At 64.3% G+C, this 454,314-nt stretch carries 452 protein-coding genes, 4 tRNA genes, 3 rRNA genes and 2 pseudogenes (1 of these 461 only partly in view); 263 read left to right on the forward strand and 198 right to left on the reverse strand.

Features of this window, described 5'->3' with window-relative positions:
* On the reverse strand, positions 1–507 hold a 507-nt coding region (locus tag AOT83_RS01880), incomplete at its 3' end, for an MPT63 family protein (protein ID WP_131727370.1).
* A gap of 119 nt (positions 508–626) precedes the next feature.
* Here AOT83_RS01880 and AOT83_RS01885 point away from each other — a divergent pair.
* Entirely contained in the window at positions 627–1,616 is a 990-nt protein-coding gene (locus AOT83_RS01885) for an immunity 63 family protein (protein ID WP_057963739.1), read from the forward strand.
* 4 nt (positions 1,617–1,620) lie between these two features.
* On the opposite strand, the gene cynS is transcribed toward AOT83_RS01885, so the two are convergent.
* From cynS to AOT83_RS01895, 3 genes are all read right to left on the reverse strand, one after another.
* Complete coding sequence (gene cynS / locus AOT83_RS01890; protein ID WP_030094477.1) at positions 1,621–2,061, reverse strand: cyanase; 441 nt, start codon at positions 2,059–2,061, stop codon at positions 1,621–1,623.
* Between the two features lie 36 nt (positions 2,062–2,097).
* Positions 2,098–2,226, reverse strand: a complete 129-nt coding sequence (locus tag AOT83_RS28310) for a hypothetical protein (RefSeq protein WP_044104185.1) — start codon at positions 2,224–2,226, stop codon at positions 2,098–2,100.
* A gap of 101 nt (positions 2,227–2,327) precedes the next feature.
* Complete coding sequence (locus tag AOT83_RS01895) at positions 2,328–2,822, reverse strand: MarR family transcriptional regulator (protein WP_057963740.1); 495 nt, start codon at positions 2,820–2,822, stop codon at positions 2,328–2,330.
* Between the two features lie 54 nt (positions 2,823–2,876).
* Between AOT83_RS01895 and AOT83_RS01900 the strand changes: the two genes are divergently transcribed.
* Entirely contained in the window at positions 2,877–3,287 is a 411-nt protein-coding gene (locus AOT83_RS01900; RefSeq protein ID WP_057963741.1) for a DUF5313 domain-containing protein, read from the forward strand.
* 293 nt (positions 3,288–3,580) lie between these two features.
* Here the strand turns inward: AOT83_RS01900 and AOT83_RS01905 are convergent, their stop codons facing one another.
* Both AOT83_RS01905 and AOT83_RS01910 read right to left on the reverse strand, forming a co-directional pair.
* Complete coding sequence (locus AOT83_RS01905; protein ID WP_044104526.1) at positions 3,581–4,780, reverse strand: Nramp family divalent metal transporter; 1,200 nt, start codon at positions 4,778–4,780, stop codon at positions 3,581–3,583.
* Positions 4,781–4,899: 119 nt separating this feature from the next.
* Complete coding sequence (locus AOT83_RS01910) at positions 4,900–5,709, reverse strand: Ku protein (RefSeq protein ID WP_030094481.1); 810 nt, start codon at positions 5,707–5,709, stop codon at positions 4,900–4,902.
* Here AOT83_RS01910 and AOT83_RS01915 point away from each other — a divergent pair.
* Positions 5,699–8,050, forward strand: a complete 2,352-nt coding sequence (locus AOT83_RS01915) for an ATP-dependent DNA ligase (protein WP_057963742.1) — start codon at positions 5,699–5,701, stop codon at positions 8,048–8,050. The genes AOT83_RS01910 and AOT83_RS01915 overlap by 11 nt on opposite strands.
* On the opposite strand, the gene AOT83_RS01920 is transcribed toward AOT83_RS01915, so the two are convergent.
* Both AOT83_RS01920 and AOT83_RS01925 read right to left on the reverse strand, forming a co-directional pair.
* On the reverse strand, positions 8,018–8,326 hold the full coding sequence (locus AOT83_RS01920) for a DUF4873 domain-containing protein (protein WP_057963743.1): 309 nt from the start codon (positions 8,324–8,326) through the stop codon (positions 8,018–8,020). The genes AOT83_RS01915 and AOT83_RS01920 overlap by 33 nt on opposite strands.
* Entirely contained in the window at positions 8,323–9,237 is a 915-nt protein-coding gene (locus AOT83_RS01925) for a diiron oxygenase (protein ID WP_057963744.1), read from the reverse strand. Before AOT83_RS01925 ends, AOT83_RS01920 begins: the two co-directional genes overlap by 4 nt.
* A 109-nt stretch (positions 9,238–9,346) precedes the next feature.
* On the opposite strand from AOT83_RS01925, the gene AOT83_RS01930 reads away from it, so the two are divergent.
* The 6 genes from AOT83_RS01930 to AOT83_RS28010 all read left to right on the forward strand — a co-directional run bounded on the left by AOT83_RS01930 (position 9,347) and on the right by AOT83_RS28010 (position 15,116).
* Positions 9,347–9,997: a TetR/AcrR family transcriptional regulator gene (locus AOT83_RS01930; protein WP_030094485.1), complete on the forward strand. Its 651-nt coding sequence runs from the start codon at positions 9,347–9,349 to the stop codon at positions 9,995–9,997.
* A gap of 6 nt (positions 9,998–10,003) precedes the next feature.
* Positions 10,004–10,753: a precorrin-6A synthase (deacetylating) gene (gene cobF, locus AOT83_RS01935; protein WP_057963745.1), complete on the forward strand. Its 750-nt coding sequence runs from the start codon at positions 10,004–10,006 to the stop codon at positions 10,751–10,753.
* A 15-nt stretch (positions 10,754–10,768) separates the two neighbouring features.
* Positions 10,769–11,632: a DNA-formamidopyrimidine glycosylase family protein gene (locus AOT83_RS01940; RefSeq protein ID WP_057963746.1), complete on the forward strand. Its 864-nt coding sequence runs from the start codon at positions 10,769–10,771 to the stop codon at positions 11,630–11,632.
* 9 nt (positions 11,633–11,641) lie between these two features.
* Positions 11,642–12,391, forward strand: coding sequence for an SDR family oxidoreductase (locus tag AOT83_RS01945; RefSeq protein WP_030094488.1), 750 nt, complete (start codon positions 11,642–11,644; stop codon positions 12,389–12,391).
* Between the two features lie 53 nt (positions 12,392–12,444).
* Positions 12,445–13,353 carry a polyphosphate kinase 2 gene (ppk2, locus tag AOT83_RS01950; RefSeq protein WP_030094489.1) on the forward strand — a complete coding sequence of 303 codons (909 nt, stop codon included), beginning with the start codon at positions 12,445–12,447 and terminating at the stop codon, positions 13,351–13,353.
* 176 nt (positions 13,354–13,529) lie between these two features.
* Positions 13,530–15,116 (forward strand): histidine phosphatase family protein, encoded by a 1,587-nt coding sequence (locus AOT83_RS28010; RefSeq protein ID WP_234797634.1) that lies wholly within the window; start codon positions 13,530–13,532, stop codon positions 15,114–15,116.
* A 23-nt stretch (positions 15,117–15,139) separates the two neighbouring features.
* Here the strand turns inward: AOT83_RS28010 and AOT83_RS01960 are convergent, their stop codons facing one another.
* The gene (locus tag AOT83_RS01960; protein ID WP_057963747.1) at positions 15,140–16,192 is read right to left on the reverse strand and encodes a dihydrodipicolinate reductase; all 1,053 of its coding nucleotides are present in this window, start codon (positions 16,190–16,192) and stop codon (positions 15,140–15,142) included.
* Positions 16,193–16,278: 86 nt separating this feature from the next.
* On the opposite strand from AOT83_RS01960, the gene AOT83_RS01965 reads away from it, so the two are divergent.
* Positions 16,279–17,127, forward strand: coding sequence for a TIGR03621 family F420-dependent LLM class oxidoreductase (locus AOT83_RS01965; protein WP_232785217.1), 849 nt, complete (start codon positions 16,279–16,281; stop codon positions 17,125–17,127).
* Between the two features lie 48 nt (positions 17,128–17,175).
* Entirely contained in the window at positions 17,176–17,610 is a 435-nt protein-coding gene (locus tag AOT83_RS01970; RefSeq protein ID WP_030094493.1) for a pyridoxamine 5'-phosphate oxidase family protein, read from the forward strand.
* Here AOT83_RS01970 and ctaD read toward each other — a convergent pair.
* From ctaD to AOT83_RS01985, 3 genes are all read right to left on the reverse strand, one after another.
* Positions 17,607–19,286 carry a cytochrome c oxidase subunit I gene (ctaD, locus tag AOT83_RS01975; protein WP_057963748.1) on the reverse strand — a complete coding sequence of 560 codons (1,680 nt, stop codon included), beginning with the start codon at positions 19,284–19,286 and terminating at the stop codon, positions 17,607–17,609. The two genes, AOT83_RS01970 and ctaD, sit on opposite strands and share 4 nt — an antisense overlap.
* A gap of 75 nt (positions 19,287–19,361) precedes the next feature.
* On the reverse strand, positions 19,362–20,231 hold the full coding sequence (locus tag AOT83_RS01980; protein WP_081343702.1) for an NAD(P)-dependent oxidoreductase: 870 nt from the start codon (positions 20,229–20,231) through the stop codon (positions 19,362–19,364).
* Positions 20,228–20,722: a VOC family protein gene (locus AOT83_RS01985; RefSeq protein ID WP_057963749.1), complete on the reverse strand. Its 495-nt coding sequence runs from the start codon at positions 20,720–20,722 to the stop codon at positions 20,228–20,230. The genes AOT83_RS01980 and AOT83_RS01985 overlap by 4 nt, the downstream gene beginning before the upstream one ends.
* Positions 20,723–20,802: 80 nt before the next feature.
* Between AOT83_RS01985 and AOT83_RS01990 the strand changes: the two genes are divergently transcribed.
* A complete protein-coding gene (locus tag AOT83_RS01990) occupies positions 20,803–21,354 on the forward strand; it encodes an ABATE domain-containing protein (RefSeq protein ID WP_057963750.1) in 552 nt (183 codons plus the stop codon).
* Here the strand turns inward: AOT83_RS01990 and AOT83_RS01995 are convergent.
* From AOT83_RS01995 to AOT83_RS02005, 3 genes are read right to left on the reverse strand one after another with little or no spacing between them, the layout of a single operon-like run.
* Positions 21,351–22,487: a GTP-binding protein gene (locus AOT83_RS01995; protein ID WP_057963751.1), complete on the reverse strand. Its 1,137-nt coding sequence runs from the start codon at positions 22,485–22,487 to the stop codon at positions 21,351–21,353. The two genes, AOT83_RS01990 and AOT83_RS01995, sit on opposite strands and share 4 nt — an antisense overlap.
* Before the next feature lie 22 nt (positions 22,488–22,509).
* The gene (locus AOT83_RS02000; RefSeq protein WP_057963752.1) at positions 22,510–23,397 is read right to left on the reverse strand and encodes a dihydrodipicolinate synthase family protein; all 888 of its coding nucleotides are present in this window, start codon (positions 23,395–23,397) and stop codon (positions 22,510–22,512) included.
* Positions 23,394–24,185, reverse strand: coding sequence for an aldolase (locus tag AOT83_RS02005; protein WP_057963753.1), 792 nt, complete (start codon positions 24,183–24,185; stop codon positions 23,394–23,396). The genes AOT83_RS02000 and AOT83_RS02005 overlap by 4 nt, the downstream gene beginning before the upstream one ends.
* Before the next feature lie 129 nt (positions 24,186–24,314).
* On the opposite strand from AOT83_RS02005, the gene AOT83_RS02010 reads away from it, so the two are divergent.
* The 3 genes from AOT83_RS02010 (at position 24,315) to AOT83_RS02020 (ending at position 26,330) form a co-directional block, all read left to right on the forward strand.
* Positions 24,315–24,824 (forward strand): XRE family transcriptional regulator, encoded by a 510-nt coding sequence (locus AOT83_RS02010; protein WP_046252724.1) that lies wholly within the window; start codon positions 24,315–24,317, stop codon positions 24,822–24,824.
* Positions 24,825–24,921: 97 nt separating this feature from the next.
* Positions 24,922–25,911 (forward strand): zinc-binding dehydrogenase, encoded by a 990-nt coding sequence (locus AOT83_RS02015; protein ID WP_057963754.1) that lies wholly within the window; start codon positions 24,922–24,924, stop codon positions 25,909–25,911.
* A 65-nt stretch (positions 25,912–25,976) separates the two neighbouring features.
* Positions 25,977–26,330, forward strand: coding sequence for a MarR family transcriptional regulator (locus AOT83_RS02020; protein WP_165592868.1), 354 nt, complete (start codon positions 25,977–25,979; stop codon positions 26,328–26,330).
* Between the two features lie 10 nt (positions 26,331–26,340).
* Here the strand turns inward: AOT83_RS02020 and pgi are convergent, their stop codons facing one another.
* The 3 genes from pgi to AOT83_RS02035 are packed head-to-tail and all read right to left on the reverse strand — an operon-like array spanning position 26,341 to position 29,194.
* Entirely contained in the window at positions 26,341–27,978 is a 1,638-nt protein-coding gene (gene pgi / locus AOT83_RS02025) for a glucose-6-phosphate isomerase (protein ID WP_057963755.1), read from the reverse strand.
* A 42-nt stretch (positions 27,979–28,020) separates the two neighbouring features.
* Positions 28,021–28,860 (reverse strand): hypothetical protein, encoded by an 840-nt coding sequence (locus AOT83_RS02030; RefSeq protein WP_057963756.1) that lies wholly within the window; start codon positions 28,858–28,860, stop codon positions 28,021–28,023.
* Positions 28,861–28,903: 43 nt separating this feature from the next.
* Complete coding sequence (locus AOT83_RS02035; RefSeq protein WP_057963757.1) at positions 28,904–29,194, reverse strand: chorismate mutase; 291 nt, start codon at positions 29,192–29,194, stop codon at positions 28,904–28,906.
* 361 nt (positions 29,195–29,555) lie between these two features.
* On the opposite strand from AOT83_RS02035, the gene pcrA reads away from it, so the two are divergent.
* On the forward strand, positions 29,556–31,910 hold the full coding sequence (gene pcrA, locus AOT83_RS02040; RefSeq protein WP_196327683.1) for a DNA helicase PcrA: 2,355 nt from the start codon (positions 29,556–29,558) through the stop codon (positions 31,908–31,910).
* A gap of 56 nt (positions 31,911–31,966) precedes the next feature.
* On the opposite strand, the gene AOT83_RS02045 is transcribed toward pcrA, so the two are convergent.
* Positions 31,967–33,013 carry a M23 family metallopeptidase gene (locus AOT83_RS02045; RefSeq protein ID WP_057963759.1) on the reverse strand — a complete coding sequence of 349 codons (1,047 nt, stop codon included), beginning with the start codon at positions 33,011–33,013 and terminating at the stop codon, positions 31,967–31,969.
* Between the two features lie 422 nt (positions 33,014–33,435).
* Here AOT83_RS02045 and sucC point away from each other — a divergent pair, with 422 nt between their 5' ends.
* From sucC to AOT83_RS02060, 3 genes are all read left to right on the forward strand, one after another.
* On the forward strand, positions 33,436–34,599 hold the full coding sequence (sucC, locus tag AOT83_RS02050) for an ADP-forming succinate--CoA ligase subunit beta (protein ID WP_030094507.1): 1,164 nt from the start codon (positions 33,436–33,438) through the stop codon (positions 34,597–34,599).
* Positions 34,600–34,613: 14 nt separating this feature from the next.
* Positions 34,614–35,516 carry a succinate--CoA ligase subunit alpha gene (gene sucD, locus AOT83_RS02055; protein ID WP_030094508.1) on the forward strand — a complete coding sequence of 301 codons (903 nt, stop codon included), beginning with the start codon at positions 34,614–34,616 and terminating at the stop codon, positions 35,514–35,516.
* A gap of 291 nt (positions 35,517–35,807) precedes the next feature.
* Positions 35,808–36,410 carry a hypothetical protein gene (locus AOT83_RS02060; protein WP_057963760.1) on the forward strand — a complete coding sequence of 201 codons (603 nt, stop codon included), beginning with the start codon at positions 35,808–35,810 and terminating at the stop codon, positions 36,408–36,410.
* Here AOT83_RS02060 and AOT83_RS02065 read toward each other — a convergent pair.
* Positions 36,407–37,255 (reverse strand): LLM class F420-dependent oxidoreductase, encoded by an 849-nt coding sequence (locus tag AOT83_RS02065; RefSeq protein WP_057963761.1) that lies wholly within the window; start codon positions 37,253–37,255, stop codon positions 36,407–36,409. The two genes, AOT83_RS02060 and AOT83_RS02065, sit on opposite strands and share 4 nt — an antisense overlap.
* Before the next feature lie 119 nt (positions 37,256–37,374).
* Between AOT83_RS02065 and sfnG the strand changes: the two genes are divergently transcribed.
* From sfnG to AOT83_RS02105, 7 genes are all read left to right on the forward strand, one after another.
* Entirely contained in the window at positions 37,375–38,496 is a 1,122-nt protein-coding gene (gene sfnG / locus AOT83_RS02070; protein WP_057963762.1) for a dimethylsulfone monooxygenase SfnG, read from the forward strand.
* A gap of 125 nt (positions 38,497–38,621) precedes the next feature.
* Positions 38,622–39,635 carry a DUF5336 domain-containing protein gene (locus AOT83_RS02075; protein ID WP_057963763.1) on the forward strand — a complete coding sequence of 338 codons (1,014 nt, stop codon included), beginning with the start codon at positions 38,622–38,624 and terminating at the stop codon, positions 39,633–39,635.
* Positions 39,636–39,662: 27 nt separating this feature from the next.
* Positions 39,663–40,994: a DUF6350 family protein gene (locus AOT83_RS02080; protein WP_057963764.1), complete on the forward strand. Its 1,332-nt coding sequence runs from the start codon at positions 39,663–39,665 to the stop codon at positions 40,992–40,994.
* Complete coding sequence (gene purN / locus AOT83_RS02085; protein WP_081343701.1) at positions 40,991–41,689, forward strand: phosphoribosylglycinamide formyltransferase; 699 nt, start codon at positions 40,991–40,993, stop codon at positions 41,687–41,689. The genes AOT83_RS02080 and purN overlap by 4 nt, the downstream gene beginning before the upstream one ends.
* A complete protein-coding gene (gene purH, locus AOT83_RS02090; protein ID WP_057963765.1) occupies positions 41,686–43,239 on the forward strand; it encodes a bifunctional phosphoribosylaminoimidazolecarboxamide formyltransferase/IMP cyclohydrolase in 1,554 nt (517 codons plus the stop codon). Before purN ends, purH begins: the two co-directional genes overlap by 4 nt.
* A 22-nt stretch (positions 43,240–43,261) precedes the next feature.
* Positions 43,262–45,109, forward strand: coding sequence for an ABC transporter ATP-binding protein/permease (locus AOT83_RS02095; protein ID WP_057963766.1), 1,848 nt, complete (start codon positions 43,262–43,264; stop codon positions 45,107–45,109).
* A gap of 309 nt (positions 45,110–45,418) precedes the next feature.
* Positions 45,419–46,654 (forward strand): hypothetical protein, encoded by a 1,236-nt coding sequence (locus AOT83_RS02105; RefSeq protein WP_057963767.1) that lies wholly within the window; start codon positions 45,419–45,421, stop codon positions 46,652–46,654.
* Here AOT83_RS02105 and AOT83_RS02110 read toward each other — a convergent pair.
* The 7 genes from AOT83_RS02110 to AOT83_RS02140 form a co-directional block, all read right to left on the reverse strand.
* Positions 46,608–47,210 (reverse strand): DUF1707 domain-containing protein, encoded by a 603-nt coding sequence (locus AOT83_RS02110; protein WP_030094518.1) that lies wholly within the window; start codon positions 47,208–47,210, stop codon positions 46,608–46,610. The two genes, AOT83_RS02105 and AOT83_RS02110, sit on opposite strands and share 47 nt — an antisense overlap.
* Before the next feature lie 86 nt (positions 47,211–47,296).
* The gene (locus tag AOT83_RS02115) at positions 47,297–48,082 is read right to left on the reverse strand and encodes an enoyl-CoA hydratase family protein (protein WP_030094519.1); all 786 of its coding nucleotides are present in this window, start codon (positions 48,080–48,082) and stop codon (positions 47,297–47,299) included.
* 11 nt (positions 48,083–48,093) lie between these two features.
* The gene (locus tag AOT83_RS02120; protein ID WP_030094520.1) at positions 48,094–49,263 is read right to left on the reverse strand and encodes an acyl-CoA dehydrogenase family protein; all 1,170 of its coding nucleotides are present in this window, start codon (positions 49,261–49,263) and stop codon (positions 48,094–48,096) included.
* Positions 49,260–51,269: a biotin carboxylase N-terminal domain-containing protein gene (locus AOT83_RS02125; RefSeq protein WP_057963768.1), complete on the reverse strand. Its 2,010-nt coding sequence runs from the start codon at positions 51,267–51,269 to the stop codon at positions 49,260–49,262. The genes AOT83_RS02120 and AOT83_RS02125 overlap by 4 nt, the downstream gene beginning before the upstream one ends.
* A 13-nt stretch (positions 51,270–51,282) precedes the next feature.
* The gene (locus AOT83_RS02130) at positions 51,283–52,878 is read right to left on the reverse strand and encodes a carboxyl transferase domain-containing protein (protein WP_057963769.1); all 1,596 of its coding nucleotides are present in this window, start codon (positions 52,876–52,878) and stop codon (positions 51,283–51,285) included.
* A complete protein-coding gene (locus AOT83_RS02135) occupies positions 52,875–54,023 on the reverse strand; it encodes an acyl-CoA dehydrogenase family protein (RefSeq protein WP_057963770.1) in 1,149 nt (382 codons plus the stop codon). Before AOT83_RS02135 ends, AOT83_RS02130 begins: the two co-directional genes overlap by 4 nt.
* On the reverse strand, positions 54,023–55,741 hold the full coding sequence (locus AOT83_RS02140) for an acyclic terpene utilization AtuA family protein (RefSeq protein WP_044104193.1): 1,719 nt from the start codon (positions 55,739–55,741) through the stop codon (positions 54,023–54,025). The genes AOT83_RS02135 and AOT83_RS02140 overlap by 1 nt, the downstream gene beginning before the upstream one ends.
* A 313-nt stretch (positions 55,742–56,054) precedes the next feature.
* On the opposite strand from AOT83_RS02140, the gene rpmF reads away from it, so the two are divergent.
* The 8 genes from rpmF (at position 56,055) to AOT83_RS02175 (ending at position 62,782) form a co-directional block, all read left to right on the forward strand.
* Positions 56,055–56,228, forward strand: coding sequence for a 50S ribosomal protein L32 (gene rpmF, locus AOT83_RS02145; protein ID WP_005063395.1), 174 nt, complete (start codon positions 56,055–56,057; stop codon positions 56,226–56,228).
* Positions 56,229–56,295: 67 nt separating this feature from the next.
* Complete coding sequence (locus tag AOT83_RS02150; RefSeq protein WP_030094525.1) at positions 56,296–56,982, forward strand: response regulator transcription factor; 687 nt, start codon at positions 56,296–56,298, stop codon at positions 56,980–56,982.
* 20 nt (positions 56,983–57,002) lie between these two features.
* Complete coding sequence (locus AOT83_RS02155; protein ID WP_030094526.1) at positions 57,003–58,538, forward strand: HAMP domain-containing sensor histidine kinase; 1,536 nt, start codon at positions 57,003–57,005, stop codon at positions 58,536–58,538.
* Positions 58,539–58,579: 41 nt separating this feature from the next.
* On the forward strand, positions 58,580–59,881 hold the full coding sequence (locus AOT83_RS02160; protein WP_030094527.1) for a trypsin-like peptidase domain-containing protein: 1,302 nt from the start codon (positions 58,580–58,582) through the stop codon (positions 59,879–59,881).
* A 5-nt stretch (positions 59,882–59,886) separates the two neighbouring features.
* A complete protein-coding gene (locus tag AOT83_RS02165; RefSeq protein WP_225422036.1) occupies positions 59,887–60,414 on the forward strand; it encodes a molybdenum cofactor synthesis domain-containing protein in 528 nt (175 codons plus the stop codon).
* A gap of 4 nt (positions 60,415–60,418) precedes the next feature.
* Positions 60,419–60,622 carry a hypothetical protein gene (locus tag AOT83_RS28090; RefSeq protein ID WP_075907824.1) on the forward strand — a complete coding sequence of 68 codons (204 nt, stop codon included), beginning with the start codon at positions 60,419–60,421 and terminating at the stop codon, positions 60,620–60,622.
* A 303-nt stretch (positions 60,623–60,925) separates the two neighbouring features.
* Complete coding sequence (locus AOT83_RS02170; RefSeq protein WP_030094529.1) at positions 60,926–61,597, forward strand: MspA family porin; 672 nt, start codon at positions 60,926–60,928, stop codon at positions 61,595–61,597.
* Positions 61,598–62,152: 555 nt separating this feature from the next.
* The gene (locus tag AOT83_RS02175) at positions 62,153–62,782 is read left to right on the forward strand and encodes an MspA family porin (protein ID WP_044104533.1); all 630 of its coding nucleotides are present in this window, start codon (positions 62,153–62,155) and stop codon (positions 62,780–62,782) included.
* A gap of 26 nt (positions 62,783–62,808) precedes the next feature.
* Here AOT83_RS02175 and mscL read toward each other — a convergent pair whose 3' ends face one another.
* The 4 genes from mscL to AOT83_RS02195 all read right to left on the reverse strand — a co-directional run bounded on the left by mscL (position 62,809) and on the right by AOT83_RS02195 (position 64,969).
* Entirely contained in the window at positions 62,809–63,204 is a 396-nt protein-coding gene (gene mscL, locus AOT83_RS02180; protein ID WP_030094531.1) for a large-conductance mechanosensitive channel protein MscL, read from the reverse strand.
* Between the two features lie 9 nt (positions 63,205–63,213).
* On the reverse strand, positions 63,214–63,888 hold the full coding sequence (locus tag AOT83_RS02185) for an SAF domain-containing protein (RefSeq protein WP_030094532.1): 675 nt from the start codon (positions 63,886–63,888) through the stop codon (positions 63,214–63,216).
* 64 nt (positions 63,889–63,952) lie between these two features.
* Positions 63,953–64,279, reverse strand: a complete 327-nt coding sequence (locus AOT83_RS02190; RefSeq protein WP_030094533.1) for an FmdB family zinc ribbon protein — start codon at positions 64,277–64,279, stop codon at positions 63,953–63,955.
* 90 nt (positions 64,280–64,369) lie between these two features.
* Complete coding sequence (locus AOT83_RS02195; RefSeq protein WP_336886463.1) at positions 64,370–64,969, reverse strand: 5-formyltetrahydrofolate cyclo-ligase; 600 nt, start codon at positions 64,967–64,969, stop codon at positions 64,370–64,372.
* Positions 64,970–65,028: 59 nt separating this feature from the next.
* Here AOT83_RS02195 and AOT83_RS02200 point away from each other — a divergent pair, with 59 nt between their 5' ends.
* Genes AOT83_RS02200 through AOT83_RS02210 form a run of 3 tightly spaced genes read left to right on the forward strand, consistent with a single transcriptional unit; the run spans position 65,029 to position 67,936 of the window.
* Complete coding sequence (locus tag AOT83_RS02200; RefSeq protein WP_030094535.1) at positions 65,029–65,958, forward strand: UTP--glucose-1-phosphate uridylyltransferase; 930 nt, start codon at positions 65,029–65,031, stop codon at positions 65,956–65,958.
* Between the two features lie 23 nt (positions 65,959–65,981).
* Complete coding sequence (gene glp, locus AOT83_RS02205; protein ID WP_030094536.1) at positions 65,982–67,286, forward strand: gephyrin-like molybdotransferase Glp; 1,305 nt, start codon at positions 65,982–65,984, stop codon at positions 67,284–67,286.
* The gene (locus AOT83_RS02210) at positions 67,283–67,936 is read left to right on the forward strand and encodes a GNAT family protein (protein ID WP_044104202.1); all 654 of its coding nucleotides are present in this window, start codon (positions 67,283–67,285) and stop codon (positions 67,934–67,936) included. The genes glp and AOT83_RS02210 overlap by 4 nt, the downstream gene beginning before the upstream one ends.
* 24 nt (positions 67,937–67,960) lie before the next feature.
* Here AOT83_RS02210 and AOT83_RS02215 read toward each other — a convergent pair whose 3' ends face one another.
* Positions 67,961–68,854, reverse strand: a complete 894-nt coding sequence (locus tag AOT83_RS02215; RefSeq protein ID WP_057963896.1) for a DUF559 domain-containing protein — start codon at positions 68,852–68,854, stop codon at positions 67,961–67,963.
* 271 nt (positions 68,855–69,125) lie between these two features.
* Here AOT83_RS02215 and glpR point away from each other — a divergent pair, with 271 nt between their 5' ends.
* Both glpR and AOT83_RS02225 read left to right on the forward strand, forming a co-directional pair.
* Complete coding sequence (gene glpR / locus AOT83_RS02220; protein ID WP_030094539.1) at positions 69,126–70,127, forward strand: gephyrin-like molybdotransferase receptor GlpR; 1,002 nt, start codon at positions 69,126–69,128, stop codon at positions 70,125–70,127.
* A 50-nt stretch (positions 70,128–70,177) separates the two neighbouring features.
* Positions 70,178–70,253: transfer RNA gene (locus AOT83_RS02225), tRNA-Ala, on the forward strand.
* Positions 70,254–70,283: 30 nt separating this feature from the next.
* Here the strand turns inward: AOT83_RS02225 and AOT83_RS02230 are convergent.
* The 3 genes from AOT83_RS02230 to AOT83_RS02240 are packed head-to-tail and all read right to left on the reverse strand — an operon-like array spanning position 70,284 to position 71,612.
* Positions 70,284–70,508 carry a hypothetical protein gene (locus AOT83_RS02230; RefSeq protein ID WP_030094540.1) on the reverse strand — a complete coding sequence of 75 codons (225 nt, stop codon included), beginning with the start codon at positions 70,506–70,508 and terminating at the stop codon, positions 70,284–70,286.
* Positions 70,509–70,564: 56 nt separating this feature from the next.
* The gene (locus AOT83_RS02235; protein ID WP_057963772.1) at positions 70,565–70,840 is read right to left on the reverse strand and encodes a hypothetical protein; all 276 of its coding nucleotides are present in this window, start codon (positions 70,838–70,840) and stop codon (positions 70,565–70,567) included.
* Positions 70,841–70,856: 16 nt separating this feature from the next.
* Positions 70,857–71,612 (reverse strand): helix-turn-helix transcriptional regulator, encoded by a 756-nt coding sequence (locus tag AOT83_RS02240; protein ID WP_057963773.1) that lies wholly within the window; start codon positions 71,610–71,612, stop codon positions 70,857–70,859.
* Between the two features lie 88 nt (positions 71,613–71,700).
* On the opposite strand from AOT83_RS02240, the gene AOT83_RS02245 reads away from it, so the two are divergent.
* The 4 genes from AOT83_RS02245 to AOT83_RS02260 all read left to right on the forward strand — a co-directional run bounded on the left by AOT83_RS02245 (position 71,701) and on the right by AOT83_RS02260 (position 74,969).
* Entirely contained in the window at positions 71,701–72,510 is an 810-nt protein-coding gene (locus tag AOT83_RS02245) for a sulfite exporter TauE/SafE family protein (protein WP_057963897.1), read from the forward strand.
* A 51-nt stretch (positions 72,511–72,561) separates the two neighbouring features.
* Positions 72,562–73,194: a sensor domain-containing protein gene (locus AOT83_RS02250; protein WP_101312637.1), complete on the forward strand. Its 633-nt coding sequence runs from the start codon at positions 72,562–72,564 to the stop codon at positions 73,192–73,194.
* 29 nt (positions 73,195–73,223) lie between these two features.
* On the forward strand, positions 73,224–73,985 hold the full coding sequence (locus tag AOT83_RS02255; protein WP_057963774.1) for a DUF1295 domain-containing protein: 762 nt from the start codon (positions 73,224–73,226) through the stop codon (positions 73,983–73,985).
* A gap of 90 nt (positions 73,986–74,075) precedes the next feature.
* Entirely contained in the window at positions 74,076–74,969 is an 894-nt protein-coding gene (locus AOT83_RS02260; protein WP_057963899.1) for a metal-dependent hydrolase, read from the forward strand.
* Positions 74,970–75,022: 53 nt separating this feature from the next.
* On the opposite strand, the gene AOT83_RS02265 is transcribed toward AOT83_RS02260, so the two are convergent.
* Positions 75,023–75,334: a hypothetical protein gene (locus tag AOT83_RS02265; RefSeq protein ID WP_057963775.1), complete on the reverse strand. Its 312-nt coding sequence runs from the start codon at positions 75,332–75,334 to the stop codon at positions 75,023–75,025.
* Positions 75,335–75,603: 269 nt separating this feature from the next.
* Positions 75,604–75,918, reverse strand: a complete 315-nt coding sequence (locus AOT83_RS02270; protein ID WP_057963776.1) for a hypothetical protein — start codon at positions 75,916–75,918, stop codon at positions 75,604–75,606.
* A gap of 96 nt (positions 75,919–76,014) precedes the next feature.
* On the opposite strand from AOT83_RS02270, the gene AOT83_RS02275 reads away from it, so the two are divergent.
* Entirely contained in the window at positions 76,015–76,701 is a 687-nt protein-coding gene (locus tag AOT83_RS02275) for a DUF5642 family protein (protein ID WP_057963777.1), read from the forward strand.
* Here the strand turns inward: AOT83_RS02275 and AOT83_RS02280 are convergent.
* Positions 76,698–77,309, reverse strand: a complete 612-nt coding sequence (locus AOT83_RS02280; RefSeq protein WP_057963778.1) for an alpha-ketoglutarate-dependent dioxygenase AlkB — start codon at positions 77,307–77,309, stop codon at positions 76,698–76,700. The two genes, AOT83_RS02275 and AOT83_RS02280, sit on opposite strands and share 4 nt — an antisense overlap.
* A 53-nt stretch (positions 77,310–77,362) precedes the next feature.
* On the opposite strand from AOT83_RS02280, the gene arcA reads away from it, so the two are divergent.
* Positions 77,363–78,577: an arginine deiminase gene (arcA, locus tag AOT83_RS02285; RefSeq protein WP_030094551.1), complete on the forward strand. Its 1,215-nt coding sequence runs from the start codon at positions 77,363–77,365 to the stop codon at positions 78,575–78,577.
* Here the strand turns inward: arcA and AOT83_RS02290 are convergent.
* The gene (locus AOT83_RS02290) at positions 78,574–80,127 is read right to left on the reverse strand and encodes a phospholipid carrier-dependent glycosyltransferase (protein ID WP_078284231.1); all 1,554 of its coding nucleotides are present in this window, start codon (positions 80,125–80,127) and stop codon (positions 78,574–78,576) included. The two genes, arcA and AOT83_RS02290, sit on opposite strands and share 4 nt — an antisense overlap.
* Positions 80,128–80,213: 86 nt before the next feature.
* Between AOT83_RS02290 and rsmI the strand changes: the two genes are divergently transcribed.
* Positions 80,214–81,047 (forward strand): 16S rRNA (cytidine(1402)-2'-O)-methyltransferase, encoded by an 834-nt coding sequence (gene rsmI, locus AOT83_RS02295; RefSeq protein WP_057963779.1) that lies wholly within the window; start codon positions 80,214–80,216, stop codon positions 81,045–81,047.
* On the opposite strand, the gene AOT83_RS02300 is transcribed toward rsmI, so the two are convergent.
* The 5 genes from AOT83_RS02300 to metG all read right to left on the reverse strand — a co-directional run bounded on the left by AOT83_RS02300 (position 81,031) and on the right by metG (position 87,025).
* Positions 81,031–82,296: an aminodeoxychorismate synthase component I gene (locus tag AOT83_RS02300; protein ID WP_057963780.1), complete on the reverse strand. Its 1,266-nt coding sequence runs from the start codon at positions 82,294–82,296 to the stop codon at positions 81,031–81,033. The two genes, rsmI and AOT83_RS02300, sit on opposite strands and share 17 nt — an antisense overlap.
* Before the next feature lie 4 nt (positions 82,297–82,300).
* Positions 82,301–83,119: a GNAT family N-acetyltransferase gene (locus tag AOT83_RS02305; RefSeq protein ID WP_057963781.1), complete on the reverse strand. Its 819-nt coding sequence runs from the start codon at positions 83,117–83,119 to the stop codon at positions 82,301–82,303.
* A gap of 41 nt (positions 83,120–83,160) precedes the next feature.
* The gene (locus AOT83_RS02310) at positions 83,161–84,066 is read right to left on the reverse strand and encodes an RNA polymerase sigma-70 factor (protein WP_030094556.1); all 906 of its coding nucleotides are present in this window, start codon (positions 84,064–84,066) and stop codon (positions 83,161–83,163) included.
* Positions 84,067–84,068: 2 nt separating this feature from the next.
* The gene (locus AOT83_RS02315; protein ID WP_057963782.1) at positions 84,069–85,226 is read right to left on the reverse strand and encodes an FAD-dependent oxidoreductase; all 1,158 of its coding nucleotides are present in this window, start codon (positions 85,224–85,226) and stop codon (positions 84,069–84,071) included.
* Between the two features lie 89 nt (positions 85,227–85,315).
* Positions 85,316–87,025 carry a methionine--tRNA ligase gene (gene metG / locus AOT83_RS02320; RefSeq protein ID WP_338147442.1) on the reverse strand — a complete coding sequence of 570 codons (1,710 nt, stop codon included), beginning with the start codon at positions 87,023–87,025 and terminating at the stop codon, positions 85,316–85,318.
* On the opposite strand from metG, the gene AOT83_RS02325 reads away from it, so the two are divergent.
* The 3 genes from AOT83_RS02325 (at position 86,907) to rsmA (ending at position 89,846) form a co-directional block, all read left to right on the forward strand.
* A complete protein-coding gene (locus AOT83_RS02325; protein WP_057963784.1) occupies positions 86,907–87,782 on the forward strand; it encodes a TatD family hydrolase in 876 nt (291 codons plus the stop codon). The two genes, metG and AOT83_RS02325, sit on opposite strands and share 119 nt — an antisense overlap.
* A gap of 73 nt (positions 87,783–87,855) precedes the next feature.
* Complete coding sequence (locus tag AOT83_RS02330) at positions 87,856–88,983, forward strand: resuscitation-promoting factor (RefSeq protein ID WP_046252756.1); 1,128 nt, start codon at positions 87,856–87,858, stop codon at positions 88,981–88,983.
* Entirely contained in the window at positions 88,947–89,846 is a 900-nt protein-coding gene (gene rsmA / locus AOT83_RS02335) for a 16S rRNA (adenine(1518)-N(6)/adenine(1519)-N(6))-dimethyltransferase RsmA (protein ID WP_057963785.1), read from the forward strand. The genes AOT83_RS02330 and rsmA overlap by 37 nt, the downstream gene beginning before the upstream one ends.
* Positions 89,847–89,849: 3 nt before the next feature.
* On the opposite strand, the gene AOT83_RS02340 is transcribed toward rsmA, so the two are convergent.
* Genes AOT83_RS02340 through AOT83_RS02355 form a run of 4 tightly spaced genes read right to left on the reverse strand, consistent with a single transcriptional unit; the run spans position 89,850 to position 95,562 of the window.
* Positions 89,850–91,334 (reverse strand): amino acid permease, encoded by a 1,485-nt coding sequence (locus AOT83_RS02340; RefSeq protein WP_057963786.1) that lies wholly within the window; start codon positions 91,332–91,334, stop codon positions 89,850–89,852.
* Between the two features lie 19 nt (positions 91,335–91,353).
* Positions 91,354–92,154: a serine/threonine-protein kinase gene (locus AOT83_RS02345; protein WP_057963787.1), complete on the reverse strand. Its 801-nt coding sequence runs from the start codon at positions 92,152–92,154 to the stop codon at positions 91,354–91,356.
* 49 nt (positions 92,155–92,203) lie between these two features.
* The gene (locus tag AOT83_RS02350) at positions 92,204–95,143 is read right to left on the reverse strand and encodes an RND family transporter (protein WP_057963788.1); all 2,940 of its coding nucleotides are present in this window, start codon (positions 95,141–95,143) and stop codon (positions 92,204–92,206) included.
* Positions 95,140–95,562 (reverse strand): MmpS family protein, encoded by a 423-nt coding sequence (locus tag AOT83_RS02355; protein ID WP_109365295.1) that lies wholly within the window; start codon positions 95,560–95,562, stop codon positions 95,140–95,142. Before AOT83_RS02355 ends, AOT83_RS02350 begins: the two co-directional genes overlap by 4 nt.
* Before the next feature lie 165 nt (positions 95,563–95,727).
* Here AOT83_RS02355 and AOT83_RS02360 point away from each other — a divergent pair, with 165 nt between their 5' ends.
* Positions 95,728–96,390 (forward strand): TetR family transcriptional regulator, encoded by a 663-nt coding sequence (locus AOT83_RS02360; protein WP_057963789.1) that lies wholly within the window; start codon positions 95,728–95,730, stop codon positions 96,388–96,390.
* On the opposite strand, the gene AOT83_RS02365 is transcribed toward AOT83_RS02360, so the two are convergent.
* The gene (locus AOT83_RS02365; protein ID WP_057963790.1) at positions 96,387–97,304 is read right to left on the reverse strand and encodes a helix-turn-helix domain-containing GNAT family N-acetyltransferase; all 918 of its coding nucleotides are present in this window, start codon (positions 97,302–97,304) and stop codon (positions 96,387–96,389) included. The two genes, AOT83_RS02360 and AOT83_RS02365, sit on opposite strands and share 4 nt — an antisense overlap.
* An 83-nt stretch (positions 97,305–97,387) precedes the next feature.
* On the opposite strand from AOT83_RS02365, the gene AOT83_RS02370 reads away from it, so the two are divergent.
* Complete coding sequence (locus AOT83_RS02370; protein ID WP_057963791.1) at positions 97,388–98,338, forward strand: 4-(cytidine 5'-diphospho)-2-C-methyl-D-erythritol kinase; 951 nt, start codon at positions 97,388–97,390, stop codon at positions 98,336–98,338.
* Positions 98,339–98,569: 231 nt separating this feature from the next.
* Positions 98,570–100,219: a fatty acyl-AMP ligase gene (locus tag AOT83_RS02375; RefSeq protein ID WP_057963792.1), complete on the forward strand. Its 1,650-nt coding sequence runs from the start codon at positions 98,570–98,572 to the stop codon at positions 100,217–100,219.
* A 6-nt stretch (positions 100,220–100,225) separates the two neighbouring features.
* Here AOT83_RS02375 and AOT83_RS02380 read toward each other — a convergent pair whose 3' ends face one another.
* Together AOT83_RS02380 and AOT83_RS02385 are read right to left on the reverse strand one after the other, a co-directional pair.
* Positions 100,226–100,873: a maleylpyruvate isomerase family mycothiol-dependent enzyme gene (locus AOT83_RS02380; RefSeq protein WP_057963793.1), complete on the reverse strand. Its 648-nt coding sequence runs from the start codon at positions 100,871–100,873 to the stop codon at positions 100,226–100,228.
* Positions 100,860–101,759, reverse strand: a complete 900-nt coding sequence (locus AOT83_RS02385; RefSeq protein WP_057963794.1) for an alpha/beta hydrolase — start codon at positions 101,757–101,759, stop codon at positions 100,860–100,862. Before AOT83_RS02385 ends, AOT83_RS02380 begins: the two co-directional genes overlap by 14 nt.
* Before the next feature lie 84 nt (positions 101,760–101,843).
* Between AOT83_RS02385 and AOT83_RS02390 the strand changes: the two genes are divergently transcribed.
* Positions 101,844–102,452, forward strand: coding sequence for a TetR/AcrR family transcriptional regulator (locus tag AOT83_RS02390; RefSeq protein WP_057963795.1), 609 nt, complete (start codon positions 101,844–101,846; stop codon positions 102,450–102,452).
* Here the strand turns inward: AOT83_RS02390 and AOT83_RS02395 are convergent, their stop codons facing one another.
* The 4 genes from AOT83_RS02395 to AOT83_RS02410 form a co-directional block, all read right to left on the reverse strand.
* The gene (locus AOT83_RS02395) at positions 102,453–103,475 is read right to left on the reverse strand and encodes a beta-ketoacyl-ACP synthase III (RefSeq protein ID WP_030094572.1); all 1,023 of its coding nucleotides are present in this window, start codon (positions 103,473–103,475) and stop codon (positions 102,453–102,455) included.
* Positions 103,476–103,505: 30 nt separating this feature from the next.
* Positions 103,506–104,093, reverse strand: a complete 588-nt coding sequence (pth, locus tag AOT83_RS02400; RefSeq protein ID WP_057963796.1) for an aminoacyl-tRNA hydrolase — start codon at positions 104,091–104,093, stop codon at positions 103,506–103,508.
* A 13-nt stretch (positions 104,094–104,106) separates the two neighbouring features.
* Positions 104,107–104,754, reverse strand: a complete 648-nt coding sequence (locus AOT83_RS02405; RefSeq protein WP_057963797.1) for a 50S ribosomal protein L25/general stress protein Ctc — start codon at positions 104,752–104,754, stop codon at positions 104,107–104,109.
* A gap of 155 nt (positions 104,755–104,909) precedes the next feature.
* A complete protein-coding gene (locus tag AOT83_RS02410; protein ID WP_030094575.1) occupies positions 104,910–105,782 on the reverse strand; it encodes an oxidoreductase in 873 nt (290 codons plus the stop codon).
* Positions 105,783–105,823: 41 nt separating this feature from the next.
* Between AOT83_RS02410 and AOT83_RS02415 the strand changes: the two genes are divergently transcribed.
* Entirely contained in the window at positions 105,824–107,002 is a 1,179-nt protein-coding gene (locus AOT83_RS02415; protein ID WP_057963798.1) for an erythromycin esterase family protein, read from the forward strand.
* On the opposite strand, the gene AOT83_RS02420 is transcribed toward AOT83_RS02415, so the two are convergent.
* The 4 genes from AOT83_RS02420 to AOT83_RS02435 form a co-directional block, all read right to left on the reverse strand.
* Positions 106,989–107,639, reverse strand: coding sequence for an LpqN/LpqT family lipoprotein (locus AOT83_RS02420; protein ID WP_057963799.1), 651 nt, complete (start codon positions 107,637–107,639; stop codon positions 106,989–106,991). The two genes, AOT83_RS02415 and AOT83_RS02420, sit on opposite strands and share 14 nt — an antisense overlap.
* The gene (locus AOT83_RS02425; RefSeq protein ID WP_005059141.1) at positions 107,632–108,618 is read right to left on the reverse strand and encodes a ribose-phosphate diphosphokinase; all 987 of its coding nucleotides are present in this window, start codon (positions 108,616–108,618) and stop codon (positions 107,632–107,634) included. The genes AOT83_RS02420 and AOT83_RS02425 overlap by 8 nt, the downstream gene beginning before the upstream one ends.
* Positions 108,619–108,791: 173 nt before the next feature.
* Positions 108,792–110,240, reverse strand: a complete 1,449-nt coding sequence (gene glmU, locus AOT83_RS02430; RefSeq protein ID WP_030094578.1) for a bifunctional UDP-N-acetylglucosamine diphosphorylase/glucosamine-1-phosphate N-acetyltransferase GlmU — start codon at positions 110,238–110,240, stop codon at positions 108,792–108,794.
* Between the two features lie 16 nt (positions 110,241–110,256).
* Positions 110,257–110,328: transfer RNA gene (locus tag AOT83_RS02435), tRNA-Gln, on the reverse strand.
* 151 nt (positions 110,329–110,479) lie between these two features.
* On the opposite strand from AOT83_RS02435, the gene AOT83_RS02440 reads away from it, so the two are divergent.
* The 7 genes from AOT83_RS02440 (at position 110,480) to AOT83_RS26610 (ending at position 113,199) form a co-directional block, all read left to right on the forward strand.
* Positions 110,480–111,073, forward strand: a complete 594-nt coding sequence (locus AOT83_RS02440; protein WP_030094579.1) for a TetR/AcrR family transcriptional regulator — start codon at positions 110,480–110,482, stop codon at positions 111,071–111,073.
* A gap of 74 nt (positions 111,074–111,147) precedes the next feature.
* The gene (locus tag AOT83_RS02445; protein WP_030094580.1) at positions 111,148–111,381 is read left to right on the forward strand and encodes a hypothetical protein; all 234 of its coding nucleotides are present in this window, start codon (positions 111,148–111,150) and stop codon (positions 111,379–111,381) included.
* Between the two features lie 93 nt (positions 111,382–111,474).
* On the forward strand, positions 111,475–111,774 hold the full coding sequence (locus AOT83_RS02450) for a hypothetical protein (protein ID WP_030094581.1): 300 nt from the start codon (positions 111,475–111,477) through the stop codon (positions 111,772–111,774).
* A gap of 104 nt (positions 111,775–111,878) precedes the next feature.
* Positions 111,879–112,118: a hypothetical protein gene (locus AOT83_RS02455; RefSeq protein ID WP_030094582.1), complete on the forward strand. Its 240-nt coding sequence runs from the start codon at positions 111,879–111,881 to the stop codon at positions 112,116–112,118.
* A 118-nt stretch (positions 112,119–112,236) separates the two neighbouring features.
* Positions 112,237–112,503 (forward strand): hypothetical protein, encoded by a 267-nt coding sequence (locus AOT83_RS02460; protein WP_030094583.1) that lies wholly within the window; start codon positions 112,237–112,239, stop codon positions 112,501–112,503.
* Positions 112,504–112,594: 91 nt separating this feature from the next.
* Positions 112,595–112,894, forward strand: coding sequence for a hypothetical protein (locus tag AOT83_RS02465; RefSeq protein WP_030094584.1), 300 nt, complete (start codon positions 112,595–112,597; stop codon positions 112,892–112,894).
* A gap of 32 nt (positions 112,895–112,926) precedes the next feature.
* Positions 112,927–113,199 carry a hypothetical protein gene (locus AOT83_RS26610; protein ID WP_081343700.1) on the forward strand — a complete coding sequence of 91 codons (273 nt, stop codon included), beginning with the start codon at positions 112,927–112,929 and terminating at the stop codon, positions 113,197–113,199.
* Here the strand turns inward: AOT83_RS26610 and lysA (AOT83_RS02470) are convergent.
* A complete protein-coding gene (gene lysA / locus AOT83_RS02470) occupies positions 113,196–114,542 on the reverse strand; it encodes a diaminopimelate decarboxylase (RefSeq protein ID WP_057963800.1) in 1,347 nt (448 codons plus the stop codon). The two genes, AOT83_RS26610 and lysA (AOT83_RS02470), sit on opposite strands and share 4 nt — an antisense overlap.
* A gap of 107 nt (positions 114,543–114,649) precedes the next feature.
* Here lysA (AOT83_RS02470) and mfd point away from each other — a divergent pair, with 107 nt between their 5' ends.
* From mfd to efeB (AOT83_RS02490), 4 genes are all read left to right on the forward strand, one after another.
* On the forward strand, positions 114,650–118,303 hold the full coding sequence (gene mfd, locus AOT83_RS02475; RefSeq protein WP_057963801.1) for a transcription-repair coupling factor: 3,654 nt from the start codon (positions 114,650–114,652) through the stop codon (positions 118,301–118,303).
* Complete coding sequence (locus AOT83_RS02480; protein ID WP_057963802.1) at positions 118,300–119,289, forward strand: nucleoside triphosphate pyrophosphohydrolase; 990 nt, start codon at positions 118,300–118,302, stop codon at positions 119,287–119,289. The genes mfd and AOT83_RS02480 overlap by 4 nt, the downstream gene beginning before the upstream one ends.
* Positions 119,290–119,393: 104 nt before the next feature.
* Positions 119,394–121,448 carry an iron uptake transporter permease EfeU gene (efeU, locus tag AOT83_RS02485; protein WP_057963803.1) on the forward strand — a complete coding sequence of 685 codons (2,055 nt, stop codon included), beginning with the start codon at positions 119,394–119,396 and terminating at the stop codon, positions 121,446–121,448.
* 17 nt (positions 121,449–121,465) lie between these two features.
* Positions 121,466–122,692 carry an iron uptake transporter deferrochelatase/peroxidase subunit gene (gene efeB / locus AOT83_RS02490; protein ID WP_078284268.1) on the forward strand — a complete coding sequence of 409 codons (1,227 nt, stop codon included), beginning with the start codon at positions 121,466–121,468 and terminating at the stop codon, positions 122,690–122,692.
* Here efeB (AOT83_RS02490) and efeB (AOT83_RS02495) read toward each other — a convergent pair.
* Genes efeB (AOT83_RS02495) through efeU (AOT83_RS02505) form a run of 3 tightly spaced genes read right to left on the reverse strand, consistent with a single transcriptional unit; the run spans position 122,689 to position 125,991 of the window.
* A complete protein-coding gene (gene efeB / locus AOT83_RS02495; RefSeq protein ID WP_046252778.1) occupies positions 122,689–123,960 on the reverse strand; it encodes an iron uptake transporter deferrochelatase/peroxidase subunit in 1,272 nt (423 codons plus the stop codon). The two genes, efeB (AOT83_RS02490) and efeB (AOT83_RS02495), sit on opposite strands and share 4 nt — an antisense overlap.
* A complete protein-coding gene (gene efeO / locus AOT83_RS02500; RefSeq protein WP_057963806.1) occupies positions 123,941–125,095 on the reverse strand; it encodes an iron uptake system protein EfeO in 1,155 nt (384 codons plus the stop codon). The genes efeB (AOT83_RS02495) and efeO overlap by 20 nt, the downstream gene beginning before the upstream one ends.
* The gene (gene efeU / locus AOT83_RS02505) at positions 125,092–125,991 is read right to left on the reverse strand and encodes an iron uptake transporter permease EfeU (protein ID WP_030094592.1); all 900 of its coding nucleotides are present in this window, start codon (positions 125,989–125,991) and stop codon (positions 125,092–125,094) included. The genes efeO and efeU (AOT83_RS02505) overlap by 4 nt, the downstream gene beginning before the upstream one ends.
* A gap of 173 nt (positions 125,992–126,164) precedes the next feature.
* On the opposite strand from efeU (AOT83_RS02505), the gene AOT83_RS02510 reads away from it, so the two are divergent.
* The 7 genes from AOT83_RS02510 to AOT83_RS02540 all read left to right on the forward strand — a co-directional run bounded on the left by AOT83_RS02510 (position 126,165) and on the right by AOT83_RS02540 (position 132,356).
* Complete coding sequence (locus tag AOT83_RS02510) at positions 126,165–126,932, forward strand: lipoprotein (protein ID WP_046252781.1); 768 nt, start codon at positions 126,165–126,167, stop codon at positions 126,930–126,932.
* 82 nt (positions 126,933–127,014) lie between these two features.
* On the forward strand, positions 127,015–128,307 hold the full coding sequence (gene eno / locus AOT83_RS02515; protein WP_030094594.1) for a phosphopyruvate hydratase: 1,293 nt from the start codon (positions 127,015–127,017) through the stop codon (positions 128,305–128,307).
* A gap of 116 nt (positions 128,308–128,423) precedes the next feature.
* Positions 128,424–128,954, forward strand: coding sequence for a septum formation initiator family protein (locus AOT83_RS02520; protein WP_030094595.1), 531 nt, complete (start codon positions 128,424–128,426; stop codon positions 128,952–128,954).
* A complete protein-coding gene (locus AOT83_RS02525) occupies positions 128,951–129,430 on the forward strand; it encodes a DUF501 domain-containing protein (RefSeq protein WP_046252783.1) in 480 nt (159 codons plus the stop codon). Before AOT83_RS02520 ends, AOT83_RS02525 begins: the two co-directional genes overlap by 4 nt.
* Positions 129,424–130,380, forward strand: a complete 957-nt coding sequence (locus AOT83_RS02530) for a Ppx/GppA phosphatase family protein (RefSeq protein ID WP_057963807.1) — start codon at positions 129,424–129,426, stop codon at positions 130,378–130,380. The genes AOT83_RS02525 and AOT83_RS02530 overlap by 7 nt, the downstream gene beginning before the upstream one ends.
* A 216-nt stretch (positions 130,381–130,596) precedes the next feature.
* A complete protein-coding gene (locus tag AOT83_RS02535; RefSeq protein ID WP_057963808.1) occupies positions 130,597–131,487 on the forward strand; it encodes an alpha/beta fold hydrolase in 891 nt (296 codons plus the stop codon).
* A complete protein-coding gene (locus AOT83_RS02540; RefSeq protein ID WP_075907812.1) occupies positions 131,484–132,356 on the forward strand; it encodes a sulfite exporter TauE/SafE family protein in 873 nt (290 codons plus the stop codon). Before AOT83_RS02535 ends, AOT83_RS02540 begins: the two co-directional genes overlap by 4 nt.
* On the opposite strand, the gene AOT83_RS02545 is transcribed toward AOT83_RS02540, so the two are convergent.
* The 4 genes from AOT83_RS02545 to AOT83_RS02560 form a co-directional block, all read right to left on the reverse strand.
* Complete coding sequence (locus tag AOT83_RS02545) at positions 132,283–133,470, reverse strand: MAB_1171c family putative transporter (protein ID WP_030094600.1); 1,188 nt, start codon at positions 133,468–133,470, stop codon at positions 132,283–132,285. The genes AOT83_RS02540 and AOT83_RS02545 overlap by 74 nt on opposite strands.
* Positions 133,467–133,985 (reverse strand): ImmA/IrrE family metallo-endopeptidase, encoded by a 519-nt coding sequence (locus tag AOT83_RS02550; protein WP_030094601.1) that lies wholly within the window; start codon positions 133,983–133,985, stop codon positions 133,467–133,469. The genes AOT83_RS02545 and AOT83_RS02550 overlap by 4 nt, the downstream gene beginning before the upstream one ends.
* A 2-nt stretch (positions 133,986–133,987) precedes the next feature.
* Complete coding sequence (locus tag AOT83_RS02555; protein WP_057963809.1) at positions 133,988–134,467, reverse strand: hypothetical protein; 480 nt, start codon at positions 134,465–134,467, stop codon at positions 133,988–133,990.
* Between the two features lie 85 nt (positions 134,468–134,552).
* Positions 134,553–136,394, reverse strand: coding sequence for a fatty acyl-AMP ligase (locus AOT83_RS02560; protein ID WP_057963810.1), 1,842 nt, complete (start codon positions 136,392–136,394; stop codon positions 134,553–134,555).
* A 334-nt stretch (positions 136,395–136,728) separates the two neighbouring features.
* On the opposite strand from AOT83_RS02560, the gene AOT83_RS02565 reads away from it, so the two are divergent.
* From AOT83_RS02565 to AOT83_RS02580, 4 genes are all read left to right on the forward strand, one after another.
* Positions 136,729–136,802: transfer RNA gene (locus AOT83_RS02565), tRNA-Leu, on the forward strand.
* A 112-nt stretch (positions 136,803–136,914) separates the two neighbouring features.
* Positions 136,915–138,120, forward strand: a complete 1,206-nt coding sequence (locus AOT83_RS02570) for an NAD(P)/FAD-dependent oxidoreductase (RefSeq protein ID WP_057963811.1) — start codon at positions 136,915–136,917, stop codon at positions 138,118–138,120.
* Positions 138,121–138,137: 17 nt separating this feature from the next.
* On the forward strand, positions 138,138–138,710 hold the full coding sequence (locus AOT83_RS02575; RefSeq protein ID WP_057963902.1) for a DUF4389 domain-containing protein: 573 nt from the start codon (positions 138,138–138,140) through the stop codon (positions 138,708–138,710).
* Positions 138,707–139,330 carry a class I SAM-dependent methyltransferase gene (locus AOT83_RS02580; RefSeq protein ID WP_057963812.1) on the forward strand — a complete coding sequence of 208 codons (624 nt, stop codon included), beginning with the start codon at positions 138,707–138,709 and terminating at the stop codon, positions 139,328–139,330. Before AOT83_RS02575 ends, AOT83_RS02580 begins: the two co-directional genes overlap by 4 nt.
* Before the next feature lie 15 nt (positions 139,331–139,345).
* Here the strand turns inward: AOT83_RS02580 and AOT83_RS02585 are convergent, their stop codons facing one another.
* Positions 139,346–141,745 carry an ABC transporter permease gene (locus AOT83_RS02585; protein WP_234797648.1) on the reverse strand — a complete coding sequence of 800 codons (2,400 nt, stop codon included), beginning with the start codon at positions 141,743–141,745 and terminating at the stop codon, positions 139,346–139,348.
* Positions 141,746–141,873: 128 nt separating this feature from the next.
* Positions 141,874–142,572, reverse strand: a complete 699-nt coding sequence (locus tag AOT83_RS02590) for an ABC transporter ATP-binding protein (protein ID WP_057963904.1) — start codon at positions 142,570–142,572, stop codon at positions 141,874–141,876.
* A gap of 205 nt (positions 142,573–142,777) precedes the next feature.
* Here AOT83_RS02590 and AOT83_RS02595 point away from each other — a divergent pair, with 205 nt between their 5' ends.
* Complete coding sequence (locus AOT83_RS02595) at positions 142,778–144,100, forward strand: acetyl-CoA hydrolase/transferase C-terminal domain-containing protein (protein ID WP_057963905.1); 1,323 nt, start codon at positions 142,778–142,780, stop codon at positions 144,098–144,100.
* Positions 144,101–144,105: 5 nt separating this feature from the next.
* Here AOT83_RS02595 and AOT83_RS02600 read toward each other — a convergent pair whose 3' ends face one another.
* The 3 genes from AOT83_RS02600 to AOT83_RS26615 all read right to left on the reverse strand — a co-directional run bounded on the left by AOT83_RS02600 (position 144,106) and on the right by AOT83_RS26615 (position 146,737).
* Positions 144,106–145,110, reverse strand: coding sequence for an oxygenase MpaB family protein (locus AOT83_RS02600; protein WP_057963813.1), 1,005 nt, complete (start codon positions 145,108–145,110; stop codon positions 144,106–144,108).
* Between the two features lie 142 nt (positions 145,111–145,252).
* Entirely contained in the window at positions 145,253–145,984 is a 732-nt protein-coding gene (locus AOT83_RS02605; RefSeq protein WP_057963814.1) for a TetR/AcrR family transcriptional regulator, read from the reverse strand.
* A gap of 72 nt (positions 145,985–146,056) precedes the next feature.
* On the reverse strand, positions 146,057–146,737 hold the full coding sequence (locus AOT83_RS26615; protein WP_070918393.1) for a DUF3060 domain-containing protein: 681 nt from the start codon (positions 146,735–146,737) through the stop codon (positions 146,057–146,059).
* Between the two features lie 30 nt (positions 146,738–146,767).
* On the opposite strand from AOT83_RS26615, the gene AOT83_RS02615 reads away from it, so the two are divergent.
* Together AOT83_RS02615 and AOT83_RS02620 are read left to right on the forward strand one after the other, a co-directional pair.
* Positions 146,768–147,157 carry a VOC family protein gene (locus AOT83_RS02615; protein ID WP_057963815.1) on the forward strand — a complete coding sequence of 130 codons (390 nt, stop codon included), beginning with the start codon at positions 146,768–146,770 and terminating at the stop codon, positions 147,155–147,157.
* Positions 147,158–147,200: 43 nt separating this feature from the next.
* On the forward strand, positions 147,201–147,575 hold the full coding sequence (locus AOT83_RS02620) for a hypothetical protein (protein ID WP_057963816.1): 375 nt from the start codon (positions 147,201–147,203) through the stop codon (positions 147,573–147,575).
* A 30-nt stretch (positions 147,576–147,605) separates the two neighbouring features.
* On the opposite strand, the gene AOT83_RS02625 is transcribed toward AOT83_RS02620, so the two are convergent.
* The 4 genes from AOT83_RS02625 to AOT83_RS27220 all read right to left on the reverse strand — a co-directional run bounded on the left by AOT83_RS02625 (position 147,606) and on the right by AOT83_RS27220 (position 150,054).
* The gene (locus AOT83_RS02625) at positions 147,606–148,220 is read right to left on the reverse strand and encodes a hypothetical protein (RefSeq protein WP_109394754.1); all 615 of its coding nucleotides are present in this window, start codon (positions 148,218–148,220) and stop codon (positions 147,606–147,608) included.
* 129 nt (positions 148,221–148,349) lie between these two features.
* A complete protein-coding gene (locus AOT83_RS02630; RefSeq protein WP_030094632.1) occupies positions 148,350–148,826 on the reverse strand; it encodes a hypothetical protein in 477 nt (158 codons plus the stop codon).
* A complete protein-coding gene (locus AOT83_RS02635) occupies positions 148,819–149,406 on the reverse strand; it encodes a hypothetical protein (protein ID WP_030094633.1) in 588 nt (195 codons plus the stop codon). The genes AOT83_RS02630 and AOT83_RS02635 overlap by 8 nt, the downstream gene beginning before the upstream one ends.
* 177 nt (positions 149,407–149,583) lie before the next feature.
* Positions 149,584–150,054: a lipoprotein LpqV gene (locus tag AOT83_RS27220; RefSeq protein WP_109394756.1), complete on the reverse strand. Its 471-nt coding sequence runs from the start codon at positions 150,052–150,054 to the stop codon at positions 149,584–149,586.
* Positions 150,055–150,199: 145 nt separating this feature from the next.
* Here AOT83_RS27220 and AOT83_RS02645 point away from each other — a divergent pair, with 145 nt between their 5' ends.
* Positions 150,200–150,760, forward strand: coding sequence for a cysteine dioxygenase family protein (locus AOT83_RS02645; RefSeq protein WP_030094635.1), 561 nt, complete (start codon positions 150,200–150,202; stop codon positions 150,758–150,760).
* The gene (locus AOT83_RS02650) at positions 150,757–151,125 is read left to right on the forward strand and encodes a rhodanese-like domain-containing protein (RefSeq protein ID WP_030094636.1); all 369 of its coding nucleotides are present in this window, start codon (positions 150,757–150,759) and stop codon (positions 151,123–151,125) included. Before AOT83_RS02645 ends, AOT83_RS02650 begins: the two co-directional genes overlap by 4 nt.
* 37 nt (positions 151,126–151,162) lie before the next feature.
* On the opposite strand, the gene AOT83_RS02655 is transcribed toward AOT83_RS02650, so the two are convergent.
* From AOT83_RS02655 to AOT83_RS02680, 6 genes are read right to left on the reverse strand one after another with little or no spacing between them, the layout of a single operon-like run.
* On the reverse strand, positions 151,163–151,660 hold the full coding sequence (locus AOT83_RS02655; RefSeq protein ID WP_057963817.1) for a MarR family transcriptional regulator: 498 nt from the start codon (positions 151,658–151,660) through the stop codon (positions 151,163–151,165).
* Positions 151,661–151,675: 15 nt separating this feature from the next.
* Positions 151,676–152,449, reverse strand: coding sequence for an enoyl-CoA hydratase (locus tag AOT83_RS02660; RefSeq protein ID WP_030094638.1), 774 nt, complete (start codon positions 152,447–152,449; stop codon positions 151,676–151,678).
* Positions 152,446–153,327 carry a 3-hydroxyisobutyrate dehydrogenase gene (gene mmsB / locus AOT83_RS02665; RefSeq protein ID WP_030094639.1) on the reverse strand — a complete coding sequence of 294 codons (882 nt, stop codon included), beginning with the start codon at positions 153,325–153,327 and terminating at the stop codon, positions 152,446–152,448. Before mmsB ends, AOT83_RS02660 begins: the two co-directional genes overlap by 4 nt.
* A complete protein-coding gene (locus AOT83_RS02670; protein ID WP_057963818.1) occupies positions 153,324–154,355 on the reverse strand; it encodes an enoyl-CoA hydratase/isomerase family protein in 1,032 nt (343 codons plus the stop codon). The genes mmsB and AOT83_RS02670 overlap by 4 nt, the downstream gene beginning before the upstream one ends.
* Positions 154,352–155,500 (reverse strand): isobutyryl-CoA dehydrogenase, encoded by a 1,149-nt coding sequence (locus tag AOT83_RS02675; protein WP_030094641.1) that lies wholly within the window; start codon positions 155,498–155,500, stop codon positions 154,352–154,354. The genes AOT83_RS02670 and AOT83_RS02675 overlap by 4 nt, the downstream gene beginning before the upstream one ends.
* A gap of 11 nt (positions 155,501–155,511) precedes the next feature.
* Positions 155,512–157,017, reverse strand: coding sequence for a CoA-acylating methylmalonate-semialdehyde dehydrogenase (locus AOT83_RS02680; RefSeq protein ID WP_057963819.1), 1,506 nt, complete (start codon positions 157,015–157,017; stop codon positions 155,512–155,514).
* 314 nt (positions 157,018–157,331) lie between these two features.
* Here AOT83_RS02680 and AOT83_RS02685 point away from each other — a divergent pair, with 314 nt between their 5' ends.
* On the forward strand, positions 157,332–158,183 hold the full coding sequence (locus AOT83_RS02685; protein WP_030094643.1) for a Bax inhibitor-1/YccA family protein: 852 nt from the start codon (positions 157,332–157,334) through the stop codon (positions 158,181–158,183).
* A gap of 49 nt (positions 158,184–158,232) precedes the next feature.
* Here AOT83_RS02685 and purT read toward each other — a convergent pair whose 3' ends face one another.
* The 4 genes from purT to AOT83_RS02705 form a co-directional block, all read right to left on the reverse strand.
* Positions 158,233–159,432, reverse strand: coding sequence for a formate-dependent phosphoribosylglycinamide formyltransferase (gene purT, locus AOT83_RS02690; RefSeq protein ID WP_057963820.1), 1,200 nt, complete (start codon positions 159,430–159,432; stop codon positions 158,233–158,235).
* A gap of 90 nt (positions 159,433–159,522) precedes the next feature.
* Complete coding sequence (locus AOT83_RS02695; RefSeq protein ID WP_057963821.1) at positions 159,523–160,740, reverse strand: acetyl-CoA C-acetyltransferase; 1,218 nt, start codon at positions 160,738–160,740, stop codon at positions 159,523–159,525.
* 141 nt (positions 160,741–160,881) lie between these two features.
* The gene (locus AOT83_RS02700; RefSeq protein ID WP_057963822.1) at positions 160,882–161,349 is read right to left on the reverse strand and encodes a hypothetical protein; all 468 of its coding nucleotides are present in this window, start codon (positions 161,347–161,349) and stop codon (positions 160,882–160,884) included.
* 38 nt (positions 161,350–161,387) lie between these two features.
* Positions 161,388–162,380 carry an SGNH/GDSL hydrolase family protein gene (locus tag AOT83_RS02705; protein ID WP_030094647.1) on the reverse strand — a complete coding sequence of 331 codons (993 nt, stop codon included), beginning with the start codon at positions 162,378–162,380 and terminating at the stop codon, positions 161,388–161,390.
* Between the two features lie 190 nt (positions 162,381–162,570).
* Between AOT83_RS02705 and AOT83_RS02710 the strand changes: the two are divergent.
* From AOT83_RS02710 to AOT83_RS02725, 4 genes and pseudogenes are all read left to right on the forward strand, one after another.
* Positions 162,571–163,658, forward strand: a pseudogene (locus tag AOT83_RS02710) (alpha/beta hydrolase).
* A gap of 57 nt (positions 163,659–163,715) precedes the next feature.
* On the forward strand, positions 163,716–165,113 hold the full coding sequence (locus AOT83_RS02715; protein ID WP_030094649.1) for a cystathionine beta-synthase: 1,398 nt from the start codon (positions 163,716–163,718) through the stop codon (positions 165,111–165,113).
* A 106-nt stretch (positions 165,114–165,219) separates the two neighbouring features.
* A complete protein-coding gene (locus AOT83_RS02720) occupies positions 165,220–165,792 on the forward strand; it encodes an RDD family protein (protein WP_030094650.1) in 573 nt (190 codons plus the stop codon).
* Between the two features lie 63 nt (positions 165,793–165,855).
* A complete protein-coding gene (locus AOT83_RS02725; RefSeq protein WP_057963823.1) occupies positions 165,856–167,028 on the forward strand; it encodes a cystathionine gamma-synthase in 1,173 nt (390 codons plus the stop codon).
* Between the two features lie 10 nt (positions 167,029–167,038).
* Here AOT83_RS02725 and AOT83_RS02730 read toward each other — a convergent pair whose 3' ends face one another.
* Both AOT83_RS02730 and AOT83_RS28095 read right to left on the reverse strand, forming a co-directional pair.
* Positions 167,039–167,710 carry a GPP34 family phosphoprotein gene (locus tag AOT83_RS02730; RefSeq protein WP_030094652.1) on the reverse strand — a complete coding sequence of 224 codons (672 nt, stop codon included), beginning with the start codon at positions 167,708–167,710 and terminating at the stop codon, positions 167,039–167,041.
* Positions 167,671–167,886 (reverse strand): hypothetical protein, encoded by a 216-nt coding sequence (locus AOT83_RS28095; RefSeq protein WP_227465411.1) that lies wholly within the window; start codon positions 167,884–167,886, stop codon positions 167,671–167,673. Before AOT83_RS28095 ends, AOT83_RS02730 begins: the two co-directional genes overlap by 40 nt.
* Here AOT83_RS28095 and ilvA point away from each other — a divergent pair.
* Entirely contained in the window at positions 167,848–168,996 is a 1,149-nt protein-coding gene (ilvA, locus tag AOT83_RS02735) for a threonine ammonia-lyase (protein ID WP_232784325.1), read from the forward strand. The two genes, AOT83_RS28095 and ilvA, sit on opposite strands and share 39 nt — an antisense overlap.
* A gap of 127 nt (positions 168,997–169,123) precedes the next feature.
* Positions 169,124–170,032, forward strand: a complete 909-nt coding sequence (locus tag AOT83_RS02740) for a DUF559 domain-containing protein (RefSeq protein WP_057963824.1) — start codon at positions 169,124–169,126, stop codon at positions 170,030–170,032.
* Between the two features lie 29 nt (positions 170,033–170,061).
* On the opposite strand, the gene greA is transcribed toward AOT83_RS02740, so the two are convergent.
* Together greA and AOT83_RS02750 are read right to left on the reverse strand one after the other, a co-directional pair.
* Positions 170,062–170,556, reverse strand: coding sequence for a transcription elongation factor GreA (greA, locus tag AOT83_RS02745; RefSeq protein WP_030094655.1), 495 nt, complete (start codon positions 170,554–170,556; stop codon positions 170,062–170,064).
* Positions 170,557–170,821: 265 nt separating this feature from the next.
* A complete protein-coding gene (locus AOT83_RS02750; protein WP_030094656.1) occupies positions 170,822–171,241 on the reverse strand; it encodes a DUF4307 domain-containing protein in 420 nt (139 codons plus the stop codon).
* An 86-nt stretch (positions 171,242–171,327) separates the two neighbouring features.
* On the opposite strand from AOT83_RS02750, the gene mca reads away from it, so the two are divergent.
* From mca to AOT83_RS02770, 4 genes are read left to right on the forward strand one after another with little or no spacing between them, the layout of a single operon-like run.
* Positions 171,328–172,197: a mycothiol conjugate amidase Mca gene (gene mca / locus AOT83_RS02755; RefSeq protein ID WP_057963825.1), complete on the forward strand. Its 870-nt coding sequence runs from the start codon at positions 171,328–171,330 to the stop codon at positions 172,195–172,197.
* Entirely contained in the window at positions 172,194–172,481 is a 288-nt protein-coding gene (locus tag AOT83_RS02760; RefSeq protein WP_030094658.1) for a hypothetical protein, read from the forward strand. The genes mca and AOT83_RS02760 overlap by 4 nt, the downstream gene beginning before the upstream one ends.
* Positions 172,471–174,447: a thioredoxin domain-containing protein gene (locus AOT83_RS02765; protein ID WP_081343698.1), complete on the forward strand. Its 1,977-nt coding sequence runs from the start codon at positions 172,471–172,473 to the stop codon at positions 174,445–174,447. Before AOT83_RS02760 ends, AOT83_RS02765 begins: the two co-directional genes overlap by 11 nt.
* 10 nt (positions 174,448–174,457) lie before the next feature.
* On the forward strand, positions 174,458–174,832 hold the full coding sequence (locus AOT83_RS02770) for a nuclear transport factor 2 family protein (RefSeq protein ID WP_030094660.1): 375 nt from the start codon (positions 174,458–174,460) through the stop codon (positions 174,830–174,832).
* A 16-nt stretch (positions 174,833–174,848) separates the two neighbouring features.
* Here the strand turns inward: AOT83_RS02770 and AOT83_RS02775 are convergent, their stop codons facing one another.
* On the reverse strand, positions 174,849–175,523 hold the full coding sequence (locus tag AOT83_RS02775) for a hemolysin III family protein (RefSeq protein WP_030094661.1): 675 nt from the start codon (positions 175,521–175,523) through the stop codon (positions 174,849–174,851).
* A gap of 215 nt (positions 175,524–175,738) precedes the next feature.
* Between AOT83_RS02775 and AOT83_RS02780 the strand changes: the two genes are divergently transcribed.
* On the forward strand, positions 175,739–176,521 hold the full coding sequence (locus tag AOT83_RS02780; RefSeq protein WP_030094662.1) for a (2Z,6E)-farnesyl diphosphate synthase: 783 nt from the start codon (positions 175,739–175,741) through the stop codon (positions 176,519–176,521).
* Here the strand turns inward: AOT83_RS02780 and AOT83_RS02785 are convergent, their stop codons facing one another.
* The 8 genes from AOT83_RS02785 to AOT83_RS02820 form a co-directional block, all read right to left on the reverse strand.
* The gene (locus AOT83_RS02785; protein ID WP_044104228.1) at positions 176,522–177,367 is read right to left on the reverse strand and encodes an SDR family oxidoreductase; all 846 of its coding nucleotides are present in this window, start codon (positions 177,365–177,367) and stop codon (positions 176,522–176,524) included.
* A gap of 7 nt (positions 177,368–177,374) precedes the next feature.
* Entirely contained in the window at positions 177,375–178,622 is a 1,248-nt protein-coding gene (locus AOT83_RS02790) for a cytochrome P450 (protein ID WP_057963826.1), read from the reverse strand.
* Between the two features lie 106 nt (positions 178,623–178,728).
* Entirely contained in the window at positions 178,729–179,274 is a 546-nt protein-coding gene (locus AOT83_RS02795) for a hypothetical protein (protein ID WP_057963827.1), read from the reverse strand.
* Between the two features lie 11 nt (positions 179,275–179,285).
* Entirely contained in the window at positions 179,286–179,486 is a 201-nt protein-coding gene (locus AOT83_RS02800; protein WP_030094666.1) for a ferredoxin, read from the reverse strand.
* A 3-nt stretch (positions 179,487–179,489) separates the two neighbouring features.
* A complete protein-coding gene (locus AOT83_RS02805) occupies positions 179,490–180,842 on the reverse strand; it encodes a cytochrome P450 (protein ID WP_057963828.1) in 1,353 nt (450 codons plus the stop codon).
* Entirely contained in the window at positions 180,839–181,666 is an 828-nt protein-coding gene (locus tag AOT83_RS02810) for an SDR family oxidoreductase (protein WP_057963829.1), read from the reverse strand. Before AOT83_RS02810 ends, AOT83_RS02805 begins: the two co-directional genes overlap by 4 nt.
* Positions 181,666–182,871, reverse strand: coding sequence for a cytochrome P450 (locus tag AOT83_RS02815; RefSeq protein ID WP_057963830.1), 1,206 nt, complete (start codon positions 182,869–182,871; stop codon positions 181,666–181,668). Before AOT83_RS02815 ends, AOT83_RS02810 begins: the two co-directional genes overlap by 1 nt.
* Positions 182,868–183,455, reverse strand: coding sequence for a TetR/AcrR family transcriptional regulator (locus AOT83_RS02820; protein ID WP_030094670.1), 588 nt, complete (start codon positions 183,453–183,455; stop codon positions 182,868–182,870). Before AOT83_RS02820 ends, AOT83_RS02815 begins: the two co-directional genes overlap by 4 nt.
* Positions 183,456–183,627: 172 nt before the next feature.
* Here AOT83_RS02820 and AOT83_RS02825 point away from each other — a divergent pair, with 172 nt between their 5' ends.
* The 8 genes from AOT83_RS02825 (at position 183,628) to AOT83_RS02860 (ending at position 191,948) form a co-directional block, all read left to right on the forward strand.
* Positions 183,628–185,097 (forward strand): aldehyde dehydrogenase, encoded by a 1,470-nt coding sequence (locus AOT83_RS02825; protein WP_057963831.1) that lies wholly within the window; start codon positions 183,628–183,630, stop codon positions 185,095–185,097.
* Between the two features lie 10 nt (positions 185,098–185,107).
* Positions 185,108–185,860, forward strand: a complete 753-nt coding sequence (locus AOT83_RS02830) for an SDR family oxidoreductase (protein ID WP_030094672.1) — start codon at positions 185,108–185,110, stop codon at positions 185,858–185,860.
* A complete protein-coding gene (locus AOT83_RS02835) occupies positions 185,857–186,723 on the forward strand; it encodes an NAD(P)-dependent oxidoreductase (protein ID WP_057963832.1) in 867 nt (288 codons plus the stop codon). Before AOT83_RS02830 ends, AOT83_RS02835 begins: the two co-directional genes overlap by 4 nt.
* Positions 186,716–187,093, forward strand: coding sequence for a carboxymuconolactone decarboxylase family protein (locus AOT83_RS02840; RefSeq protein WP_030094674.1), 378 nt, complete (start codon positions 186,716–186,718; stop codon positions 187,091–187,093). Before AOT83_RS02835 ends, AOT83_RS02840 begins: the two co-directional genes overlap by 8 nt.
* Positions 187,086–188,309, forward strand: coding sequence for a hypothetical protein (locus AOT83_RS02845; protein ID WP_030094675.1), 1,224 nt, complete (start codon positions 187,086–187,088; stop codon positions 188,307–188,309). The genes AOT83_RS02840 and AOT83_RS02845 overlap by 8 nt, the downstream gene beginning before the upstream one ends.
* Positions 188,310–188,352: 43 nt before the next feature.
* A complete protein-coding gene (locus tag AOT83_RS02850) occupies positions 188,353–189,849 on the forward strand; it encodes a carboxylesterase/lipase family protein (protein WP_078344275.1) in 1,497 nt (498 codons plus the stop codon).
* Between the two features lie 46 nt (positions 189,850–189,895).
* Complete coding sequence (locus AOT83_RS02855) at positions 189,896–190,483, forward strand: DUF5701 family protein (protein ID WP_057963834.1); 588 nt, start codon at positions 189,896–189,898, stop codon at positions 190,481–190,483.
* Between the two features lie 67 nt (positions 190,484–190,550).
* Entirely contained in the window at positions 190,551–191,948 is a 1,398-nt protein-coding gene (locus AOT83_RS02860; RefSeq protein ID WP_057963835.1) for a hypothetical protein, read from the forward strand.
* Here AOT83_RS02860 and AOT83_RS02865 read toward each other — a convergent pair.
* The gene (locus AOT83_RS02865; RefSeq protein WP_057963836.1) at positions 191,931–192,839 is read right to left on the reverse strand and encodes an oxygenase MpaB family protein; all 909 of its coding nucleotides are present in this window, start codon (positions 192,837–192,839) and stop codon (positions 191,931–191,933) included. The genes AOT83_RS02860 and AOT83_RS02865 overlap by 18 nt on opposite strands.
* Positions 192,840–192,969: 130 nt before the next feature.
* Here AOT83_RS02865 and AOT83_RS02870 point away from each other — a divergent pair, with 130 nt between their 5' ends.
* Complete coding sequence (locus tag AOT83_RS02870; protein WP_030094684.1) at positions 192,970–193,404, forward strand: hypothetical protein; 435 nt, start codon at positions 192,970–192,972, stop codon at positions 193,402–193,404.
* Positions 193,405–193,479: 75 nt separating this feature from the next.
* On the opposite strand, the gene AOT83_RS02875 is transcribed toward AOT83_RS02870, so the two are convergent.
* Genes AOT83_RS02875 through coaA form a run of 3 tightly spaced genes read right to left on the reverse strand, consistent with a single transcriptional unit; the run spans position 193,480 to position 196,572 of the window.
* The gene (locus tag AOT83_RS02875; RefSeq protein ID WP_030094688.1) at positions 193,480–195,162 is read right to left on the reverse strand and encodes a GMC family oxidoreductase; all 1,683 of its coding nucleotides are present in this window, start codon (positions 195,160–195,162) and stop codon (positions 193,480–193,482) included.
* A 41-nt stretch (positions 195,163–195,203) separates the two neighbouring features.
* Positions 195,204–195,599, reverse strand: coding sequence for a nuclear transport factor 2 family protein (locus AOT83_RS02880; protein ID WP_057963837.1), 396 nt, complete (start codon positions 195,597–195,599; stop codon positions 195,204–195,206).
* A 40-nt stretch (positions 195,600–195,639) separates the two neighbouring features.
* Positions 195,640–196,572, reverse strand: a complete 933-nt coding sequence (gene coaA / locus AOT83_RS02885) for a type I pantothenate kinase (protein ID WP_030094690.1) — start codon at positions 196,570–196,572, stop codon at positions 195,640–195,642.
* Positions 196,573–196,625: 53 nt separating this feature from the next.
* Here coaA and AOT83_RS02890 point away from each other — a divergent pair, with 53 nt between their 5' ends.
* The 6 genes from AOT83_RS02890 (at position 196,626) to AOT83_RS02915 (ending at position 205,139) form a co-directional block, all read left to right on the forward strand.
* Entirely contained in the window at positions 196,626–197,834 is a 1,209-nt protein-coding gene (locus tag AOT83_RS02890; RefSeq protein WP_030094691.1) for a hypothetical protein, read from the forward strand.
* Positions 197,835–197,855: 21 nt separating this feature from the next.
* Positions 197,856–199,313 (forward strand): glycine hydroxymethyltransferase, encoded by a 1,458-nt coding sequence (locus AOT83_RS02895; protein ID WP_030094692.1) that lies wholly within the window; start codon positions 197,856–197,858, stop codon positions 199,311–199,313.
* 127 nt (positions 199,314–199,440) lie between these two features.
* Positions 199,441–200,247 (forward strand): acyl-ACP desaturase, encoded by an 807-nt coding sequence (locus AOT83_RS02900; protein ID WP_030094693.1) that lies wholly within the window; start codon positions 199,441–199,443, stop codon positions 200,245–200,247.
* Between the two features lie 287 nt (positions 200,248–200,534).
* Positions 200,535–201,890 (forward strand): PhoH family protein, encoded by a 1,356-nt coding sequence (locus AOT83_RS02905; RefSeq protein ID WP_196325608.1) that lies wholly within the window; start codon positions 200,535–200,537, stop codon positions 201,888–201,890.
* A gap of 22 nt (positions 201,891–201,912) precedes the next feature.
* Positions 201,913–202,779: a polysaccharide deacetylase family protein gene (locus tag AOT83_RS02910; RefSeq protein ID WP_030094695.1), complete on the forward strand. Its 867-nt coding sequence runs from the start codon at positions 201,913–201,915 to the stop codon at positions 202,777–202,779.
* A 2-nt stretch (positions 202,780–202,781) separates the two neighbouring features.
* Complete coding sequence (locus tag AOT83_RS02915) at positions 202,782–205,139, forward strand: penicillin acylase family protein (protein ID WP_057963909.1); 2,358 nt, start codon at positions 202,782–202,784, stop codon at positions 205,137–205,139.
* On the opposite strand, the gene AOT83_RS02920 is transcribed toward AOT83_RS02915, so the two are convergent.
* The 3 genes from AOT83_RS02920 to glpX are packed head-to-tail and all read right to left on the reverse strand — an operon-like array spanning position 205,136 to position 207,981.
* Positions 205,136–205,474, reverse strand: coding sequence for a hypothetical protein (locus tag AOT83_RS02920; protein ID WP_234797629.1), 339 nt, complete (start codon positions 205,472–205,474; stop codon positions 205,136–205,138). The genes AOT83_RS02915 and AOT83_RS02920 overlap by 4 nt on opposite strands.
* 53 nt (positions 205,475–205,527) lie before the next feature.
* A complete protein-coding gene (locus tag AOT83_RS02925) occupies positions 205,528–206,922 on the reverse strand; it encodes a class II fumarate hydratase (RefSeq protein ID WP_030094698.1) in 1,395 nt (464 codons plus the stop codon).
* Positions 206,923–206,952: 30 nt separating this feature from the next.
* Positions 206,953–207,981: a class II fructose-bisphosphatase gene (glpX, locus tag AOT83_RS02930; RefSeq protein WP_044104242.1), complete on the reverse strand. Its 1,029-nt coding sequence runs from the start codon at positions 207,979–207,981 to the stop codon at positions 206,953–206,955.
* Between the two features lie 94 nt (positions 207,982–208,075).
* Here glpX and AOT83_RS02935 point away from each other — a divergent pair, with 94 nt between their 5' ends.
* On the forward strand, positions 208,076–208,648 hold the full coding sequence (locus AOT83_RS02935; protein WP_057963911.1) for a DUF4245 domain-containing protein: 573 nt from the start codon (positions 208,076–208,078) through the stop codon (positions 208,646–208,648).
* An 11-nt stretch (positions 208,649–208,659) separates the two neighbouring features.
* Here the strand turns inward: AOT83_RS02935 and AOT83_RS02940 are convergent, their stop codons facing one another.
* The 4 genes from AOT83_RS02940 to AOT83_RS02955 are packed head-to-tail and all read right to left on the reverse strand — an operon-like array spanning position 208,660 to position 211,878.
* On the reverse strand, positions 208,660–209,742 hold the full coding sequence (locus tag AOT83_RS02940; protein ID WP_057963838.1) for a D-TA family PLP-dependent enzyme: 1,083 nt from the start codon (positions 209,740–209,742) through the stop codon (positions 208,660–208,662).
* A 9-nt stretch (positions 209,743–209,751) separates the two neighbouring features.
* Positions 209,752–209,949 carry an exodeoxyribonuclease VII small subunit gene (locus AOT83_RS02945; RefSeq protein WP_046252835.1) on the reverse strand — a complete coding sequence of 66 codons (198 nt, stop codon included), beginning with the start codon at positions 209,947–209,949 and terminating at the stop codon, positions 209,752–209,754.
* Positions 209,946–211,178, reverse strand: coding sequence for an exodeoxyribonuclease VII large subunit (gene xseA / locus AOT83_RS02950; protein ID WP_057963839.1), 1,233 nt, complete (start codon positions 211,176–211,178; stop codon positions 209,946–209,948). The genes AOT83_RS02945 and xseA overlap by 4 nt, the downstream gene beginning before the upstream one ends.
* Complete coding sequence (locus AOT83_RS02955; protein WP_057963840.1) at positions 211,171–211,878, reverse strand: lipid droplet-associated protein; 708 nt, start codon at positions 211,876–211,878, stop codon at positions 211,171–211,173. The genes xseA and AOT83_RS02955 overlap by 8 nt, the downstream gene beginning before the upstream one ends.
* A gap of 60 nt (positions 211,879–211,938) precedes the next feature.
* On the opposite strand from AOT83_RS02955, the gene AOT83_RS02960 reads away from it, so the two are divergent.
* Positions 211,939–212,937: a 4-hydroxy-3-methylbut-2-enyl diphosphate reductase gene (locus AOT83_RS02960; RefSeq protein WP_101312683.1), complete on the forward strand. Its 999-nt coding sequence runs from the start codon at positions 211,939–211,941 to the stop codon at positions 212,935–212,937.
* Positions 212,938–212,943: 6 nt separating this feature from the next.
* Here AOT83_RS02960 and AOT83_RS02965 read toward each other — a convergent pair whose 3' ends face one another.
* The 3 genes from AOT83_RS02965 to AOT83_RS02975 all read right to left on the reverse strand — a co-directional run bounded on the left by AOT83_RS02965 (position 212,944) and on the right by AOT83_RS02975 (position 216,385).
* Positions 212,944–213,879, reverse strand: coding sequence for a DMT family transporter (locus tag AOT83_RS02965; protein ID WP_193606374.1), 936 nt, complete (start codon positions 213,877–213,879; stop codon positions 212,944–212,946).
* Positions 213,880–213,941: 62 nt separating this feature from the next.
* Positions 213,942–214,121, reverse strand: coding sequence for a YbdD/YjiX family protein (locus AOT83_RS02970; RefSeq protein ID WP_030094707.1), 180 nt, complete (start codon positions 214,119–214,121; stop codon positions 213,942–213,944).
* Positions 214,118–216,385 (reverse strand): carbon starvation CstA family protein, encoded by a 2,268-nt coding sequence (locus AOT83_RS02975; RefSeq protein WP_044104246.1) that lies wholly within the window; start codon positions 216,383–216,385, stop codon positions 214,118–214,120. Before AOT83_RS02975 ends, AOT83_RS02970 begins: the two co-directional genes overlap by 4 nt.
* A gap of 119 nt (positions 216,386–216,504) precedes the next feature.
* Between AOT83_RS02975 and AOT83_RS02980 the strand changes: the two genes are divergently transcribed.
* From AOT83_RS02980 to AOT83_RS02995, 4 genes are all read left to right on the forward strand, one after another.
* The gene (locus AOT83_RS02980) at positions 216,505–216,822 is read left to right on the forward strand and encodes a hypothetical protein (protein WP_057963842.1); all 318 of its coding nucleotides are present in this window, start codon (positions 216,505–216,507) and stop codon (positions 216,820–216,822) included.
* A gap of 36 nt (positions 216,823–216,858) precedes the next feature.
* The gene (locus AOT83_RS02985; RefSeq protein ID WP_030094710.1) at positions 216,859–217,080 is read left to right on the forward strand and encodes a PspC domain-containing protein; all 222 of its coding nucleotides are present in this window, start codon (positions 216,859–216,861) and stop codon (positions 217,078–217,080) included.
* Positions 217,081–217,257: 177 nt separating this feature from the next.
* Complete coding sequence (locus tag AOT83_RS02990) at positions 217,258–217,527, forward strand: hypothetical protein (protein WP_057963843.1); 270 nt, start codon at positions 217,258–217,260, stop codon at positions 217,525–217,527.
* Positions 217,528–217,593: 66 nt separating this feature from the next.
* Positions 217,594–217,890, forward strand: coding sequence for a hypothetical protein (locus AOT83_RS02995; protein WP_057963844.1), 297 nt, complete (start codon positions 217,594–217,596; stop codon positions 217,888–217,890).
* On the opposite strand, the gene AOT83_RS03000 is transcribed toward AOT83_RS02995, so the two are convergent.
* The gene (locus tag AOT83_RS03000) at positions 217,880–218,266 is read right to left on the reverse strand and encodes a DUF488 family protein (protein ID WP_044104248.1); all 387 of its coding nucleotides are present in this window, start codon (positions 218,264–218,266) and stop codon (positions 217,880–217,882) included. The genes AOT83_RS02995 and AOT83_RS03000 overlap by 11 nt on opposite strands.
* 3 nt (positions 218,267–218,269) lie before the next feature.
* On the opposite strand from AOT83_RS03000, the gene ychF reads away from it, so the two are divergent.
* From ychF to AOT83_RS03020, 4 genes are all read left to right on the forward strand, one after another.
* Positions 218,270–219,343: a redox-regulated ATPase YchF gene (gene ychF, locus AOT83_RS03005; protein WP_030094714.1), complete on the forward strand. Its 1,074-nt coding sequence runs from the start codon at positions 218,270–218,272 to the stop codon at positions 219,341–219,343.
* A gap of 20 nt (positions 219,344–219,363) precedes the next feature.
* Complete coding sequence (locus AOT83_RS03010) at positions 219,364–219,663, forward strand: hypothetical protein (protein ID WP_057963845.1); 300 nt, start codon at positions 219,364–219,366, stop codon at positions 219,661–219,663.
* Positions 219,664–219,714: 51 nt separating this feature from the next.
* Positions 219,715–220,131, forward strand: a complete 417-nt coding sequence (locus AOT83_RS03015; protein ID WP_198530410.1) for a hypothetical protein — start codon at positions 219,715–219,717, stop codon at positions 220,129–220,131.
* A 128-nt stretch (positions 220,132–220,259) separates the two neighbouring features.
* Positions 220,260–220,811 carry a VOC family protein gene (locus AOT83_RS03020; protein ID WP_057963846.1) on the forward strand — a complete coding sequence of 184 codons (552 nt, stop codon included), beginning with the start codon at positions 220,260–220,262 and terminating at the stop codon, positions 220,809–220,811.
* A 70-nt stretch (positions 220,812–220,881) separates the two neighbouring features.
* Here the strand turns inward: AOT83_RS03020 and AOT83_RS03025 are convergent, their stop codons facing one another.
* Positions 220,882–221,262: a nuclear transport factor 2 family protein gene (locus tag AOT83_RS03025; protein WP_057963847.1), complete on the reverse strand. Its 381-nt coding sequence runs from the start codon at positions 221,260–221,262 to the stop codon at positions 220,882–220,884.
* A gap of 118 nt (positions 221,263–221,380) precedes the next feature.
* Here AOT83_RS03025 and AOT83_RS03030 point away from each other — a divergent pair, with 118 nt between their 5' ends.
* Positions 221,381–221,779, forward strand: coding sequence for a VOC family protein (locus AOT83_RS03030; RefSeq protein ID WP_057963848.1), 399 nt, complete (start codon positions 221,381–221,383; stop codon positions 221,777–221,779).
* 48 nt (positions 221,780–221,827) lie between these two features.
* Here AOT83_RS03030 and AOT83_RS03035 read toward each other — a convergent pair whose 3' ends face one another.
* Both AOT83_RS03035 and AOT83_RS03040 read right to left on the reverse strand, forming a co-directional pair.
* Positions 221,828–222,106, reverse strand: a complete 279-nt coding sequence (locus AOT83_RS03035; protein WP_030094719.1) for a hypothetical protein — start codon at positions 222,104–222,106, stop codon at positions 221,828–221,830.
* Between the two features lie 98 nt (positions 222,107–222,204).
* Positions 222,205–223,728: a multicopper oxidase family protein gene (locus tag AOT83_RS03040; protein WP_057963849.1), complete on the reverse strand. Its 1,524-nt coding sequence runs from the start codon at positions 223,726–223,728 to the stop codon at positions 222,205–222,207.
* A gap of 179 nt (positions 223,729–223,907) precedes the next feature.
* Between AOT83_RS03040 and AOT83_RS03045 the strand changes: the two genes are divergently transcribed.
* The 6 genes from AOT83_RS03045 (at position 223,908) to AOT83_RS03070 (ending at position 229,431) form a co-directional block, all read left to right on the forward strand.
* A complete protein-coding gene (locus AOT83_RS03045; protein ID WP_030094721.1) occupies positions 223,908–224,273 on the forward strand; it encodes a hypothetical protein in 366 nt (121 codons plus the stop codon).
* A 46-nt stretch (positions 224,274–224,319) separates the two neighbouring features.
* Positions 224,320–224,694, forward strand: coding sequence for a hypothetical protein (locus AOT83_RS03050; RefSeq protein WP_057979790.1), 375 nt, complete (start codon positions 224,320–224,322; stop codon positions 224,692–224,694).
* A gap of 67 nt (positions 224,695–224,761) precedes the next feature.
* Entirely contained in the window at positions 224,762–225,184 is a 423-nt protein-coding gene (locus AOT83_RS03055; RefSeq protein WP_109394765.1) for a hypothetical protein, read from the forward strand.
* A 167-nt stretch (positions 225,185–225,351) separates the two neighbouring features.
* A complete protein-coding gene (locus AOT83_RS03060; protein WP_030094724.1) occupies positions 225,352–226,377 on the forward strand; it encodes a PLP-dependent cysteine synthase family protein in 1,026 nt (341 codons plus the stop codon).
* On the forward strand, positions 226,329–227,642 hold the full coding sequence (locus tag AOT83_RS03065; RefSeq protein WP_057963851.1) for an MFS transporter: 1,314 nt from the start codon (positions 226,329–226,331) through the stop codon (positions 227,640–227,642). The genes AOT83_RS03060 and AOT83_RS03065 overlap by 49 nt, the downstream gene beginning before the upstream one ends.
* 7 nt (positions 227,643–227,649) lie before the next feature.
* Positions 227,650–229,431, forward strand: a complete 1,782-nt coding sequence (locus AOT83_RS03070; protein ID WP_078284193.1) for an ABC-F family ATP-binding cassette domain-containing protein — start codon at positions 227,650–227,652, stop codon at positions 229,429–229,431.
* A gap of 164 nt (positions 229,432–229,595) precedes the next feature.
* On the opposite strand, the gene AOT83_RS28315 is transcribed toward AOT83_RS03070, so the two are convergent.
* Both AOT83_RS28315 and AOT83_RS03075 read right to left on the reverse strand, forming a co-directional pair.
* Positions 229,596–229,721 carry a hypothetical protein gene (locus tag AOT83_RS28315; RefSeq protein WP_044104255.1) on the reverse strand — a complete coding sequence of 42 codons (126 nt, stop codon included), beginning with the start codon at positions 229,719–229,721 and terminating at the stop codon, positions 229,596–229,598.
* A gap of 118 nt (positions 229,722–229,839) precedes the next feature.
* Complete coding sequence (locus AOT83_RS03075; RefSeq protein WP_030094727.1) at positions 229,840–230,361, reverse strand: DoxX family protein; 522 nt, start codon at positions 230,359–230,361, stop codon at positions 229,840–229,842.
* A 39-nt stretch (positions 230,362–230,400) separates the two neighbouring features.
* Between AOT83_RS03075 and AOT83_RS03080 the strand changes: the two genes are divergently transcribed.
* The 3 genes from AOT83_RS03080 to AOT83_RS03090 are packed head-to-tail and all read left to right on the forward strand — an operon-like array spanning position 230,401 to position 233,804.
* On the forward strand, positions 230,401–231,945 hold the full coding sequence (locus AOT83_RS03080; RefSeq protein ID WP_057963853.1) for a glycosyltransferase family 39 protein: 1,545 nt from the start codon (positions 230,401–230,403) through the stop codon (positions 231,943–231,945).
* Positions 231,918–233,285 (forward strand): WS/DGAT domain-containing protein, encoded by a 1,368-nt coding sequence (locus AOT83_RS03085; RefSeq protein WP_057963854.1) that lies wholly within the window; start codon positions 231,918–231,920, stop codon positions 233,283–233,285. Before AOT83_RS03080 ends, AOT83_RS03085 begins: the two co-directional genes overlap by 28 nt.
* 30 nt (positions 233,286–233,315) lie before the next feature.
* A complete protein-coding gene (locus tag AOT83_RS03090; RefSeq protein WP_057963855.1) occupies positions 233,316–233,804 on the forward strand; it encodes a VOC family protein in 489 nt (162 codons plus the stop codon).
* Here the strand turns inward: AOT83_RS03090 and AOT83_RS03095 are convergent.
* From AOT83_RS03095 to AOT83_RS03120, 6 genes are all read right to left on the reverse strand, one after another.
* Positions 233,801–235,090, reverse strand: a complete 1,290-nt coding sequence (locus tag AOT83_RS03095) for a hypothetical protein (protein ID WP_057963856.1) — start codon at positions 235,088–235,090, stop codon at positions 233,801–233,803. The genes AOT83_RS03090 and AOT83_RS03095 overlap by 4 nt on opposite strands.
* Before the next feature lie 27 nt (positions 235,091–235,117).
* Entirely contained in the window at positions 235,118–235,702 is a 585-nt protein-coding gene (locus AOT83_RS03100; RefSeq protein WP_078344279.1) for a DUF3558 family protein, read from the reverse strand.
* 21 nt (positions 235,703–235,723) lie between these two features.
* Positions 235,724–236,119: a hypothetical protein gene (locus AOT83_RS03105; protein WP_057963858.1), complete on the reverse strand. Its 396-nt coding sequence runs from the start codon at positions 236,117–236,119 to the stop codon at positions 235,724–235,726.
* Between the two features lie 109 nt (positions 236,120–236,228).
* The gene (locus tag AOT83_RS03110; protein ID WP_057963914.1) at positions 236,229–237,035 is read right to left on the reverse strand and encodes a hypothetical protein; all 807 of its coding nucleotides are present in this window, start codon (positions 237,033–237,035) and stop codon (positions 236,229–236,231) included.
* Between the two features lie 65 nt (positions 237,036–237,100).
* Positions 237,101–239,452 (reverse strand): hypothetical protein, encoded by a 2,352-nt coding sequence (locus AOT83_RS03115; protein WP_057963859.1) that lies wholly within the window; start codon positions 239,450–239,452, stop codon positions 237,101–237,103.
* A 12-nt stretch (positions 239,453–239,464) separates the two neighbouring features.
* Positions 239,465–239,803 carry a WXG100 family type VII secretion target gene (locus tag AOT83_RS03120; protein WP_030094735.1) on the reverse strand — a complete coding sequence of 113 codons (339 nt, stop codon included), beginning with the start codon at positions 239,801–239,803 and terminating at the stop codon, positions 239,465–239,467.
* A 264-nt stretch (positions 239,804–240,067) separates the two neighbouring features.
* Here AOT83_RS03120 and AOT83_RS03125 point away from each other — a divergent pair, with 264 nt between their 5' ends.
* Together AOT83_RS03125 and AOT83_RS03130 are read left to right on the forward strand one after the other, a co-directional pair.
* Positions 240,068–242,278 carry an MMPL family transporter gene (locus AOT83_RS03125; protein ID WP_057963860.1) on the forward strand — a complete coding sequence of 737 codons (2,211 nt, stop codon included), beginning with the start codon at positions 240,068–240,070 and terminating at the stop codon, positions 242,276–242,278.
* Positions 242,271–242,912, forward strand: a complete 642-nt coding sequence (locus AOT83_RS03130) for a TetR/AcrR family transcriptional regulator (RefSeq protein ID WP_057963915.1) — start codon at positions 242,271–242,273, stop codon at positions 242,910–242,912. Before AOT83_RS03125 ends, AOT83_RS03130 begins: the two co-directional genes overlap by 8 nt.
* Here AOT83_RS03130 and AOT83_RS03135 read toward each other — a convergent pair.
* Entirely contained in the window at positions 242,903–243,715 is an 813-nt protein-coding gene (locus tag AOT83_RS03135; RefSeq protein ID WP_057963861.1) for a nuclear transport factor 2 family protein, read from the reverse strand. The genes AOT83_RS03130 and AOT83_RS03135 overlap by 10 nt on opposite strands.
* Before the next feature lie 4 nt (positions 243,716–243,719).
* Complete coding sequence (tpx, locus tag AOT83_RS03140; RefSeq protein WP_030094739.1) at positions 243,720–244,214, reverse strand: thiol peroxidase; 495 nt, start codon at positions 244,212–244,214, stop codon at positions 243,720–243,722.
* A 57-nt stretch (positions 244,215–244,271) separates the two neighbouring features.
* Here tpx and AOT83_RS03145 point away from each other — a divergent pair, with 57 nt between their 5' ends.
* On the forward strand, positions 244,272–244,916 hold the full coding sequence (locus AOT83_RS03145; RefSeq protein WP_057963862.1) for a class I SAM-dependent methyltransferase: 645 nt from the start codon (positions 244,272–244,274) through the stop codon (positions 244,914–244,916).
* A gap of 27 nt (positions 244,917–244,943) precedes the next feature.
* On the opposite strand, the gene AOT83_RS03150 is transcribed toward AOT83_RS03145, so the two are convergent.
* From AOT83_RS03150 to AOT83_RS03165, 4 genes are read right to left on the reverse strand one after another with little or no spacing between them, the layout of a single operon-like run.
* Positions 244,944–245,753 (reverse strand): class I SAM-dependent methyltransferase, encoded by an 810-nt coding sequence (locus tag AOT83_RS03150; protein WP_030094741.1) that lies wholly within the window; start codon positions 245,751–245,753, stop codon positions 244,944–244,946.
* 13 nt (positions 245,754–245,766) lie between these two features.
* Complete coding sequence (locus AOT83_RS03155; RefSeq protein ID WP_057963863.1) at positions 245,767–246,288, reverse strand: DUF1697 domain-containing protein; 522 nt, start codon at positions 246,286–246,288, stop codon at positions 245,767–245,769.
* Positions 246,285–246,878 (reverse strand): class I SAM-dependent methyltransferase, encoded by a 594-nt coding sequence (locus tag AOT83_RS03160; protein ID WP_057963864.1) that lies wholly within the window; start codon positions 246,876–246,878, stop codon positions 246,285–246,287. Before AOT83_RS03160 ends, AOT83_RS03155 begins: the two co-directional genes overlap by 4 nt.
* A 2-nt stretch (positions 246,879–246,880) precedes the next feature.
* Complete coding sequence (locus AOT83_RS03165; protein WP_030094744.1) at positions 246,881–247,729, reverse strand: class I SAM-dependent methyltransferase; 849 nt, start codon at positions 247,727–247,729, stop codon at positions 246,881–246,883.
* Positions 247,730–247,789: 60 nt separating this feature from the next.
* Between AOT83_RS03165 and AOT83_RS03170 the strand changes: the two genes are divergently transcribed.
* Positions 247,790–247,975: a DUF5302 domain-containing protein gene (locus AOT83_RS03170; protein WP_030094745.1), complete on the forward strand. Its 186-nt coding sequence runs from the start codon at positions 247,790–247,792 to the stop codon at positions 247,973–247,975.
* Here the strand turns inward: AOT83_RS03170 and AOT83_RS03175 are convergent.
* From AOT83_RS03175 to AOT83_RS03210, 8 genes are all read right to left on the reverse strand, one after another.
* Positions 247,972–249,273, reverse strand: a complete 1,302-nt coding sequence (locus tag AOT83_RS03175; protein ID WP_030094746.1) for an acyltransferase — start codon at positions 249,271–249,273, stop codon at positions 247,972–247,974. The genes AOT83_RS03170 and AOT83_RS03175 overlap by 4 nt on opposite strands.
* Positions 249,274–249,383: 110 nt before the next feature.
* The gene (locus AOT83_RS03180; protein ID WP_044104261.1) at positions 249,384–250,370 is read right to left on the reverse strand and encodes an NADP-dependent oxidoreductase; all 987 of its coding nucleotides are present in this window, start codon (positions 250,368–250,370) and stop codon (positions 249,384–249,386) included.
* Between the two features lie 190 nt (positions 250,371–250,560).
* Positions 250,561–250,950, reverse strand: a complete 390-nt coding sequence (locus AOT83_RS03185) for a hypothetical protein (RefSeq protein WP_030094748.1) — start codon at positions 250,948–250,950, stop codon at positions 250,561–250,563.
* A gap of 281 nt (positions 250,951–251,231) precedes the next feature.
* Positions 251,232–252,440: an MFS transporter gene (locus tag AOT83_RS03190; RefSeq protein WP_057963865.1), complete on the reverse strand. Its 1,209-nt coding sequence runs from the start codon at positions 252,438–252,440 to the stop codon at positions 251,232–251,234.
* Between the two features lie 44 nt (positions 252,441–252,484).
* A complete protein-coding gene (locus AOT83_RS03195) occupies positions 252,485–254,119 on the reverse strand; it encodes a cation acetate symporter (RefSeq protein ID WP_057963866.1) in 1,635 nt (544 codons plus the stop codon).
* Positions 254,116–254,448, reverse strand: coding sequence for a DUF485 domain-containing protein (locus AOT83_RS03200; protein ID WP_109394769.1), 333 nt, complete (start codon positions 254,446–254,448; stop codon positions 254,116–254,118). The genes AOT83_RS03195 and AOT83_RS03200 overlap by 4 nt, the downstream gene beginning before the upstream one ends.
* A gap of 123 nt (positions 254,449–254,571) precedes the next feature.
* Complete coding sequence (locus AOT83_RS03205) at positions 254,572–255,600, reverse strand: hypothetical protein (RefSeq protein WP_030094752.1); 1,029 nt, start codon at positions 255,598–255,600, stop codon at positions 254,572–254,574.
* The gene (locus tag AOT83_RS03210; protein ID WP_057963867.1) at positions 255,597–255,890 is read right to left on the reverse strand and encodes a hypothetical protein; all 294 of its coding nucleotides are present in this window, start codon (positions 255,888–255,890) and stop codon (positions 255,597–255,599) included. The genes AOT83_RS03205 and AOT83_RS03210 overlap by 4 nt, the downstream gene beginning before the upstream one ends.
* Before the next feature lie 116 nt (positions 255,891–256,006).
* Here AOT83_RS03210 and AOT83_RS03215 point away from each other — a divergent pair, with 116 nt between their 5' ends.
* A complete protein-coding gene (locus AOT83_RS03215; RefSeq protein WP_198530412.1) occupies positions 256,007–256,582 on the forward strand; it encodes an HhH-GPD-type base excision DNA repair protein in 576 nt (191 codons plus the stop codon).
* 29 nt (positions 256,583–256,611) lie between these two features.
* Here AOT83_RS03215 and AOT83_RS03220 read toward each other — a convergent pair whose 3' ends face one another.
* A complete protein-coding gene (locus AOT83_RS03220; protein ID WP_030094755.1) occupies positions 256,612–257,262 on the reverse strand; it encodes a hypothetical protein in 651 nt (216 codons plus the stop codon).
* Positions 257,263–257,403: 141 nt separating this feature from the next.
* Here AOT83_RS03220 and AOT83_RS03225 point away from each other — a divergent pair, with 141 nt between their 5' ends.
* From AOT83_RS03225 to purU, 3 genes are read left to right on the forward strand one after another with little or no spacing between them, the layout of a single operon-like run.
* Entirely contained in the window at positions 257,404–258,642 is a 1,239-nt protein-coding gene (locus AOT83_RS03225; RefSeq protein ID WP_044104265.1) for a mannosyltransferase, read from the forward strand.
* Between the two features lie 10 nt (positions 258,643–258,652).
* Positions 258,653–259,459, forward strand: coding sequence for an SDR family oxidoreductase (locus AOT83_RS03230; protein ID WP_030094757.1), 807 nt, complete (start codon positions 258,653–258,655; stop codon positions 259,457–259,459).
* 12 nt (positions 259,460–259,471) lie between these two features.
* Positions 259,472–260,371 carry a formyltetrahydrofolate deformylase gene (purU, locus tag AOT83_RS03235; protein WP_030094758.1) on the forward strand — a complete coding sequence of 300 codons (900 nt, stop codon included), beginning with the start codon at positions 259,472–259,474 and terminating at the stop codon, positions 260,369–260,371.
* A gap of 128 nt (positions 260,372–260,499) precedes the next feature.
* Here purU and AOT83_RS03240 read toward each other — a convergent pair whose 3' ends face one another.
* The gene (locus AOT83_RS03240) at positions 260,500–260,784 is read right to left on the reverse strand and encodes a 4a-hydroxytetrahydrobiopterin dehydratase (protein ID WP_057963869.1); all 285 of its coding nucleotides are present in this window, start codon (positions 260,782–260,784) and stop codon (positions 260,500–260,502) included.
* A gap of 26 nt (positions 260,785–260,810) precedes the next feature.
* Here AOT83_RS03240 and AOT83_RS03245 point away from each other — a divergent pair, with 26 nt between their 5' ends.
* The 8 genes from AOT83_RS03245 (at position 260,811) to AOT83_RS03280 (ending at position 269,338) form a co-directional block, all read left to right on the forward strand.
* Entirely contained in the window at positions 260,811–261,206 is a 396-nt protein-coding gene (locus AOT83_RS03245; protein WP_057963870.1) for a (deoxy)nucleoside triphosphate pyrophosphohydrolase, read from the forward strand.
* Positions 261,207–261,468: 262 nt separating this feature from the next.
* Positions 261,469–263,373, forward strand: coding sequence for a translational GTPase TypA (gene typA, locus AOT83_RS03250; protein WP_046252884.1), 1,905 nt, complete (start codon positions 261,469–261,471; stop codon positions 263,371–263,373).
* A gap of 9 nt (positions 263,374–263,382) precedes the next feature.
* Positions 263,383–263,763 (forward strand): VOC family protein, encoded by a 381-nt coding sequence (locus AOT83_RS03255; protein WP_057963871.1) that lies wholly within the window; start codon positions 263,383–263,385, stop codon positions 263,761–263,763.
* 47 nt (positions 263,764–263,810) lie between these two features.
* Positions 263,811–264,200: a nitroreductase family deazaflavin-dependent oxidoreductase gene (locus AOT83_RS03260; protein ID WP_030094763.1), complete on the forward strand. Its 390-nt coding sequence runs from the start codon at positions 263,811–263,813 to the stop codon at positions 264,198–264,200.
* A gap of 94 nt (positions 264,201–264,294) precedes the next feature.
* Positions 264,295–266,187: an alkyl sulfatase dimerization domain-containing protein gene (locus AOT83_RS03265; RefSeq protein ID WP_057963872.1), complete on the forward strand. Its 1,893-nt coding sequence runs from the start codon at positions 264,295–264,297 to the stop codon at positions 266,185–266,187.
* A 49-nt stretch (positions 266,188–266,236) separates the two neighbouring features.
* Positions 266,237–268,030: an ABC transporter family substrate-binding protein gene (locus tag AOT83_RS03270; RefSeq protein ID WP_030094765.1), complete on the forward strand. Its 1,794-nt coding sequence runs from the start codon at positions 266,237–266,239 to the stop codon at positions 268,028–268,030.
* An 11-nt stretch (positions 268,031–268,041) separates the two neighbouring features.
* A complete protein-coding gene (mshB, locus tag AOT83_RS03275) occupies positions 268,042–268,863 on the forward strand; it encodes an N-acetyl-1-D-myo-inositol-2-amino-2-deoxy-alpha-D-glucopyranoside deacetylase (protein WP_030094766.1) in 822 nt (273 codons plus the stop codon).
* A 139-nt stretch (positions 268,864–269,002) separates the two neighbouring features.
* Complete coding sequence (locus tag AOT83_RS03280; protein WP_030094767.1) at positions 269,003–269,338, forward strand: hypothetical protein; 336 nt, start codon at positions 269,003–269,005, stop codon at positions 269,336–269,338.
* Here the strand turns inward: AOT83_RS03280 and AOT83_RS03285 are convergent.
* Positions 269,335–270,096, reverse strand: coding sequence for an O-methyltransferase (locus AOT83_RS03285; protein WP_057963917.1), 762 nt, complete (start codon positions 270,094–270,096; stop codon positions 269,335–269,337). The genes AOT83_RS03280 and AOT83_RS03285 overlap by 4 nt on opposite strands.
* A 138-nt stretch (positions 270,097–270,234) precedes the next feature.
* Here AOT83_RS03285 and AOT83_RS03290 point away from each other — a divergent pair, with 138 nt between their 5' ends.
* Positions 270,235–272,820: a bifunctional FO biosynthesis protein CofGH gene (locus AOT83_RS03290; RefSeq protein WP_324610504.1), complete on the forward strand. Its 2,586-nt coding sequence runs from the start codon at positions 270,235–270,237 to the stop codon at positions 272,818–272,820.
* A gap of 7 nt (positions 272,821–272,827) precedes the next feature.
* Here the strand turns inward: AOT83_RS03290 and AOT83_RS26630 are convergent, their stop codons facing one another.
* Positions 272,828–273,400, reverse strand: coding sequence for an excalibur calcium-binding domain-containing protein (locus AOT83_RS26630; protein ID WP_327083397.1), 573 nt, complete (start codon positions 273,398–273,400; stop codon positions 272,828–272,830).
* Positions 273,401–273,594: 194 nt separating this feature from the next.
* Here AOT83_RS26630 and AOT83_RS03295 point away from each other — a divergent pair, with 194 nt between their 5' ends.
* The 5 genes from AOT83_RS03295 to AOT83_RS03315 all read left to right on the forward strand — a co-directional run bounded on the left by AOT83_RS03295 (position 273,595) and on the right by AOT83_RS03315 (position 275,949).
* The gene (locus tag AOT83_RS03295) at positions 273,595–274,053 is read left to right on the forward strand and encodes a hypothetical protein (protein WP_057963873.1); all 459 of its coding nucleotides are present in this window, start codon (positions 273,595–273,597) and stop codon (positions 274,051–274,053) included.
* Positions 274,054–274,133: 80 nt separating this feature from the next.
* On the forward strand, positions 274,134–274,772 hold the full coding sequence (locus AOT83_RS03300; RefSeq protein WP_030094771.1) for an MspA family porin: 639 nt from the start codon (positions 274,134–274,136) through the stop codon (positions 274,770–274,772).
* Positions 274,772–275,068, forward strand: a complete 297-nt coding sequence (locus tag AOT83_RS03305; RefSeq protein WP_030094772.1) for a hypothetical protein — start codon at positions 274,772–274,774, stop codon at positions 275,066–275,068. The genes AOT83_RS03300 and AOT83_RS03305 overlap by 1 nt, the downstream gene beginning before the upstream one ends.
* The gene (locus AOT83_RS03310; protein WP_030094773.1) at positions 275,065–275,370 is read left to right on the forward strand and encodes a hypothetical protein; all 306 of its coding nucleotides are present in this window, start codon (positions 275,065–275,067) and stop codon (positions 275,368–275,370) included. Before AOT83_RS03305 ends, AOT83_RS03310 begins: the two co-directional genes overlap by 4 nt.
* A 132-nt stretch (positions 275,371–275,502) precedes the next feature.
* Positions 275,503–275,949, forward strand: a complete 447-nt coding sequence (locus AOT83_RS03315; RefSeq protein ID WP_057963874.1) for a hypothetical protein — start codon at positions 275,503–275,505, stop codon at positions 275,947–275,949.
* Between the two features lie 21 nt (positions 275,950–275,970).
* Here AOT83_RS03315 and AOT83_RS03320 read toward each other — a convergent pair whose 3' ends face one another.
* Both AOT83_RS03320 and AOT83_RS03325 read right to left on the reverse strand, forming a co-directional pair.
* A complete protein-coding gene (locus tag AOT83_RS03320) occupies positions 275,971–278,001 on the reverse strand; it encodes an NADPH-dependent 2,4-dienoyl-CoA reductase (protein WP_030094775.1) in 2,031 nt (676 codons plus the stop codon).
* Positions 277,994–278,548, reverse strand: a complete 555-nt coding sequence (locus AOT83_RS03325; protein ID WP_030094776.1) for a PadR family transcriptional regulator — start codon at positions 278,546–278,548, stop codon at positions 277,994–277,996. The genes AOT83_RS03320 and AOT83_RS03325 overlap by 8 nt, the downstream gene beginning before the upstream one ends.
* A 637-nt stretch (positions 278,549–279,185) precedes the next feature.
* Here AOT83_RS03325 and fdxA point away from each other — a divergent pair.
* From fdxA to AOT83_RS03355, 6 genes are all read left to right on the forward strand, one after another.
* Complete coding sequence (gene fdxA, locus AOT83_RS03330; protein WP_030094777.1) at positions 279,186–279,512, forward strand: ferredoxin; 327 nt, start codon at positions 279,186–279,188, stop codon at positions 279,510–279,512.
* Positions 279,513–279,532: 20 nt separating this feature from the next.
* Positions 279,533–280,627 (forward strand): succinyldiaminopimelate transaminase, encoded by a 1,095-nt coding sequence (gene dapC / locus AOT83_RS03335; protein ID WP_078284197.1) that lies wholly within the window; start codon positions 279,533–279,535, stop codon positions 280,625–280,627.
* Positions 280,628–280,747: 120 nt separating this feature from the next.
* The gene (gene pruA, locus AOT83_RS03340) at positions 280,748–282,382 is read left to right on the forward strand and encodes an L-glutamate gamma-semialdehyde dehydrogenase (RefSeq protein WP_057963876.1); all 1,635 of its coding nucleotides are present in this window, start codon (positions 280,748–280,750) and stop codon (positions 282,380–282,382) included.
* Entirely contained in the window at positions 282,375–283,340 is a 966-nt protein-coding gene (locus tag AOT83_RS03345) for a proline dehydrogenase family protein (RefSeq protein WP_030094780.1), read from the forward strand. Before pruA ends, AOT83_RS03345 begins: the two co-directional genes overlap by 8 nt.
* Positions 283,341–283,387: 47 nt before the next feature.
* Complete coding sequence (locus tag AOT83_RS03350) at positions 283,388–284,785, forward strand: acyl-CoA synthetase (RefSeq protein ID WP_057963877.1); 1,398 nt, start codon at positions 283,388–283,390, stop codon at positions 284,783–284,785.
* Positions 284,776–285,342 carry a DinB family protein gene (locus tag AOT83_RS03355; RefSeq protein ID WP_030094782.1) on the forward strand — a complete coding sequence of 189 codons (567 nt, stop codon included), beginning with the start codon at positions 284,776–284,778 and terminating at the stop codon, positions 285,340–285,342. Before AOT83_RS03350 ends, AOT83_RS03355 begins: the two co-directional genes overlap by 10 nt.
* On the opposite strand, the gene dapD is transcribed toward AOT83_RS03355, so the two are convergent.
* Positions 285,339–286,286, reverse strand: a complete 948-nt coding sequence (gene dapD / locus AOT83_RS03360; RefSeq protein WP_030094783.1) for a 2,3,4,5-tetrahydropyridine-2,6-dicarboxylate N-succinyltransferase — start codon at positions 286,284–286,286, stop codon at positions 285,339–285,341. The genes AOT83_RS03355 and dapD overlap by 4 nt on opposite strands.
* A 23-nt stretch (positions 286,287–286,309) precedes the next feature.
* Here dapD and dapE point away from each other — a divergent pair, with 23 nt between their 5' ends.
* The gene (gene dapE, locus AOT83_RS03365) at positions 286,310–287,386 is read left to right on the forward strand and encodes a succinyl-diaminopimelate desuccinylase (protein WP_057963878.1); all 1,077 of its coding nucleotides are present in this window, start codon (positions 286,310–286,312) and stop codon (positions 287,384–287,386) included.
* On the opposite strand, the gene AOT83_RS03370 is transcribed toward dapE, so the two are convergent.
* Positions 287,376–288,116, reverse strand: a complete 741-nt coding sequence (locus AOT83_RS03370; RefSeq protein WP_030094785.1) for a helix-turn-helix transcriptional regulator — start codon at positions 288,114–288,116, stop codon at positions 287,376–287,378. The two genes, dapE and AOT83_RS03370, sit on opposite strands and share 11 nt — an antisense overlap.
* Before the next feature lie 93 nt (positions 288,117–288,209).
* Here AOT83_RS03370 and AOT83_RS03375 point away from each other — a divergent pair, with 93 nt between their 5' ends.
* The 5 genes from AOT83_RS03375 (at position 288,210) to AOT83_RS03395 (ending at position 292,696) form a co-directional block, all read left to right on the forward strand.
* Entirely contained in the window at positions 288,210–289,157 is a 948-nt protein-coding gene (locus AOT83_RS03375; protein ID WP_030094786.1) for a TIGR03564 family F420-dependent LLM class oxidoreductase, read from the forward strand.
* 27 nt (positions 289,158–289,184) lie between these two features.
* Complete coding sequence (locus AOT83_RS03380; protein WP_030094787.1) at positions 289,185–289,940, forward strand: TIGR00730 family Rossman fold protein; 756 nt, start codon at positions 289,185–289,187, stop codon at positions 289,938–289,940.
* The gene (locus AOT83_RS03385) at positions 289,937–290,479 is read left to right on the forward strand and encodes a TIGR00730 family Rossman fold protein (RefSeq protein ID WP_030094788.1); all 543 of its coding nucleotides are present in this window, start codon (positions 289,937–289,939) and stop codon (positions 290,477–290,479) included. The genes AOT83_RS03380 and AOT83_RS03385 overlap by 4 nt, the downstream gene beginning before the upstream one ends.
* Positions 290,480–290,550: 71 nt before the next feature.
* Positions 290,551–292,341, forward strand: a complete 1,791-nt coding sequence (fadD6, locus tag AOT83_RS03390; RefSeq protein WP_030094789.1) for a long-chain-acyl-CoA synthetase FadD6 — start codon at positions 290,551–290,553, stop codon at positions 292,339–292,341.
* A gap of 25 nt (positions 292,342–292,366) precedes the next feature.
* Entirely contained in the window at positions 292,367–292,696 is a 330-nt protein-coding gene (locus AOT83_RS03395) for an HNH endonuclease signature motif containing protein (RefSeq protein ID WP_030094790.1), read from the forward strand.
* On the opposite strand, the gene AOT83_RS03400 is transcribed toward AOT83_RS03395, so the two are convergent.
* A complete protein-coding gene (locus tag AOT83_RS03400; protein WP_057963879.1) occupies positions 292,693–293,673 on the reverse strand; it encodes an NAD(P)-dependent oxidoreductase in 981 nt (326 codons plus the stop codon). The genes AOT83_RS03395 and AOT83_RS03400 overlap by 4 nt on opposite strands.
* 132 nt (positions 293,674–293,805) lie before the next feature.
* On the opposite strand from AOT83_RS03400, the gene folP reads away from it, so the two are divergent.
* Positions 293,806–294,681 carry a dihydropteroate synthase gene (gene folP / locus AOT83_RS03405; protein ID WP_030094792.1) on the forward strand — a complete coding sequence of 292 codons (876 nt, stop codon included), beginning with the start codon at positions 293,806–293,808 and terminating at the stop codon, positions 294,679–294,681.
* Entirely contained in the window at positions 294,678–295,613 is a 936-nt protein-coding gene (locus AOT83_RS03410; protein WP_044104270.1) for a glucosyl-3-phosphoglycerate synthase, read from the forward strand. The genes folP and AOT83_RS03410 overlap by 4 nt, the downstream gene beginning before the upstream one ends.
* A gap of 4 nt (positions 295,614–295,617) precedes the next feature.
* On the opposite strand, the gene AOT83_RS03415 is transcribed toward AOT83_RS03410, so the two are convergent.
* Complete coding sequence (locus AOT83_RS03415) at positions 295,618–296,109, reverse strand: pyridoxamine 5'-phosphate oxidase family protein (RefSeq protein WP_030094794.1); 492 nt, start codon at positions 296,107–296,109, stop codon at positions 295,618–295,620.
* A gap of 49 nt (positions 296,110–296,158) precedes the next feature.
* Here AOT83_RS03415 and AOT83_RS03420 point away from each other — a divergent pair, with 49 nt between their 5' ends.
* The 3 genes from AOT83_RS03420 to AOT83_RS26635 all read left to right on the forward strand — a co-directional run bounded on the left by AOT83_RS03420 (position 296,159) and on the right by AOT83_RS26635 (position 297,342).
* Complete coding sequence (locus tag AOT83_RS03420; RefSeq protein ID WP_109365349.1) at positions 296,159–296,473, forward strand: DivIVA domain-containing protein; 315 nt, start codon at positions 296,159–296,161, stop codon at positions 296,471–296,473.
* Complete coding sequence (locus AOT83_RS03425; protein WP_046252908.1) at positions 296,463–297,053, forward strand: DNA-3-methyladenine glycosylase I; 591 nt, start codon at positions 296,463–296,465, stop codon at positions 297,051–297,053. Before AOT83_RS03420 ends, AOT83_RS03425 begins: the two co-directional genes overlap by 11 nt.
* A gap of 121 nt (positions 297,054–297,174) precedes the next feature.
* Positions 297,175–297,342: a DUF3117 domain-containing protein gene (locus tag AOT83_RS26635; protein WP_005059648.1), complete on the forward strand. Its 168-nt coding sequence runs from the start codon at positions 297,175–297,177 to the stop codon at positions 297,340–297,342.
* Positions 297,343–297,357: 15 nt separating this feature from the next.
* Here AOT83_RS26635 and glgA read toward each other — a convergent pair whose 3' ends face one another.
* Positions 297,358–298,569 (reverse strand): glycogen synthase, encoded by a 1,212-nt coding sequence (gene glgA / locus AOT83_RS03430; RefSeq protein WP_109394771.1) that lies wholly within the window; start codon positions 298,567–298,569, stop codon positions 297,358–297,360.
* 92 nt (positions 298,570–298,661) lie between these two features.
* On the opposite strand from glgA, the gene glgC reads away from it, so the two are divergent.
* Positions 298,662–299,876: a glucose-1-phosphate adenylyltransferase gene (gene glgC, locus AOT83_RS03435; protein WP_030094798.1), complete on the forward strand. Its 1,215-nt coding sequence runs from the start codon at positions 298,662–298,664 to the stop codon at positions 299,874–299,876.
* Positions 299,877–299,880: 4 nt separating this feature from the next.
* On the opposite strand, the gene AOT83_RS03440 is transcribed toward glgC, so the two are convergent.
* The 5 genes from AOT83_RS03440 to AOT83_RS03460 form a co-directional block, all read right to left on the reverse strand.
* The gene (locus tag AOT83_RS03440; RefSeq protein ID WP_057963880.1) at positions 299,881–300,555 is read right to left on the reverse strand and encodes an isoprenylcysteine carboxylmethyltransferase family protein; all 675 of its coding nucleotides are present in this window, start codon (positions 300,553–300,555) and stop codon (positions 299,881–299,883) included.
* A gap of 12 nt (positions 300,556–300,567) precedes the next feature.
* Positions 300,568–302,190, reverse strand: a complete 1,623-nt coding sequence (locus AOT83_RS03445; RefSeq protein ID WP_057963881.1) for a hypothetical protein — start codon at positions 302,188–302,190, stop codon at positions 300,568–300,570.
* Positions 302,187–303,092: an ABC transporter ATP-binding protein gene (locus tag AOT83_RS03450; RefSeq protein WP_030094801.1), complete on the reverse strand. Its 906-nt coding sequence runs from the start codon at positions 303,090–303,092 to the stop codon at positions 302,187–302,189. Before AOT83_RS03450 ends, AOT83_RS03445 begins: the two co-directional genes overlap by 4 nt.
* The gene (locus tag AOT83_RS03455; protein ID WP_057963882.1) at positions 303,089–303,733 is read right to left on the reverse strand and encodes a TetR family transcriptional regulator; all 645 of its coding nucleotides are present in this window, start codon (positions 303,731–303,733) and stop codon (positions 303,089–303,091) included. Before AOT83_RS03455 ends, AOT83_RS03450 begins: the two co-directional genes overlap by 4 nt.
* Before the next feature lie 110 nt (positions 303,734–303,843).
* Positions 303,844–304,455, reverse strand: coding sequence for an O-methyltransferase (locus tag AOT83_RS03460; protein ID WP_044104568.1), 612 nt, complete (start codon positions 304,453–304,455; stop codon positions 303,844–303,846).
* Between the two features lie 210 nt (positions 304,456–304,665).
* On the opposite strand from AOT83_RS03460, the gene sigE reads away from it, so the two are divergent.
* The 4 genes from sigE (at position 304,666) to tatB (ending at position 307,879) form a co-directional block, all read left to right on the forward strand.
* Positions 304,666–305,439, forward strand: coding sequence for an RNA polymerase sigma factor SigE (gene sigE / locus AOT83_RS03465; protein ID WP_030094804.1), 774 nt, complete (start codon positions 304,666–304,668; stop codon positions 305,437–305,439).
* A gap of 110 nt (positions 305,440–305,549) precedes the next feature.
* Entirely contained in the window at positions 305,550–305,981 is a 432-nt protein-coding gene (gene rseA, locus AOT83_RS03470; protein ID WP_109365309.1) for an anti-sigma E factor RseA, read from the forward strand.
* 9 nt (positions 305,982–305,990) lie between these two features.
* On the forward strand, positions 305,991–307,469 hold the full coding sequence (locus tag AOT83_RS03475) for a trypsin-like peptidase domain-containing protein (protein WP_057963883.1): 1,479 nt from the start codon (positions 305,991–305,993) through the stop codon (positions 307,467–307,469).
* Positions 307,469–307,879 (forward strand): Sec-independent protein translocase protein TatB, encoded by a 411-nt coding sequence (tatB, locus tag AOT83_RS03480; protein ID WP_030094807.1) that lies wholly within the window; start codon positions 307,469–307,471, stop codon positions 307,877–307,879. The genes AOT83_RS03475 and tatB overlap by 1 nt, the downstream gene beginning before the upstream one ends.
* Here tatB and AOT83_RS03485 read toward each other — a convergent pair.
* Positions 307,876–309,012: an Mrp/NBP35 family ATP-binding protein gene (locus AOT83_RS03485; protein ID WP_109394773.1), complete on the reverse strand. Its 1,137-nt coding sequence runs from the start codon at positions 309,010–309,012 to the stop codon at positions 307,876–307,878. The two genes, tatB and AOT83_RS03485, sit on opposite strands and share 4 nt — an antisense overlap.
* Positions 309,013–309,035: 23 nt before the next feature.
* Positions 309,036–310,301 carry a lytic murein transglycosylase gene (locus AOT83_RS03490; protein ID WP_057963884.1) on the reverse strand — a complete coding sequence of 422 codons (1,266 nt, stop codon included), beginning with the start codon at positions 310,299–310,301 and terminating at the stop codon, positions 309,036–309,038.
* Between the two features lie 318 nt (positions 310,302–310,619).
* On the opposite strand from AOT83_RS03490, the gene AOT83_RS03495 reads away from it, so the two are divergent.
* On the forward strand, positions 310,620–311,570 hold the full coding sequence (locus AOT83_RS03495; protein ID WP_030094810.1) for an oxygenase MpaB family protein: 951 nt from the start codon (positions 310,620–310,622) through the stop codon (positions 311,568–311,570).
* Between the two features lie 24 nt (positions 311,571–311,594).
* On the forward strand, positions 311,595–312,557 hold the full coding sequence (locus tag AOT83_RS03500) for a CoA ester lyase (RefSeq protein WP_030094811.1): 963 nt from the start codon (positions 311,595–311,597) through the stop codon (positions 312,555–312,557).
* Here AOT83_RS03500 and AOT83_RS03505 read toward each other — a convergent pair.
* Positions 312,554–313,207, reverse strand: coding sequence for a DUF4190 domain-containing protein (locus tag AOT83_RS03505; protein ID WP_057963885.1), 654 nt, complete (start codon positions 313,205–313,207; stop codon positions 312,554–312,556). The two genes, AOT83_RS03500 and AOT83_RS03505, sit on opposite strands and share 4 nt — an antisense overlap.
* Positions 313,208–313,365: 158 nt before the next feature.
* Between AOT83_RS03505 and AOT83_RS03510 the strand changes: the two genes are divergently transcribed.
* From AOT83_RS03510 to AOT83_RS03535, 6 genes are all read left to right on the forward strand, one after another.
* A complete protein-coding gene (locus AOT83_RS03510; protein WP_030094813.1) occupies positions 313,366–313,887 on the forward strand; it encodes a general stress protein in 522 nt (173 codons plus the stop codon).
* Positions 313,888–314,074: 187 nt separating this feature from the next.
* Positions 314,075–315,490, forward strand: a complete 1,416-nt coding sequence (locus AOT83_RS03515; protein ID WP_057963886.1) for an ABC transporter substrate-binding protein — start codon at positions 314,075–314,077, stop codon at positions 315,488–315,490.
* Entirely contained in the window at positions 315,487–316,401 is a 915-nt protein-coding gene (locus tag AOT83_RS03520; RefSeq protein ID WP_057963887.1) for a sugar ABC transporter permease, read from the forward strand. Before AOT83_RS03515 ends, AOT83_RS03520 begins: the two co-directional genes overlap by 4 nt.
* Positions 316,398–317,231, forward strand: coding sequence for a carbohydrate ABC transporter permease (locus tag AOT83_RS03525; protein WP_030094816.1), 834 nt, complete (start codon positions 316,398–316,400; stop codon positions 317,229–317,231). The genes AOT83_RS03520 and AOT83_RS03525 overlap by 4 nt, the downstream gene beginning before the upstream one ends.
* Before the next feature lie 2 nt (positions 317,232–317,233).
* On the forward strand, positions 317,234–318,436 hold the full coding sequence (gene ugpC / locus AOT83_RS03530; RefSeq protein ID WP_030094817.1) for a sn-glycerol-3-phosphate ABC transporter ATP-binding protein UgpC: 1,203 nt from the start codon (positions 317,234–317,236) through the stop codon (positions 318,434–318,436).
* Between the two features lie 11 nt (positions 318,437–318,447).
* Positions 318,448–319,053, forward strand: coding sequence for a suppressor of fused domain protein (locus AOT83_RS03535; protein WP_030094818.1), 606 nt, complete (start codon positions 318,448–318,450; stop codon positions 319,051–319,053).
* A gap of 4 nt (positions 319,054–319,057) precedes the next feature.
* Here AOT83_RS03535 and corA read toward each other — a convergent pair whose 3' ends face one another.
* On the reverse strand, positions 319,058–320,152 hold the full coding sequence (corA, locus tag AOT83_RS03540; RefSeq protein ID WP_030094819.1) for a magnesium/cobalt transporter CorA: 1,095 nt from the start codon (positions 320,150–320,152) through the stop codon (positions 319,058–319,060).
* Between the two features lie 95 nt (positions 320,153–320,247).
* Between corA and AOT83_RS03545 the strand changes: the two genes are divergently transcribed.
* From AOT83_RS03545 to AOT83_RS03555, 3 genes are all read left to right on the forward strand, one after another.
* Entirely contained in the window at positions 320,248–320,859 is a 612-nt protein-coding gene (locus AOT83_RS03545) for a MarC family protein (RefSeq protein WP_030094820.1), read from the forward strand.
* 85 nt (positions 320,860–320,944) lie between these two features.
* Positions 320,945–322,087: an NADP-dependent malic enzyme gene (locus AOT83_RS03550; protein WP_030094821.1), complete on the forward strand. Its 1,143-nt coding sequence runs from the start codon at positions 320,945–320,947 to the stop codon at positions 322,085–322,087.
* A 4-nt stretch (positions 322,088–322,091) separates the two neighbouring features.
* Positions 322,092–322,949: a glycine betaine ABC transporter substrate-binding protein gene (locus AOT83_RS03555; RefSeq protein WP_232783240.1), complete on the forward strand. Its 858-nt coding sequence runs from the start codon at positions 322,092–322,094 to the stop codon at positions 322,947–322,949.
* Here the strand turns inward: AOT83_RS03555 and AOT83_RS03560 are convergent.
* Positions 322,946–323,581 carry a TetR/AcrR family transcriptional regulator gene (locus tag AOT83_RS03560; protein ID WP_030094823.1) on the reverse strand — a complete coding sequence of 212 codons (636 nt, stop codon included), beginning with the start codon at positions 323,579–323,581 and terminating at the stop codon, positions 322,946–322,948. The genes AOT83_RS03555 and AOT83_RS03560 overlap by 4 nt on opposite strands.
* Positions 323,582–323,713: 132 nt before the next feature.
* Between AOT83_RS03560 and AOT83_RS03565 the strand changes: the two genes are divergently transcribed.
* From AOT83_RS03565 to AOT83_RS03585, 5 genes are all read left to right on the forward strand, one after another.
* Positions 323,714–325,156 (forward strand): cytochrome P450, encoded by a 1,443-nt coding sequence (locus AOT83_RS03565; RefSeq protein ID WP_078313422.1) that lies wholly within the window; start codon positions 323,714–323,716, stop codon positions 325,154–325,156.
* Positions 325,153–325,941 (forward strand): SDR family NAD(P)-dependent oxidoreductase, encoded by a 789-nt coding sequence (locus AOT83_RS03570; RefSeq protein ID WP_052399450.1) that lies wholly within the window; start codon positions 325,153–325,155, stop codon positions 325,939–325,941. Before AOT83_RS03565 ends, AOT83_RS03570 begins: the two co-directional genes overlap by 4 nt.
* A 92-nt stretch (positions 325,942–326,033) precedes the next feature.
* Complete coding sequence (locus tag AOT83_RS03575; RefSeq protein ID WP_057963922.1) at positions 326,034–327,542, forward strand: NAD(P)/FAD-dependent oxidoreductase; 1,509 nt, start codon at positions 326,034–326,036, stop codon at positions 327,540–327,542.
* A gap of 117 nt (positions 327,543–327,659) precedes the next feature.
* Positions 327,660–328,931 carry a serine hydrolase domain-containing protein gene (locus tag AOT83_RS03580; protein WP_030094827.1) on the forward strand — a complete coding sequence of 424 codons (1,272 nt, stop codon included), beginning with the start codon at positions 327,660–327,662 and terminating at the stop codon, positions 328,929–328,931.
* 105 nt (positions 328,932–329,036) lie between these two features.
* Entirely contained in the window at positions 329,037–330,311 is a 1,275-nt protein-coding gene (locus tag AOT83_RS03585; RefSeq protein WP_057963888.1) for a serine hydrolase domain-containing protein, read from the forward strand.
* Positions 330,312–330,337: 26 nt separating this feature from the next.
* On the opposite strand, the gene AOT83_RS03590 is transcribed toward AOT83_RS03585, so the two are convergent.
* From AOT83_RS03590 to AOT83_RS03600, 3 genes are all read right to left on the reverse strand, one after another.
* On the reverse strand, positions 330,338–331,171 hold the full coding sequence (locus tag AOT83_RS03590; protein WP_057963889.1) for an SDR family NAD(P)-dependent oxidoreductase: 834 nt from the start codon (positions 331,169–331,171) through the stop codon (positions 330,338–330,340).
* Positions 331,172–331,216: 45 nt separating this feature from the next.
* A complete protein-coding gene (locus AOT83_RS03595; protein ID WP_030094830.1) occupies positions 331,217–332,047 on the reverse strand; it encodes an SDR family oxidoreductase in 831 nt (276 codons plus the stop codon).
* 95 nt (positions 332,048–332,142) lie between these two features.
* A complete protein-coding gene (locus tag AOT83_RS03600; RefSeq protein ID WP_057963890.1) occupies positions 332,143–332,784 on the reverse strand; it encodes a class I SAM-dependent methyltransferase in 642 nt (213 codons plus the stop codon).
* Between the two features lie 243 nt (positions 332,785–333,027).
* Here AOT83_RS03600 and AOT83_RS03605 point away from each other — a divergent pair, with 243 nt between their 5' ends.
* Positions 333,028–334,212 carry a helix-turn-helix domain-containing protein gene (locus tag AOT83_RS03605; RefSeq protein ID WP_044104283.1) on the forward strand — a complete coding sequence of 395 codons (1,185 nt, stop codon included), beginning with the start codon at positions 333,028–333,030 and terminating at the stop codon, positions 334,210–334,212.
* Here AOT83_RS03605 and AOT83_RS03610 read toward each other — a convergent pair.
* The 4 genes and pseudogenes from AOT83_RS03610 to AOT83_RS03630 form a co-directional block, all read right to left on the reverse strand.
* Positions 334,192–335,508, reverse strand: a complete 1,317-nt coding sequence (locus AOT83_RS03610) for a lipase family protein (protein ID WP_057963891.1) — start codon at positions 335,506–335,508, stop codon at positions 334,192–334,194. The two genes, AOT83_RS03605 and AOT83_RS03610, sit on opposite strands and share 21 nt — an antisense overlap.
* Before the next feature lie 330 nt (positions 335,509–335,838).
* Entirely contained in the window at positions 335,839–337,155 is a 1,317-nt protein-coding gene (locus tag AOT83_RS03615; protein ID WP_057963892.1) for a lipase family protein, read from the reverse strand.
* 93 nt (positions 337,156–337,248) lie between these two features.
* A pseudogene (locus AOT83_RS03620) lies at positions 337,249–340,775 on the reverse strand (multifunctional oxoglutarate decarboxylase/oxoglutarate dehydrogenase thiamine pyrophosphate-binding subunit/dihydrolipoyllysine-residue succinyltransferase subunit).
* A gap of 226 nt (positions 340,776–341,001) precedes the next feature.
* Positions 341,002–341,757 carry a hypothetical protein gene (locus AOT83_RS03630; RefSeq protein WP_057965162.1) on the reverse strand — a complete coding sequence of 252 codons (756 nt, stop codon included), beginning with the start codon at positions 341,755–341,757 and terminating at the stop codon, positions 341,002–341,004.
* A 442-nt stretch (positions 341,758–342,199) separates the two neighbouring features.
* Between AOT83_RS03630 and AOT83_RS03635 the strand changes: the two genes are divergently transcribed.
* Both AOT83_RS03635 and AOT83_RS03640 read left to right on the forward strand, forming a co-directional pair.
* Complete coding sequence (locus tag AOT83_RS03635) at positions 342,200–343,471, forward strand: Bcr/CflA family efflux MFS transporter (protein ID WP_057965194.1); 1,272 nt, start codon at positions 342,200–342,202, stop codon at positions 343,469–343,471.
* Between the two features lie 82 nt (positions 343,472–343,553).
* Positions 343,554–344,960, forward strand: a complete 1,407-nt coding sequence (locus tag AOT83_RS03640; protein WP_199340206.1) for a DHA2 family efflux MFS transporter permease subunit — start codon at positions 343,554–343,556, stop codon at positions 344,958–344,960.
* Here AOT83_RS03640 and AOT83_RS03645 read toward each other — a convergent pair.
* The 4 genes from AOT83_RS03645 to AOT83_RS03660 are packed head-to-tail and all read right to left on the reverse strand — an operon-like array spanning position 344,910 to position 350,643.
* On the reverse strand, positions 344,910–345,263 hold the full coding sequence (locus tag AOT83_RS03645; RefSeq protein ID WP_057965160.1) for a nuclear transport factor 2 family protein: 354 nt from the start codon (positions 345,261–345,263) through the stop codon (positions 344,910–344,912). The two genes, AOT83_RS03640 and AOT83_RS03645, sit on opposite strands and share 51 nt — an antisense overlap.
* Entirely contained in the window at positions 345,260–346,588 is a 1,329-nt protein-coding gene (locus AOT83_RS03650) for an FAD-binding oxidoreductase (RefSeq protein ID WP_057965159.1), read from the reverse strand. The genes AOT83_RS03645 and AOT83_RS03650 overlap by 4 nt, the downstream gene beginning before the upstream one ends.
* A 20-nt stretch (positions 346,589–346,608) precedes the next feature.
* On the reverse strand, positions 346,609–350,034 hold the full coding sequence (locus AOT83_RS03655) for a TM0106 family RecB-like putative nuclease (protein ID WP_057965158.1): 3,426 nt from the start codon (positions 350,032–350,034) through the stop codon (positions 346,609–346,611).
* 36 nt (positions 350,035–350,070) lie between these two features.
* Complete coding sequence (locus tag AOT83_RS03660) at positions 350,071–350,643, reverse strand: LppP/LprE family lipoprotein (protein ID WP_057965157.1); 573 nt, start codon at positions 350,641–350,643, stop codon at positions 350,071–350,073.
* 90 nt (positions 350,644–350,733) lie between these two features.
* Between AOT83_RS03660 and AOT83_RS03665 the strand changes: the two genes are divergently transcribed.
* Positions 350,734–352,530, forward strand: a complete 1,797-nt coding sequence (locus AOT83_RS03665) for a DEAD/DEAH box helicase (protein WP_057965156.1) — start codon at positions 350,734–350,736, stop codon at positions 352,528–352,530.
* Positions 352,527–353,723, forward strand: coding sequence for an acyltransferase (locus AOT83_RS03670; protein ID WP_057965155.1), 1,197 nt, complete (start codon positions 352,527–352,529; stop codon positions 353,721–353,723). The genes AOT83_RS03665 and AOT83_RS03670 overlap by 4 nt, the downstream gene beginning before the upstream one ends.
* On the opposite strand, the gene AOT83_RS03675 is transcribed toward AOT83_RS03670, so the two are convergent.
* The 6 genes from AOT83_RS03675 to AOT83_RS03700 are packed head-to-tail and all read right to left on the reverse strand — an operon-like array spanning position 353,626 to position 359,521.
* Entirely contained in the window at positions 353,626–354,237 is a 612-nt protein-coding gene (locus AOT83_RS03675) for a TetR/AcrR family transcriptional regulator (RefSeq protein WP_057965154.1), read from the reverse strand. The two genes, AOT83_RS03670 and AOT83_RS03675, sit on opposite strands and share 98 nt — an antisense overlap.
* A 39-nt stretch (positions 354,238–354,276) precedes the next feature.
* Positions 354,277–355,518: a cytochrome P450 gene (locus tag AOT83_RS03680; RefSeq protein ID WP_057965153.1), complete on the reverse strand. Its 1,242-nt coding sequence runs from the start codon at positions 355,516–355,518 to the stop codon at positions 354,277–354,279.
* Between the two features lie 50 nt (positions 355,519–355,568).
* A complete protein-coding gene (locus AOT83_RS03685) occupies positions 355,569–356,936 on the reverse strand; it encodes an FAD-linked oxidase C-terminal domain-containing protein (protein ID WP_057965152.1) in 1,368 nt (455 codons plus the stop codon).
* Positions 356,933–357,766 (reverse strand): mycofactocin-coupled SDR family oxidoreductase, encoded by an 834-nt coding sequence (locus AOT83_RS03690; protein ID WP_057965151.1) that lies wholly within the window; start codon positions 357,764–357,766, stop codon positions 356,933–356,935. The genes AOT83_RS03685 and AOT83_RS03690 overlap by 4 nt, the downstream gene beginning before the upstream one ends.
* Positions 357,767–357,776: 10 nt before the next feature.
* Complete coding sequence (locus tag AOT83_RS03695) at positions 357,777–359,048, reverse strand: MFS transporter (protein WP_057965150.1); 1,272 nt, start codon at positions 359,046–359,048, stop codon at positions 357,777–357,779.
* Between the two features lie 53 nt (positions 359,049–359,101).
* The gene (locus tag AOT83_RS03700) at positions 359,102–359,521 is read right to left on the reverse strand and encodes an HIT family protein (protein WP_005116307.1); all 420 of its coding nucleotides are present in this window, start codon (positions 359,519–359,521) and stop codon (positions 359,102–359,104) included.
* Positions 359,522–359,615: 94 nt separating this feature from the next.
* Here AOT83_RS03700 and AOT83_RS27765 point away from each other — a divergent pair, with 94 nt between their 5' ends.
* From AOT83_RS27765 to AOT83_RS03780, 17 genes are all read left to right on the forward strand, one after another.
* The gene (locus AOT83_RS27765; RefSeq protein WP_165592867.1) at positions 359,616–359,771 is read left to right on the forward strand and encodes a hypothetical protein; all 156 of its coding nucleotides are present in this window, start codon (positions 359,616–359,618) and stop codon (positions 359,769–359,771) included.
* 613 nt (positions 359,772–360,384) lie between these two features.
* Positions 360,385–360,888: a phosphopantetheine-binding protein gene (locus AOT83_RS03705; protein ID WP_030094851.1), complete on the forward strand. Its 504-nt coding sequence runs from the start codon at positions 360,385–360,387 to the stop codon at positions 360,886–360,888.
* A gap of 26 nt (positions 360,889–360,914) precedes the next feature.
* A complete protein-coding gene (locus tag AOT83_RS03710; RefSeq protein ID WP_057965149.1) occupies positions 360,915–362,228 on the forward strand; it encodes a beta-ketoacyl-[acyl-carrier-protein] synthase family protein in 1,314 nt (437 codons plus the stop codon).
* A gap of 6 nt (positions 362,229–362,234) precedes the next feature.
* Positions 362,235–363,377 (forward strand): beta-ketoacyl synthase N-terminal-like domain-containing protein, encoded by a 1,143-nt coding sequence (locus AOT83_RS03715; RefSeq protein WP_057965148.1) that lies wholly within the window; start codon positions 362,235–362,237, stop codon positions 363,375–363,377.
* Positions 363,374–364,663, forward strand: a complete 1,290-nt coding sequence (locus AOT83_RS03720; protein ID WP_057965147.1) for a beta-ketoacyl-[acyl-carrier-protein] synthase family protein — start codon at positions 363,374–363,376, stop codon at positions 364,661–364,663. Before AOT83_RS03715 ends, AOT83_RS03720 begins: the two co-directional genes overlap by 4 nt.
* Positions 364,664–364,685: 22 nt before the next feature.
* Positions 364,686–365,951 (forward strand): beta-ketoacyl synthase N-terminal-like domain-containing protein, encoded by a 1,266-nt coding sequence (locus AOT83_RS03725; protein ID WP_057965146.1) that lies wholly within the window; start codon positions 364,686–364,688, stop codon positions 365,949–365,951.
* A 39-nt stretch (positions 365,952–365,990) separates the two neighbouring features.
* On the forward strand, positions 365,991–366,761 hold the full coding sequence (locus tag AOT83_RS03730) for a 3-oxoacyl-ACP reductase family protein (RefSeq protein ID WP_057965145.1): 771 nt from the start codon (positions 365,991–365,993) through the stop codon (positions 366,759–366,761).
* A 96-nt stretch (positions 366,762–366,857) separates the two neighbouring features.
* Positions 366,858–367,607: an alpha/beta fold hydrolase gene (locus AOT83_RS03735; protein ID WP_046252946.1), complete on the forward strand. Its 750-nt coding sequence runs from the start codon at positions 366,858–366,860 to the stop codon at positions 367,605–367,607.
* Between the two features lie 60 nt (positions 367,608–367,667).
* Complete coding sequence (locus AOT83_RS03740; protein ID WP_030094858.1) at positions 367,668–368,609, forward strand: ACP S-malonyltransferase; 942 nt, start codon at positions 367,668–367,670, stop codon at positions 368,607–368,609.
* Positions 368,610–368,666: 57 nt separating this feature from the next.
* Complete coding sequence (locus AOT83_RS26640; protein ID WP_075907931.1) at positions 368,667–369,956, forward strand: acyltransferase; 1,290 nt, start codon at positions 368,667–368,669, stop codon at positions 369,954–369,956.
* The gene (locus AOT83_RS03750; protein WP_057965144.1) at positions 369,956–370,414 is read left to right on the forward strand and encodes an MmpS family transport accessory protein; all 459 of its coding nucleotides are present in this window, start codon (positions 369,956–369,958) and stop codon (positions 370,412–370,414) included. Before AOT83_RS26640 ends, AOT83_RS03750 begins: the two co-directional genes overlap by 1 nt.
* Before the next feature lie 24 nt (positions 370,415–370,438).
* Positions 370,439–373,321 carry an RND family transporter gene (locus AOT83_RS03755; RefSeq protein ID WP_057965143.1) on the forward strand — a complete coding sequence of 961 codons (2,883 nt, stop codon included), beginning with the start codon at positions 370,439–370,441 and terminating at the stop codon, positions 373,319–373,321.
* 5 nt (positions 373,322–373,326) lie between these two features.
* Complete coding sequence (locus AOT83_RS03760; protein ID WP_057965192.1) at positions 373,327–374,568, forward strand: MFS transporter; 1,242 nt, start codon at positions 373,327–373,329, stop codon at positions 374,566–374,568.
* On the forward strand, positions 374,565–375,515 hold the full coding sequence (locus AOT83_RS03765) for an alpha/beta hydrolase (protein WP_109394427.1): 951 nt from the start codon (positions 374,565–374,567) through the stop codon (positions 375,513–375,515). Before AOT83_RS03760 ends, AOT83_RS03765 begins: the two co-directional genes overlap by 4 nt.
* Before the next feature lie 225 nt (positions 375,516–375,740).
* The gene (locus AOT83_RS03770; protein WP_057965142.1) at positions 375,741–376,775 is read left to right on the forward strand and encodes a mechanosensitive ion channel domain-containing protein; all 1,035 of its coding nucleotides are present in this window, start codon (positions 375,741–375,743) and stop codon (positions 376,773–376,775) included.
* 29 nt (positions 376,776–376,804) lie between these two features.
* Positions 376,805–377,011, forward strand: a complete 207-nt coding sequence (locus AOT83_RS03775) for a hypothetical protein (protein WP_057965141.1) — start codon at positions 376,805–376,807, stop codon at positions 377,009–377,011.
* A 76-nt stretch (positions 377,012–377,087) separates the two neighbouring features.
* A complete protein-coding gene (locus tag AOT83_RS03780; RefSeq protein WP_030094865.1) occupies positions 377,088–377,612 on the forward strand; it encodes a hypothetical protein in 525 nt (174 codons plus the stop codon).
* Here the strand turns inward: AOT83_RS03780 and AOT83_RS03785 are convergent.
* Together AOT83_RS03785 and AOT83_RS03790 are read right to left on the reverse strand one after the other, a co-directional pair.
* Positions 377,609–379,504, reverse strand: coding sequence for an ABC transporter ATP-binding protein (locus tag AOT83_RS03785; protein ID WP_057965140.1), 1,896 nt, complete (start codon positions 379,502–379,504; stop codon positions 377,609–377,611). The two genes, AOT83_RS03780 and AOT83_RS03785, sit on opposite strands and share 4 nt — an antisense overlap.
* Entirely contained in the window at positions 379,501–381,225 is a 1,725-nt protein-coding gene (locus tag AOT83_RS03790) for an ABC transporter ATP-binding protein (protein ID WP_198530381.1), read from the reverse strand. The genes AOT83_RS03785 and AOT83_RS03790 overlap by 4 nt, the downstream gene beginning before the upstream one ends.
* A gap of 153 nt (positions 381,226–381,378) precedes the next feature.
* Between AOT83_RS03790 and AOT83_RS03795 the strand changes: the two genes are divergently transcribed.
* Genes AOT83_RS03795 through AOT83_RS03805 form a run of 3 tightly spaced genes read left to right on the forward strand, consistent with a single transcriptional unit; the run spans position 381,379 to position 383,014 of the window.
* A complete protein-coding gene (locus AOT83_RS03795; RefSeq protein ID WP_057965190.1) occupies positions 381,379–381,909 on the forward strand; it encodes a DUF3558 domain-containing protein in 531 nt (176 codons plus the stop codon).
* Positions 381,906–382,463 carry a DUF3558 domain-containing protein gene (locus AOT83_RS03800; protein WP_078285174.1) on the forward strand — a complete coding sequence of 186 codons (558 nt, stop codon included), beginning with the start codon at positions 381,906–381,908 and terminating at the stop codon, positions 382,461–382,463. The genes AOT83_RS03795 and AOT83_RS03800 overlap by 4 nt, the downstream gene beginning before the upstream one ends.
* Before the next feature lie 32 nt (positions 382,464–382,495).
* Entirely contained in the window at positions 382,496–383,014 is a 519-nt protein-coding gene (locus tag AOT83_RS03805; protein ID WP_057965138.1) for a DUF3558 family protein, read from the forward strand.
* Between the two features lie 10 nt (positions 383,015–383,024).
* Here the strand turns inward: AOT83_RS03805 and AOT83_RS03810 are convergent, their stop codons facing one another.
* On the reverse strand, positions 383,025–383,537 hold the full coding sequence (locus tag AOT83_RS03810; RefSeq protein ID WP_030094871.1) for a histidine phosphatase family protein: 513 nt from the start codon (positions 383,535–383,537) through the stop codon (positions 383,025–383,027).
* Between the two features lie 131 nt (positions 383,538–383,668).
* On the opposite strand from AOT83_RS03810, the gene AOT83_RS03815 reads away from it, so the two are divergent.
* Both AOT83_RS03815 and AOT83_RS03820 read left to right on the forward strand, forming a co-directional pair.
* Positions 383,669–384,853 (forward strand): exonuclease SbcCD subunit D, encoded by a 1,185-nt coding sequence (locus AOT83_RS03815; RefSeq protein WP_057965137.1) that lies wholly within the window; start codon positions 383,669–383,671, stop codon positions 384,851–384,853.
* Positions 384,850–387,474, forward strand: a complete 2,625-nt coding sequence (locus AOT83_RS03820) for an AAA family ATPase (RefSeq protein WP_057965136.1) — start codon at positions 384,850–384,852, stop codon at positions 387,472–387,474. Before AOT83_RS03815 ends, AOT83_RS03820 begins: the two co-directional genes overlap by 4 nt.
* Before the next feature lie 40 nt (positions 387,475–387,514).
* Here the strand turns inward: AOT83_RS03820 and AOT83_RS03825 are convergent, their stop codons facing one another.
* Positions 387,515–388,798: an acyl-CoA dehydrogenase family protein gene (locus AOT83_RS03825; RefSeq protein ID WP_196328257.1), complete on the reverse strand. Its 1,284-nt coding sequence runs from the start codon at positions 388,796–388,798 to the stop codon at positions 387,515–387,517.
* A gap of 11 nt (positions 388,799–388,809) precedes the next feature.
* Here AOT83_RS03825 and AOT83_RS03830 point away from each other — a divergent pair, with 11 nt between their 5' ends.
* On the forward strand, positions 388,810–389,187 hold the full coding sequence (locus AOT83_RS03830) for a VanZ family protein (protein WP_057980008.1): 378 nt from the start codon (positions 388,810–388,812) through the stop codon (positions 389,185–389,187).
* Here AOT83_RS03830 and AOT83_RS03835 read toward each other — a convergent pair.
* The gene (locus AOT83_RS03835; RefSeq protein WP_030094876.1) at positions 389,123–389,806 is read right to left on the reverse strand and encodes a TetR family transcriptional regulator; all 684 of its coding nucleotides are present in this window, start codon (positions 389,804–389,806) and stop codon (positions 389,123–389,125) included. The two genes, AOT83_RS03830 and AOT83_RS03835, sit on opposite strands and share 65 nt — an antisense overlap.
* Positions 389,807–389,961: 155 nt before the next feature.
* Between AOT83_RS03835 and AOT83_RS03840 the strand changes: the two genes are divergently transcribed.
* Together AOT83_RS03840 and AOT83_RS03845 are read left to right on the forward strand one after the other, a co-directional pair.
* Entirely contained in the window at positions 389,962–390,363 is a 402-nt protein-coding gene (locus AOT83_RS03840; protein ID WP_057965134.1) for a hypothetical protein, read from the forward strand.
* A 2-nt stretch (positions 390,364–390,365) separates the two neighbouring features.
* Positions 390,366–391,931 (forward strand): cytochrome P450, encoded by a 1,566-nt coding sequence (locus AOT83_RS03845; protein WP_057965133.1) that lies wholly within the window; start codon positions 390,366–390,368, stop codon positions 391,929–391,931.
* A 24-nt stretch (positions 391,932–391,955) separates the two neighbouring features.
* Here AOT83_RS03845 and AOT83_RS03850 read toward each other — a convergent pair whose 3' ends face one another.
* On the reverse strand, positions 391,956–393,296 hold the full coding sequence (locus tag AOT83_RS03850; protein WP_081343696.1) for a cytochrome P450: 1,341 nt from the start codon (positions 393,294–393,296) through the stop codon (positions 391,956–391,958).
* A 157-nt stretch (positions 393,297–393,453) separates the two neighbouring features.
* On the opposite strand from AOT83_RS03850, the gene AOT83_RS03855 reads away from it, so the two are divergent.
* Both AOT83_RS03855 and AOT83_RS03860 read left to right on the forward strand, forming a co-directional pair.
* Positions 393,454–394,020, forward strand: a complete 567-nt coding sequence (locus AOT83_RS03855) for a YdcF family protein (RefSeq protein ID WP_030094880.1) — start codon at positions 393,454–393,456, stop codon at positions 394,018–394,020.
* Positions 394,021–394,149: 129 nt separating this feature from the next.
* Positions 394,150–395,373: an MFS transporter gene (locus tag AOT83_RS03860; RefSeq protein ID WP_030094881.1), complete on the forward strand. Its 1,224-nt coding sequence runs from the start codon at positions 394,150–394,152 to the stop codon at positions 395,371–395,373.
* A 5-nt stretch (positions 395,374–395,378) separates the two neighbouring features.
* Here the strand turns inward: AOT83_RS03860 and AOT83_RS27585 are convergent, their stop codons facing one another.
* A complete protein-coding gene (locus AOT83_RS27585; RefSeq protein WP_125911104.1) occupies positions 395,379–395,615 on the reverse strand; it encodes a hypothetical protein in 237 nt (78 codons plus the stop codon).
* Positions 395,616–395,646: 31 nt separating this feature from the next.
* Between AOT83_RS27585 and AOT83_RS03865 the strand changes: the two genes are divergently transcribed.
* Positions 395,647–396,225 (forward strand): hypothetical protein, encoded by a 579-nt coding sequence (locus AOT83_RS03865; protein WP_057965132.1) that lies wholly within the window; start codon positions 395,647–395,649, stop codon positions 396,223–396,225.
* A 7-nt stretch (positions 396,226–396,232) separates the two neighbouring features.
* Here AOT83_RS03865 and AOT83_RS03870 read toward each other — a convergent pair.
* Positions 396,233–396,305 (reverse strand) — tRNA-Arg (locus AOT83_RS03870).
* Positions 396,306–396,426: 121 nt separating this feature from the next.
* On the opposite strand from AOT83_RS03870, the gene argS reads away from it, so the two are divergent.
* From argS to rho, 6 genes are all read left to right on the forward strand, one after another.
* The gene (gene argS, locus AOT83_RS03875) at positions 396,427–398,079 is read left to right on the forward strand and encodes an arginine--tRNA ligase (protein WP_057965187.1); all 1,653 of its coding nucleotides are present in this window, start codon (positions 396,427–396,429) and stop codon (positions 398,077–398,079) included.
* On the forward strand, positions 398,076–399,488 hold the full coding sequence (lysA, locus tag AOT83_RS03880) for a diaminopimelate decarboxylase (RefSeq protein ID WP_057965131.1): 1,413 nt from the start codon (positions 398,076–398,078) through the stop codon (positions 399,486–399,488). Before argS ends, lysA (AOT83_RS03880) begins: the two co-directional genes overlap by 4 nt.
* Complete coding sequence (locus AOT83_RS03885; RefSeq protein ID WP_030094885.1) at positions 399,485–400,789, forward strand: homoserine dehydrogenase; 1,305 nt, start codon at positions 399,485–399,487, stop codon at positions 400,787–400,789. The genes lysA (AOT83_RS03880) and AOT83_RS03885 overlap by 4 nt, the downstream gene beginning before the upstream one ends.
* Positions 400,786–401,853: a threonine synthase gene (gene thrC / locus AOT83_RS03890; RefSeq protein WP_030094886.1), complete on the forward strand. Its 1,068-nt coding sequence runs from the start codon at positions 400,786–400,788 to the stop codon at positions 401,851–401,853. The genes AOT83_RS03885 and thrC overlap by 4 nt, the downstream gene beginning before the upstream one ends.
* Positions 401,850–402,770: a homoserine kinase gene (gene thrB, locus AOT83_RS03895; RefSeq protein ID WP_057965130.1), complete on the forward strand. Its 921-nt coding sequence runs from the start codon at positions 401,850–401,852 to the stop codon at positions 402,768–402,770. Before thrC ends, thrB begins: the two co-directional genes overlap by 4 nt.
* A gap of 326 nt (positions 402,771–403,096) precedes the next feature.
* A complete protein-coding gene (gene rho / locus AOT83_RS03900) occupies positions 403,097–405,013 on the forward strand; it encodes a transcription termination factor Rho (protein ID WP_057965129.1) in 1,917 nt (638 codons plus the stop codon).
* A gap of 60 nt (positions 405,014–405,073) precedes the next feature.
* Here the strand turns inward: rho and AOT83_RS03905 are convergent, their stop codons facing one another.
* Together AOT83_RS03905 and AOT83_RS03910 are read right to left on the reverse strand one after the other, a co-directional pair.
* Positions 405,074–405,565: a hypothetical protein gene (locus AOT83_RS03905; protein ID WP_030094889.1), complete on the reverse strand. Its 492-nt coding sequence runs from the start codon at positions 405,563–405,565 to the stop codon at positions 405,074–405,076.
* Between the two features lie 152 nt (positions 405,566–405,717).
* Positions 405,718–405,933, reverse strand: a complete 216-nt coding sequence (locus AOT83_RS03910) for a hypothetical protein (RefSeq protein ID WP_030094890.1) — start codon at positions 405,931–405,933, stop codon at positions 405,718–405,720.
* Positions 405,934–406,120: 187 nt separating this feature from the next.
* Between AOT83_RS03910 and rpmE the strand changes: the two genes are divergently transcribed.
* From rpmE to AOT83_RS03985, 15 genes are all read left to right on the forward strand, one after another.
* A complete protein-coding gene (gene rpmE, locus AOT83_RS03915) occupies positions 406,121–406,345 on the forward strand; it encodes a 50S ribosomal protein L31 (RefSeq protein ID WP_030094891.1) in 225 nt (74 codons plus the stop codon).
* A gap of 93 nt (positions 406,346–406,438) precedes the next feature.
* Entirely contained in the window at positions 406,439–407,509 is a 1,071-nt protein-coding gene (gene prfA / locus AOT83_RS03920; RefSeq protein WP_057965128.1) for a peptide chain release factor 1, read from the forward strand.
* Positions 407,510–407,514: 5 nt separating this feature from the next.
* Complete coding sequence (prmC, locus tag AOT83_RS03925) at positions 407,515–408,357, forward strand: peptide chain release factor N(5)-glutamine methyltransferase (protein ID WP_057965186.1); 843 nt, start codon at positions 407,515–407,517, stop codon at positions 408,355–408,357.
* 9 nt (positions 408,358–408,366) lie between these two features.
* Positions 408,367–409,038, forward strand: coding sequence for an L-threonylcarbamoyladenylate synthase (locus tag AOT83_RS03930; protein WP_030094894.1), 672 nt, complete (start codon positions 408,367–408,369; stop codon positions 409,036–409,038).
* A gap of 15 nt (positions 409,039–409,053) precedes the next feature.
* Positions 409,054–410,280, forward strand: coding sequence for an MraY family glycosyltransferase (locus AOT83_RS03935; RefSeq protein ID WP_030094895.1), 1,227 nt, complete (start codon positions 409,054–409,056; stop codon positions 410,278–410,280).
* A 261-nt stretch (positions 410,281–410,541) separates the two neighbouring features.
* The gene (locus tag AOT83_RS03940) at positions 410,542–410,967 is read left to right on the forward strand and encodes an ATP synthase subunit I (RefSeq protein ID WP_030094896.1); all 426 of its coding nucleotides are present in this window, start codon (positions 410,542–410,544) and stop codon (positions 410,965–410,967) included.
* 7 nt (positions 410,968–410,974) lie between these two features.
* Positions 410,975–411,733 (forward strand): F0F1 ATP synthase subunit A, encoded by a 759-nt coding sequence (gene atpB, locus AOT83_RS03945; protein WP_030094897.1) that lies wholly within the window; start codon positions 410,975–410,977, stop codon positions 411,731–411,733.
* A gap of 62 nt (positions 411,734–411,795) precedes the next feature.
* Positions 411,796–412,047, forward strand: coding sequence for a F0F1 ATP synthase subunit C (locus AOT83_RS03950; protein ID WP_030094898.1), 252 nt, complete (start codon positions 411,796–411,798; stop codon positions 412,045–412,047).
* A gap of 5 nt (positions 412,048–412,052) precedes the next feature.
* Entirely contained in the window at positions 412,053–412,586 is a 534-nt protein-coding gene (locus tag AOT83_RS03955) for a F0F1 ATP synthase subunit B (RefSeq protein ID WP_057965127.1), read from the forward strand.
* 6 nt (positions 412,587–412,592) lie between these two features.
* Complete coding sequence (locus AOT83_RS03960) at positions 412,593–413,939, forward strand: F0F1 ATP synthase subunit B/delta (RefSeq protein WP_057965126.1); 1,347 nt, start codon at positions 412,593–412,595, stop codon at positions 413,937–413,939.
* Between the two features lie 47 nt (positions 413,940–413,986).
* Positions 413,987–415,633 carry a F0F1 ATP synthase subunit alpha gene (gene atpA / locus AOT83_RS03965; RefSeq protein ID WP_030094901.1) on the forward strand — a complete coding sequence of 549 codons (1,647 nt, stop codon included), beginning with the start codon at positions 413,987–413,989 and terminating at the stop codon, positions 415,631–415,633.
* A 6-nt stretch (positions 415,634–415,639) separates the two neighbouring features.
* A complete protein-coding gene (locus tag AOT83_RS03970; protein WP_057965125.1) occupies positions 415,640–416,572 on the forward strand; it encodes a F0F1 ATP synthase subunit gamma in 933 nt (310 codons plus the stop codon).
* Between the two features lie 14 nt (positions 416,573–416,586).
* Entirely contained in the window at positions 416,587–418,017 is a 1,431-nt protein-coding gene (gene atpD / locus AOT83_RS03975; RefSeq protein ID WP_030094903.1) for a F0F1 ATP synthase subunit beta, read from the forward strand.
* Between the two features lie 33 nt (positions 418,018–418,050).
* Positions 418,051–418,416 carry a F0F1 ATP synthase subunit epsilon gene (locus AOT83_RS03980; RefSeq protein WP_030094904.1) on the forward strand — a complete coding sequence of 122 codons (366 nt, stop codon included), beginning with the start codon at positions 418,051–418,053 and terminating at the stop codon, positions 418,414–418,416.
* 52 nt (positions 418,417–418,468) lie between these two features.
* Positions 418,469–418,891, forward strand: coding sequence for a DUF2550 domain-containing protein (locus AOT83_RS03985; protein WP_030094905.1), 423 nt, complete (start codon positions 418,469–418,471; stop codon positions 418,889–418,891).
* On the opposite strand, the gene AOT83_RS03990 is transcribed toward AOT83_RS03985, so the two are convergent.
* Positions 418,888–419,463, reverse strand: coding sequence for a cob(I)yrinic acid a,c-diamide adenosyltransferase (locus AOT83_RS03990; RefSeq protein ID WP_030094906.1), 576 nt, complete (start codon positions 419,461–419,463; stop codon positions 418,888–418,890). The two genes, AOT83_RS03985 and AOT83_RS03990, sit on opposite strands and share 4 nt — an antisense overlap.
* A gap of 84 nt (positions 419,464–419,547) precedes the next feature.
* Between AOT83_RS03990 and murA the strand changes: the two genes are divergently transcribed.
* The 5 genes from murA (at position 419,548) to AOT83_RS04020 (ending at position 427,496) form a co-directional block, all read left to right on the forward strand.
* A complete protein-coding gene (murA, locus tag AOT83_RS03995; protein ID WP_030094907.1) occupies positions 419,548–420,801 on the forward strand; it encodes a UDP-N-acetylglucosamine 1-carboxyvinyltransferase in 1,254 nt (417 codons plus the stop codon).
* 609 nt (positions 420,802–421,410) lie between these two features.
* A 16S ribosomal RNA gene (locus AOT83_RS04005) occupies positions 421,411–422,926 on the forward strand.
* A 296-nt stretch (positions 422,927–423,222) separates the two neighbouring features.
* Positions 423,223–426,336: ribosomal RNA gene (locus AOT83_RS04010) — 23S ribosomal RNA — on the forward strand.
* A gap of 81 nt (positions 426,337–426,417) precedes the next feature.
* Positions 426,418–426,534: ribosomal RNA gene (gene rrf, locus AOT83_RS04015) — 5S ribosomal RNA — on the forward strand.
* Together the 16S, 23S and 5S rRNA genes form the textbook arrangement of a ribosomal RNA operon.
* Before the next feature lie 92 nt (positions 426,535–426,626).
* Positions 426,627–427,496 carry a DUF4436 domain-containing protein gene (locus tag AOT83_RS04020; RefSeq protein ID WP_057965123.1) on the forward strand — a complete coding sequence of 290 codons (870 nt, stop codon included), beginning with the start codon at positions 426,627–426,629 and terminating at the stop codon, positions 427,494–427,496.
* A gap of 17 nt (positions 427,497–427,513) precedes the next feature.
* Here the strand turns inward: AOT83_RS04020 and AOT83_RS04025 are convergent, their stop codons facing one another.
* Positions 427,514–429,124 carry an adenylate/guanylate cyclase domain-containing protein gene (locus AOT83_RS04025; RefSeq protein WP_057965122.1) on the reverse strand — a complete coding sequence of 537 codons (1,611 nt, stop codon included), beginning with the start codon at positions 429,122–429,124 and terminating at the stop codon, positions 427,514–427,516.
* 36 nt (positions 429,125–429,160) lie between these two features.
* Between AOT83_RS04025 and nucS the strand changes: the two genes are divergently transcribed.
* Together nucS and AOT83_RS04035 are read left to right on the forward strand one after the other, a co-directional pair.
* A complete protein-coding gene (nucS, locus tag AOT83_RS04030; RefSeq protein ID WP_030094910.1) occupies positions 429,161–429,850 on the forward strand; it encodes an endonuclease NucS in 690 nt (229 codons plus the stop codon).
* A gap of 29 nt (positions 429,851–429,879) precedes the next feature.
* The gene (locus AOT83_RS04035; RefSeq protein WP_030094911.1) at positions 429,880–430,185 is read left to right on the forward strand and encodes a hypothetical protein; all 306 of its coding nucleotides are present in this window, start codon (positions 429,880–429,882) and stop codon (positions 430,183–430,185) included.
* Here AOT83_RS04035 and mce read toward each other — a convergent pair.
* Positions 430,182–430,655, reverse strand: a complete 474-nt coding sequence (gene mce, locus AOT83_RS04040; protein WP_030094912.1) for a methylmalonyl-CoA epimerase — start codon at positions 430,653–430,655, stop codon at positions 430,182–430,184. The genes AOT83_RS04035 and mce overlap by 4 nt on opposite strands.
* A 60-nt stretch (positions 430,656–430,715) precedes the next feature.
* Here mce and AOT83_RS04045 point away from each other — a divergent pair, with 60 nt between their 5' ends.
* The 3 genes from AOT83_RS04045 (at position 430,716) to AOT83_RS04055 (ending at position 433,282) form a co-directional block, all read left to right on the forward strand.
* Positions 430,716–431,894, forward strand: coding sequence for an acetyl-CoA C-acetyltransferase (locus AOT83_RS04045; protein ID WP_057965121.1), 1,179 nt, complete (start codon positions 430,716–430,718; stop codon positions 431,892–431,894).
* A 61-nt stretch (positions 431,895–431,955) separates the two neighbouring features.
* Positions 431,956–432,309, forward strand: coding sequence for a DUF3817 domain-containing protein (locus AOT83_RS04050; protein ID WP_030094914.1), 354 nt, complete (start codon positions 431,956–431,958; stop codon positions 432,307–432,309).
* Positions 432,310–432,343: 34 nt separating this feature from the next.
* Positions 432,344–433,282, forward strand: coding sequence for a tetratricopeptide repeat protein (locus AOT83_RS04055; protein ID WP_030094915.1), 939 nt, complete (start codon positions 432,344–432,346; stop codon positions 433,280–433,282).
* Positions 433,283–433,306: 24 nt separating this feature from the next.
* Here AOT83_RS04055 and AOT83_RS04060 read toward each other — a convergent pair whose 3' ends face one another.
* The 3 genes from AOT83_RS04060 to AOT83_RS04070 are packed head-to-tail and all read right to left on the reverse strand — an operon-like array spanning position 433,307 to position 439,100.
* On the reverse strand, positions 433,307–434,761 hold the full coding sequence (locus AOT83_RS04060) for a neutral zinc metallopeptidase (RefSeq protein ID WP_030094916.1): 1,455 nt from the start codon (positions 434,759–434,761) through the stop codon (positions 433,307–433,309).
* Positions 434,762–434,814: 53 nt separating this feature from the next.
* Entirely contained in the window at positions 434,815–437,001 is a 2,187-nt protein-coding gene (glgB, locus tag AOT83_RS04065; RefSeq protein ID WP_030094917.1) for a 1,4-alpha-glucan branching protein GlgB, read from the reverse strand.
* Between the two features lie 17 nt (positions 437,002–437,018).
* Positions 437,019–439,100 (reverse strand): alpha-1,4-glucan--maltose-1-phosphate maltosyltransferase, encoded by a 2,082-nt coding sequence (locus AOT83_RS04070; protein WP_057965185.1) that lies wholly within the window; start codon positions 439,098–439,100, stop codon positions 437,019–437,021.
* A gap of 177 nt (positions 439,101–439,277) precedes the next feature.
* Between AOT83_RS04070 and glgP the strand changes: the two genes are divergently transcribed.
* Positions 439,278–441,896 (forward strand): alpha-glucan family phosphorylase, encoded by a 2,619-nt coding sequence (gene glgP, locus AOT83_RS04075; protein ID WP_057965120.1) that lies wholly within the window; start codon positions 439,278–439,280, stop codon positions 441,894–441,896.
* Between the two features lie 9 nt (positions 441,897–441,905).
* Here glgP and AOT83_RS04080 read toward each other — a convergent pair whose 3' ends face one another.
* The 5 genes from AOT83_RS04080 to AOT83_RS04100 are packed head-to-tail and all read right to left on the reverse strand — an operon-like array spanning position 441,906 to position 447,927.
* Entirely contained in the window at positions 441,906–443,363 is a 1,458-nt protein-coding gene (locus AOT83_RS04080) for a hypothetical protein (RefSeq protein ID WP_057965119.1), read from the reverse strand.
* 19 nt (positions 443,364–443,382) lie between these two features.
* Positions 443,383–445,434, reverse strand: coding sequence for an ATP-dependent DNA helicase (locus tag AOT83_RS04085; protein ID WP_057965118.1), 2,052 nt, complete (start codon positions 445,432–445,434; stop codon positions 443,383–443,385).
* On the reverse strand, positions 445,431–445,985 hold the full coding sequence (locus AOT83_RS04090) for an isochorismatase family protein (protein ID WP_057965117.1): 555 nt from the start codon (positions 445,983–445,985) through the stop codon (positions 445,431–445,433). The genes AOT83_RS04085 and AOT83_RS04090 overlap by 4 nt, the downstream gene beginning before the upstream one ends.
* Positions 445,986–446,010: 25 nt before the next feature.
* Entirely contained in the window at positions 446,011–446,604 is a 594-nt protein-coding gene (locus tag AOT83_RS04095; RefSeq protein ID WP_030094923.1) for a TetR/AcrR family transcriptional regulator, read from the reverse strand.
* Positions 446,605–446,622: 18 nt separating this feature from the next.
* Positions 446,623–447,927, reverse strand: coding sequence for a nicotinate phosphoribosyltransferase (locus AOT83_RS04100; RefSeq protein WP_057965116.1), 1,305 nt, complete (start codon positions 447,925–447,927; stop codon positions 446,623–446,625).
* A 114-nt stretch (positions 447,928–448,041) separates the two neighbouring features.
* Between AOT83_RS04100 and clpS the strand changes: the two genes are divergently transcribed.
* The 10 genes in view from clpS to rph are tightly spaced (at most 49 nt apart) and all read left to right on the forward strand, a layout consistent with a single transcriptional unit that may run on beyond the window.
* The gene (clpS, locus tag AOT83_RS04105; protein WP_030094925.1) at positions 448,042–448,344 is read left to right on the forward strand and encodes an ATP-dependent Clp protease adapter ClpS; all 303 of its coding nucleotides are present in this window, start codon (positions 448,042–448,044) and stop codon (positions 448,342–448,344) included.
* Positions 448,345–448,355: 11 nt separating this feature from the next.
* Positions 448,356–448,943: a DUF2017 domain-containing protein gene (locus AOT83_RS04110; protein ID WP_030094926.1), complete on the forward strand. Its 588-nt coding sequence runs from the start codon at positions 448,356–448,358 to the stop codon at positions 448,941–448,943.
* Positions 448,940–449,932 (forward strand): P1 family peptidase, encoded by a 993-nt coding sequence (locus AOT83_RS04115; protein ID WP_030094927.1) that lies wholly within the window; start codon positions 448,940–448,942, stop codon positions 449,930–449,932. Before AOT83_RS04110 ends, AOT83_RS04115 begins: the two co-directional genes overlap by 4 nt.
* Before the next feature lie 36 nt (positions 449,933–449,968).
* A complete protein-coding gene (locus tag AOT83_RS04120) occupies positions 449,969–450,394 on the forward strand; it encodes a M67 family metallopeptidase (RefSeq protein WP_030094928.1) in 426 nt (141 codons plus the stop codon).
* 18 nt (positions 450,395–450,412) lie between these two features.
* A complete protein-coding gene (locus AOT83_RS04125; protein WP_030094929.1) occupies positions 450,413–450,685 on the forward strand; it encodes a MoaD/ThiS family protein in 273 nt (90 codons plus the stop codon).
* Between the two features lie 6 nt (positions 450,686–450,691).
* On the forward strand, positions 450,692–451,654 hold the full coding sequence (locus tag AOT83_RS04130) for a cysteine synthase (protein WP_030094930.1): 963 nt from the start codon (positions 450,692–450,694) through the stop codon (positions 451,652–451,654).
* Positions 451,651–452,322 carry a rhomboid family intramembrane serine protease gene (locus AOT83_RS04135; RefSeq protein WP_044104579.1) on the forward strand — a complete coding sequence of 224 codons (672 nt, stop codon included), beginning with the start codon at positions 451,651–451,653 and terminating at the stop codon, positions 452,320–452,322. Before AOT83_RS04130 ends, AOT83_RS04135 begins: the two co-directional genes overlap by 4 nt.
* The gene (gene murI / locus AOT83_RS04140) at positions 452,319–453,206 is read left to right on the forward strand and encodes a glutamate racemase (protein ID WP_044104292.1); all 888 of its coding nucleotides are present in this window, start codon (positions 452,319–452,321) and stop codon (positions 453,204–453,206) included. The genes AOT83_RS04135 and murI overlap by 4 nt, the downstream gene beginning before the upstream one ends.
* Positions 453,207–453,248: 42 nt before the next feature.
* Positions 453,249–454,010 (forward strand): cyclic nucleotide-degrading phosphodiesterase, encoded by a 762-nt coding sequence (locus tag AOT83_RS04145; RefSeq protein ID WP_057965115.1) that lies wholly within the window; start codon positions 453,249–453,251, stop codon positions 454,008–454,010.
* 49 nt (positions 454,011–454,059) lie between these two features.
* A protein-coding gene (gene rph, locus AOT83_RS04150) for a ribonuclease PH (protein WP_030094934.1) crosses the window boundary here: on the forward strand, positions 454,060–454,314 show its beginning. 525 nt of this gene lie beyond the right edge of the window; only the first 255 of its 780 coding nucleotides appear in the window; it begins with the start codon at positions 454,060–454,062; the stop codon falls past the right edge of the window.

Here is a 454,314-nt window from a genome sequence, read left to right on the forward strand (position 1 = left end):
GGTGCCATGCGACTGGCTCGAAGAGCCACCCGAACGTGGCGCGGCGGCGGGCGCGGCCTTCCAGGTGAGCAGGTCCTCGTCACCGGAGGTGTAGGTCACCGTCTCGGGGGCGGCACCGGTCACGTCGAAGTAGATCTTGCCGCTGGTCTTCTCGCCCTGCGACAGGGTTCCCGGGTTCACGCCCTGCTCGCTGGGTACGCCGTACAGCACGCGATAGGTCTCGCCGTCGCTGGCCTTCGCGTTGAAGTTGGCGACGATGGGGATGACGCTGCCCTGGATGGCCTCGTCGGTGGCGGTGGCCTCCCATAGGGTGCCCTTGGGCTGGTACGACAGCTGGTCGGTGCTGACCTTCAGGTCGCTGACGGTCCACGCCTGCACGACGTCGCCGTTGGTCAGGCGACCTTGCTGGCCGAGCGTGGTGTCGGCGCCGGCGGTCGGCATCAGGGCAAGTCCGGCGGCCGCCGCGACGGCCCCCAAGGCGGCAGTGATGGGCACATTGATCTTCACGATGGTGGTCTCCTTGACGTCCGAAATGCTCCCCCCAGCGGGGACGGTCTGTCGTAAAACTAACAGGTCTGGGTGCACCATCGTCGCCCGAAGTACACGATTGCCATACGGTTAAGAACATGACGGTTGATTCCACCGGTCACGAGGGGGCCGCGCCGGAGCCAGACGACTGGCCACCCGACGCACGCATATTCACCATCCGTGCTGTGGCGGATGATGCCGTGCCGAGCTTGGCCGCCGAACTGCCCATTAGCGCAACAGAACTCGGCACGCTGGACGGAGATGCCGATCATCCCGTGCAATTCTGCAGTGTGCTGCTGGAACCGCCGGTCAAGCACAGGTTTGAAACGGCCGACGCCGCCCGGTATGAACGTGAGTATTGCGACCGGGACGATGACGGCGAATTCTTCATGGTTCACGTTGCGCTGCTCGGCCCCCGGCGCCCCGGAGTTTCACTCGCACCCGGCGCCCGCGATGCCCTCGTCGACGTCGCTTACGTCGTGGATTTGTCGTTAGAAGAAGACGGCGTGCTCAACCCTGCCAAGGTCGACTGGGCGGGAGGGGCGATCGTCGACGTCGAGGGCAGTGTTCCCGCCGAGCAGGCAACCCCCGCTGATCTACCGACGGTCTCCGAGCAGACGCCCGCGCCTGTCCCGGCCGCAAGTACGCCAGAGCCTGGGAGCCCGGGAAGTTCGGAGTGGATCCGCGAGCAGCTCGATGTCCGTATTGCCGTGTTGAGCCGGCTCGCTGGTGAAGTCGCGATCTCCGAAGTACCCGTGCCGACGGAGCTGGCCAAGGGGGAGCGCCAGTCCAACACCGCGCCGCAGTATGTGCTGGATGGAGCGCAGTTCTGGTACCACACGCGTGATCCGAAAAAGGGATTCGTATGGAAGACCACGAACAACCCGAATGAACTGATTTATTGGTGCATCGACGATGTCGCCAGGGGGCTGGCATGGCGGTGGACGCAACAAACGGCCACCTACAAGACGATGCCCCCGGCGATGGCCCAACGCACGCTATGGGCGCCGTACTGGCAGCTGCTGATGAATGCGCTCGACACCAAATGGGGCGCCATTACGGGTCGCAACATCCGCGACCTGCTGTGAGCGATCACCACCGGTAGTCGAGAAACTTCCCGTCGAGAGTCAGGACCACACGATCGCCGTCGGGATCGGCGCGGCGCGCGATGTCGACCTTGAAGTTGATGGCGCTCATGATGCCGTCGCCGAACTCCTCGTGGATGGCTTCCTTGATCGCCGGGCCGTAGACGCTCAGCGCCTCATACAGTCGGTAGATCGTCGGGTCAGACGGTGCACCACCGTCCAGCGTGCCGCGGTACGGCTGGGCCCGTAACGCGGCGGTGACCTGAGGCCCCAGCTCGAGAAGTTCCGCCACCTTGGCGGCCTTCGCTTCGGGCACCGGGTGCTGGCCGAGAAGCGCGGCAATGGTCCAAATCAGTGGTGAGTCAATCGCTTCCGCGATGTGCTGCCACGTCAGCTTCTTCTCGAGGCGGCGAGCGGTGATCAGTTCGGCGGCTTCGTCCTTGGTCATGACCTCAGACAAACAGACACCCGCCGCACACGCAAACTAGCGCTGCCACATGCCTTTCTGGGTGTCGCGCTCGTAGTAGTTCATCGAGTTTTCTCCGCTTGCGGTCCAGAGCATGGCCAGGGTGACGAGCGTGATGGCGATGAGCACCATTGAGTCGTTCCACATGATGACCTCCTTGGTATATCGATCGGTCTACTACTCATTGCAGCACCTACACCGATCGGTGTACAGGGAGGTGTGGCGGACGCCACATAACGGTTTTGCGGCTAGTCGGTGTCCAGGGCTCCAGCGGTCAGTGCGGCCGCGTTGATCCTGGTCAGCACCGCATGCAGGTGTTCCAGTTCGGAGAGGTCGACGCCCAGGCGTTCTACGACTGCTGCCGGCACCTTGAGCGCCTTCCGGCGCAGTGCGGCGCCCTGCTTGGTCAGGGTGACGTGTGTGGTGCGTTCGTCAGCAGCGCTGCGTGGGCGGGTGATCAGGCCCAGCGTCTCGAGCCGTTTGAGCATGGGGGAGATGGTCGCCGAATCCGTTTGCAGTAGGGCGGCTATCTGCTTGACGGACAACGCTTCCGGCGCATCATCGCCGCTGCTCTTGGCGTGATCCCAGAGCGCCAGCATCACGAGATACTGCGGATGTGTGATCCCCAGGGGGGCGAGTATCGGCCGGTAGATGGCCAGCACCGCGCGATTGGTGACGGCCAGTGCGAAACACACCTGCCGCTCCAGGGCCAGCGGGTCGGCCTCGGGTGAGACTGCGGTCATTCTCACTATCCTAACCATTAGTTAGTGCACTAATTATTAGTCTACAATCTAGTTATGGCCGCCGATCGCCCGAACTTCTTTCAGTACATCGCCTACTGCTACGGACGGCGCCTACCTGACTCGATGAAGGACTGGGTCGCCAATGATTTGGCGGGCAAGGGCGCGGTGCGTCGGCACATTTTCCGGTGTGCGATTCCACCGCTTTTCATCCTCGCGCCGTTCTGGCTGCTGCCGGCGTCGCTGTACGTCCACATGGAGATGACGGTGCCCATCTACGTTTGGGTGCTCATCATGGCGCATGCCCTCAACAAGGTCTGGCGCCGTCACCGGCTGGTGCAGCATGAACTGGATCCGGGCTTGGTCGATGTGCTCAAGCGTCAAAAGGACGCGTGGATTCACGAGGACTACGCGCGGCGGTTCGGGCCGCGCTCGGGAGACGGCCACTCCAGTAGTGGCCCCATCTAGCGCGCGGTCTGTCGCGCTAGACGGTCGGTTCAGCGATGCTGGGGATCAGTCCCAGTGCTTCCAGTGGCCCTTGCCGCGCCAGCCATTGTTGCCGTGCCAGCCGCGGTCCCAGTTGCCATCCGCGCAGACGGTAACTCGGGGATAGGTATCCACGGAGCCGCAAATGTCTGGATCTGCCTTTGCCGGGGTTGCAGAGGCGATACCTCCAACGAACAAACCACTAGCAACGACTCCAATTGCCAAGGCTGAGGGCAGGATTCGTTTCACGGTTCACAGCCTACTCCCAGGAGAAACTAGTTCGCAAGGGTAAGGAAAACCAGTACCGCGTTCAGCAGTGTGATGAGCGCGGCGATGATCCAGCCCAGCATGGTCGTCACGCGATGATTCACGTCGGTGCCCATCAGCCCGTGATCGCTGGTCAGGCGGACGAGCGGTATGAGAGCGAAGGGGATGCCGAAGGACAGCACCACTTGCGACACCACCAGTGCCCGAGTGGGGTCTATCCCCACGGCCAGGATCGCCAGCGCCGGGAGCAGCGTGACGAGCCGTCTCGCCACGATCGGTACCGAGCGGCGGAGCAGTCCCTGCATGATCATGGCGCCGGCGTAGGCGCCGACCGAGGACGATGCGAGCCCCGATGCCAGCAGGCCGATTGCGAATAGCAGGGCCACGGTGGGCCCGAGGCTGTCGCGAACGGCGGCGTGTGCGCCCTCGATCGTGTCGACGCCGTCGCGGCCCTTCAGGTTGGTGGCCGCTACCAGCAGCATTGCCATGTTCACCGCGCCGGCGAAGAGCATCGCCAGGCTCACGTCCCAACGGGTGATGCGCAGTAGCCTGCGTCGCGGCTCGCCCTCTTCAGGACGTCCGTGTCTGTCGCGGGCCAGCCCGGAATGCAGATATACGGCGTGTGGCATGACCGTGGCACCCAGCATGGCTGTCGCCAGCATCAGGCTCTCGGCGCCCTGGAATCGGGGGATCAGCCCCGCGGCGGCCTCGCCCAGCGGCGGCGGTTCCACGACGACGCTGGCGAGGAATCCGATAGCGATGATGGCCAGCAGCGCCGAGATCACATATTCGAACGAGCGTTGTCCGCGTTGGTCCTGCACGGCAAGCAGCACCATCGAGACGATTCCGGTGATAACACCACCGAGCAGTAGTGGCAGGTCGAACAGCAGGTTCAGCGCGATGGCACCGCCCACGACCTCTGCCAAATCCGTTGCCATGGCGACTAATTCGGCCTGCATCCAAAACGCTAGCCGGGTGGGTCGTGACATGCGATTGCCGACGGCCTCGGGCAGCGATTGCCCGGTGACGAGACCCAGCTTCGCTGAGAGGTACTGCACCAGCCCGGCCATCACATTGGCGGTGACGATCACCCACACCAGCAGGAAGCCGTACTTGGCGCCCGCGCTGACATTCGAGGCGACGTTTCCGGGATCGACATAGGCAATGGCTGCGACGAAAGCGGGCCCGAGTAGGTAAAACCCGTGCATTGGTCGCGTCTGCTTCGGCCGCTCCAGCACCCACGCCTCCTATTTCAAGTACCCGAATAGAAAAGTTAGAGTACCCGAAACCTTGTGCTGCGGCGAGGCCACCTCAGGGTGGCGTTCGCCTAGTTGGTGCTGGCCTTCTCGGCCTGACGCTTTTTGACGCTAGCCTCGAGCTTGGCGAGTAGATCCGAGACATCGGTGGCATCGAGTTCGGTGGGGGCCTCATCTTTGGTGAACGCCTCGCCACCTTCGAGCTTGGCCTCCACCATCTCCAGCAGCTGCGACTGGTACGTGTCGTTGTATCGGCTCGGATCGAAATCGTCGGCCATTGACTCCACCACTTGTCCCGCCATCGACAGTTCGGCCGGTTTGATCTTCACTTCCTGGTCCAGCACCGGGAAGTCGGGTTCGCGGATCTCGTCAGGCCAGAGCAGCGTGTGGATGATCATCACCTGACGCGTACCGAAGTCCTTGACCCGCAAGGCCGCGAGGCGTGTCTTGTTGCGCAGCGCGAAATGCACGATCGCCACCCGGTCCGTCTGCGCGAGTGTCTGTGCCAGCAGCACATACGATTTCGAAGACTTGCTGTCGGGCTCGAGGTAATAGCTCTTGTCGTATAGCAGTGGGTCGAGTTCGGCGGCGGGAATGAACTCCAGCACCTCGATCTCGCGGCTGGACTCGGCGGGCAGCGTCGCCAGATCCTCATCGGTGATCACGACGGTGCGGCCGTCCTCGGCCTCGTAGGCCTTGTTGATATCCCGGAACTCGACGATCTCGCCGCATTCTTCGCAGGTGCGTTTGTAGCGGATCCGGCCATTGTCCTTGTTGTGGACCTGATGGAACTTGAGGTCGTGGTCCTCGGTCGCGCTGTATACCTTGACAGGGACGTTCACCAGCCCGAAGGCGAGGGAGCCCTTCCAGATGGAACGCATATCCCCAGTATGGCCCACCGGAGCCGCGCAGTCCGCGACATCCGGTGCGGGATCAACCGCGTTCGTGCGCCTCACCAATGCGGACAAGGTGCTGTATCCGCCAAGCGGAACCACTCCGGCCACCACCAAGGCGGACGTTTTCGGCTACTACACCGCCATCGCCCCGTTCATGCTGCCGCACCTCGCGGGGCGACCGGTCACCCGTAAGCGGTGGCCTAACGGCGTTGAGCAGCCGTCTTTCTTCGAGAAGGACCTCGCGTCGTCGGCCCCCGATTGGCTTCCCCGGCGGCGTATCGAGCACAAATCCCGCTACGTCACCTACCCGTTGATCGACACTTCGGTGGCGCTGGCCTGGATAGCCCAGCAGGCGGCACTGGAAGTACATGTGCCGCAGTGGCGGTTTGTCGGCGAAAATCCTGGACCGGCAACACGATTGGTATTCGATCTGGATCCGGGCGAAGGGGTGGACCTACCGCAGCTGGCACAGGTCGCCCGCGCGGTGCGCGATGTGCTCGGCGATATCGGTCTGACCACCTTTCCCTTGACCAGTGGGAGCAAGGGGCTGCATCTGTATGTGCCGCTGGCGCAGCCGGTCAGCTCATCCGGTGCGGTGACCGTCGCGAGAAGGGTCGCGATGCAGCTGGAGCAGTCGATGCCGGATCTGGTCACCGTGACGATGACCCGGGAACTGCGTGCGGGCAAGGTTTTCGTGGATTGGAGTCAGAACAGCGGTTCCAAGACAACGGTTGCCCCTTACTCGCTGCGTGGTCGCGAGGCGCCGACCGTAGCCGCACCCCGGACGTGGGACGAATTGGACGACCCTGAACTGCGCCAGTTGCGGTTTGATGAAGTACTGGCGCGCGCCGAGCGTGACGGTGATCTGCTGACAGGGCTCGATGATGTGGCGATTGTCGAAGACAGGCTGTCTACGTACCGCAGCATGCGCGATCCGGCGCGCACTCCCGAACCGGTACCCGCCGTCGAACCGCAAGCAGGTCACGATAGTTCGTTTGTAATCCAGGAACATCACGCCACCGCGCTGCATTACGACTTTCGGTTGGAGCGCGACGGTGTGCTGGTCTCGTGGGCGGTCCCCAAGAATCTGCCCATGGAGCCGTCCGTCAATCATCTTGCGGTGCATACCGAGGATCACCCGCTCGAATACGGAACCTTTGAGGGGACGATTCCGAGGGGGGAGTACGGCGCCGGCGAGGTCACCATCTGGGACTCGGGAACCTATGACACCGAGAAGTTCATCGATCCGCGCGACGGTTCCGGCGCCGACGGCGGGTCAAAGGGAGAAGTCATTGTCACTCTGCACGGCAAGCGAATCTCGGGGCGGTATGCGCTGATTCAGACCGATGGCAAGCAGTGGCTGGCGCACCGCATGAAGGATCAGCGATCACCTGGCGCAATGCCAGTGGGCCTCGCGCCGATGCTGCCGACCACCGGTTCTGTGGCGGGATTGACCGCCGATGAGTGGGCATTCGAAGGCAAATGGGACGGTTATCGTCTACTCCTCGAATGCGACCACGGTCGGTTGCGGGCCGTGGCACGCAGCGGGCGCGACGTCACCGAGGAGTTCCCGGCCTTGCAGCAGCTCTCCCGGGAATTGGCCGAGCACCGTGTGGTTCTCGATGGTGAGGTGGTGGTGCTGGATTCCAAGGGGCTGCCGAGCTTCTCGCTGCTACAGAATCGAACACCGAGCGCCGACGTCCGATTTTGGGCATTCGATCTGCTGTATCTAGATGGAAAATCCCTGTTGCGCAACAAGTATCGTGACCGGCGCCGCCTGCTCGACGTACTGGGGGCCGGCACCGAGATGATGACCGTTCCCGAACAACTGGGCGGCGACGGAGAAGCGGCGCTGGCTCATTCGCACGAGCGGGGCTGGGAGGGCGTCGTCGCCAAACGGCTGGATTCGGCGTATACGCCGGGGCGCACCCAGTCCTGGATCAAGGCGAAGAACTGGAGCAGCCAAGAGGTCGTGATCGGTGGTTGGCGTAAGGGGCAGGGCGGACGCAGCAGCGGGATCGGTGCTCTGCTGATGGGGATACCGGCGCCCGACGGGCTCCGTTATGCCGGACGGGTGGGCACCGGATTCACAGAGAAGGAGCTGGCGTCACTCAAGGAGCAGCTAGAGCCGTTGCACTGCGACGAATCACCCTTCAGTGCACCGCTTTCCGCGGTCGAGGCCAAAGATGTGCAGTTCGTCGAACCGGTACTGGTCGCCGAGGTTCGCTACGGGGATCGCACGCCCGGCGGAATTCTCAAGCACTCCAGCTGGCGTGGTCTGCGCACCGATAAGTCAGTTGGCGACGTCGAGCTCGATCTCGGGTAGCGGGTACGGCGGTGCGCCGACACCCGCGACCGAAAAGTGGCCCCACGGGGTCTGCTCGGTGATGCGCCCTTGCGCGCTGGTCTCGCCCACGGCGATGGTTACCTGGGTTCCGCCCTTGAGCTCACCGCCCTCGGGTTTGGCGTAAATCGTTCCCTGCCAGTGGAACTTGCCATCCAGGGGGTTGAAGAAGCCAATCAGCCGCACCCGCGACTCGACGGTGAACTCGCCCGCGGTGATAACCGCCGGGCCGTCATACAGATCGTCGTCATCCATCATGCGACGAACTTCGCTTTACGCCACATCCAGCGCGACGTTCCGCCCATCAGGCCGATGCCGGTGAGGAAGTTGTACAGCGGTGCGAAACCGAGCTGTTGGGTCTGGCGGAAGTTCTCGTTGCGGTACGCGATCCGCTGGGTTTGATATCCGGGCAACCCGACATTGCGGTACATCTTCGGATTCGTGAACAGGTACATGAAGATGGGGCCACCGAAGCCGTTGACCTGCCGGACGATGAAACGCGCATACCGCGGCAGTTTGTCAACACGCTGGCGCAGGCCGTCGCGAGCGAACTGGATGTGCCGAGCTTCCTCGGTGACGTGAATTCGCATGAGCCGCGCGACCATTGGCTGCAGCTCGGGATCATCCATCATCTCGCGCTGGATGGCGTCGAAGATCTCCTCGCCAATCAGCGCGGCAACCCACAGCATTGGGCCCTTGAGGACCAGGGGTAGGGCGTTGGCCAGCCACCGCTGGTAGAGCGGTAGCCGGTAGGGCTCGACGCCGGCTTGCGATATCGCCTTACCGAACATCGTCATGTGGCGGGTCTCGTCACCGATCTCGGTGAGCGAATAGAAGGTCTCGCTGCTGTTCGGTCTGGCGTGCATGAGAGCGCGCAGCAGGCTCTGGTTGAGGATGTTCTCGAACCAAATGCCGACCGAGAGCACGTTGGCCATCTCGTGCTTGGACAGCTCGATCTGTTCAGCGCGTGACATCTTGTTCCAGATGTCGGTGCCGTACAGAGAGATTGCCTTCGGGGGCAGGAAGTACTTGTCCGGATCCAACGGCGCATCCCAGTCCAGATCCACCATTGGCTGGTAGGAACGGCGCACCGAGCCCTTGAGTAGCCGGTCGGAGTATTCCTCCCGATTCGGGGTGCGAGCGGGGCCGTTATTGAGGGTAGACGTCACCGTTGACAGTCCTTTCCGTTAGGATGTCAAACGTAAACGTTGCAGGTTGGGGCGTCAAGTGAGACGCGAAGTGCCACGTAATTTTTGTGGCGAACGAAAGTAGGCACCGATGAAAGTGAGCCGGTCAAGCCATCGCGGCCGTACCCGCGATCACGGCGAGATTCGCCGCCGCATCCTCGATGCCGCCGAAGAATGCTTGCTGGAGCACGGCTATGAGGCGCGCCTGCATGCGTTGATCGCCAAGAAGGCCGGTCTGTCGAGGCCCACCGTCTACAAACACGTGGGTGATCAGGCCGCGATCATCGAGGCACTGTTCCATCGGGAGTTTCTCCGGTTCGGCGAAATACTGGAGCCGGTCTTCGCGACGGCGAAGACCCCTCGCACCGGATTCATCGACGCCATCGTGCGCATCGTCCAGCACGGACGCCATCACCCGTTGCTGCAGAAGGGTCTCAAGGAGAACCCCGAGCAGGTGCTGCCGTATCTGACCGTCAAGGCGCGTCCGTTCATCGATCAGACGACCGTGCTGCTGGCCCCGTACTTCCGCAAGTTGCTCACCGACGAGCAGCTGGCCGCCATCGACGTCAAGGCCGCCGCCGAGTGGAGCTTCCGGATCGCTGCCTCGCTACTGGTTACTCCTGGCGTCGTGGAGACTCAGACCGACGAGCAGCTGGGTGATTTCATCGGCAACCTGCTCACCGTATCGGCGATCACTGAGGGGATCTCGGCGGTGTTGACTCCCAATTCGGCTGCTTCCTAAGTCGCGATGCGACGGATCCGCGTCATCGGGATCGGTGCCGGCCATCCCGAGTACCTGACCGTGCAGGCCATCGCGGCGCTCAACGAGGTCGATGTCTTCTTCGTCGCAGACAAGGGCGATACCAAGGGCGACCTGGTCGAGTTGCGCCGCCATATCTGCGAGCGGTACATCACCGAACCCGACTATCGCTTCGTCGAACTGCCCGACCCGGTGCGTGGCAGGGGCGAGTATCAGGGTGCGGTGAAGCAGTGGCACGCAGAACGGGCCGCGTTGTGGGGCAAAGCAATTGCCTCCGAGTTGCCGGAGGGTGGCGTCGGCGCCTTCCTGGCCTGGGGTGATCCGTCCCTCTACGACAGCACACTGCGCATCCTCGACGCGATCCTGGCCGAGGATCCTCATACGTTCGATTACGACGTGCTGCCGGGTATCACCGCAGTCTCCGCGCTCACCGCGCGGCACCGGATCGTGCTGAACGGTATCGGGGAACCGGTGCTCATCACGACGGGGCGCCGGTTGCTGGACGAGTGGCCTCGCACCGGAACCGTTGTGGTGATGCTCGACGGTGATTGCGCATTCCGGCAGGTGGACCCGTCAACGCAGATCTGGTGGGGTGCCTATCTGGGCACAGAGCACGAGCTGCTGGTATCGGGGGCCATCGGCGAGGTGGGCGAGCGGATCGCCGAGATACGCGCCTCGGCCCGGGCCGAACACGGCTGGATCATGGACACCTATCTACTGCGGAGTGTCGGCGAGTAGAGGCAGACTGGGCCCATGCCCGAACTACCCGAAGTCGAGGCGCTCGCTGACCACCTGCGTCGCCACGCCACCGGGGCCACCATCGGCCGCATCGACGTCTCGGCATTCTCGGTGCTCAAGACCTTCGATCCGCCGGTCACGTCTCTGCATGGCCACACGGTGACGGGTGCGACGCGCTGGGGTAAATACCTGGGCCTTCAGGTTGGCAGTCACTATCTGATCACTCATTTGTCGCGAGCGGGTTGGCTGCGCTGGTCGGACAAGCTGGCCGCCGCGCCGCTCAAACCGGGCAAGGGACCTATCGCGCTGCGGGTTCATCTCGGAACACCGGGCGAGGCACCGGGATTCGATCTCACCGAAGCCGGCACCCAAAAGCGATTGGCTGTCTGGGTCGTGGCAGACCCGGCTGCTGTGCCGCAGATCGCCGCACTGGGGCCCGACGCGCTCTCGCTGACCGCCACCGGGCTGGCCGACATCCTGTCCGGCACCACCGCACGTCTGAAGAACGTGATCACCGACCAGCGGGTGATCGCCGGGATCGGCAACGCCTACAGCGACGAGATCCTGCATGTGGCCAAGCTGTCCCCTTTCGCCAGTGGAAAGACGCTCACCGAGGGCCAACTCACGGCGCTGTATGAGGCCATGCAGTCGGTTCTCACCGATGCTGTGCAGCGCAGCGTGGGGCAGCAGGCGGCAACTCTCAAGGGGGAGAAGCGATCCGGACTGCGGGTGCATGCCCGCACGGGGATGCCCTGCCCGGTGTGCGGTGACGTGGTGCGGGAGGTGTCTTTCGCCGATAAATCCTTCCAGTACTGCCCGACATGCCAGACCGGCGGCAAGGTGCTGGCCGACCGTCGGCTCTCGCGGCTCCTCAAATAAAGTGGCAACGTGACGCGACAGAAGATCCTCATCACCGGGGCAAGCTCCGGCCTGGGCGCCGAGATGGCCCGTCAGTTCGCCGCGAAGGGACGTGACCTGGCACTGTGCGCCCGGCGCACCGAGGCACTCGAAGAACTCAAGGCGGAGCTGTTGGCCGCTAACCCGGGCATCAAGGTCGCCGTGCGTTCCCTGGATGTCACCGACCATGACTCGGTGCCGGTGGTCTTCGGCGAGCTGCGCGACGAGCTCGGCGGTCTGGATCGCGTGGTTGTGAACGCCGGAATCGCCAAGGGCTGGCACCTGGGCGGCGGCAAGTCGTGGGCCAACATCCAAACCATCGAAACCAATCTCATTGGTGCGCTGGTGCAGATCGAGGCGTCGCTCGCACTGTTCAAAGAGCAGGGGCGCGGGCACCTGGTGCTTATTTCGTCGGTGACCGCTGCCAAGGGGCTACCGGGTACGAAGGCCGCGTATGCGGCCAGCAAGGCGGGGCTCTCCTCGCTGGGCGAGTCGCTGCGCGCCGAATATGCCAGTGGCCCAATCAAGGTCAGCACCATCGAGCCGGGCTACATCCAGACCGACCTGAGCGCCAAATCGCCCACCACGCCGATGATGGTGGACACCAAGACCGGTGTGACTGCCATGGTGGATGCCATCGAGAGGGAGCCCGGCCGCGCCGCGGTGCCCCGCTGGCCGTGGGCCCCGGTGACCTTGATCATGCGCCTGATTCCGCCGCGCTTGGCCGGGCGCCTGGCGTAATCGGCCATGGGTTTCCCACATGGGACTTTGTGCCCACGTGGGATGCTGAACCTATGGCCGATCAAGAGAAACCGAACGCCTCCGTCACGGTGGACTACGCCGCCGAGCTCGATGAACTCGCGAGCCTGCGCGGCGGGATCAGTCGCACCAAAGAGGGCAAGGATGCCTGGAAACAGGGCTACCCCTACGACGAGAAGCTCAGTCGCAAGGAGTACGAGAAGACCAAACGCAAGCTGCAGATTGAGCTGCTCAAGCTGCAACTGTGGGTCAAGGAGCGCGGCGAGAAGATCTGCATCATCTTCGAAGGCCGGGACGCCGCCGGTAAGGGCGGATCGATCAAGAGGTTTACCGAGCACCTCAATCCCCGTGGCGCGCGCGTCGTGGCACTCGAGAAGCCGACCTCGGTAGAACAGACACAGTGGTATTTCCAGCGCTACACCGCGCACCTGCCCAGCGGTGGGGAGATCGTGCTGATGGACCGTTCCTGGTACAACCGGGCTGGTGTCGAGCGGGTGATGGGCTACTGCACTCCCGCGCAGGTCGCCGAATTCCTGCGTGAGGCACCAGAATACGAACGCATGCTGGTGAACTCGGGGACGCACCTGGTCAAGTTGTGGTTCTCGGTGAGCCGCAAAGAACAGCTGGCCCGCTTCGAAGCGCGACGTACCGATCCCGTGCGCCACTGGAAACTCTCGCCAACTGACCTTGCGTCTCTGGACAAGTGGGACGCCTACACCGAGGCCAAGGAGGCGATGTTCTTCTACACCGACACCGACAGCGCGCCCTGGACGGTGGTCAAGAGCAACGACAAGAAGCGTGCCCGGCTGGAGGCGATGCGCCACGTGCTCTCGCAGTTCGACTATGACAACAAGGACACCGAGATCGTGGGAGCGCCGGACCCCCTGATCGTCGGGCCCGCGTCGGCCATCTTCGAAGAAGGGGAGAAGGCCGGCTCGCGCTAGCGGGTCAATGTATCGATAGCACTGAATATTCAGCCCTGCAAGGGTTTTCGCTTAACATCTCGTTCCAGATTTGGTCACGTCCATATGGTCCGCTCAGTGGGATGAAACATTGCCTAACTCGGATCAGGCATCGCTAATGTGAGCGCACTCACATGACCTATGGATGGGGATTCTCAATGCGTGAATCGAAAACGCGGGCAATGTCGCGTGTCCTGACGACGGTGATCGCCGCCCTCGTCTTCTCGATCGTCACAGCGGTCGTGGCCTGGGCGGCCGATCCGATGACCATTACCTTTGTGCGACACGGCGAGTCCGAAGGCAATGCGTCGGGGAAGATCGACACCTCGGTCCCTGGGCCCCACCTCACGGCGACGGGCCAACAGCAGGCCAAGGATGTCGCCGACAAGCTCGGCGGTGGCTTCGACGGCATTTACGCGTCGGACATGATCCGCACCCAGGAGACGGCCAAGCCCATGGAGGACAAGCTGGGGCAGAAGGCCACCGTGCTGGGTGGTCTGCGCGAGATCGGTGCGGGCATCTTCGAAGGGCAATCGGAGAAGGAAGGCATCGGCCGCATCGGATACATCGCCGCGCCCCTGCTGTGGACGTTGGGCGCCCGTTTCGTGCCCGTGCCCGGAGGTGAGGACGGCAACGCGTTTGATGCTCGTGTCGATGACTCGGTGAAGACGATCTATGAGAACGGCGACCGCAATGCCGTGGTCTACTCGCACGGGGCCACCATCATGTTCTGGGTCATGATGAACGTGGACAATCCGGATCCCACCCTGCTGCTCTCCGACCCGCTCAGTAACACTTCGGTGGTGAAGGTGGAGGGCACACCGGAGGGCGGCTGGACGCTCAAGGAGTGGAATGGCAAGCCCGTCAACCAGAACCCGTCATTGCCGACCAAGCTGTTTGTAGATTTCCGCAACTTCTTCGTACAGCCGCAAACCACGGCGTATCGCATTCAGCAGGCGATCGCGACCGGCGACATCTCCAAGGTGGCCGATGAGGTCGCCAAGGGAGTGGTAGACGTCATCAAGTCCACGGTGCACTTCCCGGTGGCGGTGGCGCGCGACGTCGTCAACGAGGTGCGCGGCGCATTGCCGAAGGTGCTGGACCAATCCGTCAAGCCGGAGTCCATAATTGCCGAAAGTAAGGTGACGGAGAGCAAGTCGACTGCTGCGCGCGAATCCAACGCCAACGCCGAGCCCCACGAGTCGAAGCTCTCCGACGCGAAGGTCATCGAGGCGAAGACGACTGCCACGGTGGCCGAGGTGGCAACGGAGAAGCCGGCCGGATCGGCCAAGTCGGCCACCAAGACCGATGAATCGGCTGCGCCGGAAGTAAAGTCGCCCGAAGTAAAGGCGCCAGAGGCGAATGTGCCGGAAGTAAAGAGTCCTGCCGTTCAGGCTCCGGCGGACAAACGGCTGGCGAAGGTCATTGCGCTGCCCAGCAAGCCGGTCAAGGCGAACGGTGCAACGGATTTGAGCGGCGGCAACAAGTCCGAGCCTGGCAAAACCCCGCGCGGCGTGCCGAGCGTCAAGGAACATCTTTCGGCCGCGCTTCAGAAGGCCTCTGACGCGGTTCAGAAGATCACGGGTACGCCGTCCAAACCCGAACCCGCAGCGAGCACCGGTAATAAGAGTGAACCGGCAGGCGGGGAGTCGAAGGCGGCCAAACCGGCGACCTCCGGCCCGTCGAAGAGCGGCGGGACCGAGGGATCGGGAGCTGGCGGCTCATCCCACAAGGACGCTGCCTAACGAGCTGTCCTCGGCTCCATCGGTCACCGATGGAGCCGGGGATGCGCCCTGCCCGCGATGAGCGGAAGGTCAAGGTATGACTTGAGTCCCGGCTCGGCCCTGCATACGTACGGCACGGAGTTGACGCAGTGCGCGGCAGTCGCGACCACGCCCTCGTTGGCGACGAGCCCGGCCTCGACGCTGTGGGGATGAAAGCCGGTGATAGTGCACGATGAGGAGGGAGTGCCATGCACTTCGACCTCGTAGCGCGGGCCCGTCGGGCCGAAGGACCAGGTGGGTTCCAGGTGATCTTCGCCCATCAGCCAGTTCACGGCGATTCGTGCGACCGCCTCGTCCCCTACGAATGCCTCCCACGAGAATTGCTGACCGGCAACGCATCCGGGTTTGATGATGCCGATCGGAGAATCGATGTCTGCGGTGGCGACGGCGACCTTGAGGCTAGGCCGGATCTCCACCTCTGCGAAACCCATGCCATCGAGGATCATTCGCAGGGACTGTTTGAACCCGCCGCCCAACAGTTTGGGCATGGGGCCGCTGATAGCTTCTTCGGGAGTACCGCCGAACTTCATGATGTGCCGGATGACGTCGGGAGCGCCATAGGTGCGGATGTCTGAGTACTCCTCAGCACGCACGTAAGTTACGGCCGATGTCATGGACGAGAAGATCAGCGGATAAAGATCGGTGATGCCGCCGGGGTCAATTCCCGTGCCGTGCAGCGTTACTCCGGCCTGGCGCGCGGTGGCATCCAGGTCGACGCCCGAACTGTCTGGGTAGAACCAACCGACCGGGGTAACCACATTCTTTCCTGAGGCGAGCAATGCCGAAACCTCGGACGGATTGGGAAGCAGCGGGCTGTAGATCACGCAGTCGGCGTCCAGGGCGAGGATGTCTTCCAGACTGTTGGTCGTTGTGACACCGAGGGGCGCCTGCCCGATGAGCTCTCCGATATCGACGCCAGTCTTTTGCGGGGAGTGCACCCAGCACCCCACCAGCTGTAGCTCCGGATGGGCCTGCACCGCGCGGATTGCGGCCTTGCCCACTTCGCCCGTCGCCCACTGGACCACTCGATAGACCATGTCATTGCCTCCTCGCAACCGGTAGCCTCAGACCTGCATAACACCAAACAAGTGCTTGGTCCAGATCTTGAGAGGTGGGAATCTCGGTGATTAGACACGGATTTCGGTTTGGCACGAATCTGATCTCCCATGGCGATCCTGTTCAGATCCGCGAGCAGGTGCGTCAGGCCGAGGATTGCGGGGTGGACGTTGTCGTGGTTCCCGATCACCTTGGTGTGGGTGCGCCCTTCCCGGTGATGCTTGCCGCCGCGAGCGCCTCGACGAGCATCCGGGTCGGAAGCTTCGTACTGACTACTGGTTTCTATTCGCCGCGTCTACTTGCGCGCGACATTGCCACGATTGACCGGCTCACCGGCGGCCGCGTCGAGATCGGATTGGGAGCCGGTTATGTCGAGCAGGAGTACGAGGCGGCGGGAGTGCCGTTCCTGAGTCCCGCCGGACGCGTGCAGCAGCTTGCCGATGCTCTCGGTGCGCTGCGGGGGTTGCTTTCGAGCCCGCAGCACTGGCCGCGGCCAGTCCAGGCTCCCGTACCGATCATGATCGCGGGCAAGGGGGACAAGATCCTGAAACTCGCGGCGCAGCACGCCGATATCGTTGCGATCTCCGATGCGAAGACGAACGCCGATCTCGCCGAACGTGCCGCGTACGTGCTGGACGCGGCCGGTCAACGCACTGACACGCCGGAACTGAACTTGGGGATATTCGATGTCGCGATTGACCGCGCACCGGATCTGGGGCTGATGCGTGTCTACCGGCCGCATGATTCCGATGAACAGCTACTCGCCTCTCCTACGCTGTTGCACGGGTCCAAAGGGGCGCTCATCGAGCGGATCATCGCGCTTCGCGAAGAACTGGGCATTTCCTATCTGACGTACATGGGAGTAGATCCACGCGGGCTCAAGGATTTTCACGCGCTGATTGCCGCCCTCAGATAGTGACTTTCGCATCTAGTTCTGGTCGCCGCGGTCGGCGATCATGCAGTCATGACGCCCGACTCGCAACCCGTGACCCTGCTGGAAAAGTACGAAAGCTGGACGCTGCTGTCCAGCGCCAAGCTAGGAAGATTGGTCGTGGTGATCGATGGAAGACCCGAGATCTTCCCCATCAATTTTGTGACCCAACGGGGCACCGTGCTGTTCCGGACAGCCGAGGGCACCAAGCTTTTCGGTGCCGTCGTGAGCGATGAGGTGCTGTTCGAGGCGGACGATCACAACGACATCGGTGGCTGGAGTGTCGTGGTGCGTGGTGCGGCACAAGTACTGAACTCGTCGGCCGACATCGACGAGGCCGACCAGGGTGGCCTCTACCCGTGGATACCCACCGTGAAGCTGCATTACGTGCGCATCATCCCGGCGCAGATCACCGGCCGCCGCTTTGTTTTCGGACACGAGCCGGACGGCGGCCACGTTCCGGGCTAATGCCCGACGTGCGCCTCGGCGCGCATGCGCTCGGACATGTGCGGGTAATGCAGCTCGAATGCCGGTCGTTCCGAACGGATTCGGGGTAGCTTGGTGAAGTTGTGCCGCGGCGGCGGGCAGCTGGTGGCCCACTCCAGGGAGTTGCCGAAGCCCCACGGGTCGTCGACCGTGACAACCTCGCCGTACCGGTAGCTCTTGAACACATTCCACACGAACGGAAGCATCGACGAACCGAGAATGAACGCGCCGATCGTCGACACGACGTTCAGCCCCGTGAAGCCATCGCTGGGCAGGTAGTCGGCATACCGGCGCGGCATACCCTCATTGCCCAGCCAGTGCTGCACCAGGAACGTGGCATGAAAGCCTATGAACGTCAGCCAGAAATGGAACTTGCCGAGGCGCTCGTCGAGTAGACGTCCGGTCATCTTCGGGAACCAGAAGTACACGCCCGCGAAGCTGGCGAACACGATGGTGCCGAACAACGTGTAGTGGAAGTGCGCCACCACGAAGTACGAGTCGGTGACGTGGAAATCGATGGGGGGAGCGGCCAGCAGTACGCCGGTCAAACCACCGAAGAGGAAGGTGACCAGGAAACCGATCGAGAACAGCATGGGCGTTTCGAAGGTCAACTGGCCCTTCCACATGGTGCCGATCCAGTTGAAGAACTTGATGCCGGTCGGGACGGCGATCAGGAACGTCATGAAGGAGAAGAACGGCAGCAGCACGGCGCCGGTGGCATACATGTGGTGCGCCCACACCGCGATGGACAAGGCCCCAATGCCCAGGGTTGCAAAGACCAGCGTGGTGTAACCGAAGATTGGCTTGCGGCTGAACACCGGGAAGATCTCCGACACCACACCGAAGAACGGCAGGGCCAACACATATACCTCGGGGTGTCCGAAGAACCAGAACAGGTGCTGCCACAGCAGGACACCGCCGTTGGCGGGATCGAAGATGTGCGCACCGAGGTGCCGGTCGGCCGCGAGCCCGATGGCGGCCGCTGCCAGCAGCGGGAATACCAGCAGCACAAGCACACTGACGACCAGGATGTTCCAGGTGAAGATCGGCATCCGGAACATCACCATGCCGGGGGCGCGCATGCACACGATGGTGGTGATCATGTTGACCGCACCGAGGATGGTGCCCAGGCCACCGACGGCGACACCCAGGATCCACAGGTCGGCACCGGCACCCGGCGAGTGGATGGCATCGGAGAGCGGGGTGTAGGCGGTCCAGCCGAAGTCGGCGGCGCCGCCGGGGGTAATGAAGCCGGCCATCGCGATGAGAGCACCGAACAAGAAGAGCCAGAACGATAATGCGTTCAGTCGGGGAAAGGCCACGTCGGGGGCGCCGATCTGTAATGGCAGCACCACGTTGGCGAAGCCGAACACGATGGGCGTTGCGTAGAACAGCAGCATGGCGGTGCCGTGCATGGTGAAGAGCTGGTTGTATTGCTCGTTGGACAGGAATGCGAGCCCCGGCGTGGTGAGTTCGGCGCGGATCAGCAGCGCCATCAGACCGCCCACCATGAAGAAGGCGAAACACGTGACGAGGTACATGATTCCGATCAGCTTGTGATCGGTGGTGGTAACAAGTCTGTAGATAAGAGAGCCTTTGGGCCCTAGTCGAGGGGGAAAGGGGCGACTTGCCGTCAGTTCGAGAGATGATGTAGCCACAGGAAACCTCCATACAAGACAGTCCGATTCGCCTGTGTACGTGAGGCATTTCCTGTGGACATCATGCCATAGTCGCTACACGTCGCGCGCCCGCTGCAGATCGGCTATCGAGGACCAGTCCAGGTCGGCCTGCCCGTTGGCCAGCGCCTCATCGAGAACCGTTCGCAGTACCTCGCCGAAGGGCAGTCGCAAGCCGGTATCTGCCGCGACGTCGAGAGCCAGCCCGACATCCTTGCGTCCCAGAGTGGTTGTGAAACCAGCGGGTTGGTAGGTGGAGGTGGCGATGAGCTTGCCGTAGCTGCTGTATGCGGGACCCTGGAATAGGGTGCTGGTCAGCAAGTCGATCAGCAGTTCGGAGTCCACGCCGGATCGTTCGGCCATGCTGACGGCCTCGCTCAGCGACTGAATGGCCGATGCGATCAGGAAGTTTCCGATGATCTTGACGACATTGGCCTGTCGAGGCACAGCGCCCAATCGCCAGGTGCGCGCCCCGATGACGTCGAGGAATGGTTGTGCTCTGTCGATTTGGTCGTAGGCGCCCGCCGACAACACCTGCAGTTGCCCGGCCTGTGCCACAGGGACCCGGCCGAATACCGGCGCGGCAACGTACCCCACGCCGTGCTCGGCATGCAGTGCCGTGGCCCGGTCGGCCAGCTGCGTGCTGACGGTCGCAAGGTTGACATGCAAAGCTCCCGATGCTGCTCCGAGAATCTCTGGTGTCAAAAGGGTTTCGGTTACGGCGTGGTCGTCGGCCAGCACGGAGAACACCACTGCGGAGCCGAAGGCCTGTGCGGGGGAGCGGAGTGGGCGAGCGCCCGCAGCCGACAGTTCGTCGACGGGGCCGGGAGACCTGTTCCACACGGAGACTTCATGTCCGGCCTGAAGAAGATTGTGTGCCATGGCCTTTCCCATGGCTCCGAGTCCGACGACGGCAATTGTGCTCACGGGTGCGCTCCGTTTTCAGTAGGCCAGTTGGTGAAGATCTCGGTGTAGTCGTGGCTCATCAGTTCGATGACGGTCCCCCATGGATCGGTGAGGTAGGACATGGTCCATGGTCGGGCGGCCACGACGGCGCGTGGCGGGGTGATGACCCGTCCACCGGCCGCGGCAACGGCGTGTGTCTGTTTCTCCACGTCGGGAACCGTGAGGCATAGATGCCAGGTGCCGCGCCGGGTGTATTCGACGGGTACGTCAGGCCGTGGATCCGTGACGGGATCGATGAATTCAAAGAGTTCGATCCCCACCCCGTTTCTTGTCTGTAGACCGGCCATGCGCGCCTGGCCGAATCGACTGTCCAGCCCGGGTGGGAGCTCGCCGGCCGGTCCGGGTTCGAGTGTGTGTGGACCCATGATGCATTCGAATCCGAACACATCGCGATACCAGTCGATTCCCGCGGCGATATCGGGAACGGTAATCCCGACGTGATTGACGGACATCTCTCCTCCAATGAACCGGTTTAGACGGTTCTACCGTAGGGCATCGTCGATACCTTGTCGAACCGGTTAGTGTGGTTCACATGGCAGAGGATCCTCGCGTGGTGTTTCGGCTGGACAACGCGGTGCTGGCCTTCCGTTTCACCGCGACGGTTTTCGACCGCGCCGGGGCGGCAAGCGAGCGGCTCACCAACCCGGGGCGGCTGGGGCTGTGGTTGCAGGCCAACGGATTGAGTTTCTCGGGCGAGTCGTTGACGGAGGAGGAACTGGCGGCCGCGACGGAGCTTCGCGAGACCATCCACCGTGCGGGTGTGCAGGTCGCTGGCCGCGGCAGGATCGCACCGGCAGCGGCCCGGACGTTGAACGCCTTCTCCCGAAAAGGCAAGGCGTACCGGCTGTTCGAGAACGGCGAGGCAATCTGGCAGGGCGAGTGTGCCGCGGACGCATTGTCGATCATTGCCGCCGATGCCATTGAGACACTGGGTGGGCCCGATCGCGATCGGGTGAAGTCATGCGCGGATGGGCAGTGCCATGGCCTCTACCTCGACACCAGCCGTGCCAACAACCGGCGCTGGTGCAACATGAACACCTGCGGGAACCGCGCCAAAAAGGCTGCCATGACCCGCCGCGGTTAGTGGGCGTGCATGACACCCCAGGTCGGCAGAGGATCGGGGAAGCTATGCCACGTCTCGGGGCCGCCGGCGAGCTCATCATCGGTGAGTACCGCTGATTCCAGGAGATGCTGCACACGCGGCCGGTCCAGCCGCACGCCGATGAAGACAATCTCCTGCCCCGGTGCGACCTCGGTGTTGCGCCAGAACTGAGCGGGTTCGATCGTCAGGTTCGGTCCCGCCTGCGACCAGATCGCCGCGATGTCGGGGCGGCTGGCGATCCAGCAGAATCCCTTGCTGCGCAACAATCCTTGCAGCGCTTCCAGCGCCGCGTTGAGGCGTTGGGGATGAAACGGCCGGTCCGAGCGGAAGGTCATGCTGCTGATGCCGTATTCCTCGGTTTCGGGCGTGTGCCCGTCGGCGATTTCCTCGTCCCAGCCCGGTGCCTGGGCGGCCAGCTCGGGGTCGAACAATCCCGTCTGTAGTACGAGATCGAGGTCGACGGAGCCGCCGGTGGAGCGCACGATCGTTGCGGTGGGATTGAGGCGGCGCAACAGTGTCTCCACCATTCCGAGGGTCCGTTCGTTCACCAGGTCCACCTTGTTGAGGATCAGAACGTCGGCGAACTCCACCTGATCGGTGAGCAGGTCGGCGATGGACCGGGCGTCCCCGTCGGCGGCGGCCATATCGCGGTCGGCCAGGGCCTCGCCGCGGGCCAGCTCGGGCAGGAAGGTGGAAGCATCGACGACCGTCACCATGGTGTCGAGCTTGGCCACCTGCCCGAGGCTCGTTCCGTCCTCGAATTCCCAGGTGAACGAGGCAGCCACCGGCATGGGTTCGGAGATGCCGGTCGATTCGATGACGAGTTGGTCGAATCGGTTCTGTCGGGCCAGGTTTCCGACGGCTTCGATCAGATCCTCACGCAGGGTGCAGCAGATGCAGCCGTTGGTGAGTTCGACGAGCCGCTCCTCGGTGCGGTCCAGGTGTCCGGTGCCCGCAACGAGGGCGGCGTCGATGTTCACCTCGCTCATATCGTTGACGATCACCGCGACGCGGCGTCCCTCGGTGTTGGCAAGGATGTGGTTGAGCAGGGTGGTTTTTCCGGCTCCGAGAAATCCGGAGAGCACGGTTACGGGTAAGAGCTGGGCTGTGATCACATGATAATGATAACCATTACCATTAAGAAGTCGACGCCAGGATGCCCTTCAACGTCTCGCGCCCCTCGGAATCCAGCGGCAGTAGCGGGCGTCTCGGATTGCCGACGGCGCGCCCCTGCAGTTCCAATCCGGCTTTGACGGTTGTCGGCAAACCGCCGGCGACGATGAACTGCAGCAGCGGCTTGAGTCCCTTGTAGATCGATGCGGCGTCATCATGGCGCCCGGCGCGTACCGCCTCGTAGAGATCCAGACACGGCTGCGGCGCCAAACACGGTGCAGCGGTGCACCATCCGGAAGCGCCCGCGTTGAGAGCGTCGAGCACCAGTGGGTTGCTGCCGTTGTAGAAGGGCAGCTGTCCGTCGCTGAGGCGTTGAATACCGAGCATTCGATTGAGGTCGCCCGTCGACTCCTTGACCATGGTGAAATTGTCGATGTCGCGGAACATCGAGACCAAGAGCTCGGGCCTCATGTCCACGCCGCTGGTGGCGGGGTTGTTGTAGGCCATCACCGGAATATCGATGGCCGCGGCCACGGAGGCGTAGTGCTGTGCGATCTCGCGGTCGCTGAGCTTCCAGTACGAGACCGGTAGCACCATCACCGCATCGGCACCGGCCTGCTGGGCATGCCGGGCCCGCCGAATGGTGTTGGCGGTAGTCAGATCCGAGGCGCCGACGATGACGGGCGCCCTCTTGTTGACGGCGGCGACGGTGGTGTCGACCACGGCGTCGAATTCGCGCTCCTCGAGATAGGCGGATTCGCCGGTGCTGCCCAATGGCGCGATGGCGTGGACCCCGTCCTCGACGAGCCGGGACACCAGTTCGGCGAGCCGATCGGTGTCCACGGTGTCATCGGGGAAGAAGGGGGTGACGGGGTAGGCGATGATTCCGTGAAACTGTGGCGTGGATGTCATGCGGTCTTCCTCAGGGTTGCAGGGTGATTGGCGAGCGCGGTGCGGGCGTAGTAGGCGAAGTTGGCAATGCTGCGCCGGGGGGTGAGCGTCCAGTCGTGCGCCTCGCGGGCCAGCCGGTCGGGTAGCGGGGCAATGGTTCCCGCTGCCATGGCGGCGAGCTGCAGCTTTGCGCCCCTCTCGATCAGCACTGCCAGCGAGCAGGATTCTTCGACGGAGGCACCGGCCACGACATGGCCGTGGTGGGCGAGCAGTATCGCCTTCTTGTCTCCCAATGCGGCCGAGATGATCTCGCCCTCTTCGTTGCCGACGGGCACGCCCGGCCAGTCGGGCAGGAAGGCGCAGTCGTCATACAGTGGGGCGATATCCATCTGCGACACCACCAGCGGTGTCTCCAACATGGACAGCGCCGCGACATGGAACGGGTGAGTGTGCACGATGCACTGCACGTCGGGGCGGGCCCGGTAGATCCAGCTATGGAAACGGTTGGCGGGGTTGGCCATTCCGGATCCTTCGAGAACGTTGAGATCCTCGTCGACCAGTAGCAGGTTCTCCTCGGTGATTTCGTCGAATCCAAGTCCGAGCCGCTGGGTGTAGAAGGTGCCGGGTTCTTCGGCGCGCGCGGTGATCTGTCCGGCGAGGCCGGAATCATGCCCGCGATCGAACAGTGCGCGGCAGGTGAGTGCGACCTTCTGTCGTGTGGTCCATTCCGAGTCGGAGAAATGCGTCTCCATGCTGCGCTCGGCGCGATTCATCAGAGCCGACTTGGTGTCCTGAAGTGTGTTGGCCATTTTCCGTGCTCCTTTCTGGTCTCGGGCTGTTCGACCACCACCATATGACACAAAGTGTCATATGGTCAACAGTGTTGTATCTGGATTGTCATCGGTGGCGAATAGGAACCTTCGTGTCACACTGGCCCCATGACATCGCTGGTTCGTGCGCTGCGCCGGGAACGCGGCCTGACCTTGGAAGAGCTGGGCAACCGCACCGGTCTGACCAAGAGCTACCTATCGAAGGTCGAGCGAGAGCACAGCACGCCATCGGTATCCGTTGCGATACGCATCGCTCAGGCGCTTGAGGTCGACGTCAGCCGGCTGTTCACCAATGACGCCCATGAGTCCCGCGTGGTGGTGGATCGCGGCGCCGATGAATGGGATGACAGCAAGTTCCATGCGCTGAGCACCGAGATGCTCGGCAAGATCATGACGCCGTTCCTGGCCAGTCCGTCCACGGAGTTCGCCGAACACAGGTCCTCCCACGAGGGCCAGGAGTTCGTGTTCGTGCACCGCGGGTCGATCGAGTTGCAGTGTGAGGACGTCAGTTATGTCCTCGACGAAGGGGACAGCGCCTACCTCGACGCCACCCGGACCCACCGGATTCGCCGCATATCCAAGACGCAGGCGCTGGTGGTCATCGTCGCCGCAACCTAGCGCGCCGATTTCCCTGTGTAGTTCGGCGTTTGCAAGAAGCTTCCATGGAAGATACATTCATGGAAGCATTTTGTTGAAGAACTCTTGAGGAGGCGAAATGAAGGCATGGGTGATCACCAGGGAGGGTGGCCCGGAGGTGCTGGCATTGCGTGACGTCGATCTACCCGATCTCCAGCCGGGGGAAGTTGCGATCAAGGTCAAGGCATTCGGGATCAACGCGGCTGAGCGGTACCGCAGGTTGGGAAAGATGGGTCCCGTGGAGGGCGTGGTTGTGCCCGGGATCGAGGCTGTTGGAGAGGTTGTTGCCGACCCATCAGGAAGGCTTGCCACGGGTACCGCGGTGGCGACCATCATGGGAGGGCTCCAATTCGATCGCTTTGGGAGCTACGCCGAACAGGTGAACGTGCTGGCGAGCAACGTCTTTGAGATCCCTCCGAACAGTCTGGGGTGGGCGCAGCTGGCTGCGCTCCCGCAGTCCTACATCACCGCGTGGGGTGCAGTTGAGAAGTCCCTGTGGATCAGCGCGGGGGCTACCCTGCTGGTCCGGGGGGCGGCCTCTGCGCTTGGCCTATCGGCAACTTCCCTGGCGGCCAAGGTGATCGGTGCAAATGTTATCGGGATTGTGAGAAGCGATAAGGATCTCGATGCAGTCAAGCGCGCCGGAGCGGCGCAGGTGTTGATCGATTCGTCAGACCTGACCGACAAGATTCGGGAACTGGCCCCTGCGGGGGTAGAGGGTGTTCTGGACATCGTTGGTGGTCATGAATCGGCGCGACTCTCCCGCGTGGTGCGGCCCTTCGGCAAGGTGACTGTCGTTGGCCTGCTTGCCGGGCCGCCGGTCTTCGAGAACTTCAGTCTCACCGATGACCTGGCCCCCGCCGTGTCGATCGGATTTTTTCCGAGTCAGCTGGTCGGTTCTCCCGCGTTGCCCATCACCGAAGCCCCGTTGAACTTGGTTATTGATGCGGTCGCTAGTGGGACGATCCCGTCGCAGTTGGCGGCGACATACGGATTCGAGGATGTGCCACGAGTGCATGAGTCGCTCGACGGTCCTCGCGCACCAGGGAAGATTGTGGTCACATTGTGATCGTGAGTGAGGGACTTCGCAGACTCCGATTGCTCGTCGAATCGGAGACGCGCTTGTGGCGAGCCGTGGAACTGCGACTCGCCCACGCAGGCCTGCCGAAACTAGGCTCAGTCGAAGTTCTCTCATTTATCAATTCGCGCAATCAGACTCGTGTCAATGACATTGCGGAAGGTCTTGTGGTCACCACGGGGGGTGCCACCAAAATTGTGGACCGGCTTGAGGCAAGTCAATTGGTCTGCCGACTCCCCAACCCGGACGACCGCCGCTCGTCGCTGCTGGAGCTAACCGACGAGGGCCTCAAGGTACTCGGCGAAGCGGCTGAGGTGGTGGATGTTGCTATCGGCAGCTTTTGGCCCTCGGTGCGAGGCTTTGACCCCGCACTGACCGATCTGCGGGATGCGCTGAGCGCTGAGCGCTGAGCGCTGATTTTCAGCGCGTGCGGCCCCGCGCCTCGCGGTAGTAGCGCACCAGCGCGTCGGTAGAGCTGTCGGTCTGCTGGGCCGGGGATGCGTCGTCGGTGATGACCGGCAGCAGGGCGATGGCCTGCTTCTTGCCCAGCTCCACACCCCACTGGTCAAAGGAGTCGATACCCCAGACCGTCCCCGCGGTGAACACCTCGTGCTCGTAGAGCGCGATCAGCTGTCCTACGGTCGAGGGGGTCAGCTTGCTGGCGAGAATGGTTGTGCTGGGCCGGTTTCCGGGCATCACCTTGTGAGGTACGACATGAGCCGCGGTGCCTTCGGCGGCGATCTCCTCGGCGGTCTTGCCAAAGGCCAGCACCTGCGTCTGCGCGAAGAAGTTGCTCATCAGCAGGTCGTGCATGCTGCCCGTGCCGTCGGCGGTGGGCAGATCGTCGGTGGGCTCGCTGAAGCCGATGAAGTCGGCCGGAATCAACCGGGTGCCCTGGTGCAGCAGTTGGTAGAAGGCATGCTGACCGTTGGTTCCGGGCTCGCCCCAATAGATGTCGCCGGTATCGACGGTCACGGGCGCGCCATCGGCCTTCACCGACTTGCCATTGGATTCCATGGTCAGTTGCTGCAGGTAGGCCGCGAAGCGTGCCAGGTCGTTCGAGTAGGGAAGCACTCCACGCGACTGTGCGCCAAAGAAATTCGAGTACCACAGACCGATGAGACCCAGCAGTGCCGGCGCATTCTCCGTCAGGGGTGCGGTGCGGAAATGCTCGTCAACGGTATGGAACCCGGCAAGGAATTCTCCGAATGCCTCACGCCCGATCACCGCCATGACGGACAGGCCGATCGCCGAGTCCACCGAGTAGCGACCGCCGACCCAATCCCAGAAGCCGAACATGTTCGCGGTGTCGATTCCGAACTCCGACACCAGCTTCGCATTGGTGGAGACGGCCACGAAGTGCTTGGAGACGGCGTCCTCGCCGAGTGCGTCCACGAGCCAGCGCCGTGCCGCCGTCGCGTTGGTGAGCGTCTCCAGCGTCGAGAACGTCTTCGAAGCAACGATGAACAGCGTTGTCGCCGGGTCCAGGCCGGCGAGTGTGGCCACCAGGTCCGCGGGGTCGACATTGGAGACGAAGTGCGCCGAGATCCCGGCGTCGGCATAGTGTCGCAGCGCCTGGTAGACCATCACGGGCCCCAGGTCCGAACCGCCGATCCCGATGTTGACGACGGCGGTGATGCGCTGCCCGGTAGCCCCGGCCCACTCGCCACTGCGCACCCGGTCGGTGAAGTCGCCCATGGCATCGAGCACCTGATGTACATCGGCGACAACGTCCTGCCCGTCGACCACCAGCTGTGCGTCGCGCGGCAGGCGCAGCGCGGTGTGCAGGACCGCGCGGTCTTCGGAAGTGTTGATATGCGCACCGGCGAACATCGCATCGCGGCGCCCCTCGAGATCGGCCGCTTTGGCCAAATCGACTAACAGTGCAAGGGTTTCGCGAGTCAGGCGGTGCTTGCTGTAATCGATGTACAGGTCACCGACCGTCACGGTCAGGTCGCTTCCCCGGGTCGGGTCGTCGGCGAAGAACTCTCGAAGGTGGGTGGAGGCGATCTGCTTGTGATGAGTTTCCAGTGCCTGCCACGCCGCTGCGAGTGTCATGCGACCGAGCCTAGTAGTGGGGCTCGGACGGCGCAGTGCTGCCTACTGGTTGGCGCAGGTCACCCATCGACTGCTGATCCGGGCGAACCCGGCGATACCGGTCTTGGTCTCGGTCTTCCCGCCAGCCGAAGCGGTAATGGTCACCCGAGAGGAGGCGGTATCGCCGTTCACGACCGTCTTTTCCACCTTGTCCACGTTGATCTTCAGATCATCGGGCTGGCCTTGGAGGTCCTCGTCGGTGATCTTCACGCAGGAAAGGGCGTTGAGCACGTCGAGATCCTTGGCGCCCAGCGCGGCGTAGAACGCCTTGAGGACGTTCGTCAGCTCACGCTCCTCCTCCTTGGTGCCCTCGCGCGGCACCGACGACGTGGTGGGGCCCGGTACCGAGATGCTGGTGGTGGCCGTCCCCGTGCTCGTCGTCGCGGTGGCTGTGGTCGTCGTGGCAGAGCTTGAGGCTGCGCCGCTGGTAGAAATGCTGGGGGAACTGGTGGTGACGCTGCTCGTGCGGGTCCGCGACTTCGTCGTGGTCGTCGTCGTGCTAGTGCTGGGTGCCGCAGGGTTCACCAGAGGGACACCGAGCTTGACGGTCGGCCGAGACTGGGGCGTGTCCTCGATGGTCCGGTTGTTCTCGACCCAGAGGCCCGCCGCAACCGCAGTCACCGCGGCGAGGCAGACCGCCAGTACCCCGATGACAATCTTGGTGGCATGCCTGGCGACGAACCGGCGCGTGGGCGTTCGCTCGGCGGCCACGGCCGCCTCCAGCTCATAGTCCACAGGCTCACGGTCGGCATCCCCGGTCGTGCCGTCCTCTGGGATGGGCTTGTCCGCGGCGACGTCGTCCGCGGCATCAGGCTTGTCCGCACCCTTGTCTTGGTCGCTCAACGGATCCCTCCCTCATCGCCGATCCCCGCCGGGATGCGCCGGATCAGTGTCCCAATCTGCCGCGACCCAGACGCAGCAGCAGCATGGCCAGAGTATGGCCTTCCTGGCCCAGTTCGCTGAAGCGCTCGAGAACCTTCATCTCGCGGCTGTGCACAAGGCGCGGGCCACCCGATGCCATCCGGGCCTTGCCGATTTCGCGGGAGACCTCGGTGCGGCGCTTGATCGCGGCGAGGATCTCCGCGTCGAGCCGGTCGATCTCCTTGCGCAGCTCATCGATGTCCGGCACGGACTCGGCAGCGTTGTTGGCGGCGTTCTCGGTCATTTGAGTAGTCATTCTGTCTCACACTTTCTCTTGGAGCGGTTCGATCCGCAATGCCGCCCCGGAATCCGGCCTCACAAGAGAGGAGCCCCGTAGTCCGGTAGCGGACTGCGGGGCTCGTGAATCGGCTAGACCACGGGCACCGGAGTCCGGTACCCGTAAAAAAATCGCTCGTGGTGGTCAAGCACATCACAGAGTGTAGCTGACATGCGGCGAACGCCGATGCGAGGAGCATCAGGCCAAGATTGTCCCTCGTCAGCGGTAAGTTAGATCGGTCATGGCTACACCTGATTCTCTTCGCTCCAGCGGTTCATCGGCCCTTCCCGAGCCCGCGCTCTTCGACATGCCCAGCGACTCGAGCTCGCACAGCGACGCCTTGCTCGACGGCCTGAACCCGCAGCAGCGGGCCGCCGTCGCACACCAGGGGTCGCCGCTGCTGATCGTCGCCGGCGCCGGGTCCGGGAAGACCGCGGTGTTGACCCGTCGCATCGCTTACCTCCTGGCCGAGCGCGACGTGAGCCCAGGTCAGATCCTGGCCATCACCTTCACCAACAAGGCCGCCGCCGAGATGCGTGAGCGCGTGGCGAACCTCGTGGGCCGGCGTGCCAACTCCATGTGGGTCTCGACCTTCCACTCCAGCTGCGTGCGCATCCTGCGGAACCAGGCTTCTCTGCTGCCCGGACTGAACTCCAACTTCTCGATCTACGACTCCGATGACTCCCGGCGACTGCTGCAGATGATCGGGCGCGATATGAGCCTGGACATCAAGCGCTACTCACCACGCCTGCTGGCCACCGCCATCTCCAACCTGAAGAACGAGCTCATCTCGCCGGAGCAGGCGGTGGCCAACCTCAGCATCGACGACGATGCCGGTGAGCTGCGCCGAATCGTCGCCGACGTGTACGGCGAATATCAGCGGCGCCTGCGTGCGGCCAATGCTCTGGACTTCGACGACCTCATCGGTGAAACCGTGGCCGTGCTGCAGCAGTTCCCGCAGATCGCGCAGTTCTACCGCCGCAAGTTCCGGCACATCCTGGTTGACGAGTACCAGGACACCAACCATGCCCAGTACGTGTTGGTCCGCGAATTAGTGGGTGCTCACGTGGACCGCACGGTTGATCCGGACAGCCCGGAACCGGCGGAGCTGTGCGTGGTGGGCGACGCCGACCAGTCCATCTACGCGTTCCGCGGTGCCACGATTCGCAACATCGAGGAATTCGAGCGCGACTACCCCAACGCGAAAACCATTCTGCTGGAACAGAACTATCGATCCACGCAGAACATATTGAGTGCTGCCAACGCTGTTATCGCCAAGAACACCAACCGTAGAGAGAAGCGGTTGTGGACTGATTCCGGTGAGGGCGAGCTGATCGTGGGCTACGTCGCGGACAACGAACACGACGAGGCGTCGTTCATCGCCCGGGAGATCGACGGACTTTTCGATCGCAGCGACGCCAACTACGGCGACGTCGCGGTGTTCTATCGCACCAACAACAACTCCCGGTCGCTTGAAGAGATTTTCATTCGAACCGGCATTCCGTACAAAGTCGTTGGGGGAGTGCGGTTCTACGAGCGTAAGGAAATCCGCGACATCGTCGCGTACCTACGAGTGCTGACCAATCCGGGTGATGCGGTGAGCCTGCGGAGAATCCTCAACACCCCGCGCCGGGGTATCGGTGACCGGGCCGAGGCGTGCGTGGCCGTGCACGCCGAAACCGCGGGCATCGGTTTCGGAGAAGCGCTCGCAGACGCCGCGGCAGGCAAGGTCGCGATGCTGAACTCTCGCTCCGAGAAGGCAATTGCCGCCTTCATGGATATGCTCGACGAGATTCGCGCCACGTTGCGCACTGACCCTGGGGCATTGCCCGATATCGGTGATGTGGTTGACGCCGTGCTCAACCACACCGGATATCGATATGAGCTGGAGAACAGCAGCGACCCGCAAGAGTTGGCACGACTCGACAACCTCAACGAATTGGTCAGTGTTGCACACGAATTCAGTGCTGATGCGGCCAACGCCCAGGCGGCCGGTGAGGATCTGCCGGTCGACGACGAGGATGTCGGCGCGCCCCCGGGAAGCCTGGAAGCGTTCCTGGAACGGGTGTCGCTGGTGGCCGATGCCGACGAACTGCCCGAATCCACCGCCGGCGTGGTCACGATGATGACCCTGCACACGGCCAAGGGGCTGGAATTCCCGGTGGTCTTCGTGACCGGCTGGGAAGACGGCATGTTCCCGCATATGCGTGCCCTGGGTGATCCTGTAGAGCTGGCCGAGGAACGTCGGCTCGCCTACGTCGGGATCACGCGCGCCCGCCAGCGTCTGTACCTGAGCCGGGCCAAGGTGCGTTCATCCTGGGGGCAGCCCATGATGAACCCGGAATCGCGCTTCCTGCAAGAGATTCCGCAAGACCTGATCGATTGGCGGCGCACCGACCCGCTGCCTGGCCGTATCGCGACGGGCTCCGGAAGCTACGGCGGCGGTGGCTACGGGTCCAGCGGATCGCGCGGAGGATTTGGCGGTGGCGGCGGTTCGTTGGGCGCTCCCTCCAAGAAGCGCACCAAGCCGCTGCTGGTGCTGGAGCCCGGTGATCGCGTGAGCCATGACAAGTACGGGCTGGGCAAGGTCATGGAGGTCACCGGTGTCGGCGAGAGTGCCACATCGCTTATCGACTTCGGCAGTGACGGACGTGTGAAGCTGATGCACAACTTCGCGCCCGTCCAGAAGCTCTAGAACAAAAACACCGGGCGTGAGCCTCGATGCTCACACCCGGTGTTGAAAGCCGTGTATCAGTCGCCGAAGCGGCTGAAGGTGATGCCCTTGTTGGCCAGCCAGCCCTGCGGGTCGATGCGCTGCGAACCACCCAGCAGCACTTCGAAATGCAGGTGCGGGCCGGTGGAGTTACCGCGGTTACCGATGGTGGCGATGCGATCGCCCGCCATCACGCGCTGACCCACCGATACTTCCCACGTGTTGATGTGGCCGTACAGGGTCACGGTGCCGTCCGAGTGGCGGATCTTGACCCAGGCGCCGTAACCGGCGGTCGGGCCCGTCGCGATGACGACGCCGTCGGCTGCGGCCACGATCGGCGTGCCGATGCTGTTGGCGATATCGATGCCGCCGTGCAGCGCACCCCAGCGGTATCCGAAGCCGGAGGTGAAGGTTCCGTTGGTCGGCATCACGAAGCGCGGAGCCAGCAGACGCTTCTCGCGGTCCGCCCGCTCGGAAGCGAAGGCGGTGGCCTTCGCCAGCTGCTCGTCGGTGACCGAGGCGTCGGTGGCCAGCGGAGCGGAGATCAACTGCGGTCCGTGGGCGGCCATCACCGCTGCGGAGCTACCCAGCGCGAGGCTGTGATGATCAGCGGCTGTCGCGGCATCGTGCTCGCTGAGCGCGGTGTATCCGGCGGCGGCAGCGGCGCCAGCGGCCATGGCCGCCAGGGCGATGCGTGTCTTGCCTACCTGGCCGATCTCGCGGCGGCGGTGCACGCCTCCGCTGCTGATCCGGGGCAGCTTGTCGGTGGGGGTATCACGGGGGTCTCTGGTGCGTGCGGCAGAGGCGGCGAACCAGTCCGCGGTGGCCTCGATGGAGGCGCGAATCCGATCGGACTCGTCGGTGTCCTCTTCCCAGTCCTGCTCGATCTGATCGAGAGCGGTCTGTTGCTCGGCCTCGGCGCCCTCTTCTGGGGCGTCCTCGTAGACGTCGTAGTCCTCGAGCTCTGGGCGCTCTAGCGCGTCACTCAGGCCGAACTCGTCGATCGGCACGATGTTGGTGATCTCGTTCTCGGTCGGTGCCGTGCTCCGACCACCACGCGTGCGTGTCGTTCGATGCTGTGTCAAAACCCTGCCAGTCTTCCGTTCGGCGTCACGACCTAGCGTGACCAAAACGTGATCTAACCCAAGAGAAGGTAACGGTTGGGCAAGGGGAGTCGCAACTCAATGCGTGGAAACGCATATAAATGTGACTTGTGTCACGAAGTCGCTGATAGGGCTCCCGAGCCCGGGCATCGTTGCCGAATCTCGCCGGGGCTACCTCACCACAGATCACGGCCGTATGGCGACCCCTCGTGACCGAACTGAAACCGGTTACAGATGCGTTCGAGTCCTGCCAACGGGTGGCCAGCGGGTGAATTCTGCGGGTGACCAGGTGGTGAATTCGGCCACTTACTCAGAAGTAGTGAGGGGCCTCGCTGTGGCCTTGGCTACAGTCCCTAGTGCAATAGTGCCGACCCGACGTTCGACGAGGAAGATGGGCTAGCTAGATGGATTTATTCGAGTACCAGGCCAAGGAGCTGTTCGCTAAGCACAACGTGCCGACGACGCCGGGCCGGGTTACCACCACCGCAGAGGATGCCAAGGCGATCGCCGAGGAAATCGGCAAGCCAGTGATGATCAAGGCACAGGTCAAGGTCGGTGGACGTGGCAAGGCCGGTGGCGTGAAGTACGCCGCCACTCCCGATGACGCTTTCACTCACGCAGAGAACATCCTGGGCCTGGACATCAAGGGCCACATCGTCAAGAAGATCCTCGTCGCCGAGGCCAGCGATATCGCCGAGGAGTACTACATCTCCTTCTTGCTGGATCGCGCTAACCGCACCTACCTGGCTATGTGCTCGGTCGAGGGTGGCGTGGAAATCGAAGTGACCGCCGAGGAGAACCCCGACGCGCTGGCCAAGGTGCCGGTCGACGCGGTCAAGGGCGTTGACTTGGCTCTGGCGCGCGAGATCGCCGAGAAGGGCAAGCTGCCCGCCGAGGTGCTGGACTCCGCCGCGGTGACCATTCAGAAGCTCTGGGAGGTGTTCGTCGGTGAGGACGCCACCCTGGTGGAGGTCAACCCGCTGGTGCGCACCCCCGACAACCAGATCCTGGCGCTGGACGGCAAGGTGACCCTGGACGGCAACGCCGACTTCCGTCAGCCCGGCCACGCCGAGTTCGAAGACAAGGACGCCACCGATCCGCTGGAGCTCAAGGCCAAGGAGCACGACCTCAACTACGTCAAGCTTGACGGCCAGGTCGGCATCATCGGTAACGGCGCGGGTCTGGTCATGTCCACCCTGGACGTGGTGGCCTACGCCGGTGAGAACCACAACGGCGTGAAGCCCGCCAACTTCCTGGACATCGGCGGTGGCGCCTCGGCCGAGGTGATGGCCGCCGGTCTCGACGTCATCCTGGGCGACTCGCAGGTCAAGAGCGTCTTCGTCAACGTGTTCGGTGGCATCACCGCATGCGATGCGGTTGCCAACGGCATCGTCGGAGCCCTCAAGACCCTCGGCGACACGGCCAGCAAGCCGCTGGTGGTCCGTCTCGACGGCAACAAGGTCGAAGAAGGACGGGCGATCCTGGCCGAGTTCAACCATCCGCTGGTTATCCAGGCCGAGACCATGGACGCCGGTGCCGACAAGGCCGCCGAGCTGGCGAGCAAGTAAGGGAGCTTGAATCAATGTCCATTTTCCTGAACAAAGAATCCAAGGTCATCGTCCAGGGCATCACCGGCGGCGAGGGCACCAAGCACACCGCGCTGATGCTCAAGGCCGGTACTCAGGTCGTGGGTGGCGTCAACGCCCGCAAGGCCGGAACCACCGTGTCGCACAAGGACGCCGACGGCAACGATGTCGAGCTGCCGGTGTTCGGCAGTGTGGCCGAAGCCATCAAGGAGACCGGCGCCGACGTGTCGATCGCCTTCGTGCCGCCCGCGTTCTCCAAGGACGCGATCATTGAGGCCATCGACGCCGAGATCCCGCTGCTGGTTGTCATCACCGAGGGAATCCCGGTGCAGGACAGTGCATATGCGTGGGCCTACAACGTCGAGAAGGGCAACAAGACCCGCATCATCGGGCCCAACTGCCCCGGCATCATCACCCCCGGCGAGGCCCTGGTGGGTATCACCCCCAACAACATCACCGGCACCGGTCCGGTCGGTCTGGTGTCCAAGTCCGGCACCCTGACCTACCAGATGATGTACGAGCTGCGCGATTTCGGTTTCTCGACCGCCATCGGCATCGGCGGCGACCCGGTTATCGGCACCACCCACATCGACGCCATCGAGGCGTTCGAGAAGGACCCGGAGACCAAGATCATCGTCATGATCGGTGAGATCGGTGGCGACGCCGAGGAGCGCGCGGCCGACTACATCAAGGCCAACGTGTCCAAGCCGGTCGTCGGCTACGTCGCGGGCTTCACTGCCCCCGAGGGCAAGACCATGGGTCACGCCGGCGCCATCGTGTCCGGCAGCTCGGGTACCGCCCAGGCCAAGAAGGAGGCCCTTGAGGCCGCCGGTGTGAAGGTCGGCAAGACGCCGTCCGAGACCGCCAAGCTGGCTCGCGAGATCCTGCAGAGCCTGTAGCGGCTTCTTACGCGAGGGCCCCGACCGGATTTCCGGTTGGGGCCCTTGTCGTTTCGCCGAGCGCATACCTGGTGCAGCTGATTCGGGCCTGGGCGCCGCGTACGGTATGCGCTCGCGCTCGGCCTGTCCTTGGTGAAATTTGGTCCGCGGCAGGGTAATTCGCCCCTCTGAAGACACTGAATCTCCTGGCAGGCGATATTCGGTTTCATTCAATGAGATTGTGTGACTTACGCATGAACAATCAGATGACGCTGCCTGTGAACCGCTGATCAGCGGCTATCTTCTCGATTCGTGGACCTCTCGTTCGACACATCCGGACTGGTGCCGAGTGAGGATGGTTGGTACGACCCGGCGACGGGCGATCAGTTCTGGGTCTCCCACTCGCGCGGCGCTTACCTGTCGGTGCCACTGGACGATCTGAACGCCGTGCGCCGCGCGCTTGTCGAGGCGGTGCTCAAACGCCGTGCGGGCGTGATCGAAGCGTACATCGTCGGCGTCGATACGCTGCCCGGCCTGCTATATGTGGTGAAGGTTCCGAAAACCGATGCCCCGCAGGGGCTCACCTTCATGGCCTCGATAGTTGTTCCGCGCGCCCATTCGTATGCGATGGTCTGCGGGGCATTCGCGGAGGGGCCGGTGACCGGGGTGCGCGAGGCGGCCGTGCTCGAGGAGCTGTTGGCGGCTGGTGGTCCGTCGTCGAAAATGTGGCCGCCGCATCCCTACGCACCCGATCTGGAGCCGGGCATTCCGTACAACATCGCCGACGAAATACGTTGGGACATAAGGTTCCCTGACCATCCGCTGTCGCGCCTGCGGCGATGGGTGGCAAGGGTGACGCCAACCATCGGCGTGGAGCAGAAGTTCGCCGCGCTGCCGCCGTTCTCGGTGCCTTAGGCGAATGCGGCCAGTTTCCCGGACAACCGCTCGATGTACGCCCGCACCTCTTCCTCGGAGCGGTCGGGCATCCCGAAGATCGCCTCGGTGACACCCAGCTCGCGCCAGGCGGCGAGTTGTTCGGGGTCCGGCTTGCCTGCCAGTACGTAGATCAGCGGGTCGCCTTCACGGCCTGCCGCCACCCATTCCGCCTTGAGTGCCACAATCTTGCCGGTGATGTCCTCGTCGCGCGGGGTGGACATCCAGCCGTCGGCGTTCTTGGCGATCCACTTGAAGTTCTTCTCGGTGCCGCCCGCGCCCACGATCACCGGCACATGCTTCTGCACGGTCTTGGGCCAGGCCCAGCTGGGGCCGAAATTCACGAATTCGCCTGAGTAGCTGGCTTCTTCGTTTTCCCACAGCTTGCGCATTGCCTCGATGTACTCGCGCAGCATGGTGCGGCGCCGCCCTGCGGGAACGTTGTGGTCGGCCAGCTCGTCGGTGTTCCAGCCGTATCCGACACCGACGGTGACCCGGCCACCGCTCATGTGGTCAAGGGTGGCAATCGATTTGGCAAGGGTGATGGGATCGTGCTCGACGGGGATCGCGACCGCGGTCGCGAGCCGGATCTTCGTCGTGACCGCACACGCGGCGCCGAGGGACACCCAGGGGTCCAGGGTGCGCATGTAGCGGTCGTCGGGCAGTTCCGCGCCGCCGGTGCCGGGGTGGGCGGCCTCGCGCTTAACGGGGATGTGTGTGTGCTCGGGCACGTAGAAGGTGCTGAACCCGCCGTCCTCGGCGGCCTTGGCGGCGATGTCCGGCGAGATGCCGCGGTCACTGGTGAACAGAACGAGGCCGTAGTCCATCCACCAATTAGAACGTGTTCCAGTTTTGTTGTCGAGGGTGGGGCCCAAATGGCGCGGGGAACGGATCACGGTGAGTAAGACGGATGACCGTCCGCGGGGTTCGCTGTTTGCATAACTCCGTGACGACCGAACGGATATCTGACCACGTCAAATTCGCGTACTGGGTCCCCAATGTCAGCGGTGGCCTGGTCACCAGCACCATCGAGCAGCGCACGGACTGGGGTTACGACTACAACGTCACCCTGGCGCGCACGGCCGAGAACAACGGCTTCGAGTACGCGCTCACTCAGGTGCGTTACGAGGCCAGCTATGGCGCCGAGTACCAGCACGAGTCCACCAGCTTCTCTCTTGCTCTGCTGCTGGCCACCGAGCGCCTCAAGGTGATCGCCGCCGTCCACCCCGGGCTCTGGCAGCCGGGCGTGCTCGCCAAGCTGGGCGCAACCGCCGACCACCTTTCCGGCGGTCGCTTCGCCGTCAACGTGGTATCCGGATGGTTCAAGGACGAGTTCACTCACCTGGGTGAACCGTGGCTGGAGCACGACGAGAGGTACCGCCGAAGTGGCGAGTTCCTCCAGGTGCTGCGCAAGATCTGGACCGAGGACGACGTCGACTTCCGGGGCGATTTCTATCGGATCCACGACTTCACGCTGAAGCCGAAGCCACTTCACACGCCCGAGCTGTTCCAGGGAGGCAACTCCACGGCCGCGCGGCGCAACGGTGGCCTGTACTCCGACTGGTACTTCTCCAACGGCAAGGACTTCGCGGGTATCACCGATCAGATAGTGGAGGTCCGCGACCACGCCCGCACCGTCGGACGCGAAGTCAGCGTCGGGCTCAACGGTTTCATCATCGCCAGAGACACCGAGGCCGAAGCGCGCGAGGTCCTGCGGGAAATCGTCGCGAAGGCCAATCGCCCCGCCGTCGAGGGCTTCCGCGCGGCCGTACAGCAGGCAGGCTCGGCCACCGGCGACAAGAAGGGCATGTGGGCGGATTCCTCGTTCGAGGATCTGGTGCAGTACAACGACGGATTCCGGACCCAGCTCATCGGCACCCCGGAACAGATCGCTGAGCGGATCGTCGCGTACCGCAGGCGGGGTGTGGACCTGATCCTGGGCGGCTTCCTGCACTTCCAGGAGGAGATCGAATACTTCGGCGCCAAGGTGCTGCCACTGGTCCGCGAGATCGAGGCAGCCGATGCTCAGGAAACCCACAGCGAATATCGCGTACCGGTTTTGAGCTAACGGATGTGCCTCGGCCGTGTCTGGCCTTGTCTCGGCTTGTCCTTGCCCCGGCCGGGGCAAAGGTGCAGTAGCGTGGAGGCGATCCACCCCGAGACCACGACCGAAACCGTGATGTAGGAGATGTAATGACGTATTCGACCGGTGGGCCCGGATACCAGCCCGCGCAGCCGTCCAATCCGTACGGCACCCCGTCCTTTGTGGCCGAGCCCAACACGGGCGCGCTAGGGGTTTACCTGCCCGGTGGTGTCCTGGTGCTGAGCCTGATCGGCTTCATTGCCGGCTTCGGGCCGTTCTACACCGGGAAGGCCAGCTCGGGGACGTCGGGAAGCTTCGGCGGATTCGACCTCCTGGCTCTGTCGCCGGTCTTCGGCTTCGCTCAGTTCGCGCTGTTGCTCGCCGGTCTGACCGCGGGAGTCTCGCTCCTCTCCGGCAAGGACGACAAGCAGGCGCCCGTCGCCATCCTGTCGATCGTGGGTTTCCTCTTTGTCCTTGGCGGTCTGTTCGGCAACCCGTTCGCGGCCGCCTTCGGTGAGGTCGGTATCGGATGGGGCCTGATCACGCTCGCCGTGGTGTCCGGCCTGCAGGCCGCGGCCGCCGTCTATGCCCTGCTCAGCGAGGTCGGCGTGGTGAAGGCCAAGACTGCCTCGCCCGCGACCAATCCGTTCGGTAGCCAGTACCAGCCGCAGCAGAGCCAGTACTACACCCCGGCGCAGCAGCAGCCCCAGCAGCAACTGCCCAAGCAGGGGCAGGGCTACGGTCAGGCCGGTGCTCAGGGGTACGGCCAGCAGCAGGGCTTCGGCCAGCAGCCCGCCCCGAGCTACGGCCAGGCCGGTGCTCAGGGGTACGGCCAGCAGCAGCCCGCGCCTGCCGCTCCGCCGTCGTACGGTGGCTACGGTCAGCAGCAGCCGCAGTCAGCGCCGCCGACCCCGCCGCAGGGCTTTAGCAGCTCCGGCTTCACTCCGCCGTCAGCGCAGCCGAGCCAGCAGGCCGGATCCTCCCAGCCGACTCAGCAGTACCCGACCTTCGGTGGTGCCAGTGGTCAGGCTCCCGGAGGCGAGCAGGGCGGCGCGGGCGCTAGCAGTGGTTCGTCCTCTGCCAGCGGTGACGATCTGTTCGGCACCTCGCGTCCTTCCAACTAAGACTGTGTTTACTGCCGTGATCGGCGCGTGAATCAAACCTCGCGCGCCAATCCCGCACAGGCTCGCGCACTGCTGACGGTTGCCTTTGGCCCGTCAGCAGTTGCGTTGGTAGTCATTGCGGCAATCGTCTTGGTGCAGTTGGTAATTGCCAATAGCGACATGACCGGGACGTTCGGTGCGGTGGCCAGCATGTGGCTGGGCACTCACCTGGTACCCATCTCGATCGGTGGGCGAGTCATCGAGGTGCTGCCGCTGTTGCCGACGGCGGCGATGGTTTGGGGCGTTGCGCGAACGGTCGCCTCGACGATCGCGCCCACCGCTTCCTGGTATGTGATCCGGTGGGTGATCGCCTCGGCGCTGGCCGGTCCGCTCTTGATGACGGCGATATCGCTGGCGATCATTCATGACGCATCGACGGTGCTGACGCAGCTGCAATCACCGAATGCCTTGCGCGCATTCGGTTCTGTCCTCGGAGTCCATGCCGCCGGTGCGATTGCCGGCGTATTGCTGCGGGTCGGCAGACGGCTCGCGGCGCTCCTACAGCTGCCGTCATGGCCCATGGACGCGGTCCGCGGCGCCGTCGCCGGGGTACTCGCACTCTTCGGACTGTCCGCGGCCGTGACGGCGGGGTCTTTGGTGGTCCACTGGGCGACGATGGACCAGCTTTACTCGGTCACCAACGATTTTGTGGGTCAGCTGAGCCTGACGCTGTTGGCGATCCTCTACGCGCCCAACGTCATTCTGGGTGCCTGCGCACTGGCGGTCGGATCAAGCGCGAACGTGGGTACCGCGGCCTTTAGCGCGTTCGCCGTTTTCGGTGGACAGCTGCCAGCGGTGCCGATCCTGGCAGCGGTCCCCACGCCACCTCTTGGTCCCGCGTGGGTGGCCCTGATGATCATCGGTGCGGTGTCCGGGGTGGCCGTCGGTCAGCAATGCGCGCGCCGGCCCGTTCCGTGGCCGACGGCGATCCACAAGGTGGTCGCGGCGGCACTGCTCGCGGCATCATTCCTGGCGATCGTCGGAAAGCTCGCCGGCGGGCAGCTGGGGAACTTCGGACGCCTGGGGATCGATCAGGGCACGTTCGGCCCTGGGGTGTTCTTCTGGTTCCTGGTCATCGGCCTGTTGACGGTGTTCATGCTGGGCGGAGCCACCCGTCTTCCGGCTAAGGCACGGCCAGAGCCAGAGCCAGAGCCCGAACCCGAGCCAGAAGCAGAACCGGAAACGGAGCTAGAGCCGGAACCGGTGCCTGAGCCGGAACCCGAATCCGAGCCGGAAGTGGGGGGCGAACCGGACCCGGAGGCCCAGACCCAACCTCAGGCCGAGAGTGACTCCAGCGACCCTCCGGAACAGGCCAAGTGACCAGTCCGGCTACGCTCAGCGGCGTGTCGGTGTCGGATTCTCCTCGTGCGGGTGGCTCTTCGGAGCCCACGTCGCCCGTTGAGATCGCCCCATCTGCCCCGGCACGCGTCGTGGTCCTGGCCTCCGGCACCGGAAGCCTGCTGCGCTCCCTGCTTGACGCGGCTACGGATGACTTCCCGGCCCGGATCGTCGCCGTAGGCACCGACCGGCAATGCGCGGCCGTCGATATCGCCACCGGCGCGCAGCTGCCCAGCTACACCGTGCGGCTCTCCGACTACGACTCCCGTGAAGAATGGGATGCTGCCATCACCGACGCCACGGCCGCTCACTGGCCCGATCTGGTGGTCTCGGCCGGATTCATGAAGATACTTGGGCCACGGTTTCTTTCACAGTTCTTGGGGCGGGTCATCAACACCCATCCCGCGCTGTTGCCGTCGTTCCCCGGTGCGCATGCCGTCCCCGATGCTCTGGCGCATGGGGTCAAGGTGACCGGTTGTACGGTGCATCTGGTCGATGACGGGATGGACACCGGGCCGATCCTTGCCCAGCAGGCGGTCGCCGTGCACGGGGATGACGACGAGGCCAGTTTGCATGAACGTATCAAGGTAGTGGAACGCGCGCTGCTGGTAGATGTGCTGGCCGCGGTGGCCACCAGAGGTTTGATTTGGAACGGAAGAAGGGCCTCCATCAAGTGAGTACGCAGCGACCCGTACGGCGGGCATTGATCAGTGTCTACGACAAGACCGGACTCGAAGAGCTCGCTAGCGGGCTGCACGCCGCCGGTGTAGAACTGGTATCCACCGGATCTACCGCGAAAACCATTGCTGCCGCGTCAATTCCGGTGACACCTGTGGAAGAGGTCACCGGGTTTCCGGAGGTGCTCGATGGCCGGGTGAAGACTTTGCATCCGCATGTGCACGCCGGCGTCTTGGCCGACACCCGCCGCGAGGAGCACCTGACCCAACTCGAGGAGCTGGGCGTCAAGGGCTTCGAGCTGGTGGTCGTGAACCTCTACCCGTTCGCCGCGACGGTGGCCTCGGGCGCCTCCGAGGACGAATGCGTCGAACAAATCGACATCGGTGGCCCCTCGATGGTGCGTGCTGCCGCCAAGAACCACCCGAGCGTGGCGGTGGTCGTGGACCCCGCCTCATACGGTGCGGTCCTGGCTGCGGTCGATGCCGGCGGATTCAGCTTGGAAGCGCGGAAAATCTTGGCGGCCAAGGCATTCCGCCACACTGCCGAGTATGACGTGGCGGTCGCCGGCTGGCTGTCATCCGTGGCGGAGCCCGAGGGTGCCGAGTTGCCCTCATGGATCGGCGGCACGTGGACTCGTTCGGCGGTGCTGCGCTACGGGGAGAACCCGCACCAGCAGGCGGCCCTGTACACCGGTGCCGCGGGGCATGGTCTGGCGCAGGCGGAGCAGCTGCACGGAAAAGAGATGTCGTACAACAACTACACGGATGCCGACGCTGCCTGGCGCGCCGCGTGGGACCAGGACAAGGCCTGCGCCGCCATCATCAAGCATGCCAATCCGTGCGGTATCGCGGTGTCGGACATCTCGATCGCCGATGCGCATCTCAAGGCACACGAATGCGATCCACTGAGTGCCTTCGGCGGCGTCATCGCGGTCAACCGCGAGGTGAGCGTGGAGATGGCCGAGCGGGTCGCCGACATTTTCACCGAGGTGATTGTGGCCCCGGGTTACGAGGACGGCGCCGTGGAGGTGCTGAGCCGCAAGAAGAACGTGCGTCTGCTGCGTGCGACGCCGCCCCAGTCTGGGTACACCGAATGGCGCCAGATCAGCGGTGGCCTGCTCGTGCAGGAGCGCGACGCGCTCGACGCCGCGGGTGACGATCCGGCCAACTGGACATTGGTGGCTGGTACCGCTGTGGACGAGGACACGTTGGCGGACTTGGCGTTTGCCTGGAGGGTGGGGCGGGCCGTCAAGTCCAACGCGATCGTCGTGGCCTCCGGCGGTGCCACCATCGGTGTCGGAATGGGACAGGTCAACCGGGTAGACGCCGCCAAGCTGGCGGTGTCTCGTGGCGGGGATCGAGTCTCCGGTGCGGTAGCGGCCTCGGACGCCTTCTTCCCGTTCCCGGATGGCCTGGAGGTGCTGACGCAGGCCGGAGTTCGAGCGATCGTGCATCCGGGCGGTTCCATGCGCGACGAGTTGGTGACCGATGCTGCTAAGGCTGCCGGAATCACGTTGTACACCACTGGAGCACGTCACTTCGCCCATTAGGGCGCAACGATAGGGAGAGCCCATGGTTCAGCCCAGTTTGGATTGGCCGGGCGAGCCATTGCGCTCTCTGGTGTGGACGCTGCAAGCCTGGGCGGTCACCATGGTGGTATTCCTTGCGGTGGCTTTCGCTATCGCCCGGTTTACCCAATGGGGACAGCAATTCTGGCGAGTCAACGCGCCCTTCTTCCGGGGGCGTGACAGTTGGCGCACGTGGGCATTGCTGGCATTCATCATGTGGCACACGGTGTACATGGCACGCGTGACGGTGATCTTCACGTACCAGTACAAGGACCTGATGAATGCGCTGCAGGTCGGCTCGGAGGCGCTCGTCACCCACAACTCGGCGCTATTGGCCGATGCGCGCCAGGCGTTCTTCACCTCATTCGCGATCAGCGGCATTCTCGTGGTGCTCACGGTCACCTACACCGTGGTCGATTTCTTCCTGCGTAGGGTGTTCGCCATTCGGTGGCGGGTGTGGCTCAACACGCGGCTCGTCGACGACTGGATGAGCAAGGACGCCTTCTACCGCAACCGTTTTCTGGATGTTCCGGTGGAGAACCCCGACCAGCGGATCCAGATCGACATCGAGACGCACACCACCAAATCGGTGGATCTGACGCTCGGTGCGGTGAATAAGACACTGCTGATCGTCATGTTCACCGGGGTGCTGTGGCAGCTCTCGGGTCCGCTGTTGTTGTGGGGAATTGAGATACCCCGAGCCATGGTCTTCATCGCGTTCGTGTTCTCGATCACGGTGACCGTCATCGCATTCTGGATCGGCCGTCCATTGGTGCGGCTGAACTTCTTGAACGAACGGTTCAGCGCGAGTTTCCGGTACGCACTGGTGCGGCTGCGCGATAGCTCCGAACGGGTGGCCTTCTACCGGGGCGGCGAACGTGAACGACGGCTACTGCATTCACGTTTCGGTGAGATCATCGCAAACATGTGGCGCATCGTGTACGCACAGCTGCGCCTCAACGGATGGAACCGCGGTATCGGCGACGTGACCACCGGCATGATCCCGTACATCGTGCAGGCGCCTCGATTCTTCACCGGCCAAATCAAAGTCGGGGACCTGTTGCAGACCGTCGCCGCATTCGGAAACGTCTGTGGCGCAATGTCCTTCTTCCGAGACAGTTATGACGAATTCACCGTCTACCGGGCCGCGCTCCTGCGTATCGATCAGATGCTCGACAGCGATCACCGTGCCCGCGAACTGCCACGGATCAATGTGGCCGGCTCCGACGACGCCCTGATACTCACCGATGTCCAGGTCCGCGATCTGCAGGGGCTGGACATGATCGCGGACCTCAACCTCACGCTGACCGCAGGTGACAGTGTCGTGGTCAAGGGCCCGTCGGGCTGTGGGAAGACCACCTTGCTGCGCAGCCTGGCGCAGCTGTGGCCACAGGCCTCCGGGCTGGTCGAGCGCCCCGACGGGTGGGCGACCCTGTTCCTGCCGCAGCTGCCGTATCTGCCGTTGGGCAACCTGCGCGAAACGGTGGTGTATCCGCTTCCCGTGGAAGATGTTACGGACGAGGAGCTCAAGCAGGCGCTGCGCGATGTCTCGCTCGGGCATCTGACCGAGCGGCTGGATCAGGAAGCCGACTGGGCCGCCGTGCTCTCGCTGGGGGAGCAGCAGCGGGTGTCCTTCGTCAGGGTGCTGCTGGTGCGTCCCACGGTGGTGTTCCTCGACGAGTCGACCTCGGCTCTGGACGAGGGGCTGGAGGATGCGATGTATGCGCTGGTGCGAGAACGGCTACCCGACTGTGTGGTTGTCAGCGTGGGGCACAGGTCGACGATCGACCGTCACCACCGGTCGCGGTTGCAGCTGACCGGCAGCGGCGCATGGGAGCTCTCGCCGGTGTGAATCGAGCCGGGCGGGAACTTTCGGTCACGACCGCGCGACTGATCTAGTGACGGCGTCTGTGGGCTGGGCGTACGTCCACCGCGGTGGCTCCACGCGACGGATGCCAGCACGGTGCCTGTGATGAGTTCGGCAGTTAACCGTTCGAAGGAAAGGAACCGCCATGCGCGAAATCGCTGTTGAGATCGTTGTCGAGGACGAAGAGATCGTTGCCACAACGGAAATGGTTGCCAGCCACTAAGAGTGGACGCCGGGCGTGCATGGTCGTCCCCCCGGCTGTGCACGCCCGGACGCAGCCATGGAGGCGAAATAGTGTTCGTCGAAGACTCTCGCTGGCGTCAGTTTGTCGGGGAGTGGGCCCCCGGGTACGAGGAAACGGTCTTCCTTCCCGGATTGGTGACAGACCCGAGTGTGATCAGCGGCCGGATCGCCGCGGCGGTGGCTACGGCGACCGCCGCAGGCGGAAAAGGGTTGCGACTACGCGGATTCCGGGGCAGTGAATTCGACTTCAAGCTCACCGAGCGGCTTGCGCGTACCGCTCCGCAAGGCGCGCAGCCGTTGACCGAATGGCTCGCCGAGAATGCCGACGACCGTCCGGCATGTGTCGCCATCAACGACGTCTCCTCATGGGATCTGGGCCTTGGCGCGTTCGCTCAGGCCCTGGTGCGCAGCCTTGTTCCGGGACGAGATCTGGTGTCCGGCGCCGATATCTACACGTTTATCGCCGATGTGGAGTGGACTCCCTTCGGGATACACAAGGACGACGAGCCATCGCTGATCTTCCATCTGGGCCCCGGTGTGAAGGAACTCTGGGTGTGGCCCGCCGATGGAATCGACCACCACCAGTTGTTCGAGAACCCGTCGTTGGGCAAGGTCTCGTTTGACTTCGACCGACTGCTGCCCGGAGCGCACCGCTACACCCTGACTCCGGGTGACTTCATATGCATTCCCCGGGGGCGCTATCACCTGTTCCGCAATGCCGGCCCTTCTGTCTTTCTGGGAGTTACACTCTTCCCGCCCAACATCCGGAAGTCGTTCTCGGACTGGATGATCGACCATCTCGGCGCACGGCTGGACGCAGCACACGAGCCACGCAGCTTCGATGACCTCCGCCGGCTGGTGCTCAACACGCTCGGCGACCCCGAAGCGATGTCGGGACTGGCGACAACCATGGAACTGGCGGCGGCCAAACAGCGCACCGCCGGGTATCTGCGGCCCCCTAAGGTGGCGGCCTTGCACACCGGCGATGCCCCTGCGGGTGTCCCGCTCGGCTGGGCCTACCCCGCGGTGGTGCAATCAATCGTCGGTGCCGATCGGACTCATCTGGTGGCCCGTGGCCGGGACATAACGTTCGGCGGCGCGGTGAATCTTGACGGACTCCTAGCGCTGTCCGGCGAGTTCACCCTGGATGATCTTGATGCCGTCCTGCCATCGGAACTGGATGTCGATCGGCGCGGTCAGATTGTGAATACGCTGTGGCGCTTCGGTGCTTTCGACGCTGTCAGCGCTCTTCCATCGACTCACGCCGCTTGCGCCGCTTCCGCTTGACGTTTACCCCGCCCCACAGTGAGAACCCCTTGACCGTCACATGTGGTGCGCCCTGTACCCCGGTGCCGCTCGCGGAGTGATCGAAGCCACCCATCACGGCGACGCCCCGGACATCCACATTGACCTCTGGTGGCAGGAGGATCGTCTGGCCACCCATGATGGAGAACGAGCGGATCTCGACCTCGTTGGAAGTGAAGTCGGCGTAACGCAGGTCCAGCACGCCGCCACCCCACAGCGCGAATGAAGTGAGCTTGCCGGGCACGTTCCAGCGGCCCCGTCGTTCAAATCCACTCATGATCGCCATCAGCACCGTTGATGGTGCTGGCTTGCTGTCTTTACCTCGAACCTGGGCAGTAGCGACGGCGGGCAGGTCGGCGCTGAGCTGATCAAGTTCACCGTATGTGTTTGCCGAGTACACCTTGGTGAGGCGTTCCTCGAATTCGGAGAGCTCCAGCCGCCCCTGCGCCGCTGCGTCGGATAACAGCTGCGCGACACGCATGCGATCGGCGTCTGCGGCCCGCATCGATGCGGTAACCCGCTCAGGGAGGTTGCTCATCACCGCCGAGCCTACGACGAACGGCGCTTAAAGGCACGCGGTTCATTCGTGTTGCTCAGCGCACTACACGCGTAGTGCCGACTGGTTCACACTTGCCAGGCGGGAGGACGCTTTTGGAGGAACGACAACATGCCCTCTTGCGCCTCCGGCGAGACGAACAGACGCGCCGACGTTTCCGTCAACTCGACTGCACGCGCATCGAAATCGGCGAGGATCGGCGCGGTGGTGAGCTTCTTGGACTCCGCCAGCCCCTGCGGTGAACCGAGCGCGATGTCATCGACCAACGACGTCACCGCGGCCTCGACTGCTTCGGAGCTGTCGACGGACTTTGTCACCAACCCGATCTCCGCGGCCACCCGTGCGTCGAACTTCTCGCCGGTGACGAAGTAGCGCGCGGCGGCCCGGCCGGTGAGCCGCGGCAGCAGCGTCAACGAGATGATCGAGGGCGCCACTCCGATGCGTGCCTCGGTCAGTGCGAAGGTGCTGTCGGGTCCCGCCACCGCGATATCGGCGGCACCGACGAGGCCGAAGCCACCTGCTCGCACATGGCCGTTGACGGCGATGACGACCGGTAGCGGCAGCTCCAGGATGTCGCGCAGCAGTGCGGTGAGTTGGCCCGCCCGATCCTTGGCGACATCCTGGGGATCGGATGATGCCGCTGAGCTCTCCGACAGATCGGCGCCCGCGCAGAACGTGTTACCGGTGTGGGTGAGCACCACGGCACGCACCGTTTTATCGGCGGCGGCCCGCTGCAGCCCCTCCCGCAATTGCCGCACCAGGCCGCTGGACAACGCGTTGCGGTTATGCGGCGAGTCGAGCGTCAGGCGGGCGGCGCGACCGTCCACCTCGTACTGGACGAGAGTGTCACTCATGGGTGTCTCCTTTAGTACGAGCGGGGCAGGCCGAGCGATGTCTGCGCGACGAAGTTGAGGATCATCTCCCGGCTCACCGGGGCAATACGCCCGAAGCGCGACAGGTTCAACAGCGGCGCCACGGCGTATTCAGAGGTCAATCCATTGCCGCCCAAGGACTGCACGGCCCGGTCGGCGGCCCGGCAGGCCACGTCCGCCGCGGCGTACTTGGCCATGTTGGCCGCCTCCGCTGCGCCCCAGTCGTCGCCGCAGTCGTAGAGCGTAGCGGCCTTCTGCATCATGAGCTTGGCCATTTCCAGCTCGACCTTGATCTCGGCGAGCGGGTGCGCAATGGCCTGGTGTGCGCCGATCGGTGTCTTCCACACCTGGCGCGTCTTGACGTAATCGGTGGCCTTTCCCAGGGCAAGGCGGGTGAGGCCAACCCCGCTGGCGGCGCCCATGATTCGCTCGGGATTTAAACCGGCGAACAGCTGCATCAGCGCGGCATCCTCGGAGCCGACGAGCGCATTACCCGGCACGCGCACATCGTCTATGAAGACCTGGAACTGCCGTTCCGGGAGCGTGAGCTCCATATCGATGGGTGTGTACTCGAATCCCTTGGTGTCGGTGGGCACCACGAACAGCGCCGGCTTGAGCTTGCCGGTCTTGGCCTCCTCGGTGCGCGCCACCACCAACACGGCGTTGGCCTGGTCGACGCCGGAGATGTAGACCTTGCGCCCGTTGAGAATCCAGTCGCCGCCGTCGCGCTTGGCGGTGGTGATGATGTTGTGGGAGTTCGAGCCGGCGTCGGGTTCGGTGATGGCGAACGCCATCGTGAAGGTGCCGTCGGCCATCGAGGGCAGCCAGTTCTTCTTCTGCTCATCGGTGCCGTAGCGGGCGATGATCGTGGCATTGATGGCGGGGGAGACGACCATCATCAGCAGCGGACACCCGGCCGCCGAAAGCTCCTCGAACACGAGCCCGAGCTCGTACATGCCGGCGCCGCCGCCGCCGTACTCCTCCGGAATGTTCACTCCCAGGAAGCCGAGCTTTCCTGCCTCATCCCACAGCTCGTTCAGGTGTGCGTGGGTCTTGGACTTCTCCAGGTAGTACTCGTGGCCGTAGCTACCGGCGAGCGAGGCCACCGCCTGGCGCAGCGCCTTGCGCTCGTCGGACTCTACGTACGGATTGGTCTGCGTCATGTGGGCTCTCCTTCGGTGTTGGCCTCCGCGGCCAACTGGGCTAGTACGGTGCCGAGCTCGACCTGTTGTCCCGGTTCGACATTGAGGATCTCTAGAACGCCGTCGGCGGGGGCGACGATGGTGTGCTCCATCTTCATGGCCTCCAGCCAGACAATGGGTGTACCCGCGGTGACGGTGTCTCCCACCGCGGCACCCACCCGCAGCACCACTCCTGGCATCGGCGCGATGAGCGAGCCCGCCGCCACCTCGGTGCTGGGGTCGGTGAATCGGGGCACCGCGGCCAGTGCCACCGGACCGAGTGCGGAGTCGACGTCCACGGTCGCCCCATAGAAGGACACGTCGAATCCGCGGCGGACGCCGTCAATGACGAGCGCCACGTGATCCGGTGTCGCCGAGACCAAGTCAATGGATGGCCAGTCGCCATCCAGCTCCAGGCCGGACCTGGTCAGGCGATACCGCACCGAGATGACGCTCTCGCCGACCGCGAATTCCTTGGTCTGGAAGCCGGACGCCAGATTGCGCCAGCCGCTTGGAAGGGCCGCGCAGGCTACCGCCGAGGCCCGGTTCGCGGCTGCGTCGGCAAGTGCCGCGGCAAGCGCCGAGTACTGGTGCGCCGCCTCATCAGCCAGCGGTTTGGCAAGGATGTCCAGGCCGTGCTTGTTCAGGAATGACGTGTCGGTGTCACCGGCGAGGAACGCGGGGTGACGCAACACGTTGACCAACAGATCACGGTTGGTGGTCAGCCCGTGTATCCGCGCGCGTTCCAGCGTCGACGCCAGCAGCCGGGCGGCCTCGGTGCGCGTCGGCGCCACCGTGATGACCTTCGCAAGCATCGGGTCGTAGTGCACCGACACCACGCTGCCGTCGACAATGGTCGAGTCCAAGCGGATCCCGTTGCGCCCCGGATGTCCAGGCAGCTGGAATTCCGTACTGGCCCCAGGTATGTCGAAGCGCCGCACGGTGCCGCTTTGCGGTTGCCACTCGGCGGCCGGATTCTCCGCATACAGCCGCGCCTCGATCGAATGACCGTGGATCGCAGGAGGTTCCGGATCGAGCCGTCCGCCTTCGGACACCTGAATCTGCAACAGCACCAAGTCCAGACCGGTGGTGCACTCGGTCACCGGGTGCTCCACCTGCAGGCGGGTGTTCATCTCGAGGAAGAAGAACTCGCCGTCTTCGGTGGCCAGGAATTCCATGGTTCCCGCGCCCACATAACCGATTGTCGCCGCGGCGGTACGTGACGCCTCGAAGAGCCGCTCGCGCATGCCGTCGATTCGGGTCACCAAGGGTGAGGGTGCTTCCTCGATGACCTTCTGGTGACGGCGCTGGATGGAGCACTCGCGCTCACCCACGGCCCACACCGTGCCGTGACTGTCGGCCATCACCTGTACTTCGATGTGCCGGCCGGTGCCCAGGTAGCGCTCGCAGAAGACCGTCGGGTCCCCGAATGCGGATTGGGCTTCCCGTTGTGCGGCAGCGATTTCAGCGGGAAGTTTGTCGAGATCTGACACGATCCGCATACCGCGGCCACCGCCACCGGCGGAGGCCTTGACGAGCACCGGAAGCTGATCGGCGGTGACGGTGTCGGGGTCGAGCTGGCCCAGCACCGGCACGCCGGCGGCTTCCATGAGTTTCTTGGACTCGATCTTCGAGCCCATCGACTCGATTGCCGTGACCGGCGGGCCGATCCAGGTCAGGCCGGCGTCCGCCACCGCGCGAGCGAAATCGGCATTCTCGGAGAGGAATCCGTAACCGGGGTGGATCGCGTCGGCGCCGGTGGCCTTGGCCGCGGCGATGATGAGCTCACCGCGCAGGTAGGTCTCGGCACTCGAGGTGCCGGGTAGGTGCACCGCGGCATCGGCCTCGGACACATGTGGGCTGTCGGCGTCGGCATCCGAATAGACGGCGACAGTTCCGAGCCCAAGCTTGCGGCAGGTGGCGAAGACGCGGCGGGCGATTTCGCCGCGGTTGGCGACCAGAACAGAGGTGATCGAAGGCGCAGTCATGTGTTCCAAACCCTCACATCCGGAAGACGCCGAAGTTCGACGTCCCCTCGATCGGTCCATTGGCAATGGCGGACAAGCACATACCGAGCACCGCCCGGGTATCGCGGGGGTCGATGACCCCGTCGTCATACAGGCGTCCGGACATGAACATAGGTAGCGACTCTGCCTCGATCTGTGCCTCGATGGCAGCCCGCATGGCGGCGTCCGCGTCCTCGTTGACGGCCTGGCCGCGTGCCGCCGCGGCGGCACGGCTCACGATGGAGATGACGCCGGCTAGCTGGGTGCCGCCCATGACCGCGGATTTCGCACTGGGCCAGGCGAACAGGAACCGGGGGTCGTAAGCGCGGCCGCACATGCCGTAGTGCCCGGCGCCATAGGAGGCCCCGACGATCAGAGACAGATGCGGCACCGTCGAGTTCGATACGGCGTTGATCATCATCGACCCGTGCTTGATCATGCCGCCCTCTTCGTACTCCTTACCCACCATGTATCCGGTGGTGTTGTGTACGAAGAGAAGTGGCGTGTTGGTCTGGTTGGCCAGCTGGATGAACTGAGTGGCCTTCTGTGCTTCCTCGCTGAACAGCACGCCACGCGCATTGGCGAGGATGCCGATCGGGTACCCGTGCAGCCGGGCCCAGCCGGTGACCAATGAGGAGCCGTATTGCTCCTTGAACTCGTCGAACTCCGAACCGTCGACGATCCGCGCGATGACCTCACGCGGATCGAACGGAATGCGCAGGTCCCCGGGGACGATGCCGAGTAGCTCCTCCTGGTCTGCGATGGGTTCGATGACCGCCGCGGGCTTGGGGCCCTTCTTGACCCAATTCAGGCGCGCGACGATCTGCCGACCGAGCCGTACGGCGTCCTGTTCATCGGCTGCCAGGTAGTCGCCCAAACCGGAAACGCGGGAGTGCATTTCGGCGCCGCCGAGCGATTCATCGTCGGACTCCTCGCCGGTCGCCATCTTGACCAGCGGCGGACCCGCCAGGAACACCTTGGAGCGTTCCTTGATCATCACGACATGGTCCGACATGCCGGGAATGTAGGCGCCACCGGCGGTCGAGTTGCCGAACACCAGAGCGATCGTCGGGATGCCCGCGGCCGAGAGCCGAGTGAGGTCGCGGAACATCTGTCCGCCGGGAACGAATACTTCCTTCTGCGTGGGCAGGTCCGCACCACCGGATTCCACCAGAGAGATCACGGGCAAGCGATTCTTGAAGGCAATATCGTTGGCCCGCAGTACCTTACGCAGTGTCCAGGGGTTGCTGGTACCACCCTTGACGGTGGGGTCGTTGGCCACGATCATGCACTCGACACCCTCGACCACGCCGATGCCGGTGACCAGTGAAGCCCCGACGGTGAAGTCGCTGCCCCAGGCCGCGAGCGGACACAGCTCCAGGAACGGGGAGTCGGGGTCGATGAGCAGCTCGATGCGCTCACGTGCCAGCAGCTTGCCGCGTTCATGATGGCGGGCAACATATTTGTCGCCGCCACCGGCGAGTGCCTTCGCAGTTTCGGCATTGACCTCGGCCAGCTTGGTCGCCATGGCCGCTGCCGCGTCGACGTATTCGGGAGAGCTGGTGTTGACGGCGGTACGGAGGATTGTCACGACTGGAACCCCAGGAGCTTGGCCGCCAGCGAAGTGAGGATTTCGGTAGTGCCGCCACCGATCCCGATGATCCGCATGTCGCGGTACTGCCGTTCGATCTCGCTCTCGGTCATATAGCCCATGCCTCCGAACAACTGAACGCCTTGATTGGCCACCCACTCGCCGGCTTCGACGGCGGTGTTCTTGGCGAAACAGACTTCGGCGATGAGGTTGGTTTCACCGGCAATCGCCCGGTCGACCAGCGCGTGGGTGTACACCCGCGCCACATCGACGCGGCGGGCCATCTCCGCGAGTGTGTTCTGCACGGATTGACGGGAGATGAGGGGGCGCCCGAAGGTCTCCCTGTTCCTGCACCATTCCACGGTCAGGTCCAGGCAGCGTTGCGCACTCGAATATGCCTGGGCGGCAAGACCGATTCGCTCGGATACGAAGGCGCCGGCGATCTGCGCGAAGCCGGTGTTCTCGCCGCCCACCAGATTCTCGGCGGGTACCCGCACATCGGTGAAGGACAACTCGGCGGTATCCGAAGAACGCCAGCCCATCTTGTCGAGCTTGCGGGCGACCTCGAACCCCGGGGTGTCCTTGTCGATCAGCAGCAGCGAGACTCCGGCCGCCCCCGGTCCGCCGGTGCGGACCGCGGTCACCACGTAGTCGGCGCGCACGCCGGAGGTGATGAAGGTCTTGGCGCCGTTGACGATGTAGTGATCGCCGTCTTTTTTGGCCGAGGTGGTCAGATGCCCGACATCGGAACCACCGCCGGGCTCGGTGATGGCCAGCGATCCGATGAGATCACCGGCCAGGGTGGGCTTGACGTACTTGTCGATCAGTCGCTGATCGCCGGAGGCGATGATGTGCGGTGTGGAGATGCCGCAGGTGAACAGGGAAGCGAACACGCCGCCGGGCACACCGGCATAGTGCAGTTCCTCGCACACGATCACCGGATCGATGGCATCTCCGCCGCCACCGCCGACCTCCTCGGGCGCACCCGGACCGAGCAGACCCAGATCGCCGGCCTTGCGGTGCAATTCACGAGGAAGCAGGCCGTCACGTTCCCATTCGTTGACATGCGGCAGGATCTCGCGCTCGGCGAAGTCACGTACGGTCTCCCGAAGCGCCTTGCGCTCTGGGGTGTTCCACTGGGCCACTAGATTGTCTCCTTCAGAAGGGATTCGGGGACGTCGATCTCACGGGAACGCAGCCATTCGCCAATTCCCTTGGCCTGTGGGTCAAACCGGGCCTGATAGGCCACACCCTTGCCGAGAATGTCCTGGATGACGAAGTTCACGGCCCGCAGCTTGGGCAACAGGTAGCGCGCCACCTCCAACTGCTCGGTTTCCGGCAGCAGCTCACGCAGCGCATCGATGGTCAGGGCGTGCGCAAGCCAGCGGTATTCCTCATCGGTGCGCACCCAGACGCCGACGTTGGCGCTGCCGCCCTTGTCACCGCTGCGCGCACCCGCGAGGGTTCCCAGTGGGATTCGGCGTACCGGCCCGGCCGGAAGCGGTTCGGGCAGCGCCGCTGCCGGGGCGTCGGCGAGGGGCAGCGTCTGGGAGGCCTGCGCGATATCGATACGCGAGCCATCGGCCAGCACGGCCACATGCGGAACCTTCTCCGCGGGGACGTATCCCGGAGTGAACACGCCGTACGGTTCGCCGTCCTTGGGAGGCGTGGTGACGTGGAAGCCGGGGTAACTCGCCAGGGCCAGCTCCACCGCAGCGTTGGAGAACTGCCGCCCCACCTTGTTCGGGTCGGAGTCGCGCACCATCACGTGCAGCAGGGCGCTGGCCGCCTGTTCGGTGTCGGCATTCGGATGATCGGTGCGGCCCAGCGTCCATTGGATGTCCTGTGGGGCTCCCGCGGGGGAAGACAGGGCGGACTCCAACTGCTTGCGGGTCAGATCCGCCTTGGCGTCGATATCGAGTCCGGTGAGCACGAACGTCATCTGATTGCGGAAGCCACCCAAGGCGTTCAGCGACACCTTCAGGTCCGGTGGTGGTGCCTCGCCCGTCACACCGGAGACCCGCACCCGGTCGGGGCCCTCCTGGGTCAGCTCGATGCTGTCGATCCGGGTGGTGACATCAGGGTTGGCGTACCGCGCCCCGGTGATCTCATAGAGCAGCTGTGCGGTGACGGTGCCCACGCTGACCGCGCCGCCGGTACCTGTGTGCTTCGTGATGACAGACGAACCGTCCTCATGTACCTCGGCCAGCGGGAACCCGGCACGCGAAAGGTCGGGGATCTCGGTGAAGAAGGCGTAGTTGCCTCCGGTGGCCTGGGTGCCGCACTCGATGATGTGCCCGGCCGCGACCGCACCGGCGAGCTTGTCGTAGTCGTCACGGCGCCACCCGAAGTGTGCGGCGGCGGGGCCGACGATCACGGAGGCGTCGGTGACCCGGCCGGTGACCACGATGTCGGCCCCGGAATTGAGGCATTCCACGATGCCCCAGGCGCCGAGATAGGCATTGGCGGTGAGCGGTGACCCCAGTCCGAGCTCTGCGGCACGGGGCAGGAGATCGTCGCCCTCGACATGTGCGACATTGGCCGCGATTCCCAGTTTTTCCGCGAGTGCGCGGATGGCCTCCGCCAGACCCGCGGGGTTCAGACCGCCGGCGTTGGCGACGATCTTCACGCCCTTGTCCTGGGCCAGGCCCAGGCACTGCTCGAGCTGGCGCAGGAACGTCTTGGCGTAGCCGCGTTCGGGGGCCTTGGCGCGGTCGCGCCCGAGGATGAGCATCGTCAGTTCGGCCAGATAGTCGCCGGTCAGGTAGTCGAGTTCACCGCCGGTGAGCATCTCGTGCATGGCCGATATTCGGTCACCGTAAAAGCCTGAACAGTTCCCAATTCGTACCGGCGCAGTGGTCACGGTGGTCCTCTCGAGGTCGGCATCGACTGCTCGTGCGCTGCCAAATTACCTCACGCACTAAAACGTCAATCTAGCGGTCCAACCAAGTGGTTGGCCGAGCCCAGGTGATGGCGTCGACACGCCGTCTTATGGTGAGAAAATGCGATACGAATCCGCCGCGATACGGCGTGTCGGCGCGGATTGATCCGAGCAAATTTGCAGCTCATGTCCGCCACCGGCTATCGTGTGGTGATTGTCGCTCGCTGCGCCCGACATGTTGGCGCGGCGCGGGCGAATGACACAGAAACCTGAGAAATAAGGAGAGGGCGCGACCATGGCCGTCCCCAAGCGGAGAATGTCCCGCTCCAACACCCGTAGCCGGCGCTCGCAGTGGAAGGCCACTGCCACTGAGCTGGTCAATGTCACTGTCGGCGGACAGAACCACAAGGTTCCCCGTCGCCTGCTCAAGGCTGCCCGCCTCGGGCTCATCGATCTCGACCGTCGCTGAACGACGCGAGACCTGATTCTCAGGCTTCCTCAGTAATATCTCAGCCGCACGGTTAACACTGGTACCTGTGCGAATTCTTGTAGTCGATGATGACCGTGCTGTGCGCGAGTCGTTGAGACGGTCTCTGTCCTTCAATGGGTACTCGGTGGATCTGGCCGAGGACGGCGTCGATGCGCTGAATGTCATCGCGGCCGACCGGCCGGACGCGCTGGTGCTCGACGTGATGATGCCCAAGCTCGACGGACTCGAGGTATGCCGTCGCCTGCGCAGTACCGGAGATGATCTGCCGATCCTGGTGCTCACCGCACGAGACTCGGTCTCCGAGCGCGTGGCGGGTCTGGATGCGGGCGCCGACGATTACCTCCCCAAGCCTTTCGCGCTTGAGGAACTCCTGGCCCGGATGCGGGCGCTGCTGCGCCGGACCACCGTCGACGAGTCGGCGGACGCTGCCACGCTGAGCTTCGGTGATCTCACGCTCGATCCGGTCACCCGCGAGGTTTACCGGGGCACTCGGTCGATCAGCCTGACCCGTACCGAATTCGCACTGCTGGAAATGCTCATGACGAACCCCCGGCGGGTGCTCACGCGCAGCCGCATCCTCGAAGAGGTGTGGGGATTCGACTTCCCGACGTCCGGTAATGCACTTGAGGTGTATGTCGGTTATCTGCGGCGCAAGACCGAAGCCGAGGGGGAGCTCAGGCTCATCCACACCGTTCGCGGTGTCGGCTACGTGCTGCGGGAGACCCCTCCGTAATCCCTATGGCGACACTAAGGATGCGCAGACCGACGTCTGCACTGTTCTCTCCACTACGGGCAACCAGCTCATCGGTATCGCTGCGCTGGCGCGTGATGCTGCTCGCGATGTCGATGGTGGCGATGGTCGTGGTGCTGATGGCCGTGGCGTCATACCTGTTGGTATCCACGGCGTTGTACCGCGATGTCGACAAGCAGCTCAACGATCGCGCCAATCTGCTCATCGGCAGTGGGCTGCTGTCGGTGGACCCGCGTCGCGCCATCGAAGGCACCGCGTACTCCGCCGATGTCAACGCCAAGCTGATCTTTCCGGGGCTCATCACGTTCTCGGCGACACAGCAGGGACAGATCATTCCCTACGGCGCTCCCGAGCAGGCGGTGACCCGTGGCGAGCTCGAGCAGTCGCTGCGCACCGTCAATCATCAACGCGTGCTTGCACTTAGGCTCGACAATGGCAGCACGCTGATCATGGCGAAATCGCTCGACCCCACCGATACCGTGCTGCGGCGACTGGGCTGGGTGCTGCTGATTGTCGGCGGCGTAGGCGTGGCGGTGGCGGCCGCCGCCGGAGCCGTGGTGGCCGGCACCGGGTTGCGGCCGGTGGCCAGGCTCACCGATGCCGCCGAACGCGTCGCCCGAACCGATGATCTGCGGCCCATTGCCGTCACCGGCAGCGACGAATTAGCGCGGCTCACAATCAGTTTCAACACCATGTTGCGTGCCCTGGCCGAGTCCCGCGACCGCCAGGCACGTCTGGTGACCGACGCGGGCCACGAGCTGCGCACGCCGCTGACCTCATTGCGCACCAATACCGAGCTGCTGATGGCCGCCATGCAACCGGGCGCTCCCCGTCTACCCGACGAAGAAATGGAAGCGCTGCAACTCGATGTGATCGCCCAGATCGAGGAATTGTCCACATTGGTGGGCGATTTGGTCGATCTGGCCCGTGGTGACGGTGCCGACATCGTGCATGAGCCGGTAGACCTGGTCGAGGTGGTCGAGGGCACTTTGGAACGAGTCCGCCGCCGTCGCAACGACATCGAATTCGACGTCGTCATGCAGCCGTGGCAGGTCTACGGCGACGCGGCAGGACTGTCGCGCGCGGTTCTCAACCTGCTCGACAACGCGGCGAAGTGGAGCCCATCGGGTACCACGGTATCGGTGCGGCTGGCCCAGGTGGACGCCGCGCACGCCGAGCTGGTGATCTCCGATCGTGGGCCCGGGATTCCGCCCGCCGAACGGGATCTGGTCTTCGAGCGGTTCTACCGGGCCACCCCGGCCCGGGGAATGCCGGGATCGGGTTTGGGGTTGGCCATCGTGAAGCAAGTTGTGCTCAAACATGGTGGCGCGATCAAGGTCGAGGAGACGGAACCTGGTGCGGTGGTCGACGGCAGTCCGGCCCCGGGTACGTCGATGCACGTGCTTCTTCCGGGCCGTCCCGGACCCGTCGGGCACCCCGACGGGGGTGACACCGCCGGGCGCCGGAAGTCTGCGCCAAACGCGAGGGAGATCTCAGTGGATTCTCAGTCCGCTCCGGCAGCGTGGCACCCGAGCTAGTCGATCGTGAACGCCTATGAAGGACGGGTGAGGAAGTACCTATGACCAACGACCCCCACGGCAATTGGGCCTACCGGCCGTCCGGTCACTACTCCGGACAACAAGCGCCGACGCATCATGCGCAGTCCGGCCACCACTATCAGGGCCAGGCATACGGATACTCACAGCAGCAGCCGCCGAACCAGCAGCGTCCCCCTCAGCCGCAGAATCAGGCCCCCCGGGGGAAGCGCAGTGGCGGGCTCGTGGTGGGTGCGACCGTCCTGGCTCTGGTCTCCGGTGGGCTGGGCGGAACTGTGGGTGCCGTCGTCGCCGACCGCCAACACAAGGCGCCCGTCGTCACCAGCGGCAGCACCGGCTTGACTCCTATTGCTCCGGGCCGTCAGCCCGCCGCGCAACAGGTGTCCGCGCTGCCCGCGGGATCGGTGGAACAGGTTGCGGCCAAGGTGCTTCCGAGTGTCGTCAAGCTCGAAACAATCATGGGTCGTTCGAGTGAAGAGGGATCAGGGGTCATCCTGTCCGCCGACGGTTTGGTGCTTACCAACGCGCACGTCGTTCAGGCTGCGGGTGAACCCGGCGCCAAGACCACCGCCACCATCGCGGGCGGCAAGAACTCGCCCTTCACCGTGGTGGGGATCGATCCCGCCACCGACATCGCCGTGATCCGAATCACCGGCGCTTCGGGCCTGACGCCCGTCGCACTCGGCTCCTCCGCGAATCTTGTTGTGGGGCAGTCGGTTGTCGCGATCGGTTCTCCGCTGGGTCTGGACGGCACGGTGACCACGGGCATCGTCAGCTCGCTGAACCGCCCGGTGTTCACCGCGGGACAGGCGGGTAACCAGGACACCGTGCTGGACGCCATCCAGACCGATGCCGCGATCAACCCGGGCAACTCCGGTGGTGCGCTGGTCAACCTGAACGGTGAGCTGGTGGGCATCAACTCCGCCATCGCGACCATGGGTGGAGATTCCAGCGGCGAGACACAAGGTGGATCCATCGGCCTGGGCTTTGCGATTCCGGTCGACCAAGCCAAGCGGGTCGCCGATCAGCTGATCGCCAACGGCCACGCCACCCACGCTTCTCTGGGAGTTCGGGTTGGCAATGAGAAGGAGATCCAGGGCGCCAAGATCGTCGAGGTGGTTGCCGGTGGTGCCGCCGAGAAGGCCGGGGTGCCGAACGGGTCGGTCGTCACGAAGGTGGACAACCGCCCGGTGAACAGCGCCGACGGGCTCGTGGCCGCCGTGCGTTCCAAGGCGCCGGGAGACAAGGTGACGCTGACCTACACCGATGGCAACGGCGGACCGGAGAAGACCGTGGATGTGACATTGGGTGAGGTCGCCCGATGACTCAGATGTCCCTGCGAGCCGTTACGGTTGCTTCCATGACAGAGCTTGAGGTGCTACCGGTGGGGCGATCTCTGGTCGTCATCGTCAACGACAGAACGGCCCACGGCGACCAGGACACCAGTGGTCCGCTGGTCACCGAGTTGCTCTCGGAGGCTGGAATCGTGGTCGACGGTGTGGTGGCGGTCGAGGGAGACCTGACCGAGATTCAGAACGCGGTCAACACCGCGGTCATCGGCGGTGTGGATCTCGTGGTGACCGTGGGCGGCACCGGCGTCACCCCGCGCGACGTGACCCCCGAGGCCACTCAGCCATTGCTCGACCGTGAGCTGCTGGGCATCGCCGAGGCCATCCGGTCATCGGGGCTTGCGGCAGGTGTCACCGAGGCTGGTCTGTCACGCGGCGTGGCGGGTATTTCGGGAAGCACCCTGGTGGTCAACATTGCGGGAACGCGAGCTGCGGTGCGCGATGGAATGGCCACGGTGACACCGATGGCGATTCAGATCATCGAACAGCTATCGAGTCTGGAGATCTGATCGGGTGCCGACCCCCGAGGGTCCCGATTGTGACCTTCGCCACAAAAGTGGCGAAGGGGGAACAAGAGTCAGCAATGCGGACATCGACAGGATCTTCGGCCAGGCGATGCCGTCTTTGGGCCCAGATGAACGCGATGTGAACGATTCGCGCGGCTTGCACGAAAGTGATCGGTGGTTGCGCGATAACGTGCCGCCCCATCACGGCTAAGGAATTCCCGCATATCGAACGCGTAAATCCGGCAGGTCGCGAAGTCTGGATACCCATTCGGGGTGTCGGTTCCCCCGTCGTGCCTGGGCGTTTCCCAGCAAATTGCTCGTTCACCCAATTGTTAACCCGGGGATGTCTTGGGTTCGGCTAACTTCGGCTTCACGTACGTGCCCAGAGTTGGGTGAGCCCACCGCGAACAGAACTCGCGTTCAGATTGCCGCGTGGTCACCGTGCCGATATCGTCCTTCTGTCCGTCGCTTAGGAAATTCTCATGTTCGCCATGAGTGGACTGATAGGAAAAGAATGAAGCTGTTGAGCAAGGTATCGGGCTGGGCCCGCCACGGTCTGTTGGCGGTTGGCGCCCTAGTCATGACTCTTGTTGCTCTCTTTGCGACGGCGGCGACGGCGCATGCGGGTCTGGACGATGAGCTGACCCTGGTTGATGGCAAGGGCCGGACACTGCGGATTCAGCAGTGGGACACGTTCTTGAATGGTGTGTTTCCGCTCGACCGCAACCGCCTGACCCGCGAGTGGTTTCATTCGGGCCGCGCGGTCTACGAGGTGACGGGCCCCGGAGCAGACGCGTTTGAGGGCACCCTGGAGCTGGGTTATCAGGTGGGTTACCCCTGGTCGCTGGGTGTGGGGCTGAACTTCAACTACACGACCCCCAATACCTCGATTCTTTACGGTATTCCGAACGCCTTCGGCGGCAACCCGGAAGCCTCCTACATTCAGACCACCAACCTGCTGCCCTCGGCGGGTATCAACGTTGACCTGGGCAACGGCCCCGGCATCCAGGAAGTGGCGACGTTCTCTGTGGCGATCGCCGGACCCAAGGGTGCCGTTGCGGTATCGAACGCCCACGGCACGGTGACCGGTGCGGCCGGTGGTGTGCTGCTGCGTCCCTACGCCCGGTTGATCAGTAGCGCCGGTGACAGCGTCACCACCTACGGCGAAACCTGGGACATGAAGTAGCGAGATTTCGCTGACTTCCGGGTACCAGGCGTTTTCACGCAAGTATTCTTCGCGCAGGATGAGCGGCCTTACCTAGGTCGAGGTCGCCATCGTGCGGCCAAGGGAGTTCCGAGACGAGGCGGGGTGCGCTGCCGCTCCAGGGGATCACTGCGATTGCGTCTGACTTCTCCCTCTAGGTCGCGTGGTGTTGCGGTGTGGCGGGGCGAGGGTGCTGTTGCGTCCTCATGCCCGGCATTGATACCGCGGATGACGGTGTCGCCACTCAGGGGCGAAACCTAGGGCATGAAGTAATTGCCATTACTCAATAGGTGCGTCGCGGCAGGACGCTGCGCAGTTAAGAACGGTACGTAATCACAGAATCTGTGCATCGGCTGTGAGTTAGCTTGCCGGAAACATTCGGGAAACTCGCAGGGATGATTTGGCCGTTACGTTTGGCCCGCTTGGGCAACAATGTGGTCCTGGCGAAACAGGCATTGTCCAGGCGTGTATCCGCCCGAGTATTGAGGGAGCTAAATGAGAACAGGTGGCATCTGGCAGGTCATGCACAACACCCTCATGCGATTAATACTCGCGGTGGCTGGCGTGATGGGACTGGCAGTTATCGGGACGGCGACGGCGCATGCGGGTCTGGACGATGAGCTGACCCTGGTTGATGGCAAGGGCCGGATGCTGCGGATTCAGCAGTGGGACACGTTCTTGAATGGTGTGTTTCCGCTCGACCGCAACCGCCTGACCCGCGAGTGGTTTCATTCGGGCCGCGCCGCCTACGAGGTGACGGGGCCGGCGGCGGACACGTTTGAGGGCACCCTGGAGCTGGGTTATCAGGTGGGTTACCCATGGTCGCTGGGTGTGGGGCTGAACTTCAACTACACGACCCCCAATACCTCGATTCTTTACGGTATTCCGAACGCCTTCGGTGGTGGCCCTGAGGCTTCATACATTCAGACCACCAACCTGCTGCCCTCGGCGGGTATCAACGTTGACCTGGGCAACGGCCCCGGCATCCAGGAAGTGGCGACGTTCTCTGTGGCGATCGCCGGACCCAAGGGTGCTGTTGCGGTCAGTAATGCGCATGGCACGGTGACCGGTGCGGCCGGTGGTGTGCTGCTGCGTCCCTACGCCCGGTTGATCAGTAGCGCCGGTGACAGCGTCACCACCTACGGCGAAACCTGGGACATGAAGTAATTGCCCTGGCGGGCCGGGCAGAAGAGTTAGGACGTCTTCTTCTGCTCGGCCAGCAGGTCGCGGATCTCGACGAGCAATTCCGCCTCGGTTTGAGCGGCAGGCTCTTCGCCCGACTTGGCCAACCGCTCCTTGATCGTGTTGTACGGCAGCACCACCAGGAAGTAGACGACCGCCGCGATCAGGATGAAGTTGATGGTGGCGGTGATCAGGACGTTGAAGTCCAGATATTGGCCGCCGCCAATCCCCACCTTGAGCGCAGGGTGATCCGAATCGGGGCCGGTGCCTATCCGATTGATCAGCGGCTGGATGACGGCGTCGCTGAACTTGGTGACCAACGCGGTGAAGGCCGCGCCGATGACCACAGCGACCGCGAGGTCAATGACGTTGCCGCGCAGCAGAAAATCTCTGAATCCCTTGAGCATGGTCTGACACTAACGCAAGGTCAGCGTTATCGCTTGGACTAACGCGGTTGCGGCGACACGATTTGCCTGCTGCGGCGGCAATGCGACCATTACCACCCGCTGCGTCCCAACGCCTTTGGTTGAGGGTTTCGGCGAAACCAGCACCACCACGGCGCCGGTGGCCAGCACGGCGGGTTCGGGTGGCGCGGTATCCGGTGCGCCGGGTCCTCGATCGGCCACAGTAAGGATGTCGACGATATCTCCGGTGCGGATCATGTCGAGGGTGGCGGCATCACCCAGCGGCACCGGGACGATGCGCGCGTCCTTGCCGGCGGCCGACTCTGCCAATCGCGGGCCCAACACGCGTAAATCGGTCAGCATTTCCCCTCGGCGAACCGGCCCGGCGAGTGTCGCACCCACAATGGTTCCCGCATTGGTGCTGACCCCGTCCGGAAGGATTGTCGAGGAACGCTTTTCGAGTCGTACGTCATCGCCGGTGAGGATCGTGCCGGGATGCAGGTCATGGACGGCGACCATCACCTCGACACGATCGTTGGCCGGATCGGGGCGAAATGTCAGCACCGCCGCGAACAGCACCAGGATCGCCGCCGCGATTCGCCGGGCCAATGCTGAGCGTGCCCAATCGGGGCGGAGTGCCGCCGATACGCGCTGCAGCGCAGTGGGATCGAGAGGCGAGCGGGCCATGCCCTCACGCTAGGACGACGCGCAGCCCCACGTCAGCACGCAATGTGCCGCTGTGGATAACTCGTCAGCTGGCGGCAGCGGATGCGGTGGCGGTGGATGTCGAGCTGGAGGAACTCGAAGTACTCGACGTCGATGAGCTACTCGCCGAGGACTCGGAGGACTTGGATTCACTCTTGCTGCCGGAATCGCTCTTCGAGGCGGCGTCCACGCTGCCCGAGCGGCTATCGGTGCGGTAGAAGCCGCTGCCCTTAAACACGATGCCCACCGAGTTGAACAGCTTGCGCAGCTTGCCCGAGCACTTCTGGCACACGGTCAGGGCATCGTCGGTGAACGCCTGGACGATGTCGAACTTGTCGCCGCAGTCGGCACACGCATAGGAATAGGTGGGCATGAGGGGTCCTCCAGGAACTGGCAAGCCATGAAACGCCACTAGCACTCTACCGTTTGGAGTGCTAGGTCCGCCACTGGGCGACCTGGGGATTCAGCCGAGTGTGACCAATCCGTCTGCCGTCAGCGCCTGGGTCACCGGTACATCGTGCGGACCGGCCGGAATGTCATCGAGTATCTCGCCGACATAGACGGGTGCGATCAACGCCACCGAGGCTGCGGCGAACCTCAGTGATCGGTCATAAAAGCCTGCGCCACGGCCCAGCCGGTTTCCCCGTCTGTCCACCGCGAGTGCCGGGACGAATACCAGCTCGGCGTCGGCAAGGGCGGCGGGACCGAACACCGGCGGCGCCGGTTCCCGCAGCCCGAAAGGTGCGTCCATGAGCTCTCCGGGTCGGTACTGGCCCCAGTTCAGTGAGGTTGGGGTCCCCATCGCGTCATGACGTGCGACGGGGAGCAGAACCTGGACACCGCGGGTGGCCAGGGCATCGAGCATCTCCACCGTCCCGGGCTCGGATCCCACCGGCAGGTAGGCGGCGACCACCGAGAGCCCCGAAGCCGCGGCCGCGACATGCGCGGCGAGTGCGGCGTTCTGTTTTTCGCGATCGGTAGGCGACATCGCCCGTCGTGCCTGCACAATCTGTTGCCGCAGGACGTCCTTGATGTTCTCTGGGGTGTTCTGGGGAGAGCCGATTCCGTGACGGTACCGCCTTACCCACGCAATCCCGTGGTCAGTGGTTAGGGTGAGTGGCTATGACGGCCCCTGACGTGTCCATCCCGCGCACCGCCGTGGTGCCCGCCGCAGGTCTGGGCACCCGGTTTCTGCCGGCCACCAAGACTGTGCCCAAGGAACTACTCCCGGTGGTTGACACCCCGGGTATCGAGCTGGTGGCGGAGGAGGCGGCCGAGGCCGGTGCTGAACGCCTGGTGATCGTCACCTCGGAGGGCAAGGACGGCGTCGTCGCGCATTTCGTCGAGGACTTGGTGCTGGAGGGCACGCTCGAGGACCGCGGTAAGCACGCCATGCTTGAGAAGGTGCGCCGCGCACCCGGACTCATCAAAGTGCAATCGGTGGTCCAGGCCGAGCCGCTTGGCCTCGGGCATGCGGTGGGCTGTGTGGAGCCGGTCCTTGACGACGACGAAGATGCCGTCGCGGTGCTGCTGCCCGATGACCTGGTGTGGCCGCGGGGCGTATTGGAGACCATGGCCAAGGTGCGGGCCAAGCGTGGCGGCTCGGTGCTCTGCGCCATCGAGGTCAAGCCCGAGGAGATCAGTTCCTATGGTGCGTTCGACGTCGAGATCGTTCCCGATGCTGCCAACCCAAATGTGTTGCGCGTCAAGGGAATGGTCGAAAAGCCTAAGGCCGAGGACGCGCCGTCGAACTATGCCGCGGCCGGGCGGTATCTGCTGGATCGGGTGATCTTCGATGCGCTCAAGCGGATTCCACGGGGTGCGGGCGGCGAGCTACAGCTCACCGACGCCATCGCCTTGCTGATCGATGAGGGACATCCGGTGCATGTCGTCGTGCATCGTGGATCCCGACACGACCTGGGAAATCCTGGCGGCTATCTCAAGGCTGCTGTTGACTTTGCGTTGGACCGCGACGACTACGGTCCGGGCTTGCGGCAGTGGTTGGTCGAGCGGCTGGGTCTGGGACCTGCCACGCTGCCTGATTCCGAGTAACGCTCAAGAAGAGAAGGGCACCAGTGCGTTCGGTCGAGGAGCAGCAGGCCAAAGTGACGGCGGCTGCGGTCGCGCCGCGCCCGGTTCGGGTGGCGATCGCCGAAGCCCAGGGTTTGTTGTGCGCCGAGGAAGTGGTGACCGCTCGGCCGCTACCCGGGTTTGACCAGGCCGCCATCGACGGATACGCCGTGCGCAGCGTGGATGTGCAGGCGGCCGGTGGCGTGGTGCGGGTGATCAGCCCGGGTGAAGGCGCCCCGGATGAGGAAGATGACCTCGAGGAATCCAGCGGCGAGATCGGAACGGTCGAGTTGCCCGTGGTCGGGACGGTGCGGGTAGGGGAGCGCACCCCCACCCGGCTGCAGCCCCGGCAGGCCGTGCGGGTGCAGACCGGTGCCCCGATGCCGACATTGGCCGATGCGGTGCTGCCGTTGCGCTGGTCCGAGGGCGGTGAGTCGCGGGTCAAGGTGCTGCGCGCGGTGCGTTCGGGTGACTACGTGCGGCGCACCGGTGATGACGTGCAACCCGGTGATGTCGCGGTCCGTGCAGGCACGATCATCGGCGCCGCGCAGGTTGGGTTGTTGGCCGCGGTGGGGCGTGATCGGGTGCTGGTACACCCGCGTCCTCGGCTGTCGGTGATCAGTGTGGGTGGCGAGCTTGTCGACGTCGACCGCACGCCCGGTAACGGCCAGGTATATGACGTGAACTCCTATGCGCTGGCGGCCGCGGCCCGCGATGCCGGTGCCGATGTGAACCGGGTGGGCATCGTCAGCGCGGAGCCCGCCGCATTCCGCGAGGTGCTCGAGGGTCAGCTGAACCGGGCAGAGGTTGTCGTCGTCTCCGGCGCCGTCGGCGGTGCCGCAGCGGAGGGGATTCGTGAGGCGCTGTCGGCGCTGGGCGATATGGAGGTCGGGCGCATCGCGATGCATCCGGGTTCGGTGCAGGGCTTCGGTCAGTTGGGCCGCGACGCGGTGCCGACCTTCCTGTTGCCGGCGAACCCGGTGGGCGCCCTGGTGGTGTTCGAAGTGATGGTGCGGCCGCTGATCCGCCTGGCCCTGGGGCGCAGGCACGCGCAGCGCCGAATTGTCCAGGCGCGCACAGTTTCTCCTATTACCTCTATCGCCGGGCGCAAGGGTTTTCTGCGTGGCCAGTTGATGCGTGATCAGGACACCGGTGAGTATCTGGTGCAGATCCTGGGCGCGCCGGGTGCGTCATCGCATCTTCTCGCCACGCTTGCGGAGGCCAATTGCCTCGTGATCGTGCCCGCCGAGGTGGAACAGGTTCGTACCGGGGAGATCGTCGAGGTCGCGTTCCTGGCGCAGCGCGGATGAGCGTCTGGCGTCAAGAGAGTGCACATCCCGGTTGGCCGATGCCGCTGGGAAAACTGCGCGTGCCCGCGGGAGTGGTGTCGGTGCGGCCCATCCGGTTGCGAGACGGGATGGCGTGGAGCCGGGCACGGCTGGCCGACCAGACACATCTACAACCGTGGGAACCGTCCTCGGAGGTCGACTGGATGGCGCGGCACGGCGTGTCCTCGTGGCCCGCGTTGTGTTCGGGTCTGCGGGCCGAGGCGCGTAAGGGGCGGATGATTCCGTGCGCGATCGAGCTGAACGGGAATTTCGTCGGGCAGCTGACGATCGGCAATATCGCGCATGGTGCGCTGCGCTCGGCATGGATCGGGTACTGGGTGGTCAGCACGGTTACCCGGCAAGGGGTGGCAACCGCGGCGCTCGCGCTGGGGCTCGATCATTGTTTCGGGCCGGTCACCCTGCACCGGGTGGAGGCGACGGTGCGGCCGGAGAACGGGGCCAGCCGCGCGGTGTTGTCCAAGGTCGGTTTCCGTGAGGAAGGTCTGCTCAAGCGGTATCTCGACGTCGACGGTGCCTGGCGCGATCACCTGTTGGTGGCGATGACGGTCGAGGAAGTGCGTGGGTCGGTGGCCGCGATGCTGGTGCGATCCGGAAATGCCGCCTGGGCCTGAGCTCGTTTCTGCTGAGTCTGCGTCTCACGACGCTTTCGGGGGAAAAGCCGTCGTGAGACGCAGACTCGCCAGCTGAAGTGCTTCGTCGACGCGGCTGACGATCGTGCCGGGGCGGTGCCGAAGCAGTTCTGAGGTCACCCGGATGATCGTCCAGCCTTCATCCGTGAGTGCTGCGGCTCGGTCGATGTCCCGGGAACGTTGGCGTGGATCCGTCCAATGCTGCGTGCCGTCGAACTCGACTCCTACCTTCGCGTCCTCCCACCCCATGTCCACGCGTGCGACGAAGTCACCGAATCTGTCGAGCACCCGTATCTGCGTCTGAGGTTTGGGGAATCCGCTGCGGACCAGGAGCAGGCGAGTGCGGGTTTCCTGTGGCGACTCGGCTCCTGCGTCGACGAGTTCAAGCACTTCGCGTAGGCGCACGACGCCGCGGACGCCGGGATGGCCGGCCAGCACCGCGTGAACCTCGGGTGTCGTCAGGCCGGTCGCGTTCATCAGGGCATCGATTCTCTCCACGGCGTGGCCGAGGGTCAGCCGCCGCCCGAGGTCGAACGCCGTACGTGCGGGCGTGGTGGCATTCGTGCCGTGGACCTCGGTGATTTCGTTGGCGAGTAGCGAATCCTGGTGGACTGTTAATCCGGATGGTGTCCGGTAGTTGTCAAAGACGAGCTCAGCTGGTCGATCGCCGTCTATCCATTTCGCACCGTGTAGGGCAGATGCCGACAGTCCGGCGACAATGCCCTGGCGTCGCGACCAGTGCCAGGCCGCGACCGCTCGTTCGGTCGCCGAGAGCTGTGCATCTCTTGGCACGAATACGCCGGGGTACAGCTGCCGGTACAGGCGGCGCATCCGGCGTTCGGAGATCGCACCGGATGCGAGTACGTCGGCTGAGCGGAATGGCCACGGAATGTCCCCCATGGCGCGCAGCGTCCCACCGCGCTCCGACACCCCGTAGCGAGTCTGCGTCTCGCGACGCTTTCGGGAGAAAAACCGTCGTGAGGCGCAGGCTCGCGAGATATTACTGAGACTGATGTGACTATTGGGGCCTGTGATGCTTGCCCCTGTAGAATTACAGGTGTGTAATTGGTATCGGCGCGCCTCATAACGTGCGCAGATCGCCAACCTAGCCTTGACCTGAGGCTTAAGGCGCAGAGGCACACCTGACGCGCACAGAAAGGAGCAGGCCGAGATGCCGAGCATCCCCCAATCGGTGTTGTGGATCGGACTGGTCGTGCTGTGGCTGTTCGTCCTGGTGCCGATGCTGATCAACAAGCGTGACGTGGTGAAGCGCACGAGCGACGTCGCCCTCGCCACCCGTGTTCTCAACGGGAAGGCCGCCAAGCTACTGCGCCGCACCGGCCCCGCCGCCGGTCACCGTAGTGACCCCGACTTCCGTCGCGAGGACATCGACGAACTCGAAGACGAGGACGAAGACTCGACCGGCGTCATCGCCAGCGAGCCCACCGAACAAGACAAGGACGCCGCGCAGGCCGTCAAGGCCATGGCCGTGCGCAAGGTTCGTCCCGAAAAGATCGAGACCGACGAGCCTGTAGACGTCGACGTCATCGACGAGGATGCGACCGCATTGCCGGCGGGCGAGGCCGCGTTGTCCGACGACCTCGAGGATCTGGAAGAGGCGCCCGTCGCCGAAACCGATTCGCGCAGCTATGAGTACGAGTACGTGGACGACACCTCGGGTCTGGCGATTCCTGCCGAGCCGGCACGGGAACGGCACCAGGCTCCGCCGGTGTACAGCTCGTCGCGGCGCCGCCGATTCGACCCCGACGTCATGGCCAAGGAGAACGCACGCAAGTTCGCCTTCCGTAAGCGCGTGCTGATGGGCCTAGTCGCGGCAATGGTCATCGCCGGAGTAGTCGCGGCGACCGCGACCAGCACCGCGTGGTGGGCCTGCGGCGGTTTGGGTGTGGCGGCGGTGCTCTACCTGGGCTACCTGCGCCGTCAGACCCGCATTGAGGAGCAGCTGCGTCGTCGTCGCGCCGCGCGTTACCAGCGGGCGCGCGTGGTGGGCGTGGAGAACGTCGCGGACCGTGAGCTCGATGTGGTCCCGCAGCGGCTGCGCCGTCCGGGTGCCGCCGTCCTCGAAATCGATGACGAGGACCCGGTTTTCGAGCACCTGGATTACTACGACGAACCACGGCAGTACCGTATGCCGCACGCTGTCGGTCAGTAGTTATCCAATTCGGTCTGACGCGGGACCGGCTGGTAAGGTCTTAGCGTCTTGGGGCTATAGCGCAGTTGGTAGCGCGTCTCGTTCGCATCGAGAAGGTCAGGGGTTCGATTCCCCTTAGCTCCACCAAGAAAAACCCCCGGCTTGCCCGGGGGATTTTCATTTCTGCGGTTCGCCAGGTGATTCGGGCTCTTCCGTGGGCTTCGCGGCGCGGCCCGGATTGCCGATACGACGGTTGAGCGCATACACAGGAGCCGCCGCGCGAGCCACCAACGGCGGAATCGCCTGTCGTGCCCTGCGGGTATTGAAGAGACCGGCGTTCATGCCGATACCGATAAAGGTCATCGCCACGATCGCTGCTATCCCGACGAACGTTGTCGTCATACGCTCCACAGTATCGTCAAGCGCTGACCTGTGCGTCGAGGCTGTGGCGTGGGCCGTCAGGACCGCGAGAGGCGCCGGGCGCCAAGCCAGCCGATCCCGGCGACCGCCGCCGGCACCCCGAACACCGCCAGCAACACGGGTAGTTCTTCGGCGACGCCGTACCCGGCCTCGAGCACACCCACCCCCATGTTGAACACGGCAACGCCGGCCCAGGCAACCAGGAAGTGCGTGACGGCCGCCTGTATGCCGACCTTCTTGACCAGCGCACCGACGGCGAGAAACGCTAGTGCTGCGATAACTCCGACGATGATGATGATCGCGGTCCGGCTCATAGCTGTGAACTCTAGGTCATCGGATGCTGGACGGGGCAATGTCGAACGCGCGGGTGAAGGCGTAGGAGAACGCAGCGGGTGTGGCATAGCCGAGCCGCCCGGCAACCTGGGTCACCGACTGCTGCCGTAGCAGCGGAACCGCTGCGAGTAGTCGCGCCCGCACCCGCCACGCCGCCGGGCTCATCGCGACCTCATCGCGGAACCGGCGAGTCAGCGAGCGCTCGCTGGTGTTCAGCCGATGCGCCCATTGAGCATTGGAGACCGACACCTCGGGAGCATCGAGGTACTCCTGACACAGCTGTGCCAGGTCGGGTGACCGCGGCACATCGACATGCAACGGCAGCGCGGTGAAGGACGCCAGTTCATGCAGCAGGAGTGCGGTAAGTGCTCCGTCGCGCCCCGCGAGGTCGTAGTCGGCGGCCAGATCCGCTGCCGCGCGCAGTAGTTCGTGCATCAATGGGCTGACGTCTACGACAACGCACGACGACGGCCACCACGGAATGGCCGACGGCTCGATGTAGAGGCTTCCGGTGCGTACCTCCAGCATCCGCACTCGATGACGGGTGCGCGCGGGGATCATGACCGCGCGACGGCTGGGCACTGTCCAGGTTCCGTCGTCGGTGTCCACGATCATCGTCCCGGTGGATCCGTAGAGGAACTGTGCGCGTCGGTGCTCATGCCAATCCAGCAGCTGCCCGTTGGTGTAGTCGGTGGCTATGGGCAGCACATCGCGGGGCAGATGGTCGACATCGGCGAGCGGTACATTCCGCATCCCCACAGAGTATGGCTGAAATTCGAATGAATCGAGCTGGCATTCGATTGTCCGCAATCTCCCGGTCGGCTGGACTGGCCTCATGGGCGTGATCGTGTTGGTGATGATCGGGATTCTGACGGGGCTCACCACGGTGCTGTTCGGTTTCGGCGGCGGATTTGTCACCGTTCCGGTGATCATCTGGGCCGACAGTGCGCTCGCCGCGGGTGCGGCCGAGGTGGCGGTGGCGACCTCGGCAGTCGTCATGGTGGTGAACGCGGCGGCCGCCACCATGGCAACCTCACGAACCGTGTTGGCGCACTTACGAAGTGCGGCAGCGCTCATCGCATTGCTGGGGTGCGGGGGCGTGCTCGGTGCGGGGCTGGCCAGGCTGGCGCCACCGCACCTCGCGATGTGGGGATTCGTGTTCTATCTCGCGGTGACGATCATCGATGTGCTGGCACGTCCCGGATTCCTGCGCCGCCCCACCATGATGGAGGGCTCCCTATCTGACTTCGCCATCTCCCCGCTGCTGGGCGTCCCTATCGGTGCGGTCGCATCGTTCCTGGGAGTGGGCGGCAGCGTGATGACGGTTCCCTTGCTGCGCCGCAGCGGACAGCCGATGAGTATGGCCACCGCACTGGCCAATCCGTTGACACTGGCCATCAGCGTGCCGGCATTGGCTGTCTTTCTCACCGGCACGTCAGCAGCGGCGGACGATCCGTACGTCATCGGCGCGGTGGATGTGCGATCTGCCGCTGCGCTTCTCATCGGAGCGCTGCCGATCGTGGTGTGGCTGCGGCGGCATCCGCCACGGCTTTCTGATGTCGCGCACGCCTGGGCGTATGTCGCATTGCTCATCATTTCGGCCCTTGCGATGGTGCTCTCGCCGGGGGTCTTGTCGCCAGATTTCACCTGATAGACCCCGAACACCCAGGAATTTCCCAGGTTGAGAGTCCACAATTCTCAAATGGCGCGGACAGTATGGGTCGGATCGGGCCTCCTCGCACTCGTCGCGGTTGCCGGTTGCTCGCAGCCTGCGAGTCCGGTGGTGGAAACCTCCACGCCTGAGGTAACCGAACTCAAAGTCAGTGCCGCCGCCGCGGATTCGCTGTTCGCCGGGATCGATGTGGTCAAGTCGCTTGGCTTCCCGACGGCGGACACCACACATACCGACACGGCGCCGGTCTACGGACCCGCCATCAACCCGTCGGACCCGTGCGGCGTGTTGCACGCGGCGTCGCAAGGCGACTTGGGCGACGGCTGGCAGGCGTTTCGTCAGCTGAATGTCGACAGCAGTGCGGACCCGCATCAGACACTGCGCGAGGCCATTGCGATTTATCCCGACAAGCCCGCCGCCCAAGCCGAATTCCGCCGTATCACAGAGGCTTTCAACACGTGCAAGGCGCATTCGCCCGGCGCGTACACGTTCGGCATGCGCAACCCGATCACGATCACCTGGGCCGACAACACCGGTGCCACGCACATCCACACCACGGGTAACGCGGTGTACGGGGTGACCTCGTCCGGCGCCACCGACAACGCTGAGGTCGCCGGTCAGGTTGCCAATCAAATGAAGACGAACATCATCGACCCTGCTTAGAACGAGCGTCTACTCGGTACTGTCCCGATGTGCTTACAGAGCTGTATCACGCTGCGGTCGTCTTCCTCGTGGTCCTGGCCATCGTCACCTTCGTCAGCGGCTTCTGGTTCACCAATCCCTACGGCCGGTTCGCCAAGCCTGACGAGAGGTTTACCGCACCCGCCAAGATCGGTTGGCTGATCTTCGAATGCCCGCAGTGGTGGGCGTTCACCGTCACCTTCTGGACCGTCGCGCACGACCACGGCGCACCGGCGCTCGTGCTGTATGCGTTGTGGCAGGGCCACTACCTGTACCGCGGACTGATCTATCCGCTCTCCCGTAAGGGCAGCGGAAAGCGATTCCCCTACAGCGGGATTGCCTTTGGCTTCGTCTTCAATGCGGTCAATGGTTTTGCCAACGGGTATGCGGTCGCCTTCGCCGCGCATCTGCAGAGTGCCGCCTGGTTCACCGACCCCCGGTTCATTCTCGGAGTCCTTGTGGCCCTCGGTGGCTGGTTGGTGAACTTCCAGGCCGACCGCATCCTCATCAACCTGCGAGCCGATGGTTTCGATGGATACCGCATTCCGTATGGAGGTGCGTTCAGGTGGGTGTCGGCGGCCAACTACTTCGGCGAGATCATCCTCTGGGCCGGTTGGGCCTTGATGGCGTGGACGCTGCCCGGTCTGATCTTCGTGCTGTTCTCGATTGCCAATCTGCTGCCGCGGGCGCTCTCGATCCATCGGTGGTACCGCGAAACATTCCCTGACGAGTACCCGCGCGAGCGCAAGGCGATCGTTCCGGGGCTGCTGTAGGGACCTAAGCCATCAACTTTTACGCACTACTTCAATACGTAAGCGATTCGTGTAACACTGAGTTACACGATCAAGGTGGAGGTGGGCGACATGGCTGCTCCGGTAACGGCCTCATACCCGAAGACGCGGCGTATCAGGTTTTGGTTTGGTGACCCGGTCCCGATGCGAAGGCACTTCGCCGACAACGACATCGCGTTGAGCCATGTGCTGGCGGGTGCCTCCGCGGTGTTCCCGCCGGGGGAGGAGTTCTTCGTCCGATCCGTGCGTCGCTACGCCGACAGGATCACCGAGCCCACACTCAAAAAACGTGTCGCCGGATTCATCGGCCAAGAAGTCACCCACGGGCTGCACCATCGCGAGCTCAACGAGAAACTCACGGAAATGGGCTACCGCAGCAAGATGGTCGAGACCATCGGGCGCCGATCAGGCAAGGTCGAAGACCTGGTCGACAAGTACCTACCCAACATGGACCGCCTCAAATACATCCGGTTGACCATGCTGGCCGCGACTGCGGCACTCGAGCACTACACCGCGGTTCTGGCAGAGCGTCTGCTGGAAAGCGGCGACCTGCAGGCCATGGTGACCGATGACGAGGTGCGAAACCTGTTGTACTGGCACGCCATCGAGGAGCTCGAGCACAAATCGGTCGCCTTCGACGTCTACCGCGCGGTCGGTGGGCCGGAATGGCTGCGACGTGCGGTGATGGCCGTCATCTGGACCGGTACGGTGCCATTCGCCACCGCGGGCTCCTGGTTTTCCATAGCGTGGAGCGACCCGGATGGACGGCGTCAACCGGGGCGCGTGCTGCGCGAGACGGTCGGGTTGATCCGCGGACCTCTGTTGAACGACGGGATGATCGGCCGGTTGGCCGTCTACATGAAGAAGGACTTCCATCCCGACGATCTCGACACCGAAGTGCTCCTGGAGCAGTGGCGGACCGAACTGTTCGGTGCCGAGGGCACCCTGGTCGATCATTTGAAGTAGAGACAACAATGGCCCGGGCTTGTGGCCCGGGCCATTGTCAGGTGTCTGCTGTGTCAGCAGCTCAGCGCGACATGCGCGACCTTGCGATCGACAGTCGGCACGGTGGTGGGGTTGTTACGCACATCCCGGGCCGGCTGAACATTGTTCACCGGCGACTCCTGCGTGACAGACGCCACGGTGCACTTGCTCAGGTCCGCAGCGCCCGTCTTGGAGACGATCACTCGGTACCCATTGGTCTTGAGGTCATTGATGACAGCGCTGGCATCGCCCGATCCCGATGGTCCGGCGAGCGCGACACTTGCCGATCCCAGCGACGCCCCGATGACGCCAACTGCGGCAATACCTGCAAATAACAATCTCTTCACGATTTCACTCCTCTCGCCTCACTCCTCGTGGCATCGCTGTTACGGAAATGTGTCCGCATACCACACGAATGCCCGATCCTCGACTCGCCAAATCATCAACGCTCGTGAATCTGTCCAGTCCAACGCACTAATACCCAGATTGATTCCCAATCGGGGAAATTAACGTCAAATTCACATTCTCGTCTGCGCCCGCTCACAGGCGGCGCGCGTATCGGCCCGCGGGGCGTGCAACACCCAGCGAACTGGCAAATCTGGTTAGGTTAGGCTAACTAGACGTTGCAGTTAAGGGAGATATACACCAATTTGTGGTCGAGTACGCGGACCGGCAACACCAGCCACTTGCCGCTGGGCATCCACGTCCGCTGATACTCGGTGCGGTAGACGTCCTGCCCGTTACGGATGTTGGACACCGTGCACTTATTGGTGGGGGCTGAGCCGTTTCGGTCGATGATGACCTGATAGCCCTGCGACTGGTACTGGTTGATGACTGATTGCGCGTCATCGGCGAGCGCCGTCCCGGTAGTGAGAGCCATCAACGCGCCGACACCGAGTGCCGCAGTCGTTAGGCGAGCCGCCGTCTTCATCTCATACCGTCCTCACAGGTGTTAACTCTTGGCCACACAGACATTGTTCCCTATAGGTGCCATCGATTTTTGGGCCCGAATCGATACAGTGGCCGGGTGTTGAAGCCGGTGACCGTCAAGAGCTGGGGAATCTGGGCCACCTGCGCGCTGGCGCTCGTAGTGCCGGGCTGCGGCCGAACCGTCCAGAACCCCGTCAATCACAACGTGAAGATCGGAAACATCGCCTCACTGAAGAGCGAGTTCGGGCCGGAGTTCGTCGTCAAGACCATGGAACCGGCGGGGATGGACCCCAAGCTGCTCTCCCCGGCACCGCTGCCCCAGGGGATGACGGTGGATCCGCCCGGCTGCGCCAAGTACAGCGGCGGCAGTGCCGTACCCGCCGGGCTCAAGGGGAACATGGCCGCACTCACCGCCACGGGCGCCGGAAATCAGTACGTGGCGGTCGCGGTGGAAACCTCGCAGGAGGTCCCCTTCGACCCGGCGGTGTCGGCGGAATGCAAGAAGGTCGGCTTCCGCGGTAACGGGATCGCCGGGCAAACCGAGGTGATCGACGCACCCGCTATCGAGGGTGCGCGCACCCTCGCCATGAAGCGGGACGTGCTCAGCGGAACCTCGGGCAGGGCCGTCGGTCAAGAGATACTGAACTACTCGGCATATCTCGGTCGCTACATGGTGGTCGTCACGGTCAGCCCGATTGCGGTCGGCAAGGTGCCGCCCGCGTTGCCCGACGGCAAGCGCGCATCGGATCTACTGGTCAAGGCAGTGGCCGCCGTCCGTTCTTAACGCACATCGCGGGGCCGGTACTGCAAGCTGATCCGCGGACCCACCGGCTTGGACGTCTTGGGGATCGCGTGTTCCCAGGTTCGTTGGCAGGTTCCGCCCATCACCAAAAGGTCGCCATGGCCCACATGGATGCGAATCGATTCGCCCCCGAGGCGTGGCCGCAACGCGAAAGTGCGTGTCGCGCCGATGCTTACGATCGCGACCATGGTGTCTTCGCGTAGCCCGCGCCCGATGGTGTCACCGTGCCAGGCGACGCTGTCGGTGCCGTCCCGGTACTGGCACAGGCCCACCGTGGTGAATGGTTCGCCGAGTTCGGCGGTGTACTCGCTGTTGAGGCGGTCGCAGATTGCCTCCAGCACCGGATGCGGTGACGGGCCCGCGGTCAGATCATGGAAGCTGACCAGCCGGGGGACGTCGAGGGTGCGGTCGTACATGCGGCGGCGCTCGGCGCGCCACGGTACCTGCGCCAACAGCTGACCCATGAGATTGTCGGCACGTCCGAGCCATTCATGGTGTACCTCAAGCCAAGCGCCGCCTGCCAACTCGCGGCGCGGGACCGGTGGGGCGCCGAACAGGGATGCCTGCACAGCGTGTGGAGAGGCTGTCACACCTTCATGTTATCGCACACATGTTCGATTGCGCGGCAAGCTAGCGTCTTCTCATGACGGATGCGCCAGTGCTGGGTGCCAATTCAGAGGTGGGACGGCTGCGGGCGGTGGTGTTGCACCGGCCCGGTGACGAGCTCAAGCGGCTGACTCCGCGCAACAATGACCAGCTGCTGTTCGATGGTCTGCCCTGGGTGGCGCGCGCTCAGGAGGAGCACGATGCCTTCGCCGAGGTGCTGCGCTCGCGGGGTGTCGAGGTGCTGCTGCTCTCCGAACTATTGCGTGAGGCGCTGGCCAGTGGCGCCGCCAGGGTGCAGGGCATATCGGCGGCCGTGAACGCGCGCAGGTTGGGTTATGCGCTTGCGCAGGATCTTTCGGAATACCTGCGGTCGCTGGACGCGGCCGATCTTGCCTACGTGTTGATGTGTGGGATGACGTTCGACGAACTACCGGTGGGCGGCAAGGTGGCGCAGCCGTCGTTGGTGCGCACCATGCACCACGGATCGGATTTCGTCATCGAACCGCTACCCAATCTGCTGTTCACGCGCGACTCGTCGTTCTGGATCGGGCGTAAGTTCGCGATCACCTCGCTGGCACTTCCGGCGCGCGTCCGCGAGACCTCGCTCACCGACCTGATCTATGCCCATCACCCGCGGTTCCTCGGGGTGCGGCGGGCCTATGAGTCGCATTCGGCTCCCGTCGAAGGCGGCGACGTGCTGCTGCTGGGGCCCGGGGTGGTGGCAGTCGGTGTGGGGGAGCGCACCACGCCCGCCGGTGCGGAAGCCCTGGCGCGCAGCCTATTCGACGATGACCTGGCCCACACTGTGCTCGCGGTGCCCATCGCGCAGGAACGCGCGTCCATGCACCTGGACACCGTCTGCACCATGGTCGACACCGACGCCGTCGTGATGTATCCGGCGATTCAGGATTCGCTGTCGGCGTTCACCATTCGTCGTAATGATGGTGGGGTCAGTATTTCGGGTTCGGCACCGTTCGTGGAGGCGGCGGCCGACGCGATGGGCATCGGGAAGCTGCGTGTCATCGATACCGGTCTGGATCCGGTGACCGCCGAACGCGAGCAGTGGGATGACGGGAACAACACCCTGGCCTTGGCTCCCGGTGTGGTTGTCGCCTACGAGCGCAATGTGGAGACCAATGCGCGCCTGGAGGAATCGGGTGTGGAGGTGCTTGCCATCTCGGCATCGGAGTTGGGCACGGGCCGGGGCGGACCCCGCTGCATGTCCTGTCCGATATCGCGCGATCTCCTCTAGCGCCAGCTGGGCAGCCACATCTCCATGTTCCACATGAACGGTGAGATGGCGGCGCCGGTGAGGATCGGATACAGCCACGCGAAGTTGGTGACCACCACGGCCAGATAGAACGTGGCGATGAACATTCGCAACGTTTTTCGTTCCGGATTGGCCACCGGCTTGCGCAGGAAATCGCCGATGATGAACGCGATCATCATCACCAGGAACGGCACCATCGGGGTGGCGTAGAAGAAGTACATCTGCCGGTCGATGTTGGCGAACCAGGGCAGCCATCCCGCACAGTAGCCGACCAGTGCCGCCGCGTAGCGCCAGTCGCGCCGGACCACCGTCGCCCACGTGGCCCACAACAGCACCGGGACCGCCAGCCACCAGATGGCCGGGGTGCCGACCAGCAGCACCGCGCGCACACAGGAATTGGCGCCGCAGCCGGGAATGTTCTTGTCTTCGATGGCGTAGAGCAATGGTCGCAGCGACATCGGCCACGTCCACGGCTTGGATTCCCACGGATGATGATTGCCGTTGGCGTTGGTGAGCGTCGAATGGAATGTGTAGACGCTGTGCGTGTAGTACCACAGCGAGCGCAGGGCATCGGGTGCCCAACTGCCGACACCGATCTGACGGCCCTCGGCATGCCGATTGATGGCCGTCTCGGAGGCGAACCACGACCAGTACGAGGCCATGTATACGAGGAACGGAATGACCACCAGCGCATATAGGGCCGGCCCCAGATCGCGTACCCCGGTGCCCGCCCAGGGACGCTGCACGCCGTAGGCGCGCCGTGCCGCGATATCGAAGGCGATGCACAGCACTCCGAAGAATGCGATGAAGTACAGCCCTGACCACTTTGTGCCGCAGGCCAATCCGAGCAGAATTCCGGCACCGAAACGCCACCACCGCACGCCCAGACGCGGCCCCCACACGGTCTCGCCGATGCGCCCGTCGAGGTATGCGTTGTACAGCCGCTCCCGCACCTGATCGCGGTCGACGATCAGCGCGCCGAAGGCGGCCACCACAAACAGTGCCTGATACACGTCGAGCAGCGCGGTGCGCGCGGTCACGAAGCTGACGCCGTCCGCGATCAGCAGCAGTCCCGCGATGGCGCCCATCAGGGTGGACCGGCCGATCCGCCGGGCGATCCGGGCAACCAGCAGCACCAGGATGGTGCCCGAGAGTGCGGCGGCGAACCGCCAGCCGAATGCGTTGTATCCGAAGAGCCATTCGCCGAGGGCGATCATCTGTTTGCCGATGGGCGGATGCACCACCAGCCCGTAGCCGGGATTGTCCTCGACGCCGTTGTTGGTGACCACCTGCCAGCCCTGTGGCACGTAGTGCTTCTCGTCGAAGACAGGGGTGCCGCGATCGGTGAGGGCGCCGAGATTGATGAATCGTGTGAGCGCCGCGATTGCCGTGATGACGGCGGTCATCACCCAGCCCTGGAACCGGTCGGTGGGCCCGAAATCCGCGGGCGGTATCCGGGGCCCCGGGGACTCGGTGCCGTCCGAGCTCCGAGACGTCTCCCCCGTAGGCGGCAGGGTTGCGGGCACGGTCACACGCTCGATCGTAAGGGAGGGCCCGGCCCGGGCCTGTTGGTGCGGCGGGCTGGAGCGAGAGCGACGAGGGGATTTAGTCTTGCGGGATGGGGAACTTGCTGCTGGCGGCGACACCGCTGGGGGAGCCCGGGGATGCCTCGCCCCGATTGCGTGAGGCGCTGGCCAAGACCGCGGTGGTGGCTGCCGAGGACACTCGTCGGGTCCGGGCGCTCGCCAAATCGCTGGATGTGCAGATCAGCGGCCAGATCATCAGTTTCTACGACCAGAACGAAGCCAGCCGCATCGAGCCGCTGCTGGCCGATCTGGAGGCCGGGTACGACGTGCTGGTGGTCACCGACGCGGGGATGCCCTCGATCAGTGATCCGGGGTATCGCTTGGTCGCCGCATGCGTGAAACAGGGGATACCGATCAAATGCCTACCTGGGCCGTCGGCGGTGACGACGGCATTGGCTGTTTCGGGGCTCCCGGTCGACCGTTTCTGTTTCGAGGGGTTCGCGCCGCGCAAGCAGGGGGCGCGGCGGCGTTGGCTTGCCGAGCTTTCGGCGGAGCCTCGCACCTGTGTGTTCTTCGAGTCGCCGCGCAGGCTGGCCGAGACTCTGTCCGATGCGGTGGAGGTGCTGGGCCCCGAACGCCGTGCGGCGGTATGCCGCGAGCTGACCAAGACCCATGAAGAGGTGTTGCGGGGCACTCTGCGTGAGTTGGCCGTCTGGGCCGAGGGCGAGGTGCTGGGGGAGATCACGGTGGTGCTCGACGGTGGTCGCCCCGCCGTCCCCGAAATCGACACCCTGGTGACCAGGGTGGAGGAGCTGATGGACGACGGCATGGGGTTGCGTGAGTCGTGCGCGATGGCCATCGGGGAGTCCGGCGCGACGCTGTCCAGGCGCGACCTTTACGACGCGGTGGTCAAAGCGCGGGCTTGAGCCCGGGTGTGAGCAACGCGGTCGCGGTGAGCTCGACCGTGGCAGCGGCCTTGTGCAGACACTCCTGCCATTCGGCTTCGATATCGGAGTCTGCGGTGATACCGCCCCCGACGCCGAGTACGGCGGATCCGTCGGGTGCGATTTCCACGGTGCGAATCGCGACGTTGAGTTCCAGGCCGGCCACCGGCGACAGCATGCCGACGGTGCCGCAGTACACCCCCCGGCTATCCGATTCCCATTGGCGCAGTAGTTGGCGGGCACGGGTTTTCGGTGTTCCGGTCACCGAGGCGGGCGGGAATGCGGCCGCCAGCAGATCTGCCGCAGTGGCCTCCGTAGGTATCTGCGCGGCGACGGTGGACACCAGATGCCACACACCGGGTGCCGGGTGGACGGCGAGGAGTTCGGGAACGGTGACAGTGCCGGTGATCGCGATGCGCCCGAGGTCATTGCGAACCAAGTCGGTGATCATGATGTTCTCGGCGACGTCCTTCACCGAGTTCAGCAATGCGGCGGGGTCCTCGGTTGCCGCGAGGGTGCCCTTGATAGGGCTGGAACGTACATCAGATCCGTTGCGCTGCAAGAACAATTCGGGTGAAAGCGAGGCCACGGCACCCCAGGCGCCCGATACGAAGGCGGCTCGGGCCGGCGCGGTCTGGGTGATCGCATCGGCGAAGAAGTCCACCGGATCTCCCGTCAATGCCCCGCGGAATTGCGTGCACACGCAGGCCTGGTACACCTCCCCGGCTGCGATGGCCTCCAGGCAGCGGCCGACGGCGGTGCGATGACGCTCGCGATCGGGAGCCTTCCAGTCGATGGACCACACCTCGGGATCGCGGGGATGGGTGAGCGCCTGGACTATCCACGCAGGGCATTCATCGTCGAGAAGGCTTTCGTACCACCAGCATTCGTCATTATCCAGACGCAACACCGCATCACTCCAGCCTCCGGCCGAAGCGGGGAGCCGTGGGGCCCGGGAGTTTGCGGTCAGGTCCGGATATGCCCGATAGCCGATCCAGCCGCCTCCCACCGCGCCCGGCGGAGCGGTGTTCACATGAGAAGTATTGCCACTGAACGCCTGTCGAGGCAGCACTGCATGGGCGGCGAGGGACGGGGCGATGATCGCCCGTGAGTCGAACCAGCATCCGGTCAATGCGGCAGGTGCCGGGCGTCCCGTCTCGCGCGCGGCGACGGCAAGGGATCGCAGCACGGCTGGCGGTGCGCCGAGATCGCCGAGCTGCTGGACGCGCATGGGTCTAGTTTCGCAGACCCTTCACCAGGATCGCGCGGGTGTACAGCAGTGAGAAGCCCTGACGCTGGGTGTTCTGCTGAGATTTCGATCCGGGCTGTGTGGTGACCACGGCCAGATCCGCGGCGGCACTTGCGGCTTCGTAAAGCCGGGTGGTCAGCAGAGCTGACTGGATACCGCGCCGCCGATGTGGCGCGGCGGTCGCCGCGCCGTTGAGCTGGGCCACCCCGTCGAGGATGCGCATGCTTGCGCCGCCCGCCACAATGCCCTGCCGCAGGGCGATGTAGCGCCGCACACCCTCCGTCGTCGACAGTGCATCGATCGCACGGGAGAGCACCTCGCGGGGAAACGATTCGTGGGAGGCCACGCCCTGGTCATCGGGGACCGCGAACCCCTCGACGATGACGTCGAGCCAGCTGGCCAGCTCATCGACCCCGCTGTGGCGCACCGTGATGTCATCCGGGAGTACCGGCGCGGGGATATCGCGCAGCGTCAGGCCCAGCACGTCCTCGAACGACACCAGCAGGTAACCGCGCCGGGTCAGCAGCTCGCCGATCGCCGGATCGGCCAGGCTCGAGACCTCGGCCTGCACCGGGGTGTCGCGGTCGGCGAACATCTGCTCGACGGCCTCAAGCTCGGATGCGGTGGGCACGCCACCCCACCCGAGTCCGGCGATTTTGTTCATCGGTGAATCGGGTCCGGCATAGGACGCGACGCCCCCGGCCAGCGGTATCACGACACCGTCGTCACATCGCGCGGTTCCCGCGGCAATCGTGTCGGCTTCGGCGCGCTCAATGCGCGCGGCGGTATCGATGTCACAGAACACGCCGGTGATTGTGTCTGACAACCCGCCGGGACCGCCACCGGTTATCTGCTGATGTGGCGCGCTGTTTCGGCGGTGGCCAGCTTGTCGGGATTGCGGATCGCGAAAACGTGTGCCACCTTGCCGTCCGTGATCGATACCGCCAGCACGGCGTCGAGGCGGCCTTCGCTGTAGATCAGCAGCGCGGGCGTGCTGTTGTACGTGCTCAGTTCCATGCGCACGTCGGGGAATGACGCGGCCGCCCGCGAAAGTCCGATGGCGACGCGCGCCACTCTGTCGGCTCCGTACACCGGCCGCCGCGCGGCACTGACCTTCCCGCCGCCGTCCGATGTCCACACCGCGTCGGGGGCGAGTATTTCCACCAGTGCGTCGACATCGCCGCCCGCGGCGGCCAGCAGGAACTTGGTGGTCAGCTCCTCGGTCTGCTGATCGGTAGGGGTGAACCGGCGCCGGCGCGACTGCACATGCTCGCGGGCGCGGTGCGCCATCTGGCGCACCGCGGACTCCGATTTGCATACCGTGGAGGCGATTTCGGCGTAGTCGAAGCCGAAGACCTCCCGCATGACAAACACGGCACGCTCATCCGGCGCCAGCGTTTCCAGCACCACCAGCATGGCCATGGACACCGACTCGGCCAGAACCACGTCGGTCGAGGCGTCGTCGGTGCTGCCCTCGAAGGTCACCCGCACCGGCTCCGGCAGCCATGGCCCCACGTACTCCTCGCGCCGACGGCTGTTGGCCCGCAAGGTGTTCAGTGATTGGCGGCTGACGATCTGCGCCAGATAGGCCTTGGTGTCGGTGACCGTGTTCAGGTCCACCTGCGCCCACCGCAGATAGCTCTCCTGCAGTACGTCGTCGGCTTCCGTTGCGGAACCCAGCATTTCGTACGCGATGGTGAACAGCAGCGGGCGCAGGTGGGTGAACAGCTCGGCATGGGCAGAGTCGGACACCGCTAGGCCTGCACCTTGAGGGCCTCGGCACGCTTGCCGCCCTGGGGCCAGAAGTACCACGTGGGGTGCTTTGCGGCAGTTGCCAGGATGGAAAGCGTTCCGTTGCAAACCATTTCCTTGATGGCGGCGCCTGCACGCCCGCCCACATACAGCTTGCGGGGGGTGTCGTCGGTGTGGCCCAACTGGATGACGGCAGCGTTGCGCCCGATGCTGACATTCTGTCCGGTGAAGATTTGGCTCCGTGCCTCCGGCTGCAGGCCATCGACCAGCGCCAACACCGTCTTGACGGCGCGGGCTGCCAGTGGCCCGGCGGCCTGGCAGCTCATCCGAAGCGGCACACCCGAGGGGCTGGCGGCGTCCCCGGCCGCGATGACGCGCGGGTTGTCCACGCTGACCAGTGCCTCGTCGGTGAGCAGCCTGCCCAGGGCATCTGTGCTCAGGCCGCTGTCGGAGGCCAGCTGTGGCACCCCGAATCCGGCGGTCCACACCGTGAGCGCGGTCGGCAGCACGCGTCCGTCGGACAGCGTCACCGAATCCTCGTCCACCCGCACCACCGTGGCGGGCACCAGCACCTCGACGCCCAGCTTGTCCAGTCGCTTGGCGGCCGCGCGGCGGGCCGGATCGCCGAGGGACGGCAACAGTTGTGTGCCGCAGATCAGCGTCACGCGGCGACCGACCTCGGCCAGTTCTCCGGCCAGCTCGACGCCGGTCAGCCCCGCGCCGACGACCACGATCGGCGCGTCCGGCGCCAGCCTCTCGTACCGGGCCCGTACCTGCTGGGCGTGTTCGAACTCGTTGATGGACAACGCATGTTCTGCCACACCGGGGATGTCGGGGGTTGTGGTGGTACTTCCGACGGCGTAGACGAGGTAGTCGTACGGCAGCACCGTGCCGGAGGCGAGCTCCAGCTTCTGGGCACCGGCATCGATATGGGTGACCTTGTCGACCACGAGGCGGATGGCAGGGTTGAGCAGGGTGGCGTAGTCGGCGGTCGCGGTGCTGCTTCCGGCGACCAGCTGATGCAGCCGGATTCGTTCGACGAAGTGCGGTCGGGGGTTGACGAGGGTCACGGTCAGGTTCTTGTTGGCGAGCAATTGGTTGGCTGCCAGGGTTCCCGCGTAGCCTCCGCCGATCACGATCACTCGGGTGTTCTCGGTCATTTCGGTGACTTCCTTTCAGTCGCTGATGCCCTTAAGACACCGGCGCGACGAAATCTGTGACAGACCGTGACCGGGATCACTTTCGCGACCTACTTGGGCACCTGATACTTCGGGAACACGCCCGTCGGTGCGGGCAGGCTCACACCGGGCTTGAGCCGCGTCCCGATCGCGGAGAAGTCCCGCTGATCTTCGGACTGGCCCAACAGATCCAGCAGTTTGGCCGCGGACTCGGGCATCACCGGCTGCACCAGTAGCGCGACGATCCGCACCACCTCCAACGTGGCGTACAGCACGGTGCCGAACCGCAGCTGATCCTCGGCGCTGTCACTTTTGCCCAGCACCCAGGGCTCCTGCGCCGAGAAGTACCGGTTGCTCGCGCCCAGCACCTGCCAGATCGCCTCCAGCGCGAGATGCATCGCCGGCACCTCGAAATGGGTGCGGGCTTGTTCCAGCAGGCTGTCCGCGGCGCTGAGTAGTTCCAGATCCTCGGGTGCGAAGTCGCCCGGTTCGGGCACGATGCCGTCGAGATTCTTGGCGACCATGGACAGCGATCGCTGTGCCAGGTTGCCCAGTTCGTTGGCCAGGTCGGCGTTGATCCGCCCGATCAGGCCGTCCTCGGTGTAGCTGCCGTCCTGGCCGAAGGGAACCTCGCGCAGCAGGAAGTAGCGCACCTGGTCCAGTCCGAAGGTGTCGATGAGGTTGATCGGGTCGACCACATTGCCGATCGACTTACTCATCTTCTCGCCCTTGTTGGTCAGGAAGCCGTGTGCGAAAACCCGCTTGGGCAGTTCGATTCCGGCCGACATCAGAAATGCCGGCCAGTACACGGTGTGGAACCGGCTGATGTCCTTGCCGATCATGTGCAGATCTGCGGGCCAGTACCGCGTGAACGAATCCGACGAGGTGTCGGGGAAACCCACCCCCGTCAGATAGTTGGTGAGGGCGTCCACCCACACGTACATGACGTGTTCGGGGTGATCGGGCACCGGCACACCCCAGTCGAACGTGGTGCGGGAGATGGACAGGTCGCGCAGACCACCGGAGACGAAGCTGACGATCTCGTTGCGCCGCACTGCCGGGCCGATGAACTCCGGATGGGCCTCGTAGTGCGCCAGCAGCTTGTCCTGGTAGTTCGACAGCCTGAAGAAGTAGGAATGTTCCTCGGTCCAGTCGACCGGGGTTCCCGTCGCGGTGGCGGTGCGGGTGCCGTCGGGGGCCACGGTGGTTTCGGCGTCGGTGTAATACGCCTCGTCACGCACCGAGTACCAGCCCGAGTAGGTGTCCAGATAGATGTCGCCGTTGTCGGCCATCCGGCGCCAGATCGCCTTCGACGCCTCGTAGTGATCGGGGTCGGTGGTTCGGATGAACCGGTCGAAGGAGATGTTGAGCTTGCGCTGCAACGCCTCGAACACGTCGGAGTTGCGCCGGGCCAGTTCCGCCGTCGGGATTCCGGCGGCTGCCGCCGTCTGCGCCACCTTCAAGCCGTGTTCGTCCGTACCGGTGAGGTAACGCACGTCGAAGCCGTCCAGCCGCTTGAAGCGGGCGACCGAATCGGTCGCGACGTACTCGTACGCGTGGCCGATGTGCGGCTCACCGTTGGGGTACGCGATGGCGGTGGTGATGTAGAACGGATCCAATGATTCAGGCATGGTCTGAGCAACTTTATAGACTGGTGTTCTGATGACGCCCGGCAATAAGAGGCAAGCCCCGCCCAACCCCGAGCCGCTCGCGCCCCTCATCGATGCGCACACCCATCTGGATGCATGCGGCGCCGTCACGGACCAGGACGTGCGTGCCATCGTCGATCGCGCGGAGTCCGTAGGTGTGGGACGTGTGGTGACAGTGGCCGATGACCTTGAGTCGGCCCGGTGGGCGGTGTCGGCCGCCGCGAGTGATCCGCGGGTGTACGCCGCCGTGGCGCTGCATCCCACCCGTGCCGGTGATCTCACCGACGGTGCGCGTGCGGAGTTGGAAAATCTGGCCGCACATCCCCGCGTCGTGGCCATCGGGGAGACCGGTTTGGATCTGTATTGGCCGGGCCGATTGGAGGGCTGCGCGGAGCCCTCGGTTCAACGCGAAGCATTTGCTTGGCATATCGAACTGGCTAAGCGGACGGGCAAGGCGCTGATGATTCACAACCGCGATGCCGACGCCGAAGTGCTCGATGTGCTGAAGTCCGAGGGCGCGCCGGCCACGGTTATCTTCCACTGCTTCTCATCGGATGCTGAGATGGCGAAGAGATGCGTCGCTGAGGGCTGGATCTTGAGCTTGTCGGGGACGGTGAGTTTCAAGAACGCGCATGCGCTTCGAGAGGCCGCCGCGCTCATTCCCGACGAACAACTGCTGGTAGAGACCGATGCCCCCTACCTGACCCCCCATCCGTATCGGGGTGCACCGAATGAGTCGTACTGTCTGCCGTACACCGTCCGGGCCCTCGCCGAGATAACCGGGCAACGCCCGGAGCGATTAGCGGCCGCGTCCACGGCGACGGCAGTAAGGGTGTTCAAGATGGTTGATGAGTTGCCTCGGCGCGATGCTTTCGTTACCGTGTCGTGATCAGATCGCCGGGTGGTGTCACCGTTGACTACCGGTATCGAGGCACCGAAACGAACGCAGGAATCTCCTACTCGTGAATGCACTGACGAAGCTCAACGCAACGCGATCGCCCTTGCTGCGCGCCCTTGTGGCCGCCCTGCTGGTGGTGATCGGCGCGGGCGGTGGCTACGCCATCGCTGCGCACAAGACCTTGACTCTCAACGTCGACGGGAACGCCATGACGGTCACGACCGTCAAGTCACAGGTGTCCGAGGTCCTGGCCGACTACGGGTACGCGCTGACGGATCGTGACGATGTCGCTCCCGCCAAGCACGACGCGGTGCGCGACGGCGACACCATCGTGCTCAAGCGCTCGCGCCCGCTGGACATCTCTGTGGACGGGCAGGGCACCCAGCAGGTCTGGACCACCGCCAACACGGTGAACGACGCGCTGTCTCAGCTGTCCATGACCGACACCGCCCCGACCGCCGCCACACGCGGCAGCCGTCTCCCGTTGGAGGGCATGTCGCTGGCGGTGGTCAGTGCCAAGACCGTGCGCCTGAACGACGGCGGCGCGATCAGCACCCCGCGTATCGCCGCGCCCACCGTGGGGACGCTCCTGGAGGCCACCGGTAACCCGCTGCAGCAGTTCGACACCGTCGATCCCGCGCCGAGCACTCCCGTGACCGCCGATATGCCGATCACTGTGACGCGTATTCGCGTCAGCAAGGTGACCGAACAGGCTCCGTTGGCGCCGACTCCTCAGAAGATCGAAGACGCCGACATGAACATGAGCCGCTCGGTCGTCGAAGACCCGGGCGCTCCCGGTACCCAGGACATCGTGTACTCGGTGCTGACGGTCAATGGCCGCGAAACCGGGCGGATGCCGGTGTCCAACAACGTGCTGACCCCCGCCCGCGACTCGGTGCTGCGGGTTGGTGCCAAGCCGGGTACCGAGGTGCCCGCGGTGACCCGTGGCTCGGCGTGGGACGCCCTGGCTTCCTGTGAGGCCGGTGGCAACTGGGCCATCAACACGGGCAACGGCTTCTACGGCGGCGTGCAGTTCGATTACGGGACCTGGCTGGCCCACGGCGGCGCGAAGTACGCACCGCGTGCCGACCTCGCGACGCGTGAGGAACAGATCGCCATCGCCGAGAAGACGCTGGCTGTGCAGGGTTGGGGTGCTTGGCCGGTGTGCAGCGCGAGGGTCGGTGCCCGCTGACCATCAGGCTGCTCGGCCGCACCGAGATCCGACAACTGGCCAAGGATCTCGATTTCCGACCGACGAAGACGCTGGGCCAGAACTTCGTTCACGACGCCAATACCATTCGCCGGATTGTGTCGGCGTCGGGTGTCGGTAAGGGCGATCATGTCATCGAGGTGGGGCCCGGCCTGGGCTCACTGACGCTGGGGCTGCTGGACAAGGGCTGTGCGGTGACCGCCGTCGAGGTGGATCCGGTGTTGGCTCGACGCCTTCCGGCCACCGTCAAGGAGCACTCGCACAGCGAGTTCAACCGGTTCTCGGTGATTCACCAAGACGTACTGAAGCTCACCCCCGCCGATATCACGGGGGATCCGCCGACGGCCATGGTGGCCAACCTGCCCTACAACGTCGCGGTCCCGGCACTGCTGCGGATTCTGACCGAATTCGAGTCGGTGAAGACCATTTTGGTGATGGTCCAGTCCGAGGTGGCCGATCGGCTGACGGCGGAGCCGGGCTCGCGGATCTACGGTGTGCCGAGTGTGAAGGTGCGCTACTTCGGCAAGGTGAAGCGTCTCGGTACGGTGTCTCCCGCGGTGTTCTGGCCGATTCCGCGGGTGTACTCGGGTCTGGTGCGCATCGACCGCCATCCTGATGCGATCTGGCCCTCCGATGCCGGGTTCCGTAAGGAGCTCTTCGACCTCATCGACATCTCATTCGCCCAGCGCCGCAAGACCTCTCGTAACGCATTCGCGGAGTGGGCGGGCTCGGGTGACGAGTCGGCACGCCGGCTGCTGGCTGCCAGTATCGATCCGGCGCGTCGCGGCGAGACGCTGGATGTCGCCGATTTCGCCCGGCTGCTGGAGCGTTCGGCGATCGTCTAGGTTCTACTTGTCTCCGAGGTTGGGCGGATCGTCCATCATCGGAGTCTCCGCGATCACCGGGTATTGCCCGGTGTAGCCCACGCGCTCGCGGGCCAGCTGCATGACGCGTTCCTTGGATAGGTACCAGCCGATGATGAGCAGCGGCGTGAAGATACCCAGAGCCACCAGGTTCCAATAGTTTTCGTAACACATGAGCACCAGCACCACCAGCAGGAAAATGAGTGTGGCGTACCCGGTGTAGGGGGCGCCGGGCATCTGGAACTTGCCGCGTTGCAAGATGCCCCGTTGCGTCCATTGGTACAGCCGCAGCTGACAGATGACGATGGTGGCCCACGAGGCGATGATTCCGAGTGCTGCCACATCTAGCGCGGTCTCGAACGCCTTGGCCGGGATGACCATGTTCATGAAGACGCCGACGACGGTGAAGCACGCGGTCAGTGCGATGCCTGCGAAAGGGACGCCGTTGGATGACATGCGGGACAAGAGTTGCGGTGCACTGCCATTCATCGACATGGAACGCAAGATGCGGCCGGTGCTGTACAGGCCCGCGTTCAGGCTCGACAGCGCGGCAGTGAGCACCACGAAGTTCATGATGTCGCCGGCGTAGGGCAGACCCACCCGGGAGAAGAACGTCACGAACGGGCTCTCGCCCTCCTTGTAGAGGGTGTAGGGCAGCAGCAATGCCAGCAGAATCAATGAGCCGACGTAGAAGACGGCGATACGAATCACCACGGCGTTGATGGCCTTCGGCATGACCTTCTCGGGGTTCTCCGTCTCACCCGCCGCGGTGCCCACCAATTCCACTGAGGCGTAGGCAAAGACCACACCGGAGGTGACCACCACCAGGGCCAATAGTCCGGTGGGGAAGAGTCCACCGTTGTCGGCGAGTATCGAGGGCCCGGTGGCGGCACCTTCGACGGTGAATCGTCCCGCCAAGAACACGATGCCGACGATCAAGAAGGCTACGAGTGCAACGACTTTGATGAGTGCGGCCCAGAACTCCATCTCGCCGAACAGCTTGACGCTGATCATGTTCATGGTGAGCACGATGACCAGGGCGATCAGTGCGATGGTCCACTGCGGAATGGCCTTGAATGATCCCCAGTAGTGCATGTACAGGGCGATCGCGGTGACATCCACAATCGAGGTGGCCGCCCAGTTGACGAAGTACATCCAGCCGGCGACGTAAGCGGCCTTCTCCCCGAGGAATTCGCGCGCGTATGACACGAAGGAACCCGATGACGGGCGGTGCAGCACCAGCTCGCCGAGGGCACGCAGCATGAAGAAGACGAAGATGCCGCAGACCGCGTAGACGAGCCACAGGCTTGGCCCGGCCTCATGCAGTCGTTTTCCGGCGCCCATGAACAGGCCGGTGCCGATGGCACCGCCGATCCCGATCATCTGGACTTGGCGGTTCTTCAGGCCTTTGTGATATCCCTCGTCCTCGCGAGTGAGGGCGGACGTATCGTAATTAGCTGGAGATGCCATGGGGCGACGGTACCGGGGATTAGGTCATCGCGTGTGTCAAAAGTGTTATGAACTCCGTACATGTCGGATAGCGGCTTAACGGATCTTTGGCCATGGCCTTGGCGACGATCGAATCGAACGCTCGGGGGATGTCCTTATGGCGGTATGAGATCGGCCACGGAGTGGCGTTCAGGTGCAGGTCAGCGAGTCTCATCGCGGTGCGTGCGGTGAAGGGGGGTTTGCCGTCGAACAGTTCGACCGCGGTGCAGGCCAACGCATACTGGTCGGTGGCCGCCGTGACGGGTTGCCCGCGCAGCACCTCGGGTGCCGCGTAGGGCAGCGATGTCTGCACCACGGGCCTGCGCGGCCCGGAGGCGAGAGCAAGTTCCTGGGCGATACCGAAATCGGTGAGCACGGCGCCTCCCGAGCGCCGGCGCATGATGTTGGACGGCTTCACATCACAATGCACCACCTGGGCGTCGTGGATGTAGTCCAGCGCTCCGGCGATCTGTTGAAGGGTAGTTAGCTTGATGGGCATGATCCAGCTCTGATCTGTGCCCACCAAGTCTTTCGCCGAGCCGCCGGTGAGCGCTTCCATGGCCAGCCAATCGTCACCGCGTTCGTAGACCGTGATGATGCGCGGGTGCGAAAACCTTTGGGCCAAATCAAATTCACGGTGCAACCGGTCGATACTCTCGGGGTTTCGATGCCGTGGATCCAGCACCTTCAGGGCGACGTCCGGACCGTCATCGCGGTGCGCTAGGAAGACCTGTGCCGTACCGCCACGGCCCGCCACAGCGTCGATGACGTAGCCATGGAATTCGCCACCCGGTACCGGCATGCACCGAGGGTGTCACGAGTAGCCCAGCGTGGTGGCGGATTTCGTCCTACTACGCGTGTCTGGGGAACTCTGTGGTCACCGGATCTGGTCCCGCACCGACCGGCGCTGGGGGAGGCGGTACCGAACCTGCCGGCTGAGGTGTTCTCGGCGGCGGCAGTGGCCGGGTGCGCACGTTCAGCGGCCACCAGAACCAGCGGCCCAGCAGGGTCGCGATGGCTGGTGTCATGAACGACCGCACCACCAGGGTGTCGAAGAGCAGACCCAGACCGATGGTGGTACCCACCTGGCCGATGATCGTCAGATCGCTGATGGCCATGGCCATCATGGTGAAGGCGAACACCAGGCCAGCGGATGTCACCACGCTGCCAGTGCCACCCATTGCCCGGATCATGCCCGTCTTCAACCCGCCCGGTAGTTCTTCCTTGAGCCGGGACACCAGCAGCAGGTTGTAGTCGGATCCCACGGCGAGCAGCACGATGATCGCCATTTGCATGACCATCCAGTGCAATTCCTGCCCCAGGATGTACTGCCAGATGATGACCGATAAGCCGAATGACGCGCCCAGGGACAGCAACACGGTGCCGACGATCACCAGCGAGGCCACGAAGCTTCGGGTGATGAGCAGCATGATCAGGAAGATCAGGCACAGCGCGGAGATGCCGGCGATCATCAGGTCGTATCGGGCGCCGTCGGACATGTCCTTGAATGTCGCTGCGGTGCCGCCCAATTCGATCTTGGCATCCTCAAGGGGAGTGCCCTTGACGGCTTCGATCGCGGCCAGCTTGATGGGCTCGATATGTGAAAGTCCTTCGGGCGACGTGGGATCACCGCGATGCGAGATGATCATGCGCAGCGTCTTGCCGTCGGGGGACAGGAACATCTTGAGGCCGCGCTTGAAGTCGGGGTTGTCGAAGATCTCCGGCGGCAGGTAGAAGGAGTCGTCGTTCTTGGCCTTGTCGAAGGCCTTGCCCATGGCGGTCGAGTCCTTGCTCATCTCGTCCATCTGGTTGTACATGCCGCCCATGGTGCTGTACATCGTCAGCATCATGTTTTGCATGGATTCCATGAGCGGGATCATGTCCCGCATATCGGCAACCATCTGGGGCATGATGACGTCCATCTTCTCCATCGAGAGGACCATGCCGTCCATGTTCTCGGTGAGCTCATCGATCTTGTCGAGCACCTCGAAGATCGATCGGAACGCCTGGCAGACCGGGATATCGAAGCAGTGCTTCTCCCAATAGAAATAGTTCTTGATGGGGCGGAAGAAGTCGTCGAAGTTCTCGAGGCTGTCCCGCATGTCGTGGATGGTGCCCTGCAGGGTGTGCATCTCGACGATCATCTGGTGCATCACGCCGGTGAGCTCGGTCATGTTGGCCAGCATCTTTTTCATGGTGTTCACCATGAGACCCATTTGGTCGGCCTGGACCTTCATATCGGCCATCCGGTCCTTCATCAGCTTCATGTTCTGAACCTGGCCGACGCCCTGGGCGCTGATGAGGAAGGGGATGGAGCTGTGTTCGATCGGGGTGCCTTGAGGACGGGTAATCGCTTGCACGCGTGCGATTCCCGGAACCTTGTAGACAGCCTTGGCCAGCTTGTCGATCACCAGGAAGTCCGCGGAGTTCCGCATATCGTGATCTGACTCCAGGACCAGCATTTCCGGGTTCATCCGGGCCGGGTCGAAGTGCCGGTCGGCGGCCTGGAAGCCCTGGTTCGCGGGGATGTCCTTGGGGATGTACTTCTTGTCGTCGTAGCTGGTCTGGTAGCCAGGAAGCGCGGCCAGTCCGATGATCGCAATCGCCATCGAAGCGGCCAGGATCGGGCCCGGCCAGCGGGTGATCGCGGCACCGATGCGGCGCCAGGTGCGAATTCGCATGGCGCGCTTGGGCTCGAACAGTCCGAAGCGGCTTCCAATGGTGATCAGCGACGGTCCCAGGGTGAGGGCGACCGCCACGGCCGTCAGGACCGCGACGGCGCAGGGCACGCCCAGGGTCTGGAAGTAGGGCATGCGGGTGAAGCTCAGGCAGTACATGGCTCCGGCGATCGTCGATCCCGTGCCCAAGATGACATGTGCTGTGCCATGGAACATGTCGTAGTACGAGGCTTCGCTATCCAGCCCCTTGACCCGGGCTTCCTGATATCGCCCGATGAGGAAGATGGCGTAGTCGGTTCCCGCCGCGATGACCAGCACCACAAGGAGATTCACCGCGAAGGTGGACAGTCCGATGATGTGGTTGTCGCCGAGCACCGAGATCACTCCGCGTGCGGCGCCCAGCTGGATGCCCACCATGAGCAGCACCAACAGCACGGTGAAGAACGATCGGTAGAAGAACGCCAGCATCACGATGATGACGATGAACGTCAGCCCGGTGATCTTGATCATGCTGCTGTCGCCGGCGTGGGCCAAGTCGGTCTGCAGGGCGGCGGGCCCGGTGACGTAGACCTTGAGCCCGTCCGGCATCGGCTTGGGGTTGCCCTGCGCGTCGGTGGTTAGTTTCTTGATGATGTCGCGGACGGACTCGATCGATTCATTCGCGAGCGTCTCGCCCATGTCACCGGCCAGGTTGACCTGTACGTAGGTGGACTTGCCGTCGGTGCTCTGCGCGCCGGACTCGGTGAGCGGATCGCCCCAGAAGTCCTGAACGTGCTGAACGTGTTTGGTGTCCGCGCGCAGCTGCGTCACCATTTCGTCGTAGAACTTGTGCGCGCCGGGGCCCAGCGGTTGGTCGCCCTCCAGCACGATCATGGCCGCGCTGTTGGAGTCCGACTCCTGGAAGAGCCGTCCCATGTTCTTCATGGCCTTCATCGACGGCGCGTCGTTGGGGCTCAGCGAAACGGTGTTCTCTTGACCGACCTGTTCTAGCTGAGGCGCCGAGAGGGCGAGGATGACGACGATTGCCACCCATGCGATGACGATGGGAACCGACAGACGCCGAATCCATTTGGCGATGAATGTGGGCTCGCCGTTGGCGTGTGCCCCGCTCATGCGGACTTCACAAAGCAGTAGACGTAGGCGCTCACCTCGTTGGTATACCTCTCGTCTTTTATCTCGCCATTGGCCGTGATGCGGCAGCCCAGTCCGTCAGCATTGCGGGTTTGAGCCAGGATGTTGCCCGTCATCGACGGTGCTGTCGTGACGATCTCAATCGACCACGGTAGCGTCGCCCCGTTGATCTGGTGGGGCTCCCCTTCCTTGTCGATGTAGTTGATGTCGGCAATGGTTCCGGGCGGGCCGAAGATGTCGTAGACCACGTGCTTGGGCTTGGAGTTGTTTTTGTCGTCGGTCATGCTGCCGGCGTAGGTGGGCAGCTGATGAGAACCGAAGATGCCGCGAATGCGCCATACCGCAAAACCCGCGATAGCCAGGACAAGCACCATGACCACCGGGATCCACGCCCGCTTCAATGCGCTGAGAATCGCAGGACCCCTTCACCCGTGTGCTGTCGAACAGATCGTTTACCGGAAAGTGCATGAAGCGTTCACGTATAACGCATAGCGTGTGCGTTACAGGCAACCTACCAGCGGGTAAGTGCGCCCGCAAGTCACACGCCGTGCGTTATCTTGAGGTGGATGACACATCTGGGTTTCCGGCGCGCACGTTCGGAGGAGAACAAGCGTCAACGTGCGGCAACGATCGTGGAAGCGGCGCGCTCGCTGGCGCTGGAGTCCGGTGTCGCGTCGGTCACTCTCACGGGTTTGGCCAATCGTGCGGGTGTCCATCACTCCGCGGTGCGCCGCTACTTCAGCTCCCATAAAGAGGTGCTGCTGAGGCTCTCGACAGAAGGTATGGCCGCGTTGGCTGAATCCGTGTGCTCGGCATTGGACGGCTCGCGGGAGCGGTCGCCCGCAGATGTCGGTGCCGTGCTGTCGCGTGCTCTCATCGAGGCACCGCTGTTCTGCGATCTGCTGGGCAGTCATTATCTGCACCTTGAGCACGAGGTGGAACTCGGCCAGGTCCGGGAGGCTCAGCGGGTCAACCAGGCGGCGGCGATGACGATGGTCGACGCGATAGAACGCGCGGTGCCGGAGCTGGACCGCAACAGCGCACTCGACATCGTCACTTCGGCCTTCGCGCTGTCCGGAATGCTGTGGCAGTTCACTCATCCCCCCGAGGGGCTCGAGCACGATTTCAAGGAAGAGCCGGGCTTTCCGCAAGACTGGGACACGGATTTCGCCAGCACGCTCACGAGGCTGCTCACCGCCACCTGCATCGGGGCCGCGAAAACGCCTTAACCCAGGCGCTTTTCGAACCAGTGGTGCGCGTACTTTTCGTCGTTGAACGCGGCGACCTCGCTGTAGCCCGCCGAGCGGTACATCGCGATCGCTTCGGTAAGAGCCCGGTTGGTGTCCAGGCGAATCGTGCGGGCGCCGTGGGTGATTGCCCGCTGCTCAAGCTCGGCGAGAATTCGTTTCCCGAGTCCCATACCGCGGACATTGGGGGAAATCCACACTCGTTTGACTTCGGCCGTTTCGATGATGCCGCCAGCGTTCCTGAGGAGCTTGAGCCCACCGCAGCCGACGGGCTCTTCGTGCAGGGTTGCGACGAGGAACAGTCCGGCGGGGGCGCAGAGTTCGGCGTCGCCGGCGGGGAGCGTCAGCGCGGGATCGAACCCGCCCGAGAATCTCGCCGAGATCTCGTCGAAGTAGGCGCGAATGCAATACCGGGCCTCCGGGGAGCGGGTGTCCATGACGGCGATCTGAACCTGCGAGGCCACAAAGAGTCGTTCGACTTCAGCCATGGCATCGGCGAGCCGTTGCCGCTGGCTGATGCTGAGCGGTTCCAGGATCGAACGCGCCAGGTCGTCCGAGCGACGATCCAGCTCGGACAGTTCGGTGTGGCCTGCGGGCGTCAGGCGCGCGGTGCGCACCCGGGTGTCGCCGTCCGCGGCATTCACCTCGATGAGCCCACCGCCTTCCAGGGCACGCAACAGCCGGCTGAGGTACCCCGAGTCCAGTCCCAGGCGGGCACGCAGCTCGCGGATATCGCATCCCCCCGAGAGCCCGGAACCGTTGGCGCCGATCTCCCACAACACCCGCGACTGCCCCAGTGGGCGGTCCCGGGTGAGGTATTCGCTCTCGAGGACGCCTATTCGTTGGGTGACGGTTCTGTTGAAGCTGCGCAACCCGTCGACCAGGGCATCGGTCATTTACCTGACTTTAGTCAGATAAAGCCGCGATGTCTTCGTTGTTCGACGGGTAACGGCCAACTGCGCCGCCAGAACGTACCCTCATGGGCGTGTCCGAGACCGTCTCCGATTGGGTGCCCACCGGCGCGGTGACCGTTCGGGCGCCCGGCAAGGTCAATCTCTACCTCGCGGTCGGAGACCTGCGTGACGACGGCTATCACGAGCTGACCACCGTTTTCCATGCGGTGTCACTGGCCGATGACGTCACGGTTCGGGATGCCGACGTGCTGTCGGTCGACGTTGTCGGGCAGGGCGAGGGGACGGTGCCCACCGACGAGCGCAACCTTGCCTGGCAGGCCGCCGAACTCTTCGCCGACCATGTGGGCCGCGCCCCCGACGTGTCGATCTTCATCAACAAGGACATCCCGGTCGCAGGCGGTATGGCCGGCGGATCCGCCGATGCGGCCGCGGTGCTGGTCGCGATGAACGAGCTCTGGCGCGCCGGTGTGCCGCGCCGCGATCTGCACCACCTGGCCGCGCGGCTCGGCAGCGATGTCCCGTTCGCATTGCACGGGGGAACGGCCCTGGGCACGGGCCGGGGCGAGCAGCTGGCCACGGTTTTGGCGCGCAACGTCTTTCACTGGGTGTTTGCGTTCGCCGACGGGGGTTTGTCGACACCCGATGTGTTCCGGGAGATTGACCGGCTGCGCGAGAACGGCGATCCGCCGCGGCTCGACGAGTCCGACGAATTACTCGGGGCGCTCGCTGCCGGGGATGCACGCCGATTGGCGCCGTTACTGGGCAACGAGCTGCAGGCCGCTGCGGTGAGTCTCAATCCGGGGCTGCGGCGCACCCTGCGGGCAGGGGAGTCTGCGGGTGCTCTCGCCGGAATCGTGTCGGGTTCCGGCCCCACGTGTGCGTTCTTGTGTACCTCGGCCGACGATGCGGTGCAGGTGGGTGCCGAGCTCGCCGGCGCCGGTGTGTGCCGGACCGTCCGGGTGGCCAGTGGGCCCGTGCATGGCGCGCAGGTCATCCAGGGCCGCAGCGACGGCTAGACACGCCGAACAATGCGACACGCCGAACGGCCAGATCACAGTGGGTTTTGACGGCGATTAAGAAAAGCCTAAGATGCTACGGGATCGTACGAAGGCATCCGGACTGTCACCTGAACGATATGAATCCGCTGCTAACGGCCCCGCGCGCGCCTACCGCGCGTCGCGGCAGCTGTGGCGGACCATCCGATAAGGACGCGTGACTCGCCCAACAGGCCTAGGCCAGGAGGAACTGTGAGCAGGTTTACCGACGAGCTCTACGCCAATGCGCTGTCCAGCAGCAAGGGCATGGTCACCGGCGAACCCGACACCCCCGTTCGGCACACCTGGAAGCAGGTCCACGAGCGCGCCAAGCAGCTGGCCGGTGGTCTGGCCGCCGCAGGTCTCGGACCTGACGATGCGATCGGCATGTTGGTGGGTATGCCCGTTGAGATCGCCCCGGCGATCCAGGCGGTGTGGATGCGTGGTGCCTCGCTGACGATGCTGCACCAGCCGACCCCGCGCACCGACCTCGCCGTGTGGGCCGAGGACACCCTCAAGGTTGTCGACATGATCGGGGCGAAGGCCGTCATCGTGTCCGCGCCGTTCGACGCCGCCGCACCGGTGCTGGAGGAGAAGGGCGTCATCGTCGTCCAGATCAAGGATCTGTGGGACGCCGACGCGATCGAGCCCCTGGATGTCGACGAGGATGCTGTGGCGCTCATGCAGCTGACCTCGGGATCTACCGGCTCGCCCAAGGCGGTCAAGATCACCCACCGCAACCTCTACGCCAACGCGCACGGCATGTACGTCGCCTCCAAGTACAAGCCCGAGTCCGACGTGATGGTCAGCTGGTTGCCGCTGTTCCACGATATGGGCATGGTCGGCTTCCTCACGGTGCCGATGTTCTTCGGTGCCGAGCTGGTCAAGATCACCCCGATGGACTTCATGCGCGATGTTCTGTTGTGGGGCAGGCTGATTGACAAGTACAAGGGCACCATGACGGCCGCCCCGAACTTCGCCTACTCGCTATTCGCCAAGCGGCTACGCAACCAGGCCAAGCCGGGCGACTTCGACCTCTCGACCCTGCGATTCGTGCTCTCGGGCGCCGAGCCGGTAGATCCGGCCGTGGTCCATGATCTGTGCGATGCCGGAAAGCCCTTTGGGTTCAAGCCCTCCGCGATGGTGCCTGCCTACGGCATGGCCGAAACCGCCTTGGCCGTCTCCTTCTCGGAGGTTGAAGCCTCCGGTCTCATCGTCGACGAGGTTGACGCCGACCTGTTGGCCGCGCTGCGCCGCGCCGTTCCCGCCACCCGCGGAAATCTGCGCCACCTGGCGACACTCGGCCCGCTGCTGCCCGGCATCGAGGCGCGTGTCATCGATGAGGACCTGAACGTGCTGCCCCCGCGCGGCGTCGGCGTCATCGAGTTGCGTGGCGAGTCGGTGACCCCCGGTTACGTCACCATGGGTGGATTCCTGGCGGCACAAGACGAAAACGGTTGGTACAACACGGGTGACCTCGGTTATCTGACCGAGCGTGGACACGTGGTGGTCTGCGGTCGTGTCAAGGACGTCATCATCATGGCGGGCCGCAACATCTACCCGACCGATATCGAACGTGCGGCCGGCCGCGTCGAGGGTGTACGGCCGGGTTGTGCGGTCGCCGTGCGACTGGAAGCCGGGGTGGACCCCAAGAATCAGCGCGAGACCTTCGCGGTTGTGGTGGAGTCCAACGCATTCGAGAACGCGGACGAGGTTCGCCGGATCGAGCAGCAGGTCGCGCACGAGGTCGTTGCCGAGGTCGATGTGCGTCCGCGCAACGTGGTGGTGCTTGGACCGGGCAGCATTCCGAAGACGCCGTCCGGCAAGCTGCGCCGCTCGACATCGGTGGCCCTCGTCATCTAAGCGCCGTTACCGTCGCGCATGTGATCCGAGTCGTTCCGTGAGCACCGCGGCGCCCTCACCGCTCAGGCACTCGAGCATTCGTGGCCTGCCGGCGAGCACCGATGTGAACGCGGCGGCCGGGCCGTGCACCTCCGGGCCCGATCTTCCGTGAGCCCAGCGGACATCCGTTGCGCGCAACTGGAGCCCACGTGCGGTGAAGTATGCGGGGACAAACGGATTCGGCAGTCCCACTTGAGTGTTGAGCACCTTGACGAGAATGCCCGCGGGTATCGAAGATGCGCGGTCGAGTGCGAACAGGATGTCCAGTTCGTGGACCACGTGATCACCCAGGAGCAGGCTGCGCGGAAACACCTTGCCGATTCCGGTGGGTCGGTTGATGAGCCCGCGGTAATCGCCCAGGAGTTCCTCGGGCGATCGATCGGCTGCCAGACTTTTTGCCGTTCTGGTGTTTTCTCGGTCGAATGACCATTGTCGGATCACTCCCGCGGTGATGCCGCGTACCGGTGCGCTGCATCCAATCACCAGATGCGCCAACACCTCGTGGTTCGACCACTCGGTGCAGAGGCTGGGGCCCAGCCAGTCCGCCGGGCTGAGATCCGCCACGGCATCGAGGAACCTCGCGTCGTTGGCGCGCAGGATGTCAGCGTGCGACATTAAGGTGCTCTCGAAGAAACAGGGTTTGGTCGGCCAGCGCACGCTCCAGCACCGGTGGCTGATAGATATCGAAATGGCCTGACTCGTAGTGGAGTTCGACGCCGCGGGGCGCGCCACGCGCCACCAGCTCGGCATAACGGGGACTCGTCAGTTCCTCGCGGTCGCAGACGCAGACCAGTAGTGGTGCGGAAATTTTGCGTGCCCGACGCAGGGCAGAGGTGAATACCAGTGTGGATGCGTCGGCGGCCGTCATCCGGTTGTCGAACTCATGGCCGGGTGGGCAGGTCGACTCCCAACCGGCCAGGGCGCCATCGGTGCTCACCAGTGCTGAGCTTCCCGGTGGTCCCACAATCGGCACATACCGTCTCGGTCGACCGAATGCCATGCGCAGCAGATCTTCGACGATTGAGAGGCCGAGCCGCATCATCGACCAGAGGCTGGAAGTGCGCGCGGCCCCGGGCCCGTGCACGATGGGGCACTGGATGACCGCTGCGGCGAGATCGTCACGACCGGCGGCCACCAATGTCACGTGCATGGCGCCGAGGCTGGTGCCCCACAACGCGATGCGATCGCCATCGATATCTGGGTGGTTCTGCAGGAACGCGATGGCCGACTCGACATCGTGGCGTTGCTTTCGCATCGAGAATTGTTGGCGCGGTGAACCTTCGGAGACGCCTGTGTAGCGGTAGTCGAATGCCAGCGTGGCGATCCCCGCCGACGCGAAGTGCCTCTCGTATTGCGGCAGCATCATGTCGTGGGTGGCGCCCAGGCCGTGCACTAGTACCACCGCGGGATGGCGCCCGGGCTCGGCGGGGCGGGTGAGCCATCCGGCGCATCGAATGCCGGCAGATGAGAATCCGACACGTTCGGTAGTGGAGGTCGTCATGAGGTCTCTCCCTGGGTTCTATAGGTACGATGTACGTATAGATTGAGACTGCAATACGTACGATGTACTTGTCAAGGGAGCTTGATGAAAGCGCGCTTCACCAGGGATGAGATAGCGGCTACCGCACTGGAACTCGTAGATGCCAAGGGGTTGGCAGCGCTGAGTATGCGATCGTTGGCGTCGGCGCTGGGTACCGGGCCGATGACGCTCTACAACTATGTCGATGACAAGGAAGGGCTGGAGGAGCTGGTGGTGACGGCGGTGATGGCCGCCGTGCCGGCGTACAAGCCGTCTGCGAATTGGCGGTCCGATGTCGAACGGATCGCGCGGGGCATCTGGACTGCGGTAGGTAAGCACCCGGCCGCCATCCCGTTGGTGCTCACCCGTCGAATGTCCTCGCCTGCCGGTTTCGCGGTGATCGATGCACTCATTGCTGCGCTCGGCCGCGCTGGGCTTGAGGAGGAGAGTCGGCTGGCCGCGTTCCGGGCGGTGCTGGGATTCGCTCTTGGCTCCGCGCAGGCCGGCCTCGGAGATGACAACAGGGGAGCCGCGACTCGGATCGGCGGGGTCGCCGGTGATGTCTATCCGAACGTGGCGGCACTCGCCAAAGTGGCGCAACAGAGCAGTCCTGCAACCGAATTCACGCTCGGGATCACCATGCTGCTCGATGGGATCGCGATGCGGGGGCGCTGACTACTCGAATGGAACGGGTGGCATTCTGACCACCTGAGCGGCATAGCTCAGTCCGGCGCCGTATCCGATGAGCAGGGCCAGATCACCCGGCTTGGCGGCGCCGGTGGACAGCAGGCCCTCCATGGCCAACGGGACCGAAGCGGCAGAGGTGTTGCCCGTGTGCTCGATGTCGTTGGCGATCACCGCATCCGAACGCAGGTGCAGGTTCTTGGCCAGCAGTTCGTTGATCCGGCTGTTGGCCTGGTGTGGGACGAAGACGTCGATATCCTCCGGGCCCACCTTGGCTGCTTCCAGGGCGCGCTGGCCCACCTTGCCCATTTCGAATGCGGCCCAACGGAATACTGAGGTTCCCTCGATGCGCAGGTAGGGGCGCGGGCCCTCCGGGTCGGGTGCTGCCGCGAAGTCCATCCAGTCGATGTCCTGACGAATGGCGTTGGCCTGGCTGCCATCACTGCCCCATACCGTGGGACCGATGCCCTGTTCGGCGGTCTCGCCGACGACAACCGCGCCTGCCCCGTCGCCGAAGATGAAGCAGTTGCCGCGATCGGTCATATCCAGCGCGGGGGAGAGCTTTTCAGAGCCGATGACCAGCACCTTGCTGGCGCTGCCACCACGGATCATGTCGCCCGCCACGCCCACCGCGTATCCGAACCCTGCGCAGCCGGCGGACAGGTCGAATGCCGGAACACCCTGGGCCCCCAGTGCGGTGGCGACGGCCGGGGCAGACGCCGGCGTCTGCAGGTAGTGCGTGCTGGTGGCGACGATCACCGCGTCGATCTCGGCGCCGGTGAGCAGTGCGTTGGCGATGGCCTTACGTCCGGCTTCGATGGCCAGAGTCTGGGCGGATTCTTCCTCGGCAGCGAACCGGCGGGTCTTAATGCCGGTGCGGGTGTAGATCCACTCGTCCGAGGACTCGATGCGCTCGCAGATCTCTTCATTGGTGACGACGCGTTCGGGACGGTATGCCCCCAGGCTGAGCAGGCCGATCTTGTTGATGCCGGTGATCTCCGCGATGTCGGTCATGAGGAGACCATAGCGGGGCCGCCCGGATGTCTAACCCCAGGCATGTACCTGATTCTGTGCTGCCTCCAGGCCGAGGCGGATCAGCAGCTCGGTCGCATCGACGCCCTGTTCGCAGAGCAACGGAACCTGTTCGGTTTCCGTCTTGGCGAAATTCTCCAGTACGAAGGCCGCAGGATCCTTGCGGCCGGGTGGGCGCCCGACGCCCAGGCGGACCCGCAGATAGTCCTTGCTGCCCAGTGATTGCGATACCGAGCGCAGCCCGTTGTGGCCGCCCTCGCCGCCGCCGAGCTTGAGACGCACGGTGCCGAAATCGAGATCCAGCTCGTCGTGCATGACGATGACGTTCCCGGGGGGAACGGAAAAGAACTTGGCCAGCGCGGCCACCTGAGGGCCGGATGTGTTCATGAACGTGCGTGGTTTGGCCAGATTCACGGCCCGGCCGCCGAGGCGAATCGTTGTCGCCTCGGCGCCGGACTTCTTGTGCGGCTTGAATGTTGCGCCGTCCTTGGCCGCCAACAGGTCGGCGACCATGAATCCGAGGTTGTGCCGGGTCTTGGCGTAGGTCGGCCCGGGGTTGCCCAGGCCGACCACCAGCACGGCGTCATCGGATAGAGGCACGGATTACTCCGCTCTACTCTTCGGTGGAGTCCTCGGCGGCTTCCTCGGCGGGAGCCTCGGCGCCTTCGTCGCCGCCACCCTCGGCCTCGAGGTCGGCAGCGGTCGGTGCGGTGACGACGTTGACAACCAGGGTCTCGGGATCGGAGATCAGGGTGGAGCCCTTGGGCAGTTCGACCGATCCGGCGGTGATCTGGGTGCCTGCGGCAAGGCCCTCAACCGACACGGTGAGGAACTCGGGGATGGACAGGGCCTCGGCCTCGATCTCGAGGGTGTTGGCGTCCTGGGTGACCAGGGTGCCGCTCTCGGCGTCGCCCTCGACGTGGACGTTCACCTCGACGGTGACCTTCTCGCCCTTGCGCACGACCAGCAGGTCGGCGTGCACCAGGTTGCGGCGGATGGGGTGGATCTCGATGGTCTTGGTGAGGGCCAGCTGCTCGCGGCCTTCGATGTCCAAGGTCAGGACGGCGTTGGTGCCGGAGTGGCGCAGCACCGCCGCGAAGTCGCGGGCCGGCAGGTTCAGGTGCTCGGGGTTGGTGCCGTGGCCGTACAGGACCGCGGGGACCAAGCCGTCGCGGCGGGCGCGGCGCGAGGCACCCTTACCGGTGTCCGTGCGGACGGTGACGGTGAGGTTATTGCTGGTGGGGGCGTTCTTCTTGGACATCTGGTCAACTCCTTGCGTTTCGTGAGACACGGCGCAGGGAGGACATCAGGATGACGCCCATGATCCCGTCGATAACGGTGGGAAGACCCACCCTCGCCGTGACAGCCCGTTCAGAGTAGCCGAGCCCGGACCTGAAAGACCAATCAGCGTGGGTGTCAGAGAGGGAAGGACACCCCGGTGAGCTGCTCGGACAGGTCCCATAGGCCCTTAGCGCTCTCGGCGTCCTGGGCTCTGCGGCTGCGACCCACCTGCTTGGGGTAGCCCTTGGCTTCGAACGGGCCATCCGGCCCGATGTACGTGTCGCCCGGCAGGTCCTGGGATGCGGCGTACAGCGCCGGCAGGGCGCCGTGTGCGGCGTCCTGCGCAAAGAGGTTGCCGGTCTTCAAGGCGATCTCGAAGATCGGGTTCCCGCTGTGCGACTGCAGCTCGGTGGCGGCCACACCCGGATGGACGGTCAGCGCGCGCACCGGCGATCCGGCCGCGCTCAGCCGGCGCTGCAGTTCCTTGGTGAACAGCAGGTTGGCGAGCTTGGATGCGCCATACGCTCCGGCGCGGGTGTATCCGCGCCGCTCGTAGTTGAGGTCGGCGAGGTCGATCTTCCCGGCGCGATGAGCGACCGATGCCACCGCGATCACACGGTCGGTGATCTTGGGGAGCAACAGATTGGTGAGTGCGAATGCGCCGAGATGGTTTGTGCCGATTTGGCTTTCAAAGCCATCGACGGTCTTGGCCTGCGGCACCATCATGATGCCGGCGTTGTTCACCAGGATGTCGGCGGTATCGACGGTGTCGGCGAAGGCGCGCACCGATGCCAGATTGGCGACGTCGACCTGACGCACCTCGGTGCTTCCCTTGATCGAGGCCTGGGCGGCCTTGCCCTTCTCGGTGTTACGCACCGCCATGACGACATGGGCGCCCACGCGAGCCAGCTCGCGGGCGGTCTCCAGGCCGAGTCCACTATTGGCTCCGGTGATGATGACGGTGCGGCCTTCGAATGACGGCAGCGCCGCGGCGGTCCATTTGGTCACGGGAGCTGACCCTAACGGTCAAGGCCGATACCGTCGAGGGTGTGACTTTTGAGGCAGACGTCGACGCCTTCCTTTCGGGCTTGCGCACCCCGCCCCGCCTGCTCGGTATCGGAGAACCGACCCATGGGCCGCAGGAGTTTGGGTATCTGCGCAACCGCCTGCTTCGTCACCTTGTGGTCGAGCGTGGCTTCCGGTCGGTTGCGCTGGAGAGTGATGCCGTGGCCGGATTCGACGTCGACCGGTATGTGACGGCAGGGGAGGGCACTCTCGACGACGTGCTCGACGCCGGATTCAGTCACGGGTTCGGTGCGTACCCTTCCAGCCGCGAGCTCATCGCGTGGCTACGCGACTGGAACAGCGGCCGAGGCCCCGGCGAACAGGTGCGTTTCTACGGCTTCGATGCCACCACCGAGATGATGGCGTCGCCGAGTCCGCGCGACACCCTCCTCGCGGTGCACAGGTATCTGTCGAACGGTGGTGCCGCCCTGCCCTACTCGGAGGAGGTGATCACCGATCTGGTGGGTGACGATGCCGCCTGGTCTCACCCGGACGCCATGCTCGATGCCACCGTCTCGATCGGCCGTTCGGCTCCGGCACGTGCATTGCGGCTGATCGCCGATGAACTCGTGATCGCGTTGGCGAGGCATGCCCCCGCGTTGCGCGCCTCAACCTCGCCGCAGCAGTTCTGGCAGATGTGCACCGTCGCCCGCGCGGCAGTGAGCCTGCTGCGGTCACATTTCGCGATGGCCGATCCTGGCCCGGATCGCATGTCCACCATGCTGGGTGTCCGGGATGCGCTCATGGCCGAGAATCTGGAGGCTATCGCCGAGGCCGAAATGCATAGGGGCCCAACGTTGGTGTTCGCCCACAACGAGCACCTGCAGCGACATCAGAGCACGGTGTCCATGGGTCCTACGCAGGCGAGTTGGTGGTGTGCCGGAGCGCTGGTGGCCTCGGCCGCTCGTGTCCCGTACGCGGTCATCGCCAGCGATTTCGGCACCCATGAGGCCGCGAACATCGGTGTGCCGCACGCTGCCACCCTGCAGGGATGGATGTGGAGCTGGGAATCCGACCGGATCCTCTTTCCTGTTGGCGAGATACCGGACGGACTGCTCGCCCGTCAGGACGTGGCCCCGCAGACGGGTTGTTACCCGGTTGACCCCGGCCACCTGGAGGGTGTGGACGCCATCGCCTTCATTCGGCGCCTCAGCGCTTCGTGATCTTCAGACCGCCGGTGAGAGCGGCGACGTCCTTGGCCAGTGTCGATGCCTGCGCCTCGGTGGTGGTCACCGTGAGCTGCACGAGGTAGTGCAGTGGTCCGTCCGGGACGATGACGTCCCGATTCCACGCGTGCACCCGGACGTTCTGGTTGTCGTAAGTGCCTTCGATGGCTGCCGACGGATATCCCTGAAAGTCGTCCAGGGATGAGCTGATCTTCTGGAAGCCCTGGGCGTTCTGCGCGTCGACGAATCCGTGCTCGGTGATCGCCGTGCGGGCGTCCAGGGCACCTTCCAGCCTGATGAGGTAGATCACCGCGCTGGGTGTTCGTCCTTGATCGGCCGCGCTGGGTTTGTCACTGACCAGGTAAGCGGGTTCGAACGCGCCCAGATTCTCCCAGCCTTCGGGCAGCGGCATCTCGACGCGCACGTTCGCCGAACTCTCCGGCGATACCGGGACTACCTTGACGCCGGCGCTTTGCAGGTACTCGTTCATCGAAGTCGGCGTGGTGGTGGGTGTCGCCGTGGTGCTCGATGCCGAGCTGCTTGACGAACCAGCTTGTGGCTCGGGTTGTTTCGACTCGCATCCGGCGGTCGCGAGCGCCAGCAGGCACCCCGCGACCAGCGCGGCGCTACGCATTCCCGTCGAAAAGTCCTGTTACCGAACCGTTCTCGAAAACTTCGCGGATGGTGCTGGCGAGTAGCGGCGCAATCGAGAGCACCGTCAGCTGGGGGAAGCGCTTCTCCTCGCCGATGGGCAGCGTGTTGGTAACCAGCACCTCGCGGGCACCACAGTTGGCCAGGCGCTCGGCGGCGGGGTCGGACAGCACGCCGTGGGTGGCGGCAATCACGACGTCCTTGGCACCGGCCTCGTGCAGCAGCCCGACGGCCCCGGCGATGGTGCCACCGGTGTCGATCATGTCGTCGGTGATGACGCAGGTCTTGCCGGTGACGTCACCGACGACGCGGTTGGCCTTGACCTGGTTGGGCACTCGGGGGTCACGTGTCTTGTGGATGAAGGCCAGCGGCACACCGCCCAGGGAGTCGGCCCACTTTTCGGCGACGCGCACGCGCCCGGAGTCCGGCGACACGACGACGACATCTTCGCCATTGCTCACGTAGTGCTCGGCGATGTATCCACACAGCAGCGACTGGGCGCGCATGTGATCCACCGGTCCGTCGAAGAAGCCCTGAATCTGGTCGGTGTGCAGGTCCACCGTGACGATGCGGTCGGCGCCCGCGGTCTTGTACAGGTCTGCCACCAGGCGCGCCGAGATCGGCTCGCGGCCACGGTGCTTCTTGTCCTGGCGCGCATACGGGTAGAACGGCAGGATCGCGGTGATCCGCTTGGCGCTGCCGCGCTTGAGCGCATCGATCATGATCAGCTGTTCCATCAGCCACGTGTTCAGCGGTGCCGGATGCGATTGCAAGACGAACGCGTCGCAGCCGCGTACCGACTCCTCGAAGCGCACGAAGATCTCGCCGTTGGCGAAATCGCGGGCGGTCTGCGCGGTCACCTGGACGTCGAGTTCCTTGGCGACCTGTTCGGCCAGTTCAGGGTGCGCACGACCCGAGAACAGCATCAGATTTTTGCGGTTATCGGTCCAGTCGGTGCTCACGGCGCAGCTAGTCCTCTTGGGTTCGTAATTTTGGGCTTCACAAGGACGGCGCCGGGTACCGGCCCGCCGGGATAATGGTACGGACCTTCCCCCGGTGACTGGGAGCGGGTTGCCGGAATTTGAACGCGAGATGTCCAACCCCGGTTTTCGGAGGCCGTGTTCGCCCTCGGAGGTCAGGAATCCCTGGACGCTTCCTCGGCGGCCCTGGCCGCATCGCTTCCGGGGCGTTTCTGTGCCACCCAGCCTTCGATGTTGCGCTGTGGACCGGCCGACACCGCCAGCGCGCCCGGCGGCACGTCCTCGCGAATGACCGTGCCCGCGCCGGTGTACGCACCGTCGCCGACGGTCACCGGGGCCACGAACATGGTGTCCGATCCGGTCTTCACATGCGAGCCGATGACGGTGCGCCGCTTGGTTTCTCCGTCGTAGTTGACGAAGACGCTGGATGCGCCGATGTTGCTGTGCTCGCCGATATCGGCGTCGCCCACATAGGTCAGATGCGGCACCTTGGTGCCCCGGCCCACCGTCGAGTTTTTGACCTCCACGAACGCGCCCAGTTTGGCGCTCTCGCCGGTCACGGTGCCCGGTCGCAGGTAGGTGTACGGCCCGATCACCGATCGCGCACCGATGGTGGCGCCCTGGCCGTGGGTGCGGATGACGGTGGCCGAGTCGCCCACCGTCACGTCGATGAGGGTGGTGTCGGGGCCGATGTGGCAGTGGCCGCCGATGACGGTCTGCGAGTGCAGCTGGGTGCCGGGCGCGATGGTCGCGTCCTGTCCGATCCGGACGTCGACATCGATCCACGTGCTCGACGGGTCGACGATGGTGACTCCGGCGCGCTGGTGGAAGCGGATGATCCGCCGATTCAGCTCGGCGCCCATCTCAGAGAGCTGCACCCGGTCGTTGACGCCGGCCACCAGCGCACTGTCGTCAACATGGTTGGCGTGCACCGCTTTTCCGCCCTGGCGGATGATCGAGACGGCGTCGGTGAGATACAACTCGTGCTGGGCGTTGTCCGAGCGCAGCTGAGACAGCGCCGCGTGCAGCGGCCCGATGTCGAAGGCGTACACCCCGGCATTGACCTCACCGATGGCACGTTGGCTGTCGGTGGCGTCGGTCTGTTCCACGATGGCGATGACCTCGCGGTCCTGGGTGCGCAGGATGCGCCCGTAACCGGTGGGATCGGCCAGGGTGGTGGTCAGCAGGGTGGCGGCGGCGGGCTCGGCCTGATGCCGGTTGATCAGCCCGGCAAGTGTTTCCCCATCGAGCAGTGGGATATCGCCGGAGGTGACGACGACGGTGCCAGCGAAGTCCGCGGGCAGCGCCTGCAGGCCGCATGCCACGGCGTGCCCGGTGCCAAGCTGTTGTTCCTGCACGGCGATAGCGATCTCGCGATGCAGCGATTCGGCGAGTATCTCCACCGCGGTGGCGATGCGTTCGCGGTCGTGTCCCAGCACGATCACCAGGTGTTCGGGGTTGACACTGGCGGCGGCATGTACCGAGTGCGCCAACATCGAGCGGCCGCCGAGGGTATGCAGCACCTTGGGGATGTCCGAACACATACGGGTACCGGCACCCGCGGCTAGCACGATTACTGCAGTCCCAGCGGGATTGCCTGGCATTTCCTACTCCCTACTGCTCCGTCGCCAGGACTCGAACCTGAACTATCTGAACCAAAATCAGAGGTGCTGCCGATTACACCACGACGGACTGTTACAGAATGAAGACTGTAGTCGACCAAGGAGCGAGGCTTGTCCGAGCGACATCAGGTCAACAAGCTCGGTCGTGCGGCCGAGGAAAGTGATGGCACATGTCGGTACCTAGCAGGCCGGACGGCCCCGGGCGGACTCCTCGCGTCCGGATGGCCGGTACTGAGCGGCGCCGCCAGCTGATCGATGTCGCGCGGTCCTTGTTCGCCGAACGTGGGTACGAGGCCACGTCCATCGAAGAGATCGCCCAACGCGCCGGAGTCTCTAAGCCCGTCGTGTACGAGCATTTCGGCGGCAAGGAGGGCCTTTACGCCGTCGTGGTGGATCGCGAGATGTCGGTGCTGCTCGACGGCATCACCTCGTCGTTGACGAGTTATCGCTCGCGGGTGCGGCTGGAACAGGTGGCGTTGGCCTTGTTGAGCTATATCGAGGACCGCACCGACGGATTCCGGATCCTGATCCGGGACTCACCGCCCGGGGTCAGCTCGGGGACATATTCGAGCCTGCTCAACGACGCGGTCAGTCAGGTGTCGAGCATCCTGGCGGGCGACTTCCAGCGCCGGGGACTGGATGCGGAGATGGCGCCGCTGTATGCGCAGGCGTTGGTGGGGCAGGTATCGATGACGGCCCAGTGGTGGCTCGATGCGCGGGAGCCCAAAAAGGAAGTGGTGGCGGCGCACATCGTCAACCTGTGTTGGCACGGCTTGAAGCATCTGGAAGCAGATCCGCAGCTACAGGAGGAATGAGCCCTCACACCGGAACATCTGAGCGCTGCGCTTCGTTGGATATGACGGGTGGTACGCGCAGGAGGTGGTCGGTGGTGACAGGGATTCGCCTGGTTCTCGGTGCCGCGGCCGCCGTCGCGGTCGCGTTGATGGGTGCTCCCGTTGCGGCCGCAGACGACTGCAGTGGTCCGCTGACCGCGCGGGTGTGTGTGAAGCCGGGCAACGCCGAGTTGCATTCCACGCCCAACCGGGAGTTCATCCCTGATGTTCCGCAGGCCTCGCCCTGGCTGGTCGTGGGTGGTACCGGCTCGGGTATCTGGATCCCATAGCCGGGCGCGCTGTCGAACCGAATCAGTGCGTGACATGCGCCGATCACCTAGAATTTAAGTCGTTGGGGTTGACCACAGGATGAGGTGTTTGTCATGACGTCAGTAGTTGTGCGATGGGCTGTGGTCGGCGCCGCCGCGGCCGCGTTGGGCGTTTTGCCCGTGTCGCTGGCTTCGGTTGCCGCGGCCGATCCGCAGTGTGCGGACCCGGCGATGTGTCAGTCCGAGCCGCCCAACCCCGAGAACTGCAACGGTGGGCCTGACGACATGGTGTGCACCCGTGCGGGGGACGCGGAACTGCATTCTTCGCCGAACCCGGCAGACATTCCGCCGGTGCCGCAGGCCGAGACTCCGCCCTGGATGGTTTTCGGTAACCCCGGTATGGGCGGCCACTAATCCGGTAAACCCGGGGAAGCACCACCCTTGATGGTTGCTTTCAGATCCTAACGAGTTTAATGTTGTGTCGTTAGGGAATCTAAGCATTTAAGGGGTGTTGTCCCATGCCTGGCCTTCGATATGCCATGGCGGTGGTAGTGGCGAGTCTGCTGGCAGCGGTGCCCGCCGGTCCCAGTTCAGTGGATGTAGCGAGTGCTGTCCGTGGTGGGCACGGACATTGCGCGCAGCCTCGGACCGGATCCGAGGTGTGCATTACTCCGGGCGATGCCGAGCTGCGGTCGTGGCCGGATCCGGCCGATCTGCCGACGCCGCCTGATGTTCCGTTACGCCCGGACAACCTCTGAGGTGATTCGGGGCCAGAACCTTCGCGATAAGTTCGAAAAAGCTGTGAACTAGCTGTGTGACGTGCAAAAAGCGCCTAAAGTCAGACTCTGGGGTCGATGGATAGGCGAGGTGGTCGTCATGACGTCAACAGTGATGCGGTGGGTGGTGGCAGGAGCCGCCGCGGCGGCGCTGGTGGTCACGCCCGCGGTGCTTGCCCCGATGGCTTGGGCAGAGCAGCCGTGCGCGGATCCGGCGATGTGCCAGGCACCTACGCCGGGGCCGGTGCACGAGGATGCCGAGCTGCACTCGAAACCGAATCCAGCGGACATGCCGCAGGCCCCGCAGAGTGGCATGCCGCCGTGGCAGATGATCAACGCTCCGGGGGAAGCGCGTAACCACCCCTGAGCCTTGGCGTGGTCGGTCGTCAGCTGTGAACTGGCTGGGAATAGCGCTGGTCTGATGGCATCTTGAGTCGCCTCGACTTATCGTCGTGCTCATGATGTTTGTGCTGGTACGGCGTGCGGCGCTGCTGGTGGCGGCGGGTGTGACCATCGGTGTGCCGTTGGCATTGGGCGTATCGCACGCCGACCCCCCGTGTGCGCCGGGTGCTGCCGCGTGCGCCCTGCCTACAGCGGTCGTCCCGCCGGCGGGAGCGCACGAAAAGTGCAGTGCGCCCAAGCCAGGAGAAGAGGTCTGTGCCGAGCCCGGTGATGCCGAGCTCCACTCAACCCCGACGGCCCACATCCCGGCGCCGCCGTTGACGGTCGCTCCGACCAAGGGTGGTGCCGCGCTCTAGACGAACGCGCACCAGGCTCCTACGGTGGAGTTATGCGGTTGTCGCTTAGGCGCACCGCGGTGTCAGTAGCAGTGACGAGCCTCGTCGTTGGAGGTTTGGTGGTGGTGGGCGTTTCATACGCCGATCCATGCGCGCCGGGTGCAGCAACGAGCCGTCCGAGTTGCCGGGAGTCGGCTCCCAGTCAGCAGGACTGTTCAAAGCCGGGAAATGCCGAGATCCACTCGACCCCGGACCCTGCGCACGAGGCCACGCCGCCGTTGACGGTCGAACAGACCAAACCGGCACCCACTGCGCACTGGCCCTAGCGCGCGCCGCAGTCCCGCGAGAGCAGATCGGCGATCGTCTCGCGGCGTACCAGCTCGCGCACCCGTCCGTCGCGGACTGCTAGCACGGGGGGACGTCCAACCAGGTTGTAGGACGAGGCCATGCTGTGGTTGTACGCACCGGTGCAGGCCACTGCCAGCACGTCGCCGGGGTGCACATCGGAGGGCAGGCTGACATCGCGGGCGATCTCGTCGCCGGATTCGCAGTGCCGTCCCGCCACCGTCACGAGTTGCGGTGGGGCAGAGGGGTGTCTATTGGCCAGCGCGACACTGTATTTGGCGTCATACAGTGAGACGCGGGGGTTGTCGCTCATGCCGCCGTCGACGGCCACGAACGTGCGCCCGCCGGGCTGGGTCTTGACCGACACCACCCGGTACAGCGTCACTCCCGCGCGGGCGGAGATGGCACGACCGGGCTCCACGACGACGCGGGGCCGCGGGAAGCGCTCGGCCGCGCAGGCGGCATCGAGGGCATCGTCGATGAAATCGCGCAGCTCGGCGAGGTCGAGTTCGGGGTCACCCGAGCGGTAGGGAACACCGTGGCCGCCACCGATATTGAGCTCACCCAGGATCACGCCGTGCTTGGCCCGGATATCGGCCATCGCGGCGATCATGCGGCGAATGGTTTCGCCGTAGAGCGTGCAATCGGTGACCTGTGAGCCGATGTGGCAGTGCAGGCCGACCAGGTCCAGCAGGGGCTGGTCCAGCACGCGGCGGACGGCCTCGGTGGCATGCCCACTGTGCAACGGGAATCCGAATTTCTGATCGGTGACGCCCGTCGTTACCGCTGCGTGTCCGTGGATGTCGATATCGGGGGTGACCCGGACCAGTACACGCTGGCGTTTCTTGAGCCGAGTCGCCAGGAACATGATCTCGGTGTTGGAATCCAGCACGATCCGGCCCACGCCGACCGCAGCCGCGTCACTGAGCTCGTCAGGGGTCTTGGCGTTGCCGTGCATGATGATTCGTTCCGGGTCGAAGCCGCCCGCGAGTGCGGTCGCCAGCTCGCCGGAAGAGCAGACATCCAGCGACAGCCCCTCCTGCGCCACCCAGCGCGCGATATCGGTCGTCAGCAGCGCCTTGCTGGCGTACGCGATCTCGATTTCGCGCAGGGTGCGGCGATAGTGACGGGCGCGGTGACGGAAATCCTCCTCGTCAACCACATAGGCGGGGGTGCGGAATTGGTCGGCGATTTCCGAGAGCGCCGTCTCTCCGACGCACATCCGGCCCTGCTCGTCCAGGTGTGTGGTGACCGGCCACACGGCCGGGTCGACGCGAGGTCGCGCCACGTTATGTAAGGACGGCAGCAGGTCCAGAAGTGTCATGCATCTACCGTGCGCCTGTGGCGACCCCATGCGAAGTTTCTTGACGTGGCCTTGACGGTGATGGGCCCGATCTTTTCGAGATCTGGGCGCCGTAGAATGAACGCACCATGACTGTGACTGCCCCGCCTCTCGCCGGGGTGATCCGGACAGCCTTGCGGGATCCCGCATTCGATGTTCTTGCCCCGGCCCTCGCCGCCAAGACCGGCCTTGATCTGACCGCACCGTCTTGTGCCCGCCCATTCGTCGTCACCGGTATGGCCGATGCGAGCGATGCGCCCGTCCTGGTGGTGACGGCCACCACCCGGGAAGCGCAAGATCTCGCCGCCGAGCTGCGCGACGTATACGGCGATTCGGTCACCCTGCTGCCGTCGTGGGAGACGCTTCCGCATGAACGGCTGTCACCCGGCGTCGACACCGTGGGTGCCCGGTTGCAGGTGCTGCACCGGCTCGCTCATCCGGAGGACTCCCGGATGGGGCCCCCGCTGCGGGTGGTTGTCACGACGGTTCGCTCGCTGTTGCAGCCGATGTCGCCGGAGCTGTTCGATCTGGAGCCGGTGGAGCTCACCGTGGGGGCCGAGTCGGAATTCGACGGGCTGATCGCCCGACTGGTCGAGCTCGCGTACACCCGGGTGGACATGGTGGCCGGCCGTGGCGAGTTCGCGGTGCGCGGCGGCATTCTCGATGTCTTCAGTCCCACCGCAGACCATCCGGTGCGCGTGGAGTTCTGGGGCGACGAGGTCAGCGAGATGCGCTACTTCTCCGTTGCCGACCAGCGGTCGATCCCCGAACTGCAGGTCACCTCCGTGCTCGCGATGCCCTGTCGCGAACTGCTCCTCACCGAACAGGTGCGCACGCGTGCGGCCGAGCTCGCGGCGGCGGCCGGAGACTCTGGTAGTACCGAGGGCGAGCACCGGCTCGGTACCGGGCTGGGCGAGATGCTGGCCAAGCTGGCCGACGGAATCTGTGTCGACGGAATGGAATCGCTACTGCCCGTGCTGCATTCGGGTGAGCTGACCATACTGGTGGACCATCTGCCCGAGGGCACTCCGGTGCTGATCTGCGATCCCGAGAAGGTGCGCACCCGGGCGGCGGATCTGGAGCGCACCGGCCGGGAGTTCCTGGAGGCATCCTGGTCGGTTGCCGCGATCGGCGCCGACGCACCAATCGATGTTGCCGCGCTGGCTGATTCGGGATTTCGGGAGCTTGATGACGTCAAGCACGCGGCAGATGAGACCGGGCATCCGTGGTGGTCACTGAGCCCGCTGAGCATGGGCGACGATCAGGCGATCGATCTCGCGGTACGGCCATCGCCCTCCTCGCGCGGCCACAAGGAGGGTGCGGCGGAGATCTTCGCGATGCTGCGCGCCCACGTGATGACCGGCGGGCGGGCCGTGGTGGTGGCCGCTGGTGCCGGCACCACCCACCGGATCATCGAGCAGCTGGCCGAAACGGAAACGCCGGCAAAGCTGTTGGAGCCCGGGGCAGAGCCCGTCGAGGGCGTTGTCGGCGTGCTGCGTGGTCACCTCACCGACGGTGTGGTGCTCGCAGGCGCCAACATCGTCATCGTCACCGAGACGGATCTCACCGGCAGCCGGGTCGCTGCCACCGATGGCAAGCGGTTACCCGCCAAGCGCCGCAACCAGGTTGACCCGCTGGCCCTTGCGGCCGGCGATCTCGTTGTGCACGACCAGCACGGCATCGGGCGATTCGTGGAGATGGTGGAACGCACCGTCGGCGGGGCGCGCCGGGAGTATCTGGTGCTGGAATACGCGTCCGGTAAGCGTGGCGCCGCCGCCGGTGGGCAGAGCGATCGCCTGTACGTGCCCATGGACTCCCTCGATCAGCTGTCCCGGTATGTCGGTGGCGAATCTCCCGGCCTGAGCCGACTCGGCGGCAGCGACTGGGCTAATACGAAGACCAAGGCGCGCAAGGCTGTTCGTGAGATCGCGGGTGAGCTTGTGGCGTTGTACGCGGCGCGCCAGGCCGCGCCCGGACATGCCTTCGCGCCGGATACTCCGTGGCAGCGGGAGATGGAAGACGCCTTCGGGTTTGTCGAGACGGTTGATCAGCTGACCGCCATCACCGAGGTGAAATCCGATATGGAGAAGCCGGTTCCGATGGACCGGGTGGTGTGCGGCGACGTGGGCTACGGCAAGACCGAGATCGCGGTGCGCGCGGCGTTCAAAGCCGTCCAGGACGGTAAGCAGGTCGCGGTGCTGGTGCCCACGACGCTGCTGGCCGATCAGCATCTGCAGACGTTCACCAATCGCACCGCGGGATTCCCGGTGAAGGTGGCAGGCCTGTCGCGGTTCACCGATCCGGCCACCTCGAAGCTGGTCATCGAGGGAATGGCCGATGGCTCAGTCGATATCGTCATCGGTACACACCGGCTGCTGCAGACCGCGGTGCGGTGGAAGGACCTCGGTCTGGTGATCGTCGACGAAGAGCAGCGATTCGGCGTCGAACACAAGGAACACATCAAGGCGCTGCGGACCCATGTCGACGTTCTGACCATGAGTGCCACCCCGATTCCGCGCACCCTGGAGATGAGTCTGGCGGGCATCCGGGAGATGTCGACCATCCTGACGCCGCCCGAAGAGCGTTACCCCGTGCTCACCTACGTCGGTCCGCATGACGACAAACAGGTGGCAGCTGCCCTGCGGCGCGAGCTGTTGCGCGATGGTCAGGCGTTCTACGTGCACAATCGGGTGAGCTCTATCGATCGGGCCGCCGCGCGCATACGTGATCTGGTTCCCGAGGCCAGAGTTGTTGTGGCACACGGCCAAATGCCCGAGGAATTGCTGGAGCGCACCGTCGAGGGGTTCTGGAACCGCGAATACGACATCCTGGTGTGTACCACCATCATCGAGACGGGGCTGGACATCTCCAACGCCAACACCCTGATCGTGGAGCGGGCGGATATCTTCGGGCTATCGCAGCTGCACCAGCTGCGTGGGCGCGTCGGCCGCAGCCGTGAGCGCGGTTACGCGTACTTCCTTTACTCGCCCGAGGTGCCGCTGACCGAGACCGCCTACGACAGGCTCTCGACCATCGCGCAGAACAACGATCTGGGTGCCGGCATGGCGGTGGCCATGAAGGATCTGGAGATCCGCGGCGCGGGCAATGTGCTCGGCGTCGAGCAGTCCGGCCACGTCGCCGGGGTGGGGTTCGATCTGTACGTCCGGCTCGTCGGTGAGGCTGTCGAGGCGTATCGCGCGGCGGCCGACGGCAAGACGGTGCAGACCGCCGAGGAACCCAAGGAAGTGCGTATCGACCTGCCGGTCGACGCGCACCTGCCCACCGACTACATCGGTAGCGACCGGTTGCGCCTTGAGGCGTACCGCAGGCTGGCGGCGGCCGGGGACGCCGCGCAGATCGGCGCGGCGGTCGAGGAACTCGTCGACCGGTACGGTCCGCTGCCGCTTCCGGTGCAGCGACTGGTCGCGGTGGCCTCGCTGCGTTTGCTGTGCCGTGAGATGGAAATCACCGATCTTTCGGTGGTCGGTACCAACATCCGAATACAGCCGTTGCCGCTTCTGGATTCGGCGCAATTGCGGCTCAAGCGTTTGCACCCGGCCGCGCAATACCGTGCGACGACTTCCGTTGTGCAGGTGCCTATCCCGCGTGCCGGCGACGGGGGAGTGAGCTCAGAGCGCATCCGCGACCTAGAGCTGGTGCACATGATTGTCGATCTGCTGCTGGCGTTGTCGGGGCGCCCCGCGGGCAGTGTTGATATAACACCAGTGGAGGTGAGCAAATGACCGTCATCCTTGTGGACCCGCGCCATCCGTCGATGGTGCCGGTCGAGGCCGTCGGTTTGCTCGCCGGTGATCTGCAGTACACCGAGGAGCTTCCCGTCCGGCTGGCGTGGTCGCTGTCGACCGCACGCCCGGTGTACATCGGTGAGGACGCCCCGGCGCTGTTGTCCTCGGACCGCAACCATCCGGAGGTGAAGGCCCGGATCGCGGCCGGGGCCACGGTCATCGCACCGCCGGCGCGGCAGGGCGAGAAGCTCATCGACGCGGTGGCGGTAATGGACAGGCTGCGCACGAACGGCCCGTGGGAGGGCACCCAGACTCACGATTCGCTGCGGCGATACCTGCTCGAAGAGACCTACGAGCTGTTCGACGCGGTGCGTACCGGTGACGTCGACGAGCTTCGTGAAGAGCTGGGGGATGTACTGCTGCAGGTGCTTTTCCACGCCCGCATCGCCGAGGATGCCCCGGAGCATCCCTTCAACATCGATGATGTCGCCGAGGCGCTGCTGAAAAAGTTGGGCAACCGCATTCCGGTGATCCTCGGCGCCGGTGGCGATTCCAGCTCGATCTCGCTGGAAGAGCAACTGGCGCAGTGGGAAGAGCGTAAGGCGCAGGAGAAGGATCGCGACTCGTGTCTGGACGGCGTGTCCAGCAGCCAACCGGCTCTGGCACTCACGCAGAAGGTGCTCGGCCGGGTGACGGCCGCTGGTCTGCCCACCGAGTTGATCCCGGCGCAGCTGCTTTCGGTAACCATCGAGCTGGATGGAGATGCCGAGAACCAGTTGCGGGCAGATGTTTTGGAATTCATGGATACCGTGCGTCGCGCCGAGAAGAGCATCCTGGCCGATCGCCGCGGTGAGGACACCGCCGCCGGATTGGCGAGCGCCGATCTGCGTGATGTCGATGCCGGGGAGTGGCGCGAGCATTGGCTGAGGAATCCGGTTGAGGCTCCTGCCGATGATGCCGTCGAGGTACCCGCCGAGAGCTAGGGCGCAGCCGGGGAAACCGTGCGGAGGGACTTTGTGCCTGGTCTCGCGGGACCATGGTCCGCACAGCATTTGCACAGCATTTAGGTACGCCATACCTTATCTACGTGGTGTTATCGGATGCGGTCCCCAATCTGTTGATTGGCCTGAGGGAGGGTCTCGAAGCAGGACTTGTGGTGAGCATCCTGCTTGCCGCCGTCCATCGTTCACCGCTGGCGGCCAACGGGCGCCGGGCCACGGCGCCGGTGTGGCTGGGCGTGCTCGGGGCGCTTTCGGTGTCGGCCAGCTTCGCGGCGGTGCTCACCTCCACGACCAGCTCGCTGGGCGCAACCGGCCAGGATGTGGTGGGCGGCGTGCTCAGCATCCTGGCCGTCGGGTTGGTCACCGCGATGATCTTCTGGATGTCGCGCACCGCCGCCAGCCTCTCCGGTGAGCTGTCCGGGAAGGTGGAGCACGCACTCACCCTCGGTGCGGGCGCGCTGGCCCTGACGGCGTTCTTGGCGGTCGCCCGCGAGGGATTAGAGACCACACTGTTCTTCTGGACCGCGGCCAAGGCGGCGGGAGAGACCACCGGACCGGTGATCGGTGGCGCCCTCGGGCTGGCGATCGCGGTGACGTTGTGCTGGCTGCTGTATCGCCGCGCGGTGAAGCTCAATCTCAAAGTGTTCTTCACCCGTACGGCGGTCGTGCTTATTGTGATCGCCGCCGGAATTCTGGCCTACGGCATCGGGGATCTACAGACCGCAGGCTGGTTGCCTGGGCGGACCTGGTACGCCTTCGATCTGAGTCAGCGCATCTCCGCGGACTCCTGGTGGGCCACCATCGTCACCGGCATCACCCAGCTCACCCCGCGGATGACCGTGCTGCAGGTGGTGGCCTGGGCTGGATATCTGATACTGGTGATACCCCCGTTCTTGCGGGTATCACGTGAAAACCATTCGCCCACTGCCGCGTCCGAGCCCGACGAGGAACCCTCGGCCTTCGCGCGCCTGATCGGCCAGCGCCCCTTCGCGGTTGCCGCGACCATCGTGGTGGTACCGGTACTCATGGCGGCCGCGGTGATTGCGATTCTGCCATCCGCCAACCGTGATGCCGATACGCAAGTCACCGTGACGGCCAGTGGGTGCGCCGACGACTGGACGTCCGCGGGTACCGGCCTGCAGACGTTCTCTGTCGTCAACAAGTCGGGCAAGACCGGTGAGATCAACCTCGTGGACGGCAACAACGGCGTGGTCGCCGAGATCGAGACCCTGGGCCCCTCTACCAGTGCCACGCTCACCGCGACGCTCTCGGACGGCACGTACAAGTTCGCGTGCCTGATGGCCGGAGAGCCCGCCAGATACTCGGCATCTCAACAAGTCCGGGGCAAGGCCGACCCCGGGGCGCCGCAGCCGGTGGTCAGGGTGACCGAGGACGATCTCAAGCCGCCGATGCAGGCCTACCAGCGTTACGCCGACAATCTCCTGGCTGTGCTTGGTACCCAGGCGCGCGCACTTCGTGCCGACGTTGCCGCGGGCAACATCGAAGCAGCGAAGAAGGATTGGCTGCCGGCGATTCTGACCTGGAACCGAATCGGTGCGGCGTACGGCAGTTTCAAGGACTACGGGGATGCCATCGCCGGGCTGCCGCATGGGCTCCCCGACGGGGTGCACGATCCCGATTTCAAGGGCCTGCGCCGCCTGGAGTACGGGTTGTGGCACGGGCAACCCACGCCGGTGTTGGTGCCGGTGGCAGACGAATTGGTCTCGACCATCGACAAGCTGCGTGCCAACCTGGCGGACGTGATGACCGAGCCGGCCGATCAGACGAAACGCCCACACGAAATCCTCGAGGACACCTTGCGATTCCAGCTCATGGGCTACACGAACCAGGGAGCGGGAACCGAGTATGCGGAGGCGGCAGCTGCGGTCGAAGCCACCCGGGCGGTGCTGGGCCAATTCTCTGCGCTGATCAATGCCCGCGCGCCGAAGTTATTGGCGGAAAGCAACTCCCAGCTCGATATCCTTGACGCCGCACTCAAGGCGACGCAGCAGGGTGGACAGTGGCGTCCGCTCGAGCAGGTGCCGCTGGCCGGTCGCCAGGCGGTGGATGCCGCGCTGGGGCAGGTGCTCGAGACGCTCGCCTCGGTGCCACTGCTCATCGAACTTCCGCCGAGCCGATGACCAAGGAGGCGCGCAATATGGATGTCAACCGCAGGAACTTCCTCCGCGGCGCGGCCATCGGGGCGGCAGGCACGGCCGTCACGGGTGCGGTGCTGGCGCACGGTGCCGAGGTCGACGCGAACGCGGCGGCAGTGGCCGCGCCCCCGAATCGGTACCCATTCCACGGGGCCAAGCAGTCGGGAATCCTCACCCCGGTGCCCGCCGAGAAGCAGAACTTCGCCTGCCACGTGGCATTCGATGTGACGTCCAAGAACAGGGATGCGCTGGCTGGGGCCTTCAAGAAGTTGACCGAGCGGGCGCGGTTCCTCTGTACCGGCGGCACCCCGCCCGAACTGGGGGTGGGGCAACCGCCGGCGGATAGCGAGGTGGTTGGGCCCGTGGTCGAGGCCGACGGCCTCACCGTCACAGTGGCAGTCGGGTCGAGCCTGTTCGATAGCCGATTCGGGCTGACCGACCGCAAGCCCGCCAAACTCAAACCAATGACCGTATTTCCCAACGACTTTCCCGATGCGGCGTGGACACACGGTGATCTGCTGGTTCAGCTGTGCGCCCACAATCCGGATACCGTGCATCACGCACTGCGCGATATCACCCGCGCGGTGCGGGGCGATCTGCAGATGCGCTGGCGGATCGAGGGGTACAACTCGCCCCCGCGCCCGTCCGGAACGGGCCGAAACCTTTTGGGGTTCAAGGATGGCACCGCCAACCCAGTGTCAAACGATGCCGAAAAGCTGATCTGGGTGGGCGATGGCGAACCCGCCTGGACCGCGGACGGCACCTACATGGTGGTGCGCCTCATCCGGATGCTCGTCGAATTCTGGGATCGGGTTTCCATCAACGAGCAGGAGCGGATGTTCGGTCGACGTCGCGACAGCGGCGCCCCGTTGGACGGGAACAACGAGTTCGATAACCCCAACTACACGACTGACCCCGAAGGCCAGACCATTCCCCTGGATGCGCACATCCGGCTGGCCAACCCGCGCACCGCGGAAACTGACAACCAGCGGCTGGTCCGGCGTTCCTACAACTACGACCTGGGCGTGGAACCGAACGGGAACATGCAGTCGGGACATGTCTTCGTCTGTTTCCAGCAGGACCTCGAGCGCCAGTTCGAAACCGTGCAGAACCGGTTGAACGACGAGCCCCTCGTCGACTATGTGCAGCCGTTCGGGGGCGGATACTTCTTCGCGCTGCCGGGCGTCGTCGACGAGAACGACTGGTACGGCAGGACCTTGCTCGGCTAGCCGAAGAGCGACTGACCCCAATACTCCTTGGGACCCAGGCCCGGTGGACAGGCGAAGATAGCCGAACCGGTGTGCAGGATGTATTCGTTGAGGGCGTCCTCGGTGGCCAGCTTGCGCTGCATCGGGATGAACTGCGATTGCGGATTGCGCACGAAGGCGATGAAGAACAGCCCCGCGTCCAAATGCCCGAACCCGTCCGACCCATCGGTGAAGTTGTAACCGCGGCGCAGGATCTCGATACCGCCCAGTTCTTCGGCGGAGGCCAGTCGCACGTGCGCGTCGACATCCAGCAGCGGTTCCCCATCCGATTTCTTGCCGGTGAAGTCGATGGCCGCGAACTCGTCGCTCTGGCCGATCGGCGCACCCGATCCCTTGGCGCGCCCGATGACTCGTTCCTGCTCGTTGAGTACGGTGCGGTCCCAGCTCTCGATCAGCATCCGGATGCGCCGCGCCACCAGGTAGGTGCCGCCGGTCATCCATTCGGGGTTGTCGCCCTTGGCTACCCAGACGCTGGTGTTGACCTTCCCGGTGTCTTCGGCCTTGATGTTGCGGGTGCCGTCCTTGAACCCGAACAGGTTTCGCGGCGTCACCTGCGACCGGCTGGTCGAGGAGGTGCGGCCGAATCCGAGCTGCGACCACTTGACCGCGACGGTTCCGAAGCCCACCCGGGCCAGGTTGCGGATGGCATGCACCGCGACCTGTGGGTCGTCGGCGCAGGCCTGAATGCAGATATCGCCGCCGCAGCGGGCAGGGTCCAGCTTCTCGTTGCGGAACTTCGGCAGTTCCTGCAGTGGCGCCGGTAGCTTGTCGGCGATGCCAAACCGGTCCACCCCGTCCTTACGGAAGAACGAAGGGCCGAAGCCGATCGTCAGGGTCAGTGCGGAGGCGGCCAGGTCCAATGCCTCGCCTGTATCGGTCGGCGGGGCATAGGGATTGCCGTCGATCGCACCGCCCGGTGTCGTCTCCTCGCCCTGGGACATCCGCTCGGCCATCTCGGTCCACTGACGCAGCATGGCCTGCACCTCGCCGCGGGTGGCGTTGGGCATCACGTCGAAGGCGCAAAAATGCATCCGGTCCTGCGCCGGGGTGGTGATCCCGGCCTGGTGTTCGCCGCGGAACGGGACCTTGACGTTGTCCGGTCCGACGCTGGCCGCGCTCGCGCGGCCGCCCAGCACTCCCGCTCCCGCGGCGCCGGCCACGGCGGCGGTAACTCCCGCCGCGCCCAGCAGCTTGCGGCGGTTGAAGCCGTTACCGTCCGGCGATGACACCCTGCACCTCGCTGACCTCCTTGGACAGCGCATCGATGGCATGTGCCAGCTCGATGCGCTGATCCTGGGTCACCGTGTCGTAGAAGACGAATCCGTCACCCTTGCGGTACTTGCCCAGCAGGGTGTCGACTTCCTTGAACCGCTTGTCGATCGCCTGTCCCAGTTCGGGTTTGCGCTCGTCGAGGATCGGGCGCACGGTAGCGACCGCGTTCTGCGAGCCGTCCACGTTGGCCTGGAAGTCCCACAGATCGGTGTGGCTGAAGGCCTCTTCCTCACCGGAAATCTTCGTCCTGGCCACCTCGTCGAGCAGCGTCTGCGCTCCACCGGCGATCTTGGTGGTGTTGATGTCGAAGTCCTTGGCGCGCACGCCGTCCGAGAGCTCCTTGATGTCCTTGAGCAGCTGATCGGCGATGGCGTCGGTATCGGGCTGCAGGCCGGTCACCCACAGGTCCTTCTCCAGGCGGTGGTAGCCGGTCCACTTCTCGCCGGGCTGAAGGTCGGCCTCGCGCAAGTCGATTCGCGGGTCCAGGTCGTTGGGGAAGGCTTCGGCCACCGGCTCGATCCGCTCGTAGTACACGCGGCTGGTCGGGTACTGGGCCTTGGCGGAGGCGATGTCCTTGGCCTTGACAGCCTCGACGAACTTGCCGGCGGATTCACTGAGGGCGTCCACCTGGCTGATCACGTAACCCCGGTAGCGGTCCGTGGCGTCCTTGAACTTGCCCTCGGCGTCGAGCTTCACCGCGGCTCCGGTGATCTTGAAGTCGCCGCGAATGCCGTCGCCGATCATGCCGGGCTTGCAGGCGGTCTGGTAGGTGCCGGGCTCCGTGAACTGCACGATGAGCTTGCGGTTGATGCCCGAGCCGATGTTCTCGACCTCACCGAGTGCGCGGTCGCCCTTGTCGTAGACGTAGAACTCGGTGACCTTCGACCCGTTGTTGGTCACCTTGAAAGTGACTGGGCCCGTGGTGGCCTCGGTCTTGGACACCTCGCAGCTGGTGTCGGTAGCGGTGACGGTGATCTCCTGACCAGCACCGGCGGCACCGCTCTCGGCGGGCTCCTTGGGGGTACAGGCCGCCAGGGTGGTACCGGCGGCCATCGCAAGCGCGGCGGCCACGTAGGCGAGTGATGGTTTCATCCAGCGGTCCTCTCGGGTTGGGCTTCTGTGGTGTCGGTGGTGGGCGCCTTGGGCTGAGTGGCCACAGGACGTAGGAAGAGTCCGAGCACGATCACCAGGTAGGTGATCCAGCCCGCCAGTTGCAGCACCGTTGGGGTCGGTGTCACGTTGAAGATGCCGCGCAGCAGCTCGCCGTACCAGGCGCTCCAGTCGAACCAGCCGGTGATGTCAAAGGCCTTGTGCGACAGCCCGGGAAGCCATCCGACGGTCTGGAGTGCACCGATGCCATAGGACAGGATGCCGGCGGCCACCACGACCAGGAAGGCGCCGGTGTACTTGAAGAACTTGCTCAAGTTGATCTTGACCGCGCCGCGGTACATGCCATAGGACAGCGCGGCCGCGGCAGCGACTCCGGTGACGAGTCCGGCCAGGGGCCAGGCGGTTTCGGCCTTGGCGTACCCGACCATGAACAGGGCGGTTTCGACGCCCTCACGCCCGACGGACAGGAACGCCACGGTCAGGACCGCCAGCGAGCCGGCTTCCAGTGCCTGGGCCATGCCCTGACGCAGTTCGCCGGCGATGCTGGCGGCGGCGGTGCGCATCCACAGCACCATGGTGGTCACGATGGCCACCGCGACCAGCGAGGCCACCCCGGCGATCGCTTCGGCGCCCAGGTCGCTGATGGTGTTACTGCCGAAGTGGATCGTCAGGAAGACGAGCAAGGTCATCGCGATGGCACCGGCGACGCCCAGCCACACCCAGCGCAGCGCGTCGCGTCGGTTCGACTTGACCAGGAACGCCACCAGGATCATCACGACGATCCCGCATTCGAGGCCCTCGCGCAGTCCGATGAGGCCGCTGCTGAAGTATTGCGAGAAGTGAGTCGGCCCGTCGGCTAGGACGCCGATACTGCGCATGTCCAGGGTCCTTTTCCCTCATGTGACTTTGGCTAGCCAACGCTTGCCAAGGTGCGGCTGACCTTACCTGAATAGGTCCTGTGGAAGCGATGGCAACGCATCGGCTGCGTCCGTATGTGTCCAGCTCATGCGACGATGGAGAGCAATCCATCGCACCGTCTAGGAGTTCCGTCGTGTCGTCCCTCGCCGTGCGCTCCTTGTCGGCGCGCTTAGTGCGGATCGTGCTCGTCGTCTCCATTTCGACGTTTCTGCTGGCAGCAGGCTGTTCCTGGCAGTTGGGTGGGCGTACGCCGCTACCGCAGGGGGTGCCGCCGCCTGCCGGAGATCCGGTGCCCGATATCGAGACGCCGCCCGCGCAGATTCATGGCCGTCCCGCTGACCAGCTCCGTGACTGGTCCACCCCGCGTGCCCAGAAGACGGGAATCCCCGTCATCGCCCTGGAGGCGTACGCGTACGCGGCCAAGGTTGCCGAGCGCGAGAACCCGCGGTGCAAGATCGCGTGGACGACGCTGGCCGGAATTGGCACTGTCGAGAGCCACAACGGCACCTACCACGGCGCCGAACTGCACCCCAACGGCGACGCACTGCCCCCGATCCGTGGGGTGCGCCTGGATGGATCCAACGGAAACCTGCGGCTTCCGGACACCGACAAGGGCGTGCTGGACGGTGACGCGAACCAGGACCGGGCGATGGGACCCATGCAGTTCATCCCCGAGACCTGGCGCATCTACGGTGTCCGCGCCGCAGGTGAGGGTGACCCCAGCCCCGACAACATCGATGATGCGGCGCTGTCGGCGGCGGGATACCTGTGCTCGCGCGGTGGCGACCTGAGCACCACCGAGGGCTGGATCAAGGCGCTGTGGGCGTACAACATGTCGGACGTGTACGCCGAGCAGGTACGGGACTGGGCCACGGCCTACGCCAAGGGCGGGTCGCTCTAGCACTAGTCTGTACCCGATGTTCTTCGCCCGAGTGGCTCATCAACATACGACGTCGGAACCGCAGCACCCCTAAGGAGAGACAGTGCCGATTCTTGAGCAGGTAGGCGCCCGCGAGATCCTCGATTCACGCGGCAACCCGACCGTCGAGGTCGAGGTCGCCTTGACCGATGGCACGTTCGCACGGGCGGCGGTCCCCTCGGGTGCCTCCACCGGTGAGCATGAGGCCGTTGAGCTGCGCGACGGCGACGCACGTTACGGCGGTAAGGGTGTCACCAAGGCCGTGAACGCCGTGCTCGACGAGATCGCCCCGGCCATCATCGGTGAGAGCGCCGATGACCAGCGCCTGATCGATCAGGCGCTGCTCGATCTGGACGGCACCCCGGACAAGTCGCGCCTCGGCGCCAACGCCATCCTGGGCGTCTCGCTGGCGGTGGCGAAGGCTGCCGCCGACTCGGCCGGGCTGGCACTGTTCCGGTACCTGGGTGGCCCGAACGCGCACATCCTGCCGGTGCCGATGATGAACATCCTCAACGGTGGCGCGCACGCCGACACCGGGGTCGATGTCCAGGAGTTCATGGTGGCGCCCATCGGTGCGCCCAACTTCAAGGAATCGCTGCGCTGGGGCACCGAGGTGTACCACTCGCTCAAGTCCGTGCTCAAGAAGCAGGGCCTGTCCACCGGACTGGGTGACGAGGGCGGGTTCGCCCCCGATGTCGCCGGGACGCGGGCCGCGCTGGATCTGATCAGCACCGCGATCGAGGCAACGGGTCTCAAGCTGGGCTCGGATGTGGCGCTGGCGCTGGATGTCGCGGCCACCGAGTTCTACAGCGCCGCAGACGGTTACAGCTTCGAGAAGGAGAAGCGCACCGCCGAGCAGATGGGCGCCTTCTACGCCGAGCTGCTCGACGCCTACCCGCTGGTGTCTATCGAGGACCCGCTGTCCGAGGACGACTGGGACGGATGGGTGGCACTGACCACGGCGATCGGTGACCGGGTGCAGCTGGTCGGCGATGACCTGTTCGTCACCAACCCCGAGCGCCTGGAAGAGGGCATCGAGCGGGGCGCCGCCAATGCCCTGCTGGTCAAGGTGAACCAGATCGGCACCCTCACCGAGACCCTGGATGCGGTGACACTGGCGCACAGCAGCGGCTACAAGACGATGATGAGCCACCGCAGTGGCGAGACCGAGGACACCACCATCGCGGACCTGGCGGTCGCGGTGGGCAGCGGTCAGATCAAGACCGGCGCCCCGGCGCGTAGCGAGCGGGTGGCCAAGTACAACCAGCTGCTGCGTATCGAGGAGACACTTGGGGACGCTGCCCGTTTCGCGGGCGACCTTGCCTTCCCGCGGTTCTCGATCGAGACGTCCGACTAGCGGACAAGCCGACGGGCTGAGGCCGAGCTATGGCTGATTCCAAGCGCCGCCCCGCGTCCGGTAGGTCGCGGGGTCCGGCTCCGGCTGCCCGTAAACGGACACCGGTCAAGCGGCCGGTGCAGAAGGTCGTTCGGGGCCCCGCCCGCAGCGGTCCGGCGGCTCCTGCCAAGGCGGCCAAGACCGGCGGGGCGACCGGTGCGGTGGCCGCGTCGATCGAACGCAGTGCCGAGCATCAGTCCGAGCAGCGCCTGGGGTCCACCGCACGCCGGGCCGCTGTTCTTGCCGCCGTGGTGTGTGCGCTGACCCTGACCGTGGCCGGTCCGGTTCGCACCTACTTCTCGCAACAGGCAGAACGGAATCAGCTGGCGGCGGCGGAAGCTCAGCTGCGCGACCAGATCGCCGGGCTCGAGGACAAGAAGCGCCGGCTGGCGGACCCGGCCTATATCGCCGCCCAGGCACGTGAGCGGCTGGGCTTCGTGATGCCGGGTGAGGTGCCGTTCCAGGTGCAGCTGCCGAACACTCCCGTCGATGCCAAACCGCAGAGCCAGGGGCCCGTGGACAACGGCAACCCGTGGTACACCAACCTGTGGCACAACATCGCCGACTCGCCCACGGCCATACCGACCGCCCCGGCGCCGATCCCGTGATCTCCGACGACGATATCGCCGCGGTCACAAGGCAATTGGGTCGCGCACCGCGAGGCATGCTGGAGGTCTCCTACCGTTGTCCCAACGGTGAGCCCGCCGTCGTCAAGACCGCTCCGCGGCTCCCTGACGGCACACCGTTTCCCACCCTGTATTACCTGACGCACCCGGCTCTCACGGCCGCGGCGAGCCGTCTGGAGTCCGGCGGGCTGATGCGCGATATGACCGATCGTCTTGCCTCCGATGAGGAGCTGGCCGCCGCGTATCAGCGCGCCCACGAGAGCTACCTCGCCGAGCGTGACGCCATCGAGCCGCTCGGCACCACGGTGACCGCAGGCGGAATGCCCGACAGGGTGAAGTGTCTGCATGTGCTGATCGGACATTCACTTGCCGTGGGGCCCGGAGTCAATCCCCTGGGGGATGAGGCGATTCGAGAGCTGCTGGGCACCATGCCGGGTGTGCTGCCGGAGGTCTGGTGACGGCTTTGCGGGTTGGCGCCGTGGATTGCGGCACCAACTCGATCCGCCTGCTGGTCTCGGATGTCGACGACGCCGGACGGCTGACCGATGTACACCGCGAGATGCGCATTGTGCGGCTGGGACAGGGCGTGGACGCGACGGGGGAGTTCGCGCCGGAGGCCATCGCACGCACCCGGGTGGCGCTCAAGGCGTACGCGGAATTGATGAGCTCCCTTGGGGTGCAGCGTGTGCGCATGGTGGCCACCTCGGCCGCGCGTGACGTCACGAACCGCGAGGCATTCTTTGCGATGACCGCTGAGTTGCTCGGATCCGTTGTTCCGGGCGCGGTGGCCGAGGTGATCACGGGCACCGAGGAGGCCGGCCTGTCGTTTGCCGGCGCGGTAGGCGAGTTGGACTCGGCGGCGGGGCCCTATGTCGTGGTGGATCTCGGCGGAGGGTCGACCGAGACGGTGATCGGCGACGCCGACGGGGTGAGGGCCAGCTTCTCGGCCGATATCGGATGCGTACGGCTCACCGAGCGGTGCCTGCACTCGGATCCCCCCACCGACGATGAGATCGAGGCAGCACGCGACGCGGTGCGCGCGCAGCTGGTGCGGACCTTCGAGGTGGTGCCGGTCCAGGACGCGCGAACCTGGGTGGGGGTGGCGGGCACCTTCACCACGCTGGCGGCGCTGGCGCACCGGCTGGATGCCTACGATCCCGCCGCCATTCACCTGTCGCGGGTGCCGCTGGAGCGTTTGTCCGAGGTGACGTCCGAGTTGATCGCGATGCCGCGCGCGCAGCGCGCGGCCCTGGGGCCGATGCATGAGGGACGCGTCGATGTCATCGGTGGTGGATCGATCGTCGTGCAGGAACTGGCGCGCGAGTTTTCTGCCCGCGCCGGCATCACCGAGCTGGTGGTCAGCGAGCACGACATCCTCGACGGCATCGCAATGTCCTTACGCAGGTAACCAGGCCTTAACACGTAACCGTGTGACCTGCGTAACAGTTGACAATGTACCCCCTGCTCCAGTTGACAAGTTGATCAAATCAACTGACAGTTGATATATCAACACAGACCGATAACGGACAGTTGAAGTTCTATAAACGGTCAGTTGAGAAGGCGCAGCGTCGCGCGGAGCCCGGATCAGCAACGTTTGATTAGGTGCGGAAGGTTTGGATATCCCATGTCCGGATTGATGTCGAAGGCCGAAGTACGCGAAATTGGAGTTTCGGAAACAGGTTTCGTGCGACGGCCCGACCCGGACGGTGCCGCGGTCGCGTACCGGACGTACGGGCGCGCGCGGCCCGGTGTCGCCGATGTGGTGTTGGTGCACGGCAGTCTGCAGAACTCGGCCGTGTGGTCCAAGCACGGCTACATCGCGCAGCTGTCTCAGCAGTACCGGGTGACCACCATCGACGTGCGTGGGCACGGCGCCAGCGAGAAGCCAGATCATCCTGGCGGATACGCCATCGCCTCGTCGGCGCGAGATGTCTGCGCGGTCATGGATCACCTGGGCATCCGCCGGACGCACTACATCGGCTACTCGCTGGGCGGGCGCATCGGGCTCACCCTTGCCGCCACCGCTCCCGAGCGGCTCACCTCGCTGGTGGTGGCGGGGTCTTCGCACCGGCCGCAGCGTGGCGCGGTGGACGTTCTGATCTTCCCCAACGCCGTTCGCGTGGTGGAGGAGTCCGGCCTGGACGCCTTCGTCGACGGCTGGGAGGCACACCGCGGCCAGCAGATGAGCTCGGGATTCCGGGCGACCATCGAGGCCCTGGGCCAGCGTGGCCTGGCGGCGCTGCTGCGGCAGTGGGATGCCGAGCCGGGTGTCGCCGAAGACGTCCTGCTTCAAATCGATACGCCCACACTGTTTTTCGCCGGGTCCGAAGATCCGATGCGGCTAGCCGAGTCGCGGGAAGCGGCGGTCCGGATGCCGCGTGCCTACTTCGCCCTGCTGGCCGGCTGCAACCACGGGCAGACGGTGACGATGCGTGAGCGCATCCTGGATCGCGCCGAGGCGTTCTTCCGGCTGTCCGAGTTCTCCGATATCGAGAAGCTGCGGGTGGCCGGGTGACCGGAGATCATGGGCCGCGCCCGAGCCTGGCGACGCTTGCCCGCATCGGGGTGCTCGGCGGTATGTCGGGCGGGCTGCTGGGCGGTGGCACCGGAGTGATCACCGTGCCCTCGCTGGCTCGGGCGACCACGTTGAGCCGGGCCGTCATTCACGGCACCTCGACGCTGCCGAACGTCTCTGCCGCGATCGCGGGCAGCACCGTCTACGCGCTGCACGGGGCGAAGGTGGACGTGGTGGCGGGCGCCGGGCTGATGGCGGGCGGCGTGATCGGTGCGGTGGTGGGGGCCAAGCTGGTGGCCCGCATTCCCGAGTGGATCCTCAAGGCGCTGTTCGTTTTTGTGCTGCTGGCCACCGCGCTCAAACTGCTGCTCAGCGCCGCAGGCATCGACCCTTCGGCGGGTGAAGCGTTGCTTCCCGATGCTGTGCTCGCCCATGTGCCATCGGTCATCGCTATCGGTGCCGTGGTCGGTTTCGTGGTCGGTGCGTGGTCGGCCGCACTGGGTCTCGGCGGTGGGCTGCTGACGGTTCCGGCGATGCTGGTGCTGTTTGGTTCCGATCTGCACGTGGCAGAGGGCACCTCGTTGATGGTGATGCTGCCCAACGCGCTGGTCGCGGCGACCACACATCTGCGTCAGGGCACCGCTGACGCTCCGATTGGTTTCCGGTTGGCGGCATTCGCGTTGCCAGGCACCGTCATCGGGGCGCTGCTGGCGCTCGCCCTGAACGCGCGCTGGCTCGCGCTGGTGTTCGGGTCCTATCTGGTGTTCATCGCCATCCGCGAGATCGTGCGGGTGTTTACGAGCTCGTCTGCCCGGACGACGACGAAACCAAGTCCGGCGCCGGCGTCGCAGGCGTGTGTTGGCGGTTGATCTTCTGCAGCTCCCGGGCGACGTCCAGGAGCCAGTTCAGTTCTTCCTTGCGGTTGGCGCCGGTACGTTCGCCGATGATCTTGGTGCCGGAGGTCTTGTCGTGTTGCGGTGCGGTGCGCTGTTGTTCGATGGCCGAATGAATCTGGCGCGCCGCGGATGTGGTGGACGCGTCTTCGGTGAGGTAGGGGCGGATGGCGCTCAGGCCGTCGCGGATCTCGACGATTCTGCGGTAGAGCCGGTAGTTGTGATCGCCGATGGCGGCCTGCGGTGGTGCCAGTGCGATCTGGGCGTTGCCCTCATACAGCGCGGTCCACAGCGGCTCGAGTTGACGGTGCTGCCGGTAGGCCTGGATGCGTTGGCGCGCCGACGTGACCAGCTGTGAGAAGGACGGTCCGGCAAGGCCTACCACGATGAGGATCTGCCCGATGGTGGCGGCCAGTGGGGCCAGACGCTGCCAGGAGTAGCTGTCGTTGGTGATCATGCCGTAGATGGCCGAGTGTGCCCGCATGATGCAGAACAACAGGCACATGGCGGCTCCGGCCGCGGTGAGCAGCATGCTGCGTCGCAGCCACGCCACATCGTGAAAACGGGCGTACTGCAGGCATTTGACGGTGATCAGGAGGGCGCCCAGGCCGTAGGTGATCAGATAGATCAGCATGTAGAGCACCCAGGCCGGCTTGTTGCCGTGCGAGGCGTAGAAGTCCTGTGGCAGTTCAGAAGTCGGTGCCACAAACCAGCAGAGAGTCAGCGCGGCGCCGATGGCTACCGCCATGCCGACCCAGAGCCGTGCGCGCTGCACCGCACGGGGACCGGATTCACCCCAGAAGGTGATGACGGTGAGAACGCATGCGGTCCACGCCATGCCGCCCGAGAGGTTCAAGACGAGCCGGCCCATGTTGTGCACGCCGACCAAGTTGTCGAACTTCTCGTAGAGCGGTGGCGTCGCCAAGGTGACGGCAATGCCCTTGAAGAGGAATGACAACAACAGTGCCACCGAGGCGGGTGGACGGACCCGGGAACGCAGCATCGCGGCGGCGACCACGACCACGGCGCCAAAGCTGAAGACGGCCGCTATCGAATACGCCGCGGCGGAGTCTTCAAAAACTGAGGTCACGGTGCCGCCGGTGAGCCTTCCAGCACGAGTGATGCCAGGATGCGCCGCAGGTTGGCGTTCGTGACGGGAATGGGGCGGTGGCTGTCGGGACTGACGCGCTGCCCCATCATGGAGGCGAGCATTTCTGCCTCGACCTCCTGGTCGTCGAGATAGGTCTCGCGACACAGGACTTCGGCCAGTTCACGCTTGCTTGAACTGGTGTGTCCACACATCACATGGCTCAGCTCATGCAGGATGATGTGCTCGCGATGCATGGTGGTGGTGTCGCTGTCGTACACCACGTAGTCGGTGGCATCGGTGCGGACCAGCAGGCCGTGCACGCCGCTGCCGGAGAGCGCGTAGGGCACCAGCTGGATATCGCGCTCGCTGAGTTCACTGGCGCGGGCGCGAATGTCCTCGACGGTCGTGAGTGTGTCCAGGCCCAGGTCCGCCAGCTTGCGGGTGCACTGCTTGTGGATAGCTTGAAGTTCGCGAGTGGACCGTAGATCGGTTGTGACACAACGCATCTTCGGCATGATTACTGCCCGTTGCTGACCGAGTTGTCCACCGTCGGCAGGCCCTGCAGCGCGCGCACGTGATCGAGCACGGCGGCGACTGTTTCCAGGTTCTGCTTGTTCAGGCCGATCGCACGTAACGCGATCAGCTCCACCTCGTCCCGCGTGGTTTCATCCAGCGCACCGAGACGCTCGTCGAGCGAGTAGGTGCGCTCGGGATCGGTGAGCACCGAGAGCGGAACGCGGAAGAAGTCGGCCAGTGCGCCGAGCAGGTCGATGGCGGGACGGGCGCGCTTACCGGTGCGCAGCGCCGACAGGTAGGCACCGCCGACCTTGATGCCGGGGTGAGCCTTCTTGATGCCGTTGGCGACCTCATCATTGGTCCACATCCGGCCGTCGGGACGACGATGCGACTGGAAGAGCGCATTGATGCGATCAGCGAGGTTCGCGTCGGCGGCTTTGGCGTCCTGAAGGGACACCTGCGGCGGGCTCGTAGTGGCCATCTACTAAGTCAAACACCGATACCGCGCGCGCTCAACGTGAGGGGGCGGACTCCCAGTGTGATTCAACGCACAGTTGAGGCCAGTTTTAGCGGTAGGTGTCGGTGAGGTATTCCGCGCGGCACGCGCCGCGGGCGAGTTTTCCGCTGGTGGTGCGGGGTATTGCCCCCGCGGCGACGAGCCGGACGTCGGCCACGGGCAGATTGTGCTGGCGTGAGATGGCGGCACGGATCGCCTCGACGACGGGAGCCTGCTCCACGCGGCCGGATCCGGGTGCACGTTCGGCGACGATGACCAGGCGCTCGCTGGTGTCGGCAATGGCGGCCTCAGCAAGCTGATTGGCCGCGACGGAGAACGCCGCGACATAGCCGGAACGCACCGCGGATGAGGCCTCGGAGGCGGTGGCCTCGATGTCCTGCGGGTAGTGGTTGCGCCCGTCGATGATGATGAGGTCCTTGATGCGGCCGGTGACGTAGAGGTTGTCGTTCAGGTACACCCCGAGGTCGCCGGTGCGCAGCCAGCGGGCCTCGGTGGCGGTTCCGGTTGCGTGACTGCGCTGGGTGAGTCGCGACTTCAGTGTGTTGCCGAAGGTGTCTTGCGTTTCCTTGGCGCGGCCCCAGTAGCCGCGGCCGATGTTGTCGCCGTGCAGCCAGATCTCGCCGATTTCTCCTTCGGGGAGTTCATTTCCGGTGCGCGGGTCGACGATGGTCAGCCATTGGCTGGAGATGACCTGACCGCAGGAGACGTGGGGGACCGCCATGGGGGCGTCCGATGAGACGGGTACGGCGCGGTCTTCGGCGAGCTGGTCGCGGTCCAGGTAGATGACGCTGGGGCGCGCGTCGGTGGCAATGGTGGCCACGGAGAGCGTTGCTTCGGCCATGCCGTACGACGGTTTGATCGCGGTGGCCGGGAATCCGTAGGGAGCGAAGGCCTCGGTGAACTTCTCGATCGCGGAGATGGTCACCGGCTCAGATCCGTTGAGCAGACCCGCGACATTGCTCAGATCCCAGGTTTCGCCGGCCGGCGGGCGGCCACGCTGGGCGGCGAGTTCGAAGGCGAAGTTGGGGGCGGCGGCGAACACCCTCCCGAACGCGGATTCGGTGGCCAGTTGTTTGACCCAGCGCCGGGGGCGCCGCACAAAGGCCAACGGCGACATCAAGGTGATGTGGCCGCCGCACAGCGGGGGAAACAGGATCATGATCAGGCCCATGTCGTGATACAGCGGCAGCCAGCTCACGCTGCGGATGTTGGTGTCCAGGCCGCCGGCCAGGATCATCTGCAGCACGTTGGTACAGGCCGCGCGGTGGGTGATCTCGACACCGGCCGGGGTGCGGGTGGAACCCGAGGTGTACTGCAGGTAGGCCAGGTCCTCGGAATCGAGTTCGGCGGGGACGAATGTCGCGCCGACCGAGTCCGGCACCGCGTCGATGGCGATGACGCGCGGGCGCCGCCCGCGAGGAAGCTTGCGCAAGAAGGCGTTCACCGATTCGGCGGCGCTGTCGGTGGTCAGGATGACCGACGGGGTGGCATCGGCGAGCACCGCATCGAGGCGTTCGGTGTGGCCGGGCAGCTCGGGGGCGAAGAGGGGAACCGCGATGTTTCCGGCCTGGATGGCGGCGAAGAATCCGATGACGTAGTCCAGGCCCTGCGGTGCCAGGATCGCGACGCGATCACCCGGCTGGGTGACCTGCTGCAGCCGGGCGCCGATGGCGCGCATCCGGGTGTCCAGCTCCAGCCAGCTCAGTTCGATTGCGACACCGTCATCGTCGCGCGTGAAGTCCAGGTAGCGGTAGGCGGCCGTGGCGCCGAACTCGGCGGTGTTGTGTGCGAAGTTGGAGAGCAGCGTGGTGCCGGGAGGAAGGTCGATCGAGCCCTGCGCGTCGAGATAATCCTCAATTCCACTCTGGCGAACCGCCACTGCATCTGACATATCCAACTCCCGACTCACGAAGGAAAACACTACCTGCGCTAACTAAGGAATTTCCTAGTTCGCAGGTGACCCGTCGTGCGAGGAGCGGGCGGCAACTTTCAATGTCGGCGTTCGCGCGGTCTGGTGACGAATCACACCAGAGTCCAATCGAATCCTGGTGTTGTACAAGGGGTATCACTATCCGTCGGAGAGTTTCAATGTGACGCGAGGGTGTGTCGCGCAGGGGTGTGATCTTTGTCGTACAGATTGTTGCGGTACCGGACTTAATGCCGCCGCGGAGTGGGTGAGTTGGTGTTCGGAGGACTGCCGGGTAGAACTAGGGCTGACCTGCAAGGCCCCCATAGCCCAATTGGCAGAGGCAGCGGACTTAAAATCCGCCAAGTGTCGGTTCGAGTCCGACTGGGGGCACAGAGTACGAAGTGATAACGGCCCTGGGGCCAAAACCGTGTACAGCGCGCTCGCCGCGGTCATACATTGAGCCGTGGAGCCAAAACGGCTCACGAGCCGACCCACGAAGCTGATGCCAGCAGCGCAGGCGCCGTCGTTGCGGGTCCTAGTCGTCGGCGCCGGTGTCGGCGGTATCTCCATCGCGCGGGGGTTATTGCGCGACGGGCATGACGTGACCGTCTACGAGCAGCGTCCGGATGTGCATGCCGGTGGCGGTGCGGTGACCATCTGGTCGAATGGTGCCACGGTGCTGCGGCAGCTGGGCGTGGACATGGACCGGGCCGGCCAGCAGCTGTCCACGGTACGGGTCATGACGTCGACGGGGCGCTCGCTGGCCACGTTGGACGTGGCCTCGATCGCCGACCGACTGGGCGAGCCGATTCGGATGGTCCCGCGTTATGTCCTACTTGAGCGGCTGCTGAAAGGCTTTCCGGCGGAACGTATCCGGTGTAATGCCAGGGCTGTCGCCGTGATGGGCGGACGCAGCGGAGCGCGGGTCGAGTTCGCGGACGGCAGCGCGGCCGAGGGAGACTTGGTGATCGGCGCCGATGGCAGGCATTCGCTTGTTCGCGACGCCGTCGGCGCAGACCAGGCGGAGCCGACCGGATGGTGCAGCTGGCAGGGGCTGACAACCCTCTCGGACGGCGCCAATGAGCGGGTCGCCTTCGTCGTCATCGGCGAGCGCGCAAGCTTCGGTCTGTGGCCTGCCGGAGGCTCCGATGTGCAGTGGTGGTTCGACCTGCCCTGGTCGTCCGGCTTTGTCAGACCCGAACGCCCGATCGACATGATCCGGTCCACGTTCGCCGGGTGGTCCGGGCTCGTCGATCGCGTACTCGCCACGCTCACCAATGATGATCTGGCGCATTCGCCCTATCCGCACTTTCGCCATCCTATTCCCCGGCCGGGCCATGGAGTGCTGACTCTGCTCGGCGATGCGGCCCACACCATGCCGCCCACCCTTGCCCAAGGGGCCAATCAGGCATTGCTCGACACGATGGTGTTGTGTAAGGCGGTTTCGGAATTCCAGCGCGGCACCTACACCGATCTGCCCGATGCGCTGCGCTGGTATGAGAAGACCCGCCGACGCCGCGCCGCCGCGGTGTCCCGAGTTGCCTCGCTTCAGGTTTCGCACGGTGAGGCCGTGCTGAGACCGGCGGCGATGGTCTCGGATCGTTTCATGACGTGGGCGCTGGCGACGTTCTTACAGTCGGTGAGTCATCGCCGGATGGCCGCTGACATCAGCCGGGGCCATGCCGCCGACACCGCCTGCCGGCCGTGATGTCCGACGCCGTCCGTGTGCGGGGCGCGATCAACGCGCCCTCGCGCTGGCTCTTTCTCGTCAAATGGTGCGTGCTGGCGGTGCCGCACTACCCCATATTGATCGTCCTGTATCTGATGTATCCGGTGCTGACCGTCGTCGCCGGTATCGCGATCCTGTTCACCGGGCGATATCCGCGAATCATCTTCGACATCAACGTGGGAGTGCTGCGGTGGTCCTGGCGGGTGATGAACTACCGGTTTCCGATGAACAGCACCGATAGGTATCCGCCTTTCACGCTCGCCGCGCGGCCCGACTATCCCGGCGAACTCGACGTCGACTATCCAGAGCACCTCACCCAGTGGGCAGTGCTGGTGAAGGTATTGCTGGCACTGCCGCAGATCATCATCTGCTGGGCCATGGAGCCACTGCTGCAGGTGCTGGCCGTTATTTCAGCGGTGCGGTTGTTGGTGAGAGGCACGGTGTCGCAAGGCATGTTCGACCTCCTCATGGGAATCGTGCGGTGGCGCTACCGGGTGGCGGTGTACGTCTCGTTGATGTGCGACGAATACCCGCCATTTCGAATGGACTTGGGAGGTGGCGGCACGTGAAGCACCGTAATCCGTTGTTCCCCTATATATATGGGCTCGGAATGCCGATATTCGACCGGCTGTTCTACCGCCGATACCGGCGGACGGCGATGAGTCTTGCGACCGGCCGGTTGCTGATCGTGGGCCTCGGCCCGGGAACCGATCTCATGTTCCTTCCGCCCACGGTGACATCGGTCGCGGCGGTCGAGCCGGAGGCGGCGATGCGTCGGATGGCCGGCGCCCTGGCACGCCGCTGTGGCATCGAGGTCGACATCCTCGATGGGGTCGGGGAGTCGATACCGTTCCCGGACAACAGTTTCGACTCGGTGCACGTTGGGCTGGTGTTGTGCTCGGTGGACGATGTAGCGGCAACCCTCGGCGAGATCCGGCGGGTGCTTGCCTCGGGAGGCCGGTTGGTGGTTCTCGAACATGTCCGCGGGGACGGTTTGATGGGGCGGTTCCAGGATCTGATCGCCAAGCCATGGTCGTGGCTGGCCTCCGGGTGCGAGCCGAACCGCCGGACCGTCGAAGCGATTGCCGCGGCCGGATTCGATACCAGCGGCCTGCGTAGCGTTCGACGAACGCTGGTTCCGCCGCCGTGCACGCCTCACCTGCAGGGCGTCGCCACCGTGTCCGAATAGCCCTATTCGACATCGTTATTCGACGCTGATGGCCTCGATGATGTTGAGCCGCGCCGCACGGCGTGCGGGCGGCACCGAGCCCAGCAGGCTGATCGCCAGCGCGCCCACGGTGAAGGCCACCGCCATCGGGCTCGGCCGGAAGGTGACGTCGAAGTTCATGACGCTGCCGCTGACGAGGCTGAACAGCCACTGATCAATGACACCAATCAGCAGCCCCGCGACACCGCCCACGGCCCCGATGGCCGCGGCCTCGGCAAGAACCATGCCCAACGTGTATCGGCGGCTCGATCCCATCGCCCGCAGCACACCGATCTCCCGGCGACGTTCGAGCACCGAGAGCGTCAGTGTGTTGAGCAGCGCGACCGCGGCGACGAACACCACGATGATCCACACGGCGTTGGCGATCAGCATGCTTTGGTGCAGTGGGGCTTCAAGACCGGCCAACGCGGTGCGGCCGTCGTACACATAGTTCGGTGCGGGCACCACACCGCGGACATCGTCCAGCAGCCGCCCCGGATCTGTGCCGTCGACGGCGGTGATTTGCAGTGTCGTCGTGCCCGGGCGGTCAAACCATGCCCGCATGCGATCCAGGCTCATCCCGACGGTGCCGATGACCGTCGAGAAGTAGGGCACCAGGGTCAGCACGCGCGTGCGCTGTGGACCGTGGGGTGTTTGCAGCTCCAGCTCGTCGCCCACCCGGACGCCGAGAGTCTTGCCCAGGTTCTGTGAGAGCGCCACGCCCCGGCCGGTCAGTACGTCCTGACGTACCCGTTCGTCGAGCGCACGGAAGAGCGGATCGTGGGTGCCGGGGGAGAATCCATTGAGCATCACGCGGGTGCCGCCGATGACGGCGAATCCGGAGGCACCTTCGACGGCATTCGCGACGCCAGGGACCGCAGCCACCTTCTCGGTAAGGCCTTGCGGCAGAATGTCAGTGGGGTAGCGGTCGGGTGAGTTCGCGCTCACCCAGACATCGACATCGGCGACCGGCGCGAAGATGGCGCGCGCGGATCGGATCATGTCGTTGTTCGTCCCGGTGATCACCACGGTGGTGACCACGGCGATGAGCACGGTCATGACCGTGGCCCACACCCGGCGCGGCGCGCGCTGGACCGTCGGCGCCGCCAGCGCTCCGGGCGCACCGAACACTCGGGCCACCGTGGCTGTCGCACCGACGATAGGTCCGGCCAGCGCGAAGCCCAGCGCGATCTCGGCGACGAACAGTGCTGCGATCGCGACGAAGGCGAGTGACCCTGGTTGGTAGAGCACGGTCAGCATCGATGCTGCCAGCACCGCCGCCGCCACCACTCCGCTGGCGACACGCAGCCAACGGGGCACGTTGTCGGCCACGGAAACCCCGACGGGTGCCAGCGCCTCGATCGGTGACACCTTGTACACCTGCCGGGCGGCCATCGCCGACGCGGCCACACTGGTCAGTACCGTCGCGGCGACGGCAGCCGGGATCGCGTAGCCGGGCAACCAGTACTCGACGCGGGCTTCGAGCCCTTGGGTTACCGTCGGCGGCAAACGGCCAATCGCCTTTCGGCCCAGCAGAATTCCGAGAGCCGAGCCGATGGCGCCGCCGATCAGCCCGAGGATCGCGGCCTCGGCGAGCATGTCGCGAATGATCGTGACGCGGCGCCCGCCGATGGCGCGCAGCATCGAGATGACCGGGCGGCGTTGGGCGATCGCCATGGTCATCGTCGTGTAGATCAGGAACGCGCCGACCACCAACGCGACTGCCGCGCCCATCAGGGCCATGTAGTTCATGAGCTTGACGCCGTCGCCGGCTCGCACCGCCCGCAAGCTCGGATCGGCGACGATCGCCCGGCCGTTCACGGCCGCGGTGACCCCGTCCCGGACTGCGGCCAGATTCGCGCCCGGCGTTGTGGTAACCAGAATCGAATCGAGCTGACCTTGCCGCCCGGTGACCTCCTGAGCCAACGGCAGTGCGGCGAGCACATAGTGCCCGCCGTTGAGATCCGCGAGTTGCTTGCCCTGGAGCACCTCGGCCACGGTGACCGAACCCGAGCCGAGCCGGAACGTATCGCCCTTCGCGTGGCCGACGGACGGCCCGATCTGGACACCGGCGGCTTCCCGTGATGGCGCGTCAACCTTCACTCCGACAGCATCTTTCAAGGCGCCTTCCAGCGCGGCGCTGCGGTCATCGGCGCCGAACAGCAGAACCGGTTCGGTATCGGTGGGCGCGGACGTCCGGATCATCGGTGCCGCAGTCGCCACTCCGGGAACCTTGGCGACATCGGCCAGCACCGCCTCGGGGAACCCCGCATCGGTGATACCCGATACCTCGAGTGCGGCGACTCCGGCGACACCGTCCGCCAGCCGGTTGACCGATCCGGTGATCGACCCGAAGATTCCGAATATCGCCACGAGATACATTGCGGAAACTGCCATTACGGCAACCGAGGCGACTGTGCGGCGACGATGCACAGTCAGCTCGCGCAGGCTGAACACACGTAGCCGACTCGCTGCTGCGGCGATGATGGCTCCGGGGCCGTGCTGCTCCTCGCGTCCGCGGCCACTCACCCTGGCGTCACCGACATCTCGTCGGAACCGAGCCGACCATCCTGCAGCGTGATCACCCGATCGGTAGCCGCGGCGGCGTCGTTGTTGTGGGTGACCATCACCACCAGACGGCCGGCGCCTTCTTCGTGGGCGACCTCGGCGAGCAGGCCCAGGATGGCGGTGCCCGTATGAGAATCCAGGTTCCCGGTCGGTTCGTCGGCAAGGATCAGCGGTGGATCCATCATCATGGCCCGTGCCACCGCGACGCGTTGCATCTCGCCGCCGGACAGTTCGGCCGGGCGGTGTTCGGTCCGCTTGCCCAGGCCGACCCGGTCCAGCAGCCGAACCGCGTCCGCTTTGACCTTGCCGAGGCGGACGCCGTCGAGCAGCCTGGGCACGGCCACGTTCTCCCACGCTGAGAGCGTGGGCAGCAGGTTGAAGAACTGAAAGACGAACCCGACCCGATGGTGACGGAACTCCGACTGCTGCTCGTCGCGGAGTCTGCCGATCTCTTCACCGTCGAAGGTGATCGATCCCGAGTCGGGGGAGTCCAACGCCCCGAGCAGATGTAGCAGCGTGCTTTTCCCCGCCCCGGACGGCCCGACTATCGAGACGAACTGGCCGCCGGTCAAGTTCAGGCTGATCTCGTTGAGCGCGCGCACCGTCTGCCCGCCAACCCTGTACTGGCGCACTACATTGCGCAGTTCGATGGCCAGTTCGCGCTGGGGCGTGTCGGCGTTGTCCAGTTGTCTCAAGGTGGCCTCCCGTGAGACCGAGTTACCCGGCGCGCGGAGGCGCGGTCGGGATATGCGGAGCCTACTCCCGGCGCTCTCGTCACATATGGGCTTGCGTGAGGTTCTTCGGCGAGCCCCGCAACCCTTTGGTCGAGCACCGGCCAGCGGTTCATGCAAGATGGGTGCCATGCCGCAGGAGCTCACCGCCGAAGATGCCGCTGCACTGTTGAACCCCGCCGACACGCTGGGAATCCCTCTGGGCCCCGGCCAGCCACCGGCCTTCCTGCGCGCCCTCGGCGTGCGCAAGGACTGGACGGATCTGCGGGTATACGGTGCGCTGCTGGCGGTCGGCACCGAGCTGTTCTCGCGGCCGGGTGTGCATTACCTATCGGGCTTTTTTGGTCCGCTCGAACGCGCGTTGCGGGACATGGGCGCCGACATCGAGTTCGCGGCTGCGGACTTTCGCCGGTTCGGTCCGCTGCTTGAGCGCCAGTCGCCGCGGGTGATGACGACCGTCGCGACACCGCCCGATGCCGACGGTTGGTGTTCCCTCTCGCTGCACGCGGGGGGGACGATAGATGAATTACGTCGCGTCGGGGCCGACCCCGCGCGATTGCTCATTGTCGAAGTCTCGGAAGGATATCCGCGCACCTACGGGTTCGGGGAGGAGCACCGCCACGCGCTGCACGTCGATGAGATCGACATCATGGTGCACTCGGCGGACGCGCCGCTGGCGCTGCCCGGGGGCGATGCGGCGCCGTCGGACGTCGACAGGGCCATCGCCCAGTACGCCGTGAGTTTCATCGGCTCGGGGGCGACATTGCAGACCGGAATTGGCGCCATTCCCAACCAGATTGCGGCCTTGTTGGCCGAAGGTGACGGCGGCGGCTACGGGTTGCACAGCGAGATGTTCACCGACGGCTGCATGCGACTGCACCGCGCCGGCAAGGTCACCAACACCGGTAAGGGACAGTACGACGGCGTGAGCGTGACCACCTTCGCGTTCGGGTCGCCGGAGCTGTACGAATGGCTGGACGGCAATACCGATGTCGCATTCCTGCCGGTGGAGATTGTCAACGCGCCGGAGGTAATCGGCGCCAACAACGACATGATCTCGATCAACGGTGCGCTCTCGATCGACATCCAGGGACAGGTTGTCGCCGACACCATCAACGGGGGACAGTTCAGCGGGATCGGTGGCGCCGAGGACTTCGTCGCCGGGGCCGGGCTGGAGCTGTCGGACCGTTCTCTGATCTGCCTGCCCTCAACCTTCGAAAAGGATGGCGTGCTGCAGTCGCGCATCGTGCCGTGGTTCGGCCCGGGTGCCGTCATCACCACGCCGCGTCATCAGGTCGACGTGATCATCACCGAGTACGGCGCCGCAGAGTTGGAAGGCAGAACGGTCCGAGAGCGCGGAGAGGCGCTGGCATCCATCGCCCACCCTCAGTTTCGGGATGAGCTGTTGGCGGCTGCTGAGCGTGCGTCGAATGGCCGCTCGCCGGTCCGCTGAGTTCGCTAACTGCGTTGGGTAGCAGCGCGGTTCGCGGCGAGCTGGGTGCGGGAGTAGTAGGTGCGCCAGCCGGGTTGACCGAATCGGCGTCGCAATGTGAAGTAGGCGGGACCGAATCGGCCGGCGAGCGGTACGGGGATGGCTCGCCAGAACGCCGCATGCAGATATCGCTCCAGTCGGTCAATCGCGGTGACGCGCAGCCCGAGGTCTGCATGGAACTTCTCGGGAACTCCCGCCAGGATGCCAACGCGGATGGTGCGGGTCAGCGGCAGTGAGATCAGGCGCCACAGTGGCGTGGGAAGCAGGCCCCAACCGCGGGGTTTGGCGGGGTTCAGGGCATGGTCGACGATGAATTGCACCTGTGGGTTGACCTCGAGGGTGTTCGCGACGATCGGCTGCCAGTAATCGCAGAACTCGGCATAGGTGTTGGGCAGGCTGCGGACCCCGAAGCGGCGCCCCACCTCGTTGAGTGCCCGGTAGGCCTGCTCGCGTTCATCGGTATCGGCGAAAAGCCGGAACTGGTCGGCGATATCGAGGCCGCCTTTGAGGATCGAGCCCCAGGTCCAGTTCCAGACGTCCTTGTTCCAGGCGTGATAGCTGGTGCCGTCAGGCATGGATCCGGCGATCGGGCGGTGTAGCTCGTGCAGTCCGTGCGCTACCTCATCGGCTTCGGGCCCAGCGAACACGATGCCCATCACCATCTCGTAGGTGCTGATCAGTCGGCGGCTGGCGGCCTGCAAGTTCGGGATGGTCTCGCTGCCGTTGAGGGCGCGGTCCTTTTCGCTGAGTACGTGGGCGATCTTTGGATGCAGGGTCGGCATGATCAGCGCCGGCACATTGGCGTACATCAGAACCAATGGATGGCCAACGATGTCACGGCCCAAGGAACCTTCAGCAAGCGGATCATCGGTTGTGCCCGCCGAGGTGCGTTGGGGGCGGGCGGTTTCAGGATCAACGTCCGCTGTGGCGGGATTGTCCGGGGAGGTGTCGCGGGTGGGCGTCGATGTCACAACAAGGCTCCTCACAGTAGCGTCCGACCTATTGATAAAACGGTCGTCTTCTCATTCGGTGGGAAGGTAGCACGTCGATGCCGGGGCGACTAGTCGACGATGCGTGGGCTACGCGTCGCCGCTGTTCAGGTGTGGTGTGTATCTACCGGGGGTCACGCGCGTCAGGCGAGCGTTCGTCGGCGGTCAGGACGATGCGCTCGAGCAAGATGCGGGCCGGGTCGAGGATGTCGAGCAACGTGGCGGCCGGTGCCGATCCGAGGTGCTGCACCATCAACTCGTTCACGCCGCCAAGAGCGCCGATCAGCAAGGCCTGGTCTGCCGTGGTGCTGGCCGGGTCGGGTCCGGCCGGGCCGCGGACTCGACGCAGATGGTGCGTCATGACGCCGGCGAAATCCGCCAGCCCTTTGGAGCGGCGCGCACGAATGCGGTCGGTAGAAGCAACTGCTTCTATAACCAGACTCTGGGTGAAGGCCGGCTGGGACGCCAGCGTTCCCAAGTAGGTTCGCAGTCCGGCTTCGATCACTTCGGCGGCGGTGCGGGCACTATCGCCCGCCGCCAGCATCTGCTCGGTGACCAATTCCACCGCCGCGTAAGTGGCTAGAAATGCCGCTTCCTTATCCGGATACAACTCGTAGAACGTTTTAGTGGAAATCCCTGCCCGCGCTGCGATCTGACGCACACTGGCTCCGGCATACCCGCTCTCGGCCACCACTTCTACGGTGGCGACCCGCAGCCGCGTTTCCTGGGATCGACGCACTTCGTCACGCGTGAATCCATGTCGATGGCGCGGAAGCGCGGAGACCGCATCCCCTGTCGTATCCCACAACGACGGCCCGGCCGCGCCGGGGCCACTCGCAGGATTGGTTTCGCTCACCCGCCCGTCCTACGCCACAGCGGAGCCAATAGCAACAACCACGCGGGCGGTTCCGCCGGAGACGTCGATCGTCTAGCCCTGCTCGACGGTGTTGTTGTTACCAGACTTGGAGACTTCCGGCTCCCCGGAGTAATAGGTGACTTTGTTGTCGAAGCCCGAGACGCCGATCTTGCGGGCGGTTTCCAGGTGCACCGTGTTCTCGACACCGGAGACCGTGAGGGTGTCGCAATTGCCGGTGATTTCAACGGTATTGGACACTCCGCTGACGTTGACCAAACCGCCGTCGCAATTGACCGCGACCTGTTTGTGCGTACCGGAGACGCTGAAGGTCGAACCCTCGGGCACGAATGTGGGGCCCGTGGGCGCGCTCGACGAGGAAGTCGCGCGGGTCCGCGTCGGAGGCGGCACGAGCGTCGATCTGACAGGCAGTGTGGCCGTGGGACTCGAACTCGTCCGCACCTGCTGCGGCAGTGTGGGTTTGGCGGCGTAGAAGACGAGTCCGGCCACTCCCGCCGTGACCAGGGCGAAGAAGACTATGAATCGTCGGCGGAATCTGCGGACGGAGGGCCGGGGCGGATACGGCGTCCCGTAGACCGGCGGGGGCGGGTACTGGCCCGACGCCGTCGGCGGATACGGGTTCGGTTTCGTGACACCCAGTTCCGACGTCCGCGCCGTCTCGTTCAGGGAGCGTTCCAGCTCTCGGATTCGGGCTTCGGGGTCACCGTCCGGCTCCACCCACAGATAGTCCCACACAGGGGCCGCCGCGACGGTAGCGTTTTGACTATGGGGTCCTCCGAGATTGTCGCTGCCGAACCACAACTGTTTGTCACCGACTTCGAACGCGCCATCGGCTTCTACGTCGACACGCTCGGATTCGAAGTGGCCTTCACCTACGGCGAGCCGCCCTTCTACGGTCAGGTGCGGCGCGCAGGGGCGAGCCTGAACCTACGCAAGGTCAATGGCCCTGTGTATGACGACAATTTCCTTGCCACGGAACATGATCCGCTTGCTGCCACGCTCACGACCTACAAGCTGGGCCCCTTGCGCGACGAGTACCAGGCGGCGGGTGTGGTCTTCCATCAGCCCCTGCAGACCGAGGAGTGGGGCAGCGTCACTTTCATCGTGAAGGACCCCGACGGGAACCTGCTGTTGTTCTCGGGTGCGGAAGCCTGAAAGAAGCTCTCGCCATCGGGGCGCTGAGCGATGACAATGAGGCATGCGATTGCCAACCTCATTTGAAGGACTTGTGACCGACGGTGGCAAGTCCATCGTCTATGGCGAGCCGTACACGACGGCCGACGGCACCCTGGTCATCACGGTTGCCAAGGTGCGCACCCGGGGCAGCGGCGCGGACGGCGCACCCCTGGAAACGCGCGCGAGACCACTGGGCGTCTTTGTCGTCAAGGACGGAAATGCTCAATGGCAGGCCGCCTTTAATGCCGACCGTGCCTCGACATTGGGCATACTGACCGGCTTGATCTCGGCGGTGTTGGGACTGACAGCCCTCATCCGGCGGCCACCGTGGCCCGATCTCACGTTGCCGGGTTGGTCGCCGGCAGAAAACCCGCACTGGTTCCGCGACAGGCGCTGACTGCTCAGCGCCCGTCGCGGTAGCCAATCGCTACTTCGGGGTGACGGTCTCCTTGAAGGTGCCGTCGCCCTGGTTCAGCCAGGTGATGGTGCCCTTCTGGAATTCGCCGATCCAGCCGCCCTTGGCGACGTCGGGCCCGCCGGCCGTCTCCGCCTCGTCGGCGGTGGGGAAGCCGAGCGTGCCGCCCGCACCGCCCTGCGCGGTGTACACCTTCAGGATTTCGCCCTGAACCAGATGTGCACCGGTGGACGGCGAGCTGAAGATCGTGCCCTTGGCGAAGGCCTGCACCGTGCCGTCGCCCACCTTCTCGGGCTGCCCGGTCGGCAGGCCGAGCTTGGCTTCTCCACCGGCCTTGGTGTACGCCTCGGCGACTGGCGGCTCCAGCGTCACATCGCCGACACCCGGCACGTTGACGGTGGAGGGCGCCCCGGCGACCACGGAGGACACCGCGCTGCTTGCCGACGACGCGGCACTCGATGCGGCGCTACCACCAGCGCTGATAGCCGAGGATGCCGCACTGGTCGCGCTTGACAGCGACTCCTTGGCGGCGTTTTTGTCATCTTGAGAACACGCGACGACGACTGCTGCTGACATGGCGACGATGGAAACCGCGCCTGCTGCTCGTTTCATCAGATTGGTATCCATGAACCGAACGTAACAATGTAAACCGGGCCAATAGGTGAGTTTTTCGATGTTCACCAATTGGTCATCGGTCGATTTCGGTGGAAAAAGGCGCGTTGAACGCACGAAAATGCACCGAAATTATGCGAAAAACTACGAAACCGGTGTCAGCTCGCAGACGTAGTCGCCGACGACGATGTGCACCTCGGTCGCGTCCGGAACCGTGGGAGTGGGCACGACGTTGAGCTGGAACTGCTCGCGGCCGAACTCATCGGTGGTTCCCGGCCACTGTTCCTGCAGGATGTCGCTGATCAGACCGGCGACTGCGGGTTCGGTGATGCGGTAGGTCTCGGCCTGGCAGAACTTCGAGTACACCTCGGTGACCCGGATGCGCGCCTTTTCGATGGGCAGGGTGCCCAGGTCATCGCCGGTTTCCGGGTCGCGTACCGCGGTCCCGGTGGCCCCGATGACCGAGAAGATCATCCCGACCTCGACACCGGCCTCATCGCCCTTGTTGACCAGTACCGAGTAGCGGTCGACGATATCGGCGACCTTCCCGATGATCGGGTCGACGGGCTCCGGCTCCAGTTCACCAGCCGATTGCTCCGCTGGTTTCGTCTCTTCAGGCATTGCCGACGCCGACGGTGTAGTTGTTGGGGCGCGACGCGGTCTCGATCTTTTGCCGCTCCGGCTGCCCGGCGGTCTCGGCCGTCGCGAAATCGGTCTTGGCCTTGGCCACCGCGGCGCTTGAGACGTTCTCCGACTCGCGCAGGGCCTGGAAGGCGTGGCGCAAAGTCAGGCGGCTGATGGTCAGCGCGAGGTTCAGCGCGCTGGAGGCGGACTGCTTGTTGCCCTCGTTGAGGTCGTTCGATGCGGTCGCAAGGTGCTTGTCCACGTCGATCATGCCCTGCAGGGTCACCATCGTGGCGTACGCCGACTGCCCGACATTGCGGTCAAGCTTGTTGCTCTGCTGAATGCGGTGATACAGATCGGCAATCAAGATCCCGGAGACCAGGGCAAGCAGCGGTGTGACGATGCCCTGGACGAATCGGACGAGTTCGGTATCGCCCGCCGTGAAGCCGACAACCGCCGCGACAATGGTTGCGACAACCGCCGCTCCGACGATCGTCCAATGAACCAGCGTGGGCTTCGGGGGAAGCTGATCTGAATTTGCCAACGTCGTTACCGTCCGTTCGGTGAGTGGACACATTCATTGCATCCGTGACCCCATGAGCACTGACCGGAGCATGCTAACACCGTGTACGGCTTCATCCAAGGTGAGGTTACGTGCATTACTCGATGTTTGCTGAGTGTTGCGATCGCGTCGGATTTCTCCGAATATTGTTGAATCGCAAGGGGTGTCGACAAGTGCCTTATCGGGCCGTTCTTAGCACTGTTGCGCGGCGGCGGCGTTCGTCGCCACGATCACCGCAGCTTGCCGGTCCGCGGGCAGCTCGTGCCAGGACTTGTGAAATGTCCCGGGGCCGACGTTCCCATTGGTCTGGATGGACTGCAGATAGCCCTCCACAAGCTGGGTCGGGCCATCCTGCTTCCCGGTCATCCAGTCGGCGGCCGCACGGCAGGCCTGGTAGTACTCCTCTTCCAGGGAACTGGGCGCGGCGTCCACGGACGTTGTGACGCCCGCTGGGGACATCCCCGAGCCGGAGGCCGGAGGCTGCGCCGCCGGTGCCTCGATCGGGGTGGCAGAGACACCCGCCGGGTTAGGAGCCGCCTTCTCGTCGGATTTCGACGTGCACGCCGCACCGATCAACGGGACGCAGAGGGCCATCAGGGTCGCGGCGATGCGGATTGGGGCGGTCACCACTCCAAAGTAGCAAGTGCCTACCAGCGGCAACATTTACTCACTCAGAGCTTTTGCTCTGGAGGCAAAACCGCTGGAAAACGCCGGTACTATTTCAGCTGTGATGGGACACAGGGGTTTTCAGGGGTGGTGTTGCGGCTAGCCGCCACCATCCCTGCCCCTGCCATCGATTTGAGCCTTCATGACCACTGCATCTGTCCTGGATCTGCGCCGCCCTTCCTCCGCCGGATCCTCGCCCACTCGCCTGCGACTGCCGGATCTGCTCCGCATCACCGATGAGGGCGCCGACGACGCGCTGCACGGTCGCTTCGACCATCTGCTGCCCGAGGGCGGCCTTCCGGTCGACGAGCGCTGGGCCACCCGCATTCACGCCGACGACGAGCTCGATGTCTGGCTGATCAGCTGGGTGCCCGACAAGTCCACCGAGTTGCACGACCACTGCGGCTCACTCGGTGCGCTGACCGTACTCAACGGCTCGCTGCATGAATATCGCTGGGACGGAAGCCAACTGGTGCGCCGTCGGCTCGACGCAGGCGATCAAGCGGGATTTCCGCTGGGCTGGGTGCACGATGTGATGCGCGCACCCGAGGCTCCCGTGCGCATCGCCACCGGACCCACGTTGAGCGTGCATGCGTACTCGCCGCCGCTGACCGCGATGTCGTATTACGAAGTGACCCAGGCCAAGACGTTGCGGCGCAGCCGCACCATCCTCACCGACGAGCCCGAAGGACCGGCGGCATGACGGTGCATGATCTGCTGGCGACCGCGCGCGGTCGGCTGCGGCGCCTGCCCGCCGACGAGCTTCCCACCGCGCTGGGCCGGGGCGCATTCCTGGTCGACATTCGCCCCGCCGCGCAACGTGCGCAAGAGGGCGAAGTGGTCAACGCTTTCGTCATCGAGCGCAACGTCCTGGAATGGCGGCTGGACCCCGAGAGTGACGCTCGCATTCCTGAGGCCGGCAATCACGACATTGAATGGGTCATCCTGTGCCAGGAGGGCTACACCTCCAGCCTGGCCGCGGCCTCGCTGCAGGAGATCGGTCTGTACCGGGCCACCGACGTCATCGGCGGATACAAAGCCCTCAAGGACAAGGGCATCCTGATATAGGCGGGCACCACGTGCGCGAGGTCCAGGACGTCTGGCTTTAGCCGAAGTCGCCCGCGTCGCGTCGCAGGTGCGTCAGCACCGACACCAGCGTGCGGGTGCGTGAGGGTGAGAGCCCGATCTGTGCGAACACCTTGGCGTTCAGGTCGGTGGTCGCCACCGAACCATGATCGCGTCCGGCGTCCGTGATCTCCACCAGCGTGCCCCGTCCGTCGGCGGGGTTGGGCACTCGACGCACCAGCCCCGCCTCCTCCAGCCGGTCCACCGTGTTGGTCACCGAGGTGGGGTGAACCTGAAGTCGTGCACTGGCTTTAGCCATCGGCATAGAGCCAGCCCGGCTGAACGAGAGCAGCATCAGCAGCTCGTAGCGCGAGAAGGTCAAGCCGTGCGGGCGCAACACATCCTCGACCCGCGCCAGCATGATCTGGTGCGCACGCATCACCGACGTGACGGCGGCCATCCCATCGGCGACCTCACCCCAGCCGTTCTCGACCCAATGGCGATGGGCATCGTCGACGGGATCGAACGGCAGAGTCATGGTTCCGGCGAATCTTTACCGGTGACTGAAGTTGGCGGGGCGCTTCTCGACGAACGCGGCCATGCCCTCTGACTGGTCGGCGGTGCCGAATGCCGAGTGGAAAATCCTGCGCTCGAACAGCAATCCCTCGGTGAGGCTGGACTCGAAGGCCCGGTTGACGGCTTCCTTGGCCATCATCGAGGCCGACAGGGACATCTCGGAGATGGTCTTCGCGACGGCCTTGGCCTCGTCGAGCAGGCTCTCGGTGGCGACCACGCGTGACACCAGACCACTGCGCTCGGCCTCGGCGGCATCCATGTTGCGCCCGGTGAGGATCATGTCCATGGCCTTCGCCTTGCCGATGGCACGGGTGAGCCGCTGCGACCCGCCCATGCCGGGCAGCACGCCCAGCTTGATCTCGGGCTGCCCGAACTTGGCGTTCTCGGCGGCGATGATCAGGTCGCACATCATGGCCAGCTCACAGCCACCGCCGAGGGCGTATCCGCTCACCGCGGCGATCGTCGGAGTCCGTACCGCACCCAACTTGCCCCAGGCGGCGAAGAAGTCGGAGCCGAACATGTCGCTGAAGGACTGGTCGGCCATCTCCTTGATATCGGCACCCGCCGCGAATGCCTTCTCGCTACCGGTGATGATGATCGCCCCGATGCCCTGATCGGCATCGAATTCCGCTGCGGCGGTGGTGACCTCATTCATCACCTGTGAGTTCAGCGCGTTGAGCGCCTTGGGCCGGTTCAGGGTGATGACAGCGACGCGGTCGATCCGCTCGGTGAGGATGGTTTCGAAAGTCATGACGCTCCTTGGATTCGCGTGAAGATCGCCGAGAAGTCTAGGCCTGAGCCGCCGGAGGTATTGAAGTCGTCGTAGATGTGGGCGGCCGCGAGACCGAGCTGTGCATCAACGCCGTTGGTGCGCACCGCATTGGCGGCCAGCCCCAGGTCCTTGGCCATCAACGCGACCGCGAAGCCGGGTGTGTAGTCGCGATTGGCGGGGCTGGTGGGCACCGGGCCGGGCACCGGACAGTTCGATGTCAGTGCCCAGCACTGGCCCGAGGCGTTGGCGGCGACATCGAAAAGCGCCTGATGGCTCAGACCGAGCTTCTCGCCCAGCGCGAAGGCCTCGCTGATCGCGATCATCGACACCCCGAGGATCATGTTGTTGCAGATCTTCGCGGCCTGCCCCACACCGGGGCCGCCGCAGTGCACGATGCGCTTGCCCATGGCCCCCAGAATCGGTTCTGCGTCGGCGAACACCGCGTCATCGCCGCCCACCATGAACGTCAGGGTCGCCGCGGTGGCACCGGGCACGCCGCCGGAAACCGGTGCGTCGGCGAAGCGATGCCCGGCGGCCGTCGCCGCGTCATGTGCGGCGCGGGCGTCGGCCACATCGACGGTGGAGGAGTCGATGAACAGCGTGCCCGGTCGTGCTGCGGGCAGCAGCTCCTGGTACGCCGCGAGCACGTGCTCGCCCTTGGGCAGCATGGTGATCACCACATCGGCGTTCGCGGCTGCTGCCGCGCCGGACTCCGCCAGCGGCACACCGGCCTCGGTGGCGGCGGCGAGTGCCTGCTCGGACAGGTCGAAGGCGGCGACGGTATGCCCGGCCTTCGTGAGGTTGACCGCCATCGGTAACCCCATGTGGCCCAAGCCGATAAAGGCAATGTTTGTCATGACCACTCCAGGTCATCGCTGACCGGCTGGAAGAAGGCCTCGACATCGGCCGCGGTGACCTCTGCGAGTGCCTTCGGATTCCACTGCGGGTTGCGGTCCTTGTCGACCAGCTGCGCCCTGATGCCCTCGACGAGGTCGTGAGAGTTCACCGACTCGCTGGACACCCGGTACTCCTGCGTGAGAACTGCTTCCAGCGAGGGTAATTCGCGTGCCCGCCGCACCGCTGCGAGCGTTACCGACAAGGCGATGGGGGAGCGGGTCAGGATCTGATCGGCGGCCGCGCGGGCACGTTCGTCGCCATGAGCCTGCAGTGCCGCCACGATGTCGGCGACGGTGTCGGCGGCGTAGCACTCGTCGATCCAACTGCGTTGGGCCAAAAGGTCACTTGACGGAGCGATGGCACCGTGCACTGTGAGCGCGGTGGCGATATCGCTGTCGATGATGGCCTTGACGAACTTCTCAAGCCGGTCATGGGGCACGTAATGGTCGGCGAATCCCAGCGCGATGGCGTCGGCACCGGAGAAGGGGGCGCCGGTCAGTGCGGCGTGCAGTCCCAGCTGTCCCGGGGCGCGGGAAAGCAGATAGGTTCCGCCCACGTCCGGGATGAATCCGATGCCTACCTCGGGCATGCCGACCTTGGAGGTGTCGGTGACGATGCGGGTGTTGGCATGTCCAGCCACTCCGACGCCCCCACCCATCACAATGCCATCCATCAGCGCCACATACGGTTTCGGGAACCGGCCGACCTGCGCGTTGAGTTGGTACTCCTCGCGGAAGAAGCGGCGGGCCACCACGCCGTCGATCTTGGCGCTGTCGTGGATTTCCACCACGTCGCCTCCGGCGCACAGACCACGTTCCCCGGCGCCGGAAAGCACCACGGCGCGGATGTCGTCGTCGGACTCCCACTCGGACAGGGCTACCGACATCGCGGTGATCATGTCGTTGGTCAGTGAGTTGATGGCCTTGGGGCGGTTGAGCGTCAGCAGGCCGACGCCCTTTTCGACCCGCGTCTGGATCTGATCCGTCACGCCGGAAGCCCTTCCTGGATAAGCTTGCGGGACACGATGACTCGCATGATCTCGTTGGTTCCTTCCAGAATCTGGTGCACCCGTAGGTCGCGGACGATCTTCTCGATGCCGTACTCGGCCAGGTAGCCGTAGCCGCCGTGTAGCTGCAACGCCTCGTTGGCCACCGTGAAACCTACGTCAGTGGCGATGCGTTTGGCCATGGCACACAGCTCGGCCGCACGCGGATCGCCCTCGTGCACCGCGGAGGCCGCGCGCCAGACCATGGTGCGGGCAGATTCCAGCTCGGTGGCCATATCCGCGAGCCTGAACTGCAGTGCCTGGAACTTGATCAGCTCGTCACCGAATGCCTTGCGTGTGCGCAGGTACTCGATAACCTTCTCCAGTGCGGATCGGGCGCCCCCGAGTGAGCACGACGCGATGTTGAGCCGGCCGCCGTTGAGGCCGCGCATCGCGATGGTGAATCCGATGCCTTCTTCGCCGATCCGGTTGTCCACCGGAACCCGGACATCCTCGAAGATGACCTGCGCGGTGGGCTGGGCGTGCCAGCCCATCTTGCGTTCGGGGGGCCCGAAGGACAGCCCCGGCGTGTCCTTGGGCACCACGATGGTCGAGATGCCACGCGGGCCGGGGCCACCGGTGCGCGCCATCACCACGTAGAGATCCGCCGCTCCCGCGCCCGAGATGAACTGTTTGACGCCGTTGAGCACGTACTCGTCACCCTGTCGAACCGCGCTGGTCCGCAAGGCCGATGCGTCACTGCCGCATTCGGGCTCGGTAAGGCAGTAGGCCCCGATCGTCTCCATGGTGCACATCGAGGGCAGCCACCGTTGGCGCTGCTCCTCGTTGCCGAACTCGTCGATCATCCAGGCGGCCATGTTGTGGATGGAGATGAACGCCGAGACGGCGGAGCACCCGGTGGCCATCGCCTCGAAGATCAACGAGGCGTCCAGGCGGGTGAGCCCGGAGCCCCCGACATCGGGGTTGATGTAGATGCCACCCATGCCCAGTGCCGCGGCCTTCGGGAAAACCTCGACCGGGAAGTACTTGTCGCGGTCCCATTCCAGGGCGTGCGGCGCGATGTGGATGTCAGCGAATTCCCGTGCCGTATTCCAGATTTCGCGCTGCTCGTCGGTGAGATTGAACATGGACAGTCCACTCAGTCCATGGTGGGAATGACGAAGGAGGCGCCTTCCTTGGTGCCCGAGGGCCAACGCTGGGTGACCGTCTTGGTCTTCGTGTAGAACCGGATCGAGTCGGGCCCGTGCTGGTTGAGGTCGCCGAATCCGGATCGCTTCCAGCCACCAAACGTGTGGTACGCCACCGGAACCGGAATCGGCACATTCACGCCGACCATTCCGGTGTTGACCTTGGCGCAGAAGTCGCGTGCGGTGTCGCCGTCGCGGGTGAAGATCGCAACGCCGTTACCGAACTCATGCTCGGACGGCAGGCGCACGGCCTCGTCGTAATCCTTGGCGCGCACTACCGATACCACCGGCCCGAAGATCTCTTCCTTGTAGATGCGCATCTCGGGTGTCACGTGGTCGAAAAGTGATGCGCCGATGAAGAATCCATCCTCATGGCCAGCTACCTGGAGATCGCGGCCGTCCAGGACCAGCTCGGCTCCCTCGGCGATGCCGATATCGATGTAGTCGCGCACCCTCTTGAGGGCGTCAGCGCCCACCAGCGGGCCGAAGTCGACGCCCTCGTCGAGGGACGGCCCGACCACCAGCTCGCGGGCGCGCTTGGTCAGGCCGTCGACGAGCCGTTCGGCGGTGGACTCACCGACAGGTACCGCGACCGAGATCGCCATACAGCGCTCGCCGGCCGAGCCGTATCCCGCACCGATGAGCGCATCGATGGCCTGGTCGATGTCGGCGTCCGGCATGATGATCATGTGGTTCTTGGCGCCGCCAAAGCACTGGGCGCGTTTGCCGTTCGCGGTGGCGGTCTCGTAGATGTACTGCGCGATCGGGGTCGATCCGACGAAGCCGACGGCGGCGATACGCGGATCGTGCAGCAGCGCGTCGACGGCGGTCTTGTCACCGTTGACGACGTTGAAGACGCCGGGCGGCAGTCCTGCTTCGAGGAACAGCTCGGCAAGGCGCAGTGGCACCGACGGATCGCGTTCGGAGGGCTTGAGCACGAAGGCGTTTCCACATGCCAGTGCGGGCCCGGCCTTCCAGAGCGGAATCATGGCGGGGAAGTTGAACGGGGTGATACCCGCGACCACGCCCAGGGGCTGGCGGATGGAGTACACGTCGATACCCGTCCCCGCGCCGCTGGTGTACTCGCCCTTGATGAGGTGGGGGATGCCGGTGGCGAATTCGCAGACCTCGAGCCCGCGTTCGATATCGCCCTTGGCGTCGGCGTGTGTCTTGCCGTGCTCCTGGGACAGCATGGTGGCCAGGTCGTCGATCTCCGCGCGAACCAGGTCGACGAACTTGGCGAGGACCCGAGCGCGTTGCTGAGGGTTGCGGGCGGCCCAGCCGGGCTGAGCTTCGGCGGCGTTCGCGATGGCCGCTTCGACTTCGGAAACGTCTGCCAGCGGCACCTGCCGTACCGGCTTGCCCAACGTCGGGTCGTAGACGTCGGCATAGCGGCCGGAGGTGCCGGGGACGTGCTTACCGGCGACGAAATGTGACAGTTGCGGTAACGAACTCATGGTGTAGCCCCTTGGGAAACGGTTGGATATCCGGGAGGTCGGCACTTCTGAATCTAGTTGGACATCCATGTAATGTCTAGTAGGACTTCCAGCTAAAAACCCTGGTGCTCACAGGGATCTCACAGGGATTTGCCACAGCGGCAGGCCGTGAGCGGTACTGTGAGGCCACGACGTGGCCGGACAGTTCGGGAACCTGTGGCGTAAGCATGGAACTCTTGCACTTGCCTGCTCGTTAAACGTCCAGTTGACTTGTTTGACGTCATCCGCGGAGGCCGCATATCGCGGCACCGCACTTCCAGGAGAGGATCACGACGGTGCGAACCACCAGCAATCCCATTCTTCGGTCGCTGCCCGGAAAAGAGGGTGGCGGCTATGCGCAGTTCGGGTCGGGCGCTGCAGGTGCCGGTGCCATGGCGGCCCAGCAGCTGCGGCAGGACCCCTACACCGCGTACCCGGAGGCGCAGGCCGGCGTATCCCGGCCACTGACCATCGACGATGTGGTGACCAAGACCGGTATCACCCTCGGCGTGATCGTCGCCGTCGCCGCGGCCGCGTTCTTCTTGATCAGCTCCAACACCGGGCTGGCGCTGCCGTTCCTCGCGGTCGGCGGCATCGGCGGTTTCATCATGGTGATGATCGCCAGCTTCGGGCGTAAGCAGGACAACCCGGCGATCGTGCTGAGCTACGCGGCGCTCGAGGGCCTTTTCGTGGGTGCCATTTCGTTTGTCATTCCGGCCAGCGTGGGCGTCGGAGGTGCCAGCGCGGGCGCGCTGATCGGTCAGGCAGTCCTGGGCACCGTCGGTGTGTTCATCGGCATGCTCTTCGTGTACCGCTCGGGCGCCATCCGCGTGACGCCCAAGTTCCAGCGGATGCTGTTGGCCGCCCTGGTTGGTGTGCTGGTGCTGGCGCTGGGCAACCTGGTGCTCGGATTCTTCGGCATCGACATGGGTCTGCGCAGCGGTGGCCCGATCGCGATCATCTTCTCGCTGGTCTGCATCGGCATTGCCGCGTTCAGCTTCCTGGTCGACTTCGACGCTGCCGATCAGCTGGTGCGCGCCGGTGCGCCCGAGAAGGCCGCCTGGGGTATCGCCCTGGGGCTGGCCGTCACCCTGGTCTGGCTCTACGTCGAGATCCTGCGACTGCTGAGCTACTTCCAGAACGACTAGTTGTCGACAACAAAAAGGGCGCCCCGTTCGCGGGGCGCCCTTTTTCATGTCACCGAGAAACGCGGACCCTGCCCGCGGCCTCGGCGGCATTGCGCCGCGCGGTCTCCACGTCCGGGTCGTACGCCAGGGCCACTCCCATACGGCGGGTGACGAAACTCTCCGGTTTCCCGAACAACCGCAGATCGGTGCGCGGCACGGCCAGGGCGGCCTCGAGCCCATCGAACACGACACCTTCCGCGTCGACCCCGCCATAGATCACCGCGCTGGCACCCGGGGTCTTCAACGACGTGTCGACGGGAAGCCCGAGGATGGCGCGCGCGTGCAGTTCGAACTCGTTCTGCCACTGCGTGATCATGGTGACCATGCCCGTGTCGTGCGGGCGGGGGCTCACTTCGCTGAAGTACACCTGATCGCCCTTGACGAACAGTTCGACGCCGAAAATTCCCTGCCCGCCCAGGTTTTCGGTGACAGCACGTGCGATGTGCTGTGCACTCTGCAGGGCTTCATCCGACATGGGGTGCGGCTGCCAGCTCTCGACGTAGTCGCCGTTGGCCTGCCGGTGCCCGATCGGCGCGCAGAAGCTGGTCTCGATCTCTCCGCTGTCTCCCAGCGCCCTGACCGTCAACTGCGTGATCTCATAATCGAAGTCGACGAATCCCTCGACGATCACGCGGTTGTTGGTTACCCGGCTACCCGCCATCGCGTAGTCCCAGGCCTTCTCGACATCGGCCGGTCCGTCGAGCTTGCTCTGTCCCTTGCCGGAGCTGCTCATCAGCGGCTTGACTACGCACGGGTACCCGATACCGCCGTCGATCGCGGCTTGCAGCTCGGCCAGTGAGTTACAGAATTGGTAAGGGCTGGTGGGTAATCCGAGTGTCTCTGCGGCCAGGCGCCGGATGCCCTCGCGATCCATGGTGAGCCGGGCAGCGCGGGCGGTGGGGATTACCCGTACCGTGCCCTCGGCCTCCAGGGCCTCCAAGGTGGCGGTGGCGATCGCCTCGATCTCGGGAACCACCAGGTCGGGTTTTTCGGCCTCGATCAGGGCGCGCAGCTGCTCGGGGTCGGTCATCGAGATGACGCGCGCGTGGTGAGCGATCTGGTGCCCGGGGGCGTTCTCGTAGCGATCGACGGCGATGGTCTCGACGCCCAGGCGTTGCAGGGCGATCAGCACCTCACGGCCGAGCTCGCCGGCGCCGAGCAGCATGACCCGTGTCGCACGCGGTGACAGGGGAGTTCCGATAGTGGTCATCGCGACTGAACTTTAGTAGCAACGAGACCGAGGTTGTGGCGGGAACGTCTGAGACGAACCCACCACAACCTCGGTCTCGTTGTGAACGAACTAGGAGAGGCGCTCGATGACCATTGCCATACCCTGGCCGCCGCCGACACACATGGTCTCGACACCGAAGGTCTTGTCGTAGGTGGTCAGGTTGTTGAGCAGGGTGGCGGTGATACGCGCACCGGTCATACCGAACGGGTGGCCCAGCGCGATCGCACCGCCGGAGACGTTGAGCTTGTCTTCGTCGATACCGAGCTCACGAGCCGAGCCCAGCACCTGCACCGCGAACGCCTCGTTGATCTCGAACAGGTCGATATCGCCAATCGTCTTGCCGGCGTTCGCCAGTGCGCGCTTTACGGCCTCGATCGGGCCCAGGCCCATGATCTCCGGGGACAGACCGGACACGCCGGTGGACACGATGCGCGCCAGCGGGGTCAGGCCCAGCTCCTTGGCGCGGGTGTCGCTCAGGATGACCAGCGCGGCCGCGCCGTCGTTGAGCGGGCAGGCGTTACCGGCGGTGATGGTGCCGTTGGGGCGGAAAACCGGCTTCAGCTGGCTGATCGCTTCGTAGGTGGTGCCGGCGCGCGGGCCGTCGTCCTTGGACACGACGGTGCCGTCGGCCAGGGTCACCGGGGTGATCTCACGCTCGAAAAAGCCGTCAGCGATGGCCTTTTCGGCCCGGTTCTGACTGCGCACGCCCCAGTGGTCCTGGTCCTCGCGGCTGATGCCGGTGTGCAGCGCCACGTTCTCGGCGGTCTGGCCCATCGCGATGTAGACATCGGGGGTCAGGCTGTCGTTACGCGGGTCATGCCATTCGGTGGCACCCTGCGCGGCAGTGGCGGTGCGGGCCTCGGCATCGGCGTACAGCGGGTTGTGGCTGTCCGGCCAGCCGTCGGAGGTGCCCTTCGGGAAACGTGAAACCGTCTCCACGCCAGCGGAAATGAAGGCGTGGCCTTCGCCGGCCTTGATGGCATGCAGCGCCATGCGGGTGGTCTGCAGCGAGGACGAGCAGTAGCGGTTGACGGTGGTACCGGGCAGGAAGTCGTAGCCCAACTGCACCGCTACCGCGCGACCGATGTTGAAACCGGCCTCACCACCGGGCTGACCGCAGCCCAGCATCAGGTCGTCGATGTCCTTGGGGTCCAGTGCGGGCACCTTGTCGAGGGCGGCGCGCACCATCTGCGCGGCCAGGTCATCCGGCCGCATGCTCACCAGCGAGCCCTTGCCGGCTCGCCCGATCGGGGAGCGGGCAACGGAAACGATCACGGCTTCGGGCATGAAAACTCCTGAATATAGGGGAATTAGTACTGGTTCTACTCCCCTGGAATCTAATGCAGGGATGCAGCGGGCAGGTCGTCGGCCCGGGCGGTAGGCAGGTATGCGGCCGATGACATGCGTCGGGCGACGTACACGACCGTGCTAGCGGGCATAGGCCTGCGCACGCACCGGTAGCCAGACGAGCGCGACCAGGGCAACGCCGCCGATGCCCAGCGGTACATCGCCGATCAGATGCATGTGATGCGTCGGCGCGAGAGCCATGATCGCCATCGACAGCATGTGCAATGACTCGCACACAAGGAACACATCGACGGCCGCGCGGTACTTGACGGGATCGCCCCCAGCCACGGCTAGACAGATTCCAAGCCCGATGTTGAGCGCCGCGATCATGACCACGTACTCGAATCCGCCACCCGCGCCCCAGGCGCCCAGTTTCCCGATCGTCGAGTGGTGCTCGTTCGCCAGTGGTGTGCTGGCCAAGGGCACTGCGATCAGGAAGAACACCACGAAGAAGAGGCCGGTGGTGCGCAGCACAAACGGCACCAGCGGTGAGTGGATATCGCCTAGTCGCCAGCCAGTACGACGATTGCCGCCGACATGAGTTCCCATGATTCGAAGCTAGTACACCGATCGGTCTACCGTCAACGTCAGACGTTTACCGCTTCCTGTTCGGAATGCTGGTTGACCGCGACCCCGATCTCCGCGGCGCTGCGCCGCCAGATCCGTCCCAGGACGCGTATCCGGGCACTCATGGTCTGCGATTCCGCGGCGGCGGACACCCACGGCAAATCGGGGATGGGTCCGCCCGTCCACTCGCCGAGGGCATGCGCGACAGCCGGCAGCAGTAGACGCGCTGCCAGTGCATATCCGGCTGCCGAGGGGTGGTAGTGGTCGTCGGCGAACATCTCTTCGGGCGCCTGCAGAAATTCCGGTGACAGCAGATCAGCAAGCGGAACCGGCACCCCGCCGGAGGCTCGCACCGCTGCCGCCTGGAAATGCGCCAGGCGTAGCCCGCGCGAGCGCACCACCGCGCGCAAAGGCTGCGGTATGGCGGTGATCACCCCGAAATCGGGGCAGGTACCCACCACCACGGCCGAGCCGGCCATGCGCAGTCGCCGGATCGCGTCGCCCAGTCGCTGCGCGGAGGCACGCACCGCGTTGAGCGAGGTCACGTCGTTCGCGCCGATCATGATCACGGCGAGATCCGGCGGCGGGCCAATGATCGACATGGCATCGATCTGGGCGGCCAGCCCCTTGGACGTCGCACCCGATATCGCCTTGGTGGACAGCCGGATTCGTTTCCCGGACTCTTCGGCCAAACCGCGGGCCAGCAGCACTCCCGGTACCTCGTCGGGTATGTGGCAGCCGTATCCGGTGGCGGTGGAGTCTCCGAAAATTGCCAGGTGCAGGTCGAATTCCACGCCCCGGCTGTACCTGGTCACGGGGCCGCCGCCCTGCACGTACACGCCGTCGGCAACCGGGGGAGCGTCGTGAGTCTTCGGGATCACCAGGCGAACCTGCCTGGCCTGCGCGTTCAGAAAGCTGTACGCCCCCCAGAGCCCGGTACCCATCGCTGCGCCCGCGGCCCCGGTGCTCAGGGCTGCCCAGATCGTCCGTCTGCGTGTGGCGAGGATGCTCACGGTGGCTATTTTCACGGAAGGCGACACACCGCGCCAGTCCTCTGACCAGCATCACGCGAAATGAGGCGTGGACGATGCGGTATCGAAAGCGGTTCGTTGCCTGTTGATAGGTATAGTCCATCGGACGCTAGCTGGCAGCTAGCAGTCTGAAGCGTCACAGGACACTGGCTAGGCAAAGGAGCCTGAACAGATGACCGCACCGAAGCGCGCCCCCGAGTACGGGCCTGCAGGGTCGATGGGATCTTCCCTGAACACGCTGGTACGCGCCTTTCCGATGAGCGATGGCGCCGCAGTCGAAGTGATCGAGGACGCGGCGAGTCTGGCCGCGCGGGTCCTCGGATTCGGTGTCCGGATGACGGTGCGCACGGTCCTGCAGATCGGCAGCCACGCCCCCACGCTCCCGTACCCGTTTGGACTGATCGAAGAGCTGGGCCGTTTCCTGGTTCCCCCGCGCGGCACGGTCAAGGCGACGGTGACGCTGCCGAACACCAATGCGCGGTTGATTCGCGCCAAGGGTGTCGGTCCGGTGGACGGAACCGGACGCGTGGTCTTGTACCTGCACGGCGGCGCGTTCATCGTGGGTGGTCCAAACACCCACAGCGCCTTGGTGTCCACCATCTCCCAGCACGCCGACGCACCGTGTCTGCTGGTCGACTACCGGATGCCCCCCAAGGCCTCCCTGGACCAGGCGATCGACGACTGCCTGGACGGGTACCGCTGGCTGCGTGGGCAGGGGTACGCGCCGGAGCAGATCGTGTTCGCGGGCGATTCGGCCGGCGGTTTTCTCTCGGTCGCGGTGGCCCAGCGGCTGCTCGCAGAGGACGGTGAGGTGCCGGCCGCGCTGGCCCTCATCTCGCCGCTGATCGAGCTGGACCCTGCGCCCAAGGTGGCGCATGAGAACGCCAAGACCGATGTGATGCTGCCGCCCAACTGTTTTGAGGCGCTGCAGAAGATCCTCACCAAGGCCGGCGGCGGCATCCCGCCCCAGGAGATCATCGACAAGGTCGACAGCCGGATGCCACAGACTCTGGTGCATTGCTCCGGCTCGGAGGTGCTGCTGTACGACGCGCGCCTGCTGGGCCGACGCCTCGCCGAGCAGGGTGTGCCGGTAGAGATCAAGGTCTGGCCCGGTCAGATGCACGTCTTCCAGGTGGCCACCAAGGTCGTGCCCGAGGCCAAGAGGTCCCTGGCACAGATCGGCCAGTACATCCGCGACGCGGTGCCCGAGACTTCCTCGGCACTTCCTCGGCCGAGTTCGTCGCACCCGCGGCGGTTTGATCCCTCCGTTAGCTCCCCTGTGCGCGGGCCGGCCGCCGGTCTAATAGCGTTACCGGTATGCGCATTGCCCAGCATGTCTCCGATCTGATCGGTAACACCCCCCTTGTCCAGCTCAACTCGGTGGTGCCCGGGGGCGGCGCGGTCGTGGCGGCCAAGATCGAGTACCTCAATCCCGGCGGTAGCTCCAAGGACCGCATCGCCGTCAAGATGATCGAGGCGGCCGAGGAGGCGGGTCTGCTCAAGCCCGGTGGCACCATCGTCGAGCCCACATCGGGCAACACAGGAGTCGGCCTTGCGCTGGTGGCCCAGCGCAAGGGCTATCACTGCGTGTTCGTGTGCCCCGACAAGGTCAGCGAAGACAAGCGGAATGTGTTGCGGGCCTACGGGGCCGAGGTCGTCGTGTGCCCCACGGCCGTACCGCCGGAGCACCCGGACAGCTACTACAACGTCTCGGACCGTTTGGTGCGTGAGATCGAGGGCGCCTGGAAGCCCGATCAGTACTCCAACCCGAACGGACCGGCCAGCCACTACGAAACCACCGGACCGGAGATCTGGGCCGACACCGACGGCAAGATCACCCATTTCGTGGCCGGAGTGGGGACCGGAGGAACCATCACCGGTGCGGGCCGGTACCTCAAGGAGGTCTCGGGAGGCGCGGTGAAGGTCGTCGGCGCGGATCCGGAGGGTTCCGTGTACTCCGGCGGGACGGGCCGCCCCTACCTCGTCGAGGGTGTGGGAGAGGACTTTTGGCCCACCGCCTACGACCCCAGCGTGGTCGATGAGGTCATCGCGGTATCGGATGCCGACTCGTTTGAGATGACACGCCGGCTCGCGCGCGAAGAGGGGTTGCTGGTCGGCGGTTCCTGCGGCATGGCCGTGGTGGCGGCAATTCGACTGGCCGAGAAGGCCGGACCCGACGCCGTGATCGTGGTCCTGCTGCCGGACGGTGGCCGGGGATACCTGTCCAAGGTGTTCAACGACTCCTGGATGTCCTCCTACGGCTTCCTGCGCAGCCGCCTCGACGGCAGCAAGTCCGAGCCCACTGTCGGCGATGTGTTGCGTGGAAAGTCCGGCGCGCTACCGGATTTGGTGCACACCCACCCGTCGGAGACGGTGCGCGACGCCATCGAGATCCTGCGTGAGTACGGCGTGTCGCAGATGCCCGTCGTCGGCGCCGAACCGCCCGTCATGGCCGGTGAGGTCGCCGGGTCGGTGTCCGAAAGGGAGCTGCTGTCAGCGGTATTCGAGGGCCGGGCGCAACTCGCCGACGCCGTGTCCCAGCACATGAGCCCGCCGTTGCCACTGGTCGGTTCTGGCGAGCCGCTGAGCACCGCGGGGTCCATGCTGCGCGACACCGATGCGGTGATGGTTATCGACGAGGGCAAGCCCGTCGGTGTCATTACCCGCCATGACCTGCTCGGATTTGTGTCCTCTGGTAGAGGCGTGCGGCACTGAATTTGGTCCCAAATCGTTTCACAGAAGCCAACCTGTGGAAACGCTGAAAGCGTAATGTCCTCTGTTGCTCGACGCTCATGCGTGCCATACGAACTGGAGGACAACCGTGACTGAAGTTCCACCACCCTTGCCGCAGGATCCGGGCGGTTACCCGCCCCCTCCGCCGGCAGCCGGTGCACCAGGTCTACCGGGCGGCAATTTCGAAATCTGGCTCCGGCGTGTCGGTGCCTACATCATCGACGTCATTCCGGTGGCTCTGCTGAGCGGTATCGGCGGCGGAATCGCGGGCGGAACCGCTACGACCGCTGATTGCATCGGCGAGTCCTACGGCGACCCCATGACCGGCGGAATGAGCTACATGAGCTGCCAGCCGGAGTACACCGGCGTCGGCTGGGCCGCCTACATTCTGTTCACCCTCGCGGCGATCGCGTTCGCGGTGTGGAACTGGGGCCTGAAGCAGGGCACCACCGGATCGAGCATCGGCAAGGGCTTGCTCGGTATCCGGGTGCTGGGTGAGGCGACCGGCCAGCCGATCGGATTCGGCATGTCCGTGGTCCGCCAGATCGCGCACTTCCTGGACGCGGTCATCTGTTACATCGGCTTCCTGCTGCCGCTGTTCACGGCCAAACGGCAGACGATCGCCGACATGCTAGTGAAGACCGTGGTCGTTCCCAAGTAGAAGTAACCCGTTTGGCGGCGTTGGGCTGTCTCACCTCACGCGGTCCGTATAGGCTCGGACCCGATGAGTGAGCAGCGCAGCGCCGCCGACGCGTCTCGGTGGCAAGGGTTTTCCACACGGGCCATCCATGGCGGTTTCCATGCCGATCCGCAGACCGGTGCGGTCAACGTGCCGATCTATGCCAGCTCGACCTTCGCCCAGGATGGCGTTGGCCAGCTGCGGGGCGGATTCGAGTACGCGCGCACCGGCAACCCGACCCGAGCGGTTCTTGAAGCTTCGTTGGCCGCATTGGAGGACGCTCACTTCGGCAGGGCATTCGCATCGGGCATGGCGGCCACCGACTGCGTGCTGCGCGCGCTGTTGCGCCCCGGCGATCACCTGATCATCCCCAACGACGCCTACGGCGGCACCTTCCGCCTGATCGACAAGGTGTTCTCGCAGTGGGGAATTAGCCACACACCTGTTCCGGTGGCCGATGTCGACGCCATTCGCACCGCCATAACCCCCCAGACCAAGCTGATCTGGCTGGAGACACCCACCAATCCGCTGCTGAGCATCGCCGATATCGCGGCCGTGGCCCAGGTGGCTGCCGAGCATTCCCTGAAGCTCTTGGTGGACAACACCTTCGCGTCGCCGGCGCTGCAGCAGCCGCTGAATCTCGGTGCTGATATCGCGTTGCATTCCACCACCAAATACATTGGCGGACACTCCGATGTGGTGGGTGGCGCCCTGCTCACCAACGACGAGGAATTGGATACCGCCTTTGCCTTCCTGCAGAACGGGTCGGGCGCGGTGCCCGGTCCGTTCGATGCCTATCTGACCTACCGGGGCATCAAGACATTGGCCTTGCGCATGCAGCGGCACAGCGAGAACGCTCAAGCGGTCGCCGAGTTCCTGGCGGGGCACCCCGCGGTCGCGAACACCATCTACCCGGGCCTGGACCGTCATCCCGGACATGCGGTGGCTGCCAAGCAGATGCGCGCATTCGGCGGCATGATCAGCGTGCGCCTCGCTGGCGGGCGGCAGGCCGCACTCGATTTGTGCTCGCGAACAGAGCTTTTCATTCTCGCTGAATCCTTGGGCGGTGTGGAGTCGCTGATCGAGCATCCGGGCGCCATGACACACGCGTCGACCGCCGGATCGCTGCTGGAGGTACCCGAGGACCTGGTGCGGTTGTCCGTGGGCATCGAAGAGGTTGGCGACTTGATCGGCGATCTCGAACAAGCCTTGCGCTAGGCGCGCCGCGTCAGTTCATCGAGTGCAGGGCCGCGGAGATCACCGCGCCGGTCACGGCAAGATTGACCGCCGGACCACGATTGTCGCGGACCTGGGCGGCCCAGCCGCCGTCGGCGATGGTCTGCGACCACCGGGACACCTGCTGCTTGCCGACGGGGTCCAGGCTCAGTATCGCGTCGAATCCGTTGACCCCGTGCAGTACTGCGATGATCGCGGCCGTGCTGGGAGCGGGCGGGGCGTAGTGGAACAACACATCCGTGACGCCCTGTCGCACCGCGTTCGCACGTTCGTTGTTGGTCACCGGCCAGTACTTCTCCGGGAAGAGCCGGCTGCCCATGCGAACCGTGTGGATATCCCCGGTGATCTCCAGTCTGTGCAACATCTGGGAGTTGACGCCGCGACCGACCTTGGTGATCGCCTCGGTCGGGCTCATCGGCCGTCGCCGCAGCCGGTGCACCGCCCTGTCGAGCACGGGATCCCCGATATCGGGCGCCTGCAGCACCAGCAGATCACCGGCCTTCCCTGGCTCACCGTGGGTGGCCGGCCGGACGCGTTGCGCCAGAGCAAGATCCAGAATGATCGCGGCGGCGAGGGCCTGCGTGCGCCGATCCTTGTCCAGCAGAGGCCGTCCGGAGGCATTGTTCAGCAACAGAAGCAGGAGGTCCTCCGCAATCTGTGGCATGAGGGGACAATAGCGGCAGAACTGGTGACATGATGCGTGGCATGGGCATCCAGGCAGCGGGAGCAACAGGGTTGGTGACGGTCCAGGAGATCCAGGAGGTGGCTGAGCGGCTCGCTCCTGTGATGCGGCGCACACCGGTGGTGGCTTTTCGGGCGCTCAGTGAACGCTGCGGTCACGAGGTGCGGCTCAAATGCGAAAACCTGCAACGCACAGGATCTTTCAAACCGCGTGGCGCCTACAACCGGATCAGCCTGCTGCCCGACGACCAGCGGGTGAACGGCGTGGTGGCCGCCAGCGCGGGTAATCACGCCCAGGGTGTGGCCTGGGCCGCGACCACGCTCGGCATCCCGTCCACGGTGTTCATGCCGGTAGGGGCCGCGCTGCCCAAGATCGTCGCGACCCGCGCGTACGGCGCCACGGTGCACCTCACCGGCACGACCATCGACGAAGCGCTGTTGGCCGCGACGGAGTTCGCGGCGGAGACCGGTGCGGTGCTCATCCACCCCTTCGACCATCGGGACGTCGTGGCCGGGCAGGCCACCGTCGGGCTGGAGATTCTGGAGCAGCTTCCCGATGTGGGCACCATCGTGGTGCCTGCGGGCGGCGGCGGGCTGGTCGCGGGTATCGCCGCGGTAGTGAAGGCGGCCCGGCCCGAGGTGCGGATCATCGCGGTCCAGGCCGCGGGTGCGGCCGCCTGGCCGGTGTCACTGCAAGCGGGGCATCCGGTGGCGCTGGAATCCATGGAGACCATGGCGGACGGCATTGCGGTAGGCAAGCCAGGAGCGGTGCCGTTCGAGCATGTGGCCGCGCTGGTCGATGACGTGGTCACGGTCAGTGAGGAGGCGCTGTCGCGCGGGCTGCTGCTGTGCCTGGAGCGGGCCAAGCTGGTGGTGGAGCCCGCCGGCGCTGCCGCGGTGGCGGCACTGCTCACGCTGTCCGCCGAGGAGCTGGACCTGCGCGGCCCGGTATGTGCGGTGCTTTCGGGCGGAAACATCGATCCGCTGCTGCTCACCCACGTCATCACCCACGGTCTGCGGGCGGCCGGACGCTATCTGACGGTGCGTGTCACCGTCGCGGACGCACCGGGCGGTCTGTCGGGTCTACTCGACGTGTTCCGGGCGTCAGGAGCCAGCGTTGTCGACGTGACCCACTGGCGTAACAGCGAGCGTCTGCGTCTGGGTGAGGTGGATGTGCTGGCGACCGTCGAAACGCGGGGCCCAGAACACCGTCAGGCCGTCCTTGACGCAATCGTCGCGGCGGGCCTGACGGTCCAGGAAGAGCGGTAGCTGCCCAGTCCAGCCCAGGCCTCGGTCGAGTGCGAGCCAGGCGCGGTTTTCGGCCTGATTTTCCACGTGAGGCTCGCACTCGATCAGTGCAGGTGGCTTGTCGGTCGTTGGTGTGATGCTGCGGGCTATGGGGGAGATTCCGTGGCCGTTCCGCTCCAGCGAGATGCTTTCCACCGGAGCAATGACCGAGCACTACATGCGCACCCGATACCGGCAGCTGTATCCGGGCATCTACGTTCCGCGTGATGCGGAGGTGTGCGCCAGACAGCGCGCACACGCGGCGTGGTTGTGGACCGCGCGCAGTGGCGTGATCGCCGGGGTGGCGGCATCGGCCGTACATGGTGCCAAGTGGGTCGGCGCCGGTGTGACTGTCGACCTGATCCATCGTCACCACAAGATCGCGAGCGGCCTACAGATCCATCGAGATATCTTGACAGACAACGAGGTTGATCGCGTCGAGGGGCTTGCCGTCACAAGTCCTGCGCGCACCGCGTTCGATGTGGGTAGGTGGTTGCCGCAGGCCGCGGCCGTCGAGCGGATAGACGCCCTCATGGCGGCGACCGGCCTGGCGACTGCGCAGGTCGAGGACGTCATGAAGATGCACAAAGGGGCCCGCGGCCTGGCTCTGTTGAAGAGCACGTTGGCACTGGTTGACGGAGGTTCCGAATCGCCGCAGGAGACTAAAACCCGACTGCTGTTGGTGAAATCGGGGTTTCCGCCGCCGCAGACGCAGATACGTGTGTTCAACCGCTATGGCGATTTCATCGCCCGTATCGACATGGGGTGGGAGGACCTGAAGGTTGGTGTCGAATTCGATGGAGCTCAACACTGGTTGGACTCCCGTCAACGGTCTCGTGACATCGATCGGGCTTCAGAGCTGGCGGACGAGGGTTGGGTGATCGTGCGAGTGAGTGCCGACATGCTTCGTCACCGAGCTGGCACTGTGGTTGCTCGCGTAGATGAGGCGCTCAGAAATGCTGCCCAGTCCACAATGAGAGCGAGCCTCACACGGATTTCCGGTCAGATCTCCGCGTGAGGCTCGTGCTCGACGAACTATGGAAGCAATCAGTCGTGGTAAGGCTCGGCGCTGACGAGCGTCACCTTGACCTCGGCGCCGTTGGGCACGGTGTAGCTGCGGGTCTCGCCGACCTTGGCGTCGATGAGTGCGCCACCCAGCGGTGAGCTGGGGGAGTAAACCTCGAGCTTGCCGTCCTTGACGCCCTCCTGGCGGGTGGCGATGAGGAAGGTCTCGGTGTCGTCCTTGTCTCCGTCGTAGTAGACCTTCACGACCGAGCCGGGCAGCGCGATACCGGACTGCGTCGGGACCTCACCGACCTTCGCGTTGTTGAGTAGCTCTTGCAGCTGACGGATGCGCGCTTCCTGCTGGCCCTGCTCTTCGCGTGCGGCGTGGTAGCCGCCGTTCTCGCGCAGGTCTCCCTCTTCGCGGCGCTCGTTGATCTCGGCGGCGATGACGGGGCGGTTGGCGATCAGTTGGTCGAGTTCCGCCTTGAGCCGATCATGTGACTCCTGGGTCAGCCAGGTCACCTGGGTGTCGGTCATGGTGCAGGTACTCCTTGTCTCAGGCCAGCAACGTCCACTGGCGCTCATCTATCGGGTGCCGGGTCGGGTGCATTGCTGCGGGTTTGACTGTCCAAAATGCAGCAATACACGGTCCCAGCAGGGATCCGTGTATCCGTCCAGCATACCACTGTCGCTGTGATGTTCAGCCTATTTTTGGACGAGGTTTGCCCGATGTGAACGTTGCCGACGTGTGTCTGTCGGCCCCCAGCGTGGTCCGATGACGCCGATCGTCAGGAAATCGGCGTCAGGATGCGACCAGATACGGCGGAACCGCAAGGCTGCAGCCGTAGACATCTCCGGTCACCGGGGGATGAGTGGTCTTCACCAGGGCTGTGACCGGCACCGATCGCTGTGACGACGGCGGCACCAGCACCTCGCGTCGTCCGGTCTCGTTCCCATCGATGGACCGTGCCCGCAGGATGCAGACCGCCGGCCGCGACGGATCTTTCCGTTCCACCGAGGCCGTGACCGATACCGTGGACGAGTCCACGAGCTTGTAGGCGGAAAGTTCGCCCTTGACGTCTCCGGGGCCCAATCGGGCATATCCGATCGCGGCGATCGCGACTCCGGCCACGATGACCAAGGCGGTCAGCCCGACCGCGATCCAGCGGCCGCGGTTGGGCTTGGCGGGCTTGGTGCCGTAACGGTCCTCTGGTCGCTGCACGGGTCAACGGTATGACGGGTATACCCGGGATGAAACGATGGGGGCGCGAGAACAGTGACGGCTGACAGAAAGAGGCGGGCGCACGGGTGACCGGATGGCGATTGATGGCGGTGCACGCCCACCCCGATGACGAGGCCAGCAAGGGTGCCGCGACCACGGCGCGGTACGCCGCCGAGGGCAACGACGTCATCGTGGTGACGCTGACGGGCGGCGAGCGCGGCGACATCCTCAACCCGGCGATGGACCGCCCCGAGGTGGCCGCGAACATCGGAACCATCCGTCGCGAGGAGATGGCCAAGGCGGCGGCCGAGCTGGGTGTGCAACACCGCTGGCTGGGGTATGTCGACTCGGGCCTTCCGCAGGGCGACCCGCTGCCCCCGCTGCCCTCGGATTCGTTTGCATTGGTGCCCATCGAGGAGCCGATCGCCAAGCTGGTCGCGGTGATCCGGGAGTTCCGGCCACATGTCATGACCACCTACGACGAGAACGGCGGCTACCCGCACCCGGATCACATCCGGTGCCACGAGGTGTCGATGGCCGCCTTCGAGGCCGCTGCGGACCCGGAGCAGTTCCCCGAGGCCGGCGAGCCGTGGACCGTCAGCAAGATCTACTACAACCACGGATTCATGCGGGCGCGCATGCAGTTGCTCAACGATGAGTGCAAGAAGCACGGATACAAAGGGCCATTCGACGAATGGCTTGAGCGCTGGCCGGCCGATGACGACGTCTTTGATCGCCGGGTGACCACCCGGGTGCCCTGCGCCGACTTCTTCGATGCCAGGGATGCCGCGTTACGCGCGCACGCGTCTCAAATTCCGCCGGACAGTAGCTTTTTCGCGGTCCCGCGTGAATTCGAGCGGCGGCTGTGGCCCACCGAGGATTTCGAGCTCGCCAAATCACGCGTGCCGACGAGCACCCCCGAGGACGATTTGTTCGCAGGAGTTGAGGCCAAATGATGTTGATGGATGCCGTGCTGGTGCTCGCCGACGAGAAGAGCCCGAGCAACATCGGGCCGGATTTCGGCAAGGCGGGCCCGTTCGGTCTGACGGTGGTGGTGCTGCTGCTGGTGGGCACCTTCTTTCTGATTCGGTCAATGAACGCGCATCTGCGCAAGCTGCCGGAGACGTTTGACCCCGAACATCCCGAGCCTGATCAGGCCGTCGACGACGGCACCGTCGGGGCCGCCGACGAACCCGAAAAGCCTTCGGGTTCTGCCGATCAGCGGGGCGATGACCGTTAACCGGCTCGGCGAGGCGACCAGCCCATACCTGCGCCAGCACGTCGACAATCCTGTGCACTGGCAGCAGTGGACGCCAGAGGCATTGCAGGAAGCGCAGTCTCGCGATGTGCCCATCTTGTTGTCGATCGGGTATGCGGCCTGCCATTGGTGTCATGTGATGGCCCACGAGTCCTTCGAGGACGACGAGGTGGCTGCCGTCATGAACGCCGGTTTCGTCAACATCAAGGTTGACCGCGAGGAGCGTCCCGATTTGGACGCCGTCTACATGAACGCCACCGTTGCGATGAACGGGCAGGGCGGCTGGCCGATGACGTGTTTCCTCACCCCGGACGGACGGCCCTTCTATACCGGCACGTACTACCCGAAACAGGGCTTTCTGCAGTTACTTTCGGCGGTTCGTGAAACCTGGGAGCAGCGCCGCGACGAGGTGGAAGAGGCGGCCTCGAGCATCACCGGCCAGCTGCAGGCGATGTCTGGCCGCCTGCCTGCCGGGCCCGGCGTGGATGTCGGGCTGTGCGATACCGCCATCGCGGCGATTCTGCCCGCGGAAGACGTGCGCTTCGGCGGATTCGGCGGGGCGCCGAAGTTTCCGCCGTCGGCCCTGCTGGAGGCACTGCTGCGCGGATACGAACGCACGGCGGACGCGGCGGTGCTCGGCGTGGTGACCCGCACGGCGACGGCGATGGCGCGTGGCGGCATCTACGACCAACTGGCCGGGGGCTTCGCGCGGTACAGCGTGGACGCGGCCTGGGTGGTGCCGCACTTCGAGAAGATGCTGTACGACAACGCGCTGCTGCTGCGGGTCTACGCGCACTGGGCCCGCCGTACCGGCGATGCCCTGGCGCGGCGAATCGCCTCCGAGACGGCCGATTTCCTGCTGAATGAGCTGCGGGTGGGTGAGTTGTTCGTCTCATCGCTGGACGCCGACGCCGCGGGCTCCGAGGGCTCCACCTATGTGTGGACACCCGAACAACTCGCCGAGGTGCTGGGTGTCGAGGATGGCGATTGGGCGGCAACGCTTTTCGAGGTGACCGCGGCGGGCACCTTCGAGCACGGCAGTTCGGTGCTACAGCTTCTGCAGGATCCCGATGACGTTGACCGGTGGCAGGACGTGCGCACAGCCTTGCTGGCGGCGAGGTTGCAGCGCGTGCAGCCGGGCCGTGACGACAAGGCCGTCACCGCCTGGAACGGGCTGACCATCACCGCGCTCGTCGAAACCTCGATCGCGCTGGATCGCGACGATCTATTGGATGCGGCGGCGAGATGCGCCGCCAGGCTGCTGGAGCTGCATCTGCGTGAGGGGCGTTTGCGCCGCGCGAGTCTGGGTGGGCAGGTCTCCGACGGGGACGGCGTGCTGGAGGATTACGGCACCCTTGCGACGGGTCTGCTGTCGCTGCATCAGGCGACCGGTCAATGGCGTTGGCGCGAGGCCGCCACCGCGTTGCTCGACACCGCGCTCGATCATTTCGCCGATCCGGAATCGCCTGGTGCGTGGTTCGACATCGCCGACGATGCCGAGCAGCTGGTGCTGCGGCCCAGCGATCCCCTGGACGGCGCGACCCCATCCGGGGCGTCCTCGGTGACCGAGGCGCTGCTCACCGCCGGGTACCTGCTGGAGGACTCGCGCTACCGGGAAGCCGCGCATGCCTCGCTGTCGGCGGCGTCGATGGCACTGGCGCGCGCTCCACGGTCGGCCGGTCACTGGCTGGCGGTGGCCGAGGCCGCGGTGCGGGGCCCGATCCAGGTGGCGGTGGCCTGTGATCCGGAGAACTCACCGCTGCTGCGGCAGGCCCGGCAGTCGGCGCCTGGGGGAGCAATTGTGGTTGGCGGGGTGAAGGATTCAAGCGAGTTGCTACGCGACAGGGGGCCGGTGGCCGATGCCGAAGCCGCCTACGTGTGCCGGGGTACCGTCTGCGATCTCCCGGTCACCGGGACCCAACAATTAGACGCGGCGTTGGGTAGGTAGCGTCCGGGGCATGACCGTTACCCGCGAACAAGTTCTCGCCGTCGTCCAGAGCTATTGCGATCTGCTCACCACGGGCACCGCGGCGCAGATCGCCGACCTCTACGCCGACGATGCGACCGTCGAGGATCCGCTGGGCGCTGACGTACTCAAGGGCCGTGAGGCGATCCAGGGTTTCTACGCCGCCATCGAACCGCTGGACCGTCATGGCGACCTCAAGCTGGTGCGGGCCACCAACAACGAGGCCGCGTTCCACTTCGAGCTGACCATCAAGCACGAGAACGGTGGCATGGTCATCGCACCGATCGACGTGATGACCTTCAACGACGAGGGCAAGATCAGCTCGATGCGGGCCTTCTGGACCCAGGACGACATCAAGCAGCTCTAGCCTTCCCGGGGAGCCGCTACGAGAAGACGGCGAACCAGACGGCGATGTAGTGGCACGTCGCGGCGATGACCGTCGCCGCATGGAAGAACTCGTGGTGGCCGAAGTGCAGCGGCCACGGGTTGGGCCATTTCGCGGCGTACAGGATTGCGCCGATGCTGTACAGGGCGCCGCCGACGATCAGCAGCACCACCGCGGGCACCCCGGCGCCATTCAGCAGCGTGGGGAAGAAGCCGACCGCTACCCAACCGAGCAGCAGGTACAGCGGCACTCCCACCCAGCGCGGTGCCGTCGGCCAACACATCTTCAGAATCACGCCGGCGAGCGCGCCGCCCCACACGATGGCGAGCACCAGGTTGCCTTCGGAGGGCGGCATCGCCAGCATCGCAAAGGGTGTGTAGCTGCCCGCGATGAAGACGAAGATCATCGAGTGATCGAGCCGCTTCATCCAGGTGCGTGTGGTCTGGGATTTCCAGTTCACCCGGTGATAGGCGGCGCTCACCCCGAAGACACCCAGCACCGTCAGGCTGTAGATGGCGGTGGCCAGTCCGGCCTGCGGTGAGCGCACCGACCACGCGACCGACACCAGCACGATTCCCGTGACGATGGCGATCACGCAGGCATAGAAATGGATCCAGCCGCGTGCCTTGGGTTTGATCGGCAGGGTCTCGATACCGCCGACAAGCGCTGCCATCGGGAGCGAGAGCTCGGAGGTCGGTGCTTCGGGTGCAGGAGACTCATCGGTGCCGGTGCCTCTTCGCGCAAGCTGGGGGTCCCGCCCGCCTGCGGGGGCCTCATCGGTCTGCATGCGTCACAGTATCCCTTCCCCGTCCAAACCCAGTTTGTGAATGTTGTGTGCAGATCGATATCTGCTGCTCCGGCGCGCGGCGGGCTCGCTAGGCTGGATCCGTGGAGATCATCCCGCCGACGCTCAAGGAACCGCTGTACAAGCTCTACGAAATGCGGCTCCGCCAGGAGCTGGCCAAGTCGGCGAAACCACGGCACATCGCCGTCCTGTGCGACGGAAACCGCCGCTGGGCCCGGTCGGCGGGGTACACCGATGTCAGCCATGGATACCGGATGGGCGCCCGCAAGATCGGCGAGATGCTCGGCTGGTGCCAGGACGCGGGCGTCGAGATGGCCACCGTGTACCTGTTGTCGGCTGAGAACCTCACCCGTGATCCCGATCAGCTCGGCGAGCTGTTGGAGATCATCACCGACGTCGTCGAGGAGCTGTGCGCCCCGCAGAACAAGTGGAGCGTGCGCAGTGTGGGAGATCTCGATCTATTGCCCGACGAGGTGGCTGAGCGGATGCGTCAGGCCGTGAAGTCGGCGCCCGCGGACGCGGCCTTCCATGTGAATGTGGCGGTCGGTTACGGGGGCAGGCAGGAGATCACCGATGCGGTGCGCACCCTGCTGAACAAGGAGCTGGCCAACGGGGCCACCGCCGAGCAGTTGGTGCAGGCGGTGACCGTCGACGCCATCTCGGAGAACTTGTACACCTCGGGACAGCCGGACCCGGATCTGGTGATCCGGACATCAGGAGAGCAGCGGTTGTCGGGATTCCTGCTCTGGCAGAGCGCGTACTCCGAGATGTGGTTCACCGACGCCTACTGGCCCGAATTCCGGCGGGTGGATTTCCTGCGCGCGCTGCGTGACTACGCCGCGAGAAACCGGCGGTTCGGCCAGTAGTTAACGGCGGCCCATCAGCTCGTCGATCTCGCCGACGGTCCAGACCGGGGCCTCGCGGTATCCGAGCGGCGTCGGGACCTGTCGTTTGAAGCGCCCGATGAAACCGCCTGCCGCGATGAATATCTGGCTGGTGATGCGTGCGGAGAGATCCCCGGCGAGGTAGGCGTACAGCGGTGCGACGCATTCCGGCGGTGCCGGTTCGAGCGATGCCTGCAGGGTCATCTCGTCGAGCAGTCCGCGGGCGTACAGATCCCGCAGGTGGGCGATGTACTCCCCGCCCTCCGAGAGCCGGGTGCGTGCACCCGGGCAGATCACATTGGCGCGCACACCGCTTTGCTTCAGCTCGGCGGCGATCGCCAGGGTGAGTCCGTGGACGGCCGCCTTACCCGCCGGATATCCGGTGCCACCGTAAATGCCGAGGGCGGCAGTCGATCCGGTGTTGACGATGGCTCCGTGTCGCTGGGCGGCCATGAGCGGTGCGGCGACGCGGCAGGTGTGGAACACCGTGCCGAGATGCGCGTCGATCAGCCGCTGGAAGTCCTCGGGGGTGATGGTCAGGATGGACGACCCGGCGGGCTCCGGTATGCCCGCGCAGTTGATCAACGCGTCGAGGCCGCCGAACTCGGTGCGGCAGGTGTCGATCAGATCCGTGGCCGTCTGTTCGTTATCGGGTGACCCCACGAAGGCGACCGCTGCGCCCCCGGCTGACGTGATCGCCGCGACCGTCTCCTCGACAGCGTCGGAATATCGGCCATTGACAACCACATTCGCGCCGAGTTCACCCAGGAGCCGGGCCACCGCCCGGCCGATTCCGCGGCTGCCGCCGACGACAACGCAATTGGCCATCAGGACATCAGTGCGAGACCGGGCAGTAGGCCGTGTCGAACTTCTTGATGCCGTTGATCCAGCCCGAATGAAACCGCGGGGCGTCCCCGATCCGCGAGATGTCAGGCATTCGATCGGCGATCTTGTTGAAGATGATCTCCAGCTCAACCTTGGCCAGGTTGGCGCCGAGGCAGTAGTGGGCTCCCGTGCCGCCGAAGCCCAGATGGGGATTGGGATCGCGGGTGATGTCGAAGGTGTGTGGGTTCTCGAACACCTCTTCGTCGAAGTTGGCCGACGGATAGAGCATGACCACTCGCTCACCGGCCTTGATGGGAACGCCGCCGATCGTGGTGTCCTGCAACGCGGTGCGCTGTTGCGAGATCAGCGGGGAGGTGTATCGGACGATCTCGTCAACGGCAGAGGAAGGCCTGTCCCGTTTGAACAGTTCCCACTGATCCGGGTGCTCCAAGAAGGCCATCATGCCCATGGTGGTTGCGTTACGGGTGGTTTCGTTGCCCGCGACCGACAGCATCACCACGAAGAATCCGAACTGCTCGGGGGTGAGCTGCTCACCGTCCACCGTCCCGGTCAGCAGGCGGGAAACCACGTCGTTGCCCGGACAGTCCCGGCGTTGTTCGGCGAGCTGATAGGAGTATCCGAGGATCTGGGCGGCGCCGACACGGGGATCGATCTCGACATCGGCCTCGTCGTACCCCGTCATCTGGTTGCTCCATTCGAAGAGCTTGACGCGGTCTTCCTCTGGGACACCGATCAATTCGGCGATGGCCTGCATGGGCAGCTCACTGGCCACCTCGCGCACGAATTCGCCGTGCCCGCCTTCGACCGCGGCCCGTACGATGCGTTCTGCCCGCTCCTCCAGGGTGATGCGCAAGGCCGCGATCGAGCGTGGGGTGAACATGCGCGACACCAGCCCGCGGAGCTGGGTGTGTTCGGGGGCATCCTTGTTGATGAGGACAGACAGCGTGGCCTGGAACTCCTCGGGGCTGATGTGGTCCTCAAGACGGGGGATGGCGCCCTTGCGGCCCGACGAGAAGATGTCGGTGTGTAGTGAAACCTGACGCACGTCACGATGCTTGGAAATCACCCAATAGCCGTCGTCGGCGAATCCGCCCACCGTGCGTGGCTGCGGGTTCCACCAGACGGGTGCCTCCCGGCGCAGAGTCGCGAACTCCGCGTGTGGCATCCGTTCTCCGTACAGCCCCGGATCGGTGAAATCGAATCCTTCCGGAAGTCCCAGCTCCGCAGTGCTTTTCATTGCCATACACCTCCGTATGCGGCCGAGTGTCGACTTTCTGTGCCCGCCGATCGCGGTTCTTCGCCGAAACTCGACACTCGGCGCGGTGGGTGGGGAAGCCCGCCGTTCACCAGAGGGGGACCGGGGTCTTGCCAAGTGGGTAGTAGCCTGGCACCTTCTCGCCCGACAGGCCGCGCTGAATGCGTTTCTGCATGCCCTCGCTGAGCTTGCCCGCCTTGATGAGGTCCATGTACAGGGCGGAAACGTGGCCGAAATCGAAGAAGTCGCGTTGCCAATTCCATTGGCCATTACCGGCATACCGGAACCAGCTGCCTCCGATGCCATAGATCTCGGACTCACTGCCGTCGGAGTCCGTGGCGATCTGCTTCCAGAATCCGATAACCTCGCCTTGCTTGTCGTCGACGATCACCTTCTGATACGGATACGTCCACCCGTCCAGGCCCTCCATCTCCTGGCCGAGGGCGATATCCCGTATCTCGTCGATGCCGACGCACATCACGTCTTCTTTGGGGCCGATGTTCCAGCCGTAGGTGGCATCGTTGGTGTAGAAGCGAGCCAACGGTTTCCAGTCGCCGGCCTTCTCGGCATCCAGATTGGCCTGTAGCCAGTCCGCGACGACATCGTCGAGTTCTTGGCGGGGGAATTGCGGCATCGTTGACGCTCCTATTTCTCGGTGATGAACAAAGCTCGGGCCGGACATTCCTCGACCGCGCGCTCGATCTCGTCGCGGGCGTCCTCGGGTGGTTCGTTGTTCAGGATCTCGACGGTGCCGCGCTTGGGCACGCGGAAGTAGTCGGGGGCCTCCAATTCGCACATGGCGTGCCCCTGACAGAGGTCGGTGTCCACGTCGATCCTGAAAGGCATTCCTCAGGCCCCTCGGCGCCGGTAGCGAACCTTGGCGGGCTGTGCCAGCTGCACCACCATCTTGGAGTGATCGTTGTGGTACGAGTCGGCGGGCTGGGCCATCTCGAACTCATACTCGCGCAACAACACCGAGAAGATGGCTTTGATCTGCATGGTGGCGAACGCGGCGCCCACGCAGCGGTGCCGGCCCGCGCCGAACGGTATCCAGGTCCAGCGGTTCACGATGTCTTCCTGGCGGGGCTTCTCGTATCGGTCGGGCACAAATCCGTCCGGGTCGGGGAAGTCCTCCGCGATCCGGTTCGAGACAGCGGGAGAAGCCGCCACCATGTCACCGTTATGGATGGGAAAACCGCCCACCTCGAATTCGCCCTTGGCGACCCGCATCAGGACGATCAAGGGCGGGTGCAGCCGCAGGGTCTCCTTGAGTACATTCTCCAGCTTCGGGATCTGGCGCAGCGCATGGAAACTCACCTCGCTGCCATCGGCGTACAGCTCGTCCAGCTCGTCGATGACCTGCGTTTGGATAGCGGGGTGCCGCAGTAGTTCGATGAGAACCCAGGAGGCTGTTCCCGAGCTGGTGTGGTGCCCGGCGAACATCATGGAGATGAACATGCCGGTGATCTCATCGGCGGTGAAGCGGGGATTGCCATCCTCGTCTTTGATCATGATCAGCACGTCGAGCATGTCGCGCTGGCTCTTGTCGGTGGGCGGGTTGGCAATCCGGCTGTTCATGATCTCTTGGACCAGCGCCACCAAGCCCGCACGCGCGGCATCGCGTTGCCGGAAGCTCTCGATCTCCAGGTACGGGTCCACATAGCACAGCGGATCGGTGCCCTGCTCAAGCTGGTGGTAGAGGTGCGCGAACCGGCCGTCGAGTTCATCGCGAAACTTCTTGCCGATCAGGCACGCCGACGAAGTGTAGATGGTCAGCTCGGCGAAGAACTCGAGAAGATCAATCTCACCGCTCTCACCCCACTGCGAGATCATCTGCCGGACTTCGTTTTCGATGGTTGCCGCGTGGCCTTTCATCTGTTCGCCGCGCAGCGCCGCGTTGTGCAGCATCTCCTTGCGGCGTTCGGGATCGGCATCGAATACCACGCCCTTGCCGAAAATCGGCGTCATGAACGGGTAGGCCTCGGCCTGATCCAAATCGTCGTCGCTGGAGCGGAAGAAGAATTCGTTGGCCTCGGCGCCGGAGAGAAATACGACCTGCTTGTCGGCAAGCTGGAAGGTGCCGACGTTCCCGCATTCCTCCCGGATGCGCCGCATCAGCGCGATGGGGTCGGTGCGGAATTCCTCGAGGTGGCCGTACTGGTCCTCACCGCCAGAGACCCGCGGAACGGTGGGAGTGGTCATGAGGGCATTCCTTCCTCACCAAGCTCGAGTTTCTGTTTGTCGGCGGGTGCATCAGTCAGGGGCGCCTCCGGCTGCACCTCCATCTCCGCGATGTGTGCGCCCCTGGGCGTTTCGGCGACGAAGGTGACCGCACGTGCGATGTCCGAGGGGCGCAGGAAGTAGGAGTGTCGCGCTTGTCCCCACGTCTTCCAGTCCTCCAGCATGGGGCCGACCTGTTCGGCCGAGAGCTGCCAGCCCATCGAGGTCAGTGTCGGCCCGGGATGCACAATGGAGGCCCTGACGCCGGTGCCCTCCAACTCCATGCGCATGGTGTTCACCATGGCGAGCAGGGCCGCCTTGGCCGCCCCATAGGCGCCCATGTGGGGGCGCTGGTGCAGTGCGACATCGGATCCGATGAACACCACGTCGCCGCGCCGCCTCGCCACCATGTCGGGCACGATCGCCGTGGCGAGCCGATTGGCGCCCAACAGGTGCACTTGAATCTGCGCGGCGAAGGTGTCGGCACTCATTTCATGGACCCGTCCCGGGTACATGTCGCCGGCACCTGATACCAGCAGGTCGATCTCGCCCAGTGCATCAATGCTCTGCGCAACAAAAGACTTCACCGAATCCGCGTCGGTGACATCCAGGGGGAAGGCGACTGCCTCTCCGCCGTCGGCCTGGATCTTCTCGACGAGTTCGGTCAGCTTGTCGACGCGGCGAGCGCCGAGCGCCACCGGGAATCCGCGGCCGGCGAGCTCGATTGCCGTCGCCGCGCCGATACCCGAGGATGCTCCGGCGATGATCGATGGACGCCGCTCTGGGTGCGGCTCAAAACGGGGCATTAACAGACCTCCACGGTGATGGGCAGAGAGGCGAACCCGCGGACATTGCTGGAATGCACACGCACGGAAGCGCTTTCATCGATCTCGTAACGGCGAATCCGGGTGAATAGCTCGGTGAGCGCCACCTTGGCCTCCATCCGTGCCAGATGCGCACCGAGGCAGAAATGCGCACCGCTGCCAAAGCTCACGAGCTTGGCGCCGATCTCTCGCCCGATGCGGTACTCATCGGCGTTCTCGAACACCCGGTCATCGCGGTTCGCCGAGCCGGGCAGCAGCAGCAGGATGTCACCGGCGCAAACTGTGGTGTCGTAGAAGGTCATATCCTCTGCCACGGTGCGCGCGAGGATCTGACTTGAGGTGTCGTACCGCAGCGACTCCTCCACCCATAGCGGTATGAGTTCGTGATCGGCATGGACGGCGGCAAGCTGGTCAGGGTTGCGATAGCCCCAGTACACGGCGTTGGCCAGCAGCTTGGTGGTCGTCTCGTTGCCGGCGATCACCATGAGGAACAGGAAGGCCAGCACCTCTTCGTCAGTGAGGCGGTCGCCGTCGATTTCCGCCTGCAGGAGAGCGGAAGTCAGATCCTCCGTTGGGCGCCGGCGACGTTCTTTGACCATGTCGATGTAGTAAGTCATCAGGTCAAAGGAGGCCTGGATGGCCTCGGGCGGCACGTCGGCGAGGCCATCTTCGCGGTGCATGACTCCGTCGGCCAACTCCCGGATGCGGGTCCGGTCGGGCTCGGGCACGCCCATCAGCTCCGAGATGACATCCATGGGCAGCTTGCCTGCATAGTCGGCGACGAAATCGAAGCTTTCCGACTGCAGGGCGTTGTCCAGGTGCGTGCGTGCAAGCGCGACGACCCGTCCTTCAAGCTCCCGGATTCGCCTGGGGGTGAATCCCTTCGACACCAGCGTGCGAAGCCGAAGATGCTCGGGGTCGTCCATCGCCAGGAACGACATCACCAGTTTGGCGTGTGGCCCGAAGGAGGCCTTGTCCATCGAGACACCGTTGGAGTTGGACAGTGCCTCGCTGTTCCTGAAGCCCTGCAGCACATCCTGGTGACGCGAGAGCGCCCAGAAGTTCAGGTCGTCGTTGCGATACAGCGGTGCTTCGTCGCGTAGGCGCCGGTAGTACGGGTACGGGTCCTCGTGAAAGTTGTAGTCGTACGGATCGAAAACCACAGAGGACATCGAGGCAGCCGTCATTCGTTGCCTCCCAGCATGAGATCCACCACGAAGGTCAGCTTGTCGGCGATCTCGTGATACGTGAAGGTGCCGCTGCCTGCGTGCATGAGGGCGCCGAAGAAGGTCATTTCGAGGGCCGACACCACGCGCGGATCGGCATCGGGTCCCATGGCCGAGCGGATCCTGCGATGGATTTCCAGCCCGATCTTGTCGCGGACAGCACGCACAGCTTCGTCGTTGTTGCTCAGCAGCGCGGTCGTGCACCCCGTGGCGATCTCGGGCTCGTCGGCAACCACCAATGCCAGGCTGCGCAGCGTCTTGGTGACCCGGGCGGTCTGGCCGTCGTTGACGTCGGTGAAGTAGGGCGCCTCATGGATGAGGTCGAGGTAGATCTCGGCCACCAGATGGCTCTTGGAGGAGAAGTAGGTGTACGCGGTCGCGGGGGCCACCTTCGCGCGTGCGGCCACGCCGCGGATCGTCATATCCGCGTACGTCGTCTCGCCGAGCATCTCCCGGCCTGCGGTGACGATCTTGCGGATCGTCTCTTCCTGCCGCCGGTTTCGCGGCGAGTCGCTTGTCAGGGTCACCACAGCTTCACTGGACACTTGTCCAGATTAGCGTGCGTGCGGCAACCGAGCAATACTGTTCATGAAAAATGCTGTCCAACACTAGTTTTTGAATAGTCACTGGATGCGCTCTTGCCATGGATTGATTCAGGTGGTTATGGTTCACCAGTAAGGAATGGACATGTGTCCAGATTCTTGGGATTGAGGTGACATGACGCTTCTGGCCGATGGCGACAGTGATCTGTTCATCGACGGAAAGTTGATTCCCGGCGGTGCCGGACGATTTCCTACGGTGAACCCGGCCACCGAGGAGGTGCTCGGGACCGCGGCCGATGCCGATGCCGATGACATGAGCCATGCCATCGAGGCGGCGCGCCGTGCGTTCGACGACACCGATTGGTCACGCAATGTGGAGCTGCGAGTGCGGTGCCTGCGGCAGCTCCGGGATGGCATGCGGGCTCACATCGAGGAGCTGCGCGACCTGACCATCGCCGAGGTGGGGGCGCCTCGGATGCTGACCGCCGGTGCGCAGCTGGAGGGGCCGGTGGACGATCTGCGGTTCGCCGCCGACACCGCGGAATCCTTCGGCTGGAGTACTGATCTCGGTGTTGCCTCACCGATGGGCATCAAGACTCAGCGGACTCTCATGCGTGAGGCCGTTGGCGTGGTCGGCGCGGTCACGCCGTGGAACTTTCCGCATCAGATCAACCTCGCCAAGGTGGGGCCCGCGCTGGCCGCCGGTAATACCCTGATACTCAAGCCCGCTCCGGATACTCCCTGGTGCGCGGCGGTGCTAGGCCGAATCATTGCCGAGCACACCGATTTCCCACCGGGCGTCTTCAACATCGTGACTTCCAGCGACCACCGCATCGGTGCGCAGCTGTCGACGGATACCCGGGTGGACATGGTGTCGTTCACCGGTTCCACGGCGACTGGACGCGCGGTCATGACCGATGCCGCCGCCACCGTCAAGAAGGTGTTCTTGGAACTCGGCGGCAAGTCGGCGTTCATCGTGCTCGATGACGCCGACCTCGCCGCGGCCTGCTCGGTCTCCGCATTCACCGCGGCGATGCATGCGGGCCAGGGCTGTGCCATCACCACCAGGCTGGTCGTACCCCGTGCACGCTACGAGGAGGCGGTGCAGGCGGCGGCCGCCACGATGGGCTCGCTCAAGCCGGGGGATCCCACCAAACCGGGCACGATCTGTGGCCCGGTGATCTCGGCGCGTCAGCGCGACCGGGTCCAGTCCTACCTGGATCTTGCTGTTGCCGAGGGTGGTTCATTCGCTTGCGGAGGCGGACGGCCAGAGGGTAGAGACCGCGGATTCTTCATCGAACCCACCGTCGTCACCGGACTGACCAACGATGCTCGCGTGGCGCGCGAGGAGATCTTCGGCCCGGTGCTGGTGGTCATCGCCCATGACGGCGACGACGACGCGGTGCGGATCGCCAACGATTCACCGTACGGACTGTCCGGGACGGTGTTCAGCGGAGACGACGAGCGTGCGGCGCGAGTGGCATCCCGGCTGCGGGTGGGAACGGTCAATGTCAACGGCGGTGTCTGGTATTCCGCCGACGCACCCTTCGGCGGCTACAAGCAATCGGGTAACGGCAGAGAGATGGGCGTCGCCGGTTTCGAGGAATACCTGGAAACCAAAGTCATTGCAACGGCTGTGAAATAGAGGAGATCTCATGGGAGAGTTCGAGGGCAAGGTCGCCATCGTCACCGGAGCCGCACAGGGCATCGGCGAAGCGTATGCGCACGCGCTGGCGGGCCAAGGTGCGGCCGTGGTGGTCGCCGATATCAATGCCGAGTTAGGGGAGGGTGTCGCCAAGCAAATCGTGGCCGACGGCGGCAAGGCCATCTTCGCAAGCGTCGACGTCTCCGACCCCGATTCGGCAATAGCCATGGCGGACAAGGCGGTCGCAGAGTTCGGCGGTATCGACTACCTGGTGAACAACGCCGCCATCTACGGCGGCATGAAGCTCGACCTGCTGCTGTCGGTGCCGTGGGACTACTACAAGAAGTTCATGAGCGTGAACCAGGATGGCGCGCTGGTGTGTACCCGGGCGGTGTACAAGCACATCGCCAAGCGTGGCGGCGGCGCTATTGTCAACCAATCATCCACGGCTGCCTGGCTGTACTCGGGGTTCTATGGGCTGGCCAAGGTAGGCATCAATGGTCTGACGCAGCAGCTTTCGCGTGAACTGGGTGGCCAGAAGATCCGCATCAACGCCATCGCACCGGGGCCCACCGACACCGAGGCCACCCGCGGCACGGTGCCCGAGCAGTTCCGCAGCGAGCTCGTCAAGAACATCCCGCTGAGCCGCATGGGCACCGTCGACGACATGGTGGGCATGTGTCTTTTCCTATTGTCGGACAAGGCGTCCTGGATCACCGGCCAGGTGTTCAACGTCGACGGCGGACAGATCATCCGGTCATGACGCAGTCTGCTCTCTCGCTCGGGTACATCGGCCTGGGCAACATGGGTGCGCCTATGGCCCAGCGGCTTGTCGACTGGCCCGGCGGCCTGACGGTCTTCGATCTGCGGGCCGAGACCATGGCGCCGCTTGTCGAGGCCGGCGCGCGTGCGGCGGACAACCTGGCCGATATCGCCGATGCCGACCTCATCAGCGTCACCGTGCTAGACGACGCACAGGTACGTGAGGTGGTCGGAGAACTCGCGCCCAGGGTCAAGCCGGGCACCATCATCGCCATCCACTCCACCATCAGTGACGCGACAGCGGTGCAGCTGGCCAACGAACTGGCACCACAACGGATTCACGTCATCGACGCACCGGTGAGCGGTGGCGCCCCCGGCGCACACAAGGGCGAGTTGGCCACCATGGTCGGCGCCGACGACGAGACGTTCGCGCGGGTCAAGGAGCCCTTCTCGAAGTGGGCATCGCTGGTGATTCATGCCGGTTCCCCTGGTGCGGGTACCCGGATGAAGTTGGCGCGCAACCTCCTACATTTCGTTGCCTTCACCGCAGCCGGGGAGGCGCAGCGCCTGGCCGAAAGTTGTGGCCTGAACATCACCGACCTGGGCAAGGTGGTGCGTCATACGGACGCCATCACCGGTGGGCCGGGCGCCATCATGTTGCGCGATACCACCGAACCGGTGACATCGGACAGCTTCTGGCTCCCCATCTTCACGCATGTGCGCGGTCTCGGTGAAAAGGACCTGAGCCTGGCCCTGGCGCTCGGCGAAGAGCAGTCCGTCGAGCTGCCGCTGGCCGCGTTGGCCCGTGAGCGACTGGCCGCGAGTCTTGGTGTGCCACACGAGGAAGGGGCAAGTAATGGATGAGCTGCGCCGCAAGGGTCTGGACAAGATGAAAGAGGTCTATGGCTGGGACATGCCTGACCTGCCCGGCGACTACTTCAAGTACACCGCCGAGCATCTCTTCGGCACCATTTGGGATCGCCCGGAGCTGTCGATGCGTGATCGCCGGCTGCTGCTCCTTGGCGCGGTAAGTGCCCTGGGACTGGACGAGATCCTGGAGATCCAGACAGGGGCCGCCCTGGCCAACGGTGAACTCACCGATGCCGAACTGCGCGAGGTCGCGCTGTTCATCACGCACTACGTCGGGTGGCCGCTCGGGCAGCGTGTCAATAAGCATGTCGAGATGGCCATCGCCAAACGTGCCAAGAAAGACGCGGAATCCGCCGGTGACTAGCCGATTCTCCGAGTTGTCCCGGGATCAGTTGGCGGTCCTGGTTCCCGAGCTGCTGCTCATCGGCCAGCTGATCGACCGCTCGGGAATGGCCTATTGCATACAGCATTTCGGGAGAGAGGAGATGCTGCAGGTCGCCATTGAAGAGTGGGCGTCGTCCAGTCCGATCTATACCCGGCGCATGCAGAAGGCGCTGCGGTTCGAGGGCGACGACGTGATCACCATCTTCAAGGGCATGCAGCTCGATATCGGCGCGCCGCCCCAGTTCATGGACTTCCGGTACACCGTGCACGACAAGTGGCACGGGGAGTTTCACCTCGACCACTGCGGTGCGCTGCTCGACGTCGAACCGCTCGGACCCGATTACGTGACAGGTATGTGCCACGACATCGAAGACCCCACTTTCGATGCGACGGCCTTTGCCACTAATCCGCATGCGCAGGTTCGTCCGATTCACCGGCCGCCGCGCACGCCCGCCGACCGGCATCCGCATTGTGCGTGGACGGTGACCATCGACGAGTCGTATCCGGCGGTGTCCGGAATCCCGGCCCTGGACGTCGTCGGCGCATCGATCGCCGCCGGTTGGGAATTGGGAGAGATCGATCCCGCCGACGTAGGAGCCTCCGACTACGCCGGACCGCTGCTGTCGGACTTGGACTTCGGTGCGTTCTCACATTCGGCACTGGTGCGGATAGCCGACGAGATCTGCCTGCAGATGCATCTGTTGTTCCTGGGGTTCTCCATCGCGGTGCGTAAGCGGGCGGCCGATGCGGAGCTGGCTCGCACCGTATGTACCCAGCAGCTGATTGGGCTGGCGGGTGTCGCCGCTGCGCGGATCAAACATGCGTTGCAGGTGCCCGACGGGATCGAGGGTGTCCTCCGGGTACTTCAGGTGCACCCGCTGTTGAGTCCGATTGGCTATGTGAATGCCGAAATCTCCGGCGCTCAGCTCCACGTGTGGGAGTCACCCGCACACGCGGAGCACGCCTGGATCTCGCTGTGCGGTCCTGCCGAGACGCGGCCGCTTCAGGCCATCGCGACGGCCGTCGATCCGCATATCGGCGTGCAGATTTCTGGAGACGCGCAAGACTGGGTGGTCTCGTTCGTCGAGCATGAGGGCGAGGACAAGCAGCTGCCCGAGGTCATGATCGCCAATGTCAGTGGGGGATCGCGGTTCGTCTTCGAGCCGCGCAAGTCACTGCCGCTGACCGTGGTCTGAGACGCCGATGGCAAAGGGCTCGAAATACGTTGTCCGGCACCCGGTGCGGGTGCAGACCGCCAATGGTGTGGTCGAGGGATTCCACGATCGTGGTGTGCGCCGCTTTCGGGCCATACCGTATGCAGAGCCGCCGGTGGGCGCGCTGCGTCTGCGCAGCCCGGCGCCCGCGAAACCCTGGTCTGGGGTGTTGCCCTGTGACTCCTGGAAATCGGCGTCACCGCAGAAACGTATCTATGTGCCGCTCTCACTCAACAGATTCCAGGCGGTCAGCGAGGATTGTCTGACCGTGAACGTGACAATGCCGGATGTGGCTTCCGCGGAGGCTCTGCCGGTGATGTTCTACATTCACGGTGGCGCCTATGTTTTGGGGAGTTCCGCGCTGTCCTTGTACGACGGCGCCGACCTTGCGCGGCGCGGCTGTGTCTTCGTCTCGGTGAACTACCGGGTCGGCGCCTACGGCGCGATAGATCTGTCGTCCTTATCGGATGATCGGCACACCATCGACAGCAATCTGTACTTACGCGATCTGGTGATGGCGCTGCGGTGGGTGCGCGACAACATAGCGGCCTTCGGTGGAGATCCGGGCAGTGTCACCATCTTCGGCGAAAGCGCGGGCGCGCATTGCGTCCAGATGTTGTTGGCCGTTCCGGCGGCGGCAGGGTTGTTCCAGCGCGCGATCTGCCAAAGCACGGCCAGCGGAATGATCCATACGCGGGATGAAGCAGCCGCCAATGCGCGCCGGCTCGTCGGGTATCTCGGTGTCGATATCCGTAACCCCGCTGAGGCGGTCATCAATGCCAGGCCGCGCGATCTCGTGAGGGCGACACACCGGCTGCTCACCGCGAAAACCCGGGAATCGGCCTTTTCGCTAGGTGTGGGCCCCAGCATCGACGGTGACGTTGTGCCCGATGACCCGATCGCGATGATGGAACGCGGGGAGGCGCAACGGGTCCCACTCATCATCGGATACAACGCGGAAGAGGTTCGGTTGTTCAACCGACTGCTCACCCGGGTGTTGTCGGTGTCCCGGTTCGACGCCCGTGCCGTCGCGGGCACGCTCGATGCGCTGAGCCCCGAGGCCGCGAAGCGGGTGATTGATTCCTACGAGGGCTATCCGTCCAAGGCTGCGCTGGTGCGTCTGATGGGCGATGCGATGTTCGGCTCAGAGGCCTGGCGGGTGGCGCGGGCGTACAGCCGGCATGCGTCGGTTTACTTTTACCGGTACGACTACGCGCCGCGGCCGCTGCGGCGTTTCGGACCGGGAGCCGCACACGCGACGGAACTGTTCGCGGTGTTTGGTCTTTTCAAGCGCTGGCCCGCATTGGCGGGGAAACGCGATATGGCTGAGGCGCTGGCGCTGACCGAGGACATTCAGAGCCGGTGGCTCGCGTTCGCAGGCACGGGCATTCCGGGCCTCGATTGGCCGGGATACACAGAGCCGGAGCACGCGGTCATGGTGTTCGACCAGCATCGGCGTATCGACATGGATCCGCATCGTGTGCAACGGGAGCTATGGCGCGATATCAGCCGTGCAGCCTGATGGGCTCGCGCGGGAACTTGCCGGCCAAACGCTGCGTTGACGGTCAATGCCCGCTGCTCAGGATGAATTCGATCGCCAGCTTTCCCGCCTGACCGAACTGGGGTACCCGGTCGGTGACCGCGCCAGTCAGCTGGGAAATCGAGTCGCTGACCTTCCGCCGTCCGTGGTCGACCCCGGCGATCACATCCCGTTCATTCTCCTTGTCGCCGGGACCAGCTATGAGCAGACGGCGCCGTTGATGAGCCTGAATGGGCGCAAGGGCTTTCATGTCATGGATGACGGCGACGTGAACGTGTATCGACCGATAGTGGGGATTCCGGATCACGCCTACCTGCTTACCGACGTCGACACCGGCAGCGAGTTCTGCAACGTGACACCGGAGGCGGCGTTACAGACGATCACCGCGCGAGGACGGACCCCGCTCACCATCGAGGAGGGCATTGCCTTGGTTCTGTTGCGGCCGGACATGTTGCGCAAGAACAAGTGTTTCTCGCTGGCGGCCTCGCGGGGAAAAGGACAGCGGGTGCCCGCGATCTGGATATCGGATCGGCGCCCCAAACTCGGGTGGTGCTGGGACCGCAATCCGCACACCTGGCTGGGCACCGCCTCGTGCGGTGGCCGGGTGGCCTTGTAGGCCATGTCCTTCCTTGCTGGATAGACGGGCGTGACTCGTCAACCGGTCACCTGTCACACTGTTACTAATGGTGGCGATGTCGGCACTGGTTTTCGGACTCAGCTGGTGGCTGGGTCTGTATCTGCTCGCGCGTAATCCCCGTAAGCCCGTCCTCGTGCTCGCGGCCATCGGGCTGATCGGCTACTCCGTAGTTGTCGCACTCGACGCCATCCGCGTCACCCCGGGTTCGGATGCCGAACTCCTGGGCCGTATCGAAGTGTTCACCGCGATCATTCCGAGCGTCTCGTGGCTGCTGGTGCTGCTTGAACTCACCAACACCGGTGACCGGTGGCGTGATCGCGCCGCGATGGCCGTGCCCGGCGCCGTCCTGGCCGTCGCGCTGCTCGTGGGCGCCTCATTGGCCGGCACCATCGCCGGTCCGGCTCAACTGGGGCACTGGATCATGTTCTGTGCCAATGGGACCGCCGCCATCGGTGCGGCCATCTTGTTGTTCCGCCGCCGTGCCTCGATACCCGGCTCGGCGCGGGGTGTCGTCCTGGTCGCCACCATGTTCTTCACCCTTGGCGATGCGCAGCTGATCATTCCGCTCGGCATTCTTCCGAGCTGGCTGGCGCTGGCGTCGACCGGCTTCGACCTGGTGCTACTCGGTCTGGGTGTGGCGCTCTGGGATGCCTTCGACGAAGGACAAGCGTTGCGTGGCGACATGCTGCGTTCCTTCGTGGCTTCGATCCTTGTCGGCGCGTTGTTCGGCGCCCAAGCGATGATCGGCATCGCCGTTGTCGGGCAGTCTGTTGCGCTGGTGGTCCTGCTGTTCACCAGCGTGGGCCTGGCCATCTGCATTCAGGTGCAATCGGGCCCCTTCGCCGACTTCCTTGACCGCCTGGCCTTCTCGCGTTCCCCGCAGCTGCGCCACGAGCGTTCCGAGCTGCGTAGCACCGAGGCGGCCTTGCCACTGAAATCGGCATCGCCCATCGACGGCGTCGATGATGAGACGTTCACCCGTCTGACTCGCCGGGCCCTGAGCCACTACGGCGACCTGGCCAAACTCGTCGCCAGCCCGCTGACATCGCTGCCCGCGATCGACGAACGACTCACCGATCGTGGCGCTTCCGACCAGCCCGTCGAGCGTGCCAATGAACTCAGAGCCGTGCTGGCCGAATCCATTTCGCGGCTCAAGCCCCGGGACGACGGAGATTTCGGTACCACCGACCAATGGCGGTACTACAACGCCCTGTACTTCCCGTACGTCATGGGTGTGCGGGCCTATGCGCAGGGCGCGACGGCCGCAGGACTGGACCCGGTATCGCGTCAGGCGTGGCAGTGGCTGGTCACCGAGGTGCCACAGCGTTCGTTGCACAACTGGCAGAACGCCGCGGCCAAACTCATCGCCGCGGATCTGCGCGCACAGACCGTTCCGGTGCCCAATGATGTTCGCACCAACGGTTCGTCACCAGTTCCGCGGTAGCCGTCCCCGTTCCCGGCGCCATCCGGCGTGGCTGCCCGGGTGCCACCGCCACGATGTCGGGATGAAGGGCCACGCCAGCGGCACGGCACGGCCCAGCGCGCGGTAGGCGGTCTCGTCGGCCAGGTTCCACCGAATCCCAAAACGCTTGCGCACCTGGGGTGGCAAGCCGCCATAGATGGTCAGCCGCAGCGGAGGGGCCAACGCCATCCGCATCGGTGTGGTCGGCAGCGCGAGTCGTGCGGCCGGCTTCAAGTACGACGCCACCGGCAGGTAAGGAGACTTGCTCATATCGGGGACGGCGCGTCCCTCGATGACTTTCATCAGGTAATCAGCGGCGGGGTTGGGGGTGAGCACCTCGTCGCAGTATCGGTCCCATTCCTGTTGGAACGCCGCCCTATTCGGTGGCAGCGGTTGCTCGCTCATCGCGTACCGGCGATACCATTCGACACCCTCCTGGTAGAGCTGTTCACGCTCGGCGTGGGACAGCCGATGGCGGGAGTACCTGTCGATGGTTTGTTCGACCATCACCTGGAACGTGGCATGCGCCCACCAGAACGTTGTCGGGTTCAGCGCGTGATACCGGACACCGTCGGGCTGGATTCCCTTGATGTCGCGGTGAAAGTCCCGCACCTTCACCCCGGTGCCGGCGGCGGGCTCGTCGTACACGGTGCCCAGGATCGGTGGCAGCGAGCGGAACACCCTGTCAACGGGGTCTGCGAAGAAATTCGAGTGCTCGATCAGTGCGTAGCCGATGGCGGGGTCCATCGTTTGCAGGAGCCCGGCCGTACCGCCGGTGAAGGCGATGCGCATATCGCCAGCCCAGCGCCATAAAAGTGAATGACGGCCGAGCTGTGCACCGGGCCCGGTAGAGATGACATCCGCTGTTGTCATCCTTAGATGATGGCATACCGCGTAGCGAATTGGCAGGGATTGGCAGTGCCGAATGTCGAGATGGCAGTACATCCCGAGGAATGTCAGTGGTGTCAGCTTTGACCCGGAGCTTTCACACAAGGAGTCCCCAATGTCCATAGCTTCAGAGAACGCCTCAGTACTTCGCACACGATTCGCCCAACCCGATTCGCTCCTGCGATTCGGAATCGGCCTGGACGGCATCGCCACCGGTTCGGTTGCTGTCGTCCTGCTGGTCGCCGCGAAATGGCTTGTCGAGCCGCTTGGTCCCTCGTTGGGATTTCAGGTGGCGCATGCCGCCGCCCTCATCGGATACGGGGTACTGGCCTTCGTACTGAGCCGGGCTGACAGGTCCAAGCTTGGAACCATCGGCGTCGCCTACATCGCCGGCAACCTGCTGGCCACCGTGCTCTATGTGGCTGCGGGTGTCATGAAATGGGTGCCGCTCACCACCGCCGGGGTGACGCTTTCCATCGCGTTCGGCATCTACACCGCCGTCATGGCGGACATCCAATTCCTCGGACTACGGCGCCTGCGCTCGGCGTAGCCGCCCACATGCTCGCCTCGTTCTGAAGGCGAGCTGGTGCCGGGCCATCCAGTGGATGGCCCGGCACCTTCATGTTTAGACCGGGGTCAGCGGCAGGCGCAGCGCGCCGGGTGCGGACTCGGGAACCGTCGGACGGTTGGGCTGCACCGGGAAGACGCGCTTGTAGGGCGAGCCTAGGGCCGGCCGTGGATCGAGCTCACCCTTGTTGGGCCAGAACGCCATTGCGCGTTCGGCTTGGGCGGTGATGGTGAATGACGGATTCACGCCCAGGTTCGCCGATATCGCCGAACCATCGGAGACATACAGCCCGGGATATCCGTAGACCCGTTGGTACGGATCGATCACCCCGGTCTCGGGAGAATCGCCGATGGGGCAGCCGCCGATGAAATGCGCCGTCAGCGGGATGTTCATCGAATCCAGGTGGGTGCTGCCCGCGTATCCGTCGACCTTGTCGGCCATCCGCCGTGCGACATCGTGTGCGACCGGGATCCAATCCGGGTTCGGTTCTCCCGAGCCCTGTTTGGTGGTCATCTTCTTGCCGAACAGCCCGCGTTTGAGATAGGTGGTCAGCGAGTTGTCCAACGACTGCATCACCAGCACGATGATCGAGTGCTGTGCGGCGCGGTAGGGGAACATCGATCGGAACACCATCGCGGGGTGCCGCACATTGGCCAGCCAGGTGCGCGCGAAACGCCATGGGCCGCCGTCAACCATGTTGGTGCCCAACATGCTCAGGAAGGTCGAGCCTTCCCCGTATCGGACCACCTCGACATGGGTATTGGGTTCGGGGTGGATCGAGGAGGTAATGGCGACGCCTTGCGAGAAGTCATCGCGGGTGGGGGAATAGACGATGGGCACCGATTCGGAGTTGGTGCGTGTCTGTTCGCCCAGGCGATCTGACAGGTTGGGCAGCGACCCTGAATCCTTGAACTTGTGCAGCAGCCGCTGGGTGCCCAGCGATGCCGCCGAGAACACCACATGCTGAGCGGTGAACGTGCGCTTCTTCTTACGGACCAGCCGCCCGGTCTGTTTGGTGCTGACCGCATAGCCCTCACGATCCTGCAGGGGCCGCACGTCAAGCACCTCGGTAAGCGGATGTATTTGGGCGCCAGCGTGTTCGGCGAGATACAGGTAGTTGGTCTCGGTGGTGTTCTTGGCATTGTGCTTGCAGCCGGTCATACAGGCGGCGCAGCCGATGCAGCCGGACCGCTCGGGGCCGGCGCCGCCGAAGAACGGATCCGGCACGGTCTTGCCCGGCTCATCGCCGAAGAAGACACCGACATTGGTGGGGTGGTAGGTGTCTTCGACGCCCAGGTCCTTGGCGACGGCGAGCAGCACCTCATCGGGTGGGGTGGTGTGCGGAGTCTGCGCGACTCCGAGCATCCGGCTGGCCTGGTCGTAGTAGGGCGCCAGTTCGGACTTCCAGTCGGTGATATGCGCCCACTGCTTATCGGTGTAGAACTGCTCCAGCGGTTCATACAGCGTGTTGCCGTAGATCAGCGATCCACCGCCCACACCCACCGCGCTGGCGATGAAGGTCTTGCCCAGCACGGTCAGTCGCTGCGGTCCGAAGCACCCGAGCGCCGGTGCCCACATCGCCTTGCGCACGTGCCAGTTGTTCGGGGGAAAATCCTCGCGTTTCCAGCGTTTTCCCATATCTAGTATGCCGACTCGGTAGCCCTTTTCGGTGAGGCGGAGGGCCGCAACGCTCCCACCGAAACCGGACCCGATGACGACTACGTCGTAGTCATAGTCCATGCGGTCAACCTACTGGTTGGTTGCCGCTGACGCACTGTAAATCAGGACGCGGTTTCTAACGCGGCGCGCATCTTCTCGTGCAGCAGATTGATGGCCTGCAACGGACGGATCATGACCTTGAACTCCACGATCTTTCCGGCATCGTTGCAGGTGATGATGTCGATTCCGTTGATGTATTTACCGTCCACGGTCGCCTCGAACTCGAGTGCCGCGGTGTTCCCGTCCAGGATTTCCTTGGTGTAGTGGAAGTTGTTCTCGGGTCCGGCAAGGGTGGCGAAGGCGGCCAACAAGTACATGGCGGTGATCTGCTTGCCCTGCTGCGGGGTGAACACCACGGGGGAGTAGAAGGCCGCGTCCTCGGCCAGCAGGTCGTTGAGCGCTTCCGGGTTCGCGCCGGAAATGATGCCGTGCCAGGTTTCAACCACGTCGTTGATCATGCGCCGAATATACCATTCGGTCTACTTCATGCAAGCTGATCTATAGCTTGCGCAGGCGCAGCCGGTTGATCGAGTGGTCGGCATCCTTGCGGAGCACCAGCGTGGCCCGTGGTCGCGTCGGCAGGATGTTCTCCAGCAGGTTCGGCAGGTTGATCGAGTGCCAAATCTCCTGTGCGGCAAGGGTTGCCTGCTTATCGGACAGTTTGGCGTAGTGATGGAAATGTGATGAGGGATTTGCGAATGACGTGGAGCGCATGGCCAGGAATCGGGAGATGTACCACTGTTCGATGTCTTCAATGCGGGCGTCCACATAGATCGAGAAATCGAACAGATCCGAGACCATCAGGGTGGGGCCGGTCTGCAGCACATTCAGGCCCTCGAGAATCAAGATATCGGGTTGCTGCACAACGTGTTTCTCGTTTTTGATGATGTCGTACAGCAGGTGTGAGTACACCGGGGCGGTGACCTCATGGGCTCCCGATTTGACCTCGGTGACGAATCGCAGCAGCCCGCGCCTGTTGTAGCTCTCCGGAAAACCCTTGCGGTGCATGATGTTCCGCCGGGAAAGTTCGGCATTTGGGTAGAGGAATCCGTCGGTGGTCACAAGGTCCACGCGGGGATGGTGGTCCCAGCGGGCGAGCAGTGCCTGCAGCACACGCGCCGTTGTCGACTTGCCGACCGCGACGCTGCCCGCGACGCCGATGACGAAGGGGACAAGACGGTCCGGGTGTTGGTCCCCGAGGAAGGTGGCGGTGGCGGCGAAGAGCCGCTGGCGGGCGGCCACCTGAAGGTGAATGAGACGAGCCAGCGGCAGGTAGACCTCGGCGACCTCGGTCAGATCGATCTGCTCGCCCAGGCCACGCAGGCCGAAGAGCTCTTCCTCGGTGAGGACCAGCGGCGTGGACTTGCGCAGCGCGCGCCACTGTTTCCGGTCGAACTCCACATAGGGGCTCGGCTCGCTCAGCCGCGGCATGGACGCAAGTCTTGCAGGAACCATTCGTGAACGCGGCACTAGGGTTGTGTGACATGGGCGATAACGGCCGGTCGGAGAACAGCCTCGTCAACGAATACCTGCTGCTCGGGCTGCGATTTGACCGTATTGAGAGTGGATACGTCGACTCCTTCACCGGTGATCCGGCGCTGCGGCAGCGTGTCGAGAACGAGCCCACCCCCGATCCGGCAGACCTGGCCCGCCAGGCCGCGGCCCTGCGGGCCGAGCTGACCGCAAGTGACCTCGATGCCGCGCGCAAGGCCTTCATCGATACGCACTTGAAGGCGTTGGCCTGTGCCGGCCGCAAGTTCGCGGGCGAGAACATCGGATTTGTCGACGAAGTGCATGACTACTTCGACGTGCGCATCGCGAAAGGCGACGAAGAGCGCTACCGGGAAGCCCATGAGGCGCTGGAAAGTGTTCTGCCGGAGGGTGGTTCGCTGCTGGAACGGAAAACCGCCTACGACCGGTCCCAGGAAATTGACCCGAACCGCCTGCAGGAATGCGTGGACGCGTTCTCCAGTGCGCTGCGCGACCGGGTGCGCGCGGAGTTTCCGCTGCCCGACACCGAGACGATCACCTACGAGATCGTCAGCGACAAACCCTGGTCGGGGTTCAACTACTACGAGGGCAATTACCGCTCGACAGTCGCCATCAACTCCGATCTCAAGCAATATCTGACCAATGTGCCAGCTCTGATCGCCCACGAGTCCTATCCCGGGCACCACACCGAGCACTGCCGCAAGGAGGCGGGTCTGGTGCACCTGGGGGACCAGCAGGAGCAGACCATCTTCCTGGTGAACACACCCCAGTGCCTGATGGCGGAGGGGCTCGCCGACCTCGCCCTGTACGCGGCAATCGGTGACGACTGGGGGCTGTGGGCACAGGAGATCTACGCCGACCTCGGGTTGCGCTTCGACGGCGAACAGGCTCAGGCTGTCGGGCGGGCGCGGGCCGGACTGATCAACGTTCGCCAAGATGCGGCCCTGATGCTGCATGACGAGCACCGTGACGTCGAGGACGTCATCGCATTCCTGAAACGCTGGCTGCTGGTCTCCGACGAGCGGGCCCGGCACATGCTCAAATTCCTGTCCTCGCCGTTGTGGCGGGCGTACATCTCCACCTACGTCGAGGGCTATCAATTGTTGAAGGGGTGGCTGGACCGTCGCCCCCCGGAACAGTCACTCACGACCCGCTTCGGGCGGCTGCTCGACGAGCCCCTGGTGGCGTCCACGCTGACATAGCCGCCGACTAGGCTGATGGCCATGACGACCTCAGCATCCAGTGATATCGCGCAGGGCGCGCAGTACGCCGAGACCGCCAGCGCCGCCTACCGATCGGCCCTGGAAGTCATCGCGACCATCGAGCCGCGGATCGCGGATGCGACCCGTAAAGAGCTTGCTGACCAACGCGATTCGCTCAAGCTGATTGCCAGCGAGAACTACGCCTCGCCGGCCGTGCTGCTGACAATGGGTACCTGGCTGTCCGACAAGTACGCCGAGGGCACCATCGGGCACCGCTTCTATGCCGGTTGCCAGAACATCGACACCGTCGAGGCGCTGGCGGCCGAGCACGCCCGCGAGCTGTTCGGGGCGCCGTACGCCTATGCGCAGCCGCACTCGGGTATCGATGCCAACCTCGTCGCCTACTGGGCCATCCTCGCGACACGCGTCGAGGCCCCCGCGCTGGCCGAAAAGGGGGTGCGCAACGTCAACGACCTCTCCGAGAGCGATTGGGAGGAGCTGCGCCACCAGTACGGCAATCAGCGCCTGATGGGTATGTCACTGGACACCGGAGGCCACCTGACCCACGGCTTCCGCCCCAACATCTCGGGCAAGATGTTCCACCAGCGCAGCTACGGCACCGATCCCGAAACCGGCCTGCTGGACTACGACGCACTGGCCGCGGCGGCGCGCGAGTTCAAGCCGCTGGTGCTGGTGGGTGGCTACTCCGCCTACCCGCGCCGGGTGAACTTCGCCAAGCTGCGTGAGATCGCCGACGAGGTGGGCGCCACCCTGTTCGTCGATATGGCGCACTTCGCCGGCCTGGTCGCCGGAAAGGTGTTCACCGGCGACGAGGACCCGGTGCCGCACGCCCACATCACCACGACCACTACCCACAAGTCGCTGCGCGGACCCCGCGGCGGCCTGGTGCTGGCCACCGCCGAGTACTCCGATGCCGTCGACAAGGGCTGCCCGATGGTGCTGGGCGGACCGCTCTCGCACGTGATGGCCGCCAAGGCCGTCGCCCTGGCCGAGGCGCGCCAGCCCTCGTTTCAGGCGTACGCACAGCGCGTCGCCGACAACGCCAAGTCGCTGGCCGAGGGATTCCTGAAGCGGGGCGCGCGCCTGGTCACCGGCGGAACCGACAACCATCTGGTGCTGCTCGACGTGCAGTCCTTCGGGCTTACCGGGCGGCAGGCCGAGTCGGCCCTGCTCGATGCCGGCGTCGTCACCAACCGCAACGCCATCCCGGCAGACCCGAATGGTGCCTGGTACACCAGCGGCATCCGGTTCGGCACCCCGGCCCTCACCAGCCGCGGTTTTGACGCCGACGAGTTCGACAAGGTCGCCGAGCTTGTGGTCGACGTACTGTCCAACACCGAAGCCGATGGCACCTCGAAGGCCAAGTACACCCTTGCCGATGGTGTCGCGGATCGAGTGAAGGCCGCTTCGGCCGAACTGCTGGCCGCCAACCCCCTGTATCCGGGCCTCACTCTCTAGAGTCTTTAGTCATCGCGAGTGGACGCTTAGTACCCGCCCTTACTGGGGTTTTGCGGTACTAAGTGTCTCCGCGCGAAGGGCCGCGCGGCGATTTCCCATTTCTTATTCGTCCGGTTACCGTTACCGCATGGCACAGAAACCTGTACCCAATGCGTTGACTCTTGAGCTGACGGATGTCGTCGCCGAGAACATCGATCGCCACCGCGACACCGCGGAACTTTGGTACGCCCATGAGCACGTCCCCTACGACGAGGGCGAGAACTTCGCCTTCCTGGGTGGACGCGACTGGGAGCCCTCTGATGTCAAGCTGCCCAAGGCCGTCGTCGACGCCATCCAGATCCTGCTGATCACCAAGGACAACCTGGCGGGTTACCACCGCGAGATGGTCGAGCATTTCTCGCTGGAGATCATCCCGTGGGCCGACTTCATCGGTCGCTGGACCGCCGAGGAGAACCTGCACGCCATCGCGCTGCGCGAGTACCTCGTGGTGACCCGTAACGCCGACCCCAATGGCGACGAGGACACCCGGCTGGCTCACGTCATGAAGGGCTACCGGGCCGACACGTACAACCAGATCGAGACGCTGGTGTTCAACGCGTTCTTCGAGCAGATGCACGCGGTGTTCGTGCAGAACCTGGCCGCGCAGGCCGACGACGCCGTGCTCAAGGGCCTGCTCGCGAACATCGAGAAGGACGAGCGTCGCCACGAGCAGATCTACAGCAACATCGTGCTCGAATGCCTGCGTCTGCACCCCGAGGACACCATTGCCGCCATCAAGGCGCGCGCTGCGGAACTGAAGGTCATCGGTGCCGATATCGACGGTTACGAGGACAAGGTCGCCTCGGTGGCCGACGCCGGAATCATCGACGAGGTCACCGTGCAAGACGTGGTCCGCGAACTCACCGACAAGTGGGGCGTCACCGAGCGGCTCTGATCTTCCGCCGAGTGTCGACCTATCACGGGGGACACTCGCGTTTTCTGTGTGACAACTCGACACTCGCGCGAAATGTGCGTTAACCCGGAGTTAGTCAACACGCTCGATTCGGTGCGCGGCATCTGCGCGTAGGTGCGAGTAGCGTCAAAAGCGATGGCTAGCGACATGCTTTGCTATCCGGGAGGTACTGATCGTGGCGAAAACGACAGGACCGGCCCCGGTCCTGATGTGGACGGTCTCACGAGGCGTCCACACACGGTACCGACCGCGTCCACGACAGATCGCGTGTGGTGCCGCACGGATGTCAGGAGCGCTCGGTGACTGCTTCAAAGAACCCTGGGACAATCCGTACCTATGTGCTCGACACCTCGGTGTTGTTGTCCGACCCTTGGGCCACAAACCGATTCGCCGAACACGAGGTAGTGATCCCGTTGGTGGTGATCAGCGAGCTGGAAGGCAAGCGTCACCATCACGAGTTGGGTTGGTTCGCCCGCACTGCGTTGCGGATGCTGGATGATCTGCGGTTGGAGTATGGCCGTCTTGATCAGTCCATTCCTGTAGGGACACAGGGTGGTTCGCTGCACGTCGAGCTGAATCACACCGATCCTTCGGTGCTGCCTGTGGGCTTCCGCACCGACTCCAACGACTCTCGGATTCTGGCGTGCGCACTCAACCTCGCCGCCGAGGGCAAGCTGGTTACGTTGGTGAGCAAGGACATCCCGCTGCGTGTCAAGGCCGGTGCGGTGGGCCTGGCCGCCGACGAGTACCGGGCCCAGGACGTGGTGAACTCGGGCTGGACGGGCATGACCGAACTGGACACCACTGCCGAGGTCATCGACTCGCTCTTCGAGTCGGGCGAGGCTGATCTGGAGGCGGCGCGAGATCTTCCGTGCCACACCGGAGTTCGGCTACTCGGCGGCACCTCGAGTGCTCTTGGCCGAGTCAACGCGGAGAAGCGGGTGCAGTTGGTGCGCGGTGACCGCGAGGTCTTCGGACTGCGTGGGCGCTCCGCGGAACAGCGTGTGGCACTGGACATCCTGCTCGATGAGTCGGTAGGCATCGTTTCCCTGGGTGGCAAGGCAGGCACCGGTAAGTCGGCGCTGGCGTTGTGCGCCGGACTGGAAGCGGTGCTGGAGCGCCGCAGTCACCGCAAGGTCGTGGTGTTCCGGCCGCTGTATGCGGTCGGCGGTCAGGAACTGGGCTATCTGCCGGGCAGTGAGAGCGAGAAGATGGGCCCGTGGGCGCAGGCCGTCTTCGACACCCTCGAAGGTCTGGCGTCGCCGGCAGTCATCGAAGAAGTGCTGTCGCGCGGCATGCTCGAGGTGCTCCCACTCACGCACATCCGTGGGCGGTCCCTGCACGACTCCTTTGTGATCGTCGACGAGGCGCAGTCCCTGGAGCGCAACGTGCTGCTGACGGTGCTGTCGCGGTTGGGCACCGGCTCTCGGGTGGTGCTCACCCACGATGTCGCGCAGCGCGACAACCTGCGTGTCGGTCGTCACGACGGCGTCGCTGCGGTGATCGAGAAGCTCAAGGGTCATCCGCTGTTCGCGCACGTCACACTGGTACGCAGCGAGCGTTCACCCATCGCGGCGCTGGTCACGGAGATGCTGGAGGAGTTCGGCCCCGGGCTCTCTTCCTGAACTGACGGTTACGCTGTGGAGCGTGCTATCCAAGCGTGATGTCTTTCGGTGGACGATGGTCGCGGCCGCTGTGGGAAGTTTGATCGCGGCCGCGATCGTCGTCACCGACAAGCAGCGCGCCCTTGCCGAGCCGGTGGACTGCCAACGTGAGAAGTGCGTCGCGCTGACATTCGATGACGGGCCCAGCCCGTTCACCGACCGGCTGCTGGATATCCTGCGAGCCAATGGTGCGCACTCGACCTTCTTCGAAATCGGCAACAAGGTTCAGCGCGATCCGGCGGGCGCCAAACGAGTGGTCGATGCCGGGATGGAACTCGGCAGCCACACCTGGGAACACCCCAACATGACGACGATCCCGCCGGAGGCGATCGCCAGCCAGCTGAGTAAGGCCAGCGACGCGATCGAAGCGGCCACGGGCAAGCGCCCCAAGCTGTTCCGAACCGCCGGCGGCCTGATCAACGACCAGGTGCTGGCCGAGGCCAAGAAACAGGGGCTGGCCGATATCAACTGGGATGTGATCCCGTTCGACTGGGCCAACGACTCGAACACCGACGCCACCCGGGCCATCCTGATGTCACAGATCAAGCCGGGATCTGTGGTGCTGTTCCACGACACTTACTCCAGCACAGTGGATCTGGTTGAGCAGTTCCTCCCGGTACTCAGGGCCAACGGATACCACGCGGTCACCGTCACGAAGCTGCTCGGTCCGCGTGAACCCGGTAGCAGTTACGGCAGCCGCGATAACGGGCCACCTGTGAACCTGCTGAAAGATATTCCGGAGTCGGAGATTCCGCCGCTGCCGAATACTCCGTCGCCGCTGCCCGCGACGAACATCCCCATCACCGACCTGCCCAATCAGGGTGCGGGCGGACCGGCCGTCGGGCAGTAGTGGTGCGACTCGTCGCCTTGGTGTTGATCACGGCACTGCTTGTCGGGCCCGCCAGCGTCGTACTTCCCGCTCCTCAGCGCTACGTCGCGACGATCAGCCGAGACGAACGCGGTGTCCCGCATGTCAGCGCGGACGATTGGGGCTCATTGGGTTACGGCACCGGGTACGCGTTCGCAGAGGACCGCGCCTGCACGCTGATCGACCAGATCATCAAGGTCCGCGGCGAGCGCAGCAAGTGGCTGGGGTCCGGAGCCGGCAATCGGAACGTCGATATGGACTTCGGTTACCGCCACCTGAAACTGTGGGAGAACGCCCCCAAACGCTGGGCCGATCAGCCGGTCAGAGTCCGTGAGCTCGTCGACGGGTACGTCGCCGGGTTCAACGAATCCCTGTCGCTCAACGGCGTGAACGGTGGCTGGTGCGACGGTGCCGGTTGGGTCGGCCCGATCACGGCGCAGGACTTGTACGCGCATTTCTCCGATGTCGTGATGACGGTGTCCAGCATCTCCATGATCACCGAAATCGGTAGGGCACAGCCGCCTTCAGGCACATCGGCGCCGCACCCGGGTGCGCTGCCCGCCCGGCCGCAGATGGGAAGCAACGGATGGGCGTTGGGGTCGGAACGCTCCAGCACCGGCGGCGGCCTGCTATTGGCCAACCCGCATTACCCCTGGACGGGCGAGAACCGTCTCTGGGAGGCGCATCAGAGCATTCCCGGACAGCTCAATGTCTACGGTGTCGGGTTATCCGGAATGCCGTTGGTACAGCTCGGATTCACCGATGCGGTGGCATGGACGGCCACCGTGGCAGCCGGGCGCCGCTTCGCGCTGTATCGCTACGACCTGGATGCGTCCGACCCCACCGCGTACTACGTGGACGGACGGCGCGAGGTGATGACGCCCGACCCCATCACCATCGAAGTGGCGGGCGAACAGGGCATCTCGCCGATGAGCCGCACCCTCTACTCCACCAAGCACGGACCGGTGGCCGACGTGGACACCGTGGGCTGGACACGGGCGCAGGCCATCGCGATGGCCGACGCCAACGCCGATACCAACACCACGCTGACCCAGTATCTGGGCATGGCCACCGCGGAATCCATGGATGATTTCCAGGATGTTTTCCGGGCCAATCGGGGTGTGCCATGGATGAATACCGTCTCGACGAGCGCCGACGGACGTGCCTGGATTGTCGACAGCTCCGCCACCCCCAATCTGTCCAGGGAGGCGCTCGCCGCGTGGGCGGTGGATCGCGAAAAGCCGGGCCTGATCAGGGATGCGTATCGCTCCGCGGGCATGGTGGTGCTCAATGGCTCCCGGTCGCTCTTCGACTGGGCCGATGATGACAACGCCGCGGCGCCCGGGCTCATCGGGTACGACCACATGCCCCAGCTCGAGCGGCGAGATTATGTCTTCAACGCCAATGACAGTATGTGGCTTGCTCATCCGGATCAGCTGCTCACCGGCTATCAGCCACAACAAGGTGGCGAGGGGTGGATGCTGACGCCCCGCACCAAGACCAACGCGCGACTCCTCGCCGAGAACAGCGGTAAGTGGACGATCGACGATGTGGGTGCCGCGTTGTTCTCCGATCGCGCGATCCTCGCCGATCAGCTGCGTATACCGCTGGTGCGGGCATGCACGGCGACCAAGGTTGTCGACGGTGTGGACCTGGCCCCGGCATGCTCGGCGCTGGCCGCCTGGGACGGCAGATTCACCAAGACCGCGCGCGGAGCCGCCGTGTTCCGCGAATGGCTCTCCCGCTTTACCCCCGAGGAGCGAAAGGACCGCGGCAGGCTTTTCGCGGACGGGTTCAACCCGGCCAATCCCGTTGGCTCGCCCTCGGTTCCGGTCACCGACGTCGGGCCGTGGCTCACCGAACTGGCGGCCGCCGTGCGGCTGCTGCAGCGCGCCGGCATTCCGGTCGATGCGCCCTTGGGGGACCTGCAACGTGAGGTGCACACCGGACGGCTGCTGCCGATCGGTGGCGGAACCGATATCGAAGGCGCCGCCAACATCGTGGACTGCTGCTCCTGGGGCACCAGCTCCGAGCCGCAGCCCAGTCCCGGTGAACGCCTGGAACCCGGCACGGAGCTGCGCGCCATCCCGGGCCCATCGGGGGTGCTCAACGGGTACCCCATCCAGGAAGGCGACAGCTTCATCATGGCGTTGCAATACGGTCCCGACGGGCCGGATGCGAAAGGCCTTCTGGTCTACGGCAACCCGGACGATTCCAGGAACCCCGCCTACTACGCGGGCGCGCAGGCATTCAGTGCCGAACAGCTGCGCCCATTGGCCTTCAGCGCCGCCGACGTCGCCAAGGAGGCGGTGTCCACGGTGACGATATCCAGGCCGCGCTAATCCGCCCGGGATTCCTCAGCGGCCGTGAACCACAGCGCCAGTGCCATGAGCGCCGCCGTCACCAACAGGCCGAGTCCTTCGAAGATTCCCAGAGCCTGGCCCTGGTGATGGTTGGTGTCCACCAGATGGCTCACGGTGTGCAGCGCCCAGTGGCCGGTGGCAATGGCCAGCGCGGGTACCCGCCATGACGGCCACTTCACCGCGGCCAGCAGCGCCAGCCCTACTGGGATCGCGAAGGACCCGAAGTCGAACAGGTAGTGGTCGTTTCGCACGCCGAATGCGCCGAGCGTGTCGAAGAACGATTCAGGGGCCACAATCGCCCAGGTCCCCGTCACCGCCTGGTAGATACCGGCGATGACGAGGACCAGACGGACGAACCGAGCCTTAATTAATCTTTCACCTTCGCCATGGCGAGCACGTCCAGGCGCTTGTCCAGCTCCTCGACGCTCAGCTTGTCGCCGATGAGGCCGCGATCGATGACGGTCTGGCGAATGGTCTTGCGCTCCTTGAGCGCTTCCTTCGCGACGGCGGCCGCTTCCTCGTAGCCGATGGCCGAGTTCAGCGGGGTGACGATCGACGGGGAGGACTCCGCCAGCGTCTTCAGGTGCTCCTCGTTGGCCACCAGGCCGTCCACGCACTTGTCGACGAAGAGGCGAGACACGTTGGCCAGCAACGTGAACGACTCCAGCAGGTTGCGCGCCATCACCGGGATGTACACGTTGAGTTCGAAGGCGCCGGACAGTCCGCCGACGGTGATGGCGGCGTCGTTGCCGATGACCTGTGCGGCCACCTGGGTCACGGCCTCGGGCAGCACCGGGTTGACCTTGCCGGGCATGATCGAGCTGCCGGGCTGCAGGTCGGGAAGCTGGATCTCGCCCAGGCCGGTCAGCGGCCCGGAGCCCATCCACCGAATGTCGTTGGCAATCTTGGTCAATGACGCGGCGATGGTCTTCAGCGCGCCCGATGCCTCGACCAGTCCGTCACGAGCGGCCTGTGCCTCGAACGAGTCGGCGGCGGTCTTCAGCTCCGACAGGCCCGTTGACTTCTTGAGTTCCTCGACGACCTTGGCGCCGAAGCCGTCGGGGGCGTTGAGGCCGGTGCCGACTGCGGTACCGCCGATGGGCAGCTCACCGAGACGGGGGAGCGTCGCCTTCACGCGCTCCGCGCCGGCTTCGATCTGGCGGGCGTAGCCGCCGAATTCCTGGCCCAGGGTCACCGGCACCGCATCCATGAGGTGGGTGCGGCCCGACTTGACCACGGTCTTCCAGGCCTTGGCCTTGGTGGCCAGCGCCTGCTGCAGGTAATCCAGCGCGGGAATCAGGTCGCGCACAGCGGCTTCCGTCGCGGCCAGGTGAGTGGCCGTCGGGAAGGTGTCGTTGGAGGACTGCGACATGTTCACGTCGTCGTTCGGGTGCACCGTCACGCCGTTGTTGGCGGCGATCGAGGCGATCACCTCGTTGGCGTTCATGTTCGAGCTGGTGCCCGAACCGGTCTGGAACACATCGATGGGGAACTGGTCGTCATGCTTGCCGTCGGCGATCTCGGCGGCGGCGGCGATGATGGCGTCGGCCTTGGCCGGGTCCAGCAGACCCAGGTCCTTGTTCACCTGTGCACAGGCGCCCTTGAGGAGGCCGAGCGCACGGATCTGTGTGCGCTCCAGGCCGCGCCCCGAGATGGGGAAGTTCTCGACGGCGCGCTGAGTCTGCGCGCGCCACAGTGCTTCCACGGGTACGCGAACCTCGCCCATGGTGTCGTGCTCGATGCGGTACTGCTGTTCAGACAATGGTCTTCCTTCTCGTCGTCGATGATGGAATTAGGGGAGGGGGTGCGTGGCGTCGTCGTCGCCGGTGAAGTCGACCGCGGAGTATTCGCGGAGCTTGGTAAGACGGTGGTACGCCTCGATCATCCGGACGGTGCCGGACTTGGAACGCATCACGATGGACTGCGTGGTGCAGCCGCCGCCGAAGTACCGGACGCCCTGCAACAGATCGCCGTCGGTGACGCCGGTCGCGCAGAAGAAGACGTTCTCGCCGGACACCAGGTCCTCGGTGGTGAGGATCTGCTCCAGGTCGTACCCGGCGTCGATGGCCTTCTGGCGTTCCTCGTCATCACGTGGGGCGAGCTTGCCGTGGATGGCACCGCCCATGCAGCGCATGGCGGCCGCGGCGATGATGCCCTCGGGGGTGCCGCCGATGCCCAGCAGCATGTCGGTGCCCGAGTTCGGGCGGGCGGTGGAGATGGCGCCGGCCACGTCGCCGTCGGAAATCAGACGGATGCGGGCACCGGTCTCGCGCACGTTCTGGATCAGTTCGCCGTGGCGGGGCCGGTCCAGGATGCACACAGTGATATCGGACACCGAACAGTTGCGCACCTTGGCGACGCGCTTGATGTTCTCCGAGACGGGTGCGGTGATGTCGATGACATCGGCGGCGTCCGGGCCGACGGCGATCTTCTCCATGTAGAAGACGGCTGAGGGGTCGAACATGGTGCCGCGCTCGGAGACCGCGAGCACCGAGATCGCGTTGGGCATGCCCTTGCTCATCAGGGTGGTTCCGTCTACCGGGTCCACGGCGAAATCGCAGTCCGGGCCGTCGCCGTTGCCGACTTCCTCGCCGTTGTAGAGCATCGGGGCGTTGTCCTTCTCGCCTTCTCCGATGACGACCACACCGCGCATGGAAACGGAGTTGACCAGCTCGCGCATGGCGTCGACGGCGGCGCCGTCACCCTTCTCCTTCTCGCCGCGGCCGACCCATCGACCTGCGGCCATGGCACCCGCCTCGGTCACTCTGACCAGCTCTAACGCCAGGTTGCGGTCCGGGGCTTCTCTGCGCGACGGGCTCATGGGTTGTGATTGTTTCATGCGCGCCTGCAAGGATGGGGGCGTGGGAGGCGCACCTGATCCGGACCAAGATTCCGGACCCGACGATCGCATCGCCGTGCCCGCACCCCGTCCGGCCAAGCCGCGGTTGTTTCAGGACGGCCGGGACATGTTCTGGTCGATGGCTCCGCTGGTAGTCGCGTGCATCGTGCTGGCCGGATTGCTGGGGATGTGTTCCTTCACGCCGAATGGGCCGACGGTCGGTGAGCCGCCCTCGTATGACGCGCACGCCGCGCTGCAGGCCGATGCCCGGCAGTTCTCGTTTCCGGTCCGGGAGCCGTCGCTGCCCGCGGGCTGGCGGGCCAACTCCGGCGGGCGCGACAGCGTCGAGGGGATGCCGCTGTCCAAGGTGGGCTACCTGAGCCCGACCGGTACGTACATGGCGGTGGTGCAGAGCGGTGCCCCCGAGGAGAAGTTGGTCCCGAAGCTCGACAGTGGGCTGGTGCCTCGCGGGCCGGAGAATGTCGACGGCGTGAGCTGGGTGGCGTACGAGGGTGGTGAGGGTGCGGAGCCGCTGTGGGCCACGCGGCTGGACAACTCGGTGACCGTCGCGCTCACCGGGTCCGGAAACACCGAAGACTTCCGGACCGTCGCGCGGGCGGTGCAAACCGCTAAGCCGCTGCCGCGCTAGGAGGCGTGCATCTAGGTGTTGGCGCCCCGTGCGGCCACCGCCCAGCGGCGCGGGCCGCCCGAGGTATCCACCACCAGCGTGTCGACCAGGTTCACGGCATTGCAGAGATGGTTCGGCGCGATCCGCAGACGGGTGCCGGCATCCGGTGCCGCCCCGGGAAACTCGATGGTTGCGTGATGCTCGGACAGCGCGACGATGCGCGCATCCGGTTCGCTGATTACCCGTCCGAAACCGGTGGCCCAGCCCGGCCGGTCGGCGCCCAGGATCTTGCTGCCCGCGTCCACGACGGCGGTCCGGTCGCGGGTGTGCACCACTGTGGTGACGGCACTGAGAGCGATGTCGTCGAGCGTGCAGACCTCCAACTCGAACTGCTGGGCATCGTTGAACGGGTAGACACCGGGTCGCACCTCGGTCAGCACCGTGTTGTCGGCGGCATCGACGGTGGGGGTGGAGCCGCCGCTGATCACAGACGGCTCGATCCCCTGTGCGCGCAGGCTTTCGGCGGCCGCTCCAAGCGCGTGCGATTCCTGGGCGGCGACCTCTGCGCGGTGGCCCGGTGTGTAGCCGTGGCCCGGAAATGTGAAGACACCCACGACATTCAGTCCGGCGGCGCGCGCTGCTGCCGCAACGTCACCGGCCTCGGCGGGATCGACCCCGGTGCGGTGATGGCCGGAGTCGACCTCGATGACGACGGTGATGGGTAGATCGGCGAGATACTCGGCCAACTGCCGGGCACCCGCGATGGAATCGACCCCGACGCGCAGTTGCGCGCGGGCGGTCACCTTCCGTATCCGGTCGGCCTTCTGCGGAGTCAGCCACAGCGGGTAGGCGATGAAAAGGTCGGTGAATCCTGCGTCGGCGAACACCTCGGCCTCGCCGATGGTGGCGACGGTGAGGCCAATGGCTCCGCTGTCGATCTGGCGTTGTGCTATCTCAACGCACTTGTGGCTCTTGGCATGTGGCCGCAGCTGGACCCCGGTGCCGCGTAGGCGCCCGGCCAGCCGTTCGATGTTGCGGTCCATCACCGCCAGATCGATGGCCAGGAAAGGGGTGTCGATATCGTCCAGACCACAAGGTTGCGTCGTGTCAGACATGTCTTGACACTAATCGGAGTCCAGCGCGTCCTCGATGCGCTTGCGTGCGCCCGCCAGGTGCTCCTCGCAGCGTTTGGCCAGTGCCTCACCGCGTTCCCAGAGCGCCAGCGAGGTGTCCAGATCCAGGCCGCCCTGTTCGAGCTGCTGCACGACCTCGATGAGCTCGGCGCGCGCCTGCTCGTAACCGAGTTCGGCGGGATTGGTCATGACGATTCTCCTGTCACGGTTGCGGTCACGGCACCATCGGAAACGCGCACACGCAGCGATGCCCCTGCGGGTGCATCGGTTACCGTCCGCAGCACCTCCACCGTGCCATCGTCGCGCACCCGCTGCACCACCGAGTAGCCGCGGGCCAGGGTGGCGGCCGGTCCCAACGTGGCCAGCTGTGCCGATAAGTGGCCTACCCGTTGCGATTCGGATTCCACCAGCCGCTTCATATCGCGGCGCAATGCCGTTCGCGCGACGGCGATTTCGTCCTGGCGCACGGTGACCATCCGGAGCGGATCGGCCAGCACCGGCCGGCTGCGTACCTGGTCTAGTCCGCGCTGCTCGCGTTGCACCCAGTTGCGCAATGCCTGAGCCGAACGCCGCCGCAGGTCCAGAATCAACGCCTGTTCGGCCGCCGCGTCGGGCACCAGTTTCTTGGCCGCGTCCGTGGGTGTGGCCGCGCGCAGGTCCGCCACCAGATCGGAGAGCGGGTTGTCCGGCTCATGCCCGACGGCGCTGACCACCGGGGTTCGGCATGCCGAAATCGCGCGGCACAGGGTTTCGTCTGAGAACGGCAGCAGGTCCTCCACGCTGCCACCGCCGCGGGCCAGCACGATCACGTCCACCGCGGGGTCGGCGTCCAGTGCCTGTAGCGCGGCCACGATCTCGGCCACCGCGTGCGGGCCCTGCACGGGAGTGTTGCGGACCGTGAATTGCACTGCGGGCCAGCGTGACAAGGCCACCGAGGTCACATCGTGCTCGGCGGCACTGGCCCGGCCCGTGATCAGGCCGATGCGGGATGGCAGGAAGGGGACCGGGCGCTTGAGCCGCGCGTCGAACAGTCCCTCGGCGGCCAGCAGCTGACGCAGCCGCTCGATCCGGGCCAGCAGCTCACCGATACCTACCGCACGGATCTCGCTGAGCCGCAAGGAAAATGAGCCGCGCACCGTATAGAAGGTGGGTTTACCGCACACCACCACCTGGGTGCCTTCGGTCAGCTTCACCGGGGCGTTGCGCACCATGTCGGGCGGGCAGGTCACGGTCAGCGACATATCGGCGGCCGGGTCGCGCAGCACCATGAACACGGTCTTGCTGCCGGGCCGCACATCGATCTGCGTCAGCTGACCTTCCACCCACACCTGGCCCAGGCGGTCGATCCACTTGGCCACCCGGGTGGCAACGGCCCGGACCGGCCACGGGTTCTCGGGGCTTGTCCCCGGATCAGCCACGGGCAGCGGCGCGGGTGATCCTGTTCGCGAGCAAGGTCTGATACGGCGCGCGTGCCTTGTGAGCGTCTTCGTAGGTCAGCAGTTCTTCGAGCTCGCTCACGGACAGCGACTGCAACCGCGCCCGCAGCTGCGCCAGCGTCAGGTCGTGATAGCCGAGCTCGACGACGACATCGGGAGCATTCGGGTCCGCCGCCTCGGACGGTGCCGCCGGGGCTGCCTTTTTGGCCGGGGCCTTCTTGGCGGCAGCCTTCTTCGCAGGCGCCTTACGCGGTGCGGCCTTCGCGGCTACCGGCGCGGCCTCGGAGGCCGGTGCGGTTGCCTCGGGTTCGGAATCCGACGGCGCTGCGGGTTCGGAGGAGTACAGCGCAAACCGGCCCTGGGTCATCCGCTCGGCCGCATCCTCGTAGACGGCGTTGGCCTGCGTCTCGTCGGGTTCGGGTGCATCGAGCTCATCGATGTCCTCGTCGAAGGTCGCCCACTCCGGCTGCTCCTCGGTGGGCGGGAAGATGTTTTCCCAGGTCTCGTCGCCCTTGATGGCCAATTCCGTGACTGTCTGCTGGAACCGCATGAAGTTCTGCACGGTCTGGCTGGCAGCCGTCATGGGATAGGTCAGCACCGCCTGCGGCAGCTTGCGGGTCTCTTCAAGAACGGTGGCGGCGACCCCAAGAAGCAACCGGACGCCGAACGGAGGACGAATCATAGGTCCAAGCTTGCCTTACGTCGGTCGTGCAGCGAAAGGCTGGGCCGTAAGCTGGTGACTATGGCTGCAGTCGATATGGGCACTCCGGGGATGGTGAGCACCGTCGTCGGCCCGGCGACGAGCAAGCGCGTGCTGCTGGCTGAGCCGCGCGGCTACTGCGCTGGTGTCGATCGTGCGGTGGAGACCGTCGAGCGGGCGCTGGAGAAGCATGGCGCCCCCGTCTACGTGCGGCACGAGATCGTGCACAACCGATATGTGGTGGACACGCTGGCCAAGGCGGGTGCGATCTTCGTCGATGAGACCGATGAGGTGCCCGAGGGTGCGATCGTCGTGTTCTCCGCGCACGGTGTCGCGCCGACCGTGCACCAGGACGCCGCCGCGCGGAACCTGAAGACCATCGATGCCACCTGCCCGCTGGTCACCAAGGTGCATCAGGAGGCCAAGCGGTTCGCCCGCGACGACTTCGACATCCTGCTGATCGGTCACGAGGGCCATGAGGAAGTCATCGGCACGGCCGGTGAGGCACCCGATCACGTGCAGCTGGTCGACGGCCCCAGCTCGGTGGATAACGTCACCGTGCGTGACGAGAACAAGGTCATCTGGCTGTCTCAGACGACGCTGAGCGTCGACGAGACCATGGAGACGGTCCAGCGCCTGCGCGAGCGTTTCCCGACGCTGCAGGACCCGCCCAGCGATGACATCTGCTACGCCACGCAGAACCGCCAGGTGGCGGTGAAGGCGATGGCTCCCGAATGTGAACTGGTGATTGTCGTCGGCTCGCGCAACTCGTCGAACTCGGTGCGGTTGGTTGAGGTCGCGCTCGGCGCGGGCTCCAACGCGTCCTACCTGGTCGATTACGCCGAGGACATCGACCCGGCCTGGCTTGAGGGCGTGACGACGGTTGGCGTCACCTCGGGTGCTTCGGTGCCGGAGGTGCTGGTGCGCGGGGTCTTGGAACGGCTCGCGGAGCACGGATACGGCCAGGTGCAGCCGGTCACCACCGCCAACGAGACGCTGGTGTTCGCGCTGCCGCGCGAGCTGCGGGCCTCGCGGCGCTAGGTCCCGCTAGCGGTCGTAGTCCCAGGCGTCGTCGTATCGCTCTGGACGGCGCCGTGGGGCCGGTGGACGCTCATCTCTGTACCTGACCGCGGGGCGGTGCGGCTCACGCGTGGGTTCTGCGCGGGGCTCCCGGTAGCGGGGCCGCGGTTCATACCCGTAGTCGTCGTATTCGTCGCGGGCCCGACGCGCGGGACGGCGTTCGGTCCGCATCGGGCGCTCGTCTTCCCACGGGGTGCCGACCGCCGATGCCCGCCGCGAGACGGGTTCGGAATCGGGGGCGGGGCGGCGCCGCGTGCCGGACTCGTGCCGTCCGTGGCGTGTCCGCGCGGCGGCCTCGTCGGGGCGGGGGCGGCGGGTCCGCGTGGTTGTTCCCGCGCTCCTGCCCGTGGTGTCGGCCTCGGCATCCACCAGCGCCTGTACCCGGGTCCGTGACGACGTCCTCGGCTTGGCGGTCTTGGTGGTCTTCGCAGCCTTGGGCTTGGCCGTCTTTTCTTTGGCGGGCTTACTGGTGAACATTCCCCAGTACCAGCGCACCACTCCGATGATCAGCACGCCCAACGCGGTGCTGATCATCAGCGGGAAGCGTTCGATCAGCGGGTACCCGGTGGTGATGGCCATGTTCCTGATGCCATCGGCCGGTCCCTTCGACATGATCATGTAGGCCATCGGGATGCTCGCGAACAGGATCAGCGGCGGCTGCACGATGGCGGTGAAGATCGATGAATACCGCACCGCGAAAACCGCCAGGACGCATCCCGCCGCGTAGCAGCCGGCGAACGCGCCGGTCAGCTTCTCACCATTGGCCATCGCGTCAATTGCGAAACCGAGCGCGGTGCCAGCGACCGCGATCAGGATTGCGCCCCACCATGGCACACCCGGGATATCGGGGTGCGCCGACCGGTGATCGGCTTCCACCGATGAGCGGGCGCGTTGACCTGTCACATGTTGAAAGGTACCGGTGCCGAGCCGGATGTTCGGTAACGGTGCCCGTCAGCGTGCTTGTGTCAGCAGCATCGCGCCGACGGATTGGCGTCCGCATCGGCGTACCGCGCGCGCCAAAATTCGGCCTCGGTGGGCACCGGAGCGCCCGGATGACGGCGCCCTAGGTGCTCGACATACCGCTGGTAGTCGTGGTCGCCCATGACGGAGGTGAACCACCACACCAGCCCCTTGATCAGCTTCATGTCCGGGTCCCGGCGAGTTCCCGCGCTGCCCACTGCTTCTCGACTTCCTTCTCCACATCGGTGGGCAGGAAGCCGCTGGGTGCGAAAAGCCGGGACGGAACATCGTCGTCCTCGGTGGTTGGCAGACCTCCGGCCCGCACCGCGCGCAGACACGTCCAGGCGGCGGCCGCGACGACTACCAACACCAACGAGGCGAAGACAATCGACAGCGTTCCCTGCACAAACGTGTTTCGGATCACGGCGTCGATGGCTTCGGGCGTCTTGGCGGTCTTGAACGTCGTCAAACCCGCGTCGCGGGCGTCCGCGTACAGCTGGTGCTGCTTCCAGTAGCCCACCGCGGGATCCGACGAGAAGATCTTCTGCCAGGACGCGGTCATGGTGACAATCAGGTCCCAGGCCAGGGGGACAGCGGGAATCCAGGCCCACTTGTAGAGCCGTTGTTTGACGACGACCGTCAGCACCACCGTCAGGGCGATCGCAGCCAGCAGCTGGTTGGCGATGCCGAACAGCGGGAACAGGGTGTTGATACCGCCCAGGGGGTCGGTGACGCCCATGAGCAGGATCGAGCCCCAGCCGCCGACGACGACCGCCGAGCAGATCCACGCCCCAGGCCGCCAGGAGGCGTCCTTGAAGCGGCGCAGCGGGCCGCCCAGGTTCCCCAGGGAATCCGACAGCATGAACCGGGCAACCCGGGTGCCGGCGTCGACGGTGGTGAGGATGAACAGCGCCTCGAACATGATCGCGAAGTGGTACCAGAACGCCTTGAACCCGCTGCCGCCGAATACATCCGACATGACGTGCGAGATCCCGATGGCCAGGGTGGGGGCGCCGCCGGTGCGCGAGACGATCGAGGTCTCGCCGATGTCCTTGGCGGTTTGGGTCAGCTGCGCACCGGTGATGTCGGGCCCGCCGATCGGCAGTGCGTTGACGTAGGCGGCCGCGGTTTCGGCGGTGCCGCCTGTGGCCGCGGTGGGTGCGTTGATTGCAAAGTACAAGTGCTGGTTGAGGATCGCCGCGGTGACCAGTGCCATGACGGCCACGAAGGATTCAGTGAGCATGCCGCCGTATCCGATGAAGCGGGCCTGGCTCTCCTTCTCCAGCAGTTTGGGTGTGGTCCCCGAGGCGATCAGCGAATGAAAGCCCGAGAGTGCCCCGCAGGCGATGGTGATGAACAGGAACGGGAACAGCGATCCGGCGAAGGCCGGGCCCGAGGTGTTGAAGGCGAACTCGCTGACCGCCGGCAGCTGCGCCACCGGCCGGGCGATCAGGATGCCCAGGGCCAGCATCGCGATGGTCCCGACCTTCATGAAGGTCGACAGGTAGTCGCGGGGCGCGAGCAGCAGCCATACCGGCAGCACCGAGGCGGCGAACCCGTAGAACATCATCAGCCAGGCGATGGTGGTTTTGTCGAGGCTGAACAGTGTTTCGCCCCAGCCCGATTCGGCAACCCAGCGGCCAGAGATGATCGCGGCGAGCAGCAGTGCGACACCGATGACGGTCACCTCACTGACCTTGCCCGGCCGCAGGTAACGCAGATACACGCCCATGAACAGCGCGATGGGGATGGTCATCGCGATGGAGAACACGCCCCAGGGGCTTTCGCCGAGGGCGTTGACGACGACCAGGCCCAGCACCGCGATCAGGATGATCATGATGACGAAGATGGCCACCATCGCGGCGACACCGCCGACGGTGCCCATCTCGTCGCGGGCCATCTGGCCCAGACTGCGGCCACCGCGCCGGGTTGATATCACCAGCACCAGGTAGTCCTGGACGGCCCCGGCCAGTACGACGCCGACGACAATCCAGATGATTCCGGGCAGGTACCCCATTTGCGCGGCCAGTACCGGGCCGACCAGCGGGCCCGCTCCGGCGATGGCGGCGAAGTGGTGACCGAACAGCACCCGGCGGTCGGTGGGGACGAAGTCCTTGCCGTTGTCGAGCGTCTCGGCCGGGGTGGCGCGGTCATCACGCGGTCTGACGAGCTTGCGTTCAATCAGCTTGGCGTAGAACCGGTAGGCGATGAGGTAGGTGCAGATCGCGGCGACGACGAACCAGACCGCGTTGACGTGTTCCCCGCGCAGCAGCGCGATCATCGTCCAGGCGAAGGCTCCCAGTAACGCCACCAACACCAGCACCACACGCGACGTGGGTGAGGGTGCCCGATTGTCGATGACGCCGACGGGTGGAAGGTCGGGGTCGGTCCGCAGCAGTTCGACGCCGAGTGGGGGAGTCAGGTCCTGGGGCTCTGCGGCGGTGGCCATGCGCGTTACCTTAGGTCCCCGCTGTGGCGCCCTGTCGTACATCGAGTGTCTGTTCAAGTTCAGGGAAAGATCGGGGCCATTCCTGATGTGGCTCGTGATCTTGGTTCATAGCGTTGGGTATGACCAAAACAGAGTGGTTTACAAGGTCTTTGGGTGCCGCCATGGTGTTGCCGATTGCGGCGGTGGCGCTGGCGGCCGTCGCGCAGGCACGCCCGCAGGACTATGGCGACCCCGAGACTGTGATCAGTTCCCTTGAGGAACAAGGAAATTACGTCATGCTGAATCGAACGGGTACGTGGCCATTGGAGGACTGCGTGGTAACTGGGGTGCGGCAGGGCACCTCGGTGTACCGAGAAGAGCATCCTGTCGGCGCCCACCGCAAGTCGGTTCAGAAGGTGCTGGACCACGGAACCTACTACGTGGACCTGGCATGCTGAGCCGCGAAGACCAGGGAAAGATCAGGGGCTTCCCTGATGCGCCTGGACGTTTCGGCCGCCTACGGTGAACTTATGACTACTGCACTGCGACGGCCCCGCGCGGGGAAGATGATCGGCGGGGTGTGCGCGGCAATCGCGCAGCGCTTCGGATGGGATGTCACGATCGTCCGGGTGCTCACGGTCGCGTCGATCCTGCTTCCCGGGCCGCAGGTGCTGGCCTACCTGGTGTTGTGGGCTCTTATTCCGCGGGAGCAATAGCCCGACGGCGGGCGTTAAGTTAATTTTTCGTAACCAACGGGTGTATGGGGTTCCTCTGACCGGCAAATCGTGGGTTAGGCTGCGGGCGTGCGGCGATACGACTACCCCCTACGGGTTATTGCGGTAGCCGTTGTCTTGGGCGTGCTGTGCTTCGTCGGGGTGAATCCGGGAAGTGTCATGGGCCAGGCAACGGCCATGACGCACGCCGCCGATCGGGACGGTGCGAGTGCGGCGCCGGCGGATGCGCCTCAGGTCGATGCCTTCGCGCAGGTGGTGCAGATCGCCAAGATGTGCCGCGGGGTTCTCGCAGGGGCGATGCTGCTGGTGCTGGGGTTCGTGGTGCGCTACGTATTGCTCACCGCGACGCGGGGATCGCCTGTGCTGCAACGAATTACCGGCGAATCGGGCCGGATGGTGCTGCTCAAAGGCTGTGTGAATCGGTGCTGAGGGGGTCGGTTAACCCGACCCCGTATCAGCCATGCCGCGATAGCGCGGTTCTACACAGGAGCATCCATGATTTCTCGTTTTGCGGTATCCACGCTGGCGGTCGCAGCGACACTTCTCGCCGCGCCGACGGCGCAGGCCGGTCCCGATGGCGAGAGCGCCGCCGACGTGATCGCAGACCTGGAGGCGCGCGGCAACATCGTCGTCGTCAACCGCGTCGGTAGCGGTCCCATGAGCGATTGCACGGCAACTGCCGTTCGCCCCGGCCGGTTCCTCAATCCGGGGACTGTCGTCAATACCCCTGGAGTGGCCTGGGGTGGCATTCTGCTGCAGCACCGCGTGGTGAACGTCGACATCAAGTGCTGAGGAAATCCCGCAGCACGATCGCGTGATTGTGCTCCGGGTCCTTGGCGGCGTAGAGCAGCGTGACGGTGCCATGTTCGCGTTCAAGCTCGTGGGCGGTGTCCACCGCCGGGTTGGTAGCCAGCTCGGCGCGGTACTCGTCGGCGTAGGTGGCCCACTCCTCAGCAGGGGCGTGGTGCCAGCGGACCCGCAGGTCGGGGCTTGGGGCGATGTCCTTGAACCAGAGGTCGACCTGCGCGGCAGCCTTGCTCACGCCGCGCGGCCACAGCCGGTCGACCAGCAGGCGATAACCGTCCGAGGGGTCGGGAGTCTCGTAGATCCGCTTGGTGGAAAAGGTCACCTGAGCATTCTTATCTGCCGGGGTCCGTAGACTCACCATCTCGTGAGCCTGAACTTGGGAATCGTTGGTCTGCCGAACGTCGGAAAGTCGACGCTGTTCAACGCGCTAACGCGCAACAACGTGCTGGCGGCCAACTACCCGTTTGCGACCATCGAACCGAACGAGGGCGTGGTGCCGCTGCCGGACCCGCGCCTGGACAAGCTGGCGGAGGTATTCGGCTCGGCGCGGACCCTGCCCGCGACCGTGACGTTCGTGGACATCGCCGGAATCGTCAAGGGTGCCTCCGAGGGGGCCGGGCTGGGGAACAAGTTCCTGGCCAATATCCGTGAATGCGATGCCATCTGTCAGGTGGTGCGGGTATTCGCCGATGACGACGTCGTGCACGTAGACGGCCGCGTCGATCCGGCCGCCGATATCGAGGTGATCGAGACCGAGCTGATTCTCGCCGACATGCAGACGCTGGAGAAGGCGGTGCCGCGGCTGGAGAAGGAAGCCAAGACCAAGAAGGACCGTCAGCCACTGGCCGACGCTGCCAAGGCCGCTCAGGAGGTCCTCGACAGCGGCAAGACGCTGTTCTCGACCGGGCAGGACTGGTCGGTGGTGCGGGAGCTGAACCTGATGACCACCAAGCCCTTCCTGTATGTGTTCAACGCCGATGAATCGGTGCTCGGTGACGACGCGCGGGTCGCTCAGCTGCGGGAGCTGGTGGCCCCCGCCGATGCGGTGTTCCTGGACGCGAAGATCGAGTCCGAGCTACAGGAGCTGGACGAGGAGTCCGCTGCTGAGCTGCTGGAGTCCATCGGGCAGAGCGAGCGGGGTCTGGATGCGTTGGCGCATGCGGGATTCCACACGCTCAAGCTGCAGACCTACCTGACCGCTGGGCCAAAAGAGGCGCGGGCGTGGACGATTCACCAAGGAGACACCGCGCCCAAGGCGGCCGGGGTCATCCACACCGACTTCGAGAAGGGCTTCATCAAGGCCGAGGTGGTGTCCTACGAGGACCTCGTCGAAGCCGGTTCGATGGCCGCGGCGAAGGCTGCCGGGAAGGTCCGGATGGAAGGCAAGGACTACGTCATGGTCGACGGTGACGTAGTCGAATTCCGCTTCAACGTCTGATCGGGGAATCAAGCGAAATAATGAGCCGCAGACGGCGGGATGACTTCGACGAGCAGAGCTTGCACCTCGCGCAGATGCTTCGATCCTGGGACGTGCTCGGTGTCTATCGGGGTGAGATAATCCCGTCAGACGATGAAGAGTACGACGATCTGGTTGCTCCAATTCGTGGGTGGTTAGAGAGCAATGCGGGGCCTGAAGAGTTGAGCGCGCGGCTTGTTGATCGACTTGCGAGTCATTACGGACTGTCCTCGAATGACGATCTGGCCGAACTCGATTTCACACGACAGATCCACGCCTGGTGGTTACGCGATGGGCGCTGACCTGGCGGAGTTCCGGTTTGGATCAACGTCTACGTCCAAAGCAGTGACCCGGTGAGCAATCCGTACGTTGCCAATGAGTTGCTGTCGCGACTGGTTGGTGAGCGTATGTACTCAGTTGAGTTTGTCGTCAATGACTACGTGCAACTGAGGTTCGACGGCACACCTGGTGTCGGAAATCCAGTGGTGCTCAATTGTTACGTGTGGCCCGTGGTGGAGTACGCCGACCGTGAGTGGCGGGAGACCGATCAGGGATACGCCGATGCCCTGCGCAACCTGACCCCGGGCACTGTGCTCACGACGATGGAACGAACAGGCGTTGGTATTCGAATCGAGCTGGACACGGGTGCCGTTGCAATGCATCCCACCCGTGAAGAGGTGGCCGTGGAGATCGCCGAAATCATGGGTTTCACGGACGGGGCCTGGATGGTGTGGCGACCGGGTGAAGATAGCTTCGAGGATATGGTGTGAAACAAGATCAGGTCGAATTCCGCTTCAACGTCTGATCGGCAGAAACCGTAGCCCTGCGACACGGTGAGTGCTTCACTGTCATGGTCAGTCCTACTGCACTGTGTAGTAGACGATTCGTAGGGGGCAGAATGCGATGGCGCGGTGTAAGTCACGTTGAGTTCGCGGTACTGGAGTACGACGCTTCTATCGCATTCTATGACGCCTTGTTCGGCTGGCTGGGGTACAGCAGCTTTTCATCGTTGAACATGGAGTATCAGTCGATTTACTACATGACTCAGCATTTCAATCTGCACAGCTACATCGGTGTGCAGCCGGCCCGGACCGGAGGAAAGCTGACCCATGCCGAACAGGCCGTGGGCGTCAATCATGTTGCGCTGTGGGCCCGCAGCAGGAAAGAGGTCGACCGCTTTTACCGCGAGTTCTTGATCTCGCGGGGTATCGAGGTTACTGACGAGCCTAAGACGTATCCACAGTACTGGCCCGGCTATTACGCCGTGTTCTTCGACGACCCAATCAACGGTATTCATTGGGAGTTGGCGTGGATACCGAAAATTCCTACTCCACGACAGGTTTGGTCGTTCTATCGTGCGCTCAGCGGCTTCGCGGGCAGTCGGCCAGACCTCGCTAGTAGCGTGCCGGGCCTTGTCTGGCAGGCACGGCGAACGCTACCTCGTCGGTGAACGGCGTAACCGTTCAAGTTGACAGATCTCGCCGCACCGCGACGTAGTCGAATTCCGTTTCAATGTCTGATCATCCGATGGGTTCAACCCATTGAGCGCGGGACGGCCCGGGTTCGAAGGGTTCGCCGAAGTACTGCGTTTCGCGGATCACCTCGCCGGCTTCGAACTCCATGATGCTTACAACGTGAAACGGCTGTGCGTCGTACGTCGCAACGAGCTCGCTGACCCATAGATCGCCACTACCGGTGATCCGTCGCACGCTGAACCGTTTCCTGTTCGGCTGAGCTTCGCGCGAGGCTTGAATGTTGGCGCGGCCACGAATTCGCTCACCAGACTGCGGATATTCGAGAACCGCATCGTCGCGATAGACGCGATGTTCCGCATCGAAGTCGTTCGCGTCGGAGGCAGTCCAGTGGGCTTCGAGCGCACCTCGCAGATCCGCGTCGTTCATAGAGGCCTTTCTTTCGGTCAGATGGTCCCAGTTTCCCGGACTTGTCGGGGTGCGCACCTAGCATCTGGCTCACCGCGCAGCCCGCCGATCCTCGGCGGCATCCCCAGGAGGTCTACCAATGAGATTCGTTTCGACACGAATCATCACAGCCGACGTCGATCGGTTGGCCACGTTCTACGAGATGGTCACCGAAGTAGTGGCCGTCTGGGGGAATGAACTCTTCGCGGAGATTCCGACACCGGTCGGCACGCTGGCGATCGGCAGCGAGAAAACCGTCCCGCTGTTCGGGCAGGGATCTGCCGAGCCGGCGGCGAATCGCACAGCCATTCTCGAGTTCATCGTGGATGACGTGGACGCCGAATTCGCCCGGCTTCGCGAGCGTCTCGCCGATGTGGTCACCGAACCGACAACGATGCCGTGGGGGAACCGCGCCCTGCTGTTCCGGGATCCCGACGGGAATCTCGTCAATCTGTTCACCCCGGTCACCGACGAGGCGCGTGCCAAGTTCGGGGTATGACTCGTCGTGGACATGTGCGCACGATGAGTTTCGATTCGACGCATTCGACTAATCCGCTGCCGTCTCGTTCAGGATCGAAGTGATGAATTCCGAGCGCGGTGTGAATACGTCGAGGAGACCGACTGCACGCACGGCCGGCGCTAGGTTTCGGAGTTCGCTTTCGATGGCTGCTCGCCGTGGATCTGACTCGGCAGTGGTCTCTAAGAGTTTGGCATTCGCGATGAATGCTGCAACTGTGCCCTTCCGTACGGTGAGTCCATCGACGGTGGTTGAGTTGTCGGCGTCGGACAGAACGTCCTCGGGGCGAACTGCACCTTCACTTGCCACCGGGACTCCCTTCACGTGGTCGTATATCTCTCTGCGAGGGTAGCAATCTTGCTCTCCGCGAAGGTCGCTATGCAGTGCTGCAGAGAATCTGCCGCGCGTTAGTCCTGCACGTAGGACACGACCGCCATCATTCCGGCTTCGCCGTGATAGATGTTGTGGCAGTGGGTAAGCCACTGCCCGGGGTTGTCGGCATCGAAGTCCACCTCGACGGTCTTCATGGGGGCGACGAGGACCGTATCTTTGCGGGCGCGGTATGTCCCCTTCGCGTCGCGGACCGAGAAGGTGTGCCCGTGGAGATGCATGGGGTGGAACATCATCGAGTCGTTGACGAAACGTAGCCGTGTCCGTTGACCCTCACGTACGGGCAGCCCGTCGCGCGGGTCGTAGGTCTTGCCGTTGATGGTCCAGGTGTACTTGCCGACGGGTCCGGCCAACCGGACATCGTGAATGACGTCCGCGTTGCGCTGGCTCAGTTGAACCTCGGGGGTAGCGCTGAGTGTCGCGGTGTCCAGCGGCACCTGCGACTTCATCAGCATCGCGGCATCTTCGGCGCGCCCGCGCACCGGGGTATCTCCGGAACGCAGAATCAGTTGGGCGAAGCCATCTTTGCCCTCGGGTACGGCCACCAGCGGCACCGACGAACCCGGGATGGTGACGACGGCATCCACTCGCTCGCCCATGGTCACCAGGATGGTGTCGGCCTGGAAGGGCTGCACCGGGAAGCCGTCGGTGTGCGTAACCGTCATCGGCACCCCGGGAATGCTGACCCGGAACGCCGTATCGCCGCCGGCATTGACGATGCGCAACCGCACCCGCTGTCCGGCGCGATACGTAGTGGCCTGCGGATCGGCAGCCACCCGCCCATTGATCAGATAGTGGGGGTACTTCACATCGCCGGCGTCCATCCCCAGCGGCGCGGTCGGGTCAGATCCCATGCCTCCCATCATCGAATGATCCATCGGGGGCATGCCCTTGGCGCGTAGCCCTTCGAGCACCTGGTCGGGATCGGTACCGGTGCCGTCGATCCAGTCATCGAGCGCCACCACCAACTCCTCGTCGTACTCGGTGCGCTCATCGGGGTCCTCGATGATCAGCGGCGCGTACAGTCCGCGATCGATCTGCGTGCCGACGTGGGGGTGGAACCAGTACGTCCCCGCGTGAGACACCGCGAACTCGTAATCGAACACTCCGGTCGGCGGTATTTCCGGCTGAGTGAGGCCGGGCACGCCGTCCATGTCGTTGCGCAGGGCGAGCCCGTGCCAGTGCACGGTGGTGGGCGCCGGGAGGTTGTTGACAGTTTGCACGCGCAGGATTTCACCCTTGCGAACACGGATCTCCTGGCCGGGTACCCGCCCTCCGTATGCCCACGTTCGCACCTGGGTTCCGGCGAGGTCGAGCTGAGTGGGTCCGGCGTTCAGAGCGAACTGTCTGATCGCGGCCCCCTGGGGTCGCCGGGCCGCTTCCACTGCGGCGACTCGGGCTGAATCAGGCGTAACGCGTTGTGGTGTCGCGGTTCCGGAGGGGCTCCTGGTGCAGGACGCGAGAAACCCGGCTGCGGCCACGGTCATACCCAGGCGGAGGAGCTCGCGGCGGCCAAGCAGTGGTGAATTGCCCGTTGTCATGATGCTATATATACCCCGTAGGGGTATTTAAAGCGAATCGCGTGCTACGGTCGGGGTGTGTTGCCGTCCAGTGGTGAACTGCAACCGGTGTGGCGGGTCCGCGTCGTGTCGGGTGCTCGTGTCCTGGCCGAGGCGACGTGGTGAAAATCAGGGGTTCGTCGGGATCTCGATGGATAGCCGTGTTTGTCGCAGGCGTGATCGCCGCACTGCCGGTACTGCATTGCACGGTGATGGCCGATGCGGCGCTCCCGGTCGCCTCGCACCAGCTCGCTGCGTCCGCGTCTGACGCGGTTGAGGGTGTGGGCCAGCACATCGGCCGGGCCTCCCAGGACTTCACCAGCCAGATCTTCGATGTGATCGCCGGAAAAGTCCGATCCGGTAACGCATTCCGAATGCTATGGGCGGCGGCGCTGGTCGTGACCTTGGCTGTTTCGCTGCTCCCTTTGCGGGTGGTGGTCACACGCGCGCCTCCTCGTCGTCCTGCGTGTGTCACGGTCGTTGGCGGCAGGGCCCGTCTGCATCAGATCTGCGTGAGTCGGCGCTGATGAATCCCTTGCGGCGGATATGTCCTGCTGCCGCATACGGCTGTCAGTGAAGACTCGCCACACCGAAGTGGCGCAGACGTTGGGAATCGTTATGTACGGACGCCTCATCTTCCACCGCCTCGGCGGCCTCTGTTTGGCCGCGGCCGCTGCTGGTGCACTCATGGCTGTTGGCACGCCGCGTGCCGACGCCGGTCCCAAGAACCATGGGAACGCCGACGTTGTCATCACGTCCCTGAAGGCCCGGGGAGACAAGGTCGTCATCAATCGGCGCGGCAGCGCACCGCTGACCGAATGCGTTGCGACCTCCGTGCGCGAGGGGCGGTCGGAGTACCGCTGGCAGCGCATCCGTGTGGCCGATCCCACCAGTCCGCTGGTCCAGGTGCTGGACTACCGGGTCATGCATGTCAGCGTTGAGTGCTGACCACAGTTAGATAGCGATCAGGTCACATACCCCATGAGGGTATGTTAAATCGTGCTAACCTCGCGTCATGCTGACCGGAGCGCGCCGCACGAGTCGCCGTGGGCGGCTGTGGCTGGTCGCGGTCCTCGTCGCAACGGTCGCGACCCTGCCGGTCTTGCACTGTGTCTCCGTCGGTCATGGTGGCGGCGAGGCGCCGCACCATAAGGCGACGCACGCCGCACTCCAGGGGCACGGGCCATCGGCTACCCATGCGCACCTCGACAACGCGGTCCACGAGATGGCATGTCAGACCGCGGACGGGCTGGTCGCACTGGCCCGGGGTTTCAATCCACTGCGGATTCTCTTCGTGCTGGCCGCGTTTGCTCTCGCCATGTTGGTGTTCCAGCCCGTGGCTGCCCAACTCTCGCGCGGTCCACCACGTGCTATCGGTTATCACGGGGCCCGAACGGGCCGCGACATTCTCACCAAACTCTGCGTCATTCGGCGCTGATCGGCCCCTCGGGCAAAGCGGAGTTCCGCCATGCCCGCACGCCGTCATCAGCTTCCCGGCCGCGCCGTGCGGCCCCCACGCAGGGATTCTCAATGAACAACAGCATTGCTCTGTCATCTCGTCGTAGCTGCACACACCTAGGGCCTAAGTTCCACGACCCCAACACGCTGGTGGGCAACACCCCGGTGCTGTGGGTATCGGAGCCGTTCGCGACGCCGGGCACCGGCTTCTGGGCCAAGCTCGAAGGTCATAACCCCAACGGCATGAAAGACCGGCCCGCACTGCACATGATCGAACAGGCCAGGGCGCGCGGAGAACTCAAGCCCGGTGCCATGATCGTCGAATCAACCAGCGGGACGCTGGGGCTGGGGCTGGCGCTGGCCGGAATCATCTACCGGCACCCGGTCACCCTCGTCACCGATCCGGGCCTGGAGCCCATCGTGCGCAGCATGTTGACCGCCTACGGCGCTCGCGTCGAGATCGTCACAGAACCACATCCGATCGGAGGATGGCAGCAGGCGCGTAAGGATCGTGTCGCAGAAATACTTGCCGCCGAAACGGATTCGTGGTGCCCCGATCAGTATCAGAACCCCGACAATGTCGATGCCTACCGCGGGCTCGCGGAAGAACTGATCGACCAGCTCGGAACAGTGGATACCCTGGTCTGCTCGGTGGGAACCGGCGGACATTCCTCGGGTGTGGGACGTGTACTGCGGGAACATAATCCGGACCTGCGACTGGTAGGGGTCGACACCATCGGCTCCACGATTTTCGGGCAGCCCGCCAGCTCACGCCTGATGCGCGGTCTCGGGTCGAGCATCTATCCGGGCAATGTCGACTACGCCGCATTCGACGAAGCGCATTGGGTGGCACCGAATGAGGCCGTCTGGGCGGCCCGGACGCTGGCCGCTGCGTACCACGCCAGCGGCGGGTGGAGCGTCGGGGCAGTGGCATTGGTCGCGGGGTGGGTGGCACGGACATCGGCTCCCGGATCGCGTGTCGCGGCAATCTTCCCCGACGGTCCGATGCGCTACCACGGCACCATCTACGATGACGATTACTGCCGCAGCCACGATCTGTTGGACCGTCCACCGGCGCAGGATCCCGACGTGATCGACGATCCGTCGGATCGGGTAGTGGACCGATGGACCAGGCTGACCCGCGTGATCGACCCAATCGGGAGAATGGCGTGATCGAAACCTTCCGTCAGTTCCGGTCTTTCGATCGGCCCAGCCAGATTCTGATGGTGAATCAGTTCGCCATCAACGTCGGCTTCTACATGCTGATGCCCTACCTCGCCGGATACCTGGCCGGGCCGTTGGGCTTGGCCGCATGGATGGTGGGGCTGGTGCTGGGTGTCCGGAACTTCTCTCAGCAGGGCATGTTTCTGGTCGGCGGCACGCTGGCCGACAGGTTCGGATACAAACCACTGATTGTGGCGGGATGTCTGTTGCGTACCGGCGGATTCCTGATGTTGGCCTTCGTCGGCTCCCTGCCGGCGATACTGATCGCCTCGGCGGCAACGGGTTTCGCGGGTGCTCTGTTCAACCCCGCGGTACGCGCCTACCTGGCAGCAGATTCCGGGGAACGTCGGGTGGAGGCCTTCGCCGTCTTCAACGTCTTCTACCAGGCGGGAATCCTTTTCGGGCCGATCGTTGGGCTCGCATTGACGGCATGGGACTTCCGGATCACCTGCGCCGTCGCCGCAGCGGTCTTCGCGGTCCTGACGGTGATCCAGTTGATGGCGCTGCCGCCGAACCGCGCCGAGCAGGAAGCGGAACGCCAGCCGGTGCTCGCCGACTGGCGTTCGGTGGTGTCCAACAGGGCCTTCCTGTTGTTCTCCGGCGCCATGATCGGGTCCTACGTGCTGACGTTCCAGGTCTACCTCGCGCTGCCGTTCCAGGCCGCTCTGCTGACCGGCGACAAGAAGTCTGAAACGGTATTGGTGACAAGCATCTTCGTGGTGTCCGGATTGGTCGCTATCGCCGGGCAGGTGCGACTCACCGGGTGGCTTTCCGCGCGATTCGGCCCCAGCCGCAGCCTGGTCCTCGGAATGCTGGTCATCGCGGCAGCCTTTGTGCCGCTGATGCTGCTACCGACAGCGGCGTCGGCAGGGCAACTCGCTGCCGTCGGTGCGCTGCTGCTGGCGGCGGCCCTGCTGGCCGTGGGCACCATCGCGACGTTCCCCTTCGAGATGGACACCGTGGTCAGGTTGGCGCGCAACAGGTTGGTGGCTACCCACTATGGGCTGTACAACACGATTGTCGGCGTCGGCATCTTGGCCGGGAACCTGCTGACCGGCTCGATATTCGGTTACACCCAGCAGCACGGTAAGCCGGCCTTGTTATGGGTGTCGCTGACCGGGATCGGGCTGGTGTGTGCCGCGGCGCTGTTCGCGTTGCGGCGGGCAGGTCTGCTGGACCAGGGCAGGGAAGTGGCGCGGGCTGCCAATGCCTGAGTAGTTTGTGGAGGCCATGACCAGCCCCGCTAAACCCATCAACCTCGTCAACCTCGAGAGTGTTTCGAAGTCGTACGGCGTCAAGCCGCTGCTCTCGAACGTCAGCCTGGGGGTGCAAGCGGGAGACCGCATCGGGGTGGTGGGCCTCAACGGTGGCGGCAAGACCACGCTGCTGGAGGTGCTCGCCGGTGTCGAACCGGCGGATCAGGGCAGAGTGAGCCGGACCGGTGACCTGCGCCAAGCCGTCGTCACCCAGCGCGACGATCTTGAAGGCGAGACGGTATTCGACGTCGTGATCGCGCCCCTGGGCGTCGCCGAACACGAATGGGCCGGGGATGCGCGCATCCGTTCGATCCTCGAAGGGCTTGGAGTGGCGGCCCTCGGCCTCGACCGGCGCGTGGATGAGCTGTCCGGAGGCCAGCGGCGGCGCGTGGGGCTCGCCGCCGCACTTGTTCGCGATCTGGACCTGCTCATTCTCGACGAGCCGACGAACCACCTGGACGTCGAAGGCGTTCAGTGGCTGGCCGAGCATCTGCTGGCGCGGCGCACCGCGCTGGTCGTCGTGACCCACGATCGGTGGTTCCTGGACACCGTGGCCACCCGCACCTGGGAGGTCGTCGACGGCAGCGTCGAATCGTATGAAGGCGGTTATGCCGACTGGACGTTCGCCCGTGCCGAACGGGGGCGGCAGGCCGATGCCGCGGAGGCGCGCCGCCGCAATCTCGCACGCAAGGAGCTGGCCTGGTTGCGGCGCGGTCCACCCGCGCGCACGTCCAAACCCCGATACCGGATCGAGGCGGCCGAGGCCCTGATCGCCGATGTGCCGCCGCCGCGAGACTCGGTGGCGCTAAGCGCATTTGCGCGTCGGCGCCTGGGCCGTATCGTCATCGAACTTGAAGACGCGACGGTGACGACACCCGCCGGTGAGGAACTGGTACGCGATCTGACCTGGCGCCTGGCCCCGGGCGAGCGCATTGGCCTGGTGGGCGTCAACGGATCCGGAAAGACGACTCTGCTGCGCGTGCTTGCCGGTGCGGTGCCGTTGGCGGCCGGACACCGCAAGGAAGGCAAGACGGTCAGCATCGGCTGGCTGCGCCAGGAGCTGGACGACCTGCCCGGCGACATCCGGGTGCTCGATGCGATCGAGTCGATCGCGTTGCGGATCACGCTGGGGGACAAAGAGCTTTCCGCCTCACAGGTTGCCGAGATGCTGGGGTTCAGCCCGGCACGTCAACGCACGCCGGTCGCCGACCTCTCCGGTGGAGAGCGTCGCCGGCTGCAGCTGACCCGGGTGCTGATGGCCGAGCCGAACGTGCTTCTTCTCGACGAGCCCACCAACGACCTGGACATCGAAACCCTGCAGCAGGTCGAGGATCTGCTGGACGGCTGGGCCGGCACCCTGGTTGTGGTCAGCCACGACCGGTATCTCATCGAGCGGGTGTGCGATTCGACGTGGGCGCTGTTCGGTGATGGCAAGCTGACCAATCTGCCCGGTGGCATCGAGGAGTATCTGCGCCGGCACGTCCAGCCCACCGCGGCCCCCACCAAACCGGCACCCGATCGTGGCCGTGATGGTGCGGCATTGCGCGCCGCGCAAAAAGAGCTCGGACGACTCGAACGGTCCGTTGCCAAGCTGGGGGAGCGAGAGGCCGTGTTGCATGAGCGGCTCGCTGAACATGCCACCGACCCGGACCGGGTGGTGACGCTGACCGCCGAACTCAATGCCGTCGTCGCCGAGAAGGACGCGGCCGAGGTGCAGTGGATGGAACTCGCCGAAGAGCTTGAGTAGCCCACGCGGGCGTGATCCTCAATAAAAAAGCGAGGGCAGTCGGTGTGACTGCCCTCGCTCTAGAACTGAATGGATGAGTGAGAAACATCCGGGACTTGGCCCGGCATGCGATGCGCTACGCGCCTCGCCGATGCGTCCCCCCTATGGGGTTCGCCTACCTGCCGTTATACGGCTAGCGGGAACCACTCATCGGTCTGCTCCGAGTTGTCGCCCTCAACCAGCATCTCGCCGCTGTAGATGGCTTCGAAGTCGATCTCGATGACCGTGGCACCGAATTCCTCGTTCGTCATGTACTGAACAGTAGGGGTCACTATTAAGAAATCATTGAGTTACGAATCGGAAAAGTCTGGCAATTTTCGCTAGACGCATCGGCGCAGGTCATAGACCATGAGCGACCTTGCTGAACTCTTAAGAAAACGGGTTGGTGCCCTTAATGAGCACCCACGCGGCGATCGCGCCCCCGATTCCGGCGATGAGCAGCACCGATGAGACCGCGGAAGGCCACTCGTCGCGGCCAAATCGCCCGTCCACAGAGATGCGTCCCGGACCTAACAGCAGCAGCGCCATGGCTGCCGCGCCGAGCACAAGGGGGAACTGCACGGCCGGGCCCGATTGCAACAGGTCGTTTCGCGCCACATAGGTCTGGGTTGCGACGTAAAGCATCGAACCCAGCACGGCACTGGCGCCAACGGGAGTGAGAAGTCCGGCGACCAGCATGGCGCCCCCGATGCTGTAGACACCCGCGAGCACACGCGCCGCCGTATCGGGATGCGCCAGGATAGGCGAGGAGCCCAGTTGTGCGAATTGCTCGGAGGCGAACACGATGTTCAGCCCACTCCAGCACAGCGTCACTCCCACCGCGACACGCAGGACCAAGAGTCCAATATCGTTGCGGGTCAACGGATCGCTGTACTGCTTGGTGCTCGGCACGCCGGAAGTCTATGGCATGAGGGCTATGGTGAATTCGCTATGGCGGCGGTCCATTCCCGGTATGACGACGGCAACGACATCCCCGGCATACCGTCCGTGCGGGTGGCGCGCGCCGAACTGACAGCGATCACCGCGATCACCGCTCTCGTATTCGGGTGGGCCAGCAGGGGGTACGGGTACTTCTTCGACGAGGCCTACTTCGTTGTCGCGGGCCGCGACCATTTGTCGTGGGGATACTTTGACCAGCCCCCGTTGGTGCCCTTCATCGCGGGCCTCGCCGACAACATCGCGCCCGGCTCCCTCTGGGTGCTGCGCCTGGCGGCGACCGCCGCGGTGGCAATTGGCACGTTGATGTGTGGGCTGATCGCCGCTGAGTTCGGCGGTGGCCGCCTCACGCAATCCCTCGCGGCCATCGCCTACGCCACCGCGATGTTCCAGATCCTGGCCCACTGGCTGCAGACACCGGCCATCGATCCGGCGCTGTGGTCGGTGGTGTGCTGGCTGTTGGTGCGCTGGACCCGCAGTCTCCGGGAACGACTGCCTGACGATCGGCTGCTGCTGTGGGCGGGAGTCGTCACCGCGATCAGCATGCAGACCAAATTCCTGATCCCGGCGCTGTGGATTTCGGTACTGGTGAGTGCGGCGGTCCTCGGCCCGCGGGTGCTGCTGCGCCGCCGGCAATTGTGGATTGGGGCGGGTTTCACCGTCGTGGCCACCATCCCGACCCTTCTCTGGCAGGGCACCCACGGCTGGCCATACATGCGGATGGCCGGGATCGTGGCCGCGGAGTCCGAACGCGGGGCGGCGTTGTTGGCGGGCATGCTTATCGGTTCGGTGTTCATCGGACTGGTGCTGCTGCTGGCCGGAGTTGTGGCGCTGCTGGCAGCGCCGTCACTGCGCGCCTACCGATACCTGGGCGTGGCCGCGGTGCTGGTGGGAGCGTTCATGTTCGCCTCTCATGGCCGTGCCTATTACGCCATGGGGCTGTACGCCTTGCTGATCGCCGCGGGCGCGGTGGGGCTTTCCCGGTGGCGCCCTTCCCGGGCCGCGGTACGGGGCGTGGTCTACGGGCTCATCGGGGTGGCGACGGCCGTATCGGTGATCATGGCGATCGTCAGGCTGCCCATCGTGTCCGAAGCCACTGCCGCACGCTGGTTTTCCTGGGCGGGCGAGATGGGGCCCACCATGCTTGCCGGTGGCGATCACTCCACGGAGGGCCTGCGCCAGGTGGCACGCGACACCTATGATTCGATGCCGCCCGAGGTACGTGACCGTACGGCTCTGGTGCTGCAGATCTATCCCATGGCCGCCGCCTATGACGTCGAGGCCGGACGTGAGGGCGTTTCCCGTGCCTACAGCTTCCACCGCGGGTACTACTACTTCGGGGCGCCGCCGGAATCGATGACGGACATGATGTACATCGGCGTCGATGCTCCGGATTCCGCACTTGCCCAAGGGTTCCGCGGGGTGCAGCGAATCGAGCTGCTGCACGCCTCCGGCGAGGACGAGACACAGGTCTACCGCTACTACGGCAGAATTGCGCCGTGGCAACAGCTATGGGACCAGTGGCGCACCTACAAGTAGGCGGCTCATCCGTCGAACAGATGGCACCCCGCGACGCCCAGATGTACTGGATGTCGACCAGAATCCCGAACGATCAGTTCCTGCTGTTCTGCTTCGATTCGCAGACGCAGGATGTCGCCGCCCTGCGGGACACGCTCGCCGCGCGCGCGTCGCGCATCGCGGATCTGCGGGTGCGGGCCGTCGACGTCGCCGGACACCTCGATTACCCGTACTGGGCGCCGCGTGACGAATCCCAGGTGCCCCTCACGGTGCACTCGCTGCCGGATTCCAGCTGGACGCAGTGCCGTTCCGCGATCGCCGCACTGCTCACGAGCACCGTCGACATCCGCGAAAGCCCTTGGCATCTTCACCTTTTCCCGGGAGTGCACGGCGCACCGAGGTCATCGGGTCCCGCGATTGTCGCGGTACTGCAGGTATCGCACGCATTGGCTGATGGTCAGCGGGCCACCGCGGCCGCGCGGGCATTGTTCGGCGATGCGGCGGGGGAGGCCGGGCCGCTGCCGGAGGCACCCGGTTATGCCGCACTGCGGGGGCTGGCAGGCTTTCCGGTGAAGCTGGGTCGGCTGCTGAGTGCGAGCCGCGATGGTTATCAGGCATACCGTCAGCAGCAGGAGCTTGTCGCTGCGGGTGAGCTGGAGCCGGAACCGCAGGGATTCCCACTGATTTCACTGAATGCACGGCCCGATGAACATCGGGAGATCCGGATGATCGTGCGGCCACGCGATGAGCTTCGCACCGAGAACGTGAGTGTGACCGTCGCGGTTCTCACCGCGATCGGCATCGCGTTGCCGCAGTATCTGCGCGATCACGGCCAGTGGGTTCCCGAGCGGCTGGGCGCGGAGGTAACCGTCGCATCTGCCGGTGAATCTTTGGCACGCAATAATTTCCGCAATGTTGGCGTCGACCTGTGCTGGGGTGAAACGGATCTACGCGCCCGGGCCCGGAAGATCGCGGACGGTATCGAGAGCAGGCGCCGTCGCGCCGTGCACCCGGTGCTGGTCGCGCAACGTGCTGGAGGCGCGGCGCTGCCCGCGCCGATGATGTGGGCGGGTGTCAACGCCTTCAACACCGATCTGATGCCGCCCACCGTCGCGGGTAACACCGTGGTGTCGAGCGTGGTGCGCGGTGCCGCCGATCTGATGTTGGGCGGTGGGCGGGTGGTGTTCACTGCCGGATTCCCCGCGCTGTCGCCGGTGATGGGATTGACCCATGGGGTGCACGGCATCGGAGACACCGTGACGGTGAGCGTGCACACCAGCGCGGCAGTGATGCCCGATGCCGATCACTATGAAGACCTGCTGGCCGACGCGCTCACCGAGGTATCTGCCCGATTGCGATGAGTTTTCTGATCGGCGCGGGTCGATACAGATATGCCGACGATTACTCCATGCCTCTGGTTCGATACTCGCGCCGAAGAGGCCGCCAGCTTTTATGTGTCCGTGTTTCCGAACTCCCGGATTCTCGAAGTCACCCACTACGGACCGAACACTCCCATGCCGGAGGGCACGGTGCTCACCGTCGAATTCGAGCTCGACGGGCAGCGGTACACCGCTCTTAACGGTGGACCCCAGTTCACGTTCGATGAGGCGATTTCGTTTCAGATCGACTGCGGGTCTCAGGAGGAGGTCGACCGCTACTGGGACGCGCTGACGGCTGACGGGGGAGAAGAGTCCCAATGCGGTTGGCTCAAGGACAAATTCGGGGTCTCCTGGCAGGTGGTCTCGCGCGAGCTGATCGACTTGATCTTCCACTCCGATCCGGTGACCGGTAACGCGGCGATGCAGGCCATGATGACCATGCGCAAGCTCGATGTGGCCGTCGCCAAGGAGGCGGTGGCCGCAGCGCAGTCCGGGTCTTAGTCGTCGTCTCCGAAGTCGACGTTCCAGCCCATGGACTTGTAGCGGCGTTTTTCCGACTCGCGGCGCTGCTTCTCGGCACGTTCGTGCTCGGACCAGTCGCCGATGACGCCGGGGGATGCCTTGGGTAGATCGCCGAACAACTCGTTGCCGTTGTCCCAGTTGATGAGGAATTCCGGGGTCTGGTGTTCGTCGTCGTCTTCGCCCTTGCCGCCGCGGCCGTGGGCGCCGCCCATGGGGGCCATACCCATGCCATCCATACCCATTGCGCCACCACGGACCCCGGCACCGCCGATGCCGGCGGCGTTGGTTCCGGCGCCGCCCGGGCCGGGTACACCCGCGCCACCGCGCAATGCTCCTGGGCCGCTGAGGGTTCCGGTACCCGAGCCGGAGCCGGAGCCCGATGGAGAGCCGAAGCCTGCTGCGGTCGTGTTGCCGGGTGCCAAGCCGGAGCCGTCCTTGCCTAGGCCGCCCGCGAGGCCACTGAGTGCATTGCCCAAGCCGCTACCCGAACCGCCGGAGCCGCTTTGGGGGCTGCCGCCGCCCGCGCCACTGCCGCCGCCCGAACCCGCGCCCTGGCCTTGTCCGCTCTGGCTACCCGAGCCGTCGCTGAAGGCAGGCTTGGTGTTCTTATCGGCGAGACTGTTGGCCAGATTGTTTGAAGAGCTTGGGTTTTGGCTGCCACCGCCGCCGTTCTGGCCTCCGCCACCTCCACCACCGGTACCGGTTTCGGTTCCGCTGCTGGGCTGCTGAAGCGTGATGTTGCCGGGGTTATTGCCCTTCGGTGGCTGGACATCGGTGACGTTGTCGCCCTCGCGGACAACCGGCTCGCTAAACAGTCCGACCATCTGCAGGCGTGCGAAGAACTGTTCCTGGTTCTTCAGCTGTTGTATTGCGGCATCCGACGATCCAGACTTCTTCTTCTGCGCGACCTCTGCATCGGACATCGGCGGCTCGATACTCGACTTGGCGGCACTCATCGCGTCGGCAAGTGGTGGCATCCTGTCCGCGACGTGCCGAATGCTGATGATGCCTCGTTCTGAGGCCCGGAAATACTCGGACATGTTGGTCTGCAAGGATTTCGCGGCCGCGCCGCGCCAGTCCTCGACCAGCATGCCCTGCACTTTGCCGCCAAGAGTGTGCATGATGTCGCCCAGCTGCTCGGCGATGCTGTTGATCGATTCCTGGGCTGCCTGCGGGCTGCCCGTCTGGAATGCCTGGGCGGCGTTGTAGATCGACTGGTGGTCGTGGCCTTCCCAGTGTTCTTTCTGGATCTGCTTCTTCCCCATGTCTTCTCCTCCTGAAAACTATTGGCTCTAAGGTATTTTCGGCTCGATCTGCTTCATGATCTGGAGGGCCAACGGGCATTGGTCGTAGCGTTGCTCGGTCAAGTCGAGATTGAGATCCACCTGGACAGCGGCGATGGCTTGTTGAGATGGAATGGCCACCGTGCAACTCGCACCGTTGACATTGTGTACGAGCCATCCGGATCGCGTACCAACGGTGACCGGCTCGTGACGGTCCCACTTGTCATTGGGCTGTGCTATCTGCGACAACGGTGTGTCTACCGCGTACACCTTGACGCCCCATTTAGGTCCGTCCCAGATGCACCCTCGAACGTTCTGGCCGAACGCGGTGGCGTGCGCGTCACGTTTGTTGGGTTTTACTTCCCACGTCGCAACATCTGCGTCGGTAACCGCGGTGCACGCATCGAACGTTGTTCCTGCTACCGGGTCGCGGTCGGTACTTGTTGTTGAGGGCGACATGCCGGCAGACGATGAAGATGAGGTCGGCGAGGTTGATGCGGAACCTGTATGTGGCGTGCCTTGGATTCCGTCGTGCGTGCACCCTGCAACGAGAGCAGTCGACGTGGCGACGACAGCGATCCACTTAATCTTCATTGGTTGAGTCTTCCTGACCTGTCAGCTGGTGGTGGGCGGCGGGTAGACGCCCAGACCATTGCTATCGATCGTGTCGCCTCTAAGCTGCTCGAACGACTCCGCGTTGCGGTGCTCGGTGTTGTCATACTCGTTCTGCGCGACCTTCGCCCACTCGGCCCACGTCTTTACGGTCTTGATATGTGCATCAATGACTGAGGCGACTGAGTCTGACGCGCCGGTTACCAAGTCGTTCAATGCGCTGTTCCAAGACGTGCCTTCTGCGCATGCACCCATGCCGAGTTCAACGTCGAACGCAAGTGCGTCTCGGCGGAGCACTTCCAGCTTGTCCACGGCGCCGCTGAACTCCTGCGACACCTTCGTCGCGGCTCCGGGAGCCAGGTGCAGCTCGTTCATATCGAGCCCTGAGTCTCCGGGCATGGACGCTCCCCTCGCTGGTCAAGCAGACATATTTGTCCTACATATACCTCTGACGTCAGCTGGCCCGATTTGGTTCCATGTTTTTTCGAATGAGGAGGAACTCGGGTCGTCAGGTGCCTGCCGCCGGCCAGCCGGGGTCGGCAGGCAGAGTCGGGTAGTCGGATTTGGGATGTTCGCCCGTGATGTAGGAGCTCAGCTTCTCGTATGGATCAGGAATTTTCTTGGCGCAGGCGTACAGCGTGAGGCGATAGTCGTCCAGCGGCCAGTCCGTAACGCGGTCCATCCAGGCCGCCGTGTTCAGACTCTCGGCGGTGCGGATTTTCCAGCCGCCGAATACGTCGGTCAAGGGATGAGGTGAGCTCCCGCCTTGAGACGTTTTCGTGGGGTCCGGTTCAGACGGTGAGGGCGGGGTTAGGGTGATCCGGAGGGGCAGCGTCGCGAAGTCGGCCGGTGCCGAAGTCGACGATACGTTTGGTGGAAGTCGGTTCGGATAGCGGTATTTGCCGTTCTCTTGCCGTACTCCCGTGGCGTAGTCCCAGACGCAGACTTTTGCGATGTAACCCGAGGTCGGGTCGCCGCTGAGGGACAGTATGTGTTCTCGCCAGGTACCGATGATTGGGGTAGTCGCCTGGAATCCGCGGCTCTCCAGTTGCGGGTCGCCGGCAACGAGCGGCCGTATTAGAGGACTGACGTTTGGGGCGTTCGGTGGGACAGCGTGCTCGAAGCCTGGGTAGTAGTACGCAGGGTTGGCCATGAGACCTCCGACTACGTAAGACTCGCGGTAAGCGCGGACGATGACGGCGGGACCAGTCAGTAGATCGATGCCTGGTTCGGCAGACCAGCGAATTCGCAGGTCTTTAGTCAACCCAGTGAAGGGGGTTGGCGGTTGGTCTTGGGGGGTACATCCGGCAAGCATCACCATGACCGTGGCGAGCACGCTGATCAGAGTCCGGGCGCTTATGCGCCATTCTGGGGGGCGCGTCACTGAGTCGACTTCACAGCATTGTTATATGCGTCGACAAGCGGACCAGCGTCGCCTGCTTTCCCGGGTACCTGGCCGAGAGCAGTGTCAACCATGGTGTGGTACGAGTTCGAGAGAAGCCCCAAATGAGCGGGGGAGCCATCGGGAAGTCGCATGGCTTGCAGTTCGGCTAAGGTGCCCACTCGCATAGCTCCTGGGTGTTCAGGTCCAACGGGCACAAGCATATTCGGCGGGAATTGGTCAGGCCTTAGCACGCCGGTAGAGACATATGCGTTGAGGAGTTGTTGCTGACCGTTGGCCGGATTCATGTTCGGAACCGTGCTGTTGGCCAGCTGGCCTGGGCTGGGAGCAGATCCGATCACGGTCTCCTTGAGGCTATCGGAAAGGATCCCAAAGGGAGTGGTCGCGTAGTCCGGTATTGGCAGGACCTTCGTGATTGACCCGTACGCGACTTCTTTGAGTTTCTGTAGATCCTTGGCGTACTGCTCTTTGGAAACGGTCTCGGCATTGTGTTGCGCATCGTTGCCTGCGGCCAACCCGGCGTCCGCCAGGCCGCGGAATCTGCCCGCCTGATCCAGGTCGCCGATAGGGCCGGTGCCGAGTTGCTTGACGGCTTCGGCGTAATGGTTCGTGGCCATAATTGAGTCCCCGTACAGGGCACTGCCCAGCGTGGTGGCCGCCTCCGCATTCGTGTCAAGCACCTTGAAAAGTGCCTTGGCTTGAGGCATAGAACCATTGCCAATGGCGTCATCGGTGTCTAAGGCTTCGTCGAACCCGGGGGTGCCCCCGAATATTGCAGGTTCTCCGCCGCCGATGACCGCTGTGTAGGGGGCCAGGCCCCATGCCATGCCCTTCACCAGCTCGGGGCTGAGCTGGCCAAGCGTCTTCGTTCCCTGTCCAAGGCCCTGGTTGTCGTTGGCAGGCAACGCATTCAGTTCTTTGTGTTCGGACACGTAACTGGCGTACGCATGTGCTGTTTCCCCGGAAATCTTTGCCTGCTCGGCAGAGGTGCCCGGTCCAACTTGAGCCGAGTCGTGGGTCCAACTCATCAAGCCGCCCGCCGCCTTACCGCCGTCGGTGAATTGATGATGCGTCAAATCACCAAGGAATTGATCGTTGCGCTTGCCATCGGGGTTCACCATCATGTCGTGGTCCACGACGTGATCCCGGCCAGCCGACGAGAAGATATTCTGAATCGTCGAATCTGCGGCACCTTCGTGGCTGTCGTTGTTTTGGTTCTCGAAGTGCAAGATGTCTGCACCGCGCTGCATGAGTTTCCGATCTAGCTCGGTGCCGTTCTGGAAACCGGGATCTCCGTCTTTAATAACATCCGACAGCCTGTCGAGATTGCCAAGGGTCGATCCTTGGGTGACTGGCGCGGTTCCCTGGCCCGGGCCCTGCGACACATAGCTGTATCCAGGCGACTTGTCATTCAACGCGTTCTGAACAGAGGTGGGCAGCTTGTCATACCCTCCCGTCGTGAGTTCGGTGGTGGAACTCTGTGCGCCGGGGCGTAATTCGGTCTTTGCGTAGCCGTACTGATTCGAGCCCATCATCTGCAGCGCGTTACCGATGATGCTTTTGTTGTTGCCCAAGCGTCGCTCGGCCCGGTGAATGTCTTCTACGGACATCCCATTCATCTGCGCCTGTAGTTGCCCCAATACCTGCTGCTGCGAACGCGTCAACTGCACCGGCCTGCCAGCGTCGCGATCCGCGATCTGCTCGGGGCTCAGGATCGATGCCGCCTGGACGCGCGCCTTTTGCTCTTCCGTGGCGGTACCGGCGAGAACGTCGTGGACATCGCGTTCGGCTTGTTCGGGGCTCCCCTCGGCGATTTGTTTCTCGGCCATGGTGTGACCGCCGGTGCCCTCGTCGAGCACGCGAGCCAATGAGTCGTCCAACATTTCGCCGCGCGCAATGAGGCCCGTCACCCGCTGGTGAAGTTCCTTCAGTTTGTCGATGACCTTCTGTAATTGGTCTTTGTTCAAACCAGTGATATCCGGCGGCGTCACCGTGTTGGTCTTGGGATAGATGTCCACCTTCGGGGGCGCCGCAGCGTATGCCAAGAAGGAGCCGATGTCGTCGGCCAGCGCTTGCGACTCTCCATAGGCCTTGTTGGCATGCATCGCCACATACATCGCCTCAAACCCGGAGTTCTCGAAGCGGGCGGCCGAGCGCTTCATCGCATCCCTGGCAGCGTCGCCGGCATCACCTTTCCAGGTCGACATGTCGATGATGGCCTGCACCTTGTCCGCGGCCTGCTGGCTGGCATCACCCCGTTTAGATGCGGCATCCGCGAGTGCCTTGATCTGCGGTGGCCAGTGCTGCAACTCGTCGAGTGTCATCCCCATATTTGTTTCCCCCTAGACCGCGCTGCTTGGTCCCGCTTGCTCGATACCCGCACGGTTGATTTCGTCCCGGTTCACGAATTTGGCCGCAGACGACCTGTGGTTGTCACCGTGACTGGTCAACTCAGTGTGATGGTCTGCGGATTCCTTCTCCCAATCGGAAATCCGGCTGTTCAACGCCTTAGCCGCCCGCCCAGATCCAAAACCCGCCTGGGCATCGGTCATCGCATTGTGGGCAGCGTCGTGTGCGTCCTTCAGATCGGAGGCGTGCGAGTGGAGTTGGTCCGCATGAATCTGCAGTTCGGCGGGGTCCAGATGTAGGTAGTCACCCGATGAACCCGAAACGCTCGACATGTCTGACTCTCCTCTTTTGTGGCATACATGCCCCTATATAGAGATCCGACGGCGCAAGGTCGCGTTTGGTTCCATGTTTTTCAACCGGTCATCGCCGTGGGTCCCGACCCCTGGCCCACCCCTTCGCCGAGCGCATACTGCACGCAGGGGAAACGCCAGAAAGGCCTGCGTGCGGTATGCGGTCGGCGGGGACGCTCGCAACCTTGACCGCCTAACTTATCGCTGATAACTTAACGCCGTTATTCTCCGGAGGAAGGCGTTGCGATGCTGGAACGTTTGGCTCGATCGGTTATCGCGGCACCTCGCCTCGTACTCGGTGCGGCACTACTTATCGCCATAGCGGCCGCCATCTTCGGCGTACCGGTCACCAAGCATCTCGCCGCGGGCGGGCAGCAAGACCCCAATTCCGAGTCTGCCCATGTGACACGGGTTCTCGCGGATAAGTTCGGCATCAGCGATCAGTCCCTGGTCTTCATGCTTACCAGCGAGCAGGGTGTAAAGAGCCCGCAGATGCGCGCCGTCGCAAGCGATCTGGAGCGCCAGCTCAAGGAATCCGGCGACGTGCTCAACCTGACCTCGGCGTGGACGGCGCCGCCGCCCGTCGCCGAGGATCTCTTCGGCACGGACGGCAAGTCCGGGCTGATCGTCGCCGGGTTGACCGGTGGCGAGAACGACGCGCAAAAGCACGCGGCGACTCTCATCAAGTCGCTCGCCGTCGATCGCGACGGCGTCTCGATCAAGGCCGGAGGAGTCGCCACCCTCTACAACCAGATCGTCACACAGTCCGAGAAGGACCTGCTGGTCATGGAATCGATCGCGATTCCGATCAGCTTCGTGGTACTGGTCTGGATCTTCGGCGGCCTCTACGCGGCGCTACTGCCCCTGGTGGTCGGAGTGTTCTCGATCGTGGGGGCGATGTCGATCCTGCGGGGCCTGACGTTCGTCACTGATGTATCGGTGTTCGCGTTGAACCTTGCCGTCGCAATGGGATTGGCGCTTGCTATCGACTACTCGCTGTTGATCATCAGCCGCTATCGCGAAGAGGTGAACGCCGGTAAGCTGCGCGATGAGGCGCTGGTGCTCACCATGACCACGGCGGGGCGCACCGTGCTGTTCTCGGCGCTGACGGTCGCCCTCGCGCTGGTGGCGCTGATCTTGTTCCCGATGTACTTCCTCAAGTCATTCGGCTACGCGGGTGTCGCCGTGGTCTTTGTCGGAGCCATCGCGGCACTGGTCATCGTGCCGGCAGTGGTCACGCTGCTCGGCGACCGGATCGATGCCCTCGACGTGCGCCGTCTCATCCGCAAGATCCTGGGCAGGCCAGAACCCGTCGCCAAGGACGTCACCGAGACGTTCTGGTACCGGAATACCAAACGCGTTATGGCCCGCGCGGTTCCGATCGCCATCGTGATCGTCACGGCATTGGTGGTTCTCGGCCTGCCATTCCTTGACGGCAAGTTCGGGTTCCCGGACGACCGGGTGCTGCCCGCGTCGGCCTCGGTGCACCAGGTCGGCAACGAAATGCGCCGGAACTTCAACAACAACAGCTCCACCAACCTGTCCGTCATCGCCGAGGGCATCGGGGCGGTGCCGCCGACGGGAATCGATCAGTACGCGACGGACCTGTCGAAGATCGAGGACGTCAAGGAGGTGGCCGCACCCACCGGCGCCTTCATCCGGGGCATGAAGGTTGGCCCGCCCTCCGGTGCAACCGGGATCAAAGATGGGACAGCACTTTTCACGGTGCAGACGGGTGCCAAGCCCTACACGGCCGATGCCGAGCGTCAGCTCGACGCCATCCATGCCCTGCCCGGCCCGGGCGATACCACGGTGAAGATCGGCGGGGGAGCGCAACTGGACCGTGACGCCGTCGACGGCATCGTGGACAAGCTGCCCTTGGTGCTGGCCATCATCGCGATCGTCACCTTTGCGCTGCTGTTCCTGTTGACCGGCTCGGTGGTACTGCCCCTGAAGGCACTCGTGCTCAACGTGTTGTCCCTGACGGCAACCTTTGGCGCGCTGATCTGGATTTTCCAGGAGGGGCACCTGGGCGGATTCGGGACCGAGGCCACCGGAACGATCGTCGCCACCATGCCGATGTTGTTGTTCTGTATCGCGTTTGGGCTGTCGATGGACTACGAGGTGTTCCTCATCTCCCGGATCCGTGAGTACTGGATGGCATCCGGACGCACCCGCGCCGACAACGACGAAGCCGTGGCGCTCGGCGTGGCCCGCACCGGGCGGGTCGTCACCGCCGCGGCGATGATCATGACCATCGCCTTTGCCGCGCTGATAGCCGCGCAGGTGTCCTTCATGCGCATGTTCGGCACCGGACTGACCATCGCGATCGTGGTCGACGCCACCATCATCCGGATGCTGCTGGTGCCCTCGTTCATGCGAATGCTCGGGCGCTACAACTGGTGGGCACCTAAACCGCTGGTCAAACTCCATGACCGAATCGGATTCAGTGACTAAGCGTCCGCGTTCGTCGCGCGGTGAAGGAGACCAACTGCGCGACGAAATCATCGACGCCGCAATCGGACTTGTCCTGGAGGCCAGGGAGCTGCGCGCGCCGTCGATCCGTGAGGTGGCCCGCAAGATCGGTGTGACCCCACCGTCGATCTATCTGCATTTCGCGGATAAGGACGAGTTGATGGACGCGGTGTGCGGGCAGTACTACCAGCGGCTCGACGATGAGATGGTGGCCGCGGCCGTTGATCAGCAGACCACGCTGGAGCGCCTGCACGCGCAAGGTATGGCCTACGTGCGCTTCGCCGTCGCGACCCCGCTGATGTACCGGCTGGCCACCTCGGCGCCGCCCCGCGATGACAGCGAACTGGACGAAACGCTGGTGAGTGCGGCATTTGCGCACTTGCACAAGGGGGTTCAGGAACTCGTGGAGGAAGGCTTCTACCCCGACGGCGACACCGTCGCAATGGGTCTGCAGCTGTGGTCGGCGGCGCATGGAGTGGCCTCGATGCTGGTCACCAAACCGTATCTGCCGTGGGGTGATGCGGAACTGTTCGCCGACAACGCCTTACGCGCAGCGTGCCTGGGACAGGCGGTCAGTGATGTCGATCTGACCGCAGTGCTGCCGCGTCAGAAGTAGAGCCGCACCGACGCCAACGTGCCCGGTGCCGCCGAGTTGTTGGAGAACTCGAAGAGCCCGACTCCGCGCCGATCACCCAGATGCACGGTGGCCGACACCGAGGAGCCCGCGGCCAGCAGCTTGTTAACGGTCAATGAGCTTGTTGCCGAGACAAACTCGGCCAGCGATGCGTCGGTGACGCCGTCCAGGGAGAGGGAGGCATCGGGGGAGAGCAGCCGGGTGACCGTCGGGACGTCCCGGGCAGCCAGGGCGCCCGCCAGTTCCTGGACGCGCTGCTTGCCAGTCTCGCGAACGCCCTTGAGGCCGCGCATGAACCCCAGCACCCCGTTGAGCCCCTGGTTCTTCAGCAGCTGCGGTCCCAGCTTCGCGCTCGCCAGTAGCCCTTCGCTACCGGCGCCCAGTAGTTGGCCGATCATCGCGCGCAATTCCCAGAATGCGAACAACCGATCGATCTTGAGCGATGCGGCCGGACCGTCCTCCACCACGTCATAGCGCAGGTGCATCGGGATGTGCATGGTGACGCCGGTCGACATCGTGGTGTGAATGGTCAGATCGCGCAGTACCGACATTCCGGCAACCACATCGTTTTCGACCTCGAACACGATGGTGTTGGGCGCGATGAAGGTGTCGTAGAACTTGCTGATCGCGGCCTCACCGATATGAGGCCGCGAACCCACCGGGTCGTTGACCTGGCCGTAGGTGGCGAAGAGGCCGACCCAGCTGTCCTTGTCGTGTGCACCGACAGCTGCGGGCGACGCCTGAACGGTCGCCAGCAGCTCGTCGGCGAATGGTGCGCTGGACACCGGTTTAGGACAGTGCCCCGAGCACCGCGTCGTAGTCGGGCTCCTGAGCGATCTCGGGCACCAGCTCGGTGTAGGCGACGTTGCCGTCGGCGCCGATCACGACGATCGCGCGGCCCAGCAGCCCGGTCATTGGGCCGTCGGCGATCGTGATGCCGAAGTCCTCACCGAACGCGCTGCGGAATGCCGAGGCGGTGCCCACGTTCTCGATGCCCTCTGCGCCGCAGAAACGCTTCTGGGCAAACGGCAGGTCCTTGGACACGCACAGCACCGGCGCGCCCGCTTCAGCGGCACGCTGGTTGAAGGTCCGCACGCTGGTCTGGCAGACGGGGGTGTCGATCGAAGGAAAGATGTTGAGGATCACCGGCTTATCCCGGTACTGATCGCTGGTCACAGGGCCGAGATCGGCGCCTACCAGCTCAAATGCCGGGGCAGGAGAGCCGACAGCGGGAAGCTCGCCGACCGTGTTGATGGGGTTTCCGCGCAACGTGATCTGTGCCATGGGTCCAGTGTTCCAGAGTTCGTGTGCTGTTTGCATCAGCGGGGTTAGGTTGGAGGCATGACGACGCCCGTCAGCTTCGATAACCGGTTCTTCTCGGCAACGTGGTCCGCCATCGCGCGGCGCGAACCTCCAGAGATCAAGGAGCTGCGCGCCGAGAATCTGCGGGGCCTGACCGGACGCGTCCTGGAGGTGGGCGCGGGCACCGGCTCGAACTTCTCGCTGTACCCGAGCACCGTGACGTCGGTGATGGCCCTGGAACCCGAGTCCGGGCTGCGTCCGCAGGCCGAGGATGCGGCCGCTGCCTCGGCGATCCCGGTGACGGTGACCGCTGGCGTGTTCGAGGATCTCACCGTCACCGGCGAGGACCGATTCGACGCGGTGGTGTGCTCGCTGGTGTTGTGTTCGGTCGGCGACCCCGATCGTGCCGCCGCGCAGGCATTCGAAGTGCTCAAGCCCGGCGGTGAGGTGCGTTTCTTCGAGCACGTCGCCCACGGGGGCGCGCTCGGAGTGGCTCAGCGCGTGGTCGACGCGACGTTCTGGCCCCGATTGTTCGGGAACTGCCATACGCACCGCGACACGCTGGCAGCGCTCGAACGGGCCGGGTTCCAGATCGAGGAACGGCGCGACGACTGGCTGAAGATATTCGGAATCCCGATGCCGTCCTCGTCGATCGTGATCGGGCGCGCGGTCAAACCCGCGTAGTGCAGACGCGCTTGGAGTGCCCGCGGATCAACCGAATTCGACGACCGTCATCGCCGGCCTGATCCGGTCAGAGAACGGCAGGTCGTAGAACAGGGGCGTGGCCAGCTTCAGGAAGTTTCCGCGTCCGGGAGGCATCCGCACCTCACGCACCGTGCGCACACCGTCAAGAGCCCGCAGCTGTCCGTATTGGTGCGCGGTGAAGGAGAACGGCATGGGCGGCACCGTGTAGTGCTCGCTGAGCTTCCAACCGCGCCGCTGCGAATAGACGCTCATCAACCAGGGGATGGTGTCGAAGACCATCCACCCGCCGGGAAAGCGCTTAGCGCAGGCGGCGATGAGGTCGAACACCACATCGCGCTCCAGGTACATAAACAGCCCCTCGGCGGTGATCAGGACGCCGTTGGAGTCGTCGACCTGGTCCATCCAGGAGTGCTCGAGTGCCGACTGCGCGATGTAGCGGAGCCGATCAGAGGGCGGAAGCAACTGTTGGCGCAACCGCACGATGGGTTCCAGGTCGACGGACAACCAGTTCAGCTCGCCGTTGTCGATGCGCCAGAAACTGGTCTGCAGACCCTCGGCCAGCGCCACCACCGTGGCACGCGGGTGGGCCGCGAGATAGTCGTTGGAAACGTTGTCAAAGGTCAACGCCCGCAGCGCGATTCCCTGGTGGGTGCGACCAAAGTGGTGGTAGTCGTAATCGAGGCTGTCGCGCAGCACGATAGCCATCGGGTCCTCAAGAACGCCGTCGGGCCGGTTCGCCTCGGTGGCCCGCTGATTCAGCGTGATGAGCGCGGTCTCCGACACCCCGTCGAGGTGGCGGGCATCAATGGCAGCCATGCCAGCCACAGTACTAGCGAACGAGTTTGTGCAACGTCCGCAGGTTGCGGGTGGTCGTCGTCGACTTGTACCGCTTCTTGCCCATCGTCTTACCGACGGGGCTGGCCAGGGTCTGCGACTTGGGCACCTGCCAATACAGCACGCCATCACCGGCGGCGATGCGTTCACAGTCATCGAGCTCGCCGCCAAGGGCTGCCAGTTCGGTGAGCACCGCAGGGTCGCTGCAGAACATCACGTAGGAGTGCACGTCCTCGATATCAGGCTCCCACGGGAACGCATCGATGATGCGGCCGACCGTGTCCAGGTCGTACACCAGCACCCAGGCCTCGTAACCGAAGCGATCGCCGAGTACCCGCTGTAGCCGTTCCTTGACCGCAGAGGCGGTATCGCTAGAGTCCAGCAGCACATTGCCGCTGGCGAGAATTGTTGTCACACCAGCGAATCCATCGGCGGTGAGGGCGTCGCGGACATCGGCCATCCTCATGGTGATGCCACCAACGTTCACTCCGCGCAGCAAGGCGGCGTACCTGGTCATGATGGCTTCTCCCAGGTGAGCAGGTGACGCCACAGCACGAGGCGCTGTAGCCGGGCGCCGGGAAGCACGCGCTGGGCGATGCGTCGCACCTCGTCGTGGCTGTCCAGGCCCTCACAAATAATCGGCGAGGGATGCTCCCACCAGCCGTGGCGGAAGCGGTAGTAGCGGTGCGTCCAGAAGCCGAGGCTGTTGTACCAAAGGTCGGCCAACGAGTGACTGGCGGCGAAGCCGACGACGACGATCCTGCCGCCTGGCTTCAGCAGGTCCGACATCCGCTGTAAACCACGTTCGACATCCATGTGATGCAGTGAGGCGATGGCGGCGATGAGATCGAAAGATCCTGCAGGAAAAGGATGCTGGAGGAAATCGGCGTGGATATATTCGACGTTGGGTGCCGATGTTTCCGTGCGGGCGATCCGCAGGCTCGGATCGTCGGAATCAATCCCTACCACCCGCTGCGCCAGCGGAGCCAGTTCACGTGTCAGCATCCCGGTGCCGCATCCGACGTCGAGCACATCAGTGGCGCTGGCGGGAACCCTGCGCAGTACCTCGCGCTGGTAATGGATGTTGTGGTTCCACCGGGTGGGCACACTTACCCGAACTGCAGCAGCGTCATGGAGGGACGTGTCCGGCGCAGAAATCCACGATCAAGGCGCTTGGCGTTGACGAACTTCCAGAGGCCACGGCCGGGCTGCAGCGGTATGTCGACGGCGGCCACCACTCCCGGAACTGAGGAGAGTGCCTCGCCTTCGTCGGGTGTCAGCGCGAACGGCATGGGCGGGGCCACATAGCGGTCCGACAACTTGAGCCCTTGCAGGGTGCGCCTGCTGAACCAGTGCGGGATGCTGTCGAACATCATCTGGCCACCGGGAAAACGCTTGGCGCAGGCTTCGATCAGCCCGAGAGATTCCTCCGGCTGCAGGTACATGAGTAGGCCCTCGGCCGTGATGAACGCGCCCTCTGAGGCGTCGACCCGATCCATCCAACTCAAGTCCAGGGCCGACTGCGCCAGCCCGACGATCCGCTGGTTCTCGGGCAGTAATTTCGTGCGCAGTTCCATTACCGGTGGCAGATCGACTGAATACCAAGTGAATTGGGCTGCCGATTCCGCACCGCCGAGGCGCCAGAAGCTGGTCTGTAGGCCCTCGGCGAGTGCGACGATCGCCGCCCGGGGATGCGTCGCGAGATACACACGTGCCTGTGTGTCGAAGGCCAGCGCCCGCAGCCCGTGAGACTGTGACGGGCGCCCGAACTTGCGGTAGTCGTACTCGATGGCATCGAAGAGTTCAGCGGCCAGCGGATCCTTGATCACACCGTCCGGCCGCTTGGCTTCGGTTCCGCGATTGTGCAGAGTCCACAGGGTGGTAGCCGAGACGCCCTCCAGGCTGTCTCCGCTGATCCTCGATGAGCCACGTGGGCGAAGAGCATCAGACTCGGTCATGACGCTGATGCTAGTGAAATGGGGCGACGATAGGACTGCCCCTTGGTTAGGCTGACCGGTATGACCGAATCGAAGGCGGGCGGAGACTCGGCCGCGGATGATGCCAAGCGCAAGTTCCGCGAGGCCCTTGACCGCAAGAACAACAAGGCCAACGCCGCCGCCGACCACAAGGACACCGCAAGCAAGCCGACCCATGCACATGGCCGGGCCGGCTCGCATCGCGAATTCCGCCGGAAGAGCGGTTAAGCCTCTCGTCTCTGGCTGGCCAGTGACCGGGCGATGATCAGCCCGGCCAGCACCACCACCCAGCACACGAGACCAAAGCCCTTGAGCCCCCACACCACTGACGCCAGGGTGAACCCGCCGGCGGCCATCAGCGCTATCCCGACGGCCGCGCTGCGCAGACCGGGATGCGCCACGTAGCCGCCGTCCCAGCCGGGCAAGGGGTTGTTCTCCAGCGGTCGCAGGGCCAGGAAGAGGCCCGTCACCAGGATGACCATCGTCACCACCTGCAGCACTGACAAGAAGACGAAATTCGTTGCCGTGGTGTCGTATCGGGGGAATCCCAGGAAATCGAACACCAGGTGCATGCCCAGCAGCGCGGGCATGTGCCAGAGGTACAGCGTCATCGCGCCAGAGTTGCCGATGGCCACGGCCCACCAGACCCGTGGACGCTGAGCCCACCGATTGATGGCAGGCATCGCCGCGATGGCCAACGCCGACAGGACGATCGCGTGCCCGGCCAACACCAGCGACGGCGGGATCATGTTCGGCACCTTCTGGCCGGCCACCCCGACCAGGCTGATGGTGTACGGGCCGAACGTCACCAGCGCGATGTTGATCGCGAAAACGGCTGCGGCGAGCATCAGCGCCGCCTTCTGGGTGATCAGCTGCCGGCGGTACCCCACGCCTAAAACCGCCGGCAGCAGCCACACCACGAAGTTCACGTATCCGATGCCGGCGGGAGCCCCCAGCCCCAGCCGCAACACGTCAACTGCCGCGATACCCAGATAGATCCCGGCCAGCGCGCCGAGCATGCTCCGCGTGGTCGTGATGCGGGCAAGCAGCGGAATCGCCGCTAGCACCAGCACGTAGGCGCCCAGGAACCACAGGAGCTGGGTGCTTACCCCCGCGACCGGCTCGTACACGTGCAGCGGCAGGATCTGCCGGAGAATCAGCAGCGCCACCGCCCAGAAGCCCAGGTAGTAGAACACCGGGCGGTACAGGCGGGTGCAGCGATGCATGAGCCAGGATCCCCAGCTGGTTCCGGGCTTCCAGGAGCCCACGCTCGCGGCAACCCCGGCGAAGAAGAACAGCGGCATGATCTGGAAAACCCAGGTGAGTGCCTGGAAAACGGGGCGGCCGTTGAGCAGGTTGCCCCACAGCAACACACCATTGTCGATGGCGCTCACCGCCATGACGGTGTGCCCGAGGACCACGCCGACCAGCGACACGATCCGGATCACGTCAAGTGCGCGGTCGCGCGTTGCCGCCGTGGCGGCGCCCACCTCATCGGCGGTGGGCAGGCCCAGAGTCATCGTCATGCACCTAGCGTCGCCGAGTGCCGATCGCCGACACAGCGCGTCGCTACGCGATCGCGCTAGGTAGTTTCCCCTGTCTTCGACGTAGGGCTACGGGTGAATCGACTGTTGACTTACGCAGCCTTGTTATGGGGATTGGGATAATTTTCATCGAAGACGAGCACAGGCCTGCCCCTCAAACCGCCTTTGGCCAATGTCTGGTGCGCGAGCGCGGCCTGCTCAGGGGTAAAGGTCATTCCGACACGCAAGCTCAAGATCCCCGCCGCGGCCATATCACGTAGTGCATCAATCGCGGCGGTTTCATACATATGCCTATTCACGAAGGCGGTGGTCCATTGCACGCCGCGCTCGGTCGAGCCTTCATAGGGGCGCAAGGAAGCGATGCTCCCGCCGTCCCGGACCGCGCCCAGGGCTTTCTCGTTAAGCAACGCAGAGTCGACGACACCGTCTGCACCGTTCGGGACGATCGCACGGATGTCTGCGGCGAAAGCGTCCCCACGTGGCACAAGGTGGTCGGCCCCGAAGGAGCGGACAAGCTCCCGATCTTTGTCGGCGGCATCGGCGATCACAGTGAGGCCTCGCGCTTTGGCGATCTGCACGGCATAGCCGCCCACGGCGCCTGCCGCTCCCGTCACCGCCACCGTTGCTCCCGGGCCAAGGTTCAGTTTGTCGAGACTGAGGCGAGCAGTGAGGGCGTTCATCAATAGCGTGGACCAGGCGATCAGGTCTGCGTCCGTGGGGACTGGTGCCACTGACGCCGCTGGTACTACGACGTATTCGGCCTGGCCTCCGAGCTTTCCCGAAGGTCTCGTTATCGCGATCGCCGGCTCACCAACGGAGAGCCTCTCCGCTCCTGGCCCCACTTCGTCGATGAAACCAGCAGCATCCCATCCCACGATGTAGGCGTCCGAATACGGAAACCAATCTTCGCCCTGCTCTTCGACTCTCGTTAACCCTTCCCTGGCCAAGGTGTCGGACGGGTTCACATCAGCTGCGACGACTCGGAGTCTCACCTCGCCTGGCCCCGCATGCGGCTCGGGCAGCTCCAAAACTTTCATCACCTCTGGACCGCCAAAATCAGTGAAGCCAACTGCCCGCATCGCATAAACCCTTCTATACCAAGACCTTTACGCGCCCCGTGTTGAGGCGGGAGCTGCAACGCCATGGGTGCGGCGCGCATTCCCTGATCAGCCACACTTGGCTAATAGAAGACAGGCCTAGCGTTTTCGGCCAGTATGGGAAAGACGGATTTGTCAGACGCTGAGTTGGCTCTCGGCCCGCCGCGTAGGACTAGCCGCCGAGCGCGGCGATGAGGTCCTTGATCTTGGCGGCCTCGTCCTCGGTGACCTGCTCCTCGGACTCGACCGCCGTCAGGAAGCCGACCTTGAGGCCTGCGCCATTGGCGGTTTCCTGTGCGGTGAGCCGGGCGCGCCGACGTGCGGTGTACAGACGCTGGCCCAGCGTCGCGCTGGGGCTGTTTGCTGCATCCTTCATCAGATCGTCGTAGCGATGGCGCACCCCGCTCAGCGCGACGATCACCGAGGGCGTCACGCGGCTGCGGCCGGCGGCCTTCGAGATCGCGCCCTCAAGCTTGCGCAGTCCGCTCAGCACGACGGCGACGCGTTCGCCGTACTCGGCGTCGCTGGGTTCGGGCAGGGTGTCGATCGCGGAGGCGTACATGTGCACCGCCGCATCGACGAGGCTGACAATGACTGGGGCTTCGCCGTCATCCGGCACGACTTCAGGCACGACCCATCGACTCCTTCTGAAAAGACCGGTAATGACCCCGAAGTAGGCGGGGGTCGCCGACAACTTAGCGCCGATCCAGAGCCTGGACAACCCCTATCGGATGAACGGTTTCTGATCCGAGTGTCTAGGCGGGGGTGTGCGAACTGTGCTGTGCTACCAACCTTTTCGGCAGTACAGCTGTGGTCATGGGGTGTGGGGGCAACAGATCTTGATTAGCCGGTGCTCACCGGTGCGTCCGGTTTCACCCGGCGCGGGCGCTCTTGCCAGATGACGGCGATCAGGCACAGCGCGGCCAGGGCGGCCACGGCGAGTGCGAACGTGACGCCCGCGGTGCGCAGTCCCCATGCTTGGGCGGCCAGGCCCTCGCCGATGACCGGCAGGGCGATTCCCACATAGGCGACCACGAAGTAGCTGGAGGTCACTTCGGCGCGGTTGTCCTCGGGGGTCCGGTCGGCGATGGAGGCGAGTCCGCGGCTGAAGCTGATGCCCTGTCCGATGCCCACCACGACGGCGCTGGCCAGGTACCAGGGCAGTGACGAAGTATGCAGGGCCACCACAACGAGCAGCATCCCGGTCAGCAGGATTGCGCAGCCAAGGATCAGTGCCTTGGCGGCCGGTATCTGCCGGACGAGAATCTGTGCCACACAAGAAGATCCGAACGTCAGGAAGACGCTTGCCCCGGCCACCGCGTGGTTGTCGATGCCGAGTACCCCGGACAGGAACCCGGGTGCCACCGCCGTGAAGGATCCGAGCGCCGCGAATCCCGCGAACCCCGCCGTCGCCGCTGCCGCGAATGTCACCCGGACCTCGGGAGGCAGCGAAAGGCGTTGCACACCAAGTTTTCCGTGCCGCGGTGCGGTCTCGGGTGCCAGCAGCAGGGCGACCACGGCGATCGACACAAGTCCGATATGAACGATGAAGGCCAGATGTGTGGGCCAGGGCGCGTACTGAACGAGAACACCGGCCACCAAGGGGCCCAATCCAAGGCCGCCGGTGTTGGCGATGGTGGCCACGGCGGCGGCTCGTCCCCGCCATTGCTCGGGTGCTGCCTCGATGACGGCGACGGTAGCGGCACCGGTGAAAAACCCTGCGGACAGTCCCGAGACGATGCGCGCGACCAGCAGCAGCGGAACCGAGTCGACGAACAGGAAGATGACCGAGCTGAGGATGGCGAACCCGGCACCGGTCAGCAACAGCGGACGACGGCCGAGAACATCGGACCAGCCGCCGAACATCAGCAGCGCGAACAGCACGCCTGCGGCATAGGTGGCATAGACGACCGTGGTGGTGAGCACGGAAAAATGCATCTGCTGCGAGTACAACGCGTACATGGGAGTCGGCATTGTGGTGCCGATCATGACTGCCGAGAAGCTGAACGCCAGCAGGATGAACGCGGCCGAGTGGCGCAAGCGAGCAATCACAACCCAATGTAAGTCACGGGCGGGCCTGTCTCATTCCGCCACGATTAATGGGCAATCGCTTTCTCCGCGCCGATGCCCGTCAGAGAGCGCACCTCCATCTCGGCGTTCAACCCGGGATCGCCCTTGTCGCTGGAGGTGAGCGTCCCGATGATGCCCAGCAGGAAGGCCAGTGGAATCGACACGATGCCCGGATTGGCGAGCGGGAACCAGGCGAAGTCGGCCCCCGGGATCATCGCGGTTTTGGCGCCGGAGACGGCGGGGGAGAAGACAATGAGCACGATGGTGGAGATCAGGCCGCCGTACATGCTCCACAGCGCGCCGCGGGTGTTGAACCGCGCCCAGTACAGCGAGTACACGATGGTCGGCAGATTGGCGGCCGCCGCGACCGCGAAGGCAAGCGCCACCAGGAACGCGACGTTCTGCCCGTTGGCCAGGATGCCGAGCCCGATCGCGATGACACCCAGCACCACTGCGGTGATCCGCGACACCCGGACCTGCTCTGCTTCAGAGACGTTGTGGCCCTTGATGACCGAGGCGTAGATGTCATGTGCGAAGGAGGCCGAGGCGGTGATCGTCAGCCCGGCCACCACCGCGAGAATCGTGGCGAAGGCCACCGCCGAGATGACCGCCAGCAGGATCACGCCGCCGAGCTCGAAGGCCAACAGCGGTGCGGCCGAGTTCTGCCCGCCCGCTGCCGCCAGGATGCGATCGGGTCCGACGAGCGCCGCAGCGCCGTAACCCAGCGCCAGTGTGAACAGATAGAAGGCGCCAATCAGTCCGATCGCCCACACCACCGAACGCCGCGCCTCCTTGGCGGTGGGCACGGTGTAGAAGCGCATCAAGACGTGGGGGAGACCGGCGGTGCCCAGGACCAGCGCGAGTCCGAGCGACAGGAAGTTGATCTTCGATGTCAGGGAGCCGCCGTACTGGGCGCCCGGAGCTAGAACATCGCGGGACGCAACACCTTTGGTGTGGCTGTCGGAGACGGCGTGCTGCGCCGCGCCGAGGATGTCGGAGAAGTTGAAACCGAATTTGGCGAACACCGCAGCCGTCATGAGTGCGGCGCCGCTGATCAGCAAGACCGCCTTGATGATCTGCACCCAGGTGGTGCCCTTCATCCCGCCCACCAGGACGTAGACGATCATGAGTACGCCAACCACGCCGATCACAATCGATTGGCCCCATCGGCTGTGAATGTTGAGCAGGAGTGCCACCAGGCCTCCGGCACCTGCCATCTGCGCGAGTAGGTAGAACAGTGACACCGTCAGAGTGGACGTGGCCGCCGCCAGGCGCACTGGGCGCTGCCTGAGCCGGAAGCTCAGCACATCGGCCATGGTGAACTTGCCTGTGTTGCGCAGTAATTCGGCCACGAGAAGCAGGGCCACCAGCCACGCCACCAGGAATCCGATGGAGTACAGGAAGCCGTCATAGCCGTACACCGCGATGGCCCCGGCGATTCCGAGAAAGCTCGCGGCGGAAAGGTAGTCGCCGGCGATGGCGATCCCGTTCTGTGGGCCGGAGAAGGCGCGGCCGCCGGTGAAGAAGCCCTCTGCGGTCTTGTTGCTGCCGCTGGCCCGGATGACGAGGTAGAGGGTGGCGGCGACGAAGACGGTGAAGATCGCGATGTTGGTGGCCGGATTGCCGACGGATTCGGCCGCCCGCGTCGATATGGTGCTCATGCCTGTTCCACCTCGGCGCGGATGGCCGCGGCCTTCGGGTCCAGCTCGCGGTTGGCGAATCTGACGTAGAGGCCGGTGATGACGAAGGTCGTGAGGAACTGGCCAAGGCCCAGCACGAGTCCCACGTTGATGTTGCCGACGAGTTTGATCGCCATGAAGTCATGGGCGAACGCGCCCAGCACCAGGTACAGGCCGTACCATCCGAGAAAGAATGCCGTCATGGGAAAAACAAAGCGGCGCAATGTCTTCCGAAGCTCCTGAAACTCCGGGCTGCTCTGGATTTGCAGGGCTCGTTCGGTGGAGAGCTCGGTCGGATCGATCGCGGTCAACGCTGGCTCCTTATGGGTACCTGTAAGGGTGCTGGGAGAGCGTAATGAGAGCTGAGTCACAGCGGCGGGGTTTCTGGCGCTGGTTTGTCAGGTGTTCACCTGACCGGCTGCGGGAGCGACCGCTCACACGCTCCGGTGTACCGATTCGTCCCCGTACTGCTGGTTGACCGCGCGCAAGAACTTCTCGGCATCGGTCGGTTCGACCGGAGGCAGGTGGATCGTTTCGCTGACGATGCCGTCGGGCAGGCGCGGCTCGGAGCCGACGTCGGGGATGAAGTTCTTCAGGGCGCCATCGGTGAAGGGCACGCCGGACTTGACCTGGTTGTTGGAGACCAACTCGAATGCCCGCGTCATCGCGTCGCGGGATTCCTCGGGCAGCGCAGCTTTGATCGCGGCGATCTCGGTGGCGGACTTCCCGTCGAAAGACTGCGCGAACTCGTACAGATACTGCAGCTGGTTGGACGGGATGGTGACGCTCTTACCCGCGGCGAGATCTTTGAGCTGCCGATCATCCAAGAGTGATGCCGCGTTGACCCTGCTCAGCACGCTCTGATCGCGCTGGCTGTCCGCCTGAAAATGCTCCCCGTCTCGATTTCCCTGTGCGGGAGTCAGCCCGCAGAAGGGGTTGAACGAGGCTGCCAACTCATCGCAAATGGCGTCGATCTGCTGCTGGGCTTCCAGTTCGGCGGCCCACCACTTGTCGTAGGCCTTGCGCATCATCCGCGTGAACTTGGCGGCGCTTTGGTTTGCCTTCTCGATGACCTCCGCGCTGGCATCGGGCTGCATGTTCCAGCTGACGGTGAGGTCCTCGGCCACGGTGTAGCCGTGGTCGCTGGCCTCGTTGTACAGGTCGACCGCCTCGCGGCGGTACTCAATCGACTGGAACTCCAAGGTGACCAAGGCTTTCGGGGCGTCATCGAGCAGCACCTGGGTGGCCAGGTAGATCGTCTTCTCGTCACTGGCCGCGGTGTCCTGGACCGCGCGCGCGGTTTCACCGTCCCACGGAAGGCCGCCGGGCATGTCGACCGAATGTTTGTAGTCCTGGGCGCGATGTTGCAGCTCGGTGGCGGTCAGCATCGCCAGGCGCAACGGCACGATCGACTGTTCGGGATGGTTGGTCAACAACCGTCTGGCCGAGTAATCCGACTTCATTGCGGCCTCGACAGGGACGCGGCCGAAAGGATGGTTTGGCGCACGTACTCTTCGGTATCCCCGAACCGGGTCTGTGCTTGCTCGGACAAGTCAGCCATGTTGACGCAGCGCGCCGCGAACATGCGCTGTAGCTCGGGGATGACTTCGGTGACCAGTCGTCTGACGGCAGTCAGCGATGGAGCATCCCCCGCTTCGACCCTCGTGGGGTTGTCGGCCCGGCTGCACAGTTTGTGGGCCTGTTCTCGTAATTCCGGCGACAGCTTGCGCAACGCCTCTAGATCAACGTCCAATTGGCCTGACAGCGGCAGCCTCCCCGAACACTGTGATCTTGGTCGCCCAAGTTGCCGTAGCGTAGCACCGCTGGCGTTGTCAAAGTTCAGAAGGAAGGAATGTCACATTGGCGAAATTGCAGCTTGCGCAAGATCCGGCCGCCGATGAGTTGCTGGAGGAGAATCCGCTAGCGCTTCTGATCGCCATGCTCCTCGATCAACAGATCCCGATGGAAGTGGCGTTCGCCGGGCCGAAGAAGATCGCCGACCGGATCGGCGGTATCGACGCGCACCAGATTGCGGAATATGACCCCGACAAGTTTGTGGCCTTATGTTCCGAACGGCCCGCGATCCATCGCTTCCCCGGCTCGATGGCCAAGCGCGTCCAGGTGCTCGCGCAGGAGATCGTTGATGAGTACAACGGCCGCGCCGAGAACATCTGGAAGACCGGCGATCCGAACGGGGCCGAGCTGCTCAAGCGGCTCAAGGCGCTGCCTGGTTTCGGTGAGCAGAAGGCCAAGATCTTTGTGGCGCTGCTCGGCAAGCAATACGGGGTCCAGCCGAAGGATTGGCGCAAGGCCGCCGGAAATTATGGCGAGAAGGACACCCATCTGTCGGTTGCGGATGTTGTCGACGGCGAGTCGCTGGGGCTGGTGCGCGCCCACAAGAAAGAAATGAAGGCCGCGGCAAAAGCAAAGGCGGCCAAGGCATAAAGCCCTGACCGCCTCGCTTGTGTCGTGAACTACGGCAGCGCCGCGAACAGCGGTGCCGACGGGACCACCCCAACACCGGGAGCGGTCGCGGCGGGCAGCCCGGCGACGGGAGCCGCTGCGGCTGCTGGGATTCCGTTGACCAGGGCCGGCGGAATCAGCGTCTGCTGCACTCCGGCAGGCAGCAGCTTGGGCAGGTTGGTGGCCCACAGATCAACGGTCTGGGTGACACCGTCTGCGCCGGGGATCTGCGAAACGCCGGGCACGCTGCTGGTTGCGGGAACAGACGCGGGGGACAGCGCCTGGGCGGCTGCCGGCGTCAGTGCCTGAGCGGCCGGCGGCAGCGCAGGTGCGGCGGGCGCCAGGCCCGGAACCTGAGCGGCCGGTGCGGCGGGAGCCAGGCCCGGAACCTGAGCAGCCGGTGCTGCGGGAGCGACGGCGGGCAGCGCCGGTGCGGCCGGTGCGGCGATGGCGGCGGGTGCCGCGGGAGCAACCGGTGCGGCGGCGGGTGCGTTACCGAAGCCCGAAGCTGCCTGGCCCAGGATCGCGGCGGGGTTGGTCGGGTTCGGCCCCGGGGCGGGGATGGGGTCAGCGCTGGCGGTCGACGCCAGGCCCAGCGCCAGGCCGGCCGACGCGAAGGCCGCGATCGACGCGCCCATGAAGACGTTGGTGATCCGTGACATATTGAACTCCAATGCTGTTTCGCTAGACGTGATTACTGGTGTTAAACGCCAAGGTAATCCGTTACGCGTGTTACTCAAGTGACGCGTGTGGCGTAGATGGAACCGTTACCAAAACGAGTGAGCGAGGTTATCGAAGCCCCGATGAGAACAGAGCCGACCAGGGCGAATGCCGAGCCCCAGGTTTCGACACGCGGCGTGTCGGCGTGGCGGCGTGTCCGCGAATGGGGTCCGTGGCTGTTGGCGCTGAGTGTTGCGGTGCGCCTCGCCTGGGCGTACCTAACGCCGCACGGTGCCGACCTTGTGGACCTGCATGTGTACGTCAGCGGTCCGGCAACTCTGGGCCACGGCAATCTCTACGAGTTCACCTACCCGGACAAGACGCCGGACTTTCCGCTGCCCTTCACCTATCCGCCCTTTGCGGCCGTGGTGTTCTGGCCGCTGCACCTGCTTCCGTTCACTCTGCTCGGGGTGTGCTGGATCCTGGGCACCATCGCCGCGCTCTACGCGGTGGTCCGGCTGAGTCAGCGGTTACTCGGATTCGACGACGCGCGTGGGGCCGCCGTGTGGACGGCCGTGACCATGTGGACCGAACCGGTGCGTTCGACCCTGGACTACGGGCAAATCAATGTGTTGTTGATGCTGCTGATCTTGCTGGCAGTGACGTCGTCGCGGTGGTGGATCTCCGGAACGCTGGTGGGACTCGCAGGCGGGGTGAAGCTGACTCCTTTGGTCTCCGGCCTCTACTTCCTGGGTGCGCGCCGCTGGGCGACCGCGATCTGGGCCGCGGTGGTCTTTGTGCTGACCGTGCTGGTGGGCATCGCGATCGTCGGGGAGCAGGGGCGCTACTACTTCACCGATCTGTTGGGTAAGCCGGACCGGATCGGGCCGATCGCCACCGTGTTCAACCAGTCCTGGCGGGGCGGGATCTCCAGGATTCTCGGCCACGACGCGGGCTCGGGAGCACTGGTGCTGGTGGCATACCTGGCGACAGCGGTACTGGCCTTTTTCGCCTGGCGGGCCGTGGACGACAGGTTGGGGCGGATCTGCGTGGTGCAGATGTTCGGTCTGCTCATCTCGCCCATCTCGTGGACCCACCATTGGGTGTGGATGGTTCCGTTCATGGTGTGGCTACTCCACGGGCCCTGGCGAGAAAAACTGGGCGCGAAGATCTTTGGGTACGGATGGTTGGTGCTGTTACTGGTCGGGGTGCCCTGGCTGCTCAGTTTCGCCCAACCGGACATCTGGCGCATCGACCGGCCCTGGCCGTTGGCATGGGCCGGGCTGGTGGACATTGTGGCGGCAATGGCGACGTTGACCTGGATGGCGGTGGCGGGGATCAGGTCACGGGCTTGGAATCGGGAGGTTTCGCCCACCGGCTAGCGTTGCGGTCATGTCTGAACATTGGACCGTCCTGGTCACCGGCGCCTCCAGCGGGATCGGCGCGAGCGCGGCCCGGATCTTCGTCGAGCGCGGGCACCGCGTCTTCGGTACCAGCCGTAATCCGGACACCATCACCGACCGCATCGCCGGGGTGCAGTATCTGCGGCTGGACCAAACCGACAAGGCCAGCATCGCCGAATGTGTCGCGCAGGCGGGCGAGGTGGACATCCTGGTCAACAACGCCGGAGAAAGTCAGATCGGCGCGCTGGAAGACATCTCCATCGATGACTTCGAGAAGCTGTATACCACCAATGTTTTTGGGCCCGTGGCGCTTACCAAAGCGGTGCTACCCGGGATGCGAGAACGGCGCCGCGGCGCCATCGTGATGGTGGGGTCGATGGCAGGCACCTTGCACGTGCCCTTTCGGTCGACCTACAGCTCGGCTAAATCGGCATTGCACACCGTGGCCGACTGCCTGCGGTACGAGGTCGCGCCGTTCGGGATCACGGTAAGCACCGTGGAACCCGGCGTCATCGCCACGGGGATCGAGACGCGGCGAAATCGCATCGTGGCCGAGGGATCCGCCTACCGCGAAGCATTCCAGACGGTCGACGCGGCCATGGCCGCGCGGGAACAACACGGCATGGCCACCGAGGACCTGGCCCGCCTGGTTGTGGACGTGGCGCTGAATCCGAACCCGAAGCCTCTGTACGCCAAGGGCAGTAACGCCCCGCTCATCATGGCCGCGCAGCGGCTACTGCCCGCCCGGCTGTTCCTGAAGTTCTTAGCGCGCATGCACGGACTGAAGGTGGGGTAGGGCATGTTTCCCATATCCCCCCAAGGGGTCCACCCCACGGGCTCGTCGGATGCCTTCCACTCCAAGGACATCGGCAGGCTGCTGCTGCAATGCCCCGACCGGATCGGCGTGGTCGCCGCCGTCAGCGCGTTCCTGGCCGAGGCAGGCGCGAGCATCATCTCGCTGGCGCAGTACTCGACGGAACCGCAGGGTGGCTGGTTCATGCAGCGCACCGTCTTTCACCGTTCCGGGCTCAGCGCCGCACGCGAAGACATGGAGAAGCGATTCGCTTCCATCGCTGAAGAATTCGACATCCAGTACCGATTCAGTGAGGCCGCCAAGCCCAAGAGAGTCGCGATCATGGTGTCGCGTACAGATCACTGCCTACTGGACCTGCTGTGGCGCAACCGTCGCGGCGAGCTCGACATGTCGATCGTGATGGTGATCTCCAACCACCCCGACCTTGCCGATCAGGTGCGCTCGTTTGGGCTGCCCTTCGTGCATATCCCGGCAACTCGCGAGAACCGCGCCGAAGCCGAACGCAAGCAGCTGGACCTGCTGCAGGGAAACGTCGACCTGGTGGTCCTGGCTCGATACATGCAGATCCTGTCGCCGGAATTTCTCAACGAGATCAGTTGCCCGCTGATCAACATCCACCATTCATTCCTCCCCGCGTTCACCGGCGCCATGCCGTATCGCCGTGCACGGGAACGCGGCGTGAAAATGATCGGTGCCACAGCGCATTACGTGACAGCGGAGCTGGACGAGGGCCCGATCATCGAGCAGGACGTGATCCGGGTCGACCACACGCACACCGTGGAAGACCTGGTGCGGCTCGGTTCCGATGTGGAACGCCTGGTGCTGTCGCGTGCGGTTGCCTGGCACTGCGAGGACCGGGTCATGCGACACGGCAACGTCACCGCGATCTTGTAAAAGTCCGCAGCGCCCGAGTTCCTCGGCATCCACGGTCCTGTTGCCCGCGTCTATGCGACAACTAGGGCAGTGCAGAGCCGGTAACACGTTTGTCGCATAGACGCGGGCAGGGCTGATGTGGCATGGACCTAGCGGCCGGTCTGTGAGTCGATGGTTTCGGCCAGCGCCAGATCCTTGTCGGTGATACCACCTTCGGAATGCGTGGACAGCACGAATGTCACGGTGCGCCATCGGATATCGATATCGGGGTGGTGATCGGCGGCTTCCGCGTGCTCGGCGATGCGGCGTACCGCGTCGATTCCGTCGAGAAAGGCGTCGAACTTGACCGTGCGGCGCAGGGAGTCGCCCTCGCGGGCCCACCCGGGAAGCTCGGCGAGCGCTGCGTTGATCTGGTCATCGGTGAGCAGGGCCATCAACTCAACGTATAGCGTCGACCACCATGGCGATAGTGGTCGCGGGTGCGGTAATCGATGGCGACAAGCTGCTTATCGCGCAGCGATCCAAACCTGCCGAGTTGGCCGGGCAGTGGGAGCTCCCGGGCGGCAAGGTCGCCGAGGGCGAATCGGAGCCACAGGCACTTGCCCGGGAGCTACGCGAGGAACTCGGGATTGAGGTCGAGGTTGACACCCGCATCGGCGAGGACGTCGTCGTCGGGAATCTGGTGCTGCGTGCCTATCGCGCACGCTTGCGCGACGGCGGCATCCCGCACCCGCATGAGCATCTGGCCCTGCGCTGGGTCACCGCCGACGAACTCGACACGGTGGAGTGGGTCGCCGCTGACGCGGGGTGGATCCCCGCGCTGCGGGCGGCGCTAGTGGGCCCGCGCCCGGTGTAGCACCTTCTTGAGCTCCTTGTCGGAGAGCCCGTGCTGCTCGGCTTTCTGCATCTTGTGCACCACAAGAGGGCACTTCATACAGCGTGGTTTGCTCTTACAGCACTTCTTCTTGGGCTTGAGTCGTGCGACCTTGCTGGCCTTCACTGAGGGTCCTACTTCTGGGTCTAAATGTGTCTTGGGCTGTGTTTGTGTCTATGTCGGGCGTCACACGTGATAACGCCAGTTTCGTGAACAGGGGTCCTCACTGCCAGAATTGGCAGACGTGACCCACAGTTTCCGGAACGTAGCCATTGTTGCGCACGTCGACCACGGCAAGACAACCCTGGTCGACGCGATGCTCAAACAATCGGGTGCGCTCACGCACCGAGGTGATGACGCCGTCGAGCGCCTGATGGACTCCGGTGATCTGGAGAAGGAAAAGGGCATCACCATCCTGGCCAAGAACACCGCGGTGCACCGGCACCATGCGGATGGCTCCATGACGGTCATCAACGTCATCGACACCCCCGGCCACGCCGACTTCGGCGGCGAGGTGGAGCGCGGCCTGTCGATGGTCGACGGAGTGCTGCTGCTGGTGGACGCCTCCGAGGGGCCCCTCCCACAGACCCGGTTCGTGCTGCGCAAGGCACTCTCCGCGCACCTGCCGGTGATCCTCGTCGTCAACAAGACCGACCGGCCCGATGCGCGCATCGCCGAGGTGGTCGAGGAGAGCCACGACCTGCTGCTCGATGTGGCCTCTGACCTCGATGAGGAAGCACAGGCGGCCGCGGAGAAGGCGCTCGATCTGCCCACGCTGTACGCATCGGGCCGCGCCGGCATCGCCAGCACCACCGAGCCCCCGAACGGGGAGAACCCGGACGGCGAGAACCTCGACCCGCTCTTCGATGTCCTGCTCGAGCACATCCCGCCGCCCAAGGGTGACCCCGAGGCGCCGCTGCAGGCCCTCGTCACCAACCTGGATGCTTCGGCGTTCCTGGGCCGGCTCGCGCTGATCCGCATCTACAACGGACGGATCCGCAAGGGTCAGCAGATCGCCTGGATGCGCGAAGTAGATGGCCACCCCGTCATCACCAACGCGAAGATCACCGAGCTGCTCGCCACCGAGGGTGTCGACCGCAGCCCCACCGAAGAGGCGGTCGCCGGTGACATCGTCGCCGTCGCGGGTATGTCGGAGATCATGATCGGCGACACGCTCGCCGACCCCGATCACGCGCACGCGCTGCCGCGCATCACCGTCGATGAGCCCGCCATCTCGGTGACCATCGGCACCAACAGCTCGCCGCTGGCCGGCAAGGTGTCGGGGCACAAGCTGACCGCACGCATGGTCAAGTCGCGGCTGGACTCGGAGCTCGTCGGCAACGTGTCCATCAAGGTCGTCGACATCGGCCGTCCGGACGCCTGGGAGGTGCAGGGCCGTGGGGAGCTGGCGCTGGCCATCCTCGTCGAACAGATGCGCCGTGAGGGCTTCGAACTGACCGTCGGCAAGCCCCAGGTGGTCACCCGGCAGATCGACGGCAAGCTGCACGAGCCGTTCGAGGCCATGACCATCGACTGTCCCGAGGAATTCGTGGGTGCCATCACCCAGCTGATGGCCGCCCGCAAGGGCCGCATGGAGGAGATGGCCAACCATGCCGCGGGATGGGTCCGCATGGACTTCATCGTGCCGTCGCGTGGCCTGATCGGATTCCGCACCGACTTCCTGACGCTGACCCGCGGCACCGGCATCGCGAACGCCGTCTTCGAGGGTTACCGCCCGTGGGCGGGCGAGATCCGCGCGCGGCACACCGGATCGCTCGTGTCCGACCGGACCGGCAGCATCACCCCATTCGCGATGATCCAGCTGGCCGACCGCGGGCAGTTCTTCGTGGAGCCGGGTGAGGACACCTACGAGGGCCAGGTCGTAGGGATCAACCCGCGTGCCGAGGATCTTGACGTCAACGTCACCCGCGAGAAGAAGCTGACGAACATGCGCTCGTCGACCGCCGATGTCATGGAGACCCTGGCACGGCCCATCGAGCTCGACCTCGAGCAGGCCATGGAGTTCTGCGCGGCCGACGAATGTGTCGAGGTGACCCCGGAAATCGTGCGCGTGCGCAAGGTTGACCTGGATGCCAACACCCGGGCGCGCAATCGCTCACGCGCGAAGGCAGCTGCCAACAACAGCTAGGTTTGGCCGATGGCCTGTCGTATCAGCGAGCTCGTGCTCGATTGTCGCGACCCGGAGGCGCTGGCACGGTTCTGGTGCGAGGTTCTGGACTTCGTCGTGCTGAGTCGTGAGGAAGACGGCTCGCTGGAGATCGGGCCCCGCGAGGGGTTCGGCGGCCCGCAGCCGACGCTGTTCCTGAGTTTCAGTGCTGAACCGCGCTCCGGGAAATCGCGGCTGCATATCGACGTCAACCCCACCGACCGCGATCAGGACGCCGAGCTCGACCGCCTGCTGAAGCTCGGCGCACGTCCGGCCGACATCGGTCAGACCGGCCAGGAGCAATGGCATGTCTTGGCCGACCCCGAAGGCAACGAGTTCTGCCTGCTCAAAGCTCGCCTCAAGGAGCTTTGAGGCTCGCTGTCTCGCATCGCCGCCGGAATGGGAGCAGACTGCATGGCGTGGTTGATTTCAACTCCATCAAGCGCCTCGTGGTTCACAACGCACAGCGGTATCTCGTCAACCCGGTGGGACGAAAACTGCCGGTCGTGATGCTGGAAACCACAGGCCGCAAATCCGGACAGCCGCGTCACACCGCGATCGGCGGGCGCCTCGTCGGTGACCAGTTCTGGTTGGTCTCCGAACATGGCGATCACTCCGACTATGTGCGCAACATCAAGGCCAACCCGGCGGTGCGGCTGAGAATCCGCGACCAATGGCGCACCGGCACCGCGCACCTGCTTCCTGAGGATGACGCCCGCGCGCGGCTGCAGCAGCTGCCGACGGCAAATAGCGCAGTGGTCCGTGCCGTGGGCACCGAACTATTGACCGTTCGGGTCGACCTCGACTGACTTTGGTAACGGCGGTTGCCCTGGCTCAATGAACTCGTTTGAGGGATAACGGCTTTCGCGATCGCTCGAGGGGTCCTGTGGGTACTATCGCGATATGGAGCAGACCCAGCCCGCATTGCGCATCATCGAACAGAACGTGGCGGCGGCGCAGGAACTTCCGTTCGCCAACACCGCGGACCAGGACGACGCCGACAGGGGATTCATCGCGGCCCTGGAACCGGGCATCGTCACCGATGCTTCCGGAAAAACAGTGTGGGACAACGACTCCTACGGCTTCTTGCGTGACAGCTGCCCGGCATCGGTGCACCCGAGCCTGTGGCGGCAGTGCGGCCTGAACATCAGGCAGGGGCTGTACCTCGTCACCGAGGGCATCTACCAAGTACGCGGCCTGGACATCTCCAACATGACGCTCGTCGAGGGGGAGCGCGGGGTCATCGTGATCGACCCGCTGGTGTCCGCGGAAACCGCCGCTGCCGCATTGGCGCTCTACCGGAGTCATCGGGGCGATCGCCCGGTGACCGGGCTGATCTACACCCATTCCCACGCCGACCATTTCGGGGGCGCGCTGGGGGTGGTGAGCGCGGAGGATGTCGCGTCGGGTCACTGCCCAGTCCTGGCCCCGGCGGGATTCCTGGAACATGCGGTGGCCGAGAACGTGTATGCGGGAACCGCGATGACGCGCCGGGCCGTGTACATGTACGGTGCCGTGCTGCCGCGGGGGCCACTGGGGCAGGTGGGCTCCGGCCTGGGCCAAACCAATTCCATCGGCACCGTCACGCTGATTCCGCCGACTCTCGACATCACCCATACCGGGCAGGAAGAGACCATTGACGGAGTGCGCATGGTCTTCCAGCTCACGCCGGGCACCGAGGCGCCCGCGGAGATGAATTTCCACTTCCCGCAGCGCCGCGCGCTCTGTATGGCCGAGAATGCCACGCACACCCTGCACAATCTGCTAACCCTGCGCGGCGCACTGGTCCGCGATCCGCACGTGTGGGCGCGGTACATCACCGAGGCCATCAACCTGTACGCGCGCGCTTCCGATGTGGTGTTCGCCTCGCACCATTGGCCCACCTGGGGGACCGAACTTCTGGTGGAATACCTTGCCCTGCAGCGAGATTTATATGCCTACTTACATGATCAGACGCTGCGCCAGCTCAACCAGGGGCTGGTGGGCTCCGAGATCGCCGAGTCGCTGCAGCTTCCCCCGGCCCTTGCCAACGCGTGGCATGCGCGCGGCTACTACGGGTCGGTCAGCCACAACGTCAAGGCGATCTACCAGCGCTACATGGGCTGGTTCGACGGCAATCCGGCGCACCTCTGGGAGCATCCACCGGTCGCGAACGCGCAGCGGCACGTCGAGTTCATGGGTGGCGCCGAGGAGGTACTACGTAAGGCGCGCATTGCCTTTGAGGAGGGCGACTATCGATGGGTGGCCCAGGTGGTCAACTATGTGATCTTCGCCGATCCGGCCAACGAAGCGGCCAAGGCGTTGCAGGCCAGCTGTTTTCGGCAACTGGGTTACGGATCTGAGAACGCCACCTGGCGCAATTTCTATCTGATGGGCGCCTACGAACTGTCTCATGGCAACGTCGGGACTCCCATCACAGTCGGTTCGCCCTCGGTAGTGGCGGCGCTGACGGTGGATCAGGTCTTCGACGCGCTCTCGCTGCGCATCAATGGCCCGAAGGCCTGGGATGAACACTTCGTCAGCGATTGGCGTTTCATCGACGAGGATCGCGTGCACCGTGTGGAGCTGCGCAACGGCGTGCTGGTGCACTATGACCGGCCCGCGGACATCAGTGAGCCCGACGTGACCTTCACTCTTACCCGGCCGATCCTCATCAAGGTTCTGCTGGATGGCACGGACCCGGCGCAGCTTGTCGCTTCGGGCGAGATCACCGTGGACGGCGACGTGACCGGATTCGCGCGGCTGGTTGTCGTGCTCGATCAGCCCGATCCCAACTTTGCGATCGTGACCCCCTGACCGGTTGCCGCGGGCGCCACGCCCCACCCCACCGATAAGGTTGGTCCTCATGCCGATCGAGTCACCGCGCCTGCGACTGTGCGCAGTACTCGGTGTGGTGCTGCTCGCGGGGTGCTCCGTCAGCGCGCCACCGGCCGTGCAAGGCAGCGAAACCACGAATTCCACGACACCGCCGCCGCCCAAAAAAGAGCAGATCGTGGTGGGTATCGATTCGATCGGGGCCGGATTCAATCCGCACCTGCTGTCGGATCAGTCGCCGGTGAACTCCGCGATCAGCTCGCTGGTGCTGCCCAGTGCCTTCCGCCCGGTGCCCGACTCGACCACCACCACCGGCTCACGCTGGGAGCTGGACCCGACGCTGCTGGTATCGGCCGAAGAGACCAGTCAAGAACCCTTCACGGTCACCTACACGATCCGTCCCGAGGCGCAGTGGACCGATAACGCACCCATCGGTGCCGACGATTTCTCCTACCTGTGGCAACAGATGCTCGTTCAGCCCGGGACCGTCGACCCGGCGGGCTACGGAAACATCACCGACGTGCAGTCACGTGACGGCGGCAAGCGTGTGGTCGTCACCTTCGACCACAAATACCCGGCCTGGCGTGAGCTGTTCACCGATCTGCTGCCCGCGCACATCGTGAAGGACATTCCGGGCGGGTTCGCCTCCGGGCTGATCAAGTCGATGCCCGCGTCCGGAGGGCGCTTCCGGGTCGACGCGATCGACCCCCAGCGTGACGAGATCCTGCTCGCCCGTAACGACCGGTACTGGGCCAAACCCGCGGTTCCCGACGAAATCCTGTTCCGGCGTGCAGGCGCGCCCACGGTGTTGGCCGACTCGATCCGTAACGGAGACACCCAGGTAGCCCAGGTGCACGGCAGTGCGGTGACCTTCGCTCAGCTGTCCAACATTCCCGGCGTGCGCACCGCGCGCATCGTCGCGCCGCGCACCTTGCAGCTGACCTTGCGCGCCGGACAGCCCACCCTCACCGATGCCAAGGTGCGCCGCGGGCTGCTCGGACTGCTGGATGTCGGGCTGCTGGCCGCGGTGGCTGCCGGCAACGACAACGCCGTCACCCTGGCGGCGGCACAGGTGCGTTCCCCCTCGGACCCCGGATACAAGCCCACCGCGCCCACTGCTCTCACCCGCGACGCGGCCCTGGCGTTACTCAAAGAGGCGGGATATGAAGCCGTCGAGGTACCGCCGGCACCCGGCGCCCCGGCAGGTCCGCCACAGATCACCCGGGACGGCGAGCCGCTGAGCCTGGTGATCGGTGCCGCTGCCAACGATCCGACGTCGGTCGCCGTCGCCAACACCGCCGCCGATCAACTGCGCAATGCCGGAGTGCGGGCCAGCGTCCTGGCCCTCGACCCGCCCACGCTGTACGGCCAGGCGATTCCGGACGGCCGTGTCGACGCCATCGTCGGCTGGCACCAGTCGGGCGGAGACCTGGCCACCGTGCTGGCCTCCCGCTACGGCTGCCCGGCGCTGCAATCGAGCAAGCTGCCCGAGACCCGCACCACCACTCCGCCCCCGCCACCGGCGAGCAATACGCCGGCGCCGCCAGCGCGGGAAGAATCCGTTCGCGCCCCGAGCAATCTCACCGGGTTGTGCGATGAGGGCCTGCAGGCCAGCATCGACGCCGCGCTCACCGGGCAGGCCGATGTGGGCAAGGTTGTCGATCAGGCCGAGCCGCAATTGTGGAAGATGGCAACGGTGTTGCCGATCATGCAGGACACCACCATCGCCGCGGCCGGGCCCAGCGTGCAGAACGTCGAGCTGACCGGTGCGGTTCCGGTGGGAATCGTGGCCACGGCAGGAGAGTGGAAGAAGACCCGCCCATGACCCGCCGTCTGATGCTCGTGCACGCGCACCCCGACGATGAATCCCTGACGACCGGAGGAACCATCGCGCGGTATGCCGCCGAAGGCGCCGACGTCAAGGTTGTCACCTGCACCCTCGGCGAGGAAGGCGAGGTGATCGGCGACCGCTGGGCGCAGCTCGCCGTGGACTACGCCGATCAACTCGGCGGGTACCGCATCGCGGAATTGTCTGCCGCGCTGAAGCACCTCGGGGTCGAGCAGCCCGTTTTTCTTGGTGGTGCCGGGCACTGGCGTGACTCCGGCATGGCCGACACCGGGCCACTGCATCCGCGGGCATTCGCCGGCGCTGACATCGACGATGCCGTCGCGGAACTGACGCGGTTGATCGACGAGCACCGCCCGCACGTCGTCGTCACCTACGACCCCTTCGGGGGATATGGGCATCCCGACCACATCCAGGCGCACACGGTGACCACCGCTGCGGTCGAGCAGGCCTCCTGGAAGGTGGCCAAGCTGTACTGGACCGTCATCGCCACCAGTGCGCTGAGCGCGGGGCTCGCCGCGATGAAGCAGCTGCCTCCGGGATGTGAGCCGGCGCCCGTCGACGTCATACCTACATATGCCGACGAGCAGATCAGCGCCGCCATCGACGTCTCGGCCTATCGCGACGCCAAGGCCGCCGCGCTGCGCGCGCATGCCACTCAGCTCACCGTCTCCGAGGACGGGACCTCGCTGGCGCTGTCGAACCTGATCGCATTGCCCCTCGCGGACATCGAGCATTTTGTGCTGGTGCGTGGTGTGGCCGGTGTCGACACCGGATGGGAATCAGATCTGTTCGCCGGCGTGGAGTTGTAAGCTCGATCCATGCCACCTGATCCGGACCTGGACCCCAACCAGCAGCATTGGCAAGACCGGCTGGACAACTTCCAATGGGTCGTCGGCTCACTCGTGGCCCAGCTCGACTCCGTCCCGATTTAGACGCCTGAACGTTTATCTGCGCGCGTTCGTACTGACCGCGCTCGTTGTCGACGGCATCATCAGTGCCATTTTCGGCGCTGCTCTGCTCAACACGCGCTTTGGCGGGGTTCTGGTTCCGCTGGGCCTGGTCATCAGCGCTGTTCTCAACGTGGTGCTGGTGTGGTGCGCGCTGCAATGGGCACCGTCGACGCGATGGTCGGGGGCACCGCTGTGGGCGTTCGTGGCGACCACGACGCTGCTGTTGTTCGGCGGGCCCGGCGGTGACGTGATTTTCAGCGGGTTTGGCCCCGTGCTGCTGTTGGCGTTCGGTGTGCTGCCCGCGGCATATGTCCTACGGCGGGCGAACGCCTAGCCCAAGTATTCAGACTCGAGGACCAGGTCCTTCACCAACGTCTGGTACTCGACATGGGTCTCGTGCTCGATGGTCTGCCAGCGCTTTCCCTGCTGTTCCTTCATGTACGCGCGGTACTTGGGGGAGCCGGGGAAGCCAACATTGTCGGCCACCACGATCGTGCCCGGATGCAGCCAGCCCCGTTCCATCAGCCGCTGCAGGTCGTCGAGGTAGACGTCCTTCCAGTGGTCGATGAACACGAAGTCCAGGCATCCCTCGGTGAATCCGTAGTCCTTGGTCAGTGTGTCCAGGGTGGTGCCGTCGTCGGCTGTGCCGGTGAGGCAGGTGGTGCGGTCGGCCAGCCCGGCGTGGGCCCAGACCCGGCGGGCCACCGAGGCGTTGGCCCCCGACTTCTCGATGGAGAAGAACTTGGCGCCGGGAGCCGCACGCGCGATCCGTAGCCCGCTGTAGCCGCAGTACGCGCCCAGTTCGAGGGCGATCTTGGGGTTGGCGCGTTTGACGGCCGCGTCGAGCAGCTGCCCCTTCTCGTCGCCGACATTCATCAGAATCGATTGGTCATACGCGAAGTTGTCGATGGCGTTGATCGCGGCGTCGACATCCCCGGCCGGGGCGGTGGCGATGACGTGCTCGGCGGTGGCCTCTTCACGGCCATCGCCCATCTGACCAGTGCGCATGACGTTCAGCCCGCCGAACACCGCACGCAGAAACGAATACCGCAGAAACGGAAGTTTCTGCTTGAGCGTTCTCGTAAGACTCACGAAGATCAGCCTAGCCATCCCGGGTGTTTTCGCAGCGTGGTCCCGTTGATGAACCCCCGAGTGGTGGGGCTTTTGGTACGGGCGGATGATCTGGGGGTGACCGACGGTTGTACAAACGTGCCCGACGACGTAACGCCGCTGCCGAATCCCGCCTTTCCCGCGCCGAAAGCGGCATCTTCTGTTCCGGATGCCGCACGCGCAGGTGGCTCATCGCCCGCGCTGAGGCGGGTGCTGCGCCGCGCCCGCGATGGCGTGACGCTGAACGTCGATGAGGCAGCGCTCGCGCTGACCGCGCGGGGAGACGATCTGGCCGACCTGATGGCCAGTGCGTCGCGCGTGCGCGATGCTGGGCTGGAGTCCGCCGGGCGTCGCGGCGCGGCCGGGCGTCTGCCGGTTTCCTATTCGCGCAAGGTCTTCATTCCGGTCACCCATCTGTGCCGGGACAAGTGCCATTACTGCACGTTCGTGACGGTTCCAGGCAAGCTGCGCGCGCAGGGCCAGGGCATGTACCTGGAGCCCGACGAGATCTTGGACATCGCCCGTCGCGGCGCCGAATTGGGTTGCAAAGAGGCCTTGTTCACGCTGGGCGATCGGCCTGAGGACCGCTGGCCGGAGGCCAAGCAGTGGCTCGATGAGCGTGGATATGACACCACGCTTGATTACGTGCGGGCCATGTCGATCCGGGTGCTGGAAGAGACGGGACTGCTGCCGCACCTGAACCCGGGCGTGATGACATGGTCCGAGCTGGCTCGGCTCAAGCCGGTGGCGCCGTCGATGGGGATGATGCTGGAAACCACGTCGCGGCGGCTGTTCGAGACGCGAGGCGAGGCCCATTACGGCAGCCCCGATAAGGACCCCGCGGTGCGGCTGCGGACGCTGACCGACGCCGGCCGGCTGTCCATCCCCTTCACCACCGGGCTGCTGGTGGGCATCGGGGAGAACCTGACCGAACGGGCCGAGACCATTCACGCGATCCGGAAGGTGCACAAAGAGTTCGGGCACGTGCAAGAAGTGCTTGTGCAAAACTTCCGGGCCAAGCCGGACACCGCGATGAAGTCGACGCCCGACGCCGATATCGACGATTTCCTGGCCACCATCGCCGTGACCAGGCTGGTACTCGGCCCCAAGATGCGGGTGCAGTCGCCGCCAAACTTGGTGTCCCGCAGCGAATGCCTCGCGCTTATCGCGGCGGGTGTGGACGACTGGGGCGGTGTCTCGCCGCTCACGCCCGACCACGTCAATCCCGAACGCCCCTGGCCCGCAGTGGACGATCTGGCCGACGTGACCGCCGAGGCCGGATACGACCTGGTGCAGCGGCTCACCGCGCACCCGCAGTACGTGCAGGCCGGGGCGGCGTGGATCGACCCGCGGGTACGTGGACACGTGGAGGCCCTGGCCGACCCGGAAACCGGTTACGCCCTGGATATCTCGCCGACGGGATTGCCCTGGCAGGAGCCCGATGAGACCTGGGAGTCGACGGGCCGGGTAGACCTGCATGAGGCCATCGATTCGGAGGGCCGCAACACCGACACCCGTAGCGATCTGGCGAGTGCCTTCGGGGACTGGGAATCTATCCGCGAACATGTTCGTGAACTGAATGCGCGTGCCCCGGAAAAGGTGAGTGGTGACGTGCTGGCGGCGCTGCGCTCCGCCGAGAGAGATCCGGCCGGCTGCAGCGATGACGAGTACCTGGCGCTGGCGACCGCCGAGGGTCCGGCTATGGATGCTGTTGCCGCACTGGCTGATTCGATCCGCGCGGATGTGGTCGGCGACGACGTCACGTACGTGGTGAACAGGAACATCAACTTCACCAACATCTGCTACACCGGCTGCCGTTTCTGCGCCTTCGCGCAGCGCAAGGGCGATGCCGACGCCTTCTCGCTGTCGGCCGAGGAGGTCGGAGACCGCGCCTGGGAGGCGTATGTCGCCGGTGCTACCGAGGTCTGCATGCAGGGTGGTATCGACCCGGAGCTGCCGGTCACCGGGTATGCCGATCTGGTGCGCGCGGTCAAGAAGCGGGTGCCCAGCATGCATGTGCATGCCTTCAGCCCGATGGAGATCGTCAACGGTGCGTCCAAGGGTGGCCAGAGCGTTCGTGAGTGGTTGACCGAACTGCGCGCCGCAGGTCTGGACACCATTCCGGGCACCGCCGCCGAGATCCTCGACGACGAGGTTCGGTGGGTGCTGACCAAGGGCAAGCTGCCCGCGTCGGAATGGATCGATGTCATCAGTACCGCACACGAGGTGGGGCTGCGGTCCAGCTCCACCATGATGTACGGGCACGTCGATACGCCCAAGCACTGGGTGTCGCATCTGCGGGTTCTCTCCGGAATTCAGGACCGCACAGGTGGATTCACCGAGTTCGTACCGCTGCCATTCGTGCACCAGAGTGCCCCGCTGTACCTGGCGGGCGCCGCGCGGCCCGGGCCCACCAACCGCGACAACCGGGCGGTGCACGCATTGGCGCGCATCATGCTGCATGGGCGTATCCACAACATCCAGACCAGCTGGGTCAAGCTGGGTATCGACGGCACACGGGTGATGCTCGAAGGAGGTGCCAACGATCTGGGCGGCACCCTCATGGAGGAGACCATCTCCCGGATGGCCGGATCTGAACACGGATCCGCCAAGACCATCGCCGAGCTGGAAGAAATCGCCGACGGCATCGGACGCCCCGCAGTGGAACGCACCACCACCTACGCACGGCGGCCGTCCGCGGCGTAAAGCTTGGCTACGCTGAAGCCTTCAGTGAGTCTGCTCGGGTGAGGCAGTTGACGTCGTGACCATCCCCGCGTGTGCCTGAATCGCGAAGGCGCCCGACGAGGATCTCGCACGTGATGGATTCAGCCGATCCCATTATGGGGTCCGCCCCTACAAGCTGACTGCCGTTCGCGCTCTGAGTAAATCTGGTCGTACCGCCGCAATGATTGGTCGTCGTCAGCACTCTCGCAGGTGATGAATCCGGCGCGGTGATGTCTATGCAATCCGTACCAGTCCAGGTGACTAGGGTCTCGTAGCTTGCGCCGTCACCGCCGCCCGACAGCAATCCCGGTGCGGGAATCGGTGTCGAAACGGGTTGTGGCGCTTGTATGGTGGGGATTGCTGGCGCGGGGACAGATTGGCCTGGCGCGGATCCAGATGAGCCGGTCTCACACGCGACACCGTCACCATCGCGGTCGAGCTTCGAACTGTATCCAGGCTGGCCTCGGTACAGGGGCGCAGCTCCGGCCGCTCTTGCAGCGGCGCAATTGGGGTAGGCCTGTGCCAACGGCGCCGAGACGAAACCAAACGATGGGCCTACCAATGTGGCGATAGCGAGATGCAGAATCTTGGTACGCAGCTGACCCTCCTCAGATGCAAACGTGACCTTGATCTTTACCGGATCTAAGAGCTGTCGGGAGGCGAATCGCGAGAAGAAATTGGGGCGCGGCCCGTACCTGACGGCGGGTGCGGATTTCGGCAGTGGGCTGCCGTTGATGGCGGTAGCCTCGTGCCCTGATGACCGAATTACCGCCCGACGAGGAGTCGATGCCGCCGACTACCCAGCGGCCATTGAATCCGCCTGCCGCTGCGTACTCCGAGGCGGATGACTCCGAGATCTCCGTAGGCAATCGCTCATGGCGCTGGGTGTGGATCGTCTGCGCGGCGGCGGCCCTGGCCATTGTGGCGGCGTTGGTTCTGGCCCTGCTGGAGGTGGATAAGGCTGAGGAGCCGGTGGCCCCGGCTCCGGTGACGACGGCGACCGAACATCTGCGTGTGCCAAGTAGTTCGGTGCCCGTCGCGCCGCCGACGGAGACGGTGGTCACCACCGTTATCGAAACCACCGTGGTGGTGGAGACGCCCGCGCCGGTCGCGCCGACAGAGGTGACGCCAACAGAAGTGGTGCCGACACGTCCAGAAGAAGGCCGGTTGTGTCACGAACTGCACCCGCGGCGCGACTGCGACGGATACCGCTAAGTTGACGGTCTCTGCGCGCACCTGACTGACTGGATCGCGGTGGGTTAACTCCGGTGGCTGGTTTGGGCATCGTGATGTGCGTGATTACCCGACTCGTAGCGACAAGCTTCATCGTTGCCATGCTTGGGTTCATGGTCGCGGTACCGGCCAGTGCAGAGCCGAGAGAGATGGCGCCGCAGTCGTATTCGCGGACGACCCGCGATGGCTGGCAACTGCAGATCAGGCTCGACAATGAACGCGTCAACGTGGTTCCCAACCTGGCCGCGGCAACCAACTCGCGTGAGGCATTCATTACCTTGTCGGGCACGGCGACCGCCTCCGGCGGCACCAACCCCATCACCGACAGCCTCTTCGTCATCGGATATCAGCTCGGTTGCCAGTCGGATGTGTCTTCGGGCTTGCAGCTTGGTGGATCGGCGGGTATCGCACCGTCGGTGAGCCTTGGCGTGGCGCCCACACCGTCGGTGGGAGTGGGAGGCAGCGCGGGAGTCAGCGGGTTCGTTCAGACCGTGGTGCAGCCGGGCGTCATCGTGAACCTCCCGATGGCCAATATGGTTCTGTCCCACGGTGGTACGGGTGCGCTGGATTTGGACAACGTGCATGTGAAGGCCGATGCCTGTGGTGGTGACGTGACGATCCGTTCCTTCGCCTCGTTGCGGGCGTCGACGGAGACCGGTCACACCGAGTTCGCAATCTATGGCGATCCGATCAAGATCTGATGATGAAATTCGTCTGTGCCACAGGGGTATTAGCGTCCGTGTTGTGGGCGCCGCAAGCCATGGCGGACCCGCCACCGGTGAACCCGATGCCTGCGGTGCCCGTGGCCGTGCCGGGTGGGACACCCAACTATGCGGCGACCGCGGCGCAACCACCGTTTGGGCTGTCTCCGGCAACGCCGCGCGGTGCCCGGATCTCCGCCGGTGTCGACTCCGGGTACACCGCCCGAATCGGCGCCGGGATGACCGCCGGACAGCTGGAGGACCCACGTGGCATGACTGAAGGGGTGGCACCATGATCCGAACATTTTGTGTAGCAACGGTTGTGGCGGCAATCGCGGTCGGCATTGCCCCGCCTGTCGCCGCGGCTCCGCCGCCGCCCGTTCCGGCGCCCTATAACCCGGTCTTCGTGCCCGGCCAGCTGCCCGCACTGCGTCCCTCACGCGGTACTCAGCTGCCGGTGCTGATGTCGGGCCCCGCCCGGGGGCCCCGGATTTCGGCCGGGGTAGTCGATGGCGCGGGGGCGCCGGGTGGAGTGAAGCCGGGTGTCGGAGTCGGCGACGGGAAGCTGGAAAGTCCGACCGGCACAGCGACGCGCTGACCCCTGCAAATCGCCCAAGTATTTGGCAGCTGCATCTCAGCGGCACCTCAGAATCGCTTATTAGCGTGGCGGCATCCGGCGCCATCGGCTCGGTAGCAGATCGAGCGATGACCGTCACGGAGGTGCCGAGAAATGCCGTCCTACGAAGACACGGTGCGGGCCTGGAGCGACGGCGGGGACGAGCCCACGCAATTGCTCCCGGTGACCCCGCCGTCTCGCGGCACATCCCGTCAGGTCTGGATCGTTGCGATAGCCGCGACGGCGGGTGTGCTGGCGATCATCGCTCTCGGGTTTCTGCTTCTCGTTCCCGAGAAGACAACGGTGCCACCACTTGTCCCCATCACGTCGGTGACGACACCCTCGACATCCGCGCCGGTGTCGTCATCCCTATCACCGTCTGCGCCACCCTCGTCGATGGAGACGGTCACCGAAACGGTGACCGCAACCACCTACCTCCCGGCGCCGGCGATCACGCCCACAACCGACGCGCCACCGAGTACCACCGCAACGGACCCGAACGACATCTGGAGGGCGTGCCGCCAGATGCATCCACACCGCTGGTGCAACGGATATCGGTAGGCCTGTCGGCGGTTCCGGTGACTACAGCTTCGCGGCCAGCTCGGTGCCCTGCTTGATCGCGCGCTTGGCGTCCAGCTCACCGGCCAGCGCAGCGCCACCGATGACGTGGGCTTCGACCCCGGCTTCCTTCAACACGTCGTCGAGGTCGCGCACCGATTCCTGGCCCGCGCAGATCACCACGTTGTCGACCTCGAGCACCCGCGGGTCTTTGCGCTCCTCACCGAAACTGATGTGCAGTCCGGCATCGTCGATCCGCTCGTAGTTGACCCCCGCCAGCTCGGTCACCTTCTTGGCCTTGAGTGATGCGCGGTGCACCCAACCCGTGGTCTTGCCCAGCCCCTTGCCCAGCGATCCCTTCTTGCGCTGGCACAGGTAGACCTCGCGAACCGCTGGAGCCGGAATGGGTTTCGTGAGCGAACCGCGGGAGTCGTGCTCCTCGGAGATACCCCACTCGGCCCGCCACTCCTTGAGGTTCAGCGTCGGCGACTCGTCGATCGTCAGGAACTCGGACACATCGAAGCCGATGCCGCCGGCGCCAACTACCGCCACACGCTTGCCGACGGGCTTGATCTGCTTGATGACCTCCGGGTAGGAGAGCACCATCGGGTGGTCGATGCCGGGGATGGCCGGAACCCGGGGCTTGACCCCGGTGGCCAAGATGACATCGTCGAACTTACCGGCGATCAGCTCCTGCGCATCCACCTTCTTGTTCAAAAGCACGGTGACGCCGTACTTCTTGAGCATCGTCGTGTAGTAGCGAATGGTCTCGTTGAACTCTTCCTTGCCGGGAATCTTGCGGGCCATGTCGAACTGGCCGCCGATCTCGGGGTTGGCCTCGAACAGCACCACCTTGTGCCCGCGTCCGGCTGCGGTGACGGCGGCCGCCAGTCCGGCTGGGCCCGCGCCGACGACGGCGATCTTCTTGGCATGCCGGGTCGGCAGCAGCTTGAGCGTCGTCTCGTTGCCCGCACGCGGGTTCAGCAGGCAGCTGGCCTTCTTGTTCACGAACGAGTGATCCAGGCAGGCCTGGTTGCAGGCGATGCAGGTGTTGATCTCGTCGGCGTGATCGGCCGAGGCCTTCTTGACCCAGTCCGGGTCGGCCAGCAGCGGCCTGGCCATCGAAATCAACTGCACCTGACCGTCGTTGAGGATCTGCTCGGCGGACTGTGGCATGTTGATCCGGTTGGATGCCATCACCGGAATCCGAACCTCTTGAGCGATCTTGTTAGACAGATCCACGAACGCGTTTTGTGGCACCGAGGTGACGATGGTGGGCACTCGCGCCTCATGCCAGCCGATGCCGGTGTTGATGATCGTCGCACCGGCAGCCTCGATCTCCTTGGCCAGTGCCACGATCTCATCCCAGGTCTGGCCGTCGGGCACATAGTCGGCCATGGACAGCCGATAGCAGATGATGAACTCCGGTCCGACCGCCTTGCGAACAGCCTTGACCACCTCGACGGCAAGTCTGCGCCGGTTCTTCGGGCTGCCGCCGAACTCGTCGTTGCGATCGTTGGTGTACGGCGCGAGGAACTGGTTGATGAAATAGCCTTCGCTACCCATGATTTCCACGCCGTCGTAACCGGCCTTCTTGGCCATCTTGGCGCTATGTGCCCAGTCTTCGATCGTCTGCCAGACACCCTTGGTGCTGAGCTTGCGCGGCTTGAACGGCGTGATGGGTGACTTTTTGTTCGACGCGCTCACCGAGAACGGGTGGTATCCGTAGCGGCCCGCATGCAGCAGCTGGACGATGATCTTGCCGCCGTTCTTGTGCACCGCGTTGGTGACAATGCGATGCCGGTACGCCTCAAGGGAAGTGGTGAGCTTTCCGGCCAGCGGCTTGAGCCAGGCGGCACGGTTGATGGCGTATCCGCCGGTGATGATCATGCCGACGCCGCCTTTGGCGCGCTCGGCGAAGTAGGCCGCCAGGGCGGGCGTATCCCAGGGGAAGTCCTCAAGTCCTGCGTGCATGGATCCCATGACGACTCGGTTCCTCAACGTTGTGAAGCCAAGGTCCAAGGGGGACAACAGGGTTGGATATGGATTACTCATGATTCTCGCTTTCAGTCCGGGCTGTGGACAAGGAAGTGATCATTTCGTCGCACCAATCGGTGAAGCCCTCTTCCATGCGGACACCGCCGCGTAGGACGAGATATTGATGCAGGGCCGCGCCGGTGAGCTGATCCGGAGCGGGAAACTGGCGTTTTTCCATTTCGCGGTAGTTGTCGAGCATGACGAGGTGCGTGTCGCGTTGGACACGGATGTGTTCGACCACCATGTCGATGTCGCCGTAGGTACCCGCGCGGACCTTGAGGGCCAGGTCGCGCATGTCGGTGCCCTCGGAACTGTTGACCCACCGGGACAACTCGCGATAGCCGAGCTCGGCGACGTCGTAGACCTTCTTCGCAGGCCGTCCTTCTTGGTCGACGACGGTGCAGCGCAGCCAGCTGTCGTCCTCCATACGGCGCAGCGTGCGATAGATCTGCTGGTGCGTGGCGCTGTAGAAGTAGCCGATCGACCGGTCGAATCGGCTCGTGAGCTCGTAACCTGACCCGTTCTGCTCGGCCAGGGATAACAGGATCGCGTGGGTGAGTGCCACGGCAGCATGCTGACACGAAACCTGACCCCTATGCAACTTGTTGCAGTGCAACAGTCTGCATACAACTGGCCAGTTAAGTGTCGCGGTCGGTAACGCTGACGGTCTGACACATGTAGTCGGTGCGGCGCTCGAGAGGTTGTCCGTGATGGAGGGATCGCCCAACCGTGTGCGGGCGGGGCGGATCAGGCGCGCACCGGGGGATATGCCGCCGACTGCGTCGACGAGGGCGCGCGGGCCGGCTGCATCAGCCCCGGCGAGTGCACGGATTACGTTGCTTGCGAACGGGTTTGTCCAGGTTAAGTCGTTGTCTTGGGGGATGACAGGCCTCGCCGGTGGCCGGGTCGCGTATGCGCCGGCACGGACTACGTCGTAGGCCCTTGATCTACCCGAACGGCGCATGCCCGATGGGCGCGATCGGTGGGGGCATGCCGCGTGGCACGCGTCTGTGGCCCGGGGGCTGAGCGTGGCTGCTGGCGGCAAGTCAAGTTAAACGTTAAGCTAAGTACCTGTAACCGGCGGATACGGCTAGATCGCCTTGGCGAGTTAGGTCAGCCTGTGTCGCGGGGCACATCTATGGACCGGGATACTTGCCGCAACGCATGAACTGGACATCAGCGCAGGAAATGAGGAAACCTTCGTGACCTACACGATCGCGGAACCGTGCGTCGACGTTATGGATAAGGCATGCATTGAGGAATGCCCCGTCGACTGCATCTACGAGGGTGGGCGCATGCTCTATATCCACCCCGACGAATGTGTCGACTGCGGTGCTTGCGAACCGGTGTGCCCTGTGGAGGCCATCTTCTATGAGGACGATGTGCCGGATCAGTGGACCGGCTATATCCAGGGCAACGCCGACTTCTTCGTAGACCTGGGCTCGCCCGGTGGTGCCGCGAAGGTGGGCAAGACCGATTACGACCCGCCGTCGGTCAAGGAGCTTCCGCCCATGGGTGAGGGACACTGAACTTGTCCTCTGAGTCCCGGCTGCGGGTCTCGTCCCGGCTTCCGGAGTTTCCGTGGGACACCATCGCCGGTGCGAAGGCGACCGCTGCGGCGCACCCCGAAGGGATTGTCGACCTTTCCGTCGGTACCCCGGTAGACAGTGTGGCCCCGGTCATCCGCGACGCATTGACCGCGGCCAGCGACCTTCCCGGATATCCGGCGACCGCCGGCACACCGGCATTGCGCCAGGCAATCCGCGACGCGGTATCGCGGCGATACGGCGTGGTGCCGCTCGCCGACGACGCCGTGCTGCCGGTCATCGGCACCAAGGAACTCATCGCGTGGCTGCCGACCCTGCTCGGGCTGGGCAGCGACGACCTGATCGTCATCCCCGAGTTGGCGTATCCCACCTATGAAGTGGGCGCCCGGCTTGCCGGTGTGCCCACGGTCCGCGCGGACTCGCTGACCCAGCTGGGGCCGCAGCATCCCGCCCTGATCTACCTCAACTCGCCCAGCAATCCCACCGGCGCGGTGCTGCCGGTGGAGCATCTGCGCAAGGTTGTCGAGTGGGCTCGAGAGCGCGGCGCCCTCGTGGTGTCCGATGAGTGTTACCTCGGGCTCGGGTGGGACGCCGAGCCGGTGTCGGTTCTCGATCCACGGGTCTGCGACGGCGATACCACCGGATTGTTGGCCGTGCACTCGCTATCCAAGACCTCATCGCTGGCGGGGTACCGGGCCGGATTCGTGCTGGGCGACGCATCGGTGGTCGGCGAGTTGCTCGCGGTACGCAAGCACGCCGGGATGATGGTGCCGGGACCGGTGCAGGCGGCGATGACCGCGGCGCTGAACGAGGACGAGCATCAGCGCGATCAGCGTGCCCGCTACCAGATTCGTCGCGACAAGCTTTCGAAGGCGTTGATCGGCAACGGATTCCGGATCGACCACTCCGAGGCGGGCTTGTATCTGTGGTCGACGCGGGGTGACTCCTGTGATGAAGCGCTGGCGTACCTGGCCCAGCGTGGGATTCTGGTGGCTCCCGGACGGTTCTATGGCCCCCGCGGCAAGGAACATGTGCGGGTGGCCCTCACCGCGACCGATGAACGGATTGACGCCGCGATCGCGCGCCTGGCCGACTGACCGTCGAAGACCCGAGCTACCACACGTAACGTCCCGCCGGATTTCGGTGTTACCTGAGGTTTCGTTGCGCATTGTCTAGATTCCTCGACAGCCACGGGGGAACAGGACGATGCTTAGTGCATGGATGCCATCACCAACGTGCCGGCGCCCGTCAACGAGCCGGTGCTCACGTACGCCCCTAACACTCCCGAACGCGACCGATTGACGACGGCACTGGGTGAGCTGAGTGCCTCGCCCATCGATCTGCCGCATGTGATCGGTGGCGTTCGCCGAATGAGTGAGGGTGAACGCATCGATGTGGTGCAGCCACACAACCACCGTGCCGTGCTGGGGACCGTCACCAACGCAGGTCATGCCGAAGCCGGCGACGCGGTCGAGGCCGCGGTCGCCGCGAAGAATGATTGGGCGGCACTGTCATTCGATGACAGGGCGGCGGTCTTCCTGCGGGCCGCCGATCTGCTGTCAGGTCCGTGGCGGGCCACCCTGAATGCCGCCACCATGCTGGGGCAGTCGAAAACCGCGTATCAGGCTGAGATCGATTCGGCCTGCGAGCTGGCCGACTTCTGGCGGTTCAACGTGCAATTCGCCCGGCATATCCTCGCGGAACAGCCCAGCAGCGGCGGCGGCGCGTGGAACCGGATGGAGTACCGCCCCCTCGAGGGCTTCGTCTACGCCATCACCCCCTTCAACTTCACCGCCATCGCTGGAAATCTTCCAACGGCCCCAGCACTTTTGGGTAATACGGTGGTGTGGAAGCCGTCCGTCACCCAGGCCTTCGCCGCGCACTTCACCCTGGAGCTTCTCGAAGCCGCCGGGTTGCCGCCCGGTGTCATCAACCTGCTCAACGGAGACGGCATCGCGGTATCGGATGTGACGCTCGCCGACCCGCGTCTGGCGGGTATCCATTTCACCGGCTCCACCCGGACATTCCAGCACCTGTGGCGTGAGGTCGGGACCAACATCGACAGGTATGACACCTACCCGCGGCTCGTTGGTGAGACAGGCGGCAAGGACTTCGTCGTCGCGCACACCTCAGCGCGTCCAGACGTGTTGCGTACCGCACTTATTCGCGGTGCCTTCGACTACCAGGGGCAGAAATGTTCGGCGGCCTCTCGCGCCTTCGTGGCCCGTTCGGTGTGGGATCAGATGGGCGATGAGTTCCTCGACGCCACCTCCGCGTTGACCTACGGGGACGTCACCGACCTCGCCAACTTCGGCGGTGCCGTCATCGACGAGAAGTCGTTCAAGCGCAACGCCGCCGCCATCGATCGCGCCAAGAGTGCCGGGGTGACGATCGCGGCGGGAGGCGAATACGATGACAGCGAAGGATATTTCATCCGTCCCACGGTGTTACTCTCGGACGACCCGACCGACGAGGCATTTTCCACCGAGTACTTCGGCCCGATCCTGGCGGTACACGTCTACCCCGACGACGACTACGAGCGCATCCTCGACATCGTCGATACCGGTTCCCGATACGCGCTCACCGGCGCTGTCATCGCCGACGACCGCCAAGCCGTTCAGGCGGCCAGTGACCGGCTTCGCTTCGCCGCGGGCAACTTCTACATCAACGACAAGCCCACCGGCGCCGTCGTCGGCCAGCAGCCCTTCGGTGGTGGCAGGGCATCGGGTACCAACGACAAGGCCGGATCGCCGCTGAATCTGCAGCGCTGGCTGCTGCCGCGATCCATCAAAGAAACATTCGACGCCCCAACCGAATACGAATACCCCCACATGGAGCGTGAGGATGGCTGAGTGGTTCGGCAAAACAGCCAGACCCGCCATCCTGGCGGCCAGTAGGTCTGCGCGGCTTCGGCACGCCGCCGAACGCATGCCGTTGACGCGCCAGGTGGTGCGCCGCTTCGTCCCCGGTGAATCCGAGGACGATGTTCTTGCGGCGGGTACCGCACTGCTGGACTCGGGGCGGTTCATCTCGATTGATTACCTGGGTGAGGACACCACCGATATCGAGCAGGCCACCCGTACGGTGTCGGCGTACCTCTCACTGCTGGACGCTCTGGCGCAGCGCAGCGACACCGTACATACCGGTGTGCGCCCGCTGGAGATTTCCCTGAAACTCTCCGCTCTGGGCCAGGCGTTGCCGCATGGTGGCGAGCAGATAGCCCTGGAAAACGCGCAGCTGTTGTGTGCCAAGGCCGATCAGGCCGGGGTATGGGTCACCGTCGACGCCGAGGATCACACCACTACCGATTCGACCCTGGGTATCGTGCGTGAACTGCGCACCGACTTCCCGTGGCTGGGTACCGTGCTGCAGTCCTACCTGAAACGTACGTATGCCGATTGCGTCGATCTCTCCGGTCCGGGCTCGCGCATTCGATTGTGCAAGGGGGCCTATGACGAGCCTGAATCCGTGGCGCATAGAGACCCCGAGGACGTCGATGTCGCGTACCTGCGTTGCCTGCGCGTCTTGATGGAGGGTGACGGCTACCCGATGGTGGCCTCACACGATCCCGCCATCATCGATGCGGCCAACCTGATGGCGCGCGAGACAGGCAGGGGACCAGGCGATTACGAATACCAGATGCTGTACGGGATTCGCGATGCCGAACAGCGCCGCCTCTCAGGTGAGGGGCACCACATGCGGGTGTACGTGCCGTTCGGCGAGGAGTGGTACGGGTACTTTGTGCGACGCATCGCCGAGCGTCCCGCCAACATGACCTTCTTCCTGCGCGCGCTGCTTTCCGGGGGCTAGGCATGTCTCAGCGGCCCTGCAAACGGGTCGCGTCCTAGGCTGGGCTCATGCTGCTGACGTCCCTTCACCCCAAGTCGCCCGATCTCGCGGACGCGGTTCGCATCGGTGAGGACAGCTGGGGTCGCGCCGACCTGGTAGGTGCGGCGACGGCAGCAGCCGAACGCATCGGTGGCGCCTCGGGTCCGATTGCGGTGCTGGCTCGTCCGAGCATCGACACGGTGCTGTCCGTCATTGCCGGCCTCATCGCCGGAATCCCCATCGTGCCGGTGCCGGCAGACGTTGGGGTGGCCGAACGCCGCCACATCCTGGCCGATAGCGGTGCCATCGCGTGGCTGGGTGAAACACCAGACGAGCTAGAGGGATTGCCGCATGTGCCGGTACGCCGCCACGCGCGTTCCTGGCATCAATACTCCGAACCTCGCCCCGAGTCGACCGCACTCATTGTGTACACCTCGGGGACAACCGGTGCGCCGAAAGGCGTACAGCTGAGTCGGCGCGCGTTGGCCGCCAGCCTGGACGGGCTGGCTGATGCGTGGGCGTGGACACCCGACGACGTTCTGGTACATGGGCTTCCGCTGTTCCACGTGCACGGGCTGGTACTCGGCCTGCTCGGATCGTTGCGTGTGGGAAATCGGTTCGTACACACCGTCAAACCAACGCCCGAGGCGTACGCCGCTACCCCCGGCACGTTGTACTTCGGTGTGCCCACGGTCTGGTCGCGGGTGGCGGCCGACCAATCCTGTGCTCGTGCACTGTCTTCGGCGCGGCTACTGGTGTCGGGGAGTGCCCCACTGCCGGTGCCCGTTTTTGACGAGCTGCGCGCGCTCACCGGACATGCCCCGATCGAGCGCTACGGCGCCACTGAGACTGTCATCACGCTATCGACGCGTGCGGACGGAGAGCGGCGCGCAGGCTGGGTGGGTCACCCCTTGACGGGGGTGCAGACCCGTCTGCTGGCCGAGGATGGCGGCGCGGCCCCACATGACGGGGAAACCGTTGGCCAGCTGCAGGTTCAGGGCCCCACGCTGTTCAGCGGCTATCTCAACCTGCCGGAAAAGACCGCCGAGGTACTCACCGCAGACGGCTGGTATCGCACCGGGGACGTCGCCGTCGTCGACGCCGGCGGAATGCACCGGATCGTCGGACGCGAATCGGTCGACCTGATCAAATCGGGTGGCTACCGCATAGGTGCCGGTGAAATCGAAACCGTGCTCCTGGGTCATCCCGGGATCGTGGAGGTCGCGGTGGTGGGAGTACCCGATGACGACCTAGGGCAACGCATCGTCGCCTACGTTGTCGGGGATGTGGTGGAGGACGACGTCATTGGCTTCGTGGCACAACAACTCTCGGTGCACAAGCGTCCTCGCGAGGTCCGTCGAGTGGACGCGCTACCCCGGAATGCCATGGGGAAGGTCCTGAAAAAGGAGCTGATCACTTGGACGTGACCGCGGAGATCGTCGATCAGATCAATTGGCACTGGACCTCCCAGCTGCGTCCCCGCTTCGACGGGCTCACCGACGACGAATACTTCTGGGAACCGGTGCAGGGCTGCTGGAGTCTGCGGCCACGCGGCACCGCGACGACTCCGCTGCAGGGTGGATCAGGCGACTATGTGATCGAATTCGCCGCTCCACCCCCCGAACCCGCGCCGGTCACCACCATCGCCTGGCGGCTCGGTCATATTCTCGTGGGCGTACTCGGGGCGCGTATCACCAGTCATTTCCCCGAGAGTTGGGCCGGACCGGCCATCGATTACCTGACCTACGACTACCCGGTCACCGCGGCCGACGCCCTGCAGCGCCTTGATGTCTTGTATGCCGCATGGCTCAACGGCGTGCGCGGCAAAGACGACGGGGCAATGGCACTACCGGTCGGACCAGCCGAAGGCCCATGGGCCGACAAGCCGTTTCTGACGCTGGCACTGCACATCAATCGCGAATTGCTGCACCACGGCGCGGAGATCGCGCTGTTGCGTGATCTGTACGGCCAGCGCCGGAACTAGTTGGCGTGCAGCGCCGCGTTCAGCTCGAACGCGCCGCCATCACGCGACACCACCTCAACCGCACCGGTCTGCGAGTTGCGCCGGAACAGCAGATTGTTGGTGCCGGACAATTCCAGTGCCTTGATGGTCTTACCGTCGGGGGTGGCGACCTTGGTGCCGGCGGTGACATAGAGCCCGGCCTCGACAATGCAGTCGTCGCCCAGGCTGATGCCCACACCAGAGTTGGCGCCCAGCAGCGAGCGCTGGCCCACAGAGATCACCTGGCTGCCGCCGCCGGACAGGGTGCCCATGATCGATGCGCCGCCACCGACATCGGATCCGTCACCCACGACGACACCGGCCGAGATGCGGCCCTCCACCATCGACGCGCCCAGAGTGCCCGCGTTGAAGTTCACAAATCCTTCGTGCATGACGGTCGTCCCGGAGGCCAAGTGCGCACCCAGCCGCACCCGGTCAGCATCGGCGATACGCACTCCGGTGGGCACCACGTAGTCGACCATGCGCGGGAACTTGTCGACGCCGAACACGGTCACCACACCGCGCGCACGCAGCTTCGCGCGCACCGTCTCGAAACCCTCGACGGCGCACGGGCCGAAGTTCGTCCACACCACGTTGGTGAGCACACCGAACAACCCGTCCATGCTGGCACCGTGCGGTGGGACCAGCCGGTGCGACAACAGATGCAGGCGCAGGTAGGCGTCGTAGGCGTCGGCGGGCTTATCGGCGAGCGAGCCAATGGTGGTACGTACCAACACCTTCTCGACACCACGGTCGGCATCGGGCCCGGCCAGCGCTGCCAGTTCTGCGGGTGCGTCTGCTGCGTCGATTCGCTCGGTACCCGGAGTGCCGGGTGCGTCGGTCAACTCGGGCGCCGGGAACCAGGTATCCAGTACCGATCCGTCCGCCGCGATGGTCGCCAGGCCAAGTGCTACTGCTCCGCTCACGGGGTACACGCTAGCCTGAATCGGTGGCGCTCGAACTCGCTGGTGACCCGATAGCCCTGACGGCTGCCCTGGTAGACATCCCCAGTGAGTCCCGGCACGAAGCGCAGATCGCTGACATCGTCGAGGTTGCCCTGCGGGAACAGACGACCGGATTCGAGGTCATACGCAACGGCAACGCGGTGCTGGCCCGCACCGATTACGGTCACAACACCCGGGTGATGCTGGCCGGACACCTCGACACCGTGCCCGCCGCCGATAACGTACCGAGCCACTGGGAACGGAACGAGGACGGCGACATCTTGTTCGGGTGCGGCACCGTGGACATGAAATCCGGTGATGCGGTCTTCCTGCACCTGGCCGCCACCGTGACACCCCGTGTCGACCTGACACTGGTGTTCTACGACTGCGAGGAGATCGAGTCCTCGGCCAACGGGCTCGGCCGTATCGAACGCGAATTACCCGAGTGGCTCGACGCCGACCTTGCCATCCTCGGTGAACCCACCGCCGGTCTCATCGAGGCAGGTTGCCAGGGCACCCTGCGCGTGGTGATCCGGGCCGCCGGTACCCGCGCGCATTCGGCGCGATCCTGGCTGGGGGACAATGCCATTCACAAGCTAGGCGCCGTCCTGGACCGGCTCGCCTCATATCGGGCGCGCATCGTCGACATCGACGGCTGCGAATATCGGGAGGGGCTGTCTGCGGTGCGGATCGACGGCGGAGTTGCCGGGAACGTCATCCCGGACGCGGCCGCCGTCACCGTCAATTTCCGGTTCGCCCCCGACCGCAGCCCCGAACAGGCGCTCGTCCACGTGCGGGAGGTCTTCGACGGACTCGACGTCGACATCGAACTGACCGACGCCGCGGCCGGGGCACTGCCCGGCCTGGACCGCCCGGCCGCCGCCGAATTGATCGGCGCGGCTGGGGGAGTGGTGCGCGCGAAGTACGGCTGGACCGATGTGTCCCGGTTCGCGGCGCGAGGGATCGCCGCGGTCAACTACGGGCCGGGTGACCCCAATCTGGCGCATACCCGCGGCGAACACGTTCCGGTACAGCAGATCACCGACGTGGCCGTCGTACTGCGGCGCTACCTCAGCGCGTGACGGGTGCGGCGTAGGTTCCCGGTGTCTGACCGAGGATGCGCCGGTACACGTCGATGAACGCACTCGGTGTGGCCCAACCACACTGATGCGCCACATAGGTGACGGGCCGCCCCTCCGCGAGCAGTCGCAACGCGTGATGAAGACGGATCTGCGTGCGCCACTGCGGGTACGTCATACCCATGTCGGTGCGGAACAACCGGGTCAGCGTGCGCTCACTGGCACCTACTTGCCGCCCCAGTTCGGCCACGGTCCAGACCTGTGTCAGGTCGTCATCTACCAGCGCACACGCCTCGGCCAACCGCTGATCACGCGGGATGGGCAGCTTCAGCGCCTGCTCTGGGCTGCGCCGCAGCTGGTCGATGAGTACGACCTCCAGCCGCGTGACCTCCTCCCGGGGCAGGTCACCGGGAACCGAACACGTGATGATCAGCTCCCGCAGCAGCGGGGACACCGCGATGACGGTCGGAGCTTTCAGTTCCACCAGGTACTTCTCCGGATCGAACGCCACGGAATGAAACTCGGTGGGGCCGTAAAAGCGATGTTCGTGGCCAGCGCCGGCGGGTATCCACAGCGCGCGATTCGGGGGTGCGATCCAGGTGCCGTCGTCCGTCGTCACCGCGATGACACCGGAGGCGGGATACACGATCTGATGCACCTCGTGCCAGTGGCGGTCGATGCGTTGCCCACCGCTCAACGACATCACTCCGGTGAGGTGGCGGCTAATCAACATAAGACGCTATTTTATCGGAAGTCGGCGGCGGGGGAAATTATCGCGCTGATTCTGCGGGGAATAGCCACCTGAATGCGTGGGGTTGGCCGAGACGTGAAACTCGGAGTGGCGATCGGCCGACCTCTCAGCGTCCAGACCGACACCAACCTGGTCGATGCGTTCATCGCGCACGGGCGCAAAGTCACCGATGCCGGCGTCGGGACGCTGTGGCTGGGGCAGATGTATCACTATGACGCGATCACCGTGGCCGCGGTGATCGGGCAGGCGATCCCTCCGGAAAAGCTGAGCGCTGTGGGGGTTTCGGTGATCCCCATCAATCCGCGTCACCCCATCGAGGTATCGGCGGCCGCGCAGACCGCCCAGGCCGCAAGCCACGGGAGATTTCAGCTCGGGCTGGGGCTCGGCGCGCCGGTAATCGAGGGCCCGAGCTATGGCCTGCACGTGGACAAGCCGATACGCCGCCTACGCGAATACCTCACCACACTCCGGCAGCTGCTCGATACCGGAACCGTCGACTTTCACGGCGAGACCCTCACGGTCGCACCGAAATTCACAACGGCGCAGCCAGGCGGCGAGAACATCCCCGTGTTGGTCGCGGCCATGGCCCCACAGGCGCTGCGGGCCACCGGCGAGCTGGCCGACGGCACGATTCCGCTGCACGCCGGACCGCGAGCGCTCAGCCGGGAGATCGTTCCGGTCATCGATGCGGCCGCCGAGCAGGCCGGGCGGCCACGCCCGCGTGTCATCGCCGGTGTCGCCGTCGTGGTCACCTCCGATCCGGCACGGGTCCGGGCGCTTGCCATCGAGGACATGGCGTTCTACGAGAACATCCCGTCATATAGGAAAGTGCTTGACGCCGAGGGGGTTCAGCACACCGGGGAGCTGGCGATCATCGGCGACGAGGAGCATGTGGCTAGCGAGCTGCGGCGATACTTCGATGCGGGAGCCACCGAAGTGTTCGCAAGCCACACCGAGTTGGGCGGACCGGAAGACGAGGCCCGCACGCTGGCGCTACTGGGTGAGCTGTCCCGCGGGAATTGATTTGCCCGCTGCCCCTAGGCTGGCGGCGTGCCAGAAAGTACCGAACCTCAACTGCACGGACCGGTTCAGCTGCGTCGTGATCGGTGTGAGAACACCACCGCCGACCAACGTCTGCTGGACACCCGCGACACCACCACCTGGACGCACACCGATCCGTGGCGCGTGCTGCGCATTCAGGGCGAGTTCGTGGAGGGCTTCGATGCGCTCGCGGAAACCCCCAAAGCGGTAACGGTTTTCGGCTCGGCCAGAACGAAGCAAGACTCACCCGAATATCGGCTCGGGCGGGAGCTGGGTGTTGCCCTGGTCAAGGCGGGGTATGCCGTCATCACTGGCGGCGGACCGGGCGCCATGGAGGCCGCGAACCGTGGTGCGAGCGAATCGGGCGGTTACTCGGTGGGCCTGGGTATCGAGCTGCCGTTCGAGCAGGGCCTCAACGAATGGGTGGACCTGGGCATCAACTTCCGCTACTTCTTCGTCCGTAAGACCATGTTCGTCAAGTACGCACAGGCCTTCGTGTGTCTGCCCGGTGGATTCGGCACTCTCGACGAACTCTTCGAGGCGCTCACCCTGGTGCAGACCCGCAAGGTCACGCGATTCCCGATCATCCTGCTGGGCACCGAGTACTGGTCGGGTCTGCTCGACTGGATCCGCGGGACGATGCTGCCCGCGGGCAAGATCGGTGAGCAGGACATCGCGCTGCTCTCGGTCACCGACAGCATCGACGAAGCGGTGGCGGCCATCGTGCAGGCCGAGGCGGTCAACGGGAAGGGGAGCCACCGATGAGTTTGTCGGTCTGTGTGTATTGCGCGTCGGGGCCCCGCCATCCGGAACTGCTGGATCTAGCCACTCGTCTGGGCACCGCCATCGCCGAACGCGGCTGGACGCTGGTCTCCGGGGGCGGCAACGTCTCGGCCATGGGCGCCGTGGCGCAGGCGGCGCGCGCCGCCGGAGGACGCACCATCGGGGTCATCCCCAAGACACTCGTACATCGAGAGGTCGCCGATACCGACGCCGACGAACTCGTCGTCACCACCACCATGCGCGAGCGCAAGCAGATCATGGAGGACCGATCCGACGCCTTCATCACCCTGCCCGGCGGGATCGGCACGCTGGAAGAGGTTTTCGAGACCTGGACCGCCGGCTATCTGGGGCTACATGAGAAGCCGGTGGTGTTGCTGGACCCCGACGGTCACTACACCGGACTGCTGCGCTGGCTCGATGAACTCCAGGACAAGGGTTACGTGGCCGCACACGCGCGGGACAGACTACTGGTGCACACCGATATCGTCGCCGCCCTGGACGCGTGCAGGCCAACGGATTGACGGGGCTGGGTCGTTCGTCAACAATGCGGTGAGCCATTGCCTACTGGGCGGTAAGGAACAGGGAGAACTAGATGTCCGCAAGCAGCGCCATTCCGTCGAATCCCCGTGATCGGGTTCACCTGACCGAGGTATTGGCGCAGCTGCCGGGCATGGCCTGGGACCTGCCGATTCTGGCGCGCGGCATCATCAGCGGTATCAAGTCCAACCCCAAGGGCCGCTGGTCGATCGGGGCGCTCTTCGCCGAACGCGCCGCCAAGCACGCCGACCGCGTCTTCCTGCGGTTCGAGGGCACCGACATCACCTACGCGCAGGCGAACGCCACCGCCAACCGGTACGCCGCCACGCTGGCCTCGCACGGTGTGGGTCGCGGTGACGTCGTCGGCATCATGCTGCGCAACTCGCCGCAGACCGTCCTGCTGATGCTCGCCACCGTGAAGCTCGGTGCCATCGCCGGAATGCTCAACTACAACCAGCGCGGGCATGTGCTGGCGCACAGCATCGGCCTGCTCGACTCCAAACTGCTGATCAGCGAGGCCGACTTCGTCGAACCGATCAACGAATCCGGCGCCAACGTCATCTCCCTGCTCACCGGCGACGAGCTGGACCGGGCCTCGGTACTCGCGCCCACCACCAATCCCGCCGCCACCGACGCGGTGATGACCAAGGACCGGGCGTTCTACATCTTCACCTCCGGAACCACCGGCCTGCCCAAAGCCAGTGTGATGACGCACTATCGGTGGCTGCGCGGCATGTCCGGAGTCGGCGATATGGCATTGCGGCTGCGTCCCAGCGATGTGCTGTACAGCTGTCTGCCGCTGTACCACAACAACGCGCTGACCCTCGCCGTATCGACCACCATCAACGCCGGCGCCACGCTGGCGATCGGCAAGTCGTTCTCGGTGTCGCGCTTCTGGGACGAGGTCATCGCCAGCCGCGCAACCGCTTTCATCTACATCGGCGAGCTGTGCCGTTACCTGCTCAACCAGCCGCCCAAGCCCACCGATCGCCAGCACAAGGTGCGCGTCATCATCGGTAACGGGCTGCGGCCCGAGCTGTGGGGCGAGTTCACCCACCGTTTCGGCATCAAGCGGGTCTGCGAGTTCTACTCGGCCAGCGAGTCCAACACCGCGTTCGTCAACGCGCTCAACATCGACCGCACCGTCGGTATCTGCCCGATGCCCATCGCCTACGTCAAATACGACATCGAGACCGGAGAACCGCTCCGCAACTCGAAGGGGCACCTGACGAAGGTCGGAGCGGGCGAGGCGGGTTTGCTGATCAGCAAGGTCACCAGTCTGGCGCCGTTCGACGGGTACACCGATCCGACAGCCTCGGAGAAGAAGCTGGTGCGTGACGCCTTCAAGAAGGGCGACACCTGGTTCAACACAGGCGATCTGATGCGCAACCTGGGCTGGGGACACGCGGCCTTCGGTGACCGACTCGGCGATACCTTCCGGTGGAAGGGCGAGAATGTCGCGACCACCGAGGTGGAAGGCGCACTCCACCACGCCGACGCCATCGAAGAGGCCACGGTCTTCGGCGTCGAGGTACCGGGTACCGATGGCCGCGCCGGTATGGCCGCCATCAAGCTGCACGACGGCGCCGAGTTCGATCCAAAGGCATTGAGCGACATCGTGTATCAGTACCTGCCCGCCTACGCGCTGCCGCTTTTCGTAAGGATCGTGGACACTCTGGAGCACACCACCACCTTCAAGAGCCGCAAGGTGGAGCTGCGTGAACAGGCGTACGGGGAGGCCGTGACCGATCCGCTGTACGTGCTCGCCGGTCGCGGCGAGGGTTATGTGCCGTTCTACCCGGAATACGCAGGCGAGGTCGCGGGCGGCCAGCGTCCCAAGGCATAGCCCTTCGGCGGGTTACTGTTCCACCGTGGGAGTCAGTCGACGGGTGCGTGCCTCGCGGCGCCGTCAACGTCTGGTGAAGCTTGCCGACAACGACCTCACCGACGCGCAGTGGCTGACACTCGTGGAAGCCTGGGGTGGTTGCGCCTATTGCGGCGCGACCGGAACAGCGTTGCAACGCGACTGTGTCCAGGCGATCTCCCGTGGTGGCCGGTACACGCTGTCCAACGTGGTGCCGGCCTGCCCGTCCTGCAATGCGAGTAAGTGCAATGCGGAGGTGACCAGCTGGATGCGGCGCAAGCGGCTCGACGAGACCGCCTTCCTGCGTCGCTACGTGGAGATCTCAGCAGCGGGCTAGCCGGCGGTGTACACACCGGTCGGTTCAGCGTGGTAGCCCTTGGCGCCGATCTCGCGGGCCAACGGACTGCGGAAATCCTGCTCTGTGGCAAGGCAATCGAGGATGTGGCGATAGTCGTAGCGTGGTGTCCAGCCCAGTTCGGTGCGGGCCCTGGTGTTGACGTAGACCCGGTCGATCGTCGGGAACATCGTCCATCCGCGCGCCGCGTACAGATTGGGCTGCTCGGGGAAGTGTTGAGCCACCACGCCCGGTGCATCGGTGCGCAGCTGCGCGATATCGGTGCGGGAGAACGGCGTGGTCGCCGAGATCACGTACTTGGCCCAGCCGATGTCGGCCGCGCGTTCGGTCGCCAGCAGGTGTGCCTCGACGACATCGGCCAGATCCACCCGGCGATAGAGGTATTCGTTGGCCTTCACATTCGCATCGGAGTAGCGGGCCCGGACCGCATCATTGTCGTCCTGCTCGGGGAAGAATCGGGAGGTGCGCAGCACGATGATGGGCAACCCGCTGCCCTGGTGCACCACATGCGCGACATCTTCCGCGGCGGTCTTGGTGGCGCCATAGATGTTCTTGGGCACCGGCGCCACCTCCTCGGTGATCCAGGCGGCCTCCTGGGTGCCTACCAGCGCGTGCCCGAATGCGCTGGTGGTGCTCGTGTAGACGAATCCGGCCACGCCCGCGGTGACGGACTCTTCCAGGAGCGCGAGTGTGCCCTCGATGTTGGTCTCGACGAAGTCGGCCCGCGTATGCGAACCCACATGCGGTTTGTGCAGGGTTGCGGTGTGCAGCACCGACGTCACCCCGGCCATCGCCTCGGTGACAACCGCGCGGTCGGCGATCGACCCGACGATATCGGTGGCCGGTCCGGCCGCGATGTCGATGCCGACGACATCGGTCCCGCCCCGGCGCAGGGTGCGGACCAGGGCTTCCCCGAGATGGCCCGAGGATCCGGTGACCAGGAATCGCTTTCCGCCCATGTGCCCATACTGCTCAGGCCCGCAAGTCATTTCGCTCGCCGAGTGTGAAACGCGGGCGGGAAACCGGGGGAAATCTCGCCCACGTTTCCCACTCGGTGCAGCCGCAGGGGCCCTGGCCTGCACAATGAGGGCGTGCATGAGACGTTTTGCGGACGGCCCGTCCGCACCGATCGTGCCCTCATCATGGCGATCGTCAACCGCACGCCGGACTCCTTCTATGACCGGGGTGCCACCTTCACCGACGAGGCCGCCCAGCTCGCGGTGCACAAAGCGGTGGCCGACGGCGCCGATGTGGTGGACATCGGCGGCGTCAAGGCCGGCCCGGGCGAGACCGTCGACGCCGAGGCCGAGATCGCGCGGGTGGTGCCCTTCATCGAATGGGTGCGCGGTGCCCATCCTGACCTGCTGATCAGCATTGACACCTGGCGCACCGAGGTCGCGGAGAAGGCCTGCGCGGCGGGCGCCGACCTCATCAACGACACCTGGGCCGGCGCCGACCCGGAGCTACCCGCAGTGGCTGCCGCCCATGGCGCCGGACTGGTTTGCTCACATACCGGCGGCGCGGTGCCGCGCACCCGGCCCTATCGGGTGAACTACGGGACCGAGGTGGACGGTGTCGTCCAAGCCGTCATCGCCGAGGTGACCGCGGCCGCCGAACGCGCGGTGGCTCTCGGGGTATCGAAGGACTCGATTCTGATCGATCCGACGCACGACTTCGGCAAAAACACCTTCCACGGGCTCGCTTTGTTGCGCCACGTAAACGATCTCGTTAATACCGGGTGGCCGGTGCTGATGGCATTGAGCAACAAGGATTTCATCGGGGAGACTCTTGGTGTGGGACTGACGGAACGACTCGAAGGCACTCTCGCCGCTACCGCCCTGGCGGCGGCGGCCGGTGCCCGCATGTTCCGGGTGCATGAAGTCGGGCCCACACGCCGCACGCTGGAAATGGTGGGCTCCATCGTCGGAACCCGCCCACCGGCGCGAACAGTGAGGGGGTTGGCATGACCCATCAACTAAACGAAGTAATTGGTATCGATCCGAGCTGGCTGGAAACGCACAGTTGGAACCGGCCCGATTGGACAGTCGAGCAGCTCATCGCCGCGAAGAAGGGCCGCACCGTTTCGGTGGTCCTGCCCGCGCTCAATGAGCAGGAGACGGTCGCCGCGGTCGTCGACACCATCAGCCCGCTGCTGGGCAGTCTGGTGGACGAGCTGATCGTGCTCGACTCGGGCTCCACTGATGACACCGCGATCAGGGCCGTGGCCGCGGGTGCGCGCGTGGTCAGCCGTGAACAGGCGCTGCCTGAGGTGCCGCCCAACCCGGGCAAGGGTGAAGTGCTGTGGCGGTCGGTGGCCGCGACCACCGGCGACGTGATCGCCTTCGTCGACTCCGATCTGATCGACCCCGATCCGATGTTCGTGCCGCACCTGCTCGGCCCGCTGTTGTTGGGTCAGGGTGTGCATCTGGTCAAGGGCTTCTACCGGCGTCCGCTCAAGGTCAGCGGGTCCGAGGATGCCAACGGTGGTGGGCGGGTGACCGAACTGGTGGCCCGACCCATGCTTGCCGCTCTCCGGCCCGAACTGAGCTGTGTGGTGCAGCCGCTGGGCGGTGAGTACGCCGGCACCCGGGAGCTGCTGTCCTCGGTGCCCTTCGCACCCGGATACGGCGTCGAGATCGGCCTACTGATCGACACGTACGACCGACTCGGACTCAATGCCATCGCCCAGGTGAACCTGGGTGTGCGCAGCCATCGCAACCGGCCGCTGGTCGAACTCGGTGTGATGAGCCGTCAGGTGATGGCCAGCATGCTGTCGCGGTGCGGGATTCCCGACTCAGGGGTGGGCATCACCCAGTTCTTCGCCGACGGTGACGGGTTCACCCCGCGCAGCTCCACGGTGTCGCTGGAGGACCGCCCGCCGATGAACACCCTGCGCTGAGCCTTCAGGTCTTCGGGATCTCGCGCTCACCGTCGGTGGGCGACCAGACGGTGACGATCATGTGGTCGTCGTCGAGTCGCACGGCCGAGGCTCCCTCGATGTCTGCGACGTAGAACGGCGAGAACCGGCGGCCGCGCAGGTCGAATCCGATTGTGGCGTAGAGATACTCGGCGAACGAGGCGTGCAGGTCGAGATCCTGCTCGTCGTGCACGGTGCCCCAGACCTTGGCGTCACCCTGGCTGATGCGGGTATCGGTGGTGGCCGTGTGCAGCTCGAAGCGAGGGTCGCGGGCAAGATCAGCGAGCTTGGCGGTGGCGGGCATGCCGCCGACGATCAGCCTGCCCTCGAAGATGCGCGGTTCCATCGGGCTGATCCGTGGGGCGCCACTGCGGCGCAGCGTCGAGAGAAAACACAGATTGCGCGTCGCGTGGTGGCGGCGCGCGAACACGTCGGCGATGGACGGCGCCTGCTGGGTGAACTCTTGCCAGGAGGTCATGGCCCCACGGTAGGTCGCGATGTCATACCTCGCTGGCAAGATCAGTGTTGTGACGTTCGCACTGACGTATCTGCTGGTTCTCGTCGCGGTGGCCGCCGTGCTGTTCGTGCTGGGCTCGATACTGTTCGGCCGCGGGGAGGAGTTGCCGGCGCTCCCCAAGGGCACCACCGCGACAGTCCTGCCCGCCGATGATGTGGCCGGTGCCGATATAGACGCCGTCAAGTTCTCATTGGTCTTCCGCGGGTACAAGGCCAGCGAGGTTGATTGGGTGCTGGACCGGCTTGCCCGCCAGATCGACGAGCTGCGCGCCGAGCTCGACGAGGTGCAGGGCGCCCGGGCCGGCATCGAAGCCAATGCCGAATAAGGAGCCCTCCCGCTGCTCCTGGGCCGCCGACCCGCCCGGGTCGACGCTGTACGCCGACTATCACGACAACGAGTGGGGACGCCCGTTGTACGGGCGCGACGCATTGTTCGAGCGGCTGTGCTTGGAGGCCTTCCAGAGCGGGCTGGCGTGGATCACCATCTTGCGCAAACGTGAGGGGTTCCGTCGTGCGTTCGACGGCTTCACACCGGAGAAGGTTGCCCGGTACGGCGACAAGGATGTGGCGCGGCTGATGGCCGATGCCGACATCGTGCGGAACCGCGCCAAGATCGAGTCGGCCATATCCAATGCCCGCGTCGTCCTCGATTTGGACACCGATCTTTCCGACCTGTTGTGGTCGTTTGCACCGAAACGCCGCGCCCGGCCGCAGCGTCTTTCCGACGTGCCCGCGGTCACCGATGAGAGCATTGCGATGGCCAAAGAACTCAAACGCCGGGGGTTCCGTTTTGTAGGTCCTACCACGGCATATGCCCTGATGCAGGCCACCGGGATGGTCGACGATCATGTGCGTTCCTGCTGGGTTCCGCGAGCCGAAACCGCCCCCTCCGGAAGGTCCAGTTGAGGGTCTGCTGTCCCCAGATGTCCGCGATAGGGAAGAATGGTTCAGTGAAACGGCAGCTCAGATAGGGAACAATGGTCGGAGATGCCGAACACCCTTGGCTGGAATTTGGAGGGAGCACACGATGGCGGCCATGAAGCCCCGAACCGGCGACGGTCCTCTCGAGGCTACGAAAGAGGGGCGCGGGATCGTTATGCGCGTGCCACTGGAAGGTGGCGGTCGCCTGGTGGTCGAGCTGACCCCCGATGAGGCTGCCGCACTCGGCGACGAACTCAAGAACGTCACCAGCTAGGCCCTGCCTCGGGCGTCAGCCGCAGACTTTTTGATAGATCTGCAGCGTCATCTCCGCGATATGCGCCCACGAGAACTCTTCGATACATCGCGCCCTACCGGCATTCCCATATTCGGTGGCGCGAGCCGGGTCCGCGACCAATGCGTTGACCGCGTCGGCGAGCCCTGCCTCGAACGCCGCGGCTTCGCTGCTCTCGTACGCCACCAGAGTTCCGGTGACACCGTCGGCAACCACCTCGGGTATGCCACCGACACGCGATGCCACGACCGCTGTGCCACACGCCATCGCCTCGAGATTGACGATGCCCAGTGGCTCGTAGATCGACGGGCATACAAACACCGTTGCCGCGGAAAGTATTTCCCGCAGCTTGGGGATGGGAAGGAATTCGCGTATCCAGTGCACTCCGGGCCGTGCCGCGGCTAGCTCGGTGACAGCACCGGTGATCTGCTCGGCGATCTCGGGAGTGTCCGGCTCACCGGCACACAAGATCAGCTGCACGTCGGGGGAGAAATGGTGTGCCGCGGACACCAGGTGCGCGAGACCTTTTTGCCGGGTGATGCGCCCGACGAACACGGCAATCGGGCGGCCCAGATCCACGCCGAGCTCGGCAAGAACCGACCCCGGTTGGGTGATCGCCTCGGCTGGGTCAACCGGATACCAGGTGGTTGTGTCGATTCCGTTGCGCACCACATGGATCCGGTTCGGGTCCAAACCGGGGTAGGTCGCCATGATGTCTTCGCGCATCCCGCTGCTGACCGCGATGACGGCGTCAGCGGCGTGTATGGCGGTGTGTTCCACCCACGAGGACACCCGGTACCCGCCGCCGAGCTGTTCGGCCTTCCACGGGCGACGTGGCTCCAGGGAATGCGCGGTCAAAACGTGTGGGATGCCATGCAGCAGCTTGGCCAGATGTCCGGCCAGGCCCGTGTACCAGGTGTGTGAATGCGCCACCGACGCACCAGCCGCCGCTGCGGCCATCACCAGATCGGCCGACAACGTCGTCAAGGCGGGGTTGGCGCCGTCCAGCGCGGGGTCTGGCCGGTGCACGAAGGCGCCGTCGCGGGGTGCGCCCATGCAGTGCACCTCGACATCGCACAGTGTGCGCAGCTGAGCCACCAGCTCGGTGACGTGAACACCGGCACCGCCGTAGACCTCGGGTGGGTACTCCCGCGTCATCATTGCCACCCGCGTCGGGGATGAGCCGCGCGCGTGAAGACCCTCCGTCATAGCCACGACCGTAGTAGGTGGCCCCGACGACCGCAGGCCCGCCGGGGGTGTACCGCTGGCCGCTTCTGCCGAGTGCCGATAGGTTGATTGCTATGAGGGCATCGCCACACGTTCTGGGGATCGTGCTTGCCGGCGGTGAGGGCAAGCGTCTCTACCCACTGACCGCCGACCGCGCGAAACCGGCGGTGCCCTTCGGCGGTGCCTATCGCCTCATCGATTTCGTGCTGAGCAACCTGGTCAACGCGCGGTTCTTGCGTATTTGTGTTCTGACCCAATACAAATCGCACTCACTGGACCGGCACATCTCGCAGAACTGGCGGCTCTCGGGCTTGGCGGGGGAGTACATCACCCCTGTCCCTGCTCAGCAGCGCCTCGGTCCGCGCTGGTACACCGGGAGCGCCGATGCCATCCACCAGTCGCTCAATCTGATCTTCGACGAGGATCCCGAGTACATCGTGGTGTTCGGCGCCGACCATGTGTACCGGATGGATCCCGAGCAGATGCTCGACTTCCACATCGACAGCGGTGCCGGAGTGACCGTGGCGGGTATCCGGGTGCCCCGCAGCGAGGCCAGCGCCTTCGGTTGTATCGACGCCGACGACACCGGCCGTATCCGTGAGTTCATCGAGAAGCCCGCGGATCCTCCGGGCACACCGGATGATCCCGACGCGGCCTTCGTGTCGATGGGGAACTACATCTTCACCACCAAGGAATTGATCGACGTCATTCGCGCCGACGCCGACGACGACCATTCCGACCACGACATGGGCGGCGACATAATTCCCCGGCTGGTGGCTGACGGGCGGGCCGCTGTCTATGACTTCAACACCAACCTGGTGCCCGGCGCCACCGAGCGCGATCACGCGTACTGGCGCGACGTCGGAACCCTCGACGCGTTCTATGACGCGCACATGGATTTGGTTTCGGTGCACCCGGTGTTCAATCTGTACAACCGGCGCTGGCCCATCCGTGGCGAGTCCGAGAACCTGGCGCCTGCCAAGTTCGTCAACGGCGGCTCCGCGCAGGAATCGGTGGTGGGTGCCGGCAGCATCATTTCGGCGGGTTCCGTGCGTAACTCGGTGCTGTCCTCGAATGTCGTCGTCGACGACGGTGCCGTGGTGGAGGGCAGCGTGCTGATGCCCGGTGTGCGAGTGGGCCGTGGGGCGGTCGTGCGGCACGCCATTCTGGACAAGAACGTGGTTGTCGGTGTCGGAGAACAGGTTGGTGTTGATATCGAGCGCGATCGCGAGCGTTTCAACGTCAGCGCGGGCGGCGTGGTCGCCGTCGGCAAGGGTGTGTGGATCTAGCCTCTCACCACACCAGTGGCACAAGACGGCTGCGGACCTTCTCGGTGTATTCGTCGTAGCCGGGCAGGTCGTGGCGCAGCATCTTCTCCTCGTCGATGATCCGCACCACCAGTGAGCCGAATGCGGGAATCGCCGCGAGCAGGCCCCAGAACGAACCCAGCGCCAACGGTATGCCCACCATCATCACCAGTGATCCCGTGTACATCGGGTGGCGCACCAGCCCGTACAGACCAGTTGAGGTGACGGTCTGCCCGGACTCGACGGTGATACTCGCTCCCGCATAGTGGTTCTGGGCCACGACCAGCGTGGCGGCACCCAATCCGACGATGACCAGTGCCTCTCCGACGATGACCAGCCAGATCGGTACATGAGACCAGCCGAACCTGTGATCGAAGGCGCTGACCACGACCAAGGCCAGGAAGGAACTCAACAGCACCGTGACCGCGAGCTTCTGTATCAAGCGTGTCTCCGCGATGGGGCCGCCGCGCATACGACGCCGCAGCACCTCGGGATTCGTCCTGGCCAAGTAGACCGAGGAAATCGTGGAACTGATCGCGAAGATCGCCAGAAACACCCAGGCCTGCCAGTAGTCGAACGTTCCCGCGGGCCAGAACAGTGCCGCGCCGAAGACAGCGAGGGCGATGATTCCCGAGATAAGAGCTTGTACACCAGTTTTCATTATCTTCCTTTCTCAGAGGGCGTCACGACGGCGGTAGATCTCGCCCGCGGCTGCGATAAGCCCGGTGCCGATGACAATGAGGACCAACATGGTCAACCACGGATACTCGACCGGCGCGCTGACCCGCATCACCGGTGAGAACTTCACAATCCAGGACGGCAGCTGCAGGATGCCTGCGTACAGCATGCCCACGGAAAATGCCACCACGAGCCAGCCGATCCAGCTGTGCCGCAGTGCAACTGATAGGGCAGCGATACCGGCGATCACCAGCAGGGCGGGAATCTGTGCCAATGCGGCGAGCGTGAGACGCCACACCAAATCCGGATTGTGCAACGTGCTCGCCGCGCCCAGTCCACTGCCCAGACCGGCGATCAGCATGAGAATCGCACCGCCCACCAGTGTCACCGCGACCGTGGACAGTAGCCAGTTCCAGCGCGATACGGCGCGCGCCAGTACGGCTTCGGCAATGCCGCTCTGTTCATCCTTGGCGAGCCTCATGATCGCCGACACCACGTACGCGGTGACCGCGATGGCGAGCACCTGGTTGAAGGTGGCGAAGATGCTGTCCAGGCCGTGGGCCTGGAACGCCCGGGTCAACAGCGGGTTGGTGTCAATCGAATCCCGCAGGCTCTTGGCCATCGACCCGAAGGCCATACCGCTCAGGAAGATTCCGACTCCCCATCCGGTGAGCAGCCCGCGTTGCAGTTGCAGGTTGAGTCCGAAGACGGACCTGATCTCGGGGGCATTGGCGTCCTCGCCACGCGAGGGCAGCACCCCCGCGTCGTATTGGCGGTGTCCTTCGAGCGCGTGCGCGGCGAGCATCAGGGACACGGTGGTGCCCACCAGCAGGAGGAGGGGCCACCAACGCAGATCGACGAATGGCCGCATCTGCTGGGCCCACGCCAGGGGCGAAAACCAACTCAGTGTGCTGCCCCTGTTGTCGATGATGTCGCCGAGTCCGCGGATCACGACGGCTGCTGCCAGGGATGCCATCGCGACACCGGTGGCGGCTCGGGAGGTGCGCCACAACTGGGAGGTGACCGCCGCGATACCGGCGAAAACCATGGAGGCTCCGGTGATTCCGAGACTGATTCCGAGACTGTCGGCGACATCGAATCCCGCGGCGGACAAAGCAATCGTCATGGCCAGGGCCAGAACGGTGTTCATCAGGCCCACCACGATGAGCGCCGCGTAGGTGCGTGCCTGGTGGCCGACGACCGCCGACATGACCAGCTCGGCACCGCCGGATTCCTCTTCGGCGCGGGTGTGCCGGATGACCGTCAAGATGGACATGATGGCGGCGGCGGCGATCATGACGGTCATCAGTTCGTTGGCGACCATGACACCGATATCGGTTTCGTTGATGCCGAAGTTTGGGCCGCCCATGATGATTCCGGCGGGGGTCTTCATCATCGTGACCCGGGCCATCCGGTCGGCGGACGTCGGATACATCGACGCGAACGCCAGCGGGGTATAGGTCATCAGCAGCGTCAGCCAGCCGACCCACATGCAGATCCGGAGCCTGTCGCGGCGTAGTGCCAACAGGATCAGGGTGCCTGTTCCGGTCAACGGATGTTTCGGGGTACCGTCCGAAATCGGCTGACGCATGGGGAGCGTCGCGAAGTCGCTTCTCATCGCGGTACGCCCTGATACTCGCGCATGAAGAGCTCTTCAAGTGATGCCGGCGCCACGGTGAGGTCGACGATCCCGAGGCTTGCCAGCTGTTCCATGATGCGGTCCAGGTCGCTGCGATCCACCGTGAAGGAGGCCCGGTTGCCGCCGATCGTGAGGTCGCGCAACTGTGGAATCGATTTGAGACCAGAGGGATTCGCCAGTGTGCGTACCGTCACCGAGGTCCGCATGACATGGCGCAGCTCGGCCAGGGAGCCGGACAACACCGCGCGTCCGGCGCGGACAATGGTCACCCGGTGGCACAGCTTCTCCACCTCGGCCAGGATGTGGCTCGACAGCAACACCGCGCATCCGCGCGCGGCCACTTCGGCCACACACTCCTGGAAGACCGTCTCCATCAGCGGATCCAGGCCGGATGTCGGCTCGTCGAGTATGAACAGTTCGGCGTCGGAGCAGAACGCCGCGATGAGCGCCACCTTCTGACGGTTGCCCTTGGAATAGGTGCGTGCCTTCTTAGTGGGGTCGAGTTCGAAACGCTCGATGAGTTCGTTGCGCCTCGGTAGTGAAATATGTTCGGTGCCACGCATTCTGGTGAGGAAGTCAATCGCCTGCCCGCCGGTGAGGTTGGGCCACAGCGTGACGTCCCCGGGCACGTAGGCGATGAGCCGATGCAGATCCACGGCGTTGACCCACGGGTCGCCGCCGAGGAGCTGCACGGTGCCGGAGTCGGCGCGCAGCAGGCCCAGAAGTACTCGAATGGTGGTGGACTTTCCCGCGCCGTTGGGGCCGAGGAAGCCCGCCACCTCGCCGTGGGCGACCGACAGATCGAGCCCGTCGAGTGCCTTGGTCTTACCGAATGACTTGGAGAGGCCTCGTATTTCGACCGCAAGGTTGGAATACATCACTTCGAGTCTCCTCCGTTGCGAGAGTTTTCCTGTTGTGCCGCAAACGCATCGAGCATGGTGGAGTCGGTCATGAGGCCTTCGGTGTAGACCTCGATGGCGGGGAAGATCAGCTCATCGGAGTAGCGGCGCAAGATCGTGCCCAGGTCGTCGTCGGGGTACATCTGTACGTAGATCGATAGCGCGCCTACGCCGTTCAAGGAGAGCCACAGCGCCCGGCCCTTGGGATCACGGCTCGGCTTGATCGTGCCCGCGCGGACTCCGTCGTCCAGATATGCCTCGGCGTTCTCGATGGAGTGCTGAAGAAACGCGCGGCCGGGCTCGCCGCCCGATTGCACACTGAGCAGCAGGTACCTGACCATCGGCGCGAACGTCTCGATCTCGTCGATGGCATCGAGCCAGACCTTGGGGTCGTTGGAGGTCAGCGTGCGCGATTTCTCCGAGCGGATGTACTCCAGCAGGTATTCATCCACCGCCTGGCGGAGCCCGTCCTTGGATCCGTAGTGATGGATGACCAGTGCGGGGCTCACTCCCGCGGCTTCGGCGATCGCTCGCACGCTGGTGTTCAGTCCCTGTTCGCCCCACAACTTGATGGCGGCATCCCGGATGCGGGCGGCTGCGGTGAGATCCTCGACTGAACGCATGTTTAGTACGTTAAACACACGTTCAGCCTGACGTCAAGGATCTAGCCCGCGTCAGATGAAGGTTTTGACGAGAACGATGCGAAGGCGCCGCCGAAACGACGGTTTACGCGTCAGTCGCGGGTGGCAGCGAGCAGGCCGTCTCCCAGTGGGATCAGCACTGCGGTGAACCGGCCATCATCGGCGATGATGCGCGCGGCTTCGCGAACTCCGACCACATCGGGATCGTTGGCCGCGGGGTCGCCCGCGCGTCCGCCGGCGGACACCCCGTGGATCACTACCGCTCCGCCCGGGCGCAGCAACCGAATGCCGCCGGCCAGGAACTCGGGTTGATCGGCCGGCGCGGCATCGATGACGAGCAGGTCATACGACTCGTCGGCCAGTCGTGGCAAGACCTCCTGGGCGCGCCCACCGATCAGCCGGGTGCGCGATGGGGCGATGGCCGCCTCCGAAAAGGCCTGTTTGGCACTGCGCTGGTGCTCGGGCTCCAGATCAATGGTGGTCAGCACGCCGTCCTCGCGCATTCCGGAGAGCAGCCACAGGCCGCTGACCCCCGCGCCCGTCCCGACCTCGACGACGGCCTTGCCGCCGGAAAGGCGTGCGAAGACACTGAGAAGGGCGCCGACAGCGGGCGTTACCGGGCCCGCGCCCAGGTCAACGGCACGTTCCCGGGCGGCGGCGACGATGTCGTCTTCGGAGATGGCGCCCTCGGCGTGGCTGACCATCGCCTCGACGCGGGATCGATCTGCGCTGCTGGTCACGATTCGATCCTGTCGAGTGGGAGGGCATCTGTCCCGCGACACGCCGCACTCATCAAGGATGTGACGGGTTTCTTGTCCCGGATCCCCCGGCGAGATCGGATCGAGACCGCATTCTCAGGAAGAGTTAAGTTAGCTCATAAGTGGCCCACACCTCGGTGATAGAAGGTCATTCACATGTCGCGATCCATCCTGAACGAGAGCCCGAGTGCCCCGCGCCTATCTGGGAATAACACCCGTGGCATCCGGGTTGAGCAGGCTGACAGCTTCCCCATTGGGGGTGAAGCCGCCACAACCGAACAGGAGGAACACGCGATTTCGCTTACGCGTATCAGCGAGTCGGCCGAATACACCGACTTCGTCGAGGCCATCGATCCCGCCGAACTATCCGGGACCGCAGTGTTCGATGCCACCGGAGACCAGGCAGCCATGCCGTCTTGGGATGAGCTGGTTCGTGAGCACGCCGACCGCGTGTACCGCCTGGCCTACCGCCTGTCGGGTAACCAGCAAGACGCTGAGGACCTGACTCAGGAGACCTTCATTCGGGTGTTCCGCTCGCTGCAGAACTACCAGCCCGGCACCTTCGAGGGGTGGTTGCACCGCATCACCACCAACCTGTTCCTCGACATGGTCCGCCGCCGTGGCCGCATTCGCATGGAGGCGCTGCCCGAGGATTACGACCGCGTCCCGGCGACCGACCCAGATCCCGAGCAGATCTACCACGACGCGCAGCTGGGCGCCGATTTGCAGGCCGCGCTGGACTCGTTGGCGCCGGAGTTCCGTGCCGCCGTGGTTCTGTGTGACATCGAAGGTCTGTCTTACGAGGAAATCGGCGCCACCCTGGATGTGAAACTCGGCACCGTCCGCAGCCGCATCCACCGCGGTCGCCAGGCCATCCGTGAGTATCTGGCTGCGCACTCCTCGACGTCCGCGCTCGCGGCCGCCGAGTAGCGCGCAACACCATTGGTGCAGGTTGGTACGCAATGAGTACATTCGCGCGCTATCTTCGAGTTAGGTCGGCACGAGTCCGCCGGCCCTACCGGACCGAAGGGAGCGTCGCCGTGGTGGATAGCGGCTCGTTCCGGCGAGCGTTCTCGAGCTTCTCGTCGTTCTCCCGGCTGCCGTCCCCATTCGCCTCGCAGAGCGAGGCGCCGGTGGGTGCTCCGCGCCAGTTCGGATCGACCGAGCATCTGTCCACTGAGGCGATAGCCGCGTTCGTGGATGGCGAGCTCCGGATGAGCGCGCACCTGCGAGCGGCGCACCACTTGTCGATGTGCGCCGAATGCGCGCTGGAGATCGACGCACAGCGCCAAGCACGCAGCGCACTGCGTGATTCCGGGGGCATCCGGGTGCCGGTTTCGTTGCTCGGGTTGCTCAGCCAGATTCCGCACATCCCGCATGAGGCCGCACCGCCTTCACCGTCTTCACATGAGGGCGACTTGCCACCCGCGTTAGCCAGTGATGAGGTGCGTCGTCGTCGTAAGCGCCGGTAGGGTGGGCCGGTGACCGCACATCAGGACACCGCCCCCCGGTTGGCGCCGCGCCCGGTTGACCGGCCGCCCGTCGATCCGGCTTCGCAGCGGGCTTTCGGCCGTCCTTCGGGGGTATCCGGTTCGTTCCAGGGGGCGGACAAGTACCGAGACCAGGGGGAGTACACACCGCGGGTGGGTCCGCCCGACCCCGTGTTGGCTCAGGCCTTCGGACGGCCCGATAACGCCACGACCTCCTTGCAACGTCATCCCGCCGATGCCGGCAAGCTCAACGCCGTCGACGAGGGCCCGGATGCCGCTGAGGATCCGTGGCGCGACCCGACCGCGCAGGTGCAATTGGGCAGGCCCGCGGTCACCAAGGCGCCCGTCGCGCTCGACGGCACGCCCGCCCCGAAGCTGGGCGTCCGCGAGGTCCTTTTCGGCGGACGGGTTTCCATCCCGGCGCTGGCCGTCCTTGCGGCGATCGCGCTGCTGATCGGCCTGGTCGGCGGCATCGTGGGCCGCAAGACGGCCGAGGTGGTGCAGGCCTTCACCACCTCGAAGGTCACCTTGACCACCGACGACAGCACCCAGCCCGATGAGTCACGTTTCACGGCGGTCGCCAACGCCGTCAAAAGCGCGGTGGTGACCATTGAGGCCAGCTCGGACGATGAGGTAGCGCAGGGTTCGGGGGTTGTCATCGACCCCAAGGGTTATGTCATCACCAACAATCACGTGATCTCCGATGCCGCGAAGAACCCCGGCAAGTTCAAGATCGAAGTCATCTTCAACGACAGCAAGAAGGTGCCCGCCAATCTTGTGGGTCGTGATCCCAAGACTGACATCGCGGTGCTGAAGGTGGATAACGTCGACAACCTGACCGTGGCGCGTCTGGGCGACTCGGACAAGGTCGCCGTCGGTGCCGAGGTCATTGCCTTCGGTTCACCGCTGGGTCTGCGCAGCACGGTGACCAGCGGCATCATCAGCGCACTGCACCGTCCGGTGCCGCTCTCGGGTGAGGGCAGCGATACCGACACCGTGATCGACGCGCTTCAGACCGATGCCGCCATCAACCACGGAAACTCCGGTGGCCCGCTCATCGATATGAAGTCTCAGGTGATCGGGATCAACACGGCCGGAAAGTCGTTGAGCGACAGCTCAAGTGGCCTCGGATTCGCCATCCCGATCAACGAGGCTGCCGAGGTCGCGCAGTCGCTGATCCGTGACGGCAAGATCGTGCACGCGACGCTGGGTATCAGCAGCCGCACGGTGAGCAACGCGACCGCTACCGGCGCCGAGGTGGCCAACGTCAAGGCCGGCAGCCCCGCCGAGAAGGGCGGCATGCTGGAGAACGATGTCGTCGTCAAGGTGGGTAACCGGACGGTGGCCGACGCCGATGAGTTCGTGGTCGCGGTGCGGCAGCTGAAGATTGGACAGGAAGCCACCATCACGGTGCTGCGTCAGGGCCGTCCCGTCGAGCTCAAAGTTACTCCCGGCCCCGACGGTTCCTGATGTTCGGCAGTGTCGGCTGGGGGGAGCTGTTAGTCCTGCTGGTCGTGGGACTCGTGGTGCTTGGTCCCGAGCGGTTGCCGGGGGCGATCCAGTGGACCACTGAGTCGCTGCGCAAGGTCCGTGACTACGCCAGTGGCGCGACGGCCTCACTGCGTGAGGAGCTTGGGCCGGAGTTCGATGACGTGCGCAAGCCGCTCGCCGAGCTGCAGAAGCTGCGCGGTATGACGCCACGCGCCGTCATTACCAAACACCTTCTGGACGGCGATGATTCGGTGCTCGATTCGTTGACCAAGCCGCTTGAAGACGTGAAGAAGGCGGTCTCGGAGCCAGCCCCCACGCCCGTCGCCAACCCTGATCTCACCAAGCCTGGGGAGCCGGGCCCGACCCGCTACGACGCCGACGCGACCTAGTTGCGCCGTGCGGTGTCGATGTTCAGCGACATGCCCGCCAGTCCGCGGCTACGTGTCGAGAGCTTGTCGGCGACCGCCCGAAGTGCCTGGCCCGCGGCCGAATCCGGCTGACTGAGCACGATGGGCAGCCCGTCGTCGCCGCCCTCACGTACCGCTGGGTCCAGTGGAATCTGGCCGAGCAGTGGCACTTTCGTTCCCACCACCCTGGTCAGGCTTTCGGCGACGGTGTCGCCGCCGCCGGATCCGAACACCTCCATGCGGGTGCCGTCGGGCAGCACCAGCCAGGACATGTTCTCCACGACGCCGACGATGCGCTGACGTGTCTGGGTCGCGATCGCTCCTGCGCGCTCGGCCACCTCGGCGGCGGCCTGCTGCGGGGTGGTGACCACCAGAATCTCGGCACCGGGAATGAGCTGCGCCACCGAGATCGCCACGTCGCCGGTGCCCGGCGGCAGATCCAGCAGCAGCACGTCCAGGTCTCCCCAGAACACGTCGGCCAGGAACTGCTGCAGGGCGCGATGCAGCATCGGCCCGCGCCACACCACCGGGGTGTTGCCCTGGGTGAACTGGGCGATGGAGATGACCTTCACGTCGTGGGCGACCGGGGGCAGGATCATCCGTTCCACCTGAGTGGGGCGATCCGAGGTGCCCATCATGCGCGGTACCGAATGGCCATAGATATCGGCGTCGAGCAGCCCGACCGACAGCCCCTTGGCTGCCATTGCCGCCGCGAGGTTGACGGTCACACTGGACTTTCCGACACCGCCCTTTCCCGACGCCACCGCGTACACCCGGGTAAGCGATCCGGGCTGAGCGAAGGGAATGACGGGCTCGGGGCTATCGCCACGCAACTGTTTGCGCAACTCGGTGCGCTGCTCGTCGTTCATCACATCCAGCAGCACGCGCACGGTACCTACGCCGTCGACGTCGGCGGCGGCCTGGGTTACTCGTTCGGCGATCTCCGCCTTCTTCGGGCATCCGGAGGTGGTGAGGTAGATCCCGATCTCGACGTTGTGGGCATCGTCGAAGGTGATGTCCTTGACCATCCCCAATTCAGTGATGGGGCGGCGAAGTTCGGGATCGATAACCCCGGCGAGTGCACTGCGCACGGCCGTGGTGAGCTCGGATGTCACTACCCGAGTCTAGGGCGTGCGGTTTACGGCTTTGGCGCTGCCGGTCCCGGTGCTGGTCCGGGGGCCGGCCCGAGCTCCACTGGCGGCGGGGGCGGAGCGAACGGATTGAACGGCTGCGGGGCCGGTGCAAACGGGTTGAAGGGTTCAGCTGGCGGCGGTGCGAACGGGTTGAAAGGCTCGGCCGGTGGTGGTGGTGCACAGAAGAACACGCACGGTGCCTGGGGCGCCTCGGGCGCCGGCGTGACGGCGGCGGGTGGGCCCACGACACCGACCCGGTCCGGTGTCAGCGGGGTGAGGATCGGCAGCTGGGCCAGCGGGTCATTGGGGGACAGTCCGGCGACGTCGGTCGCCGAGCCCGGCCCAAGCCCACGTGACTCGCCACCGCCCAGGTGAGCCTTGCGCTCGGGTGCGACATCGGCGGCGGTCAGCGGTGGCAGGTTGAGCGGGATGACCCCGGTGGCGTAACCAGCGGCCCAGGCGAGCACGTTCTGTGCGTAGGCCACCGAATTGTTGTACCGCAGGATGGACGACATCACCTGCGAGCGATCCCGCAAATTCAATCCGCCGCTGCATAAATAGCGGGCGGCGGCCAGGCTCGCGTCGAAGACGTTCTGTGGATCGGCCTTTCCGTCGCCGTCACCGTCGGAGGCGTAGTGGTTCCATGTGCTCGGCAGGAACTGCATGGGGCCCATGGCCCGGACGTACACCTGTGCACCTTGGGTGCGGCTCTGCTCATGGTCGACGATGACTTCGTTGCCCGGAAGACTCCCATCCAGGCTCGGGCCATAGATGGGACGCACCACGCGGCCTTTGATATCGGTGGCGCCGTTGTTGGCATGCCCTGATTCGATGCGGCCGATGCCCGCCAGCAGGTTCCAGCTCACCCCGCAACCGGGTGCGGCCTTGGCCATCATCCGTTCGGCGTTTTGGTAGGCGTCCAATGCGATCTTCGGGATACCAAGCCCCCCGGGGGCCATCACGATTCCCGGTGGCGGCGGTGCGATCGCGGCGCTCGGCGCGACACGGTACTGCGTCGGCGGGCGCATCACGGTCACCAGATTCAGTGGGCCCATTTCCGCCTGCTCGGCAACCGCGGAGGCCAGCGGGACTGGAACGGGTACGACGGCCTGCCCGCTGACTTGCGCGCCACTGGCCGCCACCGCAGAGCCGACGACCACCAGGGCGCTCAGTCCACCCACCCGGAGCCAGGGCACCGGTGCGCCTGCAACGCGGAGCACCGCATCACGGGCATGCTTGACCGACGACGCAACCCAACCCGGAAGCTCCACTGCGCCCCTATCTCTCGGGCCCTCGCTTATTCGCTGTGGTCCCAATCTGCCGGCACCCATTCTGACGTATGCAGTCGTGACAGATGTGACCGATGTGAACCGGAGCAACCATACCGGCGAGATGTCGGTCCGGTTGCAAAATGGGCAAACCCCAGCGAATTTCGGATCCCCGACGAATCCCCCCTGGCCGTGGCGAGTTCGGTTCCGGCACGTGAGGCGAAAATGGGCGAGTGGCTATCTCGGGCCACAGAGATCGCGATTAATCTGACTTACAGTCAGTATCTGGACGTAAAAGTAATCAATTGATAGCGTTGCAGCATGACCGCTTCACCAGATGTCGCCGTCCGTTGGGAGCTTGGCTCCGATCGTCCCCGCGAGGATTACGGATTCTTCGGACCGGACTCACCGACGTGGAAGGTGTGGACCAGCCCCACCGCGCTTATCGGGTTTCAGCGCTCGGTGGTGCTCGAGCACTTCGAGCCCCATCTGGCCGCCGCCGTGGCCGATTCGGCGGGCATCTATCGGGATCCGCGCGGACGGATGGATGGAACCCTCGCCTACTTCCTCATCGTCGCGACCGCCGATTCGCGAACTGCGGTCGAGGCCTCCGAGCACCTGCAGAAGGTTCACGCTCGCTCCAAAGGCACCGACCCGGTGACCGGCAAGCGGTACAGCGCCAATGATCCGGCCTCGCAGCTCTGGATCCACGTCACCGGCTGGCATTCGGTGCTCAAGTGCTACGAGATGTTCGGTCCCGGGCCGCTGAGCCAGGCCGAGGAGGACCGCTACTGGTCCGAGTGTGTGATCGCCGCCGAGCTGCAGACCGTCAATCCGGCCGACGTTCCCCGGTCCCGTGAGGAGGTGCGTCAGTACTTCGCCCAGATGCGTCCCGCGCTGTGTACCTCCGAGCGGGCACAGCACGCGATGCACTACCTGCTGCGCACCCCGCGGTCGGGCAGCAATCTGCGGTTCTGGGCAGTCAGCCGGATGATGGCCCCGGCGACCATCGCGACACTGCCACGGTGGATGCGGGAGCTGGGTCAATTCGATCAGCCGGGAATCGTCGACGCCGCGTACCGTCCCTTGGTGTCGGCAGCCATGTCGATCGCCAGCGTTCCCGCGGTGGAAGACTCCATCGCGCGATTCGCCAAGCTGCCGATGACGGCGACGACACTGCGTGACTTCCATGCGGGCAAGACGCCCGTGCGCCCCGTAACTCTCACCCCCGCCGAAGCCAAGGAACGATACGGGAGGCGCGCCACCGCATAATGGGGCGCTTTACGCTGGCTAGTTGTGACAGCTCCCACCTACCGTCCGCGCCGCACCACCCTGGCCGTTCCGGGCAGCAGCCAGAAGATGATCGACAAAGCGAAAACCCTTCCCGCGGACGAGATCTTCCTGGACCTTGAGGACGCCGTGGCGGCACCGGCCAAGGTGGAGGCGCGTCAGCGCATCGTCGATGCCCTCAACGCGCCGGGATGGTCTGGCCAGCTGCGATCGGTGCGTGTTAATGACTGGACTACTGAGTGGACCTACGCGGATGTGGTGGATGTTGTCACGCGTGCCGGCGACAACATCGACAACATTCTGCTGCCCAAGGTGGTGGACGCATCGCATGTGACGGCATTGGATCTGCTGCTGACCCAGGTTGAGCGTTCACGGGGTCTCGAGGTGGGCGCGATTGGCATCCAGGCGCAGATCGAGAACGCCGAAGGACTCACCAACATCGATGCGATCGCATCGGCGAGCCCGCGGGTGCAGTCGCTGGTCTTCGGCCCCGCCGACTTCATGGCCAGCCTCGGCATGCGCACCCTGGTCGTCGGGGAGCAGCCCCCGGGCTATGACGGCGAGGCGTATCACCACGTGCTGATGACCATCCTGGTTGCCGCGCGTGCTCACGGCGTCGACGCCATCGACGGCCCCTATCTCAAGGTGCGCGACGTCGATGCCTTCCGGGTTGCGGCCGGTCGTTCGGCCGCGCTGGGCTTCGACGGCAAGTGGGTGCTGCACCCCGCACAGGTTGAGGCCGGCAACGAGATCTTCAGCCCGCGCCAGGAGGACTACGACAGGGCCGAACTCATCCTGGACGCCTACGAGTGGCACACCTCGGTGGCAGGTGGCGCACGTGGCGCGGTGATGCTCGGGGACGAGATGATCGATGAGGCCAGCCGCAAGATGGCTCTGGTGATCGCCGGTAAAGGGCGCGCCGCGGGTATGGCGCGACAGGCACCCTCGTTCGAGCCCCCGGTGGGCTAGTACGAGCTCGAACTGCCGCCCGAAGCGATGCCGATGATCATGATCAGCACCCAGAACACGATCACCGCGGCACCGATGATGATCCCGGCGATGGCGACGCCCTTGCCGTCCTGCGGGGAGTTCTTGAGCTGGTTGAGTGCGATGAAACCCATGATGACTCCGGCAATCGATCCGATGCCGCAGAAGACGCCGACGATCGACGCGATCAACGAACCGATGGCCAGCGGATTGGTGCCGCCACCGGTCTGCCCGTAGGCGCCGTACCCGTACGGGTCGGCGTATCCGGGCGCCGGATATCCGGGATAACCACCGGCAGTGGGATAACCCGGCGGCGGGTATGGGCCCGGCTGTCCCGACTGATACGGCTGTCCCGACTGATACGGCGGATACGTCTGGCCATATTGCGGATATGCCGGCGGAGCCGTCGGATACGGAGGCGGAGCCGTGGGATAGGCGGGAGGAGTGGTCGGATAGGCCGGGTAGGACGGGGGAGGTCCGGGCGTCTCCCACGCCGGGGGAATGCTCGGAGGCACCTGGCTGGCCGACGACGCGGCATCGGCCGGCGGCGCGGACTGCTCCAGGGACGGATACTCGTATCCGGACGAGGCGTCGGGGCCGGTGCCGGAGGGTTCGTTGCCCGGGGTAGTCATGGCGCAAACCTAGCGTATTGAGGGCGTTTCTGGCCGCGCTGCGGGCGGAAAGTCGCAGGTCGCGGTCAAAGGGGCACCATCTGGTGCGGTCGGGCGTTAAATGGGTGCTAGCTAGCGCGTTACCGTGCATCACCGACTTCTGCAGGAGGACCGAACTCGTGGGACAACCGCTCACACCCGGGCAACCACAGCGCTCGACGTCACCGCGTTCCCCGTTGTCTTCGTCCCTGTCTTTGCCGACGCCACCGCAGGGTTGGCCCATCGGCTCGTACCCGACGTACGCGGAGGCTCAGCGCGCCGTCGACTATCTGTCCGATCAGCAATTCCCGGTCGAGAACGTCACCATCGTCGGCGTGAACTTGATGCAGGTCGAACGGGTGACCGGCCGATTGTCGTGGCCCAAGGTGCTCGGCGGGGGCATGCTCAGCGGAGCGTGGCTGGGCCTGTTCATCGGCCTGGTGCTGGGGATGTTCAGCACCAATCTGGCCGGCTCACTCGTCGTGGGACTTACCGTCGGATTGGTGTTCGGATTGGTCACCGCCGCGGTGCCCTACGCGATGACGAGGGGCACAAGGGATTTCGCATCAACCATGCAGCTTGTCGCGGGTCGCTATGACGTGCTGTGCGAGCCGGCGCAGGCAGAGGCCGCGCGCGACATGCTGGCCAAACTGGCTATCTGAGTCTGCTCGGCGGTGAGCCGTATGGCGTTGGCCTGCGGCGTTGCCCGCGCCCCGGGTGGTGGGACGCGCGCACCGAACATGTTGCATGTCACCTGGTTTTAGCTCTACGGTTGCCGCGCGGGACGGGTGTGCCCGCCGTACCGGCACACGGAGGTGCCGAGACGCGTCAACGAACCAGGAGGCGGTCGTGTTGGAGTCGTCGGCCGGATGGTTCCGACGGAAGGGTGTGGCGCTGGGCGTCACGTGCCTGACGCTGGCTTCGCTGACGGGATGCGCGCGCTCCGACGACGGGGTCGTCATCCGCTTCTACACCCCGGCCAGTGAGGCCGGGACCTTCACGGCCGCGGCGCAACGATGCAACAAGGAACTGGGTGGGCGGTTCACCATCCGGCAGGTGAGCCTTCCGAAGCGGGCCGACGAGCAACGGCTGCAGCTGGCTCGCCGATTGACCGGTAACGATCGCACCCTGGACCTGATGGGCATGGACGTGGTGTGGACCGCCGAGTTCGCCGAAGCGGGTTGGGCGCTACCGCTTTCGGACGATCCGGCGGGTGTCACCGATGCCAACGCCCAGCGCGACACTCTCGCGGGCCCGCTGGCCAGCGCCCGCTGGAAAGACAAGCTGTACGCCGCCCCGTTGAGTACCAACACCCAGCTGCTCTGGTATCGCAAGGATTTGGTTCCGGAACCGCCCGAGACGTGGGAGCAGACGGTGCAGGAAGCCGAGGGCTTCGCGCGATCTGGCGGACCTAGCTGGATTGCGTTGCAGGGCAAGCAGTACGAGGGCCTGGTGGTGTTGTTCAACACCCTGCTGGTCAGCGCGGGCGGCTCGGTGCTGGGCGATGACGGCAAGCGAGTCACCTTGACCGATACCCCGGAGCATCGCGCCGCCACGGTCACCGCCCTGCGGATCATCAAATCGATCGCGACGGCTGATGGTGCCGACCCTTCGATTACCCAGACCGATGAGGGCACAGCGCGTTTGGCCTTTGAGCAAGGTAAGGCCGCCTTTGAGATCAATTGGCCGTTCGTGATGGCCAGCATGATGGAGAACGCAATCAAGGGTGGAGTTCCATTCCTGCGCCTGGATCGGCGCCCAGACCTGACCGGTGCGATCGCCGGTGCTGGCCGCTTCGAACCGAACGATGAGCAGTTCACGGCCGCGTACGAGGCGGCCAGTGCGGCACTGGGTTTCGCGCCCTTCCCGTCGGCGGTCGCAGGCCAGCCCGCCAGGGTCACCATCGGTGGGCTGAACATCGCGGTCGCCAAGACAACGCGCTACAAGGCGCAGGCCTTCGAGGCGTTGAACTGCCTGCGCAGCCGCGAGAACCAGAAGGCGACGGCAATCGAGGGCGGCCTACCCGCGGTGGACTCATCCCTCTATGACGATCCCGAATTCCAGGCCAAGTACCCCGCGTACGCGATCATCCGCGAGCAGCTCGCCAACGCCGCGGTGCGTCCGGCCTCCCCGTACTACCAAGCCATCTCGACGAGAGTCTCCGCTGCGCTGGCCCCGATCACCGGAATCGATCCCGAGCGCACCGCCGATCTGCTCACCGATCAGGTGCAGAAGGCCGTGGACGGACGGGGGCTGATCCCGTGACCGGTTCGGGTGTCAAAGGGGCCGCCTCGGCGGGGAAGAAGGCTGAACGGCGTCTCGGTCTCTTACTCATCGCACCGGCAGCGCTTCTCATGCTCGCGGTTACCGCATACCCCATCTGCTATGCCATCTGGCTCAGCCTGCAGAAGTACAGCCTGGCCAGCCCGCAGGACCGCAAGTTGGTGTGGTTCGACAACTACGTCACGGTGCTCACCGATAGATATTGGTGGAGCGCCCTGGTGGTCACACTTGTGATCACGGTGATTTCGGTGGTCATCGAGCTCGTACTCGGCCTGACCCTCGCGCTGGTGATGCATCGAACGATATTCGGGAAGGGTCTGGTGCGCACTGCCGTGCTGATCCCCTACGGAATCGTCACCGTCGCAGCGTCTTACAGCTGGTACTACGCGTGGACTCCGGGTACGGGATATCTGGCGAATCTTCTTCCGTCGGGTAGTGCGCCACTGACGCAACAGATTCCGTCGCTGGCGGTGGTGATCTTGGCGGAGGTGTGGAAGACCACGCCGTTCATGGCTCTGCTGTTGCTGGCCGGCTTGGCGCTCGTCCCAGACGACTTATTGAAGGCCGCCCAGGTCGACGGTGCCAACGGCTGGAGCAGACTGATCCGCGTAACCATCCCGATCATGAAACCGGCGATTCTTGTGGCGCTGCTGTTCCGAACCCTGGACGCCTTCCGGATTTTCGACAACATCTACGTGCTCACCGGCGGCAGCAACAACACGGGGTCGGTGTCGATTCTGGGGTACGACAACTTGTTCAAGGCCTTCAATGTCGGGCTTGGTTCGGCGATCAGTGTCCTGATCTTCCTGTGTGTGGCCATCATCGCGTTCATCTTCATCAAGGTTTTCGGTGCCGCGGCCCCGGCGGCCGATGACGAAGGGGCAAGACGGTGAGCCGCACAACGCCCTCGCGCGCTGCGGGCTGGGTGATCGCCGACGTGTTGGTGCTGTGCTACGCGCTGGTACCGGTGCTGTGGGTGTTGAGCCTGTCTCTCAAACCCACCTCGACGGTCAAGGATGGCAAGTTCTTCCCATGGCCGGTGACGCTCGATAACTACCGCAGCATCTTCAGCGGAAACGTGTTCACCTCGGCACTGGTGAACTCCATCGGCATTGGGCTCATCGCGACATTGATCGCCGTCAGCGTTGGCACCATGGCCGCGTACGCGGTGGCGCGACTGGACTTTCCGGGGAAGAAGGCCCTCGTCGGCGCGGCCCTCCTCATCGCGATGTTCCCGCAGATCTCGCTGGTGACGCCGATCTTCAACATCGAGCGCTCGGTCGGCCTGTTCGACACCTGGCCAGGACTGATCATCCCGTACATCACCTTCGCGTTACCCCTGGCCATCTACACACTGTCGGCGTTCTTCCGCGAGATCCCTTGGGAATTGGAGAAGGCCGCCAAGATGGATGGAGCCACACCGGCACAGGCCTTCTGGAAGGTTATCGCACCGTTGGCCACGCCGGGCATTGTCACCTCCGCGATCCTGGTCTTCATCTTCGCCTGGAACGACCTGCTGCTGGCGATCTCGCTGACAGCCACGGACCGATCCATCACGGCCCCGGTCGCCATCGCGAACTTCACCGGCAGTTCGCAATTCGAGGAGCCCACCGGATCGATTGCCGCGGGCGCCATCGTCATCACGGTGCCGATCATCATCTTCGTGCTCATATTCCAACGACGGATCGTTGCCGGACTGACCTCCGGTGCAGTGAAGGGTTAGCGATGGCTGAGATTGTGCTGGACCAGGTGTCCAAGACGTACGCGGACGGTTCCGCGGCGGTACAGGATGTCAGCCTGAATATCGCTGACGGCGAGTTCATCATCCTGGTCGGGCCATCGGGGTGCGGTAAGTCCACGACGTTGAACATGATCGCCGGACTCGAGGACATCTCCTCGGGCGAGCTCACCATTGCCGGTGAGCGGGTCAACGAGAAGGCGCCCAAGGATCGCGATATCGCCATGGTGTTTCAGTCATACGCGTTGTACCCGCATATGACTGTGCGCCAGAACATTGCCTTCCCGCTGACCCTGACCAAGATGAGCAAGGCCGACGTGAACGCAAAGGTCGAAGAGGCCGCGAAGATCCTGGATCTGACCGACTATCTGGATCGCAAGCCCGCCAACCTCTCCGGCGGACAGCGGCAGCGGGTGGCGATGGGCCGCGCGATCGTCCGCAGTCCGAAGGCATTTCTCATGGACGAGCCGTTGTCCAATCTGGATGCCAAACTGCGGGTGCAGATGCGCACCGAGATAGCGCGGCTGCAGAAGCGGTTGGGCACCACCACCGTCTACGTCACGCATGATCAGACCGAGGCGATGACGCTCGGTGATCGGGTGGTGGTCCTGCGCGCCGGAAAGGTGCAGCAGGTCGGTGCTCCCCAGGAGCTTTACGACACCCCGGCCAACCTGTTCGTCGCCGGTTTCATCGGATCCCCGGCCATGAACTTCTTCCCGGCGACGCTTACCGATATCGGAGTGCAGCTGCCGTTCGGTGAGGTGACACTCGAGGCGAGCGTCTACGCCAACGTTTCCGCCAAGAAGGCCGGCGTTTTGGGCAGCGACGTGATCGTGGGGATTCGGCCCGAGCAGTTCGAGGACGCCGCGTTGGTCGACACCTACAAGCGGATTACCGGACTGACGCTCACGGTTAATGCCGACCTGGTGGAGTCGCTGGGCTCGGACAAGTACGTGCACTTCACCACCGAAGGCGGTGCGGCTCATTCGGATGAGCTGGCCGAACTCGCCCAGGAGGCGGGCGTGGCTGGGGCAGACGAAAACGAATTTGTGGCAAGGCTTTCCGCGGCATCCAAGGTCGTGGAGGGGCAGCCCGTCGAGCTGATCATCGACACCGGCAAGCTGGTGATATTCGATGCCGCATCCGGGGAGAACATTTCACTGCCCGGCAATGACACTGTCGGGCAGTGACCGGCCCGGGGATGAATTCGGACGAGATCGTCCGTCACGTACGCGCCCATCTGGCCGATCACTTCACGGGTATCGGTGCGGGCGAGCCGGATTCGGCCTCGGTCACCTTCCTTGGGTCTGAACCCTATGAGCTCCTGCGCTATGGTCCCGATGATGCCGGGGTATCGCATTTCGTCTCGGTGGGAGCCTCGCGCTATCCCATGGCCGACCCGGGGGAGATGCTGACTTCAGAGGAGCTGGGTCCGCGCGCCGAAGTGCTGATCAGTTTGCGCGGCAATGTCTTTCCTGGCCTGGCCCGATCTCTTGCGGTGCTGGCCGCCTCGCCGGCGGTGGAGGGGCTGGTGCTCACCGAGGACGCGCTGGTCGATCTGGGCCAGCCGCTCTGGGACGATCCGGCACGGCAGGCGTACACGGCGGTGCTGCTGCAGAACGGCGATATCCCGGATCTCCTGTTGCCCGAACCGCTCTCGCCGGTGCGTTTTCTGGTGGCCGTGCCTATCACGGCCAACGAAGCGGCCTGGGTGCGGCTCAAGGGCGCCGATGCGTTGAGGGACGCATGGCTGCAGGCCGATATCGATGTGAAGGACCCGTCGCGCGCCCACGCGCAGCCGAGCTAGCGCGCTACAGCCACCCGTTCTTCCGGAAGTTCCGGTACAGCAGGGTGCATACGACGACCATGACGAGCAGCACGATCGGGTAGGCGGCCGGCTCGGCCAGCTCGGGCATGTGCTCGAAGTTCATGCCGTAGATCCCGGCGAGCATGGTCGGAAACGCGGCGATGCCCACCCAGGCGCTGATCTTGCGCATGTCGGTGTTCTGCTGCATGGCCACCTTGCCCAGGGCCGCATTCACCAGGGAGGTGAGCATCTCGTCGTAGCTTCCGATCTGATCGGCGGCGTGGCTCTGATGATCGAGCACGTCACGCAGATATCGCCGGACTTCCTTGGTGATCAGGTCGTTGTGGTCCTGGGTGAGCTTGCTGAGCGCTCCCGTGAGCGGGCTGATCGCGCGGCGCAACTCCACCACTTCACGCTTGAGCATGTAGATGTGCTCGATATCAGTGCTGGATCGGGGCGAGAAGACGTTCTGCTCCATCGCATCGATATCGGTTTCGACGAGGTCGGAGACCTCCATATACGAGTCGACCACGCGATCGGCGATGGCATGCATGACGGCATACGGGCCCAACCGCATGTGGTCCGGATCGGAATCCATCTGGGCGCGCACCTTCGCCAACCCGCTGTGGTCGCCGTGGCGCACCGTCACCACGAAGTCGCCGCCCACGAAAATCATGATCTCGCCGGTTTCCACGATCTCGCGGGCCGAGGAGATTGATTCGTGTTCAACGTAATTCACGGTCTTGAGAATCAAGAACAAGGTGTCGTCGTACCGCTCGAGCTTCGGACGGTTGTGCGCGTGCACGGCATCCTCGACGGCCAGCCGGTGTAGTCCGAACGGCTGGGCGACCGCCTCCATCTGATGTTCGTCGGGTTCGTGCAGCCCCACCCACACGAACCCGCGGTCCAGCGAGCGCACCTTCTCCAGCGCGGCGGTGGGCGTGTACTTGCCCGGCAGCCGGACCCCGTCGACGTACACGCCACAGTCGACAATGGCGCGGGCGAGAGGGACCGGGATGCGTTTGGCATCGGTCTCGGGTTCACGGCCGCGGATAGGTGAACGCAACGACGACGGATTGACCGACGGAAATCGCGCCATGATGTGGGCTCCCTGCTCGCAACCAATCGTTCTGCGGAACCGTTCCGCGAGATGGTAACCCGCGAGCCTGTGGGACCGCCTGGGACACTGAAATCGTGACATTCGATATTGCGGTGTTCACCTCAGTGTTCATCACCCTGGTCGTCATCATGGATCCCCCGGGTGCGGTACCGGTGTTTCTGTCGCTGACGGGCCGGCAGCCCGCCGCCGAACGACATCGTGCCGCCTGGCAGGCGCCGGCGGTCTCGTTGACCGTCATCTCGATGTTCGCGATTGGCGGCCAGGCGATCCTGACCTATCTACATATAGGTGTGCCCGCGCTGCAGGGTGCCGGCGGCCTGCTGCTGCTCATCACGGGCCTATCTCTGCTGATGGGCGGCGCCACCAGCCAGAACGCCGATAGCGGCGTCAACGTGGCGCTTGTCCCGCTGGGCACCCCGCTGATGGCGGGACCGGGAGCCATCGCGGCGACCATCATCGCGGTCCGTCAGGCGCAGGGGCAGGTGGGCACCTATCTGGCCATCGCTGCCGCGATCCTGTGCGTGCACGTGGTGCTGTATCTAACGCTGAGGTTCTCTACGGTGCTGATCAGGGTGCTGCGGGAGGGCGGGATCATGCTCTTGGCCCGGGTCGCAGGCTTGTTACTGGCTGCCATCGCGGTGCAGATGATCGCCGAGTCGGTGCGCGGATTCGTGGCAGGCGCGTAACGGGCCGCTCACATTTCCAGAGTCGCCAGGAGTGACTTTCGAGGGGGCCAGTAGTCTCACCGCTGTGACCGCATCCGACGTTGTCGTGACAGATGAAGAGATTTTCGAAGCACATATCGACGGGAAGCTGTCGGTAGAGCTCAAGTCGCCGCTGGACACACAGCGCGCACTGTCGATCGCCTACACCCCGGGTGTTGCGCAGGTATCGCGGGCCATTGCCGCCGACGCCAGCCTGGCCAAGAAGTACACCTGGGCCCATCGCCTGGTTGCGGTGGTCAGCGACGGCAGCGCCGTGCTCGGTCTCGGCGATATCGGCCCCTCGGCATCGCTGCCCGTCATGGAGGGCAAGAGCGCACTGTTCAAGACCTTCGCCGGGCTCAACTCCATCCCGATCGTGCTCGACACCAAGGATCCCGACGAGATCGTCGAGACGCTGATCCGGCTGCGCCCGACCTTCGGTGCGGTCAACCTGGAGGACATCTCCGCGCCGCGTTGTTTCGAAATCGAGCGACGGGTGATCGAGGCGCTGGACTGTCCGGTGATGCACGACGACCAGCACGGCACCGCCATCGTGGTGTTGGCGGCACTCATGGGAGCATCGCGGGTGTTGGGCCGCGATCAGAAGTCGCTCAAGGTGGTGATCTCCGGTGCGGGCGCGGCCGGCGTCGCATGCGCCAACATCCTGCTGGCCGACGGCATTACCGACGTGACGGTGCTGGACTCGAAGGGCATCGTGCATTCCAGCCGCGATGACCTCAACGAGTTCAAGGCAGACCTTGCCGCACGCACCAACCCGCGCGGTCTCACCGGCGGACAGGCCGAGGCGCTCGCGGGTGCCGATGTGTTCCTGGGTGTTTCGGCCGGAAAGGTCGACGAGTCGCTCATCGCGACCATGGCAGACGAGAGCATCGTCTTCGCATGTTCCAACCCCGACCCCGAGATTCACCCGCATGTGGCCGCCAAGTACGCCGCGATTGTCGCGACCGGGCGCAGCGACTTCCCGAACCAGATCAACAACGTGCTGGCCTTCCCCGGTGTGTTCCGTGGGGCACTGGACGCCGAGGCCACCAAGATCACCGAGCGGATGAAAGTGGCTGCGGCCGAAGCAATCTTCTCGGTCGTCGAACCTGACCTGGCGCCGAACAAGATTGTGCCCAGCCCGTTGGATCCGCGTGTCGGACCCGCTGTGGCGGCCGCTGTCCAGGCTGTCGCGCACGAGAGCGATTAGCCGTTTGAAGTTTCGTGCACTGACGGTGGGGCTGCTGGTGATGGTGGCCGTGCTGGCCGGATGCTCGGAAAGTGGTGGCCCCGCACCATATTTGACGGTGGTGACCACGAAGGAACCGCAGTATCGGGTGCTCGCGTACATCTATGCGGCGGTGGTGAAGGCGACCGGTATCGACACCAAGGTGCGTGAGAGTGTTGATCCGGTATCGGAATTGGACACCGGTATCGCCAGCGTCGCACCAGGATTCACCGGGAGGCTGTTGCGGCAGTTCGCGCCGCAGCAGCGCCCCAGCGGGGACGAAGAGGTCACCTATAAGGCGATGATCGCTGCCCTGCCCGCCGGCGTTGCGGCGGCCGATTATGGGACGGCCGAGGATCGCCCGGCCATTGCGGTTCCGTCGGTCGCGACGAGTGTCTCGGCCAAGCCGACGCTCGCCGGGTTAGCGCGACACTGCGATGAACTGGCGCGTGCCGGGCAGGTGGGGCAGGGGCCCGTTCCCGTCGCTCGCATCGGTTCCTGCGCGACAGGTAATCCACGTCAATTCCCCAGCACCGGTGAGCTTTTCACGGCACTCAAGGGCGGAGAGGTGGCGGTGGCGTGGACGTCCACCGCCAACCCGGCTCTTCCCGCCGATGGAGTCACCCTGGTCGACGACGAGAAGAGTTGGCTGCCCGCCAACAATGTCGTTCCGCTGTACCGGCGCAATGAGCTATCCGAACCGCAGGTGTTATCGCTCAACAAGGTTGCCGGTGAGCTCACCACTGGGGATCTGGCGGTGATGACCCGGGAAGTGTCCGGCGGCGCGGATCCACAGCGCGTGGTGGATACGTGGCTCAACGACCACCAGATCTTGCTGCGCTAGCCGGTGGTGCTGATGTGCTGGTTCGCGATAACGGTAGCGAGCCGGGTCACGTGATCAACGACCTGTTCTTCGGTGAGAACAAGTGCGCCTGAGTGCCATTCGCTCATCATCCCGGTGAAACCGTTGAGGCCGATGGTGACATCCACGCGGAAGGCGGCGGGGTCGGCGTCGGGCCGAAGGTAAGGGCCGCCGGTGTCGATCATGAGTTCAATCAGCTCCCGCTGGGAGGCCTGTCTCGTCTTTTCGAGCGCGGGGCAGCCGGTGTGGGTGCCCAGTAGCACGTGCGCGCGGGGAAAGTCATCCGCGATCCACGTGACGAGCACGCGCAGCGCCTCATTGAGGGTTTCCAGCGGAGGCCGTTTCGGATCAAGGGCCATCACTTCCAGCACCGAGGTGAGTAGTTCGGCCCTGATGCCTTGCCACACCGCGACTAACAGGTCGTCTCGATCCGAGAAGTCTTCGTAGAAGTACCGGGTGTTAAGGGTCGTCTGCGCACATACTTTGCGCATCGTGACCGCTGCCCAGCCGGACTCGCGCCAGATATCGAACGCGGCCACGACAAACCGTGAACGACGTTCCTGGCGTCGTTGTGCGTGTGTCTGGCCGCCATAGAGGTCGGACGTGCGGCGCATCTGTCGATGATCGCAAATGCCGGTGACCTCTTGAAAACTTTTACGATTAACGCTCTAATGTAATCTGAACTCACGTGAGATCAGATGATGGTCCGGAGATCTCGGATCTCACTTATCGGAGAGGCGGAGACAATGACGTCTGCAGCGGTCCAGGGTGTCGATACGACCGATAAATCGGTGGTCGTGTCAGGGGCACCCGCGAGATACCTGAACGGCCTGACGATGAGCATCGACATGGCCCGTTACGGCCTGGATGTCAGCCGGGGCTGGGTTCCGCGGGTGTCGGGGCATGACATCTCACGTTTTCGATGTGGCACCAGACGCTTTGTATGCGTGACGCATCCGGAATACATCGATCACGTCCTGCATACCGGCAGGCTGAACTACCACAAGTCCTTCGAGTACGAGTTGTTGCGTGCTCTGCTGGGCGTCAACTTGTTCACGGACGAAGACGAGTCCTGGCAGTGGCATCGCACACTGCTCAACCCTATGTTCGCCAAGCGCAGGCTGAACGGGCTTGTCGACTTGATGGTGGCTCCGATAGACGATCTCGTGGCGGAGATGAAGTCTAAGCCGGATGCCACGGAGCTGAGCCTGTCGGATGCAATGGTCAAGCTGACGCTCAACGTGGTTGGAAATGCCTTGTTCGGTAAGCAGTTTGGCGCCATCTCCGACGAGATGTCCGACAAGGTGACTACCGGATTGAGGTTCGGAGAGAAGCTGCTGCGACTGTTTCTCATAGTGGAGCCACCTCGGCGGTTGTTCCGGATAATTATGCGGGGCGCCTTTCTGCCGATCCCGCTTCCGTGGCCGTTCCGGACCATGCAGATTGTGGCGAAGTCGCTGGACAAGTCGGTATGGGACTTGGTGCGGGACCGCAAAACAAATCCGACAAACGGCCTCGATCTCTTGAATTACATGCTGACCACCGAGGACGAAGATGGAAAGCCTTTGCCGCTGAAACGTGTTCGTGACGAGTCGATGACCTTCATGCTTGCGGGCCACGAGACAACCGCAAATGCACTGTCGTGGATGTGGTACCTATTGGCCCTGAACCCGCCGGCTCGTGATCGAATGCTCAAAGAGGTCGATGACGTCTTGGAAGGGCGGACGCCGACGGCGGACGATTTGGCACAGCTGCCATGGACGACAGCCTGCTTCATGGAGGCGATGCGTTTCTACAGTCCGGCGTGGATAATCCCGAGGCTTGCCATCAAAGACGATGTTGTTGGCGGTCACCACATTCGGAAGGGAACGACCGTCATATTGCCCGGGCATCTGGTCCATCATGACGAGCGCTGGTGGCCGAACCCGGGGGAGTTCGATCCCTCACGATTCTTGCCTGGAGCAGGAAAGGGGCGCTCTAAAAGTGCCTACCTGCCGTTCGGTGGCGGAAAGAGGATCTGCATCGGCCAGAGTTTCGCCGTGATGGAGTCTGTGTTGGTGACGGCAATCTTGAGTCAAAACTTCGTGTTTGACTTAAGGCCCGGGCACCCGGTTGATCCGGAGGCCACGTTGACGCTGCGCCCTCGTCATGGTCTGCAGGCCATCGCCCGGCGGAGACACACGGCATGAAGATTCCACAACGCGTCGTGATAACGGGTGCTGCTAGTGGTATCGGCGCCGCCACCGTGCGGCATTACGCACGCGAAGGCGTCGAGGTGATCGGCCTGGATATCAACGGGGACGCCCTGCGGGCTGCCGTTGGTGCCGCTCGGAGTGGCGGTGACCGAGTCTTCGGATATGCCTGCGATGTAGCGGATCTGGCATCGGTCGAGGAAGTTGCCGCCCGTATCAAGGCCGAACACGGCCCCGTCGACATCCTCGTGAACAACGCGGGTGTGGGTGTGGGGGGCGACTTTCTGGAAACCACACACGAAGACTGGATCTGGCTGCGGTCCATCAATTACGACGGGGTTGCCCATGGTTGCAGGGCGTTTGGACCCGACATGGTGGCGCGTGGGAGTGGCCACGTGGTCAATGTGGCCTCCGGGGCCGGTTACATCCCGACGCGTCGGATGGCGTCGTATTGCGCGTCCAAGGCCGCGGTCATCATGTTCTCTCGATGTCTGCGGGCGGACTGGGCCAGCCACGGTGTTGGGGTCAGCGTCATCTGCCCGGGTGTCATCAAGACTCCGATTCTGGAACACACCCGCTTGCGGGGCGCCATCGGCAGTGAAAAGGAGCTGATGGCAAAGGGATTCAAGCTGGGTCACCCACCAGATGCGGTGGCCAAGGCCATTGCTCGTGCCGCCCGGCACAACATCGCACTTGTTCCCGTGGGCGTGGAATCACGGCTCGCCTATCACGCACTCCGCGCCCTGCCGGCCTCCGTCGGCAATCTACTGGCCCGCATTTGACCCACTCGAGAACGGGAACCTTCATGGTCGTCTCCACCCATAGCGATTCGAATGTGACACCCAATCCGTCAGCGCATCCGACCGAACGCCCGATACCACCTGACCATGAGGTGGTTATCATCGGTGCGGGATTCTCAGGGATTGGTACAGCAATAGCGCTGTATAACACGGGGTTCCGAGATATGCTCCTGGTTGACGAGGCCGACGGGGTGGGCGGTACCTGGCATTGGAACACCTACCCCGGGATTGCCGTCGACATACCTTCGTTCAGCTATCAGTTCTCCTTCGAAAAGCTGAAAAGCTGGTCCCGCAGCTACGCGCCCGGTCGCGAGCTCAAGGCTTACGCCGAACATTGCGTGCGCAAGTACGGCCTGGCCGACAAGATCCGTTTCAACACCACGATCGTCACAGCGCAGTTCGACGCATCAGCATGTCTGTGGCGTCTCACCACCGCTGCGGGTGAGCAGCTGACCGCGCGCTTCGTCATCAACGCGTGTGGAGTCCTCACTCGCCCGGTGTATCCGGAGATCCATGGCATCGAGGATTTCGAAGGCCAGACCATGCATACCGCCCGCTGGGACCATACTCAGAACGTCTCGGGAAAGCGTGTGGGGATCATCGGAACCGGGGCGTCCGCGGTTCAGATCATCGCCGCGATTGCCCCAGAGGTGGAGCATCTCACCGTGTTTCAGAGAACGCCCATTTGGTGTCTGCCAAAACCGGACTTTTCGCTGCGCGGCACCGTATCGCGATTCTTGACGCGACTTCCCGGCGGGCTGCAGGCGACGCGGCTGGCGAGCCAGGCATTCGTGGAGGCCACCTTTCCGATCCCCGCGCACTATCACGGGGCGATACCCGGCATGTCACCCGTCGTGGAGTCACTTGCGCGCAGGTATTTGCATAGCCAGGTTTCAGATGCCGAGACCCGTGACAAGCTCACGCCCCGTTATGGACTGGGCTGCAAGCGTCCAAGTTTTCACAATGGATACCTCGCGACTTTCAATCGCGAGAACGTCACACTCGAAACGGATCCGATCACCGGTATCGACGCCAGTGCCGTCCATGTATCCAGCGGTGCGGAGCATCAGCTGGATACGCTCATCTTGGCAACTGGTTTCAAGGTAATGGACCCGGGGAACATGCCGACCTATGAGCTGATCGGGCGTGATGGCCTTACGCAACAATCATATTGGGATACACACCGTCTACAAGCTTACGAAGGTGTAAGCGTGCCCGGATTTCCCAACCACTTCTCGATCATGGGACCGTACGGATACAACGGGTCGTCGTATTTCGCGCTCATCGAGGCCCAGTCCACCCATATCGGCCGGTGCCTTACTCGTGCCCGCGCGTTGGGCGCCAACTACGTCGAAGTCACCCAACGTGCCAATGACCGTTTCTTCGCCGAGATGCTCAGACGCAGGCGCCGTCAGATCTTCTGGCAGGACAGCTGTGCGCACTCCAACAGCTACTACTTCGACAAAAATGGCGATGCGCCGTTGCGTCCGACCACGACGCTGGAATCCGCTTGGCGCAGTCGCACATTCAACCTCGACGACTATCGATTCGGGTGCGCGGCCCCGGCGGTTGCGGAAGGCTGAGAATTGCTGTCAGTGAGGGGGGCCCGCAGCTGAAGCTCGCTGACCTGGGGTGACGCCGTCGGCAATCAGATTGTGACTTGACCCGGTTATTTGACACGTGGTACCTAAATGTTCATTATGGCGATCCCTCTGGGCCCCAATGTTGCGGCCACAGCACCTGTACGTGGCACTGAGCTGTACCCGGGCGACCTGCCCGGATTGCGGCTCCCGAACGGCGTGGAGGGCTGGGCGCGGCCCGAGCTGGCCTCCGTGGTCCGAACCTTCGAGTGGATGTTCACCAAATACCGCCTCGGCGGCGGTGGCCTCTGCGTCTACGTCGACGGTGAACCGGCATTGGACATTTGGGCCGGTGCGGCTGCTGCCGGGCAGGGCTGGACACGTGACACCGGAGCGCTCGTGTTCTCGGCGTCGAAGGGTATCGCGGCCACCGTCATTCACCGTCTGGTCGACCGGGGCCTACTTGCCTATGACGCCCCGGTTGCGCGTTACTGGCCGGAGTTCGGGGCCAACGGTAAGTCGTCGATCACCGTGCGTCAGGTTCTCGATCACCGCGCCGGACTGTCCCGGTTGGACGGGATCGCGCGCCATGCAGAGGAAGTCACCGACCACGAGCTCATGGAACAGCGTCTGGCCGCGGCGCCGGTCGACAAGTTCTACGGCAAACGCGCGTATCACGCGCTCACCTTCGGGTGGCTGCTTGCGGGCCTGGCCCGGTCGGTCACCGGCAAGGACATGCGTGAGCTGTTTCGTACCGAGATCGCCGAGCCACTCGGGGTCGAGGGGATACACCTCGGACGACCGCCACGGACCTCGTCGACCAAGGCCGCCTCGATGTACCCATTCCTGGATCCGGTGGCGACCCGGCCCGTGGTGGGCCGGGTGCTGCCGACAGTCATCCGTGCCATCGATCGTCTTCCCGGTTTCGAGGGTGCGATCGGCACGATGTACGAGCCCGGAATGGAACGGATCCTCGCCGACGACGGCACTCTGAGTTCAGCGCTGTACGACATGCAGGCACCGGCGGCCAACGCGGTCGCGACGGCACCGGCGCTCGCCAAGATGTACGCAGCCCTGGCAGGCGGTGGCACTGTCGAGGGCCGCGAGTTCCTTTCGCCGGAAACTGTTGCCGGGCTTGCTCGTAGAATCAATCTGAGCATCGACCGCACCATCGTGTTCCCCATGGGCATGCACCTGGGATACATGTCGCTGCCTATGAATGGATTCCGCGGCGGATTCGGCCACATCGGGCTCGGTGGCTCCATGGGATGGGCCGACCCCAAGCGCAAGATCGCTGTCGGCCTCGCGCATAACCGGCTGCCACTGACCATGGCTCTCGATCAGATCTCGTTTGCGTTCTTGTGGCCGCAGATCGTCAAGGCCGTCGGCTGAGATCGTGAAGTGCCCCCAATCGTCGAGCGTCGATTGGGTATCTGTCCTGACATCTGATTCATCACCCTTGTCTTGACGCCAAGTACCTGGTACTCACTGTTACTTATGGCACAACCTCACGGCCTCGACGACGCGGTCCCGGAATCACCGCTACCCACCCCCTTCGCCTATCCGCCGCTGGAACGCGGTGTGGAGCTGCCGCCGGGGGTGAACGGCTGGGCGCGCCCCGAGTTCCGAGGTGTGGTGCGCGTCTTCTCGCTTGCCTTCACCCGGTACCGCGTGGGCGGTGGCGCGATCTGTGTGTACGTGGACGGCGAGCCTGTACTGGATCTGTGGGCCGGTCAGGCGCAGAAGGGGCAGGCCTGGACGCGCGATACGGCGCCGGTGATCTTTTCGGCTTCCAAGGGAGTTACCGCCACCATCATCCACAAGCTGGTGGACCGCGGACTGCTGGAGTACAACGCCCCGGTCGCCCGGTACTGGCCCGAGTTCGCCGCCCACGGCAAGGGCGCGATCACGGTCGACGAGATCCTGTCGCATACGGCAGGGTTGTCGCGGCTGACGGGTATTGCGCACAACTACGAGGAGATGTTCGACCCGGATCTGATGGCCGACCGGTTGGCCGCGGCGCCCGTCGACAGATATTTCGGCAAGCCCGCCTACCATGCATTGTCCATCGGCTGGCTCATGGGACGGCTTGCCAAGGCCGTCACCGGTAAGGACCTCGAAGAGCTGTACCGCACCGAACTGGCCGAGCCGCTGGGCGTCGACGGTATCCACATGGGTAGGCCGCCCAAAGGTGCGCCCTCCGAATCAGCCGCGCTCACACCGCATTTGGACAGGGTCGCACGGTCCGGCTTTATCCGTCGGACGGCTCCGCCGGTCATGGGGATGCTCGACAGGATGCCCGGGGCCAAGGGGGCGGCCTCCACGCTGTACCAGCCGGGTGCCGAGATGCTGCTGGCCGACGACGGGCACGCGAGTGCTCCCGTGATGGATCTGCGGTGCGGCGCCGGTAGCGCCTGCTGTACCGCGCCCGCGTTGGCCAAGCTCTACGCGGCCCTGGCGGGCGACGGGAGCGTTGACGGAACACGGTTGCTCTCGCCCGATGTCGCCCAGGGCCTCGGACGCAAGAACAGCTACCAGATAGACCACACGCTCGGGATACCGATGGGCTGGCACCGTGGGTACCACTCCCTGGTGGCGCCGGTGATCGGTGGCGGCTTCGGGCATATCGGCGCGGGTGGCTCCTTCGGCTGGGCCGATCAGAAACGCAAGATCTCGGTTGCCATCGTGCACAACCGGCTACCGACCACGATGGTCTTTGACCAGACCATCATCGGCACCTTCTTGCCGTCAATCATCCGTGCGGCGCGCTAGCCGACACGGATGATCGGCCCGGGTCGTTACTTCCCGGGCTTGGGCATGATGAAGCCCGTCACCAGCGAGAAGATGTCCTGGTAGCGGGAGCCGGTCACGCGTACGACCAGGTCCAGGATCTTGGCGTCGGGTCCGACGAGCACCCGTGGCTTCTTCTTGCGGACGGCGGTCAGGATGATGCGGGCCGCGGCCTCGGGGCTGGTGTTCGCAAGGTACTTGTCGAACATCGCGGCCATCGCCTGCTGGTCGTAGCCCTCCGCGGTGGTGGAGTTGCGCGCGATGGCGGTCTTGATGCCACCGGGGTGCACACAGGTGACCGCGACCGGCTTCTTGCCGATGATCATCTCCTGGCGCAGTGATTCGGTGAAGCCGCGCACCGCGAACTTGGCCGAGTTGTAAGCACTTTGGCCCGGCATGGACAGCACGCCGAACAGGCTGGAAACGTTGACGACGTGACCGTCGCCGGAGGCGATCAGGTGCGGCAGGAAGGCCTTGGTGCCGTTGACCACGCCCCAGAAGTCGACGTCGATGATCCGCTCGATGTCCTTGAACTGGCTTTCCTCTACCTCGCCCTGGTAGGCGATGCCGGCGTTGTTGTAGATCTGGTTGACCTTGCCGAAGTGCTCCTTGATGGCATCGGCGTAGAGCAGGAAGGCTTCGCGCTCAACGACATTGAGGCGATCGGAGCGAACCTCCGCGCCCAGGGCCTTGACCTGGCGTTCGGTCTCTGCCAGGCCTTCGGCGTCGACATCGCTGATGGCCACCTTGGCGCCCGAGCGCGCGAGTTCCACCGCCAGTGCACGTCCGATTCCCGAACCCGCACCGGTCACCACGGCCACCTTGCCGCTGAAGCCTTCCATAGATGTCTCCTTGTTAGACGACTGTCAAATAGTCAGAGTAATGGGTCAGTGGGAACGTTTGGGCATCAGGAATCGCTCGACGAGAACGAACAGATCCTGGTAGCGCGCACCGGTGAGTCGAACCAGAAAGTCGATCACCTTGGCATCGGGGCCGACGAGTACACGCGGCTTCTTTTTGCGGACTGCGGTAAGGATGATCCGGGCCGCCGCCTGCGGACTGGTGCGTGCGACCCGATCGAACAACTTCGCGAACTGCGCGTGGTCGTAGCCCTCGGCCATCGTGGCGTTGCGGGCCACGTTGGTCTTGACGCCGCCGGGGTGTACGCAGGTGACCGCGACCGGCTTCTTGCCGGTGATCATCTCCTGGCGCAGTGATTCGGTGAAGCCGCGCACCGCGAATTTGGCTGCATTGTAAGCGCTTTGGCCGGGAGCTCCCATGATGCCGAAGATGCTGGAGACGTTGACGACGTGGCCGTCGCCGGATGCGATCAGGTGGGGCAGGAAGGCCTTGGTGCCGTTGACCACGCCCCAGTAGTCGACGTCGATGATCCGCTCGATGTCCTTGAATTCGCTGACTTCCAGGTCGCCGTGGAAGTCGATGCCGGCGTTGTTGTAGATCTGGTTGACCTTGCCGAAGTGCTCCTTGACGACGTCGGCGTAGAGCAGGAAGGCTTCGCGCTCGGCGACGTTCAGCCGATCGGAGCGAACCTCCGCGCCCAGGGCCTTGATCTGACGTTCGGTCTCGGCGAGGCCCTCGTTGTCGATATCGCTGATGGCCACCTTGGCGCCCGAGCGCGCGAGTTCCACCGCCAGTGCACGTCCGATTCCCGAACCCGCACCGGTCACCACGGCCACCTTGCCGCTGAAGCCATCCATGACTACTCCTGACAGATTTACGTTGCGACGCTGACGTCAATCAGTGAGGGTAATGGATGGTGGCGCGGAGCGGTCGGGTGCCGGGTAGGTGAGGGTCAGGCCTTGAGGCCAACGCAGATCCAGTCGACCGACACCAGCGGTGGCGTGAACGGGCGCTCCACCGGGCGATGCACGACGACATCGAACCCGGCACGCGAGAAGAGCCGCTCCATTTCCCCGGCCGTGGGAAAGTGCGCAGGTCCGCGTTCTCCGGTTCCGCGCCGCATCCAGCGCCGCTCCCTCGGACAGATCGTGGCGACCGAGACCATGCCGCCCGGGGCGAGTACGCGATAGAACTCCGCCAGTGCCGCGGGCTGATCGAAGAAATGGAATGCCGACGTTGTGACGACCGCGTCCAGAGTGCCGTCGTCGAACGGGAGCTGCTCCGCGGGCGCCTTCCTCCACTGGACGTCGGCGGACCGTGCCCTCGCCTTGGCGAGCATGCCATCGGACATATCGATTCCGTAAACAGATGGCTGGGGCAGCTCGGACTGAATCCGCGACGCCAATATGCCAGTACCACAGGCAATATCGGCGATCCGCCGTGCGTCGTGTGCGCGTAGCTGCCTGATGGTGTCGTTTTGCGCCGGGCTGTAGATGTGGCGCTGCACGAGCGGGAAGTTGTACACCTTCGACATCACGGTCCAGTACCGCGTGACCAGATTATTAAGCGAACGCCGTGGGGCGATGGCAGTCATCGTTGAAACCTAGGATCGGCGCTCGCGGAAAGTCGGTGACTCGTCCTGATCTTTGTGAAAGATACGAGGCCCACGCCCGAAAGCTATGACCGGCCCCAATAACCGGCGAACCGCTGCGATGAACCTTCGAGCAAACCTCCCAACTCGGGTACAGGACGGTAGGGTGCGCAAGGGTCTCACGGATGTGATCGGTGAGGGATACGGGTATTCCACGATGCAGTGGGAGAAGGTTGGAGTCCGCTGATGACGGCGTCACTCAGTGATCGGTTCATGCGTCGGCTGCCGGAAACGGCGCGCCGCGCGGTGGACTGCTTCGCTTCCGAGGTGCCGTACTACGGAATGCTGCCGCGCGAGGTTCTCGACGGTGAAATCACCGAGTTCACCAAGCAGCACTTCCGAATCTTCTCCCGGGTGATGCTGGAATCGCGGGCGCCCACCGAGGACGAATTCGCGGTGTCGATCCTGGCTGCGTCTCGGCGCGCGCAGGAGGACATACCGCTACCGGCGATCCTGGCCGTCTACAACGTCGCCGCTCGGGTCGGCATCGAGACACTCCGGGAGTTGGCAACCCCCGACGAGTTCGATCAGGTGCTGGCCATCAGCATGCAGGTGCAGCGATACCTGCAATTGATGCTTCCTGCCGTCACCGCCGCGTATCTCGAAGAGCGCCAAGGTCTTTATAGCGCGACGACCGAGGCCCGGCGCGACCTCTTCGATGCTCTGGTCAAGGGGGTGCCGTGGACCGATGCCGCCGAACGTGCCAGTGTCACGCTCGCACTGTCGTACAACGTGCTGTTCCTGTACATGCCCGAGCCCGCAGCCAACACCGTGGTCGCGCGCAGACGTGCGCATCTGGTGCAGGACATCGTCGACGAGCACGCACGCGAGCCCGTGCTTACCTCCCTGGATGGCCGCGGCGGCACCATCTTGCTGCCTGCGGTGGGCGCGGTGGAGTCACTGCTGCCCTTGTTCTCCGAGGTGGCCGGGGGACCGGTCACGCTCGGAGTTTCCCATGCGACCGACCCCGGTGAGATTGCCGCCGCAGCGGATGAAGCACGCGAATTGGCCTTGCTCGCATTACGGCTCGGCCGAACACCGGGTGCGTACCGGCTCTCCGATCTGCTGCTGGAGTACCAGATCACCCGTCCGGGCAGAGCCCGGGATCTGCTTGCCGCCACCATCCAGCCACTCGTGGCCCACCCGCATTTGCAGCAGGCGCTCAGTGCGTATCTGCAACACGAGCACGGACGGCAGCTCGCGGCTAAATCGCTGCATGTGCATCCGAATACCCTCGACTACCGGTTGCGCCGGGTCGCGGAACTCACCGGCCTGGACCCCGCGCAGCCCTCGGCCGCACGGACATTGGCGGCGGCCCTGCTAGCGGTCAGAACTGCCGGCGGTATGCCGTCACAGTCGTCCGGCAAGTAGCTTCACGACCGCCAGGATCTGTCGGAGGTACATGATCACGGCGCGTGGCGACAGGACCGTTGACAATACGGTCCGGACATCGGGTCGCGTGGGTAATGTCTTGCCGCGCATGCGTTCATCAAGCCAGCCGAGCGCGTCATGACCGCCGGACAGTAACAAGAAGACGCGGTCGCTGGCGCGGTCGCGCCGGTAGGTGACCTGTGCGCCACCGGCTATGTAGTCCTCGGCGAGCTGGTCCGTGCTGGAAACCGGCAACAAGACATCGTGGATCGAGTGATAGAGATAAATCGGTGCGGTGGGGGTGCGCAGCCCCAGTGTCATCGCGTCGGTGAGGGCGGCGATTTCCGGGGTGTCCATCACCTCCTCAAGCGGGCGATCGAAGATCTTGTTGAAGTTGAGAAATGGCCAGTACAGCAGGGCCTGAATGACGGTGAGACGCTCGGCCTTCTCGACCATCCGGCGGCCTCTTTTGGTGAGGTGCTTCTGCAGAAACTCCTGGATGGAGGGGCTTACCCGCATCATTGCCGCCAGCACGATGATGATGAGGCCCGAAGCGTACTGGCCACTGAGCTGGTGCATGAGGGGGCCAGGTTGGGGTGCGGGCGCGCCGATCAATGCCCCCACCAGGTTGAGTTCGGGTGCGTACTCACCGGCGAGTTCGGCGGCCCAGGCGGTGGCGTTGCCGCCGGCCGAGTACCCCCATACCGCGGTTGGTGTCTGGTTGGTCAAGCGCGGGATGCCGTCCTCACCGGATGCGGCAATGGTGGCGCGCAGCGCGTCCAGTACGTGGTAGCCGGGTTGTTTGGGTGCCATCCAGAGACCCTTCGGGCCCTCATGGTCACTGATGGTGACGATCCATCCCCGTTGGAGTGCGGCAACCGCGAGCAGAAACTCGTTCTGCGACTGGTTGATACCGAAGGTGCGGTGCTGCAGGTAGTAGGAGGGGAATCTCTTGGGGGTGACAGCGTCGATAGCACTCTGAAAGGCCAGCAGCGGCGATTCCGATGTCGCGTTCTTGGGGACGAGCACCGTGGTGACCGTGGTCTCCGGCGCACCGTGCAGGTCGGTGCTGCGATAGAGCACCTGCCAGGCATGCAGCTTCAGCGGGAAGATCCCGAAGAAGCCGATCTGAACTCGCCGGCGTCGCAGGGGTGTTCCGGGTGCGGCCTTCTCCCAGCCGTCAGCTGGACGGAAGAACGGGTCCTGCGGCGACGGTAGTGGCTTGCCAAGTTGCATCGGCCAGGCCTCGATGGGCTGGGTCGCCGGGGCCGACGTGGGCGCAGTGCCGGCTGTCATCTGGCTCCTGTCCTAGCTCTTGTCATCCCGGGTGAATCGATGGGCTGTGCTGATGCCGAAGAAGAATCAGGGGATTTGCGCAGCGTATTCAACAAGAATGATTCGTGGCAACGAATCGACATTGAATCGGGGTTACTCACCAAGGTGCCTGTGTGACCTTGTGGTTCATCACCGATGAGGCAAACGGCCGAAGTCAACCTCGAGACCATTCTCAGGATACATGGGCCACCATCATCGCTGCCCAGAGGGTTGCTAGTGGGGAATGCCGCTACCCAAAATGAACACACTGGTTAATTTTCTTGGCACAAAGGATGGCCACCGATGCGCTATCTACAGGCGCCCGAGGAACAGCTTCAAGATCCCCCATTGCCAGCGCAGTTGGCTCCGCGCGGCGCGGAAGGTCAACGAGGTCGAGATCACGGTACGGACGTCCGGTTCCGGCGGCAGGGGTCTGCCCGCTAACCGCGCAGCCAACCATCCAAGGGCGTCACTGCCGCCGAGTACCGCGAGCAGGATGTGCTCGGTGGTCCGGTCGCGCCGGTACGTCACATGCGTGCCGCCCGCGATGTAGTCGTGTGCCAGCTTGTCGGAGGCCGTGATCGGCAGCAGCTGGTCGTGGACGGCGTGGTACAGGTAGACCGGTGCGCTCGGCGTGCGTTGCCCCAGGCGCATTTCGTCGGTGACAGTGCTGATTTCGGGGGTACTCATCAATTCCTCGACGGGCCGATCGACGAGCGTGTCGAAGTTCTTGAAGGGCCACCGCAGCGCCGATTCGACCAGGCCCACCTCCGCCGCTTTGGTGATGATCTGACGGCCACGCCGGTTCAGGTGCTCGCCAAGGAATTCGCGTGCACTCGGGTGTGCCCGCATCATCGCGGCCAGCACCGGTGGGATGAGTCCCGAGGCAAATCTGCCGCTGTGTTTGCGCACCAGCGCGCCCGGCTGAGCCGCGGGAGCGCCAAGTAGGGCTCCGGCGACATTGAGTTCTGGAGCGTAGACAGGAGCCATTTCTGCCGCCCAGGTGCTCGCCGTCCCGCCTCCGGAATATCCCCAGAATCCGACGGGGGCATCGGCGGGGAGCTGGGGTATGCCGTGTGTGCCACTGGCGTTCAAGGTAGCTCGCACACCGTCCAGCACGTGGTACCCCGGCTGCCGGGCCACCATCCACAGTCCTTGTGGGCCTTCGTGATCACTCACCGAAACGACCCAACCGCGGGCGAGTGCGGCCACCATCAACAGCAGTTCGTTCTGGGTCTGGTTGAGCCCGAACGTATGCGGGAGCAGCCCATAAGAGGGGAAGGCGCGCGGGGACACCGCATCGATGGCGCATTGGTAGGCCAGGACCGGCGATGTCTCATGTGCGTCGCGGGGAACCAGCATCGTTGTCACGGTGGTTTCGGGCGCTCCGTGCAGATCCGTGGTGCGGTAGAGCAGGTGCCAGGCCTGCAGGCGCAGTGGAATGACGCCGAACAGTGCGATCCGAACTTTCCTGCGCCGCAACAGACTTCCGGGCAGTGTGTTTTCCCAGCCGGACGGAGGGCGATAGAACGGGTCTTCGGGCGAGGGCCTGGGCTTGCCGCTGAGCGGTGGCCATTCCTCCACCGGCAGTGTTATGGGTTCGATAGCGGGTGCGGTCTTGGCCGTCATTGGCGCAGCGTATTGAACACGCGCGCAACGGGGCAGAGGTCCAAGAATGAATCAGGCCCGCCCCCTAAGGGGCGGGCCTGACCTTGGGCTCAATCACTCCTGCGCAGATGTGGGGGCGAAGGCCTCGTCGATGATCTCCTGCTGCTCGACGGCGTGCACCTTCGAGGAACCGGATGACGGCGCCGACATGGCGCGGCGGGAGATCTTGGTCAGACCCGCCAGGCGCGGCACCACCTCGGGCAGGTTCAGACCGAAGGTCGGCCAGGCGCCCTGGTTGGCAGGCTCTTCCTGCACCCAGATGTACTGTGCGCCATCCGGATAACGGCTGAGAGTCTCCTCCAGGCGATACCGCGGGATGGGGTACAGCTGCTCGATGCGCACGATCGCAACGTCGTCACGCTTGTCGGCAGTCTTACGTGCCAGCAGGTCGTAGTACAGCTTGCCGCTGGTCAGCAGAATCCTGCGGACCTTGCTGCGATCGCCGACCCCGTCCTCGTAATTGGCTTCTTCGAGGACAGAGCGGAACTTGCGGTCGGTGAAGTCCTTGATATCGCTGACCGCAGCCTTGTTGCGCAGCATGGACTTCGGTGTGAAAACCACCATCGGCCGGGTGATGCCGTCCAGCGCGTGCCGGCGCAACAGGTGGAAGTAGTTCGCGGGTGTCGAGGGCATCGCGACCGTCATCGAGCCCTCGGCGCACAGCTGCAGGAACCGTTCGATACGGCCCGAGGTGTGGTCGGGGCCCTGTCCCTCGTGGCCGTGGGGGAGCAGCAGCACCACTTCGGAGAGCTGCCCCCACTTGGCCTCGCCGGAGGAGATGAACTCGTCGATGATGGACTGCGCGCCGTTGACGAAGTCGCCGAACTGAGCCTCCCACAACACCATTGCGTCGGGGTTGCCCACCGAGTAGCCGTATTCGAAGCCGACGGCCGCGTACTCGGACAGCGATGAGTCGTGCACCACGAGGTGGCCGCCTGTGGGGTTGCCTTCGGCGTCGACACTGACCAGCTGCAAGGGACTGAACTCATCGCCGTTGTGCCGGTCGATAATCACCGCGTGGCGCTGGGTGAAGGTGCCGCGCTTGGAGTCCTGGCCGGACAAGCGCACTACCTTGCCCTCGGCGACCAGGGTGCCGAATGCCAGGAGCTCGCCGAATGCCCAGTCGACCTTGCCTTCGTAGGCCATCTCGCGGCGCTTCTCCAGCACGGGCTTGACGCGCGGATGCACGCTGAAGTCCTCGGGTACCGCCAGGAAGGCGTCACCGATGCGCTGCAGCAGTGCCTTGTCGACGGCGGTGACCAGCTTCTGCGGGAGCTGCTGGTCTTCTTCCACCGACTCGCTGGGCCGCTGCTGGTACTTCTCCAGGTCGCGGACCTCGTTGAACACCCGCTCCAGCTGACCTTGGTAGTCGCGGAGGGCGTCCTCGGCTTCCTTCATCGAGATGTCGCCGCGGCCGATAAGGGATTCGGTGTAGGTCTTGCGCACACCGCGCTTGGTGTCGATGACCTCGTACATCTGCGGGTTGGTCATCGAGGGATCGTCGCCCTCGTTGTGGCCGCGCCGGCGGTAGCAGACGAGGTCGATGACGACGTCCTTGTTGAACTTCTGCCGGAAGTCGACGGCCAGGCGTGACACCCAGACGCAGGCCTCGGGGTCGTCCCCGTTCACGTGGAAGATCGGGGCGCCGATCATCTTCGCGATATCGGTGCAATATTCGGTGGAGCGGGAATGCTCCGGCGCGGTGGTGAAACCGATCTGGTTGTTCACCACGATGTGAATGGTGCCGCCGGTGCGGTAGCCGGGCAGGTTGGCCAGGTTCAAGGTTTCCGCGACCACACCCTGCCCGGCGAATGCGGCGTCACCGTGCAGCATCAACGGCACCACGGTGAAGCGGCCACCATCGGTGCCGACGTCGAGGAGATCCTGCTTGGCGCGAACCAGGCCCTCCAGTACCGGGTCGACCGCCTCAAGGTGCGAGGGGTTGGCCGTCAGCGACACCTCGATGTCGTTGTCGCCGAACATCTGGATGTAGGTGCCCGAGGCGCCCAGGTGGTACTTGACGTCACCGGAGCCGTGGGCCAACGCCGGGTTCAGGTTGCCCTCGAACTCGGTGAAGATCTGCGAGTACGGCTTACCGACGATGTTGGCCAGCACGTTCAGCCGTCCGCGGTGCGGCATACCGATGACCACTTCGTCGAGGCCGTGTTCGGCGCTCTGATCGATGACGGCGTCCATCATGGGGATGACGCCCTCGGCGCCTTCCAGTGAGAAGCGCTTCTGCCCAACGTATTTGGTGGCCAGGAAGGTCTCGAATGCCTCGGCCGCGTTGAGCTTGGAAAGGATGTACTTCTGCTCGGCGACGGTCGGCTTGTCGTGCTTGACCTCGATGCGCTCCTGCAGCCACTTCTGCTGCTCGGGCTCCAGGATGTGGGTGTACTCCACCGCGGCGTGCCGGCAGTACGCGTCGCGCAGCACCGAGAGCACGTCGCGCAGCTTCATGTACTCCTGGCCCTTGAATCCCGAGACCTTGAACTCGCGGTCCAGGTCCCACAGGGTCAGCCCGTGGCTGAGCACATCCAAATCGGGGTGGCTGCGGAAACGGGTCTTGTCCAGGCGCAGCGGATCGGTGTCGGCCATCAGGTGTCCCCGGTTGCGGTATGCCGCAATCAGTTCCAGCACTCGGGCGTTCTTGTCGACGACGGAGTCGGGGTTGTCGACGCGCCAGCGCACCGGCTCGTAGGGGATGCCCAACTCGCGGAAGATGTCATCGAAGAAGTCGTCGGAGAGCAGTAGCTGGTGCACCGTGCGCAGGAAGTCGCCGGACTCAGCGCCCTGGATGATGCGGTGATCGTAGGTGGACGTCAGCGTCATGTGCTTGCCGATGCCCAGATCGGAGATACGCTCCTCGCTGGTGCCCTGGAACTCCGCGGGGTATTCGAGCGCGCCGGCGCCGATGATGGCGCCCTGTCCGCGCATGAGGCGCGGCACCGAGTGCACGGTGCCGATGGTGCCCGGGTTGGTCAGCGAGATGGTGACCCCGGAGAAGTCCTCGGCGGTGAGCTTGCCGTCCCGGGCCCGGCGCACGATGTCCTCGTAGGCGTTGATGAACTGGCCGAAAGCCATTTCCTCGCAACCCTTGATGGCTGCCACCACCAGGGTGCGGTTGCCGTCCTTGCCGGGGAGGTCGATGGCCAGACCCAGGTTGACGTGTGCGGGGGTGATAGCGACCGGCTTACCGTCCACTTCGGCGAAATGCCGGTTCATGTTCGGGAAGTTCTTGACGGCCTGGACGATGGCGTAGCCCAGCAGGTGGGTGAAGGAGATCTTGCCGCCGCGGGTGCGCTTGAGGTGATTGTTGATGACGATGCGGTTGTCGATCATCAGCTTGGCCGGGACGGCCCGGACGCTCGTGGCGGTCGGGATCTCCAGGGAGGCCGACATGTTTTTCACCACGGCCGCGGCGGCGCCGCGGGCGCGGGGGTCACTGGTGGTGCGGGAGCGGGTGCAGCGGCGGATTGGCCGTTGGAGACATCGGTGGCGGGCTCGGCCACATAGTCGGCAAGAAATTCGTGCCAGCTGGAGTCCACCGAGGACGGGTCTTCCTTGAATCGCTGGTACATCTCTTCGACCAGCCATTCGTTCTGCCCGAATTGGGGATTTGAACCGTTCACGGCAGTCTTCGCCTCGCTCCGTCTCGTTCGATATTCAGTCCGTTCAGCGACCGGTACCAGGCTAACGCGTCGCCAAAAGGGGTGAGGTGTCACGGTGATATGACAGAGGCGACATCATCGGCGCCGCTGATTGCCGAAGGGTGGCTGGACCGTGAACAGCCAACCCTTCCGGTTACTAGGTCTTGGGCGCGACCAGACGCAGTTGCACCGGCCACACGGTCGGTGCCGGCCCAAAGGCATTACGCGCGTTGGTAATGATCCGCTTGCCGATGAACCGGTTGCCACCAGCGCCGATGACGGCGCCGATCCCGGCCGGCAACAGCTTGCCGAACGCCATGGCCCCGCGTTTCACCGCGAATTTCTTGGTGAACCGCTTGAGCAGGGTGGCGTTGAGATGACTGAGCGCGGGTACCGGCAGCGTCGAGGTCGCGTCGGCCAGCCAGCCGCCGCCGACGGTGCGTTCCTTGCCCAGCACGTCCGAGACGGTTGTCTCACCGTCCTCGCCGAGTAAGACGGCGAGCACCAGTGTGTGCCGATGTTCGATCTTGGCGACCTCGATGTCGTGGACCGCCGCCAGTGCGAGGGTGAACAGGGACGTCGCCTCCAGGAACAGCACTGCCTCTCCGGCGGTGGCCGACAACGCCGCCAGAGTGCCTACCCCGGGGAAGGCGGCGGCGGCGCCGACTGCCGCGCCGCTGCCCATCACCGTCGCCAGATAGCGCTTCTCCAACATGGTGATGATCTCGCCGGGTGCTGCGCCCGGGTGGGAGGCTCGTAGTTTCTGGACATACGCGCGGACCGCGGGTTCCTGAACTTTGGTGCTCTGGTCCAGGATCAGCGAGAGCAGCTTGCCGGAGGCTCCGACTTTGGTTTCTTTGCCCTTGCCTCCCAGGGCGAGCTGCCGCTGCGGTTCGGTGAAGCGAGTGCTCATCGGCGTGTGTTCCTTCAGTGCGGTGGGCTGGATGGGTCCACTGGTTGTGAGCGAAGATTTTGTCTTCACAGTAATGAAGACGAATGACGAGCGCTTTTCGTTCCTACGCCCGGGGTTGATCGGGTGTGTTTCAGATGACTGCTTGACCTCATCCAGCACTTTTGCTCACCGAGGGTGCGGTATTGGCCTGGCAGGTCGCGAGATGGATTCGGACGGCGGCGAGCAAAGCCGCAGCGGGCGGAATCACCGCGGAATAGCCGTGGTGGCGCTGCTGGCCGCGGTGGCGGCGTTGATTGACTTATTCGGGTCGCGCCAGAGGTTCGGCGACATCGATGGGGATATGGTGCAGGACGGGTACCGGGGGCGACTCATCACACCGTCGCTGGGCATGGAATTGGTGAGATCCAACTCACATTTGTTAGGAAACGGAAGGTTTTGCGGCGTGCGAGCGCTGACCAGTGAGATGACAGCTGCCCGGAGTGAGACGACCACGGACGCTCCGACACCGGTCGATTCGGTCTCTCCCCCCACCACTCGGTTGGGCAGGGCGTGGCTCATCACCGTGTTGGGTGCGATGGTTGCCCTGGGGCCGCTCACCATCGACATGTACCTCCCGGCCCTGCCCGACATTGGGACGGATCTGCATGTCACCTCGACCCTGACGCAGCTGACCCTGACCGGGACGCTGCTCGGATTGGGACTGGGACAGCTCCTCGTGGGTCCGTTATCGGATTCGCTGGGGCGGCGTCTGCCGCTGATTGCCGGGGCGACCCTGCATATTTTGGCGTCGTTGGCCATCACGGTGGCTCCGAACATTGTGGTGCTGGGTGTGCTGCGGGCGATCGAGGGCGTGGGTGCCGCGGCGGCAATGGTCGTGGCGATGGCCGTGGTGCGCGACCTCTACACCGATAAGGCGGCCGCCACCGTGATCTCCCGACTGACGCTGGTGATCGGCATCGCGCCGATCCTCGCCCCATCGCTGGGTGCGGCAGTGCTGGTGCACGGGTCATGGCAGCACGTGTTCGCGGCCCTGTCATTTCTGGGAGTGCTGCTGCTGATTCTCGCGGTCCTGGCGCTGCCCGAGACGCTGCCGCCGGCCGCCCGGCGCCCCTTGCAGGTGACGGCAATCTTGCGGACCTATCGCGATCTTCTGCGTGACAAGGTGTTCGTGGTCCTGGCGCTTGTTGCCGGACTGTCGCTATCAGGCCTATTCGCTTACATCTCGGGTGCGTCGTTTGTGCTGCAGGGCCAGTACGGCATGAATCAGCAGGTGTTCGCGGTCGCGTTCGGCGCCGGCGCCATTGCGTTTGTCGCGGCCTCACAGCTGAACGTGGTGTTGCTCAAACGATTCGAGCCGCAGCAGATTGTGCAGTGGTGCCTGTCGCTGGCTCTGATTCCGGCTGCGGTACTGCTGGTGCTGGCTGGGCTCGGGGTTGGTGGGCTCGTCGGCTTCGTGGCTCCGGTGTGGACATTGATGGCATTCATGGGATTCGTCATTCCCAACGCGCCTGCCCTGGCTTTGTCTCGTCACGGTGAGGCGGCTGGTACCTCGGCAGCGGTGCTGGGCGCCGCACAGTTCGGTGTCGGAGCCGTGATCGCGCCGTTGGTTGGCGCGTTGGGCAATAACGCACTCGCTGTGGCCGTTGTGATGATGGTCGGCGTTGTGCTGGCCCTGGCGGGGTTGGCCGCCGTGAGAAGCCGTGCCACCACCTGAGCGGCGACTAGATTCCGGAGCTGTAGACCAGGACTATCCGCGACCGTGGACGACGTTGTGGGTGGTGCTCTTCGGACTGTTCATGATCCTGCTCGACTCGACCATCGTGTCGGTCGCCAATCCCGCCATCAAGGCCGCTTTCAGTGCCGACTACTCGGCGACGGTATGGGTCACCAGTGCCTATCTGCTGGGTTACGCGGTGCCGCTGCTGATCACCGGGCGACTTGGGGATCAGTTCGGCCCGAAGTCCATGTACTTGGCGGGATTGGCGGTTTTCACCGCCGCCTCATTGTGGTGTGGACTCGCCGGATCGATCGGGTGGCTTATCGCTGCACGGGTAGTGCAGGGGTTCGGCGCGGCGATGTTGACCCCGCAGACACTGACGGTGGTGCAGCGGGTGTTCCCGCCACAGCGGCGCGGAACCGCCATGGGGGTGTGGGGTGCGGTCGCCGGGATCGCGACTCTGGTGGGCCCGGTTGCCGGTGGCCTTTTGGTCGACGGGTGGGGGTGGCAGTGGATCTTCTATGTCAACGTTCCGGTGGGTGTGCTGGGAATGATCCTGGGCGCCATCTACATTCCGCGCATGGCGACGCATCCGCATCGGCTGGATCTACCCGGCATGGCGCTCTCGGCTGCGGGCATGTTCGCGTTCGTGTTCGCGCTGCAGGAGGGGGAGAGCTTTCACTGGGCGCCCGGGGTGTGGGCGATGATGGCCGCCGGTCTGGCAGTCCTGGGCGTGTTCGTGTGGTGGCAGTCGGTGAATCGGGGCGAGCCACTGATTCCGTTGCGGTTGTTCACGGACCGCAACTTCTCACTCGCCGGTGTCGGTATCGCGTCAATGGGCTTTTGCGTGATCTCCACTGGTTTGCCCATGATGTTCTATACGCAATTGGCGCTGGGTTTCTCGCCGACGAAGGCGGCGTTGACGCAGGCACCGACCGCGATCGTGAGCGGGATCTTGGCGCCGGTGACCGGCTGGCTTGTTGACCGGGTCCGTCCCTCGATACTGATCGGCGGCGGCGTCACGCTGATGATGGCGTCCACGTTGTGGTGGACGGCACTGATGCGGCCCGAGACGCAGATGTGGCAGTTGATGTTGCCTGCGGCGGGTATCGGTGCTGCCATGGCATGCATCTGGGGACCATTGGCGACCACCGCGACGCGGAATCTGCCCTCCGAGGTGGCCGGGGCCGGTTCCGGTGTTTACAACACGCTGCGCCAGGTCGGCGGTGTGCTGGGCAGTTCGGCAATGGGGGCGTTGATGACAGCGCGTTTGGCTGCCGAAATTCCTTCAATGCCAGCCGATTCCGATTCCGATGGGGTGTTGCCGCCTGGGCTGCGCGCGCCATTCTCGGCGGCGATGGCGCAATCCATGCTGTTGGGTATCGCCGCGTTGGTCGTGGGCCTGCTGGCGGCCTTGTTCATGCGGCCGGCCGCCCTAAAGGTAGGTGCCGTGCCCCTCGATCACATTGTCCCCATCGAAGATTAGGACCTCGTTGACGAGGCCACCCCGGTGGTTTCGGTAGTTGATGACGAGGGCATTTGCGCCCACGTACGTGCCGATCGGTTCGAAATGTAGGTCAGGGTTGCGGGTGAGGGCATCGGCCCAGTAAGCGCGAATGGCGTCCTTGCCCCGAAAGACACCCCCGGTTTCTGGGGCGATCTCGGCGCCATAGGCGGAGGTAAAGACGGCGTTGTCGTGGAAATGCGCGAGTACTGCGTCGATGTCGTGGGCGTTCCACGCCGCGAACCAGTCCCGACTGAACCCGTGAGGATCGACGGTGAGTGTCATGCTCGGGTGGCGAATAGCACCGCGGGGTTCAGGTATCCGGTGGGATCGAAGGCTGCTTTGACGGCGCGCATGGCGGCGATGTCGCCCGGCGTGCGGGCCATGCCGAGATAGTCACGTTTGATCGTCCCGACCCCATGCTCGGAACTGACATTGCCGCCCAGGTCGGCGATGAGCGTCATCATGGGCTGATACAACGCGGTGGAGTCGGGGCAGCGCAACACATTTAAGTGCAAGTTGCCCTCGCCGACATGGCCGAACAGGACGGGTATGGCATCGGGGACAGTCGCGGCGATGAGCGCGGTGGCGCGCTGCTCGAACTCGCCGATATGTTTCAGGGGCAGCGCGACATCGAATTTCAGGGGTGGGCCGTACACGCCGAGCTCCTCGGCGATGGATTCGCGTACCTGCCAAAGACGCTCGCGGGAGGTGGCATCCAAACCGACGGCGGCCTGATCCGCCACTCCGGCGGCTTCGAGTGCCTCGGCCAGGTCTTCGGTGGGATCGCTATCGCGGGCGAGTTCGATGAGCAGCAGCCATGGGTTGGCGACGGGGCTCGGTATACCCAACCTGGCGTCCATGAGTTCCAGGGCCGCGATTCCACTGAGGTCGCGGAAGATCCGGCTCGCCTCGACCAACTGATCCAGATCGTCGAACCCGGTGATCGCGGCGACGCTGTGTTTCGGTACCGGGTGCAGGCGCAGTTCGAGCGCCGTGATGACGCCGAGGGTGCCCTCGGCGCCGACGAACAGGCTGGTGAGGTCGTAGCCGGTGTTGTCGGCGCGAACATCGCTGTGGCGCTCCATGATTGATCCATCGGGCAGGGCAACCTGCAGGCCAATGACTTGCTCGCGCATGTTGCCATAGCGCACCGTGCGCAGGCCGCCGGCGTTGGTTGATGCCATGCCGCCCAGGGTGGCCGAGTCGCGGGAGCCGATGTCGACGCCGAACTGCAGGCTCTCCTTGGCGGCGGCCTGTTGCAGTGTGGCCAGGGTGACGCCGGAACCCACGCGTACGCGTCGATCGATCGTGTCGATGGTGCCGATCTCGGTGAGTCGCTCGGTGGACAGCAGTACGTCGTCGTGCTCGGGAACGGTCCCGGCGACCATCGACGTGCGGCCGCCCTGGGTGGTGACGGGGGTCCCGTGCGCCTTGCATGCCTTCAGGATTGCGCCGGTTTCCGTGGCGGAACCGGGGCGGATCAGCAGGCTCGCGGCACCGCGATAGCGGCCGGTGTGATCGATGGTCCGTCCCGTCAGCACGTCAGCGTCGGTGCTGACATACCGGTCGCCAACAATCTGGACAAGGGCATCGACGAGCGCGGACATAGACCTCAGTCTGGCATGGGCTACTGCGCCAGGTCCGGACTTAGCGCCAAGAACGCCCCCAGCTCCACCAGTCCGTCTGGTGTGGCCGGCAGATACTCGGTCAATGCCGGGGATCGGACGATCACCGCCTGGAACTTCGCGCGGCTGATCGCCACGTTCAAGCGGTTTCTGTTCAGCAGGAACGACATCCCGCGCGGTACATCGTCGACGGCCGAGGCCGTCATCGATACGAACACCACTGGTGCTTGGCGGCCCTGGAACTTGTCCACTGTCCCCACCAACACCTCGTCCAATCCAGCAGCGGCCAGCGCGGCTCGCACCGTCAATACCTGCGCGTTGTACGGAGCCACCACCAGCACATCGGACTGTGCCAATGGCCGGGTCCCGGATTCATCGGTCCACTCCGAACCGATGAGCCTCGTGATCTCCGAGGCGATCTCCTCGGCTTCCTGCGGACTGCTGGTCGCGTTTCCGTGATGATCCACCAGCCGCGTCCGGACCCCGGGCAGCTGCCCGGCCAAGTTGCGTGGCGGGGCCGCGGACTCGAGCTCGCCATCGTAAGAAAGCTGTGAGACCTGTTGGCATAGTGCGGGATGCATCCGGTACGAGCGCTCCAAGAAGTACCCTCGCTCGGCGGGCAGCGCGCCATGGCCTTCGACCAGCCAGCCCAGCGCCGAGCAGTCCACCGGCTCGGGGTGCACACCCTGCGACACCTGCGGCAGCTGCTGCGGATCACCGAGCAGCAGCAGGTTCTGTGCTCCCCGTGCGACTGCCAGCGTGTTCGCCAAACTGAACTGGCCCGCCTCGTCAATGACCAGCAGCCGCAACACCCCATCGGCCACGCGGGTGGTGTTCGCGAAATCCCATGCGGTGCCGCCGATGACGGCGCCCTCACCGGCGTGGGATGCGATGAAACCCGCATAGTCGCTGTCCCGAATCTGGGTCCACGCGGCATCGCCGCTGTAGGGCGAGGCCTTCTTGGCCACCCGTTCTGGCGGTACGCCTGCCGCGACTATCTGATCGAGGAGGTGTTCTACAACGGCGTGGGATTGGGCCACCACACCGACAAGCCACGCTTCCTGCGTCACTAGTTCGGCGATGACGCGCGCCGCCGTGAAGGTCTTACCGGTTCCCGGTGGGCCGTGCACGGCAAGGTAGGACGAGTCCAGATTCCGCAATGCGGAAGCAATGGCTTCGGTGTATCCGCCGTCGCCGACAGGTGGCAATTGCGCGCCACGAGGGTTGCGGCGCAACAGAATATCGATGGATGCGGTACTGGGCATATCGGGAAGGCCGTGGGCAACATCCGCGGCGACCTGCTCGATGGCGGATTCCAGTGCCTTGGTCATCACCGGTGCGCCGGGTGCCAGGGCCATCGGCGTCTCCGTGAACACCTCGCCGTTCTTCGGCGTGAGCTCCTGGATCGTCACATCCACGGGTACGCCGCCGGATTCGGTTATCTCCACTACGGTGGCCGAACCAGATGCCCGGCGGTCAGGGTCCCCGTCGCCGAGCCCTGCGGGAGCAGGGGGCTCGTAAAGCGCGTAGACACTGTCATCGAGGACGCCGCCAGCGAGGTCGCCCGTCAGCCTCACCTGTCGCCGAAGCTTGCGCTGGCTACCTGATTTATGCCAGTCCTCGATCAGTTCCGCGCCCTCCACGATGAAGACTCCCGCCGTGTCGGCCCATTCGTCGACGGGATTGTTCAACCTATCGAAGTGGCTCCACCAGAATGGTTTTCGCTCCCTGGTGTGATATCCGCGCGCCGCCGAAACCATGGCCGCCGCCGTTTGATCGGCGCTCCGGTCGGTGGGACCGGCATCCCCGACGAACGCCGCCAACGCCGCGCCGACCTCATCGGGCTCCGGCTCGTCCTTTTCGCCGACAGCGGCAGAGGAGGACAAGTGAGTAATGCCGTGCTCGAATGCTCGTACCAGTAACCAGTCTCGGAGCTTTCGTGTGGAGGCGCAGTCATACCGGTTGTACTCGGCGATGGAGTCCAACACCTCTTGCGCTGCGGGGTCACCGCTGTCGCGCAGCGCGCAGTAGCGTGCGTATTCGTTGATCGAGTCCACCGCGGTGGTGACATCACCGGAGCGTTTTCCGGATTCGATGAACAGCGGCTCCAGCGCCTTGAGCCCGTAACCGCTGGATCCGGAGCGAATGCTTTTGCGTACCACGGGATAGAGGTCAACCAACACGTTGTCCCGAAGGAGATCGTCGATCTGCTCCTCGCCGACGCCGTACCGCCCGGCGAGGCGCAGCAGCGCGGTCTTCTCATACGCCGCGTAGTGGTAGACGTGCATCCCTGGATATCGGCGGCGACGTTTGGCTACCAGGTCCAGGAAGGTGGTCAGGGCCTTACGTTCGCTGTGGCGATCGTGAGCCCAAATCGGCCGGAACTTCTCATTTCCGGACCGGTCGTACTCAAGCACGCCAAAGAGGTATTCCAGCCCCCATTGCACGCCGTCTGCCGTCCAGAGCGGATCGCCCTCGAAGTCGAAAAAGATGTCGCCAGGGTTGGGTGCTGGCATCGTGCCCAGTGGAATCGGGTCGGCTACCTCGAATTGTGGTGCACCGCTATCGCGTTGGCGCACCTGCAACTGAGACTGTGCCACCAACTGTTGCAGACTGCGCGCCGACAGATCGGGGACCGGCTCGACACGTGTGGCCAGCTCTGCGACGGTGCCGACTCCGGCCTCCAGCAGCGCCGCACGCTGGCTGATCCGCATGCCCGCGACAAGTAACAAGTCGTCAGTGCGATCGACCTCCGGCTCGCACGCGGGACAACGGAAGCAGGCGCGCACGCGCGCATCTGACCACCGCACCGCGGCGCCGCCCGACAAATGGCGATCAAGCAAGTCCTGCAACTGGATTCGTCGTTGGCGATACACGCCAACCAGATCGGCGACCGGATAGTCGACGGTCGAACGGTCGCCCAAAATCAACCGCACCTCCGGCGACACCGGCACATCCGCCGCCATCAGGCTATCGGCGTAGGCCGCCAACTGCAGCAATGCGGTCACCTTGGCGCTACGGGCCAGTTTGGTATCGCAGACACGGTATGTCTGACTCTCGCGAACCACGAAGTCCGCGAAACCGAGGAACCGGCCGTCGAACATGGCGGCCTGGTAGACCACCGGATGCCCGTCGTCGAAGGCCCGTTTGGTCGCGGCTGCCGCGGCATTCAGTCCATCGAGTGTGAATGTGGGAGGAAACGGGATGCTGGCTACCCCGGAGCCGAAGCGCTTCTGCAGTTCGGCGAGATGGTGAGCCTCGTGAGCGTCGCCCAAAGTCGCGGTGCGCGCCAGTAGTTCATCGTCACGCGGGGGCGTAGGCCCCCAACCGAGTTTGGCATCGAACACCCGCAGCAGGGCGTATTCACAGCGGGCGGCGGAGGCAAGATCCGAAGCGCTGTAGACGACCCGGCCGTCGAGGACGAACACCCGATCACTGTAGGTGCTGGCACCGACGGATCGCGGCTACTGTCCGGCCTGTTGCACCTTTTCCACACCAGATCCATTCCAGCGGAACGACACCACACTTTCGAGACCGGGAATGCCGTTGGAGAAATTGAGTACCACCGTGTCCAGGGTGCTCGCCGACAGGTCGATGGCGTTGTAACCGTAGGTATCGGGGACACCGTGGGAGATCACCCCACCCAGATGGAAGAACACTGCACGGGTGGCGGAATCGGCCGCGTGTGTGGCTCCGTTGCCGGTGGTGACGATGATCGCCGACAGGGGAGCGCACTTGTTGTAGTTGCCCGCTACCGGTACTGGATTCCACGTGGCGGCACTATCGGGTCCCGGGGGTAAGAGTGCGATGGCCGCCGCGATGGCCGGGTCCTTCAGATTCACCGTGCAGTCGTCGTTGGTCGACGGCGGCGGTTTGGGCTTGGATGTGGGGCCCGCGGTCCCGGGAGATGACGGCGTTGGCGACGGTGAGGCAATGGTGTTGGTCGGCGTCTTGGACACTGTGCTGTCGCCGCCGGTGCACGCGCAGGCGAGAGCGAGCGCAGCCGGAAGCACGGTCAGCGCGGCCACCACATCCATCCTTCGCACGGCCCCGCACACTACCGACATTTATCGAAGATGCCACGGAGGCGGGAGTTGAGCGCTATAGCGCCTAGACTTCTTGACGCCATGACCTCTACAGATATCCCCACGCCCGACACCGGCGAATCGAGTGCACCACGCGCGGATGACGCCGTCACCTTCGCGGACCTACAGATTGCCCCCGAGGTGCTGCGTGCGGTGTCCGACGTGGGGTACGAAACACCGTCGGCGATTCAGGCCGCCACCATCCCGCCGTTGTTGGCAGGTTCGGATGTGGTGGGCCTGGCGCAGACCGGTACCGGGAAGACGGCGGCGTTCGCCATCCCCATCCTCTCGAAAATTGATTTGACCTCGAAGAACACCCAGGCCTTGGTGCTGGCGCCCACACGTGAGCTAGCGCTGCAGGTCGCCGAGGCGTTCGGCCGGTACGGCGCCCATATGCCCAAGCTGAATGTGCTGCCGATCTATGGCGGCCAGTCGTATGTGGTGCAGCTGTCGGGCCTCAAGCGAGGGGCTCAGGTTGTGGTCGGGACACCAGGGCGTGTCATCGATCACCTGGAGCGCGGCACGTTGGATCTGTCGCACTTGGACTATCTGGTGCTGGACGAGGCCGACGAGATGCTCACCATGGGCTTCGCCGAGGATGTCGAACGCATCCTGGCCGATACCCCCGAGTACAAGCAGGTGGCGCTGTTCTCGGCCACCATGCCCACCACCATCCGCCGGCTCACCAAGAAGTACCTGCACGACCCGGTGGAGATCAAGGTCGAGGCAAAGACGTCCACGGCCGAGAACATCACTCAGCGCTTCATCCAGGTGGCGGGCCCCCGCAAGATGGACGCGCTCACCCGGATCCTCGAGGTCGAGACGTTCGAGGCGATGATCGTGTTCGTCAGGACCAAACAGGCCACCGAGGAGGTGGCCGAAAAGCTCAAGGCGCGCGGATTCGCCGCGGCGGCGATCAACGGCGATATCAACCAGGCACAACGTGAGCGGACCATCAACGCGCTCAAGAGCGGGACCATCGACATCCTGGTGGCCACCGACGTCGCCGCCCGCGGCCTGGACGTCGAACGCATCTCCCACGTGCTCAACTACGACATTCCGCACGACACGGAGTCGTATGTACACCGCATCGGCCGCACCGGTCGCGCGGGCCGCTCGGGTACTGCGGTGTTGTTCGTCTCTCCGCGTGAGCGGCATCTGCTCAAGGCCATCGAGAAGGCCACCGGTGCCAGACTTGCCGAGGAGCCGCTGCCGTCGGTCGACGATGTCAATGCCCAGCGCGTGACGAAGTTCCGCGATGCCATTACCGCTGCGCTCGCGGCACCGGAAATCGAACTGTTCCGCCGGCTCGTCGAGGACTACGAACGCGATCACAATGTGCCGGTGGCCGATATCGCCGCAGCGCTGGCGGTACTGTCGCGCGACGGCGAGCAGTTCCTGCTCAAGCCCGATCCGCCCCGCGATCCCCGCCATGAGCGTGGAGAACGCCCCGAGCGTGGGCCCCGCGAACCGCGCACGCAGACTCCCGGCTTGGCGACGTATCGCATTGCTGTCGGCAAGCGGCACAAGGTGATGCCCGGCGCCATCGTGGGCGCGATTGCGAACGAAGGCGGTTTGCATCGCAGCGACTTCGGGCACATCACGATCCGCCCCGATCACTCACTTGTCGAGCTGCCCGCCAAGCTGTCGCCCAAGACGCTGAAGGCACTGGAGAACACCCGGATCTCCGGTGTGCTCATCGAACTGCGCCCCGCAGGTGGGGCCGATGGTGCGCGCCCGGCCCGCAAGTTCTCGGATCGCAAGCGTCCAGACCACAAGCACACGGACCACAAACGGTCGGAGGCGAAGCGTCCCAAGCGGTCCCCCAAGAAACCATGACGGCGGTCCCCGCGACTGACAGTGCCCCCGTCGTCCATGGTCCCGGACGCGTCGCTGCGCTCACGGGTATCCGGGCGGTGGCCGCGACCCTCGTGGTGGCCACCCATGCGGCCTACAGCACCGGGAACTATGTCGTCGACGGCGTCTCGCCATGGCGGGCATATCTGCACCTGATGCAGGCTCGTTTGGAGATCGGTGTCCCGATTTTCTTCGTTCTGTCCGGGTTCTTGCTGTTCCTGCCCTGGGTGCGTGCCGCTGCTGATGGAACTTCCCCACCTTCGGTGAAACGCTATGCCTGGCACAGGTTTCGGCGCATCATGCCGGCGTACTGGATTCTGGTGGCGATCGCGTACACCTGGTATCACATCCGGGATCAGTATCCGAACCCCGGACACACCTGGCTGGGCTTGCTTCGAAACCTCACGCTCACCCAGATTTACACCTCCAATTACGGGTATCGCTATATCCATCAAGGCATGACCCAGATCTGGAGTCTTGCCGTCGAGGCGGCGTTCTACGTCGCGTTGCCCTTCTTGGCGTGGCTGCTGATCAAGAAACTCTGTGGGGGTCAATGGCGGCCGGTGCGCCTGCTGGTTGGTTTGGGCGTTCTGGTCCTGGTGACACCGGCATGGATGACGCTGGTATACACCGTCAGTGCCCTTCCCGACGGTGCGAAACTGTGGCTTCCGGCCTACCTTTCGTGGTTCGTGGGCGGCATGATTCTGTCCGTTCTCGCCGTGATGGGTGTGCGGTGCTACGCGCTGGTGACCGTGCCGCTCGCGATCATCTGCTACCTCATCGTGTCCACGCGGATAGCCGGAGACCCGACGACCTCGCCCTGGGCACTGCCGCAAGCACTGACCAAATCGATCTTCTACGTGGTGATTGCGACATTGCTGGTCGCGCCCGCCGGGCTGGGTGACACCGGCTGGTATGTCAGGTTTCTCTCATCGCGGCCCATGGTGTGGCTGGGCGAGATCTCCTATGAGCTTTTCCTCATCCACATGATCCTGATGGAGATCGTGATGGTCGACCTACTGCACTACCACGTCTATACCGGGTCGGTGGTGATCGTTTTTCTGGTGACGATGGTGGTCAGCGTGCCTGCATCGTGGCTGATCCATCGGGCTGCGCAGATGCTGCTGGCGTGGGGTTCACGTCTGCGGAAATCATTGGCGCGACGAACTCCGTGATCAGAGTGCGCTCGTCCTCGGGGTTGTCCTCGGGGTAGGACAGCAGCGAGATGATTACCCGGACATACCATTTAGCCCGCAGGTGAGTCACCGCAGTGACATTCTCCGCGGAGACAAACGCCGATACCATGGCGTTCAGGACTTCCGAATGCAGGGCCAGTGAACCGCCGACATACTCGCCGGGCCGGAACCAGGCCGACAGTGCCGGGTTTTCACGCACCAGCCGCAGGCTGGTGAGCACGGCGCTGACCAGCCGCTCCGTCGGATCGTCGATTCCGGCCACCGCTGTGGTGACCTGCCCGGTGATGGTTCGTGCCTCGCGGTGCACATAGGCGATATGCAGCGCCTCGCGGTTCTCGAAGTACCGGTACAGCGTTGCCCGGGAACAGCCGGCTGCTTTGGCGATTTCATTCATGCCTACGGCAGCGACGCCGTCGCGCACGAACAACTCGGCGGCCGCATCGAGGATCTTTTCCGCGGCGACCGAGGTCCGAGTGTCGCCCAACCAACTCATGCTGGTTCACGCTCTTCGCGCCGGCGCCTCATCGCACGATCATCGCACGCGGATGGGAACCGTCAGGGGCCTTCGCACATACGAGCCGTCCGCCCAGGTGACGCCGTCGAGATCGACCTCGAAATCCGGTATGCGGGTGAGTAGTTCCTCGAGCGCTACCCGAGACTGCATGCGTGCTGCTGCGGCCCCCAGACAGTGGTGATTTCCATGGCTGAAGGTGAGCAGCTTGCCTGGGTTCCGCAGGACGTTCAATTCGCCTGCATCATTGCCGTATTCGCGCTCGTCCCGGTTGGCACTGCCATAGAGCAGCAACGCACGCCGTCCCGCGGGAATCGTGGTGTCTCCGAAGGTGACGTCACGGGTTGCGGTGCGTGCCAGACCCTGCACCGGAGAGGTCAGGCGCAGGAATTCCTCCACGGCGCCCGGGATGAGCGATGGGTCTTCGATGAGCTTCCGGCGTTGGTCGGGGTACTGGTGCAAGAGTTGTATTGCACCGCCGAGCATTCCGGTGGTGGTGTCGTTACCGCCCGTCACCATGGTGAACGCGAATCCGAGGATCTGGAGCGTCCCGCTGATGTCTCCATCGGCGCCGACTCCGGCGGCGACGAGGTGGGACACGGTGTCGTCCTCGGGTTCGGCACGCCGCCGCTCGATGAGTCCGGTGAAATACATCATCAGTTCACCGATGGTCTGAGCGACCTCGCCCTGCATGGACTCGATGTCGATGGCACCGCCGGATGCCGCGGCGACGATGCCGTCGGTCCAGACATCGAACTGTGCACGGTCCTCCTCGGGAACCCCGAGATAGTGCGCGACGACCATGGAGGGCAGTGGCTTGAACAGCTCGACGACGATATCGCCTTCGCCGCGTTCCCTGAGGCGCTCAAGGCGTTCCACCACGAACTCGCGCACCTTGGGTTCTACGGAGGTCACTTGGCGCGGTGTGAATCCGCGGGAGACGAGCTTGCGGAAGTTGGTGTGGGTGGGCGGGTCCTGCATCACCATGGGCGGGTTGTCGCCCATGCCGGTCTTCTCGAGATCGCCGTACATGATGGTCAGACCCCGGGCCGAGGAGAACGTCTCCCAGTCACGCGCCGCCTCGTAGATGTCGGCGTGCCGAGTGAGCACGTAGTAGTCCTCGGTCGGGGCGTGCTCGGGTACCACGTGGTGCACCGGGTCGTGATCGCGCAGCGCCGTATACATCGGCCATGGATTGGTCCAGTTGTCGGATGCTCCGGGGATGTAGCGCGGCACAACTGTGTGAGACACATCGACTGACATGTCTTATGTGTAAGGCATGTAACGGGGAGTGTCAACACTCTTTAGTGAAACTAGACGAGCGTCCCAGGGTTCAGGATGCCTGCGGGGTCGAGCGCCTGCTTGATCCGGCGGTTGACTTCCAGCACCTCTGGCCCGACCTGGCCTCCCAACCATGGCTTCTTGAGCCGTCCTACCCCGTGCTCACCGGTGATAGTGCCTCCCAGGGAGATCGCCAGATTCATGATCTCGCCGAACGCGGCATGGGCGCGCTGCGACTCATCGGGGTCGTTGGGGTTGTGCACGATCAGTGGATGGGTGTTGCCGTCGCCGGCGTGCGCGATCACCGAGATGAGCAGCCGGTGTTGTGTGGCGATGGCTTCCACTCCTTCCACCAGCTCGGCGAGCTTGGGAAGCGGGACGCCCACATCTTCCAGCAGCAGCGGACCTTTCGCTTCCACCGCAGGGATCGCGAACCTGCGTGCCGCGACGAAGGCCTCGCCCTCGTTCTGGTCGTCGGTGGAGAAGACTTCGGCCGCATGGTGATCGGCAAAGATCTGTGCCATAAGGTCGGCATCCTCTGCCGAGGTTCGGCCGCGTTCATCCGAGCGGGCGACGAGCATGGCGGCGGCGTCGCGGTCCAGCCCCATCTTCAGTTTGTCCTCTACCGCGTTGATCGCCACCGAGTCCATGAATTCCAGCATCGAAGGCCGGATCTGTGCGGTGATCGCCAGCACCGCGTCGGCCGCCTCGGACACCGTATTGAACGTCGCCACCACGGTGCACGGCGGCGGTTGTGGGGGCAGTAGCCGCAGCGTGACCTCAGTGATCACTCCGAGGGATCCCTCGCTGCCGACGAAGAGTTTTGTAAGACTCAGTCCAGCAACATCTTTCAGTCGAGGTCCGCCCAGTCGCAGGATCGTGCCGTCGGCCAGGACGACGTGCATCCCCAGCACGTAGTCGGTGGTGACGCCGTACTTGACGCAGCACAGCCCGCCGGCGTTGGTCGCGATGTTGCCGCCGATGCTGCAGATCTCAAAGGACGATGGGTCCGGCGGATACCAGAGGCCGTGTTCGGCGGCGCTGGCCTTTACTTCCGCGTTGAGGGCGCCGGGCTGGGCGATCGCGACACGTGTGGTGGTGTCGATCGTGATGGCGCGCATCCGTTCGGTCGACAGCACGATGGCTCCGTCCTGGGCGGTCGACCCCCCGGACAGTCCTGTGCCCGCACCGCGTGGCACGACGGGGATGTGGTGGGTGCTGGCCCATTTCAGGGTCGCGGAGACCTGCTCCGTACTGCTGGGACGCACCACCGCCACAGGCGTTCCGGCGTCAGGATCGAAGGCGCGGTCCTGTCGATAGGAGGCGGTGATATCCGGATCGGTGATGACCGCACCCTCACCGAGGGTGGTTGCGAGCTCGTCGAGGGCGGTCTGGCTCATATCATTCGCGCCGTCGCGCCGGCGTCGATCGGCAGCACCGTTCCGGTGATGTGCGAGCTGGCTTCGTGAGCCAGGAACAACACGGCGCGGGTGACTTCGTCGGCTTTGAGGAAGGGTGCGTACTGCAGGTGCAGCGATGCGAAGACGGACTCGACGTCCTTGAGGGTCGGTTTCTCGAGGTCGGGGCGCATCATGCCGAAGACGAAATCGTTTTGTGTCATCGGGGTTTCGATGTTGCCCGGTGCGACGGCGTTGACGGTGATGCCGTAGCCGACGAGGTCATGCGCGGCGACCTTGGTCAGCCCGATGACGCCCCACTTCGACGACACGTACGAGGCCTGCGCCCACGTCGCACTGTGTCCGAGCATCGAGGAGACCGTGATGATCCGACCGTAGTTCCGCTTGATCATGCCGGGTGCCACGGCGGCGATGGTGTTGAAGGTTCCGGTGAGATTGGTGCCGATGACCTCGTCCCATTGCGCAGACTCGACGTCGGGCAGCAGCGCGATGGTGCTGATACCGGCGTTGGTGATCGCGATATCGATTCTGCCGAGTGATTCCTCGGTTTCGGCGACAAACGCCTCCAGCGCTGCACGGTCTTTCACGTCGAGTTTGGCTGAGATGCACTGGCGTCCGGTCTTTTCGACCATCGCGACCGTCTCGGCCAAGTCGTCCTCGGTTGCCAGTGGATACCCCACGACGTCGCTGTTCTCGCAGCGGTCACAGATCGCGATATCAGCGCCCGCCTCAGCCAGCGCCAGTGCGTGCGAACGCCCCATGCCGCGCGCGCCGCCGGTGATCAGTGCAGTTCTTCCCTCGAAATCAGCCACGGAGCCGACCCTACCGAGTGGGATCCTTTTGGGGCCGCTGTTCGTCCCGGTCCAACTCCCGCAAGACGGGCATCCGTGTGCTGGCGACGGCGATGAGGATCATGGGTATACCGATGATCGTCAAGGTCGACGCGACGCCGAACTTGTCGGCAATCGGGCCGGCGAGCATGAATCCGAGCGGCCCGGCGCAGTACGCGGTGGACGTCATGACGCCCACGACTCGCCCGCGCAAGTGCTCGGGGGAGCGGGTCTGCATCACGTAGTTGGCGATCGGCGCCACTGGTCCGTAGATGAAGCCCAGGCACGCGCCGAGTACCAGCAGCACCGCGATGGGTGGCAGAAGCGACATGCCCAGCGTGGTGATGCCGGCGGTGAAGGTGGCACACAGCATGATGGTGCGGCGTTGGACGTAGCGGACCATGGTGGCGTACCCGAGGGCGCCGAGCAGCCCGCCGACTGAGATGGCCATGAGTATCCAGCCGAGTTGCTGAGGTGTTCCGGCATCGCTGAAGTGCTTGGGCAGCAACACACTTTCGATCGGCAGGTACAGCGCCGTGATGGCCATGTCGATAAGTGCCAGGGTACGAAGGATCTTGACATTCCAGACGAACTTCAATCCCTCGACGACACCGCTGACGACGCCGGTGGGCTTGGTTTCGGCAGCCGGTTTCCCGCTGCCTTCGACCTTGAGAAAGGCGATGGCCACCACCGACACGACGAAGGTCGCAGCGGTGGCCCACATGGTGTTGACACCGCCGATGGAGGCGATCAGCAGACCTCCCAGACCTGGTCCCACGATGTAGGCGACGTTGAACACCGCTTCGTACCTGCTGTTCATCCGGTCGAGCGACCAGCCGGCAGCCTTCGCCGCGGCCGGCAGCATTGATTCGCGTGCGGTAATCCCGGCGGGGTCGAAGATGGCGCCGAGCGCGGCAAGGCCCGCGAGCAGCGGCACGCTCAGCCCGGTCGTCATCGCCAGAATCGGTATGGCAGACACGGATAACAGCGAAAGTACGTCGGAGATTATCGACATCTTGCGTCGCCCGAAGAAATCGACCGCGGTCCCCGAGATCAGGGTCGAGAAAACCAGCGGCAGGGTGCCGGCCGCGGCGACGATCGCGGCATCCGCGGCAGAGCCGGTGCGCTGCAGCACCAGCCAGGGGATCGCGACGATCGACACACCGTTGCCGATGGCGGCTACAACGGATGCGAAGAGCAGCAGGAGTACCGGCCGGCGATTCACCTGATCGATTGTCGGCGAATCCGCCGTCGGAGAGGACATGTCGCGGAAAAACGTAGCAGCGAGCTGGGCGGGTGGTCGAGCGAATTTCTTGGCTAGTTGGCCTGCACCGCTGCGCGGATGATTTGGGCGGTCGCTTCCAGGTTGGGATCGCGACGAACCATGAATCCCTTTGCGAAGGCAAGTTTGTCGCCTCCGCGTCGCGGCACCACGTGTAGGTGCGCGTGCATGACCGTCTGGAATGCGACGCGGCCGTCGTTGAGCGCCAGGTTGGTGCCATCGCTCTGCAGCTCCGAATCGCGCATGGCGTTGGCGATGCGCTGGCCCACCGTCATGATGGCGGCGGCGTCATCGGGCTTCAGATCCGTGAGGTCCTGTGCATGGGCCTTCGGGATCACCAGGGTGTGTCCACGGGTGATGGGGCGGATATCGAGGAAGGCGAGCGTCGTCTCGTCCTCGTACACACGGAATGATGGCGACTCGCCGGCGACAATGGCGCAGAAGACACACGACATGAGCACACCGTAGCGGGTCGGCAGATCAATTCACTTCTGTCACAGCTGTTTCAGGGCATGGCTGGGTTCCGATGGGCGGTATTAGCGTCCGAACATGTATTCGATTGGGGTGTTGGGGGCTGCGGTTGATGCCTTCTGTGCTGATGCGATCGATGCGTTGAGCGCTTCTGAGGCGTTGGCGGTGTTGGCCCGGTCAGAGTGGTGCGGCGTCGGCTCTGTGCTGCTGGACTGGGGTTGGTGCCTGCGGTGACCACCCAAGCCTCGCCGGTTGAAGCCACCAACAGGCCCGCGCCGAGTACGTCGCCGCTCGACGCAAGTAAGCCGCCGCGCTCGCCGGCCCGCATGCCATGGGCGAGGCATTGGCCGCCTGGCTAGCCGTCGTCTGACCCTATAAGGGCCATGGACTCTCCGATCCCTTGTACTGCCGTGGTTCCTCCTGTCGCCAGGTGGTGCGCCTTGTCGGCGGGAGTCGGGGGTGTTGAAGGCGGCCTTGATGCCTTCTGTGACCGGGTCTGCATCTGTGGTTTAGCTGTGCGCCACCTCACTCCCGGACGTAATTTCCCGGTGCTCGGCGCGCTCACAGGCGACTTCGGCGCAATAATCCTATTGCGGGAGTGTCCCATTCGGGCGGTGGGCGCAATCCGCCTGACCGTCGCGCGTCTGATCGCGCCTAGAGAATCAACTTATAGATGACAGACTTCGTCTACCAGTTGCGAACCTTATCGCCCAGTCTTATCGTTTCTGCTATCAGGTTCACGGCGAGTGATCGCCAAGTGCCAACGTTGTCACCTGATCGAAGTTCGAATCTATCGCCAACTGGCAGAGCCTTTTTCGGCTCGCCTTGAGCGAACCAGACGGCAAAGATGAAAGGCACTCTGATACCCATGAGCAATCTGCTTAGCTACGACCAGATTCACACCATTGTGCGTGAGGAGTTGGCCGAGGTGCTCGGCATCGAGACCGAGGAAGTCACGACGGCGCCGATGTCTGACCAGGGCGTAGAGTCGCTCGATATCGTCGAACTCCGGCGCAATCTGGAGTCGAAGTTCCGCGTTACCTTCCCGCGCAGCAACGTTCTCAGCGCTCTCGCTGATGAGCTTGGAGGTAAGGACCGCGTGTACGACGCGGAAGGTCGGATCACCAAGCTGGCTGAAGGTGCGTTGTATCAATCGGCGTTCGGCTACACGGCCGACGACTTCCAGGCCGGTGCTTGGCCGCACGAGGTTTCGGGGGCGACAACGACCGCCCATTGGGCGTCGATGGCGCATCGCCTCCTCAACCCTTCGGCTGGTCCGGTCACCGGCGATGAACTTCTGGTCGCCGATGTGCGGGAAGCACTCACTCAGGCCAACTCGGCTGTCGCATAGCGTCTTTAGCTAAAGCATCTTCACAGATGGAGCTACAGAAACAGTCACCTGACGACGACGATGTAGTCATCACAGGGATTGGACTTGTCGCGGGTACGGTTACCGATCCCGAGGAGCTATTTTGGCAGTTGAACGACGGTGCCTCCTTCATCCGGCAGCACCAGGAGCATCGCGATGCTGAGTTGCCCGCGTCGGTTTCCGGGCATGTAGATGAGGAAACCGTGCGCAAGCTGGCGAGTGCCTTGCCGGAGCAGGCGGCTCGGGTTGGCGCGGCTGGTGTAATCGGATGGCATGCGGCAGTGGAGGCTTGGAAGCGCAGTGGCCTGCCTAACCTTGCGGGCAGCGACCGGGTCGGTGTGTTCGCCGCGTGCAACAAGCTCGCGTTCGCGCCGGACACACTCGCGGATCTGTCTCGGCTCTACGACCGGCAAGCCGGCACATTCGACCTCGACGCCTACCTGGACCATCGCGAGGCCATATCGGATCTTCCGGATGATCTTCTGCAGTTTCTTCCGGATACGCTGACCGCCTCTCTGGCCGAGTATTTCGGCCTCGGTGGACCGCTGGTGACTCATGCGGAGGCGTGTGCTGCGGGCGGTGTGGCGATCGGCAGCGGCTACCGGCATATTCGCTCCGGCGAATTGGATGTGGCGCTGGTCGGTGGCGCAGAGCGACTGACTACTTACAGCATCGTCACGGCTTTCGCTGCGCTCGGCGCGCTCGCCCCCACTGGTGACAAACCAAGCGCCGAGATAAGCAGGCCATTCGATAAGGCTCGCAACGGTTTCGTCATCGCCGACGGCGCTGCATTCCTTGTGCTGGAACGACGCTCGCACGCCGAAGCGCGTGGTGCACAGGCGCTGGCAAGAGTCGCCGGCTACACGGGCACCGCCGAAGCAGTACGGATAACCTCAAGCGAGCGGGACGGTGCGACATACGCGGCATGTATGCGTGCCGCGATCGCTGATGCCGGTCTGAATCCGTCAGACATACATCATGTGAACGCTCACGGGACGGGTACGCAAGCCAACGACGAGTGCGAAGCTGCAGCTCTGCACTTGGTGTTCGGTGCCGACGCGGCCTCAATTCCGTTGACCAGCACCAAGTCCTCGCTCGGTCATGGATTTGCGGCAAGCGGCGCGATCGAAGCCGTGCTGTCTGCGATGAGCTTGCGTGAACAGGTTATTCCGCCCACGCTGAATTTCAGCGAGCCGGACGATGTCACCAAAGGGCTCGACGTAGTCACCAAGGCCCGGCACTGTGAATTCAACACCGTGCTCTCCAACTCCTTCGGCTTTGGCGGCATGAACTGCACACTAATCCTGGCAAAGGAAGCGTGACACTCGATGAATCAGCGGTTGGCGGTAGGACTGTGCAATCCAGGCTTGTATTCCGCAACCGGGCTCGGCGTGGAGGCCGTATGGGAAGCACTGCGAATAGGAAAAAAGAGCACTGTCCCAAACGAATTCATGTTCGGACCGTGGTCCGAGATTCCTGAAGTCTTCGCCGTTCCCGATCCAGATGCATCGACGCTTGGTATCCACCGAAAAGCACTGCGCACGACGGTGAAACAAACTCGCTTGGCGATGTATGGGGCCCAACTGTCACTGAAGGGCATCTCGGATGTTGGCCGCCCTGAGTGGGGCGCCTATCTCGGCCTACCTATGGTTCTCAGTCCGCTACTGCCGCAATGTGATACGCCTGACCTTGGCGAGGTGGCGCAAGACCCCGAGAAGATCGCCGAGCTGTATCTTCGAGATATTCCACCGTTCTTCGCGCTGACAGATTCGAACAACACGGTGGCTGGCCATATCGCAATCCTGTTTGGGTTGACCGGCCCCACGTCGGTGTATTCGCCCTTCTCCGACGCAGGCATGCAGGCGCTGATCGAAGGTGCACTCGCAGTTGCGGAAGGCGACTGTGAGACTGCGTTGGTCGGCGCGGTAAGCCCGTCTATATCCCCTTGGTTGGCATTGCAATACGACGATCTGGAGTGGAACGGAGCGATCCCCGGCGAAGCGGCGGCATTCTTTAGCGTCGGGCAGTCCAGCGATGTTGTACTTACGGGCTACAGCCGCGGGTTCGCTACCAGTCAGAATCGCCCCGAGGTGCTTGCGGAGACGCTGCGAAATGCGTTGCGCATGGCCGAATTATCGGTTGAGGACGTGGGCTGGATACTGGCCGACAGCCCATGGACAGACGAGGTGGCTCACGCTCAGCATGCCGCGATTAGCGGCGTGTTCAACGATCAGGCGCCGGTGTTCTCCGCGGAGCAGGCCATCGGAGTTACCGGACCGGCACAGCCCTTGGTACACGTGTTGTTGGCCCGGCATGGACTGCTTCGCGGGCTGCGGCTGTTCCCGGCGAACGGAAACGGCGACGATGCCGTGGCCGAAGAATCACTGTCGAACAATCAGGCGGTTGTGGTGCTCAGTTGCGGTGTCCAAGGACAGGTTTGCGCTGTCGTGTTGGAGAAGGTGGCGCGATGAGCGATGTGAACCAGCCCCGGCACGGCAATCGTGTATTGGTGACGGGCCTTGGCGTGGTCTGTGGCCTTGGCATGAACTGGCAGTCCATGTGGGATGGATTGGTAAACGGGCGTTCGGCAATACAGGCATGGTCGCCGCCCGATGTTCCGAACTTCCCCGTCGGCTATGCGGCACCGGTAGACGACCAAGCGTTTACCGCGTTGTTTCCCGATTTCGGTGCGCCGATGGAGAGGCGCACCCGGTTTGGCCTCGCGGCCGCGCAGCAAGCACTGGAGGACGCCGGTGTGACGAACGCTGAGGCGCTGGGCCGCGTCGGTGTTTCGATCGCCTCGGAGATGCCAGAACGTGAATCGGGAGAGTTATTGAGTGCGTACGTCGATGGCGTCGTGGACTGGAAACGCGTACACGAACAACAGATCGGCCTTGACCGGTCGCACGCGCCGTTGGCCACCGGCGATGCCTTGGCGACCGAAATCGCCACGCGCTCTGGCCTAGCTGGTCCCACGCTGAACCTCAATACGGCGTGCGCCGGAGCAACACACGCACTCGGGCACGGCTTCCGGATGATCCGGCGCGGGGAAACGGATGCCGTGATCGCCGGGGGAGCGGTTAGCCCACTGAATCTGCCGATAATGACGAGTCTGTACCTGCTCGGCGCCCCATCAACATCAAAACTCTACGGCGACCGACTATGTCGGGCATTTGACCGCGATCGCAGTGGGATGGTCACGGCCGAGGGGGCAGCAATGGTGCTCTTGGAGAGCGAGTCGTCGGCACTGGCGCGCGGTGCGCATGTGTACGGCGAGGTGGCGGGATTTGGCAGCTCGCTGGACGCATATCAGGTCACCGCACCGCACCCGCAAGGAGGAGGGTCGGTTTTGGCGATGCAGCGTGCCCTCGCCGATGCTGGAGTCGCACCGTCCGAGGTGGGTTATGTAAGTGCGCACGGTACATCCACCCCGCTGAGCGACGCGGCCGAGACGGCGGCGATCAAGGAAGTGTTCCGCGCCGGTGAGCATTACCGCTCACTCATGGTCAGCTCTATCAAGACGATGCTGGGCCACATGCTCGCCGCGGCGGGCGCCCAGCAGCTGATATCGACGGTGCTGTCGTTGCGCGATGGAATCATCCCGCCGACGCTCAACCTGGAGAACCCCGACCCGGCCTGTGACCTTGATTATGTGCCGGGTCAGGCCCGCAAGGCCGATGTCGAGGTGGCAATCAACAACTCGCTCGGGTTCGGTGGGCTCAACGCTGCTCTGGTGGTGCGCCGTTATGACAACTGAACATTCAGATCAATCAATAGTCGTGACGGGAACCGGCGTGGTACTGCCGACGGGCCGTCACATCACGCCCCTGTGGGATGCATGGACTGACGCAAAACCGGCTATTTCGCCGTACCTCGATCCGCTGGTCTCCACGCGCCGGATCACGCATTTCGGCCATATACCGGCCGAGGTCGTGGAGCAAAGCCGGGAAGCGGTGCCACACAGACAGCGGAAATACGGCACCCCGTACACCTTCAACGCGGTATTGGCAGCTCAAGATGCGATCACCGAGGCTGGACCAGGCTGGGCGACCATCGATGATCATCGACGCGGACTATTTGTCGCACAAGACAATTCCACTACACCTAGCATCGGAACCTTCGCGCGAGGACTGACACAACTGGGTGAGGGCCGCGAAATCGATTTCGGCGCAGTGACAAACGAGCTACTCATGAACGGAGGGCTTGATCCGTTCACCATCATTCATGCCCTTAACAACAACACGCTCGCGCTGGTAAGCATCGTCCATGAGCTCCGCGGGGATTGCGCAGCGCTGGTCCAGGGCGAATCTGCGGCAGTCACCGCGCTGCAACGAGCCAAGTTCAGTCTGCGTAACGGGCATTGCGATATCGCGCTGGTAGTGGGTGCAGGCAGCTACAACGAACCACTCACGCTGGCAGGGCATTACCGCCTGGGCCATCTCAGTAAAGACGCTGGCGGCGACGGCCAGCTGCGGAGTTTCGATAGTGCGCAAGACGGAACGATCCTGAGTGAGGGCGCGGTAGCGCTGGTGTTGGAACGCTCGCGAGACGCGACCACGCGCGGTGCCACACCGCTGGTCGAATTATGTGACACGGTTGTCGTTTCGGGCAGCCGCGGCGCCGGGCCCGCACACGTCGCTGGCCGTTACGAAGGCATGCTGCACCAGAACGGGATTGGCACAGAGCAACTCGGTGCGGTGCTGGCCGACGGCAAGGCGGCCCCCGGCTACGACACCACCGAGATCGAACTGCTCACCACCTTGTTCAAGGGCAGTGGCATACCCGTATCGACCGTTCGGCCGATAACCGGTACGCCAGGTGCGGCCGGGCCGCTGGTCGATCTGGCACTCGCTGGGCAAATTTTCACCGAAAATACTCTGCCGGCAATCGCCCATCTCGGAGATCCACTGTCTGATCAGCTCGAGTTCGTACGGGGCGGACCCCGAAAGCAGCGGATCGACTCAGTTCTGGGCACCTATACCAACTTCAACGGAATCTCCAGTGCGGTACTGGCCAAACGTCCAGACACAGCGGGCGCGGCGTGAACATCAGGACCACTTGAGCATCACAAACCAGGGAGAAACGTGTCTTTGAGCGGCAAAGAGTTTGAAGGTCAGGTTGCACTTGTCACCGGGGCCTCACGCGGAATCGGACGTTCCATCGCATTGGCGCTTGCCGAACATGGGGCGGATATCGCAGTGCACTACGGAAACTCGAAACCGGCAGCAGAAGAGGTCGCCGAAAAAATATCCGCGTTGGGTAGAAGGGTCCTCCTCTGCCAGGGCGACATAGCCGATCCGGCAGTACCCGAGCTGCTAGCGGATACCGTGCACGCCGAATTCGGCCGGATCGACGTCCTTGTGAACAACGCGGGCACCCACGGAGCCGGACTGCTCCTTGACATCGCCCCGGATTATCTCGAGGAGACGGTGGCGACCAACCTCCTGGGCCCCATCCGGATGACGAAAGCTGTCGTCGCGCACATGCTGGGCCAGCGATACGGACGAATCATCAATATTTCATCCGTGGCCGCCAGCAAGCCCGATAGCGGCCAATCTAGTTATGCCGCAACCAAAGGTGGCTTGGAGTCGTTCACCAAAGCCATAGCCGTCGAGTTCGCGTCGCGAAACATCATCTCGAACGCGGTGGCGCCAGGTGTCATCTACACCGACATGGCGGAGATTACGCGTACTCATGTCCCTGCCACCTTCGAACGCTTGAAGGCCCAGATACTGGCCAAAGACTTCGCAAAGCCGGAAGTAGTTGCCAACGCCGTCCTGTACCTCGCGAGCCCCCACAACACCTACATCACGGGCGAGGTTCTGCATGTCGACGGCGGATACAAGATGAAATAGCGATCAAAGCCGAAGAGCGCGAACGCATCACAATTTCTCACAGAGCATCCGCTGGGTTCATCACAGACGGGCGCCTCGACAGACTAAGGAGGACAGGTGCGCAGGACCGATGAGTTACTGCCTGGCAATCCTTGGCTGCGCAGGCTCCGCGACGGGAGCGGTGCGACGCGGGTGATCTGTTTCCCCCATGCAGGCGGTTCCGCCAGTTACTTCAGGCGATTGGCGAAGATGCTGCCCGTCGACACCGAAGTGCTCGCCGTGCAATACCCGGGACGGGGAAATAGATTGCGCGAGCGGCCGATAGAGTCAGTGCCCCTGCTCGCAGAAGGCATCGCATCGGCCCTACCCGCTAGCGATAAGCAAGACGTGCTGTTCGGTCACAGCCTCGGTGGCCACATAGCGTTCGAGGTGGCGCAGAGGCTGCCTGTTCGCAAACTTGTGGTGTCCGGGATAGTGGCACCGTCCAAGGTGGTCGATCTCGGTTATCGCCTACTCAACGAGGCCGAAGGAATCGAAAGAATAGCGGCTCTGGGTGGCCTGCCGCCCGAGATCCTCAACGATCCCTCGGCCCTCAGCGCTCTTTTACCGGTGCTGCGAAGCGATTTCACGGCCGGCGAGACATACACCCCACCGCCCGACGCGACCGTCGGTTGCGATATCACCGCGCTCATCGGTGACCACGACGTCTTGGCCCCACAGGAGCGGGTGAGTTCGTGGCGCGAACACACACGTGGCAATTTCGATCTGCAGGTATTCCGCGGCGGCGGGCATTTCTACTTGGAAGACCACATCGACGAAGTAAGCGCCTGCCTCGTTCGGGCGTTCAATGTCAGCCCAATCATCTAGGCGACGATGCCAAAAGCTACTGCCGGAGAATTTCTGACCCCACTGGGAAAGCGAGGAAATGTGTACAACTACATCGTCACGTCCCCCGGGCAAGGTGTGCAGAAGCCGGGCATGCTCGATCCTTGGCTAACCCTGTCCGCTGCGCGCGATCGTATCGCTATCTGGTCTGACGCGGTCAAGTTCGACTTGGTGACCGCCAGCAGAGATGAGAACTCTTTGCGGGATACCGCCGTCGCTCAGCCTGTCATCATCGCGGCGGCGCTGCTGTCACTGAGCTTGTTGCGCGAGAAAGTCGATATCTCCGGAGACAGCGCGCTGTTCGCCGGCCACTCGGTGGGCGAGCTCGCTGCTGGGGTGGGCGCGGGCTATCTGACTGATGAGGCTGCCCTGACGTTGGCCGGCGTGAGGGGCGGTGCGATGTCATCGGCATGCGCCCTCGCCGCTACCGGTATGGCCGCGGTGATGCCGACGAAAAGGGGCGGCGCGTCAGATGACGAGATTGTGGCGAAGACACATGAACATGGCCTCTCAACGGCCAACCGTAATGGCTGCAACCAGTTCGTCGTCGCCGGACCCCTCGACGCTGTCGAGCATTTTGCGGATGCGCCACCCGAGGGCATGCGCGTGATGAAACTGGATGTGGCGGGCGCCTTTCACACATCGGCGATGGATTCCGCGATATCACCGTTTGCGGACGCAGTGAATAGCTGTCCGGTTTCGGCTCCGTCATCTCCCATGATCGGCAATAGCGACGGAGCGATCATCGCAGGTCCATCGGACTTCAAGAAGCGGTTGATCGCCCAGATCAACTCGGTGGTCCGTTGGGACCTCTGCGCTGCCGCGATCGCCGCGGCAGGAACCGCCGACACCCTGTTCATCGAACTAGCACCGAGCGGACCGTTGACTCGTCTGGCGGAACGTTTGGACGCAAAATTTCAGACTGTCGCCATTCGCGAGCCAGGGGACGTGGAGCTGCTTTCCGGCGAGTTTGCGATTGATTAGCCAAGTTCCGTGCGAACACTATGCGTAACAGTGCGAATAGCCAAGAAAGGAGGCAACGTGACAGACACGCGATCGCATCAGGACACGGTGGACGCGCCTGGCGAGCCAATTCGTCCACTTAGCCGCCTGGAGACATACTTCACTTTTGGGTTTGGCCATTTCGGCGGTCAGTCAATGCTTATCTCGGGGGATCTAAATATCGAGGCGCTGAATGACACTTGTATTGAGATGCAGCTCCGCCACGAATCCCTGCGAAGCATCATCCGTAAGAATGATCAAGTCCCCGAGTTTGTGGCGACGCACCAACCGCCCAAATCGATCCGCGTATTCGAGGGAGAAGACCTTGAGACCCGGTCCACTGGGCGTGAGGCCGTATTCGATCAGACGCAGCAGCTTTTCTATGTCGATCTGCTTCTCGGGGACGGCCAGGCCCGCATAACGTTCTTCGTCCACCACTCAATCGCGGACGGCCGTCACGGATCTGCGATCCTCATCGAGTTTTGGAGCCTTTACGTTCAGCGCATCGAGGAAGGGCAGTTCCCGCCGATCCTCACCCAAAAATTCCCGCAGTCGGGGGAGTACTTCCTGAACCGCACTCAGTATCCGGGCGCGGATCCGAGCGTGAAGGCGGATGAAGTATTGCGTGTGCCGCTGTGGGATGAGGCCGCGCTTGCCCAGAAACTCCCGCCCCCTCGGGAGCCCGCGCTCGCCAAACAGATGAAGTTGGAAAAACTCGGCAGAGCAAACCTCGCCCGCCTCGGCAATATCGAAAGCATCTCGATCAACGCGCTTGTATCCGCAGCTCTGATTCGTGCGCATGTCCGCGCTGGCGACCCAGTCCCACTGTATTTCTATCCGGTGGATCTTCGCGACTGTGTGGCGCCTCCGGTTGCCCCCACCGAAGCGACCAACTTGCTCTCCAACGCATGGTTCGGCGATGTTGAGATCGGCCCGGACCTCGTCACACTCGCCAGAAAGATACATGTCCAATTCGACAGGGACTTAGCGGACGGCACAATTCACCGAACGCGAGTTAGAAATGAGCCAACGAAGCTTCTCGCTGATAAGTCTTTTGGTGGCGCAATTCATGCCACTCAGCTAGGTCGAATTCGTGTTCCCCGCCTACCGGGGAATCTGGTCGTAGACGACATCACATCCAGTCATGCATCGGCATTGGGGCCAGCTATTTATACGTTCTTGTACGGTCGGGAAGTTTCGGTGTACACGATTGACTCGCTGAATCAACGACTGCGGGTGGGTTTCCTAGCCGGAAGTTACGAAAAGAGCGATGAGCTTCTTGCGTACATCGAAGACGAACTGACCGCGGCGATAGACGCTCGCATCTGATGGCGTTCCATCGAGGGCTCGGTGCGTTCGGGCGCAAGGTCATCCGACACGGCTGGTTGGTCGTGGTGATAGCGGTCGTGGCCTCGCTTGCTTCCGTATCCGTGGTGAAGGTGCGCGCGCTATCTGCCCCGTCGGGGCCGGTGGTGAGTCCGAAGGGTGCACCGAAGCTCCCGTCGTTCGCTCCCAAGCACGTGGTCTACATGGTGTTCGGGGAATCCGCGGGCACAGGGACGCTCACTTACCTAGACGTCGACAGCAGACCACACCGTGTCGACTTCACGACGTTGCCTTGGACGCACGAAGAAGTGACGACCCGCACGTCGATGTTGGCCAATCTCATGGCGCAGTCGACGGGGGATCAACTCGGTTGCAGGATCATCGTCAACGGCGAGGTTCGCGACGAACAGGTCCAGAGTCGCGAGCAGGGATCGGTCGCATGCAAGGTGAAGTCGGCATGACCACCGCACGAGACGACGTGACACGTGGGTAACAAGCATGTGGGGCCCGACCGCGGCGAAAGGCGCCCTTTCATCGCGCACGCTGTTCGGGTGCTCGCGATCCCGATCGTCCTCTTCTGGGTCGGCGCTGCCGTTGCGGCTAGCTTGTTAGTCCCCAAGCTCGACGGCGTGACAAAGCAACACGCAGGGCCGATGGTTCCCCTGGATGCGCCTTCGCAGCGCGCAATGCTGCACATTGGCGAGAAGTTTCAAGAATCGACTTCCACGAGCCTCGCCTACATCCTGCTGGAGACCGAGGGGCGAATACTGGGGGATGCCGACCACAAGTACTACGACGAGTTAATCCGTCTACTCGACGCGGACAAGCAGCATGTTCAGTTCATCATGAACATGTGGGGTAAGCCGATCACGGCCGCGGGCAGTCAGAGCCCCGACAACAAGGCCGCCTACGTGATGCTGCGTTTGGTCGGCGATATCGGCGAGGCCGCCGCCAACGAGTCCACCATCGCACTACGCAAGACGGTGCAAAACACCCTTGAGCGAACCCCGCCCCCACCCGGACTCAAGGTGTACGTCTCCGGGGCGGCGCCGCTGTCTGCGGACCTGCTTGACGCCGGCGACAAAAGCATGAAGCGTGTCCTGCTTTTCACGGTTGCCGTCATCATCATCATGCTTGTCTTGGTTTACCGCTCCATTGCATGCGTAGTACTGATATTACTCACCGTCGCCTTCGAATTCACGGTGTCCAACGGCATTGTTTCCTTTTTCGTGGTTCACAACGTCATCGGCATTTCGACATTCGCGACCAGCATGGTCGAGTCACTTATCATTGCAGCCGGAACAGATTACGGGATATTTCTGCTCGGCAGATATCACGAGGCACGTAATGCGGGCGAGGATCGGGACCGCGCGTTTTACACAACGTTTCACGGCGTGTCGCACGTCATTTTGGGGTCGGGGCTCACGATTGCGGGGGCGTGCCTCTGCCTTGGTTTTGCGCGGCTTGGCTACTTCAATACGATGGGGCCGGCCTGCGCCATCGCCATGTTGGTCACTGTCGCAGCGGCGTTGACGCTCGGCCCGGCTCTGCTCGCAATCGCAAGTAAATTTGGCCTTCTCGACCCGAGATCGACCCGACAGTCCCGGGGATGGCGCAGGGTAGGCACGATCGTCGTGCGCTGGCCAAAGCCAGTCCTCGTTGCCTCAAGTGCAGCAGTACTGGTGGGGGCCGTCTTTCTGCCGTCCTACCGAGTGAGCTATAACGAGCGGGCCTTCCAGCCGGTGAACACGCCAGCTAACGCCGGATTCATGGCCTCGGACCGACATTTTGCGGGCGGGAAACTGAACTCGGAAATGCTCTTGATCGAGTCCGACCACGATATGCGAAACCCTGCCGATTTCATCTCACTCGATCATATCGCCAAGACCATCTTCCACACTCCGGGGATTGCCCAAGTTCAAGGCATCACCCGGCCGGAGGGCCGTCCGATGGAGCGCGCGTCAATCGCCAACATACTGGCGGGACAAGGTAGTAGCAGTGGTCAACAGCTGCCATTTACCGAGAACCAAGTAGCAGATTTAGATAACCAAGTGGCCGTCATGGATCACACCATCTCGATCATGCAGACAATTCTTGGGCTCATGGATCAAATGACGCAACTCACCCATGACATGGTGGGGACAATGGAGGAGATGAAGGCACTCGCTGACCAGGTGGAAATAAACATCAGCGCCGTCGACGATTTCCTCAGACCTATTAAGAACTACTACTACTGGGAACCGCACTGCGCGGACATCCCCATTTGCTGGATGGGGCGGTCGATGTTCGAGTCGATGGACAGCATCGACGGGATGACGGCACTGACAGCGGAGGCGCTGGCTTCCATGCAGGTCATGGACCAGCTGCTGCCCCGCATGCTTACGCAGACACGCATGGCATTGAGTGACATGACCATCATGCGCGGGATGATGGTCAAGTCACGCGGCACTCAGGCGCTGAACACCTACACCGCGGCCGACGACGCAAACGACATGATCGATATCGGTCAGGATTTTGACGATTCTCGTAATGACGACCTCTTCTATGCGCCGAAATATATCTTCAGCAACACCGACTTCCAGGTCGCTCTCCGGTTTCTTGTTTCGCCGGACGGTACGGCGGCGAGGTTCATCATCAACCATGACGGTGAGGCCCTGAGCCCCGAGGGGGTAGCCCATGTTAATGCCATCGAAAAGGCCGCCTATGAGGGGCTGAAAGGCACATCTCTCGCCGGGGCGAAGATCTACCTCGGAGGCTCGGCCTCGAATTATCGAGACATCGAACAATATGTAAAGTCCGATCTGCTGATCGCGGCTATCGCCTCGTTCACTTTGATCTTCGTCATAATGCTGATAATCACGAGGAGCATAATTGCCGCGTGCACCATTATCGGCACCGTAGCCTTCTCCTTCTCGGGAGCTTTTGGATTGGGCGTATTGATTTGGCAGCACATAGTTGGCTTGAACCTGCACTGGATGGTCCTGCCTCTTGCCTTTATCCTCTTGGTCGCGGTGGGTTCGGATTATAATCTGCTGTTAATCGCACGCATGAAGGAAGAATTGCACGGCGGAATCCAGACTGGGATCATACGGTCGGTCGGGTCAACCGGTGGTGTTGTGACAGCCGCCGGTTTGGTATTCGCATTCACCATGCTGTCCATGGTGCCGAACGATCTACGCGCCATCTCGCAAGTGGGCTCGATTATCTGTGTAGGCCTTCTGCTTGACACCCTGATTGTGCGCTCGTTCATCGTCCCAGCTATCGCCAGAATTCTGGGCCCATGGTTCTGGTGGCCGCGGATCGTGCGTTGGCGCCCGCCGGCGGGTACGTCCGGCACCACCCTCGCGAATGCCCGGAATGGAACATGATGTCGATGTCTACCGCTGAATCGCAGCAGGACGGCGCCGCAGGCAGGATCCGTGCCAAGTCCCGAGAGTTTCGCGTCGCGGCAATTGGCCTGCTCCTGGCCTCGATGATTGGACCCGCGCAGCTGTATTGCATCCAGGGAATTCTGCCGCAGGTCGCGGAGGGGCTGCAGATCTCCGCGGGCGACAGCCAACTCATTTTCCTGGCGGCATTTGCCGGTTTTGCGCTGGGATTGATCCCCATCAGCCTGTTGTCCGAACGCTATGGCAGGCGGAGCATACTGCTGGCGTCGTCAACACTTGGAACGTTGATTTACCTGCTTCTGGTGTTCTGCGACAACCTCACTGAAATCGTCTTGTTGAGAGGACTTCAGGGAGTCTTGCTGGCCGGTGTTTCTGCCATTGTTATGGCATACATAGGGGAAGAGTTCGAGCCCCAGGCCGTTACCCCTGCGATGGGGATATACGCGGCAGGAAACGCCCTCGGGTCACTCTTGGGCCAAATGTTGCCGGCCTGGATTGTTGGGGGCACGGGTTCATGGCGGCTGGCACTCGGCGTGCTGGCCGTGCTACTGCTTGGAGTAATTGTTGTTTCCGCTATCACACTGCCGCGCTCGAACTTCTTCATATCCAGCGATATTTCGTACGCCATGGAAGCCAGGCTCTTCCTCTCGCACCTTTCGAACCCTCGGTTGCTCGTAATATATCTGCTGATATTTTGCTTCATGGGGGCGATTATTTCGATATTCAATGCCTTGCCCTTCAGGGTCGAATCGCCACCATTCAATATATCGCCGAGTATGTACGGCACATTCTTTCTGGTTATTCTGGTGGGCGTTTTCACCGCGAAGACTTCGGGTACCGTAGCCGCGAGGATCGGAATCAGGAACACGCTACTTCTGGCTGTTGTCTTGATGCTGGCCGGAGTAGCGCTACTAGCCGTTCCCGTGGTGTGGATCATTGTGCTTGGAGCAGCGCTTGTCACCGGGGGAGGGTTTGCGGGGTACACGTGTCTCACGAGCCTGTCGGCGACGATCGCGCATAAAGGTAGGGCGCAGGCCTCCTCGCTTTTTCTCGCGTCGAGCTTCAGTGGGAGCGCCGTGTTCGGGCTCGTCGGTAGCCGCGTGCTCACGGATGCGGGATGGGCTGGTCTGTTGATATACATCAGCGGGTTGATGGGCCTCGGTTTCTTGCTGGCGCTCACTGTCCGCGACGCACCACCCGCCGATGCCGAAGGTAGGAAATCGTGATCAGGCCCATTGATGCTGTCTTGAAGTCTGTCCTCGATGCGAGCCCGGCGGTGCATCTTGATCGGCCGGCGGATTTGTCTCTGGCACGTGAGTCCCGCCGACATGCTGTCCGCGGTGAGGCGCCGTCGACCGCGGTTGGCCGTGTGAAGGACATCGTGATTCCGGCGACCGACGCACCCCCCATCGCGGCGCGCGTCTACTGGCCGCTGGGCTTCGAGGACGCCGGAGAGCTCCCACTTGCCGTCTACTACCACGGCGGCGGTTTTGCGCTGGGCAGCATCGATACTCACGACTGGGTGGCACGTTCGATATGCGCACATATCGAAGCGGTGGTGGTCTCCGTGGATTACCGTCTCGCGCCCGAAAATCCCTACCCTGCCGCTGTCGACGATGCATTCGTCGCACTCACTTGGGCGGCGGAGCATGCCACGGAATTGGGCGCGGACCCAGCCAGAATCGCCGTAGCCGGCGATTCTGCCGGGGGCAACCTCGCCACCGTGGCCGCCCAGCTGGCCAAGAGCCGCGGCGGTCCACATCTTAAGTTTCAACTGCTCTGGTACCCGGGCACCACCAGCGATCTCTCCTTGCCGTCGGTCATCGAGAATGCCGCAGGCCCGGTTCTCTCCCGCGACATGATGAAGATCTTTGGCCAGGCGTATCTCGGTGAATTATCCGAAACCGCTGACCCGACAGCACTACCGTTCACCGTTGCGCCGGTCAACGGGGACCTTGAGGGTCTGCCCCCGGTGTACATCGCCACCGCGCAACACGACCCGCTTCGAGACGACGGCCGGATCTACGCGGCACGTCTCGCGGACGCGGGGGTAGCGGTCCAGCTCCGCAACGCGGACGCCCTGGTCCATGGCTATCTTGATTTCGCCAGGATAGTTCCGGCAGCGAAAGAGGAGTTCCTACTTTCCCTGGACGCCTGCAAGGCCGCGTTGTAGGCGTCTTCGTGCCCGAAAGCCAGGCCTTGAGGTCCCCCACCACAACCAGAGTTGGGCAAGGTCATCACTGGTGCGTATGAGCGACCGGACACGCTTTATTCTCCTTTGCTGTAAGGCTTTTGGAATGCATATTTTGGACCGACGTTCAGTTCCCTACGGGGCAAACAATTTTCGCGCGGTGCGCAGCGGGCGATAGTCCTTTGCCCACTCGCGGGATCGTCCTCGATGGGTACCCTCGGGGTGGTGTCAGACCTAGCAATCCAATTGTCCGAGTCCGGCCGGGATTGGCTGATCCACAAGCCGGTCGACATCGCGATCTACATCGTTTTGGCGCTGGTGGTGCGATACGTGTTCCACCGCGCGATCGATCGCCTGGTCCAGGGGGCGAAACGGACAGATCAGGCGGAGAGCCGCCGGCGGTGGTCGCTTTTCACGCGCCGCGCACCGGAGACGGCGGAAAACGAGGCTCTTGACGAGGCCGAGCGACGGCCCTCGACCGTGCGCACCCTGCGCGGACGTGCTCAGGACCCGGCTCGTGACGCACGAAGGCGTAAACGCCGAGCGCAGCGCGCGCAGACCCTGGGTTCTGTTCTCAAATCAGCAGTCTCGTTTCTGGTGCTCGTCTGGGTGATCCTGCAGTCGCTCGCGATCCTGGGAGTGAACGTGGCGCCCTTCATCGCATCCGCGGGGATCGTCGGCGTCGCACTCGGTTTTGGTGCGCAAAACCTGGTGCGGGACTTCATCACCGGAATATTCATGCTGTTCGAGGACCAGTACGGAGTCGGCGACGTGGTGGACGTTGGTGATGCGGTGGGCACCGTTGAAAGCGTCGGTCTGCGCATCACCACGGTGCGTGACCTGCACGGCACACTCTGGTACGTGCGCAACGGGGCGATCGCCCGCGTAGGCAATTTCAGTCAGGACTATGCGGTGGCCTTCCTGCAGGTGCCCGTGTCCTACAGCGCCGATGTCGACCTGGCCTGCAAGGTGGCGCTCGAGGCCGCTGAGCGGGCAGTCGCCGACGATGCGCTGCGCCAGGACGTGCTCGGAGCTCCGGAGATGCAGGGTGTCGACGGAATCACCACCGACGCGATCAGTCTGCGGTTGACGGTGGCCGTCCGGGCCAATGCGCAGTGGGCGGTGGAGCGCGAGTTGCGGCGCCGGATTCTCGTCGCGTTCGACGAGAACGGTATCCGTCCGCTCTATCTCGACGGGTTACTGCGCGCAGATGCCGAGATCCTGGAAAAAGCGGACCGCTGACCGAGGTCGAGGCGCAGTACGCTGGTGATATGGCTGGTAAGGAAATCGACAAGCAGCGGGCAAACGCCGCGCTGGCGGTGATCCGTCAGCACCCCGGTATGGCGCTGTTCTTGGCCGCCCCGGTGCTGGCTGCCCTCGGCGCTGTGTGGTGGATCGCTGGTCTCGGATGGGCGCTGGTTCTCGCGGTGGTCATCCTGCTCGCGGGCGGCGCCGCGATCGTTATGCGCCGCAGCTGACGTAGCGTCCAGCGTTCCCCAGGTTGTTCGCTATAGGCGAACGCCGTGACATTTGTAACCATGTAATTTTGTAATCATGAAACGAGATCAACAATCCGACGCCTCCGACGCCGCGGATTGGTTCGCCGGGCGCCTGCCCGGCGGCTGGTTCAGTGGCGACCCCGAAGTCGTTGTCGACCGCGAAGAGATCACTGTCATCGGCCGACTGCCCGCCGAGGACGGTGAGAAGGAAAGTGATGCGCGCGCGGCCGGCCGCGCCTCTCGCTTCCGGGAAGAGACCCGCTCTCACCGAATGCGCATCGCCGACGAGGCGCAAGCCCGGTATGGGCGCAAGGTCTCCTGGGGAGTCGACGTGGGCACCGCCGAAGATTCCGAGCGGATCCTGTTCACGCACATCGCCGTCCCGGTGATGACTCGCCTGCGCCAGCCCGAGCGTCAGGTGCTCGACACCCTGGTCGAGGCGGGAGTCGCGCGGTCACGTGCCGACGCGCTGGCATGGGCGGTGCGGCTGGTCGGTGAACACGCCGAGGAATGGCTGGGCAAGCTACGGGGCGCCATGACAGAGGTTCGGGATCTGCGCACACAAGGTCCGCAGCTCTAGGCCTGCGTCATCGCGAAGTAGGGACCGCGGCGCGCCAGCAGCTCCGTGTGGGTGCCACTCTCGACCACGCTGCCGCCATCCATCACCACAATGCGGTCCGCATCGCGAATGGTGGAAAGTCTATGGGCGATAATGAAACTCGTCCGATCGCGGCGTAGCTCGGCCATGGCCCGCTGAATCCGTAGTTCGGTGCGGGTGTCCACCGAACTCGTCGCCTCATCGAGTATCAGCAGCTGCGGTCGTGCCAGGAATGCTCGGGCAATGGTGATCAACTGCTTCTCGCCGGCGCTGACGTTCTCGCCGTCGTCGGCAATCCTGGTGTCATATCCGTCGGGAAGTGTCTGGACGAATCGGTCCACGTACGCCGCGCGTGCTGCCTCGCGGACCTCGTCGTTGGACGCCCCCGGCCGCCCGTAGGCAATGTTCTCGGCGATGGTGCCTGCGAAGAGCCAGGTGTCCTGCAGCACCATTCCTATCCGCGATCGAAGATCGTGGCGACTCACCGTTGAGATATCAACGCCATCAAGCAATATCCGTCCGGAGTCGAGGTCGTAGAAGCGCATCAGCAGGTTCACCAGGGTGGTCTTTCCTGCTCCCGTCGGCCCGACGATCGCCACCGTCTGCCCCGGTTCGACGCGCAGCGACAGCCCATCGATCACCCGGGTCTCGGGGGAGTAGCCAAAGCTGATGTCCTCGAACTCCACACCCGGTGACCCGGCGGGAATGGCGGCTGGATAGGCCGGGTCCGGAGTCTCCTCGCCGGCATCGAGCAACTCGAAAACCCTTTCGGCGCTGGCGAGTCCGGACTGCAGGGTGTTGTACATCGCTGCCACCTGCGTCAGCGGCTGGTTGAACTGCCGCACATACTGCGTGAACGCCTGGATGCTGCCCAGCGTCAGGTCACCCGAGGCCACCTTGAGGCCGCCGACCACCGCTACGGCCACATAGCTCAGGTTCCCTACGAACGCCGTAGCGGGAGACACCAGCCCCGAGAAGAACTGTGCGCCAAAGGCGCTGCTGTACACCTTGACGTTCCGATCCGCGAAGATTGCCTCTGCGTCGGCGCGATGTCCATACGTCTTGACGATGGTGAAACCGCTGTACGTCTCCTCGATATGTGCGTTCAGTTTCCCGGTGTTAGACCATTGTGCGACGAACAGCCGTTGCGAGCGACGGGCGATGGCCCGCGTCACCCAGAGCGACAGGGGCACCGTGGCGAGGGTGATCACGGCCAGCAGCGGCGAAATGCTGAGCATCATGACAAGCACGGCGACCAGCGTGAGCATCGAACTCAGCAGTTGGTTGATGCTCATCTGCAGGGAGGTCTGGATGTTGTCGATATCATTGGTCACGCGGCTCAGAATCTCCCCGCGCTGGCGGGAATCGAAGTACGACAACGGAAGCCGATGTAGCTTGTCCTCCACATCGGTGCGCAACGCCACGACCGTGCGCTGCACGGTGACGTTCAGAAGCCGCGCCTGCACCCATGCCAGCAACCCGGCCGCCAGATACAGGCCCAGCGCTAGTGCCAACGTCATCCCCACGGCATGAAAGTCGACACCCGCTCCGGGGGTAACGTTCATGCCGGAAAGCATCTGCGCGAATTGGCCGTCCCCGCGTGCCCGTGCCGCCTCGATGGCTTGTTCCTTGCTCAGTCCGGCGGGCAGCTCTCGCCCAACCACCCCGTTGAACAACAGGTCGGTGGCATGGCCCAGGATTCGGGGTCCGATCACCCCGATCGCGATACCGGTCATCGACAGGATGATCACCACGGCGGTCAGAAAACGTTGTGGAGCAAGACGCCTCACCATTCGCACCGCGGTGCCACGGAAGTCCCGGGAACGCTCTGCCAGCCCTTGCTGCACACCTCGAAAACCGATCCCCTGGGTCATACCAGTGACACCGCCTGCGAGTCGCAGATCTCCTGGTACATCCCACAGCAGTCCACCAGTTCGGCATGGGTGCCCACCGCGGCCACTCGGCCATTGTCGAGCACCACAATCTGGTCGGCATCGGTTACCGTCGAGATCCGTTGCGCCACCACGATCACGGTGGATTGTGCGGCGACCGCGCGTAGCGCCTCCCGCAACCGGGCATCGGTACGTACATCCAGCGCGGAGAACGCGTCATCGAACAGGTAGATGCCCGGACTGCGAATCACCGCGCGGGCAATGGCTATGCGCTGACGCTGTCCACCGGAAAAGTTGATGCCGCCCTGCGACACCGGCATCTGCAGCCCCGCGGGATGCGCTTGGACGAAATCCGCCGCCTGCGCTACCTGTAGCGCCTCCCACATCTCGTTCTCGGTAGCGTCGGACTTGCCGTAGCGCAGGTTGCTTTCCACCGTTCCGGAGAACAGGTACCCGCGTTGTGGAACCAAACCCATGAATGTCCAAAGGTTCTCGGGGTCATACCGCCGGACATCGTTACCGCCCACGCGTACCGAACCCGCGGTCACGTCGTGCAAGCGGGGGATCAATGACAGCAGCGTGCTCTTGCCGCATCCGGTCGCGCCGACCACCGCGGTGACCGTCCCGGGCCGCGCTGTAAACGTAACCCCTTCCAATACCGCGCGTTCGGCGCCTGGATAGCGGAAGCCGGCATCGATGAACTCGACGATCGGATTCGATGCATCCGGGGAATCCGGATCGGGCGGGGCGGTAATCGATCCCACCGTCTCGAACACCTCGGTGATCCGTTCGGCGCACGCCGAGGCGCGCGGCACCATGACGGCCAGCATGGTGAGCATCATCATCGACATGAGGATCTGCAAGAAGTAGGACAAGAAGGCCACCAGCGAGCCCACCTGCATCTGCCCCTGGTCGATACGCAGCCCGCCGAACCAGATCAGCGCCACGCTGGAGGTGTTGATGACCAATGAGGTGGTGGGCAGCATCAGGGCCTGCCACCGGCCGGCGGCAAGTGCCGCTTCGGACACCTCGGCGACGGCCACGCCAAACCGCTTGCGTTCCAGAGTTTCCCGGGTAAATGCGCGAATGACACGAATGCCGGACAACTGTTCGCGCATGACCCGGTTGATGCCATCGATGAGCCGTTGCATGCGGCGGAAGATCGGCAACATCGACCGCACGATGTACCAATTGACCAAGCCGAGCGCCGGCATGCTCACGATGAGCAGCCAGGACAACCCCGCGTCCTGGTGGATCGCCATCGCGATCCCGCCGACGCACATGATCGGTGCCGTCACCAGCATGGTGCAGGTGATCTGGACCAGTACCTGCAGCTGCTGAACGTCGTTGGTGGTGCGCGTCAACAGGGTCGACGCACCGAATCGAGACGACTCTTCGGCGGAGAACCCGGTGATGTGGTGGAACAGCGCCGACCGCATGTCGCGACCGAACCCCATGCCGGTCCGGGAACCGAAGTAGACCGCGCCGATCGAGCAGGTGATCTGTACCAGCGTCACGGCCAGCATCACCATGCCGAGACGGGTGATCGTGCGCGTATCACCCTGCGCGACTCCGTCGTCGATGATCGCCGCGTTGACTGTCGGCAGATAGAGCGCGGCCAGGGTGCTGATGATCTGCAGCATGACGACCACCGCGACCAGACTGCGGTAGGGACGGACATAACGTCGCAGGAGGGCCCGCAACTGACCCTGAGGCATGCGCACCACTGTCGCACACGACTCCCGCAACAAACCCGCAGCTCAGTGGTTGGCGCGGGTTTGTGCCGCTACAGTGCACATGTGAGGTTGGGCTTGGATTCGCGCAACGTGTGGAGCAAGTGTGCTGTCGCCGTGGTGATGGTGGCACTTGTGGTGGCCGGCTGTTCGGGCGGTGATCAGTCTGATCAGCCCAACGGCAATGAGCCGAACGCGACAGCGCCGGCGCAGACCAAGTCCAAGGGCGTCGAAGGTCCGATGTTCTCGGAATGCGGCGGTGTCAGCGATCAGGCGATGATGCAGCTGACCAAGGTCGTGGGTTTGGTGGGCACCGCGAAGAACTCGGTCGGTTGTGTCTGGCTGCGCGGGGGAAGCATCGTGGGACCGCACTTCTCCTTCAACTGGTACCGGGGTAGTCCTATCGGTCGTGAACGGGCGACGGAAGAGCGGACGCGCCCGAGCGTTGAGGACATCGAGATCGCCGGATACAAGGGTTTCATCGCCACTAACGGCTACCCGGGCACCGTGACCACACTGTGCGAGATCGGCATGGACTTCGGAAACGACTTCATCGAATGGTCTATCAACTTCGAGCCCGGATCCGGCGCTCCCGACTCCTGCGACGTGGCCAAGCAGCTGACCGAGACGTCGATCAAGGCGGCCAAGAAATGATGCATCGGAAAACGAAGTCACTCTTCGCGGCGGCGTGCATCGCGCTCGTCGCGTTCACGTCCGCAGGCTGTGGCGGCACCGTCGACGGGGAGGCGGTCATGCCCGGCCGCGGCGATCTGGGTGACGGTACGCCTGCCGAGCAGAAGTACCCCAACCTGCTCAAGGAATGCGACGTCCTCACCACGGACGTTCTAGCCAAGGCCGTCGACGCAGATCCGAGGGACATTCAGAGCACATTTGTGGGCGCGTTGTGCCGTTGGCAGGCGATGAGTAAGAGCGGTGGCCTCGTCGACATCACCCGCTTCTGGTTCGAGACGGGCAGTCTCGAAGCGGAGAAGGCCACAGCGAACAGTCTGAAATACAACGTCCAGGAACGGGCGATTCAGGGAATCCCGTCGATCGTGATGAAGCCGCCGGACCAGCCGGGCGCCTGTGGAGTTGCCAGCGACGCGGCAGGTGTTGTTGGATGGTGGGTCAACCCGCAGGGCCAAGGCGGAGACTCATGCACGCAGGCAATAAAATTGATGGAGATGACGCTGTCAGTGAACATCTGACAGGTCGTGTTCGCTCGTCCCGTGTGGGCGGGATGGTGCTGTGTGCTGTGCTGGCCATAGGAATGCTGTTGAGTTCTGGATGTTCCGGAAACCACCACGAAGTCAACGGGCATGAGGTGGCTACCTCGCATGATGTCCGGGTCGGTCCGGGGTATTCCGAGTGCGGCAGCCTCACCACACCCGATGTCATGGCCGTCGTACGCCGGGCTGACCTCAAGCTGATTGCAAAGACCCCCGCCGGATGCACCTGGTCTCCGAATGGATCGTGGAGCGCGCTCCCGAACGTCACCCTGTCCTGGTATCGCGGCAGCCCGATCGGCCGCGAGCGGGAGGGGGAAGAGCGGACGCGTGACGAGGTCAGGGATTTCTCCGCGGGAGGCAAGAGCGGTTTCATCAGTTCGACGTACGGGATGTGCGTCACCGCGCTGGAGTACGGGGACGACCAATTCTTCGAACTGGCGGTCACCCTGCTCGGTGCGGGTCACGGCACGTCCTCGGACGCATGTCACTGTGCGATGAAGCTGTCCACCCAGGTGGCTGAGAAGGTCTGAGGCCCGCCGACTAGCGCGGCACGTGGAACTTGGTGAGCGATCCGCCGCCCAATTCGAGCCGTGACCATGGCGACCGAGTGGTGAGCACCGCGATCGCGGAGGTGGGGAACTTGGTGGAGATCCGGTTCGCGGCCTCCGCATTGCTGGTACTGGTATCGGCGAGCATGAGTGCCAGCTGCGAGGTGGTGGGTTCATGCCCGACGACGAGCACCGTGCTCGCGGAATCCGGTACCGCATTGATCTCGCCGAGGGTGATTCCCACCGTTGAGTCGTAGAGTTTGTCGCTGAATCTGACGAGCTGGCTGTGTACCCCGGTTTGAGTCAGCGTCGCGCGGGTCCGGGTGGCGGTTGAACACAGCACCGCGTCGATCCGATTGAAATTGTCCTGCAGCCACGTTCCGGCCTGGGTGGCTTGTCGTGTGCCACGCAGATTCAGCGGGCGCTGGTGGTCGTCTACTCCCGGCGGGTACGCCGACTTCGCATGCCGCATCAAGATCAGGGTGCGCTTGGCGTCATCCGGCATGGTCGTACGGTAACCGGGCTGGGTGACGAAAGACGGGCAAATGCCCGACCTGTGGATAAGTCACCAATCCGGGCCCCGGGGATCAGGCGCGGCACCCGGAGGTTGTCGGTGGACGGCCATAGACTTCCCGTGTGAAGTTCCTGCACACCGCTGACTGGCAGCTCGGTATGACCCGGCATTTCCTTGCCGGCGAAGCTCAGCCGCAGTATTCAGCCGCGCGTAGGGAGGCTATCGCCACCCTTGGCGAGGTTGCTGTGGCTGAGGGTTGCGACTTCATGGTGGTGTGTGGAGATGTCTTCGAATCCAACCAGCTGGCCCCACGCGTCATCAGTCAGGCGCTGGAGGTGATGCGTGGCGTCGGGGTGGACATCTATCTGCTGCCCGGCAACCACGATCCCCTGGATGCCGCCTCGGTGTACACCAGTGAGCTGTTCCTGGCCGAGAAGCCCGCGAACGTCCACGTCCTCGATACCGCGGGCGTGCATCGGGTGGCTGCCGGTGTCGAGCTGGTCGCGGTGCCGTGGCGTTCGAAGGCACCCACGCATGATCTGGTGGCCGAACAGCTGGAGGCTCTGCCCGTTGACGGCACCCGGCGCATCGTGGTGGCCCACGGCGGTGTGGACGTGCTGGACCCCGACCCGACGAAGCCGGCGCTCATCGTGCTGAAGGCCGTCGAGGACGCCATTGCCCGTGGCGCGGTCCATTACGTGGCGTTGGGGGACAAGCACTCCCGGACCCAGGTGGGTTCCACCGGGCGGGTTTGGTACTCGGGGGCGCCCGAGGTCACCAACTACGACGATGTCGAATCCGATCCGGGACATGCTCTCGTGGTCGACCTGGACGAATCGGGTGCGGTGCAGGTGGATGCCCATCACGTGGGCAGATGGCGGTTCGTGACGTTGCGGCGGTCGGTGGACAACGCACGCGATATCGCCGATCTCGGACTCAATCTCGAACTGCTGCCCGACAAAGAACGCACGGTGGTGCGTCTGGCGCTCACGGGCACGCTCAGCGTGACCGATAACGCCGTGCTGGAAGAGTGCCTGGACAAGTACACGCGGCTTTTCGCCAGCGTGCGGGCGTGGGAGCGGCACACCGATATTGTTGTGGTGCCTGCCGACGGAGAGTTCAGTGATCTCGGTGTCGGTGGTTTCGCTGAATCCGCGATCGCCGAGCTGAAGGAGATGGCGGCCGCTGGCGGAGCATCGTCGGCGGATGCCCAGGGCGCGTTGTCGCTGTTACTGCGTCTCACCTCCAGTGCCGGGCGAGGCGGATCGGCCAAGGGCGGCGCGGTGACACGAGGGTCGGCGGCGTGAAGCTGCACCGGCTCTCGGTCACCAACTATCGCGGAATCGCTCATCGCGACATCACTTTTCCCGATCGCGGTGTTGTGGTGGTCAGCGGAGCGAACGAGATCGGCAAGACGTCCATGATCGAGGCGCTGGACCTGCTGATCGAATCCAAGGATCGCTCCACCAAGAAGGACGTCAAGCAGGTCAAGCCCACATTTGCGGACGTAGGCTCCGAGATTGAAGCCGAGATCAGCTGTGGCCCCTATCGATTCGTGTATCGGAAGCGTTTCCACAAGCGCGCCGAGACGCATCTGACGGTCATCGAGCCGCGCCGCGAACAGCTCTCCGGCGATGAGGCGCATCAGCGGGTGCTGGACATGCTGGATCAGTCCATCGACATGAACTTGTGGAAGGCGCAGCGGGTTCTGCAGTCGGCGGGTGCGGGCGTACTCGATCTGTCATCGAGCGATGCGCTAACCCGCGCCCTGGATCTTGCTGCCGGACAGTCGGTTGCGCTGTCGGGTAGCGAGCCCGATCTGGTGGAGCGGATCGACGCCGAGTACGCGCTGTACTTCACCGCGACGGGGCGTCCCACCGGTGAATGGGCCAAGGCCGGCGTCCGGCTGACCGCCGCTGAGGATGCGCTTGCCGTCGCCAACGCGGCCGTGGCCGAGGTCGAGCAACAGGTTCGTGAGCACGACGAGCTGACCCGGGAGCTGGCCTCCGTCATCGCCGACCGTGCCGAGGTTAGTCGTCGGCTGGCACCGTTGGAGCAGGCCTCGCAAGCCGTTTCGACCTTGATGCAACAACGCGATAACGCAGCGGTGGTCGCGGAGGCGGCGCAGGCCGCGGCGGTGGCGGCACAGACCAAACGTGACGAGCGGGCCCAACTGGTCGCCGATATCCAGGCTCGTCGCGCCGGGATCGATGGCCTCGCCGAACAGGTGTCGGCCGCGAAGGAAGCGCACGCTGAGGCGCAACAGGTAGCAGAGGCGGCGGAGGTTGCCGCGGCCCGGATGGCCCAGGAAGTCGAGGCTACCCGCGCTCAACTGCAGTCGGCCCGCGACACTTTGGACCGCGCGTTGGCCCGGGATGAGGTGGATGGATTGGCGGCCCGGGTGTCGCGTGTCGACCTCACTACCCGGCAGTTGACCACGGCCGGCGCGGAACTTTCGGCACTGGCAATCACCGCACAGACCCTCGGTGCTATCGAGGCTGCCGCGCAAACCGTGGGCATGGCAGAGGTGGCTCTGGACACCGCTTCGGCGCAGGTGGAGGTGCGTGCGCTCGCCGATGTCGACATCACCGTCGATGGCCGCCAGCTGCGGGTTGCGGCCGGGGAGCAGTGGGCGAGTGCGGCCACCGATACCGTTGAGATCACCGCTCCCGGCGTGGCAGTCACCCGAATCATTCCGGGGGCCAACGCGGCTCAGCTGCGTGGAAACCTCGATGCGGCTCGTGAGGCACTCACCGGCGCCTTGGCGGCTGCTGGTGTAGCCGATGTCGGTGAGGCCCAGAAGCAGTACGAGCGGCGGACCGAGCTGAATGCTGAACGCGACCGGTTGACGGCACTGCTCGATGGGCTGATGGGGTCGGAGAGTCTTGACGCACTGCGTGAAAAGCTGAGCCGCTTGCGCGAGTTGGCGCCGGAGGCCAACGGTCTGTGGGATGCGATCGATCCGGCGCAGGCTCGTACAGAGGTCGCCCGATTGGTGGCCGAGGTGGAGCGGCTGCAGGCCGAAGAGGTCACCCACCGCCACGCCGCCCAGGTCGCCAATCAGAAACTCGCCGAGAAGTCCACCGAGGCAATGGTATTGCGAGAGAAGCAGGGCGCTCGCGCCGAAGAATTGGCCGCCGTGGAGCAGCGCCTGGCCCAGGTTCGGGCATCGGCCTCCGACGATCTGCTGACCGAACGTCATGACCAGGCGGTCCAAGCGGCAGACCTGACCGCCCGTCGCATCAACGATCTGATGAGTCAGTTGGCTGCGCTCGAGGCTGATCGGGTACGCGCCGAACTCGGCGAGGTCTCCGCGCGGGCACAGCGGCTGGATCAGCAGCACGACTCGTTGCGTCATCGGCTACGCGATATCGCGGTGCGTCTGGAAGTGTTCGGCAGGCAGGGCCGTAAGGACCAGCTGGATGCGGCGGCTTCCGAGCGTGAATATGCGGCAACGGAATTCGCCCGGATCGGGGCGAAGGCCCGAGCCGTCGACACCTTGCGATCGGTGATGCTGCGGCACCGGGACGGCATGAGATTGCGTTATGTCGACCCATTCCGTGCGGAGCTAGAGCGGTTGGGGCGCATGGTCTTCGGCCCCACCTTCGAAGTGGACGTCGACAGCGATCTGAGTATTCGCAGCCGGACGCTGGAAGGCCGAACGGTGCCCTACGAGTCGTTATCGGGTGGTGCGAAGGAACAACTGGGCATCGTCGCGCGATTGGCGAGCGCCGCGTTGGTGGCGCCGCAGGATGCGGTGCCGGTCATCATCGACGACGCGCTGGGATTCACTGACAGCGACAGGCTGGAGCGTATGGGTGAGGTGTTCGGCGCGGTGGGCACCGAGGCGCAGGTGATCGTGCTGACCTGCAGCCCTGACCGCTATCACTCGGTCACCGGGGCACAGCGAATCAGCCTGTCGGCCTGAGTGACTCGGCTGCGCCGATACCCCTCAAAATCGGTGCCTCTCAGAAATACGCGTTCGCCGGAAGCGGCGTGCCGTGCAGCAGGTTCTGGCCGATTACCCGGGCCTTGTAGTGCACCGGATTATGCAGGCTGATGGTCCGGATGTTCCGCCAGTGCCGGTCCAGATTTCGGCTCCGGCTGGAGGCGCTGGCACCACCCAGGTCCAGCAGCTTGGTGGCGGCATCGAGTGCCACGGCATCGATGTGGACCTTGGCCTTGGCGACCGCGAGTTGGGCTTCCTCGGCGAGCTGCGCATCGGGAACTCCGTCGCGCAGGGACGCGGTGGCGGCATCAATGGCATCGGCCGCGGCAAGAACCGCAGCCTCGGCCGCGAACGCGGTTGCGCTGAGCTCGCCCAGGGTGCGTTGTAACAACGGATCATCAACAGGGCGTTCGGTGAGAGCATGGCTGAAGTTGCGCTGCCGGGAACGCAGCAGTGCCGCGCCGTCATCCACGACCGACCGCAGCACTCCGGCGACAATCGCCAGGATGTAGAGCTGCAACGACGCATACTGCGTGGTGGGCACCGGGGCCGCGTCATACGGTGTGTCGGAAAGGATTTCGTTGCTGGCGACATCGACCTGAGTAAAGATCGTGGTGCCCGTACCGGTGCGTCGCTGGCCGAATCCATCCCAGTCGTCCACCAGCCGCACCCCGTCGCGATCGCCGGGGACGATGACCGATGCGATCGAATCGTGGTCGGTGGTTGCGGTGACCGTCAGGTAGTCCGCGAACAAGGTCCCGGTGCTGTAGAACTTCTCGCCATTCAACCGATATCCATCACCGGCCGGCAGTAGACGGGTGTTGAACACCAGACTTCCGACGGCCAAGGTCCCCTTCTCGCTGAATGCATTGGCGAACAGGTTGCCTTCGTTCACCTTCGTCAGCCAGGCGGCCGACGTGGGATCAGAAAGCGTGCGCAGCCGTTCTTCGACGAACCAGAAGTGAGTGCGGAAGATGTGCGCGACGATGGGGTCGGCCTGCGCTATATCGATGATGGCGGAAAAGATTTGCCGCACAGAAAGTCCTGCGCCGCCGAGTTCGACGGGGATACGCAGCCGGCCGATCCCCGCTTCCTTGAGCAGCCGAACCTGGTCGAAGGGATTCTCGTCGTCAAGGTCACGTTCTCGTGCCCCGCCGGCGACCTGGGCGAGCAGATTCCGGTAGGTCTCGGTGCCGGGCAGTGCGCGGATTTCGAGGACTGACGGAGCGGAGGTCATGTCTTCGTTGTACGCAGCATGCCTATTGACGGCATCGCTTTGAATCACCCAGAACCGAAGCGGCAATATGGGTCACGATGATTCGCATAGTTCGTTCGTGGTTTCCGTGCTTTCGCTGGCTCACCCTGGTGTGTGCTTTGGCGATCGCGTGCCTGCTGTTGTTCACGCCCGGCAGCGCAGTCCCGTCCGGACCGCCCGGGGCGGACAAGGTGGTGCATTTTCTGATTTTCGGGATGCTGGCGGTGTCCTCGCGATTCGCAAGGATCGGTGAAAGGTTCACACTGGCCTGGGTTCTGGCCTTCGCTGCGTGTTCAGAGGTTATTCAGGCGCTGTGGGTTCCGCGCCGGGACGGAAGTCTGCTTGATGTGCTTGCCGATGCGGTCGGCATGCTCATGGGACTCTGGTTGTGGCAGAAGATTCGTCCTGTGCACCGGCAGCAGTCGGCTTCGGGATGACGGTCGTGACGCTGCCGGTGTGAGCCAGCCCGCTGGTGACCAGGTCTAACTGGCGCAGCGCGCGATTGAGGGCCGCTTGCGCGTCGGCGTCGCTGGGGTGATCGGTATCCACCAGCATGCCGATGGTGTTGAGAATCGAGCCGGCGATGAGTTCGGCGGCGATCTCGAGATCTTCGGTGGTGTGGTGGTTCGTTGCGGGATTGCGCGCGAGCTCGACCACGACATCGTTGGTGAGCATGCGCATCTCGTTGTTGATGGCACGCCGAACCTGCGGCGAGCCGCCATGACGTTCACGCACCAGAAACCGGAAGTTGTTCGCATGCTCGCTCACCCGGTCGACCATGAGTCCGAGAATTTTGGCAGGGTTGTCACTGCCCACCTCGCGCCGGGCCTGACGGAAGGTGTCACGAAGCGCACGAACGCTCTCTTCGGCCAGGACCGTGCCCAGGTCCTCCATCGATTCGAAATGCCGATAGAACGCCGTGGGAACCAAACCTGCGGACTTGGCCACCTCGCGCAGGCTCACGGCGGCGAAGCCACGCACCTTGAGTAGATCCAAGGTCCCGTCGAGCAGTGCGCGGCGGGTGTGCAGCTTCTTTTCAGCACGACTATGGCGCATACCTGTCAGTGTACGGTCGTGCTCTTATCGATTGGCTTCTTTTGTTCGAAACCGTGTTGAGGCCTGGTATTGACAGGTTCATCTACGTTACGCACACTGATCTCAGTGCACGATTGTTCACTATTTGGCCACCGAATTCGAAGGGGCAGTGCAGCATGGTGGGACCTGTAGAGCGCAACGTCAACGTGGTCCAGGAGGTCGTGGAGTCGGTCGGGTCTCGTGTCGGCCGGATCATCCGCATCATCACGCGGACGGTGGGAGAAGTTGGCCAGGAGCTGAGCGGCGTTGTGGCCGACGGGTTCGAAATCGCGGAGGCCAACAAGAGGGCCCGAGCTGACCATGAGCGCTGGGGCGCCTCGGCTGAGGCAGATCTGGACGACGCGGCCGACGACGATGCCGAGGAAGGCGAACTCGTCGACCTCGATGACGAGGACCACGACGATGACGCTGCCGACGCGGGGGCCGATGACAAGAACGACGCCGTGGCGGAAGAGGTGACTTCCGGATCAGAGGTTGACGAGGCGCACGACGGCGTCTCCGAGCAGGAAAGGGTCTAACCGTGTCGGCTCCAGCGTTGCAGCCAGAACCCCTTTCCGCGCCGGTCGCCACGGCGGCCCGTGAATGTCCGGTCAACCACGACCTCTATCCGGGCGGGCCGACCTTCCTGCGGTGGCATAACACCAAGGTGGGCTATCTGAAGTCGTGGCGTCTCGCACTCGGGGCGGTCTGGTCCACCTACCGGCACACCATCTCCGAGTACCTCGCCGACTTGCCCGGGCAGGATGACGTCATCGTCGCGCGGGCGCCCATGCGTAAGACGGTGATTGTCCGCAATCCGGAACTGGCCCGTCATGTGCTGGTGGCCAATCAGGACAATTACATCAAGAGCGCCGAATACGATCTGCTGGCAGTCGGTTTCGGCCGCGGGCTGGTGACCGATCTCAACGAGGGACTCTGGAACCGAAATCGTCGGCTGGTGCAGCCGATCTTCGCCAAGCGCCAGGTCGATCTGTTCGCCCCGCAGATGGCCGAGGCCAGTGCGCGCACCCTCGCCCGGTGGGACGAGCTGTACGCCCAGGGGAAAGCGGTCGATGTCACCGCCGAGATGAACTACCTGACCATGGATATCGTCGCGCAAACGATGTTCGGTATCGATCTGTCCGGCGACATGGCCGAGAAAATGCGGATCAACTTCGCACGCCTGCTCAAGCTCTTCGGTGTGGGCTACATCGTGGGGGCGGCGCCGCCGCTGCGCTGGTTCGTGGACAAGCTCGCCACCCACGGCCCCGATGAGTTGGCGTCACACACCCCGAGGTTGGCTATACGCGCGTTGCGTATCGGCGCGTCGGTGGCCGCGCCGCGGACCATGAGGGGGCTGCGCTGGGTTGAGCGCACCATCGATCAGCTCATCGCCGATCATCACTCCGGCCGGATCACCAGGCAGGACAACCTGTTGGCGCTGTTGATGGCCGCCGAAGATCCCGAAACGGGCGCTAGGTATACGGATCTGGAGATCCGCGATGAACTGATGACCTTCCTCGGTGCGGGCTTTGAGACCACCGCTGCTGCGCTCGCGTGGACCTGGTATCTGTTGTCCCGCAATCCCGATGCGCGTGCGAAACTCGGCGAAGAGGTCGACCGGGTGCTCGGTGGACGGTTACCCACCGCCGCGGATGTCGACAATCTGCCGTGGACCGCCGCGGTGCTGAATGAGGCGATGCGGGTGTACCCGCCGATCTTGGGATTGGCGCGTGCTGCGAAGGCCGATGACGTGCTGGGTGATTACCCGATTCCGGCCGGTACCACCGTCACCGTGTTGATCGACAGCATCCACCACAACGAGCGGGTGTGGGAGAACGCCAGGACCTTCGATCCCGCACGGTTCCTCAAGGAGAACCTGCAGCCCGAACAGCGCAAGGCGCACATGCCCTTTGGGGCGGGCAAGCGCATGTGTATCGCCTCGGGCTTCGCGAACCTGGAGGCCATCATCGGAATCGCGTCGCTGGCCCAGAAATACGAGCTGGAAATGGTGCCGGGTCAGAAGCCGCGCCGCGAGGTGACCTTCACGGGAGGGCCCGAGGGCGAGATCCTCATGCAGCTGCGTAAACGCCATCCCTGGGGCTGAACTGCGCAGGCTTGCCTGAGGATGTCAGCGGCGCCGCACCGTCATGAGCCCGTTGTTCTTCGGGCAGGAGGCGACCCCGCGTGAGTGCCACTTTTCGTTGGGCGCCGTCGTGGTCTCGATGGTGAAGTGCCGCAACACGGTCCGCAGGACAATGTCCATCTCCATGTTGGCGAAGGCCGCACCGACGCAGCGCCGGGTTCCGCCGCCGTAGGGAACCCACGAGTTGCCGGGTTTGGCGTCGGTGAAGCGTTCCGGGTCGAAACGCTCGGGGCTGGGGAAAGCCGCCGGGTCGTCATGCATCAAATTGATGCTCACCACCAGGGAGTGGCCCTGGGGGATTCGGTAGGGCCCGATGTCGACGTAGGGCGCCAGCACGTGACGCCCCGCGAAGTCGATGACCGGCCGGCTGCGTTGTACCTCAAGGATTGTCGCCTGGCGGTATTCGTTGCTCTCGGTCTTTGCCTCCTCGGCCAGGCGCGACAGTACCTGTGGGTGACGGGTGATCCGTTCGAAGGCCCACGCCAGAGTGGTGGCGGTGGTCTCGTGGCCGGCCGCCAGCAGAGTGAGTAGTTCGTCGGAGACATCGCTACGCGACATGGTGGTGCCGTCGTCGTAGGTGGACCGCAACAGCAGGGCGAGGATATCGGTGCGATCCTCGAAATCTGGTGCGGCGAGCGCCTTGTCGATGAGAAGTGCGATCACCTCGTCGTACCGCGCGCGGTAGGCCTTCAATCGGCCCCACGGACTGAACCGCCCATAGACCCGTTTCGGTTGCGGCACCCGAGTGGTCAGAGACGCCAGTACCACCCACGGTGGAATCAGCTCGCGTAGCACGTTCAGCTCGGCTCCGTCGGCGCCGAAGACCGCGCGCAAGATGGCGTTGAGGGTTATCCGCATCATCGGTTCCATGGTCTGGAACTGCTGACCCTCTGGCCATGACGCGCATTCGCGCAGCGTCTCTTCCTCGATGATCTGCTCGTACTGAATCATGGCCTTGCCGTGAAACTTTGGTGCGAGGAGCTTGCGTCGATGGCGGTGCTCGTTGCGCTCCAAGGCGAAGACCGATCCGGGTCCGAGCTGCTGGCTCAGATTGGGCTGGATATTGCCCAGAATCTCGGTGCTGGTGGTGAACACCTGCCGGGTGAGATCTGGGTCCGCCACCACGACCGTGTACCCGAATTTGGGGATGTTGATCGTGTAGACCTTGCCGTACTTCTTGGCCAGCCTGCTGGTGGTCCATCGCCGGGAGGCTACGAAGGCGATGCCCTGGGCCAGCTTGGGAAGTGCCACGAGCGGGGGAGCGGTCGGCTCGGGCGTATCGGCTTCTCGGTCGATGGTTGAGGCTTCGGTCACGTCACCCTCCACGGCGTTGTGGTGTTAGTAGACATGTGTCTTATAGCCCAGCCTACATCTGTCGTGTCGGTCACACCAGGGGGAATCGCGGGAGATTTCACCGGCGGGTCGACTTGACAGGGGTAACTCTGGCACCATGTATCTCGTCTGTCGCAGGAGTCACTGAGACTTGGAGGGCGCATTGATCACTCGATGGGCGACCACCTTGGTCGTCGGTGCCGTTCTCGCGCTGTGCACTCCCGCGATCGCGAACTCCGAGCCCATGGCGGCGGGCAAGGACTTCTCGAAGCCGGCCGTGGTCATCCTCGGGTACGGCCTTAAGCCCGATGGCTCGATGCGGGACAAGCTGTATCAGCGGGTCGTGACGGGCAGGGCGATCGCCAATATGTTCCCGAACTCGTTCATCATCGTGACCGGAGGTAATCCGCAAAACGGGGTGTCGGAGGCCGAGCAGATGCGCAATATGCTTGTCGGCCTTGGGTATCCATCCGATCGCATCATCGTGGAGCCCCGGGCCAACAGCACAGTGCAGAATGCGCAGTTCTCGGTGCCGCTGGCCAAACAGGCGGGCGCCTCGGGAATCATCTTGGTGACGAACTCGACCCATCAACAGCGCGCAGGCCGGAACTTCACTGACGCGGGGGGCAATGTGCTGGCCACCGCGAGCTTCCCCGATGGCGATGCGCCGACCAACATCGGACAGTTCATGCGCGACATCACCAGCCCGTTCCGCTGACGACTGCAGACAACTACCGGACGACCACAGTTCGCCTGAAGGGAATGAACCCGGCAGAATCGGTGGTTGACCGATCAGGGCGCTCATCGATGTGCGCATCTAGCCGCATACCGCACAGGAGCCCTATTCATGACTGCCGTTGTCGATTCACGCGTGCAGCCCGAGTCGCCGGTGTCACCACGCACTCGCCGAGGCGCGATTCTCGCACTTGCTATAGGTGGATTCGGGATCGGGACAACCGAATTCGTGGCGATGGGGCTGCTGCCCAACATCGCACACGGCTTCGGTGTCACCGAGCCTGAGGCCGGGCACGTCATCAGCGCCTATGCGCTGGGCGTGGTCGTGGGTGCACCGATCATCGCGGCACTCACCGCCCGGGCCTCGCGCCGAACCCTGCTCATCGCGCTCATGATCGCGTTCACGATCGGCAATGCGGCCACCGTCTTCGCGCCGGGTTATGCGGCGCTGATCGCCTCCAGGTTCGTCGCCGGGCTGCCGCACGGTGCGTATTTCGGCGTCGCGGCACTGGTGGCCGCACACCTTGCCGGCCCAGGGGAACGTGCCAAGGCAGTGGGGCAGACCATGCTGGGTTTGTCGGTGGCCAATGTCGTGGGTGTTCCGGTGGCCACCTGGCTGGGTAACACGGTGGGCTGGCGTTCGGCCTTCGCCGTCGTGGCGGTCATCGGCGTGGTCACGGTCGCGGCGTTGTTGCGGTTCTTGCCAGGGCTGACGGATATGAAGATCACGAATCCGCTGACAGAGCTCAGCGCGCTGCGACGCGCTCAGGTGTGGTTCACCCTGCTCATCGGCATCGTGGGCTTTGGCGGCATGTTCGCGTTCTACACCTACATCAGCACCACACTCACCAGCGTTTCCGGACTGTCGAGGGCCCTCGTCCCGCTTGCATTGGCGCTGTACGGCATCGGCATGGTCACCGGAAACGTGCTGGGCGGCTGGATGGCGGACCGCAGTGTCGTCAGGGCCATCGCTATCGGCCTGGTGCTGGTCGCCGTGATGCTGGTGATCTTCGCGGCGGTGTCGCGAAATCCTTGGGCGGCACTGGTGCTGGTGTTCGCCGTGGGAGTCTCCGGAACGTCACTGGTGCCCGCGCTGCAGACCCGATTGATGGACGTGGCAGACGACGCGCAGACATTGGCCGCCGCGCTGAACCATTCCGCGCTCAACATCGCCAATGCCGGCGGAGCCTGGCTCGGGGGCCTGGTCATCACCGCTGGGTATGGCTACCGCGCCCCTTCTCTGGTCGGCGCGGCGCTGGCGGTCGCGGGGCTCGTAGTACTCGCGTTGTCGCTGTTATACGCGCGGCGCCGTCCACGTACGCCGTTGGCGGGCTGAGTCGATCAGTGGGGGATGCCGCCCGGCGCCACCGTCGGGGGTGCGATTGTGGGCGGCGGCATGAAGCATGGCGGGACCCCCGGCGCGTACGGCGGAACGCATGGCTGGGGGAAACATTGCTGCCCGTTCCACCCTGATGGCTGATTGAACGGGCAGACCGGAATCGGGTCGGCATTCGCCACCGGCGCCCAGCACAGCGTCAATGCCAGACCAATCAGACCGAACACTGCTTTCTGGCGCACGAAGTCAATTCTATTGGCATAGCCTTTTCCCATGGCTGGGAGTGGCAAAGCAGGGCCCGTGGGCAAGGAGTCGGTCTGGGCGAGGTGGCGCGGTCGCGTGATCGCGGTCATTGCGTTGTTGTTGACCTTGGTTGCCGTGTACTTCGCACTGTCGGCCTTCATCCCGCGGTGGTGGGCACAACGCATCGCCGATATGTCCGGTCACGGCAGCTTCACCAAGGGGATCGGCAGCGGGCTCACGCTCGGTCTGCTGTGCACCGGAATACCGCTGTTGCTCGCGCTGTGGGCATTTTTGATACGGGGTCGCCGCGGCGGGACGTTCTTCGCCGGGGTGCTGACACTGCTCGCGGTCATTGTCGCGGTGCCCAACCTGATGACGCTGACGATCGTGTTCGGCACCAGCAATTCCGCGCATGCCGGTGAGCGTGTGCTGGACGTCGAAGCGCCCGGATTCCGGGGAGCGACGGCCATCGGGGCGACCGTGGCGCTGGTGATCTTCCTGCTCGTCACGTTCTTCGTGGTGCGTAACTGGCGACGCCGAGTGAAGGTGGAAAAGCAGCAGGTTCGTGAGGCTGCCGCCGCCGCGGCGGAATGTCCCGCGGCCGAATAATTGTGTGTGCCCTCGGCAGGAATCGAACCTGCGGCCTTCTGCTCCGGAGGCAGACGCTCTATCCCCTGAGCTACGAGGGCGTCAGGGCTTGGAAAGACTAGCGGGGACAGCCTAGCGCATCCCAACCGGCATCCCGACCACCGTTTCGGTCGCGGGTAAAGGATTCGGGGCCTGGATACCCGAGCCCATAGGATGATCGCCGTGACTCCCGCCGACCTCGCCGACCTGCTACGTTCCACCGCTACCACGGTGCTGGACGAGCGAGGTCTGGACACGTCGGCGCTACCGGACACCGTGACCGTCGAACGGCCCCGTAATCCCGAGCACGGTGACTACGCCACCAACGTGGCCCTGCAGGTCGCCAAGAAGGTCGGCGTCGCCCCGCGTGACCTGGCCACCTGGCTCGTCGATGCCCTCGTCGCCAACAACGCGATCGCTGCCGCGGAGATTGCCGGACCCGGGTTCGTGAACCTGCGGATCGCCGCCGACGCACAGGGCACCATCGTCGCGAACATCTTGGACGCGGGCGAGAACTACGGCAATTCCGACGCGCAGGGCACGCACACCATCAACTTGGAGTTCGTCTCGGCCAACCCGACGGGACCGATCCACATCGGCGGTACCCGCTGGGCCGCGGTCGGCGACGCGCTGGGCCGTCTGCTGGCCCGCCAGGGCGCCAAGGTCACCCGCGAGTACTACTTCAACGACCATGGCGCGCAGATCGACCGGTTTGTCCGTTCGCTCATCGCCTCGGCCGAAGGCAAGGAAGCCCCGGAGGACGGCTACGCCGGCGATTACATCGCCGATATCGCCAAGCAGGTCCTCACTCGGCGTCCCGACGCGCTCTCGCTGCCGGAGACCGAGGCTGCCGAAGTCTTTCGGGAAATCGGCGTGGACTTGATGTTCACCCACATCAAGAAGTCGTTGCACGAATTCGGCACGGACTTTGACGTTTTCACCCACGAAGACTCGATGCACACCTCGGGACGGGTAGACGAAGCCATCGCGCAGCTGCGTAAGACCGGCAACATCTACGAGAAGGATGGCGCGTCCTGGTTGCGTTCGAGCAACTTCGGTGATGACAAGGACCGCGTTGTCATCAAGAGTGATGGCAATCCTGCTTACATCGCCGGTGACATCGCCTACTACCTCGACAAGCGCGAGCGCGGCTTCGACCTGTGTATCTACATGCTCGGTGCCGATCACCACGGGTACATCGCACGCCTGAAAGCCGTTGCGGCGGCGTTGGGTTACGACGCCGACAGCGTCGAGGTGCTCATCGGTCAGATGGTCAACCTGGTGCGCGACGGTCAGCCGGTGCGGATGTCCAAGCGTGCGGGCACCGTGATCACTCTCGATGACCTGGTCGACGCCATTGGAGTCGATGCTGCGCGCTACGCGTTGATCCGGTCCTCGGTGGACACCTCGATCGATATCGATCTGCAGCTGTGGGCCTCCGCGTCTAGTGAGAACCCGGTCTATTACGTGCAATACGCGCACGCACGGCTCTGTGCACTGGCGCGCAATGCCGCGGATCTGGGCCTGCGGCACTCGACCGATCATCTCGAACTGCTCACCCATGAGAAGGAGGGTGCGCTGATCCGGGGGCTCGGCGAGTTCGGCCGTATTCTGCAAAACGCCGCGGTGCTGCGTGAACCGCACCGCGTCGCACGGTATTTGGAAGACATCGCCGGTGATTACCACCGGTTCTACGACTCGTGCCGGGTGCTCCCGCAAGGTGACGAAACACCGGGGGATCTGCATGCGGCACGCCTAGCGTTATGCCTTGCCACCCGGCAGGTCATCGCCAACGGCCTGGACATTCTCGGCGTGAGCGCACCGGAGCGGATGTGAGCGCACACCCGGCAGGCCCCCGCCACGCAGAAGGGGAACAGCACACCGCCATGAGCAGCGCACCTCCGGTCAACCCGACCGAATTGGCACCGAACGTATGGCCCCGCAATGCCTCTCGCGGCACCGACGGCGAGGTGACCCTTGCGGGCCTCACCGTCTCCGAGCTCGCCGAGAAGTACGGCACGCCGCTTTTTGTCATCGACGAGGACGACTTCCGATCGCGCTGCCGCGACATGGCCGCGGCGTTCGGTGGCGCTGCGCGCGTGCACTACGCCTCGAAGGCGTTCCTGTGCACCGAGATCGCGCGGTGGATCAAGGATGAGGGGCTGGGCCTGGACGTCTGCTCAGCGGGCGAGCTGGCCATCGCGCTGCGCGCCGATTTCCCTCCGGCGCGAATCGCGTTGCACGGTAATAACAAATCTGAGGCGGAGCTCGCCCAGGCGGTGCAGGTAGGCGTCGGACACATCGTCGTCGATTCGATGATCGAGATCGAGCGACTGGACGCGATCGCGGGCAGTGCCGGTGTGGTGCAAGACGTTCTGGTGCGTGTGACCGTCGGTGTCGAGGCTCACACCCATGAGTTCATCTCCACCGCGCATGAGGACCAGAAGTTCGGGTTGTCCCTGGCCGGTGGGCAGGCACTGGAGGCCGTGCGACGTGTCTTCGCCACCGACAACCTGCGACTCGTGGGACTGCACAGCCACATCGGTTCGCAGATCTTCGATGTCAACGGGTTTGAGGTCGCCGCGCACCGGGTGATCGGGCTGCTGCGCGAGGTGGTCGCGGAGTTCGGTACCGAGAAGACCGCGCAGCTCAACATCATCGACCTCGGCGGCGGCCTCGGCATCAGTTATGTGCCGTCCGACGATCCGCCTCCCATCGAGGATCTGGCGGCCAAGCTGGGCGTGATCGTGCGCACCGAGTCGGCGCTGGCGGGCCTGCCCGAGCCGCGTTTGGTGATCGAGCCCGGCCGGGCCATCGCCGGTCCCGGCACCGTGACGCTGTACCGCGTGGGCACCACCAAGGACGTGATCCTGTCCAACGGGCAGCGGCGGTACGTGAGCGTCGACGGCGGGATGAGTGACAACATCCGCACCTCGCTGTATCAGGCCGAGTACCACCCGCAGCTGGTTTCCCGCGATAGTGACGTCGCACCGGTGCTGTCCCGGGTGGTGGGAAAGCACTGCGAAAGCGGCGATATCGTGGTCAGGGACGCGTGGTTGCCCGAGGACGTGGCTCCCGGCGACCTGGTGGCGGTCGCCGCGACCGGTGCGTACTGCTACTCGATGTCCAGCCGGTACAACCTGCTGACCCGTCCGGCGGTTATCGCCGTCAAGGACGGCGAGGCGCGACTGATCCTGCGGCGCGAGACCGTCGAGGATTTGGTGAGTTTGGAGGTAAGTGAATGAGTGACGCGATAGGCGTAGCGATCCTGGGCCTGGGCAACGTCGGCAGTGAAGTAGCGCGGATCATCGAAAGCAGCGCGAGTGACCTCGCTGCCCGCATCGGTGCGCCGCTGGAGATTCGCGGTATCGGTGTGCGCCGTGTGGCCGATGACCGCGGTGTTCCGGTCGAGCTGCTCACCGACGATATCGACGCGCTGGTTTCACGAGACGACGTCGACATCGTCGTCGAGCTCATGGGTCCGGTGGAACCCGCACGGCGCGGCATCCTGGGTGCACTCAACGCGGGCAAGTCGGTGGTGACCGCCAACAAGGCGCTTCTGGCCCAGTCTGCCGGTGAGCTCGCCGAAGCTGCCGAGAAGGCAAGGGTTGACCTCTATTTCGAGGCTGCGGTGGCCGGTGCCATTCCCGTCATCCGGCCCTTGACCCAATCGCTGGCCGGCGATTCGGTGATTCGGGTGTCCGGCATCGTCAACGGCACCACCAACTACATCCTGTCTGCCATGGACACCACAGGGGCCGGTTATGACACCGCACTTGCCGAGGCAGGGGAGCTCGGATACGCCGAGGCCGATCCGACCGCCGATGTCGAGGGCTACGACGCTGCGGCCAAGGCCGCCATCCTCGCGTCGATCGCCTTCCACACCCGGGTCAGTGCCGACGACGTATACCGCGAGGGCATCACGAAGATCAGTGCCGACGACTTCGAGTCGGCGCGAGCCCTGCAGTGCACCATCAAGCTGCTGTCTATCTGTGAACGGCTTACGGACGCCGAGGGAAACCAACGAGTTTCGGCGCGGGTGTACCCGGCGCTGGTGCCGTTGACCCATCCGCTCGCGAGCGTCAACGGAGCGTTCAACGCGGTCTTCGTCGAGGCTGAGGCCGCCGGCGAGCTGATGTTCTACGGCCAGGGCGCCGGCGGTGCACCGACCGCATCGGCCGTGCTCGGCGATTTGGTGATGGCGGCGCGCAACCGGGTGCAGGGCGGACGCGGTCCGCGGGCATCCCGGTACGCACAGCTGCCCATTGCGCCGATCGGTCTCATCCCGACCCGGTACTACGTGCGCATGCGGGTGGCCGACAAGCCCGGTGTGCTGGCCACCGTCGCCGCCGAGTTCTCCAAGCGCGAAGTCAGCATCGCCACCGTCCGGCAGGAGGGCGAGGTCGACGAGACGGGCGCCCGCCTGGTGGTGCTCACCCACAAGGCCACCGATGCTGCGCTCTCGGAAACCGTTGCTGCACTTGCCGACCTCGACGTGGTGTTGGGTGTCGCAAGTGTCATCCGGCTGGAAGGAACACAAGAGTGACCGTTCATACCCCTTGGCCCGGCCTCATCGCGGCATACCGGGACCGCCTCCCGATCGGGGAGAACTGGCAGCCCGTGACGCTTCGCGAGGGTGGCACTCCGCTGCTTCCCGCGAAGCGGCTGTCCGAGCTCACCGGTTGCACCGTGCACCTGAAGGTCGAAGGCCTCAACCCCACCGGCTCGTTCAAGGACCGCGGTATGACCATGGCGGTGACCGACGCGCTGGCCCGTGGCCAGCGCGCGGTGTTGTGCGCCTCGACCGGGAACACCTCGGCCTCCGCCGCCGCCTACGCCGCCAAGGCGGGTATCACGTGTGCGGTGCTGATCCCGCAGGGCAAGATCGCGATGGGCAAGCTGGCCCAAGCCGTGATCCACGGTGCGCGGATCATCCAGGTGGACGGCAACTTTGACGACTGTCTGGAGCTGGCGCGCAAGACCACCGCGGACTATCCGACCATCGCCCTGGTGAACTCCGTGAACCCGGTGCGCATCGAGGGACAGAAGACTGCGGCCTTCGAGATCATGGATGCCCTCGGCACCGCCCCCGATATTCACGCGCTGCCGGTCGGCAATGCGGGAAACATCACCGCCTACTGGCGCGGCTACAACGAGTACCACCGCGACGGCCTGTCGGACCGGTTGCCCAAGATGCTGGGTGCGCAGGCCGCGGGTGCGGCACCGTTGGTGAACGGGGCGCCGGTTGCCAATCCGGAGACCATCGCCACCGCAATCCGGATCGGATCGCCTGCGTCGTGGTCGGGTGCTGTTGCCGCACAACAGGAATCCGGCGGCAAGTTCTTGGCCGTGACCGATGAGGAGATTCTCAGCGCCTACCGGCTGGTCGCCTCCAGCGAGGGCGTTTTCGTAGAGCCCGCCTCCGCGGCCAGCATCGCCGGTCTGCTGAAATCGGTTGCCGACGGCTGGGTTCCGAAGGGTTCCACCGTGGTCTGCACCGTGACAGGGAACGGCCTGAAGGATCCCGATAACGCCCTGAGCGGCATGCCCGAGGTGACTCCCATTCCGGTGCAGGCGAGCGCGGTCGCCGAGGCGCTGGAACTCGCGTGAACCAAATCCTGCCCGCGGGGCTGATCACCACCGTCGTGGTGCCGGCGTCGAGTGCAAACCTGGGGCCGGGCTTCGACAGCCTCGGTATCGCGCTGTCGCTGTACGACGAGATCGAGGTCAGTACAACCGAATCCGGTCTAAAGGTGGCTGTCGAAGGTCAGGGCGCCGGTGAGGTCCCGCTCGACGGCAGTCACCTGGTGGTGCGGGCGATCGAGCGTGGGCTCGCTGCCGGAGGAGCTGCCGCCGCTGGCCTGATCGTTCAGTGCCGCAACAAGATTCCACACTCGCGGGGTTTGGGTTCTTCGGCCGCGGCTGCGGTTGCCGGCCTGGCCGTCGCCAACGGACTCCTTGCCAAGGCCGGACACCCGGTGCTCTCCGACGAGGTGCTGGTGCAGTTGGCCTCGGAATTCGAGGGGCATCCCGATAATGCGGCGGCCAGCGTGCTCGGGGGAGCCGTGGTCTCCTGGTCGGAGACCTCGGGTGCGGCCCCCGTCTATGCGGCCACCCGGCTGGATGTGCACCCCGATATCAGAATTGTTGCCGCGATCCCGGAGGAACAGTCCTCCACCGCGCACACTCGCGTATTGCTGCCAGAATCTGTCACCCATGTAGACGCGAGGTTCAATATTAGCCGAGCGGCGCTACTCACTGTCGCGCTGACCGCGCGGCCGGATCTGCTGATGACGGCCACCGAAGACCGCCTACATCAGCCCCAGCGCGCCTCCGCGATGCCGGCATCCGCCGAGGTTCTTGGATACCTGCGCAGTCAGGGGGTTGCGGCGGTTCTTTCCGGGGCTGGACCTGCGGTATTGGCCCTGACCACCGGTGATATCCCTGACGTCGCGGTGAAATACGCTGAAGATCAAGGTTTCTCGCTGGCGACGATGTCCGTATCGGCGGGTGTGTCGGTTCGATAGCCGACGTTATGGCTGGTGAGCGGGGGACTCGCCGGGGGGTGCTGGTTGCTTGATGCCCACCTGGGGGTTATCCTCGGTATCAGTCCCAGCAATTGCAGCTTCTGCGCACCTGCGCCGAGAACGAGGACGATCACAAATTCTTCCTGGTGTTTCAGTCGTCGCCGACAGGCGGCGATATTGGGCAAGGTCGATGGTCAGCTGCCATTTCTCAGGACCTCGCGTGGCCCTATCTGTGTGGGCCCGCAGCATGAACTTCGCGGCCAGCAACCTGACTGGCCGAAGTGAGACCCTCGCCCCATATTCGGCGGGGGAAGGAAAGGAAATCCGTGACCGATACGGACCTCATCGCGACCGAAGCCGCCCCGGAAGCCCCCGAGGCGCCCGCCACAGCCTCCTCTGATCGCTCCAACAAGGAGCGTCGGGGTGATGGACTGGGTGCGCTGTCGACGATGGTGTTGCCGGAGTTGCGTGCATTGGCCAGCCAAGTAGGCGTCAAGGGCACCTCCGGAATGCGTAAGAGCGATCTGATCGCCGCCATTCGTGAGCATCAGGGTGCGCTTGGCGCGTCGAAGAACAACAACCAGTCCACCCAGGCCCAGCAGCCTCAGGCCTCAGCACCGGCCGAGGTGGCCCAGAAGGAACCGGCCCAGAACGAGCAGAACGAATCTGCTGGATCCGAGCCCACTCAGACCGCACTCGATCTGCCCGCCGAGGCGCCGAAGTCCGCTCCCGAAGCCGACTCCGGTGAGGGCAAGGACTCCGAGACGGCGGGCGCGCCTCGCGAGGGACGCGGTGAGCGGCGTCGCAACCAGAACCAGAACCAGAACGCCGAGGGTGAGCGCAAGCAGCAGAACGGCGGCCGGGGCAACTCAGAGAACTCCGAGAACTCGGGGCGTGAGGGTGGCTCAGGGAGCCAGAGCTCGGACAATCAGAACCAGGACAACAGCCAGAACCAGGGCAACCGCGGCGATGACGGTGAGGGCCGGGGCCGTCGTGGTCGCCGTACCCGTGAACGCCGTCGTGGTCGCGATCGCAACACCAACGAGGGTGGCGAGACCGAGCTGCGCGAGGACGATGTCGTCCAGCCCGTGGCCGGCATTCTGGATGTGCTCGACAACTACGCGTTCGTCCGGACGTCCGGATATCTGGCCGGGCCGAACGATGTGTACGTCTCGATGAACCTCGTCCGCAAGAACGGGCTGCGCCGCGGCGATGCCATCACCGGCGCCGTGCGGGTACCCCGCGACCCGGACGCGGGGAATCAGAACCAGCGCCAGAAGTTCAACCCGCTGGTGCGCCTCGATTCCGTGAACGGTGGCCCGGTTGAGGACGCCAAGAAGCGTCCCGACTTCACCAAGTTGACCCCGCTGTACCCGAATCAGCGGCTGCGGCTGGAAACCACCACCGAGAAGCTGACGACTCGTGTGATCGACCTGATCATGCCCATCGGCAAGGGGCAGCGCGCGCTGATCGTGTCTCCGCCGAAGGCCGGTAAGACCACGATCATGCAGAACATCGCCAACGCGATCTCCGCCAACAACCCCGAGTGCCATCTGATGGTGGTGCTGGTCGACGAACGGCCCGAAGAAGTCACCGACATGCAGCGCTCGGTCAAGGGTGAGGTCATCGCCTCCACCTTCGATCGCCCGCCGTCAGACCACACTCAGGCTGCCGAGCTCGCCATCGAGCGTGCCAAGCGTCTCGTGGAACAGGGCAAGGACGTCGTGGTCTTGCTCGACTCCATCACCCGCCTGGGACGTGCCTACAACAACGCCTCGCCGGCGTCCGGCCGCATCCTGTCCGGTGGTGTCGACTCGACGGCGCTGTACCCGCCCAAGCGGTTCCTGGGCGCGGCGCGCAACATCGAGCACGGCGGCTCCTTGACCATCATCGCCACCGCGATGGTCGAGACCGGATCCACCGGTGACACCGTCATCTTCGAGGAGTTCAAGGGCACCGGTAACGCCGAGCTCAAGCTCGACCGCAAGATCGCCGAACGCCGCGTGTTCCCTGCCGTCGACGTCAACCCGTCGGGTACTCGCAAGGACGAGTTGCTGATGAGCGGCGACGAGTTCGCGATCGTGCACAAGCTGCGCCGCGTGCTCTCCGGCTTGGATTCACACCAGGCCATCGACCTGCTGATGAGCCAGCTGCGCAAGACCAAGACCAACTACGAATTCCTGGTCCAGGTCTCCAAGAACACTCCGGGCTCCAACGGCGCTGACGAGCCGCAGTACAGCTAGAGCCTGACGCGGTATCACCGGGTATCGGTGATACCGCGCAGGTTCATATGGCCGGGACCGCTAGCCGATCGACGCGAGCGGAATCCAGATACCGAACAGCCAGAATCCCCAGGTCCGGAAACCGTCATCCCAGATCGGCTGTACCCGATATCCCCAGTAGTCGAAGGCCGCAGGGGGTGGGCCCCAACGATCTGGAAGCGGTCCGCGCCATTCCGCGCGAGGTGGCGGGGCCCAGCCCCACGGTGGACGCTGGTCGTAATGCCACGGGTTGTCGCGCCATTCCCGACGGTCATCGCGCCATCTGCGGTCATCCCGCCAGTCCTGGTCGCGGTCGCGCCAATTGTCATTGCCGCGCCAGTTGCCGTTGTTCCGCCAACCGTCGTGGCCGCCCCAGTCATCGTCATCGTCGCCGTGTGGGCGGTTGGGATGATCCTGGATGTAACCGGGCTGTCCCGGAGGCTGCGCATACGCCGGAACGGCGCCCAGCCCAAGCGCTCCCATCGTCAACGTGCCAACGATGACACCCTGGCTCACAACACTTTTCAGATTCACGTGCGACTCCTGTCCGATTATCTCGGCGGTTCGCCCCGACTCAACCGAAGTACCGATTTCCAACAGCTGCACCGCGTTGGTTATGACGCGGCTGCCGTTGTGAATATCGACAGGATGTCAATGCCCGTTACATGCCCGAGGCCGGGCGGGGATCAGGGCTGCGGAATGGACGGAATCTGCGGAATCGGCGGCGCCTGAGGGACGGGCGGTACACCGGTTCCCTGGGGGATCGGTGGAGCCTGGGGGATGGGCGGCGGTGCCGGGGGCGTGATGGGGTCGGCGTAGGCCAGCCCCGGTGCGCCGGCGAATGCGGCCAAACCCATCGCTGCCGCGGATGCGCTTGTGACGATCAATCTCTTGATGTTCATGCGTTTCCTTCCCGAATCGGCTTTCCCTCCCCAACGTACGCCGGGTTCAGAAATCGGGAATAGTGCGCAGGTCGGCGCCGTTTAGGTTCTACGTAACTGAGCTGGCATAATGGCCTCTCAGCCTTTTGAAGGGTTCCGGTTCACGCCCACAAGCGACCCGGCGACCACAACAAGCAGAGGAAAAGCAATGAAATCGGGTATCCACCCCACCTACGTCGAGACCAACGTGGTCTGCGGCTGCGGTAACACCTTCACCACCCGCAGCACCAAGGACAGCGGCCACATCGTGGTCGAGGTCTGCTCGCAGTGCCACCCCTTCTACACCGGTAAGCAGAAGATCCTGGACAGCGGCGGTCGCGTCGCCCGGTTCGAGGCCCGGTACGGCAAGCGCAAGGCCGCAGCCGACAAATAGCTTCCTTGCCGACGCCCGGATTTGCCTTTGTGCAGTCCGGGCGTCGGTTTTTTGTATGACCAAGTGCGGGTATGAACATTGGGAGGAGGGCGCATGAGCGAGACGCCGCTGATCGAAGGAATGCTGGCCGAGCACGCTGAACTGGAGAAGCAACTGGCCGACCCAGCGCTGCACGCGGATCCTGGCGCGGCGCGCAAGGCCGGACGCCGGTTCGCGATGCTCTCGCCGATCGTCGCCACCCACCGCAAGCTGGTCTCCGCCCGCGACGATCTGGCCACCGCCCGTGAACTGTCGGCGGACGATCCCTCGTTCGCCGACGAGGTGACCGAGCTGGAATCGTCGGTCGCCGAGCTGGAGACGCAGCTCTCGGACATGCTCGCTCCCCGCGACCCCCATGACGGTGACGACATCCTCCTCGAAGTGAAATCTGGTGAGGGAGGCGAGGAATCGGCGCTGTTCGCTGCCGACCTGGCCCGGATGTACATCCGGTACGCCGAACGGCACGGCTGGAAGGTCACCGTTCTCGACGAGACCGAATCCGACCTCGGCGGATACAAAGACGCGACCTTGGCCATCGCCAGCAAGGGCGACACCGCCGACGGCGTCTGGTCGCGGCTCAAGTTCGAAGGCGGTGTGCACCGCGTCCAGCGTGTGCCCGTCACCGAATCCCAAGGGCGCGTGCATACCTCGGCAGCCGGAGTGCTGGTCTATCCGGAGCCGGAAGAGGTAGAAGAAATCCAGATCGACGAGTCGGACCTTCGGATCGACGTCTATCGCTCCTCGGGCAAGGGCGGCCAGGGCGTCAACACCACCGACTCGGCGGTCCGCATCACCCACCTGCCGACCGGGATCGTGGTGACCTGCCAAAACGAGCGTTCGCAGCTGCAGAACAAGGCCCGCGCCATGCAGGTACTGGCGGCGCGGCTGCAGGCGCTCGCCGAGGAGCAGGCGCAAGCCGACGCCTCCGCCGGCCGGGCCAGCCAGATCCGCACGGTGGATCGCAGCGAGCGCATCCGCACCTACAACTTCCCGGAGAACCGCATCACCGATCACCGCGTGGGGTTCAAGGCACACAACCTTGACCAGGTGCTCGACGGTGACCTCGACGCACTGTTCGATGCGCTGGCAGTGGCCGATCGGAAGGCGCGCCTGCAGGAGGCGTGAGCGAGATGAGCGCGTTGCGTCAGCTGATCGCCGAGGCGGTCGAATCACTCTCTGGGGCAGGAGTTTCCAGTCCGCAGGTAGACGCCGAAGAGCTCGCCGCCCATCTGCTCGGAGTCTCGCGAACGCGATTGCGTTTCGCCGAACTCGCCCCTGATTTTCCCGAGAGTTACCGCGACCTGGTGGCAGCGCGTGTGCAGCGGATTCCCTTGCAACACTTGACCGGAAACGCAGCATTTGGCCCCGTCGAGGTGTCGGTGGGCCCGGGCGTGTTCATCCCGCGTCCGGAGACGGAATCTCTGTATGCCTGGGCAACAGGGAAATTGACGCCACACGCCACAGTCGTCGAGCTGTGTGCAGGGTCCGCGGCGCTGGCGATCGCGCTGGCGCACGACGAGCCCGCCGCGCGCATCCTCGCGATCGAGCTTGACGATCAGGCACTGGTCTACACACGGCGCAACACCGCCGGAACTCCGATCGAGGTGATCCAGGCCGACGTTACCTCACCCGCGCTGTTGACGGAGCTCGATGGAACTGTCGATCTGATCGTCGCCAACCCGCCCTACATCCCCGAAGACGCCGAATTGGAGCCGGAAGTGGCGCAGCATGATCCGCCGTTGGCGCTTTTTGCGGGGTTCGACGGGCTTACCGTCATCGCGCCAATCGTGACCGCCGCAGGCCGGCTCCTTGCCCCAGGAGGCCACATCGGTGTTGAGCATGACGACACCAACGGTGAGGGAACACGTGAGTTGTTCACGGCCAGTGGACTGTTCGATGAGGTTGTGCAGCGACACGACCTGGCAGGCCGTCCGAGATTTGTCACCGCACGCCGCAAATCTCCGGCGTCATAGACTGGGGTCGTGACCGCCGTCTACGAATGCCAGGACGCTGCGACCCGACAGGAGGGGGTCGACGCGGCGGTGAGCGCGCTCAAGGCGGGTGAGTTGGTGGTGATGCCCACCGATACCGTCTACGGATTAGGTTGTGACGCATTCGATTCCAATGCGGTTTCGGCGCTGTTGGCCGCCAAGGGGCGAGGCCGGGATATGCCCGTAGGCGTGCTTGTCGGGTCCTGGCACACCATTGACGGGCTCGTCTTCGCCGTTCCGTCGGCGGCCCGCGAACTCATCGAGGCGTTCTGGCCCGGACCGCTGAGCATCATCGTGAAGCATGCGCCGTCGTTGTCCTGGGATCTCGGGGACGCGCAGGGAAGCGTCATGCTGCGGATGCCGCTGCACCCCGTGGCCATCGATCTCCTGCGCGCTGTCGGTCCGATGGCGGTCTCCAGTGCCAACGTTTCGGGGCAGCCGGCGGCACTCACCGCCGGTGAAGCACGCGATCAACTGGGGGACAAGGTTGCCGTGTATCTGGACGGCGGCACCGCGGAATTGGGGGCGGCGTCGACCATCGTCGATCTCACCGGGCCGGTACCGCTGGTCGTGCGGGAGGGGCCGATCACCCGGGAACAGATCGTCGATGTGATTGGTGGCGACGTCGGTCCCGGCGAGTCGGCGGAACCCACAGAATCTTGAAGTACGGTCGGATGCGTGAGTGAGCTGCTGGCCCTTGCCGATCGCGGTGCGGGTGTCCCTCTGCGTGAGCTTGCCCTGGTTGGGCTGACCGCGGCCATCACGACGTTCTTCTGCACCGGTGGTGTACGGATGTTCGCGACCCGGGTGGGAGCGGTGGCTTACCCGCGCGAACGCGACGTGCACCTGCAGCCGACCCCCCGGATGGGCGGCCTCGGGATGTATCTCGGTGTTTGTGCCGCGATCTTCCTGGCCTCGCAATTGCCCGCCTTGACAAGGGGATTCGTCTATTCCTCGGGAATGCCCGCCGTGGTCGTCGCGGGAGGCATCATCATGGTCGTCGGTCTCATCGACGACAAGTGGGGCCTGGACGCGCTCACCAAATTCGCGGGCCAAGTCACGGCTGCCAGCGTGCTGGTCACCATGGGGGTGGCCTGGAGCATGATCTACATCCCGTTCGGTGGGGTGGGAACGATCGTGCTGGATCAGATGTCGTCCATCCTGGTGACGCTCGCCTTGACGGTGTCGATCGTCAACGCCATGAACTTCGTGGACGGTCTCGACGGCCTGGCCGCAGGCCTGGGGCTCATCACCGCGGCGGCCATCTGCATCTTCTCGATCGGGCTGCTGCGCAGCCACGGCGGTGATGTCCTGTACTACCCGCCCGCCGTCATTTCGGTAGTGCTGGCCGGGGCGTGCCTGGGATTCCTGCCACACAACTTCCACCGGGCCCGCATCTTCATGGGGGACTCGGGGTCGATGCTGATCGGCCTCATGCTGGCCGCGGCATCGACCACGGCTGCGGGCCCCATCTCGCAGAGCTCGTACGGGGCCAAAGACATGTTCGTCTTGCTGTCGCCGTTCCTACTGGTGATCGCGGTGATGCTGGTGCCCGCCCTGGATGCGTTGTTGGCGATCATCCGGCGTACCCGCGCGGGCCGCAGCCCCTTCAGCCCGGACAAGATGCATCTGCATCACCGGCTGTTGCAGATCGGGCATTCCCATCGCAAGGCGGTGCTGATCATCTATCTGTGGGTGGCCATCATCGCGTTCGGTGCCGCCAGCACCATCTTCTTCGAGCCTCGGTATGCCGGTGCGGTGGTGTTGGGCGCGATCGGTATCGCCATCGTGGCGACGGTCGTGCCCTTGCTGCGCGGTGAAGAACCCGATCAGCTCTCGGGCGCTCAATTGGACGGGAGTTCGACGACGGTTCCGGCCGAACCGGTCATGTACGACGAAAAGTAGTAGGGGTGCATTAACCCCCTCTACCATGTGATACGGTTCTGCCATACCCGAAAACTCACGGGTGCCGGCCACGCCGGATCGGTGCAATTTTTGGAAAGTCTGTCTAGACAATCCAGGGGTTCGCCGGACCGATCAACTGACCGACAGGGAGCTGCCCTTTGAGGTGAGTTCAGCGAGCCCGCAGACCTCCTATAAGGTCTGGAACCGACGAATGCAGTTTTTGTTCCGCCACCCCGACAAAGATGTGAGGTGACACCCCAGGTGACAACGCCCGACGCCCCGCTGGTCCTTCCGGCATTGGCGTTTCGCCCGTTGCGTCTGGCGGTTCTGTGTGGCGTGCTCGGTGCCCTGGCTCTGCTGGCCTCCGCCCTGCTCGGGCATTGGCAGTTCGGCATTTTCTTCGTTACTGGGCTTGGCCTCGGACTGGTGAACGCTCTCCTCGTTCGCCAGTCTGCGGAAGTCATTACTGCGCAAGACAATCCAAGCAAGCAAAAGATGGCCATCAATTCCGCAGCGCGGTTGATGATCATCACCGTCCTCGCCCTGGTGATCGCCTTCGTGTTCCGCCCCGCGGGTCTTGGGGTGTTCTTCGGAGTCGCGTTGTTCCAGGTGCTGCTGGTGTTGACCACCGCTGTGCCGGTGTGGAAAGGGATCCGTTCAGTGAATCAGCCGCAGGCGGAGGTATAAGCCCAGCATGATTACGACATTCCAGGCAGAAGCCGCCATCGAAGTTGGCCATCACAAGCACGCACACTGGGGTTTTCTCGGTGAGGTCAACGTGGACACCATCGTTGCCACCTCGCTGGCCGCGGTGGTGGTGATCGCGCTGGCACTGTTCCTGCGGGCCAAGGTCACCTCGACCGGTGTGCCGAATGGGGTGCAGCTGTTCTTCGAGGCGGTGACCGTTCAGTTCCGCAATCAGGTCGAGTCGGCCATCGGCATGAGGATCGCGCCGTTCGTGCTGCCGCTGGCGGTGACGATCTTCGTCTTCATCCTCGTGTCCAACTGGATCTCGGTGCTGCCCGTGCAGTACACGGACGAGAACGGAAAGACGGCCGAACTGCTGGCCCCGCCGGCCTCGGACATTAACTACGTGCTGGCGTTGGCGCTGTTCGTCTTCGTCTGCTACCACATCGCGGGCTTTGCACGCCGCGGCCTCATCGGCCACCCGATCAAGCTGCTCAAGGGCCACACCTGGGTTACGGCGTTCATCAACCCGATCGAGGAACTGGCCAAGCCGATCTCGCTGTCGCTGCGACTCTTCGGCAACATGTTCGCCGGCGGCATCATGGTCGCGCTGATCGCGATGTTCCCGGCATGGATCATGTGGGCGCCCAACGCCATCTGGAAATCGTTCGACCTGTTCGTCGGCCTGATCCAGGCTTTCATCTTCGCGCTGCTGACTGTCCTGTACTTCAGCCAGTCGATGGAACTGGACGACGAGCACCACTAATTACACAGACCACATTGAATAGACCCTGGTAGCACAGCTACCACTTAATAAGGAGGAAGAAAATGGCGGACCCGACAATTGTTGCTGGTGCCCTCATTGGCGGTGGGTTGATCATGGCCGGCGGCGCGATCGGTGCCGGTATCGGTGACGGTATCGCCGGTAACGCCCTGATCTCGGGTGTGGCCCGTCAGCCCGAGGCTCAGAGCCGGCTGTTCACCCCGTTCTTCATCACCGTCGGTCTGGTTGAGGCTGCGTACTTCATCAACCTGGCCTTCATGGCGCTGTTCGTCTTCGCGACTCCCGGCGCCAGCTAATCGGCATGGGTGAATTGCACAGTGTCGCTTCTGCCGTCATGGCAGTCGCGGCGGAAGCCGCCGAAGAGGGTGGGAAGCAGAACAACTTCCTCATCCCCAACGGCACCTTCTTTGTCGTCTTGGCGATCTTCCTGATCGTCCTGGCGGTCATCGGAATCTTCGTAGTGCCGCCGATCCAGAAGGTGCTCAAGGCACGCGAGGACACGGTCGCCAAGACGGCCGAGGACAACCGGAACGCCGCTGAGCAATTCACCGCCGCCGAGGCTGACTACAAGGACGAGCTGGCCAAGGCGCGCGGTGCGGCAACCGCGGTGCGTGACGAGGCCAGAGCCGAGGGACGCGGAATTCTCGAGGACATGCGTCAGCGGGCCAACACCGAAGCGACCGCCGTGAATGCGAAGGCCGCCGAAGAGTTGGCCCGTCAGGGCGAGGCAACTTCCGGAGAGCTGTCGGCAAGCGTCGAGAGCCTGTCTCGGACGCTCGCCGAACGCGTTCTCGGCGTGAGCCTTTCGGAACCAGCGAACGCAGGGCGAGGCTAAACAAAGATGTCGACATTTATCGGACAGCTCATCGGTTTCGCTGTCATCGTGTTCCTGGTGGTCAAGTTCGTGGTGCCGCCGGTACGCACGTTGATGGCCAAGCAGCAGGACGCGGTGCGTCAGCAGCTCGCTGACAGCAAGACTGCGGCGGACAAGCTGGTCGAGGCCGAGGGTGCACATGCCAAGGCCATCGAGGATGCCAAGGCCGACGCCGCCCACATCGCGGAGGAAGCCAAGGCCGATGCCGTGCAGATCTCGAAGCAGCTGCGCGAGCAGGCCGATGCCGAGGTCGAGCGGATCAAGGTGCATGGGCAGGAGCAGATCCTGCTTCAGCGCCAGCAGCTGATCCGTCAGCTCCGCGGTGACCTCGGCGCCGAATCCGTGAACCGCGCAGGCGATCTGGTTCGTTCACACGTGAGCGACCCCGCGGCGCAGTCCGCCACTGTCGACCGGTTCCTGGATGAGCTGTCGCAGATGGCGGGCAGTATCAATACCGAACGTCGGCCGCTGGCCGCCGGTGGTGCGGGTCTGCACGCCGCCAGCCGCGAATCGCTCGCCGAGCAGGTGAAGGCCTTCCAGGCCAATGCGGTCTCCCTCGACAGCCTGACGCTCAACGCGCTGGCCGATGATCTGACTGCGGTCGCCGAGGTTCTCGTCAAGGAATTGGTGCTACGCAAGCACCTGTCCGAGCCGGTCGATGCCAGCGAGCAGGCCGCCAAGGTCGCCCTGGTCGACTCGGTGTTCGGGTCCAAGATCGGACGGCCTGCACTCGAGGTCGTGCGTACGGCCGTGACCGCCCGCTGGTCCGCTTCCAACGACCTGATCACCGCGATCGAACACATCGCCCGTCTCGCCTTGCTGGAGCGGGCCGAGCGCGACGGCCAGATCGATGACGTCGAGGACCAGTTGTTCCGCGTCAGTCGCATCCTGGACAGCGAGCCGCAGCTGAGCACGCTGCTGGGTAACACCACCTCGCCTGCCGCCGATCGTGTGGCATTGCTGAAGAACGTGCTGGCCGGTCGGTCCAATCTGATCGTGACAAGCCTGCTCGCGCAGACCGTGCGTCTGCTGCGTGGCAAGCGCGCCGATGTCGCCGTGCTCGAGGTGGCCGAACTTGCGGTTGCCCGGCGCGACGAGTCAGTGGCACACGTGAAGTCGGCCGCACCGATCAGCGATGCACAGAGCACACGGCTTGCCCAGGTGCTCGGGCAGATTTACGGCCGCACCATCGCGGTGCAACTGGATGTGGATCCCGAGCTGCTGGGCGGGCTCGTCGTCAACATCGGTGACGAGGAGATCGACGGCAGTCTGTCCAGCCGACTCTCGGCCGCCGCACTCCATTTGCCCAACTGACCATTATTTAGACCTACCCCGATAGACGAGCAGGAAGACGAAAAGCCATGACAGAGTTGACGATCTCCTCGGCGGATATCTCCGGCGCGATCGAGCAGTACGTCGCGACGTTCTCTGCCGACCCCACCCGTGAAGAAATCGGCATCGTCTCCGACACCGGTGACGGCATCGCCCACGTCGAGGGCCTGCCCTCGGTCATGACCCAGGAACTCCTCGAGTTCCCGGGCGGAGTCTTGGGCGTGGCGCTCAACCTCGACGAGCGCAGCGTCGGCACCGTTATCCTCGGTGACTTCCACGGCATCGAAGAGGGCCAGCAGGTCAAGCGCACCGGCGAGGTGCTGTCGGTGCCGGTGGGCGACGCCTTCCTGGGCCGCGTCATCAACCCGCTGGGCCAGCCGATCGACGGCCGCGGTGACATCGAGGCCGAGACCAACCGTGCCCTCGAGCTGCAGGCCGCCTCCGTGGTTCAGCGCCAGAGCGTGTCCGAGCCCCTGCAGACCGGTATCAAGGCCATCGACTCGCAGACCCCAATCGGTCGCGGCCAGCGCCAGCTGATCATCGGCGACCGCAAGACCGGCAAGACTGCCGTCTGCGTCGACACCATCCTGAACCAGAAGCAGGCCTGGGAGACCGGTGACCCGGCACAGCAGGTGCGCTGCATCTACGTCGCTGTCGGTCAGAAAGGCTCGACCGTCGCCGCGGTGCGCCGCACCCTGGACGAGGCCGGCGCGCTGGAGTACACCACCATCATCGCCGCCCCGGCCTCCGATGCCGCCGGCTTCAAGTGGCTTGCGCCGTACACCGGTTCGGCTCTCGGCCAGCACTGGATGTACCAGGGCAAGCACGTCCTCATCGTGTTCGACGACCTGACCAAGCAGGCCGAGGCCTACCGCGCCATTTCGCTGCTGCTGCGTCGTCCGCCGGGCCGCGAGGCATACCCGGGTGACGTCTTCTACCTGCACTCGCGTCTGCTGGAGCGTTGCGCGAAGCTCTCCGACGAGCTCGGTGCCGGCTCGCTGACGGGCCTGCCGATCATCGAGACCAAGGCCAACGACATCTCGGCCTACATTCCTACCAACGTCATCTCGATCACCGACGGACAGTGCTTCCTGCAGACCGACCTGTTCAACCAGGGTGTGCGCCCGGCCATCAACGTCGGTGTGTCGGTTTCCCGCGTGGGTGGTGCCGCACAGATCAAGGCCATGAAGGAGGTGGCCGGCTCGCTGCGTCTGGAGCTCTCGCAGTACCGCGAGCTGGAAGCCTTCGCTGCGTTCGCCTCCGACCTGGACGCCACCTCGAAGGCCCAGCTGGAGCGTGGTGCCCGCCTGGTCGAGCTGCTCAAGCAGCCGCAGAACTCGCCGTACCCGGTCGAGGAGCAGGTTGTCGCGATCTACCTGGGCACCGGCGGACACCTCGACTCGGTGCCGGTGGGCGATGTGATCCGCTTCGAGCAGGAGTTCCTTGATCACGTGCGCGGTTCACACGCCGACATCCTGGCCGACATCAAGGAGACCAAGAAGTTCTCCGAGGACACCGAGACCAAGCTGACTGACGCCGTGAACGACTTCAAGAAGAGCTTCGCCGCCACCGACGGCAGCTCGGTGGAGGTCAAGGACGCAGCGGCCGAGGCGCTCGACGCGTCCGAGGTCGGTCAGGAGACCGTCCAGGTCCGCAAGCCGGCTCCCAAGAAGTAATCAGCCATGGCTGCACAAATCCGAGAATTGCGCCGGCGGATCAAATCCGCCGGGTCGATCAAGAAGATCACCAAGGCGCAAGAGCTGATCGCGACATCGCGCATCTCCAAGGCGCAGGCTCGCGTGGTGGCTGCCCGGCCGTACGCGACCGAGATCACCAACGTGCTCACCGCGCTCGCCGATGATGCGGCGCTGGATCACCCGCTATTGGTGGAGCGGGCCGAGCCCAAGCGGGCCGGCGTGCTGATCGTGTCATCGGACCGCGGGCTCTGCGGTGGCTACAACGCCAACGTGCTCCGCGTCGCCGAGGAGCTCTTCGCGCTGCTGCGCGAGCAGGGCAAGACTCCTGTGATCTATGTGATCGGCCGTAAGGCACTGAACTTCTACAAGTTCCGGGGCCGCACGGTCACCGAGTCTTGGACGGGGTTCTCCGAGCGACCCGAGTACGCACATGCTCAGCAGATCGCGGGCGTGCTGGTGGACGCGTTCCTGTCGGGCGCCGATGACGACGGTGACGATCCTGGCGCTGACGGAATTCTGGGTGTGGACGAGCTTCATATCGTCTACACCGAGTTCAAGTCGATGCTGACCCAGTCGGCTGTGGCCAAGCGGATCGCCCCGATGGAGATCGAGTACGTCGGCGAGGCCACCGGTCCCACCACCCAGTATTCGTTCGAGCCTGACGCCACAACGCTTTTCGCGTCGCTGCTGCCTCGTTACCTGGCCACCCGGGTGTACGCGGCGCTGCTGGAGGCGGCAGCCTCGGAGTCGGCATCCCGCCGGCGCGCCATGAAGGCCGCCACGGACAACGCCGATGAGCTCATCAAGGGACTCACCCTGGAAGCCAACCGCGCTCGCCAGGCCCAGATCACCCAGGAAATCAGTGAAATCGTTGGCGGCGTGGACGCGCTTGCCTCGGCCGCCGCAAGCGAACATTAGGAAGAGACGAGTACATGACCGCACCAACTGCTAACAAGACCGTAGGGCGAGTGGTTCGCGTTACCGGCCCGGTTGTTGACGTGGAGTTCCCGCGCGACGCCGTGCCGCCGCTCTTCTCCGCTCTCAACGCCGAGATCACCTACGAGGCGATGGCCAAGACGCTGACCCTCGAGGTGGCACAGCACCTGGGCGACAACCTGGTGCGCACCGTGTCCATGCAGCCGACCGATGGTCTGGTGCGCGGCGTGGACGTCATCAACACCGGTAACACCATCGCGGTGCCGGTCGGCGACGGCGTCAAGGGGCACGTGTTCAACGCCCTGGGTAACTGCCTCGACGAGCCCGGCTACGGCAGCGACTTCGAGAAGTGGTCCATCCACCGCAAGCCCCCGGCCTTCGATCAGCTCGAGCCGCGTACCGAGATGCTGGAGACCGGCCTCAAGGTCGTCGACCTGCTGACCCCGTACGTGCGTGGTGGCAAGATCGCCCTGTTCGGTGGTGCCGGTGTCGGTAAGACCGTTCTGATCCAGGAGATGATCAACCGCATCGCCCGCAACTTCGGTGGCACCTCGGTGTTCGCCGGCGTGGGTGAGCGCACCCGTGAAGGCAACGACCTCTGGGTCGAGCTCGCCGACGCCAATGTCCTCAAGGACACCGCGTTGGTGTTCGGCCAGATGGACGAGCCGCCCGGCACGCGTATGCGCGTCGCCCTCTCGGCGCTGACCATGGCCGAGTACTTCCGCGACGAGCAGGGCCAGGACGTGCTGCTGTTCATCGACAACATCTTCCGGTTCACCCAAGCCGGTTCCGAGGTGTCGACCCTGCTGGGTCGTATGCCTTCGGCCGTGGGTTACCAGCCGACGCTGGCCGACGAGATGGGTGAGCTGCAGGAGCGCATCACCTCGACCCGTGGCCGGTCCATCACCTCGATGCAGGCCGTGTACGTGCCCGCCGATGACTACACCGACCCGGCGCCGGCGACCACGTTCGCGCACCTGGACGCCACCACCGAGCTTTCTCGTGCGGTGTTCTCCAAGGGCATCTTCCCGGCCGTGGACCCGCTGGCTTCGTCGTCGACGATTCTGCTGCCGTCCGTCGTGGGTGACGAGCACTACCGCGTCGCGCAGGAAGTCATCCGGATTCTGCAGCGCTACCAGGACTTGCAGGACATCATCGCGATCCTCGGTATCGACGAACTGTCGGAAGAGGACAAGCAGCTGGTGGGCCGCGCACGTCGTATCGAGCGCTTCCTGAGCCAGAACATGATGGCCGCTGAGCAGTTCACCGGTCAGCCCGGCTCGACCGTGCCGCTCAAGGAGACCATCGAGGCGTTCGACAAGCTCACCAAGGGCGAGTTCGACCACCTGCCCGAGCAGGCGTTCTTCCTCATCGGTGGCCTGGACGACTTGGCGAAGAAGGCCGAAAGCCTCGGCGCCAAGCTGTAATTCGTCACTAGCTATCTGAAGGAGGTGCATTGAATGTCCGAGATTGACGTCGAGATTGTCGCCGTCGAGCGTGAGATCTGGTCGGGTAAGGCCACATTCGTCTTTACCCGCACGACCTCCGGTGAAATCGGCATCCTGCCGCACCACATTCCGTTGGTGGCGCAGCTGGTGGACGATGCAGCGGTGAAGATTGAGCGCGAGGGCGATGATGACCTGTGGTGGGCGATCGACGGGGGATTCCTGTCGATCACCGACACCAAGGTGAGCATCCTGGTTGAGTCCGCACAGGCTCGTGCGGATATCGACGAGTCCAAGGCCAAGACCGATTCCGGTTCTGAGGATCCACGGGTTGCGGCGCAGGGACGCGCGCGTCTGCGTGCCCTTGGCCAGACGGTTTAGCAGTACCCACACGGCCAACCACTAAGGAAATACCGCTTTGAGCGTGACGGCGATGATCGAGATATCGGTCATCGCCGTCCTTGCTTTGGCGGTGGCTGCATTGAGCTTTCGTCTGCTCAAGTTGCGCAATGGCGGCACCGCGGCACTGCTGCGCGATGTGCCGGAGGCGGGGGAGGGCCGCTGGCGACACGGCGTGATGCGCTATCGCGAATCTCAGGCCGAGTTCTATCGGCTTTCGAGCGTGCGGCTCTGGCCCGATCGCCAGCTCTCGCGGCGTGAACTGGAAATCATCGACCGGCGGATTCCGCGCGGTGACGAGTACGACATCATGACGGCAGAGATCGTGGTGCTGCAGCTGCGCGATGGTGCGCGCACCTACGAAATGGCACTGGATCGCGGTGCGTTGACCGCATTCATGTCCTGGGTTGAGTCGCGGCCCTCACCGCGTGCGGAACGCCGCAGTCGCGAGCGTTAGGCGGGCTGCGCCGGGCCGCCGGGCTTCCAGAGAGTGTCCTTACCGTCGTTGGCAACCCGCGACAGGATGAACAGCAGATCCGAGAGCCGGTTGAGGTACTTGGCGGTGAGCACATTGGTGCTGTCGGGATAGGCGTCGATGGCCGCCCAGGCCGACCGTTCTGCCCGACGTGCCACGGTCCGCGCCACGTGCAACAACCCGGATAGTGGGGTACCGCCCGGCAGCACAAACGAATTCAGTTTCGGCAGATCGGCGTTGTACTGGTCGCACCAGTGCTCGAGACGGTCGATATAGGGCTGGGTGATCCGCAGCGGTGGGTACTCGGGATCGGGTACGACGGGAGTGGACAGGTCCGCGCCGGCGTCAAAGAGATCGTTCTGGATCTGCAGTAGTACCGAACCGACCGATTGGCTTGGGTTCCCGAGCACAACCGCGACGCCGATCGCGGCGTTGGCCTCGTCACAGTCGGCGTATGCGGCCAGCCGCGGATCACTCTTCGATACACGCGAGAAGTCGCTCAGACCCGTGGTTCCGTCATCTCCGGTGCGGGTATAGATGCGAGTCAGATGCACGCCGCTCGATGATCCTCGCTCACGTTGCGGGTCCGGGGCCTCATCGGTCATGTGTCGAAACGTTACCCGGCTACGCTGTCGGGCGTGAGCGAGCATTTCTTGGTGACCGGCGGCGCCCGGCTTACCGGCAACGTGGCAGTAACCGGCGCCAAGAACAGCGTGCTCAAGCTGATGGCCGCCGCTCTTCTTGCTGAGGGAACAAGCACCATCACCAACTGCCCGGACATCCTTGATGTGCCGCTGATGGCGGATGTCCTGCGGGGATTGGGCGCCACGGTGGAACTAGAGGGCGATGTTGTCAGGATCACTTCTCCCGATGAACCCAAGTACGAGGCTGATTTCGCGGCAGTGCGGCAGTTCCGGGCTTCGGTGTGTGTCCTGGGTCCCCTGGTGGGGCGCTGCCGGCGTGCCAAGGTGGCGTTACCGGGCGGAGATGCGATCGGCTCACGTCCACTCGACATGCATCAGGCGGGATTGCGACAGCTTGGAGCGGAGTGCACCATCGAACATGGGTGCGTGGTCGCCGAGGCAAAAGCGTTGCATGGAGCTGATATTCAGCTTGAGTTCCCATCCGTGGGGGCGACCGAGAACATCTTGATGGCAGCGGTTCTCGCGGATGGCGTCACTACCATCCACAACGCCGCGCGTGAACCGGACGTGGTGGACCTGTGCACCATGCTGGTCCAGATGGGTGCCCAGATAGAGGGTGCTGGAACGTCGACGTTGACGGTGATCGGTGTTCCAAAGCTTCATCCCACCGAGCATCGCGTCATTGGAGACCGAATCGTCGCTGCCACTTGGGGTTTGGCTGCTGCGATGACGCGTGGCGATGTCACGGTGACGGGAGTGGATCCGGAGCACCTGCAGCTCGTGCTGCACAAGCTGCATGATGCCGGTGCGACAGTGACCCAGAACGACAACGGATTTCGTGTAGTTCAGTACGAGCGCCCCAAAGCGATCAATGTGGCCACGTTACCGTTCCCGGGATTTCCAACTGACCTGCAGCCCATGGCAATTGGGCTTGCAGCGATAGCCGATGGCACCTCCATGATCACCGAGAACGTCTTCGAGGCCCGATTCCGTTTCGTCGAGGAGATGATGCGGTTGGGGGCCGACGCGCGGACGGACGGGCACCATGCGGTGGTTCGGGGTATCCGTCAACTGTCCAGTGCGCCGGTGTGGTCATCGGACATCCGGGCCGGCGCCGGACTCGTGCTTGCGGGGTTAGTGGCGGATGGCGTCACCGAGGTATACGATGTCTTTCATATCGACCGCGGTTACCCGTTGTTCGTGGAGAATCTCCAGAGCCTGGGTGCCGAAGTCGAGCGGGTCAGCTAGCGCTGACCACCCCCAGAACCCGAAGTTGACTCAAGTTCATTGGACTTGGTACAGTGGTCGGGTTGCCCTGAATGAGCGAGGCCGGGACAAGGAAGCGATTCCGAAATTCCGGTCTTAGGTTGGTGCGCAGTTGACCAGCCAAAACCCGGAGTTTGACTCAAGTTCACCGAACTTGATACGGTTCCCGGGCCGCTTACAAAGGGCGAAAGCCGAAATAGAAGAAGAAATTCAGATATCTCGGCGATCGGATGGTGCGCAAGTGACCAGCCAAAACCGGGAATTTGACTCAAGTTCACCGAACTTGATACGGTTTCCCAGCCGCCCGAAAGAGCGGAAGTCGGAATTCAGGAAGAAATTCCAGAATGTCGGCGATCGGATGGTACGCAAGTGACCAGCCAAAACCGGGAATTTGACTCAAGTTCACCGAGCTTGATACGGTTTCCGAGTCGCCCGAAAGGGCGAAGGCGAGAATGAAGGAAGTAATTCCGGAATTCATAGCCACAACAAATTAAATGTGTTGTTTGAGAACTCAATAGTGTGTCAGTGTTTATATAGACATTTTATGTCGATAACAATTCTTTTGACAGTTGTTTTGTCGGGATTAAATTTTGTTTGGAGAGTTTGATCCTGGCTCAGGACGAACGCTGGCGGCGTGCTTAACACATGCAAGTCGAACGGAAAGGCCCTTCGGGGTACTCGAGTGGCGAACGGGTGAGTAACACGTGGGTGATCTGCCCTGCACTCTGGGATAAGCCTGGGAAACTGGGTCTAATACCGGATAGGACCACACACTTCATGGTGAGTGGTGCAAAGCTTTTGCGGTGTGGGATGAGCCCGCGGCCTATCAGCTTGTTGGTGGGGTAATGGCCCACCAAGGCGACGACGGGTAGCCGGCCTGAGAGGGTGACCGGCCACACTGGGACTGAGATACGGCCCAGACTCCTACGGGAGGCAGCAGTGGGGAATATTGCACAATGGGCGCAAGCCTGATGCAGCGACGCCGCGTGAGGGATGACGGCCTTCGGGTTGTAAACCTCTTTCAGTAGGGACGAAGCGAAAGTGACGGTACCTACAGAAGAAGGACCGGCCAACTACGTGCCAGCAGCCGCGGTAATACGTAGGGTCCGAGCGTTGTCCGGAATTACTGGGCGTAAAGAGCTCGTAGGTGGTTTGTCGCGTTGTTCGTGAAAACTCACAGCTTAACTGTGGGCGTGCGGGCGATACGGGCAGACTAGAGTACTGCAGGGGAGACTGGAATTCCTGGTGTAGCGGTGGAATGCGCAGATATCAGGAGGAACACCGGTGGCGAAGGCGGGTCTCTGGGCAGTAACTGACGCTGAGGAGCGAAAGCGTGGGTAGCGAACAGGATTAGATACCCTGGTAGTCCACGCCGTAAACGGTGGGTACTAGGTGTGGGTTTCCTTCCTTGGGATCCGTGCCGTAGCTAACGCATTAAGTACCCCGCCTGGGGAGTACGGTCGCAAGACTAAAACTCAAAGGAATTGACGGGGGCCCGCACAAGCGGCGGAGCATGTGGATTAATTCGATGCAACGCGAAGAACCTTACCTGGGTTTGACATGCACAGGACGTACCTAGAGATAGGTATTCCCTTGTGGCCTGTGTGCAGGTGGTGCATGGCTGTCGTCAGCTCGTGTCGTGAGATGTTGGGTTAAGTCCCGCAACGAGCGCAACCCTTGTCCTATGTTGCCAGCGGGTAATGCCGGGGACTCGTAGGAGACTGCCGGGGTCAACTCGGAGGAAGGTGGGGATGACGTCAAGTCATCATGCCCCTTATGTCCAGGGCTTCACACATGCTACAATGGCCAGTACAGAGGGCTGCGAAGCCGCAAGGTGGAGCGAATCCCTTAAAGCTGGTCTCAGTTCGGATTGGGGTCTGCAACTCGACCCCATGAAGTCGGAGTCGCTAGTAATCGCAGATCAGCAACGCTGCGGTGAATACGTTCCCGGGCCTTGTACACACCGCCCGTCACGTCATGAAAGTCGGTAACACCCGAAGCCAGTGGCCTAACCTTTTGGAGGGAGCTGTCGAAGGTGGGATCGGCGATTGGGACGAAGTCGTAACAAGGTAGCCGTACCGGAAGGTGCGGCTGGATCACCTCCTTTCTAAGGAGCACCATTTCCCAGCCGAATGAGCTTGGGAACATAAAGTGAGTTTCTGTAGTGGTTACTCGCTTGGTGAATATGTTTTATAAATCCTGTCCACCCCGTGGATAGGTAGTCGGCAAAACGTCGAACTGTCAATAGAATTGAAACGCTGGCACACTGTTGGGTCCTGAGGCAACACATTGTGTTGTCACCCTGCTTGGTGGTGGGGTGTGGTCTTTGACTTATGGATAGTGGTTGCGAGCATCTAACAAGCCTCGCTCGTTTACGAGTGAGGTTAGTTTTTGCAATTTATTAGCTAAGTTCTTAAGGGCACATGGTGAATGCCTTGGCACTAGAAGCCGAAGAAGGACGTAGGAGGCTGCGATAAGCCTCGGGGAGCTGCCAACCGAGCTTTGATCCGAGGATGTCCGAATGGGGAAACCCAGCACGAGTGATGTCGTGTTACCCACTGCTGAATATATAGGCTTTGGGAGGAAACGCGGGGAAGTGAAACATCTCAGTACCCGTAGGAAGAGAAAACAACCGTGATTCCGTGAGTAGTGGCGAGCGAAAGCGGAAGATGGCTAAACCGCATGCATGTGATACCTGGTAGGGGTTGTGTGTGCGGGGTTGTGGGAGTTGTACTTGCCGGTTCTACCAGGCCGGCGGACAGTAAAAAAGTGTCGTGATTAGCGGAAGTGGTCTGGGACGGCCCGCCGCAGACGGTGAGAGTCCGGTACGCGAAAATCCGACACCTGTCTCGTACTTCATCCCGAGTAGCAGCGGGCTCGTGGAATCTGCTGTGAATCTGCCGGGACCACCCGGTAAGCCTAAATACTCTCTAGTGACCGATAGCGGATTAGTACCGTGAGGGAATGGTGAAAAGTACCCCGGGAGGGGAGTGAAATAGTACCTGAAACCATGTGCCTACAATCCGTCAAAGCCTCCTTGTGGGGTGATGGCGTGCCTTTTGAAGAATGAGCCTGCGAGTCAGGGACACGTCGCGAGGTTAACCCGTGAGGGGTAGCCGTAGCGAAAGCGAGTCTGAATAGGGCGCCCATAGTGGCGTGTTCTGGACCCGAAGCGGAGTGATCTACCCATGGCCAGGGTGAAGCGGCGGTAAGACGCCGTGGAGGCCCGAACCCACTTAGGTTGAAGACTGAGGGGATGAGCTGTGGGTAGGGGTGAAAGGCCAATCAAACTCCGTGATAGCTGGTTCTCCCCGAAATGCATTTAGGTGCAGCGTCGCGCGTTTCTTGTTGGAGGTAGAGCTACTGGATGGCCGATGGGCCCTACTAGGTTACTGACGTCAGCCAAACTCCGAATGCCAATAAGTTAGAGCGCGGCAGTGAGACGGCGGGGGAGAAGCTCCGTACGTCGAGAGGGAAACAGCCCAGATCGCCGGCTAAGGCCCCTAAGCGTGTACTAAGTGGAAAAGGATGTGCAGTCGCAAAGACAACCAGGAGGTTGGCTTAGAAGCAGCCACCCTTGAAAGAGTGCGTAATAGCTCACTGGTCAAGTGATTGTGCGCCGACAATGTAGCGGGGCTCAAGTACACCGCCGAAGCCGCGGCATTCATGCAATACATTCCCTTCGGGGCAGTGGCATGGATGGGTAGGGGAGCGTCCTGCACCCAGCGAAGCTGCGGAGTAATCCAGCAGTGGAGGGTGCGGGAGTGAGAATGCAGGCATGAGTAGCGACAGGCAAGTGAGAAACTTGCCCGCCGAATGACCAAGGGTTCCTGGGCCAGGCTAGTCCTCCCAGGGTAAGTCGGGACCTAAGGCGAGGCCGACAGGCGTAGTCGATGGACAACGGGTTGATATTCCCGTACCCGTGTGTGCGCGCCCATGATGAATCATCGGTACTAACCACCCAAAAGGTTCTAGATCAATCTCTTCGGAGTGCGACGTGAACCCGCTGCGTGGGACCTTCGGTGGTAGTAGTCAAGCGATGGGGTGACGCAGGAAGGTAGCTGTACCGGTTAGTGGTTATACCGGAGCAAGCCCGTAGGGCGATGTCTAGGTAAATCCGGACGTCATTAAGCCTGAGAGGTGACGCATAGCCGATTGAGGCGAATTCAGTGATCCTATGCTGCCAAGAAAAGCCTCTAGTGAGTTCACACACGGCCCGTACCCCAAACCAACACAGGTGGTCAGGTAGAGAATACTAAGGCGTACGAGATAACTATGGTTAAGGAACTCGGCAAAATACCCCCGTAACTTCGGGAGAAGGGGGACCTCGCTTGGTGACCGGACTTGCTCCGTGAGCTGAACGAGGTCGCAGAGACCAGTGAGAAGCGACTGTTTACTAAAAACACAGGTCCGTGCGAAGTCGCAAGACGATGTATACGGACTGACGCCTGCCCGGTGCTGGAAGGTTAAGAGGACCCGTTAACCCTTGGGTGAAGCGGAGAATTTAAGCCCCAGTAAACGGCGGTGGTAACTATAACCATCCTAAGGTAGCGAAATTCCTTGTCGGGTAAGTTCCGACCTGCACGAATGGCGTAACGACTTCTCAACTGTCTCAACCATAGACTCGGCGAAATTGCACTACGAGTAAAGATGCTCGTTACGCGCGGCAGGACGAAAAGACCCCGGGACCTTCACTATAGCTTGGTATTGGCGTTTGGTTCGGTTTGTGTAGGATAGGTGGGAGACTGTGAAGCAGGCACGCCAGTGTTTGTGGAGTCATCGTTGAAATACCACTCTGATCGTATTGAACCTCTAACCTCGGACCGTATATCCGGTCCAGGGACAGTGCCTGGTGGGTAGTTTAACTGGGGCGGTTGCCTCCCAAAATGTAACGGAGGCGCCCAAAGGTTCCCTCAACCTGGACGGCAATCAGGTGTTGAGTGCAAGTGCACAAGGGAGCTTGACTGCGAGACTTACAAGTCGAGCAGGGACGAAAGTCGGGACTAGTGATCCGGCATCTCTGAGTGGAAGGGATGTCGCTCAACGGATAAAAGGTACCCCGGGGATAACAGGCTGATCTTCCCCAAGAGTCCATATCGACGGGATGGTTTGGCACCTCGATGTCGGCTCGTCGCATCCTGGGGCTGGAGCAGGTCCCAAGGGTTGGGCTGTTCGCCCATTAAAGCGGCACGCGAGCTGGGTTTAGAACGTCGTGAGACAGTTCGGTCTCTATCCGCCGCGCGCGTCAGAAACTTGAGGAAACCTGTCCCTAGTACGAGAGGACCGGGACGGACGAACCTCTGGTGTACCAGTTGTTCCACCAGGAGCACGGCTGGATAGCTACGTTCGGACAGGATAACCGCTGAAAGCATCTAAGCGGGAAACCTATTCCAAGACCAGGTTTCTTACCCTTTTAGAGGGATAAGGTCACCCACAGACTATGGGTTCAATAGGCCAGACCTGTAAGCGTAGTAATACGTTCAGGGAACTGGCACTAATCGACCGAAAACTTACTAATAAATCGCAACCGCTATTCGTCGTCATTTGACGACCACACTCCACCACCAGATAACTTGTGTGTTAATCACACGAAAGAGTTACGGCGGCCACAGCGAGAGGGAAACGCCCGGTCCCATCCCGAACCCGGAAGCTAAGCCTCTCAGCGCCGATGGTACTGTTCTCAACACGGAACGGAAGAGTAGGACACCGCCGAACATAAATTGGAAACACCCCCCAGGAAACTGGGGGGTGTTTTCATTTCTGCTGTTAGATTTTTCGAATAGCGCGACGGTAGAGATGGGAATCTTGTGCAGGCATTGAAGGGGCGCTTCAAACTGAAGCCGACTGCCACCACCGTAGGTGCGGTCGTACTCGTGCTGGTCATCTACGTTGGATTTCTTGTCATCTACCGGATGCTGGATCATCATTCGGGGCCGGCTTCAGCGGATCTCGATCTGTCCCGGGACAACGAGACTGTGGTGGTCATAGATCTACAGGATCTGCGGACCGTAAATAATCGGTTGGATTCTGAGATCGTGGTGCTGCCCGCGAAGGCGAACCTTGATGCCTTTGGCCTGTTGAACGCGGACATGTCCGTCCGCTTGGTGTCATCGCTGGATTATGGGGAGCGGCATTTTCCGCGGGGCACGTTACCCGCGGCTATGGACGACACTCTGGTCGCAACGGGCGACGCGCAATCATGGCCCTTCGATGAGTACTCCACCGAGAAGCTGCGCGCAGAGGTGATGGTGGGCAATGGTGAAGGGCGACTTACCGTGCCTGCTCGTATCGAAGTGATCGGAAGCCTGGGCGGATGGCGCGTATCGACGGAGACGTCGCAAGCTCCGGCAGGCAAGGGCGACCAGACCACAATTACGTTGGTGCGAGCCCGGGGCACGCTGGCATTCGATGTCGGTATCTGTCTTGTGTTGATCACACTTCCGACGATGGCGCTGATTGTGGCGATTGAGACGGTCCGGGGGAGGAAGAAGTTCCACCCACCGCTCACCACGTGGTTCGGCACCATGTTGTTCGCGATCGTGCCGCTGCGGAACATCCTGCCCGGGGCGCCGCCGCCGGGAGCGTGGATAGATCAAGCCTTGGTGCTGTGGGTGCTCATCGCACTCGTCGTGGCGATGGTGCTCTATGTCGAAGCCTGGTGGAAGCAGTCCGAATAGGCCGCGGTGCGACAGCCTCAGGCCACAGGTACCGCAAGTTCGGTGGGCTCGGCGCGGCCCCGCAAGGTGACGGTATCGCCGGAACGCCAGTGCAGCGCCTCGCGATGGTGTGCGCGCAACACAGTGTCTAACGAGGCCACCAAGTGTCCGGGCACGGTTTTGGAGAGCTCGCAGAGCCGGGCCGCCTCGTTGACCGGGTCGCCGATCACGGTGTATTCGAAACGGTCGTGGGCGCCGACGTTTCCGGCCACCGCCTGCCCCGAGGCGACACCGATGCCTGCTTGGCATTCGGGGACCTCGGCCCGTAGTCGGCGGGCAATGGCGCGAGCAGCGGCGAGCGCCTGGCTCTCGGGGCGGTCTTGCCGAACGGGTGCTCCGAACACCGCAAGGGTGGCATCGCCCTCGAACTTGTTGACCATTCCCTCGTATCGGTCGATTTCTTCGACGACGACGGTAAAGAATCGGTTCAGCAGTGCGACCACCTCAATGGCCGGTCGGGTGGCTGCCAGCTGGGTAGATCCAACGATATCGGCGAAAAGCACTGCGACGTGGCGTTCTTCGCCGCCGAGCGCGGGCTGTTGCAACTCGGCGGCAGCGGCGACCTCGCGGCCGACATGCTTGCCGAAGAGATCCCGGACGCGCTCGCGCTCGCGCAGGCCCTCCGCCATGGTGTTGAAACCTGCCTGCAGCTCGCCCAGCTCGGTGCCGTCGTAAACCACCAGGTTCACGTCCAGGTCGTTCTGCTCGACGCGCTTGAGCGCGGACTGAACCTCCTTCACCGGGGTGGCGAGCATCCAGGAGGAGATCCAGATGAGGATGAGCCCGAAGGTTGGGATCGCAGCGGCGATGATGATGACCGCCACCGCGAGCTGGTTGACCGTGAAGTTGCCGAAGATCAGCGCTCCGACACCGGCGAGCATGATGCCGACGGCGGGCACACCAGATCCCAGCACCCAGGCCAGCATGGTGCGCACCATGATTCCGGAAGCGAGTCGCCTTCTGCGGTATCCGGCTTCGAGGGCTCGTGCGGCGACGGGTCGCATCGCGAATTCGGTGAACAGATAGTTGGCCGCACACACCACGACACCGCTGAACCCCACCGCGAAGAAGATCTTGGGGATGTAGAGCGGATTTTGCAGACCGTAGAGCGTGGTGAACAGGGCGGTGCCGCCCGCCCACAGAATCGCCTCGACGACCGTGAGTCGCCGCGGGACTGCGAACGCGTTGCGCTGGTCCGCCTTGGTCGGCTCCCGTTCATCGAGTGCCCACCGCACCACTTTGAAGATCCGGCGGGTGCCCCAGACGGCGCCGATGAGCACCGCGAGCGTGACGTACACCGGAACGACCACGAAGTGGATCCACCAGGGCGCATCGAAGACGTTGGGATCGGGCACCGCGACGAGCACCAGCAGGATGACGACGGCGACACCAATCAGGTTGGCGGCTACCACGAACACGGTCAGCATCAGCTGGATGCGGATGCGCTGGATGAGCGTGCTTTCGTCATAGCGGCCCAGCAGCCACGATCCGTACCCGTCGCCGGCCTCGAGCCGGCCGGTCTGCCCGGTGATCGCGGCCAGGGCACGGCCTACTCGCTGCGACACTGCGCGAATCGACTCGTTTGCCATAGTTGTCGCCAGCCTAACTCCCTATACAGTGGGCCGGTGCGTCTCGTCGTAGCTCAATGCACCGTTAATTATGTCGGTCGGCTCACCGCCCATCTTCCGTCTGCCAAGCGGCTCCTGCTCATCAAGGCCGATGGTTCGGTGAGCGTGCACGCCGATGACCGTGCCTACAAGCCGTTGAACTGGATGAGCCCGCCGTGCTGGCTCGTCGAGACGGAGAACGAGGAGTCTGCCGAAGCGGGTGCCTCGACCGTCTGGGTGGTGGAGAACAAGGCCGGTGAACAGCTGCGGATCACCATCGAGAACATCGAGCACGACTCGGCCCACGAGCTCGGGGTCGACCCCGGATTGGTCAAGGATGGAGTCGAGGCGCACCTGCAGGAGTTGCTCGCCGAGCACGTCGCGCTGCTTGGCGACGGATACACCCTGGTGCGGCGCGAGTACATGACGCCCATCGGGCCGGTTGACCTGCTGTGCCGGGATGCTGACGGTGCGACTGTTGCGGTCGAGATCAAGCGCCGGGGTGAGATCGACGGCGTAGAGCAGCTCACCCGCTACCTCGAACTGCTCAACCGGGACACCACGCTGGCGCCCGTGGCCGGCGTCTTCGCCGCGCAGCAGATCAAGCCGCAGGCTCGCACCCTTGCCGAAGATCGCGGAATCCGTTGTCTCACACTGGACTACGACGCGATGCGGGGAATGGACTCAGACGAATTCCGTTTGTTCTGAAATTGCCCGACCACTCATAGAATCACCGCATGGGCCGCCGACATCCGCCGCGTCGTGCCGCGGCCGACCGTGTCGGTGTGCCGCCCCTCGGCCGCGACCAGGTGGAGCAGGGGACCGACGGGCTGGACTACCGTGTGCGCCGGATCGCCGCGGCACGTGCGGTCAAGATCTACCGCTGTCCCGGCTGTGATCACGAGATCGCGATCGGCGTGGCTCATGTGGTGGTGTGGCCTGTCTCCGAGGGGCGGGACAGGGGGGTGGAGGACCGTCGGCACTGGCATACGCCGTGCTGGAGTAACCGCGCGAATCGGAGTCCGACGCGGCGTTGGAGCTAGTGCGACTGCGTCGGCTGGACGAGCTCGATGAGCACGCCGCCGGTGTCCTTGGGATGCAGGAAGTTGATCCGTGAGTTCGCGGTGCCGATGCGCGGCTCGTCGTACAGCACTCGTACGCCCGCGGCCCGGAGCTGATCGGACAGCGCATCGATATCGGTGACGCGGTAGGCCAGCTGCTGCAGACCCGCTCCCTTGGTGCTCAGGAACTTGGCGATCGGCGAGGACTCATTCAGTGGTGCCATCAGCTGGATCTGTGAGCTGCCGGGCTCGGCGCCGGGGAAGGACAGCATCGCCTCGCGGACACCCTGACCCTCGTTGATCTCCTCGTGCACCAGGATCATGCCCAGGTGTTCGTGGTACCACTCGATTGCGGCGTCCAGGTCGGGCACCGCGATGCCCACGTGGTCGATCGCGGTCACCAGACCGGTCGATAGGATCGAGGGAACATCAAGAGGAGACGATGTCGTCATAACGCAACGGTAACGCGTTCCAGAAAACGGCGTCCACTCGAGCAGTATTAAGGAGATTCAATGAGCACGTCCGTGATTGTTGCTGGAGCGCGTACGCCCGTTGGCCGCTTCCAGGGATCGCTGAAGGACTTCTCGGGCGCTCAGCTCGGCGGTATCGCCATCAAGGGCGCCCTGGAGAAGGCCAAGGTGGCGCCGTCTGCGGTCGATTACGTGATCATGGGCCAGGTCCTCACCGCGGGCGCCGGCCAGATTCCCGCACGTCAGGCCGCCGTTGCCGGTGGAATCGGTATGGATGTTCCGGCGCTCACCATCAACAAGGTGTGCCTCTCGGGTGTCGACGCCATTGCGCTGGCTGACCAGCTGATTCGGGCCGGTGAGTTCGAGGTTGTCGTCGCCGGTGGGCAGGAATCGATGACTAACGCCCCGCATCTGCTGCCCAAGAGCCGCTTCGGTTTCAAGTACGGCGACGTGACGCTCGTTGACCACATGGCCTTCGACGGCCTGCATGACGCCTTCACCGACCAGGCCATGGGCATCCTCACCGAACAGCGCAACGCCGCCGACAAGTTCACCCGCGAGGAGCAAGACGAATTCGCGGCGCGCTCGCACCAGAATGCCGCCCGTGCGTGGAAGGACGGTGTCTTCGCCGACGAGGTGGTCTCGGTTCAGATCCCGCAGCGTAAGGGTGATCCGATCGAGTTCGCCGAGGACGAGGGCATCCGCGCGGACACCACCGCGGCATCGCTGGCGGGGCTGCGTCCGGCGTTCAGCAAGGACGGCACCATCACGGCGGGGTCGTCCTCGCCGATCTCCGACGGCGCCTGCGCGGTGGTGGTGATGAGTAAGGAGCGCGCGGAGCGCGAGGGGCTGGAGTGGATCGCTGAGATCGGTGCTCATGGCGTGGTTGCCGGCCCCGATTCCAGCCTGCAGCTGCAACCGGCCAACGCCATTCGGAAGGCTTGTGAGCGGGAAGGGATTTCCCCCGAGCAGCTCGATCTGGTCGAGATCAATGAGGCCTTCGCGCTGGTGGGGCTGGCCTCGGTGAAAGACCTGGGTATCGACCCGGCCAAGGTCAATGTCAACGGCGGAGCGATCGCCATCGGTCATCCCATCGGAATGTCGGGTGCCCGGATCACCTTGCACCTGGCGCAGGAGCTCAAGCGCCGCGGCGGCGGAATCGGTGTGGCCGCACTGTGCGGCGGCGGCGGTCAGGGCGACGCCCTGATCGTGCGAGTGTGATTTACGACGCGACGTAGTAGATCGATGATGTGTCGGGCGCTGTATCGGGCAGACTGAGGGCATGACACAGCTTTTCGACCTGCGCAGCACCGCCAGCAGGTTTCGCACCGTCGCGTTGCTCGAGGCCATCAGCTGGGCAGGTCTGCTCACCGGGATGTTCTTCAAGTACGTGCCGGACCCGGGTAACGAGATCGGTGTGAAGGTCTTCGGCTGGATCCACGGCATCGTCTTCATCGCGTACCTGGTGTTGGGCTTCCTCGCGGGCCGCGAGTACCGCTGGAGTCCGCTCACCTGGTTGCTCGCACTGTTAGCTGGAGTTGCCCCATTGTGCAGTGTGATCTTTGTCATATGGGCTGATAAGACGGGTAAATTGCCCGTCGCGGGGTCTGCGGCGACGGGCGACGCTGGACCGTAGTGCGCAGACCGTGAGCCGTGACAGACTGGACAGCGTGACCCGACCACGTCCCGCGATGGCTGCGGCCATGTCCGGAGCTGTCGACCTCTCTGCTCTCAAGCAGCGCGCGCAGGAGCCCACGGCTCCTCGCGAGCCCTCGGCCGGAGATGCATGGACCGTCGAGGTAACCGAGGCGAATCTCGAAGCCGAAGTACTGGCGCAGTCCAATCGTGTCCCGGTCATCGTGCTGCTGGGGTCGCCGCGCAGCGAGGCCTCGGCCGCACTGGCCGCCACCCTAGGTGACCTGGTCGCGCAAGACCGCGGCAAGTGGGCCCTGGCGCGGGTCAACGTCGACACCAGTCCGCAGATCGCACAGGTTTTCGGTGTGCAGGCGGTGCCTACCGTGGTGGCGGTGGCCGCCGGGAGGCCTATCACCAGCTTCGCGGGACCTCAGCCCGCCGATCAGCTGCGGCGGTGGCTTGACTCCATTCTCGACGCGGTCGCCGGCAAGCTGCCCGACGCGACCGCGCCGGACGGGGAGGATGTCGGGGAGTCCGAATACCCCGAAGAAAGTACAGATCCGGCGCTCGCCGCGGCGCGTGATGCGCTCGACTCCGGAGATTTCGAGGCGGCCCGTGCCGCCTATCAAGGTCTGCTGGACGACGGCGCCACCGGTGCGGTAGCCGCCGAGGCAACCGCGTCGGTGCGTCAGATCGAGTTCTTGATCCGGGCGACGGCCCACCCTCAGGATGCGGTGGACGTCGCCGATGCCACACCCGGTGACATCGACGCCGGTTTGGCTGCTGCCGATGTGGAAGTGCTTTCGCAGCAGCCGGATTCGGCCTTCGATAGGCTCGTCGCACTTGTTCGCGTGACCAGCGACGACGAACGCGCCAAAGTGCGTGCCCGGCTGCTGGAGCTGTTCGAGCTGTTTGATCCGGCGGATCCCGCGGTGGTCGCCGGGCGGCGCAAGCTCGCCAACGCCCTGTTCTGACTCGGCCGCTGTCCGGTCCCGCGGTTACGGGAAGCGTTTAGCGCAGGTTTGGTCATTGCCCAGGACGCCGATTCGGTAGGCGTCGATGCGGGAGAATCCGGAGGGGGCCGTCTCACCCTTCACGTCGCTGGAAGCCCTGCCGCTGGAGAGCAATTCGGAGACAGCCTCGTCGAGGTCGCCGCCGGAGAGGATGACCGGCGCGCGAGGAGTCACGATGCCCCTGCCGGCGGCGCGTGAGGTGAAGTATCCGGTCAGGCAGGCGGTGCGTAACCCGGTCATGATTCCCTCGGTCTCCAGACCCGCGGCCTTTTCTGCCGCCAGTGCGTAGCGCGAGACGATCACGCTGAACGCCGAATAGTCGCCGTTGACTTGCGCGGAGAACAGCGCCCGGTCCGACACCGGGGTGGCCATCTTCTGCAGGGCCTTCGGATCCAGGGCAATCGTATTGTCGTTGGGGCAGAACGAGGCCGGCGCGGTGCCCGAACCGTCAGAGCACTTCCCGTCGCCGTATACCGCCTTGGGTGGGTTGTCCATGGGGAACACCTGTGAGGCGGCGCTCAGCACCGCATCGATGGTGTCCGGGTTTATCGGCCAGTTGTCGCCGTTGGGTCCCACACCCAGGCCCTTGGGCAGCTCGCCGCGGCGCTTGAGGATCTCGCGGGGATCGATGCGCTTGCAGGCCATGGGGCCGTCGGTGAACCCGAACTGGAAGGCCGAGACCCGCTCGAAAGCCGAACCGTGGATGGCCCACTTCTTACTGGTGTCGTTGTCGCGGATCGCGATCATCGCGGCCGTGACCTTGTTCAGCCCATCGGCGGTGTTCAAGGTGAATCGTGGCGAATCCCCTTGCGCTACCCAGCGCAGATAGGCGCCGGAGAAGCAGTCAGCTTGCTGTTCCTGAGTGAGGTCGACGAGGTACTCGACCTGATCCTTGGTCATCTTCGGATCGTCGATTGGGGTGATGAGCTGAGCGTGATACTGGATCGAGTGTCCGTACTCGTGGGCCATGACGGTGTTCATCGCCATCTCGCCCATTTGCTTGCGCAGGTAGGGGAACAGCTGGCCACGATCCCAGGCGAACGAGTTCTCCGGTGGACAAAACGCGGCATTGATGAAGTCGTTCAGGTTGCCCCCGCAGAACCTGATGCTGCCGTTGTCCTTACGTGAGTCGACCGAGATGAGCCGGGATACCGGCCGGAAGTTGGCGAATGAATCGCCGTAGAACTGCGTCCAGAAATCCTCGATGTCCGCCAGGGACACCTTGACGTAGTCGTCGATCTCACCGTTGTCGGTGTTCTCGATCTTGCGTTGGGGAATCTGGACGCCGGGCTTCATGCCGGAGGGGCCGTCGACCGCGGGCATACCTGCCACGCGCAGGGGGTCGGCGTAGATCGATTGAGGTTGCCCACCGAGTGGACGGCCACACGACGTGATCACCAGCACCAGCCCCACCAGCAGCGCCACCCAGCGTTTGGACATCGAGCCACCCCTTATAACTACGCGAGTTTGCGTTTAGCGCATCCTAATGTTGTCTACAGGTCCCCGGAGATGGGTTCCAGCCAGATCGCGGCGGCGGGGGGCAGGGCCAGCGTGGCCGAGGCCGGGCGGCCGTGCCACGGGTTCGCCTCGGCGATGACTTCGCCCAGGTTCCCCACTCCGCTGCCGTGGTACTGCAGTGCGTCGGTGTTGATGACCTCACGCCAGCGACCGGTCAGCGGCAACCCCACCCGGTAGCTGGCGTGCTCGATGCCCGCGAAGTTGAAGATGCAGGCCAACACCGAACCGTCGTCGCCGAAGCGCAGGAAGCTCAGCACGTTGTTGGCCGAATCGTTGGCGTCGATCCACGAATATCCCTGGGGGGCGGTGTCTTGTGACCACAATGCGCGACGCTGCTGGTAGGCCGAATTCAGGTCGGCGGTCAACGCCGCGATTCCTGAGGAGTACCCGTCCTCGCCCAGCTGGAACCAGTCGACGCCGCGCTCATCGGACCATTCGGCCCGCTGACCGAACTCCTGACCCATGAACAGCAGCTGCTTTCCGGGGTGCGCCCACATGTAGGCCAGCAGGCAGCGCAGCCCTGCGGCCTTAGCGTGGTCATCACCGGGGATGCGGGTCCACAGTGTGCCCTTGCCGTGCACCACCTCGTCATGGCTGATCGGCAGCACGAAATTCTCGCTGAACGCGTACAGCATCGAAAAGGTCATCTCATGGTGATGGAAGCTGCGATGGATGGGATCGCGCCCGAGGTAGCCCAAGGTGTCGTGCATCCACCCCATGTTCCATTTCATGGAAAAGCCAAGGCCGCCAAGGCTGGTCGCCCTGGTGACGCCCGGCCAGGAGGTGGACTCCTCGGCCACGGTGACAATCCCGGGATGCAGCTTGTGCACGGTGGCGTTCATCTCCTGCAGGAACTGCACCGCCTCGAGATTCTCTCGGCCGCCGTGAATGTTCGGTGTCCAGCCACCCGCGGGGCGTGAGTAGTCCAGGTAGAGCATCGACGCGACGGCGTCGACTCGCAGCCCGTCGATGTGGAACTGGTCGAGCCAGAACAGGGCATTGGCGACCAGGAAGTTGCGAACCTCGGGGCGCCCGAAGTCGAAAACATATGTGCCCCAATCCAGCTGCTCGGCCCGGTGTGGGTCGGCGTGTTCGTATAGGGGTGTTCCGTCGAAGCGGGCCAGTGCCCACGCATCTTTGGGAAAGTGCGCGGGTACCCAGTCGACGATGACGCCGATTCCCGCCCGGTGCAGGGCATCGACCAGGTAGCGGAAGTCGTCGGGCGTGCCCAGCCTCGAAGTGGGGGCATAGTACGAGGTCACCTGATAGCCCCAGGACCCACCGAAGGGATGTTCGGCCACCGGCAGCAGCTCGACGTGGGTGAAACCTTGTGCCAGTACGTAGTCGGTGAGCTCGCGGGCCAGCTCCCGATAGGAGAGTCCGGGGCGCCAGGACGCCAGATGCACCTCGTAGGTACTCATGGGCTCGAACACCGGGTTGCCGGTGGTGCGCCGGGTCATCCATTCCTCGTCCTGCCAGGAGTACGACGACGTGGTGACCCGCGAGGCGGTGGCCGGCGGCAATTCAGTCGCAAACGCGAACGGGTCGGCGCGGTCGGTCACCGACCCATCGGCGCCGTGCACACGGAATTTGTAAAGCGAACCGAGCGTCATACCCGGCCAGAACAGTTCCCAGACTCCGGAGGATCCCAGGGTTCGCATGGGGGCGTCGTTGCCGTTCCACCCGTTGAAATCGCCGATTACCGAGACCCCGTGCGCGTTGGGTGCCCACACCGCAAAGGAGATCCCGCTGACCTCGCCGTCCGCGGTGACGAACGAGCGTGGGTGCGCACCAAGGATTTCCCAGAGTCGCTCGTGACGGCCCTCGTTGAACAGATGCAGATCCACTTCGCCCAGCGTGGGCAGGAATCGATATGCATCGGCGATGATCAGCGGCGTGCCGTTGTAGTCGACGTCGAGGCGGTAGTCGAGGAGGTCCAGGAAGGGCAGCGCTACCCCGAAAAGTCCGGACCCGAGGTCGGCCATCGGGTGCAGCTCGTCGCCCACCACCGCGGCCACCGCGGTGGCGCCAGGTTTGAACGCGCGAATGACGGTGTGTCCCTTGCCACCCGGGTTGGCATACTCGTGCGCGCCGAGAATCGAATGCGGATTATGGTGGGTGCCCGCCACCAGTCTGGCGAGATCGGCGGCATCCGGTTTCAGGAAGGTCGCGGGTGTGGTCACGGGCGGAACACCAAGTGCGTGCGGGCCGACTCGCGGACTTGCGGCAGATTCAGGATGTGCGCCACTTGCCGAGAAGGTGTCAGCGGGTCCAGTCGCACATAGTTGGCTTGGCCCCAGCGGTATTGCTCGCCGGTGAGCTCGTCACGCACCCAGAACGTTTCATGCCAATCGAGGCCGAGTGCAGGCAGGTCGAGCCAGATGGTGCCGTCCTCGGCCCCGAAGGGGTTGAGATTCACCACGATCAGGACGGCATCGCCGGTTACCGGGTCGAACTTGGAGTACGCCAGCAGGGCGTCGTTCTCGACGTGGTGGAAGGTGATGTTGCGCAGCTGTTGCAGTGCCGGATGTAGCCGGCGGATCTCGTTGAGTCGGGTGATGAATGGCTCCAATGATTCGCCGCGCGCGGCAGCTCCCTTGTAATCGCGGGGACGTAGCTGGTACTTCTCCGAGTCCAGGTACTCCTCGCTGCCTTCGCGCAACGGTACGTGTTCGTAGAGTTCGTATCCGGAGTACACGCCCCAGGTCGGGCTCAAGGTGCCGGCGAGGACCGCTCGGATGGCGAACATGCCCGGGCCGCCGTACTGAAGACTCGCGTGCAAGATGTCCGGGGTGTTGACGAAGAGATTCGGGCGTGCCACGTCCGCCTGCGCGGCGATCTCTCGGCCGAACTCGGCGATCTCGGATTTGGCGGTGCGCCAGGTGAAGTAGGTGTACGACTGGGTGAATCCGAGCCGGGCCAGTCCGTAGAGACGAGCCGGGCGAGTGAACGCCTCGGACAGGAACAACACGTCGGGGTCGGCCGCCTTGACCTCGCCGATCAACCATTGCCAGAAGTCCGGCGGCTTGGTGTGTGGATTGTCTACCCGAAATATTTTGACGCCATGGGCAATCCAATGCTGCACGACACGCAGCACCTCGGTGTACAGCCCGGCAGGGTCGGTATCGAAATTCAGGGGATAGATGTCCTGGTACTTCTTGGGAGGATTTTCCGCGTAGGCGATGGTGCCGTCGGGAAGTTCGGTGAACCACTCGGGATGCGCGCTGACCCATGGGTGATCCGGTGCGCACTGCAGCGCCAGGTCCAGCGCCACTTCCAGGCCCAGCTTGCGCGCGGTGGACACGAACCGGTCGAAGTCCTTGATGGTTCCCAGCTCGGGGTGGATCGCGTCGTGACCTCCCGCAGCACTGCCGATGGCCCACGGCGAACCGACTTCACCAGGCTCGGCGATCGGATTGTTGTTGCGGCCCTTGCGGTTGATCTCGCCGATCGGATGCACCGGCGGTAGATACACCACATCGAACCCCATCGCGGCGACCCGTGCGAGATCGGCCGATGCGGTGGCCAGTGTGCCGTGCATGGGCCGTCCGTCCGGCCCCACTCCGCCGGTGGAACGCGGGAACAGCTCGTACCAGGAGCCGTAGAGCGCCCGAGTGCGGTCAACCCAGATACCGTATTGGGTTCCGCGAGTGAGCAGATCGCGCAGCGGGAACTCGGCGAGCAGTACCTGTACCTCATCGGAGAGCGCATGTTGAAAGCGAGCTCCCGGGTCGTCCTGAGTGCGCAGCGCTTCCGCTGAGGCCAGCAGCGGCCCCCGACGTTTCCGTGGCACTCCGGCCGCCGCACGTTCGAACAGGCGCGCACCGATCTCCAGATCGTTGGCCAACTCGGCAGCGCCCTGCCCCGCTTCCAGTTTGGCCTCGACGTTGTGGCGCCAGGTTGCGATCGGGTCGCCCCATCCGTCGACCCGGAAGGTCCACAGCCCCTCCCGGTCCGGGACGAAGCTGGCATGGAATCGATCGAGCGCCCCACCCGGCTGCATCGGGATATGCAGCGGTTTGATTCGTGTCGCGCTGGTGTCCTTCTCGCGGGGCGCTGCGATCCGGCGCAACGGCCCCTCGGAGAGCTGCGGGTAGCTGGGCCCGAGGCAGCGCACCACCAGTGTCGCGGAGACGGCCTCATGGCCTTCACGCCAGACGGTTGCCGCCACGGGGACGACCTCACCCACGACGGCCTTGGCCGGATAGCGCCCACCGGAGATCGCGGGGGCGACATCATCGATGCCTATGCGTCCGGTCACCACGTCCACCGTAGTAGACGGGCCCCTGCGGTGTGGTGCAGAAGTGCTACCAGAGGCTTCGCCGGCACGCCGGTGATCGGCGCGAGCGTGCGAGACGGAACCGCCACAGCATCGCGTATCGGTACGGAATTTCCGCCGGGCATGCGATCCACCGAAATCTCAGTAAAGTTCTGAAGGGTGAAAGCCCTACGTCGATTCACGGTTCGTGCCCATCTTCCGGAGCGGTTGGCGGCGCTGGGCGAGTTATCCAACAACCTGCGCTGGTCGTGGCATCAACCCACCCGGGATCTCTTCGCCGATATCGATCAGCAGCTGTGGGAGCAGACCAACCACGATCCGGTTGCGGTCATGGGGTCGGTCCCGGCGCAACGGCTCGATGAGCTGGCTGCCGACGACGGTTTCGTCGACAGGGTGGCTGCCCTGGCGGGTGATCTTCATGACTATCTGAATCGCCCCATGTGGTACCAGCGTCAGCTGGAGCGGGACGGTGAAGAGGGCGCCGAGAGCAGCGGTCTGCCCGCCGCGATCGCGTACTTCTCGATGGAGTTCGGCGTCTCGGAGGTTTTGCCGAACTACTCCGGCGGTTTGGGCATCCTGGCCGGCGATCACCTCAAGGCCGCCTCCGATCTGGGCCTGCCGCTCGTCGCGGTGGGGTTGCACTACCGGTCGGGATACTTCCGGCAGTCGTTGACCGCCGACGGCTGGCAGACCGAGCAGTATCCGCTGATCGACCCGGCCGGTCTGCCGTTGCGCTTACTGGCTCATGACGATGGCACCCCGATCCTCATCACGGTGCCGATGCCGCAGGACCGGGTGCTCTCGGCGCGCATCTGGGTTGCTCAGGTGGGCCGGATTCCGCTGCTGCTCTTGGATTCCGATATCGCGGAGAACGATCGGGAATTGCGCTACGTCACCGACCGGCTATACGGCGGCGACCAAGACCACCGCATCAAGCAGGAAATCCTGGCCGGTATCGGCGGAGTGCGTGCCATTCGTGCGTATGTCACCTCCTCCGGCGCGCCATCTCCCGAGGTGTTTCACACCAATGAGGGTCACGCCGGGTTCCTGGGGCTCGAGCGCATTCGCGAGTACATCGGGCAGCACGGACTGGACGTCGAAACTGCCCTGACGGTGGTCCGATCCAGCACCGTGTTCACCACGCACACACCGGTTCCCGCCGGAATCGACCGCTTCCCGGTGGACTTGGTGCGTCGATACTTCGGGGAATCCGGTGATTCCACGCTGCTGCCCGGTGTGCCGGTGGACCGCATCATCGCCCTGGGCGCGGAGGACGACCCCTCCACGTTCAACATGGCTCATATGGGGCTGCGGCTGGCGCAGCGCGCCAACGGTGTATCGCTTCTGCACGGCCAGGTGAGCCGGTCGATGTTCAACGGGCTGTGGCCGTCATTCGACGCCGCCGAGGTACCTATCGGATCGATCACCAACGGCGTGCACGCGCCCACCTGGGCAGCACCGCAATGGCTGGAGCTGGGCCAGCAGCTCGTCGGTGCCGAGGCGTTCAACGACGCCAGTGGATGGGAGCGCATCCACGAGGTAGACCCCGGACACATCTGGTGGATCCGATCACAGTTGCGTGAGCAGCTGATTCAGGATGTGCGACGGCGGATACGTGCCTCGTGGCTGCAGCGCGGCGCGGCTGAGGCCGAGTTGGGCTGGGTGGACGACGCGTTCGACCCGGGTGTGCTGACCATCGGGTTCGCGCGCCGGGTCCCGACGTACAAGCGGCTCACGCTGATGCTGCGTAACCCGGAACGGCTGCGTGAGCTACTCCTGGACGAGAAGCATCCGGTGCAGCTGATCGTGGCCGGTAAATCACATCCTGCCGACGACGGCGGTAAGGGGCTCATCCAGCAGATCGTCAGGTTCGCCGATCAGGCGGACGTGCGGCACCGGATCACCTTCCTTCCCGACTACGACATGTCCATGGCCCGCTATCTGTACTTCGGCTGCGACGTGTGGTTGAACAATCCGCTGCGTCCGCTCGAGGCGTGCGGGACCTCGGGGATGAAGAGCGCACTCAACGGCGGGCTCAACCTATCCATCCGTGACGGGTGGTGGGACGAGTGGTACGACGGCGAAAACGGTTGGGAAATACCGACGGCCGACGGAGTCACCGACGACACCCGGCGCGATGACCTGGAGGCCGCGGCGCTTTATGAGCTGCTGGCGCAAAAGGTGGCGCCCAAGTTCTATGAGCGCGATGAGCATGGCACGCCGCAGCGCTGGGTCGAGATGGTTCGGCACACCCTGGAGAAGCTGGGTCCAAAGGTTCTGGCATCCAGGATGGTTCGCGATTACACCGTCGGCTACTACGCTCCTGCGGCCCAGTCGTTGCGTGCCACCGTCGGAGCCGATCATTCGTTCGCGCCGGCCAAGGAGCTGGCGCGCTATCGCGAACGAGTGCAGCAGGTATGGCCCTCGCTGGTCATCACCGATGTCGACAGTTCGGGCCTGCCGGACACCCCGCTGCTGGGATCACCGTTGACGCTCACCGCATCGGTTCAGCTTTCCGGGCTGGCGCCCTCGGAGGTCGCCGTGCAGGCGGTGATCGGGCGAGTGGACCTGGACGACAAGCTATCCGAATCGGTGATTGTCCCGATGGCGCACACCGGCAGTCGTGACGGTGGGGTGGAGACCTTCTCCACCACGACCACCTTGCCGGTGTCCGGGTCGGTGGGATACACGGTGCGGGTGCTTCCGCATCATCCGCTGCTGGCCGGTGATAGCGAGCTGGGTCTGGCGGTGCTGGCCGCCAGTGACCTGGAGCACTAACGGCACGACTTACCCGTAGCGGGTGAGGCAGCGGTCCGTCGATCCGGCGACTCCGTCCCGGAAGGCATCGATCCGGGAGAAGCCCGCCGGGATGGTGGTCCCGTTGACATCACTGGCCACGATGCCGTTGGTGAGCAGCCCCGATACCGCCTCATCGAGGTCCTCCGCGGTGAGCACCATCGGGTTCGGCGCATCGTTGGGTGTGGTGGGTTTGGCCATCGCCGCCGACGCGACACCCGTTAGGCAGGCGGTGCGTAGCGCGCTCTGCCCGTTGTCGAGCGGCAGGCCGTGTTGATTCTCGACCGCTAGTGCGTAACGCGAGATGACCATCGAATACGCGGTGAAATCGCCGGTTACCTGCCCCTGATCGTGCGTGGGCCGGGCCAGGTCGGTCAACCTCGGCAGATCGAGAGCCACCGTGTTGGAGTCCGGGCAGTAGACCGCTGCCACATCTCTTGTGTGGCGTCCGGATTCGTCGCATGCGGCCCCCGACACCGAGAGCTGCGGTGGTGCGGTGTCGAGCGCCGGGCCGTAAATCGCTCCGAGCACCGTCATCAGGGTGCGCAGGGCGTCGACCGAGACCGGCATGCCTTCCGATCGGCCGTGCGGGAGGTTCTCGGGGAGTCCACCGGCTCGCTTGGCGATCTCCGCCCTGTCGATCTGGGTGCACGCGGTCGCGCCGTCGACGAATCCGCGTTGGAAGGCCGAGACCCGCTCGAATGCCGATCCATGCGCATCGATTACGCCGCCTGCCTCAATCGGATCGTCCCGGAACGCGATCAGCGCCGCGATGACTTTGTTGAGGCCCTCGCCGGTGCTCAGTGTGAAACGTGGCGAGCTGCCCTGCGCAACCCAGCGCAGATATGTCCCGGCCAGGCAATCCGCCATCTGTTCGCTGACCAGTGTCTGTGTCTGAGGGTCCACCATCTTCGCCTGGTGCGTCAGGGCATGCCCGTACTCGTGGGCCAGCGTCATGGGTACCGCCATGGGACCGAACATCCGCACCAGCTTGGGCAGCAGCGCGCCGCGGTCCCACCCCAGGCTGTTTTGGCTGATGCAGTAACCGGCGTTGTCGAAGCCGATCGTGAGGTTGTTGCAGAACTTCGCGATGTCGCGGCCCACACTGTTCCAGGACGTCAACGAATCGACCGGATGAAACGGGGCCCAGAAGCTCTTCGGATAGGCCTCCTGCCAGAAATCCTCGATATCGGCGACTGCGTTGACGGCAAGGCGGTCCATCTCGCCGTCGTCGCTGCCGTGTACGGCTCTGTTCGCCGGTTTGGGGTGCGGGCGCAGCCCGGAAGGACCGTCGACGGCGGGGAGCCCGGCAACTTGATACGCATTGCCGAGCTGTGAAACTGGAACGCCCTCAATATTATTCGTGCAGGTCGAGAGTGTCAGGGCCAGGAGGGCGCAGCAGGCCATGACTACCGTCGGCGTGTGATTCCACCTGTCCGGAAGCGACATGGCCGTCTCTCTGTAGCGGCTATCCCCGTGTGCGGGTGCCCTCTCCAGCATAGGTCGCATCGTGCTTGGTCATCAGTCGTTGCAGCGCCGCGGTGACTACCGACAAGTCGTGTGTCGACCAGAACGGTGGCAGCGATGCACGCAGAAATCCGCCATAACCCGCCGTGGCCATCCGTGAATCAAGCACCGCGACAACGCCTCTGTCCTGTGCGCCGCGCAACAGCCGGCCAGTGCCCTGGGCCAGCAGTAACGCCGCCTGGGTGCCCGCCACCGCCATGAACCCATTGCCTCCGCGCGCGCTGATTGCCCGCTGCCGGGCCGCCCGAAGCGGATCGTCGGGGCGGGGGAATGGGATTCGGTCGATGAGAACAAGCGACAGCGACGGTCCGGGCACGTCGACTCCCTGCCACAGCGACAGCGTCCCGAACAACGAGGTTTGTGGGTCCGCGCTGAACTGTTCGACCAGAATCGATGTCGCGTCGTCTCCCTGGCACAGCACCGGGGTGTCGAGCCGTGTCCGCATTTCCTCGGACGCCTCCTTGGCGGCACGCATCGAGGAAAACAGCCCCAGGGTGCGTCCTCCCGCGGCGCGGACCAGAGTCTCGATCTCGTCGAGCGTCGCCGCACCGACGCCATCGCGCCCCGGGGCGGGAAGGTGCCGCGCCAGGTAGAGAATGGCGGATTTCTCATGCTGGAACGGGGATCCGACGTCGATGCCGTGCCAGACGGCCTTGGCTTCGGTGTTCGTGTCTGTGCTGGGCACTCGGGCAGGCAGGCCCCAGGAGGCCGCCATGGTGTCGAACTTGCCCCCGAGGACCAGAGTGGCCGAGGTGAGGACGACGGTGCGCTGCCCGAACAGGCGGGTGCGCAGCAGCCCGGCGACCGACAGCGGGGCGATTCGCAGTACCGGACGCACCGTGCCGCGGTTGTCCTCGTGATCGAGCCACACCACGTTGGGGCGTGCGGTGATGTCCGGTTCGGCCCAGCAGGCCAGCGTCAGGGATGCGGCATCGACGATATCGTCCAGTGCGGCAACTGCTTCGGTGCGTGCGGCGGCAGTGGCGGGGTCGGTGGACTGGCCGGTGGGGATCTCGGTGCGTGCGGCGGCCGCGGCGTCGCGCAGCGCGGTGAGGTAGGTGACGGTCTCCTCGTCCGCGCGGTCGATGGTGCCGGGCCTGCTGTCGTGGATCAGCGAAGAGAAGGTTGCCGAGCTGGCCTCGAAACGGCTCGCCGTTTCGGGTGACACCAGGCGGCCTATCCGCCGGATGGTGACAGTCAGCCCGACTGCCGAGAGTTCTTGGGTGGCAACACTTGTCACCCGGTCGACGAGGTCGTGTGCCTCATCGACGATCACCGCGTCATGCTCGGGCAGGATGTTTATGTCGGCAATGGCGTCGATGGCCAGCAGTGCGTGGTTGGTGACCACCACATCCGACTGTCCGGCGTCGAGCCGGGCCAGTTCGGCGAAGCATTCGGTGCCGAACGGGCACCGGGTGGCGCCGAGGCATTCGCGTGCCGACACGCTGACCTGCGACCAGGAGCGATCGGGAACGCCGGGCTTGAGCTCATCGCGGTCCCCGGTCTTGGTGGTCTCCGCCCAGTCGTTGAGACGCTGTACGTCGCGGCCGAGCGCGCTGGCCGCGAAGGGCTCGAACAACGTGTCGGGTGCTTCCTGATCGGATGCTGCGCCGTTGTGCAATTTGTTGAGGCAGAGGTAATTTCCGCGGCCCTTCAGGATCGCGAATCTGGGCTTGCGGGCCAGTGAGGGGGCCAACGCCTCCGCCAATCGGGGCAGGTCACGATCCACGAGCTGGCGTTGCAGCGCGATGGTGGCGGTGGATACGACGACCGGCGATGACTCCTCGATGGCGTGGGCAAGGGCCGGTACCAGGTATGCCAGCGACTTCCCGGTGCCGGTGCCGGCCTGGACCACCAGGTGCTCGCCGCTATGCAGGGAGTGCTCGACGGCCGTGGCCATCGTGAGCTGTCCGGCGCGTTCGGTTCCGCCGAGCGCGGTGACGGCCGTGGCAAGCAGACCCGTGGCGGATGTGGGCGTTTCGGTGTTCTTCAGCGGACTACCTCTACGCCGGCGGCCCGGAGCTCACTCAGGACGCGCTGTGTTGATTGTTCTTCAATGCCAACGGCATACGCGGTGAGTACGCGGGTATGCAGGCCCTGTCGGGCCGCGTCGTGCGCGGTGGCGGCCACACAGTGGTCGGTGGCGATGCCCACCACGTCGACGCTGTCCAGATCCCGTTTCTGCAGCCACGACGCCAGCGTGGTGCCATCCGCGCAGGCGCCCTCGAAGCCCGAATACGCGGCGGAGTACTCGCCTTTGGAGAACACCTCGTCGACCGGGGTGAGGTCGAAGCCGGGGTGAAAGTCTGCGCCGGGTGTGCCGACCCGGCAATGCGGCGGCCAGCTTGTCGCGAAGTCTGGTGTCTGGGAGAAATGGTTGCCGGGGTCGATGTGAAAGTCGCGCGTCGCGACCACCGCGTCGTACGCACCGGATGTGGTGAGGTCGTTGAGCTTCTGGGCCAGCGCTGCTCCGCCTGACACGGGCAGCGAGCCGCCCTCGCAGAAGTCGTTTTGCACGTCGACGACGATAAGCGCCCTGCCCATGGATCGACGGTACCCCCGCCGGTACTCAGTCGAAGATGTCAGACACGTGACGGCCCATGCGTGAGATGTAGTCGATGAGCTCGTCGCGGCTGATGGCCAGATCGCCGCGCAAGTAATCGATGATGGCGCCGGAGGCCGCGCCGACAAGCGACACCGATAGGAAGCGGCGCCGTCCCGGATCGTCGACGTCAATCAGTGCCTTCTCGGCAAGTGAGGCAAAGGCCATCGAGCCCGCGAACCCGACACTGCCCAGTATGGGTTCGGTGAACGGGGCGAGCATCATGATGCGTCCGTAGGCGGGGTTGTCGACGGTCGCCCCGATGAAGGTCTCCACCGCGCGGGTTTCTAAATCGTCTCCCTCGGCGGCGAATTCGGTGACGACGCGCATCACGGATTCGAGGACGTCCTGGTACACCGCACGCACGAAGTCGTCACGGTCACCGAATTCCTCATAGAAGTTGCGTTCCGATACGCCGGAAGACCTGCAGACCGTGCGGATGGTCAGCGCCGGGCCGTCGATGGCTCCGAGCGCCGCGATACCCGCATCGAGCAGTGCCCGCCGACGCGTCGCTCGCCGCTCAGCGGGAGTGGTTCCCGCCCATTGCCTTCTGGCTGCCATGTGTCCTCCGGCCAGGAATTATCCCACCAATCGGGTGGTGATCGCAGGATCCCCGTGCGAAAGGCCCAGCCCCTCCCACGGCAGGCTCAGTAATCCCGTGCGTACCCGGTCCCTGGCGTCGTCGAGAGAGTCGAAGGTGACGGGCGCGCCTCCGCGCACCAGTGGGGTGGTCAGTACCCGGTGCGGCTCCATCACCGTGGGCTGACCGGCGGCCGCGCGATACACCACTTCCTCGGTGACGGTGCCGGTCGGCTTGGCGGTGCGCAGCGCACATTTGTGGCCGCCATGTGATTCCTTGTGGCTACTGCGTTTTGCCACCGGGATGCCGTCGATCTCGACGAGTTTGTAGACCATGCCGGCCGCCGGGAACCCGGATCCGGTTACCACCGAGGTGCCCACACCGTAGATGTCGACGGGTTCGGCGCGCAGTGCCGCGATGGAGTACTCGTCGAGGTCCCCGGAGACGACAATGCGGGTCCGGTGCGCACCCAGCCCGTCGAGTTGTGCCCGAACCTGCCGGGCCAGCATGCCCAGATCTCCCGAGTCGATGCGCACCGCCCCGAGCTCGGGCCCGGCGACGGCGATGGCGTTCTCGACCCCGGTGGTGATGTCGTAGGTGTCCACCAGCAGGGTGGTGGACACCCCGAGCGCCTCGACCTGCGCGCGAAATGCCTCACGCTCGGCCTCGCTGGGGCTCATGCCGTCCTTGGCGTGGAGCAGAGTGAAGGCGTGCGCGGCGGTGCCGCGGGCAGGCACACCATAGCGGCGGTGTGCCTCCAGGTTGGACGTCGATTCGAATCCCGCGAGATAGGCGGCTCGGGCGCAGGCTACCGCCGCCAGTTCGTGGGTGCGCCGTGAGCCCATCTCGATAAGCGGACGGCCTGCTGCGGCCGACACCATTCGGGCCGCGGCGGAGGCGATGGCACTGTCGTGGTTCAGGATCGACAGTGCCAGGGTCTCCAGAATGACGCATTCGGCAAAGGTTCCCCGCACCGTGAGCACCGGGGATCCCGGGAAGTAGAGCTCACCCTCGCGGTAGCCGTCGATGTCGCCACTAAATCGATATGCGGCCAGGTACTGGAGTGTGTCCTCGTCCAGAAAGTCGGACAGCGATTCCAATTCTTCCGATCCGAATCGGAATTCGGCAAGCGCCTCGAGCAATCGGGCGGTGCCGGCGACGACGCCGTAACGGCGGCCGTCCGGCAATCTCCTGGCGAACACCTCGAACGTGGCCTGACGTCCCGCGGTGCCGTCACGCAGCGCGGCGGCAAGCATGGTGAGCTCGTACTTGTCGGTGAGCAATGACGTGTGCAGGTGCGCCATGTGCGCCACGTTAGCGGGATACCCGGGTGCGTGAACGGGTCCCGAGAGGCTCCGGGGAGACGGGGAACCCGAACTTCATGCTGACAGAGTTCGCGGCCCCGGTATTCTGGGGCCATGGGTGCGCCGGCGCGAGCCTTGCCAGGGACTACCGCAGAGAGGTCTGTCGAACATGTCGACGAGACCCAGTCGCCGTGGGTCACCATCGTGTGGGATGACCCGGTAAACCTGATGAACTACGTCGCTTACGTGTTCCAGCAGCTGTTCGGCTACAGCGAGAGCGAGGCCACCAACCTGATGCTGCAGGTTCACCACGAGGGCAAGGCTGTGGTGTCCTGCGGGGCGCGTGAGTCGATGGAGATCGACGTCAGCAAGCTGCACGCCGCCGGTCTGTGGGCCACTCTGCAGCAGGATCGTTGAGCCGCTGATCCGTGCGAAAGTGGAAGCGCGTCAACGCGTCTGATGGGGTTCGGCTGCGTTCTGAGATGGAGCCGCACGAGGCGGCGCTCGTACAGTCGATGGTCACTTCCATGCTGGCGATGCTCGATGAGCGCGAATCGTCAGCGCCCAACGACGAGTTGGCACAGCTGACCGGCATCCGTACCGGCAACACCGCGGCGCCCTCCGATGTCACTCTTGGGCGGTTGCTTCCGGACTTTCACCGCCCTGACCAGGACGGCACCAGCAGTCTCGAGGCGGTGAGCGGACTCAACAGCGCACTGCGCAGCCTCTATGAACCGGAGATCATCGACGCCAAACGTGAGGCGGGTCAACGGTTGTTACGCACGCTTCCCCTGGAGGGCGGGCGCTTTGAGCTGTCCGAGGATGACGCGCGCGCATGGCTGACCGCGCTCAATGATGTGCGCCTGGCGCTGGGGGCGATGCTCGGGATCGACAGCGACGGGCCGCAGGAGTTGCCCGCAGACGATCCGATGGCGGGGCATATGGACATTTACCACTGGCTGACCGTGATGCAGGAGTTGTTGGTGCTCGCGTTGATGGGGAAGTCGGCGGTATGAGCCTGTTCTCGGGTGCGATCACCGACGTTCCGGGAATGCTGGTGGGACATCACCAGCGCGTGGATGCCGACGCCGAACTCGGATCGGGCTGGGCCACCGGCACCACCGTGGTGCTGGCGCCGCCGGGGACGACCGGTGCGGTCGATGTGCGTGGCGGAGCTCCGGGAACGCGTGAATCCGATCTGCTCGATCCGGCCAACACCGTCTCCACGGTCGACGCCATTGTGCTCAGCGGCGGCAGCGCCTACGGACTGGCCGCCGCCGATGGGGTGATGCGCTGGCTGGAGGAGCAGGGCAGGGGAGTGGCCCTGCAGGGCGGCACCGTGCCCATCGTCCCGGGAGCAGTCATCTTCGATCTACCGGTGGGTGCCTGGAAGAGCCGTCCCGACGCCGAATTTGGTTACCGGGCAGCAGAACTCGCAAGCGATACGCCCGAATGGGGTGCCGTGGGTGCCGGTGTCGGCGCGCGAGCCGGCACTCTCAAGGGCGGTGTCGGCTCCGCGAGTGCGGATCTGGGTAACGGGATTGTGGTCGGTGCCGTGATCGTGGCCAACCCGGTTGGACTGGTGATCAATCCGTCGACAGGGCTGCCGTGGGACCCCGCCTGTGCGCCGGAACTCGGCGCGCCTCCGGCAAGCCAGATCGCGGCGCTGGCCGCGTTGCCCGACAAATCGGTCTCGTTGAACACCACGATCGGCGTGGTGGCGACCAACGCCCCGCTGAGCAAGGCGCAATGCCGCCGGGTGGCGATCGCTGCCCATGACGGGTTGGCACGGGCGATCAGGCCCGCGCATACCCCGATGGACGGGGACACGCTGTATGTGCTGGCGACCGGGACCGGCGAGGGCGATGCCGAGGCTCTCACCATTTCGGTGGGGATTGCCGCCGCCGACTGTGTGGAGCGTGCCGTGGTGAGGGCAGTGGTGGGCGCCGTGAGTGTGGCCGGAATACCCGCATATCGTGACGTGTTGCCAGGAGCGTTTTCGTAATCGTCCGAGACGGCCAAGAGGGAAGCAGGAAAGACAGTGCTGGTAGTTCGCGCCGATTTGGTCGACGCCATGGTCAAGCATGCCCGCGCCGATCATCCCGATGAGGCTTGCGGTGTACTGGCCGGCCCGGAGGGTTCCGATCGTCCCGAGCGACACGTCGCCATGATCAACGCCGAGCGGTCTCCTACTTTTTATCGCTTTGATTCCGGTGAGCAGCTTCGGGTTTGGCGGGCGATGGATGACGCCGATGAGGTGCCGGTGGTTATCTATCACTCGCACACCGCGACCGAGGCCTACCCCAGCCGTACTGATATCAACCTGGCCGCAGAACCCGATGCCCACTACGTTTTGGTGTCCACTCGCGATCCTGAGCAGCACGAACTGCGCAGCTACCGGATCGTCGACGGGGTGGTCACCGAAGAGGAGATTTCCGTTGTGGACCAATACGTCGAGCAGTACTAGAGAAAAGGAATATCCACCGTGTCGATTCAAGTATCGATTCCCACGATCCTGCGTACGCACACCGGTGGCGAGAAGCGCGTCACGGCAACGGGTTCCACGCTGCAAGCGGTGATCGCGGACCTGGAATCCAACTATTCCGGGATCTCCGACCGGCTGGTTGACGACGGTAAGTTGCACCGTTTCGTCAACATCTACGTCAACGACGAGGACGTGCGGTTCTCGGGTGGGCTGGACACCGAGATCGCCGATGGCGATTCGGTCACCATCCTGCCCGCCGTGGCCGGTGGCTAGCCGCGCATGACCCGATACGACTCGTTGCTCCAGGCCCTCGGGAACACGCCGCTGGTCGGGTTGCAGAGGCTGTCCCCGGCCTGGGACGGCGATCCGCATGTGCGGCTGTGGGCCAAGCTGGAGGATCGCAATCCGACCGGCTCCATCAAGGACCGGCCTGCCCTGCGCATGATCGAACAGGCCGAGCAGGACGGGCTGCTGGAACCGGGAGCCACGATTCTGGAACCCACCAGCGGTAACACCGGAATCTCGATGGCGATGGCCGCGCAGCTCAAGGGTTACAAGATGATCTGCGTGATGCCGGAGAACACCTCCATCGAACGACGCCAATTGCTTGAGCTGTACGGCGCTCAGATCATCTTCTCCCCGGCCGAAGGTGGCTCCAATACCGCCGTCGCCACTGCCAAAGAGCTTGCCGCGCAAAATCCTTCGTGGGTGATGCTGTACCAGTACGGCAACCCGGCGAATGCCGCCGCGCACTATCACGGCACCGGCCCGGAGATTCTGGCCGACCTGCCCGAGATCACCCACTTCGTTGCCGGGCTGGGCACCACCGGAACCCTCATGGGTACCGGACGGTTCCTGCGGGAGAACGTGCCCGGGGTGCAAATTGTTGCCGCCGAGCCGCGCTATGGCGAGGGCGTCTACGCACTGCGCAACATCGACGAGGGATTCGTGCCCGAGTTGTATGACCCCGAGGTGCTCACCACCCGCTTTTCGGTGGGGTCGTTCGACGCGGTGCGCCGTACCCGCGAGTTGGTACAAGTGGAAGGCATCTTCGCGGGCATCTCGACCGGCGCGATTCTGCACGCGGCACTCGGCATGGCGGCCAAGGCCGTCAAGGCGGGCGAACGCGCGGACATCGCATTCGTGGTGGCCGATGCGGGCTGGAAGTATCTGTCGACCGGCGCCTACGCCGGTACCGTGGATGACGCAGAGGACGCGCTGGAAGGGCAGTTGTGGGCATGACGGGATACCAGGGTGGCCCGGAGGGGTTCCATCCAGCCCGTCCCGAGCGGTCCAGACGGCCACAGTGGGTCACCGGCGGAATCCTGGTGGTCTCGTTCGTCGCGTTGCTTTATGTCATCGAAGGCATCGATACGGTTACCGGGCACCGACTCGACGAGAACGGCATCCGGCCGCTGGAGGCCGATGGTCTGGACGGCATCCTGTTCGCGCCCCTGCTGCATGCGAATTGGGGCCACTTGGTTGCCAACACGGTGCCCGCGCTCGTGCTGGGTTTCCTGGCCGCGGCCGCCGGGCTCGGACGCTTCCTGCTGGCAACCGCGATCATCTGGGTTCTCGGCGGGATCGGCACGTGGCTGATTGGCAACCTCGGCTCGCCCTACGAGACCAATCACATCGGGGCGTCGGGGCTGATCTTCGGCTGGCTCACCTATGTGATTGTCCGAGGATTCTTCAACCGCCGCGTGGGTCAGATCCTCATCGGTGTCGTCGTGATCGTCCTCTACGGGGGTGTGCTGTGGGGTGTGCTGCCCGGACAGTTCGGGGTGTCCTGGCAGGGGCACCTAAGTGGGGCTATCGCCGGCGTACTGGCCGCCTATTGGCTCTCGGGTAGGGAACGCAAGGCGAAGGCTGCACGTGGTCCTGGGGCGCCACCAAGGCTGTCGACATGACGGGCACCGGCGCCGCTCTCGAGGGTCTCGGCGCAAGCGGCGCATCGCCGATCGGGATATTCGATTCCGGAGTCGGCGGACTGACCGTCGCGCGGGCCATCATCGACCAGCTGCCCGACGAGGACATCATTTACGTCGGTGATACGGGTAACGGGCCGTATGGTCCGCTGACCATTCCGGAGATCCGCCGGCATGCGCTGGCCATTGGCGACGACCTTGTCGGACGCGGGGTGAAAGCCCTGGTGATCGCCTGTAATACCGCCTCGGCGGCATGCCTGCGTGACGCTCGTGAACGCTATGCGCCGGTACCGGTAATCGAGGTGGTGTTGCCTGCGGTGCGCCGCGCCGTGCACACCACGCACAACAACAAGATCGGTGTCATCGGAACCGCGGCGACCATCGCATCGGGTGCGTACCAGGATGCGTTCGCGGCCGCGCGGGATACCGAGATCACGGCGGTGGCGTGTCCGCGTTTCGTCGACTTCGTCGAGCGTGGCATCACCAGCGGGAGGCAAGTGCTGCAGCTGGCCGAGGGCTATCTGGAGCCGCTGCAGCGGGCTCAGGTCGACACCGTGGTGCTGGGCTGCACGCACTATCCGTTGCTGTCCGGGCTGATCCAGCTCGCCATGGGCGAGGATGTCACGCTGGTGTCCAGCGCCGAGGAAACTGCCAAGGACCTGCTGCGGGTGCTGTCGGAGAGGGATCTGTTGCGGCCGCATCCGGATAACCCGAGTGACTCAGGTCCGAACCGCATTTTTGAGGCAACCGGTGACCCCGATGCGTTCCGCACCCTGGCGGCCAGATTCCTCGGTCCGGCTGTGACAGCGGTGCAAACTCGAGCTAGCGGTGTTCCGGGTTACACCGAAATTGCAACACCTCTCTAACCCTGTGCCGAGACGCTTGCCGGACGTGGCAAGCTAGGGGCTGTGCGAGTCACCGTGCTCGGCTGCTCAGGCAGTGTCACCGGACCGGATTCACCGGCGTCTGGTTACCTTCTGACGGCACCGGATGCGCCACCGTTGGTCATCGACTTCGGTGGCGGCGTCTTGGGCTCTCTGCAACGGTTCGCCGACCCCGGATCGGTGTCCGTTCTGCTGTCGCACCTGCATGCCGACCACTGCCTGGACCTGCCTGGTCTGTTTGTGTGGCGCCGCTATCACCCGAATCCGCCCAAGGGCAAAGCCATCATGTACGGGCCTGCCGACACCCTGATTCGGGTGGGGGCCGCGTCGGCCGAGATCGGCGGTGAGGTCGACGACTTCACCGACATCTTCGACTTGTATGCGTGGAGTGAAGGTGTGCCCGTCGAATTCGGGTCGCTCACGGTGACACCCACACGCGTGGCGCATCCGCCGGAGTCATATGGACTGCGGATCGAGGACACGTCAGGTGCCGTCCTTGCCTACAGCGGTGACACCGGCATATGCGACGCGGTGGTCGAGCTGGCTCGCGATGCCGACGTATTCCTGTGCGAGGCGTCGTGGACGCACATGCCGGGGCACCGCCCGCCGGACCTTCACCTGTCCGGCACCGAGGCGGGACAGATCGCGGCCCGAGCAGGCGTGAAGGAACTGCTGCTGACCCACATCCCGCCGTGGACTTCGCGCGAGGATGTCATCGCCGAGGCGAAGTCGGCATTCGACGGGCCGGTGCGGGCCGTCGTCGCGGGGGAGACCATCGAGCTGTAGCTCTGCCGCTCACGCTCGGTACTTTCGCGGAGACGATAAGGTCGAGGGCGTGTCCAGACGAGAAGACGGCAGACAAGACGACGAACTGCGCCCGGTGACCATTACACGGGGATTCACTTCGCACCCGGCAGGTTCGGTACTCATCGAGTTCGGTCAGACGCGGGTGATGTGCACCGCCAGCGCCACTGAGGGAGTGCCGCGCTGGCGTAAGGGTTCTGGACTTGGTTGGCTGACAGCCGAATACGCGATGCTGCCGGCCTCTACCCATACCCGCAGCGACCGTGAATCGGTCAAGGGGCGCGTA

This window comes from Mycobacteroides sp. H001 (assembly GCF_001440005.1).
GTDB classification, from domain to species: Bacteria; Actinomycetota; Actinomycetes; order Mycobacteriales; family Mycobacteriaceae; genus Mycobacterium; species Mycobacterium gwanakae.

What these genes read in the sequence shown, in the direction of transcription:
- AOT83_RS01905 (WP_044104526.1), bottom strand. Translation starts at nt 4,780, where the DNA reads ATGCACGGGTTTTACCTACTCGGGCCCGCTTTCGTCGCAGCCATTGCC.
- metG (WP_338147442.1), bottom strand. Translation starts at nt 87,025, where the DNA reads ATGGCACGCACGTCCTGGTCCGTGACGGCGCCGCATGCATCCAGATGG.
- AOT83_RS03030 (WP_057963848.1), top strand. Translation starts at nt 221,381, where the DNA reads ATGAGATTCGTTTCGACACGAATCATCACAGCCGACGTCGATCGGTTG.
- AOT83_RS03885 (WP_030094885.1), top strand. Translation starts at nt 399,485, where the DNA reads ATGAGTGACGCGATAGGCGTAGCGATCCTGGGCCTGGGCAACGTCGGC.
- AOT83_RS02650 (WP_030094636.1), top strand. Translation starts at nt 150,757, where the DNA reads ATGACGGTGCATGATCTGCTGGCGACCGCGCGCGGTCGGCTGCGGCGC.
- glgA (WP_109394771.1), bottom strand. Translation starts at nt 298,569, where the DNA reads ATGACGGAGGGTCTTCACGCGCGCGGCTCATCCCCGACGCGGGTGGCA.
- AOT83_RS02815 (WP_057963830.1), bottom strand. Translation starts at nt 182,871, where the DNA reads ATGACGGCTGCCTCGATGTCCTCTGTGGTTTTCGATCCGTACGACTAC.
- AOT83_RS02075 (WP_057963763.1), top strand. Translation starts at nt 38,622, where the DNA reads ATGACGTATTCGACCGGTGGGCCCGGATACCAGCCCGCGCAGCCGTCC.
- AOT83_RS04045 (WP_057965121.1), top strand. Translation starts at nt 430,716, where the DNA reads ATGAGCACGTCCGTGATTGTTGCTGGAGCGCGTACGCCCGTTGGCCGC.
- AOT83_RS02980 (WP_057963842.1), top strand. Translation starts at nt 216,505, where the DNA reads ATGACCAAAACAGAGTGGTTTACAAGGTCTTTGGGTGCCGCCATGGTG.
- AOT83_RS03310 (WP_030094773.1), top strand. Translation starts at nt 275,065, where the DNA reads ATGATCCGAACATTTTGTGTAGCAACGGTTGTGGCGGCAATCGCGGTC.
- ppk2 (WP_030094489.1), top strand. Translation starts at nt 12,445, where the DNA reads ATGGCCGATCAAGAGAAACCGAACGCCTCCGTCACGGTGGACTACGCC.
- AOT83_RS02035 (WP_057963757.1), bottom strand. Translation starts at nt 29,194, where the DNA reads ATGACTACTCAAATGACCGAGAACGCCGCCAACAACGCTGCCGAGTCC.
- purT (WP_057963820.1), bottom strand. Translation starts at nt 159,432, where the DNA reads ATGACCACTATCGGAACTCCCCTGTCACCGCGTGCGACACGGGTCATG.
- AOT83_RS03125 (WP_057963860.1), top strand. Translation starts at nt 240,068, where the DNA reads ATGCTGGAACGTTTGGCTCGATCGGTTATCGCGGCACCTCGCCTCGTA.
- AOT83_RS03440 (WP_057963880.1), bottom strand. Translation starts at nt 300,555, where the DNA reads ATGAAAACTGGTGTACAAGCTCTTATCTCGGGAATCATCGCCCTCGCT.
- AOT83_RS03000 (WP_044104248.1), bottom strand. Translation starts at nt 218,266, where the DNA reads ATGGTGAGTCTACGGACCCCGGCAGATAAGAATGCTCAGGTGACCTTT.
- AOT83_RS03090 (WP_057963855.1), top strand. Translation starts at nt 233,316, where the DNA reads ATGCCGACGATTACTCCATGCCTCTGGTTCGATACTCGCGCCGAAGAG.
- AOT83_RS03615 (WP_057963892.1), bottom strand. Translation starts at nt 337,155, where the DNA reads ATGACGGCCAAGACCGCACCCGCTATCGAACCCATAACACTGCCGGTG.
- efeB (WP_078284268.1), top strand. Translation starts at nt 121,466, where the DNA reads ATGGATGTCAACCGCAGGAACTTCCTCCGCGGCGCGGCCATCGGGGCG.
- AOT83_RS02555 (WP_057963809.1), bottom strand. Translation starts at nt 134,467, where the DNA reads ATGGCCACTACGAGCCCGCCGCAGGTGTCCCTTCAGGACGCCAAAGCC.
- AOT83_RS03585 (WP_057963888.1), top strand. Translation starts at nt 329,037, where the DNA reads ATGGCACAACCTCACGGCCTCGACGACGCGGTCCCGGAATCACCGCTA.
- AOT83_RS02005 (WP_057963753.1), bottom strand. Translation starts at nt 24,185, where the DNA reads ATGGCCAACACACTTCAGGACACCAAGTCGGCTCTGATGAATCGCGCC.
- AOT83_RS02595 (WP_057963905.1), top strand. Translation starts at nt 142,778, where the DNA reads ATGCCGCAGGAGCTCACCGCCGAAGATGCCGCTGCACTGTTGAACCCC.
- AOT83_RS02440 (WP_030094579.1), top strand. Translation starts at nt 110,480, where the DNA reads ATGGCCGGTACTGAGCGGCGCCGCCAGCTGATCGATGTCGCGCGGTCC.
- AOT83_RS02645 (WP_030094635.1), top strand. Translation starts at nt 150,200, where the DNA reads ATGACCACTGCATCTGTCCTGGATCTGCGCCGCCCTTCCTCCGCCGGA.
- AOT83_RS28010 (WP_234797634.1), top strand. Translation starts at nt 13,530, where the DNA reads ATGCGTGAATCGAAAACGCGGGCAATGTCGCGTGTCCTGACGACGGTG.
- pgi (WP_057963755.1), bottom strand. Translation starts at nt 27,978, where the DNA reads ATGACACTCGCAGCGGCGTGGCAGGCACTGGAAACTCATCACAAGCAG.
- AOT83_RS02940 (WP_057963838.1), bottom strand. Translation starts at nt 209,742, where the DNA reads ATGTCTGACACGACGCAACCTTGTGGTCTGGACGATATCGACACCCCT.
- AOT83_RS02215 (WP_057963896.1), bottom strand. Translation starts at nt 68,854, where the DNA reads ATGGGGGACATTCCGTGGCCATTCCGCTCAGCCGACGTACTCGCATCC.
- AOT83_RS02230 (WP_030094540.1), bottom strand. Translation starts at nt 70,508, where the DNA reads ATGACGACAACGTTCGTCGGGATAGCAGCGATCGTGGCGATGACCTTT.
- AOT83_RS03385 (WP_030094788.1), top strand. Translation starts at nt 289,937, where the DNA reads ATGAGTTTGTCGGTCTGTGTGTATTGCGCGTCGGGGCCCCGCCATCCG.
- AOT83_RS03120 (WP_030094735.1), bottom strand. Translation starts at nt 239,803, where the DNA reads ATGTCGAGCGTTTCGGGTTCATCGGGTGACTACCTACATCTGGACCCC.
- AOT83_RS02125 (WP_057963768.1), bottom strand. Translation starts at nt 51,269, where the DNA reads ATGACTGCGCCTTCGATCACCTCTGTTCTGGTCGCCAACCGCGGCGAA.
- AOT83_RS03750 (WP_057965144.1), top strand. Translation starts at nt 369,956, where the DNA reads ATGGCGTTCCATCGAGGGCTCGGTGCGTTCGGGCGCAAGGTCATCCGA.
- AOT83_RS03245 (WP_057963870.1), top strand. Translation starts at nt 260,811, where the DNA reads ATGGCGATAGTGGTCGCGGGTGCGGTAATCGATGGCGACAAGCTGCTT.
- AOT83_RS01985 (WP_057963749.1), bottom strand. Translation starts at nt 20,722, where the DNA reads ATGTCCGTCAATCACGTCGGGATTACCGTTCCCGATATCGCCGCGGGA.
- AOT83_RS02190 (WP_030094533.1), bottom strand. Translation starts at nt 64,279, where the DNA reads ATGCCCACCTATTCCTATGCGTGTGCCGACTGCGGCGACAAGTTCGAC.
- AOT83_RS02120 (WP_030094520.1), bottom strand. Translation starts at nt 49,263, where the DNA reads ATGACGCAGACCAATCCGTACGTAGAGTCCGACGAGCGCAAGGCGCTG.
- AOT83_RS03665 (WP_057965156.1), top strand. Translation starts at nt 350,734, where the DNA reads ATGACCTCTACAGATATCCCCACGCCCGACACCGGCGAATCGAGTGCA.
- AOT83_RS03180 (WP_044104261.1), bottom strand. Translation starts at nt 250,370, where the DNA reads ATGCGGGCAGTTGGCTTCACTGATTTTGGCGGTCCAGAGGTGATGAAA.
- ugpC (WP_030094817.1), top strand. Translation starts at nt 317,234, where the DNA reads ATGGCTGAGATTGTGCTGGACCAGGTGTCCAAGACGTACGCGGACGGT.
- AOT83_RS03835 (WP_030094876.1), bottom strand. Translation starts at nt 389,806, where the DNA reads ATGCGCCATAGTCGTGCTGAAAAGAAGCTGCACACCCGCCGCGCACTG.
- AOT83_RS02835 (WP_057963832.1), top strand. Translation starts at nt 185,857, where the DNA reads ATGACGCAGTCTGCTCTCTCGCTCGGGTACATCGGCCTGGGCAACATG.
- AOT83_RS03155 (WP_057963863.1), bottom strand. Translation starts at nt 246,288, where the DNA reads ATGACCAGGTACGCCGCCTTGCTGCGCGGAGTGAACGTTGGTGGCATC.
- AOT83_RS02970 (WP_030094707.1), bottom strand. Translation starts at nt 214,121, where the DNA reads ATGAAGCTGATCAAGGGGCTGGTGTGGTGGTTCACCTCCGTCATGGGC.
- AOT83_RS03095 (WP_057963856.1), bottom strand. Translation starts at nt 235,090, where the DNA reads ATGGGGAAGAAGCAGATCCAGAAAGAACACTGGGAAGGCCACGACCAC.
- AOT83_RS02015 (WP_057963754.1), top strand. Translation starts at nt 24,922, where the DNA reads ATGAAGGCATGGGTGATCACCAGGGAGGGTGGCCCGGAGGTGCTGGCA.
- AOT83_RS01910 (WP_030094481.1), bottom strand. Translation starts at nt 5,709, where the DNA reads ATGCGTTCCATCTGGAAGGGCTCCCTCGCCTTCGGGCTGGTGAACGTC.
- AOT83_RS02810 (WP_057963829.1), bottom strand. Translation starts at nt 181,666, where the DNA reads ATGCCCCGTTTTGAGCCGCACCCAGAGCGGCGTCCATCGATCATCGCC.
- AOT83_RS02655 (WP_057963817.1), bottom strand. Translation starts at nt 151,660, where the DNA reads ATGACTCTGCCGTTCGATCCCGTCGACGATGCCCATCGCCATTGGGTC.
- AOT83_RS02955 (WP_057963840.1), bottom strand. Translation starts at nt 211,878, where the DNA reads ATGATTCGTCCTCCGTTCGGCGTCCGGTTGCTTCTTGGGGTCGCCGCC.
- AOT83_RS03455 (WP_057963882.1), bottom strand. Translation starts at nt 303,733, where the DNA reads ATGCGTTCAGTCGAGGATCTCACCGCAGCCGCCCGCATCCGGGATGCC.
- atpA (WP_030094901.1), top strand. Translation starts at nt 413,987, where the DNA reads ATGACAGAGTTGACGATCTCCTCGGCGGATATCTCCGGCGCGATCGAG.
- AOT83_RS03800 (WP_078285174.1), top strand. Translation starts at nt 381,906, where the DNA reads ATGATGCATCGGAAAACGAAGTCACTCTTCGCGGCGGCGTGCATCGCG.
- AOT83_RS03910 (WP_030094890.1), bottom strand. Translation starts at nt 405,933, where the DNA reads ATGAACATCAAGAGATTGATCGTCACAAGCGCATCCGCGGCAGCGATG.
- AOT83_RS02895 (WP_030094692.1), top strand. Translation starts at nt 197,856, where the DNA reads ATGACGACCTCAGCATCCAGTGATATCGCGCAGGGCGCGCAGTACGCC.
- AOT83_RS04060 (WP_030094916.1), bottom strand. Translation starts at nt 434,761, where the DNA reads ATGTCCAAACGCTGGGTGGCGCTGCTGGTGGGGCTGGTGCTGGTGATC.
- AOT83_RS03770 (WP_057965142.1), top strand. Translation starts at nt 375,741, where the DNA reads ATGGGTACCCTCGGGGTGGTGTCAGACCTAGCAATCCAATTGTCCGAG.
- efeO (WP_057963806.1), bottom strand. Translation starts at nt 125,095, where the DNA reads ATGAAACCATCACTCGCCTACGTGGCCGCCGCGCTTGCGATGGCCGCC.
- AOT83_RS02315 (WP_057963782.1), bottom strand. Translation starts at nt 85,226, where the DNA reads ATGACCGAGAACACCCGAGTGATCGTGATCGGCGGAGGCTACGCGGGA.
- AOT83_RS01930 (WP_030094485.1), top strand. Translation starts at nt 9,347, where the DNA reads ATGAAAGTGAGCCGGTCAAGCCATCGCGGCCGTACCCGCGATCACGGC.
- AOT83_RS03025 (WP_057963847.1), bottom strand. Translation starts at nt 221,262, where the DNA reads ATGAACGACGCGGATCTGCGAGGTGCGCTCGAAGCCCACTGGACTGCC.
- AOT83_RS01990 (WP_057963750.1), top strand. Translation starts at nt 20,803, where the DNA reads ATGGCAGAGGATCCTCGCGTGGTGTTTCGGCTGGACAACGCGGTGCTG.
- mshB (WP_030094766.1), top strand. Translation starts at nt 268,042, where the DNA reads ATGCTCGTGCACGCGCACCCCGACGATGAATCCCTGACGACCGGAGGA.
- prmC (WP_057965186.1), top strand. Translation starts at nt 407,515, where the DNA reads ATGAGCGCGTTGCGTCAGCTGATCGCCGAGGCGGTCGAATCACTCTCT.
- AOT83_RS03255 (WP_057963871.1), top strand. Translation starts at nt 263,383, where the DNA reads ATGGCCTGTCGTATCAGCGAGCTCGTGCTCGATTGTCGCGACCCGGAG.
- AOT83_RS02385 (WP_057963794.1), bottom strand. Translation starts at nt 101,759, where the DNA reads ATGACGACCTCCACTACCGAACGTGTCGGATTCTCATCTGCCGGCATT.
- AOT83_RS02185 (WP_030094532.1), bottom strand. Translation starts at nt 63,888, where the DNA reads ATGGCCCGCTCGCCTCTCGATCCCACTGCGCTGCAGCGCGTATCGGCG.
- AOT83_RS03145 (WP_057963862.1), top strand. Translation starts at nt 244,272, where the DNA reads ATGACGACGCCCGTCAGCTTCGATAACCGGTTCTTCTCGGCAACGTGG.
- AOT83_RS03240 (WP_057963869.1), bottom strand. Translation starts at nt 260,784, where the DNA reads ATGGCCCTGCTCACCGATGACCAGATCAACGCAGCGCTCGCCGAGCTT.
- AOT83_RS02805 (WP_057963828.1), bottom strand. Translation starts at nt 180,842, where the DNA reads ATGACCACTCCCACCGTTCCGCGGGTCTCTGGCGGTGAGGACCAGTAC.
- AOT83_RS03445 (WP_057963881.1), bottom strand. Translation starts at nt 302,190, where the DNA reads ATGAGAAGCGACTTCGCGACGCTCCCCATGCGTCAGCCGATTTCGGAC.
- AOT83_RS02480 (WP_057963802.1), top strand. Translation starts at nt 118,300, where the DNA reads ATGACCGTCATCCTTGTGGACCCGCGCCATCCGTCGATGGTGCCGGTC.
- AOT83_RS03795 (WP_057965190.1), top strand. Translation starts at nt 381,379, where the DNA reads ATGGTGGCACTTGTGGTGGCCGGCTGTTCGGGCGGTGATCAGTCTGAT.
- AOT83_RS03270 (WP_030094765.1), top strand. Translation starts at nt 266,237, where the DNA reads ATGCCGATCGAGTCACCGCGCCTGCGACTGTGCGCAGTACTCGGTGTG.
- AOT83_RS02700 (WP_057963822.1), bottom strand. Translation starts at nt 161,349, where the DNA reads ATGGGAACTCATGTCGGCGGCAATCGTCGTACTGGCTGGCGACTAGGC.
- cobF (WP_057963745.1), top strand. Translation starts at nt 10,004, where the DNA reads ATGCGACGGATCCGCGTCATCGGGATCGGTGCCGGCCATCCCGAGTAC.
- AOT83_RS02250 (WP_101312637.1), top strand. Translation starts at nt 72,562, where the DNA reads ATGGCGCGGACAGTATGGGTCGGATCGGGCCTCCTCGCACTCGTCGCG.
- glpR (WP_030094539.1), top strand. Translation starts at nt 69,126, where the DNA reads ATGCCGAGCATCCCCCAATCGGTGTTGTGGATCGGACTGGTCGTGCTG.
- AOT83_RS02380 (WP_057963793.1), bottom strand. Translation starts at nt 100,873, where the DNA reads ATGTCGCACGCTGACATCCTGCGCGCCAACGACGCGAGGTTCCTCGAT.
- AOT83_RS02960 (WP_101312683.1), top strand. Translation starts at nt 211,939, where the DNA reads ATGGCTGCAGTCGATATGGGCACTCCGGGGATGGTGAGCACCGTCGTC.
- AOT83_RS03400 (WP_057963879.1), bottom strand. Translation starts at nt 293,673, where the DNA reads ATGGGCGGAAAGCGATTCCTGGTCACCGGATCCTCGGGCCATCTCGGG.
- AOT83_RS03580 (WP_030094827.1), top strand. Translation starts at nt 327,660, where the DNA reads ATGGCGATCCCTCTGGGCCCCAATGTTGCGGCCACAGCACCTGTACGT.
- AOT83_RS03590 (WP_057963889.1), bottom strand. Translation starts at nt 331,171, where the DNA reads ATGGAAGGCTTCAGCGGCAAGGTGGCCGTGGTGACCGGTGCGGGTTCG.
- AOT83_RS02995 (WP_057963844.1), top strand. Translation starts at nt 217,594, where the DNA reads ATGATTTCTCGTTTTGCGGTATCCACGCTGGCGGTCGCAGCGACACTT.
- AOT83_RS03610 (WP_057963891.1), bottom strand. Translation starts at nt 335,508, where the DNA reads ATGACAGCCGGCACTGCGCCCACGTCGGCCCCGGCGACCCAGCCCATC.
- AOT83_RS28310 (WP_044104185.1), bottom strand. Translation starts at nt 2,226, where the DNA reads ATGTGGAACGACTCAATGGTGCTCATCGCCATCACGCTCGTCACCCTG.
- AOT83_RS02235 (WP_057963772.1), bottom strand. Translation starts at nt 70,840, where the DNA reads ATGAGCCGGACCGCGATCATCATCATCGTCGGAGTTATCGCAGCACTA.
- AOT83_RS03595 (WP_030094830.1), bottom strand. Translation starts at nt 332,047, where the DNA reads ATGGATGGCTTCAGCGGCAAGGTGGCCGTGGTGACCGGTGCGGGTTCG.
- AOT83_RS02210 (WP_044104202.1), top strand. Translation starts at nt 67,283, where the DNA reads ATGAGCGTCTGGCGTCAAGAGAGTGCACATCCCGGTTGGCCGATGCCG.
- AOT83_RS02890 (WP_030094691.1), top strand. Translation starts at nt 196,626, where the DNA reads ATGGGCGATAACGGCCGGTCGGAGAACAGCCTCGTCAACGAATACCTG.
- rsmI (WP_057963779.1), top strand. Translation starts at nt 80,214, where the DNA reads ATGGGGAACTTGCTGCTGGCGGCGACACCGCTGGGGGAGCCCGGGGAT.
- AOT83_RS02635 (WP_030094633.1), bottom strand. Translation starts at nt 149,406, where the DNA reads ATGTGTCCACTCACCGAACGGACGGTAACGACGTTGGCAAATTCAGAT.
- AOT83_RS03810 (WP_030094871.1), bottom strand. Translation starts at nt 383,537, where the DNA reads ATGCCGGATGACGCCAAGCGCACCCTGATCTTGATGCGGCATGCGAAG.
- AOT83_RS02465 (WP_030094584.1), top strand. Translation starts at nt 112,595, where the DNA reads ATGATGTTTGTGCTGGTACGGCGTGCGGCGCTGCTGGTGGCGGCGGGT.
- AOT83_RS02170 (WP_030094529.1), top strand. Translation starts at nt 60,926, where the DNA reads ATGAAGCTGTTGAGCAAGGTATCGGGCTGGGCCCGCCACGGTCTGTTG.
- AOT83_RS02260 (WP_057963899.1), top strand. Translation starts at nt 74,076, where the DNA reads ATGGCTGCTCCGGTAACGGCCTCATACCCGAAGACGCGGCGTATCAGG.
- AOT83_RS02765 (WP_081343698.1), top strand. Translation starts at nt 172,471, where the DNA reads ATGACCGTTAACCGGCTCGGCGAGGCGACCAGCCCATACCTGCGCCAG.
- AOT83_RS02325 (WP_057963784.1), top strand. Translation starts at nt 86,907, where the DNA reads ATGACGCCCGGCAATAAGAGGCAAGCCCCGCCCAACCCCGAGCCGCTC.
- AOT83_RS02350 (WP_057963788.1), bottom strand. Translation starts at nt 95,143, where the DNA reads ATGAGCGGGGCACACGCCAACGGCGAGCCCACATTCATCGCCAAATGG.
- AOT83_RS01895 (WP_057963740.1), bottom strand. Translation starts at nt 2,822, where the DNA reads ATGACCGCAGTCTCACCCGAGGCCGACCCGCTGGCCCTGGAGCGGCAG.
- AOT83_RS02360 (WP_057963789.1), top strand. Translation starts at nt 95,728, where the DNA reads ATGACACATCTGGGTTTCCGGCGCGCACGTTCGGAGGAGAACAAGCGT.
- AOT83_RS03055 (WP_109394765.1), top strand. Translation starts at nt 224,762, where the DNA reads ATGCTGACCGGAGCGCGCCGCACGAGTCGCCGTGGGCGGCTGTGGCTG.
- AOT83_RS26635 (WP_005059648.1), top strand. Translation starts at nt 297,175, where the DNA reads ATGGCGGCCATGAAGCCCCGAACCGGCGACGGTCCTCTCGAGGCTACG.
- AOT83_RS02730 (WP_030094652.1), bottom strand. Translation starts at nt 167,710, where the DNA reads ATGCCACAGATTGCGGAGGACCTCCTGCTTCTGTTGCTGAACAATGCC.
- AOT83_RS03840 (WP_057965134.1), top strand. Translation starts at nt 389,962, where the DNA reads ATGGTGGGACCTGTAGAGCGCAACGTCAACGTGGTCCAGGAGGTCGTG.
- AOT83_RS02165 (WP_225422036.1), top strand. Translation starts at nt 59,887, where the DNA reads ATGTCCCTGCGAGCCGTTACGGTTGCTTCCATGACAGAGCTTGAGGTG.
- AOT83_RS03640 (WP_199340206.1), top strand. Translation starts at nt 343,554, where the DNA reads ATGATCCTGCTCGACTCGACCATCGTGTCGGTCGCCAATCCCGCCATC.
- AOT83_RS03415 (WP_030094794.1), bottom strand. Translation starts at nt 296,109, where the DNA reads ATGACCTCCTGGCAAGAGTTCACCCAGCAGGCGCCGTCCATCGCCGAC.
- AOT83_RS02155 (WP_030094526.1), top strand. Translation starts at nt 57,003, where the DNA reads ATGCGCAGACCGACGTCTGCACTGTTCTCTCCACTACGGGCAACCAGC.
- AOT83_RS03785 (WP_057965140.1), bottom strand. Translation starts at nt 379,504, where the DNA reads ATGACCCAGGGGATCGGTTTTCGAGGTGTGCAGCAAGGGCTGGCAGAG.
- AOT83_RS01900 (WP_057963741.1), top strand. Translation starts at nt 2,877, where the DNA reads ATGGCCGCCGATCGCCCGAACTTCTTTCAGTACATCGCCTACTGCTAC.
- mmsB (WP_030094639.1), bottom strand. Translation starts at nt 153,327, where the DNA reads ATGACAAACATTGCCTTTATCGGCTTGGGCCACATGGGGTTACCGATG.
- AOT83_RS04050 (WP_030094914.1), top strand. Translation starts at nt 431,956, where the DNA reads ATGACACAGCTTTTCGACCTGCGCAGCACCGCCAGCAGGTTTCGCACC.
- AOT83_RS03165 (WP_030094744.1), bottom strand. Translation starts at nt 247,729, where the DNA reads ATGACCGAGTCTGATGCTCTTCGCCCACGTGGCTCATCGAGGATCAGC.
- AOT83_RS02695 (WP_057963821.1), bottom strand. Translation starts at nt 160,740, where the DNA reads ATGCCCGAAGCCGTGATCGTTTCCGTTGCCCGCTCCCCGATCGGGCGA.
- AOT83_RS03175 (WP_030094746.1), bottom strand. Translation starts at nt 249,273, where the DNA reads ATGACGATGACTCTGGGCCTGCCCACCGCCGATGAGGTGGGCGCCGCC.
- murI (WP_044104292.1), top strand. Translation starts at nt 452,319, where the DNA reads ATGACGGGCACCGGCGCCGCTCTCGAGGGTCTCGGCGCAAGCGGCGCA.
- AOT83_RS04035 (WP_030094911.1), top strand. Translation starts at nt 429,880, where the DNA reads ATGGGCCGCCGACATCCGCCGCGTCGTGCCGCGGCCGACCGTGTCGGT.
- AOT83_RS01885 (WP_057963739.1), top strand. Translation starts at nt 627, where the DNA reads ATGACGGTTGATTCCACCGGTCACGAGGGGGCCGCGCCGGAGCCAGAC.
- AOT83_RS03650 (WP_057965159.1), bottom strand. Translation starts at nt 346,588, where the DNA reads ATGTCCGCGCTCGTCGATGCCCTTGTCCAGATTGTTGGCGACCGGTAT.
- AOT83_RS03080 (WP_057963853.1), top strand. Translation starts at nt 230,401, where the DNA reads ATGGCGGCGGTCCATTCCCGGTATGACGACGGCAACGACATCCCCGGC.
- AOT83_RS03225 (WP_044104265.1), top strand. Translation starts at nt 257,404, where the DNA reads ATGAGAACAGAGCCGACCAGGGCGAATGCCGAGCCCCAGGTTTCGACA.
- AOT83_RS04100 (WP_057965116.1), bottom strand. Translation starts at nt 447,927, where the DNA reads ATGGCGCACCTGCACACGTCATTGCTCACCGACAAGTACGAGCTCACC.
- AOT83_RS03185 (WP_030094748.1), bottom strand. Translation starts at nt 250,950, where the DNA reads ATGTACGCCTCCGCGATCGACACCCTGCCCGAACCCAGCGACGCCGAG.
- AOT83_RS02615 (WP_057963815.1), top strand. Translation starts at nt 146,768, where the DNA reads ATGGGGTCCTCCGAGATTGTCGCTGCCGAACCACAACTGTTTGTCACC.
- AOT83_RS03700 (WP_005116307.1), bottom strand. Translation starts at nt 359,521, where the DNA reads ATGTCGTGTGTCTTCTGCGCCATTGTCGCCGGCGAGTCGCCATCATTC.
- AOT83_RS03865 (WP_057965132.1), top strand. Translation starts at nt 395,647, where the DNA reads ATGGCTGGGAGTGGCAAAGCAGGGCCCGTGGGCAAGGAGTCGGTCTGG.
- AOT83_RS03105 (WP_057963858.1), bottom strand. Translation starts at nt 236,119, where the DNA reads ATGCCCGGAGACTCAGGGCTCGATATGAACGAGCTGCACCTGGCTCCC.
- AOT83_RS03955 (WP_057965127.1), top strand. Translation starts at nt 412,053, where the DNA reads ATGGGTGAATTGCACAGTGTCGCTTCTGCCGTCATGGCAGTCGCGGCG.
- AOT83_RS03695 (WP_057965150.1), bottom strand. Translation starts at nt 359,048, where the DNA reads ATGTCCTCTCCGACGGCGGATTCGCCGACAATCGATCAGGTGAATCGC.
- AOT83_RS02065 (WP_057963761.1), bottom strand. Translation starts at nt 37,255, where the DNA reads ATGGACTACGGCCTCGTTCTGTTCACCAGTGACCGCGGCATCTCGCCG.
- fadD6 (WP_030094789.1), top strand. Translation starts at nt 290,551, where the DNA reads ATGTCCGCAAGCAGCGCCATTCCGTCGAATCCCCGTGATCGGGTTCAC.
- AOT83_RS03010 (WP_057963845.1), top strand. Translation starts at nt 219,364, where the DNA reads ATGAGCCGCAGACGGCGGGATGACTTCGACGAGCAGAGCTTGCACCTC.
- AOT83_RS02630 (WP_030094632.1), bottom strand. Translation starts at nt 148,826, where the DNA reads ATGCCTGAAGAGACGAAACCAGCGGAGCAATCGGCTGGTGAACTGGAG.
- AOT83_RS02740 (WP_057963824.1), top strand. Translation starts at nt 169,124, where the DNA reads ATGGGGGAGATTCCGTGGCCGTTCCGCTCCAGCGAGATGCTTTCCACC.
- AOT83_RS03230 (WP_030094757.1), top strand. Translation starts at nt 258,653, where the DNA reads ATGTCTGAACATTGGACCGTCCTGGTCACCGGCGCCTCCAGCGGGATC.
- AOT83_RS02725 (WP_057963823.1), top strand. Translation starts at nt 165,856, where the DNA reads ATGAGTGAGCAGCGCAGCGCCGCCGACGCGTCTCGGTGGCAAGGGTTT.
- AOT83_RS01915 (WP_057963742.1), top strand. Translation starts at nt 5,699, where the DNA reads ATGGAACGCATATCCCCAGTATGGCCCACCGGAGCCGCGCAGTCCGCG.
- corA (WP_030094819.1), bottom strand. Translation starts at nt 320,152, where the DNA reads ATGGCGCGATTTCCGTCGGTCAATCCGTCGTCGTTGCGTTCACCTATC.
- AOT83_RS02865 (WP_057963836.1), bottom strand. Translation starts at nt 192,839, where the DNA reads ATGACAACAGCGGATGTCATCTCTACCGGGCCCGGTGCACAGCTCGGC.
- AOT83_RS03425 (WP_046252908.1), top strand. Translation starts at nt 296,463, where the DNA reads ATGCCGAATAAGGAGCCCTCCCGCTGCTCCTGGGCCGCCGACCCGCCC.
- AOT83_RS03660 (WP_057965157.1), bottom strand. Translation starts at nt 350,643, where the DNA reads ATGGATGTGGTGGCCGCGCTGACCGTGCTTCCGGCTGCGCTCGCTCTC.
- AOT83_RS03305 (WP_030094772.1), top strand. Translation starts at nt 274,772, where the DNA reads ATGATGAAATTCGTCTGTGCCACAGGGGTATTAGCGTCCGTGTTGTGG.
- glpX (WP_044104242.1), bottom strand. Translation starts at nt 207,981, where the DNA reads ATGAGCCCGTCGCGCAGAGAAGCCCCGGACCGCAACCTGGCGTTAGAG.
- AOT83_RS02945 (WP_046252835.1), bottom strand. Translation starts at nt 209,949, where the DNA reads ATGACCAATCCCGCCGAACTCGGTTACGAGCAGGCGCGCGCCGAGCTC.
- glgC (WP_030094798.1), top strand. Translation starts at nt 298,662, where the DNA reads ATGAGGGCATCGCCACACGTTCTGGGGATCGTGCTTGCCGGCGGTGAG.
- mscL (WP_030094531.1), bottom strand. Translation starts at nt 63,204, where the DNA reads ATGCTCAAGGGATTCAGAGATTTTCTGCTGCGCGGCAACGTCATTGAC.
- AOT83_RS02200 (WP_030094535.1), top strand. Translation starts at nt 65,029, where the DNA reads ATGACGGCCCCTGACGTGTCCATCCCGCGCACCGCCGTGGTGCCCGCC.
- AOT83_RS03460 (WP_044104568.1), bottom strand. Translation starts at nt 304,455, where the DNA reads ATGGTCAGCCACGCCGAGGGCGCCATCTCCGAAGACGACATCGTCGCC.
- lysA (WP_057963800.1), bottom strand. Translation starts at nt 114,542, where the DNA reads ATGACACTTCTGGACCTGCTGCCGTCCTTACATAACGTGGCGCGACCT.
- AOT83_RS02770 (WP_030094660.1), top strand. Translation starts at nt 174,458, where the DNA reads ATGACCGTTACCCGCGAACAAGTTCTCGCCGTCGTCCAGAGCTATTGC.
- AOT83_RS03950 (WP_030094898.1), top strand. Translation starts at nt 411,796, where the DNA reads ATGGCGGACCCGACAATTGTTGCTGGTGCCCTCATTGGCGGTGGGTTG.
- AOT83_RS03350 (WP_057963877.1), top strand. Translation starts at nt 283,388, where the DNA reads ATGCTGCTGACGTCCCTTCACCCCAAGTCGCCCGATCTCGCGGACGCG.
- rpmE (WP_030094891.1), top strand. Translation starts at nt 406,121, where the DNA reads ATGAAATCGGGTATCCACCCCACCTACGTCGAGACCAACGTGGTCTGC.
- AOT83_RS03370 (WP_030094785.1), bottom strand. Translation starts at nt 288,116, where the DNA reads ATGTTGATTAGCCGCCACCTCACCGGAGTGATGTCGTTGAGCGGTGGG.
- pruA (WP_057963876.1), top strand. Translation starts at nt 280,748, where the DNA reads ATGGATGCCATCACCAACGTGCCGGCGCCCGTCAACGAGCCGGTGCTC.
- mfd (WP_057963801.1), top strand. Translation starts at nt 114,650, where the DNA reads ATGACTGTGACTGCCCCGCCTCTCGCCGGGGTGATCCGGACAGCCTTG.
- AOT83_RS02240 (WP_057963773.1), bottom strand. Translation starts at nt 71,612, where the DNA reads ATGCGGAATGTACCGCTCGCCGATGTCGACCATCTGCCCCGCGATGTG.
- AOT83_RS02365 (WP_057963790.1), bottom strand. Translation starts at nt 97,304, where the DNA reads ATGACCGATGCCCTGGTCGACGGGTTGCGCAGCTTCAACAGAACCGTC.
- AOT83_RS02345 (WP_057963787.1), bottom strand. Translation starts at nt 92,154, where the DNA reads ATGCCGGTACCGGGTGGCGAATTCCATGGCTACGTCATCGACGCTGTG.
- AOT83_RS03535 (WP_030094818.1), top strand. Translation starts at nt 318,448, where the DNA reads ATGAATTCGGACGAGATCGTCCGTCACGTACGCGCCCATCTGGCCGAT.
- AOT83_RS02115 (WP_030094519.1), bottom strand. Translation starts at nt 48,082, where the DNA reads ATGAGTGACACTCTCGTCCAGTACGAGGTGGACGGTCGCGCCGCCCGC.
- AOT83_RS03560 (WP_030094823.1), bottom strand. Translation starts at nt 323,581, where the DNA reads ATGCGCCGCACGTCCGACCTCTATGGCGGCCAGACACACGCACAACGA.
- tpx (WP_030094739.1), bottom strand. Translation starts at nt 244,214, where the DNA reads ATGGCACAGATCACGTTGCGCGGAAACCCCATCAACACGGTCGGCGAG.
- AOT83_RS02855 (WP_057963834.1), top strand. Translation starts at nt 189,896, where the DNA reads ATGCCCGCTGCTCAGGATGAATTCGATCGCCAGCTTTCCCGCCTGACC.
- AOT83_RS03960 (WP_057965126.1), top strand. Translation starts at nt 412,593, where the DNA reads ATGTCGACATTTATCGGACAGCTCATCGGTTTCGCTGTCATCGTGTTC.
- AOT83_RS02460 (WP_030094583.1), top strand. Translation starts at nt 112,237, where the DNA reads ATGACGTCAACAGTGATGCGGTGGGTGGTGGCAGGAGCCGCCGCGGCG.
- AOT83_RS02390 (WP_057963795.1), top strand. Translation starts at nt 101,844, where the DNA reads ATGAAAGCGCGCTTCACCAGGGATGAGATAGCGGCTACCGCACTGGAA.
- AOT83_RS03605 (WP_044104283.1), top strand. Translation starts at nt 333,028, where the DNA reads ATGACGGCGTCACTCAGTGATCGGTTCATGCGTCGGCTGCCGGAAACG.
- AOT83_RS02790 (WP_057963826.1), bottom strand. Translation starts at nt 178,622, where the DNA reads ATGAAAAGCACTGCGGAGCTGGGACTTCCGGAAGGATTCGATTTCACC.
- AOT83_RS02560 (WP_057963810.1), bottom strand. Translation starts at nt 136,394, where the DNA reads ATGTCAGATGCAGTGGCGGTTCGCCAGAGTGGAATTGAGGATTATCTC.
- AOT83_RS03100 (WP_078344279.1), bottom strand. Translation starts at nt 235,702, where the DNA reads ATGAAGATTAAGTGGATCGCTGTCGTCGCCACGTCGACTGCTCTCGTT.
- coaA (WP_030094690.1), bottom strand. Translation starts at nt 196,572, where the DNA reads ATGCCGCGGCTGAGCGAGCCGAGCCCCTATGTGGAGTTCGACCGGAAA.
- atpD (WP_030094903.1), top strand. Translation starts at nt 416,587, where the DNA reads ATGACCGCACCAACTGCTAACAAGACCGTAGGGCGAGTGGTTCGCGTT.
- AOT83_RS04025 (WP_057965122.1), bottom strand. Translation starts at nt 429,124, where the DNA reads ATGGCAAACGAGTCGATTCGCGCAGTGTCGCAGCGAGTAGGCCGTGCC.
- rpmF (WP_005063395.1), top strand. Translation starts at nt 56,055, where the DNA reads ATGGCCGTCCCCAAGCGGAGAATGTCCCGCTCCAACACCCGTAGCCGG.
- AOT83_RS03065 (WP_057963851.1), top strand. Translation starts at nt 226,329, where the DNA reads ATGGACCAGGCTGACCCGCGTGATCGACCCAATCGGGAGAATGGCGTG.
- AOT83_RS02450 (WP_030094581.1), top strand. Translation starts at nt 111,475, where the DNA reads ATGACGTCAGTAGTTGTGCGATGGGCTGTGGTCGGCGCCGCCGCGGCC.
- AOT83_RS02535 (WP_057963808.1), top strand. Translation starts at nt 130,597, where the DNA reads ATGTCCGGATTGATGTCGAAGGCCGAAGTACGCGAAATTGGAGTTTCG.
- AOT83_RS03710 (WP_057965149.1), top strand. Translation starts at nt 360,915, where the DNA reads ATGGAGCTACAGAAACAGTCACCTGACGACGACGATGTAGTCATCACA.
- AOT83_RS04130 (WP_030094930.1), top strand. Translation starts at nt 450,692, where the DNA reads ATGACCCGATACGACTCGTTGCTCCAGGCCCTCGGGAACACGCCGCTG.
- AOT83_RS03220 (WP_030094755.1), bottom strand. Translation starts at nt 257,262, where the DNA reads ATGTCACGGATCACCAACGTCTTCATGGGCGCGTCGATCGCGGCCTTC.
- AOT83_RS03720 (WP_057965147.1), top strand. Translation starts at nt 363,374, where the DNA reads ATGAGCGATGTGAACCAGCCCCGGCACGGCAATCGTGTATTGGTGACG.
- AOT83_RS27220 (WP_109394756.1), bottom strand. Translation starts at nt 150,054, where the DNA reads ATGTTGCCGCTGGTAGGCACTTGCTACTTTGGAGTGGTGACCGCCCCA.
- AOT83_RS03495 (WP_030094810.1), top strand. Translation starts at nt 310,620, where the DNA reads ATGACCGCTTCACCAGATGTCGCCGTCCGTTGGGAGCTTGGCTCCGAT.
- AOT83_RS02455 (WP_030094582.1), top strand. Translation starts at nt 111,879, where the DNA reads ATGCCTGGCCTTCGATATGCCATGGCGGTGGTAGTGGCGAGTCTGCTG.
- efeU (WP_030094592.1), bottom strand. Translation starts at nt 125,991, where the DNA reads ATGCGCAGTATCGGCGTCCTAGCCGACGGGCCGACTCACTTCTCGCAA.
- AOT83_RS04080 (WP_057965119.1), bottom strand. Translation starts at nt 443,363, where the DNA reads ATGTCGCTTCCGGACAGGTGGAATCACACGCCGACGGTAGTCATGGCC.
- AOT83_RS27765 (WP_165592867.1), top strand. Translation starts at nt 359,616, where the DNA reads ATGTATTCGATTGGGGTGTTGGGGGCTGCGGTTGATGCCTTCTGTGCT.
- AOT83_RS02785 (WP_044104228.1), bottom strand. Translation starts at nt 177,367, where the DNA reads ATGGCCAATTGCGTTGTCGTCGGCGGCAGCCGCGGAATCGGCCGGGCG.
- AOT83_RS02975 (WP_044104246.1), bottom strand. Translation starts at nt 216,385, where the DNA reads ATGGCCACCGCCGCAGAGCCCCAGGACCTGACTCCCCCACTCGGCGTC.
- AOT83_RS03040 (WP_057963849.1), bottom strand. Translation starts at nt 223,728, where the DNA reads ATGACAACGGGCAATTCACCACTGCTTGGCCGCCGCGAGCTCCTCCGC.
- AOT83_RS02900 (WP_030094693.1), top strand. Translation starts at nt 199,441, where the DNA reads ATGGCACAGAAACCTGTACCCAATGCGTTGACTCTTGAGCTGACGGAT.
- AOT83_RS03685 (WP_057965152.1), bottom strand. Translation starts at nt 356,936, where the DNA reads ATGAGCCAGACCGCCCTCGACGAGCTCGCAACCACCCTCGGTGAGGGT.
- AOT83_RS02875 (WP_030094688.1), bottom strand. Translation starts at nt 195,162, where the DNA reads ATGGACTATGACTACGACGTAGTCGTCATCGGGTCCGGTTTCGGTGGG.
- AOT83_RS02095 (WP_057963766.1), top strand. Translation starts at nt 43,262, where the DNA reads ATGGTTCAGCCCAGTTTGGATTGGCCGGGCGAGCCATTGCGCTCTCTG.
- AOT83_RS01940 (WP_057963746.1), top strand. Translation starts at nt 10,769, where the DNA reads ATGCCCGAACTACCCGAAGTCGAGGCGCTCGCTGACCACCTGCGTCGC.
- AOT83_RS02830 (WP_030094672.1), top strand. Translation starts at nt 185,108, where the DNA reads ATGGGAGAGTTCGAGGGCAAGGTCGCCATCGTCACCGGAGCCGCACAG.
- AOT83_RS03170 (WP_030094745.1), top strand. Translation starts at nt 247,790, where the DNA reads ATGACCGAATCGAAGGCGGGCGGAGACTCGGCCGCGGATGATGCCAAG.
- sucD (WP_030094508.1), top strand. Translation starts at nt 34,614, where the DNA reads ATGTCCATTTTCCTGAACAAAGAATCCAAGGTCATCGTCCAGGGCATC.
- AOT83_RS02270 (WP_057963776.1), bottom strand. Translation starts at nt 75,918, where the DNA reads ATGAAGACGGCGGCTCGCCTAACGACTGCGGCACTCGGTGTCGGCGCG.
- AOT83_RS03115 (WP_057963859.1), bottom strand. Translation starts at nt 239,452, where the DNA reads ATGGGGATGACACTCGACGAGTTGCAGCACTGGCCACCGCAGATCAAG.
- AOT83_RS03265 (WP_057963872.1), top strand. Translation starts at nt 264,295, where the DNA reads ATGGAGCAGACCCAGCCCGCATTGCGCATCATCGAACAGAACGTGGCG.
- AOT83_RS02625 (WP_109394754.1), bottom strand. Translation starts at nt 148,220, where the DNA reads ATGGATACCAATCTGATGAAACGAGCAGCAGGCGCGGTTTCCATCGTC.
- AOT83_RS02395 (WP_030094572.1), bottom strand. Translation starts at nt 103,475, where the DNA reads ATGACCGACATCGCGGAGATCACCGGCATCAACAAGATCGGCCTGCTC.
- sigE (WP_030094804.1), top strand. Translation starts at nt 304,666, where the DNA reads ATGTCGCGATCCATCCTGAACGAGAGCCCGAGTGCCCCGCGCCTATCT.
- AOT83_RS03775 (WP_057965141.1), top strand. Translation starts at nt 376,805, where the DNA reads ATGGCTGGTAAGGAAATCGACAAGCAGCGGGCAAACGCCGCGCTGGCG.
- AOT83_RS03570 (WP_052399450.1), top strand. Translation starts at nt 325,153, where the DNA reads ATGAAGATTCCACAACGCGTCGTGATAACGGGTGCTGCTAGTGGTATC.
- AOT83_RS03970 (WP_057965125.1), top strand. Translation starts at nt 415,640, where the DNA reads ATGGCTGCACAAATCCGAGAATTGCGCCGGCGGATCAAATCCGCCGGG.
- AOT83_RS02570 (WP_057963811.1), top strand. Translation starts at nt 136,915, where the DNA reads ATGCCAGCAGCGCAGGCGCCGTCGTTGCGGGTCCTAGTCGTCGGCGCC.
- AOT83_RS03505 (WP_057963885.1), bottom strand. Translation starts at nt 313,207, where the DNA reads ATGACTACCCCGGGCAACGAACCCTCCGGCACCGGCCCCGACGCCTCG.
- AOT83_RS03715 (WP_057965148.1), top strand. Translation starts at nt 362,235, where the DNA reads ATGAATCAGCGGTTGGCGGTAGGACTGTGCAATCCAGGCTTGTATTCC.
- AOT83_RS02300 (WP_057963780.1), bottom strand. Translation starts at nt 82,296, where the DNA reads ATGCGCGTCCAGCAGCTCGGCGATCTCGGCGCACCGCCAGCCGTGCTG.
- atpB (WP_030094897.1), top strand. Translation starts at nt 410,975, where the DNA reads ATGATTACGACATTCCAGGCAGAAGCCGCCATCGAAGTTGGCCATCAC.
- AOT83_RS02175 (WP_044104533.1), top strand. Translation starts at nt 62,153, where the DNA reads ATGCGATTAATACTCGCGGTGGCTGGCGTGATGGGACTGGCAGTTATC.
- clpS (WP_030094925.1), top strand. Translation starts at nt 448,042, where the DNA reads ATGGGTGCGCCGGCGCGAGCCTTGCCAGGGACTACCGCAGAGAGGTCT.
- AOT83_RS02825 (WP_057963831.1), top strand. Translation starts at nt 183,628, where the DNA reads ATGACGCTTCTGGCCGATGGCGACAGTGATCTGTTCATCGACGGAAAG.
- AOT83_RS03320 (WP_030094775.1), bottom strand. Translation starts at nt 278,001, where the DNA reads ATGAGTAATCCATATCCAACCCTGTTGTCCCCCTTGGACCTTGGCTTC.
- AOT83_RS02000 (WP_057963752.1), bottom strand. Translation starts at nt 23,397, where the DNA reads ATGACATCCACGCCACAGTTTCACGGAATCATCGCCTACCCCGTCACC.
- AOT83_RS02405 (WP_057963797.1), bottom strand. Translation starts at nt 104,754, where the DNA reads ATGTCCAAGAAGAACGCCCCCACCAGCAATAACCTCACCGTCACCGTC.
- AOT83_RS03760 (WP_057965192.1), top strand. Translation starts at nt 373,327, where the DNA reads ATGTCTACCGCTGAATCGCAGCAGGACGGCGCCGCAGGCAGGATCCGT.
- mce (WP_030094912.1), bottom strand. Translation starts at nt 430,655, where the DNA reads ATGACGACATCGTCTCCTCTTGATGTTCCCTCGATCCTATCGACCGGT.
- AOT83_RS02840 (WP_030094674.1), top strand. Translation starts at nt 186,716, where the DNA reads ATGGATGAGCTGCGCCGCAAGGGTCTGGACAAGATGAAAGAGGTCTAT.
- AOT83_RS02880 (WP_057963837.1), bottom strand. Translation starts at nt 195,599, where the DNA reads ATGATCAACGACGTGGTTGAAACCTGGCACGGCATCATTTCCGGCGCG.
- AOT83_RS03860 (WP_030094881.1), top strand. Translation starts at nt 394,150, where the DNA reads ATGACTGCCGTTGTCGATTCACGCGTGCAGCCCGAGTCGCCGGTGTCA.
- AOT83_RS02160 (WP_030094527.1), top strand. Translation starts at nt 58,580, where the DNA reads ATGACCAACGACCCCCACGGCAATTGGGCCTACCGGCCGTCCGGTCAC.
- AOT83_RS03150 (WP_030094741.1), bottom strand. Translation starts at nt 245,753, where the DNA reads ATGGCTGCCATTGATGCCCGCCACCTCGACGGGGTGTCGGAGACCGCG.
- AOT83_RS03630 (WP_057965162.1), bottom strand. Translation starts at nt 341,757, where the DNA reads ATGAGCACTCGCTTCACCGAACCGCAGCGGCAGCTCGCCCTGGGAGGC.
- AOT83_RS03020 (WP_057963846.1), top strand. Translation starts at nt 220,260, where the DNA reads ATGCGATGGCGCGGTGTAAGTCACGTTGAGTTCGCGGTACTGGAGTAC.
- AOT83_RS02585 (WP_234797648.1), bottom strand. Translation starts at nt 141,745, where the DNA reads ATGGCAGTTTCCGCAATGTATCTCGTGGCGATATTCGGAATCTTCGGG.
- prfA (WP_057965128.1), top strand. Translation starts at nt 406,439, where the DNA reads ATGAGCGAGACGCCGCTGATCGAAGGAATGCTGGCCGAGCACGCTGAA.
- AOT83_RS02760 (WP_030094658.1), top strand. Translation starts at nt 172,194, where the DNA reads ATGATGTTGATGGATGCCGTGCTGGTGCTCGCCGACGAGAAGAGCCCG.
- AOT83_RS03705 (WP_030094851.1), top strand. Translation starts at nt 360,385, where the DNA reads ATGAAAGGCACTCTGATACCCATGAGCAATCTGCTTAGCTACGACCAG.
- AOT83_RS04115 (WP_030094927.1), top strand. Translation starts at nt 448,940, where the DNA reads ATGAGCCTGTTCTCGGGTGCGATCACCGACGTTCCGGGAATGCTGGTG.
- arcA (WP_030094551.1), top strand. Translation starts at nt 77,363, where the DNA reads ATGACGGATGCGCCAGTGCTGGGTGCCAATTCAGAGGTGGGACGGCTG.
- AOT83_RS03315 (WP_057963874.1), top strand. Translation starts at nt 275,503, where the DNA reads ATGCCGTCCTACGAAGACACGGTGCGGGCCTGGAGCGACGGCGGGGAC.
- AOT83_RS02680 (WP_057963819.1), bottom strand. Translation starts at nt 157,017, where the DNA reads ATGAGTTCGTTACCGCAACTGTCACATTTCGTCGCCGGTAAGCACGTC.
- AOT83_RS03295 (WP_057963873.1), top strand. Translation starts at nt 273,595, where the DNA reads ATGACCGAATTACCGCCCGACGAGGAGTCGATGCCGCCGACTACCCAG.
- AOT83_RS03680 (WP_057965153.1), bottom strand. Translation starts at nt 355,518, where the DNA reads ATGTCAGTCGATGTGTCTCACACAGTTGTGCCGCGCTACATCCCCGGA.
- AOT83_RS03600 (WP_057963890.1), bottom strand. Translation starts at nt 332,784, where the DNA reads ATGACTGCCATCGCCCCACGGCGTTCGCTTAATAATCTGGTCACGCGG.
- tatB (WP_030094807.1), top strand. Translation starts at nt 307,469, where the DNA reads ATGTTCGGCAGTGTCGGCTGGGGGGAGCTGTTAGTCCTGCTGGTCGTG.
- AOT83_RS02370 (WP_057963791.1), top strand. Translation starts at nt 97,388, where the DNA reads ATGGGCGTGTCCGAGACCGTCTCCGATTGGGTGCCCACCGGCGCGGTG.
- sucC (WP_030094507.1), top strand. Translation starts at nt 33,436, where the DNA reads ATGGATTTATTCGAGTACCAGGCCAAGGAGCTGTTCGCTAAGCACAAC.
- AOT83_RS03565 (WP_078313422.1), top strand. Translation starts at nt 323,714, where the DNA reads ATGACGTCTGCAGCGGTCCAGGGTGTCGATACGACCGATAAATCGGTG.
- AOT83_RS02675 (WP_030094641.1), bottom strand. Translation starts at nt 155,500, where the DNA reads ATGTTCAATCTCACCGACGAGCAGCGCGAAATCTGGAATACGGCACGG.
- AOT83_RS26610 (WP_081343700.1), top strand. Translation starts at nt 112,927, where the DNA reads ATGCGGTTGTCGCTTAGGCGCACCGCGGTGTCAGTAGCAGTGACGAGC.
- cynS (WP_030094477.1), bottom strand. Translation starts at nt 2,061, where the DNA reads ATGACCAAGGACGAAGCCGCCGAACTGATCACCGCTCGCCGCCTCGAG.
- AOT83_RS02110 (WP_030094518.1), bottom strand. Translation starts at nt 47,210, where the DNA reads ATGAGCAACCTCCCTGAGCGGGTTACCGCATCGATGCGGGCCGCAGAC.
- AOT83_RS03345 (WP_030094780.1), top strand. Translation starts at nt 282,375, where the DNA reads ATGGCTGAGTGGTTCGGCAAAACAGCCAGACCCGCCATCCTGGCGGCC.
- glmU (WP_030094578.1), bottom strand. Translation starts at nt 110,240, where the DNA reads ATGCCAGGCAATCCCGCTGGGACTGCAGTAATCGTGCTAGCCGCGGGT.
- AOT83_RS04135 (WP_044104579.1), top strand. Translation starts at nt 451,651, where the DNA reads ATGACGGGATACCAGGGTGGCCCGGAGGGGTTCCATCCAGCCCGTCCC.
- AOT83_RS02990 (WP_057963843.1), top strand. Translation starts at nt 217,258, where the DNA reads ATGGGCCAGGCAACGGCCATGACGCACGCCGCCGATCGGGACGGTGCG.
- AOT83_RS03805 (WP_057965138.1), top strand. Translation starts at nt 382,496, where the DNA reads ATGGTGCTGTGTGCTGTGCTGGCCATAGGAATGCTGTTGAGTTCTGGA.
- AOT83_RS02860 (WP_057963835.1), top strand. Translation starts at nt 190,551, where the DNA reads ATGGTGGCGATGTCGGCACTGGTTTTCGGACTCAGCTGGTGGCTGGGT.
- AOT83_RS03195 (WP_057963866.1), bottom strand. Translation starts at nt 254,119, where the DNA reads ATGAGCACCATATCGACGCGGGCGGCCGAATCCGTCGGCAATCCGGCC.
- AOT83_RS04090 (WP_057965117.1), bottom strand. Translation starts at nt 445,985, where the DNA reads ATGGGCAGGGCGCTTATCGTCGTCGACGTGCAAAACGACTTCTGCGAG.
- AOT83_RS02795 (WP_057963827.1), bottom strand. Translation starts at nt 179,274, where the DNA reads ATGCCGCAATTCCCCCGCCAAGAACTCGACGATGTCGTCGCGGACTGG.
- AOT83_RS02870 (WP_030094684.1), top strand. Translation starts at nt 192,970, where the DNA reads ATGTCCATAGCTTCAGAGAACGCCTCAGTACTTCGCACACGATTCGCC.
- AOT83_RS03830 (WP_057980008.1), top strand. Translation starts at nt 388,810, where the DNA reads ATGATTCGCATAGTTCGTTCGTGGTTTCCGTGCTTTCGCTGGCTCACC.
- AOT83_RS02985 (WP_030094710.1), top strand. Translation starts at nt 216,859, where the DNA reads ATGCGCCTGGACGTTTCGGCCGCCTACGGTGAACTTATGACTACTGCA.
- AOT83_RS03085 (WP_057963854.1), top strand. Translation starts at nt 231,918, where the DNA reads ATGGGACCAGTGGCGCACCTACAAGTAGGCGGCTCATCCGTCGAACAG.
- AOT83_RS02010 (WP_046252724.1), top strand. Translation starts at nt 24,315, where the DNA reads ATGACATCGCTGGTTCGTGCGCTGCGCCGGGAACGCGGCCTGACCTTG.
- AOT83_RS03670 (WP_057965155.1), top strand. Translation starts at nt 352,527, where the DNA reads ATGACGGCGGTCCCCGCGACTGACAGTGCCCCCGTCGTCCATGGTCCC.
- AOT83_RS03980 (WP_030094904.1), top strand. Translation starts at nt 418,051, where the DNA reads ATGTCCGAGATTGACGTCGAGATTGTCGCCGTCGAGCGTGAGATCTGG.
- AOT83_RS03410 (WP_044104270.1), top strand. Translation starts at nt 294,678, where the DNA reads ATGACCCATCAACTAAACGAAGTAATTGGTATCGATCCGAGCTGGCTG.
- AOT83_RS02660 (WP_030094638.1), bottom strand. Translation starts at nt 152,449, where the DNA reads ATGACTTTCGAAACCATCCTCACCGAGCGGATCGACCGCGTCGCTGTC.
- AOT83_RS01970 (WP_030094493.1), top strand. Translation starts at nt 17,176, where the DNA reads ATGACGCCCGACTCGCAACCCGTGACCCTGCTGGAAAAGTACGAAAGC.
- AOT83_RS03985 (WP_030094905.1), top strand. Translation starts at nt 418,469, where the DNA reads ATGATCGAGATATCGGTCATCGCCGTCCTTGCTTTGGCGGTGGCTGCA.
- AOT83_RS03110 (WP_057963914.1), bottom strand. Translation starts at nt 237,035, where the DNA reads ATGCTTGCCGGATGTACCCCCCAAGACCAACCGCCAACCCCCTTCACT.
- AOT83_RS04095 (WP_030094923.1), bottom strand. Translation starts at nt 446,604, where the DNA reads ATGGCAGCCAGAAGGCAATGGGCGGGAACCACTCCCGCTGAGCGGCGA.
- greA (WP_030094655.1), bottom strand. Translation starts at nt 170,556, where the DNA reads ATGACCGACACCCAGGTGACCTGGCTGACCCAGGAGTCACATGATCGG.
- AOT83_RS02550 (WP_030094601.1), bottom strand. Translation starts at nt 133,985, where the DNA reads ATGCCGAAGATGCGTTGTGTCACAACCGATCTACGGTCCACTCGCGAA.
- AOT83_RS02340 (WP_057963786.1), bottom strand. Translation starts at nt 91,334, where the DNA reads ATGGCATCTCCAGCTAATTACGATACGTCCGCCCTCACTCGCGAGGAC.
- AOT83_RS03645 (WP_057965160.1), bottom strand. Translation starts at nt 345,263, where the DNA reads ATGACACTCACCGTCGATCCTCACGGGTTCAGTCGGGACTGGTTCGCG.
- AOT83_RS02775 (WP_030094661.1), bottom strand. Translation starts at nt 175,523, where the DNA reads ATGGCAGCGCTTGTCGGCGGTATCGAGACCCTGCCGATCAAACCCAAG.
- AOT83_RS02800 (WP_030094666.1), bottom strand. Translation starts at nt 179,486, where the DNA reads ATGCCTTTCAGGATCGACGTGGACACCGACCTCTGTCAGGGGCACGCC.
- AOT83_RS02420 (WP_057963799.1), bottom strand. Translation starts at nt 107,639, where the DNA reads ATGCGTAGCGCCGCGCTGGTCGCGGGGTGCCTGCTGGCGCTCGCGACC.
- AOT83_RS01960 (WP_057963747.1), bottom strand. Translation starts at nt 16,192, where the DNA reads ATGGTCTATCGAGTGGTCCAGTGGGCGACGGGCGAAGTGGGCAAGGCC.
- AOT83_RS03780 (WP_030094865.1), top strand. Translation starts at nt 377,088, where the DNA reads ATGAAACGAGATCAACAATCCGACGCCTCCGACGCCGCGGATTGGTTC.
- AOT83_RS03205 (WP_030094752.1), bottom strand. Translation starts at nt 255,600, where the DNA reads ATGAAGTCGGATTACTCGGCCAGACGGTTGTTGACCAACCATCCCGAA.
- AOT83_RS03675 (WP_057965154.1), bottom strand. Translation starts at nt 354,237, where the DNA reads ATGAGTTGGTTGGGCGACACTCGGACCTCGGTCGCCGCGGAAAAGATC.
- AOT83_RS01920 (WP_057963743.1), bottom strand. Translation starts at nt 8,326, where the DNA reads ATGATGGATGACGACGATCTGTATGACGGCCCGGCGGTTATCACCGCG.
- AOT83_RS02620 (WP_057963816.1), top strand. Translation starts at nt 147,201, where the DNA reads ATGCGATTGCCAACCTCATTTGAAGGACTTGTGACCGACGGTGGCAAG.
- AOT83_RS28315 (WP_044104255.1), bottom strand. Translation starts at nt 229,721, where the DNA reads ATGACGAACGAGGAATTCGGTGCCACGGTCATCGAGATCGACTTCGAA.
- AOT83_RS02715 (WP_030094649.1), top strand. Translation starts at nt 163,716, where the DNA reads ATGCGCATTGCCCAGCATGTCTCCGATCTGATCGGTAACACCCCCCTT.